The organism is Maribacter aquimaris, assembly GCF_014596745.1.
Taxonomy (GTDB): Bacteria; Bacteroidota; Bacteroidia; order Flavobacteriales; family Flavobacteriaceae; genus Maribacter_A; species Maribacter_A aquimaris.
This window is the reverse complement of record NZ_JABTCF010000003.1, coordinates 57,672-459,863: the sequence shown is the minus strand read 5'-3', so window position 1 is coordinate 459,863 and position 402,192 is coordinate 57,672. Positions and strand designations below refer to the sequence as shown.

General features: G+C 39.5%; 313 protein-coding genes, 1 tRNA gene, 3 pseudogenes and 1 riboswitch (1 of these 318 cut by a window edge). Of the genes and pseudogenes, 203 read left to right on the top strand and 114 right to left on the bottom strand.

Going from position 1 to position 402,192, the window contains the following annotated elements; genetic code table 11:
- Positions 1 to 135: 135 nt before the first annotated feature.
- Positions 136 to 633: a hypothetical protein gene (locus HPE56_RS07920; protein ID WP_188243220.1), complete on the bottom strand. Its 498-nt coding sequence runs from the start codon at positions 631 to 633 to the stop codon at positions 136 to 138.
- A gap of 315 nt (positions 634 to 948) precedes the next feature.
- On the opposite strand from HPE56_RS07920, the gene HPE56_RS07915 reads away from it, so the two are divergent.
- The gene (locus HPE56_RS07915; protein ID WP_188243219.1) at positions 949 to 1,917 is read left to right on the top strand and encodes an IS110 family transposase; all 969 of its coding nucleotides are present in this window, start codon (positions 949 to 951) and stop codon (positions 1,915 to 1,917) included.
- A gap of 128 nt (positions 1,918 to 2,045) precedes the next feature.
- Here the strand turns inward: HPE56_RS07915 and HPE56_RS07910 are convergent, their stop codons facing one another.
- The 7 genes from HPE56_RS07910 to HPE56_RS07880 form a co-directional block, all read right to left on the bottom strand.
- Positions 2,046 to 2,771, bottom strand: coding sequence for a DUF6090 family protein (locus HPE56_RS07910; RefSeq protein WP_188243242.1), 726 nt, complete (start codon positions 2,769 to 2,771; stop codon positions 2,046 to 2,048).
- A gap of 207 nt (positions 2,772 to 2,978) precedes the next feature.
- Positions 2,979 to 3,722, bottom strand: a complete 744-nt coding sequence (locus tag HPE56_RS07905) for a DUF6090 family protein (RefSeq protein ID WP_117883739.1) — start codon at positions 3,720 to 3,722, stop codon at positions 2,979 to 2,981.
- A gap of 58 nt (positions 3,723 to 3,780) precedes the next feature.
- Entirely contained in the window at positions 3,781 to 4,293 is a 513-nt protein-coding gene (locus tag HPE56_RS07900; RefSeq protein ID WP_188243218.1) for a hypothetical protein, read from the bottom strand.
- A 58-nt stretch (positions 4,294 to 4,351) separates the two neighbouring features.
- A complete protein-coding gene (locus HPE56_RS07895) occupies positions 4,352 to 5,053 on the bottom strand; it encodes a DUF6090 family protein (RefSeq protein ID WP_117883741.1) in 702 nt (233 codons plus the stop codon).
- Positions 5,054 to 5,254: 201 nt separating this feature from the next.
- On the bottom strand, positions 5,255 to 5,929 hold the full coding sequence (locus HPE56_RS07890) for a hypothetical protein (RefSeq protein ID WP_188243217.1): 675 nt from the start codon (positions 5,927 to 5,929) through the stop codon (positions 5,255 to 5,257).
- Positions 5,930 to 6,164: 235 nt separating this feature from the next.
- On the bottom strand, positions 6,165 to 7,589 hold the full coding sequence (locus HPE56_RS07885; RefSeq protein ID WP_188243241.1) for an L-serine ammonia-lyase: 1,425 nt from the start codon (positions 7,587 to 7,589) through the stop codon (positions 6,165 to 6,167).
- A gap of 822 nt (positions 7,590 to 8,411) precedes the next feature.
- A complete protein-coding gene (locus tag HPE56_RS07880) occupies positions 8,412 to 9,899 on the bottom strand; it encodes a hypothetical protein (RefSeq protein WP_188243216.1) in 1,488 nt (495 codons plus the stop codon).
- 539 nt (positions 9,900 to 10,438) lie between these two features.
- Here HPE56_RS07880 and dnaK point away from each other — a divergent pair.
- Positions 10,439 to 12,346, top strand: coding sequence for a molecular chaperone DnaK (gene dnaK, locus HPE56_RS07875; protein ID WP_188243215.1), 1,908 nt, complete (start codon positions 10,439 to 10,441; stop codon positions 12,344 to 12,346).
- 141 nt (positions 12,347 to 12,487) lie between these two features.
- Here the strand turns inward: dnaK and HPE56_RS07870 are convergent, their stop codons facing one another.
- Positions 12,488 to 13,390 (bottom strand): metallophosphoesterase, encoded by a 903-nt coding sequence (locus HPE56_RS07870; protein WP_188243214.1) that lies wholly within the window; start codon positions 13,388 to 13,390, stop codon positions 12,488 to 12,490.
- A 160-nt stretch (positions 13,391 to 13,550) separates the two neighbouring features.
- Between HPE56_RS07870 and HPE56_RS07865 the strand changes: the two genes are divergently transcribed.
- A complete protein-coding gene (locus HPE56_RS07865; protein WP_188243213.1) occupies positions 13,551 to 14,504 on the top strand; it encodes a hypothetical protein in 954 nt (317 codons plus the stop codon).
- Here the strand turns inward: HPE56_RS07865 and HPE56_RS07860 are convergent, their stop codons facing one another.
- The 6 genes and pseudogenes from HPE56_RS07860 to HPE56_RS07840 form a co-directional block, all read right to left on the bottom strand.
- On the bottom strand, positions 14,505 to 14,897 hold the full coding sequence (locus tag HPE56_RS07860; RefSeq protein ID WP_188243212.1) for a VOC family protein: 393 nt from the start codon (positions 14,895 to 14,897) through the stop codon (positions 14,505 to 14,507).
- Positions 14,894 to 15,079, bottom strand: a pseudogene (locus HPE56_RS20280) (GNAT family N-acetyltransferase); the annotation flags it as partial. The gene HPE56_RS07860 and the pseudogene HPE56_RS20280, both read right to left, overlap by 4 nt.
- A 255-nt stretch (positions 15,080 to 15,334) precedes the next feature.
- The gene (locus tag HPE56_RS07855) at positions 15,335 to 15,424 is read right to left on the bottom strand and encodes a VOC family protein (RefSeq protein ID WP_188243211.1); all 90 of its coding nucleotides are present in this window, start codon (positions 15,422 to 15,424) and stop codon (positions 15,335 to 15,337) included.
- The gene (locus tag HPE56_RS07850; RefSeq protein ID WP_317173187.1) at positions 15,421 to 15,996 is read right to left on the bottom strand and encodes a GNAT family N-acetyltransferase; all 576 of its coding nucleotides are present in this window, start codon (positions 15,994 to 15,996) and stop codon (positions 15,421 to 15,423) included. The genes HPE56_RS07855 and HPE56_RS07850 overlap by 4 nt, the downstream gene beginning before the upstream one ends.
- A gap of 12 nt (positions 15,997 to 16,008) precedes the next feature.
- Positions 16,009 to 16,575 carry a GNAT family N-acetyltransferase gene (locus tag HPE56_RS07845; RefSeq protein WP_188243210.1) on the bottom strand — a complete coding sequence of 189 codons (567 nt, stop codon included), beginning with the start codon at positions 16,573 to 16,575 and terminating at the stop codon, positions 16,009 to 16,011.
- 1 nt (position 16,576) lies between these two features.
- Positions 16,577 to 17,221, bottom strand: coding sequence for an alpha/beta hydrolase (locus HPE56_RS07840; RefSeq protein WP_188243209.1), 645 nt, complete (start codon positions 17,219 to 17,221; stop codon positions 16,577 to 16,579).
- Positions 17,222 to 17,287: 66 nt separating this feature from the next.
- Between HPE56_RS07840 and HPE56_RS07835 the strand changes: the two genes are divergently transcribed.
- The 10 genes from HPE56_RS07835 to HPE56_RS07790 all read left to right on the top strand — a co-directional run bounded on the left by HPE56_RS07835 (position 17,288) and on the right by HPE56_RS07790 (position 28,761).
- The gene (locus HPE56_RS07835) at positions 17,288 to 17,710 is read left to right on the top strand and encodes a PaaI family thioesterase (protein WP_109652405.1); all 423 of its coding nucleotides are present in this window, start codon (positions 17,288 to 17,290) and stop codon (positions 17,708 to 17,710) included.
- A 1-nt stretch (position 17,711) separates the two neighbouring features.
- Positions 17,712 to 18,818, top strand: coding sequence for a chorismate-binding protein (locus HPE56_RS07830; RefSeq protein WP_188243208.1), 1,107 nt, complete (start codon positions 17,712 to 17,714; stop codon positions 18,816 to 18,818).
- 54 nt (positions 18,819 to 18,872) lie between these two features.
- A complete protein-coding gene (menD, locus tag HPE56_RS07825) occupies positions 18,873 to 20,645 on the top strand; it encodes a 2-succinyl-5-enolpyruvyl-6-hydroxy-3-cyclohexene-1-carboxylic-acid synthase (RefSeq protein WP_188243207.1) in 1,773 nt (590 codons plus the stop codon).
- A 14-nt stretch (positions 20,646 to 20,659) separates the two neighbouring features.
- Positions 20,660 to 20,998 carry a DUF2853 family protein gene (locus HPE56_RS07820; RefSeq protein ID WP_188243206.1) on the top strand — a complete coding sequence of 113 codons (339 nt, stop codon included), beginning with the start codon at positions 20,660 to 20,662 and terminating at the stop codon, positions 20,996 to 20,998.
- 88 nt (positions 20,999 to 21,086) lie between these two features.
- Positions 21,087 to 21,923: a CvfB family protein gene (locus HPE56_RS07815; RefSeq protein WP_188243205.1), complete on the top strand. Its 837-nt coding sequence runs from the start codon at positions 21,087 to 21,089 to the stop codon at positions 21,921 to 21,923.
- A gap of 189 nt (positions 21,924 to 22,112) precedes the next feature.
- On the top strand, positions 22,113 to 22,712 hold the full coding sequence (locus HPE56_RS07810; RefSeq protein WP_109651950.1) for an SPOR domain-containing protein: 600 nt from the start codon (positions 22,113 to 22,115) through the stop codon (positions 22,710 to 22,712).
- A gap of 1 nt (position 22,713) precedes the next feature.
- Positions 22,714 to 23,631, top strand: coding sequence for a 1,4-dihydroxy-2-naphthoate octaprenyltransferase (gene menA / locus HPE56_RS07805; RefSeq protein ID WP_188243204.1), 918 nt, complete (start codon positions 22,714 to 22,716; stop codon positions 23,629 to 23,631).
- Positions 23,632 to 23,654: 23 nt separating this feature from the next.
- Positions 23,655 to 24,413, top strand: coding sequence for a LytR/AlgR family response regulator transcription factor (locus tag HPE56_RS07800; protein ID WP_188243203.1), 759 nt, complete (start codon positions 23,655 to 23,657; stop codon positions 24,411 to 24,413).
- Positions 24,414 to 26,078: 1,665 nt separating this feature from the next.
- The gene (locus HPE56_RS07795) at positions 26,079 to 28,046 is read left to right on the top strand and encodes a sensor histidine kinase (protein WP_188243202.1); all 1,968 of its coding nucleotides are present in this window, start codon (positions 26,079 to 26,081) and stop codon (positions 28,044 to 28,046) included.
- Between the two features lie 34 nt (positions 28,047 to 28,080).
- Entirely contained in the window at positions 28,081 to 28,761 is a 681-nt protein-coding gene (locus HPE56_RS07790) for a metal-dependent hydrolase (RefSeq protein WP_188243201.1), read from the top strand.
- Here HPE56_RS07790 and HPE56_RS07785 read toward each other — a convergent pair.
- Positions 28,754 to 29,548 carry an SDR family oxidoreductase gene (locus HPE56_RS07785; RefSeq protein ID WP_188243200.1) on the bottom strand — a complete coding sequence of 265 codons (795 nt, stop codon included), beginning with the start codon at positions 29,546 to 29,548 and terminating at the stop codon, positions 28,754 to 28,756. The genes HPE56_RS07790 and HPE56_RS07785 overlap by 8 nt on opposite strands.
- 47 nt (positions 29,549 to 29,595) lie before the next feature.
- Here HPE56_RS07785 and HPE56_RS07780 point away from each other — a divergent pair, with 47 nt between their 5' ends.
- The 3 genes from HPE56_RS07780 to HPE56_RS07770 are packed head-to-tail and all read left to right on the top strand — an operon-like array spanning position 29,596 to position 32,622.
- Positions 29,596 to 30,648 (top strand): o-succinylbenzoate synthase, encoded by a 1,053-nt coding sequence (locus HPE56_RS07780; protein ID WP_188243199.1) that lies wholly within the window; start codon positions 29,596 to 29,598, stop codon positions 30,646 to 30,648.
- Complete coding sequence (locus HPE56_RS07775; RefSeq protein WP_188243198.1) at positions 30,639 to 31,574, top strand: CPBP family intramembrane glutamic endopeptidase; 936 nt, start codon at positions 30,639 to 30,641, stop codon at positions 31,572 to 31,574. The genes HPE56_RS07780 and HPE56_RS07775 overlap by 10 nt, the downstream gene beginning before the upstream one ends.
- A complete protein-coding gene (locus tag HPE56_RS07770; RefSeq protein ID WP_188243197.1) occupies positions 31,558 to 32,622 on the top strand; it encodes an AMP-binding protein in 1,065 nt (354 codons plus the stop codon). Before HPE56_RS07775 ends, HPE56_RS07770 begins: the two co-directional genes overlap by 17 nt.
- 117 nt (positions 32,623 to 32,739) lie before the next feature.
- Here HPE56_RS07770 and HPE56_RS07765 read toward each other — a convergent pair whose 3' ends face one another.
- Positions 32,740 to 34,368, bottom strand: a complete 1,629-nt coding sequence (locus HPE56_RS07765) for an acyl-CoA carboxylase subunit beta (RefSeq protein ID WP_188243196.1) — start codon at positions 34,366 to 34,368, stop codon at positions 32,740 to 32,742.
- A gap of 77 nt (positions 34,369 to 34,445) precedes the next feature.
- Between HPE56_RS07765 and HPE56_RS07760 the strand changes: the two genes are divergently transcribed.
- The 3 genes from HPE56_RS07760 to ettA all read left to right on the top strand — a co-directional run bounded on the left by HPE56_RS07760 (position 34,446) and on the right by ettA (position 37,415).
- Positions 34,446 to 35,429 (top strand): Gfo/Idh/MocA family protein, encoded by a 984-nt coding sequence (locus HPE56_RS07760; protein WP_188243195.1) that lies wholly within the window; start codon positions 34,446 to 34,448, stop codon positions 35,427 to 35,429.
- Between the two features lie 74 nt (positions 35,430 to 35,503).
- On the top strand, positions 35,504 to 35,686 hold the full coding sequence (locus HPE56_RS07755; RefSeq protein WP_013995358.1) for a CAL67264 family membrane protein: 183 nt from the start codon (positions 35,504 to 35,506) through the stop codon (positions 35,684 to 35,686).
- 37 nt (positions 35,687 to 35,723) lie between these two features.
- Positions 35,724 to 37,415, top strand: coding sequence for an energy-dependent translational throttle protein EttA (gene ettA / locus HPE56_RS07750; RefSeq protein ID WP_188243194.1), 1,692 nt, complete (start codon positions 35,724 to 35,726; stop codon positions 37,413 to 37,415).
- A gap of 58 nt (positions 37,416 to 37,473) precedes the next feature.
- On the opposite strand, the gene HPE56_RS07745 is transcribed toward ettA, so the two are convergent.
- Positions 37,474 to 38,286: an MBL fold metallo-hydrolase gene (locus HPE56_RS07745; RefSeq protein WP_188243193.1), complete on the bottom strand. Its 813-nt coding sequence runs from the start codon at positions 38,284 to 38,286 to the stop codon at positions 37,474 to 37,476.
- Positions 38,287 to 38,871: 585 nt separating this feature from the next.
- On the opposite strand from HPE56_RS07745, the gene HPE56_RS07740 reads away from it, so the two are divergent.
- Positions 38,872 to 39,759 carry a hypothetical protein gene (locus HPE56_RS07740; protein ID WP_188243192.1) on the top strand — a complete coding sequence of 296 codons (888 nt, stop codon included), beginning with the start codon at positions 38,872 to 38,874 and terminating at the stop codon, positions 39,757 to 39,759.
- An 84-nt stretch (positions 39,760 to 39,843) separates the two neighbouring features.
- Here the strand turns inward: HPE56_RS07740 and fumC are convergent, their stop codons facing one another.
- Positions 39,844 to 41,241 (bottom strand): class II fumarate hydratase, encoded by a 1,398-nt coding sequence (gene fumC / locus HPE56_RS07735; RefSeq protein ID WP_188243191.1) that lies wholly within the window; start codon positions 41,239 to 41,241, stop codon positions 39,844 to 39,846.
- A gap of 157 nt (positions 41,242 to 41,398) precedes the next feature.
- On the opposite strand from fumC, the gene HPE56_RS07730 reads away from it, so the two are divergent.
- The gene (locus tag HPE56_RS07730; RefSeq protein ID WP_188243190.1) at positions 41,399 to 41,575 is read left to right on the top strand and encodes a hypothetical protein; all 177 of its coding nucleotides are present in this window, start codon (positions 41,399 to 41,401) and stop codon (positions 41,573 to 41,575) included.
- 53 nt (positions 41,576 to 41,628) lie between these two features.
- Here the strand turns inward: HPE56_RS07730 and HPE56_RS07725 are convergent, their stop codons facing one another.
- From HPE56_RS07725 to prfB, 5 genes are all read right to left on the bottom strand, one after another.
- A complete protein-coding gene (locus tag HPE56_RS07725) occupies positions 41,629 to 44,142 on the bottom strand; it encodes a TonB-dependent receptor domain-containing protein (RefSeq protein WP_188243189.1) in 2,514 nt (837 codons plus the stop codon).
- Between the two features lie 13 nt (positions 44,143 to 44,155).
- Complete coding sequence (locus HPE56_RS07720; RefSeq protein ID WP_188243188.1) at positions 44,156 to 44,668, bottom strand: hypothetical protein; 513 nt, start codon at positions 44,666 to 44,668, stop codon at positions 44,156 to 44,158.
- Between the two features lie 155 nt (positions 44,669 to 44,823).
- Positions 44,824 to 45,171 carry an arsenate reductase (glutaredoxin) gene (arsC, locus tag HPE56_RS07715; RefSeq protein ID WP_188243187.1) on the bottom strand — a complete coding sequence of 116 codons (348 nt, stop codon included), beginning with the start codon at positions 45,169 to 45,171 and terminating at the stop codon, positions 44,824 to 44,826.
- A gap of 13 nt (positions 45,172 to 45,184) precedes the next feature.
- Positions 45,185 to 45,802: an HAD family hydrolase gene (locus HPE56_RS07710; protein WP_188243186.1), complete on the bottom strand. Its 618-nt coding sequence runs from the start codon at positions 45,800 to 45,802 to the stop codon at positions 45,185 to 45,187.
- 17 nt (positions 45,803 to 45,819) lie between these two features.
- Positions 45,820 to 46,918 (bottom strand): peptide chain release factor 2 gene (gene prfB / locus HPE56_RS07705; protein WP_188243185.1). Its coding sequence is split into 2 segments (ribosomal slippage): positions 45,820 to 46,854 and positions 46,856 to 46,918, totalling 1,098 coding nucleotides; the frame shifts between segments, so codons are not numbered across the junction.
- Between the two features lie 95 nt (positions 46,919 to 47,013).
- Between prfB and HPE56_RS07700 the strand changes: the two genes are divergently transcribed.
- Both HPE56_RS07700 and HPE56_RS07695 read left to right on the top strand, forming a co-directional pair.
- Positions 47,014 to 49,413: a zinc-dependent metalloprotease gene (locus HPE56_RS07700; RefSeq protein WP_188243184.1), complete on the top strand. Its 2,400-nt coding sequence runs from the start codon at positions 47,014 to 47,016 to the stop codon at positions 49,411 to 49,413.
- A gap of 53 nt (positions 49,414 to 49,466) precedes the next feature.
- The gene (locus tag HPE56_RS07695; protein ID WP_188243183.1) at positions 49,467 to 50,489 is read left to right on the top strand and encodes a threonine aldolase family protein; all 1,023 of its coding nucleotides are present in this window, start codon (positions 49,467 to 49,469) and stop codon (positions 50,487 to 50,489) included.
- Here HPE56_RS07695 and HPE56_RS07690 read toward each other — a convergent pair.
- Positions 50,484 to 50,807 (bottom strand): YegP family protein, encoded by a 324-nt coding sequence (locus tag HPE56_RS07690; RefSeq protein ID WP_188243182.1) that lies wholly within the window; start codon positions 50,805 to 50,807, stop codon positions 50,484 to 50,486. The genes HPE56_RS07695 and HPE56_RS07690 overlap by 6 nt on opposite strands.
- A 221-nt stretch (positions 50,808 to 51,028) precedes the next feature.
- Between HPE56_RS07690 and HPE56_RS07685 the strand changes: the two genes are divergently transcribed.
- Positions 51,029 to 52,129 carry an OmpA family protein gene (locus HPE56_RS07685; protein WP_188243181.1) on the top strand — a complete coding sequence of 367 codons (1,101 nt, stop codon included), beginning with the start codon at positions 51,029 to 51,031 and terminating at the stop codon, positions 52,127 to 52,129.
- Positions 52,130 to 52,411: 282 nt separating this feature from the next.
- Here the strand turns inward: HPE56_RS07685 and HPE56_RS07680 are convergent, their stop codons facing one another.
- Both HPE56_RS07680 and HPE56_RS07675 read right to left on the bottom strand, forming a co-directional pair.
- Positions 52,412 to 52,864, bottom strand: coding sequence for a thioredoxin family protein (locus HPE56_RS07680; RefSeq protein ID WP_188243180.1), 453 nt, complete (start codon positions 52,862 to 52,864; stop codon positions 52,412 to 52,414).
- Positions 52,865 to 52,906: 42 nt separating this feature from the next.
- A complete protein-coding gene (locus HPE56_RS07675) occupies positions 52,907 to 53,233 on the bottom strand; it encodes a YbaB/EbfC family nucleoid-associated protein (RefSeq protein WP_188243179.1) in 327 nt (108 codons plus the stop codon).
- Positions 53,234 to 53,374: 141 nt separating this feature from the next.
- Between HPE56_RS07675 and HPE56_RS07670 the strand changes: the two genes are divergently transcribed.
- The 3 genes from HPE56_RS07670 to HPE56_RS07660 all read left to right on the top strand — a co-directional run bounded on the left by HPE56_RS07670 (position 53,375) and on the right by HPE56_RS07660 (position 57,936).
- Positions 53,375 to 55,432 carry a S9 family peptidase gene (locus HPE56_RS07670; protein WP_188243178.1) on the top strand — a complete coding sequence of 686 codons (2,058 nt, stop codon included), beginning with the start codon at positions 53,375 to 53,377 and terminating at the stop codon, positions 55,430 to 55,432.
- A gap of 78 nt (positions 55,433 to 55,510) precedes the next feature.
- Positions 55,511 to 56,551, top strand: coding sequence for a PLP-dependent cysteine synthase family protein (locus HPE56_RS07665; RefSeq protein WP_188243177.1), 1,041 nt, complete (start codon positions 55,511 to 55,513; stop codon positions 56,549 to 56,551).
- 125 nt (positions 56,552 to 56,676) lie between these two features.
- On the top strand, positions 56,677 to 57,936 hold the full coding sequence (locus tag HPE56_RS07660) for an aminotransferase class I/II-fold pyridoxal phosphate-dependent enzyme (protein ID WP_188243176.1): 1,260 nt from the start codon (positions 56,677 to 56,679) through the stop codon (positions 57,934 to 57,936).
- Positions 57,937 to 57,995: 59 nt separating this feature from the next.
- On the opposite strand, the gene HPE56_RS07655 is transcribed toward HPE56_RS07660, so the two are convergent.
- Both HPE56_RS07655 and HPE56_RS07650 read right to left on the bottom strand, forming a co-directional pair.
- Positions 57,996 to 59,114 carry a GTP cyclohydrolase gene (locus HPE56_RS07655; protein ID WP_188243239.1) on the bottom strand — a complete coding sequence of 373 codons (1,119 nt, stop codon included), beginning with the start codon at positions 59,112 to 59,114 and terminating at the stop codon, positions 57,996 to 57,998.
- A 104-nt stretch (positions 59,115 to 59,218) separates the two neighbouring features.
- The gene (locus HPE56_RS07650) at positions 59,219 to 60,283 is read right to left on the bottom strand and encodes a transporter (RefSeq protein ID WP_188243175.1); all 1,065 of its coding nucleotides are present in this window, start codon (positions 60,281 to 60,283) and stop codon (positions 59,219 to 59,221) included.
- Between the two features lie 87 nt (positions 60,284 to 60,370).
- On the opposite strand from HPE56_RS07650, the gene HPE56_RS07645 reads away from it, so the two are divergent.
- Genes HPE56_RS07645 through HPE56_RS07630 form a run of 4 tightly spaced genes read left to right on the top strand, consistent with a single transcriptional unit; the run spans position 60,371 to position 65,829 of the window.
- Positions 60,371 to 60,634: a DUF4834 family protein gene (locus tag HPE56_RS07645; protein ID WP_188243174.1), complete on the top strand. Its 264-nt coding sequence runs from the start codon at positions 60,371 to 60,373 to the stop codon at positions 60,632 to 60,634.
- Between the two features lie 34 nt (positions 60,635 to 60,668).
- Positions 60,669 to 63,107 (top strand): YfhO family protein, encoded by a 2,439-nt coding sequence (locus HPE56_RS07640; RefSeq protein ID WP_188243173.1) that lies wholly within the window; start codon positions 60,669 to 60,671, stop codon positions 63,105 to 63,107.
- Complete coding sequence (locus HPE56_RS07635; protein WP_188243172.1) at positions 63,104 to 64,375, top strand: glycosyltransferase family 4 protein; 1,272 nt, start codon at positions 63,104 to 63,106, stop codon at positions 64,373 to 64,375. Before HPE56_RS07640 ends, HPE56_RS07635 begins: the two co-directional genes overlap by 4 nt.
- Positions 64,375 to 65,829 carry a lipopolysaccharide biosynthesis protein gene (locus HPE56_RS07630; RefSeq protein ID WP_188243171.1) on the top strand — a complete coding sequence of 485 codons (1,455 nt, stop codon included), beginning with the start codon at positions 64,375 to 64,377 and terminating at the stop codon, positions 65,827 to 65,829. Before HPE56_RS07635 ends, HPE56_RS07630 begins: the two co-directional genes overlap by 1 nt.
- Positions 65,830 to 65,983: 154 nt before the next feature.
- Here HPE56_RS07630 and HPE56_RS07625 read toward each other — a convergent pair whose 3' ends face one another.
- On the bottom strand, positions 65,984 to 67,195 hold the full coding sequence (locus HPE56_RS07625) for a hypothetical protein (RefSeq protein ID WP_188243170.1): 1,212 nt from the start codon (positions 67,193 to 67,195) through the stop codon (positions 65,984 to 65,986).
- Positions 67,196 to 67,429: 234 nt separating this feature from the next.
- On the bottom strand, positions 67,430 to 70,207 hold the full coding sequence (uvrA, locus tag HPE56_RS07620) for an excinuclease ABC subunit UvrA (RefSeq protein ID WP_188243169.1): 2,778 nt from the start codon (positions 70,205 to 70,207) through the stop codon (positions 67,430 to 67,432).
- Positions 70,208 to 70,453: 246 nt separating this feature from the next.
- On the opposite strand from uvrA, the gene HPE56_RS07615 reads away from it, so the two are divergent.
- Positions 70,454 to 71,035: a sigma-70 family RNA polymerase sigma factor gene (locus HPE56_RS07615; protein WP_188243168.1), complete on the top strand. Its 582-nt coding sequence runs from the start codon at positions 70,454 to 70,456 to the stop codon at positions 71,033 to 71,035.
- A 636-nt stretch (positions 71,036 to 71,671) separates the two neighbouring features.
- On the top strand, positions 71,672 to 72,256 hold the full coding sequence (locus HPE56_RS07610) for an RNA polymerase sigma factor (RefSeq protein ID WP_109652055.1): 585 nt from the start codon (positions 71,672 to 71,674) through the stop codon (positions 72,254 to 72,256).
- 229 nt (positions 72,257 to 72,485) lie between these two features.
- On the opposite strand, the gene HPE56_RS07605 is transcribed toward HPE56_RS07610, so the two are convergent.
- Positions 72,486 to 73,148, bottom strand: a complete 663-nt coding sequence (locus tag HPE56_RS07605; RefSeq protein WP_188243167.1) for an endonuclease III domain-containing protein — start codon at positions 73,146 to 73,148, stop codon at positions 72,486 to 72,488.
- Positions 73,149 to 73,201: 53 nt separating this feature from the next.
- On the opposite strand from HPE56_RS07605, the gene bcp reads away from it, so the two are divergent.
- Positions 73,202 to 73,654 carry a thioredoxin-dependent thiol peroxidase gene (gene bcp, locus HPE56_RS07600; protein ID WP_188243166.1) on the top strand — a complete coding sequence of 151 codons (453 nt, stop codon included), beginning with the start codon at positions 73,202 to 73,204 and terminating at the stop codon, positions 73,652 to 73,654.
- 86 nt (positions 73,655 to 73,740) lie between these two features.
- On the opposite strand, the gene HPE56_RS07595 is transcribed toward bcp, so the two are convergent.
- Complete coding sequence (locus HPE56_RS07595; protein ID WP_109652065.1) at positions 73,741 to 75,192, bottom strand: nicotinate-nucleotide adenylyltransferase; 1,452 nt, start codon at positions 75,190 to 75,192, stop codon at positions 73,741 to 73,743.
- A gap of 88 nt (positions 75,193 to 75,280) precedes the next feature.
- On the opposite strand from HPE56_RS07595, the gene HPE56_RS07590 reads away from it, so the two are divergent.
- Entirely contained in the window at positions 75,281 to 76,045 is a 765-nt protein-coding gene (locus HPE56_RS07590) for an MBL fold metallo-hydrolase (RefSeq protein WP_188243165.1), read from the top strand.
- 10 nt (positions 76,046 to 76,055) lie between these two features.
- Entirely contained in the window at positions 76,056 to 76,550 is a 495-nt protein-coding gene (locus HPE56_RS07585) for a hydrolase (RefSeq protein WP_188243164.1), read from the top strand.
- Here the strand turns inward: HPE56_RS07585 and HPE56_RS07580 are convergent.
- The 5 genes from HPE56_RS07580 to HPE56_RS07560 all read right to left on the bottom strand — a co-directional run bounded on the left by HPE56_RS07580 (position 76,547) and on the right by HPE56_RS07560 (position 81,857).
- Complete coding sequence (locus tag HPE56_RS07580) at positions 76,547 to 77,206, bottom strand: alpha/beta hydrolase (protein ID WP_188243163.1); 660 nt, start codon at positions 77,204 to 77,206, stop codon at positions 76,547 to 76,549. The genes HPE56_RS07585 and HPE56_RS07580 overlap by 4 nt on opposite strands.
- Before the next feature lies 1 nt (position 77,207).
- Complete coding sequence (locus HPE56_RS07575) at positions 77,208 to 77,549, bottom strand: hypothetical protein (RefSeq protein WP_188243162.1); 342 nt, start codon at positions 77,547 to 77,549, stop codon at positions 77,208 to 77,210.
- A 27-nt stretch (positions 77,550 to 77,576) separates the two neighbouring features.
- Positions 77,577 to 78,833, bottom strand: a complete 1,257-nt coding sequence (locus HPE56_RS07570; RefSeq protein WP_188243161.1) for a dihydroorotase — start codon at positions 78,831 to 78,833, stop codon at positions 77,577 to 77,579.
- Positions 78,834 to 78,863: 30 nt separating this feature from the next.
- Entirely contained in the window at positions 78,864 to 80,783 is a 1,920-nt protein-coding gene (locus HPE56_RS07565) for a BatA domain-containing protein (protein WP_188243160.1), read from the bottom strand.
- 66 nt (positions 80,784 to 80,849) lie between these two features.
- A complete protein-coding gene (locus HPE56_RS07560) occupies positions 80,850 to 81,857 on the bottom strand; it encodes a glycosyltransferase family 2 protein (RefSeq protein WP_188243159.1) in 1,008 nt (335 codons plus the stop codon).
- 450 nt (positions 81,858 to 82,307) lie between these two features.
- Here HPE56_RS07560 and HPE56_RS07555 point away from each other — a divergent pair, with 450 nt between their 5' ends.
- Positions 82,308 to 82,535, top strand: coding sequence for a hypothetical protein (locus HPE56_RS07555; protein ID WP_188243158.1), 228 nt, complete (start codon positions 82,308 to 82,310; stop codon positions 82,533 to 82,535).
- Between the two features lie 272 nt (positions 82,536 to 82,807).
- Here the strand turns inward: HPE56_RS07555 and HPE56_RS07550 are convergent, their stop codons facing one another.
- Both HPE56_RS07550 and HPE56_RS07545 read right to left on the bottom strand, forming a co-directional pair.
- Positions 82,808 to 83,932, bottom strand: a complete 1,125-nt coding sequence (locus tag HPE56_RS07550; RefSeq protein ID WP_188243157.1) for a PepSY-associated TM helix domain-containing protein — start codon at positions 83,930 to 83,932, stop codon at positions 82,808 to 82,810.
- Positions 83,933 to 83,974: 42 nt separating this feature from the next.
- Entirely contained in the window at positions 83,975 to 86,359 is a 2,385-nt protein-coding gene (locus HPE56_RS07545) for a TonB-dependent receptor (protein ID WP_188243156.1), read from the bottom strand.
- 396 nt (positions 86,360 to 86,755) lie between these two features.
- Here HPE56_RS07545 and HPE56_RS07540 point away from each other — a divergent pair, with 396 nt between their 5' ends.
- The 28 genes from HPE56_RS07540 (at position 86,756) to HPE56_RS07405 (ending at position 122,153) form a co-directional block, all read left to right on the top strand.
- Positions 86,756 to 87,361 carry a DUF2238 domain-containing protein gene (locus tag HPE56_RS07540; protein WP_188243155.1) on the top strand — a complete coding sequence of 202 codons (606 nt, stop codon included), beginning with the start codon at positions 86,756 to 86,758 and terminating at the stop codon, positions 87,359 to 87,361.
- A gap of 155 nt (positions 87,362 to 87,516) precedes the next feature.
- Positions 87,517 to 87,999, top strand: a complete 483-nt coding sequence (locus HPE56_RS07535) for a MarR family transcriptional regulator (RefSeq protein WP_188243154.1) — start codon at positions 87,517 to 87,519, stop codon at positions 87,997 to 87,999.
- Positions 87,996 to 88,238: a YgjV family protein gene (locus HPE56_RS07530; RefSeq protein ID WP_188243153.1), complete on the top strand. Its 243-nt coding sequence runs from the start codon at positions 87,996 to 87,998 to the stop codon at positions 88,236 to 88,238. Before HPE56_RS07535 ends, HPE56_RS07530 begins: the two co-directional genes overlap by 4 nt.
- Positions 88,239 to 88,720: 482 nt before the next feature.
- Positions 88,721 to 89,902, top strand: coding sequence for a DUF6051 family protein (locus HPE56_RS07525; RefSeq protein WP_188243152.1), 1,182 nt, complete (start codon positions 88,721 to 88,723; stop codon positions 89,900 to 89,902).
- Between the two features lie 487 nt (positions 89,903 to 90,389).
- Positions 90,390 to 91,928: a phospholipase D family protein gene (locus HPE56_RS07520; RefSeq protein ID WP_188243151.1), complete on the top strand. Its 1,539-nt coding sequence runs from the start codon at positions 90,390 to 90,392 to the stop codon at positions 91,926 to 91,928.
- A 253-nt stretch (positions 91,929 to 92,181) separates the two neighbouring features.
- Positions 92,182 to 93,351, top strand: a complete 1,170-nt coding sequence (locus HPE56_RS07515; RefSeq protein WP_188243150.1) for a YHYH protein — start codon at positions 92,182 to 92,184, stop codon at positions 93,349 to 93,351.
- A gap of 150 nt (positions 93,352 to 93,501) precedes the next feature.
- On the top strand, positions 93,502 to 96,105 hold the full coding sequence (locus HPE56_RS07510; RefSeq protein ID WP_188243149.1) for a WD40/YVTN/BNR-like repeat-containing protein: 2,604 nt from the start codon (positions 93,502 to 93,504) through the stop codon (positions 96,103 to 96,105).
- A 517-nt stretch (positions 96,106 to 96,622) separates the two neighbouring features.
- On the top strand, positions 96,623 to 98,092 hold the full coding sequence (locus HPE56_RS07505; protein ID WP_223170231.1) for an arylsulfatase: 1,470 nt from the start codon (positions 96,623 to 96,625) through the stop codon (positions 98,090 to 98,092).
- Positions 98,093 to 98,486: 394 nt separating this feature from the next.
- Positions 98,487 to 98,768, top strand: a complete 282-nt coding sequence (locus tag HPE56_RS07500; RefSeq protein ID WP_188243148.1) for a type II toxin-antitoxin system RelE/ParE family toxin — start codon at positions 98,487 to 98,489, stop codon at positions 98,766 to 98,768.
- An 11-nt stretch (positions 98,769 to 98,779) separates the two neighbouring features.
- Positions 98,780 to 99,082 carry a HigA family addiction module antitoxin gene (locus HPE56_RS07495; RefSeq protein ID WP_188243147.1) on the top strand — a complete coding sequence of 101 codons (303 nt, stop codon included), beginning with the start codon at positions 98,780 to 98,782 and terminating at the stop codon, positions 99,080 to 99,082.
- A 1,626-nt stretch (positions 99,083 to 100,708) separates the two neighbouring features.
- The gene (locus tag HPE56_RS07490) at positions 100,709 to 101,686 is read left to right on the top strand and encodes a DUF3644 domain-containing protein (RefSeq protein WP_188243146.1); all 978 of its coding nucleotides are present in this window, start codon (positions 100,709 to 100,711) and stop codon (positions 101,684 to 101,686) included.
- A 131-nt stretch (positions 101,687 to 101,817) separates the two neighbouring features.
- Positions 101,818 to 102,303 (top strand): dual specificity protein phosphatase family protein, encoded by a 486-nt coding sequence (locus tag HPE56_RS07485; RefSeq protein WP_188243145.1) that lies wholly within the window; start codon positions 101,818 to 101,820, stop codon positions 102,301 to 102,303.
- 67 nt (positions 102,304 to 102,370) lie between these two features.
- Complete coding sequence (locus tag HPE56_RS07480) at positions 102,371 to 103,156, top strand: ion transporter (protein ID WP_188243144.1); 786 nt, start codon at positions 102,371 to 102,373, stop codon at positions 103,154 to 103,156.
- On the top strand, positions 103,146 to 104,999 hold the full coding sequence (locus tag HPE56_RS07475; RefSeq protein ID WP_188243143.1) for a PDDEXK family nuclease: 1,854 nt from the start codon (positions 103,146 to 103,148) through the stop codon (positions 104,997 to 104,999). The genes HPE56_RS07480 and HPE56_RS07475 overlap by 11 nt, the downstream gene beginning before the upstream one ends.
- A gap of 136 nt (positions 105,000 to 105,135) precedes the next feature.
- Positions 105,136 to 106,188: a hypothetical protein gene (locus tag HPE56_RS07470; RefSeq protein ID WP_188243142.1), complete on the top strand. Its 1,053-nt coding sequence runs from the start codon at positions 105,136 to 105,138 to the stop codon at positions 106,186 to 106,188.
- A 375-nt stretch (positions 106,189 to 106,563) separates the two neighbouring features.
- On the top strand, positions 106,564 to 106,836 hold the full coding sequence (locus tag HPE56_RS07465) for a hypothetical protein (protein WP_188243141.1): 273 nt from the start codon (positions 106,564 to 106,566) through the stop codon (positions 106,834 to 106,836).
- Between the two features lie 866 nt (positions 106,837 to 107,702).
- Entirely contained in the window at positions 107,703 to 108,761 is a 1,059-nt protein-coding gene (locus tag HPE56_RS07460) for a serine hydrolase domain-containing protein (protein ID WP_188243140.1), read from the top strand.
- A gap of 349 nt (positions 108,762 to 109,110) precedes the next feature.
- The gene (locus tag HPE56_RS07455) at positions 109,111 to 109,263 is read left to right on the top strand and encodes a hypothetical protein (protein ID WP_188243139.1); all 153 of its coding nucleotides are present in this window, start codon (positions 109,111 to 109,113) and stop codon (positions 109,261 to 109,263) included.
- Positions 109,264 to 109,472: 209 nt separating this feature from the next.
- Positions 109,473 to 112,271, top strand: a complete 2,799-nt coding sequence (locus HPE56_RS07450) for a S9 family peptidase (RefSeq protein ID WP_188243138.1) — start codon at positions 109,473 to 109,475, stop codon at positions 112,269 to 112,271.
- Positions 112,272 to 112,756: 485 nt separating this feature from the next.
- Positions 112,757 to 113,869, top strand: coding sequence for a glycoside hydrolase family 88/105 protein (locus tag HPE56_RS07445; RefSeq protein WP_223170230.1), 1,113 nt, complete (start codon positions 112,757 to 112,759; stop codon positions 113,867 to 113,869).
- A 54-nt stretch (positions 113,870 to 113,923) separates the two neighbouring features.
- Positions 113,924 to 114,670 carry a GNAT family N-acetyltransferase gene (locus tag HPE56_RS07440; protein WP_188243137.1) on the top strand — a complete coding sequence of 249 codons (747 nt, stop codon included), beginning with the start codon at positions 113,924 to 113,926 and terminating at the stop codon, positions 114,668 to 114,670.
- Positions 114,671 to 114,921: 251 nt separating this feature from the next.
- The gene (locus HPE56_RS07435) at positions 114,922 to 115,107 is read left to right on the top strand and encodes a hypothetical protein (protein WP_188243136.1); all 186 of its coding nucleotides are present in this window, start codon (positions 114,922 to 114,924) and stop codon (positions 115,105 to 115,107) included.
- A 322-nt stretch (positions 115,108 to 115,429) separates the two neighbouring features.
- On the top strand, positions 115,430 to 116,686 hold the full coding sequence (locus tag HPE56_RS07430; protein ID WP_188243135.1) for an Lcl C-terminal domain-containing protein: 1,257 nt from the start codon (positions 115,430 to 115,432) through the stop codon (positions 116,684 to 116,686).
- A 662-nt stretch (positions 116,687 to 117,348) separates the two neighbouring features.
- Positions 117,349 to 117,696 carry a hypothetical protein gene (locus tag HPE56_RS07425; protein ID WP_188243134.1) on the top strand — a complete coding sequence of 116 codons (348 nt, stop codon included), beginning with the start codon at positions 117,349 to 117,351 and terminating at the stop codon, positions 117,694 to 117,696.
- Positions 117,697 to 117,779: 83 nt separating this feature from the next.
- On the top strand, positions 117,780 to 118,694 hold the full coding sequence (locus HPE56_RS07420; protein WP_188243133.1) for a homocysteine S-methyltransferase family protein: 915 nt from the start codon (positions 117,780 to 117,782) through the stop codon (positions 118,692 to 118,694).
- Positions 118,695 to 118,939: 245 nt separating this feature from the next.
- Positions 118,940 to 119,209, top strand: a complete 270-nt coding sequence (locus HPE56_RS07415; protein WP_188243132.1) for a hypothetical protein — start codon at positions 118,940 to 118,942, stop codon at positions 119,207 to 119,209.
- Between the two features lie 64 nt (positions 119,210 to 119,273).
- Positions 119,274 to 120,521: an alginate lyase family protein gene (locus tag HPE56_RS07410; RefSeq protein ID WP_188243131.1), complete on the top strand. Its 1,248-nt coding sequence runs from the start codon at positions 119,274 to 119,276 to the stop codon at positions 120,519 to 120,521.
- A 176-nt stretch (positions 120,522 to 120,697) separates the two neighbouring features.
- Positions 120,698 to 120,900: riboswitch (cobalamin riboswitch) on the top strand.
- Between the two features lie 80 nt (positions 120,901 to 120,980).
- The gene (locus tag HPE56_RS07405) at positions 120,981 to 122,153 is read left to right on the top strand and encodes a hypothetical protein (protein ID WP_188243130.1); all 1,173 of its coding nucleotides are present in this window, start codon (positions 120,981 to 120,983) and stop codon (positions 122,151 to 122,153) included.
- Between the two features lie 139 nt (positions 122,154 to 122,292).
- Here the strand turns inward: HPE56_RS07405 and HPE56_RS07400 are convergent, their stop codons facing one another.
- Positions 122,293 to 123,549, bottom strand: a complete 1,257-nt coding sequence (locus HPE56_RS07400) for an NAD(P)/FAD-dependent oxidoreductase (protein ID WP_188243129.1) — start codon at positions 123,547 to 123,549, stop codon at positions 122,293 to 122,295.
- A gap of 133 nt (positions 123,550 to 123,682) precedes the next feature.
- On the opposite strand from HPE56_RS07400, the pseudogene folE reads away from it, so the two are divergent.
- Positions 123,683 to 124,135 (top strand): annotated as a pseudogene (gene folE / locus HPE56_RS07395) (GTP cyclohydrolase I FolE); the annotation flags it as partial.
- Between the two features lie 59 nt (positions 124,136 to 124,194).
- The gene (locus HPE56_RS07390; RefSeq protein ID WP_394355040.1) at positions 124,195 to 124,665 is read left to right on the top strand and encodes a glutathione peroxidase; all 471 of its coding nucleotides are present in this window, start codon (positions 124,195 to 124,197) and stop codon (positions 124,663 to 124,665) included.
- Positions 124,666 to 124,667: 2 nt separating this feature from the next.
- Here HPE56_RS07390 and HPE56_RS07385 read toward each other — a convergent pair whose 3' ends face one another.
- The 5 genes from HPE56_RS07385 to HPE56_RS07365 form a co-directional block, all read right to left on the bottom strand.
- On the bottom strand, positions 124,668 to 126,152 hold the full coding sequence (locus HPE56_RS07385) for a cryptochrome/photolyase family protein (RefSeq protein WP_188243127.1): 1,485 nt from the start codon (positions 126,150 to 126,152) through the stop codon (positions 124,668 to 124,670).
- A complete protein-coding gene (locus HPE56_RS07380; protein ID WP_188243126.1) occupies positions 126,149 to 126,277 on the bottom strand; it encodes a DUF2256 domain-containing protein in 129 nt (42 codons plus the stop codon). Before HPE56_RS07380 ends, HPE56_RS07385 begins: the two co-directional genes overlap by 4 nt.
- 3,077 nt (positions 126,278 to 129,354) lie before the next feature.
- Positions 129,355 to 130,005: an FAD-binding domain-containing protein gene (locus HPE56_RS07375; RefSeq protein ID WP_317173186.1), complete on the bottom strand. Its 651-nt coding sequence runs from the start codon at positions 130,003 to 130,005 to the stop codon at positions 129,355 to 129,357.
- A 4-nt stretch (positions 130,006 to 130,009) separates the two neighbouring features.
- Positions 130,010 to 130,300, bottom strand: a complete 291-nt coding sequence (locus tag HPE56_RS07370; protein WP_188243125.1) for a TIGR03643 family protein — start codon at positions 130,298 to 130,300, stop codon at positions 130,010 to 130,012.
- A 19-nt stretch (positions 130,301 to 130,319) separates the two neighbouring features.
- A complete protein-coding gene (locus tag HPE56_RS07365; protein ID WP_188243124.1) occupies positions 130,320 to 130,484 on the bottom strand; it encodes a Lacal_2735 family protein in 165 nt (54 codons plus the stop codon).
- Positions 130,485 to 130,703: 219 nt separating this feature from the next.
- Between HPE56_RS07365 and HPE56_RS07360 the strand changes: the two genes are divergently transcribed.
- Both HPE56_RS07360 and HPE56_RS07355 read left to right on the top strand, forming a co-directional pair.
- Positions 130,704 to 130,916, top strand: a complete 213-nt coding sequence (locus tag HPE56_RS07360; protein WP_188243123.1) for a hypothetical protein — start codon at positions 130,704 to 130,706, stop codon at positions 130,914 to 130,916.
- A 260-nt stretch (positions 130,917 to 131,176) separates the two neighbouring features.
- On the top strand, positions 131,177 to 131,578 hold the full coding sequence (locus HPE56_RS07355) for a PaaI family thioesterase (protein WP_188243122.1): 402 nt from the start codon (positions 131,177 to 131,179) through the stop codon (positions 131,576 to 131,578).
- A 302-nt stretch (positions 131,579 to 131,880) separates the two neighbouring features.
- Here HPE56_RS07355 and HPE56_RS20555 read toward each other — a convergent pair whose 3' ends face one another.
- The gene (locus tag HPE56_RS20555; protein ID WP_317173185.1) at positions 131,881 to 132,057 is read right to left on the bottom strand and encodes a DUF6747 family protein; all 177 of its coding nucleotides are present in this window, start codon (positions 132,055 to 132,057) and stop codon (positions 131,881 to 131,883) included.
- Between the two features lie 437 nt (positions 132,058 to 132,494).
- Between HPE56_RS20555 and HPE56_RS07350 the strand changes: the two genes are divergently transcribed.
- Complete coding sequence (locus tag HPE56_RS07350; RefSeq protein ID WP_109652164.1) at positions 132,495 to 132,887, top strand: response regulator; 393 nt, start codon at positions 132,495 to 132,497, stop codon at positions 132,885 to 132,887.
- Positions 132,888 to 133,189: 302 nt separating this feature from the next.
- Here the strand turns inward: HPE56_RS07350 and HPE56_RS20655 are convergent, their stop codons facing one another.
- The 3 genes and pseudogenes from HPE56_RS20655 to HPE56_RS07340 all read right to left on the bottom strand — a co-directional run bounded on the left by HPE56_RS20655 (position 133,190) and on the right by HPE56_RS07340 (position 135,485).
- The gene (locus HPE56_RS20655) at positions 133,190 to 134,050 is read right to left on the bottom strand and encodes a sensor histidine kinase (RefSeq protein WP_394355039.1); all 861 of its coding nucleotides are present in this window, start codon (positions 134,048 to 134,050) and stop codon (positions 133,190 to 133,192) included.
- Positions 134,051 to 134,074: 24 nt separating this feature from the next.
- Positions 134,075 to 134,740, bottom strand: a pseudogene (locus tag HPE56_RS20650) (7TM diverse intracellular signaling domain-containing protein); the annotation flags it as partial.
- A 4-nt stretch (positions 134,741 to 134,744) separates the two neighbouring features.
- On the bottom strand, positions 134,745 to 135,485 hold the full coding sequence (locus HPE56_RS07340; protein ID WP_188243120.1) for a LytR/AlgR family response regulator transcription factor: 741 nt from the start codon (positions 135,483 to 135,485) through the stop codon (positions 134,745 to 134,747).
- 395 nt (positions 135,486 to 135,880) lie between these two features.
- On the opposite strand from HPE56_RS07340, the gene HPE56_RS07335 reads away from it, so the two are divergent.
- The 9 genes from HPE56_RS07335 (at position 135,881) to HPE56_RS07295 (ending at position 144,056) form a co-directional block, all read left to right on the top strand.
- Positions 135,881 to 136,921, top strand: a complete 1,041-nt coding sequence (locus HPE56_RS07335; RefSeq protein WP_188243119.1) for a helix-turn-helix domain-containing protein — start codon at positions 135,881 to 135,883, stop codon at positions 136,919 to 136,921.
- A gap of 99 nt (positions 136,922 to 137,020) precedes the next feature.
- A complete protein-coding gene (locus tag HPE56_RS07330) occupies positions 137,021 to 137,548 on the top strand; it encodes a dihydrofolate reductase family protein (protein ID WP_188243118.1) in 528 nt (175 codons plus the stop codon).
- Positions 137,549 to 137,835: 287 nt separating this feature from the next.
- Positions 137,836 to 138,450 (top strand): collagen-like triple helix repeat-containing protein, encoded by a 615-nt coding sequence (locus HPE56_RS07325; RefSeq protein WP_188243117.1) that lies wholly within the window; start codon positions 137,836 to 137,838, stop codon positions 138,448 to 138,450.
- A gap of 195 nt (positions 138,451 to 138,645) precedes the next feature.
- A complete protein-coding gene (locus HPE56_RS07320; RefSeq protein WP_188243116.1) occupies positions 138,646 to 139,230 on the top strand; it encodes a collagen-like protein in 585 nt (194 codons plus the stop codon).
- A gap of 46 nt (positions 139,231 to 139,276) precedes the next feature.
- Entirely contained in the window at positions 139,277 to 139,909 is a 633-nt protein-coding gene (locus tag HPE56_RS07315; RefSeq protein ID WP_188243115.1) for a hypothetical protein, read from the top strand.
- A gap of 11 nt (positions 139,910 to 139,920) precedes the next feature.
- Positions 139,921 to 140,724 (top strand): hypothetical protein, encoded by an 804-nt coding sequence (locus HPE56_RS07310; protein ID WP_188243114.1) that lies wholly within the window; start codon positions 139,921 to 139,923, stop codon positions 140,722 to 140,724.
- A gap of 58 nt (positions 140,725 to 140,782) precedes the next feature.
- Complete coding sequence (locus tag HPE56_RS07305) at positions 140,783 to 141,529, top strand: hypothetical protein (RefSeq protein ID WP_188243113.1); 747 nt, start codon at positions 140,783 to 140,785, stop codon at positions 141,527 to 141,529.
- A gap of 34 nt (positions 141,530 to 141,563) precedes the next feature.
- Complete coding sequence (locus tag HPE56_RS07300) at positions 141,564 to 142,229, top strand: hypothetical protein (RefSeq protein WP_188243112.1); 666 nt, start codon at positions 141,564 to 141,566, stop codon at positions 142,227 to 142,229.
- Positions 142,230 to 142,433: 204 nt separating this feature from the next.
- On the top strand, positions 142,434 to 144,056 hold the full coding sequence (locus tag HPE56_RS07295; protein ID WP_188243111.1) for a fibronectin type III domain-containing protein: 1,623 nt from the start codon (positions 142,434 to 142,436) through the stop codon (positions 144,054 to 144,056).
- A 109-nt stretch (positions 144,057 to 144,165) separates the two neighbouring features.
- On the opposite strand, the gene HPE56_RS07290 is transcribed toward HPE56_RS07295, so the two are convergent.
- Positions 144,166 to 145,734 (bottom strand): sulfatase family protein, encoded by a 1,569-nt coding sequence (locus HPE56_RS07290; RefSeq protein WP_188243110.1) that lies wholly within the window; start codon positions 145,732 to 145,734, stop codon positions 144,166 to 144,168.
- Between the two features lie 311 nt (positions 145,735 to 146,045).
- A complete protein-coding gene (locus tag HPE56_RS07285) occupies positions 146,046 to 146,603 on the bottom strand; it encodes an RNA polymerase sigma factor (RefSeq protein WP_188243109.1) in 558 nt (185 codons plus the stop codon).
- Positions 146,604 to 146,765: 162 nt separating this feature from the next.
- Between HPE56_RS07285 and HPE56_RS07280 the strand changes: the two genes are divergently transcribed.
- From HPE56_RS07280 to HPE56_RS07160, 25 genes are all read left to right on the top strand, one after another.
- Entirely contained in the window at positions 146,766 to 147,893 is a 1,128-nt protein-coding gene (locus HPE56_RS07280; protein ID WP_188243108.1) for a FecR family protein, read from the top strand.
- Between the two features lie 162 nt (positions 147,894 to 148,055).
- Complete coding sequence (locus tag HPE56_RS07275; RefSeq protein ID WP_188243107.1) at positions 148,056 to 151,388, top strand: TonB-dependent receptor; 3,333 nt, start codon at positions 148,056 to 148,058, stop codon at positions 151,386 to 151,388.
- A gap of 27 nt (positions 151,389 to 151,415) precedes the next feature.
- Positions 151,416 to 152,969, top strand: coding sequence for a RagB/SusD family nutrient uptake outer membrane protein (locus HPE56_RS07270; protein ID WP_188243106.1), 1,554 nt, complete (start codon positions 151,416 to 151,418; stop codon positions 152,967 to 152,969).
- 559 nt (positions 152,970 to 153,528) lie between these two features.
- Positions 153,529 to 154,749 carry an Nramp family divalent metal transporter gene (locus HPE56_RS07265; RefSeq protein ID WP_188243105.1) on the top strand — a complete coding sequence of 407 codons (1,221 nt, stop codon included), beginning with the start codon at positions 153,529 to 153,531 and terminating at the stop codon, positions 154,747 to 154,749.
- A 41-nt stretch (positions 154,750 to 154,790) separates the two neighbouring features.
- The gene (locus tag HPE56_RS07260) at positions 154,791 to 155,831 is read left to right on the top strand and encodes an NAD-dependent epimerase/dehydratase family protein (protein ID WP_188243104.1); all 1,041 of its coding nucleotides are present in this window, start codon (positions 154,791 to 154,793) and stop codon (positions 155,829 to 155,831) included.
- A 91-nt stretch (positions 155,832 to 155,922) separates the two neighbouring features.
- Positions 155,923 to 156,990 carry a dihydrodipicolinate synthase family protein gene (locus tag HPE56_RS07255; protein WP_188243103.1) on the top strand — a complete coding sequence of 356 codons (1,068 nt, stop codon included), beginning with the start codon at positions 155,923 to 155,925 and terminating at the stop codon, positions 156,988 to 156,990.
- Between the two features lie 9 nt (positions 156,991 to 156,999).
- Positions 157,000 to 157,863: a GNAT family N-acetyltransferase gene (locus HPE56_RS07250; protein ID WP_188243102.1), complete on the top strand. Its 864-nt coding sequence runs from the start codon at positions 157,000 to 157,002 to the stop codon at positions 157,861 to 157,863.
- Positions 157,864 to 158,248: 385 nt separating this feature from the next.
- Entirely contained in the window at positions 158,249 to 159,232 is a 984-nt protein-coding gene (locus tag HPE56_RS07245) for a c-type cytochrome (RefSeq protein ID WP_188243101.1), read from the top strand.
- Positions 159,233 to 159,275: 43 nt separating this feature from the next.
- Positions 159,276 to 160,688 (top strand): Gfo/Idh/MocA family protein, encoded by a 1,413-nt coding sequence (locus tag HPE56_RS07240; protein ID WP_188243100.1) that lies wholly within the window; start codon positions 159,276 to 159,278, stop codon positions 160,686 to 160,688.
- 154 nt (positions 160,689 to 160,842) lie between these two features.
- The gene (locus tag HPE56_RS07235) at positions 160,843 to 162,549 is read left to right on the top strand and encodes an FAD-dependent oxidoreductase (protein WP_188243099.1); all 1,707 of its coding nucleotides are present in this window, start codon (positions 160,843 to 160,845) and stop codon (positions 162,547 to 162,549) included.
- A 206-nt stretch (positions 162,550 to 162,755) separates the two neighbouring features.
- Entirely contained in the window at positions 162,756 to 163,883 is a 1,128-nt protein-coding gene (locus tag HPE56_RS07230; RefSeq protein WP_188243098.1) for a M20 family metallopeptidase, read from the top strand.
- Positions 163,884 to 163,998: 115 nt separating this feature from the next.
- Positions 163,999 to 165,666, top strand: coding sequence for a right-handed parallel beta-helix repeat-containing protein (locus HPE56_RS07225; protein WP_188243097.1), 1,668 nt, complete (start codon positions 163,999 to 164,001; stop codon positions 165,664 to 165,666).
- A 59-nt stretch (positions 165,667 to 165,725) separates the two neighbouring features.
- Positions 165,726 to 166,760: a carbon-nitrogen hydrolase family protein gene (locus tag HPE56_RS07220; RefSeq protein ID WP_188243096.1), complete on the top strand. Its 1,035-nt coding sequence runs from the start codon at positions 165,726 to 165,728 to the stop codon at positions 166,758 to 166,760.
- Positions 166,761 to 166,812: 52 nt separating this feature from the next.
- Positions 166,813 to 168,090, top strand: coding sequence for a M14 family zinc carboxypeptidase (locus tag HPE56_RS07215; RefSeq protein WP_188243095.1), 1,278 nt, complete (start codon positions 166,813 to 166,815; stop codon positions 168,088 to 168,090).
- 82 nt (positions 168,091 to 168,172) lie between these two features.
- Positions 168,173 to 169,120: a sugar phosphate isomerase/epimerase family protein gene (locus HPE56_RS07210; RefSeq protein WP_188243094.1), complete on the top strand. Its 948-nt coding sequence runs from the start codon at positions 168,173 to 168,175 to the stop codon at positions 169,118 to 169,120.
- Between the two features lie 191 nt (positions 169,121 to 169,311).
- Positions 169,312 to 170,790 carry a beta-galactosidase gene (locus HPE56_RS07205; protein WP_188243093.1) on the top strand — a complete coding sequence of 493 codons (1,479 nt, stop codon included), beginning with the start codon at positions 169,312 to 169,314 and terminating at the stop codon, positions 170,788 to 170,790.
- 69 nt (positions 170,791 to 170,859) lie between these two features.
- On the top strand, positions 170,860 to 172,311 hold the full coding sequence (locus HPE56_RS07200) for a DUF4832 domain-containing protein (RefSeq protein ID WP_188243092.1): 1,452 nt from the start codon (positions 170,860 to 170,862) through the stop codon (positions 172,309 to 172,311).
- Positions 172,312 to 172,378: 67 nt separating this feature from the next.
- Positions 172,379 to 173,809: a glycoside hydrolase family 27 protein gene (locus tag HPE56_RS07195; protein WP_188243091.1), complete on the top strand. Its 1,431-nt coding sequence runs from the start codon at positions 172,379 to 172,381 to the stop codon at positions 173,807 to 173,809.
- Between the two features lie 149 nt (positions 173,810 to 173,958).
- Positions 173,959 to 175,518: a Gfo/Idh/MocA family protein gene (locus tag HPE56_RS07190; protein ID WP_188243090.1), complete on the top strand. Its 1,560-nt coding sequence runs from the start codon at positions 173,959 to 173,961 to the stop codon at positions 175,516 to 175,518.
- A gap of 23 nt (positions 175,519 to 175,541) precedes the next feature.
- Entirely contained in the window at positions 175,542 to 176,030 is a 489-nt protein-coding gene (locus tag HPE56_RS07185; protein ID WP_188243089.1) for a DoxX family protein, read from the top strand.
- 126 nt (positions 176,031 to 176,156) lie between these two features.
- On the top strand, positions 176,157 to 176,990 hold the full coding sequence (locus tag HPE56_RS07180; RefSeq protein ID WP_188243088.1) for a tetratricopeptide repeat protein: 834 nt from the start codon (positions 176,157 to 176,159) through the stop codon (positions 176,988 to 176,990).
- A gap of 11 nt (positions 176,991 to 177,001) precedes the next feature.
- Positions 177,002 to 178,657 (top strand): metallophosphoesterase, encoded by a 1,656-nt coding sequence (locus HPE56_RS07175; RefSeq protein ID WP_188243087.1) that lies wholly within the window; start codon positions 177,002 to 177,004, stop codon positions 178,655 to 178,657.
- Between the two features lie 181 nt (positions 178,658 to 178,838).
- Positions 178,839 to 179,939, top strand: coding sequence for an acyltransferase family protein (locus tag HPE56_RS07170; RefSeq protein ID WP_188243086.1), 1,101 nt, complete (start codon positions 178,839 to 178,841; stop codon positions 179,937 to 179,939).
- A 137-nt stretch (positions 179,940 to 180,076) separates the two neighbouring features.
- Entirely contained in the window at positions 180,077 to 181,492 is a 1,416-nt protein-coding gene (locus HPE56_RS07165) for a Gfo/Idh/MocA family oxidoreductase (protein WP_188243085.1), read from the top strand.
- Positions 181,493 to 181,774: 282 nt separating this feature from the next.
- Positions 181,775 to 183,367 carry a glycoside hydrolase family 31 protein gene (locus HPE56_RS07160; RefSeq protein ID WP_188243084.1) on the top strand — a complete coding sequence of 531 codons (1,593 nt, stop codon included), beginning with the start codon at positions 181,775 to 181,777 and terminating at the stop codon, positions 183,365 to 183,367.
- A gap of 168 nt (positions 183,368 to 183,535) precedes the next feature.
- Here HPE56_RS07160 and HPE56_RS07155 read toward each other — a convergent pair whose 3' ends face one another.
- Complete coding sequence (locus HPE56_RS07155) at positions 183,536 to 183,739, bottom strand: hypothetical protein (RefSeq protein WP_188243083.1); 204 nt, start codon at positions 183,737 to 183,739, stop codon at positions 183,536 to 183,538.
- 677 nt (positions 183,740 to 184,416) lie between these two features.
- On the opposite strand from HPE56_RS07155, the gene HPE56_RS07150 reads away from it, so the two are divergent.
- From HPE56_RS07150 to HPE56_RS07115, 8 genes are all read left to right on the top strand, one after another.
- On the top strand, positions 184,417 to 184,992 hold the full coding sequence (locus HPE56_RS07150; protein ID WP_188243082.1) for an RNA polymerase sigma-70 factor: 576 nt from the start codon (positions 184,417 to 184,419) through the stop codon (positions 184,990 to 184,992).
- A gap of 239 nt (positions 184,993 to 185,231) precedes the next feature.
- Complete coding sequence (locus HPE56_RS07145) at positions 185,232 to 186,368, top strand: FecR family protein (RefSeq protein ID WP_188243081.1); 1,137 nt, start codon at positions 185,232 to 185,234, stop codon at positions 186,366 to 186,368.
- Positions 186,369 to 186,519: 151 nt separating this feature from the next.
- Entirely contained in the window at positions 186,520 to 189,840 is a 3,321-nt protein-coding gene (locus HPE56_RS07140; RefSeq protein WP_188243080.1) for a SusC/RagA family TonB-linked outer membrane protein, read from the top strand.
- A gap of 17 nt (positions 189,841 to 189,857) precedes the next feature.
- The gene (locus tag HPE56_RS07135) at positions 189,858 to 191,390 is read left to right on the top strand and encodes a RagB/SusD family nutrient uptake outer membrane protein (RefSeq protein ID WP_188243079.1); all 1,533 of its coding nucleotides are present in this window, start codon (positions 189,858 to 189,860) and stop codon (positions 191,388 to 191,390) included.
- A gap of 236 nt (positions 191,391 to 191,626) precedes the next feature.
- Entirely contained in the window at positions 191,627 to 193,309 is a 1,683-nt protein-coding gene (locus tag HPE56_RS07130; protein WP_188243078.1) for a metallophosphoesterase, read from the top strand.
- A 127-nt stretch (positions 193,310 to 193,436) separates the two neighbouring features.
- Positions 193,437 to 195,323, top strand: coding sequence for a cytochrome-c peroxidase (locus HPE56_RS07125; protein ID WP_188243077.1), 1,887 nt, complete (start codon positions 193,437 to 193,439; stop codon positions 195,321 to 195,323).
- Positions 195,324 to 195,492: 169 nt separating this feature from the next.
- Complete coding sequence (locus HPE56_RS07120) at positions 195,493 to 197,256, top strand: SGNH/GDSL hydrolase family protein (RefSeq protein WP_188243076.1); 1,764 nt, start codon at positions 195,493 to 195,495, stop codon at positions 197,254 to 197,256.
- Positions 197,257 to 197,497: 241 nt separating this feature from the next.
- Complete coding sequence (locus tag HPE56_RS07115; RefSeq protein ID WP_317173184.1) at positions 197,498 to 198,793, top strand: glycoside hydrolase family 28 protein; 1,296 nt, start codon at positions 197,498 to 197,500, stop codon at positions 198,791 to 198,793.
- 255 nt (positions 198,794 to 199,048) lie between these two features.
- On the opposite strand, the gene HPE56_RS07110 is transcribed toward HPE56_RS07115, so the two are convergent.
- The gene (locus HPE56_RS07110; RefSeq protein WP_188243074.1) at positions 199,049 to 200,665 is read right to left on the bottom strand and encodes a glycoside hydrolase family 31 protein; all 1,617 of its coding nucleotides are present in this window, start codon (positions 200,663 to 200,665) and stop codon (positions 199,049 to 199,051) included.
- A 51-nt stretch (positions 200,666 to 200,716) separates the two neighbouring features.
- The gene (locus HPE56_RS07105) at positions 200,717 to 202,315 is read right to left on the bottom strand and encodes a sulfatase family protein (RefSeq protein ID WP_188243073.1); all 1,599 of its coding nucleotides are present in this window, start codon (positions 202,313 to 202,315) and stop codon (positions 200,717 to 200,719) included.
- 925 nt (positions 202,316 to 203,240) lie between these two features.
- On the opposite strand from HPE56_RS07105, the gene HPE56_RS07100 reads away from it, so the two are divergent.
- The 11 genes from HPE56_RS07100 to HPE56_RS20550 all read left to right on the top strand — a co-directional run bounded on the left by HPE56_RS07100 (position 203,241) and on the right by HPE56_RS20550 (position 216,745).
- Positions 203,241 to 204,248: a Gfo/Idh/MocA family protein gene (locus tag HPE56_RS07100; protein ID WP_188243072.1), complete on the top strand. Its 1,008-nt coding sequence runs from the start codon at positions 203,241 to 203,243 to the stop codon at positions 204,246 to 204,248.
- A gap of 10 nt (positions 204,249 to 204,258) precedes the next feature.
- Complete coding sequence (locus tag HPE56_RS07095) at positions 204,259 to 205,050, top strand: 3-keto-disaccharide hydrolase (protein ID WP_188243071.1); 792 nt, start codon at positions 204,259 to 204,261, stop codon at positions 205,048 to 205,050.
- 16 nt (positions 205,051 to 205,066) lie between these two features.
- Positions 205,067 to 206,284, top strand: coding sequence for an N-acetylglucosamine-6-phosphate deacetylase (nagA, locus tag HPE56_RS07090; protein ID WP_188243070.1), 1,218 nt, complete (start codon positions 205,067 to 205,069; stop codon positions 206,282 to 206,284).
- Between the two features lie 42 nt (positions 206,285 to 206,326).
- Positions 206,327 to 207,571 (top strand): Nramp family divalent metal transporter, encoded by a 1,245-nt coding sequence (locus tag HPE56_RS07085; RefSeq protein ID WP_188243069.1) that lies wholly within the window; start codon positions 206,327 to 206,329, stop codon positions 207,569 to 207,571.
- Between the two features lie 9 nt (positions 207,572 to 207,580).
- The gene (locus HPE56_RS07080) at positions 207,581 to 208,354 is read left to right on the top strand and encodes a glucosamine-6-phosphate deaminase (RefSeq protein ID WP_188243068.1); all 774 of its coding nucleotides are present in this window, start codon (positions 207,581 to 207,583) and stop codon (positions 208,352 to 208,354) included.
- Positions 208,355 to 208,524: 170 nt separating this feature from the next.
- Positions 208,525 to 209,871, top strand: coding sequence for a Gfo/Idh/MocA family protein (locus tag HPE56_RS07075; RefSeq protein ID WP_188243067.1), 1,347 nt, complete (start codon positions 208,525 to 208,527; stop codon positions 209,869 to 209,871).
- Between the two features lie 602 nt (positions 209,872 to 210,473).
- Positions 210,474 to 211,454 carry a Gfo/Idh/MocA family protein gene (locus HPE56_RS07070; RefSeq protein ID WP_188243066.1) on the top strand — a complete coding sequence of 327 codons (981 nt, stop codon included), beginning with the start codon at positions 210,474 to 210,476 and terminating at the stop codon, positions 211,452 to 211,454.
- A 5-nt stretch (positions 211,455 to 211,459) separates the two neighbouring features.
- Positions 211,460 to 212,995, top strand: a complete 1,536-nt coding sequence (locus tag HPE56_RS07065) for a sugar porter family MFS transporter (RefSeq protein WP_188243065.1) — start codon at positions 211,460 to 211,462, stop codon at positions 212,993 to 212,995.
- A gap of 3 nt (positions 212,996 to 212,998) precedes the next feature.
- Positions 212,999 to 214,591 (top strand): glycoside hydrolase family 43 protein, encoded by a 1,593-nt coding sequence (locus HPE56_RS07060; RefSeq protein ID WP_188243064.1) that lies wholly within the window; start codon positions 212,999 to 213,001, stop codon positions 214,589 to 214,591.
- Between the two features lie 6 nt (positions 214,592 to 214,597).
- Positions 214,598 to 215,728 (top strand): glycoside hydrolase family 26 protein, encoded by a 1,131-nt coding sequence (locus HPE56_RS07055; protein ID WP_188243063.1) that lies wholly within the window; start codon positions 214,598 to 214,600, stop codon positions 215,726 to 215,728.
- Positions 215,729 to 215,869: 141 nt separating this feature from the next.
- Positions 215,870 to 216,745 carry a universal stress protein gene (locus HPE56_RS20550; protein ID WP_188243062.1) on the top strand — a complete coding sequence of 292 codons (876 nt, stop codon included), beginning with the start codon at positions 215,870 to 215,872 and terminating at the stop codon, positions 216,743 to 216,745.
- A 1,013-nt stretch (positions 216,746 to 217,758) separates the two neighbouring features.
- Here HPE56_RS20550 and HPE56_RS07045 read toward each other — a convergent pair.
- Positions 217,759 to 218,346, bottom strand: coding sequence for a hypothetical protein (locus HPE56_RS07045; protein ID WP_188243061.1), 588 nt, complete (start codon positions 218,344 to 218,346; stop codon positions 217,759 to 217,761).
- Between the two features lie 201 nt (positions 218,347 to 218,547).
- Between HPE56_RS07045 and HPE56_RS07040 the strand changes: the two genes are divergently transcribed.
- The 5 genes from HPE56_RS07040 (at position 218,548) to HPE56_RS07020 (ending at position 222,572) form a co-directional block, all read left to right on the top strand.
- A complete protein-coding gene (locus HPE56_RS07040; RefSeq protein WP_188243060.1) occupies positions 218,548 to 219,420 on the top strand; it encodes an AraC family transcriptional regulator in 873 nt (290 codons plus the stop codon).
- A gap of 142 nt (positions 219,421 to 219,562) precedes the next feature.
- The gene (locus tag HPE56_RS07035) at positions 219,563 to 219,703 is read left to right on the top strand and encodes a hypothetical protein (protein WP_188243059.1); all 141 of its coding nucleotides are present in this window, start codon (positions 219,563 to 219,565) and stop codon (positions 219,701 to 219,703) included.
- Between the two features lie 49 nt (positions 219,704 to 219,752).
- A complete protein-coding gene (locus tag HPE56_RS07030) occupies positions 219,753 to 220,553 on the top strand; it encodes a damage-control phosphatase ARMT1 family protein (RefSeq protein WP_188243058.1) in 801 nt (266 codons plus the stop codon).
- 2 nt (positions 220,554 to 220,555) lie between these two features.
- Positions 220,556 to 221,494: a radical SAM protein gene (locus HPE56_RS07025; protein WP_188243057.1), complete on the top strand. Its 939-nt coding sequence runs from the start codon at positions 220,556 to 220,558 to the stop codon at positions 221,492 to 221,494.
- 1 nt (position 221,495) lies between these two features.
- Positions 221,496 to 222,572, top strand: a complete 1,077-nt coding sequence (locus HPE56_RS07020; protein ID WP_223170229.1) for a putative manganese transporter — start codon at positions 221,496 to 221,498, stop codon at positions 222,570 to 222,572.
- A gap of 887 nt (positions 222,573 to 223,459) precedes the next feature.
- Here the strand turns inward: HPE56_RS07020 and HPE56_RS07015 are convergent.
- From HPE56_RS07015 to HPE56_RS06945, 15 genes are all read right to left on the bottom strand, one after another.
- Positions 223,460 to 225,112 (bottom strand): sodium/sugar symporter, encoded by a 1,653-nt coding sequence (locus HPE56_RS07015; protein ID WP_188243056.1) that lies wholly within the window; start codon positions 225,110 to 225,112, stop codon positions 223,460 to 223,462.
- A gap of 10 nt (positions 225,113 to 225,122) precedes the next feature.
- A complete protein-coding gene (galK, locus tag HPE56_RS07010) occupies positions 225,123 to 226,262 on the bottom strand; it encodes a galactokinase (protein ID WP_188243055.1) in 1,140 nt (379 codons plus the stop codon).
- 4 nt (positions 226,263 to 226,266) lie between these two features.
- Positions 226,267 to 227,283 (bottom strand): UDP-glucose--hexose-1-phosphate uridylyltransferase, encoded by a 1,017-nt coding sequence (locus HPE56_RS07005; RefSeq protein WP_188243234.1) that lies wholly within the window; start codon positions 227,281 to 227,283, stop codon positions 226,267 to 226,269.
- Positions 227,284 to 227,328: 45 nt separating this feature from the next.
- A complete protein-coding gene (locus HPE56_RS07000; RefSeq protein WP_188243054.1) occupies positions 227,329 to 228,783 on the bottom strand; it encodes an arylsulfatase in 1,455 nt (484 codons plus the stop codon).
- A 28-nt stretch (positions 228,784 to 228,811) separates the two neighbouring features.
- Complete coding sequence (locus HPE56_RS06995; RefSeq protein WP_188243053.1) at positions 228,812 to 230,383, bottom strand: sulfatase family protein; 1,572 nt, start codon at positions 230,381 to 230,383, stop codon at positions 228,812 to 228,814.
- 140 nt (positions 230,384 to 230,523) lie between these two features.
- Positions 230,524 to 231,999: a RagB/SusD family nutrient uptake outer membrane protein gene (locus tag HPE56_RS06990; protein WP_188243052.1), complete on the bottom strand. Its 1,476-nt coding sequence runs from the start codon at positions 231,997 to 231,999 to the stop codon at positions 230,524 to 230,526.
- Between the two features lie 11 nt (positions 232,000 to 232,010).
- Complete coding sequence (locus tag HPE56_RS06985; RefSeq protein WP_188243051.1) at positions 232,011 to 235,088, bottom strand: SusC/RagA family TonB-linked outer membrane protein; 3,078 nt, start codon at positions 235,086 to 235,088, stop codon at positions 232,011 to 232,013.
- 169 nt (positions 235,089 to 235,257) lie between these two features.
- Positions 235,258 to 237,135, bottom strand: coding sequence for a right-handed parallel beta-helix repeat-containing protein (locus HPE56_RS06980; protein ID WP_223170228.1), 1,878 nt, complete (start codon positions 237,133 to 237,135; stop codon positions 235,258 to 235,260).
- Positions 237,136 to 237,404: 269 nt separating this feature from the next.
- Complete coding sequence (locus HPE56_RS06975) at positions 237,405 to 239,741, bottom strand: glycoside hydrolase family 2 protein (protein ID WP_188243050.1); 2,337 nt, start codon at positions 239,739 to 239,741, stop codon at positions 237,405 to 237,407.
- A gap of 11 nt (positions 239,742 to 239,752) precedes the next feature.
- Positions 239,753 to 241,294 carry a sulfatase family protein gene (locus tag HPE56_RS06970; protein WP_188243049.1) on the bottom strand — a complete coding sequence of 514 codons (1,542 nt, stop codon included), beginning with the start codon at positions 241,292 to 241,294 and terminating at the stop codon, positions 239,753 to 239,755.
- A 112-nt stretch (positions 241,295 to 241,406) separates the two neighbouring features.
- Entirely contained in the window at positions 241,407 to 241,550 is a 144-nt protein-coding gene (locus HPE56_RS06965; RefSeq protein ID WP_188243048.1) for a hypothetical protein, read from the bottom strand.
- A gap of 77 nt (positions 241,551 to 241,627) precedes the next feature.
- Positions 241,628 to 241,789, bottom strand: a complete 162-nt coding sequence (locus tag HPE56_RS06960) for a hypothetical protein (protein WP_188243047.1) — start codon at positions 241,787 to 241,789, stop codon at positions 241,628 to 241,630.
- A gap of 10 nt (positions 241,790 to 241,799) precedes the next feature.
- Positions 241,800 to 243,176, bottom strand: coding sequence for a sulfatase (locus tag HPE56_RS06955; RefSeq protein WP_188243046.1), 1,377 nt, complete (start codon positions 243,174 to 243,176; stop codon positions 241,800 to 241,802).
- A gap of 382 nt (positions 243,177 to 243,558) precedes the next feature.
- Positions 243,559 to 245,085, bottom strand: coding sequence for a sulfatase family protein (locus tag HPE56_RS06950; RefSeq protein ID WP_188243045.1), 1,527 nt, complete (start codon positions 245,083 to 245,085; stop codon positions 243,559 to 243,561).
- 193 nt (positions 245,086 to 245,278) lie between these two features.
- Positions 245,279 to 248,515 (bottom strand): glycoside hydrolase family 2 TIM barrel-domain containing protein, encoded by a 3,237-nt coding sequence (locus HPE56_RS06945; RefSeq protein WP_188243044.1) that lies wholly within the window; start codon positions 248,513 to 248,515, stop codon positions 245,279 to 245,281.
- An 815-nt stretch (positions 248,516 to 249,330) separates the two neighbouring features.
- Here HPE56_RS06945 and HPE56_RS06940 point away from each other — a divergent pair.
- The 13 genes from HPE56_RS06940 (at position 249,331) to HPE56_RS06880 (ending at position 274,655) form a co-directional block, all read left to right on the top strand.
- Entirely contained in the window at positions 249,331 to 250,794 is a 1,464-nt protein-coding gene (locus HPE56_RS06940; RefSeq protein WP_188243043.1) for a sulfatase family protein, read from the top strand.
- Positions 250,795 to 250,811: 17 nt separating this feature from the next.
- Positions 250,812 to 252,641: an alpha-1,3-galactosidase-related protein gene (locus tag HPE56_RS06935; RefSeq protein ID WP_188243042.1), complete on the top strand. Its 1,830-nt coding sequence runs from the start codon at positions 250,812 to 250,814 to the stop codon at positions 252,639 to 252,641.
- A 315-nt stretch (positions 252,642 to 252,956) separates the two neighbouring features.
- Positions 252,957 to 257,045: a hybrid sensor histidine kinase/response regulator transcription factor gene (locus HPE56_RS06930; protein WP_188243041.1), complete on the top strand. Its 4,089-nt coding sequence runs from the start codon at positions 252,957 to 252,959 to the stop codon at positions 257,043 to 257,045.
- Positions 257,046 to 257,875: 830 nt separating this feature from the next.
- The gene (locus HPE56_RS06925; protein ID WP_188243040.1) at positions 257,876 to 258,766 is read left to right on the top strand and encodes an AraC family transcriptional regulator; all 891 of its coding nucleotides are present in this window, start codon (positions 257,876 to 257,878) and stop codon (positions 258,764 to 258,766) included.
- A 413-nt stretch (positions 258,767 to 259,179) separates the two neighbouring features.
- Positions 259,180 to 260,604, top strand: a complete 1,425-nt coding sequence (locus HPE56_RS06920; protein ID WP_188243039.1) for a sulfatase-like hydrolase/transferase — start codon at positions 259,180 to 259,182, stop codon at positions 260,602 to 260,604.
- Positions 260,605 to 261,188: 584 nt separating this feature from the next.
- Positions 261,189 to 262,343: a mandelate racemase/muconate lactonizing enzyme family protein gene (locus tag HPE56_RS06915; RefSeq protein ID WP_188243038.1), complete on the top strand. Its 1,155-nt coding sequence runs from the start codon at positions 261,189 to 261,191 to the stop codon at positions 262,341 to 262,343.
- A 12-nt stretch (positions 262,344 to 262,355) separates the two neighbouring features.
- Positions 262,356 to 263,792, top strand: a complete 1,437-nt coding sequence (locus HPE56_RS06910; RefSeq protein ID WP_188243037.1) for an NAD-dependent succinate-semialdehyde dehydrogenase — start codon at positions 262,356 to 262,358, stop codon at positions 263,790 to 263,792.
- Positions 263,793 to 263,831: 39 nt separating this feature from the next.
- On the top strand, positions 263,832 to 264,512 hold the full coding sequence (locus HPE56_RS06905; RefSeq protein WP_223170227.1) for a bifunctional 4-hydroxy-2-oxoglutarate aldolase/2-dehydro-3-deoxy-phosphogluconate aldolase: 681 nt from the start codon (positions 263,832 to 263,834) through the stop codon (positions 264,510 to 264,512).
- Between the two features lie 47 nt (positions 264,513 to 264,559).
- Positions 264,560 to 265,648, top strand: coding sequence for a sugar kinase (locus HPE56_RS06900; RefSeq protein WP_188243036.1), 1,089 nt, complete (start codon positions 264,560 to 264,562; stop codon positions 265,646 to 265,648).
- Between the two features lie 615 nt (positions 265,649 to 266,263).
- Positions 266,264 to 269,494 carry a SusC/RagA family TonB-linked outer membrane protein gene (locus tag HPE56_RS06895; RefSeq protein ID WP_188243035.1) on the top strand — a complete coding sequence of 1,077 codons (3,231 nt, stop codon included), beginning with the start codon at positions 266,264 to 266,266 and terminating at the stop codon, positions 269,492 to 269,494.
- Between the two features lie 43 nt (positions 269,495 to 269,537).
- Positions 269,538 to 271,253, top strand: coding sequence for a RagB/SusD family nutrient uptake outer membrane protein (locus tag HPE56_RS06890; protein ID WP_188243034.1), 1,716 nt, complete (start codon positions 269,538 to 269,540; stop codon positions 271,251 to 271,253).
- A 291-nt stretch (positions 271,254 to 271,544) separates the two neighbouring features.
- Positions 271,545 to 272,588, top strand: a complete 1,044-nt coding sequence (locus HPE56_RS06885; protein WP_223170226.1) for an SMP-30/gluconolactonase/LRE family protein — start codon at positions 271,545 to 271,547, stop codon at positions 272,586 to 272,588.
- A gap of 72 nt (positions 272,589 to 272,660) precedes the next feature.
- The gene (locus tag HPE56_RS06880; RefSeq protein WP_188243033.1) at positions 272,661 to 274,655 is read left to right on the top strand and encodes a glycoside hydrolase family 127 protein; all 1,995 of its coding nucleotides are present in this window, start codon (positions 272,661 to 272,663) and stop codon (positions 274,653 to 274,655) included.
- Between the two features lie 58 nt (positions 274,656 to 274,713).
- On the opposite strand, the gene HPE56_RS06875 is transcribed toward HPE56_RS06880, so the two are convergent.
- Positions 274,714 to 274,881, bottom strand: a complete 168-nt coding sequence (locus HPE56_RS06875; RefSeq protein WP_188243032.1) for a hypothetical protein — start codon at positions 274,879 to 274,881, stop codon at positions 274,714 to 274,716.
- A gap of 423 nt (positions 274,882 to 275,304) precedes the next feature.
- On the opposite strand from HPE56_RS06875, the gene HPE56_RS06870 reads away from it, so the two are divergent.
- The 6 genes from HPE56_RS06870 to HPE56_RS06845 all read left to right on the top strand — a co-directional run bounded on the left by HPE56_RS06870 (position 275,305) and on the right by HPE56_RS06845 (position 285,492).
- The gene (locus HPE56_RS06870; RefSeq protein WP_188243031.1) at positions 275,305 to 275,571 is read left to right on the top strand and encodes a hypothetical protein; all 267 of its coding nucleotides are present in this window, start codon (positions 275,305 to 275,307) and stop codon (positions 275,569 to 275,571) included.
- A gap of 59 nt (positions 275,572 to 275,630) precedes the next feature.
- Entirely contained in the window at positions 275,631 to 277,208 is a 1,578-nt protein-coding gene (locus HPE56_RS06865; RefSeq protein ID WP_188243030.1) for an MFS transporter, read from the top strand.
- Between the two features lie 431 nt (positions 277,209 to 277,639).
- Positions 277,640 to 279,532 carry a CRTAC1 family protein gene (locus HPE56_RS06860; protein ID WP_188243029.1) on the top strand — a complete coding sequence of 631 codons (1,893 nt, stop codon included), beginning with the start codon at positions 277,640 to 277,642 and terminating at the stop codon, positions 279,530 to 279,532.
- 29 nt (positions 279,533 to 279,561) lie between these two features.
- On the top strand, positions 279,562 to 281,268 hold the full coding sequence (locus HPE56_RS06855; protein WP_223170225.1) for a sulfatase: 1,707 nt from the start codon (positions 279,562 to 279,564) through the stop codon (positions 281,266 to 281,268).
- Between the two features lie 12 nt (positions 281,269 to 281,280).
- A complete protein-coding gene (locus tag HPE56_RS06850) occupies positions 281,281 to 282,765 on the top strand; it encodes a sulfatase-like hydrolase/transferase (RefSeq protein ID WP_188243028.1) in 1,485 nt (494 codons plus the stop codon).
- A 477-nt stretch (positions 282,766 to 283,242) separates the two neighbouring features.
- Positions 283,243 to 285,492, top strand: a complete 2,250-nt coding sequence (locus HPE56_RS06845) for an alpha-amylase family protein (protein WP_188243027.1) — start codon at positions 283,243 to 283,245, stop codon at positions 285,490 to 285,492.
- A gap of 819 nt (positions 285,493 to 286,311) precedes the next feature.
- Here HPE56_RS06845 and HPE56_RS06840 read toward each other — a convergent pair.
- A tRNA-Ser gene (locus tag HPE56_RS06840) sits at positions 286,312 to 286,396 on the bottom strand.
- A gap of 131 nt (positions 286,397 to 286,527) precedes the next feature.
- Between HPE56_RS06840 and HPE56_RS06835 the strand changes: the two genes are divergently transcribed.
- Genes HPE56_RS06835 through HPE56_RS06825 form a run of 3 tightly spaced genes read left to right on the top strand, consistent with a single transcriptional unit; the run spans position 286,528 to position 289,166 of the window.
- Positions 286,528 to 287,286, top strand: a complete 759-nt coding sequence (locus HPE56_RS06835) for a sulfite exporter TauE/SafE family protein (RefSeq protein WP_188243026.1) — start codon at positions 286,528 to 286,530, stop codon at positions 287,284 to 287,286.
- A gap of 30 nt (positions 287,287 to 287,316) precedes the next feature.
- Positions 287,317 to 287,952, top strand: a complete 636-nt coding sequence (locus HPE56_RS06830; protein WP_188243025.1) for a nitroreductase family protein — start codon at positions 287,317 to 287,319, stop codon at positions 287,950 to 287,952.
- A 20-nt stretch (positions 287,953 to 287,972) separates the two neighbouring features.
- Positions 287,973 to 289,166, top strand: a complete 1,194-nt coding sequence (locus HPE56_RS06825) for a DegT/DnrJ/EryC1/StrS family aminotransferase (protein WP_188243024.1) — start codon at positions 287,973 to 287,975, stop codon at positions 289,164 to 289,166.
- Positions 289,167 to 289,169: 3 nt separating this feature from the next.
- On the opposite strand, the gene ribB is transcribed toward HPE56_RS06825, so the two are convergent.
- From ribB to HPE56_RS06770, 11 genes are all read right to left on the bottom strand, one after another.
- The gene (gene ribB / locus HPE56_RS06820) at positions 289,170 to 290,309 is read right to left on the bottom strand and encodes a 3,4-dihydroxy-2-butanone-4-phosphate synthase (RefSeq protein ID WP_394355038.1); all 1,140 of its coding nucleotides are present in this window, start codon (positions 290,307 to 290,309) and stop codon (positions 289,170 to 289,172) included.
- Positions 290,309 to 291,787 carry an LptF/LptG family permease gene (locus HPE56_RS06815; RefSeq protein WP_394355037.1) on the bottom strand — a complete coding sequence of 493 codons (1,479 nt, stop codon included), beginning with the start codon at positions 291,785 to 291,787 and terminating at the stop codon, positions 290,309 to 290,311. Before HPE56_RS06815 ends, ribB begins: the two co-directional genes overlap by 1 nt.
- Before the next feature lie 182 nt (positions 291,788 to 291,969).
- Positions 291,970 to 292,614: a LolA family protein gene (locus tag HPE56_RS06810; RefSeq protein WP_188243022.1), complete on the bottom strand. Its 645-nt coding sequence runs from the start codon at positions 292,612 to 292,614 to the stop codon at positions 291,970 to 291,972.
- 6 nt (positions 292,615 to 292,620) lie between these two features.
- The gene (locus HPE56_RS06805; protein ID WP_188243021.1) at positions 292,621 to 294,990 is read right to left on the bottom strand and encodes an FtsK/SpoIIIE family DNA translocase; all 2,370 of its coding nucleotides are present in this window, start codon (positions 294,988 to 294,990) and stop codon (positions 292,621 to 292,623) included.
- Between the two features lie 63 nt (positions 294,991 to 295,053).
- On the bottom strand, positions 295,054 to 295,419 hold the full coding sequence (locus HPE56_RS06800; RefSeq protein ID WP_188243020.1) for a diacylglycerol kinase: 366 nt from the start codon (positions 295,417 to 295,419) through the stop codon (positions 295,054 to 295,056).
- A complete protein-coding gene (gene tpx / locus HPE56_RS06795; RefSeq protein WP_188243019.1) occupies positions 295,412 to 295,918 on the bottom strand; it encodes a thiol peroxidase in 507 nt (168 codons plus the stop codon). Before tpx ends, HPE56_RS06800 begins: the two co-directional genes overlap by 8 nt.
- 119 nt (positions 295,919 to 296,037) lie before the next feature.
- Complete coding sequence (locus HPE56_RS06790; RefSeq protein WP_109653357.1) at positions 296,038 to 296,295, bottom strand: DUF6952 family protein; 258 nt, start codon at positions 296,293 to 296,295, stop codon at positions 296,038 to 296,040.
- A complete protein-coding gene (locus tag HPE56_RS06785) occupies positions 296,276 to 296,590 on the bottom strand; it encodes a thioredoxin family protein (protein ID WP_188243018.1) in 315 nt (104 codons plus the stop codon). The genes HPE56_RS06790 and HPE56_RS06785 overlap by 20 nt, the downstream gene beginning before the upstream one ends.
- Before the next feature lie 79 nt (positions 296,591 to 296,669).
- Positions 296,670 to 297,314 carry a peroxiredoxin gene (locus HPE56_RS06780; protein ID WP_188243017.1) on the bottom strand — a complete coding sequence of 215 codons (645 nt, stop codon included), beginning with the start codon at positions 297,312 to 297,314 and terminating at the stop codon, positions 296,670 to 296,672.
- 239 nt (positions 297,315 to 297,553) lie between these two features.
- Positions 297,554 to 299,035, bottom strand: a complete 1,482-nt coding sequence (nhaC, locus tag HPE56_RS06775) for a Na+/H+ antiporter NhaC (protein ID WP_188243016.1) — start codon at positions 299,033 to 299,035, stop codon at positions 297,554 to 297,556.
- A gap of 72 nt (positions 299,036 to 299,107) precedes the next feature.
- Positions 299,108 to 300,328 carry an aminotransferase class I/II-fold pyridoxal phosphate-dependent enzyme gene (locus HPE56_RS06770; protein ID WP_188243015.1) on the bottom strand — a complete coding sequence of 407 codons (1,221 nt, stop codon included), beginning with the start codon at positions 300,326 to 300,328 and terminating at the stop codon, positions 299,108 to 299,110.
- A 155-nt stretch (positions 300,329 to 300,483) separates the two neighbouring features.
- Here HPE56_RS06770 and HPE56_RS06765 point away from each other — a divergent pair, with 155 nt between their 5' ends.
- From HPE56_RS06765 to mgrA, 3 genes are all read left to right on the top strand, one after another.
- On the top strand, positions 300,484 to 300,942 hold the full coding sequence (locus tag HPE56_RS06765; RefSeq protein ID WP_188243014.1) for an Lrp/AsnC family transcriptional regulator: 459 nt from the start codon (positions 300,484 to 300,486) through the stop codon (positions 300,940 to 300,942).
- 50 nt (positions 300,943 to 300,992) lie between these two features.
- Entirely contained in the window at positions 300,993 to 302,399 is a 1,407-nt protein-coding gene (gene lpdA / locus HPE56_RS06760; RefSeq protein ID WP_188243013.1) for a dihydrolipoyl dehydrogenase, read from the top strand.
- Positions 302,400 to 302,491: 92 nt separating this feature from the next.
- Positions 302,492 to 303,502: an L-glyceraldehyde 3-phosphate reductase gene (gene mgrA / locus HPE56_RS06755; RefSeq protein WP_188243228.1), complete on the top strand. Its 1,011-nt coding sequence runs from the start codon at positions 302,492 to 302,494 to the stop codon at positions 303,500 to 303,502.
- 36 nt (positions 303,503 to 303,538) lie between these two features.
- Here mgrA and HPE56_RS06750 read toward each other — a convergent pair whose 3' ends face one another.
- A complete protein-coding gene (locus HPE56_RS06750) occupies positions 303,539 to 304,726 on the bottom strand; it encodes a heparan-alpha-glucosaminide N-acetyltransferase domain-containing protein (RefSeq protein WP_188243012.1) in 1,188 nt (395 codons plus the stop codon).
- Between the two features lie 166 nt (positions 304,727 to 304,892).
- Between HPE56_RS06750 and HPE56_RS06745 the strand changes: the two genes are divergently transcribed.
- From HPE56_RS06745 to HPE56_RS06685, 13 genes are all read left to right on the top strand, one after another.
- The gene (locus HPE56_RS06745; RefSeq protein ID WP_188243011.1) at positions 304,893 to 305,426 is read left to right on the top strand and encodes an NADPH-dependent FMN reductase; all 534 of its coding nucleotides are present in this window, start codon (positions 304,893 to 304,895) and stop codon (positions 305,424 to 305,426) included.
- 4 nt (positions 305,427 to 305,430) lie between these two features.
- Positions 305,431 to 306,735, top strand: a complete 1,305-nt coding sequence (locus HPE56_RS06740; protein ID WP_223170222.1) for an anthranilate synthase component I family protein — start codon at positions 305,431 to 305,433, stop codon at positions 306,733 to 306,735.
- A 30-nt stretch (positions 306,736 to 306,765) separates the two neighbouring features.
- Complete coding sequence (locus HPE56_RS06735) at positions 306,766 to 307,593, top strand: alpha/beta hydrolase (protein ID WP_188243010.1); 828 nt, start codon at positions 306,766 to 306,768, stop codon at positions 307,591 to 307,593.
- Between the two features lie 13 nt (positions 307,594 to 307,606).
- Positions 307,607 to 308,911 carry a tRNA lysidine(34) synthetase TilS gene (tilS, locus tag HPE56_RS06730; RefSeq protein WP_188243009.1) on the top strand — a complete coding sequence of 435 codons (1,305 nt, stop codon included), beginning with the start codon at positions 307,607 to 307,609 and terminating at the stop codon, positions 308,909 to 308,911.
- A complete protein-coding gene (locus tag HPE56_RS06725) occupies positions 308,911 to 310,884 on the top strand; it encodes a protein-disulfide reductase DsbD family protein (RefSeq protein WP_188243008.1) in 1,974 nt (657 codons plus the stop codon). Before tilS ends, HPE56_RS06725 begins: the two co-directional genes overlap by 1 nt.
- A gap of 98 nt (positions 310,885 to 310,982) precedes the next feature.
- Positions 310,983 to 313,382, top strand: coding sequence for a penicillin acylase family protein (locus HPE56_RS06720; protein ID WP_188243007.1), 2,400 nt, complete (start codon positions 310,983 to 310,985; stop codon positions 313,380 to 313,382).
- A gap of 5 nt (positions 313,383 to 313,387) precedes the next feature.
- Positions 313,388 to 314,923, top strand: a complete 1,536-nt coding sequence (locus HPE56_RS06715; protein ID WP_188243006.1) for a YifB family Mg chelatase-like AAA ATPase — start codon at positions 313,388 to 313,390, stop codon at positions 314,921 to 314,923.
- A gap of 263 nt (positions 314,924 to 315,186) precedes the next feature.
- The gene (locus HPE56_RS06710) at positions 315,187 to 315,555 is read left to right on the top strand and encodes an AraC family ligand binding domain-containing protein (protein ID WP_188243005.1); all 369 of its coding nucleotides are present in this window, start codon (positions 315,187 to 315,189) and stop codon (positions 315,553 to 315,555) included.
- Between the two features lie 26 nt (positions 315,556 to 315,581).
- Positions 315,582 to 315,650 carry a hypothetical protein gene (locus HPE56_RS06705; RefSeq protein ID WP_394355036.1) on the top strand — a complete coding sequence of 23 codons (69 nt, stop codon included), beginning with the start codon at positions 315,582 to 315,584 and terminating at the stop codon, positions 315,648 to 315,650.
- 82 nt (positions 315,651 to 315,732) lie between these two features.
- Positions 315,733 to 316,602 (top strand): AraC family transcriptional regulator, encoded by an 870-nt coding sequence (locus HPE56_RS06700; protein ID WP_188243004.1) that lies wholly within the window; start codon positions 315,733 to 315,735, stop codon positions 316,600 to 316,602.
- Positions 316,603 to 316,695: 93 nt separating this feature from the next.
- Positions 316,696 to 317,340 (top strand): NAD(P)H-binding protein, encoded by a 645-nt coding sequence (locus HPE56_RS06695; protein ID WP_188243003.1) that lies wholly within the window; start codon positions 316,696 to 316,698, stop codon positions 317,338 to 317,340.
- Between the two features lie 47 nt (positions 317,341 to 317,387).
- Positions 317,388 to 319,286, top strand: a complete 1,899-nt coding sequence (locus HPE56_RS06690) for a carboxymuconolactone decarboxylase family protein (RefSeq protein ID WP_188243002.1) — start codon at positions 317,388 to 317,390, stop codon at positions 319,284 to 319,286.
- A gap of 224 nt (positions 319,287 to 319,510) precedes the next feature.
- Positions 319,511 to 320,803, top strand: coding sequence for an OsmC family protein (locus HPE56_RS06685; RefSeq protein WP_188243001.1), 1,293 nt, complete (start codon positions 319,511 to 319,513; stop codon positions 320,801 to 320,803).
- Between the two features lie 400 nt (positions 320,804 to 321,203).
- On the opposite strand, the gene HPE56_RS06680 is transcribed toward HPE56_RS06685, so the two are convergent.
- The 3 genes from HPE56_RS06680 to HPE56_RS06670 form a co-directional block, all read right to left on the bottom strand.
- Complete coding sequence (locus tag HPE56_RS06680) at positions 321,204 to 321,902, bottom strand: peroxiredoxin (protein WP_188243000.1); 699 nt, start codon at positions 321,900 to 321,902, stop codon at positions 321,204 to 321,206.
- Between the two features lie 17 nt (positions 321,903 to 321,919).
- On the bottom strand, positions 321,920 to 322,453 hold the full coding sequence (locus HPE56_RS06675) for a Fur family transcriptional regulator (RefSeq protein ID WP_223170221.1): 534 nt from the start codon (positions 322,451 to 322,453) through the stop codon (positions 321,920 to 321,922).
- 140 nt (positions 322,454 to 322,593) lie between these two features.
- Positions 322,594 to 322,968 carry a Fur family transcriptional regulator gene (locus HPE56_RS06670; RefSeq protein WP_188242998.1) on the bottom strand — a complete coding sequence of 125 codons (375 nt, stop codon included), beginning with the start codon at positions 322,966 to 322,968 and terminating at the stop codon, positions 322,594 to 322,596.
- 73 nt (positions 322,969 to 323,041) lie between these two features.
- On the opposite strand from HPE56_RS06670, the gene HPE56_RS06665 reads away from it, so the two are divergent.
- Both HPE56_RS06665 and HPE56_RS06660 read left to right on the top strand, forming a co-directional pair.
- Positions 323,042 to 325,282, top strand: a complete 2,241-nt coding sequence (locus tag HPE56_RS06665; protein WP_188242997.1) for a TonB-dependent receptor — start codon at positions 323,042 to 323,044, stop codon at positions 325,280 to 325,282.
- Between the two features lie 165 nt (positions 325,283 to 325,447).
- Positions 325,448 to 325,915, top strand: a complete 468-nt coding sequence (locus HPE56_RS06660) for a DUF1847 domain-containing protein (protein WP_188242996.1) — start codon at positions 325,448 to 325,450, stop codon at positions 325,913 to 325,915.
- A 386-nt stretch (positions 325,916 to 326,301) separates the two neighbouring features.
- On the opposite strand, the gene HPE56_RS06655 is transcribed toward HPE56_RS06660, so the two are convergent.
- The 9 genes from HPE56_RS06655 to HPE56_RS20455 form a co-directional block, all read right to left on the bottom strand.
- A complete protein-coding gene (locus HPE56_RS06655; protein WP_188242995.1) occupies positions 326,302 to 327,009 on the bottom strand; it encodes an aromatic aminobenezylarsenical efflux permease ArsG family transporter in 708 nt (235 codons plus the stop codon).
- Complete coding sequence (locus HPE56_RS06650; protein ID WP_188242994.1) at positions 327,010 to 327,447, bottom strand: nitrophenyl compound nitroreductase subunit ArsF family protein; 438 nt, start codon at positions 327,445 to 327,447, stop codon at positions 327,010 to 327,012.
- A 17-nt stretch (positions 327,448 to 327,464) separates the two neighbouring features.
- The gene (locus HPE56_RS06645) at positions 327,465 to 328,145 is read right to left on the bottom strand and encodes a formylmethanofuran dehydrogenase subunit E family protein (protein ID WP_188242993.1); all 681 of its coding nucleotides are present in this window, start codon (positions 328,143 to 328,145) and stop codon (positions 327,465 to 327,467) included.
- A complete protein-coding gene (locus HPE56_RS06640) occupies positions 328,142 to 329,116 on the bottom strand; it encodes a permease (protein ID WP_188242992.1) in 975 nt (324 codons plus the stop codon). The genes HPE56_RS06645 and HPE56_RS06640 overlap by 4 nt, the downstream gene beginning before the upstream one ends.
- A complete protein-coding gene (locus HPE56_RS06635) occupies positions 329,109 to 329,516 on the bottom strand; it encodes an OsmC family protein (protein ID WP_188242991.1) in 408 nt (135 codons plus the stop codon). The genes HPE56_RS06640 and HPE56_RS06635 overlap by 8 nt, the downstream gene beginning before the upstream one ends.
- A gap of 11 nt (positions 329,517 to 329,527) precedes the next feature.
- Positions 329,528 to 329,764: a thioredoxin family protein gene (locus HPE56_RS06630; protein ID WP_188242990.1), complete on the bottom strand. Its 237-nt coding sequence runs from the start codon at positions 329,762 to 329,764 to the stop codon at positions 329,528 to 329,530.
- Between the two features lie 51 nt (positions 329,765 to 329,815).
- Entirely contained in the window at positions 329,816 to 330,121 is a 306-nt protein-coding gene (locus HPE56_RS06625) for an ArsR/SmtB family transcription factor (protein WP_188242989.1), read from the bottom strand.
- A 45-nt stretch (positions 330,122 to 330,166) separates the two neighbouring features.
- Positions 330,167 to 330,469, bottom strand: coding sequence for a TlpA family protein disulfide reductase (locus tag HPE56_RS06620; protein ID WP_188242988.1), 303 nt, complete (start codon positions 330,467 to 330,469; stop codon positions 330,167 to 330,169).
- A 74-nt stretch (positions 330,470 to 330,543) separates the two neighbouring features.
- Positions 330,544 to 330,675, bottom strand: coding sequence for a hypothetical protein (locus HPE56_RS20455; RefSeq protein ID WP_262890267.1), 132 nt, complete (start codon positions 330,673 to 330,675; stop codon positions 330,544 to 330,546).
- Positions 330,676 to 331,085: 410 nt separating this feature from the next.
- On the opposite strand from HPE56_RS20455, the gene HPE56_RS06615 reads away from it, so the two are divergent.
- The gene (locus HPE56_RS06615; RefSeq protein ID WP_188242987.1) at positions 331,086 to 332,090 is read left to right on the top strand and encodes a sugar kinase; all 1,005 of its coding nucleotides are present in this window, start codon (positions 331,086 to 331,088) and stop codon (positions 332,088 to 332,090) included.
- Positions 332,091 to 332,592: 502 nt separating this feature from the next.
- Here the strand turns inward: HPE56_RS06615 and HPE56_RS06610 are convergent.
- Both HPE56_RS06610 and HPE56_RS06605 read right to left on the bottom strand, forming a co-directional pair.
- On the bottom strand, positions 332,593 to 333,156 hold the full coding sequence (locus HPE56_RS06610; RefSeq protein WP_188242986.1) for a hypothetical protein: 564 nt from the start codon (positions 333,154 to 333,156) through the stop codon (positions 332,593 to 332,595).
- Between the two features lie 39 nt (positions 333,157 to 333,195).
- Positions 333,196 to 333,639 (bottom strand): hypothetical protein, encoded by a 444-nt coding sequence (locus tag HPE56_RS06605; RefSeq protein WP_188242985.1) that lies wholly within the window; start codon positions 333,637 to 333,639, stop codon positions 333,196 to 333,198.
- 239 nt (positions 333,640 to 333,878) lie between these two features.
- Between HPE56_RS06605 and HPE56_RS06600 the strand changes: the two genes are divergently transcribed.
- Genes HPE56_RS06600 through HPE56_RS06580 form a run of 5 tightly spaced genes read left to right on the top strand, consistent with a single transcriptional unit; the run spans position 333,879 to position 338,493 of the window.
- On the top strand, positions 333,879 to 334,988 hold the full coding sequence (locus tag HPE56_RS06600) for a DUF2891 domain-containing protein (protein ID WP_223170220.1): 1,110 nt from the start codon (positions 333,879 to 333,881) through the stop codon (positions 334,986 to 334,988).
- A 1-nt stretch (position 334,989) separates the two neighbouring features.
- The gene (locus HPE56_RS06595; protein WP_188242984.1) at positions 334,990 to 336,183 is read left to right on the top strand and encodes an Nramp family divalent metal transporter; all 1,194 of its coding nucleotides are present in this window, start codon (positions 334,990 to 334,992) and stop codon (positions 336,181 to 336,183) included.
- On the top strand, positions 336,184 to 336,927 hold the full coding sequence (pxpA, locus tag HPE56_RS06590; RefSeq protein WP_188242983.1) for a 5-oxoprolinase subunit PxpA: 744 nt from the start codon (positions 336,184 to 336,186) through the stop codon (positions 336,925 to 336,927).
- Positions 336,927 to 337,661, top strand: coding sequence for a 5-oxoprolinase subunit PxpB (gene pxpB, locus HPE56_RS06585; RefSeq protein ID WP_223170219.1), 735 nt, complete (start codon positions 336,927 to 336,929; stop codon positions 337,659 to 337,661). Before pxpA ends, pxpB begins: the two co-directional genes overlap by 1 nt.
- Positions 337,654 to 338,493 carry a 5-oxoprolinase subunit C family protein gene (locus HPE56_RS06580; RefSeq protein WP_188242981.1) on the top strand — a complete coding sequence of 280 codons (840 nt, stop codon included), beginning with the start codon at positions 337,654 to 337,656 and terminating at the stop codon, positions 338,491 to 338,493. Before pxpB ends, HPE56_RS06580 begins: the two co-directional genes overlap by 8 nt.
- A gap of 51 nt (positions 338,494 to 338,544) precedes the next feature.
- Here the strand turns inward: HPE56_RS06580 and HPE56_RS06575 are convergent, their stop codons facing one another.
- Together HPE56_RS06575 and HPE56_RS06570 are read right to left on the bottom strand one after the other, a co-directional pair.
- Positions 338,545 to 339,270, bottom strand: coding sequence for a nitroreductase family protein (locus HPE56_RS06575; RefSeq protein WP_188242980.1), 726 nt, complete (start codon positions 339,268 to 339,270; stop codon positions 338,545 to 338,547).
- A gap of 4 nt (positions 339,271 to 339,274) precedes the next feature.
- On the bottom strand, positions 339,275 to 340,639 hold the full coding sequence (locus HPE56_RS06570; protein WP_188242979.1) for an aldehyde dehydrogenase: 1,365 nt from the start codon (positions 340,637 to 340,639) through the stop codon (positions 339,275 to 339,277).
- A gap of 360 nt (positions 340,640 to 340,999) precedes the next feature.
- Between HPE56_RS06570 and ilvD the strand changes: the two genes are divergently transcribed.
- The 7 genes from ilvD to HPE56_RS06535 all read left to right on the top strand — a co-directional run bounded on the left by ilvD (position 341,000) and on the right by HPE56_RS06535 (position 350,273).
- Positions 341,000 to 342,676: a dihydroxy-acid dehydratase gene (ilvD, locus tag HPE56_RS06565; RefSeq protein ID WP_188242978.1), complete on the top strand. Its 1,677-nt coding sequence runs from the start codon at positions 341,000 to 341,002 to the stop codon at positions 342,674 to 342,676.
- A gap of 80 nt (positions 342,677 to 342,756) precedes the next feature.
- Positions 342,757 to 344,490 carry a biosynthetic-type acetolactate synthase large subunit gene (ilvB, locus tag HPE56_RS06560; RefSeq protein WP_188242977.1) on the top strand — a complete coding sequence of 578 codons (1,734 nt, stop codon included), beginning with the start codon at positions 342,757 to 342,759 and terminating at the stop codon, positions 344,488 to 344,490.
- 1 nt (position 344,491) lies between these two features.
- On the top strand, positions 344,492 to 345,073 hold the full coding sequence (locus HPE56_RS06555) for an O-methyltransferase (protein WP_188242976.1): 582 nt from the start codon (positions 344,492 to 344,494) through the stop codon (positions 345,071 to 345,073).
- 91 nt (positions 345,074 to 345,164) lie between these two features.
- Complete coding sequence (ilvN, locus tag HPE56_RS06550; protein WP_109653437.1) at positions 345,165 to 345,692, top strand: acetolactate synthase small subunit; 528 nt, start codon at positions 345,165 to 345,167, stop codon at positions 345,690 to 345,692.
- Positions 345,693 to 345,736: 44 nt separating this feature from the next.
- Positions 345,737 to 347,212: a ketol-acid reductoisomerase gene (gene ilvC / locus HPE56_RS06545; RefSeq protein WP_188242975.1), complete on the top strand. Its 1,476-nt coding sequence runs from the start codon at positions 345,737 to 345,739 to the stop codon at positions 347,210 to 347,212.
- Positions 347,213 to 347,325: 113 nt separating this feature from the next.
- Positions 347,326 to 348,576 carry a threonine ammonia-lyase IlvA gene (gene ilvA / locus HPE56_RS06540; protein WP_188242974.1) on the top strand — a complete coding sequence of 417 codons (1,251 nt, stop codon included), beginning with the start codon at positions 347,326 to 347,328 and terminating at the stop codon, positions 348,574 to 348,576.
- A gap of 119 nt (positions 348,577 to 348,695) precedes the next feature.
- Complete coding sequence (locus HPE56_RS06535; RefSeq protein ID WP_188242973.1) at positions 348,696 to 350,273, top strand: NADP-dependent glyceraldehyde-3-phosphate dehydrogenase; 1,578 nt, start codon at positions 348,696 to 348,698, stop codon at positions 350,271 to 350,273.
- Positions 350,274 to 350,766: 493 nt separating this feature from the next.
- Here the strand turns inward: HPE56_RS06535 and HPE56_RS06530 are convergent, their stop codons facing one another.
- The 3 genes from HPE56_RS06530 to HPE56_RS06520 all read right to left on the bottom strand — a co-directional run bounded on the left by HPE56_RS06530 (position 350,767) and on the right by HPE56_RS06520 (position 353,615).
- Positions 350,767 to 351,381, bottom strand: a complete 615-nt coding sequence (locus HPE56_RS06530; RefSeq protein WP_188242972.1) for a MarC family protein — start codon at positions 351,379 to 351,381, stop codon at positions 350,767 to 350,769.
- Entirely contained in the window at positions 351,382 to 352,659 is a 1,278-nt protein-coding gene (locus tag HPE56_RS06525) for an APC family permease (protein WP_188242971.1), read from the bottom strand.
- Positions 352,660 to 352,895: 236 nt separating this feature from the next.
- Positions 352,896 to 353,615, bottom strand: a complete 720-nt coding sequence (locus HPE56_RS06520) for a haloacid dehalogenase type II (RefSeq protein WP_188242970.1) — start codon at positions 353,613 to 353,615, stop codon at positions 352,896 to 352,898.
- A 323-nt stretch (positions 353,616 to 353,938) separates the two neighbouring features.
- Between HPE56_RS06520 and HPE56_RS06515 the strand changes: the two genes are divergently transcribed.
- Complete coding sequence (locus HPE56_RS06515) at positions 353,939 to 355,141, top strand: MFS transporter (RefSeq protein ID WP_188242969.1); 1,203 nt, start codon at positions 353,939 to 353,941, stop codon at positions 355,139 to 355,141.
- Positions 355,142 to 355,239: 98 nt separating this feature from the next.
- Here the strand turns inward: HPE56_RS06515 and leuB are convergent, their stop codons facing one another.
- From leuB to leuC, 5 genes are all read right to left on the bottom strand, one after another.
- Positions 355,240 to 356,295: a 3-isopropylmalate dehydrogenase gene (leuB, locus tag HPE56_RS06510; RefSeq protein WP_188242968.1), complete on the bottom strand. Its 1,056-nt coding sequence runs from the start codon at positions 356,293 to 356,295 to the stop codon at positions 355,240 to 355,242.
- Between the two features lie 129 nt (positions 356,296 to 356,424).
- Complete coding sequence (locus tag HPE56_RS06505; RefSeq protein WP_188242967.1) at positions 356,425 to 357,942, bottom strand: alpha-isopropylmalate synthase regulatory domain-containing protein; 1,518 nt, start codon at positions 357,940 to 357,942, stop codon at positions 356,425 to 356,427.
- 30 nt (positions 357,943 to 357,972) lie between these two features.
- Complete coding sequence (gene leuD, locus HPE56_RS06500) at positions 357,973 to 358,569, bottom strand: 3-isopropylmalate dehydratase small subunit (protein ID WP_188242966.1); 597 nt, start codon at positions 358,567 to 358,569, stop codon at positions 357,973 to 357,975.
- 51 nt (positions 358,570 to 358,620) lie between these two features.
- Positions 358,621 to 358,968, bottom strand: coding sequence for a four helix bundle protein (locus tag HPE56_RS06495; protein ID WP_188242965.1), 348 nt, complete (start codon positions 358,966 to 358,968; stop codon positions 358,621 to 358,623).
- A 45-nt stretch (positions 358,969 to 359,013) separates the two neighbouring features.
- Positions 359,014 to 360,423, bottom strand: coding sequence for a 3-isopropylmalate dehydratase large subunit (leuC, locus tag HPE56_RS06490; RefSeq protein ID WP_188242964.1), 1,410 nt, complete (start codon positions 360,421 to 360,423; stop codon positions 359,014 to 359,016).
- 585 nt (positions 360,424 to 361,008) lie between these two features.
- Between leuC and HPE56_RS06485 the strand changes: the two genes are divergently transcribed.
- From HPE56_RS06485 to HPE56_RS06455, 7 genes are all read left to right on the top strand, one after another.
- Complete coding sequence (locus HPE56_RS06485) at positions 361,009 to 362,862, top strand: tetratricopeptide repeat protein (protein WP_188242963.1); 1,854 nt, start codon at positions 361,009 to 361,011, stop codon at positions 362,860 to 362,862.
- Complete coding sequence (locus tag HPE56_RS06480; protein WP_188242962.1) at positions 362,859 to 363,596, top strand: LytR/AlgR family response regulator transcription factor; 738 nt, start codon at positions 362,859 to 362,861, stop codon at positions 363,594 to 363,596. Before HPE56_RS06485 ends, HPE56_RS06480 begins: the two co-directional genes overlap by 4 nt.
- Positions 363,597 to 363,703: 107 nt before the next feature.
- On the top strand, positions 363,704 to 364,114 hold the full coding sequence (locus HPE56_RS06475) for a hypothetical protein (protein ID WP_188242961.1): 411 nt from the start codon (positions 363,704 to 363,706) through the stop codon (positions 364,112 to 364,114).
- A 42-nt stretch (positions 364,115 to 364,156) separates the two neighbouring features.
- Positions 364,157 to 364,435 carry a hypothetical protein gene (locus HPE56_RS06470; protein ID WP_188242960.1) on the top strand — a complete coding sequence of 93 codons (279 nt, stop codon included), beginning with the start codon at positions 364,157 to 364,159 and terminating at the stop codon, positions 364,433 to 364,435.
- 112 nt (positions 364,436 to 364,547) lie between these two features.
- Positions 364,548 to 365,204: a hypothetical protein gene (locus HPE56_RS06465; protein WP_188242959.1), complete on the top strand. Its 657-nt coding sequence runs from the start codon at positions 364,548 to 364,550 to the stop codon at positions 365,202 to 365,204.
- 48 nt (positions 365,205 to 365,252) lie between these two features.
- The gene (locus HPE56_RS06460) at positions 365,253 to 366,419 is read left to right on the top strand and encodes a DUF6882 domain-containing protein (protein WP_188242958.1); all 1,167 of its coding nucleotides are present in this window, start codon (positions 365,253 to 365,255) and stop codon (positions 366,417 to 366,419) included.
- A 6-nt stretch (positions 366,420 to 366,425) separates the two neighbouring features.
- A complete protein-coding gene (locus HPE56_RS06455) occupies positions 366,426 to 367,919 on the top strand; it encodes a M48 family metallopeptidase (protein ID WP_188242957.1) in 1,494 nt (497 codons plus the stop codon).
- A gap of 153 nt (positions 367,920 to 368,072) precedes the next feature.
- Here HPE56_RS06455 and HPE56_RS06450 read toward each other — a convergent pair whose 3' ends face one another.
- Complete coding sequence (locus HPE56_RS06450) at positions 368,073 to 369,149, bottom strand: TPM domain-containing protein (RefSeq protein ID WP_188242956.1); 1,077 nt, start codon at positions 369,147 to 369,149, stop codon at positions 368,073 to 368,075.
- A 409-nt stretch (positions 369,150 to 369,558) separates the two neighbouring features.
- Here HPE56_RS06450 and HPE56_RS06445 point away from each other — a divergent pair, with 409 nt between their 5' ends.
- Genes HPE56_RS06445 through HPE56_RS06435 form a run of 3 tightly spaced genes read left to right on the top strand, consistent with a single transcriptional unit; the run spans position 369,559 to position 374,571 of the window.
- The gene (locus HPE56_RS06445) at positions 369,559 to 370,926 is read left to right on the top strand and encodes a 3-keto-disaccharide hydrolase (protein ID WP_188242955.1); all 1,368 of its coding nucleotides are present in this window, start codon (positions 369,559 to 369,561) and stop codon (positions 370,924 to 370,926) included.
- Between the two features lie 14 nt (positions 370,927 to 370,940).
- A complete protein-coding gene (locus HPE56_RS06440; RefSeq protein ID WP_188242954.1) occupies positions 370,941 to 372,284 on the top strand; it encodes a Gfo/Idh/MocA family protein in 1,344 nt (447 codons plus the stop codon).
- Positions 372,285 to 372,303: 19 nt separating this feature from the next.
- A complete protein-coding gene (locus tag HPE56_RS06435; RefSeq protein WP_188242953.1) occupies positions 372,304 to 374,571 on the top strand; it encodes an alpha-L-rhamnosidase-related protein in 2,268 nt (755 codons plus the stop codon).
- A 9-nt stretch (positions 374,572 to 374,580) separates the two neighbouring features.
- Here HPE56_RS06435 and HPE56_RS06430 read toward each other — a convergent pair whose 3' ends face one another.
- Genes HPE56_RS06430 through HPE56_RS06415 form a run of 4 tightly spaced genes read right to left on the bottom strand, consistent with a single transcriptional unit; the run spans position 374,581 to position 379,087 of the window.
- Positions 374,581 to 376,152 (bottom strand): solute:sodium symporter family transporter, encoded by a 1,572-nt coding sequence (locus HPE56_RS06430; protein WP_188242952.1) that lies wholly within the window; start codon positions 376,150 to 376,152, stop codon positions 374,581 to 374,583.
- Positions 376,153 to 376,179: 27 nt separating this feature from the next.
- A complete protein-coding gene (locus tag HPE56_RS06425; RefSeq protein WP_188242951.1) occupies positions 376,180 to 377,052 on the bottom strand; it encodes an inositol oxygenase family protein in 873 nt (290 codons plus the stop codon).
- Positions 377,053 to 377,069: 17 nt separating this feature from the next.
- A complete protein-coding gene (gene uxuA, locus HPE56_RS06420) occupies positions 377,070 to 378,251 on the bottom strand; it encodes a mannonate dehydratase (protein WP_223170233.1) in 1,182 nt (393 codons plus the stop codon).
- A 23-nt stretch (positions 378,252 to 378,274) separates the two neighbouring features.
- Positions 378,275 to 379,087 (bottom strand): SDR family oxidoreductase, encoded by an 813-nt coding sequence (locus HPE56_RS06415; protein ID WP_188242949.1) that lies wholly within the window; start codon positions 379,085 to 379,087, stop codon positions 378,275 to 378,277.
- A gap of 337 nt (positions 379,088 to 379,424) precedes the next feature.
- Between HPE56_RS06415 and HPE56_RS06410 the strand changes: the two genes are divergently transcribed.
- The 11 genes from HPE56_RS06410 to HPE56_RS06360 form a co-directional block, all read left to right on the top strand.
- On the top strand, positions 379,425 to 382,511 hold the full coding sequence (locus HPE56_RS06410) for a SusC/RagA family TonB-linked outer membrane protein (protein ID WP_188242948.1): 3,087 nt from the start codon (positions 379,425 to 379,427) through the stop codon (positions 382,509 to 382,511).
- Positions 382,512 to 382,529: 18 nt separating this feature from the next.
- On the top strand, positions 382,530 to 384,203 hold the full coding sequence (locus HPE56_RS06405; RefSeq protein ID WP_188242947.1) for a RagB/SusD family nutrient uptake outer membrane protein: 1,674 nt from the start codon (positions 382,530 to 382,532) through the stop codon (positions 384,201 to 384,203).
- A 170-nt stretch (positions 384,204 to 384,373) separates the two neighbouring features.
- A complete protein-coding gene (locus HPE56_RS06400; protein ID WP_317173183.1) occupies positions 384,374 to 386,446 on the top strand; it encodes a GH92 family glycosyl hydrolase in 2,073 nt (690 codons plus the stop codon).
- Between the two features lie 3 nt (positions 386,447 to 386,449).
- Positions 386,450 to 388,078: a glycoside hydrolase family 28 protein gene (locus HPE56_RS06395; RefSeq protein WP_188242946.1), complete on the top strand. Its 1,629-nt coding sequence runs from the start codon at positions 386,450 to 386,452 to the stop codon at positions 388,076 to 388,078.
- Positions 388,079 to 388,135: 57 nt separating this feature from the next.
- Positions 388,136 to 390,193 (top strand): glycosyl hydrolase 115 family protein, encoded by a 2,058-nt coding sequence (locus HPE56_RS06390; protein ID WP_188242945.1) that lies wholly within the window; start codon positions 388,136 to 388,138, stop codon positions 390,191 to 390,193.
- Positions 390,190 to 392,505 carry a GH92 family glycosyl hydrolase gene (locus HPE56_RS06385; RefSeq protein ID WP_188242944.1) on the top strand — a complete coding sequence of 772 codons (2,316 nt, stop codon included), beginning with the start codon at positions 390,190 to 390,192 and terminating at the stop codon, positions 392,503 to 392,505. Before HPE56_RS06390 ends, HPE56_RS06385 begins: the two co-directional genes overlap by 4 nt.
- A 3-nt stretch (positions 392,506 to 392,508) precedes the next feature.
- Positions 392,509 to 393,813, top strand: a complete 1,305-nt coding sequence (locus tag HPE56_RS06380; RefSeq protein WP_188242943.1) for an alpha-L-fucosidase — start codon at positions 392,509 to 392,511, stop codon at positions 393,811 to 393,813.
- Positions 393,814 to 393,839: 26 nt separating this feature from the next.
- Positions 393,840 to 396,392 carry a glycoside hydrolase family 3 protein gene (locus HPE56_RS06375; RefSeq protein ID WP_188242942.1) on the top strand — a complete coding sequence of 851 codons (2,553 nt, stop codon included), beginning with the start codon at positions 393,840 to 393,842 and terminating at the stop codon, positions 396,390 to 396,392.
- Positions 396,393 to 396,542: 150 nt separating this feature from the next.
- A complete protein-coding gene (locus HPE56_RS06370) occupies positions 396,543 to 398,789 on the top strand; it encodes a GH92 family glycosyl hydrolase (protein ID WP_188242941.1) in 2,247 nt (748 codons plus the stop codon).
- A gap of 6 nt (positions 398,790 to 398,795) precedes the next feature.
- Positions 398,796 to 399,857 (top strand): phosphatidylinositol-specific phospholipase C1-like protein, encoded by a 1,062-nt coding sequence (locus HPE56_RS06365; protein ID WP_188242940.1) that lies wholly within the window; start codon positions 398,796 to 398,798, stop codon positions 399,855 to 399,857.
- 22 nt (positions 399,858 to 399,879) lie between these two features.
- A protein-coding gene (locus HPE56_RS06360; RefSeq protein ID WP_188242939.1) for a glycosyl hydrolase 115 family protein crosses the window boundary here: on the top strand, positions 399,880 to 402,192 show its 5' portion. The gene runs 624 nt beyond the window's last position; the window shows 2,313 of its 2,937 coding nt (coding positions 1-2,313); the start codon lies at positions 399,880 to 399,882; its stop codon lies beyond the right edge, outside the window.

Genomic DNA, 402,192 nt, shown 5'->3' with positions numbered 1-402,192 from the left:
AACCTTCTTCTTTGCCAAGGGCTAGGCAAACCTCTCGTATTCCCCCTTATCCCAAACCCCGGATCAGTCAACACGTCATATAGCGCTAGCCTATCGGCGCGCCATATGCTTAGTTATTGTGCACTGGTTTTTTTATTATTCGTTAAATTTTTTAAAGTATGTATAATATTTTTTGTCAGTCCGCATTCCGTTTAATTTTCTCAAATCAAGAGTTCCATTTTCATTAATCAGATATAATTTTTTCCTTTTTAGAAATAGTTTGTTTGGTGGTTTAATTCTGTTTTGTCCGCCACTTGATAAAGTCGAAACGAGATATTCATTCTGTTCAATTCGTTCAATCTTTTGGTTAGATGAAAGCACCAATGAGTCACGAATTACTTTATTTTCCGAATTCCGTATCTGTAATGTGTCCATAACGAGTTTAGTCGTTAGGTAAATAGTGTCGTTTTTGATTTTCCAATTCCCTTTTGTCCAACTTGAGGAAAGGTCAAAACGATATTTATGTATAAATGTTGAGTCCGATTTTATTTCAATTGTTCCCTTTATTCGACTATAATAATTTCCGATAATACTTTTTTGTCCAAAAGTAAAATTGGTCATTAATAGTAATAATAAAGTTTGAATTATTCTCATTGTTTTGGGGCTGTTCAACTTGTGCACAACATTAGGTATATACTCAGTGGCTTTGGCGTAGGGTCGGCATGTAGCGGCCATTGGGTATATACGTCTTAAGTTTGATTCTCTTTAAATTGATAGTATAATCAGAAAGAACAAAAGAGAGAATTAAGGTTACTATATACGGTGAAGCTTTAGACTTCGACAATCCCGAAGCTTCGGGAATAATCCTCTCTCTTTTACTACTTAGATCACGTTCAGTTCTGTGAGACCTTGATCTCGTTTTCAAGTTGTTGTGATACCAGTAGCTGGTTCTTTCATAAATCAGTTCTTATGAATAAATATAAAGAAACTTTCGGAGTTGACATCAGCAAGGATGTCTTTGATGTACATGGTAGTAATAAAGGTCACGACCAGTATAAGAATGATGAACCCGGGTTTAAGAAGTTCCTTAAAGAACTACCGGACAGTTCATTGGTCGTTATGGAAGCTACCGGTTACTATCATTATAGGCTAGCACAGTTTCTTTACAAAAATGCAGTAGTTGTATCGGTTGTAAATCCTTTGTCGATAAAGCGTTTTGTACAGATGAAACTTGCCAAGGTGAAAACGGACAAGAGCGATGCCAAGGCTATATGTGACTATGCTCTGATCAATGAGGTCCCCATTTACAATGCCCTGACGGATACCCAAAGCGAATGTTTACAATTGTTCAGATTGTTGGATGCTTATTTAAAACAGCGCACGGCTACCAAAAACAAAATACATGGGGAAGCTGTTCTGGGCATACCATCAAAGTTTGTCTATCGTTCTTTGATACGCAACAGGAAGCAGCTGGACAAAGAGGTGGCGGCTATCGAATCGAAGATCCTATCATTGGTAAAAGAGGACCAACAGGAGCAATTGACCTTATTGACATCGATACCGGGCATAGGGCAAAAGACGGCCTTGTTCTTGATAGTCGTGACAGATGGATTTAGCAAGTTCGAAACGGCATCACAGCTTTGTAGTTATGTCGGTATAACCCCAACGATACGAGAGTCGGGGAGCAGTGTAATAGGTCGTGCACGGATAAGTAAGGTCGGTAATCGAAAACTGCGGAATCTATTGTTTCTATGTTCCTTTAATGCCTGCAAACACAACAGGGCATGCAAAGAGGTATATGAGCGAATAGTGAACAAAGGTAAGAGCAAGAAACTGGCATTGATCGCAGTGGCCAACAAACTACTCAAACAGTCCTTTGCCATTGCAAAATCAGGTAGGCCATACGATGAAACCTACGTTTCTGCATTGTCTAGATAACTAGGGAACAAAACCCATGAAAAAAGCTCAAAGAATCTATTTTTTGAATCTATGAGCCTAGAATAATATTGTCTCAGATTAAAGAAGAATTTGTTTGTTTTTTACCTCAGTTCTTTGTTGTGCTTTCGTTATTTATTGAGTTCTTGTTCAATTTCAATTAATATGGTTTCAATTTCATTTTTTATTCCACCCAAAAAATTTGTTCCCGCAGCTGATTTATGTAACAATGCATAGTCTATGAGGTAGTTTTCAAATTCTACAGAATTAAACAACGATTTATTATTTATGTTTTTTGAAATGGAATTGGTTTGAAAATCTAACTGTTTACTTGCTAATTTCCTAACACTACCCTCCTTATAAATAATAGATTTCAGGTTTTCTTTTACAGCCAAAGTAAAATTTATCTGAAGTTTTAAAATTTCCAATGAGCTATCAAAAGATGCAAGCCGTTGTCTCAACTTTTGATTCAAAATTAAATTTAAATTGCCTGAACTTATGATGTCATTTAACACTCCATTTGAAGGCTTAAACTGCATCTGATTGCCAAGAACTGCAAAAATTTTTTCATTCAGATATTTATCACTAACAGTGTCAAGGATTTCATTATCAAATAAATTCAACAAACCATTTATACCGTTTCTTATGGTTTCATTCTCCTTAATTGATGAATTTATTTTATCCAGATTATTATTAAATTCCGATTGCAGAGACAATAAATACTCTTGTTCTATTTTTTGTTGTTTCCTATGCTCGTTCCAATTATTTATTGAAAGTGCAATCAAAATTCCAATAACCACAAGTATAATTTCTCCAATTGCATATTTAAAATACTTTCCAGTTTTGTTTTTCTCCATAAGGTCGTAACGTATTTTTCTAAAGAATTTTATCATTGGTTAACGGTTTGTCATAATGAAGCACAACGGTCTCGGCTATGAGTAGTTGCGTGGGTTAATACTTAACTTCGCAAGTACCCACCAAATTGAAAATCCGCGAGGATTTTCAGTAGTAGGCGAGAACAAGCAATTACTTATAGCCATTGTTGTGCTTTCGTTATTTATAATTTAGTCATATTGAGTTTCCTTAAGAATTTTATCTATCAATAGGTCTAATTCTATAAATAGGTTTTTGTTATCTGCAATCCAGTATAAAAATTCGTCAGTATTGTTTTCGAATTCAATTTCTTTAAAAATTTGAAGTTTATCCACCTTCAGGTTTGATTTTTCTTTCCAATTTAATGGACCATAGGCATCCATATCTTTAAAGGAATATTTTTTTGATAAATAGGGAAAAATCTCGTTATCTAATTTTGCGGTAAATCTTGTTGTTCTATCTGTCAATGCTTTCATCGTTCGTCCCCAATTATATATTAAATTAACCAATTCCTGATTCTGGAGCAATTCCAAACGTCCCGATTGTATTAGACCAGAAATGGTATTTTCCGAGGGTCTGAATATAGGAGGGTCAAAGGCATAAAAAAGTAAACTATCAACATTTTGCTTTTTAAGATAATCTTCGTCTTTGCCTATATTATTCATTAATTGTCTGAGGGCTGCCTCACATAATTCATTTTCCTCAATTCTTCTTTTTATAATCGCTTTGTTTTGCAAATATTCAGTATGAATGTTCTTTACAATGGATTGTTCTTCAAGTTTCTGAATTCGTTCTTGGTTCCAATTATTGATTGACAATGCAATCAAAATTCCAATTACAACAAGTACAATTTCGCCAATCGCGTAAATCAGATATTTGCTGAATTTATTTTCAGTCAGCAGGTTTTGTCTAATTTTTCTAAAGAATTTAATCATTGGTTAGCGGTTTCTGATAGTAAAGCACAATGGTTTTATACATCTTAGCAAAAGTTTATTATTCCTTATTCAAAAATTCAGTTACTAAATTATTCTTTTCAGATTCCATTTCGCAAGTCCAACTGTCTATAAACCATCTTCCATTTTCATAATGAAGTTGAACGCTATTTAGACCTCTAATATTGGATTCAGTTTTTAGGTCAGTTCGTATTTCAAATGCACTCCAAACTTGCGCAATATTTCCAAACTTGCTAACTATTCTTTTTAGCTCCTTTTCATAAAAATTCTCTTTTGGTGATAATCCAATTGGTATATATTCCGCCTCCAAAGAATGAGTTTTCGCTTTTCCATTTTCATCAATTCTTGTAATAAAAGCATTTTTTGAATGAATGTAACTATCTCTTTCAAACTCCCAAGGTTCACTACACGAGCCAGAAACAACATCATAATATGCATTTATTATCGCATCTACTGATTTTACATCTTTTGCGTATTTGTCATCATTAGTTTGTCCGAAAATTGAATTACAAGCAAAAATTATGCTAATTGATGTAAGTATTATTTTATTCATATCTATTGGTTTTTTAAATTTTTGCTAATGTCAGTCTGTCTAATAACCTACTACATTTTTAATAAGCTGTTTCTATTTTTTCTAATAATATAGTTGCTGACTCTTTATAATATCTTAACATAGGCAAAAAATTTTCAATCGCTATTAATCTATATGTCACAACCTTATTTTTAAAAATTTTACTCTTTGCAAAAAAAGCTATCGTTCCTGGATTGTATTTCATATTCATATGGTCTGAATACCAAGAGAATTGTTCAATATATTTTATATTATTAAATGATTCTTCCTTTAATTTATCAAGTACCAAATTTAAAGATTCATCAATATTATAGAACTGAATAATTTCATTTGTTAGGTCTTTATTTCCGCTAGTGTTAAAGTCATTATAGGTTTTAAGTAATCCAATACCTTTATCTTGAATATCAAAGGCTATAAAACTATTTATATCAATTGGGATGGTAGTAAAATCTAAATAATTAGTTGCGTTAATTGAATCTAAAGGAATACTTGAATATCCTTCTGTAATGAATTTTTCAATTCTCAATTCTAATTGTTCATATCGTTTTATAACGTCATCTATATTTGAGAGGTCAGACTTTAAGTTTTGTTCAACTTCATTGTAAATGGTGCTAAGTTGATTTTCACTTTTCCTGTTTTCATTCCAATTATTAATTGAAAGTGCAATTAAAATTCCAATAACTACAAGTACAATTTCTCCGATAGCATATTTAAAATACTTGGCAGTTTTGTTTTTCTCCATAAGGTCGTAGCGTATTTTTCTAAAGAATTTAATCATTGGTTAGCGGTTCCTGGTAATGAAGCACAACGTGATTGTGTATGGTTAGTTGCGTTGGCTAGGACTAAGTTAGTAAACAAAAACGAACCAGAGGGAAATCCGTAGGATTTTCCGAGTACACACAGAACCAGCAATTAATTATACACGTTGTTGTGCTTTCGTTATTTATTCATGTGCATCAATATAGTCATCTAATTGCTCTTTAATTTTTTTTGCAAATTCATTCACATTTTTTAAATTCGTAAGTAGGACTTTCTTCTGCTTCAATTGAAGATTGATAATGTTATTTAGTTTTTTTTCTTTAATAACTTTAATCGTATTTTCTTTTACTAGTTCATTATTATTGTCAAATTCCATATATGATAAAACAGTCTCATCTACATAAGCAAGAGCAGCCGAAATTCCATATTCTATAAATTCATTAATATAAATTCTAGCACGATCATTATAGAATCCCATGTTAGTTTTTAAATCAATATCATCTATTAAATCAATGCCGCCGTTGGTTTTTAAATTAGCATATGAATCACCGAACAGGATAGAATTATCGTTAAGAACAACTGTGTAAAAAAACTGGCTTAAATCTAATTCTTCATATTCACCTTTTGATAGTTTTTGTAGATAATCAACGTCATCTGGGTAAGTTTTAATCTTGGATTCAAATATATCGATATCATCTTTTAATTCGTTCGAAAATATTTTTAATTGCGCTATTACTTCTTTTTTTAAAATTCGTTGGTCGTTCCAATTATTAATCGATAGGGCTATTAAAATTCCAATGACAACAAGTATAATTTCTCCAATGGCATATTTAAAATACTTTCCAGTTTTGTTTTCCATCAGCAAGTTTTGTCTAATTTTTCTAAAGAATTTTATCATTGGTAGCGGTTGGTTATAATGAAGCACAACGTAGGAATATAGATCATATGATCTATATATCTTTTTTATGCTTAATTCACTAAAATTCCTATAAAAAACTAAAAAAACCAAGTAATTGATTAGAAAAGAGCGATGTAAGTGTTTACAAATGAGTACAAATGAGTACAAACGAGTACAAACGTATATAAACGGTAACTTAACAATCACTCAGGTAAACCCCTACGGCAAGGCCGCCCTCAGAGGTTTCCTTGTATTTGGTGTTCATGTCCTTGGCGGTTTCCCACATGGTCTGTACCACTTTATCCAAACTTACCTTGGCTTCCTTGGGGTCAGAGCCCAAAGCCAGTTCCGCAGCATTAATGGCCTTTATGGCTCCCATGGAATTGCGTTCGATACAAGGTACCTGCACCAATCCCCCAATAGGGTCACAAGTAAGGCCCAAATGGTGTTCCATTGCAATTTCCGCAGCCATCAATACCTGTTCAGGACTTCCGCCCAAAAGTTCGGTCAAGGCACCTGCGGCCATGGCCGAGGACACACCGATCTCTGCCTGGCAACCTCCCATGGCTGCGGAAATTGTGGCCCCTTTTTTAAAAAGACTTCCTATTTCACCGGCTACGGATAAAAACTGCTTAATGTCCTTAAAATCGGCATCGTGGTTTTCGATGACCAGATAATACATGAGTACGGCCGGGATTACGCCGGCACTCCCATTGGTTGGGGCAGTAACGACACGGCCCAAAGAGGCATTTACCTCGTTTACGGCCAAGGCAAAGCAACTGACCCATTTTAAGATCTGTCGAAATTTGACCTCGGTATGTCGAATGGTCTCCAACCATTCCTCAGGATTTGAGTAGGGCATGCCGCCTTTTAGGTTTTGGTGCATGGCAAAGGCCCGCCGGCGTACGTGGAGGCCACCAGGGAGAATACCTTCGGTATGGCAACCGATATACATACATTCGAGCATGGTATCCCATATGCGACGCATTTCGTGGTCTATCTCGGCATCGGTACGAAGGGAGCGCTCATTAAGGAGTACAATTTCTGATATACACTTTTTTTCTTGTTCACAATAGGCCAGGAGTTCATGGCCTTTGGTAATGGGTAGGGGAAAGGTTTTGAAGGTCTCCCTATTGCGCTTGGCATTCTTTCGTTCTTCGACAACCACAAAACCCCCACCAATGGAGTAGTAGGTCTGTGACTTTTTTTTGCCATCGGCAAGCGTCGCCACAAATTTTAACCCGTTGGCATGAAAGGGAAGGAATTTCCGATTGAAAATAATATCGGTTACCGGATCAAAGGGCAAGGGTACCGCATTATTGAAATGTAATATTTTGGTGTTTTTTATATGTTGTACAATGGTATGTATGTCATTTACGGGTACATGTTCGGGGTCGGCCCCGGAGAGACCCAACATAACGGCATAGTCCGTGGCATGGCCTTTTCCGGTTAGGGAGAGGGAGCCGTACATATGTACCTGGATACCCACTACTTGGTCGAAGTGGTTTTCCGACCTGAGTTTGGCAATCCAACGTTCGGCAGCGCGCCAAGGCCCCAAGGTGTGTGAGCTCGACGGACCGATGCCGATTTTCAACATATCAAAAATACTGATACACTCCATCTTAACATCCATCTTTTCCATCGTGTAAAGATAAAATTATTGTTGGATGAAACCCCCTATTATATTTTTCTTGTAGGCAAAATTCCACATTGGTTTTACAGGGTTTGACAACGTATGGATTCCTATGGGAAAGCTTGTTTTTCGTTCTGATGTTTCTTTAAGGCTAGAAAGAAATGAAAGGGAATTTCAAAAGTTTATCGTCGGATAGAGGACCATGAAGCTGACTAGATCTTATGATAAAGTCGGTTTGTCCTTCAAACCAAAAAGAAAGTCAGGGAACAAAATCCCTTCAAGCACCCTGTAAAAAAGGGTGTTTCCCTAGGATTCAGTAGTATCTTGAATGACATCATGTCAGTTTGATGTTGGCGATACGGTAGGTGTGAATATCATTCCCATTCGCCAATAAAATTACTTATAACAATTAAAAAGTCGATTTCACCTAAGTCATGGATTGATAATGGGGTCTGTAAATGAAACGATGTCTGTTGTTTGAATTTTTGGTTCCTGCCTGGTATAGGGTCGTGGTCGGTCATTGTTTTTTCAATCCCCTAGGAGGGTTGAACATGCATGTTCAACGAACCTAAATGTAGTAGGCATAGTCATTTTTTAGGTTGTGGTGATGTTTTTGGCTTTTTGGATGAAAACGCGGTTATTCTATTTGACCCTTTGATGTGTAGCCCTATTTCAAATAGGTTTAAATTGAAAAAAAGCCGCTATGGGCGGCTTTTAATTAGTGCTATTTTATATAATCAAGGTTTGGGCAACACATATCGATTCAAGTAATTGTGTTCTGTTAGGTAGGGTGCAACCTTTTTCCTTGGTTTAAAATTTTACAGCCTTATTTTTTTTGATTGCATGGTTGTTCATATTTGCTTTTAGTATCTTAGGTTTATTGCATGGATGATTTTTAACGTCCCTGATCATAGGGTTTACTACGATCATTTTTTCTATTAATGCATCGTAGTAGGCTATATCCTTGGTTTTACATTGTTCATTGTATTTAATACCATTTGTATTATCTATATCTGATAATACCATCGATTTCCCAGCTGCGGAATTGTCCATTATAACGCAATCATAAAGGATTCTGTTTTTAGCGGGATTCTCTGCAATAGTATTAGCTCTATCTTTCCGCATTATGTTGTTAAAGCTGCTGTAAATATCCACACCCTTTTCTTGGATTGCATCCAATTGGTCATACGTAAGGTATTCAACTTCCGAAAATAATTCTAAAAGTATATCTGAGTTCGTAACATACATTGGGATGTAAGATTCACTCGTGGGATCGTTTTGTTCACAATAATCAGGATTTGGGCCTCCATCCCTGCCTTGTCCCCCAGGTAGATACTTATTAGTGGTTTGAGGTATGTACATACATGATGGAAACGATAAACATTGACCTGCTAGGAATGCAGGAATATTTAGTTTTGGTAAAATGATTACCGGTGGATCCTCACCTTCCTCAATGGGTTCCAAACATAAAAAGTCCAAGCTAGGGGTACTTATCTTCTTTAAGATCAATCCATATTGTGGGGTTTGATCCATAATTTGGGCTTTAATTGCAGCACCATTAATAATGCCTAAATTATTTAGGACGTTCAACCAACTTGAAGATAATCCTCTGACATCCTCAACAGAATCGCCCCAACCAGTGCTTTCTCCCTTCCAAAGTCTTATAGCATCATAAGTATCTAGCCAAGGAGCATCTGCCATTAAATCAGCAATGGAGAATCTAGTGTTACCTTGTTGTACTAAATCTGCATTTCCTCCATTACTTCCACTCTGATGACTACATCCAAGAGCATCTGAACAAGAAGAGGGTATTGCCCCGCCATTTGAAACATTTTCCAATTTTGACTTATAAATACTCAATACCTCACTAGGGTTGGTGTACCCTGATAAGTCTATAGGTACGTTTTGAACATATACGGCAATGGTGCTACTCCATGGATTTCGATTGCCTTTTGTAATGGTATAATAGTAATCCCTGGGTGAGACGTAAAAACCGGTTTTTAGACAAACTTGATTGGGTTCTACAGGGGCTTGCTTTTTAACATAAGACTCACTATAAGGATTGAATGGGCTCCAACTGGTTATTTCAGAGACATCCATGTATAAGGTGCCACTGCCATAAAATGAAACAGAGGCAGTACCATCATCAAAGTTACGTAGTTGAATATTAAAACCACCCTGTGAGCAAACAAACCCTTTGGATTCAATCGCTATCTTATCATTGGTTTGTGCTTTGTTTTGTTGTGCGTTCAATAAAACAGAGTTGATGAAAAAAAGAATCAATAATACTTGTCTCATAAATTTATTTTTATTCTAGAGTATATCTAACGTGTTGTTAAATAAATTGTTGCGTGGTCAGATGCCTGATTTGGTAAATTGATCCGAAGGTTTTTAAAAATTATCGATCTTTACTTACACGATTTATGTCCTATGGGGATTTCATGGGACCGCTCGGCCAAACAATGAATAGTTCTATAGTTTTAAATGCTATTTATCAAACAGAAAGAATAAAAGAGGAAATTAAGGGTATTGTATAATTTTGGGATTAAAACTTCGTGAGCACTGATTATCCCCCCCCTGTTTTTCGTTTAGGATTTGTTGAGTTCCGTAGCCTTGGGAATTCGGGTCACCCTATCATAATTAATGATGGTTTGTGTTTCAAGTCCAAGAAGAAAGTTATCAAACAAAAATCTGTCAAGCATCCTGTGAATAGCTATTTTATCGATAGTACGGCCGCATCATGAATGACATCATGTCAGTTGGTTGGCAATTGGCATATTGTTTGTCATTCCCTTACCGACATATAAAATTAAGCACTAATATTTAAAACATAGATAATGAGCAAGATTATAGGTATAGATTTGGGTACGACCAACTCCTGCGTTTCCGTAATGGAAGGTAACGAGCCTGTTGTAATTCCCAATGCCGAAGGTAAGCGAACTACACCATCAGTAATCGCATTTGTTGAAGGTGGGGAAATCAAAGTAGGGGATCCTGCAAAAAGACAGGCAGTCACCAACCCGCATAAAACCGTTTACTCGATCAAACGTTTTATGGGTAACAAGTTTTCCGAATCCCAAAAAGAGGCACAACGTGTTCCTTATAAAGTAGTAAAAGGGGATAACGATACCCCAAGGGTTGATATAGACGGACGTTTATATACGCCTCAGGAACTTTCAGCGATGATCCTTCAGAAAATGAAGAAAACCGCCGAGGATTATTTAGGACAGGATGTGACCAGAGCGGTAATTACCGTACCAGCCTATTTTAACGATGCACAAAGACAGGCTACCAAAGAGGCCGGTGAGATAGCCGGACTTAAGGTAGAACGTATCATCAACGAACCTACCGCGGCTTCTTTGGCCTATGGTATGGATAAAAAGGACACGGACCAGAAAATAGTGGTTTTTGACTTTGGTGGTGGTACCCATGATGTTTCCATCTTGGAATTGGGTGACGGTGTATTCGAAGTATTGTCTACCGATGGGGATACCCACTTGGGAGGTGATGATGTTGATCAAAAGATCATTGACTGGTTGGCCGACGAATTCAAAAAAGATGAAAGTATAGATCTTCGTGATGATGCCATGGCATTGCAACGTTTGCGTGAAGCTGCCGAGAAAGCGAAAATCGAATTGTCTTCTTCCGCACAGACCGAGATCAATTTACCTTACGTTACAGCTACTGCTTCAGGACCTAAACACTTGGTGCGTTCTTTGACACGTTCCAAATTTGAGCAGTTGATCGCTGATTTGGTGAAAAGAACCATCGATCCCTGTGAGTCAGCCTTAAAAGCTGCCGGACTTTCAAAAAGTGATATCGATGAAATCATCTTAGTGGGTGGTTCAACACGTATCCCTGCCGTACAGGAAGCTGTTGAGAAATTCTTTGGCAAAAAACCATCGAAAGGGGTGAACCCGGATGAGGTTGTTGCCGTAGGTGCTGCCATTCAAGGTGGTGTATTGACCGGTGATGTTAAGGATGTATTGTTATTGGATGTTACACCATTATCATTGGGTATTGAGACCATGGGTAGTGTAATGACCAAGTTGATCGAGGCCAATACCACGATCCCTACCAAAAAATCGCAGGTGTTCTCTACTGCGGCTGATAACCAGCCCTCCGTTGAGATCCATGTGTTGCAAGGGGAAAGACCAATGGCAGCGGATAATAAAACAATAGGACGTTTCCATTTAGACGGAATTCCACCTGCACCAAGAGGTACACCTCAAATTGAAGTGACCTTTGATATTGATGCCAATGGTATCATCAAGGTTTCCGCAACCGATAAGGCTAGCAATAAAACACAGGATATCCGTATCGAGGCTTCTTCTGGTTTGACCGAAGAGGAAATCAAAAAGATGAAAGCGGAAGCAGAGGCAAATGCTGAAACCGATAAAAAAGCCAAGGAAACCGCCGATAAATTGAATGAGGCCGATGGAATGATCTTCCAGACTGAAAAACAATTGTCAGAGTTCGGTGATAAACTTTCAGATGATAAGAAGAAGCCGATTGAAGAGGCTTTGGAAGAATTGAAGAAAGCACATGAAAGTAAGGACCTAGCGGTCATTACACCTGCCTTGGACAAAATCAACGAAGCTTGGAAAGTAGCTTCCGAGGAAATGTACAAAGCCCAAGCGGAAGGCCAACAAGCGGGAGCTTCACCCAATGGTGAGGAAACTGCCAGTGCCGATGCCGGTGAAGGTGATAACGTTGAAGACGTAGACTTCGAAGAAGTCAAGTAGCCTGTCCTGAGTATTTCGACTGCGCTCAATACAGGCATGGTCGAAGGGTAGACTTCGAAGAAGTCAAGTAGTTATAAAGATTACGTTATAGTAAAAAGCATCCTGATGATACTATCAGGATGCTTTTTTTATGCAATGCGTTCAACGGATGCGCAATCCTCGGTCGGGCTCCCGACCATAGCCTTTTACGAGGAGTGAATCGTTATGGAAAGTGACCCTGGCAAATGAAGTACTGTCACGGGTATCGAGCATACCTTTGAAATTCAAATAATGTACACCGTCTTTCTGAACATAGCTTCCAGCGTGGTTATGGCCGTTAAAATAAAACTTTACACAGTCGTACTTATCAATGATGGCCAAGAGCTGTTCATAATTCCAAAGATTATGGTCATTGGTTTCCCCTAGGGCTGGAAAGTGACAATAAAAGCCCACACGTTCCTTCTTATCGGTGGCCTGTTTCAATTCGTTTTCCACCCATTGCAATTGTTCGGTACCCAAGCCGCCATTCCAATGTTTCAAGTTGGGTAATTCCTTTTTGGACAACAAGGTGAAGAGGGAATCGGTCTGTTGTTTTTTGGTTTCCGTTAAGGCCCCATGTACACTCAGGTCATTTCCATCCAAAACAATAAAACGCCATTTGTTCCTTACGATACTGTAATACCGGTCCTTAAGGTCCATTTTGTCAAAGACCAAGGGTTTTAGGGAGTCGGCAACTTTAAAGTCATGGTTGCCCAACACATGGTACCGGTCCGATTTGAGTCCGGCCCAAATAGGGATAAGGGTATCGAAACTGTTAAAGTCCCTATCGATAAAATCCCCAAGGTGGATGGTATAATCCAAGGTATGGGTATTGAGTTCATTCACGGCTTCCTGTAGCTTCCCCGAGGCTTTCTTGTAAAAACGGACTTCGGAAGGTTCACAATAACAGTATTGGCAGTCGGCAATTACCCCGATCTCAAAGTCAGGATATTCCAATACGGGTTTTTCCTTGGTGTTGCACCCCATGATCAGGAGTAAGGGAATAAAGGCAGCAATTTTTTTCATTTTGTTGGTTTTTCTTGGTTTCGCTATCATTAAAGGTTTAAAGATACAGGACAATTCATTTGAAAATACATGTACGGTCAACGAATTTTCATGGCATACCACAATATTAATGGTATGGATTTTGTTTTATTGTTGCGGTATTATAAAGTACTTTTGATCTATGGTGAAAAACTACACGACTTCTTTTTTACATTCCTTGATGACGATAACAACCCTTTTGGGTGTTGTTTTGGTAGGGTATTCCCAACAACCTAGGATTTTTACGATTGCCGATTTCGATTTAAAGGGCCCTGTTAAATCATGTCTGGTCATTACATCCTATGGAAAGGAAGCCTATGATTTTGATAAGGAAGGCAAATTGACCAAGTCGGTTACCCGGTATAGCGATACCGATTATGATGTAACCTATTACAAATACAAGGGGAAGGAGCTTGTGGAAAAACGTTTTGAGAATTATAGGAACAACATCTTTGAAAGTAGTACGTCCTATGCCAATTTTTATGAGATAGATACCCTACCTGTACGTAAGGTCACCGAAAAGATAATCTCATACGATAAGGAATTCCTGGACCGCTATGAGTATATCTATAATGCCGATACTATTTTGGTCAAGATCATTAGGACCAATAATGATGGTAATGACGAAACGTTGATCGAATACGCTGATTACAAAGGGGAACAGACCCAGACCAATTCATTGAATGGAACGGTTTTGAAATCGGTTCGCAAATCAACAAGGATCGGAAAGGATAAAAAGAAACAGAAGGTGGTGTTGACCAAGAACTTTTTGGAAGGGGAGCCCCAATCAGCCACGGAAGCCATCTATGATTTGGAAGGGAAATTGCTCGCGGAGACAAAGTTCGGACAGGACCCCGGGAAAAATCAGTTCGTACCCGTGGAAAATATTATCTATGAGTATGACACAAAGGGGATGCTCGTTAAAGCCACATCAAAAAAAGGTAAAGTGGTCGATGTGAAGGAATACATTTACCAGTACGATAATGGGGAGGAAGGCAATTGGATCAAAGAGATCATTACCCCCCAAAATAGTTATATCTCCCGTAAGATCGAGTATTACAAGGTAGCCGAGGAACAACCTACTGTGAAAGAGTAGTTATCCCTTGGGTTGCAAAAGGTCCCATAGATTGCCATAAAGGTCTTGGAAAACGGCGACCGTTCCATAGGGTTCTTCACGTGGCGCTTCATTAAAGACAACACCTTTCGCTTTCATCCGCTTATAATCCCTCCAGAAATCATCGGTATGTAGAAAGAGTAAGACCCGGCCACCGGTTTGGTCACCAATACGTTCTTTTTCCTTGTCAGTGTCTGCCTTGGCCAATAACAATGCGGTACCCGCGGCTCCGGCAGGGGACACCAAGACCCAGCGTTTATCACCCTCCAAAGGAATGTCTTGCCGTAGTTTAAAACCCAATTTTTGGGTGTAAAATGTAAGGGCCTTGTCATAGTCCTCCACTATAAGGGTGATGTTCGCGATTATTTGGTTCATAGGGATTTTCCTTGGGGTTTGTTTTGCCATTCTTCCTTTAAAATACCATAGCAACAGGTATTGCGCTTAAATCCATCCAAAAGATATACGTTTTTCCGCAATATGCCTTCAAGGACCCCACCTAATTTTTCAACGGCCTTACGTGAACGTACATTTCGCTCGTCGACACGGAATTCTATTTTTCATCCCCCTGAACGGGATACTAAGGAAGGAACGGCCTATTTTTGATTTCGTTTTAAATCAAGTGGTTTCCGCATTGGGCGGGGGAAGCCGTCCATAGAGCATTTCACCTTAGTGAAAGCGGCCTGGGCGGTGTGGCCGCGGAAAGTGCGTGGATTTAAAGAAATTCAAAATCAGCCTAGCATTTTTTGTTTCTTTTTTGGGCAATGCAAAAAAGAAAAGAACACGAACTTCGGGATAGTTTATGTTTTCTTTTTTTAATTCACACCCAATTTTTGGGTATAAAATGTAAGGGCCTTGTCATAGTCCTCCACAATAAGGGTGATGTTCGCGATTATTTGGTTCATAAAGATTTTCCTTGGGGTTTGTTTTGCCATTCTTCCTTTAAAATACCATAGCAACAGGTATTGCGCTTAAATCCATCCAAAAGATATACGTTTTTCCGTAAGATGCCCTCAAGGACCCCACCTAATTTTTCAACGGCCTTACGTGAGCGTACATTGCGCTCGTCGATACGGAATTCTATTTTTTCAAAGCCCATAGTATCAAAGGCTTGATCGATCATCAGGTTTTTCATATGGGTATTGAGTCCGCTTCCTTGAAAATCCCTCCCAATCCATGTTGAGCCGATATGAAGCACCTTGTTTTTCCAATCGATAAGCATATATCTTGTGCATCCGGCATAGGACTCCTTTCTTTTATCGTATACCAAAAAGGGAATACCCTGGTCTTCGCTTTGCTGTTGCAATGCGGTTGCCACATAATTTTTTAAGGCTTCGGGGGTTTCAATATCCGAAGGGGAAAATTGAACCAACTTTTTTTCTGAAGCTATGTGAATAAGATGCTTATAGTTGTCCATGGTCAACGGTTCAAGCCGTACATGGTCATTTTCCAAGGTAATCGAAGGGGTATTTGCCACTGGTACGTTTATTTACAGGGATTCGTATTCATTTTTGGTCATGCGATATTGTATCAATGAAACATAACGGTTGTCGGCAATGGTATATCCTCTTTGTACATCGTGATCTTTGAATTCGGCTTCTTTGATCATACCGTTTTTGACCATTACCTTGCCCGATGCTTCATTGGTCGTTAAATAAACAGCGATGATCTTGTTGAGTTTCAGTTCTTCGAATCCGAAGGAAATAATGGCTTTGGCCGCTTCTGTGGTTATGCCCTTGTTCCAAAATGGCTCAGCCAGCCAATAGCCTAATTCCGCCCGGTTGTTTTCCTTGTTGATGTCGAGTCCGATGGCTCCGATCAAACCAGGGGTGTCCTTAAGTCGAATGGCAAACATATAGTTGTCTTTTTCCATAAACCCGGCATTTGCGATTTGGATCCAGGCAATGGCATTTTCCTCCAGATAAGGGTGTGGTATACTCCGCGTATTCTCCGCGATTTTTATATTACCGGCATAGGTAAGGATATTGGGGACGTCAGCGGGTTTTATCTGATCTAAAATAAGTCGTTTGGTGGTAAGTGTAGGAAACTGTTCCATGTTAAAGAAATTGATTTAGGAGTTCTTTTTGTATCTTATGCCTACCCACGAAGATAATCTGTTTGGCCCTTCGAGAAAACAAAGTCACCATTCTTTTGGATTCCAGTTGCAACCGTTCTGGGGTAATGTACTCGTCTTGGTCACCCACTAACCATGTGACCTCGGTCTTGTTCTTGGTCAAAAATTCGAAATCCTCCGGTACAAGTTCCTTGGGTAGTCCCCCGGCATATAAAACCAGATGGTGGCATTTTAACTTACGGTGTGTTACCCATCGTGTGGCAATGGAGACCCCTTGTGAAAACCCGAACACAATCAGCTTACAGGTTTCGGGAATGTTTTCCCTTGCCCAAACAGCATCTAGGTAGGCCAGAACATTCGTGGTTTCCATGGTGGTATTCTCTTTGGTCAACCAACTGGCCCCGACATGGCGGTATTGGTTGTTCAAATAGTATTTTGAGGGGGCTTGGGGGGCAATGATATAATTTTCATCGGGCGGGAGCTCGTTAAAATACTTAAGAAAGTATCGGCTTAAATAACCGATACCGTGAAAGACTACCCATACATTTCTTGTTTTTGCGGTAAGTGTATTCAGTGTTTCGTACGAATTCGTAGCTTGGAATGTCACCTGTTTTTCAACCTGATCCATATAAATTCAATTATTCTGCGGGAGTTTGTTGCCTAAGTTATGCTTAATTTTACAAAAAATTATTTGATGGACGAATACAAAGAGAAGATCCTAAAGGTTTGCAATGAGTCCTCCAAGAATACTTTGATGCAAACGTTGGATATAGAATATGTTGAAATAGGGGAGAATTTTTTAGTGGGCAAAATGCCGGTGACCCCTAAAGTGCACCAGCCTGATGGGGTTTTACACGGTGGCGCCATGGTGGCATTGGCCGAAAGTGTTGGTAGTATGGCTTCCTATATTTTTCTGGATGCCCAAAAGTATTTTGTCCGGGGCATTGAAATCTCGGCCAACCATATCAAGAGTGTTTCATCGGGAGAGGTGTTTGCCAAGGCAACCATTCTGCACAAAGGAAGGACCACCCAACTCTGGGATATAAAGATCACCGATGCTGAAGATCAGTTGATATCAATCTGTAAATTGACTACGATTGCCTTACCCAAAAAATAGGATGTTCCCGGAAGTGTTAAAGCGGGTAGGGGAGCAGTTGTCGAACGCCCTGCCATTTGTGGTTTATCGCAAACCAAATAGAAAGGAGATCCATGCCATTCTGCAAAAGGATGACGTGGTACACCATACCTCGGATTTTAGTGAAAAGGGATTCGTTTTTGCCCCGTTCGCAAAGCAGTCCCCGGTTATTTTATTGCCATACGACGAACAGCTGACAGCCCCGATTCCCAGCGATAACCCATTTGTCATGGGGGGCTTGGATACCTTGGAGTCAGTGGCCCAGGATAAAGAATATCATCTGCTGCTTGTGGCCCGGGGTATTCAGGAAATACATAAAGGGGGATTGGACAAGGTTGTACTATCAAGAAAAATGGAAGTGGACTGTCCGAGTGCCCCATTGGAGGTTTTTCAGCGCTTGTTGGCCACCTATGATACGGCCTTTTGTTATCTGTGGTATCACCCTAAGGTGGGTATGTGGTTGGGGGCAACCCCGGAAATATTATTGCGGACATCGAATAACAGCTTAACGACCATGTCCTTGGCCGGCACAAAACCTTTTGTTGAAGGTGTTCGCCCTACGTGGGGGAAGAAGGAATTGGAAGAGCAACGGTTGGTTACCGATTATATCCTAAGGGCCTTACAGGACAAGGTGTCGAACATCAGGGAATCGGAAGTGGAATCTTCACAGGCAGGGAATCTTTGGCACTTGCGCACGAGGATCACGGCCGTGTACAAAGACAACCTAAGGGCCATTATAGAAGCCCTTCACCCAACACCTGCCGTATGTGGTATGCCATTGCAACCAGCCCAAAGGTTCATCGCGGAAAACGAACAATACGATCGGGAATATTATACGGGATTTTTGGGGGAATTGAATTTGAGGCAGGAAATATCCCGGGCTAAAAGTGAACGGAACCAAGAGAACAAATCATACAAGGTAATTAAAACAGCTACCGAGCTCTTTGTCAACCTTCGTTGTATGAAATTGACCGATAGCAAGGCTACCGTTTTCATAGGAGGCGGTATTACACGGGATTCCGATCCGGAAAAGGAATGGCAGGAAACCGTCGCAAAAAGCAATACCATACTAAGGGTAATCAATCCCTAACAGTATTTTAGGTTAGATTGGGTTAAGAACAATGGGCGTTGTATTTTTGTTTCAATGAATTATTCTAGCATACCGGTGGCCCAGACCGTGGTCCAGCATTGTAAGGCCAAAGACATAAGGGATATTGTCATTTCCCCAGGCTCAAGAAACGCCCCTTTGACCATTGGCTTTACCGAAGATCCTTTTTTTAATTGTTACAGTATTGTTGATGAACGTTGTGCGGCCTTTTTTGCTTTGGGCATGGCCCAACAACTACAACGACCGGTTGCTGTACTCTGTACCTCGGGGAGTGCTTTGTTGAATTACTATCCGGCTGTGGCCGAGGCTTTTTACAGTACCATACCCTTGGTGGTCCTATCTGCGGATCGCCCGTTATATAAAATTGATGTCGGTGATGGTCAGACCATACGGCAAGACCATGTCTTTGATAGGCATATCGGTTATTCGGCCAATTTGAAACAAGATGTTTCCCATGCCACGGAGAAGATTGAAAAATATGCCCCACAATATCTTGAAGGGAATAGGGAAGCGATACAGAAAGGCATTCAAGCATATAATGATGGGGAATTGAACAAGGCCATCAATCTCGCTGTTGACAAAAGATTACCGGTACATATCAATGTTCCTTTTGAGGAGCCTTTGTATGACAAGATAACCAAGCCGTTGGTGCACCCAAATATCGCCGCTGATAAAAGTGTGTCGATTGCCTTGGAGGAGTTGGACGACTTTTCCGAAATATGGAATGCATCCACGAGAAAAATGGTCTTGGTAGGGGTGAATTATCCCGATTCCGTGCAAATGGAGTTCTTGGAAACCTTGGCCCAAGACCCATCGGTCATAGTGTTGACCGAAACGACATCGAACATGCACCATCCCAATTTTTTTCCTAGTATAGACAGTATTATCGCCCCGATTGAGAAATCGAGTCATCCAGAAGAGCTGTTCGCGGCATTGCAGCCAGACATACTGCTTACGTTCGGGGGACTCGTGGTGTCGAAAAAGATTAAGGCGTTTTTAAGAAAATACAAGCCGAGGCATCATTGGCATATTGATCCACTGAGGGCTTATGATACATTCTTCGCCCTAAATCACCATTATAAGAGTAGCGTCAATGATTTTTTTGGGCTTTTTGTTCCTAAGATACATGCTGTCGAAAGTGATTATTACGGGTTTTGGAACCGTATAAAAGAGGATTGCGAAGCGAAAAGGAAGGAGTACCTCGGGAAGATACCATTTTCCGATTTCTTGGCCTTCAAGCATATTTTTGAAGGCACCCCTGGGGGAGTGCAGTTGCAATTGGCGAACAGCTCTACGATACGGTATGCACAGCTGTTCGATTTAAAGCCCTCACAAGAGGTTTTTTGCAATCGGGGCACAAGTGGTATCGATGGTAGTCTTTCCACAGCGGCAGGGGCCGCTATGTACAATGGCAAACAAACGGTACTTATAACAGGTGACCTGAGTTTTTTCTACGATAGCAATGGTTTGTGGAACAACTATCTTAAATCGGATTTCAGGATTATCTTGATCAATAACGATGGCGGGGGTATTTTCAGGATCCTTCCAGGCCAGGAGGAATCAGAAACCTATGCCACTTATTTCGAGACCACGCATAAGTTGGATGCTGAACATTTATGCGCGATGCATGGTGTGGGTTATGCCTGTGTCAATGACGAAAAATCGCTCAAAAAACGATTGGAAGGCTTCTTCGAAAGTTCCGTGGAACCCAAGCTTTTAGAGATAAAAACCCCTAGAATATTGAACAATAAAATTTTGATGCGATACTTTGATTTTATATCTTCGGGTATTATTAATCATATTCTATAAGAACACTAACTATTATGAGCAAAAGAGACGATTTGATCAAGAAGTATGCCGATGACATTAAAGACAAATTCGGTGAGTCAGCAGACATGGATCTTTTAACCAAAGTAACTATTGGTTTAGGTCCATCGATTTACAATATTGATGCCTCCAAAGTTTCGGGTTCCGATGAAAAGGAATTGGAAACGGTTAAGAAAAATTACTTAATCAAGAAATTAGGTATGAGCGATGGCCCTAAGCTAATGGAAGGTGTCAAAACCGTTATGGACAAATATGGTTCATCCAACAGGAACAAATATAGGGCAGTGGTATACTATATGCTTTGCAAGCATTTTAAAAAGCAATCTGTCTACTAGATAGAGGCTTGTTCAATAAGAAATGGAAAACCGCTCATTTTATGGGCGGTTTTTTTAGGTCCACACATTTAAATCTTATTTTTGCAGTATGATAGCATTGGGAACATATAATACACTTGAGATCTTACGCGATACAAGTGTCGGTCTTTTTTTAGGGGATGGAGAGGGTAATGATATACTATTGCCCAATAAATACGTTCCTGAAGACTATGAAATTGGACAGTCATTAACCGTTTTTTGTTATCTGGACCATTCGGAAAGGCCCGTGGCCACAAACTTGGAGCCGGATATCGTAGTGAACGAATTCCAATTGTTGAAGGTCGTTGAGGTGAATGAGTTTGGTGCCTTCATGGATTGGGGCTTGGAAAAGCATCTCTTGGTGCCTTTTCGCGAACAACGCAATAAAATGGTTGAAGGCCATTGGTATGTGGTGCACTGTTATCTAGACCAACAAAGTAACCGATTGGTGGGGTCCAATAAAATAGATAAGTTCTTGAGTAATGAAACCCTTTCGGTAAGTGAAGGGGATGTTGTCGATTTGGTGGTTTCGCGAAAAACCGATCTGGGGTATGAGGTAATTATCAACAACCAGCATAAAGGATTGGTCTATTTAAATGAGATCTTCAAAACCTTGGCCATTGGGGATAATACCAAAGGCGTTATAAAGAGAATCCGTCCCGATAATAAGATCGATGTATCCTTACAGCCCTTGGGTGAAAATATCCTCGAACCTGCCGCCAACAAGATTTATGAACAACTGAAGGCCCATGGTGGTTTTTTGGGGTTGCATGACAAGTCGGACCCCGAACTGATCAAGGAAGAGCTCCAGATGAGCAAGAAAGTATTTAAAAAGGGGATAGGAACACTTTACAAGGCAAGAAAGATCGAGATCAAGGATGACGGTATTTATGATATTGATTCATAAAGGATTGAAATCAATGGAATTACGGTTTTAAAGGGCTAATTGTCAACGTGGTATCGATAAAATACACCGTTATTTGTGTATATAACCACGAAATATTATATTTTTGCAACTTTGAAAGGAGTTTTCATTAGATCATTGGACATTTTTGGTTACCTTTAACCGATAAGACCCCTAAAAACATAACATTACATGCCTTTTATAGAAGAAAGCGATCTACTCGAATTGCATAAGGATATAGACAAAGCGCAAATTATAAACGAGCGTCTTTTAGATCAGATTAAAATAAAGAACAAAGAGCTTAAAAGAAGCAAGGTGCAGCGTAATTTTTTGGCTGTGATTACCGGTTTGTTCCTTGTGGGGACATTTGGGATAACAACCTATACCGCTGGTTTAAGTACTTCGAATAATCTTGAGAACAGAAACAACCTTTTGGTATCCATCGATAGTCTGGAGGCCCATAAGGCCCGGATCGACAATCTGAGACGGCAAAATGAGGAGTTGAGCCTGGTAAAGGAATTTTATTTGGCCAAGAGCTTCTTGGATAAGGAAACCATCTATTCCGTACAGATTAAATCCTTTGTCGATAATAACGTAACCTTGGCTTCAGAGGCATTGACGAACACGCTTTTTGTGAAGACCAATCCCTTTTATTCCTATTCCCTCGGTAATTTTGAAACCTTGCAGGAGGCCCAGAAATTCCGCAAGCAATTGGTTGATTTGGGATTCAATGATGCGTTTGTGGCGTCATACAAGGAAGGTAAACGATTACAAATAGAAGACCCTTACTAGATTGCCGAAATTATCAACTTGGGTCAACGCTGCGCGATTGCGAACGCTCCCCCTTTCGATTTCCGGGGTCTTGGTAGGTACTGCCCTTGCCGGTTTCTACGGTAGTAGTAACCTCACTATTTTTATTTTGGCGCTTTGTACAGCCATCGGTTTTCAGATTACATCGAATTTTGCCAATGATTATGGCGATGGGGTAAAAGGTACCGATAATGAGGACCGTATAGGACCAAAGCGTGTACTTCAGAGCGGCTTACTCACCCGTAAGGTGCTAAAAAGGGGAATCATCATCTCTATCATAGTGAATGGTATCTTGGTGGTCTCAGTGGTCTATCTCGCTTTCGGACCGGAAAATTTAGGGTATATATTCCTTTTTATGGTCTTAGGGGCTTTCAGTATCTGGGCTGCAATCAAATACACCGTGGGAACATCGGCTTATGGTTATAAGGGATTGGGAGACGTTTTTGTTTTTCTTTTCTTTGGATTGCTTGCTGTTTTGGGAACCATGTTCCTTTTTACCAAAAGTATTACATGGCCCGCCGTACTTCCTGCGATTTCGATAGGTGCATTGAGTACCGGCGTTTTAAATTTGAACAACCTGAGGGATCACGAATCCGACAAGGCTTCCAACAAGAATACCCTGGTAGTGCAAATGGGATATGAAAAAGGACTAAACTACCATACTTGGCTCATTGGGGTCGGGTTGCTGAGTTTATTGATTTATATTGTTTTGGAGTTCCAATGTTATTTTCAACTCCTACCGTTCATTGTTTTTATACCCATTTTGTTGCAGCTCAAAAGAGTGCGCGGGACCCGTATACCTTCATTGTTGGACCCCGAATTAAAAAAACTGGCCATTGGTATATTCCTGCTTTCTGCCTTGTTTTATTTGGGTAATAATATTTTTTGTAATTTTGAGTGATAACTTACTAAACCACAAATGTCTTGGAACAACCCATTAGAATATTAATCGTTGAGGATAACGTGATTATTGCCGACGATATGCAATCAATGCTTGAGGAAATAGGCTATGAGATTGTTGACAACGTCATAGTGTATGAACAAGCGGTAAAAGTATTGAAAACCGAACAAGTCGATTTGGTTCTGATAGATATTATTCTGGCATCCGATAAGACTGGGATAGACTTGGGTAAACATATTCGGGAGAATTATGATATTCCTTTCATTTTTGTTACCTCCAACTCGGACCGGGCAACGGTGGAAAATGCCAAAACAGTGAAACCCAATGGGTATTTGGTAAAGCCTTTTGAACAACAAGATCTTTATACCTCCATTGAGATTGCACTATCCAACTTTACATACGGTACCAATAAGCAGGCTCCCGTTGAGGATAAGGTCAATGAGGATGACGTACCCATGTCCAACTCTGTACTTAAGGATTCTATTTTTGTAAAAAAACAGCATTTGTATTACAGGATCCAATTTGGGGATATCCAATTTATAAAAGCGGACAATGTATACTTGGAAGTGAATACGGTTGACAAAAAGTTCCTGGTACGTTCACCATTGAAGGATTATCTCGAAAAATTACCTAAGAATAAGTTCTATAGGGCACACAAATCCTATATCGTCAATGTGGATCATATTGATGCCATCAACTCCAAGGATATCATGATCAACAACAATTTGATTCCGATCAGTAAGGATTTTAAGGAATTCATTATTTCTGCAATGAATTCCTAGGGTTAAGGAAACCATAGCTATAAAGAGGTGCACATCAGCACCTCTTTTTTTTTGTGATAACGGTATAGCCAACGTTCACCACAGAAATTGCATTGTTCACAACATTAAGTTTTTGAAAGTGGCGAATGCTTCTATATTAGCCATGTGATACGAAACAAGGTATTGCCGCTTAAAAAAGTATAAAATTTTTCATTTTCATATAGTGTTCTCGTAAAAGAGCCTTGTTTTAAAGACAAGGCTCTTTTTAGTTGTAAAAGTTTCTTCCGGTCTTCGTGGAATGTGATGCTGGATCAAGAACAATTGTAGTGTTTATGTGAAAATTGTGGTTAATCTGTAAAGGAAGAATTCTATTTTTCATCCCCCTGAACGGGGTCCTAAAAAAGGAACGGCCTATTTTTGATTTCGTTTTAAATCCAGTGGTTTCCGCATTGGGCGGGGGAAGCCGTCCATAGCGCATAAGACCTTGTCATTTCGACAGAGCGAGGAACGAGCGACGAGAAATCCCATACCCCTATGCTAGTGCGATTCCTCTTCGTACCTCATTCGGAATGACAGGCTGACTTTAAAAAGAATGTCAGCCTTGTAAATCAATATTTCCATTGGTTTCAGTAAGTTAATCGTAAACTTTCCCGGCCTATTTTAGTTTTCGTAGTAAATCGAGGAATTTCCGCATTGGGCGGGGGAAGCCGTCCATGGCGCATAAGACCTTGTCATTTCGACAGAGCGAGGAACGAGCAACGAGAAATCCCATACCCCTATGCTAGTGCGATTCCTCTTCGTACCTCATTCGGAATGACAGGCTGACTTTAAAAAGAATGTCAGCCTTGTAAATCAATATTTCCATTGGTTTCAGTAAGTTAATCGTAAACTTTCCCGGCCTATTTTAGTTTTCGTTTTAAATCAAGTGGTTTCCGCATTGGGCGGGGGAAGCCGTCCATAGCGCATTTCACCTTAGTGAAAGCGGCCTGGACGGTGTGGCCAGGGGTTTACCTGCTTTTCCCAATATAGATCTCAGTATAATGGCCAGGCTACGGCTGGCTCCTCTAAACCACGGTATACCATACCTTGGTTTTTCGGCCCTGGTCGTTTTTTATTCATCGGCATGTCTATTGTTTTTTAACGGTATTCATGAATGCTATGCATTTGAGGCAATGCAAAAAATGAACAGAACACGATCTTCGGGATAGTTTATGCCTTCTTTTTCTAATTCACACCCAACTTTCGGGATTGACCTAAGATGCCTTCGAGACTTCCTATTTTCCTACAAAACTCCATGAAAGGCATTAAAAATCCGATGAAATACATAGGAATGTCCCAATTCATCGTTTCACAACAGAATAAGGCAGTTTCACAACATAATTGCGGGGTCAGCCGACCTATGCCATAATTTTATGGTTCAATTAGTTTCCCCAAACTTACTTGATAATGGAATGAAACCTGCGCTTTTGTGGGGTATTGATGTTGCTTATCGACCATGGGGAACCAATCCCTTTTTGGCGGAATGCCTAGCATTTTGTTAAAATAGGGTACGATTTATTAAACGAGGACAATCACAGTTGTAAAATTTCGTTCTAACGATACATTAATACGAGTATAGAAGGATTTGAATTACAACAAAAAACTTATAAAACCGATTATTTAAAATAATCTGGTTTTTTATTACGTATGAAAAAGCTGCTTGGCAATTTTTTATTTTTTAGCATTCTAAGCTTATTGATAGCTCCTACGGCGCTATCCCAAGATTCGGTTCCATTGGTTGACGATGTTTATCTCAATTTTAAGAACCAGGATCAAAACGCCGAACGGTTTTCATATTTTTTTGGGGCTCCCAACAGATATAAACAGAATTCAGCCTATGATTGGTTGGATGCCGTGAACCAATATTTGAATGAGGCCATTAAACAAAAAGATTCCATAGCCATACGGGATTATATGTTGATGCAATCCCAGGTGTATTATGACCTGGGTGATTATGACAAGAGTTTGGCTATATCAAGCGAATTGTATGATCTTAAGGATCAACTAAGCCTTGACTTTAAGGCGAAGCTCTTGGGATTGATGGATCGGAATTATTCCCAACTGGCACTCTACGCAGAACAAATCGATATACGTAAAGAAAAGAAAGATCTCGGCCTTATCGATGATATTGCCTTTTATGACATTTATTCCAATTTGGGCTTGCACCGAAAGGCAATGAAGGATTATATCATCGAGGTGCGGAAAACCTTTCCCGACGATGACGAGTTCAGCCAGGCCAAATACCATAACAATATCGGTAATTATCTGCGATTGGACAATTCCCCATCGGTTGCACTCAACAAATATAAAGAGGCCAAAGGCCATTTAACGGTATATCTTAACAACATTACCGTGGTTAAGACAGAAAACGAACTGATCAGTGCCAATAGCCTTATGGGCGTTATTGATGGTAATATCGGTAAGTGCTACTCCCAATTGGGGCAATATGAGGTGGCCATTCCTTTTCTTGAATCCGGGATTGAGCAGATCATGGAGAACAGTAAAGGGAAATATTCCGATGATATTGTGGAAAACACCTTGGAAATCGCCAACTGTTACCTGCAATTGGAGGATTACGAAAAGGCTGTGGAATATTTGAGTTCTGATGTGAACCTTGCGAAAACCGAACATATTCTCAAAAGAAACCGTTTGCTGGCGTCTTATTATGACAAAACAAGGGATTACCAAAATTCCGCGGCATACCTAAAACGGAATATGCGTATTAGGGATTCCATAGACATTAATGAGTCCGAACTCAGAACGCAACAATTGGCTACCGTAATGGGGCGGGATCTTGCCAATACCCAAGCCATGTTCGAAGAACAGAAAAAGAGTTTAGAGCAACAACGCCTGGAAATGACGGCCCAGGATGAAAAGATCAGCTTGGTGTTCATTTCATTGGTATTCACACTTTTAGGTTTTGCTGGACTTGTATATGCGTATTTGAAGAGTATTAAGAACCAACGTTTGATTGCGGAACAAAAACACATTATTGAAAATTCGTTGATAGAAAAGGATTCTTTGTTGAAGGAGATTCACCATAGGGTAAAGAACAATCTCCAGATGGTCTCCAGTCTATTGAGCCTACAGACTAAGAACACGCGTAGCAAAGCTGCCATAGAAGCCCTGGAAGAAGGTAAGAGTAGGGTGAAGGCCATGGCGTTGATACATCAAAAACTGTATCAGAATGACGACCTTTCGGTAATCGAGATGCAAGGCTATATTGAAAGTCTGATCAATAGCGTACAATCCGTTTATAAAAAAGGTGGACACAATATCAACATTACCATTGATGCCGAGGGGGTCGAATTGGATATCGATCGGGCCATACCCTTTGGATTGATTTTGAACGAATTGGTTTCCAACTCATTTAAATATGCCTTTCCAAATGATGAAGAGAATGGTAAGATCTACATCCATATCCGAAAAGTGAACGGACAGGAAGGGTTTTTCGAATATACCGATAATGGGGTGGGTCTACCGGAGGATACCGACATACGTGCCCAATCCTCTATGGGTATCCGACTAATGAATCGTTTGGCAAACCAGTTGCAAACCAGTTTAAATGTGGATAAAGTTTCGGAAGGCGTTCACTTTTGGTTTAATTTTAAATAGAGTTCTGTAACTTTGAAGTACTAAAACTTCAAAAATGAAAATTACTTTCCTAGGTCATGCTTCACTCATGATTGAAGCTGAAAATTCGTGCATCTTAGTCGATCCCTTTATTTCTGGAAACGAAAAAGCTTCCGGAAAAATCGATATCAAGGATTTACATCCGGATTATATTCTCGTTACCCATGCACACCAAGACCATATCTTGGATGTAGAGGCCATTGCCAAGGCTTCCGGTGCTGTGGTGGTCAGTAATTTTGAGATTGCGACACATTATGAATCCATGGGTATCAAAGTTCATCCTATGAACCATGGGGGCAATTGGAAGTTCGATTTTGGGAATCTCAAGTACGTGTATGCCATTCACACCTCTTCTTTCCCCGATGGGTCTTATGGAGGGCAACCAGGGGGATTTATTCTCTCTACGGAGGGAAAACACATCTATATTGCCGGTGATACGGCCTTGACCATGGATATGAAACTCATTCCTATGACTACGTCATTGGATTTGGCCGTTCTTCCGATTGGGGACAACTTCACCATGGGGATTGATGATGCTATCCTGGCCTCCGACTTTGTAGCATGCAACAACATACTGGGATATCATTTCGATACTTTTGGATATATCGAAATCGACCATAAAGTAGCCATCGATAAATTCAAGAGTGCCGGCAAGAAATTACATTTGTTGGATATAGGGGAGCACATCGTTATATAACCTGGCTCTTTAAGACAAACTTGTGCAGTAACCTTGGGAAAAAGCGTTTGAGATAAACACCCATGGTCTCTTTTCGGCCAATATAGGCCTCGAACTTTTTCTTTTCGATGGCCCGGATCATTCTTTTGGCAAAAACCTCGACCGGAAGTCCGTTTTGGGTAGCGACATCATCCTTTATTTGTTGGCTTCCGTTTGCGGTGAGGGCATTTTTGGCAATATTGGTCTGTACAAACCCGGGACATATAAGGGTTACGTCGACCCCATCCCTTTCGTGTTCCATCCGTAGCACATCAAAGAATCCGTGTAGGGCATGTTTTGCACCACAATAGCCCGACCGATAGGGAGAACCAAACTTCCCCATTAAGCTGGTCACCGTAACAAAATGACCTATATTCCTTCTAATGAAATAAGGGAGTAGGGCCTTGGTCAAGGCAACGGTTCCCAAATAGTTGATATCAATCAATTTTTTGTACACCCCCAATTCGGTATCGATAATCAAGGAACGTTGGCTAATACCCGCATTGTTGATCAGGATATCAATTTCGTTGAAAAAGGAGAGGGCTTTGGTCACAAGCGCTCCCATTGTATCCAAATCCCCTAGATCCAAGGGTAGAATCCTTATGTGATCGGTCTGGACACAACGGCTTTTTACCTTCTGTAAGGCACTTTCATCCCTGGCGGAAAGGATCAGTTTGCAATCTTTTTTGGCCAATTCATAGGCCAACGTTTCGCCAATACCGGAAGATGCCCCTGTGATCCAAATAACTTTACCCTCGATACTTTGCATTTCTTTAGATTTTAGACCTAAAATATAATTAAATTTGGCAGCATCGAATGCAAGCTAAAGTAAAAAAATACACATTAGATTTTAAAAGACCCAGTGGTACTTCACGGGGAATCCTCAATCAAAAGGAAACTTGGTTCCTGATCTTGGAAAAAGAAGGTCGTTTTGGTATCGGGGAATGTGGCATGTTCAAAAACCTCAGTTTTGATGATGTGCCTGAATATGAAGCCAAGCTTCAATGGACTTGTGACCACATAGAAAAGGGATTATCCCATTTGTGGGAAGAACTGAGGGCATTTCCGAGTATCCAGTTTGGACTCGAGCAGGCCTTTTTATCCTTGGAGTCAGGGGATCCCTATAGGTTGTTTCCCTCGGCATTCACAAGTAAGGAAGCATCAATCCCTATAAACGGACTCATTTGGATGGGGGATAGGGGGTATATGTTAGAACAGATCCAGCAGAAATTGGAGGAAGGGTTCCGTTGTCTTAAAATGAAAATAGGGGCTATTGACTTTCAATCTGAAATTTCCCTTTTAGAGGCTATTCGCAAAGCGTATTCCGAAGACCGGATTGAATTGCGGGTCGATGCCAATGGGGCATTTAAACCGGAAGAAGCCTTGGGTAAACTTTCGGAATTGTCCAATTTCGGATTGCATTCCATAGAACAGCCCATAAGGCAGGGCGACATTTTGGAAATGAAAGACCTCTGTAAAAGAACGCCGTTGCCCATCGCCTTGGATGAAGAATTGATCGGGGTTATTGATGTAACAAAAAAGGAAGAGTTGTTACAAACCATAAACCCCCAATATATTATCCTAAAACCTACTTTGGTTGGGGGGTACAAAGGGAGTGGGGAGTGGATTGAAATTGCCGAACGTATGGGGATTGGATGGTGGATAACCAGTGCCCTGGAAAGTAATATTGGTTTGAATGCTATTGCGCAATGGACTTATACCTTGAACAATACAATGCCTCAGGGGTTGGGAACCGGTGGCCTTTATACCAATAATTTTGAAAGTCCACTTGAAGTAAAAAAAGGATATATTTATAGCCGATCGGATAAGGGTTGGCAACCGAATTTAATAGCGAAATTATGTTTATAGAACAGGGATACAGAGGGAATTTGGGATTATGGAAATATTGGGTTCCTATTTTAGGGTTTTCAGCGATGATGGTGATAAATTATATTATGACCATAAATTCACCAGTGGATGTCGATGTGATGATGGCCGATATCATCGATAGAATCGGGCTTAACGTATTCTTTATCTTGGCTATAGGACCCTTGGTGGCGGGTTTCTTTGTTATTCTGGGATGGGTGTACTTGGTTCACGGACAGTCCATCACCTCCTTGACGACTTCCCGAAAAAAGGTGGATTGGAAACGTGTTTTGTTTTCCTTTTTACTTTGGGGAGGTATAACGACCGTAATGATGTTGGCCGATATCATGATGTCGCCTGATGATTATGTCTTTAACTTTAAACCCGTACCTTTTTTAATATTGTTCGTGATGGCCGTAGTCCTGGTGCCACTGCAAACCAGTTTTGAAGAGTATATGTTTCGGGGGCATTTGATGCAAGGTTTAGGCATTATGGCCAAGAATAGATGGGTGCCTTTGATTGTCACTTCCGTTCTTTTTGGGATTATGCATGCTGCCAACCCCGAAGTAGGTAAGATAGGATATGGCATCATGGTATTCTATATCGGAACCGGATTCTTTTTGGGGATTCTGACCTTGATGGATGAGGGACTTGAATTGGCCCTTGGTTTTCACGCGGCGAATAACCTGACAGCTGCTTTATTGGTGACTGCAGATTGGACAGCTTTTCAGACGAATTCGATTTATAAGGATGTATCACAACCCACCTTGGGATGGGATATTTTTATTCCTGTCTTGGTGATCTATCCGATACTTTTGTTGATTTTCTCAAAAAAATATGGTTGGACGAACTGGAAAGACAGACTCACAGGAAAGGTAATGGATAAGGACACTTTTCTCGCACAAAATACAAATGAAACGCATGTATAGGGATATTCATTATAAATTCAAATGGAACGGGGTATCCATTGATTACAAAGATTTAGGGGAAATAAGCTATAGCCTGATCAAGGAGGGCAAGCCCTACCAAATGGCTATGGGTGAGTTTTTATTGGATTGGATCGATAAGAACGATTATATCCCCGTAAAGACATCAGGTTCAACCGGGGAACCAAAAGAGATATTATTAAAAAAACAAAATATGGTCAATTCGGCCAAAATTACGGGTTCTTATTTTGATCTATGGCCTGGGCAGTCTGCCTTGCTTTGCCTTCCAGGAGATTATATTGCCGGGAAAATGATGTTCATAAGGTCAATGGTCCTTGGTTTGGAATTGGACTGGGTGCCGCCTTCCTCAACCCCTTTAAAAGATTCGGAACGTTGTTATCACTTCAGTGCCATGGTTCCCTTGCAATTGGAAAATTCCTTGGACAAAATCAACCATATCAAAACCTTGATCGTCGGTGGTGCTCCAGTGTCCTCGGGCCTTAAAGCGAAGATTCTGGATAAAATGACAGATATATACGAAACCTATGGTATGACGGAAACCATAACCCATGTGGCCGTAAAGAAAATCAACAATGGTGCCAAGGACTGCTTTGAAACATTGCCCGATATATCCATTGAAAAAGACAATAGAAATTGCCTAGTTTTAAATGCGCCTAACTTAAATAATGAACGAATTGTCACAAATGATATCGTAGAACTGGTTTCCAATAAAGAATTTAAATGGTTGGGGAGGTATGATAATGTGATTAATTCAGGAGGAATTAAGTTGTTGCCTGAACAGATAGAAAGTAAACTTAATTCCGTTTTGAACCAAAGATATTTCGTTACAGGTTTACCGGACGATCTATTGGGCCAAAAATTGATTCTTTTGATTGAAGGAAAAGAGGAGGATGATCATCTTTCGGAAAAGATTAAAACCTTGCAGACATTGGAAAAGCATGAGGTTCCTAAGGAAATCATATTTGTTGAAAAATTTATTGAAACGGTCAACGGTAAGGTTTCACGAAAGGATACCTTGGCTAAAATATAAAGCATTTAAAAGCGATTAGGTTGTATATCATTATTGCCTTACTATGGCATCGTGATATGCGTATGCTGTACGAAGCGTCTCGATGTTATATTCAAAAAGAATTCCGACCTCTAACCACTACACTTGCAAGACCCCCATATTGAATTGTTTTTCGATGGGCGCATGATTGGCCGCCTCTATGCCCATGGATATCCATTTACGGGTATCCAAGGGATCTATGATGGCATCTGTCCATAATCTCGCAGCTGCGTAATACGGCGAAACCTGATCGTCATAGCGTTCCTTTATTTTATTGAAGAGGGCTTCTTCCTTTTCCTTGGTGATCGTTTCCCCCTTTTTCTTTAAAGAGGCTTTTTCTATCTGCAATAAAACCTTAGCGGCCGAATTACCACTCATAACGGCCAATTCTGCACTGGGCCATGCCACGATCAATCTAGGGTCGTAGGCCTTACCACACATGGCATAGTTGCCCGCCCCATAGCTATTACCGATAATGATCGTGAATTTGGGAACAACGGAGTTGCTCACGGCATTCACCATTTTTGCCCCGTCCTTGATAATGCCCCCTTGCTCACTTTTACTGCCTACCATAAATCCGGTAACATCCTGTAAAAAGACCAACGGAATTTTCTTCTGGTTGCAATTGGCAATGAAACGGGTGGCTTTGTCCGCGGAGTCCGAATAGATCACGCCCCCGAATTGCATTTCCCCTTTAGCTGTTTTAACCACTTTGCGTTGGTTGGCCACAATGCCCACGGCCCATCCGTCGATACGGGCATAGCCTGTTACTATGGTTTTGCCATAGCCGGCCTTGTATTCCTCGAATTCCGAATTATCGACCAATCGACTGATGATTTCCCCCATATCGTACTGATCCGTTCTCGAGCCGGGAAGAATTCCGTAGATGTCTTCAACATTTTCCTTGGGTTTTTGGGCGGGTTTACGATTAAAGCCGGCTTTGTCAAAATCCCCGATTTTATCCACGATATTTTTAATTTTATCCAAGGCGTCCTTGTCATCCTTGGCCTTGTAATCGGTTACCCCGCTTATCTCACTATGGGTCGTTGCTCCCCCTAAGGTTTCGTTGTCGATCTGTTCCCCGATAGCGGCCTTTACCAGATAACTTCCGGCCAAGAAAATACTACCTGTTTTATCAACGATCAAGGCTTCATCACTCATGATGGGCAGGTAGGCGCCACCAGCGACACAACTTCCCATGACCGCGGCAATTTGGGTGATGCCCATACTGCTCATAATGGCGTTATTCCTAAAGATGCGACCAAAATGTTCCTTGTCCGGGAAGATTTCATCCTGCATGGGTAGAAATACGCCCGCGCTATCGACCAAGTAGATGATAGGCAATCGATTCTCTATGGCAATTTCCTGGGCACGAAGGTTTTTCTTTCCGGTAATCGGAAACCAAGCCCCCGCCTTAACAGTGGCATCATTGGCCACTACGACACATTGCTTGCCTTGTACATGGCCGATTTTAACCACTACGCCACCTGAAGGGCAACCTCCGTGTTCCTCGTACATACCTTCACCTGCGAATGCGCCAATTTCGATACTTTCCCCATCGTCATCCAACAAATAGGCGATACGTTCCCTTGCGGTCAGCTTTCCCTGTGCGTGTTGCTTCTCGATTCGGGATTTGCCCCCACCCAATTTCACTTGGGCCAGTCGCTTGCGTAATTGGGATAATTGCAACTTGTTTTGATCTTCGTTTTTGTTGAACTTAATGTCCATATACTATCGGATTTGTGAAATATTTGGTTAAAGATAAGGAGTAAAATTGATTACTTTTGGGTATAATTTAAATCAACATGGAACAAAAGATACGATGGGGAATTATCGGATTGGGAGGTATTGCCCATAAATTCGCCAACGACCTCAATTTGGTAGATGGTGCTGAAATTACTGCTGTCGCCTCAAGAAGTATGGACAAGGCGGCGGTATTTGCCAAAGAATTCCAGGCAAAACATGCCTTTGGGAGTTATAAGGACTTATTTGAATGCGATGAAGTGGATGTGGTTTACATTGCCACACCGCATACGGGACATAAGGAATGGAGTATTATGGCTATGGAACATGGGAAACATGTCCTTTGTGAGAAACCCATGGGAATAGACCGTTCGGATATTGAAACAATGATTGCCGTTGCAGGGAAGAACCAGGTTTTTCTTATGGAGGCGTTGTGGTCACGCTTTAATCCATCTATTAAGAAGGCAAAAGCTATGGTTGATGCAGGTGAGATTGGGCCCTTGGGTTATTTACATGCCGATTTCGCTTTTTATGCCTTGGATAGGCCAGAGGAAGGTCGATTATTGAATCCCGATCTGGGAGGGGGGTCTTTGTTGGATATCGGTATATATCCCGTTTTTCTTTCCTATTTGTTGTTAGGGATGCCGGATGCCATTACATCATCCTCCAAGTTTTATAAAACAGGGGTGGAAATCCAAACTTCGATGATTTTTGATTATCCCAATGCCCAAGCCATTTTGTATAGTGGATTGACCTCCGAATCGAAAATGGAGGCGGAGATTTCAGGCAGTACGGGATCTATATTCCTCAACGGACAATGGCATATCGCACAAGGGTATGGCCTAAAGAAAGGAAAGCAGATCGATGCTGTTGAACTACCCACACTAGGTAACGGATATACGTATGAGATAGAGGAAGTCAATTCCTGTTTGCGAAAAGGGGAGTTGCAGAGTGGTTTATGGTCCCATCAAAACAGTTTGGATTTGGCCGAATTATTGGAAACCATAAGGTTCCAAAATGGGATTAAGTTTCCTTTCGAGCAATAAAATAGGGGTGTTTAGGATATTTTTTATCTAAAAATTACGATATTTGGAGTTACCAAAAACCTAACGAACTTAAAATGGGAATGAATAAAAATACTGTATTGGCATGGGCTACCTTTATTATGATATTTGTTGGCCTTGCACTTATAGCTTTAGGGGCTTTTAGATATGACGAAGTTGCCGGATGGGGATTTGCATCGGTTGGTATTGGTTTTTTTGCCATTGCCTGGGTTTTCAATGCCCTTAAGGGACGCGTTTAACCACTACATTTTCCAATAATTTAATACCCAATATCAAATGTCCGACGATAAGAAAGTCATTTTCTCAATGTCCGGGGTTACCAAAACGTATAAAAATGCGAATACCCCGGTACTCAAAAACATTTATCTAAGTTTTTTCTATGGTGCCAAAATCGGTATTTTAGGATTAAACGGTTCCGGTAAATCCACCTTATTGCGCATCATAGCCGATCTCGATAAGAATTACCAAGGCGATGTGGTGTTTTCGCCAGGCTACAATGTCGGGTATTTGGAACAGGAACCTCAATTGGATGAGGATAAGACGGTCCTTGAGGTAGTGCGGGAAGGCGCTGCCGAAACGGTAGCGATTTTAGACGAATACAACAAGATCAATGATATGTTCGCCTTGCCTGAAGTTTATGAGGATGCGGATAAGATGCAAAAACTCATGGATCGACAGGCAGTGCTGCAAGATCAAATCGATGCTTCCAATGCTTGGGAGTTGGATACAAAGTTGGAAATTGCCATGGATGCACTTCGAACCCCGGAACCGGATAAAAAGATCGGGGTACTTTCTGGAGGGGAAAGAAGAAGGGTAGCCCTTTGTAGACTGTTATTGCAAGAACCGGAGATACTTCTTTTGGATGAACCTACCAACCACTTGGATGCTGAATCCGTGCATTGGTTGGAACATCATTTGGCACAATATAAGGGAACGGTTATTGCTGTGACCCACGACCGTTATTTCTTGGATAATGTTGCAGGTTGGATCTTGGAACTCGATCGAGGTGAGGGTATACCGTGGAAAGGAAACTATTCCAGTTGGTTAGATCAAAAATCGAAACGAATGGCCCAGGAGAGCAAAACCGCATCAAAACACCAAAAGACCCTGGAACGGGAGTTGGAATGGGTGCGTCAAGGGGCTAAAGGTAGACAGACCAAGCAAAAGGCGCGTTTAAAGAATTATGACAAGCTCATGAGCCAGGATCAAAAGCAGCTCGATGAGAAATTGGAAATCTATATACCCAATGGGCCACGTTTAGGGACCAATGTCATTGAGGCCAAAGGTGTAAGTAAGGGATATGGCGACAAATTATTGTACGAGGACCTGAACTTTAAATTACCCCAGGCAGGTATCGTTGGTGTTATCGGACCCAATGGTGCCGGTAAGACGACTATTTTTAGAATGATCATGGGAGAGGAAACCCCGGACAAAGGTGAATTCATTGTAGGGGATACCGCGAAAATAGCCTATGTGGATCAAAGTCATTCCAATATCGATCCAGAAAAAACGATCTGGCAAAATTTCAGTGATGAGCAAGAGTTGATCATGATGGGCGGAAGGCAAGTAAATTCAAGGGCCTATTTAAGTCGATTCAATTTTTCGGGTAGTGAGCAGAACAAAAAGGTAAGTATGCTTTCCGGTGGGGAGCGTAACCGCTTGCATTTGGCCATGACCTTAAAGGAAGAGGGGAACGTACTGCTTTTGGATGAGCCTACGAACGATTTGGATGTGAATACCCTGCGGGCCTTGGAAGAAGGTTTGGAAAACTTTGCGGGTTGTGCAGTGGTCATTTCCCACGATAGATGGTTCCTCGATCGTATATGTACCCATATTTTGGCTTTTGAGGGGGATTCCCAAGTATATTTCTTTGAAGGTTCATTCTCTGATTATGAGGAGAACAAGAAAAAACGTTTGGGTGGTGACCTGATACCGAAACGGATCAAGTATAAAAAACTGATACGATAATAAAAAAAAAGACCCTTCTAGATTTTCTGAAGGGTCTTTTCTTTTCCAATTACTTCCGCTAATATTCGTCGTTCGGGTACCAATCCAATTGGACAACCTCAATGTGTGGGTCTCCCTTTTCAACCAATTCCTTGAATTTAGCAACATCACTAACATCTGGCTTTCCTCTGTAATGATAGGGGTATACTTGTTTAGGCTTAAATTCCAACACCGCATCGGCAGCACTTTCAACCGTCATGGTATACGGCAGGTTCATACAGATAAAAGCCTTATCGATATGCTGTAGTGCCCTCATTTCAGGAATGTCCTCGGTATCCCCTGAAAAATAGATACGTTCTCTACCGATATTCAGTACATAGCCATTGCCACGGCCGGCTTCATGGAATTTTTTCGCTTCTTCCCTAAGGTTGTACATCGGAATGGCCTCTATATTTATGCCGTATCGTTCTTTGCTTTCCCCATTGTGAAGCACATCGATTTGGGGCGTGAATTCTTTGGGCAACTTGTCTGCCACAGCCTGTGGGGCGATTATCTTGGCTTTTTCGGTATCTAGGGCCGCTAAGGTTTCAATACTTAAATGGTCCCCATGAATGTCGGTGATCAAAATCAAATCAGGTTGTTTTTGGCCTTTAAAAGCCTCAATACCACCTATTGGATCAATGTATATGGTAATGTCGTTCCATTCCAAAACTGCTGTGGCGTGTTCTATGGGAATGATTTTAACCGTTGGGCTAACGGATGGACTTTGGGAGGGTGCACCATCTGCTTCGAGCTGGGGTTCTGGGTCGAGTGTGTGACTAATATTCTTTTTATCCTTACAGGAAATACTACAAAGGGTAACGACGAATGTGATAAGTATAAGTTTTTTCATTTTTCCAGGTTTAATGATGCTATTCCGTCCTTACATAAGAACTTGCGATATGGGTATTGCCATATCTGATTTTTAACTTCAATATAATACATTTTTGTGCTATGGGTTCTTTTTTACATAATCAATAATGGTTTTTAAAAGTTTCTCTCCCGTTTTTGTTTGTGGAATTTTGTCAGACGGTCATTTTTTCACCGGCTTGAACGTTATGGTTTACAGTAATGCAGGGGAAACCACCTACAATCCATCCCATTTGCTCCACTAAAGAAAAGGAACAGCCTTGTCATTTATCGATTTTTTAGTAGACTCCAAAATTCAGGTATTCTTTACTTTGTTGTAAAACAATCTTCTGCCGAGGTTAATTCCAAAATACGGAAGTTATTGATAATCTTACTGTTAAAAGGTGTTGTTTTGGTTTTTAAAATGATTGGAAGCCCAAAACATCTTTAAAAGTCAGGGATCGGGGAGGTCTATTATCTTATGGATGTTAATTTTTTTTAATCCAAAAAAATCCAATCGGAAAATTGAACCGTATATAAAACACGAACAAACACTTTTATAAAGTAAAAGTTAATTAATTTTTAGATTATGACTGAAACAAAGAATAACAATGGATTAAAAGTATTGGCAGGTTTGCTAGGGGTTATACTTTTAGGTGTGATCATCTACACTGTGAGTCTTTACCAAGACAAGAAGGAGACCGAGTCTGTACTTACAAAAGAAAAAGAATTGGTTGTTGAAGACCTTAATAGTCTTAAGTCTGAATACGACAAAGCTATTTTGGAAAGCAATGCGACCAATGAGGAATTGGTAACAGCTAGGGATAACATCGCAAAATACTTGGATTCAGTACAAACAATGAAAGCTGATATTGCTTCTTTATCAAGATATAGAAGACAAGTCAGTGTTCTGAAAGCTGAAAGGGAGCAATTGCTTAAACAAGTAGATTCGTTGACTCGTTCAAATACGATGATTGCCATGCAACGTGACAGTACGTATGTTGAATTGGAAAAACAAACTGTATTCAATGATTCTTTGGTTGTGCAAAACACCCAATTGGCCGATGTGGTTGAAAAAGGTTCTGCCTTGAATCTTTCCAAATTCAACGTTGATGCCGTTAAGGAACGTAGCAGTGGCAAATTGGTTTCTACTTCAAGGGCAGGAAGAACCGATAAGTTTAAAATCTGCTTTACCGTAGCGGATAACATTATAGCCGAAGCAGGTGACAGGGAATTTTATGTAGAGGTTTTAGACCCACAAGGAAATGTTCTTGGAGAGAGTTTTTCAAAAACCAATGAAAGTGGTGCTTCCGTAACTTACAGTAAAGGCACAAATTTCTATTTCGAAAACAAGTCTTTGGATGTTTGTGATTACATAGGTAAGCCAGCGGGTGATTTCCAAAAGGGGAATTACATGGTAAACGTTTATGATGACAACCTAAAATTATTGGGAACTTCCAAGTTCACTCTAAAATAGACAATACACACTATCCATTTAAACGAAAAGGGGCAATCTTAATTGATTGCCCCTTTTTAATATTCCAAATATAGCATGGGTTCACTATTTTAAACTACCTACCATATCCTCAGGTTTTACCCATTCGTCATATTCCTCAGCGGTAACATAACCAAGATTAACGGCTTCCTCTTTTAAGGTTGTACCGTTCTTATGGGCCGTATTTGCAATTTCAGCAGATTTATAATATCCTATTTTAGGATTAAGGGCAGTAACCAACATTAAGGAGTTGTTCAATAATTGTTTGATCACTTCATGGTTGGGTTCAATGCCGACTACACAATTGGTTTCAAAACTTAAGCAGGCATCACCCAATAATTCGGCAGATTGCAAAAAGTTCGCCGCCATAACGGGTTTAAAGACATTTAACTCGTAATGACCTTGTGTGCCACCTACAGAAATAGCAACGTCGTTACCCATTACCTGTGCACAGACCATGGTCAATGCCTCACATTGGGTAGGGTTTACTTTTCCGGGCATGATGGAACTTCCTGGTTCGTTGGCAGGAATAATGATTTCCCCGATTCCTGAACGTGGACCGGATGCCATCATACGTACATCATTGGCAATCTTATTCAATGAAACCGCCAACTGTTTTAATGCCCCGTGACTTTCGACAATGGCATCATGGGCAGCTAGGGCCTCAAATTTATTTTCAGCCGTTTTAAAAGGTAATCCAGTGAATTTGGCAATATATTGGGCTACGAGTACATCGTATCCTTTAGGAGTGTTCATACCGGTGCCTACAGCTGTTCCCCCAAGGGCAAGCTCACTTAGGTGGTCCAACGTATTGTTCAATGCTTTTAAGCCATGTTCCAATTGTGAAGCGTAACCGGAAAATTCTTGGCCAAGGGTTAGGGGAGTGGCATCCATTAAATGGGTGCGTCCTATTTTAACCACATTTTTGAATTCCTTGGATTTTTTCTCCAAAGTCTCCTTAAGTTTGGTGACTCCGGGAATGGTTACCTCAATAATTTTCTTGTACGCGGCAATATGCATACCGGTAGGGAACGTATCGTTAGAGGATTGTGATTTATTCACATCATCGTTGGGTTGAATGGTCTTTTCCCCTTCACCGATGACATTACCTGCAATTTCGTGTGCACGGTTCGCGATGACCTCGTTAACGTTCATATTGCTTTGGGTACCGGATCCTGTTTGCCAAATAACCAAAGGAAACTGGTCATCGTGCTTACTATCCAGGATTTCATCACAAACAGAAGCGATTAAATCCCTTTTTTTCTCATCAAGTACGCCCAATTCGTGATTAGCGTATGCAGCTGCTTTTTTTAAATACGCAAAGCCGTAAACGATGTCCAAGGGCATTGATGCCGAAGGTCCGATTTTAAAATTATTTCGAGAACGCTCAGTCTGTGCACCCCAGTATTTATCGGAGGGCACCTCGACTTTTCCCATCGTGTCTTTTTCGATTCTGAAACTCATATGTAAGGTGTTTTTTATTTCCTACAAAGGTACTCCATTACGAGATTTTAAGAGAGGCAGGGAAACCTTAATTTTAGAAAAATCAACATTTTTTTTGAATTTGATTTGTTCTTTTGAATCTTTTCAAAGTATATTTGTTTTTAATAAACAAGTACAGATGTTCGATTTTGACCAATATTTAGGATTTTTAGCTTTTTTAACCATATTGACCATTGGTTTCTGGTTGATGATTTTCTTATTGACCTTTGTTGTACCTTATTGGTTATTCGGTAATATTCGTGAACTGATAAAAGAAAAGCGCAAGGCCAAAGCGGCTGCGCGATTACAGGAATAAAAAAAAGAAGCCATTTGGCTTCTTTTTTGTTTTATACATATTCATTCTTTTATTTATCCTTCAAAATCCATATCATCGTCCCCACCACCATTTCTTTGGCCGTTTCTTTCACCTTTCTGATTTTGGGGTTGGTTGAACCTATATAGGAAAGATAGGGTCACTTGCCTTTCCCTACGCTGAAATTCACTATACGTAAATACGTTGTCGGTTCTTGTTTCACTCCTACGCTTACGGGTATTGAACACATCGCTCACATTCAATGAAACCGTGGCCTTATCCTTAACAACATCCTTACTAAAGGCTAAGTTCGTACTCAACATGCTCTTGTATTTGGATTGTGCACTTTCCGAGGGTCCCATATAAAAAAGGTTGGATTGGAAATCTATGGCTGCCGGCAAAGGTAATTTAGCACTGAACCTTGTAAAATAGGTAAAATTGTCAACGTCAAAATTTTGTGTGACTACTTCGTTCTGGAAATTGGTGTATTCATAATCCCCACTTATATTCCGTTGGAATAGGTTCAAATTCCAACTGAGCCTCCAATTTCGTTTCGGAACGAAAGATGTCGTAAATTCCATACCATAGCGACTTTCGTCCGCCAAATTGATAGGTGTACGTATTTGAACGGGAACAATTACCGGATTGGAAAGGTCATCCGGATTTTCTATCTCAACAAAATCCCCGGTTTCTTGGGTGATAAACTGGAATACTCCAGTAGAGTGATTGTAATAGGCAGAGGTGTTAAAGGTAAACTTGTCCCATCTCCTTAAATAGCCCAAATCAAAAGCATTGGTATAGGTAGGGTCCAAATCAGGATTTCCTTGGAACAGGTTGGTGTTACTTGATCTAGAGGGAAACGGATTAATGAACCTGGAACGTGGCCTACGCAACCTTCGGCTGTAACTGATGGTCAATTGTTCCTTTTCGGAAAACTCATATCCTAGGAACAAAGAAGGAAACCAATCGACATAGGTTTTGTTGCTTACCTCGTTCGTATTTACCAATTCGACGCCTATATCGGAAGCCTCCATACGAAGTCCGCCCAAAATATTGAATTTACCGGCCTTGGTTCCCAATTGGGTGTAGGCCGAATTCACATATTCTTTATAATTAAGTTCATTGCTATAATCAGGGTCACTGGCAAGAACCCCGTTGGTAAGTATACCGTAATTAAAATCGGTATTGAAGTTATTGAAAGTTCCTCTATATCCAATTTCAAACTGGGATTTGCTATCCTTGCCAAAAGGCAAAACGTAATCCATTTGTACCAATTGCTGAACTTGACTTTCATCGTTGATGGTCTGTTCTGTGGGTAGCTCATCATTTTCACCAACAACGGTCTCTTCTATAATGGAATTCTCGAGTTCGCTTCCCGAGGAATATTGATAGTCGATGGTGAGTTCATGTCCGTCTTTATCGAAATTTTTCTTATAGTTTACCGAATACTGCACATCCTCATCGTCATCACTTTCGGTTGAGAACCGGTTTCTTTGGATCGTAGGGTTCGCCAAAGCATCGAAATTGAAAAAATCAATATTTGTATTATCGTCCCCACCGGACGTTCGATAAACCAAGGAATTGGTGATGCTACTGGATTCATCGATAAAATATTCAAAACCGATGTTCGTGTTAAAACCATCACTTTGTCTTTGATAATCCCTTATTTCATCCTGGAAACTGGCAGTTGTGCCATCTTCATTGAAATTTTCCTGTTCAAAAAGGGCATTTCCAGGGCTATTGCGGTAACGGTAGGAGGTATTCGTGAATATATTGAACTTGTCCCTTCTTAGATTGAGGCTCACATTGGCTCCATAATTTTCGGGGGAACCCACGTTTAAACTTACCGAACCATTGACACCGGCCGTCTTGCTCTGTTTTAAGATGATATTTAGGATACCTGCGGTTCCTTCGGCATCGTAACGAGCGGAAGGGTTGGTGATGACTTCTACTTTCTCAATGGCTTCTGCAGGAAGCTGTTGTAAAGCGTCAGTGCTTAGTCCGGATAGGGCAGAGGGCTTACCATTGATAAGGATCCGTACACTTTCATTGCCACGAAGGCTAATGGTACCTTCAACGTCTACGGTAACCGATGGTACATTGTCCAAAACGTCGGTGACTGACCCCCCCTTAACGGTAAGATCAGACCCTACATTATATATTTTTTTGTCGAGACGAAGTTCAACGGTAGTTCGTTCGGCGGTTACTTCCACTTCCTGCAGTTGCTCTACATCAAGTGTTAACCGTACGGTTCCTAAATCGGTGGGTGTTCTAAACGTCTGGTCGCCGAAGTTATAGGTCTTATAGGACATGTATTCGATCCGCGCATTGTATTTTCCGGGCGTGACCTCAACATCGAACTTACCGGATGCATCGGTGATCCCACCGGTAACTTTATCGGGATTTCGAAGGCTTTGTAGGATTAAGGTCGCGTATTCAAGGGGTTCGCCCGTATCCTGGTCTAAAACGATTCCTGTTATATTAATGGGTTCAGGGGATTGCCCTTGGGGTCTTTGTGCTGTAGCAATGAGTGTTGTTAATGATAAAAATAACGGAAATAGTTTTTTCATGTATTGGGTATATTTAACCTTGGTCCTGCTTTTTTTTCTTTTCCCTTTTTTGTTTCTTCTTTCGCTCCTTTTTGGTCTTTGAAACCCCTTTTTTCTGTAATTCTACGAATGCCTCGTATTTTTCCAAGGGTAATCCAGCTTTGAGTTCCTCGGTCTGCCTCACGGTAATTTTGTCCATCTGCTCTCGCATTTGCTCTGGAGTCAGCTTAAGTATTTGCATTTCGATACGTTCTTGTACGTACTTCTTTAAAATGCTACTTAGAACAGCGGTTTCAAATTCATTCAATTCCAGAGCCGAGGCAATTTCCGGCATTTCATTATCCACAATTTGATCAGCGGTCATGGGTTCCGGTTCTTTTTGTGGCGCTGTGGCCTGTGGTATGGAATTTCGTGACCTACCATAGCCATATCCGCCCCTACTACCATAACCGCCATAGCCATTGCCATAACCATATTGTGCCTGTACTTCCACTCCTGCCATTAACAGGGTAAAAAGTACCATCAAAAACGATTTATTGATTTTCATTATGTGGTATATTAGATTTCAAAAATAGTTGAAGGTTTAACCCTTAAAGGTTAAAACTTTGTTAATTCAAATGTTGTGTATTCCCAATACAAACAAGAAAGGTGCCAAAATAGGGTGTTTGGTTCTAAACCACTAAAAAAAAATCAAGTGGTTTCTTACTCTTTTAATAACTGGAGTATGTTTTCGGTGGGTCTTCCGATAACGGCTTTGTCTCCCTTTACAACAATAGGGCGTTCTATAAGCTTGGGGTGTTGCACCATGGCCGTGATGATTTCATCCTCGGTGAGGTCCTTTCCCCGGTACTGTTCTTTCCAAATGGCCTCATTCTTGCGTACCAATTCCCCTGCAGGCAGGTTCAAATACCCCAAAAGCTCTTTCAATTCCTTTTTAGAGGGAATGTCCTCCAGGTACTTGACAATCGTAAACGGTTCTCCCGAAGCTTCCAAAGCACCTAAGCCTAGGCGCGATTTGGAGCATCTTGGATTATGGTAAATTTTGATCATAATGTTTTTCTTATTATATTTTAATGCCCAAGGCATTTAATTCTTTTTGTAATTGGCCGGGATCCTTAAAAAGGATACCCTTGATGCCCATTTCGTTTGCTGCTTCGATATTATCGATATTGTCATCAATGAAAACCGCTTTTTCGGGAGTAACTTGGTACCTATCCAAGGTTATTTCATAAATTTTTTTAAACGGTTTTCTTGTTTTTTCATCACCGGAAACGACAATGCCCTCGAAATCATTTAAAAAATCAAAGCGCTTTTGGGCAATTGGGAAGGTTTCATTGCTCCAATTGGTTAAGGCCAACAGATTAAACGTTTCCTTTTGTTTAAGCCGTTTTAGGATATCGACAGTTCCAGAAATAGGACCTCCCAACATCTTAGGCCATTCGTCATAATACAGCCTGATCCAAGATTCATATTCAGGAAACGCCTTTATCAGTTGTTCCGTACCTTCCTTCAAAGGCCTTCCGGCGTCGTGTTCCATATTCCAACTGTAGGTGCAAATGGTGTTAAGAAACCAATCCACTTTTTCTTCATCGCCATCAAATACTGTGCGATAAAGATATTTCGGATTCCAATCAATCAGAACCCCACCCAAATCAAATATAATCGTATCGAATGCGCCCATGTGATTTTTTTACAGGATTATTCTTCTTCTTTTTGTCCCATCATCATGAGAAAGGCTTTTAGGAATTGATCGATATTGCCATCCATAACGGCATCTACATTCCCGGTTTCCTCACCAGTCCTTACATCCTTGACCAATTTGTAGGGGTGCATTACATAATTTCGGATTTGTGATCCCCATTCAATCTTCATTTTGGAGGATTCGATTTCCTCCCGGGCTTCCATCTTCTTGCGCAATTCAATCTCATACAATTGGGATTTCAACATTTTCATGGCTGTAGCCCTATTATCGTGTTGGGAACGTGAATCCGAGCATTGGATCTGTATGCCTGTAGGCTTGTGGACCAATTGGACCTTGGTTTCAACCTTGTTCACATTCTGACCACCGGCACCACTCGACCTTGCCGTGGTGATTTCGATATCGGCAGGGTTGACATCGATCTCGATACTATCGTCGACCAAAGGATATACATAAACCGAAGCGAAAGAGGTATGCCTCTTGGCATTACTGTCAAAAGGGGAGATGCGCACCAAACGATGTACGCCATTTTCGCCTTTCAACCATCCAAAGGAATATTCACCCTCAATCTCAAGGGTCACCGTCTTGATACCGGCAACATCACCTTCCTGATAATTGAGTTCCTTGACCTTGTACCCGTTTTTTTCGCTCCACATCATATACATACGCATCAACATAGCGGCCCAGTCACAACTTTCGGTTCCCCCGGCCCCTGCGGTAATCTGTAAAACGGCGGTGAGTTCATCACCTTCTTCGGAAAGCATGTTCTTGAACTCTAATTTTTCAATGAGATCGGTGGCCTTTTCATAGTGGGCGGTAACCTCGGACTCGGGTACTTCGCCTTCTTTTTGGAACTCGATTAAAACCTCGAGGTCCCCGACCATGGTCTTGGCGGCATTATAATCATCGACCCAATGCTTTTTCGATTGGATGAATTTCATTTGCTCCTGCGCTTTCTTGGGGTCATCCCAAAAATCAGGGGCAAGTGTTTTTTCCTCTTCGTTCTCTATCTCTATAAGCTTGGCATCTATGTCAAAGATACCTCCTTAACGCACCAAGGCGCTCTATAAGATCTTTGGATTGATCTACGGTTATCATTGTGTTGTCATTTTTAGCAAAAATAGGATTTAACTATGGTTGTGCAATCTATTTTATATAAATTTAGTGCTTATCAATCCAAGCGGAAAACCATTATGAAGATTAACCCTGTCCTAATTTTCTTTTTATGTATCGGTCTATCAATATGCAATGCCCAGTTCAAGGCGAATCGTGAAGATTATAAAAAGTACGACGGCTTGTTCAACTTTTATCTGGACGATAAAAACGATAGAATATATTTAGAGGTCGAAGACTTGGAAAAGGAGTTTCTCTACGTTTACGCCCTAAGTAGCGGCATTGGTAGCAACGATATCGGATTGGATCGCGGGCAGCTTGGTAACGAGCAGGTCGTATATTTTAAAAAAGCAGGGGGTAAATTATTGTTGGTGCAACCCAATTTAAAATTTAGGGCTTTGACCGATAATGCCTTGGAGCGGAAATCGGTGGAGCAGGCATTTGCGAAATCCGTCCTGTTCGGTTTTACTATCGAGGAGGAAAAAGACGGAAAATATATTATAGACATCACGGATTTCCTATTGCAGGATACCCATGGTGTCGCCTCAAGGTTAAAACAATCCGAACAGGGTGTTTATAGCTTGGACAAAACTAAAAGTGCCTTTGCCATGGAAAGGACAAAAGCCTTTCCAAAGAATGTTGAATTTGATGTGACCTTGACTTTTAAAGGAGAGGCCAAGGGGCAATATATCAAATCCGTTACCCCGAACCCTAATTTGGTCACCGTGGCCCAACACCATTCGTTGATCGCCTTGCCCGATGAAAACTACAAAAAGCGGGTTTTTGATACCCGCTCTGGATCGTATCCTATGAGTTATTACGACTATTCCACGCCGGTACAGGACCCAATTGTCAAAAGGTTCATTACCCGACATCGGTTGCGGAAAAAAGACCCGAATGCCCCAATTAGCGAGGCCATTGAGCCCATTATTTATTATTTGGACAATGGTACACCCGAACCCATACGCTCCGCACTTTTGGAAGGAGGGAGATGGTGGAACCAAGCTTTTGAGGCCATCGGATATAAAGATGCTTTCCAGTTGATCATGCTTCCCGATGATGCCGATCCCTTGGATGTACGTTACAATGTGATTCAATGGGTGCATCGATCGACCAGGGGATGGAGTTATGGTGGCAGCATCACAGACCCTAGGACAGGCGAGATCATTAAAGGGCACGTAAGTCTTGGCAGTCTGCGTATTCGACAGGATTTTCTGATCGCCCAGGCATTAATGGACAAACCCTTTGCGGAGCGGGACGATAATGACCAACCCATGTTGGATTTGGCCTTGGCCCGTATTCGGCAGCTTTCGGCACATGAGATAGGGCATACCCTTGGTTTTGCCCATAATTATGCCGCTTCGACCAATGACAGGGCCTCGGTGATGGATTATCCGCATCCACAGTTTACCATAAAAAATGGGAAAATTGATTTTTCCAAAGCCTATGCCACAGGTATTGGGGCATGGGATAAGGTTACCGTTGCCTACTCCTATACCGATTTTCCTGAAAATAAGGATGAGAAGCATGGATTGGAGACTATTTTGGGAGCTGCCAAGGAACACGGACTGCGATATATCACCGATCAGGATGCCCGCCTAGGGGGAAGTGCCCATGTTTTGGCACATTTGTGGGACAATGGAAAAAATATAACAAAGGAATTGGGTGCGATGTTGGATTTGCGGGCTCTTGCCATTGCTAATTTTTCCATCGATAATATCCGAAAAGGAGAGCCCAATACCGTTTTGGAGGATGTTTTCGTACCCCTTTATTTCTTTCATCGTTACCAAACGGAAGCGGTGGCCAAGGTTGTGGGCGGTATGGATTATAACTATACGGTAAAAGGGGATGGACAGGCTGTCGTCTCCATTGCGGACAAAAAAATGCAGCAAGAGGCCCTGTCGACTCTCCTAAAAACTTTGGATGCCCAATGGATGGCCATTCCCAAGGAAAAGTTGGAACTGTTTCCTCCGAGGGCTTTTGGGTATCCAAAGAACAGGGAATCCTTAAAGGGTAAAACCGGGGTTGGTTTTGATGCGTTATCGGCACCGGAAACTTCCGCGGATATGACCTTGACCTTTTTATTGCACCCGGAAAGGGCTTCCAGGTTAATTCAGCAAAAGGCGTTACAGCCCAAGAATTTGGGATTGGCCGATGTACTCGACGCCGTAATTGGAAATACCATCAACAAACAGCATAAGGACACCTATTTTTCTGAAGTCCAATGGAACATCAACTTTCGGGTGTTGTACCATATAATGAATCTTGCGGCAAATGATAAAGTCCATCCCCAGGTAAATGCTATTGCCTTTCAAAAATTAAAAAGACTAAGACAGCAACTATTGGCCGAAAATGACCCCTATCCACAGGAAATGATAAGACGGATCGATGGTTTTTTGAAGGCCCCGGAGAAATTCCAATTGATAGTTGTGCCAAAGATTCCTGATGGTTCCCCAATAGGAATGGATTGTATGCACTAAAACGAGTCGTAGAACTTACAGATAAAGGAGTATCCAAATAAATAAATTACAAAGTGAATATCAATTTGATCAGTGATACGGTGACCCAACCTTCCAAGGGAATGTTGGAGGCCATGATGAATGCCCCAGTGGGCGATGATGTATTTAAAACCGACCCCTCGGTCAATGCCTTGGAGGCCAAGACAGCGGAGCTATTTGGTAAGGAAGCCGCTTTATTTTTCCCCAGCGGCACCATGGCGAACCAGACGGCCATAAAACTGCATACCCAACCTGGGGAGCAACTGATATGTGATAAATATGCCCATGTATATAATTATGAGGGAGGGGGCGTAAGTTTCAACAGTGGTGTTTCCTGTAGATTGATCGATGGCCATCGGGGAATGATGACCGCGGGACAAGTGGAGGCAGCTATAAATCCACCCGATTTTTACCACAGTCCATTGACTACCTTAGTGTGTATTGAGAATACCACCAATAAGGGTGGTGGTGCTTGTTGGGATATTGAGGAGTTAAAGAAGATCAAGAACGTTTGTAAAAAGCATAACCTGGCCTATCACTTGGATGGTGCGCGAATATGGAATGCCATGGTGGCCAAAAATGAGACCCCGGAACAGTTCGGACAATTGTTCGATACGATCAGTGTTTGTTTCAGCAAGGGGCTGGGTTGTCCCGTAGGGTCCGTGCTGATGGGTAGTAAGGCAATGATGGACAAGGCGTTGAGGATCCGGAAGATCTTTGGAGGGGGCATGCGACAAGCGGGTTATTTGACGGCAGCGGCATCCTATGCCTTGGATCACAACATCAACCGATTGGCAGACGATCACAGAAGGGCTATTGAAATCGGAGAGGTCTTGAAAGGATTGTCCTTTATAAAAAAGGTAGAACCGATTGAAACCAATATTATCATTTTCGAGATCGATGAAAATACGTTGTCCGAAGCGGGTTTTTTAAAAAAATTGAGCGAACAAGGAATATCGATTATAGGTATGGGACAAGGGAAATTGCGCATCGTCACCCATTTGGATTATACCGATGGAATGCATGTGAGATTCCTCAACATCCTGAAAAAACTATAATTTACCTAAATGGGATAAGGTGTCGATTCTTTTCATCAAGGTTTTGATGCCATTTTCCATTCCGGCCTCAGAAGTATAATACTGGCTGTGACCAATCAGTTGGCCATTCGGATTTTTGATGTCGAACAAGAATAATCCGTCGTTACTGGTTTTTCGTTCAAACCGTATACTTTTAATATTGGTGGGATTGAGGTTTTGTACGGTATGCTGCACTTCTGCCTTATCGAAATATTCAACACTTCTCAAAAGGGTATGCCCACTTTGAGATTTAAGTTTGAAACTATATTTGTTCGTGCCTTTTTTCTTTATTTCTATCATAGCGAAACCCTGTAATACTTAAAAGTAACACATTTTGATCAAATAATTTTCAATTCTTTTTTCTAAAAGGTAGTAAATATCCTACGCAAATGTATTTCATCGAAGAAATATGTTTTTTATCGATGCTCAAATCGGTCATTTTTTAGTTTCTCCATAAAGGTTTTGTGTTCATCTACTTTCGCAGCAAGTAACAATACAATAACAAACACTAAATTTTTATTATGAGAAAAATTCTATTCCTTTTTGCAGTTATGACTGCGTCTATTACAATGGCACAAGACTTGCCAGCCAATCCTGAGCCGGGAAAATGTTATGTTCGTTGTACCACACCGGATGTATACGTTAATGAAACCGTGACTTTAACGGTAAAGCCAGCTTACAAGGTTTTAAAAACTGTTCCTGCCACTTTTAAGACAATTACTGAAAGGGTTGAGATAAAGGCTGCTGGTAAAAAATTGACCGTTGTTCCAGAGAAATGGGGGACAGAGACCATTACATATGTATCCAAAGAAGGAGGAAACACCTTGCGTGTTAGTACTGCATCCTTTAGACCAAGTTCAGAAACCATTGAAATTAAGCCCGCTTATGCACAATGGGAATTGGGAGCTGCAGCACCTGATTGTGCCTCTGGTAATCCTGATGATTGTAGATACTGGTGTTACAAAGGATATCCTGCTGAGTTCACTACTATTTCAACTGAAGTATTGGGAACGGATGCTTCTGTTGCCAAAACAGCAATAGGTTCTAAAAACGCTTCCTATACCAAAAGGGTATTGTTAGAGCCAGCAAAAGTTATCGAAGAGGTAATTCCTGCCCAATACGACGAGATTACTAAAACGGTATTGGACAAAGATGCTTATACTGTTGAAGAAACCGTACCTGCCGTAACAAAAACTGTTACTAAGGAAGTGATGAAGCAAAAAGGTGGATTGACTACATGGACAGAAGTTGAATGTTCTTTAGTGGAATACCAAGCTTTGCCAATCAATTGGAACTTGGGTAGTGCTACTTTGACTGCTGAGGCCAAAAGAATCATCGATACACGTTTAATGCCTGTTTTGCAACAAAATCCAGGTGTTAAATTGGAGATTGCTTCCCATACCGATGTAAGGGGTAATGCTTCTTCTAACCAAGATCTTTCCGAAAGAAGGGCTAAGGCGGTCGCTGATTATTTGATCACCAAAGGAATTAACTCTAGCTTATTGGTAGCCAATGGTTACGGAGAGAATAAAGTTAAGAACAGATGTGCAGAAGGTGTTACCTGTACTGAAAGAGAGCACGCGGTTAACCGAAGAACTGAATTCAGGTTGATCAACAACTAATACGGGTAAAACACTAACCTATAAAAAGGACTTCCATATCGGGAGTCCTTTTTTATTGTACCGTATTTCAGGATCTATAGGCTTCAATAGGTAAAATGACTTATTCGGCAGCTATTGATTGTAAAAGCTTTAAAACAATACATTATAGGGCCCCTGTTGCTAGTAAAGGACTAATACGCCTTGCTGCGGCCTATTATTTTATATGCCAGCACAGGGTTGGTCCACAAACAAAAAGGGCTTCCTGAATGGGAAGCCTTTTTTGTTATAATGGTAATCGATGTATTATTTATACCTGTTCAATAAGTCTAGATGATAGCGGATCTCGCCATTCATGCTATAACCAGAATATTCATCCAACGCATTCCCTTTTGCATTGACTATTTTTAGAAGGGGGAATACTCCCTTTTTGTTGTACTTCTTTAAAAGATCCTTGTTGTGTTCCCTCTGCTCCGGGGAAAGCAAATCCCTATTTCTCGGCATATCAACATATAATAGGACATAGTCCTTGGAAAGTGCCTTGAATTCCGCTGAATCGAATAAATCGGTCTTTAGCATTTTGCATGGTGGGCACCAGTCGCTACCCGTAAAATAGACCAAGACATTCTTATGGTCTTTTTTTGCCACTTTTAGCGCCTTTTCAAAATCAGTCAACCATTTCGTATCCTTATCCATGTCCGTATGCATCTCGGTGGTAAGGAATAATGGGACTAGGAATAGGAATAACAAACTTTTCATGATATCGTTTTTTAAGAGCTTTTCAAAAACCCTGCCAAGGGTCTATTTGAATAACGAATCCATTCCTGGAATATTGGGCATACCTTCCTTGGCAACTGCTGCAAGTTCGGTTTCGTTGACTTTTGTGGCCTTTTCTATGGCCTTGTTCAATGTTAGGATAAGGTAATCCTCAAGCTGCTCCTTATCCTGTAATAAACTTTCATCCAATTTGATTTCCTTTATGACCCTATTGGCAGAAATCGAAACGGATAATAAGCCATCGGATGATTCTTCCTGAAGGTAAACGGTATCCAATCTTTTTTTTGTGGCTTCTACTTTTTCTTGGGCTTCTTTGAGTTTCCCCATCATTCCCATCATATCTCCAAACATGTTTTCTATTTTATATGTTACGGAGCCAAAATTACTAAATTGTACCGATACCCCAATTATATGATCCGCAGGGTAAAAAGAATGCTAGTTTCTATGGTAAGTATTACTTTTGCATCTTCTTTCCATAATGAATAGATTACCATGACAAAAAATGTTGCCCCCGTTGCCAAAAAAGTAAAAAAGGAATTAGTAAAACATAACGATACTAGGGTAGATGATTACTATTGGATGAACGATAGGGAAGACCCGGAGGTCATAGCCCATCTCGAGAAGGAAAATGCCTATTATGAAAAATTGACCGCGCATACCAAGGATTTCCAAAACGCTTTGTTCGAGGAAATGAAGGGAAGGATCAAGGAGGATGATTCCTCGGTACCTTATAAGAAAAACGGATATTGGTATGTTACCCGCTATGAGAAAGGCAAGGAATACCCCATTTATAGCCGTCACAAAGACACGTTGGACGCCCCGGAGGAAATCATGTTCGATTGCAATGAAATGGCCGAAGGGCACGAATTCTTCAATTTAGGGGGGATTGCGATCAGTCCAGACAATAAATTGGCGGCATTTGGTATTGATACGGTTTCGCGAAGACAGTATACCATTCAGATCAAGAATCTTGAAACGGGTGAAATCTACAGTGATAAAATAGAAAACACCACGGGTGGCTCTGTGTGGGCCAATGATACCAAAACCATGTTCTACAGTAAAAAAGACCCAGTTACACTTCGTGCTGATAAGATTTACAGGCATACTTTCGGTACCGATACTTCGGATGATCACATGGTTTATCACGAAGAGGATGAAACTTTCGGAACCTTTGTCTATAAAACCAAGTCACATAAATATTTGGTCATAGGGAGTTACAGTACATTGACTTCCGAATTTAGGATATTGAATGCAGATACCCCCATGGATGATTTCAGGATATTCTCCCCACGGAAAAGGGGATTGGAGTATTCCATAGCACACTATGGCGATTCATTTTATATTTTAACCAATAAGGATAAAGCAAGGAACTTTAAATTGATGAAGGTTGGGGAAGCGCAGACTTCTTCGGAATCTTGGGAAGAGTTCATCCCCCATAGGGAGGAGGTCTTGCTAGAGGATATTGATATTTTCAAGGATTATTATGTGCTTTCCGAACGGGAGAATGGACTGAATAAACTAAAGATCACCCGTTGGGATAAAAAGGATAGTTATTATTTGCCCTTCGAAAGCGAAACCTATACGGCCTATGTGGGTGCGAACCCCGAGTTCGACACAGAGATCCTACGCTACGGCTATAACGGAATGACAACACCCAGCTCGGTGATAGATTTTAATATGCGCACCAAGGACAAGGTGGTCAAAAAGGAACAGGAAGTCCTGGGCGGTAAGTTCAAAAAGGAGGATTATAGGTCAGAACGCATATGGGCCACGGCCCGTGATGGGGCTAAGGTCCCGATGTCTATCGTGTTTCATAAAGATACAGAGATCAATAAGGACACACCCGTATTACAGTATGCTTATGGTTCTTATGGGTCGACCATTGATCCGTATTTCTCTACGGTCCGTTTAAGTCTTTTGGATCGTGGTTTTGTTTATGCCATTTCCCATATAAGGGGCGGACAATATTTGGGTAGGCAATGGTATGATGATGGTAAACTCCTAAAAAAGATGAACACGTTCACTGACTTTGTAGATTGTTCCAAGCATCTGATCAAAAACAATTTCACAAGTCCTGACCATCTCTATGCGATGGGGGGATCTGCGGGTGGACTTTTGATCGGGGCGGTGGTGAATATGGCACCTGAACTCTATAATGGGGTTATTGCCGCTGTGCCTTTTGTGGATGTGGTAACAACCATGTTGGATGATTCCATTCCGCTAACGACAGGGGAATATGACGAATGGGGGAATCCCAATGATAAAAAATACTACGATTACATGAAATCCTATTCCCCATATGATAATGTAACCGCCCATGATTATCCCAATATGTTGGTCACGACTGGTTTACATGATTCACAGGTACAGTATTTTGAACCAGCAAAATGGGTGGCAAAATTAAGGGAATTGAAAACCGATGACCATCTATTGTTGTTCAATATCAATATGGAAGCTGGCCATGGAGGAGCTTCCGGACGTTTCGAATCCTTGAGGGAAGTTACCAAGGAATATGCATTTTTATTGGATTTGGAGGGGAAAATCGAATGATAATAAAAAAAATAGTAGTTTTGTCGAGGAATTTGATCAATTTGATAATTTTCTAGGATCAAAACTTAGATTGCCTTTATGGAACATAAGATAAATGCCTACAATAGTGTCCTAGACTTAATAGGAAACACTCCCCTAATCAAACTAAATAAATTAACGGCCAACCTTCACGGTAATTATTATGCCAAGGTAGAGGCCTTTAACCCCGGACATTCCACTAAGGACAGAATAGCATCCTATATTATAGATCAAGCAGAAAAGAAGGGTATATTAAAGGAAGGGAACACCATAATCGAGACCACCTCGGGCAATACAGGCTTCAGCCTTGCCATGGTGAGCATTATTAAAGGGTACGATTGTATTCTTGCGGTCAGTTCTAAATCCTCTGCCGATAAAATTGATATGCTGCGTTCAATGGGTGCCAAGGTTTATGTGTGCCCTGCCCATGTTAGTGCTGATGATCCCCGGTCTTATTATGAGGTGGCAAAAAGATTGCATAAGGAAACAGAAGGTTCCGTGTATATCAACCAGTATTTCAATGAATTGAATATTGATGCCCATTATGCATCAACAGGTCCTGAGATATGGAATCAGACCAATGGAAAGATTACCCATTTGGTCGCGTGTAGTGGTACCGGGGGAACCATCTCCGGCATAGGAAGATATTTAAAGGAACAGAATTCCGATGTTAGGATCATTGGGGTTGACGCTTTTGGTTCCGTGCTAAAAAAATACCACGAAACCGGTGAATTCGACAATAAGGAGATTTACCCTTATCGTATAGAAGGACTTGGAAAAAATTTGATTCCTACTTCGACCGATTTTAGTGTTATCGATGAATTTATTAAGGTTACCGATGAGGAAAGTGCCCATTCTGCACGGGAATTGGCCCGTACCGAAGGTATTTTTGCCGGTTATACCAGTGGGGCGGCCATGCAGGCCATCAAACAATTGGATGCCCTTGGGAAATTTGACAAGGATAGTAATATCGTTGTGGTGTTCCCTGACCATGGGTCTCGATATATGAGCAAGGTCTACAGCGACAAATGGATGGAAGACCAAGGATTTATGGGGGTTGGGGTAGAACAAGAAACCCACAGTGTACAGTTTATAAAATAGGGTTTAAAATTATCTAAACCAATAAAAAGCAATGATTTAAACATCATTGCTTTTTTTTTGCGTACCAATATGTTATGAATGCTGATGAAAAATCTCTACTTTTGCAGACAAACCAGTTAGGTAAAATGAGAGATATATTTGAAAGAATTATTGAGAATAAAGGTCCGTTGGGAAAATGGGCTTCTCAGGCAGAAGGATATTTTGTTTTTCCAAAATTAGAAGGACCTATTTCCAATAGAATGAAGTTCCAAGGTAAAGAGGTGATTACTTGGAGTATAAATGATTATTTGGGACTATCCAATTTACCGGAGATTAAGAAAGTTGATGCGGAGGCCGCTGCAGAATATGGTGCTGCTTACCCTATGGGGGCAAGGATGATGAGTGGGCATACTGATTTCCATGAGCAACTCCAGCAGGAGTTGGCAGCTTTTGTTTCCAAAGAATCTGCATATTTATTGAATTTTGGCTATCAGGGAATGGTTTCGGCCATAGATGCCTTAGTCGCGAAGGACGATATTATTGTTTATGACGTAGACGCACACGCTTGTATTATCGATGGTGTACGTTTGCATATGGGTAAACGCTTTACCTTCAAGCATAACGATATGGAGAGTCTTGAGAAAAACCTGGAGCGAGCCAAAAGAATGGCCGAACAGACCGGTGGAGGTATATTGGTTATTTCGGAAGGTGTATTTGGTATGCGTGGGGAACAAGGCAGGTTAAAGGAAATAATTGCCCTAAAGAAAAAATATAATTTTAGACTGTTCGTGGATGATGCACACGGATTTGGTACCCTCGGTAAAACGGGTGCTGGAACGGGGCAGGAACAAGGTGTCCAGGATGATATTGATGTGTATTTTGCGACTTTTGCAAAATCAATGGCCGGTATAGGTGCTTTTTTGGCTGCGGATAAGGAAATTATAGATTATCTAAAATATAATCTTCGTTCACAAATGTTCGCCAAGTCACTGCCTATGATTTATGTGAAAGGTGCTTTGAAACGTTTGGATATGTTACGCACCATGCCACAATTAAAGGCCAAACTTTGGGAGAACGTAAATGCATTGCAAAATGGTCTTAAGAAGCGAGGTTTTGATATCGGTAGCACTACAAGTTGTGTGACACCTGTTTATTTAAGCGGAAGTATTCCTGAGGCAATGGCTTTGGTTAAGGACCTTCGTGAAAATTATGGAATATTCTGCTCTATTGTAGTGTATCCTGTAATTCCTAAAGGGATGATCTTATTGCGTTTGATTCCTACAGCTACACATACGATGGCAGATATTGAAGAAACTTTGGAGGCGTTTTCCGCAATACGCGAGCGTCTTGAAAATGGTACGTATAAAAGATTGTCGGCTGCAGTTGCTGCCGCCATGGGAGAGTAAGCGTACTTATTATATCATAAAAAACCCCCAGAATTCATGGAATGCTGGGGGTTTTGTTATTATAACTCTTTGCGATACGTTCTCCTGCGTTTATATATTTCCGGGTCGAAATGCTTCCATAATTGCTTTATGGCAATATTGTCTGCCAATTCAGGGGTTCGGACACAGTGCTGTATGTTTTTTGCCGTAAACGTCTTGTAGAACTCTTGGAACATGACGGCTGTAACCCCTTTATTTTGATATTCGGGGTGTACCCCGATCAAGTAAAAGATAACTTCTTTACTATATTTTTTGGCCATTAACATATGAAAGAGACCGAATGGGAACAATTTGCCCTTCGATTTTTGAAGGGCTTTGGAAAATGAAGGCATTACAATACCAAAGGCAATAAGGTTATCATCCTTATCAAGGATGTATTTGATGTATTCCGGGTTGATAAAACTGATGTATTTCTTTTTGAAATACGCCTTTTGCACCTCTGTTATCGGAACAAATGAGGATAAGGAGGCATAGGTTTCATTGAAAAGATCGAACATGGAATCTGCCATGGCCATTACATCTTTTGTTTTTGTATAACTTAGGGGTTTTACACCATACCTTCTTTTGACCAATTCACCGGCCTTATCGTAAAATTTAGGATGGGCATTGGCAAAGGGGAATCTATTTTCCTCATATTCTTTTTCCTTTACAAAACCCAATCGTTCATAGTGCTTTTGGTAATACGGATGATTGTACCAGGTAATCATGGTGCCTATTTCCTCAAAGCCCTCGACGAGCACCCCCACCTTATCCATATTGGAGAACCCGACCGGGCCTTCCATATATTTCAGGTTGTGTTGATGACCTATATCGGCAACTTTCCTTAGCAAGGTTTCCGAAACCTCAAAATCATCGATAAAGTCGAACCATCCAAAACGCATTTTGCTTACCTTTTGTTGGTTGATCTCTATCCAGTTGACAATAGCTGCGACCCTACCTACAGGAATGTCGTTCTTGTATGCCAGAAAAAAACGGGCCTCTGCATTTTTAAAGACTGGGTTTTTTGATTTGTCAAAGGAATCAAGTTCTTCATTGATAATGGGCGGGACCCAATACGGGGAGTCTTTGTACAATGAAAAAGGAAACTTGACGAATTTTTTTAAATCGGCTTTGGAGGTGGCTTCTTTTAGGGTGACCATACGAATTTTTTGTAAGGTCAATATTAGCAATATTAATCAAGATCAGAAAATTAACCCGCCAATTTTTCATGGTATGGGTAAAGGTTTTTACCGAACATTAGCCATTATCGTCCATTATCTTTTTTTTGCTCCTTTTTAAGTTTCCGAAGTTGCTTTTTGGTCGGACCCAGATCGATGTCCTCTGCACCCCTTCCATTATTCTTTTTCTTTTTCACTTTCTTTTTCTTCTTCATGGAGTTTTTCTTGATCTCCCCACCATTCTCATCTGCATTTTGATCCTCGATGGCCTTGGGTTGGTCTTTATGGAAATCAAAGCGGTACGACACACCGGCACTTATAAAAATGCGGGAAGGCGTATTCTTGAAACTGGCACCAAGATTTAAATCGGCCTGTAACTCTTCAGTGAACAAATGGGCCACCCCGCCACGTAGCAGAACATCGGAGTAACGATCACTGTCAATTCCTTGGTTTTCCACGAAGACACTCCATTTAGGGTTTCTAAAAGCGTGGGAGAGCGAGATGATATAACTCATTTCAGGGAAATCGGTTCCTATACGGTCGTATGCAAGGTTGGAGATAAGGACGAACCTAGGCGATAATCGACTCTGGGTGGCTACCATTACCCGCGGGGATATGGTCGGGTCGCCGACATAGAAAGGATTGTCCCCCAAAACAAAATTGGCACCGGCATAAATGGATATGGACGGAATCAAATTCTTCAACTGAAAAAGATTGTTCGCCTTCCAGCTATATAGATTGGGTTTGTCATCCTTGTAACGATCGTAGATCAAATATTTCAATCCGATCCTATTTCTATAAAAATCAGTTCTGGAATCACTAATATCGAAATTTGCAAACGTAATATTTTGGTTTTGAAACGTACCTTCCCAATTCAGTTCCAATTGCTCGAACAACAAACCATATCGTAAGGAAATGTCAGTGCCGATAATATCACTTTGTGTATTCAATAAATTATGGTCCTGTTGTTCGTAGAACAGACCGGATTCCAACTGAATCACATTTTTACCTACGGCATAGGCACTAACAGATAAGCCAGGTCTATTGGAATTAATGACATCTGTATATTGGGATCTTCCGAGGAAAGGGATGACCAGACTTATAAAAAGGATATAAAACGTTGATTTTTTCAACTCAAAACAACCGCCCATAGTTTGATTTTATTATTATTTTAAGACTTTTACGTTATTATTACAACGTTAGAATTGTACTTTTGATATAAATTACAGTAAATTAATATGGCTTTTCTGAAAACGATTTTAATAATTCTCTTGGTGTATTATCTGCTAAAAATTTTGGCCAGGTGGTTTGCCCCAAAGATTTTCAGCTATGCAGCAAGAAAGACCGAAGAACGATTTCGTGAGAACTTCGGTGGTTTTCCCGAACAAGGGAAAACCCATGAGGAAAAAGTTGGTGATGTCATAATCGACAAAAAACCATCAAAAAGACCTTCATCCTCTAAAAAAGTTGGTGAATACATCGAGTTTGAGGAACTAGATTGATTATTTTAGCGAAACCAACCACATCCATAAACCAATGAAGTTAGGTTTAAAAGCTTTTTTTATCCATTTTTTTGTTTTTGTTTTTTTTGTAATCGTCGCCTTGGCATATTTCAGCCCTGTTCTACAAGGCAAGGTCATTGAACAATCCGATATTCGTCAGTATACCGGAATGGCTAAGGAACAGAACGATTTTCGAAAGAAAACAGGGGAGGAACCTTATTGGACAAACAGTGCTTTTGGCGGTATGCCCACGTATCAATTAGGGGCCTATTATCCCCATGATTATGTAAAGAAACTGGATCGATTGATTCGTTTTCTGCCGCGACCTGCCGACTATCTTTTTATTTACTTTTTAGGATTCTATATTTTGCTGTGTTGCCTCAAGGTGGATTATAGACTGGCAGCGATGGGAGCGTTGGCCTTTGGATTTTCAACCTATTTGATCATAATACTCGGGGTTGGCCATAATGCAAAAGCCCATGCATTGGCGTATATGCCCATGCTCTTGGGAGGCATCGTACTTACCTTCCGAAAGAAATACCTGTGGGGATTTGTGCTGACCGCCATCGCCATGGCCCTTGAAGTGGGTGCCAATCATTATCAAATGACCTATTACTTTATGCTTTTGGTATTGATTTTGGGACTGGTCTATTTATTTTTTGCAATCCGTAAGAATGAATTGCGAAATTTCTTTACTTCAGTAGGGTTGCTGTTGGTTGCGGTTGTTCTTGGTATAGCGGCCAATGCAACAGGTTTGATGGCTACAAAGGAATATGCCGATTGGAGTACCAGGGGCACCTCCGAACTGACCATTAATCCCGATGGTTCTACAAAGACAACGACCAAGGGACTTGATAAAAATTATATTACACAATACAGTTATGGTATCGCGGAGTCGTTGAATTTGTTCGTTCCCCGTTTATTCGGAGGGTCCAATTCCGAGGATTTGGGCAGTGATTCCAAAACATACGACTTTTTGATCGACCAAGGGATTTCAAGAAGTCAGGCACTGGATTTCTCAAGACATTTACCACTTTATTGGGGAGATCAGCCGATCGTTGCCGCACCGGCCTATATTGGTGCCGTGATTCTCTTTTTGTTTTTATTGGGATTGCTCTTGGTCAAGGGTAGGGCCAAATGGTGGCTCTTGGGCGGGGTAGTCCTGTCCCTTCTTTTGTCATGGGGAAAGAATTTTGGTTTCTTGACGGATTTTATGATCGATTACTTCCCATTTTACAATAAGTTCAGGGCCGTATCATCAATACAGGTGATTGTTGAACTTTGTGCTCCCGTATTGGGCATATTGGCCTTGAAGGAACTTATAGATCCCACAGTGGATAATAGCAGGAAGTTAAAAGCATTGAAGATTTCCTTTTTCACGATGTTGGGGCTTGGCGTAGCCCTGTTTTTGGTTAAGAACACGTTCAGTTTTGAAGGTGCCTCCGACGAAACACTCAAACGCTATTATGGCGATGAGATCCTCTCGCTGATTCGGTTGGACCGGGAAGCGGTGTACAGCAGTGATCTTTTACGGACGTTGGTTTTTGTTATTCTGGCGGCCGCGGCGATCTGGTTGTTTTTAAAGGGGAAATTAAAGGGCAATATGCTTATCCTGGCCATGGGGGTGCTGATCGTAGTCGATTTGGTCGGTGTGGATCTCCGCTATGTTAACAAGGATGATTTTGTGTCAAAACGAAAAATGGCAGCACCTTTTCCTATAACACCCACAGATCAGAAAATATTACAGGACAAAAGTATTTATAGGGTATACGACCCCCAAGAAGGCTTAAACGGGGCACGGACTTCATTCTACCATAAATCCATTGGTGGTTACCATGCGGCCAAACCTGCTAGATTGCAGGATCTATTCGATTTTTATATCTATCAGGGAAAGATCGAAATCCTGAATATGCTGAATGTAAAATATGTGGTCCAACAAAATGAGGAGGGTAAGAATGCGCCAACCTTGAATGCCAAAGCCAATGGGAATGCATGGTTTATAGATTCCTTGATAGGTGTGAATTCGGCCAACGAGGAAATAACAGCCTTGGGAAGTATTGACCTAAAACACGAAGCTGTTGTGAACACTACCGAGTTTTCAAATATAAATCGGTTTGATTTCCAAGTGGATTCATTGGCTACAGTTACTTTAACGGATTACGAACCCAACCATTTGGTCTATAAATCATCGAATCCCAATGCCGGTGTATTGGTGTTTTCCGAAATGTTTTATGAAAACGGTTGGAATGCCTATATCGATGGTCAACGCAAAGACCATTTTAGGGTTAATTATGTTTTAAGGGCCTTGAAAGTGCCTGAAGGCGACCATACCATAGCGTTTAAATTTGAACCCCCGATTATTGAAAAAGGCAGTCAAATATCCTTGGTAAGTTCGATTTTGTTGGTGCTGATCATTCTTGGTGGTATTTTTTATTCCGTAAAACGTTCTTCTAAAAAGGAGGAAGACCAATGAAAAAGGTATTGATCGTTACGTACTATTGGCCCCCAGCGGGTGGGCCTGGGGTACAACGATGGTTGAAATTCGTTAAATACCTACCGGAATTCGGGATAACCCCAATCGTTTATATTCCTGAAAACCCGAATTATCCCATTGTCGATGATTCCATAGGGAACGAGGTACCGAAGGGATTGGTCATTTATAGGCATCCCATTCGTGAACCCTATAAAGTAGCGGGGTTTTTCTCTAAAAAGGACGCAAAACGTATAAGTTCGGGTATTATAACCACCAAGAACCAATCTTTTTTGGAAAAGGTGATGTTATGGGTACGGGGTAATTTTTTCATTCCGGATGCACGTAAGAATTGGGTAAGGCCATCAGTGCGTTTTTTACAGACCATTATCGAAAAGGAAAATATCGATTGCCTTGTTACCACAGGACCTCCCCATAGTCTTCATTTGATTGGAAACCAATTGAAAGAAATTACAAAGGTGAAATGGTTGGCCGATTTTAGGGATCCATGGACCTCGATAGGCTATCATAAAAAATTAAAGCTTACCCCTAAATCACAGCAAGAGCATAAACGGTTGGAGCATCTTGTACTGAACAATGCCGATAGGGTCATCGTGACCAGCAACACCACCAAAGAGGAGTTTAAAGGGATTACCCAGAAACCCATTTCAGTTATCACCAATGGGTATGATACCGATATTTCGGTCCCAAAGGTATTGTCCAAGGGGTTTACGATTTCGCATATAGGTTCCTTGCTTTCCGGTAGGAATCCGGCGATTTTATGGCGGGTATTGGGTACGATGGTACTCGAGAATGACGAATTTGATTCTTGTTTTAAATTGCGTTTGGCAGGCGTGGTTAGCGAGGATGTACTGCAAAGTATCTATGATGCCGGGTTAAGGGATCACACTGAATTATTGGGTTATGTGTCCCATGAAGAAGCTGTAAGCTTGCAACAGGAATCCCAAGTCCTTTTATTGGTAGAGATAGATTCCCACGAGACCAAGGGCATATTGCCAGGCAAGTTATATGAGTATATGGCTGCTGGGCGACCTATATTGGGTATAGGTCCGGAAGGTTGGGATGCCGCTCGGATCATTGCGGATACCCATTCGGGGATCAGCTTTGGATATGATGATGAGAATAAATTAAAAGATGTACTTTTAAAGTGGTTCGAGGCCTATAGCAATGATGGGCTGATGATGGATGCACAAGGCATTGAAAAATATAGTCGCAGGGCGCTTACCAGGGAATTAGCCAAACTTATTTAATGGGAATAGTCAGTAAACAAGCATTGAACAACACCATAATCACCTATTTGGGGTTTGGGGTTGCTGCCGTAAATACGCTTTTTCTTTATACTAATTTTTTAACGGATGCATATTACGGATTGGTAACGGTCATATTATCCACTTCCGCCGTTTTAATGCCCCTCTTGGCATTTGGTGTGCCCAATACTTTGGTCAAGTTCTATAGTAGTTTCAAAAAAACGGGAAACACCGAGGCCTTTGAGACCCTTATGCTATTGTTGCCCTTGCTACTTATTGTTCCCATGGCCTTGGTAACTTTTGTTTTTACGGATGCCATAGGGAGTTTTATATCCAAGGAAAATGGTATTGTCAGGAATTATGTATGGTACATCTTTCTGATTGGATTCGCCATGGCCTATTTTGAGGTGTTCTACGCATGGGCCAAGGTTCAGATGAAATCTGTTTTTGGCAATTTTATGAAAGAGGTTTTTAATAGGATAGGGGTAATGATCCTTTTGATTTTGGTTTATTTCGATAGTATTACGGTAGATTTCTTCCTGAAGGCCCTCGTCGGCTTATATCTTTTGCGCACCCTGATTATGAAGATCTATGCCTATGGTTTAAAAATGCCCAAATTGAATTTCGATTTTCCGGCCAATACACGTGCGATCTTAAGTTATAGTGCCTTGATTATCCTTGGGGGGTCGGCTGCGGTGATTATCCTAGAGATAGACAAAGTAATGATCAACCAATATAAACTTATTGAAAATGTGGCCTATTATGGGGTGGCCATTTATATTGCCACAACCATTATCGTACCTTCTAGGGCCATGCATCAAATCACCTATCCACTGACGGCGGAATTGTTGAACAATAACGATCATGAAGGATTGGGGTCCTTGTATAAAAAATCCTCTTTGACACTGTTTATTGCATCGGGGTTATTGTTCGTGTTGATCATAACCAATTTGAACGATCTGTTCCTGGTACTTCCCGAAGAATACCGGGGCGGCTTTGCTATTGTGTTTCTAATAGGCCTGGCCAAGGTGTACGATTCGGTGTTAGGGATCAACAATGCGATCCTTTACAATTCCGATTATTATAAAACCTTATTGGGTATGGGGGTTTTGTTGGCGGTACTTGTCATACTGCTTAACATACTTTTTATTCCGAAATATGGACTTTATGGGGCTGCATTGGCTACCTTCATTGCAATATCAATCTACAATACCATAAAATTATTCTTTGTCCGTGCCAAATTCAATATAATGCCCTTCACCATGGAGACCCTAAAAGTAGGTGGACTTTTACTTGTTTTAGGTGGTGTGTTTTATATGGTCAACTTGCCATTTCATTCGCTAGTGAATATTGTGATCAAGGGTACCATCACCACCGTGCTATATCTAGGGGTCCTATACCGGTTTAAGATTTCAGAGGATGTTTATCGGATGCTTTCAAAGTATTTAAAAAGATAAACCCTGACGGGAATATTCCGCATCAGGGTTTAAACAACCAACCAACCTAAAAACTATCTTTATGGGACCCGAATTTCAAAAGCCGCAAGCTTATTGAATTACGTTGGTCGAACTAACCCCGACACTTCGGCCGGGATCATTGTTCTTCTATTATTTACTGTCTACTAGAGCTTCTTCCTTTAGAGCTTCTAGAGCTACTACTCCTTGTTGCAACACTTCTACTTTTGGAAGCGGCTTTTCGTACGGTACTTTTACTAGTACTTCGACTTGATGGCCTTTGGGCAACGGACCTTTGGGTTCTTGTAGCGATACTGCTACGTACGTTTCTGTTCGTGGTTCTACTTACCGGTTTCTTGTACGTGGTGCTACTTCTTGTTACCGTGGTTCTTCGAGGCGTTTTTGTTACTGTCTTTTTGGTAATCGTATTTCGTTGTGGAGTCCTTACCGATGTTGATCGTTGGGCTACACTACGGTTATTCAAGGATTTTGTATTAACGCTCTTGAGCCTATTGACTGTTGACCTATTGGCAACTTTGGCATTGGACCGATTTGAACGGGTACCCACATTTTTGGAAACCTTAGCTCTTTGGGTATTTGATCTATAGTTCTTGTTTATCACATTATTCCTGTTCACCGTTCTATTTGTACGGGCCACATCATTCCTGCGTGTATGGTTCACTCTGCGTTGGGCAACTCTTTTATCGTTTCTGTAAATAGTGGCTCTTTCGCGACGTACTTGGTTATATCTATGTTCCCTTCCGATTTTGGCATAAGCCCTTCGTGTATTATAATTATATGGTCTATAATAGGTATATCGGTAAGGTGCATAATACCTTCTGTAAGGTCTCTGGTATACTAACGAAAATCCGATTGCGGGTCTTAAAAAGAACCTGTGGAAAGGTCTGTATACATAGTGTCTGTTGTAAACATTGATGTATCCTGTATGGTGGTCATAGAATCCATTATGGTTGTAATACACATACATACCACCCATTCTGAAAACCCTATTGTTCCTGTAATTGATATTAACATCACCAATTTGGGTCACACGACCATAGTTGTCATAATAGATAGGTACGTTCTCTACCTGAACGACCGCACCATAATCATCATATTGTGCATAAGGACTATAATCATAACCGGAATTCATGGTTACCCCATTATTACGGCCGGATACATAATTCTCAATATAAAAATCGAATTCACCATCGGGAAATACTGAAAACGTAATGCCTTGCTCAATAAAAATGAACGAGTTGTTATTGGTATAAGCATTGCTTGTTGCAACCTTATCTTCAACGGTACTAGCCATGGTTCCAGAGGTACTGAATACAAGGGCTGTTAAAAGAAGTACTATATTTCTCATGATATAAGGTTTAAATTCCCGAATGCAACTATTTACATTCGATTAGTATATACCAAACAGCGTGCCAAAGAATAGTTAACAACTATAATCAGTTGATAAACAGATAAATAAAGCTATGTGTAAATAGGGGGAACCGCGTTGCTTTCCTTTTTTAAGGGAAAAACAACAGCCTATCATAAAGGTATTACTACCAATAGGACTGTTCTGATTTATATAAATAGGCGAGTGGTCCGGTTATAGTTTTTCCTTTAAATAATTCGCGGTAAAGGAGGATTTGTTTTTAATGATTTCCTCAGGGGTGCCTTGTGCCAATAGCTGTCCGCCATTTTCCCCACCTTCGGGACCAAGGTCGATAATATGGTCGGCACATTTGATAAGTTCGATATTGTGTTCGATGACTACGACCGAGTGCCCTTTTGATAGTAAGGCATCAAAGGATTTCAACAATTTTTTAATGTCGTGGAAGTGCAATCCGGTCGTTGGTTCATCAAAAATGAACAAGGCTTTGTCTTTTGTGGTCCCTTTTACCAGGAATGATGCCAGTTTGATCCGTTGGGCCTCACCACCGGAAAGGGTAGAGGAGGATTGCCCTAATGTTACATACCCAAGACCCACTTCCCGTAAGGGGCTTAACTTGCCTACAATTTTATGCTGACCATGTTTTTCGAAAAAATCAATGGCATCATCAATTGTCATATTCAGGACATCGGCAATATTGGCTCCTTCGAAAGTAACCTCCAAGACTTCTTTTTTGAACCGTTTGCCATTGCAGGTATCACATTCCAAATGTACATCGGCCATAAACTGCATCTCTACGGTTATTTCACCTTCCCCCTTGCATTTTTCACAGCGGCCACCATCGACATTAAAAGAAAAATGTTTGGCTTGGTAAGCCCTGATCTTACTTAACTTTTGTCCCGCAAACAAGGCCCTGATGTCGTCATAGGCCTTGATATAGGTCACCGGGTTTGATCGTGAGGACCTTCCTATGGGGTTCTGGTCAACAAATTCGACATGCTTGATGGAATCGTATTTGCCCTCTACGGAAGTAAACTGTCCGGCTTTCTGACCGTAACCGCCAACATTCTTCAGGATTATCGGATAGAGTAATTTTTTTACCAACGTACTTTTTCCACTACCGGAAACGCCGGTTATGACCGTCAACATGTTCAGGGGAAAGGTGACATCGATATTTTTTAGGTTGTTTTCCCTAGCGCCTTTGATTTCAATATAGTTTTTGGAGACCCTTCTTTTTTTAGGGACTTCAATTTTAAGGGTACCGTTCAAATATTTGGCGGTAAGGGAAGAAGACTTAAGGATTTCGGTCAACGTGCCGTGAGCGACCACTTCGCCACCGTGGGTTCCTGCTTCAGGCCCAATATCGATAACCTCATCGGCGGCATTCATAATATCCTCATCATGTTCAACCACAATAACGGTGTTGCCGAGATCCCGAAGTGATTTTAAGACGTCTATTAGGTTCTCGGTATCCTTTGGGTGCAAACCGATACTGGGTTCATCAAGGATATACATGGAACCGACAAGACTACTGCCCAACGAAGTCGCCAAATTAATACGTTGGCTTTCACCGCCGGAAAGTGTATTCGATTTTCGGTTCAGGGTTAGGTAATTGAGTCCGACCTTTTCCAGGAATCCCAATCGGGTATGTATTTCCTTCAATAACCTGTTCGCAATTTGGGCATCATGGTCATTGAGGGATAGTTGTTTGAAAAAAGCGGTTAATTTATCAATGGGTAATTCCACCAAATCCGTAATCGACTTACCGCTGATTTTCACATATTCGGTTTCCTTTCGTAAACGTTTTCCGCGACATTCGGTACATTTCGTCTTTCCGCGATACCGGGATAGCATGACCCGATTCTGTATTTTATAACTTTTATCCTCCAAGAGGCTAAAGAACTTATGCAACCCGGTAAAATGGGAATTACCATTCCATACCAATTGTTTTTGCTCTTCGGTTAGCTCAAACCAGGGCTTGTGGATGGGGAAATCAAATTTATAGGCATGGTTCACCAATTCATCGCGATACCAACCCATACTTTCACCCCTCCAAGGGAATATGGCATTTTCATAGACGGAAAGTGCCGTATTGGGTATGACCAAATCCTCATCGATACCAATGACGTCGCCATACCCTTCACATTTAGGGCAGGCACCATAGGGGTTGTTGAAGCTGAAAAGGTGTACATTGGGTTCTAGAAAAGACATCCCGTCTTTTTCGAATTTATTATTGAAAACGGTTTGCTTCCCTGTTTTAAGTTCTTCAATGGCGCATTCCCCTTTCCCTTCAAAGAAAGCGGTATCGACAGCATTCGCCAAGCGATTGTAAAAATCCTCGTCATCCTTGGTAATGATCCTGTCGATGACCAGATTGAATTCACGGCCAATATCTTCGGGAGCGGCATCGATACGAATAACCTTATCATTATGTTTTATTCGGGCATACCCTTGCTTCGAAAATAATTGCAATGATTTTATGGGGTCCCGGTCTTCTTTGATGACTATAGGTGCCAAGAGCAGGAGTTTTTCCCCTTCAGCATACTGTTGAACGTAATCAACAACATCACTGACCGTATGTTTTTTTACCTCTTCCCCGGATATCGGGGAAATCGTTCTGCCGATACGGGCAAATAACAATTTAAGGTAATCGTAAATCTCGGTCGTGGTACCTACTGTTGAACGCGGGTTGGTGGAGTTGACCTTTTGTTCAATGGCAATGGCAGGGGCTATACCTTTAATATAATCTACCTTGGGTTTGTTCAATTTACCTAAAAACTGACGGGCATAGGAAGAAAGGCTTTCTACATATCTACGTTGTCCTTCGGCATATAAGGTATCAAACGCCAAACTCGATTTCCCGGAACCCGAAAGTCCTGTAATCACAACCAATTTGTTCCTGGGTATGACAACATCAATATTTTTTAAATTGTGCAGTTTCGCACCCTTTATGATAATATTATTCTTGGGATTTATGTCTTGTAATTTGGGCATATTCTTGATTAGGCGGCAAAGATACAATATGTGGGATGCATTTGCCAGTAAAGCATGTGCTTGCCTCTAATTTATTGATAATTACACGACTATTTTTTTATAACCTATTATTTTATCTATATTTGAACATAATAAAATGTTAAGACGCCTATAGCAAGACAATTACTTTTTTAAAATTAGTGTAACCCCAAAAAGGCTTTTCCTAAAAGGACTAGCCCCTAGTTTTAACTTTAAAAAGTAATTGACATGGAACTTCAAATAGCAGACTCCCTACTTATACAGAATTACATCAATGGAGACGAACGCGCTCTAGAAACCCTTATAAAAAGGCATAATCAAAGACTTAGTAGTTTTATCTACTCAAAGGTCAATGATCGTGAGATAACCGAGGATATTTTTCAGGATACCTTTATTAAGGTAATACGCACCTTAAAAAAAGGGAAGTATAATGAAGAGGGTAAATTCCTGCCCTGGGTCATGCGTATTGCCCACAACCTTATTATAGACCATTTTAGAAAGAACCGTAGAATGCCCTATTTCGAGGCTTCCAATACGTTCGATATATTTTCCGTGGTCCATGATGAGAAATTGAATATTGAAAAACAAATCATCAAAGACCAGATTGATGAGGATTTGGTTTTACTTATTGAGGAATTGCCCGTAGATCAACGGAATGTTTTGGTCATGCGCATGTATAAGGATATGAGTTTTAAGGAAATTTCCGAAAATACGGGGGTCAGTATCAATACTGCCTTGGGACGTATGCGCTATGCATTGATCAATCTGAGGAAAATTATAGACGAACACAATATCGTTTTAACGAATTAATCATTACCTGTGTCGACAAACCTATTATTTCGACGAATATTAAGGTCTTAGGTCGAACGTATTTATTATATTGAACCTTGTAGCGTTTTCATAGTGAATCAATACTTAAATAGATATGGGGAAATTTTACGTCGAGAAAAAGAAGAAGTATGAAAAGGTGATGGCTAAACCAGAAACCATTGATTTTTTATTAAACTATTCCAAGTCATTGAAAATAAATGATATTAAAGGAGTCAAGTTCGAAAGCAACATGAATTGAAGTTTTATTGATACATTAGGAAAGCCCTTATTACTGCTGTAATAAGGGCTTTTTGATTTTCAGGATGTTAAGGACGGTACTTGCGCTTTACGATTATGTCCCATCGTATGTCAAAAAGAGGGACAATATAGTCATTGGTCGAGGTAACTAGGATTTCCTTGGATTATTGTATTAAAAATCAAAAATGATTGTTTCACATCATAATAGGTGCATTTGACAACATAGTTTTTTCCACACCCCTCTATTTATCTAGTTTTAGGTCATAATTAAAGAATAGCACATATTTCGAAAGAAAAGTGTCAGACTCAAAGTAAAGACCGAATAACTATAAATCAAGCTTTAGGAAACGAAGCTCTAAACTTAAAAAAACACTTTGTATGGAACTACAAATTGAAGATTCAATACTAGTAAGGGATTACATCAGCGGAGACGAAAAAGCCCTTGAAATTCTTATCAACCGACACAATCAACGTGTTTCAAGTTTTATTTATTCCAAAGTATTGGATAGGGATATCACTGAGGATATCTTTCAGGATACCTTTATTAAAGTGATCAAGACCTTAAAGAAGGGTACGTATAGTGAGGAAGGTAAATTTTTGCCATGGGTGATGCGAATTGCCCACAACCTTATAATCGATCATTTTAGGAAGAACAAAAGAATGCCGATGTTCGAGGGTAGTGATGATTTCAATATTTTTTCTGTAATAGGGGACGATAAATTGAATGCCGAAAAGCAATTGATCAAAGACCAGATAAATACGGATTTAAGATATTTGGTAGATGAGTTGCCAGACGATCAACGTGAAGTACTTGTGATGCGCATCTACAAAGACATGAGCTTCAAGGAAATTTCAGAGAATACGGGAGTAAGTATCAATACGGCTCTAGGGAGAATGCGTTATGCACTTATCAACCTTCGAAAAATCATAGATAAAAACAACATCGTACTTACAAATTCTTAGGGGGAAGTATAGTTATAACAATATTTTGATATTAGTTGCGTTATCTTATCATAACAAGACTATTATCAATATGGAAAAAATTTACTTTGAGAACCCCCAAAAAAATAGTCCAGTAATGGCCTGTAAAGAAACAATCCAGTTTTTGACCAATTTTTCTAAGTCACTCTGTATTGTCAATCAAAACAAAATGCAGTTCGAATTGAACTTGAACTGATAAGGAAACCCGTTTTTAGCGGGTTTTTTTGTGTTTAAGATAATCGTTCAGTACTGATTTTCTACCTATAGTCTTGGTAATTATATCCTTGTCAAGATTCCATCCCCTTGCCGGTGAATACTCCCGGCCATACCAAATAATCTGTAAATGAAGGTCATTCCATAATTCCTTGGGAAATATGCGTTTGGCATCCTTCTCTGTCTGTACCACATTCTTACCATTTGAGAATCCCCATCGATACATTAATCGATGGATATGCGTATCCACGGGAAATGCCGGTATGCCGAAGGCTTGGGAAACCACAACACTGGCGGTCTTATGTCCAACCGAAGGAAATTCCTCCAATTGTGCGAGGTCCTTAGGGACCACCCCGTCGTATTTATCGATCAAGATATGGGAAAGACCATGTATACCTTTTGATTTCATGGGGGATAGTCCTACGGGTTTAATGATTTCCCGGATCTCATCGACAGACATTTTAATCATATCATAGGGGTTGTCGGCTCTTTCAAAAAGTAAAGGCGTAATTTGATTTACCCTAACATCGGTACTTTGGGCCGATAACAATACGGCGATCAAAAGGGTATAGGGATCTTTATGGTCTAAGGGAACGGGTATGGTAGGATAGAGTTCCCGCAATGTCCTTATAACATAATCGACCTTTTCTTTTTTTGTCATTTTAAGCTTACTTTAGCTATTGATAAAGAATTGCTAATTTAGAAAAATCGACTATGAAAACACTACAAGTGGGTGATAAAGTCCCAGAGTTCATTTCAAAGGATCAAGACGGTAATACGATACGACTTTCCGATTACCAAGGAAAAAAGTTGATCGTTTTTTTCTATCCCAAGGCCAGCACACCCGGATGTACTGCTGAGGCTTGTAATCTAAGGGATAATTACAGCGTACTGCAATCACAAGGATACGAATTGCTGGGGGTTAGTGCCGATTCGGAAAAAAGACAGACCAATTTCAGGAATAAATACGATTTTCCATTTCCACTTTTGGCCGATGAGGACCATACCGTAATCAATACCTTCGGGGTTTGGGGGCCAAAGAAATTCATGGGACGGGAATATGACGGTATCCACAGAAAAACCTTTGTGATCAATGAGGAAGGTGTGGTCACCAAGGTGATCGATAAGGTGAAGACAAAGGACCATGCCGCCCAGCTGCTTGACTGATTGTTCTTTCGGTATTATGGCATACAAAAACGTCCCAACCTTTTCGTTGGGACGTTTTTTATATCGAATTTGAAATCCTTAGGGATTTACTCGTTCTTGATTTCGACTTTTCGGTTAAATAATTTTTTCTCCTTAATGATTTCGGCAATCCCTTCAGGCAGTGAATCTTCCCAACCTTTTTCGTTGTTGACGATTTTCTTGAAGACATCCCTTGAGAAAATATCCATGATCTCCGGGTCGTAGTCGATGATGTCCATGACCTTGCCATTATATTTGAAGAACTTGTAAAGTTCCTTCATTCTAGGGTGAACCTTGATGTTGTTACTGGTCATGATCTGTCCGGTTTCCGGATTTTTCATCGGATAAAGGTAAACCTGAAGTTCCTTAAAGAACAATTTACCGAAGGCTTCCAATATACCACCGCTCAAATGACGATAATATTTTTCATCAAAGATATCGACCAGGTTGTTTACCCCCATGGTAAGTCCAATCTTGGCTTTGGTGTAGTTGTTGAAATATTCGACCAATTTATAATACTCCTGAAAATTGGATATCATTACTGTATGTCCCATGGAACAGAGTAACTCGGCCCTATCCATAAAATCACGCTCATCAATCTCCCCGGATGCTTTCAGGTTCGATAATGTGATTTCAAAAATAACGATGGTCTTACTTTCATCAACGGCCCGGTCCCGAATGAAAATATCGTATGATTTTTGAAGCATATCCATATTTACCTTGGTAACGGGTCTAAAACTACCCCTTAAGGCCAATATGTTTTTCTTGTACAGTTTGGCTGCGGGCAATAGGTTGTTGCCATCTGGACCGAACATTACGGCATCGGTCATGTCGTTACGAATCAACTGTAGACTCATCAACCTGTTATCGACACCCTTGAAATTGGGTCCTGAGAAGTTGACCATATCAATCTCTATGGTGTCCTTGTCGATATGATCGTAAAGGTATTTTAGTAATTTTCTGGGTTTGTGATATTTATAGAATGCACCATAGATCAAGTTGACACCTAAAATCCCCAAGGTCTCCTGCTGCAAGCGCGCTTCATTTTGTTTAAAGCGAACGTGTAATATAATTTCGTCAAATTCCTTTTGGTCGGGCTCCAATTGAAAGCGGATGCCGAGCCAACCGTGACCTTTATATCGTTTTGAAAAATCAATGGTTGCTACCGTGTTGGCGTATGAAAAGAACAATCGGTCAGGATGCTTGTCCCTAGTGATCCGTTCCTCCATCAAACGCATTTCATGGGAAAGCATGGTTTTGAGACGAGGTTGTGATACATATCTGCCATCCGCCTCCACACCATAAATGGCGTCACTGAATTCCTTGTCATAGGCGCTCATGGCCTTGGCTATGGTGCCAGAAGCTCCACCAGCCCTAAAAAAATGTCGGGCAGTTTCTTGTCCGGCCCCAATTTCCGCAAAAGTACCGTAAATGTCTGGATTTAAGTTTATCCTCAAGGTCTTGGCCTTGATGGAAGGTATGTTCTCAAATGCAGTGTCTCTTTTTAGAAATGAAGACATATATTGGTTTTTGTTTGTGGTAAAGTTAATAAGATTGACTTAGCTATTAAATAAATATGTTATAAATTTGAAATAAACAGATGAAGGGTTGAAAATTACATTTTTGGGCACGGGAACATCACAGGGAATCCCTGTAATAGGGAGTAACCATCCAGTTTGTTTGAGTAAGGACCCGAAAGACAAACGACTACGTGTCTCCGTGCTACTTTCCTGGGAGGATTATAATTTCGTTATAGATTGTGGGCCCGATTTTAGGCAACAGATGTTGACACAGAAAGTGGACAAGCTCCATGGGATACTTTTTACCCATGAACATTCTGACCATACAGCAGGCATTGATGATATCCGGCCTTTTTTCTTTCGGCAGGGCGATATTCCAATTTATGCCCATAAACGTGTTGTGGAATCCCTAAAAATCCGATTTGATTATATCTTTACCGATGTAGACCGTTATCCCGGTGCACCGGGGGTTGCAATCAATATCATTGAGAATGATTTCCCTTTTACAATAGGGGGGCAGCAAGTAATCCCCATTAATGCACGCCATGATCGCATACAGGTATTTGGGTTCCGGATCAAGGATTTCACCTATCTGACCGATGTAAAGACGATTGAGGACTCGGAGATCGAAAAAATAAAGGGGAGTAAGGTCTTGGTCGTAAATGCTTTAAGGCAGGAGCCGCACCATTCCCATTTTAACCTTCAGGATGCCTTGGCCCTTATTGATAAGGTAAAACCCGAGAAGGCTTACCTGACCCATATCAGTCATTTATTGGGATTTCATCAGGAAGTGGAAAAAAAATTGCCAAAAGATGTACATTTGGCCTATGATAATCTTCAAATAACCCTTTAGGTATCGTACCATGAAAAATAAATTATTCTTATACCTTTTTGTGTTCACTGCTTTAATCTGTCTTTTTTTATTCGTGAGCAACGGTAATATGCAGAAGGCAAAGGATGCAAAGCTCGTTAAATTGGAAAATACGGTCACCGCCTTGGAAGATTCCCTTCAAGATTCCCAGTTGAAGGTTTTGGATATGCAGTATTTCTCACTTGAGAACAACGATGATGCCTTGGCGTATTACGATCATCTGGAATTGGAAGATCCCAGTCGCTATATTGCCGATAAATTGTTGGAAACCAATGAATCCAAAGGGGATAATCCATTGATTCCCTATGAGGGCATGGAAAGTGATTTTAAATTGAACAAAATCAAGATCCTAAACCACAAGTGGATCGTAGCCGACTTTTCAGATGGCAAATACTGGGGAGAGCTATTGATAAAGTATGAGTTGAAAGACGATATGGGGGTCGATTTCACCTTGATAGACCATCTTTTATATACCCGTACGAACTAGATTTTATCCTGTAACCACTTGTTGAAGGAATAAAAGTTTTGTGGGGCAACACCATGTCCTACAGGAAATTCCTCGTAAACGTGTTCAACACCCAATGCGGATAGGGTCTCCGGTATTTTTTGCGCCCATGCCGGTGGAATGACTTGGTCTACCTGTCCGTGGGAAGCATAAATCCTTAAACTGCCAAAGTCCTTTTTTGAAGGATCCCCGGAAATGATATTTTCATTGATATAACCACTAAGGGCAACCACATTCTTTATTTTTTCAGGATAGGATAGTGCTACGGCATAACTCAAGATCGTACCTTGGCTAAAACCCAAAAGGGTTATTCGCTGGCAGTCCAACCCATAAGTATCACAGGCCTCATCAATAAAGCAAACAATTTTTTCCCTGGATTCCTTGGCTTGTTCGTCGTCACTCCATTTGCCCTTGTCGGCATCAAAATTTATGGCGTACCACGCATAGCCATAAGGTTCCAATGGGTATGGGGCACGAACCGAAATTATGCACAATTCCTCTGGTAGTTCGGGGGCAAAGGAGAATAGATCTTCCTCATTGCTGCCATAACCATGGAACATAAATAAAACGGGTGGCTTTCCTTCTTTTAGTACGGAAGGCCTAATCAAATGGGTCAAAGAAAGTTGGGCTGTTGTCATATCAAGAAATAAATGTAAACCATTTTTGGAAATAGGTGCCGATGGCCGGAACCAATTGTTTTTTGTTGCTTAACGCACCTAAAAAGCCATAAATCCATAGGATAAAATAGCAAAGATAGAGTCCGTAAAGTGCATATTGATTGTACCATACACTGGAAAATAGGGCAAAACCATGAAACATTAGGTGTAATCCGAAGGCTTGTCGCGTATGAAAACGGGCAAACGGATTCTTGGGTTCCATGTTCATTGAAATGGCTATGATGGCCCCTATTATGGTAAGGTAAGCGACGATGGCCGTCGTTTTTCCTTTTTGAATGGTTTCTTCTGTTGGGTCGGATGTCATTTTAAAGTGCGACGTTATTATGTGATACTAATTCAGGATCAGTTGATTGTTATTGAAAATGCCATAGACTTTACCTTTTAAGGATTCCCCTAGGGTCATACTGTTTTTGGATTGTGACAGTATATGCGATTTTTCGAATGTATAATCCACATCGGGATTAAAAAGCGTTAAGCAGGCCTTGCCCCCTTCGGCCAAGTCGTTTTCCGCAATGTTATATCGTTCTTTGCCCTTTGTGAGCAAGGTAATGCATGTTTCGGTATCGAAAATCGTATGTAATAGGCCAAAGGCACTTTCCAAGCCTACGGCGCCATAGGTGGCGTTATCGAATTCCACGGCCTTTAATTCAATATTCAAGGGAATGTGGTCCGCGGTTACAAAATCGATGGTGCCATCCTTTACTCCCTTGATCAATGCCTTGGTATCCTTTTTGGTTCTTAGGGGAGGGTACACCTTATACGCAGTATCGAATTCCTCGAGGACTTCATCGGTGAAATATAAATTATGGATGGCAACGCTACAGGTGACGTTCAATCCTTTTTTCTTGGCATCAGCGATGAGTTTTACGGCATTTGCCGTGGAGACCGTGGGTATATGTAATTTACCTTCGGTGTATTCCAGGATAAAAAGATCGCGGACAATTTGGATTTCCTCGGCTAATGAGGGAATCCCCTTTAGTCCTAATTTGGTCGAAGTGGGGCCTTCATGTACCAACCCTTTCCCGGCTATTTTTACATCCAAAGGTTGCGAATAAACCAATCCGTCAAAGTTTTGCACATATTGCAAGGCAATTTTCAACAGGTTTGAATTGGATATGGGGGACTTAAAATCGTAAAAGCCCACAGCCCCTGAGTTGTGCATATCGTATAACTCGGCAAGGTCGATGCCTTCCCCGCCCATGGTCATTGTACCTAACGGATGTAGGTTGGTCGCGGAATCCCGGGCCGCATTGGTCAGGAATACGATATCGGAACTGCTATCGGCAATAGGATGCGTATTGGGATTCAGTACAACGTCCGTAAATCCACTCAAAGCCGCGCTCCTCAGTCCGTTAGAGATGGTTTCCCGTTCTTCATAACCCGGTTCCCCAAAACATACACTGCTGTCTAACCAACCTAAGGATACGTGCAGATTCTTTAAGTCTACGACTTGGGTATCCTTGGGGGCTTCTATTTTAGCCGCTATTTTGTCAATAGTGCCATCTTTGATTAAAATATCCCTTTTCTTTAAATGCAGCTCTTTGTTCTGTGCATTAATGATTTTGGCCGATTTTAGGAGTATGTTCATTTCCTCAGGATTTATCTATGGTTTTATAGATCATTTTAAAAATTTGATTACAAGCACTTCGATCAAAAGAAAAAATAGTGCTAAAATAACAAACCATTTCCAAAGCTCAGTTATACGATTGTCGTTTTCTAGTGCTTTGAATAGGGTCGTTATCGAATTTTGTTTACTCGTAATTTGGGCATTGTCAAGATCCATAAAGACCAGTTCACTTTCCTGTCTTGGATAATTGAAACTGATATGCCTTAAAGCCATCCCGTTTTCGGAAATAGTGAAAATACCGTCCTCGGTAGGGTTCCCATTAAAATGGAGTGAAACTTTATTGGCATGGTTTTTTTGTTGGGGGATGAATTCCTGTTCCCCTTTGGTGACCTTTAGAATATGGTCCTTGGCCATTTTCCTTGAAATATCGATGGTTGTTGGGCCGTCTAGCACGTAATAAATATCAGAACGTTTTAGGCTGTTCATTCCCATTTTCAGGAAGGTGGGGACAATCAATGGCGATTGTTGGAAGTTTGAGTTTTCATTGTCCAGGGCAGCAGTAAAAAGATAAAGACCATTGTTCCCAACAAGGAAGGCATCGCCGTTTTGATAACTTAATACCGGAGGGGCGTTGGATTTCAATTTATAAAACCGATTCACTTTTGGGTATTGGAAATTACGGATGCTCTTTTCGAATACCTGTTCATAGAGCGGATGTGAAAATGCTATCTTGGTAATGGCGTTTTCCGAGTTCAAACCTTCAAGGAGGGCCCCCAGGGAGGTACTGGTTAGCAATTGGTTGTATGAATCTATATTGGCATTGCCCGAGGGAATGATGACCAAACTACCCCCATTTCCAACAAAGGACGATATACTGGCGATAAGGGAGTTGGGAAAACTATCCAAGCCATTCAGGAGGATCAAATTTTGATTTTCGAGGTCCCTATAATTCAGGTTTTTCAGGGAAAAGGAGGAGAATTCAAATTCCCCATCGGTATAGATACGCTTTAGGAAATTCGAGGGGGAATTTCCAATGGCCAATACTTTGGGCTTCTCTTTCTGGTCGATGTTGAAATAAAGATGATTGTCATAGGGCAATCCCTTATCGATGATTTCCAGTTTTCCCAGGATCAAGTCGTTGGCCGTAATCGTAAAGGTCACCTCACTTTTTCCATTTTCAAAAAGTGCAGCGGTTTTGGCGATCAACCTATCCTTATTGTATAAGGACACTGGGGCTCTTTCAATATTGGGAGTGGCCGATAGAACAGTCGTAAGTTCAATATTCTCGATGCCTGGTTTACTGATGTAGCAACTGTCGATAGCGATGTTCTCCAAATCCGAGCCCGATAAGTTCACATAGTGTTTCTGTATGGTACTGTCAACGGTATATGCTTTCGGTGACATGTGGTTTTGAAAATCGGAGATTACGATCAGATTTTTAACGGTGTTTTTATTGCCGCTAAAGAAAGTACGGGCCTTCAATTCGATTTCCTCCAAATTCAATTGTTTGGCGGTAGGGGCAATATTCAATAGGGTGTTCCGAATATCGATCAATTCAACATCCTTGTGTTCATCGGTATTGGTGAAGAGACTAAAGGTGCTGTTCTCTGGGATGGACTTCAACAGTTCCTGAACGGCATTGTTGATCAGGGTTTCATCAACCTGTTTAGCCCACATACTGAACGAGTTGTCCAAATAGATTACAGTTTCCTTTACGGCCAACGCTTTTGTATTCGCCAAGAAAGGTTGGGCAAAAGCCAATATCAGTGCGGAAAACAGTAGAAGGCGGGTCATTAAGAGCAACCATTTTTTCAGGGTATTGCTCTTGCGCGATTCCGAAACGACCTTTTGCAATAGTTTTACATTGGTAAAAGGGGTCTTCTTGAACCTTCGTAATCGAAAAAGATGGATGAATATAGGAATCAGTAGTAGAAATAAGGCCCAAAGAAGTTCTGGATATTTAAACTGCATTCCCGATTTTGATTTGGTAAATATAAGAAGTATTCAGAAACTGTCTGTACATAATTTTATATAAATTCAACAAAAGAAAAAATAGTCCATCATAGGTTTTTTGTCCAATCCCGTTAGGAATGATTTTATCGTTTCCTGCTCGTTTTCGTTGGCGACGGTAATAATACCTTGGAAATTATTGATTTGGTTTAAAATATGGAAGTGTTCCATTCTTTTTCCATAGATATCCTTATCGATTTTTTTGGGGTTGTCGCACACCCATCTGAAATCGATTTTCCGATCCAATAGGCTTTTGGCTATGGTCTTCCCTTTATTTCCTGCTCCCCAGACCACCAGTTGCTTTTGGGGGTCGTGCTCCAGTTTTAGAAAGTAATGCAACTTGATATCCAGGAAATAATTGGCGGCATAGTGCTCACTTGTACGGGATGTTCGGGTATCATAATCACGCCAAAGGTGCAGTACCTTATCACAGGGTATACCTTGTAACCCGTTTTCATAAAAACGAAAGGCAAGATCATAATCTTCGGGATATCTGTCGGGTTCAAAGGCCCCACAACGTTCCAGATCGGTTTTGTACACCATCCAACAAGGGGAGGGGATGGCACATTCTTTATATAGGCCGTTGAAATTGTCACCCTTTACGGTGAGTTCGTTCAACCATGTTTCATAGCGTTCATAGCCATTACTGATGCCTCGATGGGAAAAGTATTTTACCTGACCGATGGCTACATAGCCCTGACCATGTTCAACCAAGAGATTGGCCATGGTGCCGATTTTATCCGGGGTCATTATATCATCCGAATCCATGCGCGTGATGAGGTCGCCCTGGCAATGGTCAAATGCGGTCCTTAAGGCGGGGATGATTCCCGAACCTTGGTTTTTGAGCAATTTGATCCGTGAATCCTTTAATGCAAAGGCCTGTACAATGTGGTAGCTGTCATCGACGGAAGCATCGTCCACAATCAAAAGCTCCCAATTTTGGTACTCTTGTCGCAGTATCGATTCCATACATTCCGGTAGATACGCCTCGGTGTCCTTAAAGGGTATCAAGATGCTTACAAGGGGATTTTGCATGGGCGCAATGTAATGAAATTACCACTTTGGCCCGTGTTCAAAGGTTGTAAAAGAATTCGAAAAATGAAGATAATCTGTTTTTAGTCCGCTACAGACCGCTATCTTTTAGGGTGTGGGAGCCTATAATCGATAAAAGATCATGGGAAATATGGAATAGTATTTATTGGGGTTTCTGAAGTGTGGACTTTCCATCCCATTTTCTTCTGCGGGGTATTGTTTTAGATAGGAATTGTATGATATCTGGTTTTATGTATGAAATGGTTGTTGAAGGCGCCGTTCGGGATTGGGGAAAAAAGCTGCCAAAAAGTGAAAATTGTATTAAATATTCTCCGAATTTGATTTTTTTTCTGCGAAATATCACAAATTTGATTTATAAAAAATATATTTGAACTACGATTTTTTTGGGATAAATGAAGCCTATAGGTATATTGGCATATTAAAAGTAAGGAAATGGACATTTTAGAGGAAGCCGCGAATTTTGAGAATGCAAAAATGAGCAATATGTCTACAAGCGATCGTGTCGTTGCTTCACGAGAAGCGAAAAGACTTATTCTGGCGATAAACGAAATATATAAGGAAAACAAAGATCCAGAACTGATGGATCTTATGAAACGGTTGACGGCCAAAAAGAAAAAAATCGATGTACGGCTGAAAGGTAGACCCAGTGATGGCATCTGATCCCTATGCGGCGTGTTGCCTACTTTTTTAAGGGAATGATGGATAGGTGTCGGGAATCTATAGGGCAGTAGCGACATGCAACACCCATTTTAAGTTTTACCCATTTGTTAGGTACGGGAAGTACGTTGGATTTTGGAAATGGATACGTTGTATGCCTATTCCCAAAAGAACCTTGTATTGGGATGATCTACCACATAGTAAAGACCAAAAAAACAAGGGTGCCTACGATATCGTGGGTCACCCTTGTTTTGAACAAACGAAATCTATTTGTTTTAGGCTTTTTGGGGTTTCTTTTTTAGTTTGTTCCACCAGATAAGGGTGCCGGTAATGGGCAGACTGGTTGCAATCAAACAGGCTATAAAATAGATGATCTTAGAGAATGTCCCATAGATAGTACCTAAGTGCAAAGGCTTGATCAAGGCTGCGATTCTTACGTTTAAGGGCTTTTCACTAAAGAGCTCCTTCTTTAAAACGGTACCATCCTGATCCAATACCAACTTATCGGTCGTTACTGGGGAAAAGCCTGAAGCATCATTTTTTGTCAGGGTATAGACTTCCTTATGGGTCTTGGGAACGGAAAGCCTAATTTGGCCGTTATAGGGCAGTTCACTGTTGGCAACATCCAATATTTCCGCGATGGACAGTACTTTGGTGTCTGCTGTGAGGGCGGAGTTAACCTTGGGGCCACTACCACGGTTGCCGAAAATCTTTGTGCCTAAAACGGCACTACCGGCATCGCGGTACCATTGAAAGGACCAACAAAGCCCTGTCAAGGTCATGATCACCAAAAAAATACAGGCATAAAAACCCAAGGTGTTGTGTAGGTCGTGGTTAATGCGCTTCCAATTGGCCGAAAATTTGATCTTAAAACCCGGTTTCAGGTTTTTCCATTTTATCCGTTTGGGAAACCATAGGATAAGTCCACTAATCGAGAGCATAAGGAATATCAAGGTAGCGATACCAACAATGGGTCTTCCTATTTCCATATCGAGCAACATCCAACGGTGCAATCGGAACATCGTCATAAAGAAACCATCGAGGGACGATTTCATTTCCTTTTGGTAGTTTCCGGTATAGGGGTCGACAAAAAAGGTACTGCCCCTACGTTGTTTGGGGTTGGTCTTTATCGAAAACAGATAGGGCTCATCCGCCTTGGCGGGAAGGGTAATGGAATTGATTTCCCCTTCACGTTTCAGTTTTTCGGAAAGTACTTCCATCGGCATTTTCTCTCCCGCAGTAGTATCAACAAGGAACTCTTCGGTAAATAGGGCCTTGGTTTCCTCCTCAAAAACAAGCAGGGTGCCACTTAAACAAACAAAAAATAAAATGATACCACTGCCTAGCCCCAACCAAAGGTGTATATCATTGATGAATTTTCTAAAGCTGTATTTTTTCATTGTTTCTTCTTTGTTTTGTTAAACACCCTGCCCAATTTGATATTAGAAGCTGTACGTAAGTACACCATAAAAACTTCGGGGATCGGTCTGATTGATATATCGGGTACGGTAGGCGTTGTAACCGATTTCATCAAAAATATTGTTCAGTAAGAACCGTACGCCCCAATTTTGGTTAAAGCGGTATCCCACCTGGGCGTTCACCAAGGTATAGGCCTCAACATTAAATGGTTTTTGGTTGGGAACGATACCTTCATGGGTAACGGGACCCGCACTCCAATCATTGATCGGACGGTCGCCGGTATAGTAGGCTCCGGCCCCTAATGACAAGCCTTTTAGCTTGTTTTTAAACGCATAGTTTCCATATACGTTAAAGGTGTGTTTAGGGGTGTTCAGGGGAGCGGATCCGTAAACGTAGGAGGTGTGTTCCTTGTATTGGGCATCGATATAGGAATATCCCGTAATCACCTCAAAATTATCGAGCACACGGCCCGTAAGTTCAACCTCTATGCCTTGGCGTTGGTCGTTCCCTCCTTTTTGATAGAATCCTGTGGCGATCCAGTTCTCGTCGTAAACCGGTAGGTTAATGTCCTTATTGTTTATTTTGAAATAGGTAAGGTTAAAACGCAGGCGACTATCGAGCCAATTGGTCTTTATACCGGCTTCGAGTTGGTCAAAACGTTCGTTGCCCAATTCCTTTCCGTCTTCACTTAAACGGGTACCTGTCCTAGGGTACGAACTATTGGTGTATGAAGCAAAGACATTTAGGTTTTCCAAGGGGGAAATGATAATACCGGCTAGCGGGTTAAAGGCATCACTGCTATTGGTCTCGGTTTCGGTACTGGTCTCGGTAGTACTGTAACGAAAACCTAAGAACGATTTTAACCATGTATTGAAGGTAATGACATCCTGTGCCACGAATCCGATAGATCGAGACTCCGATCCCGCCTCACTGGGGTCGCTCAAATCTAGATCATCGGGCAATTGGTTCGATATCGTACCAAAAACATCGAGCGTATCGAGTACCGAAACACTTCGGCTGGAGGTGTTATAGGTAGAGGTACGGTAATCCATACCGATCTGGAAGGTGTGGCTGATGGTGCCGGTCTGTAAATCATCACCAATAAGGTCTATTTGCAACACACTGTTTTTATCTTCCCGTGTAGCGGTAGAATATCCCCTAGTCCTTAGATTGTATACGGTGTTGCCCTCAATATCGCTAATGGCATCCCCTAAACTGGCATTCTTTACATCCAGGTCCAAACTTGAGGCAAAATAGGCGGCATTCAAACTCAATTTATCGGTAAGTGTCTTTTTAAAACGGGCGGAGTAGTTTAGGTTTTGGGTAAGTGCCTTATCATTCTTATATCCTAAAAACTGGCTGTGGGGCAGGTCGTAAATGGCATTGGTGTCGTTTTCGGCCAAATTCACAGTGCCTGGGTCAGGGGTTCTACTGTCATCGAAATAGTCCATTTCAAAAGTCAATGTAGTTCCCTCATCCATACGCCATTCGTAGGAAGGGTTAATGTAAAAACGTTGGGAAGATACACCGGCACGGTAACTATCGGCCCGTTCGATAGCTCCATTGACACGAAAAGCGGTATTCTTTTTGTCGTTCATAGGTCCGTACACATCAAAAGTAGGCCTAACTTGACCAAAACTACCTGCCCGCAAAGAGGCTTGTCCACCATATTGGTATTTTGGGGTTTTGGTAACGATATTGATCACGCCGCCCGGACTACCCAAATCGGTAGCGACCCCTTGTGTGATAGAGGCGGCACCCTTCAACACCTGGATGTTATCTACTCCCTGCATATCGGTCAGGATACCGGTACCCCTAAAATCGGAATGTACACGGACACCGTTCTTCAGAATGGGGATTCCCCTAAAGCCTCGGGAGGACATACTCTCACTTCGGTTTCCGTAGGTGGCAAAGGAGTATACCCCGGGTACGTTTTTGGTGGCATCGGCAATGGTCAGGGTGCCTTGATCTTCGATTACTTTTTCCGAGATGACCGAAATACTCTGGATCTGTTCGTAAGTGGCCAGGGGTAAACGGGTCAGGGCTTCAATTTTATCGGGGTGTTCAAAGCGCGAACCAAATACCTCGACCTCGTCCAAGGCGGTATCGATCTTTATTTCAAAATTGACGATAACATCACTGTCGGAAACCGTTACGTGTTTGGTGATGGACTTAAAGCCCACGGCACTGACTTTTAGTTCATAATCACCTGGGGCAACGTCGGTGATGCTATATGCGCCGTTTTCGTCGGCCGCAACCCCTTTTTTATGTTTTAGTATGGAGATATGGGCATAGGATGCAGGTTCACCATAGGCCGAAGTTACACTTCCTTTTATAACGTACTGTTGTTCCTGTTGGGCATATCCAAGAAATAGGCCCAGCATGAATAAAAGCAAAGTTGGTTTCATTTATTTTTATTTAGATTGATTATAAATAGATTGATGGCTGCAAAAATAAACGCTCCTTTTAGTTTTTCCAAATTATTTATATTAATTCTAAATAATAGTTGCTAACGTATTAAAACACAGGGTTTACGAGGTTTATATTTGGAAATATCCTAAAAATTCAGATGCTCTTTGCACAGGGGAGACGGTTTTGTCCCATTTTTATGCACGTGTAAAAACGATAGGGGCAAGGGATGAAAAGCTTAAAAGAGGAAGGAATCTTAGGTTGGTTTCCTACCTTTTAGGGAGGTCCGATCGGTCCGTTCCAAGGTGGAAATAATTCGAGGGGGTTTTAATAAATCGGCATACCTTCCGTTGTATAGCTATAGGTAACCCCGCAAAGGAATAAATTATGATCCCATGCTTCGAAAAATATGGATTTTAGTATGCTGTAGTACCCTGATTTGGTCAGGAATACATCCCCACGATTATTTTACATGGTTCTTGGAGGTTCTCCCTGCGTTGATTGGGCTCATGGTCTTATGGAAAACCGAAAAATCATTTCCGTTGACGCCTTTGGTGTATACCTTGATCTTGATCCATATGATCATCTTAATGATCGGCGGACACTATACCTATGCAGAGGTCCCCTTATTCAATACCCTAAAGGAGCTGTTTGGATTCTCGAGAAACAACTATGACAAAATCGGACATTTTGCACAGGGATTTGTTCCTGCGATGATTGCTAGGGAACTCTTCATTCGAAAGCAATTGATCAATTCCAAAGCTTGGGAGAATTTTTTGATTATCACCTTTTGTTTGGGGTTTAGTGCGTTCTACGAATTGATTGAATGGGTGGTGGCACTGGTGTCGGGGGAATCGGCAGAGGCCTTTTTGGGCACACAAGGCTATATTTGGGATACCCAATCGGATATGGCGCTTGCCCTAGTGGGGGCCGTATTGGCGTTACTCACTTTGCGTAAGGTACATAATCGGCAATTGAAGGTTTATGGACTTTTTGGATAAAGTCTTAAGGACCTGAAGCTACAAACACAACCTACAGGAAAACCCGAACATACACTTTAGGCGGTAACCGCATGAATTTTTTTACAATTTTATTGAAGTAAGTAACCAGTTACGTAAAAAATTATATATTTGCGTAACTAGTTACGTAATAAAATATGAACGACTTTTTATCGGAAATTGAATATGCAGGATTAATAAGTAGGATAAAGCGATTGAGTGATGAGATTTTGTACAGTACAAGGGATTATTATACAACCGTCGGACTCGACATAGAACCTAATTGGCATTTGGTATTTTACCTTCTAGAGCGTAATGAATCCATGACCATAACGGATATTTCCCTGGAATTGCGGATGTCGCACCCGGCCTGTGTCAAGATCATCAAGAAGATGAAGAAGAAGGGGTACGTCCTAACGAAGACCGATGACAACGATTCCCGAAGGCAGTTGTTGCAACTATCGGATAAATCGAAGGCACAGTTGCCCTTTTTCCGAAAACATTGGGATGCCGGTATAAAAACCACGGAGGATTTGATTGCTGACAGTCCACATTTTGTAGAGGAGTTAAAACAATTGGAACTAAAAATTGAACAAAAAAGTTACAAGGATAGAACCTTGGACAACCTGAAATTGGAATGAATGTAGTAGTGGAACTTTTAGGATATATCGCTATAACTGCAGGTTTTTTAGCGTTAACAAAAAAAGAAATGGGTGCATTTCGACTATGGCACCTGATATCGAGTTTCTTTTATATTATTTACGGCGTGTTTTTGGAATCGATGCCCTTGATCATTGCAAGTATCGTTTTTTGTATTATTCACGTCTATCATCTGAAAAAATTGAAAAAGGAGCGGGTCAATAGTACACAAAAATCGTAATCGGAAAGAATTTTCCGATATCGTCGAGGTTCCCGCTAACGTTATCATTTCGCCTTCGCGAGTTCGGACATCTTTCCGTGCATGCCGGGCAAGTGTTGGAACAACAATGAATGATAAGGGAAAGGGACATGATAATTCAAATTTCATAATCCGGTCGAGGTTTACGTAGCTCTTATTCAGTTCGTAATGGTAATTCGATAGGCTTGGGCGCGATGCTCAGGCTAGTCATCGAATCCTTTTTTCTTGGTAAGCCCGTTTTTCCAGATTCATACGCATAGAGTGTATTAGGATCGTTTTTTGGAAATGTCTATGCATATTTTCGGTATTGTCAATTACCCTTTACAAAGAAACAATCCCACAACAATACCATTGATATTATTCCGTACGGTGTTTTAACAGAACAACAAACATTCCTTAACTTTATAGCGCATTTAAAGCAATCAATATCCTATAAACCTTTGGCTTTATTCAATAAAGGGAATATGAACAGTAAAACCGAATTAAAAGCATACCGATTTACATCCTCATCCTATCATATCCTTCCGGGGACGTTGGACTACCATTGTGTGAAACATGATTTGGATTTAAAATACAACCATCCCTTTCATAACGATGTGGGTACCATTAAGGACAATGTTCATATTAAGGATATCAGCGTTGAGGAAAACAGATGTTTCGATTACCATATCGTACAACCTGTAGGAAGTGAAAACACAAAAAAAGTGATCTTTCTATTCCATGGTTTCAATGAGAAGGACTGGACAAAATATATGCCTTGGGCCAAGGCCATTTGTGAGGGTACGGGTAGCAGTGTTGTCTTATTCCCAATAGCGTTCCATATGCAACGGGCCCCCAAATATTGGAGCAGTAAGAGGGCCATGTTCAAATTGAGTGAGGAAAGAAAAAAAAGATACCCGAACGTAGTACAATCCACCTTATCTAACGTGGCCATTAGTATGCGGGTACATGCCATGCCCCAGCGATTCATATGGTCCGGATTACAGACCTACTATGATGTGATCCAATTGATAGAAGCATGTAAAGAGGGAAAGCATCCGTATATCCATAAAGATTTTGGATTTGATATTTTCGCATACTCCATCGGTGGGTTTCTTTCCCAAATTCTCAAATTGACCAACCACAAAGGTTATTTCTCTAACACAAAGGTTTGTTTATTCTGCAGTGGTATCACATTTAACCGCCTATCCCCGGTTTCAAAATTTATTCTTGATAGTGAGGCCAATGTCGCTTTGTATTCGTTTTTGGTAGAGCATTTTGATAAATTCCTGCAAAAAGACGATTTACTCCATCATTATATACGGGAAGACCATATAGAAGGTGAGGTACTACTTGCCATGCTGAATTATCAAAAGGGTAGGACGTTGAGGGAAGGACTTCTAAAAAAATATGAAAAGGATATATATGCCATAACACTCCAAAAAGATACGGTAATACCTTCTTATGAAGTGATCAATACCCTCCAAGGGGCGTATCGTGATATTGCCATAAAGGTTGATGAAATGGATTTTGATAGGGCGTATACCCATGAGAATCCTTTCCCCCCAAATACGGAAAACAACGAACAGATTGAAGCCGACTTTACCGAAGTTTTTACAAAAGTGTGTGCCTTTTATACGAACGGGCTGCCTAAAGGGGACACTTAATGGAATTGGGCAAAATATTGGTGCAAGGAGTACATGCCCTAAGTTTCGATCAGGTACCAAAATCGCCATCAGTGCCTTTGAACCCGGTGAAGTCCAGATTGGGCATAAGCAACAATTAAAGATCAATTCCCCCTGTTTATTGAGTCTTTACAAACTAGAAAAAGGCTGGAAAATATAGGCGGTAGCCCCTACCCAAAAGCTTGTGAAGTTTTCCTTCGGGATCTCCGGAAAGTACAAGGTACACGATTCACAGGATTCGAAAATTGACGGGAACACCACTTATTTCGATAGAACACTTCCATCGGAAAATGACAATAAAGGAATGAAGGCCTCCGTCATACTATGGGGAAAATGATGTTTAAAATATTGCTTCCGGTGCTGTGAATAAAGAATAAAACTACGAATACCGTATCTTGGAGCTTTGGTTATCCAAGTCATTGAACCAAGGAAAAAAATCGTTAAAGCAAAAAAGATGTAAGACGGTATTATGAAATTGATCTTAAAACATAAACTACAGTATCTACTCGCAGTTCTTATGCTGCTTTCCTGTCAGGAAACGAAGACCATTGCGGATGAAACGGATTTCTGTGCCAACATCCATAACAATGAAAGCACAACACTTTCCGAGGAATTGGAGGATGTTGCCGAACTCATGCAAACCAAAACAGGGGTTTATGTGTTGGAAGACGGGAGTGGTTCCATGGTGGCCAGGGCTTGGTTGACCGAGTATGCCGAAAAGACCATCGATATTCAATATTTCATTTTCTCAACGGACAATATCGGACTCATTGCCTGCGATTATCTCATACGGGCTGCCGATCGTGGGGTCAAGGTGCGGATCCTTGTAGATGATATCATGGTCGATGCCGATATACAGGATATCCTGACCTTCGCCTCCCATAAGAACATCACGGTAAAGATCTATAATCCAGGGGTAAACCTAGGAAAGAACATTTTCAATAAGATACAGAAATTCACCACCGATTTTAGATCGGCGAACCAACGTATGCATAACAAAACCTTTATTGTAGACGGGAAGATCGTAATCACCGGAGGCCGCAATATCGCCGATGAATATTTTGATTATGACCATGAATACAATTTCAGGGACAGGGATATCCTGTTAATGGGTAAAACTTCGGAAAAAGTGAATACCTCCTTTGAGGAGTTTTGGAACAGTGGGCTAAGTCAGGATGTGACTTCTTTGATCAAGGGGGAACCTGAGTATGAATATACCGATGACCGCTTTGATAATTTACATGAGTATGCCTGTAATCCCGAGAATTTCTGGCCTCAAATCAGGGAACGGATCGCCAGATTGCCCATGGCATTCAAAGAGATCAAGGAGTCGGGGGATTTGGTTTGGTTGGATGAGGTAGCGTTCATTTCAGATGTACCCGGAAAGAACGATGGTACCCAAGGTTTGGGTGGCGGTGGTGTTGCTACCAGTGCGTTGGTGGATCTCGTTAAGAATGCGAAGTCCTCCATAGCTATCCAGACCCCATATTTGATCACTACGGAATTGGGCCAAAACCTGTTTAGGGAAGCGGTAGAACGGGGTGTAGAGATCAGGATATTGACCAATAGCTTGGCCTCCACCGATAATACAGAAGCCTTTAGCAGTTACCAGACCGATCGGGAAAAATTACTCCGGACCGGTGTTCGTATATTCGAATTCAGGCCCGATGCGGAGGAACGTACACGCATCATGACCGGGGAACTGCAAGCGGTATTGGAGCATAAACCGATTTTTGGACTACATGCCAAATCCATGGTCGTTGATGAACGGATTAGTGTGGTCGGCACCTTTAATCTAGATCCCAGAAGTGCCAACCTGAATACCGAATGCGTGGTTATCCTGGATTCGAAAAAGGTTGCGAAAGGAATCCTAAACGGGATGGAAGAGGAGTTTAAACCGGGGAACTCTTGGGAAACCACCCTGGATTTCAATCCAGATGGGGAGGTAAGCAAGTACAAACGCATTAAAACATGGACACGTAAGGTGCTTCCGAAAGCAATTTTATAGCATATATTTAAGGGGAATTTGGTTCGTAAGGAAGCAGTGGTGAACTGTCAACCCTGGGAGGCCGATGATTACGGCCACAGTTTGCATCCCGAAGTAAAAATGAAACGAATATTCCCCGAGATTTAGGCTACAGGTTCATGTGCTTCGGGTAGCGGTTGTTGTTTGTTACCATGGGTCCTACAGGAATCATAACGATCGCTGTACTATTTTTGTGGAAAACGATTATCTTTCCTAAATAATAGAATCCATTACCATGAAGAAAACCGCAGTTTTACTGTTACTGACCTTGATTTCTTCCTGTAAGTCCAACCACAAACAGCATCAAGGGCCCGAAGATCGGCAGCGACCATCGGCAACCCAGATTATTTCGGAGTTCGATACCGATAAGGATGGAAAGCTATCCGAAGCGGAAGTGCGTGGACCCCTTGCCGAGAATTTTTCGAATATCGATACGGATAAGGATGGATTCTTGACCGAAAGCGAATTGGAAAACGGGTCCAATCCCCCACCACCGATGGAGCAACATGAAAGCAGGGTAAGTCCCGATGACCTCGATACCACCGTAAAGGCCGTTCCCGTAAATACCAATCTGTTCATCAAAGAGAACATCATTGGGGAAATCGCCCAGGAAACGATTGCCTTATCGGGCATTGAAACCCTTTGTTATCTGATAAAGACCCATTCGCAGGCCACCGAACATCCGATGGGACCTTGGTGCCCACGACATATTGAAGACGGTATGGAAAAAGCGGGCATTTGGTTCCAAGACGGTAAGGTCTATGATGTCTCGGGGCATTTTATCGCCGAATTGGCGGAGTTCTACAGTGATGATAAATGGAGGATGTATAACGAGGACGGCACCATTAACGTCACCTTGACCAAAGAAGCATGTTTGGCCGCGGCAAAGCCCGATGTTGACGAATCCTACAACAACTATTGCGTGGAATGTATGCCCGATTTTTTCAAGGATCAGGTAACCACCTTTGTGATTCCCGTACAACCACAATACCTCACCACCGCCCAAAATTTTGGAAGGGGCGCGATAGGCATGGCCTTCAATGGGGTTAATTTTGACCCTCCGGCACCTACACACGCCATATTGGCCGCACATACCATTGCCCCCTTGGATGATCATGGTGGCCATGTAAATCCGCATGGGGGTTATCATTACCACGCCGTTACGGGTTCTACCAAGGAAATTGCACAGGAAGATGTGCATGCCCCCATGGTGGGCTATGCCATAGATGGTTTCGGAATCTATGCCCTGTTGGATAAAAACGGGGACAAACCCGAAAACTTGGACGAATGTGGTGGCCACTCCGATGAAACAAGGGGCTACCATTACCACGCCGGGGAACCTGGAGGCAACCAGATTATAGGTTGTTTACACGGCCTGCCGGGCTATACCGAGGTTGAGGAATAGGAAGCCGGATTCTTGGTTTTTCAGGAATCTTTTTAGTTGGATGGTATACCGCTCCTATTTGGGGGATTGTTTGTACGGTTTTAATGGGCAGCAACAAAAAGGGTGTTCAAAAGAATGAAAAAAAATCGCGTAACTATAATACAGTATTCAATGAAATTACCTTTTGCATTTTTGATGGTTTGGGCACTTTGTTTTCCATGTGCCAAAGTACAAAGTCAACAGCCTTCTTCACCGCTTGCATCCTCTTTTTTGGAGTATCAGGAATTAAAAAAAGCGACTCCATACCGCTTCCAATGGGAAAGTTTGGGCCCTGTCCTTAATTCGGCAAGAGTGGAGGCCGTACAAATAGACGAATCCAAACCGGGAACAATGTACGCCGCCTTTGGTTCCGGTAATCTTTGGAAGACGGTGGACAACGGATTAAAGTGGAAAGCGATTTTTGAGGACCAGCCGGTCTTGGGTATCGGCGATATTGCCCTTGCTCCGTCCAATCCGGATATCATTTATTTAGGTTCGGGTGAAAGTTTAAGGAAATCACGGAATTTTACCATGCCCGGTAATGGCATATATAAGTCCAATGATGGCGGTGAAACATGGAAACATTGTGGTCTCGACGACTCTTGGCATATAGGGGAGATAGCGGTTCACCCCACCGATCCCAATATCGCTGTGGTAGCCGTAATGGGCCATTTTTGGTCGACAAACGAGAATAGGGGTATCTATAGAACCCTGGATGGTGGTGAAACCTGGGAGCATGTATTGTATGTCGATGAGAAAACCGGAGCCAATGATGTTGTTATTTCGCATAGCGACCCCAATGTCATGTATGCATCAATGTGGGAGAACAATCCCGGTGTAAGTGGAGGCAACAGTGCTGTTTACGTAAGTGCTGATGGTGGTGCCTCATGGAAGAAGTCAGTGAACGGATTTCCCCAGGGTCCTGGGATTGGACGTATCGGTCTTGCGGTATCCTATTCAAATCCTTTAAAGGCATATGCACTTGTGGACAACAGGGAGAAAGAAGCTTCGGCAGAAGTATACCGGACTTTGGATGGTGGTAAACATTGGAAAAGAACCCATGATGATGATCTATTGATCAATTCTGTACTTTGGTATTTTTCCGATATCTATGTCAACCCGAAAAATGATGAGGATATTTATGGTTTGGGTGTACGGATGGCCCATAGCGCCAATGGGGGAACGGATTTTGAATTGGTTGGGGGCGATGTCTATCATCTCTTCCCTAGTGATGCCGATGGATTGCATCTCGATCACTGCGAACTATGGATCAATCCTTTGAACCCCGATCACATGGCGGTAGGTAATGATGGTGGACTTTATGTTACCTATGACAAAGGAGGCTCTTGGTTACACCATAACAATATACCTGCTGGGGAGTTTTATGATATAGCTTTGGATACCCAAGATCCGTATCTCATTTATGGGGGCACCCAGGATGACGCCTCGGTCTATGGCCCCGCCGTTGCATGGAACCCCAATTATGCCGACGACTGGAAGTACCTATGGGTGGATGCTTGGAGCGGGGGTGACGGATGCGTTTCCCAAGTAGATCCCGATGATCCCAACACGGTGTACTTCAGCTCCCAAAACGGGGCGGTTAGAAGAAAGGACATGGAAAGTGGGCGATCAAAGTCGGTCAAACCCAAGTTACCGGCCAATCACAACGGAACATTGCACTATAATTTCGTAGCGCCCTATAGGCTATCCCATTTTGATGGTAAAACAATGTACCATGCTGGGAATTATATATTCAAAAGTACGAATAGGGGGGATGATTGGACGCTAATCAGCAAAGACCTCAGTATTTCTTCGGACCCTGATAAAAAATCGGTTGCAGCCGGTGCTTTTGCCGAATCCCCAATACGTCCTGGACATTTGTACATGGGAACGGATAAAGGGGCATTTTGGATAACCATGGATGACGGTGCAACATGGACAGAACGTTCTAAAGGGCTCCCCAATGCCTATATTCGAAGTATTGTGCCATCAAAATATGATGAATCACGCATTTACATGACGTTGACCGGACTTAATTACGATGACCTGTCCAACCATATCTATGTGAGTGGGGATAACGGTAAGAATTGGAAAAAAATGCAGGGCAACCTACCCAATGAGCCTGCCAATGTTATTTATGAAGATCCCATTTACGAAAATGTCCTCTATGCCGGCATGTACAGGGGTGTATATGTCTCGGTCGATAGGGGGGGAACATGGGCATTACTGGGCGATTCCCTGCCAGCGGTGGCTGTTGCGGATATGGAGATTGAAAAAAGGTCCAAGGATTTGATTGTCGCCACCCATGGAAGGGGTATTTATAAGATAAACATAGGGCCGCTTCATGAAGTTATGGCATCGGGTTTTCCGTTGAACGAAAATACCTTGTTCACTATCCCTACGATCAAAAGACCCTATGTGAATGATACGCATAGGGATATGGATTACAATACCGCCTATAAGGTGCCCATCACATTTTGGTCTACCAAAGAACAGGATGCCACACTTAAGGTCTTTGATGCTAAGGATGCACTTTTATGGTCCACCCAGATTGATGCCAAAGAAGGAATCAACCAATACCGATGGGACCTTGTTGTTGAAAGGGAAACAAGTGATGCCCCTTATTTTATCCATTATGACAAATTCATTGAAAAAGGAAGTTATACGTTGGTTTTGGAAATCCAGAACGATACATTGGAAGGCCAAATGAATATTGAAGAGCGAACGAAACGTTAATGGAGGTCAAGGTTAATAAAGAGTTGATAAATCTTTTATGACGATAATCGTATTAGTCTTACTTTAGTGTTTAGAATAAAACGTTGTTTCGTAATCTCCCGAGAAAGGTCAAAGAACGGAAGCGTTATTTAAAATTAGATGCTTTTGTGGCAGTAACCTCAGTAGTGACCAACGGAAATACCAATATCATAACCACAATTCCAAAAGGTCTAAAAATCTTTTTAGACCTTCTCATTGTTCTATGGGAAAACACCACTGTTTTATTTAAGATTCATACTTACCTTTTTTTCTGTATTTCAAAGAATAGGTTTGCATTGCTTCGATATAAATCATTGCTATTAAGTGAAATACAAAAACATTCTTTAACGACCTTGGGAAAATCAGTAAAGCAAAGGATTACTGTAGCGAGAGTTTACAATGATTCTTTCTATCTCAATTTGGAGGGTTAAAGGATGTATTAAATACGTTTACAAACAAGTTGTGCCTCATCAAGCGCAGCAAAAAAAAAAGGAAACATATGAATCGAATGATAAAAACTTTATCAATAATTATTCTATTGTCCACTATAGTTGGATGCAACAATAAAAAAAAGGCAATAGGTGCTAAACAAATACAAAAGCCTAACATTATCTATATTCTGGCAGATGATTTGGGTTATGGTGATTTAAGTTTAACCGGTCAAGAAAAGTTTTCAACACCAAATATTGACAAATTATCGAAGGACGGAATGTTTTTTACACAACATTATTCCGGTTCAACGGTTTGTGCGCCATCCCGTTCTTCTTTAATGACGGGACAGCATACGGGCCATACGTTTATTCGTGGAAATCGGGAAGTTAAACCAGAAGGGCAATATCCTATAAATTCTTCGATAGTAACGGTTGCTCAGCTTTTAAAATCCGGGGGTTATGTAACAGGGGCATTTGGGAAGTGGGGACTTGGGTATCCTGGCTCCGAAGGAGATCCAAATAATCAAGGATTTGATGAATTTTACGGTTTTAATTGTCAAAGGATGGGACATAGTTATTACCCTTACCATTTATGGCACAACCAAACTAGGGAAATATTGGAAGAAAACCAAGGTCAAGATATAGGCATTTATGCTCCTGACATTATTCATAAAGAGGCACTTTCATTTCTTGAAAAGAATAAAGACACTACTTTTTTCATGTATTATCCATCGACAATACCACATGCAGAACTTATGGCTCCTGAAAAGTATATGGAAAAATTTAGGGGTAAACTTTTACCTGAAAAGAAATATAAGGGTATGGACAATAATTATGAGGAATTGACCGAACGTATATACCAAAAGGATGGTGGCTATAGTTTCCAGGACGAACCACATACCGCTTTTGCCGCCATGGTTTACTTGCTGGATAAGCAAGTAGGCGAGATCAGAAAAAAAGTAGAAGAGCTTGGCATTGCGGATAATACCATAATAATATTTACCTCGGATAATGGTCCTCATCAAGAAGGTGGGGCTGACCCGGATTATTTTAACAGCAATGCGGGTTTAAAAGGGTATAAACGCGATTTGTACGAAGGAGGAATACGGGTGCCAATGATGGCCTATTGGCCAGAGAAAATAAAACCGAATTCAACTTCTGATCACATTTCAGCTTTTTGGGACTTTCTACCTACAGTTTGTGAAATTGCCCAATTAAAAACACCTGAAAATATAGATGGTATATCACTTTTACCCGAATTATTGGGAGAGACACAACAAAAGCATGATTATTTATATTGGGAATTTCATGTTCAAGGAGGCAAACAAGCAGTAAGACTAGGAGATTGGAAGGGAATACGCTTGAATATGGACAATAATGCCGAAGCTCCTATTGAGCTCTATAATTTGGCCTCTGATGTAGGGGAACAAAATAATATTGCTACTGAACATCCTGAAATCGTAGAAAAGATGGTCAATATCATGGAGCGGGAACATACGTATTCAAAAGAATTCAGCTATGGGTATGAAAAGAATTAGGTACTGTTTAACCGAAAGTATATTGTTTTAAACCCAAGCGGCCTGGATGCCGTGGATGTGGAAAGCCCATTGATTTCAAGAAAATAAAAATCAGTCTGGGTAAGTACATGAGTAAGTCACAAGAGTGAAATAATACAGCCTAATTTTAAGGTTCGTAGTTGCAAACTTCGCACAGCCAGGGGTAGTGAGAGTTTAAAAAGTATTTTGATAACCCTTAAAGTGGCGACTCTAAGTGAGAAACAATTGAAGTTAAATGAGTAAGGGACTTTTTCTAAACGATAGATTTATTCCCCTATTTGGGGGTATAAAGAAGTAGAATACATGTGTAGCCTTCCCAAAAAAATCTGCACTTAAAATAAAATACTTATCTTTGGCGTTAGTAACGTGAAAAGATATGATATTATCCTTTGGTTCTAAAGCAACCGAACAAATTTGGAACGGAATACGAGTTAAAAAAATGCCAATTGATGTTCAGAAAGTTGGACGAAGGAAACTCAGAATGCTGAATAACTCGCAAGATGTTGAGGATTTAAGGATTCCGCCTTCGAACCGATTAGAAAAACTCGGTGGAAAATTGAGTGGGTTTTATAGTATTAGAATTAACAAGCAATGGCGGATTATATTCAAATGGAACAAAGGAAACGCTAGCGAAGTTGAAATAATTGATTATCACTAAAAAATAGAAAAATGGAAAAGTTAGCGAATGTACATCCTGGCGAAATTTTGTTTTATGAGTTTCTTGAACCTCTTGAAATAACGGCTTACCGTCTTTCAAAAGATTTGAGAATACCACAAACACGGATTTCTGAAATTGTTAAAGGTAATCGTAGAATAACGGCGGACACCGCTTTACGTTTGAGCAAATATTTCGGAAATTCGGCCAAGTTCTGGCTTGGACTTCAAGATGATTATGATATCGAAGAAGAAAAAGAAACTAAAAAATCTGAACTGAACAAAATCAAGCACTTCGAAAATAAAAACGTTGCCTAACAAAACCCGCTCTGCGAAGTCTATGACTTCGTAGTGTATTGCGTAAGTACGTGGGTAAGTGACAAGACTGAAATAGTCTAGCTTAATGTTTTGGTGCGAAGTTGCAAACTTCGCAGAGCCGAAGAAAAGAAATAGGTATTCAAGAACCTCCTTCGTCGGTTTCATTGGACAAGCAAAGAAATGAAGAAATAAGTATTCAAGAACCTCCTTTGTCGGTTTCATTGGACAAACGAAGAAGTTTGGACTTATTTATCTTTTCTAGATACCTACCATCAATTCGATACCAAATATCATTGAGGGGTGATCTCCTTCTGTAGTGTAGTCGGTATGGCCGTTAAGAATTATTGAAGCCTTGGAAATAATTTAGGCCATAGTGACGGTTCCAAAAATCCTAAAATTTTTGGAAACACCTAATGAAGGAGTGTCTTTTCTTTGTTTAGCTCATGGCTGGTTATTTTATGAAATAGGAATTCGTGAACCTTCGGTTTCGTTTTTCATTGCTGGTTTATTTTAGAATAAGGTATTCAAGAACCTCCTTCGTCGGTTTCATTGGACAAGCAAAGAAATGAAGAAATAGGTATTCAAGAACCTCCTTCGTCGGTTTCATTGGACAAGCAAAGAAGTTTAGACTGATTTATCTTCTCAATAAACCTACCATTAATTGGGTATTGAATATTATTGGGGGTGATCTCCTTCTGTAGTGTAGTCGGTATGGCCGTTAAGAATTATTGAAGCCTTGGAAATAATTTAGGCCATAGTGACGGTTCCAAAAATCCTAAAATTTTTGGAAACACCTAATGAAGGAGTGTCTTTTCTTTGCTTCGTTTCTTTGGACAAGCAAAGAAATGAAGAAATACGTATTCAAGAACCTCCTTCGTCGGTTTCATTGGACAAGCAAAGAAGTTTGGACGGATTTTTATTTTCTATAAACCTACCATCAATTCGATACCAAATACCTGCTCCGAGAAGTCCATGACTTCGTAGCGTATGAGTGAGTAAGTGACAAGAGTGAAATAGCGCAGCCCAATGTTATGGTGCGAAGTTGCAAACTTCGCACAGCCATTATCTGTATCGGAGGTCTTTTTTTGTGCATTGGGACGAATAGCGTTGATAACTCCTAATAAACCGGCTTTATTTTAAGTGCGATTTTCCTTACCTTAGGTTGTGATTAAAACGCTGTTTAGTTAGCTCCCGAGAAACAGCACAGAAAGGAAACATAATTTAAAATATGATGCTTTTGTAGTTGAAAGCTCAGTTGTGACCAACCCATATATCGACACCGAAACCAAGATCCCACAAGGGCGAACAACCCTGAACGGACTTCCCATTATTCTATGGGAAAACACCATTATTGTATGTAAGAAGCATCTAGCACCTATTTTCTATGGTATAGGAAATAGGGGAGTTGTGCTATACCCTAAAACAATACGAATAAGGCAGATACAACAATTTTTTGAAACGGCCTTACGCTTTTCTGTAAGGCAGAATAGAAATAAAGTGATAGGTTGCAATAGACTTTAATATTCAGATATTAAGGGTGTAAAGATTTGAGATATAGAAATTTGAATAAGTTGGAGGTAATTTAAATAAAACGCATATAAATTCGAGATAAATACATAGTTGCCAATGAAAATAAATAAAACCTATAAAAGTCTTTTAGATAAATCAATTAATTCGATGTTGTCAGCAATAGAAATTTATAACAAACCTGACTTTAAATATAGGGAAGAAACTTTTTCGATTTTATCAATTAACGCTTGGGAGTTACTATTTAAAGCAAGACTTCTAAAGGTTGGTAATTATAAGATGAACTCCATATATCAAATGGAGCCCAAAAAACTAAAAAATGGCGAAAAATCCAAACGCCTACAACCTAAATTAAATAGGGCTAAAAATCCTATGACAATTAGTCTTGCTGATTCAATTCTAAGATTAAAAGGTAAAGGAGAACAAGTAAGTTTAAATCTTGTCAAAAGTCTATTTGCATTAATTGAATTAAGGGATAACGCAATTCATTTTCATAATAGTTCAGACATATCAAAAGAAATCCAAGAACTAGGATTTGCTTGTATAAAAAATTATATGGAATTAATAAAAAAATGGGAACCTAAGACAAATTTATCTCAATACAATTTTTATTTAATGCCTCTTGCTTATGTAGATTCTACAATAGAATCTAAAGCAATTTTGACCGATGAAGTTACGAACTATCTTAATTTTTTAAAGAAAAAAGTATCTGAAACTGATAATGAAGATTTAAACTTTAGCGTGGCAATTGGAATTGATATTTCATTCAAAAAAAATGCAACATTGGATGGAATTGGTATGAGATACGATGCAGACGGAATCCCAGTAAATCTATCAGAAGAAGATATTACAAAAAAGTTCCCGTTAACATATAATAAATTAACATCTACAGCAAGAAATAGGTATTTGGATTTTAAACTTAATTCTAATTTCCACGATATTATGAGAGGCATAAAGAAGAATAAGAAACTTGCTTATAACAGAAGTTTAGACCCTAAAAATGCGAAGTCTCAAGTGAAGTCTTTTTTTAATTCTAATATTTGGCAAGAACTTGACAAGAAATATAAGAAGAAATAAAAATGAACGAAAAACACCCGCTCTGCGAAGCCTGTGACTTCGTAGCGTAGCTAACCCGAAAAATTAAACTTATATTTTCTAAAGTGTCATATACAATTGTATAAAACCTTGTTACTTCATTAAAATTGAAAATGAAAGAAATAGACAGAAACCTTTACGTAGGAAGTTTAAATGATTATAAAGAATTTCAAAATGAAAGCGACTTTTCTTTTGTACAAGCTTGCAAAGAACCATGTCATAGAAAAGCAGTTGGCTATACTGGTAGATCAGTGGCAAAAACGCATCCTGAGTATTTATTGGCATATAGGCCAAACCGATTAATTCTAAATATGGTAGATACTCCAACGGGAAAGTACTTTGATAAAATTCTTTTTGATAAATCAATTGAATTTATTGAGAGTAATCTAAACTTGAATAAAAAAGTATTGATTCATTGTAACCAAGGTGTATCCAGATCCCCTAGTATTGGATTACTTTATATGGCACTTAAAGAGAAAATAAGCAATTATTCATTTATCACTGCTAAAGATGATTTCTCAAAAATTTATCCTGAATATAAGCCTAGTGGAATACAGGAATTTTTAATAGAAAATTGGAATTATTTTAAGAATAAATAAAAAAATGGAACTTGAATTCTCTCTGTGAATGTGGTTTAAGCATTGGCCGTGACACAATTATAAAAATATGGTTAAGAGACTTTTTCTAAACGATAGATTTATTCTCGGACTGATTCTTTTGAATTCAGTAATACTATTTATAGGGGCATATTTTCCTTCGGAAAATGACAAGTATGTTCTGGCGATAATCGACAATTTAATTACGACATTGTTTATTCTTGAATTGGTTTTTAAATGCAGCGAATTTGGTTTTAAAGGATATTTTGGATCCAATTGGAATAAACTCGATTTTGTCTTGATAATACTTTCAATACCTGCTTTGATAACTTTCATCTTCAATTTAGACATAGTCGATTTTAGTTTCTTGCTCGTTTTCAGGATAATGCGTGTTTTCAAAGCTTTCCGATTTATTAAATTTATACCGAATGTCGGGGAATTGGTAGCGGGTGTTCAACGAGCCTTAAAAGCTTCGGTATTTGTATTCTTAGGCTTTGCCGTATACATCTTTATTATCGGTGTGCTTTCTTTTTATCTTTTTCAAAACAGCGGTTCTGAATATTTCAAAAACCCAATAGTTTCCTTGTACTCAACATTTAAGATATTCACGGTTGAAGGCTGGTTTGAAATCCCAGAGCAAATAATTGTCAATTATTCAAAAACTGCTACATTTTTTACCTATCTCTATTTCATATTTGTTGTCTTAACGGGTGGGATTTTTGGACTTTCTATCGTGAATTCAATCTTTGTGGATGCTATGGTCAGTGACAATAATGATGAGTTGGAAAAGAAAATTGATAAGCTCGATTCTAAAATAAACGAAATACTTACAAAAATCAATAATCATGAAACTTGAAAAAATTCTTGACAACGTTAATTCGCTTGAAAAAAATTCATTTCTAAAAATCATTGACAATATAAAATCTAGCAATCCCAAAAATAGCAAGGAGATTGACAAGATACTTTCAGATAGCAGCAATAATCTAAAAAGTGTTGACAGTATTAATATTGCAAAAGTTTTCGAATTGATTAAAGATGAATTCGCGGAAACTGTTAAAGCGGAATTTGTCAATACTACCTCTCAGTTAGATATTCTAATCGATATTATCATTAAGGATGGCAATAATATTTTAAAGCAAGACTGGCTTGGCAGATTATACGAAAAGGAGTTGGCAAATATTAGAAAGAGAACAAGGGAATTAAAATCACAATTGGAAGCGGATAAATCGGAAATTGATGAAGTAAGAAAACGTGATTATCTTATTTATAAAGCATGTGTGGAAACTGCATATAATAATGATTATGATAATAATAGGGATTCAAAAATAACCGATGATGAATTGTCTATTTTATTGACGTTGACACACCAGTTGGAATTATCCCAAGAAGAAGTAAAACTAATCAACTACTTAATTATTCCTCCTGAAAAATTGGATATTGACAATGTTACGACCTTCCTGAAAAATATTGGGGTCGTTTTTTATTCAAAGAAAAATAACTTGATCTATGTTGCAGACGAAGTTGTTAAGGTTTTACGTAAAATCAGAAAGAAAGAACTTGCAGATAAATATTTCCGCCGCGTTCTAAAAACGCTTAAAGAATCGCAAATAAACCTTATTTGCCGCAAACACAATATCGACGCCCGGGAATTGGATTATGAATCAAAAATCAAGCAAATAATCAAAGAGGGGATTTCGTTCACGAATTTACTTAAAAACGGTATTCACAAAGAAGGGACAAATTTAACCGACAGAAAAAAAGTGATAAATGATATTTGGAGCAAAGGATTAAAAATTTCGTCAAATCTAAAGGGTGTTACACTTGAAGAAAAAATTGATAATATAATCCATTATTTTAATGAAATTGAACACGATGAAAAAGTTGGTATTTCAGTTGAGGGTTATGAAAAATTACTTTTAGAAATAAACGAAGAATTGAAGTCATTTAGAAAGTTAGTGCTAAAAGAATTTGAAATGCCAGAAGAAACTGTTTTAAACAGTAGTACACTTTTGGATTTTAATATAAAACCGCGCGATGTTCTCGACATTTTGCCAACGGAAGAACTTAAAAAATTTATTGCCGTAAAAGAATTAAAATCAAGAGGTGATTTAGTTCTAAATATTTTGGATGCGTACAAAGACGCTGAAAACTTGCTGATTGAAAATTACGTTGCAATCGGTTTTCGAAATTTGAATTTGTTAAAGGAAAATGGAATTGTTATAAAAGAAAGTGAATTAGGTTTAAAATTTGAATGTCTTACCCAAAAAATATTCGAACAACTTGGTTTCAATGTAGATGAAACCCTGAAGAAAGAGCTGAATACAGCAAAAAACAAAATCGACCTTGTTTTAAATTTGGGAAATGATAATATAATAATCATCGAGTGTAAAACGGTAAAAGAAAGTGGATACAATAAATTTAGTTCTGTTTCAAGACAAATTAAATCTTACGTTGATTTGGCTAAAAAGAATGGTTTTAATGTTGTTAAATCGTTACTTGTAGCGCCAGATTTTAGTGATGATTTTGTCAACGACTGCGATTTGGAATTTGAAATTAATTTATCGTTGATTACAGCAGGTTCTCTTGTAAATATACTTGATGGATTTCGAGAATCAAAACATAAACAATTTCCTTATCAGTTGTTATTAAAAGACGTATTGATCAAAGAGGATAGAATACTTAAGGCTATTAGAAAATAACCCGCTCTGCGAAGTTTGTAATTTCCCCGCTAGCGCAAGCGTCAGGCTCGTAATCATTAAGGAACAAAGTTGAGTGCAAATAGAACGATAATGCTCTATAACACTCATTTTACGGCATAATTCACAAAAAAATAATATGCAATCATTATTAGGTCAATTTTATAATAGAATTAAAGGGTCACAAGAAGATATTGCTTCGGAAGGCCTGGTTTATATATTAAACCAATCATTAGAGTGTAGAAAAGCTATAAACCAAATTGTAAAGGCCAATACTAATCTGAAGTTTTCCGATTTAACCTATAAAACTCAAAATGTTGGAAGAGATTTAGAAAGACCGGATATTAGTGGTAAAGATGAAGAGGGAAAGGAGGTTTTAATTATTGAGGCAAAGTTTTGGGCTTCACTAACATCTAATCAACCAAATGGTTATTTAAAAAGATTAAAGGATAATACGGTACTGATTTTTCTTGTTCCAACTTTAAGAACAAGAACTGTTTTTGAAGAGGTCAAAAACAGAATTCTGGAAGAATACATAAATAATGATGTAGATTACAACAGCGATGATTTAACTATAATTATTAAACCTTCTCAGAAACATGTTTTCATAAAAAGTTGGAATGAGGTATTGAGCATGCTTAGGTCTAAAATAGAACAAGCAAATAACATTACGTTACTTTCAGATTTAAACCAAATTATCGGGTTATGTGAAACAATTGACCAAAATTCTTTTCAGCCAATAAAAGATGAAGATCTGTCACCAAGAATACCAAAAAACATTGTTTCATACTATCATATTGTAGATAAAGTAGTAGATGAATTAAAAAATAGGAATGTAGAAATTTCAATAAAAGGATTAGTGAAAACACCTCAACGTTATGGATATCATAGGTATTTTAAAACAGAAAAATTTGGTTTAAACTTGGCTTTAAAACTTGATTTATGGGAAAAATATAGTGATACACCATTTTGGCTTTCCATTCAGGAAATTAAAGAGAGATGGACAAAAACAGAAGAATTGGGTTATTCGTTAGAGTCCTTGTGTGCGAAATCCCATCATGTATTGGTTGATGAATCCAATTATTTGTTCGTTAGTTTGAAACCTAAATTATATGTAACTGAAGATATTGTTATAAAAGACCTAGCAAATCAAATAGAAAGTATATTAGAAGTTATAACGAAATCCCGTTAGAGCTAGCGGCATGCTCGTGCCTACTTTGTAAAAAAAGTAATTTTAAACGAATAACAAATAACAAGGTTAACCATGGAAAATAATACTAAGTACAGCACCCCGCTCTGCGAAGTCTGTGACTTCGTAGTGTATTGCCCCCGCTAGCGCGAGCATTGTGCTCGTGCCCAGTAAGGTAAGTACAAAAATGAGTAAGAAGAAAGCCTAGTGTTTTGGTGCGAAGTTGCAAACTTGGCACAGTCAAATAAACTTTTAGTACCTTAAGAGTTGGAATTAAAGACGTTGTCTATACGTTTATGAACTAGTTGCATGCAAGCAATAGTTATTTTGTGATAAATTGGGGATTTTAAATACGAATGGGAATATAAATAAATAACTATGAGCGGAGCAGGTCATATGTTGCATGCAATTAAAAGTTTAAAGTTTAATCGGGATCAATTAAAGAATCGTAGATCTAAAAACCGACATAGTTCAAGTTCAACCGATACGATTACCAAGGTAGAATTTAAAAAAGTCAGCCCCGAAGAACTTCAAAAAATTAAATCTGAAATCAGAGCACAAGCAAAGAAATCGAAACGGAAAGAATTAATCCTTTCATTAGGCATAATATGCGTTCTAATTGCCATTGCTGTATGGATGTATACGGTATAACACATTTCAATTTTTACCCGTATTACTAGATAACTAAACCCGCTCTGCGAAGTCTGTGACTTCGTAGCGTATGTACGAGAGTAAGTGACAAGAGTGAAATAGCGCATCCTAATGCTGGTGCGAAGTTGCAAACTTCGCACAGCCGAATAAATAGGTATTCAAGAACCTCCTTCGTCGGTTTCATTGGACAAGCAAAGAAATGAAGGTACTATTAAAGAGTTTATACCTCGCTTTATTCATTGCTGGTTTATTTTAGAATAAGGTATTCAAGAACCTCCTTCCTTGGTTTCATTGGACAAACGAAGAAGTTTAGACGGATTTATCTTTTCTAGATACCTACCATCAATTTGATACCAAATATCATTGGGGGTGATCTCCTTCTGTAGTGTAGTCGGTATGGCCGTTAAGAATTATTGAAGCCTTGGAAATAATTTAGACCATAGTGACGGTTCCAAAAATCCTAAAATTTTTGGAAACACCTAATGAAGGAGTGTCTTTTCTTTTGCTTCGGTTTCTTTGGACAAGCAAAGAAATCGAAGAAATACGTATTCAAGAACCTCCTTCGTCGGTTTCATTGGACAGGCAAAGAAATGAAGGTACTATCAAAGCGTTTAGGCATTATTTTATTTATGTAAAAAGTAGTAGACCAAGAAATTGATCAAGTTCCGAATCTTTAAAAATGCATCACCCATTATACGTCATTGAATCCTCAATTTTCTTGGCATCCGGTAATGACCTATTTTTTAAAGGGAAACCAAACAAAGGGCGTGTTTGACCAACCACTTAAGTACAACAATAAATCTATGGGTAAATCGTTTAAAGTATTCATACCAAGCCTTTTATAAATCAAAGAATCAGACCATAATATGAAACATTATTTGTTTGTTTTTTCACTGCTGTTGTTAGGTATGTTTGGCTGCTCCAAGGATAAGGACAATTCTGGGGATACTGCTACAGAAGAAACCTTCAGCTCGGAACAACTGGACAATTTGGCCAATTACTCCAAAGAAAAGGGCGGAAGTGCCGTTTTGATCATGGAGAACGGTAGGATTGTTTATGAGGATTATCACAATGGTGCCGATAGCCAAACGGCAGCACATATCCATAGTGCAACCAAATTATTTTGGGCATCGGCCTGTGCATTGGCAAAACAGCAAGGGTTGATCGATTATGACGAATATGTATCCAATACCCTAACCGAATGGCAGGATACAGATCTACATCCTTATAAAAACCAAATTAAAATAGCGCATCTGTTAACGCTTTCCTCCGGACTGTCCCAAGATTTTTTAACCATTTCCAATGAAAGTAATACGTATCAATATGTAGTGGATGCGTTGGATATGGTCAGTGCACCCCATCAAAAATTTTCTTACGGACCCAGTAATTATTATGTATTCGGTGTTCTTTTGGAAAGAAAGTTGAATGGAAGTGGCATCTCCCAAAACCCATTGGAATACCTTGAAACCGAAATTTTGGATAAAATCGGTTTAGAATATGAAAGTTGGGCCCATGACCAATCGGGGAACCCCAATATCCCTAACGGATGCACGCTTACACCAAGAAATTGGGTGAAGTACGGACAGTTTTTGTTGCAAGGAGGAAAATGGGAAGGAGAACAGCTTATCGCTTCCGATTTGCTGGAAGAAATGTATGTGCCCACAGGCCCCAATCCCGGACATGGTAACTTTGCGTGGCTAAACCTTCCGGACGGTTATGGGTTAAGTACGAGTGATTCGGCCCCTGAAGGATCCCCAGGTGGAATGATCTATTATAATGGGTATACCGAAATCGTTGCCGGTTTGGGTTCCGGAAAAAACAGGATGTATTTAATACCTTCAAAAAACATGGTGATAATAAGGCAGACGCTCCTCGAAGAAGATACGTTTGAGGACAATGAATTTTTAGGTCTTTTGCTGGACTAAAAAAAAACCGCTCTGCGAAGTCTGATACTTCGTAGCGTATTGAGTAAGTACATGAGTAAGTGACAAGAGTGAAATAGCAGCCTAATGTTATGGTGCGAAGTTGCAAACTTCACACAGCCGAAGAAATAGGTATTCAAGAACCTCCTTTGTCGGTTTCATTGGACAAGCAAAGAAGTTTAGACTTATTTTTATTTTCTAGATACCTACCATCAATTTGATACCAAATATCATTGGGGGTGATCTCCTTCTGTAGTGTAGTCGGTATGGCCGTCAAGAATTATTGAAGCCTTGGAAATAATTTAGGCCATAGTGACGGTTCCAAAAATCCCAAAATTTTTGGAAACACCTAATGAAGGAATGTCTTTTCTTTGCTTCGGTTTCTTTGGACAAGCAAAGAAATGAAGAAATGGGTATTCAAGAACCTCCTTCCTTGGTTTCATTGGACAAGCAAAAAAGAACAGAATACGAACTTCGGGTGATTGTAGATAAAGCATCCAATTAAATATATTCAAGTGCATCCCACTATGTTGAAGGCAATGGAATTTTAAACATAGTGTTAATAGACAATCCTGTTATCGATGTTTTAAAACCGAATGCTTTTTGGAAAAGTATTTCATGGTAGAATGTGATGCGAAGTGGCAAACTTCGCACAGCCGATGGGCTTATTTTTCTATTATACCTATATTTGGGTATACCAACGAAACCCATCCAATGAAAAGACTAATTCCACTATGTATACTGCTTATTTCCATTTCCGTTTTTGCCCAAAAAAAGGCGCTTGACCATTCCGATTTTGACGTATGGAATACGATTCAAGACCCAACGTTAGCGCCTGATGGATCCCATGTATTATTTTCTTTGGAAAAAGGGGAAAAAGATAATTTTTTAAAAGTAAAGGATATCCAAGGCACAACCGTTTTTGAACATGAGCGAAGTTCAAAGGGAAGGTTCACCTATGATTCCAATTATGTGCTGTTCACTGTAAAACCTTGGAAAGACAGTGTCATAGCCATGAAAAGTAGAAAAGTGAAAAAGAAGGATCTTCCTAAGGACTCACTGGGAATCTTGAACATTAAAACAAAGAGTCTGATTAAAATCGGGAATGTGAAATCGTATAAAATTCCCGAGGAATGGTCAGGGTATGTTGCGTATCAATTGGAGGAAATAAAAAAGGAAAAAGAGAAGGATGCCGATGGGGGAATAGCAAAAACTTCGATACCGGAGAATAAAAAGAAATCCAAAAAAGACGGCAAGAAAACGGCCTATCATGTGGTATTGCGGAATCTGGATACCCAAAAAGAGGATACCTTGAAATTCGTTACCCATTTCACCTTTGCCAAAAAGGGGAAATGGTTTGCCTATACCTCAAACGGAGCTCAAAAAGATTACGATGCAGGTGCCTATGTCATGAATCTTGAAAATGGGGAAAAAAGCAACATCCATAGTGCTAAAAAAGCGAAGTACGAGCAATTGCAATTCAGTGAGTCAGGTAAAAACCTAGGTTTCGTCGTGGATACCGATACGACCAAGATACAGGTTAGGCCCAATGCGTTATACATGTGGTCGGTAGGAAAAACAATGGCCGAAAAACTGGTCGATTCCGAAGCTGCGCCTCAGGGTTATCTCGTCTCCTCCGATGGTCAAGTGAGCTTCTCCAAAGACGAATCAAAACTGTTTTTCGGGTTGCGTAAACCCCCGATCGTCAAAGACACCACCCTTACCGATGAAGAAATCGTAAACGTTGAGGTATGGACCTACAATGAGCCCCGACTCTACACGGTTCAAGAACTACAGTTGAAAAACGATACCGTACGATCGTACCTAACCGCTATTCACCTTAAAAACAAAAAGTTGGTGCAGTTGGCAACGACCGAATACCCGAACAGTGAGCTTGGTGATGAGGGCAATGCCACCTACGCACTCGTTGGCACAACGCTACCCTACGAATTGACAAGTCAATGGAAGGGCTATCGTGAAAATGACTACGCGATCATCAATACCGAAACAGGGGAGACCACGATGGAAGTGAAACAATCCCCTAGCATGGGATTGAGTCCCAAGGCAAAATACACGTTTGGCTACAATGCTATTGACAGTACGTGGTTTACCTATGACATCAATTCAAAAGCCTACACAACGTTGACCAAGGGTAAGGTCTTTTATGATGAATTGAACGATTCCCCAAAATTCCCATCGTCATATGGTATGGCCGGCTTTACTGAAAATGACGCTTCGATTATTTTGTATGACCGCTATGACCTCTGGGAATTCGACCCTAAATCCGGTTCGGGAAACCGATTGACCAAAGGCCGTGAAACCAAAACGAGATACCGATACGTGCAATTGGACGAAGAAGAACGCTTTTTGGATCCGAAAGGAAAATGGTTATTGACTGCGTTCAATGAGGAAACCAAATACTCGGGTTATGCGTCGTTTAACCCTAAAACCAAAAAACTTATTTCCTTGATATCAGGCCCCTTTCGTTATGCGAATGCAAAAAAAGCAAAATTGGGTGATGTGTTGTTGTTCACCAAAGAATCGTTTGAAGTGTTCCCTGATTTGCATGTGAGTGACATGTCTTTTAAAAAGACAACGGTGCTCAGCAATGCCAATCCACAACAAAAAGACTACTATTGGGGCACGATTGAATTGGTGGATTTCACATCACTCGATGGTAAAGCCCTAAAGGGGCTCTTGGTGAAACCTGAAAATTTTGACCCCAAGAAGAAGTATCCGATGCTTGTGAACTTCTATGAACGCAGTACGGATAACCTGTATCGCCATAGGGCACCAAAAGCCGAAAGATCATCGATCAACTATAGTTTTTATACCAGTCGTGGGTACGTGATTTTCAATCCTGATATCGAATATCGTGTGGGTTACCCTGGTGAAAGTGCCTACAATTGTGTAATTCCCGGTGTCACTTCCTTGATTGGGAAAGGGTTTATCGACAAGGATAATATCGGTGTACAAGGACACAGTTGGGGTGGGTACCAGATCGCTTATCTCGTAACAAAAACCGATATTTTCAAAGCCGCGGAATCTGGCGCACCCGTACCCAATATGATCAGTGCCTATGGCGGAATTCGCTGGTGGACAGGTCTTAGCCGTCAGTTTCAATATGAGCATACACAAAGCAGGATCGGGGGTACACCTTGGGAATACCCCGCACGGTACATCGAAAACTCCCCCATCTTCAATATAGACAAGATACATACACCGCTGTTGATCATGCATAATGACGCAGACGGACATGTGCCTTGGTATCAAGGCATCGAATTTTTTACAAGTCTTCGTCGTTTGGGAAAACCTTCTTGGTTTCTAAATTACAACGGGGAACCACATTGGCCGTTAAAACTTCAAAACCGAAAGGATTTCAATATCAGAATGGCACAGTTCTTTGATTATTATTTACAAGGAGCGGCAAAACCTGTGTGGATGGAAAGAGGGGTGCCCGCGATGGAGAAAGGGGTTAATCAAGGATTGGAGCTTATGGATGCCAAAGAATAGCTGTTTTATGGCTGTTCTTAGGTATTTGCCCGTGTCGAGATTACCCGCTGGCAAAGGCAACCTGTGACGGGCGCAGTCGAAGTATCACGCCCATGCCCGGCAAGCGTAAGCACAAAAGTGCATACAAAGAGAAAGCCGCTCTGCGAAGTTTGTATCTTCATAAAATAAGAGCCATGGGTATATACAATCCACTATGGGAGTATGTTTGGAAGAATGGCACTTCCCAATTAGAATTGACTTTAACGAAATACATAAAATCATGGGAATGGAGGTAGAACATTCCTTTTTGAATTTAAAAAGGAATTGACCCAATTCGGTTATGAAGTGGGTAAAATATCCCAAAAAGGGAAAACAGTGATTTTTGATAAAAAGGAGTAGGGTGGTAAAAAACGGCTTAAGTCGGTTTTTGACAAATCCATAGTATAATTTACGTCCGATTATGCGTAGTTTTAACATGATTTTCCAACCTTATATATTACTGAAAAATGAAACTAAGTAAGATTTTTATGGTCGCCGTACTATTGATCATGGCACCTTTATCCCAAGCTCAGGACATAAAACCTGCAGAAGTAAAGAAAATCATGAAAAGAGTGGCCGACTGGCAATTAGACCACTTTCAGGATTTGTATAGCGGAAGTACAAAACCCCATCATCAGCTGGACTGGACAAACGGTGCCTTATATATTGGCATGGTAAAATGGGCAGCAATGGCCGGTGACGAGACCTATTACAACTGGCTCAAGGCAATAGGGGAAGGGAATGAATGGAAATTGCACCGTCGGAAATACCACGCCGATGATCATACCGTGGGTCAATTATATCTTGAGTTATACCGGAAGTATAAGGATGTAAAAATGATCGAACCAACAAAGGAACAGTTCGATTTTATTATGTACCACCCTGCGCGCACCTCCTTAACATGGAAATCCCCCTACCACCAATCCCGTTGGAACTGGTGTGATGCACTGTTTATGTCCCCTCCGGTTTGGGCAAAGCTCTATAACATCACAGGAGAAGAAAAATATCTCGATTTTATGATGGGGGAATTCAAGGCAACGACCGATTTCCTGTTCGATAAAGAAGAAAACCTTTATTATCGTGATGAAAGTTACATGGGAAAAAGGGACCATAACACAAAAATATTTTGGTCCAGGGGAAATGGGTGGGTGTTCGCTGGACTCACCAATATTATGAACGAATTGGATTCCCAAAGTAAGGAATACAAGTATTTCTTGAAGATTTACAAAAAAATGGCAAAGAAACTGCTTGCAATACAAACCCCGGAAGGACACTGGGCCATGAGTTTGTTGGGGCAGGAATTTTATCCTACTCCTGAAACCAGTGGCTCGTCATTTTATACCTATGGCCTCGCTTGGGGTATCAATAAGGGAATTTTGGATAAGGACACCTATGGTAAAGCGGTACAGAAGGGATGGAACGCCATGGTCGGCCATGTTACCGAAGAAGGTATGCTAGGGTATGTTCAACCCATTGGAGCGGCTCCTGGTAAAGCATGGGCCGACAAGACCGAAGTTTATGGTACCGGAGCATTTTTAAGTGCGGGTTCGGAAGTGTATAAATTATATGGGGGAGAGTGAAAAATTTAAACTTTCCAATGGGTAAAGGCCCATTTTATGAAAAAAGGGGACAGAATGGAAATAGTAAAGCTAACGGACCAAAATATCCAAGACGAACATATCTGTTGTGCAATAAGTGATAAGAAATGTAATAGCGGTTATGAAAAGAAGAAAAGTTGGCTAAAGACGGAATTTAGGAACGGCTACCATTTTCAAAAAGTAAATGTTAGGGGAAAGGTTTTTATTGAGTACGTACCTATTGAAAATTCTTGGCTTCCCTTAACCGGAAAGAATTTTATAGTCATTAACTGTTTTTGGGTCTCGGGCCAGTTTAAAGGAAAAGGAAACGGAAAGAAACTACTGCGGCAATGTCTTAAGGATGCTGAAAACTTGGATGGGATTGTTGCCGTTTCCAGTGATAGGAAAAGACCCTTTATGAGCGACCCGAAATTTTTGAAACATCACGGATTTGAAATCATTGATGAAGCAGCCCCATTTTTTAAACTATGGGGGTTAAAAACCACGGCAAATGCATCGTTTCCAAAATTCATGGATACGGCCAAATCAGGAACCTGTCCGGATAACAAAGGCATAACGGCCTATTACTCGAACACCTGTCCGTTTACCGACTATTACACAAATCAAGTGCTTCGGGCATATGCGAAAAAGAAGAAGGTGCCATTGACGATAAAGCATATAAAGAATAGGGAGGACGGACAAAAAATGCCAATCCCATGGATCATAAACAGTGTTTTTTACAAAGGGCAGTTAGTGACGTTGGAAATGAAAGTCGATAGACATTTGGATAAGTTGATAAAATAAAATAACACCGAATATATCTTGATTAAAAGATAAACACCCCTAATGTACGGGGATAAGGTCCTGGGGTCCAGAATGATATTGATGGGTGTTCGAACAGGGTAGGTGGCTACTTAAAAAAGAGCATAATGATTGGATGGATTTTCCAGGATATGGTGTTTAACATCGTAGGAGTACATTTAAAACAGGATTTTATATAAAAGTTGTAGGAAATCTTTAAATTGGAATCCGAATAATAAAACAACCATACCACAATGAAAAAAATACACAAAAGGAAGACATTACTTTTATTGTCTATGGGATTGTTCATCATTGCGACTTCCCAAATAATTTCCCAATACGTAGCACTGGATGATTTGGCAAAAGGATCATTGGTCGGAATCGGAATAGGGCTGTTACTTACATCCTTGATCTTCGGGAATTTCAGGTCGGCCCAATAGGAATCTTAAAAAAGAAGGCACCTATGGGTTTTTTCCATGGTTGTTGAAACTTTGCCTATCATAAATGATTATTTTCATATAAATTAAATTCATTCTATTTCACTAAGTTTTATTAGTGTAAAGCATCCATAACCATTAAACGGTAATGATGATCGCTTAAGGCATGTCGTTGGCTTTTTCCAACTTAGGAAAACAACTTTTCTCTCGTTAGTATAATCCACCTATTTGTAGATGTAAAGGGTTGATCTGTTGATTGCTTTTTCCCAAGTTCCAAATACCCAATACTTTCAGGGTATTGATAAACCCATTTAATTTTTATAAAATGATCTATAGATTCAGAACGATGCTGCCATTGGTTACGGCATCCCTAATTTTAAGTTTTACATCCTGTGAATCGGACGATGATGGCGGGGATTCCGGGAGTGATGGTCTCAGCTACAGCTATCCCTTGGTGGCTACGGGGCAAAGTCTTGCCTATGATATTGATGGTGAAATTATCGGAGGTTTAGGTGAAGGGGATTATTTATATGGACAGGATGCACATTACAAAAAAGGAGGCACCATGTCGTATACCGATTACAATGATGAAACGGTTACGGATAATGTAACGGGATTGATGTGGCAAAAGATTCCGACCACGGATGAGTTTACTTGGGAAGAAGCAAAGGAATATTGTGAGAACCTGGAATTAGGGGGCTATGATGACTGGCGTATGCCAAGTGCCAAAGAATTGTTTTCCATAAGTGATTTTTCCAATGGCTGGCCCTATCTGAATATCAACTATTTTTATCTTGCCTCAGGGGAAACCTCTAAGGATGAACAATACTGGACAAACAATCTGTATGTTGGCGTAACTGAAGAAGGTGGGGATTATGCCGCCTTTGGTGTCAACCATGTTACCGGTCATATTAAGGCCTATGCTGCAGGAATGCCATCAGAAATGGATGGGGAAGGTCCAGAAATGGGCGATTCAAATACCACACCACCTCCCGGGGATGGAATGGGGGCACCTACTGGCAACCCTATGGCAAAATACGTGAGGGCCGTGCGTGGTAATACCTATGGTATTAACGATTTTACTGATAACGGTAATGCAACCATTACCGATAAGGCAACAGGTTTAATGTGGTCACAGAATGATAGCGGGGAAGGCATGGAATGGGCCGATGCATTAAGCTATGCGGAGAATTCAAACCTTGCGGGGTATATCGATTGGCGATTGCCCAATGTCAAGGAACTGCAGAGCATTGTTGATTATACACGATCCATAACAGCCACGGACCCGGATAATGTGGGTCCGGCCATAGACCCATTGTTCAATTGTACACCCATCGTCAGTGAGGCCGGTTATGATGATTATGCGTATTACTGGACTGGTACTTCCGCTTATTTTTCTCCAGCTAGTACCGAAATGTATTATGCCTGGTATGTTGCCATGGGTCGGGCAGTCAACGACCAGGGAGAGGATTTTCATGGAGCAGGGGCTGTGCGCTTCGATACCAAATATACGGGCGGAGCTGCTGGGGAAGATGCAGAAAGATATACCAACTTTGTGTTCCTGGTCCGCGATGCCGATTAGCGGTTGAATGAAAATGCACCGGGTGTTCCTTCTAGTTATGACGAGTCGGGCTAACGAGGAATGAAGCTACCTAGGACACCCTTTACGATTAGATAGGACGCACCCCATTCTTAAGCAATTAATTATGGGGTGATGTTGTAATATATGGGAATGATTTCGGTATTTATCCAGCAGTGGACCCAACGTTTTTTGGTAGTACCAAAAAAGAAGAGGAGGACTGTTTTACTTGGTTACTGACGAGTACGTCGGTCAATGAAAGTAATGGGGGCAAAGGGTAAGCAAGGGATGTCTCATTGGGTAAGGTAGTGGGCTTGGGCAGACACGATAGGTAAGGGGCCGGCGTGGTTAAGGAACGATGCGGATATGAAAAAAGTGTGTACACCGAGGAAGGGGATACTTAGGTGTGTTCTTAAAGGGCCGTGCGGGTAATAAAATGATTGGTTGTATTGAACAATAGGGGGTAACACTACTGCACCGATACTTTTAGCCCTTTAAAACACATAGATTCTCACTAAGGAAATACATCTAAAATTCAACCATGTATAACTGGGATAGTCATATGATAATTGAATAATAATGATGATTCTTCAATCCGTGGAAATGCCATTGTGAATTACCCCGATTAACAAATAAATGCCTATTATTGAGGATATTTTAGTAGGATGGATACAAAATTTATAAAGCAATCGGAATTTCTTTATGTTGATTTAGATGGGGATTTTAGTATGGATTCTTTTGAAGCACTTTTAAAAAGAATAGGAACGGAAGATGACCATAAGGTTATCATAGATGGTTCTAAACTGCAGAAAACCGATATTTCGTATGAAATCAGGTATGAACTGGTCATTGTAGCCGAAAAAAACCTTAAAGAAGACGTGAAATATGCTGTTCTATGGCCCTCAAAGGACATCAATAGTTTTACCATCAGTAATCTAATCCGTTTGGGGATAACCATTCAGATTTTCCCAAAATTGGCCAAAGCTAAAAAATGGCTTAAAATTACTTCGTAAAAAATAGGACGGTTAACTTCGGGAGCAGGAATAGCATTCCCGTGTAATCTTGTAGGGGTCATAAAAACACAAAACCCAAACCCATGAAGCATCGGATGAAAGACATCATAGCTACCAAGGATTTTATTTTAATGGAGGGAGCGGTCATTGAGATTTTACGTCGTTCGGGGAAGGTCTCCTTTCACCCTGATCTGATAAACACCCCAATGATCTACGATACGGAAGGGTCGAAAGCACTTTCTTCGATTTTCAAGGCCTACATTGATATTGCCCAAAAAAAAGACCTACCCTTCGTCATGTGTACCCCTACTTGGCGGGCCAATAAGGCAAATGTGCATAAGTCGGGCATAAGGGAGTCCGTCAATAGGGATGCCGTAGCGTTTATGAAAAAGCTACGGGATACCGCAGGGGATTTCAGTGAGAAAATTTTGATAGGCGGAACAGTGGGACCCAAAAATGATTGTTATACGCCCAGTGTCGGACTTTCAGCAAAGGAGGCCGAGGAATTTCATGCTTGGCAATTATTGGAATTACAAAAAGGTGGGGTCGATTTTATTATCGCCGAAACCATCCCCAATATTCAAGAGGCATTGGGATTGGCGCGTGCTGCGGCGAAACTGGAAATTGATTATATCATAAGTTTTGTGATATCGCGTAATGGGAAAATTCTGGACGGCACCGATTTAGGGGATGCCATGGAACTGATCGATAAGCATGTAAATAAGCTTCCATTGGGGTACGCGATTAATTGTGCGCATCCTACCTTTTTATGTGCGGATAAACAACCCAAACAAATATTCGAGCGATTGATCGCTTTTTTGGGGAATGCCTCTTCTTTGGATCATTGTGATTTGGAAAATTCGGATGCCCTGCAGGTAGACAATGTAACCGATTGGGGAGACGGAATGTTACGATTAAACCGTGAATTCGGGATAAAGATACTCGGTGGCTGTTGCGGAACAGACCAAAGGCATTTAGAATATTTGACGATGAATTAAAGCAATTACCCACGGACGCAAGCATCTTTCTGCCCATGTCAGGTATTAAAAAAAGTGGTCCCTGATCAACCGGCCCATAGCTTGGTCTATGGCCTCCTTAAGGGGGAATCAGCTCCTCCATAAAATAAATCCCCCCCTTAAAACGTTCGTATTAATCCAATCATTTATATAAAACCACCCATGAAAGCCTTAGCTCGGATTATTTTGGTGATCGTGCTGCTTTCAAATATTTGAATATCGAGGATATGGGTTTTGATTTCGAAAACACTATTTTCGGGGATGCTGTCTTCGATTTGATCGTAGTGGGGAATAAACTTGATTACAAGGATGTGTTTGATGGTTTTGTGTTTTATGAACCCATTGAAAAGTATGATCTTATAGATTTTTACACGGGTTTGGTTTCGAAGGATTTTGAAGGGGGATTTTTTGGGAGGTATAAAATATTTTTAGAATATACCGAGGATAGGTCAAAGGTGGAAAAATTTCAAAATCCCGTTTTTAGGCAGATGTCTTAAAAGATTGAAATAGCGTTGGTGAAAGCCTTGGGGCATTCGTCGTATATTACATAAAAACAATATCATGGTCGTAAGTGGAAAATCAATAAACATTCTAATTTTATTTGTGTTATTGGGTACCAAAGGGTTTTCGTTCCCCACGATTCAAATAGATACTACGGATTTAGCGAAAGTCAAGCAAAAAATCCATGGGGGCACGGCCTCGGAACGAACAATGGACGCCTATAAGGCACTGCTTTCGAAAGCGGATAAATGGCTTGCCAAAAAGAATCCTACGGTAATGGATAAAACCATAACGCCACCTACAGGTGATCATCACGACTATTTAAGTATTAGCCGATATTGGTGGCCAAATCCAGATACTCCCGACGGATTACCGTGGATAAGGAAGGATGGGGAAACCAATCCTGAGACACAAACAGATGCTGTGGATAGACGAAGACTAGGGGCTATGGCCAAAGGGGTGAAAGAGCTAACCCTCGCCTACTATTTTTCAAATGATGGACGTTATGCGCAAAAAGCAGCCAGCATGGTAAGAACCTGGTTTCTTGATGGGGATACGCGAATGAATCCACATTTACAATTTGCACAAGGCGTACCCGGCGTTACAAACGGCAAGTCCTCAGGTATCTTGGATGGAAAATCAATAACCTCGGTAGTTCCAGGGGTTATTCCGATACTTTCCAAATCCCCCTATTGGAATAAAGAGGACACGGTAAAAGTAAAGGAGTGGTTGTCTGAATATTTAAGGTGGTTAACCGAAAGTGAATTGGGCCACAAAGAGAATGACCAAAAAAACAACCATGGCTCTTGGTATAAATATCAAGTCGCTACTTTGGCTTTGTATTTAGATAACAAAGCCTTGGCGAAAAAGAACGTTGTTTTGGCCCAACAAAGTCTTGGTAAACAGTTGGATTTTGAAGGAAAACAAATTCATGAATTGGCCCGTACCCGATCATTTTTTTATAGTTGCTATAACCTGGATGCACTTACCCGTATTGCTATGGTGGGCGACAAGGTGGGTATGGATATGTGGAACTATACGACAAAGGACAATAAGGGATTATCGCTAGCCGTAGATTTTCTTGCCCCTGTCGTTCATGGGGAAGCATGGCAATATACAGATATTCATGGTGTTGATTTGTCCAACTTGGTCCCTGTACTTGTTCGCATGTCCAAACGATCCGATTCAAAGGGCTATACGGGCTTACTGTCCAAAACGATCGCCATCCTTGTTGAAAGGGAAAGATCGACCGGCATTAAAAATAAGGTTCTTGAAGCGTTGAGCTTATCGGGGGAGATAGCGATCTGATTCCTGAAAAAAATCCTTCCCGTCCAACCCATCTCCTTCAACCCCAACCGTTGTTCTAAGACCATAGGATAAAAAATAATTTGCTGGATTTACTGGGAATCAATCGATTAAAATGGCCAAAATATTTTCATGCTGAATTCTAAAAAATAAAGCCTTCGATTTTCGAAATTTATTATAAATTTGCCCCGATTTTCGGTTACACATTCTTTATTGAATCGTATTAAAAGGGAATCAGGTGTAAATCCTGAACAGTTCCCGCTGCTGTAAATCCCTTCCGGTTGTTCCGGAAAAAATCTTTTTGACAAACCACTGTCTTTTACGATGGGAAGGGTTAAAAAGAGGGATGAGTCAGAAGACCTGCCGCAATTCACATAGACAGAGCTTTCGGGAGTTATAGCTTTGGGTAGATTTTCTATTCTGACCATATCCCCATTGTTTTGTTTTGTAAATAAGTTAATCATGATTATTAACCTTTATACAAATCAAATGCAACTAAAATTGACTTTTAAATTAATGGCCTTGCTTGGGGCTATCCTCTTTATTTCTTCCTGTAGCGATGACGACGAAGAAGAGATGGTACCGATGTCTTTTGCCAATTCCGATTATCAGTCAGCCTATGAATTCACCTTGGGCGATACGTTGGTGATCAATCAAGAAATACAGAATATCCCTTTAAATACAAGTTTTAGCTGGGTAATGGGTGAAACCGTGATCGCAACGACTAAAAACGTGGAGTATATCCTTGGGGAAGCAGGGACATTCGCGATTGAATTCAATGCAAAGGCGGATAACGATTCCCTCTTTAGGGCCTATCAGCTGACCGTTAATGATCCGTATGAGTTGTACTTTCGGCCAAAAACGGAAAGCAGTAGCGAATATATTTCAGAAATAATCGAATACAAACCCGCACCGGGTCAGTTTATCAATGATGCCTATGGTACCATGGAAGCTGCAGCGAAAATAGTCGGAGGAAAATCCGACCTTCTTTCCTTGGGAGCGTGGGGCGGCTACGTGGTTTTTACCTTTGACCATACCATTGAAAACCAGGAGGATGCCAAGGATTTCGTGGTGTATGGCAATGCGATGAACGGACTTTCAGAACCTGGGATCGTACAGGTTTCCTTTGATGGGAATGGGAATGGGTTACCTGATGATGCTTGGTATGAACTAGCGGGTAGTGCCCATGACGCTGAAACCACTTTACTGGATTATGCGACTACGTATACCAATCCTGGGGAGCATGCCGATGTACCATGGGTCGATAACCGCGATACTAGTGGAAGTGTATTGGTCAGTTCTTACCATGCGCAGAACTACTATCCACTTTTTATCGAAGAGCAAGAGGAAGTGACCTTTAGCGGTACCAAGGTGTCTCCTACGATAAATTCAAATGGTTTTGTTTCTATAGATGCCCTGGAATGGGGGTATGTAGACAATTTTGATGCCGAGTATAGTACCTATGGTGGAAATGCCTTGGAAATTGATTGGGCCGTAGATGCGGATGGGAACGTAGTGGATTTAAAAGGTATCGATTTTGTAAAGGTGTACTCCGGGGTTCAGGAAAATGCGGGTTGGCTTGGTGAAGTCTCAACGGAGATCAAAGGTGCTTCAGACCTTTCGATGATTAATTAATGGCTATTCTTAGAGTTCAATATGGGAAGGGGTCCACGTTTTACGTGGGCCCTTTTCTTTGCTTATAACCACTTTACCGGATACGGGAGTATTATTGTGGTAAGGTCGAAAGTACAAGAAGACAGAAAAGCGCAAATCCTTAATAATAGGTAACCCCGTTGATTACGTCCATTAGGCCTTTGGCCGCACTTTCCCCGGAAATCATTGCCGCGTTCAAGGAGCCGTTCAATAAGGTGTCACCTGCCAAGAAAATTTCGGAGGTCAATTGGGTTTCTGAGGGCGACAATCCATAGGTTAAACCAATGAGGTCTGGCAATGCTTTTGGAATTGTAAATTTTTTCAGGAATTTGAGGGTGTCGATATTGCAATAGCGTTTCAGCTCTTCCTGAACTTGGGCAATAAGGGCCTCTGCTGATAAATGGTGATCTTTGACCACGGTTACCGATAAAAGTTCATTTTCCGTATTCCCTGAGGTATGGAGACTGGTAGGGTAAAATAGGTTGTTGATTAGGGCCGATTTATCGGCTATGAGTCCGATCAAGGGGTATGAAATCACTTTGGTTTCGGTTTCAAAATAAAGGGTCTCGCAGGAGTGCCATGCCGTAGTTTGGTTTTTTAAATTCGGGATCAGGGCGCTGGCCTCCGTGGCTACGATTGTATAATCGGTTTGCAGTACTTCACCATTGTCCAAGACTATTTCTTTGTTCTTTACGCTGGCTACGGGGCAGTTGTATCTAATGGTAGTGTGCTCCAGTTGTTGTACAAGCTGTTGGGGAATAGCCGCTATTCCCGATTTGGGTAAGGTGGCATGCCCCTCACCGAACATCTTATAGACGAATTGGAACATCCTACTCGATGTTCTTAGATCTGGCTCCAGAAATATACCACTGAAAAAGGGTCTGAAAAATTGTTCGATCATTTGGGGGGAAAACCCGAAACCAGTTAAATACGACAAGGTCGTTTCTTCCTGCTCCTCGAATATTTCGAGGACTGATTTTTGCTTTAAAATTCTATTTAGTTGGAGTACTTTCAGTTTATCCGAAAAATTCCCGATACCCGAGAAAACGGTAGGGAAAAGAAAACGGATGTTTCTAAGGGGATCACCAATGATGTTTTGTTTACCATTATTGAAAATAGCGGCTCCTGGGATAAACTGCTGTAGGTCCAACGCCTTTAGGTCGAGGTATTTTTGAACAGCAGGGTAGGCCGTCAATAGCACTTGAAAACCATGGTCGAGGGTGTATCCCGCAACGGTTTCGGATTTGACCCTTCCACCGGCCGTATCCGAAGCTTCCAAGATCTTGGGATAAAATCCCTGGTCCTCCAAAACTTTGGCTGCGATGAGTCCACTGACACCTGCACCGATAATATGTATGTTGTGATCTTTCTTTTCCATAGGGTTATTTGAAAATCAACTTCCTAGGTGCAAAGATAGTAGTTTTAAATAATGTTTAACAAAAATAATTAATAGTTAAACACAATATAAAATACCTTTACTAAGGTTAAGTGACTATAACAGAAAAAAATATATGGATATTGAGGAGATATTTTCGGGACTCAATCCCGCCAATAAGCCCAAAGTGGCCCTGTTCGATAACAAATACAGATACAATCAGATGCTGGAGGAAAAGAACATTACCTTTTATTCCAACTGTGGGCATCATTTTGTGCCGATCATAGGAAAGGCACATATCGCCTATATTTCGTCGGGAAAGGTGATCGGACTTTCCAAACTCAATAGGATTGTACAATACGATGCCAAGCGGCCACAAGTACAGGAACGATTGACCAATCAGATCGCGATGGATTTAAAGGCGATCCTACAGACCGAGGATGTTGCCGTGATTATTGATGCCAAGCATTTATGTGTATCTTCACGGGGTATTAAGGATGATACTTCAGCTACGGTCACCTCCTACTATGGTGGCGTGTTCATGAAGTCGGACAAAATCGCCGAATTACAGAATTATTTGAATGAATAAGGCTTATGAAAACGCTGAACGAAGCTAAAACAGGTCCATCCTATAAAGGGAACAATACAATGAAGCATCTATATGATATTCCGATCAATAATTTAAACGGGGAACCTATCGCACTCTCGAAATTTGAGGGAAAAAAGATATTGATAGTGAACGTTGCTTCCGAATGTGGGTTTACCAAGCAATACAAAGAGCTACAGAAATTAAGCGATACCTATCCCGATTCACTGGTGGTCATCGGTGTGCCCTGCAATCAGTTCGGAAATCAGGAACCGGGGGATGCCCAAGAAATACAGACGTTCTGCGAACGTAATTTTGGGGTTACTTTCCTATTGACCGAAAAGGTAAACGTAAAAGGGAGCGAACAACATCCGTTATACAAATGGCTTACCTCGAAAGACCTGAACGGAAAGAAAAGCTCGAGCGTAAAATGGAATTTTCAAAAATACCTGATTGATGAAAAAGGCCAGCTTATCGATTACTTTTTTTCATTGACCAAACCCATGAGTTCCAAGATCACCCGACGCTTGTAGATTTACTGCGATAGTTTCTTCAAATAGGTAGCTGCCTGTTCCAGATGTGATTTTCGTTTTTCTTCCGGCATTTTGTCGAACATGGAAACCAACATCCCCAATCGTGGATTTTGGGTAAAGAAATCGCGATGCACGTGCATAAACCGCCAAAAGAGTCCGTCCCAAACGCCCTGCCATTCCCCCTTTGGGTAATTCCCCATTTTCATAAGGTAATTGCTTCCGCTGATATACGGCTTGGTGGCGAATAGCCCTCCGTCGGCAAATTGGCTCATGCCATAGATGTTGGGTACCATGACCCAATCATAGGAATCTATGAACAGCTCCATGAACCAGCGATAGACTTCATCGGGGTCAAATTCACAAAGCATCATAAAATTACCTAAGACCATGAGTCTTTCTATATGATGGCAATAACCGGTCCGCAATACTTTTTTTATGGTTTGGTCAATTGGGGGAATGCCCGTGGTACCGGTATAAAACGAGGGTGGAATTTTTTTGGTGAATCCCCAATAATTCCGTTTTCGTTCTTGTGAGCCATGAAATCGGTACATACCGGCCATAAACTCTCGCCAACCGATCAGTTGTCGTATAAAACCTTCCGTTGCGTTGATGGGAATATGGTTCTCTTGGGCAAAAGCCAGGCAGGCATCGATGATCTCCTTTGGGGTAATCAGTCCAATATTCAACATGGGGGTCAGTACACTATGGTGAAGTATCGAACTTTCGGCGACGATCGCATCTTCGTAGGTTCCAAACTCCATAAAGCGTTGTTCAAAAAATTGGTGCAGCCAAGCCTTGGTCGTTTTAAAATCGGTAGGGTAGAGGGCATGTTCGGTCAGTTGGCCCAAATGATCTTCGAAATTTTCGCTTACATAGGCATTCGCTTCAATCTGGTAATCATCAAGATTGGGGAATTGGATGGCTGGGGGTGTCTTTTTCTTTGGGTATTTCTTTCGGTTCTCCGTATCAAAAGTCCATTTTCCACCCGTAGGTGAACCATCGGTATCGATCAATATATTCCGTTTTTTCCGTTCTTCGGTATAGAAGCTGGTCTGATGGTATTTCTTCCTTCCATCCTTAAAATAATCCTTTAGATCTTCCTTGGTGTTCAGAAATAGGGGCGATTGTTGCACCTCAAGGCTTATTTCCGCTTTTTGGCACCCTTCGGTTAGGCGTTTTTCCAACCAATTATCGTTGGGATCTATATATGTGATATGGGTGATACCCTGATCACCTAGTTGGGGCAAAAGTAGGCGTATGTCCGAACGTTCATCGGTCGATGCTATATACTGAACATCAAGATCCAAGGATTTTAGGTAGGTTTCATACTTTTTCATACTGGCCCTATGCAGCGCTATCTTCCGTTTATGAAACGGATAGAGTCGAAAGAAAAGGTATTCTTCCACCAAATAAATAGGGGCCTTCTTTTGGAAAAGAGGGGAGTTTTTAAAAAGTTGATGCGGAAAGATCAGGTGTATGCTTTTCATTTGTTTCTTTTACAACGTTCACTACAATATTTTACTTCTTCCCAATGGTTTTCCCATTTTTTCCGCCATGAAAAAGGACGGAGGCAAACTGGACATATTTTTTGGGGAAGGTGTTGTTTTTTCATTACGACTATGTATTCGTTATTGCTGTCCCCTCGAGCGCAGTCGAGAGGTTGTTTGATTAGTGTTTTTTCAATAGGTCTCGACTGCGCTCGACCTGACAATGGGTTGTTTATTACGACTGCTTATTCGTTATTGCCGTCCCCTCGAGCGGAGTCGAGAGGTTGTATGATTAGCGTTTTTTGAATAGGTCTCGACTGCGCTCGACCTGACAATTGTTTTCTCATTTTTCGATACTACCATTTATTGGTTATGCCGGTCCCCTCGAGCGCAGTCGAGAGGTTGTATGATTAGCGTTTCTTTCAATAGGTCTCGACTGCGCTCGACCTGACAATGGGTTGTTCATTACGACTGCTTATTCGTTATTGCCGTCCCCGCGAGCGGAGTCGAGAGGTTGTATGATTAGCGTTTTTTGAATAGGTCTCGACTGCGCTCGACCTGACAATGGGTTGTTCATTACAACTATTTATTCGTTATTGCCGTCCCCTCGAGCGGAGTATAGAGGTTGCTTCATTGGTATTATTTCAATAGGTATCGACTACGCTCGACCTGACAATGGGTTGTTCATTACGACTGCTTATTCGTTATTGCTGTCCCCTCGATCGGAGCCGAGAAGTTGTATGATTAGCGTTTTTTCAATAGGTCTCGACTGCGCTCGACCTGACAAACCTCGACTGCGCTCGACCTGACAATGGGTTGTTCATTACGACTATTTATTCATTATTGCTGTCCCCTCGAGCGCAGTCGAGAGGTCTTTTTTTGGTTAGCGTTGGGTCAATTAGGTCTCGACTGCGCTCGACCTGACAAACCTCGACTGTGCTTGACGAGATAGTTGCTTTTCATTTTTGGGTGCCATGGTTTACTCTGTTTCTATTGTCCCCTCGAGTGCCCTCGAGAGGTAGTTCGGTTAGCGTTTCTTTCATTAGGTCTCGATGGCGCCCGACCTGACAATTGTTTCTTATTTTTCGATACTACCATTTATTGGTTATGCCGGTCCCCTCGAGCGCAGTCGAGAGGTTGTTTGATTGGCATTATTTCAATAGGTCTCGACTGCGCTCGACCTGACAATTGTCTTCTCATTTTTCGATATTACCATTTATTCGTTAGTGCTGTCCCCTCGAGCGCAGTCGAGAGGTTGCTTCATTGGCATTTTTTCAATAGGTCTCGACTGCGCTCGACCTGACAATTGGTTTTTTATTACTACCATTTATTCGTTAGTGCTGTCCCCTCGAGCGCAGTCGAGAGGTTGTATGATTAACGTTTTTTCAATAGGTCTCGATGGCGCTCGACCTGACAATTGTTTTCTTATTTTTCGATACTACCATTTATTCGTTAGTGCTGTCCCCTCGAGCGCAGTCGAGAGGTTGCTTCATTGGCATTTTTTCAATAGGTCTCGACTGCGCTCGACCTGACAATGGGTTGTTCATTACAACTATGTATTCGTTAGTGCTGTTCCCTCGAGCGCAGTCGAGAGGTTGTTTGATTGGCATTATTTCAATAGGTCTCGACTGCGCTCGACCTGACAATGGGTTGTTCATTACGACTATTTATTCTTTAGTGCTGTCCCCTCGAGCGGAGTCGAGAGGTTGTATGATTAGCGTTTTTTCAATAGGTCTCGACTGCGCTCGACCTGACAATGGGGTGTTCATTACGACTATTTATTCGTTATTGCCGTCCCCTCGATTGGAGTCGAGAGGTTGTTTGATTAGCGTTTTTTGAATAGGTCTCGACTGCGCTCGACCTGACAATGGGTTTTATTTTCGATACTACCATTTATTCGTTATTGCCGTCCCCTCGAGCGGAGTCGAGAGGTTGTATGATTAGCGTTTTTTGAATAGGTCTCGACTGCGCTCGACCTGACAATGGGTTGTTCATTAAGACTGTTTATTCGTTATTGCCGTCCCCTCGAGCGGAGTCGAGAGGTTGTATGATTAGCGTTTTTTTCATTAGGTCTCGACTGCGCTCGACCTGACAAACCTCGACTGCGCTCGACCTGACAATGGGTTGTTCATTACGACTGCTTATTCGTTATTGCTGTCCCCTCGAGCGGAGTCGAGAGGTAGTTTGATTAGCGTTTCTTTCATTAGGTCTCGACTGCGCTCGACCTGACAATGGGTTGTTCATTACGACTATTTATTCGTTAGTGCTGTCCCCTCGAGCGGAGTCGAGAGGTTGTATGATTAGCGTTTCTTTCATTAGGTCTCGACTGCGCTCGACCTGACAAACCTCGACTGCGCTCGACCTGACAATTGTTTCTTATTTTTCGATACTACCATTTATTCGTTAGTGCCGTCCCCTCGAGCGGAGTCGAGAGGTTGTATGATTAGCGTTTCTTTCATTAGGTCTCGACTGCGCTCGACCTGACAATGGGTTGTTCATTACGACTATTTATTCGTTATTGCTGTCCCCTCGGGCGGAGTCGAGAGGTTGCTTTATTGGCATTATTTCAATAGGTCTTGACTGCGCTCGACCTGACAATGGGTTGTTCATTACGACTGCTTATTCGTTATTGCTGTCCCCTCCAGCGCAGTCGAGAGGTTGTATGATTAGCGTTTTTTCAATAGGTCTCGACTGCGCTCGACCTGACAATGGGTTGTTCATTACGACTGCTTATTCGTTATTGCTGTCTCCTCGAGCGGAGTCGAGAGGTTGTATGATTAGCGTTTTTTCAATAGGTCTTGACTGCGCTCGACCTGACAATGGGTTTTATATTACTACCATTTATTCGTTAGTGCTGTCCCCTCGTGCGGAGTCGAGAGGTTGTATGATTAGCGTTTTTTCATTAGGTCTCGACTGCGCTCGACCTGACAAACCTCGACTGCGCTCGACCTGACAATGGGTTGTTCATTACGACTATTTATTCGTTATTGCTGTCCCCTCGAGCGCAGTCGAGAGGTAGTTTGATTAACGTTCTTTCAATAGGTCTCGACTGCGCTCGACCTGACAATGGGTTTTTTATTACTACCATTTATTCGTTATTGCCGTCCCCTCGATCGGAGCCGAGAGGTTGTATGATTAGCGTTTTTTCAATAGGTCTCGACTGCGCTCGACCTAACAATTGTTTTCTCATTTTTCGATACTATCATTTATTCGTTAGTGCTGTTCCCCGCTGATCGGTATGACAATACTTGTTTACGTTCTCTTGGTTGGCCACATATTTTTTGTTGCTATTGGCCCCTGCGACCCATTGCCAGCTCAATGCATTACTGGCCCAATCGGCATCCAATAAGTGATAGTACATCCAATGGGCGGGGAATTTCCAATGGCTTTTGGCGATATTACAGGCGAGGGAAGCAACGTACATACGTACATGGTTGTGCAAATAACCCGTTCGGTAAAAATCCGTAATGGCCGTGTCTATCGCTTCAATTCCCGTTTTTCCGTTAATGATGGCGCTAGAAAGATCCGTATTCGTAACCGGATGCTGGGCTTGCTTAAGATCCAAATCAATGGCATTGCCCTTAGCGATCCAAATTTGTTGCCAATAATCGCGCCAGGCCAGTTCCTGGATGAACTTTTCGATTTTTTCGGGCGTATACCCCCGTTTTAAAACTGAGGCAAGTACTTGTTTTGTGGAAATTACCCCGCGGGAAATATAGGGCGATAAATAAGTGACCTTACCATCGATGAAATTACGGGTCGCTCTATAGGCCAAGGGGTCTATTTTTTGTAGGCGTTGCAGCACCTCGTTGTACGAGGTAGGGAAAAGCGGTATTTCTTCTTTGAACAACACGGGTTTATCGTTTGCTTATCTTATTGCCTGTAATAGCCCTTTGTCGGGAACATTTGAATCTATTGATGTCGGGATGCCTCTTTTTTAGGTGTTTTTGGCTTATGCCACTGTTCACGCGTTTTCTCCAACGTTTAAAACTCGTTGTCTTCAGCTGGCCCCGCATTAGAACGATCATCTCTTTCTCCGGTAGCCCGAATTGATAGCGGATGGCTTCAAAAGGCGTACGGTCTTCCCAGGCCATTTCGATGATGCGGTCTAGCTGCTGTGGTGAAAATTCTTTTTTATCCGTGGTCATGGCACATGGGGGTTAAAGGTTAAGGTAATCGCTCTATTTGTTTCATCACCTGTTCCGCTTCAAATACTTTGGCATCGCTCATTTTACGGTTGGTGGTAGAAAGGCTATGTGCCTCTTTCAAAAGCTTACCGTATTGCGCTTGCAGTTTTTCTTTCTCCGTTTTCTTATTGAATAGTCCGAACATAGTTTTGTATTGGTATGATACCCCTTGGGATATCATGGTTTAATTCCATAAAGATATATAATGTTTAAGTAATATTAATAAACATTAAACAAAATATAACATTTGCGTTGTTTCCAAAAACAGGTACAAGGTTGGTAACTGTTGCTAAATCGTTTTTTTCAAAACGTTATGTTGGTCATATTTTTAATACCCGATATGCCGTACATAGGTTGTTGAGGCATGGAAAAGGTAGTGCGAACGTTTAGGCATGGGGGAAATAGTATAGCGCAAGAAATAAAGGGAACCACGGCCATAAGCAGTGGTTTTTTAATTGAAATAAGACGGTTTACCAGAAGATACAATCTTTCGGCTGCGGGGGAATTAAAGGAATGGTTTGATGAAGGTGTTGAGAGCGTCCTACCAAGATTGATTTCTCTTGTGTTCAAAAAATAATAGTTTTCTTTACCAATTACCAATTACCAATTACCAATTACCAATTACCAATCACCAATCACCAATCACCAATTACCACATTCCACATTCCACATTCCACGTTCCAAAAGCCAAAAGCCATAAGCCAAAAAAACGAGGAACAAAACAACGCAGTTAAGTATTCTGATTAAAAGCTTGGGCGTATCTTTGGCGTGCGAAAAAGCAACCGTATTCATTGTATAAATAATAGCAACAAACATATAAAATCAGCATAAAAGAACATGGATAATACGAAACAGAACACACATGAACTGGCATCGGAAAAATTAATCGGTTCCGTGGTATCGATTGGAAAGGATAGCGCAACAGTTAAACTGACCATCACCGAAGAAATGATCGTAGATACCTATCATCTTTCCCACGGTAGTTTTGTTTTCGGTTTGGCCGATTATGCCGCTATGCTGGCCGTAAACGAGCCGACCGTAGTTTTAGGAAAAGCCACTTCAAAGTTTTTGAAACCGGTTGTTCTACATGACGAGGTCACGGCTGTGGCCACAATCACCGATAATTCCAATGGAAAGAAAGTAACCGTTTCGGTAGTGGTCGAAAATCAAAAAAAAGAACAGGTCTTTGAAGGGGAATTCGTTTGCTTCGTTTTGGAAAAGCACATTCTGGATGACTAATTCCATTGGGTTATCCTTTCATCAAGGATAACCCAATGGTACAAGAACACCTGAGCCCAAATCGTAAGACCAGGTAGGATCCCTACCAAAAATTGTGTACGGGTTATGTGAAAAATACCCCCTATGGTTCATTAAAACCGGAATACGCGAATGGGCCCATGGCATTTGACTGATCAAAGTAGAAAAATGCCTCCTTCGTTATATCCCAAAGGTCATGATAATTACCAGAAGTAGTATGGCGCCTATAAATAAGGCACCAGTAATAAGTAACACTCTTCCATCTCGTTTTTTTCTGTGCATATTTAGAAATTGGCGAATGGGAAGTCAGTAAATAACCTGAATAGGAATACGTATAATACCATGGCGAACATGGCCATGGTGAACCAAGTAAAAGCCTTGAAATAATGTCGGACTACGTAATTTTTTATACTCCTGAATTGGTCTGAATAAATTTCTTTAAAAAGTAAAACTGTTTTCATATTATGTTTGTTTGTTATGGGGCAAAGATTGGGTGGTAATTGGGGTTTCTTAATAATTTTTCGGCAAAAGGGAGGAAATTAGCAGTAAACTGCACAATGATCATAAAATCTTGTGATTTACTAGGGTTTACCAAAAAAGGCGTACGGGTTTAAAAGTAAATTCTCGGGATGTTCAGCAACGACCTAGGTATGGGATTATGGATATGGGGTGCTAGTGACATCCCTATAACGTATGATATGGACTGTGGAAGTGACGGATTGTTACGCAACGTGATATATCGTGAAATTATCAATTCATAGGGTGTAAAATCCCCTTCTCATAAAGGGTGACCACTTTGATCCCCTATTTTATGCATATAAATTGGTAGTTCACAACATTTCTTTACCACACATTAATATTGAGTCTAGTTTTGTAGATGAATTTAAAATGGGCAATTATGTATGCAGAGATTTATTTAGTGGATGATATGGAAATGGTGAACTTGGTGCATCAAGTATTGATAAGAAGGCTCGGACTGGAAGACAGGACAAAGTCTTTTACCGATCCAGAGGAGGCTTTGGATGACTTGCGCTTCAATGGGAATAAAACGGAGCCGATACTGGTTTTGTTGGATATCTCTATGCCCGTGATGAGTGGATACGAATTTTTGGAATTCATGGTCCTTGAGGATTTCCCTACGAATATCGATGTGATGATAGTGACTTCTTCCAATTCTGAGGAAGATAGGACGTTGGCCGAACAATATCCCCAATACGTATTGGATTATGTTGCCAAACCTTTGCAGATTGAAAAACTAAAGCAATTTACGTCAAAAACCCGTAGTGCTTAATACAAATATGATTCCGAAGGTTCCGATGCCTTAGGTCACTCATTTGTACACCTATGGTTCCATATAGGATATAGACCGCTTTAGATTCGGACAGAAGAACTTTTTGGTTAAAAAGAAAAACGTACCCAGCTCCCGCTAGTTTGCAACTAGTGGCCAGCATGGGTAAGAATAATAATGGAATAGTATTGTGTAGGAAAGAAACAGAAACCACGGCCAAAAGCTGTGGTTTTTTAATTGGAATAAGACGGTTATACTACGGCAAGATACCATCTTGCGGTAGCGAGGGTATTACGGAAATTACACTAATGCGTAACATCGGTAAAATCTATTTCAGGAATCTCAATAATCACCATGGTACCTAAGGAATCACCGGATTTCTTATCTTCAAGATCTTCGATTAGGTACCCATAGTGATTCCCGGATTTTTTAGAAAAAAGATCCAGTATGTCCCTCGTTAGCGTAAGGCCTAATGATTCTTTCTTGAAAGGGTTCACTGCATTTTTTTCATAGGCGGCTCTTCTTCCCACACCATTATCGATAATGCGAATCTCCAAAGTATTTGGTTTTTCTGAACTGCTTATGGTTATTTTCAACAACTTGCGGCCACTTTTGGTTGAAAGGCCATGCCAAATTGCATTTTCAACAAAAGGCTGTAAAAAAAGAGCGGGTACCTTTATTATATCGGAATCAATATTTTCATCGATCTCCATCGCAAAATCAATATCATTCTTAAAACGATCATTCTCTATTTCCACATACATTTTCAAGGTGATCAATTCCTCTGTCAAGGTAATTTCCTCTTCCCTTGAACTCTCTAGTATATTGCGGATCAACTTTGAGAATTTGGATAGATAAAAGATGGCTTTTTCCTGGTTGTTCTCAATAAAATAGGATTTGATGGAATTTAGGGCATTAAAGATGAAATGGGGGTTCATCTGACTGCGGAGGGCATTAAGCCGTAATTGGGCGAACCTATTTTCGAACTTAACGGTAAGCTTCTCGGTTCGCTCCCTTTGGGCCTCGGCGGAAAGGTCTTCGATTTCGGTCTTGGTTTGAAGGAGTTCTTCCGATAGGGTCCTATTGATACTCTCCTTGATCGATTGATTCTCCTCTAACTGTTGGATATATTTTTTCTGAACGGAAGCCTTTTCAATATATACCATTTTCTGTTTCAAACCAATGGCAAGGGCAAAAAGTAAACTCTCTATCAAAATACCCACATAGTAGACATAGAGGGTATGTACATTTGCGTTCATGGTTCGCATGGAAATTATCGAAATGGTAAAATAGGACAGTACCAAAATGGTCATTCCAGAAAGAATATACCATTTAATGACCATTGGTTGTTTAATGACCATAATGAAGACCCAAAAGAAGATGATGTACCCTAAAACCAAGAACACATAGGCATGGAAATAATCAATCCAATATAAAGAGGGGTATATTACATTTATGCCCCAAAGTACCAGAAACACAAGGGATACAATGGCATATATAATATCCATTGTTCTAATGGATTTCGGGAATTTTTTCCGCAACTGCATGATTTCTATAATGAAATAGCTAAAAAAAAGGGAGCCGAACAACTGAGCCGGATAGTGCGTGATTCTTCTAAAAACCAGACCTGCATGAGTTTCGAAAAAGTCTGAGAAAAATACCCCATCGATATATTTCATCAGGCTTATGCCATTAACAAATGCATACAGGCTGTACAGTAAATAATACAGTTTTCTATGTTGAAAGAATTGAATGAAAAAAAAAAGAAAGAGATAGAACAGTACAACTACAGTTAGAAAACCAAACCCGTTCTGGTTGCTACCCTCAAAAAACGATTTAATGGCTTCACCGTTCATCTTTTTAATACGACATTTTATTCAAGAATTCCACTTTTTTATTGCGCGATACGGGGATCTTCTTATTGTTGGTAAGTACGACATAACCCTCTGCCCGTAGAAATTCGGTCACTTTTAGGGTATGGACAATATAGGAATTATGGATACGAAAAAAATGCGCTACGGGTAACAGCTGTTCCAATTCCTTTAACTTTTTGGCGGCATAAAGTTCTTTGGAGGATTCCAGAAAGATCTTGGAATAGTTTCCGTCAGATTCACAATATAGGATATCATCGATCCTAGCGAAGAGTATCTTGCCGTTTACAGGGATCTGTATCATTTTAGGGGTACTGGCTTTAGAGAGTGCCCCCAGTGTTTCCACAAATTGGTTTTGAAAATTTTCAGAACTATGATACTTTTCCAACTTCTCTACCACCTTCTTGATTTCATCGGAATCTATGGGCTTCAAAAGATAATCCAAGGCACTTTCCTTGATGGCCCGAAGCGCGTATTGACTATAGGCTGTCGTAATGATCACGGCAAAGTTGCGGAATTGCAGTCGCTGTAGAAGGGAGAATCCGTTCATCTCAGGCATCTCTATATCTAAAAAAACACAGTCAGGCTTTAAATAATTGATACCTGAAAGTGCCTCATTTGCCGAAGTGAAGGTATCCACAATCTTAATGTAATCAGAAAATTTATCAAGTTCCCAAATCAGACTTTTTATGGCAGCAGGCTCATCGTCCACTATAATAGCTCTCATCATAATTGTCCCGTTTAAAGATTACAAGTTATTCCCTTCTTCAAGATTATAGCCATAAACTATGATAAGTTACCGGTTATATTGTACGGATGGTGCTATAGATGTATAAAATGCAATTTGATACTACTTTGTGATAGTTGCCGCTTTATACAATAAATCCTGCAATTGATATAACGCTATGGACACGCTATCACAAGATGGGAGTGCAGAAATAAATCACACTTATAAATTTGGGTATCAATTCACAAAAAAGCAAACATCATGACAACATCGACGAAAATTTCAAGATCATTTTTTAGCTTCCTATTTATCGTTTCGTTACTTATCCGCTGATAAAGTTTGTCTCATCCAATTTCAGGGGGGCATATAACTGGTGCCAGAATGTACGACCAATTAGAATGGGGACACCTGCTTATGTGATTGATAAAGGAAAAACCAGGTTGGTCGATTTGAATACCCCTACAGGTAATATCGACATTAAAAACGGTACCTATCCCATTCCCAAGTTCGATCAATTACCACTTCACCCAACAACCTTAATTATAAACAATTTGGTTATGCAAGATTACAATACCTTGAGTACCCTAGAGGAAATTAGGGCCATTAGTTTTTTTTCAACCTCATTAAGCACCAAGGAATCGATTGACGAGATTCTTTGGGGCATTACCAAGAATGTGATACACCGTTTAGGGTTTGTCGACTGTGTTATATATACCTATGACCATAGCACATATGAATTGACGCAACATGCCGCTTATGGCACTAAAAATCCATCCGATGAGTGTATTTATAACCAAATTCGGCTTGATCTGGGCGAAGGGATCGTAGGTAGTGTCGCCATGTCAAAATCGGCGGAAATCATCAATGACACTTCCAAAGACCCTAGATACATCGTTGATGATGCATCGCGACTATCGGAAATATGTGTCCCCATTCTAATCAATGGTAATCTTTTCGGGGTTATCGACTCCGAACATCCCGAGGCAGGCTTTTTTACGGAGAAACACTTGTGTTTATTGAATATTATAGCGGCCCTATGCGCGCAACGTATCAAAGAACTTCATACGAAGTCCAAAATACAGTTCAGCACGGCCCATAAGTACTTTAAGAAATTGGAGGAGCTTATGCGCTTTAAAAAACTATATCGAAACCCATGCCTCAGCCTTTCCTCGGTCGCAGAAGTTTTGGGCATTTCGGCCTGTTATCTTTCAAGTATGATCAACAGCCTTTTAAACAAGAGCTTTATCGATTTTATCAATGAATACAGAATCGCCGATGTAAAGCGAAACTTAAGTTCCAATGCATTTGACCACTACACCGTTGTTTCCGTAGGGCTCGAAGCAGGATTTAATTCCAAATCCGCTTTTTATTCCGCCTTTAAAAAACATACGGGTTTGACCCCTTTACAGTTTAAGAACAATTTGTATGCTATGTCCTAATTTTTGAGGAGAAGCCATACCAAACCCCATGGTGTGGGTTTTGTTTACGATAATCTTTAATACCCCCTTGGGCCTTACCTATTAAAAATACAAAATCAAATGCACAAGATCGTTTATTACATAGCAAGTTCACTTGATGGTTTTATAGCAGGAAAGAATGATGATATAAGCCGGTTTATACTTCAAGGAAAAGGAGTTGAAAAATATCAGGCGGATCTATCAAATTTCAAAACCGTAATAATGGGAAGAAGAACGTATGAATTTGGTTTTCAATATGGTCTTGTGCCAGGGCAACCTGCCTATATTAATATGGAGCATTATATTTTCTCCGATACATTGGAAATCGAAAATTTGGCGGATTCGGTGCATATAGAAAAGAAATCTATTGATCGGATCAAACGAATAAAGGCAAATGCCAAAACGGATATTTACCTGTGCGGTGGCGGTACATTTGCAGGTTGGCTACTTGACAATGACCTTATCGATCAGCTTAAGATCAAATTAAACCCCATAATCCTAGGAGAGGGTATCAAGCTTTTCGGCAACTCTAAGACGATAGCAGAATGGAATTTGACCAAAATCGAATCTTTTGATAAGGGACTCCAAATATTGACTTATGAAAGGTGAAAGCCCAGAATCTGCATAGAACTTCCCTAAAAAATCAGTCCCGTTCCATAAATCCAAAAACTGCTCTATTTACTTTTTCCTTAATAGAACTTGCTCATAGTAGGTTATACGATCTATATCGCCAGGACGCTTCTTTTCCATAATCCTTATCAAAGCGAATACTACGGGATTGAAATGGGATACTGGTTCTTCTCTTTGTCCTAATTCTTTAAAATCAAAATATATAGGACTTCCGAACTTGACATAGCAATTAAGTTTGCTCCAATAATATTTACAAAAAAACAATTATGAAAACTTTTAAATTCACAAAACGATTACTTAGCCTATTATTAGTATCAAGTCTTTTTGTAGCCTGTTCCAAGGATGATGGTGAAGATGGGGCCATTGGACCCCAGGGGCCACAAGGTGAACAAGGTATTCCAGGGGAAGATGGTGCCGATGGTGCCGATGGTGCGCAAGGCGAACAGGGGGAACAAGGGGAAACAGGTACGGCAAATGTCATTTATTCCGATTGGATCGATTCTCCTGTAACTAGCAATAATATTGAATCGTCACAAGCAAATGGCGATATTGATGCAGCCGGTTTAAGCCAAGAAATAATAAACCAAGGGACTGTCCTGATTTACGCAAGGGTTCTTGGAAGTGTATATGCCTTGCCATATATCGGCATTCAAGGTGTTTCATACCACTACCGTTTAACCGTAGGGGCCGTTAATATAAGGTTAGCTACCATAGATGGATCTGATATCGGAGCACCTCTTTTTACACAATATCGTTATGTTTTGATTCCAGGTGGTGTTGAAGCTGGTAATGGGATTGGGGGAATCACTGGAAAATCCTCAACGGACTATTCAAAAATGAGCTACGATGAAGTAGTGGCCCAGTTTAATATTCCCGAATAGTTTTATTACATCTAAGAGGCTGTCTAGAAAGTTAAGACAAGTGGTCATTACGAACGAAGTGAAGTGATCCATTACGTGATGACCATCAACTTGGAGATTGCTTCCTGCCCAGCAAAGATGGCCATTAAGGACTTTTTAGACAGCCTCTTTTGATTTGCCTACTTCCATTGAATAGTAACAATCCTAATATTAAGTATGAAAACAATAAAATACATCATTGGTCTGACTTTATGTGGCTTACTAATATTGGCATGCTCCAAAGACGGGGAAATGGGAATGCCTGGTGAAGACGGGGTAGACGGCCAAAATGGAGAACAGGGGCCCCAAGGTGAACAAGGGGAAACCGGTACCGCCAATGTGATTTATTCTGATTGGTTTTCTTCTCTATTTCCTGATGATATCACATCTACGAATTATACTTTTAGTGTAATTGCTCCTGATCTAACTGATGAAATTGTTGAAAATGGTTTGGTCATCGGGTATGGTCGTTACACCTCACCCACGTCAGCTGATATTCGTGTAGTTGAACAATTACCCTTTAGTTTGTTTGAAAGAAATCAATTTTACAGTCTCAGCTTTTCAACTCCTCCGGCGTCAAATTCTGAAAGGGCTTTTATTAGTCTACGGTCTATGGACGGCAGCCCTATTGGAGAACCTTTTTTTGAAGAGTATAGATATGTCATTATCCCAGGTGGTATTCCAGCCAGTGGAAAATCCTCTATTGATTATAACACAATGGGTTATAAAGAAATCTGTACCCATTTTGATATACCACAATAACACGATCAATGTTTCCTAATTGTCATTAATAAATCAAAATACCGCTATGAAGACACCAACTATCACAGTACTCCTATTATGTACCTGTTTATTGGTTTGCTGTCCATCAATTGCACAGCAATTACCCAATACGATCAAGGTAACCTCAAGGGTTATTTATATTGACCCCGACCCTACATACAAAGCAGTCATTTCTTTAAGCAATACCTCAAATTATGAATATGATTCCATGAGTGTTGCCGAATTAAAGGAGCGTTTTAAAAAAAGAGTGGAGGAAAGCGGTCTTTCATGGGACAGTATAAAGGAACATCCCGGCACTTTTGGCTATGAGACCATGAGGTATAACAAAGAAGGCGCCCTGTATCTATACGAAACAAAATCAGCGGAAGGGATGAAACAGTTTCTTAACATTAAACTGCCCATTCTGCAAATTTTAGACATGAGCTCTTCTATAGAAATTGATAGTGGGGAAGCGGAAAAAATTACCCAAATGGCAATGGACACATCCTTTAAACAAGCTACGCTACTTGCCAATAAAGCAAAAAAGAAATTGGGCGGTATTGTGGCACTAAAAGAGAATGGAGGACTTTTTAACAAGCCTTATAGGGTGAATCTATATTACGACAGACCACCGGGCGAATTTTACTATGACATTGAGGTGACCTATGAAATCCAATAAAGGGAAATCATATGAAAAAGAAAGCAAAGCATATCCTAATAACGGTACTGGCCGCCATATTCCTCGTCGCATGTTCCAAGGATGAAGATAGTCCGGCCCCTGAGGTGGCGGTCAAAACCCTTACACCCATGCCCACTATTGTTTCTTTGGTTTACAGTACGGGACGTACCATTAGATACACCATGGATTATAATGATTCCCTTCAATTAACAACAATCGATATGTCATATAAGACGGACGATGGGGAAAATACATTGGAAACGGAAATACGCTATAATGAAACAGGCTCAATCACAACAATAAATGTGGTGGATGTAAAAAACAGTTTAAACTATGTTACCACTTTTGACTACGATCCAAATAATGATATTTCCGATATAGCATTCATGATAAATGGAGATGTACAACCTACCATGTACGAATTTGACCCCGACAACCATATTTATAAGCTTGATGGGGATTTAGGAAACTTTCCAATGGGTTGGGGGTTTGACCAAGACAACCAACTAACGGAAATGGTTATCAATGACAATTATTTTAAGTTGACCGCTTCAGGAAACGAAAAAGGCGTTTTCCATAATCTAGACCCACAACCGGCATTGACGATATGGTACGGATTGCTTTTCTATCTGTCCCACTATGAGCTTTATTTTTTCCATCAAAAGGACCTTGTTCGTTTTGAGTCGGTCACGTTCTTTTACGATTATAAAGAAAAGGTACGGGATGGGGACGGAAACCTAATCGCATTCAAAATGGTTCCAAACGACCCTCTGGCCGGCACCATTAGCTATACCGTTAGTTACAAGGGATATTAAGGAAGCACCCCTTTATGGAGGATGAATGGCAAAGCACAAAACTTAATACATGATTCCAATGAAAACGATAGAAAACCACCACATATTAAAAACTTGTTTTATTTTTTTCACCCTTACAGTTCTTCTACAATCTTGTAATAACGATGATAGCCCTACACAAAAAGGCACCGACAAAGAAATGGGCATATTGCTTAGGTATCCCGATTCTTTGGTGGAAACTATTTTTAGAAAACAGGGTAGTTTGGCACCTATTGAAATTGACTGGAATGGCGAAAAGGGAACACTTTCAATTTCTTCCACTACCACTATTCTTGAAAGCAACAATATTCAATTTGAAGAAGATACGGGTATCATTTTCTGGAGTCGTCTTTTGCCTTTAGGGGAATTTGACCTTACCATAACAGCCAAGAACAGTAAAGATGCCGTAGACACCAATATACTCTTCAGCAATCGATTTGACCGAGGGTATTTTAGTGGTGGATTCGAAGCTGGTAACCCTACGGAAATAGACCCAACCACTATTCCCGTTGAGTATGGGCTCACGCTTCATGAAGATCATACTGTTAGCATGATCAACTATACCGATCCCGCGTTTATCGCTTCGGGAATCTGGGAAACCTTGGAAGGTCCGAATATAGCTATCGAATACACTTCAAACGGTGAAACCACCTATATGAAAGGACAATTATACCATAATGGCGAACTACCAAATCTACCGGTATTAGAGGGTGTTTACGGTGCAGGGAAAGATGCCTCCGGAGAAATTATAGCTCCTGAAGGAAGATTTTTATTTAAATGGGATTAAGAATCCTATAGTAGGGTCAAAAAAACGAACTCTTATGCAAAAACTATATTTTATTCTCGTAATCGTGCTGGTCATAACGGCCTGTTCTAAAAATGATGATGACGCCGTTGTTGAAGCGCCCGTACTTAGTATCACACCAAATCTCACTGCCAGTTATTTCCAACAAGGTGAAAGCCCTTTACCGGAAGTACAATGGAACGGTGATCAGGGCAAGTTTGGATTGGAGAATACAACCCAAGGACTTTCAATCGATACAGAAACCGGACAATTATCGTGGGACCCTTCATTGCCCATTGGCGTACATACCGTTATACTATTTGCATATAACGAGGCTGGTAAAGATTTGGCCTCGCTGACCATCAGCAACCCATTTCAAGGAATTTTTAAGGGGACTTATACAACTAACATTAGTTTCAGCAATACCTTATTCCAAATCATGGAAATGGTTTTTAACACGGATGGTACTTTCAGCGGCTATTCACAAATAGAATTGGACGATGGTACCCTATTGGGACCTAATTATTTTAGTGGTAATTATATGCTTTTGGATACTAAAATGGAGGGCACGTTTGAATACGAGGATAGTGAATCTACCAACCCCTTTGCCGCGGACCTAGACCAACAAGGAAAACTCACAGGACAATATTCTGCCGAATTCCTAAATGCTACATTTGAACTTAATGTACTCATACAACAATAACAACAATGCCGTATTGTACCGCATCGACCATTTTTCACTATGACAAGTTTTTGACCCCTTCCATATCGGAAATCAAGCTTAAAAGAAAACCGCCCAAGCAAGTCCAGATTCTTTGAAACCCAAACTTTCGGGACACCAAAACGATTTCCCATTTCTATTTTTATAACACCCCGAACAAATACCTGCGGGTGAAAAATATCGACTATGAAAAAGACACTTTTCTTATCCGCTTTAACCCTTATTGGCTTCCTCTTTATAGGATGTAACAATGATGACGACAATCGAACTACAGAACCCAAAAATGAAAAGCCCGGGAACTTCACGGTGCAAGTCACTCAAATTACGGCTAATAGCGCTTTATTGACGTGGAATGCCGCCGTAGACCCAGACAAGGTCCAAGTTACCTATACTGTATTTCTAGGAGGCAACGAAGTGCAGGCAAATCTAGGGACGACCGAATTTCTTTTGGAAAACCTTACCGGCCAAACCGATTACAACGGTACGGTAACAGCTTCGGACGGTAATGGGAATACCACTGAGAATACATTTGATTTTACCACGGAAGAGGATGAGGAAGAGCCTATCGATGGCGTCTCCATAGCCTGGGAAAAATCCTTCGGGGGTTCTAAAATTGACATGGCCAATTCCTTGCAATTAACGGTCGATGGCGGGTATATCATAGCGGGCACTTCCGATTCCGATGATGGGGACGTAGGAGGCAACAATGATGCGGAAGGTTATCTGGGAGGTGATTTTTGGATCATCAAACTAAGTAATTCAGGGGATTTGGTATGGGAAACCAATCTTGGGGGAAATAGTGATGAAGCAGGAAATAGCATACAACAAACAACAGATGGGGGGTATATCGTAGTAGGAATGACCGATTCCAATGATCAAGACATTAACGGGGACACCTCCGCTGCCGATGTATGGGTCATTAAACTGGATGGGGCTGGAAATTTGGTTTGGGAAAACAATTACGGGGGCGAATCTGGGGATGAAGCCAATGCTGTTAAGCAAACTGTAGATGGCGGATATATCGTTGCAGGTTTTACAGGATCTTCAGATGGTGATGTAGAAGACAATAATGGAGGGCTGGATTATTGGATACTCAAACTGGACAGTAACGGAGTTTTGGTGTGGGAAACAACCCTTGGAGGCAGCGAGTTCGATATTGCAAAATCGATAGCGCAAACATCGGACGGAGGATATATTGTTGCGGGATATTCAGAATCTCCTGATGGTGATGTGGGAGGTAATTATGGCGAAAGGGACTATTGGGTCGTAAAGCTGGATGCCACAGGAAATTTGGCATGGGAAACGAATCTTGGCGGCTCATTGGATGACTACGCCTATGACATTCACCAAACCTCGGACCAAGGGTATATAGTGGCCGGATATTCAGAATCCTCGGATTTTGATGTAAGCAACAATTACGGAAATAGGGATTATTGGATCGTGAAATTAAATACTACCGGAGGGATTACTTGGGAAGTCAACCTTGGGAGTTCATCTGTAGACGGTGCGCGTTCTATTCAACAAACAACAGACGGAGGGTATATTGTTGCTGGAAGTGCGGGAGAAACCGATTTTGATGTAAGCGGTTCCGTTAATGGCGGATTTCTCGATTATTGGGTCGTTAAATTGACTCCAGAGGGAGAACTGTCTTGGGAAATAAGCATGGGAGGTCCGGAAAACGATTATGCGACCGCTATTCAACAAACGAATGACGGATACATAGTATCGGGTTATGTTTCGGGTCCTGGTGGGGATATCAGTGGGTCGGGCAAAGGCCTGTGGGATTACTGGGTCGTAAAATTAGAGTGATATAGTAGCCCATAAGGATTGACTACCCTAATTAAGAGCAGGCACCAATAAACCAAACGCTTAAGAAAGAACGATCTAAACACTATGGTTCACATATGTAGTGGAGGTATTATTTTAATTTAATTTCCTCAACGTTGAAGTTATGATCTTTTCCCATTAATGTTTCGAATTCATGGATCATTTCAGCAAGTTTCTTTGGATTCGTAGTGGCTAAATTATTTTGTTGCGCCACATCATCTTTTAAATTATACAAATGGAACTCAGGAAAGCTCCCTACTTCAATATCTACTTCCTCCTGATAATTAACGCCTTTATAAGGGGGGATCATTAACCAATCCCCACTTCGCAATGCCGTTCTTGATGTCGCTTCAATGATAAGGTTGTCCCTTCCTGTTTTACTTTTTCCTAAAAATACATCCATTAAATCTTGACTGTCAGTGGTGTTATCCTTAGTGCCGACTAAGTCGGCCAAAGAGGCCAACAAATCCATTTGACATACGATCGCATTGGATTCTGCCGGTTGTATCTTACCTTTCCAATACGTTATGAGGGGTATTCTTGTGCCAGCCTCGAACAGACTATATTTTCCTCCCCTTAGGCCTCCACTGGGATCATGGTCACCTAGTTTCGCTACGGCATCATCATAATATCCATCATTGAGTACCGGTCCATTATCACTAGAGAAGATTACCAGAGTATTATCCAAGATTCCTTCTTCCTCTAGTGTTTTCATGAATTCACCAATACACCAATCCGCTTCCAAAATAACATCCCCTCTAGGGCCCATTCCCGATTTTCCCACAAATCTTGGATTTGGGGTTCGAGGTACATGTGGCTGATTCATGGCGTAGTACAGAAAGAAAGGCTTGTCTTTATGCTCTTTGACATAGGTTTGGGCTTTTTCCAGAAAGGTATCGGCAATATCAATATCACTCCATTTGGCTGAATCACCACCTTTCATAAAACCAATTCGTGGAATTCCGTTGACAATACTGTTGTTATGTCCATGATGCCATTTCATTTTTACCATTTCGGGATTTGTAATTGCCGTGGGTTCACCTTTAAAATTATGCTTATAATCAACCGAAATGGGATCTTTGGGGTCTAAACCAACAACATTCCCATTTTCAATATAGACGGTAGGGACCCTATCCTGGGTAGCCGCCAAAATATAGGATTCTTCAAATCCAACCTCATTGGGCCCAGGAGAGACCCTTTCGTTCCAATTTATAATTCCTGAACCTAGGCCAAGATGCCATTTTCCGACAATGGCGGTTTGATAGCCTTGTTTTTTTAGCATTTTTGGCAAGGTTTGTTGTTCTGTGCTTATTAATAAGGGTGCCGTACCAGGTAATATCTTGGCATCCTTATTTCGCCACGGATACATCCCCGTAAGTAAGGCATATCTACTAGGGGTACATGTTGCTGAGGAGGCATAACCATTAGTGAATTTAATACCTTCCGTAGCCAAGGCATCAATATTTGGTGTTTGTAACCCAGTTCCTCCATAGGAACTGATATCCCCATAGCCCAAATCATCCAAATAAATGACGACAATGTTTGGGTTTTTTGAAGGGGGATCAACGTCATTTGCTTTTTCTATCGGTTTATCCTTGCAACTTAAGCCAAGAAGTAAAATGGATGCTAGTAATAATAGGGAATGTTTTGAATTTTTCATATGTTGGATTTGATATGATAAATTAAAATGTATAATACAATTTAGAACTTCTGGTTTAACGCTAATCGGATGAATATTTTCCCATCTCAAGAAAGAATGGGGATATATTATTTTAGAAGAAAACGCTCGTTTGATTACGAATACTATCTACGATCCAGAATGCTTTATTGTTTTTAAAGCAACAAATGTATTTAAAGTTAAAGATCTATTCACTTATATTTCACAAAATTCCAACTGTTTTGTTTGATTCTGGGAGGTCATCAAAAAGGGTGTTCTTATTGGAGTGAAAATCAAATAAATAATAACTAAAGCTAATGCAGCAATAGAAATAAAAGTAGACTATCGTCTTTAAAGGCTTCCCGGATTTTGCTAAATGCAATCCTCATCTGGGATTCAACGGTTTTAATCGAGATTTTCAATTCCAGAGCAATCTCTTTGTACTTTATGCCCTGAAGCTTATTCATGCGAATGATTTTTCTGCATTCGGGGGGTAGAGTTTCAATTACATACTTTATTTTCTGAATGCGTTTCTCTTGGGCATCCGAATCTTCCTCAATTCTATCCCGTAAAGCACGTTCCCAAATTTCAATCATTATTACATCCTTCTTTTTTGAAGCATTGATGGCGTCGATATATATATTGTGGGCTATGGCATAAAGGTATCCTTTGGGTGATTGTGTGTCATCCAGTTTTTCCCGATTGATCCAGAGATTTATAAAAGTTTGCTGAACGATATCCTCCGATTGGGTTCTATCATGGCTATATGTTGTTATATAAGCCACAAGGCGGTTGTAGTACGCATGGAAAAGATATTTATAGGCAAGTCTATCCCCTTTTTTCAAAGCCTTGACTGCATTTATTTCATCCATTTATTTGGCTTCGTTAATAGCGATTATAGTGTAATGATGTTAATAATAATAAAATATTTTAATTTTTTTTAAGGGTTTTTTAATATTTGTCAGTATAGCTTATGTATGTGTTGTATAGAGGTGTCTAAATTATAACATATATCGAAAAATTTAATCAAATTAATGAAAAAATATATAAGTAAGCTACTTATGGATACCATTTCCCAAGATGAGCTCGTCATCTTGAAAAAATGGTTGGAGAATCCCAAAAATCAATCGATTCTTGAGTCATACGTAAAGGATTATCACGATTTGAACATGGCGATGCTAAAGGACAATGTGGATGAAGCCTATGACAAGGTGATTGGACAAATTGAACAGAGGGAAAGGCCGGTGAAAAAAATGGTTCCTAATTGGGTCGGGTATGCAGCTGCAGTAGTTATTGGTATAGGACTTATGGTTCAATATTATTATTCTTCAGAAAAACCTGATACCGCATTAGTACCCAAAGAGGATGCTATTACATTGGAATTGGATAATGGAACGATACAGACAATACATACCGGACAGTCAAAAGTAGTCAAGAATGCGGAAGGGGATGTTGTAGGTAAACAAGAACAGGGTCAGATCGATTATTCCGAAGCGAATAATATCAAGGAATTGGTTTATAATACCTTGAGTTTGCCTAAAGGAAAAACGTTTCGGATAATGTTGTCAGATGGTACTGCAGTAAATATGAACGCGGGTAGCTCTTTGCGGTATCCCGTGAATTTCCGATCCAATGAATCGCGACGGGTTTTTCTTACCGGGGAGGCTTATTTTGATGTGGCCAAGGATAAAGAAAGACCTTTTATTGTGAGTTCAGGTAGTCTGGAAGTTGAGGTATTGGGTACTGAATTCAACGTTTCTTCCTATAGGGAGGATGCCAATATAGAGGTAGTACTTGTCGAGGGTACGGTAAACCTTAATACAAATGGGGAATTAGAGGAAAATCCCATTGAGCTTTCACCAGGGCAACGAGGTTCTTATTCCCGTAATTCCAAAAACATACATATAGATGTTGTAAATACAAATATGTATACTTCGTGGATGCAAGGTCATTTAGTGTTCCGTGAATTGACTTTTGATCAAATCCTGACAAAATTGGAGCGTCATTATAATATCGAAATTGTAAATACAAATACGGAATTGGGTAAAGTAGTGTTTAATGCAAGTTTTAATGATGTTAAGATTGATGAGGTGTTAAGCTTTTTCAATGATACCCATGAAATCGAATATGAAATAAAAAGTAATACAGTAATTATCAAATAAAAGGAAGTAGAACCCTAAAAACAGAAAATCAATATGAAGTAGTGAACTGAATACAACTGTCGATACTTTTTTTTAATAAAAAACCGGAAAATGTTCGAGCATTTCCCGGTCGTAAAAAGTGATCGCATTTTTTTTGCAAACCACAATAAAACAATCAAAAATATGAAAAAACCACAGAACCTATGGAGGTTGAATAAACCTTTGTTGAAATTTGACTTAAAAATGAAACTAACTACCTTGTTATTGTTAACGGCCTTGTTTGGGTTACATGCCAATAACGGTTATGCTCAAAAGACCAAGGTCACTTTGAGTGTTGAGAATTCGAGTGTTCGAAGTATTATTGATAATATTGAATCCACTACAGACTTTCGATTTATTTACAAAATCAAACAAGTTGATTTAAGTCGCAAGGTATCCTTGGATTTGCATGAGGTAAATATTGAGAAAGTACTCAAAAGTATGTTCAGCACTACGAACACCGTATATAAAATAAGAGGTACTCAAATCATATTAAAACAAGGGGTAAAGATATCGAAAAAAGAGACTGAAGAAGAAGGTCAGGTTCTTATCACACCGGAGCAAGAAAGTATTGTGACTGGTAATATTGTTGATGAGGAAGGCACTCCGTTACCAGGGGCAAGTATTTTGGAAAAAGGCACTACTAATGGTACACAGTCCGATTTTGATGGTAATTATTCAATTTCCCTAAGCAATCTGAATACAACATTAGTTGTTTCTTATATTGGTTTTGCAACCCAACAGGTAGCGATCAATGGTCGTACCATGATCAATATCAAAATGGAAGTGGATGCTGCCGGATTGGATGAAGTTGTCGTTGTAGGTTATGGTAGTGTGAAAAAGAGCGATTTGACAGGTTCTGTTTCTTCCGTTAATTCAGAGGATTTAGTTGCTTTCCCTGTTGTCGATGCCACCCAGGCCTTACAAGGTAGGGCAGCCGGGGTTACGGTGCAATCCACAAATGGTGCACCTGGATCGGAGTACAGTATCCAAATCCGTGGTAATACTTCCATTAATGCCGGAAATGATCCTTTAATTGTTGTTGATGGATTTATTGGTGGAACAATGCCTCCTTCTGAGGATATTAAGTCCATGGAAATTCTTAAGGATGCTTCGTCTACTGCAATTTATGGAGCTAGAGGGGCTAATGGGGTTGTACTTATAACTACAAAGAGGGGTACTGAAGGAAAACCACAATTTAGTTTTTCATCATCATATTCTTCCCAGAAAGAAATAAACACGCTTGACCTACTTGATGCGGATCAATTTACAGGTTATATTCAAGAGCTTTATCCTGATTTTGTTCCGGAATTGACGGGAAAAGGAACAGACTGGCAAGATAAAATATTTAGACCAGGTGGGATACAGAATTACCAGCTTTCAGTTGCTGGTGGAACAGATAAATTGAATTATTATCTGTCCGGGGCAATCTATGATCAGAAAGGTGTTATCAAGGATTCGGATTATAAAAGATATTCGCTTACTTCCAATTTGGATTTAAAAGTGTCAGAGTCTGTGAGTATTGGGACAAGTTTATTTGCACGTCGAACCAATCGCAATGGGGTAAGAACCCAAGAAGGTGGGGATGCTTCCCAAACTGGGGTTGTATCAGGGGCTTATAAATTTTCACCTACCCAAGGGGCTAAAGATGAAAATGGTGATAATTCACTAAGTGTTGTTGGTTATCCTATCGATAACCCTTATGCTATGGCAACCGAATACCAAAATGAAGTTGAGAAAGATTTATTTCAAGGTAATGTTTATGCGGAAATCGCTCTTGCCGAAGGTTTAAAGTTTAAGTCTACATTAGGTTTAAAGGTAAGTGGTTCCAGAACGGGTCAGTATTACCCAACTACCCTAGAACGTGGTAGTAGTACAGGGGGCGAGGCTACGCTTACCAATGTTAAGTACACGAGTTTGATCAATGAGAATTATTTGAATTATTCCAAAATATTTGGTGATATTCATGATGTATCATTGATGGCTGGTTATTCTTACCAAAAAGATAGACAGGAGCTTTCAACAACTATAGCTTCCGGTTTTATTTCCGATTCTTTTTCATATTGGAACTTAGGAGCGGGTACAAACACACCTGCTGTTGATTCCGAATTGACAAAATCAACATTTGAAGCGTTCTTCGGAAGATTGAATTACACCTTGAACGACAAGTATTTATTTACGTTTACAGGTCGTTATGAAGGTGCTTCGGTATTTGCAGCAAATAACAAGTACGGATTTTTCCCTTCTGCCGCTTTTGGTTGGAAAATTTCTGATGAGGAGTTTCTTACCGATTCTAGTACCATCAGTTTACTTAAACTACGTACTAGTTATGGTGAGGTAGGTAATCAGGCGATAAGCCCTTATCAATCATTGGCCTCGTTTACTGATGTTTTTACGACAGTTCAAGGTAGTACGGTTACCGCTTTAAGGCCTTCAACCATTTCCAATAACGATTTATCATGGGAAACGACTACACAGACAAATATTGGTGTGGATTTTGGAATCCTGGGGAATAGATTTGGATTTACAGCTGATTACTATATCATGAGAACTGAGGATCTTTTATTCGATGTTCCTACCCCTACATTTACAGGGTTTGAGTCTCAGTTGCAAAATATCGGAACTGTAGAAAACAAAGGATTTGAATTGGCACTGAACGCAACCATTATCCAGAATGATGATTTTAAATGGAAATCATTTGCAAATATTTCATTTAATAAGAATGAGATCATCAAACTTGTAGAGAACGATACCGAAGACAATGATATTTATTATTCTTCTGCACCTTTAGCTGGAGCTGGAAATACACAAATATTGAGAGAAGGCCTATCTGTAGGTCAGTTTTGGGGTTATGTTTATGACGGAGTTGTACAGACTGCCGATGATGTACTTGTAGGCGGTGAAGATGTTGGTGGTGAAAAATTCAAGGACCTGAATGGGGATGGTGAACTAACGGATGACGATCGTAGTGTTATTGGAAATCCACATCCTGATTTTACGTGGGGTTGGAATAATGATTTTAGCTATAAGAACATAAGTCTGAATATTTTCATTCAAGGATCACAAGGTGGTGAAATGCTAAATTACTCCCTTATGGAATTAGGAGCCTTAAACGGAAGAACCAACGTAACAACCGATGCGCTTGATCGATGGACGCCTACAAATACGGATACGGACATTCCCGAAGCAAGGATCAGTAGAAGTTTTGTAACCTCCGATCGTTGGGTAGATGATGCTAGCTATGTTAGGTTGAAGAATATTTCTTTGGGTTATAGCTTTCCTGAAACTTTATTGTCTAAAATCAACTTATCATCAGCCCGAATTTATATCAGTGGTCAAAACTTGTTGACATTGACGGATTATAAGGGTGTTGATCCTGAGGTAGCATATGGTAGTTCCAGTAGTAACCTTGGACTTGACTATGGTAGTTATCCAAATGTGAAATCTTATACTTTAGGACTTAACATCGGATTTTAATAACCAACAATAAATAAAAATATAATTATGAAGAATATAATAAAATTTTCTGCACTAGCTATTTTGACTATTGTTGTTGGCTGCGCAGACTTAGATGAAGAACCGGTAGGGACATTAAGTCCAGAAGGTTTCTTTAATACTATAGATGATGTAAACGCCATGACAGATGGGACATACGGTTTAATGGCATCGTCGAATTTTTACGGAAGTGGACTTACCACGCCATTGCTACTGTCAAGTGATATGGTTGATAATGGATTGGAATTCAGTGATTATACCGAGTTTAGTCCTTTCTTGGTTACCCCTACAAATTCTTTTGTAAGTGGTTTTTGGGCTACGGCATATCAAGCTATAGCTACCGCGAATACGGCTATCCAAGGTATAGGTCTTTTAGGTGATGATATTGATGAGGAAGATAAAAACATAGCAGAAGCTGAAGCAAGATTTGTTAGAGGTTTTTTGTATTACCATTTAATTAGACTGTATGGTAATATTCCTTATATCGATAGTCCTGATATTGTTGATGCCTTAAGTATTGAATTATCATCAACGGATGAAGTTTATGTGAAAATCATCGAAGATATGACATTCGCCTTTGAGAATCTAGAGATGGATTCACGTGGTAGTGTTAGATCTAGGCCATCAAAGGGAACAGCGGCTTCTTATTTAGCCTCTATTTATTTGACTAGGGAAGATTGGCAAAATTCCTATGATATGGCTAAATGGGTGATAGATCATTCAGGTGAATTAAACTACGCCTTGGTAGATGATTTTCAGGATGTGTTTAGGGAAAGTGAACAATGGTCTTCCCCTGAGTATATTTTTACAATTGATTTTACCGGTAATCAAACCGGGGAAAACCCAAATCCAGCCACTTATGAAAATGATAACAAGATTGGTCCGTTTACCGGTGTTGAAGGTGGAGTGAAACCAATCAGGGGTTGGAGTATGCTTGTTCCTTCAATTAACGTGTACAATAATTGGGATACCAATGATTATCGACTTAAGGTGAGTATGGCTGATTCGTTGATATTGAATGACGATACCGATATTGTCAGACCTTTTACTGACTTTGAGGTGGCCAGACCACATATTGCAAAACACAATAGATTCGTTGGTGAAGGAAGGACCACTGCAGGATGGAGATCTGATTTTGACCACGCTGCTTTTAGGTATGCCGAAGTATTGCTTATCGCCGCTGAGGCTGGCAATGAATTAGGGCTTACTTCAGAAGCTATCGATTATGTCGATCAAATTAGAGGTCGTGCGAGAAATGGGGGAACCATTGATTTTGAAGGAAGTGGTTATGGTAGCTATGCTCCCTCTGATTTTCCTGAGGATGTTGCGTCCGGAACCAGTAAAGATGATCTAAGAGACGTAATATTGGAAGAAAGACGTATAGAATTGGCATTTGAATTTAAAAGATGGTACGACATAGTCCGTAGGGATTTAGGAAATGAAGTATTTGGTCCCAGTGGATTGGAACCACAATCTAATTTCAGTGAGTTTAGATACTTGTGGCCATTACCACAAGGGGAAGTAGACAAGAATCAGAATTTTGTTCAGAATCCAGGATATTAAGAATTAGTTGTTTGAGTTAGTTGTTCAAAGGCATTCTTTTTCCTAAAAGGAATGCCTTTATTTTAACAAATCAAGAAGCACTTATACTTTTTGGTTTTGGGTTAAAAATGAACAAACATTTCTAACTGTTTTATTTGTGGGTTTCTCCCCGATAAGAATTTCATAACAACTGCATTCTAAACCATTAATTGAATTTTTACACTTACAGAAAAACAAAGAGGAGATTTCCAAGGGAACCAATATAGTTGTATTTCCTCAGGTATCACTTTTTGACAGATTAGAGGATTCTACGGTTCAGAATAATGTTATTATCTGTGAATGAACAATTTAAATGGTAGGGCAAAAAAGATTTCATCAACCGGAGTGTTGGCATATATCCGATTTCCCAGCTAGGGTTTGTTCCTAAGAAATATGGATTATGGGTCTTTTATGCGATGTCCATTATTTTTTTCAATTCATTATATCGAAAAATCAAGAATCACTTTTACCCTGTAAATAGGGGGTAACCGGTTTTTAATGAAATATAGGGTGCTTCTGGGTTTTCTTATAAATTAAATAAATGAATCTTAAAATAAAGAATTTCTTCAAGGCTTTAGGTCCTGGTTTTATTATAGCTGCAGTGGTTTTAGGACCTGGAAGCATTACAGTTTCCTCCAAGATAGGCGCGACACATGGTTATTCTTTGTTATGGGTAATACTTATAGGCGCTATCTCCATGAGTGTTTATACGACAATGAGTGTTCGTTATGGTGTTCTACACGAGAAATCATTATTAAAGATGATTTCCGAGAAATATGGTAAGTGGTTCTCCATTGCTATTGGTGTATGTTCATTTATGGCAGCCCTGAGTTTTCAATTTGGTAACAACCTTGGTGTCGGAATGGGCATGAAAACATTAACAGGGATTAACGAAACTATTTGGCCATTAATATTTACGCCCTTGGCGATTGTATTGGTTTTTTTTACAAAGAACCTGTACAAGGCCCTTGAACGTTTAATGATGATCATGGTCGTCGTTTTGATTCTTGCCTTTATCATAAACCTTGTTTTTATAAGGCCAGATTTGGAAGCTGCTGCGTTGGGTTTTATACCAAAGGCAGTTTCGGGTGAGGATTTTAATGAAATAGCGGCCCTAGTGGGTACTACCTTCGTATTACACAATGCATTTTTCCAATCCTACCTTGTACAGGGAAAAGGATGGAAGTTGAAAGATATGTCGAGAAGTATAAGGGATACCAAAATAGGGATATTCTTACTGGCCTTAATATCTACATTGGTTGTAATTACGGCTGCTGCGACTCTAAAACCAAAAGGGATATCGGTGAACTCCGCAGCTGATATGGCCATTCAATTGGAAAGGTTGCTGGGAAGTTTTGCCAAATACATCTTTGGGTTTGGGTTTATAGCTGCTGCATTTTCGTCCCTACTCGTCAATTCGGTTACTGGCGGTGGTTTATTGGCCGATAGTATGGGCATGGGCAGTTCAATGAACGAGAAAATGCCCAAGGTATTTACGGCTGTGATATTGCTCGCCGGAATGGTGATTGCCGTATTTTTCAGGGGCAATGTAATATACGCCTTGATAATGGCCCAGGCATCGTCGATCTTAGGTGTGCCACTTATTGCCATGGGTTTGTTCCTGGTGCTTAATAACAAGTCCATAATGGGCAAGTATAAGAATAGCATCCTACAGAATTTTATGGCCTTGGTCGGGTTTATACTCATAAGTGTCTTGGTCTATTTTATGTATGGAAAACTAATTGGGTATTTAACGGTTTAGATGGTATAGCAACGTAAGCGTATAATTAATAATAAAGAACAATGAAAAAGACATATCCTGAAATATTTAAAAATGAAGAGGAGCTGGAAGAGGCCATATCAAGACCAACTCCAGAAGTTGTGAAGTTGATGGAAGGACTCAAAGGAGATATTATCTTTTTAGGTGTTTCCGGGAAAATGGGTATTTCAATGGCCCATATGGCTAAAAGAGCCTGTGATTTGGCAGGGGTGAAGAAGCGGATAATCGGTGTTTCCAGATTTAGCCAAGCGACAAACAAGGACTATTTAGAATCACTGGGTATAGAAACGATAGCTGGTGATCTTGTCAATCAGGATTTTATTAAAAGCCTGCCAGACGTTGAAAATGTAATTTACTTAGCGGGTACAAAATTTGGTACGCAGGGTAATGAATCCTACACATGGGTTATGAATTCCTTTATTCCGGGTTTGGTTGTTGAGCAGTTTAAAAAATCACGTATCGTAGCCCTTTCCACAGGTTGTGTTTATCCGTTGGTTGATATTGATTCCGGAGGTTCTGTAGAATCAGACCCAGCACTTCCTGTTGGTGAATATGCCCAATCATGCTTGGGTAGAGAGCGCCTATTTCAATATGGAAGTTTAGAAAACAAAACACCAATTTCATTGATCCGACTTAATTATGCCGTTGAAATGCGGTATGGTGTTTTAGTGGATATAGCCCTAAAAGTCAAAAATAATGAGCCAGTTGATGTTACGATGGGTTATGCCAACGTCATTTGGCAAGGTGATGCCAATGCCTTCATATTACAATCACTATTGATGTGTGAAAGTCCGGCCAAAATATTGAATATTACCGGGTTGGAAACAATTTCGGTAAAAAATGTAGCTATCAAATTCGGAAAACTCATGGGTAAGGAAGTGGTGATAACAGGAAAAGAGGATAGAGAAGCCCTCCTTTCAAACGCCACGCAAATGGAGAAAGAAATGGGAGACCCAGAGGTTTCCGTTGATAGCATGATCAAGTGGATAGCGGATTGGGTGGATTCAGAACACCGGGTTCATGGGAAACCAACGCATTTTGAAGTAAAAGACGGGAAGTATTGATTCCATATAGATGGAGCTTCCCATAATAAAAAATAGTAAGGGTTACTTCGGGTAAGTCTGAAATAGAGGTAATTAAATAGAGCTAATACAAATGAATCATAATAAATTAACCACAAAAGAAAAGCAACTACTTCATGAGGGTACGGTAATTCCGGCGCATCCTTTGGCCTTAAATGAACACAGAAAGTTGGATGAGAAAAGGCAAAGGGCTTTATCAAGATATTATCTGGATGCTGGAGTGGGTGGTTTGGCGGTTGGGGTACACACAACCCAATTCGAGATTAGAAAACCCGATGTAAATCTATTTAAGCCAGTATTGGAGCTGGCGAAGGAGGAAATGGATTCTTATACTTCAAAATCGGATAGGACCATTCTTCGGATTGCTGGTGTCATCGGTAATACGAACCAAGCCCTAAAAGAAGCACAAATGGCGGCTGATCTAGGATATCAGGCTGTTTTACTAAGTCTGGCCGCGTTGCCGGAAGCTTCTAATAAAGAATTATTGGATCACTGTAGGGAGGTGTCCAAGGTAATGCCAATCATAGGCTTTTATATGCAGACCGCTGTAGGTGGTCGGTATTTGGATTTTGATTTTTGGTTGGAGTTTGCCCAGATCGAGAATGTGGTAGCCATAAAAATGGCGCCATTTAATAGATATCAAACCTTCGATGTGGTACGAGCCGTTGTTGAATCCGGACGTGCCGATCAAATAGCCCTTTATACGGGTAATGATGATAATATATTGGTTGATTTAATGACTGAATTTGAGATTCAGTCAAATGGCAAACTCATAAAAAAGAGAATCGTGGGAGGGTTATTGGGTCATTGGTCTGTATGGGCAAAGGCGGCAGTAACGCTCTTAGAGGATATTAAAAGTGGGACATATGCCAATGATTCGGGGAAACTTTTGACCATGGCGGCTAAGATTACCGATAGTAATGCAGCTTTCTTTGATGCCGCTAATAATTTTTCGGGATGTATCGTAGGTCTTCATGAAGTTTTAAGAAGACAAGGTCTTTTAGAGGGGACATGGACCTTGAATGAAAAGGATTGTTTGACCCCAGGACAAAAAGCAGAAATCGATAGGGTTTATAAAGCATATCCTGAATTGAATGATGATCTTTTTATAGCGAAAAATGTAGCGGGCTGGCTCAAATAGTGGTTGAATATGAATAGTAAGCTGAAAAATATTGTTTTCAGGCCGATGGTTGAGGCTGATATTTCCGGAGCAATGCAATTAGTGCTTGCGGAAAATTGGAATCAAACAAAGGAAGATTGGCAAATGCTTCTAGACCTTAATCCTGATTTATGTCTTGTGGCCACTTACAAAGACACTATTATAGGTACGGTAACCGCCATGAATTATAATGATCAAGTTGCTTGGATAGGAATGATGTTGGTATCTAAGAACTTTCGGGGTTTGGGGATCAGCAAGAATCTATTGCATACCATTATTGAAAAATTAGAAGGTTGTAAATCCATAAAATTGGATGCTACAGCAGCGGGAATTCCAGTCTATCGCAAATTGGGTTTCCTAGAGGAATTGGAAATCGATAGAATGGTACTCCCTACGTTCAATGGAAACGTGGGCAAAACAAACAAAGATGCTGTCAAGCCCTTATCGCTCGGGGATATGGAAGCGTTGTCAAGGCTTGACCTGGAGATTTTCGGATCCAATAGAATTGAATTGATCAATGCCCTTAAGAAAAGAAATAAGGCCTGGTGCATTGTAAGGGATGAGCGTATCGTAGGATATGTTCTTGGACGCCCAGGACTTAAATTTTTTCAGATAGGTCCGCTTATGGCGGAAACGACCGATGATGCCATAAACCTTATTGAAATTCTTCTTGAAGAACAGGTTGGTAAGTCCGTCGTGATCGATGTTCTTAACGATCAGATACCATTCAAACAGCGATTAACCGCTCTTGGTTTTACCTGTCAACGGTCATTTGTAAGGATGTATTTAAAAGATAATTCATTTGCGGGATTGGTAAGTAAGCAATTTTTAATTGCAGGTCCGGAATTGGGGTAGTTTGTTTAAAATGAGAAATAGGGTGAATTTAAACCATAATAAAATAAGGAGGTTTCCAAGAATGAAATTAAAGGCGGACAAACTATCTATGAAGTGTCAATAGATTTTTGTTTTGAGTAGATTATCAAGGGAAGTCCAAATATTAAGTATCATGATTGTTGATTAAAATGTTTATTTAAGAATCAGCAACGTATATGTGATTTGTCTAAATAATCTTCTGTCAGTTTGGGAATAAATTCGAATTATAATTAATTCTGTTCATTTAACATTATGAATAATTTAAAAAAAAGACTATCTAAACGTGTACCATTTCGTGTTTTTAGGTACTTACGTATAAGGGTTTTCCCCGGATGATGGTAGAAGTAGGTCATTTATGAAAGGAAGTATGAATTTAAAACATAATATAATTAAAGCAGGACTAGGTACGTATGTCTTATTCCTGATGTTATTGAATGTTTCTTGTTCGGAACGCATAAAAATAGTAGGGGAGAATACATCCTATCAGGAATTTTTATTCAAAAAAACGTTGGAAACTTCCCAATTGGCAGTTTCTGTTGTTGCTTCAAATCTGGATTATCCATGGGACCTTTGTTATGACAATTTTGAGGATAATATTTTGTGGTTTACCGAAATAAAAGGAACGGTCAATCAAATGAATACGGATACGATAAAAACAATTTCGGAGTGGACGAACGGGATCTTGGTAGGTTCAATAAAGGGAATAAGTCAAAGGGTTTTAAAACTTTCTGTTGACGGAACAAGTGTAGAAGGAGAGACTATTGCTTTTAACCGACAGTTTGGAAGGATAAAGGGTGTGATCTCAGCTCCTAATGGTGATATTTATCTGTGTACAAGTAATAAAGACTGGCCTCCACGTGCTAATCCAGGGTATTGTAGTGATACAAAATTACCAATGGGGAATGATGATAAGATTATTGGGATTCATCAGGCAGGGAAAGATTTGGGAAATAGGCTGGAAGGGATGAAGGAAAAGCATACACCTCGCGATAAGGATGCTATGGTCTTTAGGAATGGAACTATGCATTACGATGGAAGGTTCATTTATGAGAATTATTGCGCTTCCTGTCATAAGGCAGATGGCTCTGGTGCTGAAGGTTTTTTTCCACCATTAACCAAAACGGAAGGAGTTGCCGATAAGGATAGAATTATAAGATCGGTGATTAATGGAGTGTCGGGACCCATAGAGGTTAAGGGCATATCCTATAATATGGAAATGCCCAGCTTTAAATTCTTGACAGATAAAGAATTGGCCGATGTGCTTACCTATGTAAGGGCTTCTTTTGGAAATAATAGTTCCAGTGTTTCTGAAGAAGAGGTAGCTAAATATAAATCGATGCTTCAAGACTAATGATTGATTGGGGTATCGGGGAATAATAATATAAAAAAGGATTATGAAGTCGAATAGGAGAAATTTTATCAAAAAAACATCAATTGCAGGAATGGGATTGGCGATGGCACCTGTATGGTCAAATTCCATAACGGGAAAAAATCTAAATAATATTCCGGCACCTAAGCCCGGGGCTATTTACATGGGCGGTTTTTCCGCTCCGAAATTGGATACGGTGAAATGTGCGTTTATAGGGGTTGGTTCACGTGGTTCGGGACATGTCGAACAGATTTCTGCTATTGAAGGTACGGAAGTGGTGGCGATTAGTGACCTTTATGAAGACTTGGCCGAAAAATCCGGGAAAGTATGTAAAGAGAACGGAGGAGGGACACGGCATAAGGACATCACTTTATACACCAATGGGGAAAACGATTGGAAAAAAATGTTGAAAAAGGAGAAACCGGATGCGGTCTTCATTTGTACTCCTTGGGAATTACATGCACCCATGGCCATCGAAGCTATGAAAAGTGGGGCCCATGTTTTTGTGGAAGTACCTCTTGCCCTTACCCTTGAGGAAATGTGGGAGATAGTCGATACTTCTGAGAAGACCCAGAAGCATTGTATGATGATGGAAAACTGTAATTATAATAGGGAGGAACTACTCTATTTAAACATGTGTAGACAGGGTGTCATTGGGGAGTTGTTGCATGGCGAAGCAGCCTATATCCATGAATTAAGGGAGCAAATGAACGATATAGAACGTGGTACAGGCTCGTGGCGTACCTACCAATATGCCCAACGTGATGGTAATCTATATCCAACCCATGGTTTGGGCCCGGTCGCCCAATATATGAATTTGGCTAGGGGAGAGGATAACTTTAAATTTATAAACTCCTTTTCTTCCCCTGCAAAGGGCCGAAATCTATATGCCGCTAAAAATTTCCCACCTGATCATAAATGGAACAAGTTAGATTATAAGGGAGGCGATATAAATACCTCAATCGTTAAAACATATTTGGGTAGAACCATTATGGTGCAATGGGATGAAACTAGTCCTAGACCTTATACCAGACATAATCTAATTCAAGGAACAAAAGGAATCTTGGCGGGATTCCCAACCCGAATTGCCTTGGAAGGTGGTGTTGAAGGAGGGCCTGATAGCCATCATGAATATGCAGAAGGTGAACAACTACAAAGGATTTTTGAGAAATATGAGCATCCATTATACCTACGCTTAGGCGAATTGGCCAATAAAATGGGAGGTCATGGAGGAATGGACTTCATAATGAGATACCGGATTATTGAGTGTTTAAGAAAAGGGGAACCTTTAGATCAAAACGTATATGAAGGTTGCTATTGGAGTGCGGTAGGAGCCTTAAGCGAAGCTTCTGTTACCCAAAACGGTGCTCCCCAAGAGTTCCCTGATTTTACTAGAGGAAATTGGAAAACAACTAAGCCTTTGGCAATCATTAGCTAATACATTATTTACTCGGAATAAATATCTGCTGTTTGCCTTCTGAATGAACATTATGGGTCGTTGAATCAGAAGGCAATGATCTAAAAAAAACGTAATATAAAAGATTAAACGTATGAATAAGGGCAATAGAAAATTGGGTTTAAGTAAATTTTTAATGGCAACAACACGTAACAGCCTGTTTCTTGTGTTACTGTTTTGTTTTTCATTACAAGGGCAATCCTATAAAAAAACGAACAGGGTTAAATTTGATATCGTTATATATGGTGGAACTTCCGCAGGAGTCGTTGCTGCTCTGCAAAGTAGTAGATTGGGCAAGTCCGTTGTACTTATAGAGCCCACCAATAGAATTGGGGGACTGACCACTGGAGGTCTGGGCCAGACCGATATAGGGAATAAGCAGGCCATTGGTGGTATATCCAGGGAGTTCTATGAAAACATCAAAAAATATTATGATGACCCGAAGAATTGGAAATGGGAGAAAAGGTCAGATTATATGGATAGGGGACAAAACCGTACAAAAGAAGAGGAAGACTCTATGTGGACATTTGAGCCTTCCGCAGCCCTTTCGGTGTATAAGGCCTTGATGGATAACGAGAAGATTGAAATGGTCTATAACGAAAGATTGAACAGGGATTCTGGAGTTAAAAAGGTAAATGGCAGAATTGAGTCGATTACCATGGAAAGTGGTAAAACTTTTATAGGGAAGGTTTATCTGGACGCGACTTATGAGGGAGACCTAATGGCTTCAGCCGGAGTTTCATATGCCATTGGTCGTGAGGGTAACGACGAATATGGGGAAACCTTGAATGGGGTACAGGCAAATAGTATAAACAGGACTTTGACCGGAATGGTTTCCATAAATGCATATGGCCATAATCTTATTCCTGGGGTTGACCCCTACGTGGAAAAGGGAAATCCGACCAGTGGGCTTTTACCGAATGTAAATGGAAAACCGGGACTGGAAGGGGAAGGGGATAAAAAAATACAGGCCTATTGTTTTAGAATGTGCCTTACAGATCACCCAGAAAATCGTATTCCATTTAAGAAACCTGCTAATTATGATGAACTGGATTATGAACTTTTATTTAGAAATTATGAAGCTCGCAAAGGGTCGGTACATGACATGTATAATTATGGTGGTTATATACTACCAATAATAGATTCCAGGATGCCTAATCGCAAAACGGATTCAAATAATAAATATGGCTTTTCTACAGATTATATCGGCAAGAATTACGACTATCCTGAGGCTACATATGCCGAACGTGAAAAGATCATTGAGGACCACAGGAATTACCAAATGGGTTTGATGTGGACCCTAGCCAATCATCCAAGGGTACCTAAGGAGGTTCGCGAGGAAGCTTCAAAATTGGGAACTTCCAAAGATGAATTTGAAAGACAGGACGGTTGGCAGCAACAACTCTATATTCGGGAAGCCAGAAGAATGATCAGTACTTATGTAATGACCCAGAAAAATTGTGAGGCATTGGTAGTGGCCGAGGATCCTATTGGTTTGGCCGCTTTTGGTATGGATTCACATAATGTACAGCGTTATGTGGACGCCAATGGATATGTACAGAACGAGGGCAATGTGGAGGCCCATGGCTTTAAACCCTACCCTATAAGCTATAGGTCTTTGGTGCCTAAAAAAGAGGAATGTACCAATCTTATTGTCCCTGTCTGTGTCAGTGCCACGCACATTGCCTTTGGGTCTATACGCATGGAACCGGTATTTATGGTCTTAGGACAATCAGCTGCCACGGCAGCGGCGCTTGCCATAGATGCCAATACGGATGTTCAAGAAGTACCTTACCCTGAATTAAGGGAGGCATTACTAAAAGATGGTCAAAGGTTACATTAAATAAACATATTAACAATGACAATCACGAAATAAAGGGAAGCAAAAAAGAAACCATTGATTGAAACCCTTCCTGGTTCTGGCAGGATGGGTGAGTGTAACGGAACCTTCTGCAGTAGTCGATGGTTAGCGTTATTCTGAACAAGGAAGATGTAAAATGTTTGATTACGACCTATGTTGAATATTAATAAGTTAAAAGAAACCCATTTATGATTGACGTAATGAATCTTACAAAAAGACTTATTGCCATGGATACCATAAATCCTCCTGGGAACGAGTATGCTGCCGCCAAATTTATTGGAAATTTACTGGAGGAAAATGGGTTTGATGTTGAATATGTTCCCTTTGAAAGTAATCGGATTCATGTTATTGCGGGCAGAGGGTATTCAAAGAATATTCCGCCAATTGTTTTTACCGGTCATTTTGATACGGTTCCCCTAGGTGTGGGAGAATGGTCAGTTGATCCCTTCGGAGGGGAGGTAAAGAATGGAAAAATCTACGGTCGGGGGTCGAGTGATATGAAAGGGGGCGTTGCTGCTATGGTTATAGCGGCCATAAATGCTTTTTCCCTAGGTTCCATAGACGGAGGGGTGCGTTTGGTACTTACAGCAGGTGAGGAATTGGGATGCCAAGGGGCCAAGGATTTAATAAAAACGTATCCAGGACTGGGAGAAGCCTGTGGTATTGTGGTTGGTGAACCAACTGCCAATATTCCAGCAATTGGCCATAAAGGGGGACTCTATCTCAATCTGTCATTTTCAGGGGTCACCGCCCATTCCTCTATGCCCCATTTAGGGGATAATGCAATCTATAAAGCAGCCCGTGCTATTTCAAAGGTTGAAAAATTTGATTTTGGAGTTGAAGAGGATCCCCTGCTCGGTTTCCCTACGGTGAATGTGGGAAAGGTTTCGGGGGGACAAAACCTCAATTCGGTGCCCGATCATGCTGAATTTACCATTGACGCCCGCACAACAACGAAAGTAGACCACGATAAGTTATTGGCCAAACTTCAAAAGGAGTTGGGAGAGGAAGTGTCTATTGAAACCTTAACGGATCTGATTGCCGTTTCCACGGAAGAAAAAGACCCGTTTGTACAAAGGGTATATGACGCTTGTGGTATTCCAAAGAACGCACCCGATTATCCAAGGGCATTGCCCTATCTCACGGACGGATCTGTGCTGCAAGGCGCTTATGGGGGTATTCCAACGGTTATTTTGGGACCGGGACAACCAGAAATGGCACATCAAACGGATGAGTTTTGTTATGTGGACAAGCTGGAGAAGGCAGTAGAAATATACACCAATATTCTTTTAAAAAAGAAAGACTTTGTTCAATGAAAAACCTGATTGCTTTTTTCGGTTTATCATTTTTGAGGTATGTCCTATCAATACTAGGACAAGAGTTTACATGTAAAATAAGTAATAATTATTTAAATCAATTATCATTCTATCTATGAAGAAGCCATATGTTCTACTACTGTTTTTTTTACTTTTAAATAGCTTTCACATCTATGCACAGGTCATTTATGTCGATCAACAACTAAAGACTGATTGTACGGGTAATTATTCCATTTCGAACCGCGATTGCAATGGTCTTGATGGCGATGCCTATAAAACATTGGAATCGGCAGCAAAAGTTGCCACTGCAGGAACCCAGGTATTGATTAGGGGAGGTGTATTCAACAAACAGTTTAGTCCCCAAAACTCAGGCGAGGAAAACAAGTACATTACATTTGAAAACTTCGGTGACGAAGTGGTTCAATTTTCAGGGGATTCACTCGCCCCTGCCTTATGGATCGATCAGAAGGACTATATTGTTATAAAAGGGTTGAAATTCCTTGACTGCCCCCAATTCATGTCCATTAAATCCTCTTCACATATTACCGTTGAAAATTGTTATTTTGAAAATAGTACATTGTTTGAATCCTGTCAGTTGAAAACGATGGGGGACTATTTTGTTTTCAGGAATAATATAGTGAAAAACGGGACCGACCTTCTTTCTATTCAAGGAGGTAGCTTTCATTTGGTTGAAGGTAATACCTTTCATACGGCATCCCATACCTGTCTGGTTTTTATGGGGGTCCATAACTCGGCCATTCGAAACAACATATTGATCAATCCTATCCAAAAGCTGCTAGAGATATTCGCAACCCGTGATAGGGAATGGTCCGATCCCTACCGAAAGAGTGAACACATCCTTATTGAAAACAACTTATTTGGACCGAATTCTCAAAGGGATGGGCTTTATAAAGGTAAAACAGCCCCGGCAAGTTGGGGTACACAATTTGCGGGTGTAAAGTGTATTATGCGAAATAATATATTTGCCGGATGTGACGGGGGCATGGATTTTTGTGGATATGGCAGAGTTGGTGGTGATGGAGACTCTCCAGAGGCCGTATTCAATTATTCGAACCGAACGTATAATAACACGGTGTATTCCAACGGGGAAAGAGGCCGCTATGGTAGTGGTCCGGGAGTAGTAATGTCGCACAACCCCTATTCTGAGCAATATGACAATATCTTTATGAACAACATATTCTATGCCAACAGGATATTCAAGGATGCCCATACCCAAAGGGATGTACCAAGTGTTCAAATTGCTTACAGCTCATCTGCCAATCCTTCGGAAACCCGGTTCTACAACAATAATGTCACCCCACAGAGTGATAAGAATGAAGTTGTAGTTTGGATGAAGAAAAAAGACATGGGCTATACCCTGGATGCTTTTGAACAGGCTTATCCAGACTATAACCGGAACAATATTCAGGGAAACCCTCGGTTCAGCGCTAAGGAACCTAACGTAAAAAAACTTGAACGAAGTGAATATGAGTTAACAAAAGATAGTCCCTGTGTAGATGCGGGGGCATTTATGACATATGCCATTGGTGCAGATCAGAATAATGTTCTAAAAGTAGGGGATCCTTATTTCTTTTCGGATGGATTCACTATTGTTGAAGGGGATATGATTCGCGTCGGAGCCGAGGAAGCCCAAGTACTAAGTATTGATTACGATACCGGGTATTTGATTCTCAATAAAAAGATACAATGGAAAGATAAAGCACCCGTAAGTTTAATCTATAAAGGAAATGCACCGGATATAGGGGCAGTAGAAAGTTATTAACCCTCATGTTATTGGGTAAACGTGCTTTTCTAATTTAAACAACTTCTAAAATAAACAATATGGAACGACGTAATTTTATCAGGAACTCTACACTAGGTTTGGGGGCAGGGATTGCATTAACTCCTTCAACAGTATTTTCCGCCTCCAATGTGAGCGGGGAACCGTTGCCTTCAAAGTTACCAAGGGAAGTCTGGATCGCTACACTGACATTGACAAAGATTGACGCAGCCAATTACCAGGATATGGTTGACGAGGTCTTGGGTCATATGGCGGATATTGTAAATTATAAACCTGATGTAATTTGTCTTCCTGAAATTTTTCCATTTTTCCATATTTCGGAAAAGATATCCATAGCGGAAGTTGCAGAGCAACCCTTGGGAAAAATAACAAGTAGGTTTGCCGAGTTTGCCAGAAAGCATAAAACGTATATTATCTGTCCACTTTATACGGTTGAAAATGGCAAGTATTATAATGCAGCAGTGGTTATAGATAGGGAAGGGAAGGTATTGGGAGAATACCGAAAAACACATACCACCGAAGGAGAGATGGGCAAGGGGATTACCCCCGGTCCACTTGATCCCCCAGTATTTAAAACAGATTTCGGGATAATTGGAGTTCAAATATGTTTCGACCTTGAGTGGAATGATGGGTGGGAGAAATTGAAGGCAAAGGGTGCTGAGATTGTGTTTTTTCCTTCCGCATATTCCGGAGGAAAAGCGATAAATACCAGGGCCTGGCAGAACAAATATTGTGTGGTTTCAAGCACACTCAACGGTACGGCTAAAATATGTGATGTAACCGGGGATGAAATCGCAACAACCGGATTTTGGGACAAGTATTGGGCCATAGCCCCCTTGAATCTTGAGAAAGCGTTTCTGCATACTTGGCCCTATGTCAGGAAATTCAAGGACATTCATGCGAAATATGGAAGAAAGGTGAAAATTACCAACTTCAATGAAGAGGAGTGGTCGATTATCGAAAGCCTTTCTCCCGAAGTGAAAATCGCGGATATTCTGGAGGAGTTTGATCTTAAAACGCATATAGACCATATTAAGAGTGCTACTGATATGCAGAAAAAATTAAGAAAAGGGTAACCCCAAAATAGGGATTACCCGGAGTATTCAAAATAAAACAATACCTATTAAGATGATTAAAAATATTAGAAAGTTCAATCTATTCAGCCCAAAATCAAGAATCCTGTTTCTTATTCCAATCGTAATCGTGATTTTTGCCTTTTCTTCGAAATATGCTTTAAGCGGTAACGAAAAGGGAATACCGGAACAACAGGCAAAATCAGGGCTAACCTATATCAAAACCACGATCGAGAATGGGTCAAGCCTGAACTGGGAGTTGGCCAATGACAGTACCGTAAATATCTTTTTGAACTACGACTATGAGCGGAACTCCTTGAACCGGGCTTATGATCATTGGCATTTTTTGCTTGAAGCGAAAAAGGGAACCGATCTAACCTTGGTCTTTCATAATTTCAGTGAAATCTATAACGGAAAGAAAATACCTTTCAATACTTGGATCATGGATTGCATCACCTCTCCCGATGACAGGAAATGGGAACACGTCCCTGTGGAATGGATTGAGGGTGAGCGAATGAAAGTTAAAATACACATGGAATCCGATTCCCTTTATATCGCAAGGGTAGACCCTTATCGGGTGAGCGATCTTCAAAATCTGGTTTCGGACATTGAGGAAAATAAGTTGGTGAAAATCACCCCTATCGGCAATACTGTCGAAGGAAGAAAGCTTCAGATCATCCAAGTCGGAGGGGATAATGCACCACACCGGATTTTTATAAGGGCCAGGGTTCATGCCTGGGAACCAGGAGGCAACTGGGTCGTTGAAGGAATCATTAAGAAATTGCTTGACAATTCAAGGGAATCTAAAAAATATTTAGAAAATTATACGGTCTACATTTTACCTATGGCAAATATGGATGGTGTGGCCAGGGGGATTTCGCGGTTTAATCTGAATGGTATGGATCTCAACCGGAACCTGACAGCACCTGCCGATCCCATTTTGGCTCCCGAAAATGCCGCCATGGAAAAATGGTTGGAAGCTATGATAGCAAAAGGGATGAAACCGGATCTTGCCATCGATTTCCACAATGACTCCAACGGACCGCTGTTCTTTTCGACTGCGGGTAAAGAAAAGAAAGGGTATGTGGAAAACATGAAGGTTTTGGAAGGTTTACTTCGGGAGCATACGTGGTTCAGCGAAACTACTTCCTTTTTTGGGACAACATCATTTGAAGAAGGCTTAATGGCAAGGTATGATATAGATGCATTGATATATGAACTAAATGCCCATTGGATCAAAGGCTTGGATAAAAAACCTTTATCGGATGATTGGATACTCCTAGGTGATGAATTATGTAATGTCTTTGATATCTATTTTAAGGAAACAAAATGAGATTAGGCTTTAGTATTTAACAATAGTTGATATAGGGTAGCCTGGGGTAGCCGGACAATCTTGTCAGCCTAAAATGATTAAAATGAGTTTTACGAGAAGAAAATTTATAAAAGTAACCTCAGCTACGGCGGCTGGGGTAGGGATTGCCCCAACATTGGCAGCACAACTTATTCCATCACCCATTGATAACAAGGTGTGTGTGTTTTCGAAATGCCTTCAATTCCTCAATTACGAGGAGTTAGGGGAAACATTGGCGAGATTAGGATTCGGTGGGGCTGACTTAACGGTGAGAAATAATGGGCATGTATTGCCCGAAAATGTAAAAAGGGATTTACCTAAGGCCGTCAAGACTTTGAAAAAGGCAGGGGTTGATGTACCCATGATCGCTACGGGAATAAATGATGCGAATGATCGATTAACGGAAGATATTCTAGGAACGGCGGCTGATTCCGGCATCAGCTATTATCGTATGGGATACTTTAAATACGATGATAAATTACCGGTTTTTCAGAACCTTGACAACTGCAAGCGTAGGCTCGAAAAGCTTGAGAAATTAAACCGGAAATATAACATTAAAGGGGGGTATCAAAACCATTCAGGCCCGTGGGGTATGGTAGGCGGTGCTATTTGGGACCTACATTATATATTAAAGGATTTTGACCCCGAATATGTTGGAGTGCAGTATGATATAGCACATGCAACGGTTGAAGGAGGCTACTCCTGGGAATTGACCTTGAAAATAATAGAACCGTGGATAAATAGCTTGGCCATAAAAGATTTTTTATGGAAGAAAGGGGAAAAAAGATGGGAGCCGGAATGGATTCCATTAGGGGAAGGAATGGTTGATTTTAAAAAGTATGCAGATGATGCCCAGCGTCTATTGACAACCAAACCCATAACCATTCATTGCGAATATGATTTAGGAGGTGCGGAGTTTGGGCAAACAAACCCAACCATGTTACCAAAAGATATCTATCGAAAATTAGCGAATGACCTTCGTTATTTTAATAATAAGCTGGTAAAAAATTGATGGGAAGGATATTATCGAAGAGATGAAATAGTACGTAGGAAACCGTTACGTTCGCTTCAATGGGAACTTAAAAAAAGGATGTCCCACGCATATTTGATATTTAAAAATAGGTGTTAAACTGAATTATCAATAATAGAATAAACTTTGTTTTAGGGCTCGATGAAAATCCAGTTTTAAATGTATTAAAATCTATGAAGAAATTAGTTTCTTTAATATTTGTCACACTCATTTTCTCTTGTTCGTCGAAGGAGAACTTTAGTCCACAAAAAACAGATCTTGTAAGTAAATGGGACACCCTCCGCCCACTTATTAATCCGGATAAAGGCTGGTATCATCACATGCTCGATAATGGTATTGAAAGATACCTTATCCAGGATGAAAAAGATCTAACGACTTTTGTTGGAATGGATCATCTGTATCTTCGTCTGGCATGGGCTTACCTAGAACCCGAAGAAGGAAAATACAACTGGTCGTATATTGATAGTATAGTGGAGAAATATGTACCAATGGGGTATAAGATTTCATTTCGCATCACCTGTAAGGAAACAGGAGGGGCTCCCGGAAGTGTTCCTGTCGAAGTAGATGGCATAAGGTATGCAACACCATACTGGGTGATCGAGGCTGGGGCATCGGGCATTGATCGTCCTGAGTATGGGTCAGCCTCTTGGACACCCGATTGGGACGATCCTATCTATCTTGGGAAATTGGATAATTTTCATAAGGCTTTCGCCAAAAAATATGATGGGAAACCCTGGGTCCGATACATCGATGTAGGAAGTATTGGTGAGTGGGGTGAAGGTCATACCTATTATTCAACACGTATTCCGGCTACCAATGATGAGATTAAAACACATTTGAATTTATATTTGAAACATTACAAAAACGCTTTATTGGTTGTTTCAGACGATTTGCTAAGATTTGGAAAGTCGGAAGAAGAGATGGAGGAGTTGCTGAATTTTGCCAAAGAAAAAGGTTTTTCTTTTCGAGATGATAGTCCAATGGTGGATGTAGAGGACAACTTGGACACATGGACGGTAAGCCAACCCCATTTTTTCGAAGCGGTTTATAAAACCCGACCAACCGTTTTTGAGTTGCAACATTATGCCCAGGTAAAAAAGGATGGACACTGGATGGGTCAAAATGGTTCAACAATTATTCCAGGAGTAAAGGTAAGTGGTGCCGAGATATTCAGAAATGCAATGGAATTAATACACCCTACCTACATTGGGTTTCATGGTTATTTGGGTGAGTGGTTAGCTGATAATCCGGAATTGACAGTAGAATTGTTCAATCGTAGTGGGTATTGGTATTTCCCTCAATCTATTCAAACCACAGATTATGTCGATGGTGAATTATCATTTGAAATCACATGGTTGAACAAAGGTGTTGCCCCCGCATATTCCGGATATCAATTAAAGGGAAAATTAATTCCTGAGGATAATTCAGATGAAACTATCGAATTTGTAATTCAGGATTCAGGAAATAAGGACTGGATGCCGAACCAGATAACAACCGAAAAATATAAGGTTGCCCTACCCGTAGACCCTAGGGGAAATTACCAGTTAGCCATTCAGCTTTTTGATGAGGATTCAGGGGGTCCGGTTGAAATTGGATTAACTACCAATATAAAACACAACGATTGTTTTGTGATTCAAAATCTATCTTTTTGAACCATGCACACAATTTTAAAGTACAATTAACGAATAGGACGACAAGGTTAAAACTGAAAAGAGTATTAAATGACAAAAATTAAAAATTACGCATTTGCATTTTGTGCTGTCTTATTGTTTGTTGCCGAATTGTCCGCGCAACAATTAATTAGGACCCGGCCTATAGAGATTGATGATGTTTTGACCAATCCTGGCAAGGGATTTATGACCTTTCAACGTTTTAATGGTGACAATCTGAATTCCGGTAATGGTTGGACCGAAGGACTTACCATTGACTATCAGGAATTTGATGGGGATTTGACCAATGAAGGTTACCCTGATACAACAATTGCATACTATCGGGTGTATTGGAAGTATATAGAAACTGCAGATGGGAAGTATAATTGGGAGTTGCTTGACCGGGCGTTATATACCGCAAAGAGCAGAGGACAGACCTTAATGATAAGGATTGCTCCTTACGGTAACGATAGTAAACAGGATGTTCCCAATTGGTACAGGAAAATGGTTGACCCCAACCACGAATGGAAGAGTCCGGTACCAAAATGGGCTGTAAATCCCGAGGATCCAAGGTATGCCCAATATTTCGGAAGAATGGTACGGGCACTGGGGGCAAGGTATGATGGCCATCCGAATGTTGAGGGAATCGACCTCGCTATTGTGGGTGCGTGGGGAGAAGGTGAAGGGTCCCAATTACTTTCAAAAAACACAATGCAACTGTTGGTGGAAGCATATACCGAATCCTTTACAAAAACGCCCTTAATTGCCTTGTTAATGGATGAAAAAACGAATAAGTATGCAAGTTCCCTTGCGGATATTGGCTGGAGGGTCGATTGTATTGGTGATCTCGATTTTTGGGCTGCTGAAGAAAATGGCTTTGCACATATGTACGATCTGTATCCACAACGAATACATAATTGTGGGGTTAGGGAGGCATGGAAAAGTGCACCTTTAAGTTTCGAAATATGTGGAACATTCCTTAGGTGGAAAGAGAATCAGGGGTATGACCGGGAAGACGTTGCGTATATTTTGAATGAATCCTTAAAATGGCATATCTCCTCGTTTAATGCCAAATCATCGCCAGTGCCGGAAGAATGGAAAGATCTGGTAGATGACTGGCTTAAGAAGATGGGATACCGGTTTGTATTACGCACTATTGCCTATCCTGAATATACTGTCCCCGGGGAAATGGTCCCGTATAATTCATGGTGGGAAAATAAGGGTGTGGCTCCCATTTATAAGGATTTTCTTTTGGCCATTAGGCTTACCAACGAAAAACGAACGGAAGTGTTTATTACGGATGCCGATATTAAATCATGGTTACCTGGTGATATCATTTATGACGATGCAATTGCAATTCCTTGGGATATGCCAAACGGAACGTATCAAATGCAGGTGGGTATAGTAGATCCGCAATCACATGAACCTAAAGTTAATTTGGCCATTGAGGGAAGGGATAATGAAGGTTGGTATTCGTTTGGGGAAATCAAAGTCAAAAAATCCAAATATGGTGGTAGGAAATAAATAGTTTCAATCCTTGTAAAAATGCTTAAAAATCTAATCGTATAATATATTCAAATCTATTAAATCTATGAAGAAATCGAGATTCACATTCAATGTATTCCTATTAATCTTATTTGTAATGATCTATCCTCCTTTGAGGTCCCAAGAGCTTAATGGAAAAAAAGGGGGGGCAATCTCGGGTTTAGCTCCAACACCTCCTCTTGGATACAACAGTTTTGATAGTTATTTGGTTTTTCTGGACGAAGAGAAAGCAAACGCCATGATCGATATAATGGCAGAAAAGTACAAGCCTTTTGGGTATGAATATTTTGTTGTTGATGCCGGATGGTATAATAATGTAGAACTTTATAAGGGAACAAATTACCCTAAGAAAAAATTAGGGCTTACCCTTGATGGTTATGGTTTACCCGAACCTTCCAAAGCCTATTTCCCAAGTGGGATAAAAGCATTGGCTGATCATGCCCATGAAAAGGGTTTAAAGTTCGGTGTTTGGATTATCCGGGGAATTCCAAAATCGGCTGTCGAAAAAAATCTTCCCATAAAGGGGACACCATATAGGGCAAGAGACATTGCGGATACAACAAGTATATGTGTGTGGTCCGATAAGAACTATGGGGTTGATATGAGCAAACCTGGAGCGCAGGAGTATTATAATTCATTGATAGATAAATTGGCATCGTGGGGTGTTGACTATATCAAGGTCGACGATATGGTTCCAAATCCCAAAGAAATTGTGGCTATCGCAAAAGCCATAGAAAATGGCGGACATAAGATGATGTACAGTCTTTCTCCAGGAGGTGTAAATACAAGGGTTGATTTACCTTACTATAAAAAAGCAAACATGTTGCGTATTACATCGGATATATGGGATAATCAGTTAAGTATTGAAAAAGGGTTTTATGCCTGGGAAAAATTCTCCGGCTTGGAAGGGAAGGATTTTTGGCCTGATCTGGATATGATTCCATTCGGAAGGTTATGTATAGAAATCCCTGATTTTGTAGAGGACGTACCTGAAGAAGGAAGAAATAGACAGAGCCATTTTACACAAGATCAAATGAAAACATTCCTAACACAAAGGGCACTCGCGGCATCACCGTTATTCATTGGCGGCGACTTGCTTACGATGGATGATTTTTCGTATTCCTTGCTTACAAATAAAGAAATGTTGGCTTGTAACCAAAATGGCGTAATGGGGGTAAATGTTTATCGAGCGGGTAATCTTGAAGTGTGGTTAACATCTGATAAGGATGAGCCGGGAAAAGGTTGGATCGGAATTTTCAATAGAACCACCACAGACCGGAATGTTAAATTATCCAAGTATGATCTTGGATTTACTGAAATCGTGGATAGTTACAACGTGGTTGAGAATAAGAATGCATTTAAAATGAAAGACATCTGGGGTGATTCTGAATTTATAATTGATGGTTATCATCAGTTCTTAGTTCCAGCCAATGGAGTTGTTTTTATAGAGTTCACTGAAATAACAGCTAATAAATAGCAATTAATTATTTCTTTTACACAAGGGTAAAATGTAGTTTAAAAAATGGGATAAGAAGGATGGGTGTTGTCAATAAAACCAGACCTACCTGAAATAGGGCTTTTAATATCCCGAAAATATAATTTTCAGAAACGAATAAAAGTTAAAAAATGGAAGAAAAAAAATCAAATGGAATGTCCCGTCGGGATACCATTAAAGCGTTGGCAACCTTACCGGTACTCGGATATTTCGGATATGCTTATAATGCCAATCTTCTAAAGATTGAAGAAGCCAAGGCTCAAGATTACCTTGAAAGGTTAAAAATCGATAAGATTGAGGTCTCCGAAGAAAAATTGTCGCCTCCAACCGGAAATAGCGGTAATCGCATAAGGTTTGGTGTGGTAGGAAATGGTTGGCGCGGAGAGCAGTTACTAAAATCCCTTGGTTATGTTCATCCGGATTATGTTGAAGATAGCAGTGAGAACGGGATACCCGATAAGGGGATGCAGAAATTCTTGGATCAGGAAGACCTGAATGTTGAGTTTGCCGCTGTGTGCGATACTTTCGAGGTTCATACCAGACGTGGGGTGGAAATATCGGCAAATGATTTGAGACCCTTTGGTAAAAAACGTGATCCGAAACCGGCGAAGGTGTTTTCAAGTTATAAAGAAATGATTGCATCTGATGATATTGATGCGATCATAATTGCAACGGCCGATCATACACATGCACAGATAGCGATTGAAGCAGCAAAGGCAGGGAAACATATTTACCTGGAAAAGCCTATGACGCATAGTATTGAGGAAGCTGTTGAACTACGGAAAGTTATAAAGGATACGGGCGTAGTTTTTCAATTAGGGCATCAAAATCGCCAGCAAATGAGCTTTAAAATCGCCAATGAGCTATATGAGAAGGGTGTTTTTGGTGATGTTAGTATGGTTCAGGTATATACCAACAGGAATACCGATTTCGGGGCATGGATACGTGATGATGCCTTTGACCACAAGTTGGGGAACAAAGACAATATTAACTGGGAAGAATTCCTAGGGAATGTACCTTTATGTGAATTTGATCGTAAAAAATATTTTAGCTGGCAGCGTTATAGCGAATTCGGTACAAGTATTACCGGGAATGATTTGTCACATCAATTCGAATGTATGAACCAAGTATTGAAACTTGGAATTCCCGAAACCGTGGTTGCACTAGGAGGTCAATATTACTACAAGCATCACGGCGATATGCCCGATGTATTCAATGCAGTTTTCAACTACCCAGAAAGGGGTCTGACAATGACCTACGATGGAAATTTAAAAAATGATGCCTATAGACCTTCCCGTATTTTAGGTTCTGCCGGTACGGTTGATGTTGACAGGGCAATTCTAATGTATAAGGACAGTCATTCTGATAGGTACAAGGATATTATCCTTGATCCCTCCGACCCATTCTATTATTATGCTCCTGATGATGATGTGGATGCTATTTCTTCTGCAACTTCCCAGGTTTATATGAAAGGTGGCTATGGACCAACAACCATTGATGGTAAAACCGTTGAGGCAACATTGTTGCACCTGAAAGAATGGGTTGATGCAATTCGTGGACAAGGTAAACCGAGTTGTGACATTGAGGCAGGTTTCGAGGAGGCAGTAACATTCAATCTGGCAAATTTGGCTTATGAACACAAGAAGGTGGTTACCTGGGATAAGGTAAATGAAAAAGCAATAATCGGTTAGTTATTTAAAAAATCAAGATAGAAATGAGAAAGCATAATCAGTATAGCGAATATTCAAATTGGCAGGTATCTGCACTAGTAATCCTTAGGGTGCTTATTGGATGGCATTTTCTTTATGAGGGAGTCGTGAAAGTTTTAAACCCACATTGGTCGGCAGCAGGTTTTTTGAATGCCTCACAAGGGCCTTTTGCCAACTTGTTCAAAGGCATGGCATCAAATTCGGGGGTCCTAGAGGTGATTAATTTCTGTAACCAATGGGGACTTGTTCTGATCGGGCTAAGCCTAATCGTAGGATTATTGAGTCGGTGGGCCAGTATTGGTGGAATGGTATTATTGTTTTTGTATTATATTAGTAATCCCCCATTTATAGGGATAGAAGCAAGTGCCGTAGCGGAAGGAAGTTACCTCATTGTAAATAAGAACTTGATCGAGCTGTTTTCCCTTTTAGTATTATACCTGTTTCCAACCGGTAATATTATAGGATTAAATAGACTGTTTGCTTCTAGGAAATAATACCATCATATCAAACGTCAACGAATAGGAAGTTACCGTGTTTGTTTTATGAATTTATCCATATAGATTGATTTTTTGAAAAAAGTACGGTAACCAATGGGAATGATGTTTTACAAAAAGGGAAATATGCAGAACGGAATTAAGAAAGCACTATTTATAGTTATGTTTTCCTTGTTATCAGCGCAAGTGTTCGGGCATGGGGATTTAACAAAGCGCATAAATGAGAAAACGAGGGAGATATCCGAAAGTCCAAAGGACTTTCGGCTGTACTATGAACGGGGTTTGTTGTATCAACAGCATATTGAATACACAAAGGCCCAGGAGGACTACCTTAAATCAAGGTCTTTAGGAAATACGGATAAGGCGCTACAGTATAGGATTGCCGAGGTCAATTATCTGGCGGGGGATTATAATGCTGCCCTAAAAAGTATAACCTCTTATTTGGAAGTGGATGGAAGTAGTGACGTAAAGGCGAAAAAGCTTGAGGCTCAAATATTATTTGAACTAGGGGCATATAAAAAGTCCTTGTACGCTTACCGTTATGTCATCGATAATATGAGGGACCTTCGTCCTGAGGACATATTGGAATACTGTGACATCATACTTGCCGAGAACGACAAAAACCAGGTAGCTGCCCTGGACGCGATCGAGTCCGGCCTAAAGCTACTTGGACCGAACACCTTATCGCTCCAGCTCAGAAAATTGGACCTTCTGAAAAATTCAGGTCAGATTGAAAAAGCATTGGACCAATACAATTATTTCTTACTTGAATACGATAGGCGGGAGTTCTGGTATTATAAGAAGGCGATGTATCTAGCGGAAATTAACAGACCAAAAGAAGCGATCATCTCATTGAAACTGGCCACAGGTACCATTGATCGGTTGGATATGAAGTTTAAGAATATGAATGCGATATTAAAATTAAAAGAACAAATCAAGAGCTTGGAAGCTCAATTATAAAAATAGAGATCATGATTAAAAAAAGTACACTTATTTTACTTATGTTGTTCACGGTGAATTCATTTTCACAAACCGCAACGGCCGATAGCCCCATTGCCACCTCTATAAAGAACACCCCCTCCGTAGTTGTTGAACGGGGCCCTTATTTACAGACCGGGACACCAACGAGCGTTATCGTAAAATGGAGAACGGATACGGCTACGGAATCCGTGGTCAATTATGGCAAGGAGTTGGGTTCTTTGACCAAGAACGAGACAAGCAAGGTCTTGACGACCGAACACGAAGTTGCTTTATCCGGTTTGACCCCGAACACGAAATACTATTTCAACATAGGGAACGCAACGGAGGTCCTGTCGGAGAGTGTTTCCGGCGATATGTACGTAATAACGGCACCCACCCCCGGAACGGACCAATTTGTCCGTGCTTGGATTATAGGCGACCCCGGTACGGCAAATGCCTTTCAAAGGCAGGTACGGGATGCGTATTACAATTATGTGGACACTACGGCAACGAACACCGGTAAAACGGACATGATGTTGTTTTTAGGGGATAATGCCTATAGTACGGGTACCGATGAAGAATACCAAAGTGCCTTTTTTGATATTTATTACGAGATGTTCAAAAAGTCCGTAGCATGGTCCTGTCTGGGAAACCATGATGCCTACTCTGCCGATTCGGCCACACAGTCCGGTCCGTATTATGACATATTCACTTTCCCAAAGGAAGCGGAAGCAGGAGGGACGCCATCAGGGACAGAGGCCTATTTTTCTTTTGATTATGCCAATATCCATGTAATCAGCCTAGACTCCCATCATACAAGTCGGGCCATAGGGGATCCCATGTACAATTGGGCGTTAAGCGATATTCAGAACACAACGCAGGATTGGATCGTAGTCTTGTTCCACCACCCTGCCTACTCCAAAGGGTCACATGATTCGGACATCGAAGATCGATTGATAGAAATGCGTGAAAATTTCATGCCCATGTTGGAGGCCAACGGGGTTGATCTTGTTTTAAACGGCCATAGTCACTCTTATGAACGCTCTTATTTTATAAATGGGCACCAAGGATTGGCCAACACATTTAGCCTGGAAGAGATCACGAACGGGGGAAATACCGTTGGGGCAACAGGAAAAGGAGATGGCAAAGAGGATGGTGATGGTGTATACCAAAAAGATAGTGCACAGCCAGAAGGTGCCGTTTATATAACCACCGGATCCGCGGGTCACATATCGGGAGGGGACCTGAACCACCAAGCCATGTACATTTCCTTGAACAAATTGGGGTCCTGTGTCATGGAAATTGAGGATGATGGTAATGGCGGACAAAACATGGTCATAAAGTTCATAAGGGAAACCGGTGAGATTGAGGATTATTTTACCATCAATAAGACAGGGGTAACGATTACGGACGATGCAAATGAGCCAAAAGCAGAAGTAGGGGCAGAAAGCAAAAAGGTCCTTTATGTTGCGGGCCATGATCTGCTTACCATTACGATGGACCGTAATGAGCGCCTAAAGAAGGTGAAGATCTATAACAACATAGGGAAATTGGTGAAAAAGAGCCGGAAAAAGACCATTGATGTGAGCAAGATGCCAAAGGGTATGTATGCTATAGAGATCACCACAAAAAACGGAACGTATATCGAATCCGTTACGATAGAATGATTTTGGCAATTGACCAACAATTGGTCGATAGTGGTTTATTCCTTTTTTGGAAGAGATTCCATAAAAGGGAATAGTGGTGCTAGGGGTTTTGAACAAGCCCCAAAAACAGCAAGGTACTCAGTTGTAAATGAAAAGAACAGGCATTTTAATTGAATCCATTTTTTTATTTAATAATTATTATATGACCGCACAAAAAGACACAAAACAATCCAGATTATTATCCCTTGATTTTTTTAGGGGATTTACCATGTTTTTATTGATCGTAGAGTTTACTTTTCTGTTCAATCACCTTACCTCACCGCAACTTGAAGGCACACTTATTTATAATATCGGCCATCAGTTTCATCACCACCCTTGGCATGGGCTTAGGTTCTGGGATTTAATACAACCATTTTTTATGTTTATCGTTGGGGTTGCCATGCCGTTATCATTCTCTAAAAGAATAAGTAAAGGAGATAGTTATAAATCCATATTGAAACATATACTAAAACGCTCCTTAATCCTTCTAATATTAGGCTGGGCATTGAATTGTATTCCTGATGGAGTGGTTTTTCGTTTTCAAAATGTATTGGCACAACTTTCCGTTACGATTATCGTGGCCTTTCTTTTAATGCGGAAACCTGTGGTAACCCAGATTGCTGTTTCCATTGGACTGTTGGTCCTGACAGAGATCTTATACCGGACCTTTTCGGTTGAGGGATTTAATCAACCATTTGTTGCCGACCATAATTTTGGATCATGGGTAGATATGTTGATCTCAGGGCAATTGTCAACGGGACATTGGGTTTCTATTAATGCAATTCCAACTTCAGCACATACCATTTGGGGCGTGTTGGCCGGGCAGTTGTTAATGAGCAAAAAATCAAACAAACAAAAACTGGGCTATTTGGTCATGGCGGGGGTAATCGGATTGATTATTGGTTATGGACTCGATCCAATAACACCCATCATAAAACGAATTGCAACAACATCCTTTGTATTTGCCAGTGGAGGATGGGCCTTGCTTGCTCTTGCAGCCTCTTTCTGGTTAATTGATATGATGAAAATGCAAAGAGGGGTACTGTTTTTTGCAGTGGTAGGCATGAACCCTCTGTTTATCTATATTTTCGCAAGTGTGGGTGGTGCCGATCTCCTGAATCGGATTATAAAACCATTTTCAACTGCATTGTTTGGATGGACAGGGGAAATCAGTACAATTATCATTACCTCACTATTTGTGGCTTTTGGCCTATGGTATATTTGCTACTGGATGTATAAACGAAAACTTTTTATCAAAATATAATACATTCAGAATCTGCGAAATAGAATATCCATAAGGGGAATTCCAATCGCTATGCTGTAATAGAGGGCAAATGGGTTCTTCCTCACGTTGCAGATTTTTATGAAACTAACTTTTGACCCATCTAAAATAAATCATCGATGCAAAATAGAAGAGATTTTTTGTCTGCCATTGGCGTTATCGCTGCGGGAACCATTCTAAGCAGTCCGTTAAGGGCAGCGATGACCTCCAATGGAAAAAAAATGCAGGTAGTATTGGTTGGCACGGGAGATCGTGGCAACGATTTTTGGGGAAAACGTTTAGTAACCAACTATAGTGATATTTTAGAATTCACGGCACTGGTTGACATAAATCCTGGGAGGGTAAAATATGCAGCGGGGTATATTGGTGTAGGAAAGAAATGTGGGCTATACACCTCTTTTGAAGAGATGCTCGAACACCATCAGCCCGATTTGATCATTGTGGCCACTACCGATGCCACGCACCATGAATATATTATTAAGGCATTGAAAAACGGAATTGATGTAATCACCGAAAAGCCGATTACTACCGACGAAGATAAAATGCAAGCTATCCTGGATGCGGAACAAAGATACAAAAGGAAGGTAATCGTAGGTTTTAACCTGCGTTGGAGCCCTTATGCTTTAAAAGTTAAAGAGCTATTAAGTCAGCAAATAATTGGGGATATCGTTTCTGTGGATTTTTCCTGGATGCTGAATACCTCTCATGGGGCTTCTTATTTTCGCCGTTGGCATGGTCAACGGGAACACAGTGGTACTTTACTGGTTCATAAATCAACGCACCATTTTGACCTGTTGAATTGGTGGCTCGATTCGGAACCGGAAGAGGTGTATGCCCGTGGTGACCTGGAGTTCTATGGTCGCAACCCAAAGAAAAAAGGGGTAAACTGCCGCACCTGTAATGAAAAAGACAGTTGTAAGTTTTACTGGGACATTACAGATGGGGGACGTGATGCGTTTCACCAGAAATTGTATGTCGATAATGAAAAATATGATGGTTACCTAAGGGATAATTGTTTGTTTCGACCAGAGATTAACATTTACGACAAAATGAACTTGAGCATCAAATATGCCAATAATGTCTATGCCAACTATATGCTAACAACATACTCTCCATGGGAAGGTTGGCGTATTGCTTTTAATGGCAAAAAAGGGCGGCTGGAAGCATTTGTGAATATCCCTTACCTGAGTTCTGATAAACTTTCGCAGGAGGAATTACATCATATTGAGATGAGTCAGGAAGGAAAAGGGAAACAGCAGGTAGAACCAATTATTATCCATAAGCTCTGGGACAAGGAACAGGAAATAATAGATGTCCACTATGATATTTCCGGACACGGAGGAGGTGATGCGAGGCTACAGGACAAGATATTTATACATCCTGAGCGAACAGACCCTTTAAAACAATCGGCAGGGATCCGAGAAGGGGCAATGTCTGCACTGATAGGGATTGCAGCCCGGAATAGTATTGAATCGGGCAGGGCTGTGAGGATCGGTTCTTTGACCGATCTGCAGCCCAGGGCAAAAAGTTTGTAAGCGGGCGATTGAAAAGATACGATTGAATATAGTGGTTATATTATTATATCCAATGATAATTGATTGCAGGCTGGGAAGGAAATTAAGATTATTCATAGAATGAATAAGGGTAAAAAAAAGTATTAAAAATGGATACAGCTTAACCAAGATCCACGAAATGGAATATCCTGTAAGGGAATTCTAATCGCTATTTTGTAAAAGGGGCAAACGGATTCTTTCTTTTTTTACAAATTCAAAAGAAAACTAATCATCAGAACCCATTTATATCCAATTAATAAAAACATGAAGAAATTATTTTATATAAAATGCTTACAGGTATTTCTATTGTTAATTACCTGGAATGGGGTTGCCCAACAAAATAAGCAGCATCAAATTTCGGTACCGGTTGAAAAAAATATGTCATGGTGGACCGGTGTTATTAAACATGGGGAAATGATGCCAATACAGAATGGATATAAGGCAAATTTGAATCAGAACTATGGAAATCAGGTGCAGCCTATGCTTCTCTCAAATCAAGGGCATGTTATTTGGTCTGAAAAACCGTTCGAAATATCAATGGAGAATGGAATATTGAATGTAATATCCCCAGATTCTTCATTGACGTATATCAAAGCAGGAAAAACGTTGAAAGAAGGGTTTAAATTTGCCTCAGAAAATCATTTTTCACCATCTGGGAAATTACCGGACCGGTTGTTGTTTTCAGAACCTCAGTACAATACCTGGATTGAATTGATGTACGACCAAAACCAGGAGGATATTTTGGAATATGCACGTCAGATCATAGCGAACGGTTTTCCTCCGGGAGTTTTGATGATAGATGATAACTGGCAAGAGGATTATGGAAAATGGAACTTTCATGAAGGTCGTTTTCCTAATCCGAAAATGATGGTTGATTCCCTTCATGCCATGGGGTTTAAGGTTATGTTATGGGTCTGCCCCTTTGTTAGCCCTGATTGTGATGTATTCCGTAAACTCAGGGAAGAGGATATACTTTTGGAAGATAAAGCTGGAAATCCAGCACTTATAGAATGGTGGAATGGATATAGTAGCCTTATAGATCTTTCCAAAAAAGAAGGTAACCAATGGTTTGAAAATCAACTCAATAATCTAAAGGATACTTATGGTATTGATGGATTTAAGCTTGATGCAGGTGATTTTGGGACCTATGAGGATTGTTATTCGGGAGGAGTAAAGGTAAGTCCTCAGGAACACAGTGAATTATATGCAAAAATCGGACTTGGTAATCCATTGAATGAATACAGGGCAATGTGGAAAATGGCAGGGCAGCCCATTGTTAATCGTTTGTCCGATAAACGTCATAATTGGGAGGATTTGCAAAAATTGGTTCCAGGTATTTTAGTGCAGGGAATTATGGGTTATTCTTTTTCCTGTCCAGATATGATCGGAGGAGGTGAATTTGTTTCCTTTTTGAGCGCTGAAACAATAGACCAGGAATTGATTGTTAGATCGGCACAATGTCATGCTTTAATGCCTATGATGCAATTTTCGGTTGCCCCATGGCGGATTTTGGATAAAGAGCATTTTGAAGCTGTTAAAAAAGCCGTTGAAATAAGAAGTAAGTATGTACCGTTAATAATGGAATTTGCCGAACAATCAGCAATTTCAGGGGAACCAATCGTCCGCTCTATGGAATATGTTTTTCCGCACCAAGGATATGAATTGGTGAAAAATCAGTTTATGCTTGGAGACGATATACTTGTAGCTCCCGTACTTGAAAAAGGGGCACAAAATCGAAAGGTAATACTCCCGAAGGGTAAATGGATCGATGAATTGGGAGTTGTTTATAGAGGGGGCAAATCCGTGGACATAAAAGTTTCGTTAGAGCGTCTGCCTTATTTCAAAAGATTGAAATAGAGGTGCTTTAGAGTGATTAACAATGTGCCATTTTGAAGGTACTCCCTACTGGATAGCCCTTGAATAGTACATTGTTTACCGGGCATTGTATACCGTTATTGGAATAAGGGCAACCTTAATGGCCAGGGCAGCACCTTATAGGAAAAATGGGGAGGATGATATTCCCTGCTATTTCCCATTTTCTTGAAAGAAGACTGTCCTTTTTCCTTTTCCGTCAATAGGGATCATTGCGATGTCTCCCGGCCTATGTAAAACGATACTCTGTAATTTGATGGCAATTCCTGCATTTTGGTGGAAATAGTTCACTAATTGATAATAGGTACTATTTTGTCCAAAACGATTATGATGCGCTATAGTCACTAAGGACTCCATTTGGAACAACAGCATAAACAAATTAACATCAATACAGGGAGTTCAATAAGGGTCTATTGTCGGGTCTGGAAGTAGTACACGAAATTGATGCATTTTAAGGTGTTCTAAACTTTCGAGTAATAAAGTTGGGATGGTGTTTGATCTCATTATCTAGGTTTGTTGGTTTTTAATTCTTTTGGTGAGACTTTACCGGGTTAATTTCTGCATGACCTTATAAAAATTCAACTGAGGTTCCTGCCATTTTCGCAATATCACAAATGGTAATTTACACAAACAGAAATAAATAGCACAAGTATTTTTAAATTTCGTGTACGTACACATATTTTTTGGTTTTTCTTTTTTTATTTGGAATTAAAATGTAGGTTTGTTCAGAGCGTGTATCTGATTTTCTGGTTTACACTTTAGTTTTGTATGATATGATATTGATATCGCGGTCCGTTTTTATTGCCATATTCTCTCGTTGGTTTAGTGGAAAAATGATTGTTTGGACTGAGGACGGTTCAACCAGAAGGAGAGCCCATCAAGACACCCTTGGGTTTGATGTTTCTATGGGTTGGTCAGGAACGTTCTTATTCAATATTATCATTTAAAACTATAATTCAGGGCGAATAGGTTATTGTGATAATAGTATTTGTATGTTTATAATAGTAAGTTAATCCAACTACCCAATCAAACTCATGGCGGCAAAGCTTAACGACAGTGATTTATTAGAACTTATAATGCTAGATGATGTTTCTGCATTTGAAGAGATATATGAACGCTATTCTAAAAGTATGTTTCTCTTCGCTATGAATATTTTCAAAAAGAAGGAGGTATGTGAGGACATTGTACAAAATGTATTCATAGATTTTTGGACAAAACGGAAAAAGGCAAAAGTAAAACAGCTAAAACCATATCTTTTTCAGGCGGTGAAATATCAAGTTTTTAACCACATTAGAAATCGGAAAATTTCAGATGAGGATATGACAAGACTTATTATTGTAGATATTTCGATGAGCATTACTAAGAAACTGGAGTTTGACGAATTACAAACGATAATAAAGACCCATGTGGACAAACTACCTACGAAATGTCAACAGATTTTTGTTTTGAGCAGATTTGAAGATAAGTCCAATAAGGAGATTGCCTTGGAATTGGAAATTTCCGTTCAGGCCGTTAAAAATCAAATTTCCAAGGCCCTTGCTTTTTTGAGAAAAAACATGGTTATGGAAGAAGGGGTCCTTTATTTTATCTTTTTAACCAGTACCCTATAAATCTTTATTTCACAAAGTGATTGTCACTTAAATTGTGTATTCACAAATCATCAATAGATATGCGGTTTATCTAAATACTATTATAGTAATATGGAGGTAATTCTGCATAATAACTGATTCTTTTCCCTTAGCATTATCAATAATTTAAAAAAAAAGACGAAATGGACGTGTACCATTTCTCGATTTCAGGTACTTATAGATAATGGAACATTTTTCTGTTGTAATACTAAATTGAATTGATGAACAAAAGACAAGCAAAAGAACTTTTTGATAAATATGTCAAAGATGAGTGTTCAGCAAAGGAAATTGAAATGCTTAATAAGTATTTACAATCATTTCAGGATAAAGACAAACTATGGTCGGAATTAAGATATGATGAGGAAATTAAAGGTAAAATATGGATGAATATTAAATCCAATATTAACACTAAAAGTCAGAAAAGTAAATTTTCCATTAAGCATTATCTTAAATATGCTGCAATTATCGTAGGGCTGATTGGAAGTTTTTTATGGTATCAAAATACTTCAAAGGAATTTCTTCCTGAATCAAATCAAGTAGTGGAGTCAGAAATAATACTAAAAACTTCAGATAATACTATCAAAAAGATAGATTCAAATTCAGAACAGGATTTGTTTGATAGCAGAGGAAAAGTTATTGGTAAACAGAATGGAAATCAAATAAGTTATGAGGGCAATGAAGGGCTTCAAAAACTTGTCTACAATGAAATCATTGTGCCTAATGGTAAAAAATTTGAAATAAGATTGTCGGACGGATCATTGGTTCATATGAATTCGGGATCCTCACTAAAATATCCTGTCAATTTTATTTCAGGAAAGGATAGGCAGGTTTTTTTGAACGGAGAAGCCTACTTTGAGGTTGCTAAGGACTCACTCTCGCATTTTCTTGTATCTACCGATAACTTAGACGTTGAAGTGCTAGGTACCCACTTTAATGTCAGTTCCTATACTGGAACAGAAACATTTGCACTACTAACAGAAGGAAGCGTGGCTGTTTATAACAAGAAAGATAAAGACCTGTTAGGAAGCCCTACTATTATTCGTCCTGGGGAGAAGGCAACTTTGTCCCATAACAGTATAGCGGTAAATGAAGTGGATGTTAGTGATTATTTAAGTTGGAGGGAGGGACGTTTGACTTTTAATAATGAATCATTTATAAATATAATTCAGAAAATAGAAAGACATTTTGCAGTGGAGATAGAAAACAATTACAAAGATTTAAACCTTGTCAAGTTTAATGGCGAATTTAGGGAAGGGGAAACCATAATTGACATTCTGAACACGATTCAAGAGAGTGCTGGATTCGAATATGAAATTAATAATAAGAAAATTAAAATAAACCGTATGAAAGAAAAATAGCTAAAAAAAAGTCGGGAAACGCGGCAACGTTGTCCCGACAAATCAAGATTTTAACCGTAAACCAATTTACTAATTAAAACCATCCAAAATTATGCAAAAAAAGCATTGGTTTCCCATATTTCTGGGAAGCGTACTAAACAAAAACCGATCAATGAAGCTTTCATTCCTGTTGTTTGCTTTGGCCTTGTTCAATCTACAGGCCAACTCTTATGGGCAAAACAAAAAAATTTCATTGGATATTTCAGACAAGTCCATCGAAAGCGTTTTAGAGAAAATCGAATCCGAAAGTGAATTCAATTTTTTTTATAAAACCAATGAAATAGATGTCCAAAGAAAAGTCAGTATTAAGGTATTGGATACACCGATCCAAAAAATATTGAACATACTTTTTCAAGGTCAAAATGTCTCCTATAAGGTTTTGAATAAACAAATAGTACTAAAGCGAACCACTAAAGATGTTCGGTCATCAAGTGATGATCGGGTAGACTTAGAGGATCATTCAATCATCCAATATTCAATTACCGGGACAATTATCGATGATAGTGGTATGCCCCTTCCAGGAGCAAATATTGTTGAAAAAGGTACTTCAAATGGGGTCATTGCCGATTTTGATGGTAATTTTTTAATGAATGTTGCCGATGGGAATAGTATACTAGTGGTATCCTATATAGGATATGCTACCCAAGAAGTTCCTCTGAATGGACAATCTAATATATCTATCAGTTTGAAGGTCAACGCTGAAAGCTTGGATGAGATGGTAGTTGTTGGATATGCGACAAAAAAGAAATCCGAGCTATCATCTTCGGTGTCCATTGTTTCAGAAGAGGAAATCAGGCAATCAGTAAGTTCAACGAGTTTAGGGGATATATTTCAGGGAAGGATTCCTGGAATGCAAGTATCTGGTAGTAGTGGTGAGCCTGGTCAAAGTGCATCCATGGTCATACAAGGTGCGGGATCAATGGAGGCAGGTAGCTCTCCCTTAATTGTTGTTGATGGGATAATTGGAGGACAATATGATCCGAAAGATATTAAAACGATTACTGTCCTAAGGGATGCAGCAGCCACCGGACTTTATGGTTCCCGTGCAGCCAATGGGGTAATTGTAGTTACCACAAAAGAAGGAAAAGCTGGTGAATTTAAGGTTTCTGTAAATAGTACATTTGGTCCAACTTCCAATTGGAATGACAGGATGAAAGTGTATGATGCCGAAGGTTTATATGGACAGTGGTCTACAGCGATGGAAAATCTTTATAATTTAAGGGTAGCGGAAGGTAATCCTGATTTTGTCAATACAACTTTTGAGCAATACCGGGATGGTGTTGTACCTACAAGTGCTTTGGATTACACCACTAATTGGAGCGATTTACTTTTAAGATCTGGATTTTTAAATCAAACCCAGGTTGCTATGTCCGGGGGATCGGATAGGACTACATTTTATGTTAGTGCTTCTTTAAACAGGGAGAAAGGAACAGCCCTTGATTACTATAATAATGAATATAATTTTAGGGGAAACCTAAGTCATAAAATTTCCGATAAACTGAAAACCAATATTAGAATGACTGCCCAATACGGGGATAAATCTGAATTTAATTGGCCAAGTCCCTATACTCAGGCATATCAGAATGTTCCGCTTGATGCTGCTTTTATGCCTGACGGTGTAACACCAACTCCAGCTATGGATCTTGAGCAGGTACCTGTGTGGTACCGTGGTACTGGGGTCAATTATATGATGGAAAGGGAAGAATCAGAAAATAGTAAAAAATTCTGGGGAAGTACTGTAATGATGGAATTGGATTGGAAAATTACAGACTGGGCAAGGTTCAATACCTCCAACAGGGTAGCATTGAACGGGTCCGATCATTCTAAGTCGTATTCAAACATGACCTGGGTTGGTTATAATTACGATGGTTATATGGAATGGGATTATAGTTATGGTCTTGGAGTTATATCTTCCAATACCTTACATCTCAATAAAAGCTTCGGTGATCACAGCCTGTCCGGTATATTGGGTCAGGAATATAATTATGATCAAACCCGTTTTGTAAATGCTGTAGGAACTGGTATCGTCGGGGATATGACCGCACTTAGTTCTGTGGGTAGTGCCCGTGATGTGAGTGGTGATATGTATGAGTCCGGTTTTTTGTCGTATTTCGGACAATTGGATTATGACTACAAGAATAAGTACTATTTAGTGGGTTCTTTACGTCGTGATGCCTCCTCTGTATTTGGAGCAGAAAAACGTTGGGGTACTTTTTATTCCATTGGTGGTAGCTGGATGGTCAGTAAGGAAAATTTCTTGGAAGATTCAAGCTCTTGGCTTGATCTTTTAAAACTTAGATTAAGTTATGGTACTACGGGAAATGCAAATATTGAACCCTATTTGTCAATGGGAACGTATTCATTTACAACAAAATCCAGTTATAATGCCAATGCAGGTGCATGGCCTTCTCGTTTGCCCAATCCCGATTTAACGTGGGAGACTGCACATAAATTTAATTTAGGCCTCGATATTAATGTATTTGGACGGGCTTCATTAGAGGTCAACCTATATCACCGTGTAAATGATGACTTGTTACAATCCGTTCCTTTAGAGGCTACTACAGGTTTTACCAGTCAGGTCCGTAATATCGGTTCTATCCGAAACCAGGGAATTGATTTATCATTGACGACAAAGAATATCGAAGGTGAGTTCTCTTGGTCAACTAATTTCAATTTCAATATCAATAAGAATGAGGTATTGGAACTTGATGGAGGAGAGGATATCATTAATGATAGAATGATTATTCGAGAAGGATATTCACTAAGGAGTTTTTACCTTCCTGAATATCAAGGTGTAGATGCACAAACGGGTGCCCCTATTTATACTAGATGGGAAGATGCGGATGGCAATAAGATCAATGGAAACGAAACGGATAATCCGGCATTGGTTACAACCACAAATTATCAGTCAGAGGCCAGTTATATGCCAACGTCTTCTTCTTACCCTAAAATGACTGGTGGTTTTTCCAATTATTTCAAGTATAAGAATTTTCATTTAAATGTTCTTTCAAATTTTGCTTTTGGACAAACGGTATATAATTATGTTGATTGGAATGCGAGCGATTTTAGCACAAACAGGATTGAAATCACCAAATGGCAAGATCTAAAGCGTTGGGAAACTCCAGGAACGACCGATGCTGATATACCACAATTGGTTTATGGGGATCCATATAATTTTAGCGGGACTTCATCTTTTTATTTGGAGGATGCAAGTTATTTCAAAATTCAGAAAGTAAGTTTAGGGTATACTTTTCCTAAGGATTTCTTGGGCGTATTTAAGGAGTTTACCATAAATGCTTCTGTAGAGAATTTGGCAATAATTACAAATTACTCTTTTGGGGATTCGGATGTTAGTTACGAGAACCCTTTTGCTGAAACAAGTAGATTTAGACCTACAAGAAAATTTTTACTTAACCTGAATTTTAGCTTCTAATCCAAAGAATAAAAATTATGAAATACATTAAAATATTTATAATCAGCATATCGCCATTGTTTTTGGGTGGATGTACTGAAAATAACATAGATTTTGAACCAATTAGTCAAATCACGACTGATCAAGTAACCAGTTCGTTGGAACTGCTTGAAAATACTATTGTTGGGAACTATGCGTTTTTAAGTTCTGCAGAGGGTAAATATGGTTATGATAGAACGCGTTATGATGTAACCGAATATATGAGTGACGATGTTATTCTTAATCAATGGAGCGGCAACGATTTCTCATATTCCTTAACGTATCAGCCAACTTCGGCATCGGATAGGTCCCTGGATTTTTGGCAGTACTCCTATCGAGCCATCTATTCTATAAATGTAGCAAACGAGGGGCTTGATAATCTCGAAGGGTTGTCATCGCAAGATGAAATAAAAAGAGATCAGTTAAAGGGAGAGAATATATTCCTTAGGTCAATGTTTTATTTCGATCTGGTACGCGTTTATGGAAGACCCTATTCCCACGACGATCCAGCAACAAATTTAGGGGTTCCATTGAGTGACACTTCTACGGAAAATGAGGGACTTTCAAGAGCGACCGTTAAGGAAACATACGAGTTTGTAGAAAAGGACTTATTAGAGGCGGCGAGCCTATTAAATGAAGAAAAGAGTAATATTTATGTTTCCAAGGAAGTAGCTTTGGCAGGACTCTCCAGATTATATCTTTTTAAGGAAGAGAATGATAAAGCAATAGTATATGCGGATAGTGTAATTAATTCAGGCCGATATCAGTTACTCAGTTCTGAAGCTTTCCCTCGATACAATCGAAATGCACCTGTAGGAAACTCGGAAACCATTTTTGCGGTACAGAGGTTGGCAACAGATAATGTAGGGAGATATATGATGGGAGGAATGATGCATGGAGATGGTGGTTATGGTCAAATCATGGTATCCTCTTCATTCATGGATTTATTATTCAAGAACCCTAATGATTTGAGAACAAACTTTATTGATGTTCAATATGAATTAGATTCTGAAGGTAATAAAATCCCAGATCCAGATAATGAATATTATGGGTACAAGGTGATTGAGAAATCTAGTATACCTGAATATTGGACCCAAAAACTAACCTACCAGGATGACGAGCCGATGTTGCATTCCCCCATTTATTTTAGATTGGCGGAAATGTACCTCATAAAGGCTGAGGCTTATGCGAAAAATGGTGAGGAAGAGAAAGCTTTGGAGATGGTAAATATAATAAGGGAACGAGCCGGGTTGTCGGGTGATCAGTTGTTTCGATTAGACAATCTTCAGGGATACGGATCTGTTTTGGATATCGTTTTGGATGAAGCTCGTTTGGAGTTTGCCCATGAGGGACATCGCACACATGATGTATTTAGAAATAAGAAAACTATGGATAGAAGTTATATGACATGGCAGGGATGGTCAGGTCCAGGTTCCATTCCATATACCTCTAATCGTATTCTTCATCAGATTCCTGAAGCGGAAATGCTCAAAAATGAAAATTTGGTACAAAATCCATCCTATACTAATTGATAGTATTGAAAAAGGCTTGCTTATAAAATAGGCCTTCTTTAACTAAGTATAAATTGTCGGAGTTAGAAGCTTTTAAAGGTTTTCTGCTCCGGCAATTACTATAATAAGGGGTATATTTGTTTGTGTAAAATTTCATCATATTAATGATTACAATACTACAGGACCAAAAGCTGAATGGCTGCATAATTAAAAGAACAAATCAATAGCTTGGAAAGCTTCATCAATAAAAAAAAATCATGATTAAAAAAAGCATTTTTTTGCTAGCCGCCCTATGGTCGGTGTATTCTTTCGCCCAAACTTCCGTTGTGGATATTCCCAATATCAGTGCTGCTGTGGCAGCCAACAATGTTGACGTACCCAAGAATTTACCGGCGGTAGTTGTAGAAAGAGGCCCTTATTTACAGACCGGGACACCGACGAGCGTAATTGTAAAATGGAGGACTGATATCGCTACCGAATCCGTTGTCAACTATGGTACCCTATTGGGTGCCATGTCCAAAAATGTAACAAGCGCCGATTTAACCACGGAACACGAAGTTACCTTATCCGGTTTAACGCCTAACACAAAATATTATTTCAATATAGGTAACCGAACAGAAGTCCTTTCCGAAAGTGTTACTGGTGATATGTATGTAATAACGGCACCCACCCCCGGAACGGACCAATTTGTACGTGCTTGGATCATAGGAGACCCTGGTACGGGAAATACTTTCCAAAGATGGGTACGGGATGCGTATTACAATTATGTGGACACTACGGCAACGAACCCGGGTAAAACGGATATGATGTTGTTTTTAGGGGATAACGCCTATAACACGGGAAAGGATAGTGAATATCAAAATGCCTTTTTTGATGTTTATGACGATATGTTCAAAAAGTCCGTAGCATGGTCCTGTTTGGGGAACCATGATGGCGATTCTGCAGATTCCGACACACAATCCGGTCCGTATTACGATATATTCACGTTTCCTACCGCAGGAGAAGCAGGAGGAACCCCATCGGGAACAGAGGCCTATTATTCCTTTGATTATGCCAATATTCACTTTATAATACTGGACTCCCATCATACAAGTCGCGCCGTTGGAGGTCCTATGTACAATTGGGCGCTGACCGATATTCAAAACACGGCGCAGGATTGGATCGTAACCTTGTTTCATCATCCGGCCTATTCCAAGGGGTCGCATGACTCCGATGTTGATCATCGACCCGTTGAAATGCGGGAAAATTTCACACCCATGTTGGAGGCCAACGGGGTTGATCTGGTTTTAAGCGGTCATAGCCATTCTTACGAACGTTCTTATTTTTTAAATGGACACCAAGGGTTGTCCAACACATTTAGCCTGGAAGAAATTACGAACGGGGGAAATACCGTTGGGGCAAATGGAAAAGGAGATGGTAAAGAGGATGGTGATGGTGCATACCAAAAAGCCAGTACAGAGCCAGAAGGCGCTGTTTACATAACCACTGGGTCTGCGGGACAAATATCGGGTGGGGACCTGAATCACCAGGCCATGTACATCTCCATGAACAAGTTGGGGTCCTGTGTCATGGAAATTGACGATGATGGTAATGGCGGACAAAACATGGTCATAAAGTTCATAAGGGAAACCGGTGAGATCGATGATTATTTCACCATCCATAAAACAGGAGTGACGTTTACGGACGATACAAATGAGCCAAAAGCGGAAGTAGGGGCAGAAAGCAAAAAGGTCCTTTATGTTGCGGGCCATGATTTGCTTACCATTACGATGGACCGTAATGAGCGACTGAAGAAAGTCAAGATCTATAACAACATAGGGAAATTGGTGAAAAAGAGCCGGAAAAAGACCATTGATGTGAGCAAGATGCCAAAGGGTATGTATGCTATTGAGATCACCACAAAAAACGGGACGTATATCGAATCCGTTACAATAGAATGATTTTGCCAATTGACCAACAATTGGTCATTAGGGGTTTGTTCCTTTTTTGGAAGAGATTCCCCAAAAGGGAATAGCGGTGTTAGGGGTTTTAAACAGGGCCCCAAAACAGAAAGGTGTTAAGTTGTAAATGAAAAAGAAAGGCATTTTAATAGGGTCAATTTTTATTTGTTTTTTGTTGTTGTCCGGCAAGAAGACGGCTACACCTTATCAAACAGATAGAATCCTAGAAAAAGTAGCGGCAGTATATGAGGCCAATTTTAATAAGTTTCAGGGCGAGGTGGATGTATTGGTAGATCAAGCTGATAAAACGACTTCCTTAAACGAATTTGAGAACCTGAAAGCGCAAGTTAGAAAAACCAGATTGGCCTATAAGGGCATTGAGTTTATTTTTGATTATTATCAAACGTTCTATGCTGGTACTTATATCAATGGCGCACCTTTGCCTAAAGTAAATGAGCATTTTAAAGCAGGAAGTGTTATTGAACCTTGTGGCTTGCAAGCATTGGATGAAGCTGTTTTTGATGAACCGTCCAAAGAAAATTTACAGCATATAAAAGTATTGGCAAATGGACTTAAGGAGCGCGTTGATTTTATTTCAAAAACGCATTTACCGATTCATTTAAAGTCTAGTCAGATTATTGAGTGCCTTAGGTCCGGTTTGGTCAGGATCTTTACATTGGGCCTAACAGGTTATGATACGCCAGGCTCTGTTAATGCCATGGAAGAAAGTTATGTCAGTTGGCAAAGTATGGAAACTACATTTTTGCATTTTGGAACGGCTGTCTCCCCAAACGCCAAATCCGAATTCAAAACCATCAAGGATCTATTTGAAAAAGGAAAAACAATATTGAATGCCAATACTGATTTCAATGATTTTGATCGATTGGGATTTTTAAAGGAAGTAGTCAATCCCTTGTATGCCCGATTATTGGATTTTCAGAACCTAAGCAACATCAAGTTAGAGCCTTTTAAAAAGCACGCCCAAAACTATGAATCAAAAAATTTATTTGATGGCGATTTTCTCGATACTGATTTTTATTCAGAATTAGTCTATTTGCCTTTGGATAATCCTAAAACAATTCAATTGGGCAAGTTGTTGTTTCAGGATCCCCAGCTTTCAGATGGTAATAAAATGTCTTGTTTAAGTTGTCACAGTCCTAACAAAGGTTTTACGGACGGCTTGCCTAAAAGTAAATCGAATCAAGTAGGTGTTTTTACGGCGCGAAATTCGCCAACCTTAATTAACGCGAACTACTCCACACGTTATTTTTGGGATATGCGTGCGTTTGATATTGAAAAACAAGTCACACATGTTATTGATAATGATTTGGAGTTCAATACTGATTTTGAAGCTATTATCGATAAACTGAATAGAAATTCCAATTACCTAAAATTGTTTAAGGAAGCGTATGGCGGTATTGGTAAGCAGGATATAAATCAACGATCCATAAGCAATGCCATTGCGGCTTATGTAAACACTTTAAAATCGTTTAATAGTCCCTTTGATCAATATGTACGGAACGAAACAAATGAATATCCCGAAAATGCTAAACGGGGTTTTAATTTGTTCATGGGAAAAGGTGCATGTGGTAGTTGTCATTTTGCACCCATGTTCAATGGTACCATTCCGCCATTTTATCTGGAATCTGAATCTGAAGTCTTAGGTATTACCCAGGGTTTTGATTCTATCAACCCAAAGTTGGATACGGATCTGGGTCGCATAGCCAATGGCCTTAATGGAGAAAAACAACCTTATTTTAAAAATTCATTCAAAACGGTTTCTGTAAGGAATATAGCTTTAACAGCACCTTATATGCATAACGGTTTGTTTGATACATTGGAGGATGTATTGGAGTTTTATAATCTAGGTGGAGGGGCAGGTATGGGATTAGAGGTTGAAAACCAAACGTTGTCCGATGCACCATTGAATTTATCGGAGCAAGAAATTAAGGATATTATAGCCTTTATGGAATCACTAACGGATACTTCGGGATTTACAGCGAATATGAATTAGTTGAATTTCCGGCCTATGATTGATAGCCAAATATGAAATGAGGTCAAAACGTAATAACAGAGTATGTGAAAAACCATGAATTTAAGGGTTGTTCAACTTCATATGTTATGAGGGACCACAAGTTATACGGAAAAAGAATAATTACATCAAAAACATCAGATATACCACTATGAATAGATCAATATTATTACTACTTTTTATATTCGCAATAAATATTTCTTTTTCTCAAGAGGAAACCAAAATAAAATGGTGGAATCCTGCGGATAGTGAATTTCCTGTAATTGCAGGTCAAGCTTGGCCCAGTGAAGTGAAATCCGTTTATCATCGATTTCCAGAAAGGGCGGAAGCGTCCGTTAGGGAAGCCGTCTGGAATTTATCGAAACAATCAGCAGGTTTGTCTATTCGATTTTGGTCCAATGCCGACAGTATTCTAGTCAACTATCAGCTAAAAGAAGCTATTGCTATGCTTCACATGCCTGCTACGGGCGTTAGCGGTTTAGACCTATACAGTAAAACCAAGGATGGTGAATGGCTTCGTTGTTGGGGATCATATTCAATTGAAGCAGAAAGTAATTATTCCTTTCGAATTGATGGGAGTTCTGAATCGTATAAAAAGTATGGTCGGGAGTACCAGCTATTTTTACCGTTATACAATGAAGTTGAAAGGCTGGGGATTGGTGTGGTGGAGGAATCCTTTTTTAAGGTATTACCTACTCGTAATGAGAAGCCCATCGTAGCTTATGGAACTTCTATTTGCCAGGGAGCTTGTGCTTCACGCCCAGGAATGGCGTGGACAAATATATTAGAACGAAAACTGGAAAGACCTGTTATTAATCTTGGCTTTTCGGGTAATGGCAGATTGGAGCCGGAATTAATCGATTTAATGACAGAAATTGATGCGAAATTGTATATCCTGGATTGCTTGCCAAATTTAGATCCAGCAAAGGATGACACCTATAAGCTCACTATGGATGCCGTCAAAAAATTAAGGGAAAAGAGGCCAGGTATTCCCATCGTTTTGTCGGCCCATATTGGTTATGCGGATGAATTGACCAATAAAAAAAATAACGATGAAGTTATCGCACTCAATAATGAATTGGAAAAAGCTTTTAACGCCTTAAAATCGGAAGGAATCGATAACCTTTATCTATTGAAGAAACATGATCTAGCCTTGAATTTTGATATGTACGTTGATAGAATTCATCCCAACGATTATGGAATGATTCAATATGCAACGGTTTATGAGGATTTGATTAGGGGGATATTGGAGGAGCCGATTGGGAATTCAACCACAACCATCCCCAAGACCCAAAGTAGGGATATTGCTGTTTATAAATGGGAAGAAAGGCATCAGAAAGTACTTGAATTGAACAAAGCGGAAACACCAAAAATTTGTCTGTTCGGAAACTCTATAGTCAATTTTTGGGGAGGAGAACCAAAATCATCAATTGCTAGTGGGAAAGATTCGTGGGAGCGTATAATGAAACCAATGGGAGTACGGAATTTTGGGTTTGGATGGGACCGAATTGAAAATGTACTTTGGAGGGTATATCATGATGAACTTGATGGTTACGAAGCGGAACGGATTATTTTAATGATCGGCACAAATAACCTAGAACACAATAGTGGGATGGAAATAATCAAAGGTTTGGAAATGCTGATAAATGCCATTAAAATTCGCCAACCACAAAGCGATATTCTGATGATCGGAATATTACCTAGAACGGGTAAGGAAGAGGAAATTAGAGGCCTAAATTTAAAATTGGGGCAAATGGCAGATTCAAAAGCAATTGATTTCAGCATTATTGGCGACCAATTATTGCTCAAGGATGGAAAAATAGATGAATCATTGTTTACAGATGGATTGCATCCCAATCGTAAAGGCTATAAGATTTTAGCTAAAAAATTACAAGGGATAATTGTAGGTGAATAATTGAAGTATCAAGATTGGCAATCGAGTAGATGGCCAAGAACTTTCAGATAAACAGGATAAAAATCAAAAAATAAAGCTTAGGCAGTGATCTTATCCCCTGTCTTCATGGCCAATACGAATAGAATAGTTGAATAATCGGTTATTATAATCAAAAATCAAAATATCAATGAAAAAACCAAGCTTACTTTTAATTCTAATCTGTTTTACAATTTTTCACTCTTGTAAAACAGAAACACCCCCTGTGAAAATCCATGAAATAAGTGTTGAGGCACCTTTTGACATGCCAACTATTAAAATCCCGGATTTTAGTGATTGTAAGAGGATGTCTATAGTCGATTTTGGTGCGACACAGGGTGATAAGGAAAAAACATCCAAAGCAATTGCATTGGCAATCAATGAGGCCCATGAAATTGGTGGTGGGGTAGTGGTTATACCAGAAGGGGAGTGGATAACAGGAAAAGTTCATCTGAAGAGTAATGTCAACCTCCATTTAAACAAAGGGGCCATACTCGTTTTCTCAGAGGATCCTGATGATTATTTACCTGCTGTCCATACAACATGGGAAGGAATGGAATGCCTCAATTATTCCCCATTGATTTATGCGTACAAATGCAAGAATATCGCGATAACCGGCGCGGGGGAAATAAAGGCCAAAATGGATGTTTGGGAGGAATGGTTTTTACGTCCTCCGGGACACATGGACAATCTAAAGCGTTTATATAATTTGGCTTCCAAAGATGTCCCTGTGGAAGAAAGACAAATGGTAAATGGCAAGTCGCATATGCGACCTCAATTTATTCAATTCAATAGGAGTGAAAATATTCTATTGGAAGGAATTACCATAACCAATAGCCCATTTTGGGTTATTCATCCTTTTTTATCCAAGGATATTGTTATCAGGAATGTGAAAGTTTGGGCACATGGACATAATAATGATGGTGTAGATCCCGAAATGAGTCAGAATATCTTGATTGAAGACTGTGTTTTTGACCAAGGTGATGATGCCATTGCTATAAAATCTGGGCGTAATCAGGATGCGTGGCGTTTGAATACACCGACTAAAAACCTAGTGATCCAAAACTGTATTGTAAAAAATGGGCACCAGTTATTGGCCATAGGGAGTGAACTATCCGGTGGTGTAGAGAATGTATTTATGAATAATTGTGAAGTAGTGGACGGGGCAAAACTAAACCATCTGGTTTATATAAAAACCAATGAACGTAGAGGGGGGTATGTTAATAACATTTATGTGAACAATATTAAGGCAGGTAAGATTGATGAAGGCATTCTTGGCATTGAGACGGATGTATTATATCAATGGCGTGATTTGGTGCCAACATATGAAAAAAGATTGACCCCGATAAAGGATATCTATCTGGAAAATATACAATCAAAGGATGTTAAGTTCATTTCAAGGGTTCTAGGTCAGGAAGAATTACCTGTGGAAAATGTCTTTTTGAAGAACGTTTTGGCAGATACGATCCGGAATGAAAAATACATACATGAGAACATTTTAAATTTTAAGGACAGTAAGTGAAGGCAATAATTACTGGACATGGAATAAAAAGTGGAATACTGTGCCACTAAACTGTGTAATTTAAAATAACGAGGGTTTGACTTTATTTAAAAGTCGAACCCTTTTTTAATAGAGGCTAAGGAATTGGTCTTTAAATCCATCGTTGAATAATTCCTTATTCCCCAGAATGTGTAAATATTTAATATCGAACAAAAAAAAGCGGGGACGTGCCCCGCTTTTTTGTTTATACTATATAAGCTAATCCTAGTAAAATTGTTATTTCTTGGTAAAATAGGGTAAACGACTCAAAGGAACATCAATTTCTATGGTGCGGCCTCCTCTAAATGTTTTACCGTTTTCTGCCACCCATTTTCCTTTTGGTAAAATTACTTTTCGTTTTCGTTCGCCGTTTTTGACTACAGGGGCAACCAATATATGGTTTCCAAGCATGAATTGGTCCTTTATGGTTTCATATCCATTATTAGGATACGCTAAGGCCATCGGTTTAACTATAGGCTCTCCGGTTCGTGAGGCTTCTTCCGCCAATTCTAAAAATAGACTTCCCATTTTAGCATGTAATAATGCAGCTTCTAAACAGAACTGATTATTTTCTTCGGATAGGACCCGCCATGGGGCCACAGAGAATTGCATCATTGGCATCAAGGCATGAACCTGGGCTGAACGTACCACCAACTCCTCATCAATCGTAGTGGTATTCTCAAAAGACTGGTGCTCTCCACCACCAATCATATCAGGACATGTATAGGCATAGCCCATTAAACTTTGGGACATTAAATCAGGGATGAGTTTTTCGAGGTCGGTCCAAACATGTAGTTTGTCCCTTAGTCGCTGTGCTAGAGGTAAACCTGCCATTTTCCATGACGCTCTATATTCGTTCAATGGAAATTGTAATCCTAATTTGGCAAAGTAGGTAGTATGGTCATTTGGATTCATTCCAGGAACATAAGAAACAATATCCTCTGTATAAAACCCTGCGTCCCCAGCGTCAAATTTAAAACCATCCACACCGTATTCATCCATTAAGTATTTTAGCCTTCCTTCAAACCATTCTTGGGTATCCGGATTACTTAAATCCAGACAGGCACTGGCACCGTTCCACCATCGAAAAATTGCAGCCTTGTTTTTTGTATCCGCCCACAGTATATCCTGTGTTTTATCGGCATCCAATAGGAGCATTTTTTCTTTGGCCAAATGTCTGAAAGTTTCAGTATCAGCACTCACAAAAGGACAAACCCATAGCATAACCTTGAAACCCATGCCATGTAATTTCTTCATCATTCCTTTGGGATCCTTAAATCTGCGAGGGGAGAACTCCCAAGTGCCGTAACTTTCCTGCCAGTTGTCGTCTATCATGAGTACTCCTGGTGGATAGCCTTTATCAATTATGGCTTGTGCATATTTTAATATATCCTCCTCATTTTGGTTATAGATAAGTTCTATCCATGTATTGTATTGAGGTTTTGTAAACAATAGTTTCTCTGGGATTTTACCGTTAGGTGGGAAAAAATTCGCTACGGCATATTCATAAGAATCACGTAAATTTTGACCTGCAGTACCAAATTCAATTTTACCATCCCTAGAGGTGACCGTTATCTTTCCTTTATCAAAGGAATACTTTATGGGGGATTCGCTCCAAACGTATCTACCTTTACTCGATAACAACAATGGTTGCGCTTGATTTCCTTTGTTATCGCCCCAAAGGTCATGACTCTCAATAGTTTCTGAATCATAAGGTGTGTTGTGGCCAATAGAACTAAGTCCACCCCACCAGTATTCCCCTTGTTGTATTACAATCTCAATTTTTTCCTTATTCTGGGAATATGTGTTATACGTAGTTACCAGTAATAATGAAATCAATAGTATTTTTTTCATAGTTTTTTTATTTCAATTTTAAATTATGGTTTTCAAGTAAAAATAGGTCAATCAATCACCTATATCTTCAAAGTCAGAAGGGTTGACCCAACTAGTGCCAAGTTCTTCACCGGCTAGATATCTTTCGTAAAAATTGACACCTGTGGAATCGGCATAAATATAATTGTCGAATATTTGACCATTCCCCAATATTCTCGGGTCTTTTTGTTTTTTCAGCTCCTCGGTCATAAGCGTATTCAACGCATCCGATTTTTTGGAATATGCAGGATCGTCATAAATATTTACCATACATTCAGGATCTTGTTTTATGTTATATAGTTCAAACTCGGGTCTTTTCCCAAAACTTGAATCCCAGTAATGAAATGTTTCAGGGTTTTTCCTTAAGGCCAATAATTCGGTTTTAGTAGGGGAACCATCGCAATTTAAATAGCCGGTAATGGGATCTCCCGCTGGCCAACGGCTAGTTTCAAAATTCCGGACAAGGAGGTAGTCTCCCTTGACAATTCCACGGATGGGGTAACCCCAATCATGAGGTCGACCTACATCATGTCTTTCTTTTCCTATTAATATAAAATCATCTCTTGAGCTGTCTATATTTTCTGATTGGGTAGAATTAAAGATGGGCAGTAAACTTTTACCTATAATTGGCTTCATTCCTTGTTCGGAAGGTTCCAAATTAGCCAATTCCAGGAAGGTCGGCGCGAAATCGGCAAAAGATACCATGTCATTTATGGTACGGCCTGGTGATTTTATTCCATTTTTCCACATAATAGCCAATGGTAGATGATTGGAAAGTTCATATTCCTGGCCTTTCACCCTTGGAAAAGGCATTCCATTATCCGAAGTTACAACGATGACCGTATTGTCCAATTCTCCTCTTTCTTCCAAGGTTTTGAACATTTTACCTAATTGTTTGTCAAAATATTCAATTTCAAAGGCATAATCCAAAAGGTCTGACCTTACGGTGGCGTTATCTGGCCAAAACGAATAGATCTTGTCAATTTCCTCAAGTTTTTTACCTCCTTGTTTTATACCAATCCCTTTATCGTAAGCCCGATGGGGTTCTCTTGATCCAAACCAAAAACAGAAGGGGGAACTTTCTGTATTATCCGATAAAAAATCCGAAAAATTGGCGGCATAGTCATTTGTTGAAATAAAATCACCAGGGGGATCTGTTTGTTTTTCATCGTATGGTTTTCCCGTCAAAAAACGTTCACTACCATCGTCCAACTTTGCGATACCCGGCGCCCAACCTTTATCTGTATAACCAACGTGATACCCATTTTCTCCCAATACTTCGGGATAGGTCTTGAATTTTGTTGGAAAATATGCCCAATGATTCGCTGCTTCCTCCAATTGCCATGAATTTCTGCCGGTTAATATGATCGACCTCGAGGGAGCACACTTTGCGTTCGGTGTATATGCCCTTGAAAATAGAAGACCTTCTTTCGCTATCCTATCGAAATTTGGTGTTTTTATCCAATCGCATCCGTATATTCCCATATGTTCATAGGTAGCATCATCCATAATAGCTATCAGGATATTTGGCCTATTGGTTTCAATTGTTGCTTTTTCCTTTTTACATGAAATCAACAAGGTGATTGTCAAAATGAAAACTATGGTTCGAGAAGTTTTTTGAATTATCTTCATAATCTATCTATTTGGGTTAATGGGGTATTTGCAAGAATACAATCCATAATTTTCTTTTGATGATACAATTTAGTTGAACCTTCGGTTAAACCAGTACTCATCCTATTATGACCTATAGTACTATTTGAATAGTATCGATTAAAACCTGTTGCGACACCATTTGTAGTACATGTTTCCGCCACGTTGGTACTAGGTGTTGGTTTTTGGTTTGAAGTCATTAAATAGGTAAAGGTTTGTTGGCTACGGCTTACCAGTGAGGAAAATGCAATAAAACGCATTGTTATAAAACATGGGTTTGTCATGTTAAGCCAAAGATTAATGATATTTAAGATAAGTCAAATCGATTGTTAATCATTACTTATCAAATCTAAAAAATATATTTTCTTTCACAAGCTTATTATTATGTTTTTATTGTAGAAATGTTGTTTTTTGTTACGAAGGATTTCAATGGCAACTTTCACCTTGTTTTTGAAAAGAAATGGCATATAGGTTATTTTATGTCTATACTGGTTATAACGGTAGTTTATATCAGACATAATAAATCTTTAAGGTAAAAAAGTATTTGTAAATAATTCTTGCTGGATATGTATCTTTAGTACTCTATATTTTTGAATTATTAGCCCATTATTTAGGGGTTGATGGTGTTTTTGTCACAAACAAGACTTAAGGATATTATTTTAAAAAAAATAACTTTAAAAAAAACAAAAGAAAGGTTGTGAAAGTTTTAATGATATTCTTATTTTTGATTACTTCTCATGAATTAACGGGATTTCAAATTTGATGTACTGTTAAAGCGGTTTTTGAGGTTTTGGTTAACGTTCAATAGAAAATAATGATTAGGAAGTTTTTTGATGGTTTGATGATGGGGAATTGAACGCATGCTATTAATATATCACGACAAAACCCTTAAATAATAATTGATATAATGGGTACGTATTCAAATACGAGAAGGTCTTTTATTGAAAAATTGGGCAAAGGTGTTGCATTGTCTACAATAACACTATCGGGGCCATCTAGTTTCGCAACCAATTTAATCGCCAAAAGAACAGGTAAGCCAAAACCAATAAGAATTGGGGTCATTGGGGCGGAAAATTCACATACCAAGGGTTTTGGTAAACTCTTTAATATTGATAAAAAATTTCCTGGTGTTGAAATAAAATATGTTTGGGGGGAAACCGAGGAATTTGCAAAGGAAGCTATGAAACATGGGGGGATTCCCAATATGGTAAGGGACCCAAAAGAAATGATGGGTAAAATTGACGCGCTTATTGTAGACCACCGCGACGGCAAATATCATTTGGCAGCAGCTATTCCCTTTGTGAAAGCCGGTGTCCCGACTTTTGTGGACAAACCATTTTCCACTAATCTTCAAGAGGCCAAACAGTTTTTGGCCATGGCTCGTGAAGTGGGTACACCCGTTACTTCGTATAGTTCTATTGCACAAAGTTATGAGACCGATAATATCAAAAGTAAAGTGGATAAAATCGGTGAAATAAACCAAATAGTCCGTATTGGGCCCTATGATATCAATTCAATATATGGAGGGGCTTTTTTTTATGGAGCACATATGATACAACCGTTGACTAATATTTTTGGGGAAGATGTAGCAAAGGTAAGGGTGACTAAAAATGGTAAAGGTAAAAACGGAGCTCATTTGGTTTTCGGAAATGGCATGTTGGCTTCTTTGATTTTTTCTACAAAAAAATATGAATGGCGAACCTTTGTTGAAACGGATCAGGGGCTAACGGAAATGATCCCTGATGTTTTAACCAAGGATGTGTCCAAAGCGGATAAGGATATGGTAGACATGTTCAAAACAGGTAAGGAACCAAGGTCACATCAAAGTATTTTGAACGGTATTGCAATACTTGCTGCCCTTCAGAAATCTACCGATAGTAACCAATGGGAAGAGGTTGAAAAAATAACAATTTAGAAAGATAAATATGAAAAGAATCATTGTTTCCATTATGTTGGCTAGTTTATTTATAGTAAGCTGCAAACAAGAAAAAAAACAAAGTACCCACGATAAGGAGGAAATAGGGAATCAAAATCATAAGGAAAATGAATCTGACTGGCAACTATTGTTTGATGGAAAGACATTTGATGGGTGGCGTGGATTAGGTATGGAAAAAGTGCCTGACAAACATTGGACTATTGAGGATGGTACCATTAGGAAATTGAACAATGGCTTGGTTCCTTCCTTACCGGATGGACAGCCTATTGAAGGTGGGGATTTGATGACCATTGCAACCTTTGATAATTACGAACTTTATTTTGAATGGAAAATATCCAAGGCCGGTAATAGCGGAATAAAGTATAATGTGTCCGAAGCAATGTCCCAAAAGTATGATTCCCCCCACGGTGCAATTGGTTTTGAATATCAATTATTGGATGATACCGATGAATTATATGAAAACTTGAAGACTTCACATTTTACGGGTTCACTTTATGATATGATTGTAGCAAAGAATGTTGAATTGAAGCCTGTAGGGCAATTTAATTCAAGCAGGATAATCGTAAATGGCAACCATGTTGAGCATTGGTTGAATGGAAAAAGGGTAGTCGAATATGATTACGAATCCGCCCAATTGGATTCATTGTACCAAATTAGTAAGTATAAGGACTTTCCGGATTTCATTAAAAAGCGAAAAGGACATATTGTCTTACAAAACCATGATGATGATGCGTGGTTCCGGAATATAAAAATCAGAATACTAGACAGCAATAAAGAATAGCCCTAAACGAACCACTATGAAGATTACTTCAATTATATTATTGATCATTTTTGTTTTTACAGGCATTGGTAAAATAGAAACTACCAAATCTATGAAGGTAGAAGGTATTTCATATTTAGACAACAAGCCCGTTACCCTTACGATAAAAGGGGATAGAATTTCAACGATTACGCAATCCTTGAAAAAGAACACTGAAACCAAAATATTTATGGCACCTGGCTTAATTGATGTTCAGATCAATGGATATATGGGTGTTGATTTTTCTGGACCGGGCTTGACCGTTGAAGATATTAGGAAGGCTACCAAGGCTCTATGGAAAGTTGGGGTCACCAGTTATTTCCCCACCATCATCACAAGTGATATTAATAGGATCAAGGAGAATTTTGCAGTATTGGCAGCAGCAAGAAAGGATCCAGAGATCGGGCCGTCAATACCTGGTTTTCATTTGGAGGGACCCTATATCTCTCCTGTAGCAGGATTTAGGGGTGCCCATCTGGAAAAGTATATAAAAAATCCAGATTGGGAAGAATTCCAGGAAATACAAAAAGCAGCTGAAAATGGGATAGTGATAATTACAATGGCCCCAGAACTGGAAGGTGCTATTCCATTTATAAAAAAATGTACCGAAAGTGGGGTCGTGGTCTCTCTGGGCCATCATAATGGTTCTGCTATTCAGGTTAAAAATGCCGTTGATGCAGGAGCAAAAATGGCGACACACTTAGGGAATGGATGTGCGAATGAGATAAATCGTCACCACAATCCGCTTTGGCCTCAATTGTCAGATGATCGTATAACGACGAGTATTATTACAGATGGTTTTCATTTGACAAGAGAGGAAGTACGAAGTTTTTATAAGGTAAAGGGACCAAATAAGACAATCTTGGTGTCGGACGCTTTGGATTTGGCGGGATTGCCACCAGGGGAATATATTAGGGGGGAACGTAAATTGTTGCTTACACCGAACGTAGTGAAGCTTCCAAAGGAAAATGTGCTCGCGGGAGCGGCATCCCCTATAAGTAAGTGTTTGGGAGTGATGATGGAATATACACAATGTAGTCTTCCGGAAGCCATCCAAATGGCAAGTACGAATCCGGCCGAAATGTTTTCAATGGAAACTTTAGGTAAATTAGAAAAGGGTAAAAGGGCTGATTTGATACTATTTACCATGGATAAGAATGAAATGGTTATTCAAAAAACATACGTATCCGGCAAATTGGTCTATTCCAGGAACTAAATTTTTTAGAGTCAAAATATATTTAATAATAACATACTGTTCATGGCAAGCAATAAGATAATCAAGAAAATACTTTTAGCGTTAAGTGTTGTTGGCCCTGGTCTATTCCTAATTGGTTACAATATTGGTACAGGGAGTGTTACTACTATGGCCAAAACTGGAGCGGAACATGGTATGGGTTTATTTTGGGCTCTCGTACTTTCGTGTATTTTCACCTATATACTTATGGTTGCTTATGGAAAAGTGACCTTAGTTTCGGGTAATACCGCTCTTTTTAATTTTAAAAAAGAATTTCGTTGGGGCTGGTTACTTTCCCTCTATATAATTATCGCCCTTATAATAGGGGAGTTACTTGCCCTTATTGGGGTAATGGGAATCGTTGCCGACCTTGTTCAAGAAGGAATTAAGTTGGCCTTTAATGGGTTGGAGTTAAATACCTTTTGGATCATCCTCTTTTTTGTCTCGATACTCTATTTATTCCTATGGTTTGGTAGGTATCAAATGTTTGAAAAAATACTTACGGTTCTTGTAATCCTGATGGGGCTGTCATTTCTCCTTGTATTTATAATGGTGAAACCAAGCATGGGGGCTTTAATGGAAGGTATGGTTCCTTCAGTGCCCAATACCCCGGGCGCTTATATGTTGATAGCCGCTATAGCGGGGACGACTTGTTCGGCAGCTGTTTTTATCATGAGAAGTACTGTGGTAGCAGAGAAAGGTTGGGGGGTAAAGGATATAAAAAAAGAAAAAAGGGATGCCTTTGTTTCCGCTTCCATGATGCTTTTTCTCAGTGGGGTGATTATGGCCGTTGGAGCAGGAACGCTTCATGTTATGGGGCTGAAACTTGACAATACGGTCGATATGATACAGTTGTTCGAGCCCATTGGTGGAAAATTTTCGGCTTTTCTTTTAATTATAGGTATTACCGGTGCCGGATTGTCTACGGTATTCCCCATAGTTCTGATAGCGCCATGGCTGATTGCCGATTACACCGGAAAACCTCGTAATATACATTCTAACCAATCAAGAGTACTTATCGTAGTAGCATTGCTATTTACTTTTGGAACTGTTTTTATGGAAGAAAAGCCACCTATCTTAATGGTTTTTTCGCAAGCTTTTCAAGCTTTTATTCTTCCGGCCGTAGCGATTCCGATTTATATTTTGATTAACAGGGAATCTGTGATGCACGAGTATAAGGCAGGGGTTAAAATGAATATTGGTATCCTCGCGGTGATACTGTTTTCCTTAATAACATCATGGTTCGCAATGATGGAATTTATTTACTAAAATAGAAATATGAATACAACTTTTAAAGTTCAAGACCTGAACATAGATATTTACCAACGACCCGAGGAAATGGGGAAAGCAGCAGCTGATTTTGTTGAAATGAAAATCAATGAGGCTATTGCAAAAAAAGGTATAGCAAGGGTGATTTTGGCAACGGGATCTTCACAGTTCACTTTTTTAAAGGCTTTGAGGCTGGCAAAAATTGACTGGAAGAAAGTAATAGTTTTCCATTTGGATGAATATTACGGTATAGCCGATACGCATCCAGCAAGTTTCCGCAAATACCTAAAAGAGAGAATTTTGGATTTCGTCAATCCCTTAGAGGTTTATCTAATTAATGGGGATGCTGAAGATATAGAGGATGAAATGGACAAGTATGCCGCTAGATTAAGAGAGCATGAAATTGATGTAGCGTGTATTGGAATAGGGGAGAACGGCCATATTGCATTCAATGACCCTCCAGTTGCAGATTTCAACGATACCAAATTAGTGAAGTTGGTTGACTTGGACGAGCAATGTAGAAATCAACAATTAGGGGAAGGATGGTTCCCTACGATCGATGATGTTCCGAAAAAGGCTTTAACATTGACTATCCCGGCTATTATGAATAGTAAGGCAATCAGCTGTGTGGTACCTGACGAAAGAAAGGCGGAAGCAGTTTATAACGCCTTAAATGGAGACGTAACGACTGATTGCCCTGCTAGTGTGTTAAGAAGACATAACGATATAAGAATGTTTTTGGATGTGGAATCAGCGTCTCGATTACAAAATTCATTAAGCTAACCCATTATAGTCATTAGGCACTAGTACAACAATCGATTTGTTTGTAAGCCTGAAACAGGAAATATAATTGTGGAAGCCTTTTGTTACTTACAGGGTACTGATTTATAAAGGAAACAAGAGGACGAACGACGTGGTAAAATGATATAAAACAAGTATAATACAAACAAAATATGGAAAACAAACGAAGGGATTTTATAAAAAAGGCAGCTTTAGGTGTCTCATCCTTATCTATTGGAGGGGTGTTGCCAGGGTTCAGTGCTAAAAGTTATGGTAATATAATAGGGTCTAATGAACGTCTCAAGGTAGCCTGTATGGGTGTAAATAGCAGGGGTTATTCAGTGGGGTCTAATTTCGCCTTACAGTCAAACTGCGACGTTGTCTATTCTTGCGATGTAGATAAGAGGGCATCTGCAAAGTTCATCACCGGCATAGATAAAATACAAAACAGGAAACCCAAACATGTAACGGATTTTAGGGAGGCCTTGGATGATAAGAATGTTGATATCTTGGTTGTAACTGCTCCAGACCATTGGCATGCGCCTGCAGCCATAATGGCATGTAAGGCCGGTAAACATGTTTATTTAGAGAAACCGGCAAGTCATAACCCAAATGAAGGGGAACTAGCGGTAGCCGCATCCATTAAATACGATCGAGTGGTACAAATGGGTAACCAGCGACGCTCTTGGCCAAATGTTGTAAAGGGTATTAAAGATTTGAAAGAAGGTATTATCGGCCGACCTTATTTTGCCAAAACATGGTATACGAATAATCGTCCTACTATTGGGAAGGGAAAAGTAACAGAGGTACCGGACTGGTTGGATTATGAATTATGGCAAGGCCCTGCACCGCGCGAGGCGTTCAGGGATAATTTAATTCATTACAATTGGCATTGGTTCTGGAATTGGGGAACAGGTGAGGCACTGAATAATGGAACCCACTTTGTGGATTTGGCCAGATGGGGTCTAGGGGTGGAGTACCCCACCAAGGTAAGTTCCAATGGTGGTCGGTATCGTTATGATGACGATTGGGAAACTCCTGATACACAAATCATTAACCTGGAGTTTGATAATAATAGCCTGATGACATGGGAGGGACGAAGTTGTAACGGTCGTTCTGTCGAAGGAAGTAGTGTGGGTGTTATGTTCTATGGGGAAAATGGTTCTTTGGTTATAGAATCGGGGAATTCTTACAAGGTTTATGATTTAAACAATAAATTGATCAAGGCGGAAGACGGCATGGAAGAAATTAATGCCAATAACCTTTCGGATCCCTCTCAGTTTCTGGATATTTTACATATTCAAAACTTTTTTGATGCCATCCGGAAAGGAACACCGTTAAATTCCGATATTGATGGAGGGCATAAAAGTACTTTGCTCGTTCAATTGGGTAACATAGCATTGCGTTCTGGACAAAATTTGAAGATTGATCCTAAAAATGGACATATATTGGACAATAAAGAAGCAATGAAATATTGGAGTAGGGAATATGCTCCAGGATGGGAAAAGCTTTTATATTAATAATCAGAGAGGCTCCAGTAGGTTGAAATCGCCTCGGGTGCATGTGAATTAGAAGTAATTCCATGTTGATTGTCACAAAGTTTGATTAGAAACAGCTTCACTGGATTGGTTTTATTTTGGAATACTTTCGTGTTAATCGATTATGATATCAAAAAGGGAGTATGGCTTATTATTTTAATTCGCCAGCTTAACAACGGGTTTTGATTCCCAATTGTTGAGTTGGTTTTTACAAAGTTGTTGACCTTGGTTGGCAACTTTGTTTTATTCTAACCCTCTTTGTAGATGCCTAAACGAAAATGATCTCCCAATAAATTTGAGAAATCAAAAATCCAATTACTGTCTTTGCAGTTAATTTATTATTATTCAATTCCATATCGTGCTTTATATGAGGATTTAGGTGAAACTTGTATCACTTTAATCCATATAGAGTCGGGTTCCATTTAGAATAAGTATTGATTTCAATTTTACTCCTCCGCTTCATTTTTAATATCATCTGCTTCATATGTGCTACCCATTCTTTTGTAGGCCGATTAGCTTTGCCTAGCATCTAAGAAAGTTCCATTTAACAACTTCTTACAGTTCGAATCTTATAATAATCATACATGTCTAAACAAATTAACTGGGGTATTATAGGCTTGGGTAACATTGCGAACCAATTTTGTGGAGATTTATCCTTGGTGGAACAGGCTACTATATATGCCGTTGCCTCGCGTTCTAAAGAGAAATCAGAAGTGTTTGCTAAAAAACATGGCGCCGTCAAAAATTATGGTTCATACGATGCCCTATTTCAGGACCCTAATGTGGATATTGTATATATCGCAACCCCACATGATTCACATGCCCAATTAAGTATTGCTGCCATGAACCAAGGCAAGCATGTGCTCTGCGAAAAGCCTTTGGCCGTAAATACGGAGCAAGTAAAATCGATGATTGAGGCTTCCAAAGCCAATAAGGTGTATCTTATGGAAGCATTTTGGACTAGATTCAATCCTTCCATAGTGGAAATTAAAGAAAAGATAGCACAAGGGGTAATTGGCGATATTGTCCATATTAAAGCTGATTTTTCTTTTCCTCAGAATTTGGAAGATGAGTATGGGCGCAACTTGAACATGGCCTTGGCCGGTGGCGCCTTGTTGGATATGGGGCCGTATCCCGTGTTTTTGGCATATTTGCTTTTAGGCATACCTAATGATATTCAGGCATCTGCCCAGTTTCATGAAACCGGTGCTGATATTCAAACATCGGCGATATTTAACTATGATAATGCACAAGCGATGCTGTATACCGGATTTTGCCATGAAAGCGATATGATTGCTAGAATTTATGGTACTGAAGGCGAAATTCAAATTCATAGAATTTGGCACGAAGCACAAGGGTATAGCATCATTAAAGACGGTAAAAAAGTTGATTTTTTAAAACCGACAATAGGCAAGGGATTTGCCCATGAAATTATATCGTGTCAAGACCATTTGATGTCAAATGCGAAAGAGAACAAATTGTGGGCGTTGGGTGACAGTTTAAAGGTAATTGGTTTGCTCGATAAAATCAGGACTTCCATAGGATTAAAATATCCATTCGAATAGAACATATGAAAAAATCGATATTTATTGCTTTTGTGGTTTCATTAGGCGGATTCTTATTCGGTTTTGATGCAGGTATCATATCAGGAGTAATGTCATATGTTAACCCAGAGTATAACTTAGACGCATTACAATCGGGTTGGGTCGTAAGTTCGCCTTCCTTTGCAGCCATGTTTGCGATGTTATTGGCAGGCAGGCTAAGCGATTTTTTCGGTAGGAAAAAGTTACTGTTATATGTAGCCATAAGCTATGTGTTATCAGCATTGCTTTCGGCGTATTCAATTTCCTATGAAATGCTCTACATGGCCAGAATGTTAGGCGGTTTAGCATTCGGAGCGGCCTTAATTTTGGCGCCCACTTATATAGCGGAGATTTCTACAGGTAAAAATAGAGGCAAGCTCGTTTCGATACAACAGCTGAATATCGTTCTTGGCTTTTTCGCCGCGTTTTTAAGCAATTACTATTTTAATGCTTTTAATGAGAGTGGAAGTAGTTTTTTAAACGATGCGAACGTGTGGCGTTGGATGCTCGGTGTCGAAATTATTCCGGCGATTCTTTATTTCATTTTGCTTTTTTTTGTTCCTAAAAGTCCGAGATGGTTGTTTTTGAATAATAGGGAAGAAGAAGCAAAGCAAGTGATGTATAGCCTTCATGACGAGCAATTGGCAACCGAAGAAATTAGTGCAATAAAAGCAAGCCTGCATCAAAATAGAAACCAGAATAAGGTTAAGCTTTCTGATTTATTTAAACCAGCGCTGCGTTTTATAATTATTGTAGGTTTGGTTCTAGCTGTTTTACAACAAATTACAGGTATAAATGCTATTTATTTCTATGCAACCTCGATTTTTAAGCAAACGGGTATTGGTACCGGAGCAGCTTTTAAATCTGGAATATTATTGAGTCTTACCACCGTGGTTTTTACCGTCTTGGCCATTTTTCTAATCGATAGAGTAGGAAGAAGACCGTTATTGTTGGTAGGTATTGCCGGTATTTCAATAAGCCTACTCGTATGCGCATATGGTTTTAATAATGCAACCTACCAATTGACCGAATCGGAAATTGGTTCTTTCGAAGGTCTTGATGGGCAGAAGTTGATGCCACTGGCAACTAAGGATTACACCAGTGATGTCACCTTTAAAAGTGACGTTAAGCAAGCTATCGGAAACCAAGAATATCAAAAATTTGAGGGCGCTATTCTAGAGAAGGCGACAGATATGAATGCAAATTTGGTTTTATTTGGTATACTTGGTTTTATAGCGTGTTTTGCATTTTCTCTAGGCCCCGTAATGTGGGTTATGCTATCTGAACTATATCCTAACGCCTATCGCGGCTTGGCTATCGGTAGTCTCGGTTTTGTAAATTCTTTCATAAGCTGGGGCGTGCAACAAGTGTTTCCTTGGGAACTTGACAACTTAGGAAGTACGATGACGTTCTTAATTTTCGGAGTCATAGCACTCATCGGATTTTTCATTTTACTTAAAATCTTGCCGGAAACTAAAGGAAAATCATTAGAAGAATTAGAAAAAGAACTGGTCCAAAGTTAAGTTATGATTGAAAACCCAATTTTACGAGGTTTTAACCCTGACCCATCAATTATTAGAGTCAACGATGACTACTACATTGCAACATCTACCTTTGAATGGTTTCCAGGGGTTCAAATTCATCATTCCACAGATTTAAAAAATTGGCAACTCATCGGTAGGCCATTGAATCGTCTTTCGCAATTGGATTTAAAGGGTTGTCCTGATTCTTGTGGTGTTTGGGCACCTTGCTTATCCTACGATAATGGGATTTTCTATTTGGTGTACAGTAACGTGCGTTCATTCGATGGCGTCTGGAAAGACACCCCTAATTATTTGGTAACAGCTTCTGATATAAATGGCCCATGGAGTGATCCGATTTATTTATCATCAAGAGGATTCGACGGTTCTTTATTTCACGACAGCAACGGAAAAAAATGGTTTCTAAATATGTTAGTAGACCATAGAAAAGGAAAGTTTTTTGGAGGGATTGAAATGCAGGAATATTCACCCAAGGAAAAGCAACTTATCGGGAAAGTACATTTTCTAACCAACGGAAGTAGTTTGGGTTTAAGTGAAGGCCCTCATATATTTCAAAAGAATGGTTACTATTATCTAATTTTGGCAGAAGGCGGTACAGAATACAATCACGCGCTTTCAGTAGCTCGAAGCAAGACTATTTTCGGTCCTTATGAGTATCATCCTGATAACCCTGTTATCTCAACGAAAGAAAATCCTGAAAATAAGCTACAAAAATCTGGACATGGTGATTTTGTTCAAACCCAAAATGGCGATTGGTATGCCGTCTTTCTGGTAAGTAGACCATTATCTACTCTTGGCAGATGCACCTTAGGTCGAGAAACGGGGATTGAAGAGATCGTATGGCGAGACCAATGGCCTTATTTGAAAAATGGCACAAAAGTTCCTAACTCGGAAGTACCTGCACCTAAGCTAGTGGGGCATGGTCATACATTGTCAAAAACCAAAACCACCTTTGATAATACGGCACTTGATATACATTTTCAGTCGTTACGAATTCCTATAACAGAACATTGGTGCTCCTTATCCCAAAGAGAGGGCTTTTTGCGACTCTACGGTAAAGAATCACTTAGTTCAACGCACAATCAAAGTATTATAGCCCGTCGTATTCAAAGCTTCAATGTTGAAGTAAGTACAAAAATTGAATTTCGTCCCAATACATTTCAACAAATGGCTGGCCTTGTATTCTATTATAATACAGGTCATTATCATTATGCGTGTATAACGGCTAACTACACTGGTGAAAAAAAATACCTGTCTATCTTTTCGATGGATAATTTTACGCAAATTTCACAAGAAGAGCTAGTTGACGTGACGGATTTTGATTCGGTGATTATAAAAGGAATCATGTACAATGATAGCCTTCAATTTTATTTCAGTACCAAAGAGGGGGAAAAAGCACAAACACTAGGTACGGTATTAGATGCCAGTATTCTCTCTGATGACTACGTGCAGAAGGGTAGCCAAAGATATCGACCGGCATTTACGGGTTCGTTCGTGGGAATTTGCTGCCAAGATTTAGCATATAATAAATTGCATGCCGATTTTGAATGGTTCGATTATAATGAAATATCACACTAAAATAATATGAAACAAATAGTACTTCTATTACTTGTTATCATCACATCTTGTGGTGAAAAAGCGAAAGCTCCAAACAAAGCTGAAAAACAAGAACCCACAAAAAGAAAACTTGCAAAATTTGAACCTAAAGATGGTGAGGTTTTACTTTTTGTAGGCCAAGAATTGGAAGCTGTCGGAGGATTAGAGGAGTATAATGACGGTTACTTAGATCATTTTGATACACCAGCAGGTTGGACTACCTACACCAATATCAACCCAGGTGAAGAATCGTTTGGCAGAATTCAAGAAGGGCTCGATGGTTTGTACGAAACGCACGATTGGGGAGATAACGATTACAATGCAACGCTACAGTTGGAAGATGAGGATTACAAGGATATGGCATTGGCAATCGGACTCCAATTCGTAAACCATGAAGAAAAAGTCGCTGACGGTACCCATGATAAGTATATTGATCAATTAGGAGATTTTTTACTTTCTTTAGGCAAGCGGCCTGTTTTCTTGAGAATAGCCTACGAATTTGACGGCGATCCATGGAATCATTATGACCGCAAGAGCACAATCGCTGCCTATAGGAGAATAGTGGATTTACTTCGTGCTAAGGGGGTTAACAATACAGCTTATGTTTGGCAGTCTGCCGGTAAAATGGCCCCCGATGAGGAACATTTGGAAAATTGGTATCCTGGCGACGATTATGTAGACTGGCTTGGGATATCTTTCTTTAACGGTTGGAAAAAACAAAAAATGATTCCATTTGCACGTAAAAAGGGAAAACCTGTTTTTATTGCGGAGGCAACACCAACAAGTTCAGATTTGATTAATGATCCAGAAGAAAATCAAGGGCTTACCAAAGAAATGAAACTTAATATACCAGAACAGGCCGAAATGGCCTGGAAAGAGTGGTTTGTTCCATTCTTTAAAACTATTGATGATAATCCAGATGTAGTAAAAGCGGTTCATTATATTAATTGTCATTGGAATTCTCACCCAATGTGGCTAGATAATCCAACCTTCAAAAATGTAGATGCCCGATTACAATTAAGTGATACGATTAGCAAAAGATGGAAGGCAATAACATCTAAGCCGAAATATATAAAGTCATCGCCAAATTTGTATACTGAAATGTACAATCAGCAATAGCCCCTTCTTTAAAAATCTTCAAATAACCGCTGCTGGCTAGAAAAAATGACATGGGTCATTATGGTTTAGAAGGTTGGATGACATAGGTCATTTCTATTTTCCCTATAGAGTTATATTTTTAATACAAATTAAAATCTAAGCGTGAAAACAATTCTATACGCCACAGATTATTCCGGGAATTCCGTGGCCGCCTTAAAATATGCCCGTGAAATGTTAAACCAGATAGGTACCCGTTTGGTAGTTACCCATGTATTTGATTATCCTACTGTCTTGGGAACGGAGATGCTTTCAGAACCTTTCCCACAATTAGAGAAAGATGCTTTTACAACGCACCGTTCCAAATTGGAGCAATTCTGTGAAGAACATTTGGGCCGCAATTGGGAGAATCCGAAAATACAGCTAGAGGCGGTAGAAAATAAGTCTGTTGTAAAGGGTATTATTTCGGTAGCCGATGAATGGCATGCCTATTTGATCGTCATTGGTATAAAAGGTGGTAGCGTACTGCGCGAAATGATTATGGGAAGCACCACAAAGCATCTTATTGAAAAAGCGCCCTGCCCCATTTTGTCCATTCCGGCGGATGTAAGTCATGCTCCGATTAAAACTATCGTTTATGCCACGGATTTCGAGGAAGAGGATGTGTATGCCATTCGAAAATTAGCTGAAATGGCTGAACAACTCGATGCTGAAATAAAAGTCGTTCATATCTCCACAAAGGAAGAATATAAGGGAGAGATACAAATGAAATGGTTCAAAAAGATGCTGCACAAGAAAGTAACTTATAAGCGCATTCATTTTGAGCTATTGTTTGCCGAGGATGTTTTTGATGCCCTTAGAATCTATCTCGGAGATAAGAATGCAGATTTGATGGTTATGCTGGAAAGAGAGCATAAAAGCATCATAAAAAAATGGTTCCATCGGGATCTTGTCAAAAAAATGGAATCTTATGGTAGGGTTCCACTCTTAAGTTTTAGAGGGGCTAACCATCAATTATTTTATTTTAACCAACCACTTTAAATCGAATTGAAATGGGAAGAAGGATATTTAGAATAGTAATAGCAATATCTGTCGTATTAGGGATTTATTTTTTTATTTCAAAAGATGCTCATTCCAAGGTGTTTTCTGTTATAATGTCGAGCCTAACCTTTCTTCTTTTTAGTTTTGGAATACATGGACTTATTGCACATTCGCTAAGGCCTACATCGAAGGGTAATCTTATTGTTTACCCTATATTAATGTGGGCACTTTGGGCAGTCCTATTTTTATTGTTCGTATTTTTTGTAATTCCATTTTACTGCCCGGATTTTTTAATCAAGATCTAGTTACTTCATCGTTTCAGTACTTTCGATCATTTCAATATACATTATATGTAAATTGGCTCTTTGGGCTAATTCCGCCCTAAGAAAGCCTTTTTTCAAATACTATATTTTATGCGATAATCAAAATCGATTGATACTTTCCCATAGAATTACTTGCTAACTACAGTATGCAGAACAAATTTTAGTATTTGTTCCCTGCCACAAATTATGGGGCACATTTTGATTGCGGTCTGCTTAAAATAATGTGCGCCACTCCTTGTTTCTGTATATAGGGGTCTTTTTTAATGAGACAACTTCTTATATAATTACATCCTTTGTTTTGGATAACCACAACCTCTAATGACCGTTAAACAAGACCACTTTGCCAAAATAAGGAATCTTCGATCCGTATACCCCGAACATGGTCTCCAATAGTAGTTTCGATAATACCCCCTTTTAAGGGAAACAAGAAATACATTGAAACACACAAGGTGTTTACACTAATTGGATGCTTTTTGATTTCCCATGGGGTAAGAGACAAGGATTTTATTGACTGGTAGTATGGTGTTACTCTTATTTTCGGATTAACATCATAAGTTTATGCTTAATGTATATGCGTGTAAAATAGAATTCCCCAACTATTTTTAAATAGAAACAGGGACCATATTGAAAGTCATGGTCAGAGGGTTATTTCTTCCGACCATGACTGTTTAATGAACCATTTTTTTCGAACTATAGTTTCATGTAATCAACGAAAGTTCTTCCCTCAATTTTAGTTTCTATTTTGTAATTTCCCCTTTCAGTTTTGTTTAAACTATACATTCTATTAACGTTCTGAGTATTTTCTATCGTTTCAGAATGTATTAATTTAAAACCATTATCATCAAAATATATATTGATTTCCAAAGGGCGTTTATTTGAACATGGGCTAGAGATATATACCAGATTTCCTTCAGACTTTACAAATGGTCTGAGTTCATTTTTTTCGTTTTCTTTTTTAATATCAGCAACAGTTGCTTTAATAGTAAAAGGGATGGTTTTAATTTTTAAGTCCTTAACTAATTCAAAAAAGTAATCGCCATCCGGAAGTTTGGTTAAATCGAATGCTTTAATATAATCTCCGGAATTCTGAATCGTTTCGCTATAAAGGGTAATTCCGAAAGCATCTTTAACGAAGAGTTTATTTCCCTGTTTAACATTGATTAATGTTAACGTCGTTTTTGGGTCATCATTAAAAGTATTTACAGTTGAATTTGCGTTTACAAGGAAAGTAGTAAACATAACTATGAATACTAAACTGTTTTTAATTAAATTTTTCATTGTGTGAATATTTAAATTAATTATAGTACAAAGTTAGGAGGGATTTGAATGTTGGAAAACATCAGGATTGACCACATTCTATTCTAAATTAACCTGCATGTATCATTTCAGCTTTAAAAAAGGATAATATAAAATATAATTGAGTTGAATTTGTATAATTATCTCCCAAGAAGATATTACCTTTGAGTATAATTTTCGGTTATGATTATAAAAAAGCCGATTTATAAAAAATTAAATGCAGAATTTGAAAATTCAATTCTGATAGTGCAACGTACCGAACGATTGGATAGTAAGACCGCCTTTTGGCACTTTCATCCAGAATTGGAATTACATTACGTCAATAAAGGATATGGAAAGAGACATGTAGGAAATCATATATCTTATTTTAACAATAGCCAGCTGCTCTTAATAGGCTCGAATTTACCGCATAAAGGATTTACGGATGGAATGATAAATAATGGAAAAGAAACCATTATTCAATTTAAGAAGGAATTTTTAGGGGAAACGTTTTTTAGCCTCCCACAAATGAAAGATATCAATAGACTTTTTGAGAGAGCAAAAAAAGGACTATTGTTCAATCCAAAGATAAAAAGGGAAATTGGACCAAAAATCGAGGATTTAATAAATTGGGATGGATATGATAGATGTATAAAGTTTTTAGATGTTCTTCATGAATTGGCCTTATCTGATGATTACAGAATTCTAAATCCGGAAGGGTTTAATTTTGAAGTGGAACCGCAGGATACAGCAAAAATCGATATTATTTATAAACATGTAAATAGCAATTTTAAGAATCAGATACCTTTAGAAGAAGTTGCGGATGCGGTAAGTATGACCGTGCCTGCGTTCTGTAGATATTTTAAAAAAGTAACAGGAAAGACATTTACTAAATTGGTTAATGAATATCGCGTTGTACATGCCACTAAATTATTACAGGAAAGCCAAAGTAGTATTACAGATATATGTTACGAATGTGGATTTAACAGTTTTTCCCACTTTAATAAAATGTTTAAAGAAATTACGGGGAAAAGCGCTTCAAAATATAGAAGCAAATTGAAGAAACTTGTTCAATGATCTAAATCATATATTATTTCAACTTTAAAACAGCAATAATGAAACACTCCTTTTTACTTCGGGATAAGAAGGGCAAGGCGATAATCCTTCTTGAATTATTTGTTCATTCCATAGAGACGAGAAAAGTTTTTCCCATAACTGTATGGAAGTAGAAGATCGTGAAAGTATTTCGGCTAAATGTGTGAAAAGCAAATATCCAGTAATAAGAAATAAACGAATTGATAAGGCTGATATCTTGTTTGTTAAAGATAAAGCCGGAAATATATTTGAATTAACATTATAAAATAATGAAAACTTACCTTGATTGTATTCCTTGTTTTATGCAATAAGCATTGCGTGCGGGAAGATTGGCTACTACTGATGAAAAAGAAATAAAACAAATTCTCGATAAAACAGGAGAATTGGTAAAAAACGTTTCCATGAATGCCACACCTGCAGAAACGGGAATGATGGTTTATGGTATTGTACGGGAAGTTACAGGAGTTCAAGACCCATTTAAAGCTATCAAAGAACAACATATTAAAGAAACTAAAGCCATTTATCCTGAATTGGAAAAGCTAGTGGCTAATTCTGACGACAAGCTTCTTACGGCCATAAAAATTGCCATTGCTGGAAATATTATTGATTTGGGAGTTAGCAGAGCATTTGATATAGTAAGCGATGTAGAAAATATTCTGAAACAGGATTTTGCAATTTTCGACTATACTGCTTTTAAAAAGCAATTGGAAAAAACCAAGAGCATCCTTTACATTGGTGACAATGTAGGGGAATCGGTTTTCGATAAAATACTTATCAAAGAATTAAAAAAACCAGTAAAATTTGCTGTACGAGCCATTCCCATTATAAATGATGTTACTTGGGAAGATGCTATTGCTTCCGGATTAGACGAAGTTGCAGAATTAATTGATTCGGGATGCGAGTCTCCGGGTATTATTCTTGATCAAAGCACACCTGAATTTCTCGAACTTTTCAATACAACAGATCTTGTTATAAGTAAAGGTCAGGGAAATTTCGAGGGATTATCTGATTGTAACAGACAGGTATTTTTCTTATTGAAATCAAAATGCCCGATTATCGCAAATCATCTAGGTATAGAAGATAATTCGATTATTCTTAAAGAACATAAAATCTAGCTATGTATAAACATCTATTTGGTCCGGTACCATCACGAAGATTGGGAATGTCTCTGGGAATTGACTTGATTCCTAAAAAAGTTTGTTCTCTGAACTGCGTTTATTGCGAAGTAGGTAAAACAACAGATCTTACAATTGACAGGTTGGAATATGTTAAATATGAGAGTGTAATTACCGAGTTGGAAAGATTTATGGGCAACAATCCAAAAATTGATTATTTCACTTTTTCAGGATCTGGAGAACCCACATTAAACAGTAGAATTGGTGATGTATTAAAATTCATCAAAGAAAAATACCCAAAAATAAAAACAGCGATACTAACAAACGGCACATTACTGTATGATAAAAACTTAAGAAAAGAATTATTGGCTGCGGATGTTATTTTACCCTCGTTGGATGCAGCTAGTAGAGATGTATTTAGAAAAATTAACAGGCCCAGTAAAAAATTGAATATTGAAGCACATATACAAGGATTGGTCGACTTAAGAAAAGAATACAAAGGCGAAATTTGGCTCGAAATATTTTTATTGAAAGGATATAATGATACTAAGGAAGAATTAAAATTATTAAAAGAAACCATTTTAAGAATTAAACCGGATATCGTTCAATTAAATACCTTGGATCGTCCTGGAACAAGACATGATTTAATTCCTTTGACGAAAATGGAAATGCATGCCATTGTTGATTTATGGGAGTTGCCGAATATTGAAATCATAGCCTCCCCAGATAAACGGTCATGTATTGAATCGTATAATGGTGATATTGAAACAGCAATAATGGAAACCATTGCCCGCCGCCCTTGTACGCTTGATGATTTACACAATTTTTTAGGAATCCATAGCAATGAAATAAACAAGTATTTGGGGAATTTAGAATCGAGTGATATTATTGAAACCGTTAACCTTGAAAGAGGGGTATTTTATGAATTGAAACATAAATAAATTGATTTTTAAATTAATAATAGGGTTGGAATTTATATTGAATAACCTTTTAGAAGTTATTTATATGATATTTCTGCATGCCATCATGATTACCGGTTTTGTCTTTGTCATGATGCTGCTAATTGAATATATAAATGTTCAATCAAAAGGGCTGTGGCAAAAAAACCTTACTAAAAATAAATGGCGTCAATATTTAATTGCCGGTATTTTAGGCGCAATTCCAGGTTGCCTTGGAGCATTTACCATGGTTGCCATGTTTTCGCACAGGTTGGTTTCATTTGGAGCCTTAGTGACTACCATGATTGCGACAAGTGGGGATGAGGCTTTTATCATGTTTGCAATGTTTCCTAAGAAGGCTATATTGTTGACACTGATTATTCTTGTGGTTGGGGTTTTAGCGGGTTATCTAACCGATAAATTATATAAACCCAAAAAAGCACTCAAAAATTTTTCATCCCATAAGCTCCCTTTGCACGATGAAGCTATATGCAAATGTTTTGAAAAAGATAAAATTTGGATCAATATATTTCATCCATCCTTATACCGGGTCATCATAGCAATTATTATTTTAGTTCTTATCGTGGGAATTGCAACCGGTTTGTTGGCAGGGGATTTAGAGATTTGGATGAAAATATCAGTGTTGTTGGTATTTCTTTTTTCCCTTTTTATTGTATTGACTGTTCCAAATCATTTTATTAAAAAACATATTTGGGAACACATTGTAAAAATGCACCTTCCACGGATCTTTATATGGGTTTTCGGGACCCTTTTATTTATGCATTTTTTAATGGATTATATTGATGTCCAAGCATGGTTATCTTCAAATATGTTCGTTGTATTGCTTATTGCTGTTTTAATTGGTGTCGTTCCAGAATCAGGTCCCCACTTAATTTTTGTGACACTTTTTGCACAAGGAAGCATCCCGTTTAGCATTTTACTGGCAAGTTCAATATCACAAGATGGACATGGAATGTTGCCAGTGCTTGCGGAATCAAAAAGAACTTTCTTGGTCGTGAAAATCTTGAATATGATTTTTGCATTTATTGTAGGGTTATCGACTTTATTATTAGGATTTTAATTTTAAAAATAAACGATTTTCGTTTTCTTGCCAAACCTTGAAATCAATGAAATTTTATTGATTTGGGAGTCAGTCGAGCATTTGATATCGTAAGCTGTGTAAAAAATATTCTAAAACAGGATATTGTTTTTTTGATAGAATTCTTATCAAAGAATTAAAAAAAACCAGTAAAATAGCCCTCCGTACCATTCCATGAATAAATGATGTCACTTAGGAAAATGCTATAGCTTCCGGATGAGACGAAGTTGCAGGATTAATTGATTCGGAATGCAAGTCTCTAGGTATTATTCTAAATCTAAGCACACCTGAATTTCTCGAACTTTACAATACATGAGATCTTGTATTAAATCATAATGTTTACGGACTTTTGGTGGAATACGGTTGGTTCCCTTGCGGAGAAACAGGAACTATCCATGATTTCATAACAGACTATTGAACAGTGTGCTGAAGGTTGATATTCCAAGAATCAGATTATTGTTTTAAGATTCTGACGAGTATATTTTGGAATGGAATACTGATTATTTTTTTGGAACTTTAATATTTAGAAAGCAAAATACCCTGAAGTTTTGATTGTTTTTAATAGGGAAGCGAGAGCGAAAAATTATTTATTAAGAATACTTTATTTTTAAAGTAAGTGATTTACAAGGTTATGATCTATTCTATCTAAGAAGGATTTACACCTTGGATAATATGATAACGATTTTTCATTAAAACAATAGGGCCTTGAATAATTCTAAGACCCTAATGTTACAAACTAACTCAAAAATCGTAATGAACTTAAATTTAAGTCACCATCATCCTAAAGCAATGATGTATTCTTCTACAGTTACGCTCACCGTTGGTAATCATAGTAATGCTCTTTATTTGTCAAACAGCAACGATTGATGTTATTTCCATAGCATGGCATAAAGAACGGTCAGAATGATCATGATTGCAAAAGCCCCAATATTGAATAAAGGAGATGTTTTAAATATTTTACCGGTCAGCGGGATGCCTTTATCATCATCCGCTCCCTTATTTTGTATCAAGCTTGCTATTACAATGACGATAGCGGTTAAAACAGCTGTATATCCCATTTGATCCATCCAAGGAACATCAACAAAGAAATTACTTGTAGACCAACCTTTCGGGGCCACTTTAAAATACATTGCAATGGGTATAGAGGTCAAAGCCCCGATAATGGCTCCTTTATTCGTTGTCTTTTTCCAGAACAATCCAAGCATGAATACGGCTAGGATTCCTGGGCTCACAATACCGGTATACTCTTGGATAAATTGAAAAGCTTGATCTATCCCTCCTAATAAAGGGGCCATAATACAAGCGATGATCAAGGCAACCCCGGCTGATATCCTCCCTGTATTTACCGTAGCCTTATCACTTGCATTTTTGTTGATGTACTGTTTGTAAATATCCATGGTAAAAATGGTGGACGTTGAATTCAACATGGAAGCCAATGAAGATACTATGGCCGCTGCCAAAGCTGCAAAAGCGACTCCCTTGAGTCCTGTTGGTAAAAACTGCAATAACCAAGGATAGGCTTTATCCGCCTGCCCTACAGAGGGTAGGTTCTTTAATCCGGCATCGCCCAAACTTGCTAATATTTCTGGGTCATTGACCATGACGAAAGCAGCTATTCCCGGTACCACAACGATTACCGGCAATATCAATTTTAAGAAACCGGCCAACAATATACCTTTTTGTGACTCCTTAAGGGATTTAGCGGCCAATGTCCTTTGGATAATATATTGGTTGAATCCCCAATAGTATAAATTCGCTACCCATAACCCTCCAACGAGAACCCCGATACCGGGTAAATTTTTATATTCGGGGTTCGATTTATCCAGAATCATGGAAAACCTGTCCGGTGCCGCCTCATATACTGTTTTAAGGCCGGACAAAATACCCTCGCCACCCGAAACCGTATTCAATGCCAAATAAGTTGTTACCAAGCCTCCCAGTACCAGAAAGACCACTTGGATGACATCGGTCCATGCAACAGCTGATAACCCTCCGTATAAGGAATATGCTGCGGCAAAAAGGGCCAAACCGATAACGCCATAGATCATGGGGATTCCCATAATGGTTTCCAAGGCCAAGGATCCTAAATACAGTACGGATGCCAGGTTGACAAATACGTATAAGCCAATCCAGAAAACAGCCAAAATGGTTTTAAGGTTTGTGGAATATCGTTTTTCCACAAACTCGGGAATGGTATAAAGTCCTTTTTCGATAAAGATCGGCAAGAAATACTTACCTACAATGATCAAGGTTATCGCTCCCATCCATTCGTATGAGGCTATTGCCAACCCCAAGGCAAAACCGGAGCCTGACATCCCAATAAATTGCTCCGCAGAGATATTGGCAGCGATCAACGAGGCTCCAATAGCCCACCAGGGTAATGATTTACTAGCGAGAAAATAATCCTCGGCATTTTTTTGATGTCCCTTCTTATCCCTTGAAACCCATAGTCCAACCCCTAAAATGAGTAGGGCATAGCCTATGAATATCAAATAATCCAACAATTGGAAATGTGTGGTCATAATGTTTGGTTTATGCTAGTTTAATATTGGTTCCTTCACAGGGCATTGCTTCAAAGCCTGTAAGTTTTATATTGAATTTTTTAAAGTAGGCTTCAGATGCTTTTTGGGTAAAATGTTCAACGGCATCCTGATGGATTATATTAATGGTGCAACCTCCAAAGCCTCCTCCCATCATTCGAGCTCCTATAACCTCATTGTATTCTTTGGAAAAATCAACTAAAAAATCCAATTCCGGACAGCTTACTTCATACAGGTTTTGTAATCCATCATGGGTCTGGTACATATATTCCCCTAATGTATGTAACTGTGATTTTTTCAAGGCTTTGACAGAGCTTAAAACACGGTCTTTTTCCTGAACAACATACGTACATCTGTTGAATACGATTTCAGGGATATCGGATTTGAATTCCTGTAACATGTCAAAGGATACATCCCTTAAGGAGGTTACCTCTGGATATTTTTGTTGAATGATTTCAACTCCTTTTTCACATTGACTTCTTCGTATGTTATATTCTCCTGATGCCAAATTATGGGAAACATTGGTATTTAACAGGAGTAGTTTATAGGGTTCAATTTCAATAGGGACGTATTCATAATCCAACGATTGACAATCCAGCAAAATCACATGGCCTTTTTTGCTCATTACCGAAGCGAATTGATCCATGATTCCGCATTTGGTCCCAACATAATTATGTTCAGCCCGTTGGGACAATTCTACAATCTGCTGTTTAGAAAGGTTTAAATCAAATAATTCATTCAACCCGAAAGCCAACCCACATTCCAAGGCAGCGGACGAGCTGATACCAGATCCTACGGGGATGTCACTGTCCAACACACAATCAAAACCCCGAAGTTTATCGGTCAACTGTTGTATTTCATGGATAACCCCTAAAATATAGTTTTCCCATTGTTTGTCGCTCTTACTGACCGTATTAAGATCAAAGGATAAACTAGCATTGAAATTATTACTAAGGATATTACAGGTATGTAAACTATCGTTCCTTTTAAATTTGAATTGTATTTTTTTATCAATAGCTGTCGGCAACACAAAACCATTATTATAATCTGTATGTTCGCCAATGATGTTTATTCTTCCTGGGGAGTCGACTATTAGATCCCAGTTGTTTGGATTAAATGTTGCTTCTTTCATTTGATTACAAAGATTTTAATTGTTCAGCCGCCAATTCAGGTGTAATATCCCGTTGTGCCATGGCGAACATTTCATATCCTACCATAAATTTCTTAATGGTTGCCGAACGTAATAAGGGAGGGTAAAAACTCATATGCCAATGCCACTCACTGTATTCCTTTCCATCGGTAGGTGCTTGATGTATTCCTGATGAATACGGGAACGACGTGTCAAATAGCGCATCGTATTTCTGTGTTAATGTTTTTAATTGATGTGCGAAATCCTCTCTTTCTTGGACTCTTAAGCCAAGGATGTTGGACATTTGCCTTCTTGGTACGATCATGGCTTCATAAGGCCAGATTGCCCAAAATGGAACCAAGGTCACAAAACTGTCATTCTGTGAGATAATGCGGGACCCATCCTCGAGTTCCTGTTCCAAATATTTTTGCAATAAACTGGTTCCCTCTTTCTGATAATGGGCTTTTTGCGTATTCGTCTTTTTTTCTATCTCGGTTGGTATGGAATGCTGCGCCCATATTTGACCATGGGGATGTGGATTACTACATCCCATGATGGCACCTTTGTTCTCAAAGATCTGAACATAATTGATCTCAGAAGCATTCGCCAGTTCCGTGAATTCTTTTTGCCATGTTTTAACCACGGTGACTAAATCGGTTAGCTCCATATCAGGAATGGTCAAAGAATGGTTGGGGGAAAAACAAATAACCTTACAAACCCCTTTTTCACCTTCGGCATGGAGTAATCCTTCCTTATAATCGAAAAGGGGGGTGTCTTCCAATAAGGCTCCGAAATCGTTTTTAAAAACGAAAGTGTTTTTATAGTCCTCATTAATTTCCCCGTTGATTCTGGTATTGGTAGGGCAGAGGTAGCACTCAGGGTCATAAGTAACCGCTTCCTTCTTATGGGAAGATTCTGTTTTACCTTGCCATGGTCTTTTGGTTCTGTGTGGGGAAACCAATACCCATTCACCCGTTAGGATGTTATACCGTCGATGGGGATGTGTTTTTAATTGTGATTGCATCATGATTATATGTTCCTTAAAGAACTATTGTTTTGATATGAATACTTAATTATGATTAAAAGGAAACAGTTCTGATGGCGTACGGGCCTCCTTCATAATTTGTTTTAATTCTGTGACTATTTCAGGATAATTTTCCGCGACATTATTGTTTTCAGCTACGTCGTCGGCCAAATGGTAAAGCTCGAAAGAACCAGGTTCCTTTGCATTCATTTTGTACCAAACACCTTTCCAATTGCCTTTTCTCACTGCTTTTCTTCCTTCTTTTATGTTGTATTCCCAATACAGATAGTCGTGTTGTTGTTGCGTATTATCTTGCAATAATGTTGGTAGAAAAGAAATACCATCAATAAAATCGGGGGTTTTGGAATTGGTGATTTCAGTTAACGTTGGCAATACATCCCAAAATGTTGATACATGGTCGGTTATACTGCCCGGTTTCACTTTATTTGGCCAAACAACCAAAAAGGGAGCCCTGATTCCGCCCTCATATAAATCTCTTTTATATCCTCTAAAAGGTCCGTTACTATTAAAGAAATCGGGATTGGTGCCACCTTCCAAGGAAGGGCCATTATCACTAGCGAACATGATAATGGTATTTTCGGCAAGACCTAATTCCGCTACTTTATCTACAATTTGACCGACATAGGCATCAAGTCTTGTTATCATGGAAGCATAGGTTGCCAATGGCTTCTCAACGGGTGCAAATTCATGTATTACTATATTCGGACCGTAATCCGAAGTATATTTATTGTCTGCAGTATATGGGGTTTCTTTGAACCTGCCATCGTATAATTTGAATATTGAATCGTTTGGGGAAATTAACTCTGCATGGGGTAAAACCAAAGGAATGTAGGCAAAGAAAGGCTTGTCTTTATTCCCCTCAATGAATTTTAGACTTTCTTCTTGAATCCTATCCGGTGCATAGGTGACTTTGTTTGTCCAATCGTTTCCTTTAAGGGAATCCCTTTCTTGATTATGATTTACGTAGGCAGGATAATAACGATGGGCTAATTTTTGGTCATTATAACCATAAAATTCATCAAATCCTTGATTATTGGGATCTCCTTCATTAAAACCAAGCCCCCATTTCCCGAACATTCCGGTTACATACCCTTGTTCTTTCAAGATTTCGGCAAGCGTCAATGTATTCGCGGGAATTGGTACTTGACCTTCCCTATTATGTCCAGCTCCCCTATTTCCCCTGATTGGTGTATGTCCCGTATGTTGGCCCGTCATTAAAGTTGAACGGGAAGGGGCACACACAGCAGCGCCGCTGTAATGTTGGGTGAACTTCATTCCATTGCCTGCCATTCTATCAAGATTTGGTGTTTGGATGTTCTTTTGTCCGTAAGTCCCTAAGTCTCCAATTCCCATATCATCCGCTAAAATGTAAATGATATTTGGCTGATGATTCATTGGTTTAATTTCTTTCTTTTCTTGGGCACCTGAACTTGAGGCTAGCGCGAGCGAAAAAGTTAGTACCATTAATCTGGTCTTCATTTTTTTAAATATTACCACAGTTTTACTATTATCTAAACTTTACGTCCTTTACATTTAGGCTATAGTCCTTACCTCTTAATGTTTCAAATTCTTGAATCATTTCAGCAAGTTTCTGTGGATTGGATTTGGCGAGATTATGTTTCTGCCCTATATCTTCTTTCAGATTATATAGGTGAAACTCGGGAAAGCTACCCACTTCAATGCCTACTTTTTCCCTATAATTGACGCCTTTGTATGCGGGAATCAATAACCAATCGCCACTTCGCAAAGCCGTTCTAGAGGTAGCTTCAATGATTAGATTATCCCTTCCTTTTTTACTTTTCCCTAAGAATACATCCATTATGTCTTGACTATCAGTAGTATTATCTTTTGTACCGACCAGGTCGGCCAAGGAGGCCAATAAATCCATTTGACAAACAATGGCATTGGATTCTGCTGGTTGGATCTTACCTTTCCAGTAGGTGATAAAGGGTACTCTTGTACCAGCCTCGAACAGACTGTATTTTCCTCCTCTTAAACCGCCATTGGGATCATGATTTCCTAATTTCTCTACGGCATCATCATAATACCCATCATTGAGTACCGGCCCATTGTCACTGGAGAAAATAACAAGTGTATTGTCCAATATTCCTTCACTATCCAAGGTTTTCATGAATTCGCCAATACACCAATCCGCTTCCAAAATCACGTCCCCTCTTGGTCCCATTCCGGATTTTCCGACAAATCTTGGGTTCGGTGTTCGAGGTACGTGTGGCTGATTCAAGGCGTAATACAAAAAGAACGGTTTGTCTTTATGTTCTTTGACATACGTTTGGGCTTTTTCCAAGAAAGTGTCAGCGATATCGATATCACTCCATTTGGCGGAATCACCCCCTTTCATGAATCCTATGCGGGGAATACCGTTCACAATACTATTGTTATGCCCATGATGCCATTTCATTTTCACCATTTCAGGATTTGTAATTGCCGTAGGCTCACCTTCAAAGTTCTTTTTGTAATCAACGGAAATGGGGTCCTTGGGGTCTAGACCAACAACATGCCCATTTTCAATATACACTGTGGGCACTCTATCCTGAGTGGCTGCTAAAATGTAGGATTCATCAAATCCGACTTCATTGGGCCCTGGGGATACTCGTTCGTTCCAGTTGACCATTCCTGTTCCCAAACCAAGATGCCATTTACCAACGATTGCCGTTTGATAACCTTGTTTCTTAAGCATTTTAGGCAAGGTTTGTTGTTCTGTACTTATTACTAGGGGCGCTGTACCCGGTAATATTTTGGCATCCTTATTTCGCCATGGATACACCCCTGTAAGTAAAGCATATCTACTCGGTGTACAAGTTGCTGAAGATGCATAACCATTGGTGAATTTAATACCTTCATCCGCTAAAGCATCAATATTTGGTGTTTGCAGGCCAGTTGCTCCATAGGAGCTGATATCCCCATAACCTAAGTCATCCAAATAAATGACCACAATATTTGGTTTTTTTGAAGGGGCATCAACTTCATTTGCCTTTTCTACCGGTTTATCCTTACAACTTAAACCAAGAAGTAAAATGGACGTTAATAGTAGTAATAGGGAATGCGTGGAATTTTTCATATGTTGGATTTGATATGATAAAATTAAATTTTCAATATGTATAATGGCTTTGGGTAAAATATCGACCCCATGAATATTTTCCCATCCCAAGAAGGGGATGGGAAATTGAATTCAAAAGAGGTTTTATCGAATTTCTTCGCTTAATAATTCGGGTTTTGGGTCAAAACGCCTTCGGATAATGTAATTTGGTTAGCGGGTAATGGAACAACCGTGTGTGTATTAATATCAAAACCGTATTGGCTTAAAATATCTTCCGCTCTTCCTGTTCTTACCAAATCATGGAACCTAAGTCCTTCACCTGCCAACTCTACGCGTCTCTCATGGTATATGGCATCCAATAACGCCTGTCCGCTTAATGTTGTTGGTAAGTTAGGAACCACGGTTAGTGGTTCTGTTCCTCTTGCCCTTGTTCTTACCTTGTTCACATACTCAACAGCCATACTTGGATTTGTATCGTAAATAGCCTCTGCATACATTAAATATGCATCCGCAAGCCTTATGCACCTTACGTTATTGGCACTATTGTTAACTCCACCAATATCAGGGAATTGATAATTTGAATAAGGTGCCCAGGCATATTTGCGTACAAACCATTCTGTACCGTAATCCTGACTGGCAAAATATAGGGTGGCATCAAACCTGGGATCGTTGGCTTCATATTCATTTCTTAAACCATCCCTTGCGTTTACAAATCCACCAGCTTTATTACTGATAGGATTAACACGTCTTGGAATACCTGTACCCAATATACTGGCATCCGTAGTGAAATTAATCTCAAAAAGTGAGCCCGAATTCCACTCGCCCTCAGGTTGGAAAATGGTACTGTAATCCGGTGTTAATGTATGACCTAATGCGAATAATTGATTGCCATAGGTTTCTACCTGTCCCATTTTATTTTGGTATAAGGATACGCGCATCATCATACCCAAGGCAGCACCTTTATCTGCACGTCCAATATAGCTGGCATCTCTATTAAGCCTTGATGGCAAATCGGCAATAGCGGCCTTTAAATCATCCTCTATAAATGTGTAACATTCAACTTTTGTGGATCTTGGAACATTATATTCATCAATGGCCAAAGGTCTATCGATTATAGGGACTCCTCCAAAGGAATTCACCAAATCGAAATAATAAAATGCGCGTAAAAAATGGGCCTCTGCCAAAATTTCCTTTTGTCTGTTCTCATCTTCAAAAACAATATTTGGCACATTTTCCAAAACCAAGTTGGTAAACAAAATGCCTTTATAATTTACGTTCCATAGAGGTTCGAGAACAGAATTCGTAGTAGTAACGGCCCATTTATCTTTTTGAAATAAAGGCGCATTATTTTCTGCTGTACGGCCTCCCTTGATAAAATCGTCCGTTCCTATTTCCCCAAAAATAATATCTGTCCCCATAGTACCCCAAAAATCACTTCCAGCCAATTCACCCATAGCGGAATAAGCGGCAACTAAGGCTTGTTCGGCTTGTTCGGGAGTTTCATAGAAATCTTCAACAACAGGTTGTCCGTAAGCTGTGGTTTCCAAATCATCTTCGCAAGAAACAAGGGCACTTGCCAGTATAGAAATACAAAAAAAGTATTTTAATGTTCTTATTGTGTTAATATATGTTTTCATAGTAATACTTTTTAAAAATTAATATCTAATCCAAATGAAACCGTTCTACTTGATGGGTATCTACCCCTATCAATTCCTATGTCCAAAGTGGTATTGCTATCATCCTGCGTTTGGGTTTCGTCTATCCCTAGTTCTGGATCTAATCCATTATAATTGGTAATCGTAAATAAATTTTGACCTGCCAGATAAATTCTTATCGAATCGATAAACGATTTATCTAACGTACTTTCTGGAATTGTGTATCCTAATTGAACGTTTTTCAGCCTTAAATAAGAACCATCTTCAACAAACCTATTAGACAATCTAATGTTGTTTGAAAATCCATCAAAGGTGGCACGAGGTACTGAATTGGAAGTGCCTTCCCCTGTCCATCGATTTAAAAATGTTGTACTTGAGTTTGTTTCCATCTGGCCTTCTAACATGGGTCCTGTAGCATTAAAAATATCATTACCACTAACACCTTGGAAAAACAGGGATAAATCAAACTGTTTATAATTCATGTCCAAATTAAGGGCATAAACAAAATCGGGGAGGGGAGAGCCTATATAAGTTCTGTCATCATCATTGATAATGCCGTCCTCATTTACATCCTTATACCTGACATCACCGGGCATATTACCACCAAGGCTTGGGTTATCGTCTATTTCCGCTTGGTTTTGAAATAATCCAATGGCCTCATAACCATAAAAAGAAGCAATAGAGCGTCCGGCTTCGGTTCTACTGATGCCTACATACCCATTACCCGCGCTTCCTGTCGAGATAATACTGCCTTCATTTTCCAAACTGATAACTTCATTATCGATCATAGATATATTACCGCCAACGCTAAAGAAAAATTCGTTGATTTTCTTTTTATAATTTAAAGAAAACTCCAAACCTTTGTTCTGTATTTCACCTGCATTCACAGTAGGGTTAAAGGAATATCCTGAGGTGGCCAAAATTGGGGATTCCAATAACATGTCTGTGGTATTCTTAATAAAATAATCCGCAGTAAAAGTGAACGAGCTTTTTAGAAAAGACAAATCCAAACCAACATTGGTAGTAGTGGTAGTCTCCCATTTTAAATCGGGATTTCCTGGTCTTAATGGCCCTAAACCTACTGTCGTGGTCTCATCTTGTCCTAATAAATAGTTTTCACTGGTACTTAGGGTACTGAATATTGCAGAATTGGGTATGTTTTGATTTCCGGTTTCACCCCAACCAACCCTAAATTTAAATTGGTTGATGGCATCAACCTTAAAGAAAGACTCATTATGTAAGTTCCAAGCCAAGGCCAAAGAAGGGAAAGCCGCATATTTATTATTTTCACCAAAACGGGATGACCCATCAATTCTATAGGTACCAGTAAATAAATACCTATTGTCATAATTATAGTTTAATCGACCAAAAAAGGATAGTAATTCAGAACTGGAGATAACACCCCCATTTCTTGAGGAATCAACGGCTCCGGATCCAAGGGTAGGATTGCTGACTCCATTGGGAATAGTAGTACGGGACGCTGTAACATTATTAAAATCCAACTTTTGCGTCTCATGTCCTAGTAAAGCATTAATACTATGCTTTTCATTTAGGGAGGTTTTATAATTTAAAGTATTGGACCAGATAGAAACCCTGTTTTCTGCACGGAGCAAAGAATATTCATTTATAGCACGATTTTGCTCTGCGGAAATAAAATAGGCAGGTTTAAAGTTATCCGATTTGGTATTGGTGATTTCCAATCCATAATTAGATCTAAATGTCAACCCATTAAAAATCGTTGCATCCAAAAACACGTTTCCTAAAAAATTTTCTTTGGTAAGTGGTGTTTGTTCAAAGATCGTCAATCCAACTGGATTTCGAACTTCTGTGGAATACAATGGTCTTGCAGGAGAACCATCATCATTGAATATTGGAGAAACAGGATCTACAACATAACCAATAAACGGTGTTTTAAAATTAGAATTACTTCCATTGTCCGCTACCGAGTTGGATTTGGACTTAGAGTATTGTATGTTTTGTCCAATTTTAATATTAGGTCTTATTTGATACGTATTGTTTACCCTGAAATTAGTTCGCTTAAAAGAGGTGTTATTTACGATTCCTTTTTGGGAAAGCTTTCCAAAAGAGACATAATAAGACATTTTATCATTTGCTCCTGAAGCTGATAACTGATGATTTTGTATTGTACCTGTTCTATAAACGGCATCTTTCCAATTGTAATTGGGTAATGAAGATGGGTCTGCAAAAGCGGGTTCTGGAGCATTACCATCATTTACCCTTGCTTCATTATAAAGCGTGGCCCATTGGGACGCATTCATTACATCTAAATTATCTATCCTATTTTCTACGCCTAGATAAGTTTTATAGGAGATTGCAGTTTTTTTATTTTTACCACCACCTTTTGTGGCAATCAAAACAACCCCATTTGCCCCTCTGGATCCGTAGATGGCTGTAGCCGATGCGTCTTTTAAGACTTCTATGGATTTGGCATCGTCCATATTAATGTTGGTAATGTCGTTAATTGGGACACCATCTACAACATATAAGGGATCTGCATTGTTCACTGTTCCAATACCCCTGATCCTAACATTGGGAGAGGCCCCTGGTTGCCCTGAGTTCTTGGTGACCGAAACTCCGGGAGCCCTTCCCTGTATTGCTTGTGCTATAGAGGTGGTCTGCGTTTTAGCTAGTTTTTTGGTGTCTACGGAGGCTACCGAACCGGTAACATCTTTCTTGGCAACCGTACCGTATCCTATCACAATAACTTCGTCCAAGCTTTCGGCTTGGGTGACCAGTGATATATTCAACTCGGTTCCGGTAACTGGTATGCTTTGACCTTCCATACCGATAAAACTGAATTCCAATATATCGCCGGTTGTGGCATTGATCGAATAGATGCCGTCAAAGTCGGATATGGTACCTATCGTAGTTCCTTTGATTATTACGGTTGCACCTGGAATAGGAAGTCCGTCTTCAGCACTTGTAATCGTTCCTGAAACGCTCAATTCTTGGGCCTGTGCCTCAGGGGTGGTATACAAGGATAAAAATAAAGTAATGAGCAAGTACCGGCTCAGTAGTTTATTAGCTAGTAATTGTTTTTTTAGTTTCATATAATTAGTTTTTTATTAAAATTTGGATGATGAGTATTAGTTTTATATTCTTTCATTGCGAAAGCATTTAGTTTCTTTGATTATTTTGATTCAGATAAGTATTCTTTTAATAGAACCGCATTTTGATTTTTGGATACATAGTGTAGTTTCATTGAGTTAGTTGTTTAAGTTATTTTAAGTTTGACATTGAACCGTCTATCTCTAGTAATAAATCGGTTTTTTCTTTTCCTTTAAAAATATTCTTATCGATGTTCATGTTTTTCGAATATGCTATTCTTACGGCAGGATTGCTAGGGTAAAGCAGGGGAAATGTTCCTGAATGGGTGATTGTGTTATTCGTGAATTTTAATCCATCGGTATTCGTGACCTCTAGAATTAAATTATCAAAGTGGTTAAATGTGTTGTTAATGATACTAATGTCCTTAAAGGCAATGTTTTCATTGTCGTCGTCCGTATCAAACCGGATAACACCTCTATTAAAACCACTATGTTGGCAATCTTGAAAAACATTATCCCTAATGATGACATTTGTGGCATTTCCGGATTCATACCAATGGCCACTTTCGACAGGCATCAATATTGCTTCCATTTCCGTACTGAAGAAATTGTTTTCAATAACCGTATTTACCGGATTTGAAATCAATAATCCCCTGGCTCTATTATTTCTGATAATACAGTTCTGAACTAAAAGATCGGGATAGCCATCAAGATTTTCGACCAAATCCCCAGGTTGTACATCTTGTGGTAACTTTTCATTCAGTGTTATGATCTGATATCTGTTATTGATATACGCAATGTTTTTTATCGTGGTTTTATTATAGGGGAAAAATGAATTACTCAATCGAACAAAACCTAAATGGTCATTAGGCTGTCCAATGACAAAAGCTTTTTGTTGATGGTGCCCCATCCTGACGCCTATTCGATATTCATCAAGTACATCCACAATTTTTTGGTACGTACCATGGATATTGGAAGCATCGTCCAATTGATTTTCGAAGGTGCAATTTTTTAATACCACTTTACCCCTACAACCAACAAAGTGGGTTGCATCGGCGGTAGTGGATACCATACGTCCCTGTGATGGTGTAACATTAAAGTTGTCGAGAATGAGGTCTTCGGAGTTTTCGGCAATCATACCCATGCCACCCGCATGGTGGACATTGATGTTTTTTGCACTGAATCCGATAGTATGTGCCACACTAAATGCAGGCGCCACACGATTTAATCCCTGTTCCCCTTTCATGGTTAAAATATGGCCTACGGGAGGCATTTCCTTTTTATGACCATATACCCGGACTAAACCAGGTTCTAATTCCTCAACAGTGATACCGTATTCAAATCCAATATTTTTAAATCCTAGATCACGTTTATCATATTCATACTTATATTGAATCTTGTCTAAATTAAACGTCTTTGATGTTTTTGATTTTGTTGTAATTGGGGTGTAAACTTCAGTATTAAAGGTAATCGCCCTTCTTTTTGGGTTATATAATATGGATTGTCCCAAGGAATGTTGGTAATACTCTTTGATAAAAAAGATTTGACCATTACGGATGTCGTAAGGGTACTCTTCTGATATTTTCATATCAAAAGTCTTGTTCTTCTCATCGTTGGCTACGATCAAACCTTCACTATAAAAAGGATCTTGCCAATCTATAGAAAGATTTTTTACTATAATATTCTTACTATCGGCAATAAGAAAAGGAATGACCACACCATGAAAAATAAACGTAGAACCTTGACCATCTATCGTTAGGTTTTCCATATTGAGTATGGGAAATGGTGTGTTTACCATTAGATCACCATGATTTGATAGGTAACAAAATTTTTCAAAACCTTTGTCAGGATAAAAGTGATACGTTCCTTTTTCAAATTTGATTTCAGAGATTGGATTTTTATCCGCTTTAAGAATTCTTTCCACAAGAACCGGGGTAGCGTCCCCCGCTATTCCAGTTTCGAATAAAATCTTCTCTGCCTTGATTACTTGGCCATTACAAACCGAAAATGATATGAACAACACAAACAAGACCGTTGCATAAAATTTCATTGGAATAGTATGGAGAGAAATGTTCATGGGTATTATTCGTTATTTGATAGGATAAAATTTGGATTTTTTTAGATTAATCATGTATATACGAGTAAATAATATGTGCTTAACAGTAAATTAACAATTGGGGAATAGGTAGTATGGAATTGGGCCCATAGTCGGCCATTATCAGCTTCGCAGCATATTCAATGTTTGATTTGGGCGGTTAAGACATGTCTTTATTGACTTTAACGCTGCCTTTTATCCCAGAAACCTAGGAACTATAAGGATTACTGAATCGTAAAATCGAATTCCCCATCTAACCCTCCGGATTTTGCGGTAATACTAACAGCTTCTTTTGTAGTTCCAATTCTAATTAATGCCGTGGCAATTCCTGCTTCGGCTTTAATTTCACCAAGGTTCATAACCTCTGCATCCCCATTGATGTTTAGATTGACTTTGTCGGAAAAATCGGGTATCACTGTTCCATTTTCATCAATAGCGGCTATATAAAGGAACAGCACATCGTTTAGATTAGCTTCAGGGGCCTTTCCGCTTTCGTCTAACCATATTTTCAGTTTTGTCGCTTTTTGCGGTGTTTTCACAACATCTTGAGAAACTTCCTTGCCATCGACGAATCCTACAGCCTTTAATGTTCCCGCTTTAAATGCGCCAACGTTGAAAGTGAAGGGAGGGTGGTTTAATTTGTCCGTATTCTTACCTGAATCCGGTTTTTGTGAAGCGATGAGCTTATCGTTTAGGTATAATTTAACTTCATCTGCATTAGAAAATACTTTTACATCTGTAGGTGATTTTTCGTTCCAATAGGTTGCGATTTTCAAAACAGGTCCATCGCTTAAAGCTCTTTGGCTTTGATAGAAATAGTAGCCGAATTTTGGTAATCTGAAAATATCCATTATTCCAGAGGCCTCAATGTTATCATGATATCCACGGTTGTAATCGTACATAACCCAATAACTATCGGAATACGCAACAGTGTTTAAATTGTCGTTATGCGATTCTTGTACGTTATAAGCTTGCTGTAATAATCTGGGCTCACCAAATGCCCGGAGTTGCCGACTACTCATTTCATCGCGAACATTGTTTGGAAGTTTGTCTTGGTTTAATCCTGCATTTTTGGAATAATATTCCCAATCGCCATATTCCGAAACGGAGTAGGGTTGGTTTTCCTTTAATACTTTAGGGTGTAGAATCCTATGCTGACGTGCTTGTAAGTAGATATCGTACACATCATCCATCCATCCACAGGAATACACATTATCCCCGGGGTATTCGGCATGCACGATCCTATCCAATTCCTCCATAAAGAATACTGGCATTTGGGTCTCATTCAAAGATACTTCCCATGCCATTACCGAAGGACGATTTCTATCCCTTCGTATTAATTCTGATGCCGAACGATAGCAATATTCCCTAAAGGAATCGGTGTCATTATAGAACTGCCACCCCATTATTGCATCTATCACAACCAATCCTAATTCGTCGCAAGCATCAAGAAATGCCGGTGATTGGGGGTAATGGGATAATCTTATATAATTAAAGCCAGCATCTTTGATTTTCTTAGCATCCCGATATTGGGCATTATCAGATAAGGCATAGCCAATAAAGGGATATTCCTGATGCCGATTTACACCTCGTAAAAATGTTTGCTCCCCATTGATGTATAGCTGTTTGTTTTTAAAGGTAAATTCCCTAATGCCAAAACGTGTTGTCTGTTTATCCACTACCTCCCCATCGATAACAACTTTAGTTTCCAAACTATATAGGTTGGGAGTTTTGGGAGACCATAATTCGGCGTTGATTATAGAAAATTGATCCGTTATTTCTATATCTGCTTCAGCCTCGACGATTACATTTGAGGATGTATGCTCTTCTACCAATTCACCTTTGAAATAAGCAGATTGGATTAGCGCTATGGATTTTTCTTCCTTGTATTCGTTTACTACATGTGTTTTAATGTTTACTACGGATTCCTTTTCTGAAACTAAAGGATAGGTGATGAAAATTCCACCCCCTGCTACTTTATTCGCCAAAACAGGATGGGAAATATAAACTTTACCTTTTGTGGTCAACCATGCGTTTCTATATAGGCCACCATACATATTAAAGTCCAATCGCTTTAATGGTTTTGGCCCGGTTACCATGTTATCCGTATTGTCCAATCGAATGGCAATTACATTATCGACTCCTGTTTTGATGTATTTTGAAATATCCACCACCACAGGAAGGTAACCGCCATTATGCTCTGAAACCTCAATCCCGTTTATCCATATTTTTGAGTAATTCATGGCGGCTTCAAGTTCTAAAAACAGCTTTTTGTCGGTATGGTCTTTTGGCACATTGAATACCTTGCGATACCAACAGGTCCCTTGCCATTGATTATTAACCGTCAAGGGCTCAATGTTGGCTGTATGCGGCAAGTTGACGGCTTTCCATTTGGAATCATCATACTTTAAGGTGTGGATGTCCACTTCTGAATCCTTGGATTCATCGATTATTTTGAATTTCCAGTCAGCATTTAATTTTAACCTACCAAAGTTTTCTTCTTTACAAGATTGGAAGGCAAATAAGACTAACAACAAGCAATATATTCTTAAATTTTTCATTTGCCTTTCTATTACTTTAAAGCTTTTACAGCTTGTTCTTTTTTATATTTTTTGAATTCTGCTCCCCATTTCTTGAAACCGACTTCCACTCCTTCTTTCATTTGCTGATGTATTTCCGGTCTTTCGTCTTTTATCCACTGCACCAAATCGACTGTATTTTGAACAGATTTGGGCTCGTAGATATCACTAACCGGTTTAAATGCCTCATCATATTCAATGGTTCTATCCCGCAATTCTTTTAAAATCGCATCATACGCCGGATTATTCGCCAAATTGACTAATTCCTGAGGGTCATTTTTTAGATTGTAGAGTTCTTCCAAGGGTTTGGAATCCTCGAAAAAGAATTTTTGCACATCTGTGAGCTTTCCTTCCTTTTTGAGTTTGCGCATCACATGTACGGCAGGGCGATAAAACTCTAAATAGGCTTGATGCGCATCGAATGGAATTTCGGGTTTGTCGTTTCTAATGTACTTCCATTTATCAGATGTTATGGCTCTTGATTTTTCTTGTATTTCATCCCATAGATCACGGGCTCCATAAGCATATTCCCTATTGAAGTTGGTATTGAACATGGGCTGTCCCGTCATGTATTCGGGGATATCAATATGGGCAAAGTCTAAAATACTTGCAGTGATATCCGTTGCGCTTACGACGTCTTTTCTAATTTCACCTCCCTTAAATTGTTTGGGATAGTAAACTAATAAAGGAATACGTAATCCAGCGTCGTGTAAATAGCCTTTTCCCCTAATATTGCAACGGCCATTATCACCAATAAAAATGACAACGGTATTATCTGCCATTCCTTTTTCTTCCAATTCATTAAAAATCATTCCAACTTCATTATCGATATATTCGATTTGGTCTAAATATTTGGCCCAATCCAATCGTATGGCAGGATGATCTGCCATATAAGGAGGCATTTGCACAGAATCAGGATTTACAGGATGTTTGGACTTTTCGCGAACGTCATTCCACCATTCCCCCCGGTGTGTTGCCACTAATTGGATCTGTGCAAAGAAAGGTTCGTCCGATTTTTCGAAATTGTCATACTTGTCAAAAAGCCCGAAATTTGATTCTCCGTCCCATGCACCCAGGGGTTCGTGTTTAAAATTAACATCGATTTTACGTCCTTTCTTCATAACGGCATGATTTCCCAGGATAGTGGTGTAACCTGCCTCCCTTAATTTTTGGGTCATTGGGGTAAACTGTTTGTCCAGAGGGACATTCCGGTTGCTACGATGATTATGGGTATTGGTTTTTACCTGGTGCGTACCTATCATCATGGCAGAACGACTTGGCGAACAAATGGAATTGGTCACAAAGGCGTTATCAAAACGAACGCCCTTGTTCGCCATTTTATCCAGATTGGGTGTTTTTACATTTGGCATACCGTAACATGCCAAATCCGTACTTATATCTTCGGCCATAAGCCAGATGATATTGGGTTGGTCCTTTTCTGTGATCGTATCTTTCCTGACCTTCTTTTCTCCACAAGACACTAGGGAACTAAAGAGAATACTTATAATAATGAGGTTATTGATTTGAACTCGCATATCTTTTTATTTGAAAATTCCGCCTGAATTTGGATAGTGCCCTATTTTCACATTTTCGGTTTTCAGGATAGTGTTCATTTTTGCTATAATTTCTGGGAACTGGGAGAATAAATCATGGGTTTCGTTTCTGTCCTTTCTCCAAATCGTACAATTCAGTTTTATAAGAATCAGCTACTCGAACCGCTTTCCATTTACCCATTCTTGCAGTCTGTGTAAAGTCTTTTACCGAAGGGACCTCTTGAATTTCCCAATACATTTGATCGTGTTGCTTTTGATTTTCTTCCCCAAATAGTATTGGTAAGAAAGAAATCCCATCGCTTTGTCTTGGTGCTTTTACCCCATGTCATCCGCTTGAAAAAATACAATATTGGGTTTTTTAGGTTGGATGGTTTCTTTCGTTTGAACTTCCTTCCTTATTTCTTTTAAATCGCTTTTATATGAATTGAAAGCTATAAAAGATAATAATGCCAATAGTACTAGTCTAAAACTTTTCATTAGAAACTATTTAATATGTTGGCACAGCCTCTTCTTCCCAAGCAGCAATTTCCTTTTTTAGTTTTGTTTCTATTTCCAATCCTGTTCCTATCAAATCATCTTGTTCACTAATATCTTTTACAACATTGAACAAATGGAATTTCCCACTGTGGTATTTAATTAATTTCCAGTCCCCGGAAATTACTGCTGCATATTGGTCTTCATAACTTCGGAAGAAATAAAGGTTTCGTTTTTCAATATCGTTGCCTTGTAAAATAGGTAGTAAACTAACGCCTTGAATAGTACTGTCTTTGTATGCTTTTCCAGAGGCTATTTCAATTAATGTCGGATACAGATCGATGGACTGTACGGGGATATCCGTTTCTGTATTTGCCTTGGTAACCCCTGGGTATTTAATCATTAATGGCACTCTAGCACCACCTTCCCCCAAAGTATTGCCCCCTTTTTTACCACCACTCAAAGGGGCATTGGTATAGGCGCCACCTTGATCGGATAACACAATAATGACTGTGTTCTCTGCAATTCCTTTGTTCTCCAAAGCTTTTCTAACACGACCTACGGATTCATCCATTGCTTCAACCATAGCGGCATGATGCGCATATTTACCTTTCAATCCCGCATCTTGGTGTTTTTTTAAAAGATCTTTCCTGCCAATAGATGGCCCATGAACGGAATAATACCAGAACGACAACATAAAAGGTTGGTTCTTGTCATAATCGTTTATGAAATCCACAGCATTATCGGTTAATATATCGGTTAAATAATCCCCTTCTTTAGGTCCTGAATTTAGAAAATCTTTAGGGTCTTCATCAGGTTTGAAAAATGGGTAATAATAGTTTTTTGGATTACCTGCATCAGTAGTTCCGTAGGCTTCGTCAAAACCTTGGTCGGTAGGATAATGTCCTTCATGCCCTAAATGCCATTTACCAATGAAGTAATTGTAATAGCCTAATTCCTTAAGTCTTTCTGCATAGGTGATTTCTTCAAGAGGTAAATAATTGCGTGAAGGCCTTTGGACAGGGTCTGTGGGCCATAAATTGTATTCGGCATCCGGATTCTTCGGATCTATGGCGATATGTCTCGGCATTCCCAATCGAATGGCTTCTTTCCCTGTCAATAAGGACAATCTACTCGGACTGCAAGTTGGTGTTGGTATATATGCCCTACTAAAATCCAGACTTTCCGTTTTAAGTTGGTCAATATTCGGAGTGTTAAAAGTATTGTTCCTATACCCAACATCCGACCAACCATAATCATCAACAAACAACAATACGATGTTTGGTTTATCCGATTTTGATTCTTCGGCCTTTTTTTGACCCTTGCACGAGATAAACGAAATAGCAGCTACTGCAACTATAACATTGAAAAAAATTTTTCTATGGCTCATTTTTTGTCTAAAAGATTAATTATTCAATGTAAATATCAATGGAAATGATATACAATTTGTTCCTACTGGTTTAGAAAATGTCTTTGGGAGTAAATTTTAATTTTTCCATGCTATTTTTTCAAATACCTTTTCCAACCGTACTAGGTATTGGATATTTATGGGAATGAAAGAGGTATGGATCTTCCGATACCCTTCGTAATGATATTAACAATCGTATATGGCCCCACCATATTTGGTATTTTGAATTTTCACGACCAAGCCATTTCCCGGATTAAAGTCTTTAAAGAAAAATTGTTTCTTTAAGGTAATTGGGGTTTAAATAAACCTGTAAGGATTATTGTTTTCAGTTGGTTTTTATTGATGTTACCTCAATTTTTGTACACTAATTTGTTATAAATTGATCGTATTCCGGGTTCTTTTTCGCTTTTATAAAGCGGGGTCTATTTTTCCATAAGTTGTACGTAGCCTCTAATTGAATGGCCTTTTCCGGATACTGTCCTTTATCGTCTGTTTTTTTTATCCAGTTCTCCAATACGCTTCGGTGTTCCTTTAGGATTTGTGCATATTCCGGATTTTCGGCAAGATTGTTCATTTGATCCGGATCAGCTTCTAAATCGTATAATTCTTCCATGGGTCTAACTCCAAACCAATGCTTTTCTTGATAGGGTGTTAATTTGCCTTCTTTATGGGCTTTCTTCATATCCATCACAATGGGTTTATTATCCCTGTAGCTCGCTTGCATCATTGGTCTGTCCGGGAAATAGTTTTTGATGTATCTGTATTTTTTGGAAACTACGGTCCTAATTTTATCAATTGTGAAATCACATCTATCCCTTGCACCGATGATATAATCATTTTCGTGAAACGTTTTGGAAAATAAATCTTGGCCATCCAAATAGTCGGGCATTAGAGCTTTCCCCATAGCCAATGTCGTAGCGGTAATATCCAATAGTGAAACCAAATCATTCCTAACCGTTCCTGATTTTATGGCAGGATGGTTTCCTTTGATCATTAATGGCACTAAAAGACCACCTTCATAGCAAAACTGTTTGTGACGCAATGAAGTTGGACTTCCGTGATCGGAGAAAAAGAAAACGATGGTGTTTTCCAATTCGCCATCGGCTTCCAATTGTTTTAAAATAGTCTCTACATTGACATCAGCACCCCTATTCGCATTGTAATGGTCTGTCCATGCTTCACGTTGTGACGGAATATCCGGAAAGTAAGGAGGTAGAGGTACCTCATTGGGTGCTAATTCCTGTCCTTCACGCACGAACTTTGCATGTGCTTTTCCGCCATCTATCTGAATTTGCCCAAACCATGGTTGGTTCTTGTCTTTTCTGGCATTCCAAGTATCTTTTGTGACCGATTTGGCGTTTTGGGCCCAATTGCCTTGCCATCCATTCATACCCGGTTGGTAATCTTCTTTACTTCCAACCGTATACAATGCCTTTCTATTATAGTCAAAATTGTAATCGTCCTTACCACTATTGAATGTAAAGTAGCCTGCTTCGCGCATTAATTCAGGAAGAGTCTTCATACCTTCCGGTAAATGAATTCGAAGTTCTTCAGGCACTAGTTCACCATCTGTAGTTCGACTTGAGCGATGATTGTGTGTTCCTGTTGTGGTTTGCATAACACCGGTAATCAAGGCAGAGCGGCTAGCTGAACATACGGGTGCCGTTGCATAAGCTCTGTTGAACAATACACCTTCAGATGCTAAATTATCTATAACCGGCGTTGCATTTTTATTTATCGAATCATTGTAGCAACCCATAAATGGCGATAAATCTTCAGAAAGAATCCAAAGGATATTTGGCTGCTTTTTATCTTCTTCTTGTGCATTACAGGAAAGAAGCATTGAGCTAATGACCGCAAGCAGAATAAATTTGTATGAAAACATTTTCATTTTATAGATTTAAAAAATTATAGAAACAAAGATAATTTTGAATATAAAGTACAATGTCCGTGCCCGTAAAATTAATGTAGTTACCAGTTTTAAATATATTATTTCCAAAGTGAGGGTAACCAAGTCTATCATTTTTGTGCTGATAGCATTTACGCTAAAAGGAAACGGAATGTGGTTTTTGCTTTTTTCATCTTTAGTGTTTTGCGTTAAGAATAAATTCGAAATTGTATTTCCCTGAAGGAATTACATACTGTGGCAAAGTTTCCGACAAGGTTCCATTAACACTCATTTGAATTAGATTTAGATTCAACGTATAAAAACCTTGTTCTTCCAAATCATATGGGTGATTTGCTTCCTGAATATTTTTTGCGGCATAGGGCCAAATTGAGAACCCAAACGTTGGTGCGCCTTCAATCATTAAATAGTCCTTTTTACTTTCTGAAAGTTTTAACCATCTTACTTCAGAGCGATTGCCATTTTCTTGTGGAAAAATATAATTGGTAAATAAATCGTTCGTCTTGAAAGTGTACTCATCCACTACAGCAGCTCGCTTTCTGTCCCTATAATTTTCATGAGGCCCTTTTCCGTAAAAGGTTGTTTGGGCATAGTTTTTAGTAACTCCCATTGTCATCCCAAATTTCACTAAACTTGGAAGTGATTTATCAGCATCCAGGCTCATTTTTACGATTAATCTTCCATCATTTAAAAAACGATAATCAATGGTGAGATTGACTTCATTCTTAAATGATTTCGATACTTTAATGGTAATTCCAGTATCATGATCACTTTCAATTTGTACAGAATCTGTTTTCAATTTCCCATATAAAAATTCCCAGTACGCTCTAGACTTTCTGAAATCCTTGCTGCTTGCCCCTCGTAAATCGTTATCTATTGGTGGGCGAAAAAAATCCGGTTTTAGTGGCGATGCTATTTGTTCTCGATTATTGATTTTGAATGAATTCAATTCGCCATTTAATTTTGAAACCGTTGCCGAAAATCCTTTTCCGTTGACACTAATTTCATTGGTTGATTCCAACACTGAAATTTTGGATTTTGGGTTAGAATACTTTTTCACATGTTTTGCTTTTAGAAGTAGCTGCTCCTTGGCTATTTCAAATCCTTTATTTGCCCAAAAACGATTCTGTTTTTCATGTACAGAAACACGTATCCAATAGTCAGAACCCTCTTTGAATTTTATTTTTTTAAAGGGAATCGTTAGTTCTGAAGTAGAACTTGGTTTAACATCAATATTATCTAAAATTCCAGATTGCAATTCGTTTCCATTTTCAGAAAGTGACCATTTGACTTCATAAGCATTCAAATTGGTGTCATTTAAATGATTAATTGCTGTAAGCCTTCCGTTCTTTATATCGATAGCTTTAAAATTGAAAGGCTGGTGAATATATTTCACTTCCCAAGCGTGTGGATTAGGCTTTCCATCTGGCGAAAACACACCGTTGATACAGAAGTTCCCAGCATTTGGTACATCACCAAAATCGCCACCATAGGCATAGAATTGTTCTCCTTTTTTATTCGTTTTTTCTAATCCTTGATCTTTCATATCCCAGATAAAACCACCAATTAAATTCGATTTGGAATTAATAAGATCCCAATATTCACCCAAACCTCCAATTGAATTTCCCATAGCATGTGCATATTCACACATTATAATTGGTCTATTGATGATTGTGCTTTCAGACATGGCTTTTAGCTGATATATCTCTGGATACATTCTACTCAAAACATCAACATATTTAGGGTCATCAGGATTGGCATGTGCTTTCCCTCTAAAAACCTTTTGGCCTTCTTCACCTTCTTTATAATCTGGATGTGTTGGCTGCCCTTGAGCACCTTCGTAATGTACAAAACGAGATGCATCATAATCCTTTACCCAACCCGCTGCTGCTGCAAAAGCAGGGCCTGTACCCGCTTCATTGCCCAAAGACCACGAAATAATACTTGGATGGTTTTTATCTCGATCTACCATTCGCATTACGCGATTCAATATCGGGATTGCCAAACTAGGCTGTTGTGGTGCATAACTGCCTAAATGGTGTGTTTCAATGTTGGCTTCATCCATGACATAGATTCCATATTGATCACATAAATCGTAGAAATATGGATCATTAGGATAATGGGATGTACGGACTGCATTGAAATTGAATTGCTTTAGTAGTTTTATATCGTCTTCTAAATCCTTACGGGTTAATGCTTTTCCACGTTTTGGATGATGATCATGGCGATTAATACCTTTTATTTTTACTGATTTACCGTTGATAAGTAATTCGTTTTCTGAACTGAATGTTATTTTTCTGAATCCTATTTTCTGACTTTTAGATTCTACCAAGTTTCCTGAAGGGTCTATAACATCGAAAACTAAAGTGTATAAATATGGGTTTTCAGCAGACCATTTTTGTGGACTTTTAATTTCTGCTTCCAAAAAGGCAAACTTGGTGATGTCTCTTTGTGGCCATCTTTCAAAATACACATCTTCTACATTACAAGATATAGGTTGTTCTAAAACCTTGTTGTTATTTGCATCGTATAATTCAGCGGAGATTGTCCATCCCGTCAGTTGGTCTTCATTCCCTTTCATCCATAAATGTGGACGGATCTCTAGTTTGGCGTTTTCTAGTTTAGCATCGAATTTCGTTCTTACAAAACAATCATTAAGTGCGATTTTTGGTTGTGCCAACAACATTACTTCCCTATGAATACCACTTAATCGCCACATATCCTGATCTTCAAGATAACTGCCATCGCTCCAACGAAATACTTGAACAGCAACTCTATTTTGCCCTTCCGTTACCAAGTCTGTAATATCAAATTCGGCAGCCAATCGACTCCCTTGACTATAACCTACTTTTTTTCCATTTACCCAGACATAAAAGGCAGAAGACACACCTCCAAAATGTAAAATTATGGATTGGTCTTCCCAATCTTCAGGAATAGTAAAATCTCTGTAATAGCTGCCAACAGGATTATCCCTATATTTTTCTATATATGGAAATTGCGGTGGATGTGGTCCCATATAATTGAAATTCCGCTTGCCACCATTTTCAATATCTGGTGTAAAGGGATAAATAATATTGGTATAAATCGGTTGACCATAGCCTTGAAGCTCCCAGTTTGAAGGCACAGTCATATCTTTCCACTGTTCTGAAGTGCCTGAAAAATCTTTACTTATAAAATCTTTAGGTCTATCCGCAGATTTTTTAACAAAATTAAATTTCCAAAATCCATTTAGGGATTGCATTCTGGAAATATCCCGATTTCCATTTAATGCTTCTTGATGATTGGTATAAGAATAGCTTGGTACGCGAGAACGCAGTTTGTTCTGCTCGAACATAAGCTCATTTTCCCAATCGTTTTGTGAAAAACAGAATTGGGAAAATAATGCCAACCAAATAATAAAGAACCTAAGTTTCATATTATATTTTTATGCCAATACATGTAAGTAGGATTTATGATGAGGATGCACAACCAATTATTTATACCCTATCAATTATGCCCTTTTAATATTTAAATTACTTCATTAGTAACATTTGATTTTTACCTCGGATTAACCATATTTTCTAATTACTTAAACAATTGGGTTAACATTATTTAAGCATCTTCAGTACATGCTTTATCGTAATAAAAGCTAATTAATACATCCAGATCTTTCACTGGATTACATAAATACGGTTTATCCTTTTTAACTATAACAAATTTAGCTTGATTCCTGTTCTTTGTGTAGTTGTAGGTAAAGCACTTGTATTTATGGGTAAAGTAATTTGCAAATTGGTATTTTTTAAAATCACCATTGGTGTTTTGACTTCCTTCTATCGATACTACGGAATTAGCTTCAACAAAAGTAGCATCGGATAATTTTCATTTGGGATACCGTTTTTAAAATTCATTTTAACTGCTAAACACAAATAAATGGAAACGCCTTCAATGATTTACTTACAAATACAAAAAAGGTATTCTTAAATACATCCTTATAGTTGTATTTCACGTGCTTTACAAAAAGGAATTTATTGTTCGGTTTCTATCCATAGAAGTAAAAAGTGGGGATTCTATTGTAAAATCGGAATTGATGCTTCCAAAACCAATGGGAAAAGAAAAATACGATTTTAGTCATCTAGGTGGATGAAGGAATAGTAAAGACCATCATTTTAAATCAAAGAAAAGAATTAGGATACGTACTGATGATATGCAGAATAAGAGTGTTTAGATGTATTTATTCGAAAAGAAATTATAATGAAAGCAAATCTTTTTAAAAGTATCGTTGTAGTAATCGTACTGGTTTTTACCAATTGCACGGAAAAAGTAAACGAAGTGGCTATAACGGAATCCAATAGACCAAATATCATTTTATTTGTTGCGGATGACCACGGTACTGATGCCTTAGGTGCATATGGAAATCCAGTAATCAAAACCCCAAATTTAGATGAACTGGCCATAGAAGGCACTAAGTTTACCAATGCATATTGTACCAGTGCAAGTTGTGCAGCGAGTCGTTCCGTTATTCTTTCCGGAAAGTTTGGTCATGCAACAGGGTCGTACGGTCATGTGCATGATTACCATCATTTTAGTACTTATGATAATGTAAAATCGCTCCCGGTCTTATTGGAAAATGATGGATATGAAACGGCACGAATTGGAAAATATCATGTGGCTCCAGAAAAAGTCTATCATTTTAAAACGGTATTACAGGCAGACCCAAGAAATACAGTTGAAATGGCTGAACAATGTGGGGATGTCTTAAACTCAGAGAAACCTTTCTTCTTGTATTTCTGTACAGATGACCCCCATCGTGGACAACCTTTTGAGCCAGACCCTTGGAATGCCCCCAATAATTTTGGAAATAAAGTTGAAGGTTATAAAGGTGTTGAAACCATAACCTACGACCCCGAAGATGTATTAGTACCTAGTTTTTTGCCTGATACCAAAGAGAGCAGGGCAGAGATAGCACAATATTACCAGAGTATTTCCAGAATTGACCAAGGTTTTGGGAAATTGATGAAAATGTTGCAAGATTCGGGAAAAGCGGATAATACGATTGTAATATATATATCAGATAACGGAATGGCATTCCCGGGGGCTAAAACCACAGTTTATGAGCCAGGGATCAAGCTGCCATGTATTATTAAAGACCCCACAAATCCTGTCAAAGGGATAACGAACAATGCAATGATTTCGTGGGTAGACTTAACCCCAACCATTTTGGACATGGCAAAGGTTAGCTATGATGAAAAAGATTTTCACGGTAAATCCTTCAAAAATATAATAGCAGAAAATAAACCAAAAGGGTGGAATGAAATTTATGCCTCCCATACATTTCATGAAATCACCATGTATTATCCAATGCGGGTAGTTAGAATGGATAATTACAAATTGATATGGAACATCGCCTGGCGTTTGGAATATCCTTTTGCTTCGGATCTATGGGCTTCTTCAACTTGGCAGGGTATCTATAGGAAGGATATGGAATATTTTGGACCTAAAAAAGTAAATGACTTTTTGTTTAGACCGGAGTTCGAGTTATACGATTTGGATGAGGACCCGGAGGAATCGAACAATTTAGCGGCCGATAAAGACTTTAAGGAAGTATTGGCGGTTATGAAAACTAAACTAAGGGCATTTCAAACCAATACTTCCGACCCTTGGAATATTATGTGGGGACATGATACATCCCTACAAGGTACTGGGGTAAATCTTTAATAAGAAAAATTTAGATAATGAAAAACTTGAAACATATCATATCTTTTATAATAGTGGTTTTTACACTAACGACATCCTGTGAATCCTATGCAACTGAAATAATTGAGATAAAACATGCTGAGGGTGACATGACATCAATTGTGCGTGAAGCCATTGAGCAAGCAGAAGGCAAGGATATAAAGTTGGTTTTCGAAAAAGGAAATTACCTGTTTCATACCGACTATGCCATTGGTAAATATTTGTATATAACCAATCATGGGAATGGTTTTAAAAAGATAATCTTCAATTTTGAAGGCTTTGATTCCGTAGAAATCGAAGGTAATGGTTCCGAATTTATTTTTAGAGGGCAAACAGCACCTTTTGTGTTCGAAGGTTGTAACAGGATCAATATACAGCATCTAACGTTGGATTGGGATATACCATTTTCTTTTCAAGGGGATGTTATTGCTACCAATGAGGAAGAAAACTATTACGATTTAAAACCTTATGCCAAGGGTTTTTCATGGAAATTGAAAAGAGGGCGAATTGAATTTCCGGGAATTAACGATTTCATTTTTGAATCGTTAGGAAGCTCATTATCCCATAATAAAGAAACCAAGGCTGTTGATTATGGTGCTTGGGACCAATCATTACGTTCAAATTATGTAGAGAAATTAACGAATGGGAATTTGCGTTTTTATGACAAAAACATGACGAAATTCCCTAGGGTCGGTTCTGTATTACAGTCAAAGGGTGATAAAAAGAATAACCGTTATGCTCCAGCTTTTTTAATTCGAAATTCAAAGAATATCGTAATTGACAAGGTTATCATCCATCATGCTTTGGGAATGGGATTTTTGTTCGAACGTTCAGAGAATATCGATATCCTTAATAGTGGGATATATATTCGGGAAGGCTCGGATAGGGTTATTTCCATTATTGCTGATGCGACCCATTTTGCGAATTGTAAAGGAAATATCCTTATTGAAAACTGTCGTTTCGAAGGTATGTATGACGATGGCACCAATGTGCATGGTACATATGTTGAAGTTGACAAAGTATTGGACACTAAAACAGTTAGGGTCGCTTTAAAACACGATCAACAAAAAGGTTTTGAATTTGCCGGGATTGGGGACGAGGTATGGTTTATTAAATACCCCAATCCACAACGGAATGAAGAGAATACAGTTACTTCGGTAAAAGTCGTCAATGATATTTTTACGGATATAACTTTCGAGAATGAGTTATCGCCAGGTCTAAAAAAAGGCGATGTTTTAGAAAATAAAACTTGGAATCCGACATTTACGATGCGCGGAAATATAATCAGGGACCATCGCGCAAGGAATATTATTATAAAAACACCTAAGAAAATTATTATTGAAGACAACGATCTATCATCAATGATGTCATCAATTATGCTTCGGGGAGAAACTTTCAAATGGTTCGAGTCCGGTAATGTAGAAGACGTCATTATTCGTAATAACCGGTTTGTCCATTGTGCTTACGGAGGGGCAGAACATGCAGTTTTAAAAGTGTCGCCTAGACTTGGAAAGGCATTTGATAGTACGATAACTTACGATAGGAATATCCAATTTATTAACAATACCATCCACACGTTTGATAATAGGATAGTTTGGGCCGATAGGGTAGAGGGGTTAATGATCAAAGGCAATACGATTAAACAAACAATAACAGAAAAGCCTCAATATCCAGATGCTTATATGTTTGATTTAATCAATTGTAAGGACGTTGAAATCAGTGCTAATTCCTATGAAGGGGAATGTACGAAATCACTTAAAGCTGATAAAGTTTCAAAAACAACATTGAAAGTAAAGGACAACAAAGGATTCAAAGGTAATTTGCGATAATGAATTCAATAGGATATCTGTAACCCATTTTGTTATATTGGTCCTATTGGGTCCTTACTAGTACGTTTTAGGAATCTTCCATGAAAAAGGCAAAGGTGCCATTAACTATGTAGTAGTAAAACATTATTCTTGAAAAAGCATTATATTTAGGAGGAGCAGCCATGAAACTTTAATTTTAAAAGCCTTTCTTTTGTTGAAGACGTACTACATTATGCCAATAACCGCTTTTAAGCTGAACAGGGTATTAATTAGTTTTTTTGTCGTTACGAAATGGTAAAAAAAACGCTTATATCGGTTTTAATACTAATATTTACTTTGGGTGGACTGTTTGCCCAAAATGATAAACTTAAGTATTCCCAAAAGTTGACCATCTCCAATGGTTTAGCGCATAACGGAGTAACTTCGATGCTTGAGGATTCCAGGGGGTATTTATGGTTTGGCACCTATGACGGAATCAATAAGTATAATGGAATTGAGATTAAAACCTTTAAAAATACGATTGACAGGGAAATATTGACGAGTAATCGTGTTAGGGCCCTTGCTGAGGATTCCAAAGGGAATATTTGGATTGGTACAGAAGAAGGTATCAACGTTTACAATTATTCCCAAGAAAGATTTCTGAAAATATACTCCAACGAACTTGAAGGAAAAGGCAATAGTGGACCTATAGTTCGATCCATATTGATCAATAAGGAAAGCGGGCTGATCATATGTGCAACAGAAGGGGATGGAATACTCGTTTTTAATGAAGACTATTCCTTTGTCCATCAATACGAACCATCAAGTGAATTCCCGGACGATACAGTCCTCTTCTATAAGGGAATTATGCTAGATCGCGATAATTATATTTTTACGACTTCCCGAGGTTTATTACTGTTCAATTCCAGTTCAAATCATTTTAAAAGGATTTTACAAAACGATTTGGATTATTGTAATTCAGTAATTGAAAAAGATGACAATACCCTAATCGTTACTCTTTTGTATGGCATTGCCCAAATTGAAATCGAATCCGATCAGAACAATTACACTTTTAAGCTTAAACAGAAAAGCTTGGAGAACTATCAATTCAACAACGCATTGCTGGATCCGTTAGGCAACTTATGGTTAAGTGAATTGAATAAAGGTATTATCCATATTGACACTATTAATGCACAAAAAAACCATCAACCGTTAAAAGAAAAAGTGTTCAATGATGATCATGGAATATTAAGGGGAAGCTGTTTTCTTTATACAACGGATAATAGCTGTTGGTTCGCTTCTTTTAATGAAGGAATCTATCAATTTGATATCAATGATAATCCATTCAAAAATTACAATACAGCGATGGATTATGATTTCGGTCTAAATTCGAACAGTGTAACCCATATTGCTCCCCTGGATCGGAACAGGGCTTATTTGTCAGCCGCTTTAGGGGGGGTAGCTTTGTTTAACACCCAAACGCAAAAATTCGAACCTTTATCATTAAAGTTACCAAAAGGTTTGGAGATGAAGATATCGGCCGTATATGTGGATTCCAGACAGAATACATGGATAAGAATCGATGGCGAACCTGGGTTGAGGCGGATTAAAAAAGGGAAAGGGAGTCTTGAGAAAGTGACATTTGTAGGGATTCCTTTGGCAAATGATTTGATTATACGCTCATTTACCGAAGATAAATATGGAAACTTATGGATTGGAACCAATAATGGGGCATATAAAATTTCATTGAACGGGTCAAATGAAATAGATACGATAGAATCGCTTAACGATAGTCCTTATTTTAAGGACAATAAATTATCCCTTGCTAGATTTGTTTATGCCGACCCGCTGTATGATTTTGTTTGGATAGGGGCTGATTCGAATGGTTTATTTAGAATAGACAATCAAAAAGACACACCTGTTGGGAAGCTTACAGTCAAACAATTTGTTAAGGACATAAATGATGGGCATTCCATTTCAAGCAATTTTGTAACCGCGATTATTAGACTGCCAAATGAAGAGTTCTGGATTGGAACAGAAGGAGGAGGTATCTGTAAGGTTTTAAAGAGTGAATCAGAACCCGAATTTATTGCCTATACCGAAAAAGATGGATTGACGAATAATGTGGTGAAAAGTATATTGTATGATGATGAATACAATTTATGGGTCGCTACCAATATAGGGTTGAATAAATTTGATACCAAGGATAATAAATTTAGGAAATTCAATGATTCTGATGGATTGCCATTTGAGGATTTTTGGTTTGCAGCCAAACGGTTGGATAACGGAGTAATGGTTTTATCAGGGTTGGATGGGTTTTGTTATTTTAACCCAAAGGAAATCCGAAATAAAGAAAAACTACCTGGTTTGCAATTTGAAAACCTTAAGATTTTCAATAAGACAATTGCTTCGGGAGACACCATTAATGGTAGGGTTATATTAAGCAAAAATTTATCGGAATCAGAAAAGATAATCCTTAAACACAATGAGAATGTCTTCTCTTTGGAATTGACAAGTTTACACTTTTCCAATCCGGAAAACCACTCTTTAAAATATAAATTATCACCAATCAATGAAGAGTGGATAGAAGTTCCATCCAGTCAGAATACCGTTAGTTTCAGCGGACTTCAACCCGATGATTATGAATTGAGCGTAATGGCTTCTAATTCATTAAATGAGTGGACCCCCCCCAAAAACCTGGAAATAGTGATCAAGCCTTCAATATGGAATACCCATTTGGCTTATGCCATCTATTTGATTTTAGGCCTGTTATTGGCTTATACCGTGGTTCTGGTCATATTGAAAATCCAAGCACTGAATTATAAGGTTGAAATAGAACATTTGGAAATAGATAATGTAAAAAAAGTGAATGAGGCCAAACTGCGTTCCTTTTCAAATATATCACATGAAATTAAAACACCATTAACACTAATATCAGGGCCGTTGGAAGTCCTTGCAGAAAGATTTAAAGGTAATACGGACGTCAGTGAAAAATTGGGTTTAATGCAAAGACAATCCAAAAAGATCCTGCAACTTATAGAACAAGTCCAAGATTTTAGACGTGCAGATTCCAACCTATTGAAAATGGAGTACTCGCGGTTTAATTTTGATGTGTTCGTTAAAGACTTAATTGAGGATTTTAAGTTTTTGGCCAAAACCGAGAACAAGGATCTTAAGGTTGTTGGTGAGGGAAATCCGATAATTGTATCCGCGGATAAGGATAAATTGGAAAAGATTTTTAATAATCTATTGAACAATGCCTTCAAGTATACGAAAACCAACGATTTTATTAAGATAACATATAGAAGCGATGGTAAGGATTTAATCGTATCCGTATCAGATACGGGCCGAGGTATAGACAGTAAGGACTTATCCCATATTTTTGAGCGTTTCTACCAATCTTATAAAAAAGAGGATGTTCATATGAGTGGCTCTGGAATTGGACTCGCCTTCTCCAAAAGATTGGTGGAAATGCATTATGGTTTTATCGATGCAGAAAGTGAATTGGGTAAGGGCACCATTATAAATGTCCGATTGCCAGTAGTAAAGAAACATTTGGAATCGGATAGTATAGAAGAAATTGTATTACCAAAAGAAAAGGAGGTAGTAATCGATAACCAATTAATAGAATATGCTACGCCAACCGATATTGTTGTCTCGGGAGACTTTTCAGAATCACTTATTTTTTATGCTGAGGATAATCAAGAAATGAGAAACTATGTTTCGGGGATTCTTTCGCAATTCTTTAAAATAAAAACTTTTGTAAATGGAAAGGAATGCTTGGAGGCCATGGAGGATGAATGGCCCGATATTGTTATAAGTGATGTGCAAATGCCAGAGTTAAATGGTTTGGATCTTTGTATTCGTATAAAGTCGGATTTAAAGACCAGTCATATCCCAGTTATCCTATTGACAGCCTTAACAAACATAAAAGACCATGTGCAGGGAATTAGGGATGGTGCTGATGCTTACATTAAGAAACCGTTTAACGTGCAGCGTTTAGTTGCGAATACTGAAGCTTTATTGGCTACGCGAAAGAAGCTTCGTGAGCGCTATCAAGTGGGGATCCCGTTAACTAAGGAAAACAATAAGAACAATAGAAATGACAATGCATTTCTCGATAAGCTTTATAGCCTGATGGAGGAGAATTTGGATAACCAAGATTTCGATTTAAACGGTTTGGCCAAGGAATTATATCTCAATCGCACCCATTTTTATCAAAAAGTAAAGGTGCTTACCAATCAAACACCATTTGAGTTATTAAAGATGTACCGATTAAAAAAGGCCGCCGAATTCTTAATTCAAAAAAATCTTACGGTAAATGAGGTATTTGTAATGACAGGATTCAAGAGTCGAACACATTTCACGAAAATATTCAAGGAAAAGTATAATATTTCACCCAGTAAATATGCCGATGCAATCAAGGAGAAGTACGCTGACGAATAATTATTTTAATTGCTTATTCCATTCAATATCAAATTACTTTGTTTTTTTTGAATACTGATATCGAAGACGTTTCCCCTAGGGTAGTATAGGACGGGGAATGTAATCTGCATCGGTGCGTGTTTTTATCAAAGAGTATACGCCTGATTCCACACCTTTTATTTGATATTGAGGAGAATTAAAAAAGCCCATTAGCATAATGTTTATGGGCTTATCGGCGGAGAAATAGGAGCTATCCAAAAGGATTGACGAACAGAAAAACAGTGTTTTGGGTTGGGGGCAATTGGGGAGCGATGGACCAACTATTAATATTGTTTATTGAGGTAAAAAACCCATCTTCAGGAAGGCTCAAATAAATAATAACCGATTGTTAATCATAATTTACGGTAAATTATATACTGCCAGCCCTATCCTTTGCCATGGGAGGGAATGCTGGTTTCCCGTTTAATGGGTTAATTAAGCACACTTTTTTTTAAAGTATTTTTAATTAACCCTTTGCCTTATTTATTTATTTATTTATTCCCAGGTATTTTAAAGAGGGATGTATTCATAAATCTTATTGTAGTGTACAATAATCAGTCTTTTGTTTTGGGGAAAAGACCTTTATCATTTTTTTTGAAATATAATTTCACATGTGTTTTATTAAAATCGACTGAATTAATGTACCTATAACATTAGGCCGATATATCGATTGGCAATATATTACCTATAACTCTATTGAAATTATTATATATTGTAAATATATTACTATATTAGGGTTGTTAATGAGGTTGGGTAATGTATTATTTGCTAAACCCTTAGTTTTAAAAATTGTTGATAATACTTGTCATAAAATGAAATTAACGTACAAAAAAACAAATGTCAAACCTGAATATTCCTTTTTGGCAAGACAGGATACCATGCCCTGTATTGAGCAAGATTGGCATTTTCATCCAGAACTGGAATTGATCTACTTTTTAAAGAGTAAGGGTACACGTTACGTAGGGAATTCCATTGGTAATTTTGAGGAAGGGGAATTGTATTTGATTGGCAGCAACGTACCCCATCTTTTTAGAAACCATAGGGAATATTACAATGATAACGATGAAGAGGCTGCGGTTGACCTTATCGTTGTGAAATTCACCAGTGATTTCTTAGGGGATGCTTTTAAGGAACTGCCCGAAGCTAAAAGACTTCAAACATTATTTGAGAATGCCAATAGGGGCTTGCAATTTTCCAAAGCTGCCACTTATTTGGTGCACACCCATATGATGGGACTTGTAAGGGCCGAGGGACTTTCCCGAATCGTTGGCCTTTTAAAGATATTGGACATATTGTCTGTTAGTGAAAACTATGGGTTTTTATGCTCTAACGGGTTCGATAATTCATACAAGAAAACCGAAAAAGAGCGTATGGCACGCATTATTTCTTTCCTAAATGAAAATTTCGAAAACAAGATCGAACTCGAATCCGTGGCATCTATTGCCCACATGGCCCCAAATGCCTTTTGTCGATATTTCAAAAAAAGGACCCAAAAGTCATTTGTGCAGTATTTAAATGAAATTCGTATCGGTCATGCCTGTAAATTGCTCATCGAAGGTGAATTACAGATTACGACCATATGCTATCATTCAGGATTCAATACATTGACGAACTTCAATAGGCAGTTTAAGACATTAATGAAAATGACCCCTACAGAGTATATGGAGCAGTATAAGGCAAAAATTCAACTCGAGGCTGTTTAGTTAAAGCTAATTCAATTCCCGGAAATTCTATTTTTACCACCATCCTACATTTTGATTGCCTTTGAAATTTACCTTATGTCAATTGCTATAGACAGGATAATACCATCAACGAAAGGTCTTGTCAAGTACAGACCAATAAAACCTCTATCCACCTTTAATAAACAAATACTTCAAATAAAACGGATAATATAGTGTTTGCCCTAGTTAATTACGGCTTAGTCTATTTGTGAAAATAGCGATTACTTTATGGTGTCGTTAGATAATCCTAATGGCCTTGTTATGGATATAATTTGGTCGCTTGAATAATTTCTTCATGTTGTCTTTTGCAATAAGACAATTTTCTAATAGTATAATGTGGAGATTCTATGGCAGGGATTGTGTAATACCAATGTTTCAATTAATTCTGAATAAAAATGAAAAAATTATTATTGTTAGTAGTCTTTATGGTATTCCATATGGCTATTGAAGCACAAAATAAACCAAATATTGTTTTCTTGTTTTCCGATGATGCGGGGTATGGCGATTTTGGTTTTCAAGGAAGTACAATTATGAAGACACCAAATTTGGATAAACTGGCAAAAAACGGAGTAACATTCACTCAGGGTTATGTGTCAGCCTCGGTTTGTGGTCCTTCAAGGGCTGGTTTAATGACCGGTAAATACCAGCAACGTTTTGGTTATGAAGAAATCAACGTGCCGGGTTATATGAGTGATAATTCCAAATTTTTGGGAGATGATATGGGGTTGCCATTAGATCAGGTTACAATGGCTGATTATTTAAAGAAATTAGGATACACTAACGCCATGTACGGAAAATGGCATTTAGGGGATGCCGATCGTTTTCATCCTTTAAAAAGAGGTTTTGATGAGTTTTACGGGTTTCGAGGTGGTGATAGAAGCTACTTTGCTTATAAAGAAGTGCCAAAAGGACATTTAGATAAAAGGATGGAAAATGGTTTTGGAAATTTTGAAGAGCCAAAAGCATATACAACTGATGTCTTTGCAGACAAAGCAATATCCTTCATGGAAAGGAATAAAGACAAACCATTTTTTATTTATTTAGCATTTAATGCGGTGCATACACCCATGGAAGCTACTGAAGAAGATTTAAATAAATTCCCCAATTTAACAGGTAAACGTAAGGAGGTAGCGGCAATGACATTGGCTTTAGACCGTGCATGTGGTAAAGTGTTGGATAAGTTAAAAGAACTAGGTTTAGAGGATAACACTATAATTGTATTTTCTAACGATAATGGTGGTCCAACAGATAAAAATGCATCAATAAACTTGCCATTAAGTGGAACAAAATCAAATCAATTAGAAGGAGGGCTAAGAGTGCCTTTTCTAATGAGTTGGCCAAATCACATAAAAAGTAATATAAAATATACCTATCCAGTAAGTACGTTAGATTTATTACCAACATTTTATGCTGCTGGTGGTGGAAATGTTGCCGATTTGAAAGAAGTCGATGGAGTTGATCTTGTACCTTACATTACAGGTAAGAACGACACTCGACCTCATGAAACACTTTATTGGAAAAAAGAAAATCGAGGTGTTTACAGAGAAGGAGATTGGAAGTTTATCCGGTTTCCTGATAGACCTGCTGAACTTTATGACATGAGTAAAGATACTCCAGAATTAGAAGATTTGGCTAATAAGTATCCTGAACGGGTAAAAGATATGTATAAAAAACTCTTTAAATGGGAGTTGACACTCGAACGTCCAATGTGGATGTTAAAACGGAAATTTGAAAAAAATGATTTAGATAGGATGGATAGATATCGAACTACAGAATTGGTGAAGAAAGAAATGGAAAAAATGAAGAAAACAGCCAATTAATACATGAATTTATCATGGGGATTTTAAATAAAGGCCTTATCAAAATTGTGGCTTGGCCTTAAACAGCATGTGGGTTTTGTTTGTTGAGAAGGCAACAAAGGAGGATTTATATCACTAAAATAGGATTGTCATTTGAGTTGGTTTGTTACGTTTGATTATGGTGGTGGGTAATTTACCCATCACCTTTTTTTTTGCTAACAAAGTATCATAACCAACACGATGTATTGTTATTTCTATATACCCTTAAATCAATACCATTGGTAGAAATAAAAATGAAAATTCCATGCGCATTGTTCTATTTTATGTTCAGAAGATACAAAACCTGTTAATATAATGTAAGTGCAGGTTAAAATGCGTTTGTGCACATGCCCCATATTGCTGTTCTTTTGTAATGTAAAATGTATGTGGTAAAGAGAATCATTATTCTCTGGCCGGGACATGGTGGGGAATTCCCTATAAATCTATTGTAGATCAAATAAAAACAATAACAAACGCCATGGAAGACAAGCCACATAATCGATTGTTTTGAAAAAAAACCATTCAAGGTGCATCAATGGCAAAACCTTGAGGAAAAGACCAATATCATGAAGATAGCGAAAATTGAACCTTTCATAATCGTCCACAAACTGGACACCCCCTTTTATTTTTCACAATGGCAGTACGATACCCGAAGAATATGTATTGTTAAAATAACCTTGGAAGATGGCACTTATGGCTGGGGCGAGGGTTACGGTCCTGCCGATGTCATTAAGGCCGGTATTGATTTCTTTAGTACATTTATAATGGGAAAAGATGCCCTGCAACATGAAGTACTTTGGGAAGAAATGTATCGTCGTTCCATGGACTATGCCCGCAGTGGGACATTACAGGCCGCAATAAGTGCTTTGGACGTCGCGTTATGGGACATCAAAGGAAAATTGCTTAACCTTCCTGTAGCTGTATTGTTGGGAGGTATCAAAAATCCTATCATTCAACCTTATGCTACCGGACTCTATTTTACGCAGGTGGAAAATCTTGAACAAAGTTTGGTCGATGAGGCCCTGTTGTACAAATCCCAAGGATTCCATGCCTTGAAAATGAAAGTGGGCTTGAATATTAAAAAAGATGTCCGATTTGTAAAGGACATACGAAATGCCATTGGCCCTGATATGAAATTAATGATCGATGCCAACCACGCCTATAATTATAGGGAAGCCATTGAACTTTCCAGAAAAGTAGAACAATACGATATTTCCTGGTTCGAAGAACCTGTTTCCCCAGAAGACTATGAAGGATACCGCAAACTCCGGGAAAACACTTCTATCCCAATAGCAGGCGGTGAATGTGAATACCTTAAATTCGGCTTTCGACGTTTGTTGGAAAATGAATGTGTCGATATTGCCCAGCCAGATATCTGTGCCGCAGGCGGCCTGACCGAGGTAAAACGAATATCTTCCTTGGCTCAAGCATTCAATAAGGATCTGGTACCCCACACATGGGGCACTTGGATCGCTATAAGCGCTGCCGTACATTTTGTTGCCAATCTGGACAAAAACCCCGGAAGATTATTCGATGATTTACCGACCATGGAATTGGACCGTACCGAAAATGCCCTACGTGATGAGGTTACCCATAGTTCGGTAAAAGTGGAAAATGGACTCATACAAGTGCCTAATGGTCCAGGTTTGGGGGTGGATGTGGATATGGATGCCCTAGAAAAATATCAGGACAGTAAAACAAGTACTTTTATTAAGATTTAAATCAAGAATAAAATGGATTTTGGATACCACAAATTATACATAGGAGGCAAATTAGTCGATGCTGCAGACGGTCAACGTAAAGCAGTCATTTGCCCCGCAACTGAAGAAAAAGTGGCAGAAGTCGCCTGGGCAGGTAAAAAGGATGCCTTATTGGCCCTGGAAGCCGCCCAAAAAGGATTTGAATATTGGTCTAAATTATCCCTTGCCGAAAGAACGGAATGGATGGACAAATTACGCACCGCGGTATTGGAAAAAGAATCTGAATTGCGTTCTGCAATGGTCTATGAGATGGGAAAAACCTATGCGGGTGCCTGGGAGGATATCGAGGGTGTGATCAACGGACTGGAATGGTATCCGGCTGCAATGAAAAATCTAAGGGATGAACAAATTCCCGACTATGAGAATACACACACCCATAAAATGGTACATCAGCCTGCCGGGGTTGCCGTTGCCTATCTGGCATGGAACTTCCCCTTGTTGAATGTCGGCTTTAAATTAGGCCCTGCATTGGCTTCCGGATGTTCCATTATCATTAAGCCTTCCGCTTTATCCCCACTATCAGCATACTTAATCGGCGAAATATTATATGATATCGATTTCCCTGCAGGGGTGGTCAATATATTGACCGGACCCAGTAGTGAAGTGGCAACTACCATGACAACAAGTAAAATACCAGCTGTACTAACCATGATTGGATCTACGGCAACAGGTCAAAGAGTTATTGCCGATAGTACCACCTCCATAAAAAAATTAGGTATGGAATTGGGGGGGAACGCCCCATTCATGGTATTTGATGATGCCGATTTTGATCAAGCCTTGGATTTGGCCGTTGCGCTAAAATTCGGCAATACCGGTCAAGTCTGCGTCGCGGCCAACAGAATATTCGTACAAGACGGGATTTATGATAAATTCCTTGCCGCATATATCGACAGGGTATCGAAACTTAAATTAGGTTTCGGTGTTGATGAGGAGCCCGATATGGGACCTTTGGTTACCCGTAAAGACCGCGATCGTATGTTCGAATTGATCAATGATGCGGTGGACAAAGGGGCGAAACTTGAATATGGGGGCAATATTCCTAAAGGCATGGAAAAAGGCTATTGGTTAGAACCTACAGTTCTAAGTGGTATGACAACGGAAATGCGCGTTTTTAGACAGGAAACCTTTGGACCTATCGCTTCAATAATGCGTTTTAAGACCGATGATGAGGTTCTGGAGTTGGCCAATGATACCGAGTTCGGTCTCGCATCGTACATTTTTACCAATGACCATAAACGAATAGAACGCTTCTGTAGGGATCTTCAATTTGGTGAAATTCAGGTAAACGGCGTAAAATATTCCATATACCTACCCCACGGAGGTATCAAGAATAGTGGTATCGGACATGACTGTTCACATTTGGCCTTGGATGACTATTTGGTGAAAAAAAGAATCTCAGTAGCTCTCTGAACCCCAAACTTAATATATTGAAAATTATACTAAACACATATGCAACCTATTGAACAACAGGCCATGACGCCTGGACTAACACAAAAAATCGACGATGCCGGCATAATAGCCGTGCTGATTGTTGATGAAGTAAAGCATGCTGTACCCGTCGCAAGAGCACTTCTTGCCGGAGGGGTTGATGCAATAGAACTCACATTGAGGACTCCCGCTGCCATTGATGCGGCCAAAGCAATCAAAAGGGATGTTCCCGAGATGACACTCGGTTTCGGTACGGTCTTAACCGTAGACCAAGTAAAGGCCGTAGTTGATGTGGATGCTGATTTTGCGGTTTCCCCCGGATGTAACCCAAGGATCATTAAAGAAGCGCGAAAGCTAGGCCTTTCCTTTGCCCCAGGAATCATGACCCCAACGGATATTGAAATGGCCTTGGAAGAAGGTTGCCGTATTCTGAAATATTTTCCTGCGGAAACCTCGGGAGGCATGAACCACTTGAAGAATATGGTGGCCCCATATCAATATTTAGGGTTAAAATTCATTCCTCTAGGAGGGTGCAACCTTACCAATGCAAGTACTTACCTGCAATCCGATCTAATTACCGCAATCGGAGGTTCATGGGTAGCGAAACGACCTTTGATCCAGGCGGAGAATTGGGAGGCCATAACCAAAAATGCTCGTGAAATAAGAACTTTGATCGATCAAATAAGAACGAATAAACACTAACACAATTAACCTAATCCTTGGTATCAGGATTTTAGACATAAAAAATTATGAAAAAAGTGGTAACCTTTGGGGAAATAATGGGTCGTATGGCCTCCCCAGCGAATTTACGATTACGCCAAACACGTGAATTTGAAGTAACCTATGCTGGGGCAGAAGCGAGTGTTGCTGCCTCTGTATGCAACTTTGGCGGTGCGGCCCGCTATGTTACGGCATTGCCAAAACATGCTTTGGCAGAGGCCACCATGGATGCCGTACGCGCTGTGGGTATTGATACCCAATACGTTTTACGCACGGATAATGGACGATTGGGGCTCTATTTTCTCGAAACCGGGGCCAATCAACGCCCAAGCAATGTCATCTATGATCGCGCTGATTCGGCCATTGCCATAACTCCCGCAAGTGCCTATGACTGGAAGGCTATTTTTAATGGAGCCGGATGGTTGCATTTAAGCGGAATTACCCCAGCACTTTCAAGAAATGCTGCAGAGGCTACTTTAGTGGCTGCACAAAAAGCAAAAGCTGCCGGTGCATCCGTGTCGATCGATCTTAATTTTAGGGGAAAATTATGGGATTGGGACAAAACCAAAACGGCTCGTGAATTGGCACAGGAAACCATGCGCACCATTTTACCGTTTATAGATGTTGTCATCGGTAATGAAGAGGATTGTCATGACGTATTGGGTATTAGGGCCGGGGATACCGATGTACATTCGGGTAAACTCGATACATCACGCTATCCTGATGTGGCTAAACAGGTCATTAAGCAGTTTCCTAATGTAAGCAAGGTGGCTATCACATTACGCGAGAGTCTTTCCGCTTCCCATAACAATTGGGGTGCCATGCTATATGATGCGGCATTGGACCAACCATTTTTTGCTCCCTTGGATGCCGAAGGAAATTATCAACCCTATCAAATCAAGAACATCGTAGATAGGGTCGGAGGAGGTGACTCCTTTGCCGGAGGATTGATATTTGCCTTGAATACTCCGGAATTATCAAATTCCAAAATAGCGGTTAAATATGCCGTTGCCGCCTCTTGTCTCAAACATTCCATTAAAGGGGATTTCAATTATTCAACCCGGGCCGAGGTAGAAGCCCTCATGGGTGGTTCTGGATCCGGTAGGGTCGTACGATAATTACCAAATACAAGGAACACAGGCGATAGTCCCTTGTTATTCCAAAGGCTGTCCTCATAGAACTACAACCATTCTATGCAGACAGCTTTTTGCATTGTTGTCAATAGAAACCCTAACCTTAATGGATTTTCCTTGAGGATACTCCGTGGATTACCTATCCCAGTAACTCTTTTTGGCTCGGAATACGGTACCCCTACATGCTCAATAGGTTACCTCTAAATAAAGGAAATATATCCCGAAATCTGTAAATTGAACCGTAAAAATACTTTGTCTTTAAGTATAGGTTGTTTACCGCTATGGTAGATTCTTTCTTAGCTAAGTTGGCCCAACTTTATTTTGAACCTTTTCAGCATGAAAGACCACCTACCTGCCAAATAATGAGAACACCACTTAACATTATATCGAATCAACAAAAAACAACCTCTAAAATGGACATATTGTTAAAAAGGTTAAAATAATGCTAGCAGTAGGTAATTTATTGAACTTATTACCCCCCATCTTCTCGTTCTTTTGTATAGAAATTAGTGATTCCCATTTTATTAGGGTGATTTATTTGAAAGGAATAATCGCAAATTTCATCATAAAACTAAAATCAACTCAATACATGAAAACTTTATGAAAACAAAAAGAAAACCACGAACAAGAATAAACTGTCTTGGGAAAGATGGTTTGGGTTTAGCCAAAGGGATAGGAAACGTATTAGTTTGCTTTCTTGTTTCCGTAACAGGGCTATATGCCTCTGAAAACTATGGTTCACATATATCGTTGTCTAACAATATTAGTGTGACTAATGTAGAACATTCAATCTCCCTTGTTTCTGGGTCATTGGAGCAACAGGTAATCACTGGAACGGTATTTGATTCCCAAGGGCCGCTTCCTGGTGCCAGTATCGTCGTTAAGGGAACCACGGTTGGTACCCAAACCGATTTTGACGGCAATTTCACATTGGACTTGGAACAGGATGACGCTGTACTCGTAATTTCATATGTGGGTTATGCGACACAGGAAATCGTTGTCGGCAACCAAACTTCGATTGATGTCATCCTGGCTGAAGATGCCTCCCAACTCGAAGAGGTTGTGGTATTAGGCTATACCACTAGAAAAAAAGGGGACATTACAGGTTCGGTTAGTACTTTAAAATCAGAGGACATTGCAAAATCCGGTAGTAAGGATTTAGTGAAATCATTAGCAGGTAAGGTATCAGGTTTGATTATTTCGGATAGAGGTGGTACACCCGGAGCTAATGATGCCACATTGTTGATTAGGGGGAAATCTACTTTAGGAAACAATTCACCTTTAATATTAATAGATGGGATTACAGCATCAACTTTCGCGAATTTGGCACCTCAGGATATTGAAAGTTTAACTGTTTTAAAAGATGGGGCAGCTGCAATTTATGGTGCACGGGCAGCAAATGGTGTGATATTGGTAACGACAAAAAGAGGGAAAAGTGGAAAGGCGAAAATAAATTTATCCACTTCCTATACAATTTCTTCATTTTCTGCCACACCTAGCTTAATGTCTTCTGAACAATATGCAATTTATAATAATGAAATTGCAGAAAGATATGGGAATGATCCTTTATATTCCCAGGCAGATATCTCTAAGTATGCAGACGGTTCAGATCCTATTAATTATCCAAATACAGACTGGGCCGATGAGACTTTTGCCAAAAGCTCGCCAGAGTCAAGAACTTCCTTATCCATTTCAGGTGGAAATGAAAGTGTAAATTATTTTGTTAGTGGTGACATGATTCGCCAAACAGGAATGTATAAATCAGGAGATTTGAAATTTGATCAAAATCAAATACGATCTAATCTGGATATAAAAATTACGGATGATGTAAAACTAGGGGTTGATATTTCCGGAAGGTTTGGAGAAACTTTACAACCGGGTATTGGCACCAATCCAATTTACAAACAAATTTATAATAACGCACCAACAGAGGTTGCCGTATACCCTAACGGTTTAATTGGTTGGGGTGGTGAGAACGGTCTGAACCCTATTGCCATGTCTAGTAACGACTCTGGAGTGGATAAAAAAATAGATACTGACCTAAGGGGTAAATTTACACTTGATTATGACCTACACAAACTTACCGATGGCTTAAAGTTTAAAGGGTTTGCAGGATTCAGAAGGATGAATTATGATCAAAAATCATGGTACACTCCTTGGACAGTTTATACTTATCTTGAAGGTACTGATGAGTATGTTTCACAAGATGGTTTTTCACAAGATGGTAATGAGAACATCTTAACTGAATCTTTTTGGAAATACAATGAGTTAATGCTGAATGCTACATTGTATTATTCTAAATCTATAAATGACAAACATAATTTTAGTGGATTTGTCGGGTATGAACAAACCACATCGGATCAACGTAATTTTTGGGTAGAGAAAATAGGTTTTCCTGATTCTGAACATTCTGAATTATTTGCTGGTGATACAGATGGCCAAACTTCTGATGGTACCTCTTATGAATGGGCTCGTGTGAATTATTTTGGTTCACTTTCCTATGATTATATGAAGAAGTATTACGTGGATATAACCTTGAGATATGATGGGTCTAGTAATTTTGGTCCGGAAAACAGGTTTGGTACTTTCCCTGGAGTTGCTCTTTCATGGGCCATAAACAGGGAGTCTTTTATGAAGGATGTTTCTTGGATAAATTCATTGAAACTTAGAACTTCTTGGGCAAAAATGGGTAATGACCGTATTACCGGATTCCAGTATTTAACACAATATGATTATGCGGGAAATGTTGGGGCAAAGCCTAATTACTACAATTTTGGTGGCGAATATTATAATGGGTATTCCAGCATAGGGGTCGAAGCGGCAAATGAAGCAATCACTTGGGAGTCTGCGGACATGAAAAATTTAGGGTTGAATTTCACCTTATTTGATAATAAATTGACAGGGGACCTAAATTATTTTTATCAAAAAAGGGAAGATATCTTAGTGACAAGAAACGCATCCGTTCCGGATTATACAGGGCTAACCTTACCACAAGAAAATATTGGTAAAGTTGATAACTATGGTTGGGAATTCGAATTAGGTTGGAATGATAAAGCCGGTGATTTAGGTTATAATTTTGGATTTAATTTCACACAGGCTAAAAATGAGATTGTCTATATGGACGAGGCTGAAAATGTTGCGGATGCCATTAAACAAGAAGGACACCCAATGGACTCCTACCTTGTATATCCAACAAATGGGCTTTTCCAAAACCAGGCCCAAGTAGATGCTGAACCTGTAAAATTAGCGGGTACAGTGGCAGGAGAACCTTACTATATAGATACTGATGGTAATGGGAAAATTGATGCAGGGGATAGAATTCGCTCTTATTCTTCCAATGTACCTGAAATCCAATATGGCGTTTATGGTGGATTGGATTATCATAATTGGAATTTCAATTTCTTGTTCCAAGGGCAGGCTGAAGCCAAAATGCAAGTATATTTCGAGGGAAATGGAGCATTACCGGATTATTTATTCAATCAAAGATGGACGCCTGAAAATACCAATGCCAAATTCCCAAGGGCATATGCAACTGGAGATTCATACAGCTCAAGTTTAAATGGGCCAGATAATTTCCAAGGTGCGGATATCTATTTACAAGATGCCTCATACCTTAGGTTGAAAGAAATCGAATTGGGCTATACCATATCCAAGGATGTGTTAAAATTTGGAGAAGCTAAATTATATGTTAGAGGTTATAATATGTTAACCCTGTTTTCTGACATATATGATTTAGGATTAGATCCTGAAGCAGAAGGGTATAATAGTTTCAGAAGTAGTACCTATCCTTCTTTAAAATCATTTACGTTAGGTTTAAATTTTAATTTTTAATTAAAAAATGAATCAGACCTTAATCAATAAGAAATTCAAAAAGATGAAACATATAGAAATAAAGTTCGCGGTTGTTCTTCTAGCTATTTTTACCATAGTGGGATGTAATGATGATATTTTAGATACTGAATCGAGCGATTCTTTCACCGAAGATGCAATTTATGGTGATGCAAACCAAGCAGCACTCGTTGTAGTGACTGCATATAATACTACAGATAGCTGGTCTATAAACCGTTCTCAATGGTGGACACAAAGAATCGGTATTGAAGGTGCATCTTGGGAAGCTAAATTTAACTTTAAGGACTTAGACAATCCTTATAAAATGAGAGGTGGATGGTCTCCAAGTAATGCGGGTTTGGCATTTAATAATAGATGGGAAACTTCTTGGGATTATGTAAAGTTAATCAATGAGTTTTTGGAAAAAATCGAAGGTAGCGAAGCTATGGAGGAAAACCCAGAAGAAGCAGCGCAATTAAAAGCAGAGATGCAATTCTTAAGAGCTTTTACTTATTTTAATCTTATAAAATACTATGGCGGCGTTCCCATCATTGAAAATACATTTGGTTTGGATGATGACTTTAGTGTATCAAGGGATAGTTTCGAGGATTGCGTAGATTTTATAGTGGATGATTTAGATAATGCAGCAGCGGTTTTGCCCATGGAGGCTTCAGAATTTGGCAGAGCTACCAAATTAGCTGCCCTGGCTGTTAAATCACGTACTTTATTGTACGCGGCAAGTCAATTACACGACCCAAATACCGTACCAAATGGACCTCTCTATGATTATACCAAAACAACAAAATGGCAAGATGCGGCTGATGCGGCCAAAGCAGTTATTGATTTGGTTGGTGCTCGTGATTTAATTGCTGTTACAAATGCAACGGAATACCAAAATTTGTTTTTGCACGAAAATCAAGATATTTTATTCGCAAGATCTTATGGAAGCTTATATGCGGAAATGGCGAATGATATAAATACGTTGCCCGACCAGGCACAATCGCCAAGTGGTTATGGTGGCTGGGGGTTAAGTTCCCCTACATTAAACTTCGTTTTGGAATTTAATATGGCTGATGGTACATCAACTTCAGCGGGAGGTTATGATGCTACACAGCCCAATGAGAATAGGGAAATGAGATATTATGCCAATTTGAATTATCAAGGAGCAATGTTTAGAGATCGCGAGGTAGATTATGCATTAGCAGATAATCCAAGTGACGAAACCCCTGATGGTTTAGATTCTCCAAATGGCTTGGGGAATACATTACATTCTTCAAAAACAGGATATAATATTAGAAAATTTCAAGATGAAAGCCTTTCTACTTTAACAACTTTCTCAGCAGACCGTCCTTATATTATGTACAGATTGGCTGAAATTTATTTGAACTATGCAGAGGCCATGTATGAATTGGGAGATGAAACAACCGCACGTGAGTATGTCAACAAAGTTTCCACTAGAGCGCTTCAACCAGAAATTACAGCAGCAGGAGATGAACTTTTGGAGGCTATTAAAAGAGAAAGACGTATAGAACTATGTTTTGAGGGACATAACTTTTTTGATGAAAGAAGATGGATGAACCAAGACCATATCGGGGGATATGACATTAAAGGATTAAAATGGACAAAAGCTGTTGATGGATCTTTAAATCATGAAGAGTATACTGTTGTGACAAGACCTTGGTTTGATTATAGATATTACCTGCCAATTCCACAAACGGAAATTGATAAGGATGCTTCTTTGGAGCAAAATTATGGTTATTGATACTTCCTCATAGGATATAAAAATACCGAGGCCAAAAACCTCGGTATTTTATCTTAATTTAGAATTCCCAAGTACTTTGAAAAGATTCTTCCTACTCTTGGTTCTATCTATTGGGACATTTTCAAATTCCCAAGAAAAGCCCCAAACCAAGCACTTATTTACTCACTTCAATAAATTTGTGGAAGGATCAAATTAGGGAACCTGATTCTATATGTGAAATAGCTCATGTTGTAAGAACCAATGTTCATTGTTCGTATAACTGGCATTTTAATAAAAATTGAAAATTACTGCATGACCTATCTAAAACATACTAAATCGCTTACCCTTGTCATTTTAATGGTAATAGGGATAAACCATGTTGATGCACAACAGGAAAATTTAAAACCTGCAAAACTATTTATTGAGTTACCTAGTTTTTGTCCGACACCCGATGCTTTTGATATTGCTCCAGATGGGAGTTTGGTACTCTCATGTCCAAACTTTGCAGATAAAACATTGCCTGGTATTTTAGTAAAAATCGATAAGGATAAAAATATCACCAAACTTATGGAAATACCTGGGGTTACAAAGGATAGGAACTCCAACCCTATGGGTATTGCCTATGCACCGGATGGTAGTTTGTTTGTTTGTAACAACCAAGGCAAGAACCAAGGACAGGTATTATGCATCACTTTTGATGGGAAAGGAAATCATAATATTGAAATTGTTGCCGAAGGTATGGGGCAACCTAATGGTATTCGCTATCATGATGGTGCTGTTTACGTAACGCAACCCGCCATGCCAAAAATAAGAACCGAAAACCATGTGAGCGGTTTATACAGGTTTAAAACTTCAGAGAGGAACATATTAATTAAGAATGATAAATCTGATTCTAATTTAATTTACATTACCGAAACCATCAACCCGGATAGAAAAGTGGGTTTGGACGGTTTGGTATTTAATAAAGCTGGTGAATTATTTGTTGGTGATTTTGGGGATGGTGAGCTTATAAAATTAATTTTGGATGAGGAAGGCAACGTTATAAATGAGGAATTGTTTGCAAATGTTCCAAAAGTATCGGGGATAGATGGTATCAATACCGATTCGAATGATAATATGTATGTTGCAGGTTTTTGTCAGAACCAAATCCTAAAGGTTGATCCCAAAGGTAATGTAACTTTAATTGCGGATTATGATGATAATGATGGAGCAAATGGCCAAATAGACCAACCTGCAGATATAATTGTGTATGGGAACAATATCATTATTTCTAATTTTGATTTAATGTCTGGAGAAGGAATAATAAATTCCAAACATAGTAAACCTTATACTTTGTCATATATAAAAATATACTAAAGAACAATATAAGATTAATTTCACCAACAAAACGTAATTCACATTGATTCAACCTTATAAAGAGAAAAACGTATGAAAAAAGATGCAAACTTTCATAACAAGGCTATAACGAATACGTCGCAGAGTCCGTACGTTAAACTAAAGAGCATCAACTTTGGGGATTGTAAATGGAATTCAGGGTTTTGGGCCGAAAAAGTAAAAAACGCAGAAGAGCAAATGCTTCCTTATATGGGGGATCTTCTTTGTGGTGATGTGGGCCATGCTTTGAACAATTTTAAAATTGCGGCAGGGGAAAAAGAAGGAGAACACAAGGGTTTCTATTGGCATGATGGGGATTTCTACAAATTCATGGAGGCCAAAACATACATTTACGGACTTACCAAGGATAAGGCTATTTTAAAAGAATTGGATGACTATATCGCTCTTATAGGTAGGGCACAAGAAGAAGATGGGTACATTCATACGTACATTCAAATTACAGAAGGTGCAGACCGATTCGAAAACCGGAAGTATCATGAAATGTACAATTTTGGACATTTGTTTATTGCAGCTTCTATTCATTATCGCATGACGGGTCAACGTAATTTCCTGGATATAGCTGTAAAACAAGCCAATTTGTTGTACACCTATTTCATGCCAGATACAAAACACTATCAAAGATTTGGTTTTAATCAAACTCAAATTATGGGATTGGTTGAACTTTACAGAACGGTTAATGATAAAAAATATTTGAAACTGGCGGAGAAGTTCATTAACAGACGTGGAACCTTTGAAATCAAACATGATTCTACCACAGAAGGCTATCCTATTGGCGATATGGTTCAGGAGCGCACACCCTTACGCGAGTCTGAAGAAGCTGTTGGCCATGCAGTATTGGCATTGTATTATTATGCCGGGGCTGCCGATGTTTATGCAGAAACAGGCGAAAAAGCACTAATAGATGCCTTGGATAAGTTGTGGGAAAATGTTACAGGAAAAAAAATGTATGTGACAGGGGCTGTAGGACAAGCACATTATGGGGCGTCTACCAATCTGGATATGATAGAAGAAGGCTTTATAGATGCTTACATGATGCCAAACATGACGGCTTATAATGAAACCTGCGCCAACTTATGTAATGCAATGTTCAGTAGTCGTATGATGGGTATTAAGGGTGAATCAAGATATGCGGACATAATCGAATTGGTTTTGTATAACAGTGGCTTGTCAGGAATTAGTCTTGAAGGAAAAGAATATTTCTATTCCAATCCGTTACGTATGATAAATAATTCCAGAAATTATGATTCCCATGCAGATGTAACGGAAAGTCCAGTAAGACAACCCTATTTAGAGTGTTTCTGTTGTCCACCGAACTTGGTGAGAACAATTTGCAAATCATCCGGTTGGGCTTATAATCTATCGGAAAATGGTGTGGCTGTTGTGTTATTCGGAAGTAATGATCTAGATACGACTATGTTAGATGGTTCTACTTTAAGACTATCTCAAGACACGGATTACCCATGGAAAGGATGGGTTAAAATAACCGTTGAAGAATGTAAGGATTCCGAATTCGAGATTAAGGTCAGGATTCCAAATTGGGCTGTAGGTAGCACGCTGAAGATTAACGATGAAGATGTGCTTGTTGAAGTGGTCCCAGGGAAATTCGCCGTGGTAAACAGAAAATGGAAAGCTGGGGACATTATTACTCTAGACATGCCAATGAACGTAATGCGTATAGAAGGCCATAACAGAATTGAAGAAACCAGAAATCAAATCGCCGTAAAAAGAGGGCCGATTGTATATTGTTTGGAGACACCCGATTTACCGGAAAACACGTCTATTTTAAATGCATACATCAAAGGAAATGTAGAATTAAATGCAGTTCATAAACCAGATTTTTTAAATGGTGTAACTGTGGTTGAAACCGAATTGTTATTGAGGAAAGATAGGAATGACGAAATGTATCAGGCCATTTCAAAACCAGAATTTAGGTCATATAAAACACAACTTGTTCCTTATTTTGCTTGGAGCAATAGGGGGCAAGCTGAAATGACGGTGTTTATACCTGTTGTATGGAATTCCAAATAATATAGGAACTAATAATTTTAGTGACAATCATGCTCTATTCATATACCAAAACAATTGGTTATGGGGTTTTAATATTGTTGTTCTTCCAATGCTCCCCTATATTTTCAATGAAGCCCTTTTCGCTCAAGATAGACCGGATATGGTGCTTATGATGACAGAAGATTAAGGCTATGGCGATATTGGTGGTCGTGGTAATCATCCATAAGTTTACTATGCATATCTCCATTGCTTAGGCTGTCAGCAGCGGTTACACCGATTATCATAGGATACTTGGCAAAGGCCGGAGATTTTAACCTGCACTTTTCTATATAGCTTTTCTGGCATTGATTGGCTTTTTTTTACTACTTGTTTTTAGGAGGCAAAGTACGAGGTATAGGGGTGTAAAAACAAAAAAGGAATTTACTTAAGGTAAAATATGGTATGCATCAGTTAAGATATACTTATTGAGGGTTAATATTTACCCCTTCCTTTGTAAGGACCAGGTTTATGGTGTTTTTTTAAATAGGGAAAGGATGTTGGCATAATTTAACGTATTAAATCCATATAAATGATAACGAACACACATAGTACAAGGTTAGTTTGAATCGTTGGATTACAGTCAAGATGGATAGGAGTATGTTGTACTGGGTAACCCACTTGAAAATGGCATTTGTTCAAAAATGAAATGACCAAGGCCAAGAACAACAACTATTTAAGTGCCGAGATTGGGGATGCCAAAAAAGGGAAACCCTGGGCCATAGGCGTATCGTTGAAAATTGAAGTTTATGAAACCTATCATATACAGCGGATAGGTCCCTCAGACACATTGTATTCAGTAAGTCATAAAACTTTAGTTTCTTTTGGCTTAAGTGGTTTTAAAGCAGCTGAGGAAAAAGTAAATTGGACCAATGGTGTAACCAAAACTGAATTAGTATAAATTGTAAATATAAATTTTAAGACCGGTAATTGGTCTAAAGTCAAAAATCAATAAGCATTATGAGCTCTTTTAAAAGAAATGCCTTTACTTATTCTACCATAGTGGCTTTGGGAGGTTTTGTTTTTGGTCTGGATGCCGCTTTAATTTCCGGAGCATTTAAGTTCATTACGGCAGAATTCAATCTAAATGAGTGGCAGGTAGGCGCATTAGGATTTGGACCGGGAATTGGAGTGTTGGTCGCTTTACCAATGGCCGCTTGGTCCAGTAATAAATATGGTCGAAGAACAACCTTGAAAACAATAGCCGCATTGTATTTGATATCAGCATTGGGTTCGGCTTTTGCCCCTTCATTTGCAACCTTGTTCGCTGCTCGTTTTTTAGGGGGATTGGCTTTTAGTTCAATTACATTGGCAGCTATGTATATCGGTGAGGTTTCACCGGCCCAATGGAGAGGTAAATTAGTTTCGATGACGCAAATCAATATTGTACTTGGTTTAACGGCCGCTTATTTCATTAATTATTGGTTACTGCAGAGCACCAATTCAAATGCGGAATGGGTATCTGCCTTAGGAATACGTGAATATACTTGGAGGTGGATGTTAGGAATCGAAATAATACCGGCATTGATATGGTTCGGATTACTTTATATTGTTCCACAAAGTCCAGCTTGGTTAATATATAAAGGTGAGTTTGATAAAGCTAGGGAAACCTTGGCCAAAGTATTTCCGAGTGAAGAAATTGAGGATCATGTTCAGGTTATGAAAGAAAGTATTGAAGAAAGTAACCAAGACAGGTCTATTGGAACTCAACTGAAAGAAATTTTTAGCAAGAAAATGAGCGTTGTGGCAATTGTTGCATTGACTATGGCCATTGTGCAACAATCAACCGGGATAAATGCGGTGTTAACGTATGCGCCAACGGTTATGGAACAGTTAGGTTTAGGTCAAAACGCAGCATTTGAACAAGCTATTTGGATTGGATTAACCAGCGTATTGTTTACGATATTATCCTTGGTTCTTATTGACAAAGTAGGAAGACGACCGATGATGATTACGGGATTGGTTTGGGTGATTTTAAGTTTAGGTGTATGTGCTTATGGTTTTGGTACGGCCAAATATGAAATGACGACTGATGCTATTGCCGAAATGAAAGACATTCCTGATGTTGATAAACTATCGGTATTGGTAGGCAAACAATTTTCTACCGATATTGAATTCAAGGAAGCTGTAAAGGAGGTCATGGGTGATATTTCTGCAAGGGATAATTCCAGTGTATTTCTACAAAAGTCGGCAGTACTGAATGCAATGTTGATCCTAATAGGTATTTTAAGTTTCATAGCAGCTTTTCACTTTTCAGTAGGCCCAATTATGTGGGTTTTATTATCTGAGATTTTCCCTATTTCCTTGAGAGGTATTGCTATACCGTTTTTTGCCTTGATTTCTAGTGTTATAAGTGCTTTAACACAATTCTTTTTTCCTTGGCAACTTGCAAATATGGGGGCGAGCTCTATATTTCTGTTCTACGGAGGATTGGTTTTTATTGGTCTCGCCATATTGATTAAATTCTTACCCGAGACCAAGAATTTGACGATAGAGGAAATTCAATCAAAACTGCGGCTTAAGATCAATAAAAATTGACTCTTGGAAGGTAAGGTTAGAATAGTGCTCTAAAGGGGTATAATTATGAAAAAAAATTGGTCGGATTTTATCTAATTTTAGGATTGTAAAGCATCGGAATATGAGGGCTGTTCTGTTGGATACCATTAGGGTATTGATTTTTAATAGCTGCATGGCCCAGCATAGGATTATAGTAATTGAGTATAATTTTAAAAATTGTGCCGTTAATATCAATGACCAAAGAACACTAAAGTAAATATCCCTGTGGATTTTGATGGGTTTAAACGACGTCAATGGGTGACTGTAGAAAGGAAATTAACAAAAAATGAATTTTCCAGTTCTATGGATAAATTTAAGATTGAATTATGAAAGAAAGTCCTTCCTGAAATGAAGGCCGTTAAATTCTTTATCGATGATATTGCATAAAAAAAATTAACTGAAAATAGTAGACTATGAACGTGATGCAAAAAATCAGTATCAGAACACTTATCATTACACTGCTGTTCCTCATACCAATTTCCACCCATTGCCGGGGACAGCAGGCCACAACAGAGGCCACTGTTCATTTTAAAGAAACGTTTGAAGATTTTACACGAAAGGATAAAAACCTAAGAAAATGGGACGCACCTTCCGTAGCTGATCTTGACCAAGATGGATATCCCGACCTCCTTTTGAATGACCATGGCCTGGGTATAAGTGTCTGCTGGAACAACCAAGGTCATTTTGCCAAACCCCATGATATTATAATGGGTGACCTTCATGGTGTAGCTGTTGGGGATATTGATTTCGACGGTAATCTAGAGGTCATCATGTCCCGTGGTGGTGGCTCTGGGAGCAATGCCCGTAATTCCAAGTTGTTCCGGGTAAACAAAAAAAGGGAGTTCATTCCATTGGAGGATTTCGATATCCCTTTGGAAATGATGCGTGGTCGTACCGTAAAATTCTTTGATGGTGATAATGATGGTGATCTTGATCTTATCAATTTTGCCTTTCCAACCAAAGAAAAAAAAGGTAAAAGTGAAAACTATATTTATGAAAATGATGGCCACGGCCAACTGATCTTGAAATCGACACTGCCACCATCCATAGCCGATGGGCAAAAGACCCTTTTAACCGATATCAATAACGATCAAATAATCGATTTGATTTTATACGGCCACGAAACAATAAAGGTTTTTGAAGGTTTGGGCGATTTAACGTTTAAGGAAGTCACTAGTGGGGTATTGCCCTTTCCTGTCTCCAATGTTACTTCAATGGTAGAAATCGACTATGACAATGATGGCGATTTTGATCTTTACGTAACCCGTGGCAAAGATTTTGAGATTGGGGAAACCTTCTATAATAAACAAACCAAAAACTGGGCGTTTTACACCAAACGTGGCAATTTCAAATTTGAAGATCTAAAAACCGGGGATGTATTGCAAATGCGCAATTTCCAATCACAATGGCCTTATAATGATGCATATTATATTGGTGAAACCGGATACCCCTATGATTTTCCCGGGGAAACCCATTCCGGCAAAGACATCCGTTTGGTCAACAGCAATGCTTTAGGATTTCCAGACAAACTCAATGAAAAAGGGGGTATCCATGTCGGTTATGTTGGTAATGACAAATGGCGTATTGCTGGCAACACATGGTCGCCAACAACAGGAGTGGTGCATGGTGTTTTGGATTATCCGGAATATAACCATCCCAAAGGGCTGTCAGACCTTCTCCTTGAGAACAAAAACGGGAAATTCGTCGATACAACCCAAAAGGCAAAGCTCTTTTTGGAAGAACACACCGTTGCGGCTTCCGTTGCCGATTTTGACAACAATGGTTATCAAGACCTTATAGTAATCCGAAGGGGAAATATGGTCTTTGAAAATGAACCAATCGTTTATCTTAACCAAGGCAATTCACAATTCAAGCAAGAAATGGTAAGTGGTATTTCCACTTCCGACTGGGGTTCCATAGGCATGGCCGTTGAAGTATTGGATTACGACCTCGATGGAAAGGTTGATGTAATCATCGGTAATGAACGTGGCAAATGGCATTTATTCAAAAACCTAAGTAAAGAAGCAAACAAGAATCCCTTTATCACCATAGAGGTCGGTAAATCTTCCTCTGGCCAAGCATCCGCCCTGGGCGCCTTGGTTAATATTAAAAGCTGTACGGGTGAACAAACACAACGCATAGGGAGTACGGGTGCTTCCTATTCCTTAAGTTTAAATAAGTTTGCCCATTTTGGTCTCGACGGATGCACTAAACCTATAAAGGTAACGGTAACTTGGAGCAATGGGGAAACAATAACACGTAGCATCAATCATACACAACATAAAATAATATTAGGTAAAAACTGATTTTCAAACATAATAAATCAAAATACAACATGAATCCTTTATCGAAATTTGGTAAAATTGAAATAAGAAAAGAGGTTATCCTTTTTTTTCTTTCAGCTGTACTAATGGTCAGCTGCAAATCACAAAACGAGAAGCCCATTGAAGAAACAACCAAAAAACCGAACATTCTCTTTATAGCTATTGATGACCTTCGCCCAGAGTTGGGTGCCTATGGTTCGGAAATGGCGATTACACCTAATTTGGATGCTATTGCATCCGATGGTTTATTGTTTGAAAATGCCTATTGCCAACAAGCAATCTGTAGTCCGTCGCGGGCCAGTTTAATGACGGGTGCCCGTCCGGAAACGATAAGCGTAATTGAAAACTTCACTTATTTCAGAGACGCTAATCCAGATATTATCACATTGCCACAACATTTTAAACAAAATGGTTATGAGGCCACCTATACAGGTAAGATTTATCACAAAACAGGTTTTGCCGATGGCGAATTATCGTGGAGTAGAAAGCCGGCTTATGATAAAATGACCATTGAACAATCCAAAACCCCAGGTGGATTCGCACTTCCGGAAAATCAGGAAATGTTCAGAAAAAATCAAGCGGATATGATAGCCAAGTATGGTCCCGATGCCCCGAGAAATGGTTTGGGAAAAGGGCCTGCCTATGAATATGCGGATGTGCCAGACACGTTCTATGAAGATGGGTACAATACGGAATTGGCAATTGTCACCATGAAGGATATGGTTGAAAAAAATCCAGATAAACCATTCTTTTTAGGTCTTGGAATGAAAAAGCCCCATTTAGATTGGTTGGCTCCCAAAAAATATTGGGATTTATATAACAGGGACAGTATAAAATTAACTACACAAACCCATGCCCCAAAAAATGGAGCCGCGATGGGGTTGCATCCATCTTTTGAGTTGCGGGCCAGATATGGTATTCCCAAAAAAGGAGCAATCGATGATGAACTGGCCAAAACATTAAAGCATGCGTATTTAGCTTCCGTGAGTTATATAGATGCTCAAATCGGAAAAATGATCGACGCTTTGGAAGAGGCAGGTCTAAGGGACAATACCATAATCATGGTCTGGAGCGATCATGGTTGGCACCTCGGTGAAATGGGAATTTGGGGTAAGGCGACCAATTATGAAATTTCAGCGCGTGTGCCATTAATGATTTGGACTCCAGACATGCCCAAGGAAACTAGAGGGAAAAAGACTAAAGCTTTGGTTGAGTTGGTAGATATGTATCCCACGCTTTGTGAATTGGCCGGGTTGGATAAACCGGAACATCTTGAAGGACAAAGTTTTGCGCCATTAGTGGAAGACCCTAATAAAAGTTGGAAGAAAGCCGCATTTACGCAATTTCCAACACCCGCCTTAAGAGAATGGGCAGCAAACCCCTTGTCCAAAGGAATGCGTGAAACCTACTTTGGGCCTTTAATCGAAGAGGTAGAAGGAAAAATCAAAGATCAGCAAAAAGACAAATGGGATAGGGAGTTATTTGAAAACTATCTCATGGGATATGCCATGCGAACGGATCGTTATCGTTTCATCCTATGGAGAGATTACAGAGACCCGAAGGCAGAACCATTATTCTTCGAATTATATGACCATAAAACCGACCCCAATGAAACAGTTAATATTGCCGATGACAACCCTGAATTGGTAGCAGAACTCTTAGCGCAGTTTAATAAAGGTTGGCAAGGTAATCTTGCTGATATGGCAAACACTAAATAAAATTAAAAAACAATGCTTCGAACAATTAAATATCTACCGTTAATAATATGTTTTTTATCCCTTTGTAATTGCAAGGAAAAAACAAAACCGGAAATCGCCAATGCTAAAGTAGCGGTTGAAAGGCCCAACATACTTTTGGTCATGTGTGATGACTTAGGGTACTCAGATGTTGGATTTAATGGTGCCAAGGATATTACGACTCCCGAAATTGACAAATTGGCTTCCAATGGTACGATCATGACCTCGGGCTATGTATCCCATCCATTTTGCGGACCGAGTAGGGCAGGATTGATGACAGGAAAATATCCCCATACTTTAGGAGCACAATTCAATCTACCCGCCAATAGCGAGGTTACCGTAGGTAAAGGTGTTTCTTTGAAAGAAACCTTCATTAGTACGGTATTACATGACGCGGGGTATTATACGGGAGCCATTGGTAAATGGCATTTAGGACCAGAGCCTGCCTACCATCCGAATAGAAGGGGTTTCGATTACTATCATGGATTTCTTGGTGGTGGCCACAACTATTTCCCCGAACAATATACTACGGCCTATAAGAGACAAAGGGAACAAGGTAAAGAGGTTATTTTCGATTACCTGAAACCATTGGACCATAATGGAGAAGAAGTGAAAGACCCTAAAGAATACCTCACGGATGAACTATCGCATAAAGCGGTCGAATTCGTCGATAATGCAAGTCAAAAAGAGAATCCGTTTTTCCTATTCTTAGCGTACAATGCCCCCCATGTTCCTTTAGAGGCAAAAGCGGAAGATTTGGAGAAATTCAAGGATATCAAAGATGAAAAACGCCGTACTTATGCCGCAATGGTCTATGCCGTGGATAGGGGAGTCGGTGAACTTGTTGCCGCTCTTAAGAAAAACGGGCAATTTGAAAATACCTTGATCGTGTTCTTAAGCGATAACGGTGGTAAAGTGACTAAAGGAGCTACGAACCTTCCGTTAAGGGAAGGAAAAGGGAGTACCTGTGAAGGAGGGTATCGCGTACCCATGTTCTTTCATTGGCCTGGAAAGGTTGCTAGTGGACAGAAATTTACCTATCCGGTATCTGCATTGGATTTCTATCCTACCTTCGCCCATTTGGCACAAGCTGAAATACCCCAAGGGAAAGAATTGAACGGTAAGGATATTTGGTCCTCCTTCCAAGAAGGAAAAAATCCTAGGGAAGGGGAAATGATCTTTGTTCTCAGACATCGTGAAGGGTATAGTGATGTGGGGGTTAGACAAGACCAATGGAAAGCCCTAAAGACCAATCAAAACACTTGGAAGCTCTTCAATATCGACGAGGACATGGGCGAAGAGAACGATTTGAGCGACCAATATCCCGAGCAACTTGCTAAAATGGTCGCAGGTGCCAAAACATGGAGCAAGACCCATGCCGAACCACAATGGTTCGATCCTGAGGAATTGCGGAAAATATGGAAGGAAAAAGATATGGCCAAATTCAACGGAACATTTGACCTTGATGAAGGTAAATGATTATTGAGGCCAAATCCATAAAAGAGTTTTGCTCAAAATAAGCGGTTCAGGAATGTGGCTATCAATTTACCAGGTTGGTTGAAGTATCCCACAAACTATGGATAAAACTGTAGGGCATTTAACCGATAAAACCGCTTTACAATTTTATTGTAGGGTGGTTTTGTTTTATTTGACCACATTCTTTAAGTATGATTAGTTGAAAAAAATATGCCCATAGGTTGATCTGGAATGTGATTTTGGGTTGCAGGGAGAAAACGATGATGGGGGTAATATTATCTTATATACGGTTAATTTCAAGTATGTACCCAAAATAGTTTTTGTATTTCTTTACAATTGTAATATTCCTAAAAGTTAACACTCATGAAAAGACATAGTTTATTTTTCTGTTTTTTGGTTCTCACACTTTTAAATGCTTGTGGGGTTAAATCACAATATGAAAAAGAAGCCCTTCAAAAAATCGAAACCCTTGAAGGCCTAATGAAGGAAGCCCGTTCAAGATCATTGGATGTCACAAGAGAGGAAACTACACTTTGGTTTGCCAATGAATTCCTGAAATTTGCCAATTGGGACGAAACCAATAAGGATGCTACAGCTAAACTATTTGGTTATGAACGCTATTATGCTGAAAACAAAGATTCTTTAGCAGAAGCACTACCGGATTTTGAACGTAGGAAAGTGATTCAGATATTAGACAAAAGTATAGTGGATTTAAATCAAGAACTTAGTGGTAAGATAAAACGTAGACCGGTTTCTAAAGTAGATTGGCATAATACAAAAGCAGGGGATAATATGTTTGTAAGTAATGGCAAACCCTCTTTTCCGTATGATTATTTTTCAAAAACGGTTGGGCAACCGCTTACTAATGAAGCTGTTTACAATGACCATTTGGGTGCGATATACCATGGTGGTGAAAACTTGTATCCAGTAGATCACGATCGCGCCATAAACTCATTTTTGTTAAAGGAGGACGGTACATTTGATGAAGAACTCATGAAGGAGCTTACGGGCATTCCTGATACAAATATCGGTTTCTTGATCTATTGGTCAATGGGAATTCCAGAATGGGTAGAGGCAAAAGAACCTGAGATTAGAAAAGGCCGTTCCTTATTTACGGGATTCGATATTGATAACCCCACTGCCCGGGATTTATGGGGCAAGATTATCCGTCATACCGGAGAGCTTACAAAAGGTAAAAGAGTTACTGAGTTAGGGTATATATTCGCTAACGAACCTCACTGGTATTCTGAGAAAGACCATTGGACATACAAGTATAAAGAGATGAATGGTATTTCGTCTTACACGTTAAATAAGTTCAGGTCCTGGTTGAAAGATAAGTACAATGGAAATATTAAAAGCCTGAATTCAAACTGGGACACCAAATTTGAAAGTTTTGATACCGTTGAGATAGAAATACCAATTGATAAGGCATTAACAGGTAAACCAATATGGTATGATTGGAATCGTTATAATATGCATCGAAGTACGGAATGGTTCAAATTTATGCAAGATGAATTGCACGCAGTTAACCCGGAAGCGGATACGCATATTAAACTATTCCCACGCACATTTTATGAAGATTCACGTTCCCATGGGATGGATTTTGAAGCACTCACCGAGCTGACAACAATGATTGGTCATGATGCAAAGGCGTTAGGTAGTCCAAGTATTAGATCCCACATCAATTCAGACTGGAATAAGCAATATGCTTACAAATGGGATGGGATGGCTATTTTACATGATTTTTTAGAGTCCGTTGGTCCAGATAAAATTAATGTGAACTCGGAATCCCATTTTCTTTCTTCAGGAATGTGGAGAGATTTGGAAGCGCGAACTAGTTACGTTCGTAACGTATATTGGCTTGCAACATTAATGGGTATGGACGCAAATATGGGATGGTTTTGGGCACGGGATCCAGATGGTTCCCCAGAGGATAGATTGGAAGGGGAACTTAACTTCTTTGACCCTGGTCTAGGTGGTGCCTATGCAGGTTCTAACAACATGCAACCTCACATTGCCAACGAAGTGACACAGGTGATGTATGATTTAAATAGTTTTTCAGAAGAAATTATTGACCTTCGTAAACAACCTAGGCCTTTACGTTTCTTTTATTCAGAGACATCCGCTATCAACACCCCCGATTATATGACCCAAACCGGTAAATTATATAAGGCTCTATTTTTTGAAGGACTGCCCTTAGGCTTTGTTACCAAAAACATTATCGAAAAACAAGATAATAGTATTTGGAATACCGTTGTGGTTTATAAAACTAAATATGTAACCGATGCTGAATTTGCCTCCTTACAGTCTTATTTGGATAATGGCGGAACCGTAATTATTGATTCGCCAGAGAGTTTATCAATGAATGAGTACGGAAAAAAACGCAGCAAGAAGCTAACCGAAAGTAACGGGAAGCTTATTCCTTTAGATGATGCGGATATTCCGAAAATCAAAAAAACTGCATTGGCCCAAGTTGCTAACCACATGCCAGATGTAATTATAGAATCCGATAACGGAAAAGATTTTAAAACTGTCATTTCAAGGGTTGTTAAGCAAGAAGATGGTTCTTACCTGGTTAATTTGCTTAATATAGGTCATGATACAGCTAAGATTAAATTGTCATTGAAATCCGGTGTACCGTTAACAATCAAAAATTTGATGACATCAAACCCTGTTGATGTTGAGTTCAACTTAGCATCAGAAGAAGTTTTATTATTGGAAGTTAAGTAGGGATCAAGAACAATTTCCGGGTATTTGGATATTTATGCAAATAGTTGGGTTACCCTAAATTGGGGTCATGACCCATTGTTGTGTTTATGCAGGGATCATTATCAATCTGGAAAGGAATAATGCTATATTTTTCACAGCCCTAAACGGGGTGCTAAAGAAGGAACGGCCTATTTTTGATTTCGTTTTAAATCAAGTAGTTTTCGCATTGGGCGCTGTGGCCGCAGGTTTTACTTGCCTTCCTCAATATAGATCTCAACAAAATGGCCAGGCTGTAGCTGGCTCCTCTAAACCAAGGTATGCGATACCTTCGTTTTTCGGCCCTAGTTCTTTTTTATTCATCGGTATGTCTATTGTTTTTTAACGGTATTCATGAATGCTATGCATTTGAGGCAATGCAAAAAAGAACAGAACACGAACTTCGGGATAGTTTATGCTTTCTTTTTCTAATTCACACCCAACTTTTGGGATTGGTCCTTAAGTAGTTTGTTATTCTTAATAATGTTCACAGGTTATGAGGGGATTTTGGGCTAAACTCCAAAGGTGGGTGTTGTTTGATATTGCGTTGTTGAGCATCCCCCAATTTTTAGGATAGTCTATATTCTTTGACCATACTAAACATTCAAAATACAAATAACATGTAAGGTACTGAATGTTAATAGTTAACAATTAATTCGGTGCGTGTATTTATTAAAAAAATTTACGCACCGAATACCGCACCTTTTATTTGATATTATATGGTTTTATTTGATATTGAGGAGAATTAAAAAGCCCGTAAACGTGATGTTTACGGGCTTTTGGTGGAATTTGGTTAATTCCTTGCGGAGAAAGAGGGATTCGAACCCCCGGAGGTGTGACCCTCAACAGTTTTCAAGACTGCCGCATTCGACCACTCTGCCATTTCTCCTGAGTGCCTCATCAGGTATTCCCTGAATGCGGGTGCAAATATAATAACCTTTTTCAATTCCAAAAAGGGAAAGTGCATTATTATTTTCATCAAAGTCAGTATTATTCTATTCTAGAAGCTATTTTTGTATCATGGAAGCGTGGTACCATTATGTACTTTTGATTGGAATGGGGTTTGTAGTAGGCTTTATCAATACCGTTGCAGGAGGTGGATCCTTGATAGCATTGCCCGTTTTGATATTTTTGGGACTTCCTCCCAGTGTAGCCAATGGAACCAATAGGGTAGCCATAGTCATACAAACGGCCCTGGCCACGGCAGGCTTTAAAAGCAAGCAGGTTTCAACATTTCCTTTTAATCTTTATTTGGGTATTTCCGGTTTGTTGGGGGCCATTATTGGGGCCTATATCGCCGTGGATATCCATGGGGAGACTTTTAATAGGATTTTGGCCATAGTCATGATGCTCGTAGTGTTCATTGTTGTTTTTAAACCTAAAATCAGATTGGAAACCCTACATGAGCGTATTACGGGTAAGTATCTTTGGATCGGTATAATCTCCTTTTTCTTTTTTGGGATTTATGGTGGTTTTATTAATGCAGGCCTAGGTTTCATTATGATTCTATTTTTACACTTTGTGAATCGAATGACATTGGTCCGGGCCAACGCCACAAAAGTGGCTGTGGTATTCCTTTATACGCTTTCGGCCTTGATGGTATTTGCCTTGAACGATAAGGTGAATTGGAAAATCGGATTGATTTTGGCCATAGGGAACGGATCCGGTGCATGGCTGGCGAGTAGGGTGTCAGTGAATAAGGGAGATGGGTTTATTAAGACCTTTCTGGTCATAATGGTGTCCATTATGGCAGTTAAACTATGGTTTTTTGATTTGTAGGTATTATTAATTGATAAAGAGTTATTGATAGTGGAAAGTATTGCACATTTAAAATGGCGTTATGCCGTTAAAAAATTCGATTCAAGGCGTTTATTGCCCAATGAAAAGGTTGAAGGGTTAAAACATGCCTTTAACCTAACGGCAACATCCTATGGTTTGCAGCCCATAAAAATGGTAGTATTGCAAAACAAGGAAATACAAAAAAAATTGGTTTCCTACTCCTACGGCCAACGTCAGGTTGAAAATGCCTCACACGTATTGGTTATTTGTATTGAGAAGAAAATCGATACCGCATTCATTAAGCAATATTTTAATCTGGTGAAGGAGGTTAGAGGCACCGAAGAGACTATATTAAAACCGTTTGAGGATACTTTGGTCCAGGATTTTGGAAAGAAAGAAACAGAGGAAATTAAGATATGGGCAACCAATCAGGCTTATTTGGCATTGGGCAACCTTTTGTCTTATTGTGCCTTGGAGGAAATTGATTCATGTCCCATGGAAGGTTTTGTACCAGGGGAGTATGACAAAATTTTAGGATTGGGGAAAATGGGTCTAACATCCGTTTTGGTATTGCCCGTAGGGTATAGGTCCAAGAGCGATCCCTTTTCCAAGATGGAAAAAGTAAGAAAGAATATTGAGGAAAGTATCATTGAAATATTTGATTGAAGTTAAAAAAATAAATTAGTATGCCTGGATTTGAGCTTTTTGGAGAAAAAGAAAAAAATGAAGTACAAGATGTATTGGATACTGGAGTCCTAATGCGCTATGGTTTTGACGGTATGCGTCAAGATCAATGGAAAGCCAAGGATTTGGAATCGGCCTTGTCTGAACGTATGAAGTCTAAATACGCCCATGTCGTAAGTAGTGGTACGGCCGCATTGACTGTGGCTTTGGCCAGTGCCGGTGTGGGGGCAGGGGATGAGGTAATCATACCCACCTTTACTTTCGTGGCTAGTTTTGAAGCCGTTTTGGTATTGGGGGCCATCCCTATATTGGTTGACATTGATGATACCTTGACCTTGGATCCCGAATCGGTGGAAAAAGCCATTACCACAAAAACCAAGGTTGTTATGCCGGTACATATGTGTGGTTCCATGGCCGATTTGGATGCATTGAAGTCGATTTGTGACAAGCACGGTTTATTATTACTGGAAGATGCTTGTCAGGCTATCGGCGGCAGTTATAAGGGAAAGCCGCTCGGTAGTATTGGCGATATCGGTTGTTTTTCTTTTGATTATGTAAAAACCATCACCTGTGGTGAAGGCGGCGCTTTGATTACAAATAATGCTAGCTATTATAAAAATGCAGACCATTATTCCGATCACGGCCATGATCATATTGGAAATGATAGGGGGGCGGAAAGCCATCCCTTTTTAGGTTATAATTATCGTATCTCAGAGCTTAATGCCGCGATGGGTGTAGCCCAATTAAGCAGGTTGGATGAATTCATCAACATTCAGGAACGCAATTACAACATCATAAGAAATGCCTTGGAACCTATTGAAGGTATTACCTTTAGGACGGTTCCTGAAGGTGGGATTGAAAATTATTCCTTTCTTAGTTTTTTCCTGCCCGATGGAGAAAAGGCGAAAGCAGCACAAAAAGGATTTTCAGAAGCAGGAGTAGACGGTTGCTTTTATTGGTATGATAACAACTGGCATTATTATCGTAAATGGGAGCATTTGATCCACGGAAAATCCTTGGGTAATATGACCCAGGAGGTAAAAGACCAATTGCCTGAATATACCCAATCCGATTTTTCGAAATCCGATCAGTGGATTCGCCGAAATATTTCCTGCTTGATCAAATTAAGTTGGTCAGCGGACGAAGTACAGGAACGGGCCACAAAAATGGCCGCTGTTTTAAGAAACCTTCTATAAATTTCAGTAGTTGACGTAGTCCACAATTTCTAAACCGTACCCGACAATACCAACACGTTTGGATTGTTGGGTATTGGTCAATAATCGTATTTTGGTTATTTTAAGATCGTGTAGTATTTGTGCACCCACGCCAAAATCCCTAGAATCCATTTCAATCTTAGGGGCTTCAAAAACGCCCTCGGATTGTAATTTTTTCAATTCGGACAACCTTTTTAAAAGGTTTAAGGATTGGGTTTCCTGATTGATGAAAACAAAAGCACCGTTTTCGGCATCATTGATGGCCTTGAACATGTGTTGTAACTTCTTGTCAGGATTGTTGGTCAAGGTTCCCAGGATGTCATTGTTGACCAATGTGGCATTAATACGGGTCAAAACAGGCTCATCTACCTCCCAGTTTCCTTTTGTCAGTGCAATATGGACTTGGTTGTTCGTTGTTTGTTGATAGGCATGTAACCTAAATTTGCCGAATCGGGTAGTGATTTCGAAATCCTCTTTCTTTTCAATGAGGCTATCATGTTCCATACGATAGGCAACAAGATCCTCAATGGATATGATCTTCAAATCGAATTTTTGAGCCACCTTTACCAATTGTGGTAAACGGGCCATGGTTCCATCCTCATTCAATATTTCGACCAATATACCTGCTGGCTTTGCCCCAGCCAATCTCGCAAGGTCGATTGCGGCCTCTGTGTGGCCTGTTCTACGTAGCACACCACCATTCCTTGCCCGTAATGGAAAAATGTGTCCAGGACGACCTAAATCATGGGGTTTTGTGGAGTCATCCACCAAAGATAAAATTGTTTTGGAACGGTCATGCACCGAAATTCCAGTGGTACAACCATGTCCGATCAAATCTACCGAAACCGTAAAAGGGGTCTGATGCAATACGGTATTGTGCTGCACCATCATATCAAGATTCAATTCCTTACAACGATCCTCGGTTAATGGGGCACAGATCAAGCCACGCCCATGTTGGGCCATAAAGTTGATCATTTCCGGGGTTACCTTTTCGGCTGCCGCGATGAAATCCCCTTCGTTTTCACGATTCTCATCATCTACAACAATGATTACCTCTCCTTTATCAATGGCTTCAATCGCCTCTTCAATGGTATTTAATTGTATATTCTTTTTCATCTCAATCATCATGTCGTAACTTTTTCTTTCTTTTTGAATATTTTTTGAAAAAATTCAACCACCCCATCCAAATTCATCAATCCACGGTCGGCAGTAGCCCTTTTTGTCAAAACAATGCTCAAAGGTAACATTATCATGGTAGATAACCATGCCCCGACTATGGGATGTATCTCATTTTTTTTGGCATAGTTCTCCGCAAAAACCCCGATAAAATAATAAGTTAGGAACAAGATAATCGCAATAACCATGGGTAGCCCTATGCCCCCTTTGCGAATGATGGCTCCCAAAGGTGCACCGACAAAAAACAAAATGACACAGGAGAGGGCCAAGGCAAACTTTTTGTGTAATGCCAAAATATGCCTGTTATAAATTTCATAGCGTTTGTCCAGTTCATTCTTTTTGCCTTGGATGGAAGTCAATAAATTCGAAGCGTTCGTTTTGGCAGCGGTTATAACCTGTACCTTTTGCCAGTCTTGAAAAAGATTGATCACATCGTTCCGCGATAGGATAGTGTCTGACTTTATGGAGTCATTTTCAACCTTCTTGAGTTTTGCTTTCTGTGCAGCTAGTTCAGGAATCAATAAGGAATCTTTTTTCGTTTCAATAAAAGCCCCTATTCGGGTTTGTATATTTTTTGCAAAGGCACCTACGATCCTTAGGTTGTCATGTTTTAACGAATCTATATCCTTGGTAAGTCGGGATACATTTTTCATTTTTTCCGTACTAATGTCCCGTTCCTCATCCATATCAACATTATTGAACTCCGATAGGTCGATATTCATGGTATAGGTGTCGAAATCCGCATTGGCGAAAGGGTACGTATTCTTACCCTTGGTGGTACTCTTTTCCAAATCACGGTAATAGTGCCCATCATATAATACCAATTGTAGAATATCGGAGGATTCGCTGCTTTTCAGCTCCCCGGTCTTGGCTTTTATAACCGTTGAATTTTTTTTGGTCTTGGTCTTTAGGTGAATGGTTACGTTTTCAAGAAAACGATCGTTTTCACCGTATTTCCTATCGACCTTTATGTTCATGTCAGCTCCCTCAAAGTCACTGAATACACCTTCAACAATGGCCACGGCAGGTTTTACCTTGGCAATATTACGGCGTAGATTGTATATTTTCTGTTCAGAGGCGGGAATGACACTGTTGGCAAAATAGAACGTGACACCACCCAAAAAGACAATAAAGATGATTAGGCTCAACATGGATCTTTGCAAAGAAATCCCCGAAGCCTTCATGGCCGCGAATTCATAGTTTTCCGCCAAGGTACCGAAGGTCAATATCGAAGAGAGTAAAACCGTTAGTGGGAGTACTTTTTCGGTTAAATTGGGCATAAGGTAAAAAAGGAACTTACCGATGATGACGATGTCTAGGCCTTTACCGGCCAAATCATCTATAAAAAGCCAAATCGTCTGAAATATAAAGATGAACATCAATATTACAAACGAGCTGAAAAAGTTAAAAAGGAATCTCGATAAAATATACCGGTCTAGAATTCTCAATGTAGTAATGTTAATTTAAATAAAACCTACAAATAATGTCAATTGTCATACTCGTCCAATGTTTAAAACATCATCCTGTACCCCAAACAAACAACGATGCATTGGTATGAACCAGCATGAAACACAACATTGTCCTGTTTTTTCTTTCTACGTAACCAGTATTAATTCCTTATGATATAATACCCTTCGTCTTTATACTTGTTCTCATCAAATGTAAATAAGGTTTTCGATAAAGGTTGGTTTGTTTTAAAAGAATTAACAGTAATGGTCGTCATTGTACCGTTTTTGCCTGTTTCAATAACTTTATAAATGTGTTTGGTCTCCGCATCAATACCTAACAAAATAGATTTGATTTCTGTATTGGTATCAATCGGGGTCAATTTAATGAATTGTATTTTTTTACCTTGTACGTTCTGAAGAATATCCCATTTATAGGTATGTCCTTCCCGATAGAAGGTCAACATTTTTGAAGGGGTAATGGTGTTCTCATCCTCTGATTTGTCCTCAATGGTAACTTCCTCATTTTCTGGGACTATCGTGTACACCTTTCTGCCGTCGAACAGTTGTTGGGCCCCGAAAAAGTTGGCAAGGTATTTATCACCCTGCATAGTGACATCACCTCTTGTCTCATCGTTGATGCCCGCTTCTTTGTTGTTGAGCACATATTTAAAGTCCACAAAAATATTATCGTACCCTTCGACCTTATTATAGACTTCATCTAAAAGCGCTTTGGCTTTTTCCGAATTCTGGGCATTGGAAATACTTAGGCTTAAAAAGGTAATTGCGATTAAAAATATTTTCTTCATCAAAATTTACTTTAACTCGTTATTCAATAATTGATCTAATGCTATCATATCCGGTACTAAAACCTGTCTGGCCTTACTACCTTCGAAAGGTCCCACAATGCCTGCAGCCTCTAACTGGTCAATAATACGCCCTGCACGGTTGTACCCCAGCTTTAGCTTACGCTGCAATAATGAGGCCGATCCTTGTTGTGCGATTACGATGACTTCGGCCGCTTCCCTAAACATCGCATCCCTTTCGCTTATTTCATAATCAATACTTGTGCCAGAATCCTCACCAACGTATTCGGGTAATTCATGCGCTTGGGGATATGCCCTTTGAGCGCCGATGTATGCCGTTATTTTTTCAACTTCGGGAGTATCAACAAATGCACATTGTAATCGCGTAACTTCGTTCCCTTGGGTAAACAACATATCGCCACGTCCGATCAATTGGTCGGCTCCTTGGGCATCCAGAATGGTTCTTGAATCGATTTTTGACGTAACCCTAAAGGCAATACGTGCCGGGAAGTTTGCTTTGATGATACCGGTAATCACGTTTACCGATGGTCTTTGGGTGGCGATGATCAAGTGAATACCAATAGCCCTTGCCAATTGCGCCAAACGGGCAATAGGGGTTTCGACCTCTTTACCTGCGGTCATGATCAAATCGGCGAACTCATCGATGACCAAAACTATATAGGGCAAAAATTTATGTCCGTCATTCGGATTCAGTTTACGCGCTTTGTACTTCGTATTGTATTCCTTGATATTTCGTACCATGGCCAATTTCAATAGCTCATACCTATTGTCCATTTCGATACAAAGGGAATTCAGGGTGTTGATTACCTTGTTATTGTCGGTGATAATGGCTTCTTCCGAATCTGGAAGTTTGGCCAAGAAATGTCTTTCGATTTTATTGTAAAGCGTAAGCTCTACTTTTTTGGGGTCTACTAGGATGAATTTAACTTCCGCCGGATGTTTTTTATAAAGAAGGGATGTAATAACGGCATTCAATCCTACCGATTTACCTTGACCTGTTGCACCAGCCATAAGCATGTGCGGCATTTTGGCCAAATCGACAACAAAAGTCTCATTGCTTATCGTTTTTCCAAAGGCAATGGGCAATTCCATTTCAGCTTTCTGGAACTTGCTCGATGCAATGACCGACCGCATGGATACCACTGTTGCATTTTTGTTGGGGACTTCTATACCGATGGTGCCTTTTCCTGGGATAGGGGCAATGATACGAATACCCAATGCGGCCAATGACAGGGCGATATCGTCTTCCAAGTTCTTTATTTTGGAGATACGCACCCCAGCTTCGGGCACAATTTCATAAAGGGTGACCGTTGGGCCAATGGTTGCCTTGATTTGGGCGATACCTATCTTATAATTCTTCAGGGTATCGACAATTTTGTTTTTATTTTCCTCGAGTTCTTCCTGATTGATGGTAATTCCACCCGCGGCACCATGTTGTTCCAAAAGGTCGAGGGTAGGGAATTTGTAATTCCCTAATTCCAATGTAGGGTCAAATTCCCCAAAATCATCAACCAGTTTATTGGCAAGGATATCGGTATCCTCTTGCTCTTCGACTATTTTCTCTACTTCCATGGCCAAAACATCCTCTTCAATGACTTCCTCGGTAGGCACATTGACCTCAAAATCATCGATAGGCACCTCTTTCTCTATGGGGGGGATATCTTTTTTGTGGGTATAGGGATCTAATATGACCGGAACGTCACTATCTTTTTCGATGGCAACGGTATCTTCATCCGCCGGTGTATTGGATTTAAATTCTGACGAAATGGATTCTTTTTTGGCCTTAAAATAGCGGATAAAATCTTCTGGTGTAAAATGGAACAATCGTACCAATATAAAGATGAGTCCAAATAACAACAGGAGCAATACCCCGATCTTACCGGCATAGTCCTGAAGGAAATCATTCATCTCATAACCAACGATACCACCTAATAAAGGTTTGGTCGTAGCAAAGAAACCAAGGCTGATGGATATCCAAATGATAAAGATCAATCCCCATATCCATTTCTTCAACAATCCTTGTCCTTTTAGGTTTAGGAACATATAGAGCCCTGTATATCCCAGAAGGAAGGGAAATATCATAGATGCCAATCCAAATCCCTTATATATGAATAAGTGACTCACACTTGCCCCAAATTTATTCAATAGGTTTTTTGCCTGTTCATTGCGATTGGCAAATTCAGTCAATAGACTTTGGTCGTCTTGCCACGTAAAATAAAACGATACGAAAGAGAAAAATAAAGCTACACTGAAAAGCATCAAAAGACTTCCCAGAATAATTTTATTTTGATTGGATAACTTAAATGATAAGCCCTTTTTTGGGGTCTTAGGCTTTGACTTTCTCCCTTTTTTTGCCATTAATAGAATAATTCTTGGCGCAAAAATACAAATTTACACCCTAAGCCAAAGCGATGAATGTTTTTAAAAAATTTTAGGTAGATAGATAATCAGTCCGATAATACTTGCGCCGATGGACACTAGCATAACGGCACCGGCAGAAATATCCTTGATAAAACCGATTTTCTCATCGAATTCGGGCTGTACGAAATCAGCTAATTTTTCAACAGCGGTATTCAATCCTTCTATGCCCAAAACCAAGGAAATCGCAAAAATCTGAAGTATCCACTCCGTGGAGGATATATCAAAATAGAATCCGCCAGCGGTCATCACCAAAGCGATAAACACCTGGATTTTTATACTGGCTTCTGTTTTTATCAAAAGCAGTGCTCCTTTGAGGGCAAAACCCACACTGCGGATCCTATTTTGAAGAAATGATTCCTTAGGCATCCATCAATGCTTCCAAGGCAGCCTTGTAATTAGGCTCTTCAGCAGTTTCAGCTACTTGCTCGGAGTAAACAACGTTACCTTTTTCATTGATCACAACTACCGATCTGGATAACAAACCTTGCAAAGGACCATCGGTAAATTCAACCTGGTAGGTTTTACCAAAGTTACCATCCTTGTAATCAGATAGCATTACTACGTTTTCAATACCCTCGGCACCACAAAAACGGGTTTGGGCAAACGGAAGATCTTTGGAGATACAGAGTACAATGGTGTTCTCCAATTCAGCCGCTTCTTTATTGAATTGTCGCACGGAAGCTGCACAAGTACCTGTGTCGATACTTGGAAATATGTTAAGGACCAATTTTCGGCCTTCATATTCCGATAGTGATCGGGCAGACAGGTCGGTTAAGGTCAATTTAAAATCCGGGGCAGCGCTGCCATTGGCAGGTAAATTGCCAACAGTATGTATTTCGTTTCCTTTTAGTGTTACAGTAGCCATAATAGTCTATTTTAAATGAATGGTGAAATTAAAAAATATATACCTGAAAAGGAATGATTATCAAATAAAAAAGTCCGTACCCTTGCGGAACGGACTTTAATTTCCTAAACAAAATTGTTTTAAGAATCAATGGCTCCCACAACACGTTGCATAAACTCATTTAAGGCGTCCTTTTTGTTTTTGCCTTCCTTTATCGCTTTGTGTACTTCGAGCGCCCCATACATATTTGAGATGATCTCACCGATCACATCGAGTTCCTCATCCTTCAATGAGGGTACTTCGGTTAGGGCTTCCAAGGTCTCAAGCGTTTCGATGATATAATCCTCATCGTTCTCTTCTATAAAACCGGTCAGATGTTTAATTACTGGTAACTTCACTGATCAATTCTTTTAAGACATCATACTTATTGGTCTGTACCTGATTTTTCAACTCCCCATTTACGAATGCGGCAAATGTGGGAAGGTTGTCCACTTTGGCCAATTTCCTTGACTCCGGAAATTTTTCGGCATCGACCAAAACAAAGGCCACATCTTCGTTTACTGTGGATTCTTTTTTGAACTTAGGTTTCATGATTCGGCAATTGCCACACCATGTTGCCGAGTACTGTACCACAACATTTTTATTTTCTGCGATAATTTCATTTAAATTATCCTTTTCCAATTCTAAAAGCATACGATTGTTTTTTATTGATAAAAAATAAAAATCGGGCAATGGCCAAATAAACTATCGACCATTGCCCTAACTTTTAAGGTTAGTTGGAATGGGAAGCCAAATATTCGGATACCCCTTTTCTGTCAGCGGTCATCGCGTCTTTACCTTCTTCCCAGTTGGCAGGGCAAACTTCCCCGTTTTTCTGAACATGGGTATAGGCATCGATCAAACGTAAGAATTCATTCACGTTTCTACCCAATGGCATATGGTTGATGCCTTCATGAAAGACAGTACCTTCTTCGTCGATCAAATACGTAGCCCTATAGGTTACATTGTCACCATCAACAGTAACTACACCTGTTTCTTCATTGTATTGCTCATTAGTGATGTCCAAGATGCCTAATGTAGATGCAAGGTTTCTGTTGCTATCTGCCAATATGGGATAGGTTACGCCTTCGATACCACCATTGTCCTTAGGGGTATTCAACCATGCAAAATGAACTTCGGCAGTATCACAAGAAGCGCCGATTACCACTGTATTTCTCTTTTCGAATTCCTTTAATGAATCCTGGAACGCAAGCAATTCAGTAGGACAAACAAAGGTAAAGTCCTTTGGGTACCAAAAAAGCAATACCTTTTTGTTGTTCTTTTGGGCTTCTTCCAATACATTCAATTTGAAAGTATCACCCATTTCATTCATTGCGTTTACATCTAAATCCGGAAATTTTTTCCCTACAAAAGCCATATATAATATTTTTTAAAGTTTAATTATTGAGTTGCAAAATTACACTACAACTTGTATAAATTTATATATGTTAATTAGTAAAATCAATAGCTATATAACTATTGTAAATACTAAAGCTTAAAAGCGGGACTTCTTGAAAGGGCGGGATAAATACGCGTAAAATCCTGTTGATTTGGCAGAAATGTATTGGTTTAATTGCGGACTTCACAATCCGGTTTTTTAAGTTTTTTTGTTTGTGGTCAAACGTTTTTGACCAATTGCTTTATTTTGATCTGGAAAGCAGCGAAAATCAAGGTCATGATAGGGCTCAGCCAATTGAAAATGGCATATAGAAAGTATTCGGCCACTCCTACACCCAAAACCCCACTATGGTATGCTCCACAAGTATTCCAAGGAATCAGCACCGAAGTCACCGTTCCTGAGTCCTCAAGGGTACGACTTAAGTTTTCCGGGGCAAGGTTTCTATCGGAATAGGCTTTAGCAAACATTTTTCCAGGAACCACAATAGCCAAATATTGGTCAGAGGCCGTAATATTAAGGGCGATGCAGCTACCAACGGTACTGGCAAACAATCCGAAGGTGGTTTTAGCCATGTGCAGTAGCGACTTTGTGATTCGGGATAAGGCACCAATGCCATCCATAACCCCACCAAAGAACATAGCACATACAATGAGCCAAATGGTGCCGAGCATTCCTTCCATGCCTTTACCGGTAAACAAATCGTTCAATGCGGGATTGTCAGTGGCCACATGGGTCTTAACGGTAATGGCCATTAAAACCCCTTTATACCCAGATTCAAAAGTCAGGTTCTTTGAATTGGTAAGTCCGGTAACAATCTCCGGTTGGAAAATCAGTGCGAAAACGGCTCCCAAAAGCGTGCCGATCAATAAGGCGGCCAACGGGGGTGTTTTTTTTATGATTAGGAATATCACCGCAATGGGTACCAAAAAGAGCCAACCATTAATATTGAACGTTGCGTCGATATCACTTAATATGGCGGCAGTATCCGCCGAACCCGTAGTGTCTATAACAAACCCAAGGACAATAAAGACCAATACGGTAATTATTATGGTGGGTATGGTGGTGAGTGACATGTATTTTATATGGTCGAACAGATCACCCCCAGCCATGGCGGGGGCTAAATTGGTCGTATCACTTAAGGGGGACATCTTATCGCCGAAATAGGCTCCGGATAGCACGGCCCCGGCGGTCATGCCCAATGAGATGCCTAAGGCCTCACCAATACCGATTAACGCAATACCTACGGTTGCGGAGGTAGTCCAGCTGCTCCCTGTAGCAATGGATATGATGGCACAGATGACAACACATGCTGCCAAAAATATGGTCGGATTCAATATTTGAAGTCCATAATAAATCATAGCGGGTATGATTCCGCTTATCAGCCATGTACCGGCCAATGATCCAACCAATAAGAGGATAAGTAATGCCCCAGTGGTCGATTTTATGTTCTCGGCTACCTCGTTCAACATCTGTGTGTAGCTCACCTTGTTAAAAAAACCAACAATAGCCGCCACGGCACCACCAAGTAAAAGTATGAACTGATTGGAGCCCCCAATAGCTTCATCCCCAAAAACATAAACGTTGTAGGCAAGCATACCCACCAATGCTATAACTGGAATCAATGCTTCCCAAATACTCAGCTCCTTATTATTTACGATATGCTCATCCGTTCTATGTCCATCGGGATTATTTATTTGCATTGACTTAGTTTTGGTTCGTTCGTAATATTACGATTTTACCATTTGTTCTGCAAGCCTAAAAATAAAAGGATATTAAACCATTGCTGTTTTGGGTTCAAGAATATTAAGTTCTACCATACATTCCCGCATGATATGATAAGTTCTTGCAATATCATTGTCAAGTCCTATTGAAAAACGGACCAATCCGTCAGAGAGCCCCATCTGTTTTTGTTCTTCTAAAGGAATTTCGGAAGACGTAGAGGTTCCTGGGGCACTGAAGAGTGTTTTGTAAAAACCTAGGCTTACGGCCAAATAACCTAATTTTCGCTCTTGCATAAGTTCCATAAGGGCATTGGCTTTGTCCAATGACCCCGTATCTATGGTCATTAGTCCGCCAAACCCAAACTCATGGTTCATAAAGCTTTTTAATTTTTCATGGCCTTTATGTGATTTTAATCCGGGGTATACCACTCGGAGTCCGTCTCTTTCGAAACTCTCGGCCAAATATTGGGTGTTTTCGCTATGTTTCTTTATGCGGATATGAAGCGTACGCATGTTTTTTAGGATTGATGCAGCCCTAAGGCTATCCAATGTGCTGCCCAGTAGCATTCCAGCTCCACTGTGGACATCCTTTAGGGCAAGGCAAAAATCATTTGTACCACAAACCACTCCAGCCACACAGTCACTTGAGCCATTGATGAATTTTGTCAAACTGTGGATTACGACGTCGGCCCCAAGTTTTGCGGGCGAGATCGAAAGTGGTGAAAAGGTATTGTCCACGACTAAAGGGATTCCATGCCTTTTTGCCATTTCCGATAAGGCTTTGATATCGGCTATTTCCAACAAAGGATTGCTTACGGCCTCACAATAGATCATTTTTGTCCTAGGGGTAATGGCTTTTTCGACAACCTCTAGATTGGTGATATCCACAAAAGAGGTGGCTATATTGAATTTCTTGAGGAAATTCTTCATAAAGGCATAGGTGCCACCATAAATGGTTCTACTGCTCACAATATGGTCGTCTGTATCACATAATTGTAGGGTGACCGCTGTAATGGCTCCCATACCGCTAGCGGTAACATTAGCGGTTTCAGTTCCTTCCAATGCGGCCAAGGCTTCACCCAAATTTAGGTTGGAGGGAGAGGAATGCCGTGTATATAGATAACAACCTTCCGTATTTCCCTCGAAGGTATCGAACATTTTTTTGGCTGACAGGAAAGTGTAGGTTGATGAATCCGATATAGAGGGGTTAACGCCCCCATATTCGCCAAAATATTGTAGATCCTGAAGATTATCCGTAGCCTTGTTTTTCATAAATGTTATATTTTAAACATTAAATTTACGATAAAGGCATTTTAAAATCAATAACTGATACAGAACTTAGATAATAAAACTATAATATGGTATATTTATAGAATATATAATTATTTACAAATAGAACAACACCTATTTAACGAAAAATATTCCAAATGAAATTTGATACAATTGATAGTCGACTTCTTGGATTATTGCAGGAGAATAGCAAAAAGACCACAAAGGAATACGCCAATGAATTGAACCTTTCTGTAACAGCGGTTTATGAGCGTATCAAACGTTTGGAAAAATCAGGGATGATTAGAAAGTATGTGGCTTTGGTCGATAAGGCAAAAGTAGGAAAGGCCTTTGTTGTTCTTTGCCATGTTAAGTTGGTTCAACACGCTAAAGCTTATGTGCTTCAGTTTGAAAAGGAAGTACAGGGGTTAGATGAAGTGGTCGAGTGCTACCATACCAGTGGGGACTATGACTATATCCTCAAGATCTACGTTCGTGATATGGAAGCGTATAGGGATTTCATGGTCACCAAACTCACTGCCTTGAATCATATTGGTAGTACACAAAGTTCCTTTGTGATCAATGAGGTTAAGCATACCACAAGAATACCCTTATAAAATCGGAAAATAGTGCTAATTTTGTTAGACATAAAAAATCAAAAATTATTATGACTGAATATGATGTGGCCGTAATCGGCTCTGGACCTGGCGGATATGTAGCTGCGATTCGTTGCGCCCAACTTGGAATGAAAACAGCGATTATTGAAAAATACAGCACTTTAGGCGGTACATGCCTTAACGTAGGGTGTATTCCTTCAAAAGCTATGTTGGATTCTTCCCACCATTATGAGGACGCCGTAAAACATTTTCAGGAACATGGTATTGATATTCCCGGTGAAATCAAGGTCAACTTAAAACAAATGATTACCCGTAAACAGGGTGTTGTGGATATGACGACCAAAGGAGTCCAATTTTTGATGGATAAAAATAAGATAGATGTTTATGAAGGTGTCGGTAGTTTTAAGGATGCCACACATATTGATATTGCAAAGAGCGATGGAAAAAATGAAACCATCGTGGCCAAAAATACCATTATCGCCACAGGTTCAAAACCTTCAACCTTACCCTTTATCACATTGGATAAGGAACGTGTTATTACTTCTACCGAAGCTTTGGAAATGAAGGAAATCCCCAAACATTTGATTGTTATTGGTGGGGGTGTCATCGGTTTGGAATTGGGCCAAGTGTACAAACGCTTAGGTTCAGAGGTTTCGGTTATTGAGTATATGGATCGAATCATTCCGACTATGGATGCTGGGTTATCGAAGGAACTGATGAAAGCGATGAAAAAGCAAAAGGTGAAATTCAACCTTTCGCACAAGGTAACATCCGTTGAGCGCAAGGGCAAAGAGGTCATTGTAAAGGCTGATGATAAGAAAGGCAACGAAGTTACCTTTACGGGTGATTATTGTTTGGTTTCCGTTGGTCGCCGTCCCTATACTGATGGTTTGAACGTAGAAGCGGCCGGTGTACAAATGGATGACCGGGGTAAGATTGCCGTTAATGACCACTTACAGACGAATGTCCCGAATATCTATGCCATCGGGGATGTGATTCGTGGAGCCATGTTGGCCCATAAAGCGGAAGAAGAAGGTACCATGGTGGCTGAGATCCTTGCGGGTCAAAAACCCCATATCGATTATAATTTGATTCCTGGGGTCGTCTATACTTGGCCAGAAGTTGCTGCGGTTGGTAAAACGGAAGAGGAATTAAAGGAAGCCGGTATAGCTTATAAAGTTGGTCAATTTCCGATGCGGGCCTTAGGACGTGCCCGTGCCAGTATGGATGTTGATGGTTTCGTGAAGATCCTGGCCGATGCCAGTACCGACGAAGTACTCGGTGTTCACATGATTGGGGCACGTTGTGCCGATTTGATCAGTGAAGGGGTTACTGCCATGGAATTTAGGGCATCTGCGGAGGATATCGCCAGAATGAGCCATGCGCATCCGACCTATTCCGAAGCGGTGAAGGAAGCGGCATTGGCTGCAACGGATGATAGGGCCTTACATGTCTAAGTAAGGTTTGTTAATTTTTTTTCTAGGTCGTAGTAATAGCTGAAATGTACCATATAAGTATACATCGAAGCTGATAATAATAAAATATAATGATGGAAATCAACGATAAAACCGGAGTTAAGGAATATCTACCCGCAGCGGATAGGTATGAATCCATGAAATACAATCGATGTGGAAAAAGTGGTGTTCTATTGCCGGCAATATCCCTTGGGTTGTGGCACAACTTCGGTTTTGTCGATAGTACCGAGAACGCTCGGGAAATTTTAAGGTGTGCCTTTGATTTAGGGATTACCCATTTTGATTTGGCTAATAATTACGGACCTCCTTATGGTTCGGCCGAGGAAAATTTCGGACAACTTTTCAAAAAGGATTTCAAGCCTTATCGCGATGAGCTTTTCATTGCTTCAAAAGCGGGTTACGATATGTGGCCTGGTCCTTATGGGAATTTTGGCTCCAGAAAATATTTGATTTCGAGTTTGGACCAAAGTCTGAAAAGAATGGGATTGGACTATGTCGATGTTTTTTATCACCATAGGCCTGATCCAGATACTCCCCTTGAAGAGACCATGCTTGCCTTGGCTGATATTGTACGCCAAGGAAAGGCGCTTTATGTGGGTATTTCCAATTATCAACCCAAAGAGACCGCAGAAGCAAGTAAATTATTAAAGGAATTGAAAGTGCCTTTTATTTTACATCAGGCACGTTATTCTATTTTTGATCGATGGGTTGAGGATGGACTGTTGGAAACCTTGGGAAATGAGGGGGTTGGCTGTATAACCTTTTCCCCATTGGCGCAAGGTTTGCTTACCAATAAATATATTAATGGTATTCCTCCAAATTCCAGGGCAGCCAAGGACTTTACCTATTTGGACGCCTCTGCCGTTGAAAGCCATATGGCCAAGATCAGGAATCTTGCGGATATCGCCGATCAACGAGGGCAACAATTGTCGCAAATGGCGATTGCTTGGTTATTGGGTAGACCAAATGTTGCTTCCGTTCTAATAGGGGCAAGCTCCCCCAAACAACTTAAGGAGAATATAGGGGCCTTGAATCAGTTGCAGTTTACCGATGAAGAATTAAAGTTGATTGATGCTAATTCTTAAAGTCGGATAAAACAGAAATTTAAACTGGTTAATTAGTTAGTTGGTTTTTGTTCGTCCAACGGATCTCAATACCTTGGAGAGGTATCCTTTGATAAGTTTTTGTGAATACAAATACCAAGGTTGGAGATTTCGGTACAGCTGCCTCGTACCTATTGTTATGCCCGATTTGATCATTACTTTGTTCTTTTCATATTGAAGGGCCAAAAAGGAACATACGACCATAAATACAATAGCACCTGCGATGGCTACTGTCGGACTCAAGGCATGGTGAAAGAATCTGTAAAGGCCAAGCCCGGTAAAACTACCATAGAGTATAATGAAATGGATAATATAAATGCTCAGGGTACTCTGTCCGATCTTTAGTAGGGTAGGGTGGGCCATTAACTTTCTAAAGAGCATGAAAATGGCAAATACAAGGAATACGTCCCCTAACCGTATAAAAAGGTAATTGTTCATGGCGATTGCACTAAAAAGAGCGGCTCCTGTCAGTTCGCTAAGCCCCAAAAAGAAATCCGAAGAAAGGTATATTAAGACCATACCCATTAAAAGGGACAGTAGTATAGCATATTCGTATAAAAATTTATGGTTTTTATATCGGTTGAACAGAACAGACAGAAACGCACCGAAGGTGGCATAACCAAACCACGGAATAAAAGTAAAGACCGAGCCATTGGCTCTGGTAAGGAAATTGGCTATAGCCATGGGCAAAGCATCAAAAGTCCATTTATCGTATATAGGCTCAAAAAGGAACAGTAGCAACGTAACCCCCAATAATAAGGAAGAAAGTAATACTTTATTCGTTTTTTGTGAAAGGAGGTAGATTCCTATGATTCCCAATAGGGAAAGTCCAATACAATGAAGTACATCAACCAAGAAAAAGGCATCATAAATCTCTCCCTTCATAATACCAAAAAGATTGGATCGCAATAGATACCCGATGAAAAGCAATTGCAAACCCCGTTTTATTCCCTTTGAAACCCTTGGGTTCTGCCAGCCCTTTTGAGGTACTTTAATAAGTAGATAGGTGAATATAAACCCGGAAACGGTAAAAAACACAGGTGCTGTAATCCCCCTGAAATATTTCCAAATGGTATAGGTTATATTGGTATTATCCTTGAAGGCAACATCCAATAGTCCGTCGATAAAGTGGCCTTGGAGCATCATAAGTATGGCCCAAGCACGCATGGCATCGATAAAAAATAATCTGGCAGTTTTCTTTTCCAAGGGTAAAAATTTAAACGATATTCAATGTTTTTGTAAAATGAGTGCTTTCTATATACTTGAATTACAAGGTATTTAGATGTTTTTGCCTGCAAAATTAGATAAAATACTCGCATTTAGTGGTTATTTACGGTATTTTTGGTTGAACACAACCTAACTATAAATTACTATGTCGTCAATACTAGCCTTTGCGGGAAGCAATTCCGCCTCATCCATAAATTTCAAGTTGGTGAGATATACCTCCTCGTTAATCCAAGGTCATGAATTGGAAATAATGAATATGGCCAGTGAAACATTTCCGATGTATAGTGAAGATCGGGAAAAACAGTTGGGCTTTCCCGAAGCCTTGGTTAAATTCCAAAAAAAAATAGAAAAAGTCGATGCGATTTTGATTTCGGTCAATGAACACAATGGGGGGCCATCGGCCTACTTTAAGAATTTATTGGATTGGATGTCACGATCAAACAGAAACTATTTGGAGAACACAAAAATATTTTTAATGTCCACCTCACCCGGACAAAGAGCGGCCATAGGGGCCCATGAGTATATTAAGAATACGTTGCCTAGAGTGGGGGGGGAAGTATCAGCTACCTTTAGCCTGCCATCTTTCAATACTAATTTCGAAGAGACACAAGGTATTGTTGATGAGCAATTGAAACTGGCGCATAAAGTCGCCTTGGATAGCTTTTTACAACAATTATAGTATTTTGCGCACTGTAAAATCGTTCGAAATTTCCAGTGGAATGGTCTTTAGGGATCATCTGCTACAGTGGTCCCAACAATTTTATGAAGCGGTTTGGTTGGAAAGTAATGCACATACCAATCCCTATAGTTCATTTGATGCTGTTTTGGCCGTGGACGCCCTTACCTTGATCCAAACGGATTCAACAGGTGCGTTTGAGGATTTAAAGGTCTATCAGAAGGAAACCAAGGACTGGATTTTCGGGTATCTTACTTATGACCTAAAGAACGATGTGGAAAATCTTTCCTCAAGGAATCAGGATCGGCTGCTTTTTCCGGAGCTCTTCTTCTTTCAACCTAAAAAGGTCATCAAGATCATTGGCAAAACGGTTGAATTCCATTATTTGAATATGGTTGCTGATGAATTAGAGGAAGATTTTAATACGATAATAGAAGGTATTTCGGGGTATGCACCCATTACCCCCACAACAGATATCCGAATAAAAATGCGCATTTTCAGGGATGAGTATTTTAAGGGGGCCCATGAAATGCTCGATCATATTCACAGAGGGGATATCTACGAAGCTAATTTTTGTCAGGAATTTTATGCGGAGGATACACAAATAGATCCCTTGCGGACCTATAATAGTTTGAATGCAATATCAAAAGCACCCTTTGCGACATTCTTAAAATTGAATGATAAATACCTTATATCGGCCTCACCGGAGCGCTATTTAAAAAAGCAGGGGAATAAGATCATTTCACAACCCATAAAAGGGACAGCCAAAAGATCCGATGATATTGAGGAAGATGAAGATTTAAGGAATCGATTAAAAGACGACCCCAAGGAACGGGCAGAGAATATCATGATCGTTGATTTGGTGAGGAACGATCTTTCTAAAAGTGCCTTAAAGGGAACAGTGGAAATAGAAGAGTTGTGTGAAGTGTATTCCTATGACCAAGTCCATCAAATGGTATCAACCGTAGTCGCTGAAGTCGAAGCGGGTAAGAATCCCGTCGATATAATTAAGGAGACTTTTCCTATGGGTAGTATGACGGGCGCCCCTAAAATTTCCGCCATGCAATTGATAGAGAAGATGGAAGCCTTTAAAAGAGGACTGTATAGTGGGGCGGTAGGTTATTTCACCCCAGATAATGATTTTGATTTTAATGTGGTCATACGTAGTATTTTATACAATGCATCGATGAGGTATGTTTCTTATGCCGTAGGAAGTGCATTAACCGCCAAGGCTTCACCGGAAGCGGAATATGAGGAATGTTTGTTGAAAGCGAAGGCGATGCGCGAGGTTTTGGAGAAATCCAATCATTAGGGATGAATATAGAAATGTCAATTTTACTTTATGGAAATACATCATTTCAAAACAATATCAAGTGGCATTCCTATTTATGGGGGGTATGTGCAGCCGAAAACAATAAGGGGGGTAGTGGTTTTGGTTCATGGTTTTGGGGAACATTCCGGTCGTTATTTACAAGACGTGGTCCCTATGTTGACCGATATGGGTTTAGCTGTTTTATTCTACGATAATTATGGACATGGCCAATCCGGTGGCAAACGAGGTCATTGTCCCAGTTATGGGGCACTTCTCGAATTGCTATCAGAAATGCTTGGAAAAGCGACGGACTTGTTCCCAAAAGCACCCCAATTTCTTTATGGCCATAGTATGGGTGGTAATTTGGTTCTAAACTATGCGCTGCGTCATAAAAACCATTTAAGAGGGGTTATAGCTTCCAGTCCTTATCTAAGGTTGGCTTTTCAACCTCCCAAATGGAAAATGGTACTGGGGAAGGCCATGATGAAAATTTGGCCTTCAGTAACAATGCCTTCAGGTTTGGATCCCAATGGAATATCGGGAATCGAAAACGAAGTAGCCCAATATAAGGCCGATCCATTAGTACATGACAAAATAAGTCCCATGTTCACATTTCCAATGATTGAGGCAGGCGAATGGGCCATAGACAATGCTGCCAACCTACGTATACCCACACTCCTGATACACGGTACGGCTGATCCCATAATTGATTTTAACGGAAGTGGGGAATTCCATTCAAACAACCCTGAATTTACAACTTTGGAGCTTTTTGAGAATGGATATCACGAATTACATCACGACCGTTGTCGTGAAGAAGTATTCATTGTCATACAGAGTTGGCTACGGCAACAACTTTGAGTAAATTTACAGCGTGCAGAACGAATTTAGATTACATATAGAAGAACACTTCTCCGAATTATTGCAAAATAAATTTCTTTTGGCCTGTAGTGGGGGGTTGGATAGCGTTGTACTCACCCATTTATGTAACCAATGTGAACTTGATTTTTCGTTGGCCCACTGTAATTTTCAACTCCGGGGCACTGAAAGTGATTTGGATGAGCAATTTGTGCGTGAATTGGCAAAACAATTGGACAAGACCCTATATGTTGAACATTTCGATACCAAGGGGTATGTCAATAGCCATAAGGTTTCTGTGCAAATGGCAGCACGCGAGTTACGTTATGGGTGGTTTAAGGAATTGATGGGGAAACATCAAATAAAAACCTTGGTTACGGCCCATCATGCCGATGATAACCTTGAAACTTTTTTGATCAACCTGTCCCGGGGAACGGGTATAAAGGGGTTGACCGGTATACCAGAGAAAACCGATACGATATCCCGACCTTTGATACCGTTTTCAAGAGCGCAGGTGGCCGAGTATGCAAAACAAGGTCAGCTTAGTTGGCGTGAAGATCAAAGTAATGCGGAATTAAAATATTTACGGAATAAAATACGGCACGAAATCATTCCCTTGTTGAAGGAGACCCATCCTACCTTTCTTCATAATTTTCACACAACACAAAGAAATCTACAGCAGATTGCAGATATTTCAGAGGTCCATTTAAAGGATTTGAAAACACTACTTTTTAAGGAGGAGGGTGATGTTGTTCATATTGCGGTCAAACCCTTGCAAGCCCTTGAACCCATTGAAGCTTATTTGCATGGGTTGTTCCATGTATACGGGTTTACGGCTTGGAATGATTTGAAGCAGTTACTAACGGCAATGAGCGGTAAGGAGATCCGCTCAAAGACACACCGTTTACTTAAGGATAGGGAAGAATTGATCTTGAGCAAGCTCGAGGAAGAACAAATAAGTTCCTATACTATTGAGGAAACTACCACGGCTATAGAAGAGCCATTGGCTATGACCATATCGTTGGTTGATAATATTGGGGAAACAGGGCCTAATGTACTATATGTAGATAAAGAAACGTTAAAGTATCCCCTAGTGTTAAGAAAGCGGCAAAAAGGCGACTATTTTTATCCATTGGGAATGCAAGGCCATAAAAAATTGTCCAAATTCTTTAAAGATGAGAAGATGGATGTTTTTTCAAAGGAAAAGCAGTGGTTGCTTTGTTCCAATACCGATATTGTTTGGGTAGTGGGCAAGCGCCTTGATAATCGTTTTAAAATAACGCCCAATACCAAAAGGATTTTAAAAATAACATTGAATTGATGAGACAAATAATTGCATTTGCACTATTGGTTTTTAGTTTATCAACGTATGCCCAGGACGATGAAAATCCGGTATCCTGGTCTCAAGAATTGAACAAGGTTTCAGATACGGAATACGACTTGATCATTAAAGGGGATATTTTTAAGGGTTGGCATGTGTATTCCCAATTCACATCTGATGGTGGTTCTTTGCCGAGTGAGTTCACTTATAAAAAAGCAGGGGTCGATTATGAATTGGTAGGAGCAACCAAGGAGAGTCCAACCGAAACGGCGTACAGCGATATCTTTGAGGTCGACGAAACCTTTTTTAAGAAACAGGCTGTTTTTACCCAAAGGATCAAATTATTGAATCCCGATGTACGGCAAATAGACGTAAACCTTTTTTATCAGGTATGTAAGGAGGTGTGTTTGGCAGTGGATAAGGATTTTAGTTTTGTGCTGGATGGAGGTGAGGCCGTAACTGTTGAAAAAACGGTTGATGACCGAAGCTTGGCTATGGGGGCGGCCTTAAAGCTAGACCTTAAGAACAAGGATATGTTAAACGAAGGCAATGGGCAGAACGAAGGGGAGTCAAGTTTATGGGTGGTCTTTGGTTTGGGATTTTTGGGTGGACTTATAGCCCTTTTGACCCCATGTGTATTCCCGATGATTCCGTTGACCGTATCATTCTTCACGAAACAATCTCAGAATAAGTCCAAAGGTATCGTAAACGCAATACTCTATGGTTTCTTTATAGTTTTGATATACTTTTTATTGAGTCTACCGTTCCATATTTTCGATTCGGTCGATTCGCAGATCCTGAATACCATTGCGACGAATATTTGGCTGAATCTTGCCTTTTTTGTCATTTTCGTCTTTTTTGCATTTTCGTTTTTTGGGTATTACGAATTGACCCTCCCAAGTTCATGGGCCAATAAAATGGATGCCGCTTCGAACAAAGTGGGAGGGGGTATCGGAATCTTTTTTATGGCGGTTACCTTGGCGATCGTATCGTTCTCCTGTACGGGACCGATTCTTGGTGGACTACTAGGTAGTACTACTTTGGCCGAAGGTGAAGTAGCCAATAATCTTACTGCTGGCATGACCGGTTTCGGAGTGGCCTTGGCGTTGCCATTTGCCTTATTTGCAATGTTCCCGGCCTGGTTGAATTCCCTCCCCAAATCCGGGGGATGGATGACCACCGTAAAAGTCGTACTTGGTTTCTTGGAATTGGCCTTGGCCTTTAAATTCCTTTCCAATGCCGATTTGGTGGGTAACTGGGGCATTTTTAAACGGGAGATCTTCTTAGGGGTATGGATTATACTTTTTGTGCTATTGACACTTTATTTATTCGGTATAATCAGGTTTAAGCATGACGGACCCAAACAAAAATTATCATTGGGTAGAAAATTTACAGGACTTTTAAGCATTGCTGTTACGGTTTATTTGATGTTGGGAGTTGCCAAAATTGCCAACCTGAAATTGTTGAGTGGCTTTCCGCCTCCACAATTCTATAGTGTTTTTCAACAAGAGAGCGATTGTCCATTGGGAATCGATTGTTATAAGGATTTTCAAACTGGATTGGCCCATGCCAAATCGGTCAATAAACCTATCTTATTGGATTTTACGGGTTGGGCATGTGTCAACTGTCGAAAGATGGAGGAAAACGTATGGAGCGACCCTGAAGTATATCGTTTGTTGAAGGATGATTATGTGTTGATTTCACTCTATATCGATGATCGTAAGGAACTACCATTGGAAGAACAATTCGATTTTAAATATGATAGTGGTCGGGTAAAGACCATAGAGACGATTGGGCAAAAGTGGGGTACCTTTCAAACTGTAAATTTCAATTCGGCATCACAACCGTATTATGTTCTTATTTCCTCAGATCTAGAGCTTTTGAATAGTGCTATTCAAAGTGCACCAAGCGATGAATATCGTGATTGGTTATTGAAGGGCCTGGAAAACTATAAAAAACTGGGAGCGGAATAGTTGAATAAACAAGAATTATAGCCTACGAAAGCACCTTTTGGGGTGCTTTTTTTATTTCTGGATTTACCTTATCTTTCAGATTGAATCAAATCCCTCGAATGAAACGCTTACGAAAAATCGGAATTATTGTATTGGTAATTCTTGGAGTCACAGCCGTCTTTGCCGGAATTTCCATCAATAATCTTTCCCCTTCCTATAAGGGTCAAAAAACACTCTCAAAATTATCCAAAGAGACCAATGTTTATTATGATCCCTATGGAATCCCACATATCTACGCAGCTAATGAGGAAGATGCTTTCCGAACGTTGGGTTACGTACATGCCCAAGACCGCTTATGGCAAATGGAGCTCCTGAGAAGAATTGGTTCAGGCCGCCTTTCCGAGGTTTTCGGCGGTAAAATGTTGGATACCGATAAGTTCTTCTTATCCTTGGGGATTGATGAAGCTTCAAAAGAAACCGTTGCAGTTTTGGATCCAAACAATCCGACGGTTCAATTATCACAGGCTTATTTAGACGGTATTAACCAATTTATTGCCGAAGGTCCCACTCCCATTGAGTTTTATTTGACCGGTATTGATAAAGTGCCTTTCCAATTGGAAGATATGTTCAACACAGTAGGGTATATGGCTTTTAGTTTTGCGATGGCCCATAAGACCGATCCCTTACTTACCAATATGAAGGATAAATTGGGAGCGGCCTATTTAGAGGATTTGGAATTGGATGTTGACCCGAATACCGTTTGGATAAGGAACCATAGGGAAGCACCAAAGGAAGCGCTTGGAAATTCCATTACCGCATCAGTATCCAAAGCTTTGGGAGCACTTTCCCTGCCTTTGTTCGAAGGCAGTAACAGCTGGGTAATAGCTCCGGAAAAGACAAAGAACGGGAAGGTGATATTTGCCAATGACCCCCATATCGGGTTTTCACAACCCGCTGTTTGGTATGAAGCACATATTAGTACACCGACTTTTGAGAAATACGGATATTATATGGCAGGCATTCCTTACCCCTTATTGGGGCATGATCATAATTTGGCGTATGGTTTGACCATGTTCGAGAATGACGATATCGATTTCTTTTATGAGGAAACGCATCCAACGGAAAAAGAAAAATATAGCACAAAAGATGGGTGGTCTTCTTTTGAAAAGGTGAATAAAACCATTAAAATAAAAGATTCCACGGACTATATATTTACCTATAGAAAATCGGTTCATGGTCCTATCATGAACGGTATCGCTGATCAGGTAAAAGGGGAACGACCCATAGCCATGTGGTGGATGTACACCCAACATAAGAATGAGGTTATGGATGCCTTATACGGTATGTCCCATGCCACTAATAAAGAGGAATTTCAAGAAGCCTTACCTAAAATCCATGCTCCAGGTTTGAATATTATGTACGGGGATGCAGAAGGTAATGTGGCTTGGTGGGCTACCGCCAAACTCTATAAAGATGCCAACAGTGCACGTACTAAATTCATCTTACAGGATACTTCAAATTTAAAAGCTCCAGAACGCTATTTGGACTTTTCAGAGAATCCGAAAGCGATAAATCCACCATGGAAATACGTGTATTCTGCCAATAACCAACCCGATTCCATTGCGGGTATGCAATACCCAGGGTATTATTTGCCAGAGAATAGGGCGAAACGTATCGTAAATCTGTTGGATGCCAAGAACGATTGGTCTAAGGAGGATGTAAAAGGGATGATCAATGATGTGGTTTCAGCTGTGAATCCTTCGATAGTGGGTCATCTCGAGGCATACATCATCAAAAACGATCTGTCTGATGCCCAAATTTCGGTATTGCATAGACTTCGGGATTGGAAAGGGGAAAACAATTTGGACAATATTGAGCCTACCGTGTACCATCGTTGGATCTATTTTTTTCTCAAGAACACCTTTGCCGATGAATTGGGGGAGGAAATGTTCAATCAATTCCTGGCAACCCATTTATTAAAGCGGACCATCGCCCCCATGGCAGCCAAAAAGGAATCTATTTGGTGGGATAATATAGAAACTAAGGAGGTGGTGGAAACGAAAGCCCAAATGGTAACCTTGGCTTTTCTTCAGGCTTACGCATCCTTGGAGAAAGATTTAGACCCGGATAGTGAAGGTTGGACATGGGATAAGGTGCATACGTTGGAACACCCGCATCCTATCGGGCAAGTGGCCACATTACGTTCTTTATTCAATGTGGGACCATTTCCCGTGGCAGGTACAAGGGAGGTTATCAATAACTTGGCTTTTAATTATGATGGTGATGGTAGGTACAATGTTACGGCCGGACCATCGACACGTCGTGTTATTGATTTTTCAGATATAGAGAACAGTATGGGCATATTGCCAACGGGGCAATCCGGTAATCCGTTCAGTGAACATTATGACGATCAAGCCGAAATGTATGTGAAGGGGGAATTTCGAAAAATGCTGTTGAATGAAAGGGAAATTAAGGACACCTCAAAATCTTTACTTACATTTAAGCCTACAGAAGAATAACTATTATGCTTACAAAAGTTTTTGGAAGTGCCGTATTTGGGGTAGAGGCAACAACGATTACGGTAGAAGTCAATATAGACAAAGGGGTAGGATACCATTTGGTAGGATTACCCGATAATGCCATTAAAGAGAGTAATTATCGCATTGCAGCCGCATTATTGAACAACGGTTACAAAATCCCAGGAAAAAAGATAACGATTAATATGGCTCCGGCCGATCTTCGTAAGGAGGGGTCTGCCTATGACCTTACCCTAGCCTTGGGGATTTTGACCGCATCGGGCCAAATACAGTCGAACGATTTGGAAAAATACCTTATCATGGGTGAACTTTCTTTAGATGGGAGTCTACAACCTATCAAAGGGGCTTTGCCGATAGCCATTAAGGCCAGGGAAGAAGGTTTTATGGGATTTATTCTGCCGAAGGATAATGCCAAGGAAGCCGCTATTGTATCCGATTTAAAGGTGTATGGTGTTGAAAACATTAAGGAGGTCATTGATTTTTTCGATAAGGACGAACCTTTGGAACGAACCATTGTGGATACCCGGGCCGAGTTTTACAAAAAACTTGATTTTCCAGAATTTGATTTTTCCGATGTAAAAGGACAGGAAAGTATAAAGCGATGTATGGAGATTGCAGCGGCAGGTGGACATAATATTATATTAATCGGACCGCCAGGCTCGGGAAAAACCATGCTTGCCAAGCGATTGCCCTCCATTTTGCCTCCCATGACCTTGCATGAGGCCTTGGAAACCACCAAAATACATAGTGTTGTTGGGAAGATAAAGAATATGGGGCTGATGAGTCAACGCCCGTTCCGTAGTCCCCACCATACCATTTCCGATGTAGCGCTCGTAGGAGGTGGGGCGTATCCGCAACCAGGGGAAATTTCACTTTCCCATAATGGGGTATTGTTTTTGGATGAACTTCCTGAATTTAAGAGAGGGGTATTGGAAGTAATGCGACAACCGTTGGAAGATCGTGAAGTCACCATTTCAAGGGCACGTTTTACGGTAACTTACCCGAGTAGTTTTATGTTGGTCGCCAGCATGAATCCAAGTCCCGGAGGATATTTCAATGATCCCGATGCTCCGGTAACCTCTTCCCCAGCGGAGATGCAGCGCTATTTGGGCAAGATTTCCGGACCATTATTGGATCGCATTGATATTCATATAGAAGTTACCCCTGTGCCTTTTGAAAAACTATCGGAGGACCGTAAAGGCGAGAGTAGTGTAAAAATCCGTGAGCGGGTTACGGCAGCTAGGGAACTACAGACGGCACGTTTTAAGGAGTTGGAGAACGTACACTACAATGCTCAAATGAACACCAAACAAATTCGGGAGTATTGCCAATTGGATGAAGCTTCAAAATTACTTTTAAAGAATGCTATGGAACGTCTAAACCTTTCTGCCAGGGCATATGATCGAATTTTAAAGGTGGCCCGTACTATTGCTGATTTGGAAATGAGCGAAAAGGTCAGCGGTCCCCACATAAGTGAGGCAATCCAATACAGGTCGCTGGATAGGGAAGGGTGGTTAGGGTAAATAACGGTCTTGATTTTGAAATTCCCAAAGAACACAACTAGTCATAAAAATATTGATTTCGTAAAAAAACATTATTGATGTTTTGCCCTTAGTTCTTATGAAGGATGTTTCCTCAATTAGAAACAGAATGGATCTTATTTTGAACTGTAGTATAAAACCATAATTATATCGTAGTTTTTTGACCTTTTTGCCTTAAATTACTATATATTTTATTCCTGTAAGGATTTATTGAATTTAAGTCCTTCGAATCAAAGAAGATACACTTGCGTAATAAAGCGGACATACCCTTTTATCATTATTCGGAAACGTATAAATATGTAAATAGTAAGGACGGTCACCCTGCTCTTTCAATTAATCCGAATTTCCCTTTTGTAATGACTCAATTCGACCTGATGAGTAGAAGGGCACAGGCAGAAATGCCACATGGGCATGATTATTTTGAAATCATTTTTTTAGAGGATGGTGAGGAACAACATATTATAGATTATGAATCTTATGAAATACAAAGGCCTGCTTTCTATTTTCTGTCAAAGGGACAAATACATTTTTGGAAATTAAAAAGGGATCACAGGGTATTCCCTTGGTCAGATCATTCGTCAAGAACTGATTTTTTTAAGCCAAAAGAAGATTAGCAAATACAGAATTAACAACGGCGGAAATTGGGTACACACTTAATTTTGAAGACACTTCATATTTTAGTCGATTTTTTAAACGTGAAACCGGGTAATGTCCTTCACAATATTGTGAAGAAATCAGGGAAAATATAAGATTACAGGTTTATAAATTATAAATAGGATAAAAATTACTCATTGAAAAATATTCCGGAAATAAGCTTTTGGGAAAACAAAGTGTTACAAATTAAAGGATTTCAATTTTTTAAATTGGAAGAGTTAATAACTGATGATTTAAAACCTACAGATCATAGTCCATATTTACCACATCGATTAAATTTTCAGGCCATTCTGATTATTGAGAAGGGTGAAGTAAATCATATTGTCGATTTTAAAGTTCATTCCCTTAAAAAGGGAGATGTAATGGTAATTGCAAAAGGGCAGATACACGCCTTTGACGAAGCTTCGGAGTATAGAGGATATTTGGTGGTTTTTTCAGAAGCCTTTATGCAGAAATATATGGCTCAATCTACCATTGCCCAGATTAACCATTTGTATAATTATTTTTTAGTGCAGGAAAAAATTCATAATCCCTATTACAATCAATTTTTATCTAATAAGTTAAAAGAGGAGTTAAAAAGTAGCTCATCTTCACTTCCAAATATTATAGGAGCCTTATTAGCTGTTTACCTTCTTAAACTAAGTGAAGAGAATGTACACCTAGCAACAATTTCAACAAACAATAAATATTTAGATTACTTTAATCAATTTAAACTCTTGGTAGAGGAAAACTACTCAAAAACTAGAGATGCCAAGGTGTATGCTTCAGATATATCAATTTCCTATAAACATTTAAATGAGGTGTGTAAGGGAGTTGTAAATACCACAGCAAAGTCATTTATTGATAATTATGTAATTCTTGAGGCGAAAAGATTGTTAGTTTCTACTTCGTTATCCGTAAAAGAAATTGCCTTTGTTTTAGGTTTTGATGAACCAACCAATTTCCTTAAGTATTTTAAAAAACATATTAAATTAACACCTGTTGAATTCCGAAAAACTTTAGCTTAAGTTATTTATTTACCATTACTTCTCTTTTATTAACCTTTATTGTGTTTTGTGTTCACCGCATCTTTGCAGAGTTATATCTTAGGTATAGTAATAATGAAACAAATAACAATTTTAGGAGCAACTGGTTTGGTAGGTAAAAAACTGCTACAAAAAGCTGTTGAAAATAGAATTAAGGTTAAAGTATTAGTCCGAAATAAGGAAAAACTACAGGACTTTGCCCATGTGGTTGAAGTCATTGAGGGAAATTATTTCGATTCAAATAAACTGCAAAAAGCCTTGGAAGGTTCCGAGGTTATACTTTCAACTATTGGACCTCCCATAAATGGTAAGTTATCAAATGATGATGAAGAGAATTATATTAATTCCTTGGCCTACATTATCAAACAAATGCAAGAAAATAAACAGACTCGTTTCATAAGTATTTCAGGGGCAGGAGTGAAAATTCCTAACGAAAATTTACCACTAACCCGCAAACTTTTGCGTGTTATGATAAAGTCCAAATCTAAATCAATCATCAGTACTAAAGATAGAGAACTTCAAATGCTTGGACAGAGTAATTTGGATTGGACAAATATTCGTCCGCCTATGATTAAAGAAAAAGTAGATGGTAGGTTTGTTGCTGATGAAACTAAATTTATGGGAATGTCTGTTGATTTAAATCAATTATCCGAGTTTATGCTAGCTGAAATAAACAATAATGAGTGGATAAAAAAAGCGCCAGTAGTAGGTACTAAATGAATTAATAATGAAAGAGTTATAACAAATTCTGAAAAAATAAAATAACAATGGAATCTAAAGAATTAAAAGCTAAACTATTTACGACATCAAATTTTTATAACCATTTAAAAATAATGGTTGCAAGTTTTTCTGATTTACGAAAGTCTAGAAAAAATGGAAATATCAATAAGGCTTTCAGCGAGAAAATAATGTTAGCCGTAACACAGGTAAATGGCTGTAGGTATTGTAATTATGTCCATACCAAAAGTGCAATTGATGCAGGAGCTTCAGAGGAAGAAATAAATTTGATGCTAAACGGGGAATTAGGAGATATTAGTAACGATGAATCCCTTGCGTTAATGTTTGCACAACATTATGCTGATACTAATGGTAAACCTGATAAGGAAACTTATGACCATTTTGTAGGGCATTATGGAGAACAGAAAGCAACAGATATTTTAGCCACCATCAGGGTTATTATGGCTGCTAACATTCACGGTATTTCGCTAGATGCGCTTCTAAGTAGGGTAAAAGGGAAAAAGATGAAAGGTAGCAAACTAAGTAATGAGTTTGGTATTGCTTTAGGAATTCTTATTCTGCTTCCTGTAGCAATAATTCAAGTTGGGTTTGAAAAAATAACAAAAAATAAAACAGAGATTATATATTCAGATAAGTTGAAAAATAAAAAAAATGTGAATGTTATTACCATGCTAACTGCGCTATTAATTTGTGGAGGAACAACGTACGCTCAAGATGTTGATAAAGGTGAAGGAATTAATTATCACATAATCTCTCGATCAGACCTAAGTCCTAGACCTACTGGTTTTCAGCCAACAAAGGCAAAAGAAGTCAATGGGGCATACAATGAGAATGTGATAACATCCTCAAATAGAGTATTAAATAACGAAACAATCATGCTAAAAAAAGTAAATGTTCAACCAGTTGGGGAAAAAGACTTTAGTACATGGGAATTTTTATGTGACGAAGGTGGCCATACATACGAACAATCGGCCCCAAATCCGTTGAGTTATATGGTAGGTGGTATCTCTTCCAGTTTGTTATCAAGTGTGGAGCAGGCTATAAATGTTTTGGATTTAGATGTTTCTAGTGCAAAAGTAGAAGCGAAAGTGTTTTTTAGATATGATGATCCTATGACACCTAGTTGGAAAGGATATACCGATAGCGTTGTTGCCAATATTCTTATTATAAGTGATGAGCCGGCAGAAAAAATTGCAGAGATGAAAAGAATGGCGGTTCAGGCTTGGGCTGTGGGTGAATGTATTATAAATCCTACTCCTGTAGATGCTAAATTTGAGTATAACACTAAAATATGGGATACAGAATCTGCAAGTTCGGGTAAAGTTATAGGAGATGATTCGTATGATAATAATTTGAAAATCACTTCGAAGGGAAACAACCCAAAACCACAAAGTTTTAAGCTGGGAACAGATGTTAGTATGGAGAAATTTACGAATCCTTTTATATTTGAAGTAGTTGGTATTTCTGAATCGGCCAATGATGTGCAACGTCCATATTTGCATAAAATCAAAATTAGGGCAATTCAGGAAAATTATGCAGCTTGGGATATTTATGCGGATGATAGTCGTGGATATGAAGGTATAGATAAAGCTCCAACTTCAAGCGATTATTTTACAGCTGGTACTAGTTTGTGCTTAATGAGTCAATTAACCGGATGGTCTGAGCTATACAAACATCAAGGTATTGATATCGATGACTATCGTGTGGAACACCAATTCAATTATCAAGTAGATAATTTTATGACTCCATCGGCAACAGGTCATGTAGATGGTGTTATTACAAGAATACTAATAAAGAGTAACACCAGTGAGAAAGTAATGAGCGATTATGCCAAGCATGCACTTGGTACATGTTTCGCCGGAGATGCTGTCTCAATGGAAACCCCAACAGAAGTTGGTGTCTATCAAAATGGAAAACTTATTCAATAGTGTAATACTGCTGAATAAGAATTTATTATACTAAAAAAGGATTAAAAAAAGAATCTCGTTCCAAGTACTTGGAACGAGATTCTTTTTTTAAAATTAATATCAGGTTATACATTTACCATTAGTCCTCCTTTATTGACCTTTCCTTTGGTTTGGTTTCATTGCATCTTCGTAGTGTGATATTTAAAGAGGTAAAACATAAACATATTAATTTAAAAAAGATAAAAATGAAAACAAGTAAAAATGTAAAATCCATTCTATTGCTAACTGTTCTTTTAACTTGTAACGGAATAACTTATTCCCAAGACAATACGGAGCAGGTTCCAAAAGAGTATTCAGTTGTAAAAAGGGTGGATAATTTTAACCAGCCTACAACATTTTATCCAACAAAAGCAACACCCGTAAATGGTGCTATTAGCGAGAATGTTGTGACATCGGCAAAAAGAGTTTTGAATAAAGAAAAGCCTTTCTTGAAAAAAGGGGTGGTGAAAACTGTTGGTGAAGCTGATTTAAGCGCATGGCAAATGACAAGCGATGAAGGTGGTAATCCCCAAAGTGCACCAAACCCATTGACATATTTTACGGCTGGAGCAGCTTCAGACTTACTAACCCAAGTTGAAAGAAGTATACAGATAATGGGCTTGGACGTTGAAGATGTAAAAGTGGAAACAGAATTCTTTTTCAGATGGAGCGATATTATGACTGATAACTGGTCGGGTTATACCGATAAGGTAGTGACCAATATTGTTGTGAAAAGTAACGAGCCAGCTGAAAAAATCAAAGAATTAAAGGAAATGTCTATTAGAGCCTGGTCGATTGGTGAATCCTTGGCTAACAAAACCGCTATTGATGCAGAAAATGTTATTAATGGTGACGATTGGGATGGGAAAGCAGCCCAAGCAGGACAAGTTCCTTCTCCAGTTTCTATTGATAATGGTCGTACGATTACGAATACAACTCCAGCGTTACAATTGCAAACAATAAAAGTAACGGAAGATCTTGATATGGATATGAATGATTTCCCAAAAGAAATGCGCTTTTCTGAAGTTGGTATCGCAGAATCTGCTCACGATGCAAAGCGCCCATATTTACATAGATTAAGAGCAAAATCGTTAACTGCACACTACGAAACTTGGGAGCTTTTCTCAGATGATAGCCGAGGTTATGAAGGCATAGACACAGCTCCTACATCAAGAGAATATTTTACTTTAGGAACATCATTTTGTTTGATGAGCCAATTGACCCCGAATATGATGTATTTCGAGAAAAAAGGTGTTAAGATTGATGATTTTGCTGTTGAGCACCAGTTCAATTACCGAGAAACTAATTTTATGACTCCGGCAATGACGGGAGAGATGACCGATGTAGTAACCCGAATCCTCGTAAAAAGCGATGCTGATGAAAATTTAGCGAATCAGTTTGCAGTGCAAGCGCTTCGTTGTTGTTTTGCTGGGGAAGGAAGCGTTCAAGAAACCGAGATGGAAACAAATATTTATCTAAACAGCAAACTTGTTAAATAGCATTTCTTGTTCTGATTGGAAGCGATGTTTTATACGATCCTAGCATACATGATAAGATCTTTGCCGCTGGTCCTGTAGTTACAAGTTACGTACCCAGGGCAATATTGAACCTTGAACTTCGAAGTCAGTTCGAATTCGAGGCTATAGACAGATCTCAAGGAACAAAGGTTTGTTTGTCCTTCTTCAAGAACTTCTAAAAGAAATTATTTGATTTGTGATTTAAGTTGAAAATCGCATTTGTTATATCATTGTGAATACGCATTGCGGATATCGACACTATCCCACCCATTTAGGGATTGTTACACGACCAAGGTTCGGTAATTGGGGATAAAAACAAAGGGCCATACGGTAAAAACGTATAGCCCTTTATTAAGTATTAGCGCATCATAGGTACATTATATTAGCTCAATATTTCCTCCAATGTGATATAGTCTCCTACTTTACCTGTCATTTGCTCCACATCGGTATTTACAGGAAGTGTCTTTTTACCAGGTCTCCATCCTGCAGGACAAACTTCACCGGTTTTACTTGCATGCTGCCATGCTTGTACTTGTCTTAAAAATTCGTTGACGTTTCTTCCTACAGAATCGGCCTGAACTTCTTGAGCTACACAAATACCATCTGCATTAAACAAAAAACGGCCTCTTAGAGCCACACCTTCTTCTTCAATCAATACACCAAAAGCACGACTAACTTCTTGATTGGCATCAGCTCCCATAGTAAGTTTCAAACCTTTTAAAATAGGTTCTGTTTCGACAAATCTCTTATGTGAAAATTGGGAGTCTACGGATACTGCCAATATTTCTACCCCTAATTCCTGGAACTCATCATAGTGAGCGTTCATTGCCGCGATTTCTGTTGGGCAAACAAAGGTAAAATCAGCGGGATAGAAACATACTACCGACCATTTCCCTTTATAGTCTTCACTTGATACTGTTTTGTAATGCCCTGTTTTAGCGTCGTAGGCATCCATTGTAAATTCGGGCATTTGCTGCCTCACCATTGTTGAACCCATTATTTTTTCTTCTTTATGATTTATACTCGTATTATCTGTTTCTGCAATTTTCTTTCTTGGTTTTACACCACTTGCACATCCCATATTTTTTGGTATTTTAATTAATGATTTTGATTTTTATGTATGATAAAATTACCACTGATATTCAGTTTAATATTGTCTATGATAAAATTGTCAATTTGATTTTCTTCAAAAAAAACCTTTAAAAGACCATCAAGTTTTTCGCTTACAAAATCTTCGATATAATCACATTCAATACAATATAAATGATGGTGATTTTCAAGTACACCGTCATATCTCATCGCATCCTTTTCAGTTTTTACTTTTTTAATCAAGTTTTTTTCAACCAATGTCTCTAAAACGTTATAAACCGTTCCAGAACCAACATTTGGATCACTTTTTCGTATGTACGAAATAATGTTTTCGGCTGTAGGGTGATTGTTAAGTTTGTATATAGCTTCCAATACCCGCATTCTTTGCGGGGTCACCCTTAATCCTTTAGCTGATAGTTTATCTCGAAGGTCTATTGTATTTATCATATGACTTGACTCTAAATAGGAATCATTCCTATATAAAACTAATTCAAATGTACGATAAATTTTTGTGCGATACGAAAGTCTAAATTTATTTTTCAATTAGCCTTTATGGCTAAGGCATTCAACGGTTCCCAATATTTGTATCCGTTATTCTTACATAAATGATAGGTGAATGTTTATGTGTACTAGGTAGGGCAAAGGAAGTTTTGGCTATAAAATCAATGCGGTTACTTTAGGGATTATGAATTACAGTCCCTACAAACACCTGTTATCCAAAAATTGACATTACTTACCTTATAGCCTGAAGGGACCTTCACTTCAATTTCATTGTTCATACATTCGACTTTACCACAGTTGTCGCATTTAAAATGATAGTGGTTATGATAGTGTATTTCCCCACAAGTATGACATTTAAAGTAATAGAACTTACCGTCATCGGAAATCACTTTATGAATAATGCCATCGTCTATAAAGCTTTGTAGGATTCTATAAATGGTTACCCGGTCAAACTCTGGCAACTGATTTTCGATTTCATCAGATCTTAAACCAAAGTTTTCGGCCCTTTTTAGGCACTCCAATACTGCCCTTTTCGATTTTGTCTGTCTTTTCTTCATTTCTTATTGTAACGCAGTTACAATATTAATAAATTGTAACTACCTTTGCTATATAAATTACAAAATTTAAGATATGAAATCTTTTGTTGTCATATTATGTCTAGCATTATCTCACCTAATGGTAGCACAGGATAGTATAAAAGGTACCATTATTGATTCCGAAACAGAAAAGCCGGTAGAAGGTGCCCTTATCTATGCTTTTGAGTTGAATAAATCCGTGGTGACCGATAACAATGGGAATTATATTCTGGTTAATAACAGCAAATACGACCTTAAAGTTGAAATATCCGCCGATGGTTACAAAACCCAGGTTGTAACCTTAAGTACCACGAATACGGATATAATCAAGTTGGATAAAAACTTGATTGAACTGCAGGAAGTAATTATCACGGGTGATAGAAATAAGAGTAGGGAAAAAGTATCCGTATCCATAGAAACCGTTAAGAAAATGGATCTGTACCAATCAGGAAAGATTTCCTTGGCCGATAACTTGTCCAAACTTCCGGGTTTAAGTAATGTCAGTAATGGCGTTGGAATTACCAAGCCTGTTATTAGAGGTTTGAGCAATACTAATATCGTTTTTCTGAATAATGGCATCAAAGCTGAGAATTTTCAATTTTCGAGCAATCACCCTTTTATTTCAGATGAATTTTCTGCAAAAAAAATAGAAGTCATCAAAGGGCCTGTATCACTTGTCTATGGTTCTGACGCCGTGGGTGGGGTTATTAATGTTATTAAGGAGAATCCTGCCAGCACCAATTCACTGGAAGCTAAGATCAATACCCAATACCATACGAATACCCAAGGTTTTGTAACTAATCTTGATATAAAGGCAAGTGGTGAAAAATGGTACGGAGGAGCTTCCTTCACCAATAAAAGTCATAAAGATTACCAAGACGGAAATGGCGATCAAATTATTAATACCCGTTTTGAGGAACTTAATCTGAGTTCCAATATCGGGTACCGAAGTGCTGCGGGTAATTTTGCTTTATATTTTGATTACAATGCACCTACGTATGGTTTAACCAATCAAAAATCATTATCCGTGGTTAATGATGATAATAGAAAGGTGAACTTTTGGAATGTGAACCTGGACAATAAATTATTGGCCTTAAAAAATAAGATCTTTATTGGTGAGGGTATTCTGGATGTGAATATGTCTTATCAGCAAAATATTAGAAAAGGCATCTCTGATGACACTAGCCTATATTCCGATCAGATTTTTGCTTCAATGGATTTAGCTACTATATCCTATAATGCTAAGTTTAGTATTCAAAAAAACACGAGCAAATATACGTTGGGATTCAATGGAGCATATATTGAAAATGATGCGGATGACTTTTATGGTAATAGCAACCCAATGCCCGACACAAAAATAAATGATATAGGTTTTTTTGTATTGGATGAGATCGATCTGTCCGATGCGCTAACCCTGAATGCTGGTTTAAGATACGATTTGAGAACCATGAAATCGTTTCCGTTTGAATCTACTGGGTTGAATAAGTATGAAATTGATAATGACTACAGTAGTTTAAGTGGTTCTGTCGGTTCCACCTACAAGGTAAACAATCATTTGTTCAAGTTCAATATAGCCTCTGGTTTCCGGAGTCCAAATATATCGGAGCTTACACAGAACGGTATACATCAGGCCCGTTTTGAGAGAGGGGATGTTACTTTAAAGTCACAACGGAATTATCAACTTGATCTTAATTACCATTTTCATATCGATAAATTGGTTTTTGACGTAAGTCCTTTTTATAATAAGGTCAATGACTTTATTTACATTGTGCAAACTACTGAGGATGCCCCGATAGGAGGGGGCAAAGTATGGCAATATGTGCAAAATGATGCCTTATTGTATGGGGGTGAAATAGCATTGGATTATCATCCTTCCAATTGGTTGGGGCTACATACCAATTACACCTACACCCGAGGGGAATTAATAGATGGTGGAAATTTGACTCAAATTCCACAAAATAGATATGTAGCTGAAGTTAAACTTCAAAAAAATAAAATAGGTATTCTTAAGAACCCTTATTTCGTGGTAAATCTCACATCTTTCCAGAGTCAGGATAATTTAGGGCAATCAGAAACCTTTACGCCGGGTTATGAACTTTTCAATGTGAATTTTGGTTCAAAAATAACTATCGAAAAGCAGGTTGTCCATTGGTATATATCGGCAAACAATCTATTTGATAAGGTATATATAGACCATTTGTCCTCTTTTAAACCACTAGGACTAAACAATATTGGTAGAAATATTGTCTTTGGTTTGAACATTCCATTTACGACGCAGCTAAAGCCGGTCAATTGATTTCTGCTTATCAATCTTTCTAAAATATAGAGGTCCATGCTTAATCGGCATTTCCGTTTTTTTTAAAGGGGGTATCCTAGGTTTGGATGGGATCCTATCAGGATTTAAGAGGACTTAGGTGGATTATGAAAAAGCATATTTAGAATATATAAACAGACATACAAGATGAATGAAATTTATACTGATGAGTTTCGTAAAATAATGCAGGCAAATTGTGATTTTACCAGTATGAGGTCAAATCGCATCGAAGAAATATTGAATTTTGCTAGAGGTATGGGCATTAGCCGATTAGGAATAGCATATTGTATAACATTCTCCCATAAGGCAGAAGTTTTAGAGCAATATTTTTCAAAATACTTTACTGTGTATACAGTCGGATGCAAACATGATAAAGTAAGAAAAAAAGATATTCTGGGAGGGGATAGTAAACGGATCATGTGCAACCCGGCCGGACAAGCGGAATATTTGAACAATCATGATACAGAACTTAATATTTCTATGGGACTATGTGTCGGTCACGATATGATATTTAGTAAGCAGTCGAAAGGTTTGGTTACCAATTTGTTTGACAAGGATTTTACGAATAACAATAATCCTGGGATTGCATTTTCTGAAATTGAAGGAAAACTATAATATTCATAATAGCGGATAATAAATAACAATAAAACCCTATTTTTCTTTCAGAACCAATGTATTACAATGTTGAGTGACAATTAAAAAGTCCAGCTTTTATGAAGGTTGCATAAATTATCGTTAGCCCTTGGCCCAAAGGCCTAGGGAGTCACTATTTGATACTTATGGATACAGGGGTTTCTTAATTATGGATATGATTGAAAGAATAGCGGGATCTTCACTATTGTCGAAACCGATTTTGAACACTTGATTGGGTTCTTTAGCTTTCCCACCTTATAGAATAAAAGCCCCTTAAAGAGGCTTTTACAGTGTTTATAAATAATGGTGAGTGAAATTGATTGTTGTTCGTTAGTGGTGATTTTATGTTTGGTTATTAGTGATATCCATTATAGTAATCCAGCAAAAATGGCAACATAATATAACCCGGTTAGTATAAAAACAACGCCGGCAACGGTACGCATTACTTTCTCGATTTTAGTGATTCGGTTATAAAACACCCCCACTTTTCCAGCCGTAAACGCCAATAAGTAGGTGAAAAGTATTACGGGCAACCCTGTGCCAAATGCAAATATAATTGGCAGATAAAGTCCGTCGACAGATGCTATTGTCATTGGGATCAACATTCCGAAAAACAACGCGCCACTATACGGGCAAAAGGCCAAGGCAAAAACAACCCCGATCAAAAAAGAACCCAACAAGCCTTTATCCTGGAATTTTTCGGATAGTTTTTCTTGGAAATTGGATTTTCCCAAAAAATTGAGCTTGATTAAATCCAGCATTATCAATCCTATTATGATCAATAGGGGCCCAAGATACTTTTCCCCGTTTTGATTGAAAAATCGGGCAATATGAAACTTGCTCGCGCCAAAATACAATATGAGACCAATGACCGTATAACTAAATCCCCTTCCTAGGGAATACAGTAATCCGCTTAAAAAAACCTTCCGTTTGCTTGAAATGTTTTTTGAGATAAAAGCCGTCGCAGTTATATTGGTGGCCAAAGGGCAGGGACTAATGGCAGTCATTAGTCCCAGTATAAATGCTGATAAAATGGGGAAATTGTAATCCTCTAATAGCGATTTTAAAAAATCCATTTAGAGCATTTTTAGTTCAGAGTTTATTTTTTCTTTCAGTTCTTTGGAAAAGGCTTCTTGATCCAATCCGTTCATAAAAGCGAAATCGGTTAAATCTATTTTTGTTTCCTTACCGTTTTTTATGACATTCAAGAATAGTGAGGTACCTGCTGCTTCGAATTTTTCAGCGATTTTTTGGTTTTCCTCCTTATCTACATTAATAGCTTGAAACGTGATTTTATTGGCCTTCAATTCCTTTGGGAAATAGGTGTTGAGTGTATATTTTGTATTTGCCTCAATCGCATTGCAGGTCATGCACCTATGGGTAGCGTGGAAGTCCAATACCTCAATTTTTGAAATGGATTGGTCCGGGGAACTGTCTTTGCTTTTGTTTTGGCCATTGCAGGCCGTTAACATTAATCCGATGGCTAATACGGTGATAAATTTGATTGTTTTCATGCTGTTGTAGTATTTGATTATTGACATTTTGATTTATTCTTATTTAAGATATCCGTTTTGGGATAATCGTTTTTTGATAATGGTTTCCACTCGAAATCCACGATCTCAGTGACAAGGAAATTTTCTTTGGCATCCGTTGAAAGTAATTGATCCGAAAAATCGTTTTCCAAGTTTTTAAGTTTATCCAAATCACAAGGTGATAGTTCTCCCTTAATGGCTTTTGCCCCCAATTCGTCAATTTCATCAGGTTTCACTCCTTTTTTCAGTTGTACTTTAACGGCTTTGGTATTGTCTTTTCGCTGAATGATATAAAAGCCGTTCTCAAGAGCGTTGTCCACATAAAAGGAATTGTATTGGTACCTGCCTCCGGAAATATAAATGGCAACATCCGTTAGGCAAGGTGAACTGTTGCTTATGATTCTCGTGTTCGTCCGATCAATAATCCCGTTAGGGTAAAGTGCTTTTAACCCTTCCTGTATACCCAAGAAACCTTGAACAAGTCCATCGCATAAATGACCGTGGAATTTTTCTATATCTCCAAGGTATATTTCATGTTCCAATATCAATCTTCCTTTTGAAAAATCGGTATCCAAAACGGTGATTACCTGGTTCTTATCAACCTTGGTAATCGGTGTTTCCGGTGGTGAACTGCAATTGATGAACGTAACCATCAAGAATATGGAGGTTAGTTTTTTCATAAGACGATATTGAATAGAAATCCTGAAATGATGATAGCCAAGGTTACTACGCTAAAAAAGATGGCGATCAACTTCAAGGACATTACCTTTTTCAACAAAGTGGCTTCGGGGATGGATAGACCTACGGTTCCCATCATAAAGGCTATAGCAGTACCTAAAGGAACCCCTTTGGCGACAAAAACCTCGATTACAGGAACTATACCTGCTGCATTGGCATACATGGGTACCGCAATCAATACCGCAAGTGGAACCGTCCACCACTCACCACCACCTAAGTAGGTGTTGAAAAAGTTTTCGGGAACGTAGCCGTGCATAGCGCCACCTATGGCAATCCCTATGATGACATAAAGCAGGACACCTTTTACAATATCCCAAGCCCCGCGTGTTATTTCAGGCAATCGCTGGTAGAAAGTTTGTTTTACCTCTTCATATTCGGCTTGCTGCATTTTAATTTCAAGAATCTTTTTTACCCAATCCGATAGTAATGGTTCTAGGTTGAACTTACCGAGTAGCCAACCACCGATCGTACCCAATAAAATACCTGAAGCGGCATAAATCAACGTGACTTTTATGCCGAACATTCCAAGAAACATGGCTACGGCAACTTCATTCACCAAGGGAGAGGTAATCAAAAAAGCAAAAGTTACACCAAGAGGGATTCCACCTTGTACAAAGCCTATGAATAAGGGAACCGAAGAGCATGAGCAAAAGGGGGTTATGGCTCCGAAAATAGATGAAAAAAAGTATTCCAATCCATAGAGCTTCTTTTCATTTAGATAGTTCTTAAGTCGTTCAATAGGAAAATAGGCATTTACGATGCCCATTAGAAAAACAATGAAAAATAAGAGGATTAGGATTTTCAGCGTGTCATACACAAAAAAATTCAAAGCAGTTCCCAAGTGTGTTTCTGCCCCAATGTCAAAAACGGAATGAATAAGCCAATCTGCAAAATGCTGTAACCAATCAAACATACGAAATCGTGTTAATCGTTCCGGAAATGGAACAGGACAGTTTTACGGTATTGTAGATAGTGCCAAATTTTTCAATGTTCTTTTTCAGCAAATCCGTATTCAATTTTTTATCGTTGCTATAGATGGTCAATCTATAAGTAAGGTTGTCCATCCTAGGGGGATGCTCAAGACGTGTTGCATGGACATCGATGGAAGCTTTTGAATACGCGAATTTCATCATACCTGAAAAGCGTTCAACATTTTTCAATATACAGGCCGCAAAGGCACTTATGAACAATTCGGCGGGATTAGGCAGGGAATAGGAGGTTTCCGGAGTTGTGCCAAAATCAACAAGGGATTGCTTTATCTGAATTACGGCGTCTTGGTTTGAAAGGGAAGAAGCTTTGATATGATAATCCATAATCTTTTGAGTTACTTCAAAAGTGCCAACACTTCTTCTTTAGAGGGAACCCTACCTTTAATGGTAATGGCATCATCAATGACCAACGCGGGAGTAGTCATTACATTGAATTTCATGATTTCCATGATATCCTCGACCTTTTCTATGCTGGCATCAATATTGTTTTCCGAAACTACTTCTTTCACAACACCGGTCATTGATTGACATTTTGGACAACCTGTCCCCAAGATTTTAATTACTTTACTCATTAGGCTTTTATTTGTACATCGGCAATAAACGATATGATTAATAAAAAAATATCAATGAAAAAACTGTTGGAATAAAGCTTTTGCCGTATTCCAGTTTTCTTGATTGATACAGTACTTTATTTTGGGCGGTTTCAATTCTCCTTGAATAAGTCCCGCATTTTTCAATTCTTTAAGATGCTGTGAAACCGTAGATTGGGCTAAAGGAAGTACGTCTACCAAGTCACCGGTAAAACAACAGGATTGATTTTCTAGATGTTTTAGGATGGCAATACGTGTAGGGTGTCCCAATGCTTTGGCTATTTTTGCCAACGCTTCCGTATCTTCAGCATATTCTATATGTTCTAAACTTCTCTTCATATCCTTATCGCAAATATACGATATATATTTAATACTACATATCATTTAGTTCACACCCTGTTGTTTTAAAACTATCGTCAATTCCTCTTCAGGGAAGAATCCTTCATGTCGAAAATATTCCTTACCATTTTCATCCAAAAATACTTGGGTCGGTATGGCTTTGATCTTATAGGTCTCTGCATAAGGTTTTCCTTCTTCGGTCCAAACATCATAGAAAATGGTATGGACCTGATCACCATACTTTTTTTCAACTGATTTTATGACTTTTAGCATTTTACAACAAGGAATGCATTTTACCGAACCTAATTCTATAAAGGTTACTTTGGTGTCGTTGGACTCCAAATCCATTCTATATATAAGTTAGAATGGCTTTTATCGTTGCTATTGGCAGTAGTTTCATTCTTCAATTTGGTGTTTTCCTTTCATTTTTCATCATAAACATCAGGAAGTTCCTTGGCACTTTTTTCAAGAATCGTAATGACCGATGCTACTTTTGCTCTATAAGTCACACCAACTTCAATTCTAAAACGATCTTCCTTTTCTAAAGACGCCACTTAATGACCTTAATATGTCGTAATCAAGGAATTTGGAATTGGAATTGAAATATCGTCGGTATTCGGCCCTTTTGAAGTTCCATTGATCTACAGGTGATTTTTAAATGGATTTTAGCAGTATTGGAGGAATATCATTGAGGGCTTGAAATTAGTGCTGTTTGTAGCATTAATACACATACTTTGATTGTTGGGTTATTTGTATTTATAATACTTCTTCGTTTTTATGATTTGAAATTTTTCCAAACAGATCCTATTTTTATAACGCCTTATATCCAATATGTTACAAACCTAAATGGATAGGTCGAAGCTGCCATATACTAAGCAAATCATGAGCCTTCCAAATGATTTTTTTTCAAGTTAGGAGTTCTTTAATTGATTATCCTTTGGTAATTTAGTGTCAAAATTAAAGTATGGGTCAAGTTATTACATTCGGTGAGGTATTAATGCGTATCTCGCCAACAAGCAATAAAAAATTCATTCAATCAAATCTTGTTGAATTTTTCTTCGGTGGTACAGAGTTGAATGTGGGTATTTCAATTGCGAATTTTGGTGGGGATGTAAAACATATTAGTGCGGTCTCAGATGATTTTATTGGGGAAGCCGCCATTTCGTACATTAGAAAGTTTGGCGTGGATACCTCTATGATCTCATTATCAAAACGCCCATTGGGAGTTTACTTTTTGGAAGTTGGAGCCGTAATGAGACCGAGTACGATTTCTTACAATAGATCGCATTCCGCATTTTCTGAAATGGTTCCTGGGAAAGTGGACTGGGAGAGTGCCCTGGAAAATGGGGAATGGATGCATTGGACGGGTATTACACCCGCCTTATCCAAAGGGGCTTTCGATACACTGAAGGCGGGATTGAAATTGGCAAGGAAAAAAGGGATGGTTGTTTCTGCCGATCCCACATACCGCAGTGGCCTATGGCAATACGGACAGGACCCTAAGGAAGCCTTGGTCGAGTTATTGCACGATTCCACTATTTTTATTGGGGGTATTAATGAAATCAATGAGGTTTTAGGTACTTCATATGGATATTCGAACGACGATTTTATCGAGGCGAGTAAACAGTTGATGCAGACTTTCCCATCCATAGAAAAGGTCTTCGATAAAATTAGGACCTCCTTAAACTCATCTTGGCATAAGATAAGGGCGAGAATGTGGAATGGAACGGAGTTCCGTGAAACTGAGGATCTGGATATCACCCATGTTGTTGATCGAATTGGGACCGGAGATGCCTTCGCCGCAGGTTTGGTGTATGGCCTACAGGAATATGATGATTACCAAGCCATGGAATTTGCCAGTGCTGCTTGTGCCCTAAAGCACACTTACGAAGGGGATGTGAATTTAACGACCCTAAAGGAAGTCACCAATATCTTGGGGGGTAATACAACGGGAAGATTGGTGCGTTAAGGGATTATTAAAGAAGGTTTAAAACTGTTGTTGTGCCTGGGCTACTTTGAAAAACCATTGTATTTCGGTATCTTATTTCTTTGGATATTCAATATGCCGGTCCTATTCATTCATTTTCATTCTTTGGAATTATACCCAAAAAAGTAGTACATACATGGCCCCTAAAAAACAAAAGGCGCAAAATGCATAACACCTATTTTGTGGTTTGATTTGTTTTTTCATTTTCATTTGTTTGGTATACAAATAACTGTTGAATCTGCATTAATCCGTTTTTGCTTCGTGTAAAGGGAAATAAATTCGTTGTAGGGTTGATTCTTTGTTTATGTCTCGAAATTTTGCCCTATCAATGATTGGGGAATAGGAACTGGGCCCTATTATAGGAAACATTGATCGATGGGGTAATATCCCGTCAATTGGATAATGTCCTGCGTTTAATATGAATAGTTTGATTAAGGGAATTGGATAGTAAATGAATAGTTTTGGGAATGTAGGTCGTGAATCGCTATGCCTGTAATTCCTCCCCATTCGTATCTTCGTTCTTTAATCCTTCCACGGCAAAAGTATCCCGGAACACATAGGCGAAAACAATCACAATCCCTAGAACGAGTAAGGAAAGGGCGTATTCCCAATGTAGGATTTTCATTAAGCTCCCTGCGATTATGGCCAAGGTGCCAAAGACCATAGCGATATTCCATAGTAATTGCAGGGTACTGTTTTTTGTATGTTGATTACCATGTATAAGATAGCTTGCACCTTCCAGTACAAACCAAAGCACAAAGGATATGGCAATGACCAAATGGATATAAATCGTATGTTGTACATCCAAGATATTCAAAACACCATTGATGGCCCAGAAAAGAACCAGAATCAATTTGTTGTAATCCTTAAATTGCTTTATGGGTTTTTTCCAAAAACGGAAACTATAGAGTATACCGATTGTCGTAAAGGAGACAAACATAACTTGGGTAGCCATGGGCCAACCAAGGACTTTCATTAGTAGACCCATTAACATGGCTACAATGAAAATCCGTAAGGGTTGGGTCAATATTTTTTTGGTATTGCTCATGACTGCATTTTATGGTTGTACAGATACTATCCATCAGGGTTAAATAACTTTGATATTCGCCTTTAATCCTTCCATTATTCCTAGGATGTTATGTACGGTTTCCTTTAGGTAATGTTTGATCAAAACATGCGGTATACGTATTGTGGTAAACCCATTTTTAAAGGAATGCATCGTTCTTTCCAAGTCGTTTATAGCTTGTTCATGGGTCAGCATACTATATTCAGCATCGATTTCGATATTCAATTTCACCCTCGAAATGGCTATATCAACCGATTTATTGCCATCCCACCATTCCAACATGGCGCTTACACCGGCCTCTTTTAAGCCATAGTAGAGTTGTATGGCTTCGGTAGGTGTATTCTTCATCTCGATCAACTTAACCATTCGGGTCTGGTGGTTTTCACAAAGCTCAACACCTAAAAGGTCCATTGATTTTCTGTGTTCTAAGTAATCGAGTTTCTTACTACATTCTAAACAGGTCATTTAACTAGTTTGATTTTGATTTGGGATTATTATAACCGCATACTTTTCGGATTATTATAAATTTTCGATGTACTGCATCCCACTTTTAGATGAACTGCATTTTTTTAGATGAACTGCATTTTAGAATGTTAAAACTGTGGTGAAACGCACATTTTGAAACATGATATTTTTCAGTAAGGAATGGCACGCTCTATTGGGTCATAATGTGTAACTTTATGGGTTATTTAAGACAGTATATTATGATTAGAAATTATATGAAATCCAATACGATGCTTTTCTTATTGCTTTTAATGTTTGGTTGTAAGGAAGGGGCTGACAGGCAAAAAACAACTACAAAGGAAGCGATTAGGCCAGAACTGAACTTGTCAGAGGCCAATAGGCTCGCAAGCCTACCTTTTGGGTGTATGCAGACGGAATACCCGAATAGATTGGGGCAAACATTGCAGGATTCGTCCCATCTCAGGAATCCGAAATCCTTGCATCCGGCATTTTATGGTTGTTTTGATTGGCATTCTTCGGTGCATGGGCATTGGTCATTGGTTTCACTTTTAAAGCAATTTCCCAATATAAATGAAGCTGCCGCAATTCGAACGAAACTGACAGAGAACTTATCCAAGGAGAATATAGAATCCGAAGTAAGCTATTTTAGGATGCAAGGGAATGCCACTTATGAACGTACGTATGGTTGGGCCTGGTTACTGAAATTGGCAGAGGAACTCCATACTTGGGATGACCCTATGGCAAAAGAATTGAGTGTTAATCTTCAACCCTTGGTAGATATAATTGTACAGGGCTATATTGATTTTCTTCCCAAATTGAATTATCCCATTCGTGTTGGGGAACACAGCAATACGGCTTTCGGTATGTCATTGGCATGGGATTATGCCAAAACAATGAATCATTTGGAGCTTCAAGAAATCATAAAAAAGAGTGTCAAACGCTTTTATATAAAAGATATTGAATGTCCATTGGAATGGGAACCAAGTGGTTTCGACTTTTTGTCACCTTGCCTTCAAGAGGCAGATGTGGTTCGAAAGGTGTTGACCGCTAAGGAATTCAAACATTGGATCAAGAATTTTTTGCCGCAATTGACAAAACCATCCTTTGTTATGGAACCCGGAAAGGTATCCGATCGTACCGATGGGAAACTGGTACATATCGATGGACTTAACTTTAGCCGGGCATGGTGTCTATATGGCATAGCCAAAACGCTTCCGGAATATTCGTATTTGAATAAAATAGCAGATGAACATCTAAATTATTCATTATCAAGTATCGTGGATGATAATTATGAGGGTACCCATTGGTTGGGAACTTTTGCCCTGTACGCCTTAAACCATTCAGAATAGTATGTTTAAAAAAATGGGCCCTGGAGTTTTGGTGGCAGCGGCCTTTATTGGTCCAGGGACTGTTACGGCCTGTACCTTGGCCGGAGTGGGCTTTGGTTTTTCCCTTTTATGGGCTTTATTCCTTTCTATTATCGCCACGGCAGTTTTACAGGAAATGTCTGCAAGGTTGGGGATAATCACCCAAAATGGTTTGGCAGATGCCATAAAGGTCGAATTGGATATTCCATGGGTCCGTACCCTGCTTTTAGGTATTGTATTGGCCGCCATTGTATTGGGTAATGCGGCATATGAAGCAGGAAATATCGGCGGTGCTACCTTAGGAATGAATGCCCTTTTCGGAACGGAACATTCGGTGTATTATCCCCTAATCATCGGAGCCTTGGCATTCGTATTGTTATTTATGGGTAGTTATAAGGTCTTGGAGAAGGTGTTTATTGCCTTGGTCCTGATGATGAGCCTTTCCTTTCTTCTCACGGCTATGGTCACCAAACCCGATCTGCTTGCCATATTGAAAGGGACCTTTGTGCCTAAAATACCCGAAGGTAGTATATTGAATATGATGGCCTTGGTCGGCACAACGGTGGTACCCTATAACTTGTTCTTACATGCTTCCCTGGTGCGTGAAAAATGGAAGCACGAATCAGACCTACCATATGCCCGAAAGGATACGATAATGGCAATAGCTTTGGGGGGATTGGTATCCATGGCCATAGTTATTGCGGCCGCTTCCATACCCAGTGGGGAGATAACCAATGTCATGGACCTGGCGAAAGGCTTGGAACCGTTATATGGGAAGAGTGCCCATTACTTTATGGGAATTGGTCTGTTCGCGGCTGGTATAACATCCGCCATTACCGCCCCCTTGGCCGCGGCGTATGTGGCCAATAGTTGTTTTGGCTGGAAAGCCGGTTTAAAAGATAAGCGATTTAGGATGGTTTGGATGTTTATTCTGGGGTTGGGGGTGTTTTTTCTTTCCTTTGGAATCAAACCGATTGAAATTATCAAATTTGCCCAAGTGGCCAACGGAATATTACTGCCCGTAATCGCTATTTTCCTGTTCTGGGTGGTCAACAAATCCACGGTTATGGGAAAATATACCAACACTAAAATGCAGAATGTACTTGGTTTTGTGATTATAGGTTTGGCGTTGGTTTTAGGGGTAAAAAGTATCATTAAAGTTTTGGGTTTTCTATAAATGAAAAAGATAACTATCGATATCAATTGTGATGTAGGAGAGGGGATAGGCAATGAAGCGGATATACTCCCTTTGATCTCATCTTGCAATATTGCCTGTGGTGGACATGCGGGCGATATTGGATCGATGGCCCGGACCGTGGCGTTGGCAAAAAAATATGGGGTGCTTGTCGGAGCGCATCCATCGTACCCTGACCGCGGGAATTTTGGGCGTACAACAATGGTTATTGAAGACGATTTGCTAAAAAAGGCTATTCAACGCCAGATAAACGACCTGATAACAATTTTAAATAAGGAAAAGATACCATTAAATCATATAAAGGCCCATGGGGCCCTTTATAACGATTTGGCCAAGAACCCTGCTTTGGCCGATATGTTTTTATCGGTCATTGAACCGTATAAACCTTCCACGGTATTATATGTGCCGCCGGATTCCATCATAGCCCTAAAAGCTAAAGAACAGGGTTTTGCAGTAAAGTTTGAAGCCTTTGCGGATAGAAATTATAATGATGATTTAAGTCTGGTTTCCAGAAGCCTTCCCTCAGCGGTCATTAAGGAACCTAAAGCCGTTTTGGGTCACTTGGTTACTATGGTCGAAAAAGAAAAGGTGATTACGATTAGTGGTGTTGAACGGGCCATACATGCAGACACGTATTGTCTTCATGGCGATACCCCGAATGCGTTTCAAATTTTAATGTATCTTTCGCAGGAATTGCCCAAGCAACAAATCTATATCAAAAAGTGATGGAATATCCGATTTCAATACGATCCTTTGGGGAGCATGCTGTTTTGATCGAATGGCCTAATGAAGTAGATGATGCTATTTTGGAGGACATTATTCAATTTAGGTCCTTCCTAAAACAAAATTATTTAGACCCACAGGAATGGGAAATGGTTCCAGCCTATAATTCCCTTACCTTGATAGATAGGGAGCGAACCATCGATTATCAGATGTTCAAGGCACAATTGAAAATTTGGTATCGTGAACGGGTTGGGGTCAAAAGTAGGTTGAGGTATTTGTGGAAATTGCCTGTGTGCTATGATCTCGATTTTGCAATAGACCTTGAGGAAGTTGCAGAAAGATTGGGACAATCGGTAGCGAGGATTATTGAACTGCATACTTCAAATGTTTTTACGGTATACGGTATCGGTTTTTTGCCCGGTTTCATGTATTTGGGGGGATTGCCAAAGGAATTGGAAGTACCCAGACGATTGGAACCCCGTCAGAAGGTTGCGAAAGGGGCTGTAGGCCTGGCTGGTAAACAAACCGGTATTTATCCACAGGAATCGCCGGGAGGGTGGAATATAATCGGTAATTGCTCGGTTCCTATCTTTGATGTTAAACGGGAGGAACCCTGTTTTGTGAATGTAGGTGATAGAATACAGTTTTATGCTATTTCCCGGGCAGAATACGACTTGCATAAGATCCAAGGGGAAGTAGGAATTTACCAATTTGAAAAAATAAAGTTGGATGCTTAAGGTATTAAAATCCGGTTTTTATACGACCCTTCAGGATGAAGGGCGTTTTGGATATCGCGATAAGGGTGTTCCCGTATCAGGGGTAATGGATGTAGGTGTGGTTCGTAATGCCAATATATTATTGGAGAATGACCACGATGCAGCCGTTTTGGAAATAACCATGACTGGTCCGACCTTACAATTTGAACGGGATACTTACATTGCATTGGCTGGGGCGGAATTTGCGACAACACTGAACAATGAACCGATTTCTAATAACAAGGTCCATAAGGTTAAGAGAGGTGATATTCTTTCCTATGGTAAATTGATTAATGGTTTTAGGGCTTATTTAGCCATTAAGAACGGTTTTAAATCCAAAGAGGTGTTGGGAAGCCGATCTCAGTACTATCCGATAACGAAAAGAGGTTCACTCAAAGATCATGAGGAATTGAAGTATGATACGTATATTGATTTTGAACCTAAAATAAGTGAGCTAAAGGTAAAATCACTTTTGGATGAAAAGGTTTTGAAAGTTTCGAAAGGTCCAGAATTCAAGTTATTGGACGATGAGCAATTGGAAAATCTTTTTATAAAGGAATTTACCGTAGCCAAGGAATACAACAGGATGGGGTATCAATTCAACGAAAAGATCAAGGGCCATGATTGGTCTATGTTGACTTCTGCAACCCTACCGGGTACGGTGCAACTAACACCTTCGGGCAAATTGATCGTTTTGATGAAAGACGGGCAAACAACCGGGGGATATCCTAGGATCCTGCAATTAAGTGACAAGGCCATCTCTATTTTGGCGCAAAAGAAATTGGGGGATAAAGTTACTTTTAAGTTGGCTTAAGGTTTTTTACCTGCAATCAGCTTTCGATATACGAATATGGCAAAGTATGTCCTAGACTTTATGGTACACCGCTTCAAAGGGTATCCTAAATCTTGGTCCGTAAACCCCTTTATCATCCCGTAGGCCACAACCAATGATCATATTGATCTCTGCTCCCCTTGGTAAATTTAAAATCTTTTTGACCCTTAAGGTATCACTGCCCTCCATAGGACAGGTATCATAACCGATCGCTGCCATGGATACCATAAAATTTTCTGCGGCCAAGGCAGCACTCTTATGGGCTACGATACGCATATCTGAATTCCGTACTTGCCTGTAGATAGGTCTAAGAAGGCCTACCATCTGGAAAAACACATATTTCAACGCCCCAAAAATACCCAAGAACTCCATATAGAGGGTAGGAATAAGTTGACTGTAATATTTCAGCGTGAATTTTTCCCGGGTAGAATAATCTTCCTTCGACTTAGTGCCATACCCCTTTTTTAAAAATTCAAGATTTGCCTTACTCCGTTTACGCCAAAGGTCCTTGCGGGTAACGACTACCACCAATTGCTGCGCGGTTTTGGCGGCAGGTTGGTCAAAACAAACCTTTGCCAAGGCCTTGAGTTTTGTTTTGTCGGTCACATGATAAAACTCCCATAATTGCATATTACTGCTGGTTGGGGCCAGGGAGGCATTAACCAAACATTGTTTTACTTTTTCGTCATCCAAGGCATCATCCTTGTAGATACGAACCGAACGGCGATATGCAATGGCTTCTGTAACTGTTTTTTCCATGGTTTTAAAAAAGATGTTTTACTTTTTTTATCAATTTTAAAGGAAGGTTGTAAGGGGGATACCGAAGTGGGGCATCCAACCAATTGGCTTTTTTAATGATTGCTTTCTGATGGGAGAACAATTCAAAGGAGGACTTTCCGTGATAGGCACCAATGCCACTGGCACCAACACCGCCAAAAGGGAGTTTCTTGTTCGTGATTTGGATGACCGTATCATTTATGGCCCCACCTCCAAAGCCATATTCTGTAATGATTTTATTTTGGAATTTTTTATTGGTGGAAAACACGTAAGTGGCCAAGGGCTTACCGTATCGAGTGATATATTCATGAATAACCCCATCGTTGTCATAGGCTATGATCGGGAGTATAGGTCCAAATATTTCCCCTTCCATGAGTTTGCTATCCACTTTGGGTTCATTGACCAGGGTCGGAGCTAGAAAGTTGTCGCTATCATTGGTCTCCCCACCAAATAAAATAGCCTCGCCCTGCAACATCGCTTTTAAACCGTTATAGTGCTTTTCGTTGACCAAACGGGCATAATCCGGGGAGGTTTCGATGGACTTTCCAAAACATTGTTTAATACTTCGTTTTAAGGCCTCTATAAGTTTATCCTTTACACTATTATGTACTAAAATATAATCCGGGGCGATACAGGTTTGTCCGGCATTTAAAAATTTACCCCAGACAATTCTTTTGGCAGCAAGGTTTATTGCAGCGGTGTCATCAACGATACATGGATTTTTACCTCCCAATTCCAAGGTAACCGGTGTTAAATGCTTGGCCGCACTTTCGTAAACGATCTTACCTACACGGGTACTCCCCGTAAAGAAGATATAGTCCCATTTTTGTGAGAGTAATCGTTGGGAGACTTCCACACCCCCTTCTACAACCGACACATGTTCCGGCAAAAATACCTTGGTTATGATTTCCTGAACGATTCTTGAAGTATGCGGGGTGGCTTCAGAGGGTTTTACCACGGCGGTATTACCTGCCGCAATGGCTCCGATTAGGGGTGCAAATACCAATTGAAAAGGATAGTTCCAAGGAGCAATGATCAAAACCGAACCATAAGGCTCCTTGTATATCCAATCAGAGGAAGGCCAATTCAATAACGTACCTGATTTTCGTTCGGGTCGCGCCCATAAGGCAATATTCTTAATGGCCAATTTCAATTCGGCAAGAACAAACTGGGTTTCCGCAGCCAGGGTTTCGAACTTAGGCTTCTTAAAATCGGAATATAACGCATCGCAAATTACATCTTCCTTCAATTCGATTTCCTTTTGCAAACCCTTTAGGACCTTTTTGCGAAAAGCCACATTTTTTGTTTGGTGGGAATCAAAAAAATCACGTTGTCTTTTAAGTATGTCCATACGATTGAAATGAAATCAAATGTAGCGAATAAAAAGATGACTATCATGTTTCCATAGCTATTGGGCCAATCCGGATAAAAGGGCTTTCCAATAAGCCAAAGTAATTCCATCCTTGTCTTTTACCCCGTAATAAGAATGGCCTTTTTTATACTTCATAACATGACTTTCTAAAGATATTAAAAGTATTGAATATGGTATAAAAAGTCAAGTTAAATATATGATAACCAGTAATTTGTATAAATTATACAAGTCTTGGATTTAGAGCAGGCATCATTGTTAAAAATTTAGCTTTCATTATTGAATTATATTTGATTGTTAATTAGCATGCGATAGCATAAATCATCAATAATTATTTTCTGGATGGAATTGAATAAATATAGCAAGAATGTTACCCAAGACCCTACGCAACCAGCGGCCCAGGCCATGTTGTACGGGATTGGTTTTAAGGATGAGGATTTTAATAAACCGTTGGTCGGCATTGCAAGTACAGGATACGAAGGTAACCCCTGTAATATGCATTTGAATGATTTGGCCAAATTGGTGAAGGAAGGGGTCAATTCCAAGGAAACCGTCGGATTGATCTTCAATACCATTGGCGTTAGTGATGGTATATCAATGGGAACACCGGGCATGCGATTTTCCTTACCGTCAAGGGATATTATTGCAGATTCTATGGAAACCGTTGTGCAGGGCATGTCTTATGATGCTTTGGTGACAGTGGTTGGGTGTGATAAAAATATGCCAGGAGCCTTAATGGCCATGTTGCGTTTAAACAGACCTGCTATTTTGGTATATGGGGGAACTATAGCCTCGGGTTGTCATAACCATAAAAAATTGGATATCGTTTCTGCTTTTGAGGCATGGGGCGAGAAGGTTGCCGGGACCATGGAGGAATCGGAATTCAAAAGTATCATTAAGAAATCGATTCCAGGAGCTGGGGCTTGTGGCGGTATGTACACAGCCAATACCATGGCTTCTGCCATAGAGGCATTGGGAATGTCATTGCCTTATAATTCCTCTAATCCAGCGATTAGTAAGGATAAGGAAGCGGAATGTTTGGAGGCAGGAAAACAAATGCGGGTCCTTATTGAAAAAGATATTAAGCCTTTGGATATTGTAACCCGAAAATCCTTGGAAAACGCCATTCGTTTGGTAACGATTCTGGGAGGTTCGACAAATGCGGTACTTCACTTCCTTGCTATTGCCAGGGCTGCCGATATCGATTTTACCTTGCAGGATTTTCAACATATTAGTGATACAACCCCTTTTATCGCCGACTTAAAACCAAGTGGCAAGTATTTGATGGAAGATGTTCACCGTGTTGGGGGAATTCCAGCGGTATTGAAATATTTATTGAGGAATGGTCTTTTGCACGGTGATTGTTTGACGGTTACCGGTAAGACCTTGGCGGAGAATTTGGAGAATGTTCCTGATTTGCAGGAAGGTCAGGATGTAATAATGCCTTTGGACAAGCCTATCAAGGCTACAGGCCATTTGCGTATGCTTTACGGTAACTTGGCGGAAAATGGATCAGTGGCAAAGATTACAGGTAAGGAAGGTCTGATTTTTAAAGGTAAGGCAAAGGTATTCGACAGTGAATATGATGCCAATGATGGAATACGCGACGGACTCGTCAAAAAAGGGGATGTCGTTGTTATTCGGTATGAAGGTCCTAAAGGAGGGCCGGGAATGCCCGAAATGTTAAAACCAACTGCTGCCATTATGGGGGCAGGTTTGGGAAAAGAAGTGGCATTGATCACTGATGGTCGTTTTTCAGGGGGTACCCATGGATTTGTAGTTGGGCATATATCACCTGAAGCACAAGAAGGTGGTGTTATTGCCTTGGTGAAGGATGGTGATACCATTATAATTGATGCCGAAACGAATTCCATCAATGTAGAAGTCTCAGAAAAAGAACTTGCACAGCGTAAAGCTGAGTGGGTACAACCGGAATTGAAATTCAAAAAAGGGGTATTGTATAAATATGCCCGTTCTGTCTCATCGGCAGCCCAAGGTTGTGTTACCGATGAATTCTAGGAAATTATAATCAAAATGTACCCCTTTTTTTGGGGAGTTAAGGGGTGATGATTACGACCGCCCAATAAGTGTTAATAGTTATGGAGACTTTGAAAGAAAAGAAAAAAGAAGCAAAAAAACCGGCTACCATTAAGATTAGTGGAGCTGAAGCAATAATACATTGTTTGTTGGCGGAAGGTGTTGATTTACTTTATGGGTACCCTGGTGGGGCAATTATGCCAGTCTATGATGAACTTTATAAGTTTCAGGATAAACTGACCCATATCCTAACCCGACACGAACAAGGGGCGACCCATGCTGCCCAAGGATATGCAAGGGTTACCGGTAAAGTCGGTGTAGCAATGGCTACATCAGGACCTGGGGCCACGAATATGGTCACAGGTTTGGCAGATGCGCAAATAGACTCTACCCCAATGGTATGTATAACAGGACAGGTAACACGGGAGTTATTGGGATCCGATGCTTTTCAGGAGACTGATATTATCGGAATTTCAACTCCGGTAACCAAGTGGAATTATCAGGTTACAAGGGCTGAGGAGATTCCAGAGATTTTGGCCAAGGCATTTTATATCGCAAGATCTGGGCGTCCAGGACCTGTTCTTGTGGATATAACCAAAAATGCCCAGATCGAGGAATTGGATTTCAGTTATAAACATTGTACGGGTATTCGCAGTTATAATCCGGTGCCAAAACCTGATGCATCGGCAATTGATGCTGCTGCCCAATTGATCAATACAGCCAAGAAACCCATGATCGTATTCGGTCAAGGGGTTATTTTAGGTCATGCTGAAGATGAATTGAAGGAATTGATCGAGAAAGCTGGGATTCCTGCTGCATGGACCGTGCTAGGTCTTTCCGCCTTGGATTCTGACCACCCCTTGAATGTGGGAATGGTAGGGATGCATGGTAATTATGCGCCAAATATGTTGACCAATGAATGTGATGTGCTTATCTCCATTGGTATGCGATTCGATGATAGGGTAACCGGAAGTTTGGATACCTATGCCAAACAGGCGAAGGTTATTCATTTTGAAATCGATCCTGCTGAAATAAACAAAAATGTGATTGCGGATGTTCCCGTATTGGGAAATTCAAAAGAAACATTAAGCTTGTTGTTGCCCAAAATCAAAAAGAACAAGCACGAAGCGTGGCATGATGAATTCAAGAAAAGATATAAGATAGAGTATGATGCTGTCATAAAAGACGAATTGCATCCTACTAAGGAAGGTATGACCATGGCCGAGGTAATCAATGAAATCAATATCGCCTCCGGTCATAAAGCGGTTATTGTTAGCGATGTAGGACAACATCAAATGATTGCCTGTAGGTATTCCAAGTTCAAGCAATCCAAAAGTAATATCACATCTGGCGGATTGGGAACCATGGGCTTTGCCTTACCTGCTGCAATTGGTGCCAAGATGGGCGCTATGGATAGGGAAGTTGTTGCTATCATCGGTGATGGTGGGTATCAAATGACCATCCAGGAATTAGGGACCATCTTCCAAAATAAAACACCGGTGAAAATTGTAGTTTTGAACAATGAACATTTGGGAATGGTACGTCAATGGCAGGAACTCTTCTTTGAAAGTAGATATGCTTCCACCGTTATGTGCAATCCTAATTTTGTCAAAATCGCTGAAGGATATGATATTACGGCCAAAAGAATTACAGAGCGAAAGGATTTAAAGACTACGGTAGCGGAAATGTTGGCATCCAAAGATGCTTACTTTTTGGAAGTCATGGTTGAGAAGGAGGACAATGTTTTTCCTATGATTCCTTCAGGAGCTTGTGTAACGGAAATAAGATTGAAGTAGAATGAACGATTCGAACATTCAGGATACACCACGGATTTACAGTGCATTGGAAGAAACCTCTAAGAAAATCGGTTTTACCATGCCCTCGGATCTGTATGTAGGTACCTTGCTTAAAACTTTGGTTGCTTCAAAACCTAAAGGAAAGTTTTTAGAGCTGGGTACAGGCATTGGTTTGTCTTTATCCTGGTTAATGGATGGGATGGATGAAGGTTCCGGGATTGTGTCTATCGATAATGACCCTGAATTGATAAAAATAGCAGAGGATAATTTCGGCAGTGACCCTAGGGTATCCCTTTTATGTGGTGACGGTGCTGCTTGGATCAAAGAAAATAGGAATCAATCCTTTGATCTGGTTTTTGCCGATGCATGGCCTGGAAAATATTCTGAAATAGAGGAAATCCTATCCATGGTAAAAGTAGGTGGATTTTATGTTATCGATGATATGGAGGCACAGTCCAATTGGCCAGAAGGACATGAATTGCATGTTGATGGGTTGATTGCCTTACTGGAAGAAAGAAAAGATTTTATAATTACTAAAATGAATTGGTCCACCGGATTGGTCATTGCGGTCAAAAAATATTAAGTAGGTCCCCTCGAGCGCAGTCGAGAGGCCTATATCATCATTGGAAAATAGTTCTCGACTGCGCTCGAACAGACTTAGTGTTACTTTTATTATGAAAAAAGAATGGTTTACGATTTCAGTGTATGCTGAAAATAATGTGGGATTACTCAATAGGATATCAGGGATATTCTTAAAAAGACATATCAATATAGAAAGTCTCAACGTTTCAAAGTCGGAAATTGAAAACGTATCGAAATTTACGATCGTTGTCAATACCACTGAGGATTGGACACGAAAAATAGTGCAGCAGATTGAAAAGCAAATTGAAGTGATCAAGGCTTTTCATCATGATGATGATGAAATCATCTATCAAGAATCCGCACTATTTAAAGTAGCATCGGACCTTCTCTTTGATGAACGTCAAATACAGAATATCATCAAGGATAGCAATTCACAGATCGTAACGGTTGCAAGGGACTTTTTTGTTTTGGCAAAAACAGGCCGACGACATGAGATCGATGAAATGCACGAGGCCTTATTGCCTTATGGTATAATGCAATTTGTGCGTTCAGGAAGAATAGCGGTATCAAAGGCAGAGATGCCGATCAGTAAACTTTTAAATAATTTTTATCAAGATTAATAATCAATCCCGATGGATATCGGGGCTAAAAACGAGAATTTAAAATGGCAAATTATTTTAATACACTATCACTAAGGGATCAATTGACCCAATTGGGAAAATGCAGATTTATGGATTCTAGTGAATTTGCGGATGGTGTAACTGCTTTAAAAGGTAAGAAAATAGTAATTGTAGGTTGCGGGGCACAGGGCCTTAACCAAGGATTGAATATGAGGGATTCGGGTCTTGATATTTCCTATACCCTTCGTGAAGCGGCCATCAAGGAAAAAAGGCAATCCTATATCAATGCCTCAGAAAATGGGTTTACCGTGGGAACGTATGAAGAATTAGTGCCTTCGGCGGATTTGGTGATCAATCTAACCCCGGACAAACAACATACCAGTGTTGTAAGTGCCGTAATGCCATTAATGAAACAAGGGGCTACATTATCATATTCCCATGGTTTCAATATCGTGGAAGAAGGCATGCAGGTCCGTAAGGACCTTACTGTGATCATGGTCGCACCTAAAAGTCCAGGTTCAGAGGTTCGTGAGGAATATAAAAGAGGTTTTGGAGTACCAACGCTAATCGCGGTACACCCTGATAATGACCCTCAAGGAAAAGGATTGGAACAGGCCAAGGCCTATGCCGCCGCTACCGGAGGTCACAAGGCTGGGGTATTGGAATCCTCTTTTGTTGCAGAGGTTAAATCGGATCTTATGGGTGAACAAACCATTCTTTGTGGCTTGTTGCAAACAGGGTCGATCCTTTGTTTTGATAAGATGATTGAAAAAGGTATTGATGCCGGCTATGCCTCAAAATTGATCCAATACGGTTGGGAAACCGTTACCGAAGGTTTAAAGTATGGTGGTATTACCAATATGATGGATCGTCTTTCGAATCCGGCCAAGATAAAAGCCTTTGAATTATCAGAAGAATTAAAGGACATTATGCGTCCTTTATTCCATAAGCATATGGACGATATCATGAGTGGTCATTTTTCCAAGACGATGATGGAGGATTGGGCCAATGATGATAAAAACCTTTTAACTTGGAGAGCCGAAACCGGGGAAACCGCCTTTGAAAAGACACCTGCCAGCGATGTTGAAATCAGTGAACAGGAATTCTATGATAATGGTGTTTTAATGGTGGCTATGGTCCGTGCTGGAGTGGAATTGGCCTTTGAATCAATGACCGAATCAGGTATTATTGGGGAATCGGCTTATTACGAATCATTGCATGAGACTCCGTTGATTGCAAATACCATTGCAAGAAAAAAATTGTTCGAGATGAACCGCGTAATTTCCGATACTGCGGAGTATGGTTGCTATTTGTTCGATCATGCCTGTAAACCTTTATTGGCCGATTTTATGAAAGGTATCGAAACCGATGTTATTGGTAAGCACTTCGGGGAAGGGAAGGATAATGGTGTTGACAATGCCAAGTTGATTACTGTGAATAAGGCGCTCAGAGAGCATCCGGTCGAAATCGTCGGAGCCCGTTTAAGAGCTTCTATGACAGCGATGAAGCCTATCGTTTAATAATGGATTAGTAGTATATAATAGACCTGCTAGGTTTTAAGAACTTAGCAGGTCTTTTTTATTTAGGAATCCTGTTGGCGGTTATAAGTCGATAGGACTATTTATCTTTGAATATGACGTATTTTCCAAAAATAGAAGATATCAAGGCTGCTGCGGAAACTATCCGTAAGGTTGCAAGGGTAACCCCTTTGGACGAAAGTATTCGACTCTCCAAACAATTTGGGGCCCAAATACTATTAAAAAGGGAAGACCTTCATCGTGTACGATCTTATAAGATTCGCGGGGCTTTCAACAAAATGAGTTCCCTTAGCCAAGAAGAGCGGTCGCGTGGTGTGGTTTGCGCCAGTGCGGGCAACCATGCACAAGGAGTTGCTTTTGCATGTCATCATCTAGGTATCAATGGGACAATTTATATGCCATCGGTAACCCCAAAACAAAAGATAGAGCAAACTAGGATGTTCGGTGGGGATAAAATCACCATAGTGCTGGAAGGGGATACTTTCGATGATTCTTCCCAAGCAGCATTACAATTTTGCAAGGAGACCCATAAAACATTTGTGCATCCTTTTGATGATGAAAAGGTTATTGAGGGCCAGGGAACCATAGGGTTGGAGCTTCTTGATCAAGTAGAGTCCCAGATAGATTATGTTTTTGTGGCCATTGGGGGAGGTGGTCTGGCGTCCGGTTTATGTGGTGTTTTTAGTGCCCTATCCCCAAGCACGAAAATAATAGGGGTAGAACCCGAAGGGGCACCTTCAATGAAAATCTCGATTGAGAAGGGAGCGAATACCCGTTTGGAAAAAATCGATAAATTTATCGATGGGGCTGCTGTGCAAAGGGTTGGGGATTTAACCTTTGGGATATGTCGGAAGCATTTGAGTGATACACTCGCCATTCCCGAAGGCAAGGTCTGCCAGACAATTTTGGATCTTTACAATAGGGATGCTATAGTGGTAGAACCTGCAGGGGCTTTGACGATTTCGGCATTGGATGCCTATGCCGAGGAGATAAAAGGTAAAAATGTGGTTTGTATAGTAAGTGGAAGTAATAATGATATTACCCGCACGGCAGAAATTAAGGAACGGGCTTTGTTATACGGAAAGTTGAAACATTATTTTATCGTTCGTTTTCCACAACGCCCTGGTGCCTTAAAACAATTTGTGGCCGACATATTGGGACCAGACGATGATATTACCCATTTTGAGTATTCCAAAAAGTCGAGCAAGGAGAATGCCCCGGCCATTGTGGGAATCGAATTGAAGAGTCCGGCTGACCTCGCTCCTTTGATCGAACGAATGAAGGCCGATAATTTTTATGGGGAGTACTTGAATGATAAACCCGATTTATTCCAATATTTGGTGTAGTAGTGTCACATTTAGGGGAGTATTTATTATAAAAATAAACTCTTAAGTATTCTTTGGTTGTTCTTTATTGTTAAACCCATAATTTTGTAGTTGAATTTTAATCTTAATAATTAAATAGTATGGCAATACCATCTGAATATAAAATTACAAAAACCTTGAACCAGACCACTTATTTGGTCAATGGGGAATTAAAGGAATGGACAGGAAAAGTTACTGAGGTATATTCCACTATTTCCAGTACTGAAAAATATAAACCTACATTGCTTGGAACGATACCTGATATGGGGGAAAAGGAAGCTTTGGAGGCCTTGGATGCGGCGACCGGAGCCTATAATCGGGGTCAGGGGGCATGGCCAACCATGTTGGTTAGGGACCGTATCGCCTGTATGGAAGTATTTGTCGAGAAGATGAAAACCAAGCGGGAGGAAGTTGTTAAATTGTTGATGTGGGAAATTGGTAAATCATTGCCCGATTCCCAAAAGGAATTTGACCGTACCGTGGAATATATTTACGATACTATTGAGGATTATAAACAAATGGATCGCGATGCGGCCAAGTTTCAAAAACAGGACGGTGTCTATGCCCATATCAAAAGAGGGCCACTTGGTGTGGTTTTATGTTTAGGCCCCTATAATTATCCTTTGAATGAGACTTTTGCCCTTTTGATTCCTGCAATCATCATGGGGAACACAACCATATTCAAGCCAGCGAAACATGGGGTTTTATTGATCGCTCCCTTGATCGATGCCTTTAAAAGCAGTTTCCCTAAAGGCGTTGTGAATATCCTTTTCGGTAGGGGTAGGGCGGTAGCCTCACCTATTATGCAGACCGGTAAGGTAGATGTACTTGCTTTGATTGGAAACAGTAAATCGGCCAATGCCCTGCAAAACCAACACCCTAAAAGTAACCGATTGCGATTGGTCTTGGGGTTAGAGGCCAAGAACCCGGCTATAATTTTACCAGATGCGGATCTTTCCTTAACCGTTGAGGAATGTTTGGCGGGTACCCTGTCTTTTAACGGACAACGTTGTACTGCCCTAAAAGTAGTATATGCCCATGAAAATATTGCGGACGGATTCAATACCCAATTTGCGGAGCGTGTAGATGCCTTGAAATTTGGGAATCCTTGGGATAATGGAGTGAATTTGACGCCCTTACCAGAACCCGGTAAACCAGATTACATTCAGGAACTTATTGATGACGCCGTAGCTAAAGGAGCAAAAATCCTGAATAAAAAAGGAGGAAAACGCTTTGACAACTATATTTGGCCAGCGGTCTTATATCCGGTAACCAAGGATATGCGAGTATACCAAGAAGAACAATTCGGACCGATTATCCCTATCGTACCTTTTAGTGATATTGAAGAGCCGTTGAACGATATGGCAGAAAGTAATTATGGACAACAAGTGAGTTTGTTTGGTAAGGATGTGTATGCCGTAGCCCCATTGATCGATACTTTGGTGAACCTGGTATGCCGAGTAAACCTAAACAGTTCTTGCCAAAGGGGACCAGACGTTTATCCGTTTACGGGAAGAAAGGATTCTGCCCAGTCCACCTTGAGTGTGCATGATGCCTTGCGCTCTTTCTCTATACGGACTTTTGTGGCCTTTAAGGATAATGACCTGAATACCGAGATTGTGGAAAAATTGTTGGAAGCCAAACTTTCCAACTTCGTAAGTACGGATTATATTCTTTAATGAAGTAGCGTTCCTGCGATAATCAGGAATAAAAGTAAAAAGCCTTCCTGTTTTTATAGGGAGGCTTTTTTTATATGATTATTTGAAATTGGGTGTACTACATGAATCCTTGTTGCTTTTTTATGGGAAATTGACGTCGACCCCTTGCAATAAAAATTCAAACAGTCCCGTAGGGTTGAACAACGCCCATGCCAGCGGCATACAAAAAAGGGTTATCAAAACGTATTTCGAGAAAACATTATCCTTCCTATACAGAAAAGTAAGCCCAAGGTAGACCATCAAATAATACAGAAAAAGGAAGCCAAAGGCTATATATAAGAACGGAATAAATCCTTCTGAAAAAACACTGATAATTCCAGCAAGACCTAGTAATGCCAGAATGAAGATTGAAAGGGTTTTTATTGTTTTCATAAATCCTGAATGTTATTTAAAGTTACTCAAGCCAATCCTAATTTACGATCTATTGCATTAGATCTTGTCCAGTTCTGTCCTTTTATAGGTCAAAGGATATTTTTATTCCTTCGATCACCATGCTGGTGCCTATAATTGCAATGATCAAGCCCATTATTTTCCCAATTACGGAAATGACATTATCCCCTATTTTACTGGCAATGATCTCACTGAGGCTAAACGTTATGTAGGTCAGTATACACATCAATCCGAAAATAACTATCACTAATCCGATATGGACATACGATGCATTGGAAACAAAATTCATTGCCGTGACAATTGTGCCGGGACCTGCCAAAATAGGGATGGCTAGGGGAGAAACGGCAATATTTTCATCAATGTTGGGTTGCTGCAAATGTTTGACATTGGATTTTTTGGACTGAAGCATATCAAAGCCGACATAGAAAATAAGGATACCTCCCGTTATTTTGAAAGCGGGTATGGTAATACCGAATAATTCAAATATAAATTTTCCCAGGATGACAAAGACACAAACAATGACAAAAGCGATAAGCACCGCTTTTTTGTTCACTCTTTGTTTTGTTTTTTTATCGGTACCCTCTAACAGAGTCAGAAAAATAGGCAAATTGGAAATCGGATTCATAATGGCGAAAAAACCCGTGAATACGGTAATCGAAAAGGTTATTAAATGATCCATTCAGTTTTTTTCTGTTTTCTTATATATCCATTCCACTAAAAAGCAAAATCCGATAAGTACCATGGAAATGAGTACTCCAGTGGTATTCGAAGTGTATTCTTGTGCTATTAAAACCAAGGTTGCGAGTATGCATAAAACAAAACCGATCAAGGGGATGGTTTTATGGGCATCCGTTTCTTTCGATAACCGAAAGCCAACAAGGTTTACGACCCCAAAAATAAGTAAAAAGCCAACACTTCCGGCAGTTGAAATGCTCTCTAATTCCAATACATTGACCAAAATCAATGTAGCTATGGCGGTTATCAATAAACCAATTGGGTGGTTCCATAACTTCGCCAAAAAGTTATGGGGTAATTCATCATCCTCAGCGATTTCAAAATTGACCCTACTTCCGCCATATAGTGAGGCATTGATTGCCGAAAATGTGGATATTAAGGCTGCAACGCTAATTATCGAGAATCCAATTTTGCCCAGCATGGGTTTAGCGGCTTCGGCCAAAACGTAATCCTGGGCCGTTGCAATTTTTTGGAAGGGAAGTGAACCTACGGTTACAAAGGCAATAATAATATACAATGCGATTACGAAAATCACCGAATAATAATAAGCTCTTGGAATGTTCTTTTCAGGATCAACGATATCGGGAGCCGCATTGGCGATAAGTTCAAAGCCCTCATAGGCTACGAAAATGACCATACCCCCGGCGAAAAGCTTTATAGGTGTTTCCCATTCACTCATTGCGAGTTGTGCCATATTGGGGTTTCCGATCAAGCCGTAGGCCCCAATAAAAATAAATGCGATCAGGATCACTAATTTAATGATCACCGCGTAGGATTCTATCTTACCCACCACAGCGATACTATAGTAATTGATTAAGGTAGCCAGAATGATGATGGCACTGGCGTAAATATGAAAATCCATGTTTTTGTCATGGGTTATTTCCAATAAATTTGGGGCATAAGAACCAAATGCCGAAGCATATAAGGAAAGCATTATGATGTAGCTAACCCATAAAAGATTGTTCATGCCACCACTAAAGACTGTTTTACCGAACCCCTGATTAATGAACTTTACCGTTCCGCCCCTATCAGGGTATTTTTTTGAAAGTTTCACATAACTGTATGAAGTGATCAAGGCTAAAATTCCGGCAAACAAAAAGGCAATAGGGGTACCTCCTTTAGCCAAAGATACGGCTAGGCCTAAGACGGCAAAAATACCACCACCTACCATACCTCCAATTCCTATGGAAATGGCATCCCTCAAGCTTATTTTTTTAGTCATCGGTGGTTATTTCTTTTGAAAGCGGGATAATCCGAATTATGTGTACGGGCATATTTAAGTTCAAATTTATCGATTTGTTTTAGGATTCTTTTTTAATAGGCTATTTTTATTTTATATGCCACATCGATTTGGAATTTTGTCTTCACCTTTTAGTGGGGGAAGAGGGGCACAGGAGGGATGGGAAGTCGCTCTAGTAGGTTGTTTTGTAATGGTAGATATAAGAACAAATCCCACTGCTATTTATAAGTTATAAGTATGTCCGCTACTTGTTTTAAATCGGATGCTACAATTTCTGTCCTAGGGGCCAACGGATATAATTGTTGGCCTGGTCTACTGACAAATGCGGCACGCCATCCGGCCCAAAGTGCTCCGGCAACATCCCAACCATGGGCGGCAATAAGCATACACTCATCAAGGTTTACACCCATTTTATGGGCTCCCCAAGCATAAGTATCGGTAAACGGTTTGAATTTTCCAACATCCTCTATACTTAAACAGGCATCAAAATAATCCGTAAGGCCAGCATTTAGAAATTGATTTTTGACCCCTTCATTGGATGAATTTGTAAACGAAACCAACGTGTAGCCGTGCTTCTTCAATAGAGATAAGGCGGACTTGACCTCGGGATGTGCAGGTAGTGAGCGTAAAGATGTAAGAACAATTTTTCTGGCTTCATCCTGGGAAATCGTGATACCATTATTGGCTGCTACCATTTGTAATGTAGCAGCCCCGATATGTCCAAAATGCTGGTATTGCCCACTGGCTGAAGTCACTATGGAATACTGTAACATTGTTGTAAACCACAGGGAGAGTAGTTCTTCTTTACCACCTAATGCATGGCCCAATTGTTTTTTCATATTGGTCAGATCCAACAACGTTTCATTAACGTCGAAGAATAAAACCTTTGGGCGTAGTCTTTCCTGTGAATCGGTTTTGTTTTCCTGTGGGTGTTTCATTGTGGCTCTATTTTTTTAAATGTATGTGTCATTGTTCCAATAACCGTCCTCATCTGTTCGAATTACCTATAAATTTCAGAAGGTTATGTAATTGATAAAGGTAGGGTTTTCCCATGTTTTAAACAGGATAAAGGCAAACCCATGGGACCAATGTGCCAATTATAAAACACAAAATACTGGGGTAAAATTCCATAAAAATTGGATAAGCGTGTATAGCAATCGGTAGATTTTCAAAGGTAATTTTGCATTGTCATCTTTAATAATTCGAATTAGGTAAGGGTAGTGTTCCCGATATTGGATGTTGAAGCATAAAAAATAGAATTATGGAAAAGAATTTAACAAATAAAAAAGCCTTGATCGCCCTTGCTATAGGTGGTTTTGGTATTGGATTGACAGAATTCGTGATTATGGGTATTTTACCTGATGTGGCGAAGGGTCTGGATATTAGTATTTCAGAAGCTGGACATTTTATCGCGGCTTATGCGTTGGGGGTAGTGGTCGGAGCACCACTTTTGACGTCTTTCGCTGCCAAGATGGATTCCCGAAAGATTTTACTCCTTTTAATGGGGTGGTTCACATTGAGTAATACCTTATCCGGTTTTTCGGAAAATTACACCACTTTGTTGTTCTTTCGGTTTTTATCAGGATTACCCCATGGTGCTTTCTTCGGAATAGGGGCGGTAGTTGCTGGTAAATTGGCCAAAACCGGTAAATCTGCCCAGGCCATTGCGGTTATGTTTTCTGGTTTAACCCTTGCGAATGTAATCGGTGTACCTATTGGAACCTATATAGGCCATGAATATGATTGGAGCATGTCATTTTATATGGTAGGTCTTGTCGGGTTATTGGCCGTGTGTAGTGTGTTTCTATGGATGCCCAAATTGGTATCCGAACCAAAGGAACCCTCCATTGATCATGATAAAGTGATCAAAAACGGAGAACTTTGGGCCTTGATCGCTTTGACAACTATTGGTACCGGTGGATTCTTTGCCTGGTATAGCTATATTGCCCCGTTCATAACCGACGTTGCCGGTTGGCCCGAATATATGGTTGGACATGCGATGATATTGGCCGGATTAGGCATGGTCGTCGGCAATTTTCTTGGGGCTAAAATGGCGGAGTGGTTTTCTCCCCTTAAGGCTGTAAGTATTAGCCTAAGTATCATGGTTGTTTTATTACTGTTCAATTCTGTGTTCGCTTTTAACCCGTATGTGGTTTTGGTGATGACGTTTTTAATAGGAATGGCTTCCTTTACGGTAGCGACGCCTATACAAATGGCAATAATCAATACATCAAAAGGGAATGAAATGCTAGGGTCATCCTTAAATCAGAGTGCATTTAATATGGGGAACGCTTCTGGGGCGTACTTCGCGGGTCTTCCAATCGCCCTAGGCTATGGAGTGGTCTATGCCGGTGTAGTAGGGGCTGTTTTGGCCGGTCTAGGGGTGCTAATGGCTTTGGGGATAATTTTCTTTAGACGCTATAAGGCCGTTAAATATAGAAAAATGGCCATTAACAGGTTTTAAAACGTATATGAAAAGGGGAGTTGGTTTCCTTTATTAAAAAGAAGCCCAATGTGATTACATTGGGCTTCTCTATTTTTTGGGATGCAATTGTACTTAATTTATAAATTGGCAGCCAACCAATCACCAACTTCACTGGTCTTATAGGCTTTACCACCTTCGGAAAGGTCTTCGGTAACGATGCCTTCGGCCAATGATTTGTTGACAACATCACGGATGGCTTGGGCTTCATCGGTCAACTCCATATCCTCAAAAAGCATGGCAGCCGATAATACCGTAGCCAATGGATTTGCAATATCCTTGCCGGCAGCTTGCGGATAAGAACCGTGGATGGGCTCGTATAATGACACTTTGCTTCCCACAGAGGAAGAAGGCATTAATCCCATAGAACCTGCGATCACAGAGGCTTCATCGGTTAAAATATCACCAAATAGGTTTGCCGTGATCATCACGTCATAGGCACTGGGCCATTGAACCAAACGCATGGCAACCGCATCAACGAATTCATAAGTCACTTCAACTTCAGGATAGTCCTTTTCCATCGCCTGTACGGTTTCCCTCCATAAACGGGAAGATTCCAATACATTGGCTTTATCAACGCAACACAATTTTTTGGAACGTTTCATGGCCATCTCAAAACCTTTTTTCGCCAAGCGTTGTATTTCAAAACGTTGGTAGGTCATGGTGTCAAAAGCCGTGTCTCCGTTATCCTTTCTTCCGCGCTCCCCAAAGTAGATACCTCCGGTCAATTCCCTTAGTATAATCAAATCGGTTCCTTCGATACGTTCCCTTTTCAATGGGGATTTATCGATAAGGGAAGGAAAGGTGAACGTAGGACGAACGTTTGCGAACAATCCCAATTTTTGTCTCATCTTCAACAAACCTTGTTCCGGTCGTACTTTTGCGGAGGGATCGTTATCGAATCTAGGATGACCTATGGCACCGAATAATACGGCATCGGCATTTGCACATATCTCATGGGTTTCATCAGGATAAGGCTCACCAACGGCCTCAATGGCTGCCGCCCCGGTAAGGGCTGGTTTCCAATTGATTTCGTGATTGAATTTTTGGGCTATTGCATTGGACACTTTTACGGCTTGATCTATTACTTCAGGACCAATTCCGTCTCCTGCTAAAAGGGCTATGTTTAATTTCATTTTTTTGCTTTGCACTTCACGCTATCCGCAGTAAGCTTCGCGCGATTTTGATTAGTAAATTTTTTTTCGTTTTCTCATTTTTAGCGCTTTGTGATAAGCGCATGGCGAATAGCCAAATGTGTTATGTACTTAAATAATATTCAACATTTTTTCGGTCGCCTTAATGGCCGATACGGTTTGATCGGAATCCAGACCACGGGTTATGAATTCCGTACCATTATTATCCCAAGAGATGACAGTTTCACAAAGGGCATCGGAATTACTGCCGGGAGGTATACGTACCGCATAATCCGTTAGTTTGGGGAAATCCCGTTTCTTTACTTTATAAATCTTGCGCAAGGCATTCATAAAGGCGTCATATTGTCCGTCACCATGGGCATTGGCTTCATGCAGTTCCCCATCTATCTCCACAGCAACCGTTGTTGATGGTTTTAGTCCCTTGGAGTGGGTAAGAACGTAGGATTTAATAAATACCTTTTGTTGATGATCTCCACTGTTCAAAACATCGGAAATGATATATGGAAGATCATCTTTGGTTACCCGCTCTTTTTTATCACCTAAGTCGATGATCCGTTGCGTAACCTTTTTAAGTTCATCATCATTCAGCGTAAGGCCCAACTCCTGTAAATTCTTTTGGATATTCGCCTTACCTGATGTTTTGCCTAAAGCGTATTTGCGTTTTCGTCCGAACCTTTCGGGTAGAAGGTCATTGAAATATAGATTTTTCTTACTATCACCATCCGCATGGATGCCTGCAGTTTGGGTAAATACATTATCACCAACAATGGGTTTGTTCGCAGGAATACCGAAGCCGGTAAAAGCAGAAACCAATTTACTCACTTTATATAAAGAAGATTCATTGACCGTAATCTCTATTTCAGTCAGAAAATCGTGAATTACCGCTACAACACTGGCCATAGGGGCATTTCCGGCACGTTCACCCATCCCGTTTACGGTCAGATGTATGCCATGGCAACCGGCTTTTATGGCCTCCATCACATTCGAAACCCCAAGATCGTAGTCATTATGTCCGTGAAAATCAAAATGGGAATCAGGATAACGTTGTACGATTTCAGAAATATATTCAGAGGTTTCCGTATGGGTCAATACCCCCAATGTATCAGGAAGCAGAATACGTTCAACAGGTTGTTGGGTCAAAAAATCAAGGTATTGAAATACGTACTCTTTGGAATTTCGCATACCGTTACTCCAATCTTCCAAGTACACGTTGGTTTTTATACCGCGTTTTTGTGCTTGTTCGAGAATATTTGAAATATCACCAAAATGTTCCTCCGGTGTTTTTTTAAGCTGATGGGTAAGGTGGTTCAAAGAACCCTTTGTCAATAGGTTTTGAACACGGGCACCAGCTTTTTCCATCCATTCCAAAGAAATACCACCATCTACAAAAGTCAATATTTCGACCTTATCAAGATATTCTTTTTCCGCTGCCCAGCTTGTGATTTCCTGAACGGCTTTCAACTCACCATCAGATACACGGGCCGATGCAATTTCAATGCGATCGACTTTCAGCTCCTCTAGGAGTAATTTGGCCAAAGTCAGTTTTTCGGATACCGAAAAGGACACCCCAGATGTCTGTTCCCCATCACGAAGTGTGGTGTCCATTATTTCAATCCGCCGTTTGCTCATTTATAGGGAACTTGTCGATTATTATTACGTTTATAAAGGGGTATCTTGAGCGTATTCGCTTATCTTCTCCTTAATGTTCAATAAGAAATCGATATCATCGAAACCGTTCAGCATATTCGCTTTTTTATAGTGATTGATCTCAAAACTTTCCTTTTCACCTGTCGCAAGTATGGTGATGGATTGGTCAGGAAGGTTTATTTCCAATTCAGTTTTGGGGTCTGCCTCAATGGCCGTAAAGATCTTATGCAAGAATTCTGGAGTCACCTGAACGGGTAATACCCCGATATTCAAACAGTTGTTTCTAAAGATATCCGCAAAGAAACTTGAAACCACACAACGGAAGCCGCAATCATAAACGGCCCATGCGGCATGTTCCCGGGAAGAACCCGAACCGAAGTTTTTGCCACCAACCAAAATCTTACCACCGTAGATGGGATTGTTGAGCACAAAATCCTTTTTAGGGGTATTGTCTGGGTTATAACGCCAGTCCCTAAATAGGTTGTCACCAAAACCTTTTCGTTCGGTAGCCTTTAAAAAACGGGCTGGAATTATTTGATCGGTGTCTACATTCTCAATGGGAAGCGGTACCGCTGAAGATGTTACTATATTGAATTTATCGTATGCCATTTTTATTTTGCTTTACGCATTACGCAAATCGCGATGCGCTGATTATAACTACTATATCTTTTGAATTAAATTACTTATACTTCGTTTAACTTTATTTACTTTATCATATAAAGTGGTGTATGATACATCATCTATATATTTTAAATCCTTAGCTAGAAACATAAAATATTCTAACTCTGCTGCTGATCCTCTTGAAATAATTAAAAAACGTTTAAACTCTGCATCTGACGCCCTACCACAACCTTCTGCAATGTTAGAGGGAATTGAAAAAGATGCTCTTCTCATTTGACTTGTAATTCCAAATTCTTCATCCTTAGGGAAAGCTTTTGTAATACTATAAATATTCAATGTTATTTCATGTCCTAATTTCCACACATCATATTTACGATAATCCCTCATTTCAATTATAATTGGCGAATAGCGAATAGCGTTTTGCGCTTAGCCTTAAACTGCTTCCATCAACTCCCTAGGATCGGTTACCTTACCTGTTACGGCAGCGGCAGCGGCTACTAACGGACTTGCCAATAGTGTTCTTGATCCGGGACCCTGACGGCCTTCAAAATTCCGGTTCGATGTACTTACCGCATATTTACCGGCAGGAACCTTATCATCGTTCATGGCCAAACAGGCAGAACAACCTGGTTCACGCAATTCAAAACCAGCTTCATTTAGAATATCGAGTAGGCCTTCTTTCTTTATCGCTGCTTCCACTTGATGCGATCCAGGAACCAACCATGCCGTTACATTAGCTGCTTTTTTCCTTCCTTTAACTATGGATGTAAAGGCCCTGAAATCCTCAATCCTTCCATTGGTACAACTTCCAAGGAAAACAAAATCGATGGGTTTGCCCATCATACTTTCGCCTTCATTGAAATTCATATATTGAAGTGATTTTTGGTAGGTTGCGGCTCCACCTTCAACAGCATTCGCATTAGGAATATCATTTGAAATTCCGATACCCATTCCCGGATTGGTTCCGAAAGTAATCATAGGCTCAATGTTCGAAGCATCAAAAGTGATTTCCTTATCGAATTGTGAACCTTCGTCGGTGTACAAGGTTTCCCAATAGGCCATAGCCTTATCCAAGGCAGCACCTTTAGGAGAGAATTCACGTCCTTTTACATATTCAAAGGTTTTATCATCCGGAGCGATCATACCGCCACGGGCCCCCATTTCAATACTGAGGTTACAAACGGTCATTCGACCTTCCATCGTCATATCACGAAAAACCTGTCCCGCATATTCCACAAAATAACCTGTGGCACCTGAGGTGGTTAACTGTGAAATAATATACAAGGCAACATCCTTAGGGGTTACACCCCTGTTTAATGATCCCTCTACATTGATACGCATACTCTTGGGCTTAGTCTGCATAATACATTGTGTGGCCAAAACCATTTCAACCTCGGAAGTACCTATACCAAATGCAATGGCACCGAAAGCACCATGCGTGGAAGTATGGGAGTCTCCACATACGATTGTGGCCCCAGGTTGTGTAATGCCGTATTCAGGACCTACTACGTGTACAATCCCGTTTTTCTCATGGCCCAATCCCCAATAGGAGATACCGTAGGCTGCCGAATTTTCTTCCAAGGCCTTCAACTGATTGGCGGAAAGTGGGTCTTCAACAGGTAAATGTTGGTTGATGGTAGGGGTATTGTGATCCGCAGTGGCAAACGTTTTTTCTGGATGCAAAACTTTGATGCCCCTGTTTTTTAATCCTAAAAATGCCACGGGACTCGTGACTTCATGGACTAGGTGACGGTCAATGAACAATACATCCGGACCATTTTCAATATGTTCTACCACATGGGAATCCCATACTTTATCAAATAGTGTCTTTTTTGAACTCATAATGCTATTTCTTCTAAGGCTACAAAGCTATCAAAAGTAGACTTTCAAGGAAATTATTAGTATTGCAAATTACGACGTTCAACAAGGTCCCAATCATGGCATGGAGTCTTATGTGTGTGCATAAATCCCTTTTTCACATATACTTTACAGGTTGATAAATAGCTTTTGTAGTTGCTATAATCAAAAGGGTTTTCGCGTATTGGGGATTTTTGGGATTTTGTGTGGTACAATTGGATTATTCGATCAACTGAAAGCCTGGGTTTGTTTTGGATAGGCCAACGTACTATGATCGCTAAAAGGATTTTTTTTGATTAAAGGCGTTTGCAAAACTATTTCAGAAACTATTTTCTATTATTGAATTTTTGTTCAGGTTACCGCGAAATTCCAATAGAACCATTATTCAGGGCTAAGCTTCAAGATATGTCTTGATCCTTTATGTTGGGATTTGGCGAAATGAATTCCTTAAACGGTTTTCAAATTCATATGGGTGGTATTGAATATTTAAAAAAATAACATCAAATTCCTTTACTGATATTGGGGGTTCCTTAATTTAGCAACTTTTTAATAATGTTGAGTTTAGCTTTCATGATTTCAACCCTCAAAGGCCTTTGGCAATTATGTATTGCCATTTCTTTTACACTATTCTTTTTTACTTGTTCAAGACAAGATACCATTCAACCAAATATAGAAAGAAGATTGGCTGAACTGGATAGTCTATCCCAAACACAACCGGAACAGGCACTTTTGGCGTTGGATAGTTTATTACAAAACAATAAACACTTAACCACTTTGGAACGGGCCATGGTATTGTTTAATAAGGGAGAGGCTCTATACTTATATGACAAGTACCAGGAAGCCCTTAACACCCACTTGAAGGGTTATGAATTGTTTGTTGAATTGAATGATAAATACAATGAAGGTCGTTGTTTAATTACACTAAGTGGGGCATCACTTCATATGGGGGATTTTGAGACCTCCCAAGTTTATGCTTTAAAAGCATTGCATTTGGCCCAACTGATAGGTGATGCCCGAATTGAGGGAAAAGCCTACAACCAGCTATTTAAACTACATTTCAAATTAAAGGATTATGATAAGGCATTGTCTTACATTAAAGCAACGGATAGTTTATATGCCAAAGGAACCGACACGACCTCGATTATTGCCATAAAAAGCAATATTGCCAGCGTTTATTTGAAACTCAAAGAATATAATAAGGCCTTGGCAAGTTATTCGGAGGCCATGTCACTAAGTCAATCCAAGGGAAATCCCAAAACATTGGTAGCGGTCCTTAATAATATAGGATACACTTATATTGAAGCAGGGGATTTCGAGAGTGCGGAAAAATTTTTAAGAGGTGCTGTTGCCTTAAACAAAAATATAAAGGCCATAAACGGTGCGCCATATAAAGGCTTGGGCAATTTATTTTTATTGATGGCCAAAAATGATTCAGCAGAAGTGAATTACAACAAGGCATTGGATATCTATAAGTCCAATAAAAACGCAAAAGAAGAAATTGAAATAAGGGATAAACTGGTATCTATAGCTATTATGTTCGGGGATTACATAAAGGCTTTGAATCACCAGATAGTCAGGGATAGTTTACAAATGCATGTAAATAGTTTAGAAAAAGACAGACTTTTAAATTTTGCCAATGTCAATTATGAAGTGAAACAAAAACAAACGGAGATAAACCACCAAAAAGAAATCAATTCCAGGAATCATTGGCTTTTTATCAGTACCGTTATGTTATTTGTACTGTTATCCATTTTAATGGTGTTTTATATATATAACACCAAATTACGGGCTGCCAATAAGGCTTCGAAATTAGAACAAAGTTTACTGCGTGCCCAAATGAACCCACATTTCATATTCAATACACTTGCCGCCATCCAGAATATCACCTTAGAAGGAAACCCGATAAGGGCATCAAATCATATTTCGAAATTCTCTAAACTGATGAGACAAAATTTCGATTATGTAAGAAAAGAATCCATTACGTTGGATAAAGAGATTTCAATGATCTCCAATTATATAGAAACGCAACAATTACGATTTAATAATGCCTTTGCCTATTCCATTGAAATTGGGGAGACCATAGATGTTTCCAAAATAAAGGTACCTCCAATGCTACTGCAACCCTTTGTTGAGAATGCTATAGAATATGGCCTAAAAGAAAAAAAGGAAGGCGGTAGGATTCTTCTTAAAATAGAAAAAGATGCTCAAGGATTGCTATTTATGATTTCGGATAATGGGGTAGGGAGATCCGTAAAGGCAAAGCAGGAAAAAATAACGGAGGAACTGCACGCAACATCTATTTTTAGGGAACGTTTGAAAATGAGAAAAAGGGGAGAGGAAAAATCCTTTATTATAGAAGATCTCTTTGATGAAAATAACAAACCTACTGGCACAAAAGTGTTTTTTAAATTAAAAATCCAATGATAAAAGCGGTTATTATAGAAGATGAGTACAATGCAATGAATACATTGGATAAGCTTATTGGATACACCCAAAAGGATATTGAGGTTATTGCTAAAATCGATAATGTTGTTGAAGCCATAGCTTTTTTGAAAAAGCAAACACCTGATCTTATTTTTTTGGATATTGATCTTATTGGAGGAAATGCATTTCAAATTTTAGAGGCTTTGGACAGTATATCCTTTAAGTTGATTTTCACCACTGCCTACGATGAGTTCGCTATTAAAGCCATAAAGTTCGACACCATAGATTATCTGCTCAAACCTATAGATTCGGATGAATTGACAGCATGTATAGACCGCTTTAAGGAGGTCTTTAAAAAAGAGCAAGTCTATAAAAATGCCTTGGATAAGGTTAGTGAAATCAATGAGAAGGAAATTCAAAAAACGTTATTGATCAAAACGGCGGATGCACAGTATTTCCTTGAGATAAAGGAAATCATACGCTGCCAGTCCGATGGTAGTTATACGATTTTCCATACCGCGGACAGAAAAATAATGAGCGCCCGTAATCTTAAATACTACGAGAACATTTTAAGTGAACATACCTTTGTTAGGGTACATCAATCCCATTTGGTAAATATGAAATATATAAAGACCATTAACACCAATAATACCGTCTGCTTAACGAACAACGAGAAAATACCCGTAGCCACTCGTAAGAAATCGTATCTAAAACAGCTTTTGAAAAGCTTATAGGCGCAAATACAAAACAAATAACGGCAAATATAAAACGGTTTTAAAACAGCCCTTTTCAAATCTTAGTTTTGAGGCAAATAAACAAATAACCCTTAAAATAAAAGATCATGGGATTAAAAGAAAACCGATTTACCAAAACTTTTCAAGAAGAACAATTTCCACAATTAAAAGTCCAAATAATCGAAGCTGCAGGTTTTGATGTGGCATTCAATATTGAATGGGACACTTTATTTGAAAATCGTTTTTCACATCTTTATAACGACTCATATCCGAAAATTTACTTTTTACCACTTATTGAGGCTTTTAAATCTATTGCTTCAGATGATATGGGTAAAGAAGCTTTGGCAGAAAGTTTAAAGGCAATACATATCACAAACACCAAAGACCATCACAACCCCAAAAACGCATATTCTTTTGCCGACGGTATTTTAACTGTGGACCACAGTCCCATAATTAATGCCGATAAAGTGGAGGACAGGACAAAAACCCTAATTGATCTGTTGGAGAACAATTTATAAAAACGCAGATAATCGAATAGTTAACAGGTAATTGCCATTGATTTGTATAGATCTGCCATCCATATCGTTTTAATCGGATTCTTTTTGTCGCTCGTTGGCTGTGGGGTTTCCCAGGATGAGGCCAAAAAGGATCTTAAGGAGTATCTGAAGATACATCATGAAAACGAATATGAAATCCTGACTTTTAAAAGGAACTTTAATACGGCCAACATGAACCCTGATTTATTTTGGGTAGAAATAGGGCTTGTGGAAAATCCAAAGGTTATCATAAGTTTTGAATGGGACGCAAAAGATAAGGCCTTGTATATATCGGCATATTAGATATGGAAGCCTTTACGTATAATTCTAGCTAGGGTAAATCCTATTTTCTTACCACACAAGATAACCAGGAAGTCAGAAGCAATCAATAGCGCATTCATAACACCAGAATATCATGGAAAAAACAGCGTATTATAAAGCGTTTTTGGCCCAAACGCCCGAGGATATCATTCAATCCGTTTTTAAGAATGGGGAAGATGTTTTAGTAGCGATTTCATTGAATAACGGCGCCTATCTGGAAGGTGTGATTATAGATGTAAAACAAGAAGACAACCATCGTAAAATGGTTTGTATGCTTTCGCAAGATGAGCAAATATCTTTTTTTCAGGCACATGCCATAACGTTTATTACGGTTAAGCAACCTAAAAAGATGTTGGTGGAATTGTCTAAGGGGAACATTAGTAGACCAATGCCAACGAGTGATGAAAACCTTTCTGTTTTACAACTTAAACGATGGTTGAATACTGAAAAAGTTCAATTGGGGAATCAAATTAAGGAGCTTAAAATAGATACTATCCCTCTTGATACGCTTAACAACAGGCTAAACCTTCAAGATGTATGTAAAGCCTTGATCATAGCAAAAAGACAAATAACAAAGGATGGGTTGGGAAAGGAAGCTTGGCAAGGGATTGAGACCATTGTCGTAAAACAAGCGGATAGACTACAGCTACAAATTGAGGAAACGACCTTGACGATATCCATAGCCGTGGATAAAGCCTTGCCGAAACCACTATCTAAAATATTGGAAGAAAAACTACTTGATATAGTTTAAACAGAAAGAATCAATTTAAAGAATAAACAAACACAAAAAAATAATAGTATGGGACTAAAAGAAAAGAGAATAATCAAAGCATTTCAAAACGATTTATTTCCTGCATTGGAAACAAAGATCAATGAAGCAGCAGGATACGCCGTGCCTTTGGATATTTCATGGGATACGTTAATGGAAAATCGTTTTTCCCATTTATATAATGATACGTATCCAAAAATATATTTTCTACCCTTGATAGAAGCTTTTAAAGTCATTTGTTCGGACGAAATGGGGGCTGGACTTTTAAAGGCTGGATTAAAGAAAGTAATTATCGTAAATGAAAACAACGAACACAATTTGCAGCGTGCCATTACCTTTGAGGATGGAGTCTTGAAAATCGACCATAGTCCAGTCATAAATGCCGATAAGATAGCGGATAGGACAGCCCGGATTACCGCCTTATTGGAAGAAAAATTAGAGGATTTTGCGGAAGGGGCAACAGAAACCCCAACTTCAGAATCGGAAGATAAAAAAGAGGAAACTGCAGCATCCCAGGAAGCAGCCAAAATGGACATTCAAGAATTGTATAACCAATCCTTTTTGATCTCTATGGAAAAACAGGAGATCTTTAGCGAAATGGTGGAAGGTTTAGGCTGGAGTTGCGATATGCTTGAAGGCAAATTGACCTATGGGGAAGATAAGGTTTTCGACATACAGATTATTGGATCTTATTCCATAAATGAGAAAAGCTGGTTATGGTCATGGGCGAATACTCAAAGTGGTATTCCAGAAAAGTTTTTACAAACGGCTCGGGCCATGAAATCCATTGGAGAGGCATATCAGATAGAGGATTTGTTGACTCCTAAGAAAGAAATGGATGCCGACCCTGGAGCATATTTCTCGACCATAGCTTCTGCCATGTTAAAGGAAAGTTGCTATGTGCCGTTAACGTTCAAAGGTTTGGTCGTTTATGTAACGGTTACCTCAAAAGAGGCGGATAGTAAAGCACGGACAGCACCAGCATTGATCTGCTCACATTTTACCAATGTAGCGGCAAATTATACATTCCCACACAAGTACACGCTGTTCTTTTACCTAAAGGCCAAAGGATATGAAGTTGAACTTCCTGGCAACAACATTGTCGCTAAAAAAGGTGATGATCGGATTCTAGGGATTTTCGACTTAAAAGGGAATCTCATGAAAATTTCCAATTCAAAAATAACCGTTCAAGCTTAATACATTATGTCATACACATCACAAACAATATCAGACTTGGAAAAGGAACATCAAGAAGCTCTAAAAGCTGCACAGGATAAGATGTTAAAAGATCTAAACGATGCCCAAGCATCCGGTAATTACGATAAAATTGAGGAAGCAAGTATTGTATTCCAGAATATAACAACGGAATTAGCCACTGAATACACCAAACGTATTGAAGAAATCAATGCGATGAACCATAAAGTGGTAGCCGAGAATGTGCCAGGGATCTACACCGATAACAGGACCAATATAGATTTAAATCTTTTGGTTTATGATGGTGATAGGGATTATGTTCTTGAATTCCAAAAAGACGAATTAATACAGGATACCTTAAAAAAGGTAAATGAAAACAATGGCAAGTTCAAGTCTAGAAAACATTTGTTGAAATCAAGTTTAAGATTGACAAAAACCTTGGCTCCAATGCTTCATGAAATAGGGGAGCATTGTAAAAACACCTTAAAGCTTAAGGCCGATATTGAGTTTTTTGTCTACCAAAACGATATCTTCAATGCGTCTTGTTATCCCCCGGACGAGAATAAATTATATATTATTTTATCTTCCGGTATTTTAGAACGTTTTTCTAAGGAAGAATTGACTTTTGTAGTCGGCCATGAAATCGGACACGTACTTTTTGAACATTTTGATTATCCTGTACGACAAATTTTAGATGAAGGAGAAACCTGCTTGGCACCGATCCATGCCATGAAATTATATGCTTGGAACAGAAATGCCGAGATCAGTGCGGATAGGGCAGGATTGTTATGTTGTCAAAATTTTGAAGCGGTAGGGCGTACGTTCTTTAAATTATCTTCGGGAGTGACCACTGATTCCTTGGATTTTCAACTGAATGCCTACATAGAACAATTTGTGGATTTGGAGGAAGTATTGAACGATTCCAATCACGATCCTTCCGACTGGTATAGTAGCCATCCATTTAGTCCATTACGCATCAAGGCCTTAGAGCTTTTCAATAGAAGTGAAACCTATGCGGCTTTTAATAAAACTATCACCGGGGAAATTACCGAAGAAGCCATGGAGGTTGAAATCAAACGTATTATGTCGTTGATGGAGCCGGAAAATCTGGAAGATACTAGCGAACATTCCGAAAAAATACAGCGTTTAATGTTTTTGGGGGGCTATTTGATCTCAAAGGCAGACGGCGTGGTTGACGAGGCAGAGATACAGGCATTGAGTAGTATTGTTTCCCCCAAGGTTTTTGCCAATTGCATGATGACCATTAAGGGACTCACGGAACAGGAAATGATCAATGAGGTACAACAATTGACACAAGATCTGGATATTGTCTTGTCAGTGATGCAAAAGCTGAATATTCTAAGGGATCTATCGATTATATCCTACGCAGATGGACATATAGATGACCGTGAAGTAGGTGTGTTGTATAATTTAGCCATGCTATTGCGTATACATACCGATTTTATCGATCGTGTTATCAATGATGCGCAAGAGGTAAATTAGGGACCTGATTTGCATGCAATAAACTTGAGCTGGACTTTTAGCTAATATTTAATAGATCTTACATTCAAAAGGTAGTGATTTCATGTCACTACCTTTTTTTATTCTTTTGAGGATTATTTGATAAGGTGTATATGCGCCACGAAATTAAACAAACTACCAACTACCGCTGGAACCACCGCCCCCAGAGCTTCCCCCACCTCCTGAAAAGCTACTGCTCGAACTACTACTGAACCCGCTACTATAACTACTTCCCGAGGAACTATGGGTTGACGAACCAGCACTGTGAAAACCCGTACTTAGATTTTTATTGATAAATCGTTTATCACTCTTAAACCATGATAATTTATAAGAATCACCATGGGTATTTATGCTGTACATAGCAATAACCAACGGAATAAGGACCAAAACAATACCCAGAAGACCGTATAACCACATCAGATCATCGGCTAAAAAAGTAAGTCGGTCCGGATAGAATTCGAAATCAATGGCAACAATTCCCAAAAGGGGCATGAAAAAAAACACCAATCCGAATAGCATTGGATAAAGAGCGGCAAATAATGCAAAAGGAAAGTAGAGTAGGCTGACCTTCCCAATAAGAATTCCCCTAAAGGAGGCAATCAAACTTCGATAGGACCGAAATATTACATAGGCACCAACAGAGAGGAATACCGATAAAAACAGCGTTACAAAGATTTTGATGAAAATAGAGGAACCTTCATTTTGAGCTTCTTCCTTAAATTCCTTGGCCGCTTCGGGATTTCTTAAAATATCGATGATCTGTTCTGTGGCAAGGTCTATCCCCTCATAATATTGCTCTTTTTTAAATTGGGGTATAATTATTTGCCTTATGATCCGTGAGGCTATGGCATCGGTAATGTAGGGTTCCAAACCATACCCAACTTCAATCCGTACTTCCCGGTCTAATTGGGAAACGAGAATCAAAAGACCATTGTCCTTGCCTTTTTGACCAAGTTTATTTGCCTCAAAGGTTTTATACGCATAATTCTCTATGGTCTCTTGGTGTAGTTTCTTGATGGTAAGTACTGCAATTTGATTAGAGGTTTCCTGTTCAAAACCGGTTAGCCTCTCCGAGAGGAATTGCAATTCGGATGCATTGAAAATCCCGGCACTGTCCGTTACAATGCTATTGAGTATAGGGTATTTCTCTTGTGCCATGCAAAAACTTGCCAAAAGGAATAGCAGTCCGGTAAGGAGGTTTTTTGTTTTCATAGTGGTCAGCTATTTGCTTAGGCATTAATGGCTCCCTGTACTACGGTTGAGGGGGCAACCCATCACTTACGAATTCTTAAACGATTCGTTTTTTGTTCTATTGTTTATAGAAAGGGTTATCAATAGAAAAGGAAAAGAGACCATGATATTGTGTTGATATTTTCAAACACCCATCTATCGTTCGAAATAAAAAAGGGAGCCGATAGGATAGCTTGTTAAAGCTAAAGGGGAAATAGAAACAGGTTAAGGACGAATTGGGTATCACCCTAAATCCTTGATTTTCACTTAAGCCCTTAAGTATTTATTAAAATCCCATGCTTTTGAATGATAAATCCATGTTTATTCTTTAGAATACTGCTATTTTTATAGTGTATTTTTAACTCTAAATTAATCACATTCCTAAATAATTATGAAAAAAAGTAGTTTGAAGAAAGCATTATTGCTTCTTACCGTTATTGGTTTCTTAAGTTGTGCCCAAAAAGAAAAAGATAATACTCCATGGTCAACTATTTTCGATGGAAAAACCCTGGACGGTTGGTCGGTGATAGGTGGGGAGGCAACCTACAAAGTAGAAGATGGTGCCATTGTCGGGTCAACGGTTCGAAATACGCCAAACACGTTCTTAAGATCGGATAAACTTTATAGTGATTTTATTTTGGAATTGGATTATAAGGTCGATTCTTCCATGAATTCAGGAATTCAGATTCGTTCCAATAGTTTTCCTTATTATAGGGATGGAAGGGTTCACGGATATCAAATAGAGATAGACCCCTCTGAACGCGCATGGAGTGCAGGAATTTATGATGAGTCACGAAGAGGTTGGTTGTGTCCCTTGACCGATAATCCCGAAGCACAAAAAGCCTTTAAACAAAACGAATGGAACCATTACCGTATTGAGGCCATTGGCGATACCATTAAAACCTGGATCAATGATGTGCCGGCAGCCCATCTCATTGATGATAAAACCGCAACGGGCTTTATTGGCCTGCAAGTGCATGCCATTAAGGATACTCAAAAAGAAGGCACGCATATTATATGGAAAAACATAAACATCCTTACCGATAGTCTTGCTAAGTACGCCAGAAAGTCACCCCTTAAGCCTGTAATTACCAAAAACCAACTCACCATAGATGAAAAGAAGGATGGATGGAAATTACTGTGGGACGGAAAAACTACCAAAGGATGGCGTGGTGCCAAATTAGAGGAGTTTCCAAGCCAAGGATGGGAAATTGAGGACGGTGTGCTTTCTGTACTTTCATCAGGAGGTAAAGAATCCGCTGCCGGAGGGGATATTGTTACTAAGGAGTTGTATGGTGATTTTGAATTCAAGGTTGATTTCAAATTGACTCCAGCGGCAAACAGCGGTATAAAATATTATGTGGATACCGAAATCAACAAAGGACCGGGATCTTCTATCGGACTTGAATACCAAATATTGGATGACGCTTTACATCCTGATGCTAAATTGGGTAATCATGAAGGAAGTAGGACAGTCTCTTCCCTTTATGATTTGATCAAAGCGGATGCCAACAAACACATGAATCCGATCGGGGAATGGAACTCTGCACATATTATTTCAAAAGGTAATCATGTAGAGCATTGGTTGAATGGAATGAAAGTCTTGGAATACGAAAGAAACAGCGATGTTTTCAAAAAACTGGTTTCTGAAAGTAAGTATGCAAAGTGGCCCAATTTCGGCGAACTTGAAAAAGGACAGATCTTATTACAAGATCATGGGGATAGAGTGTCTTTCAAAAATATAAAAATTAAATCTTAAAAAACCTGGGGAACATGTCGAACAGAAGAAGTTTTATAAAAAAAGCAGTAACAGGAACAGCAGGTGTTGCATTGGGTGGTAGTTTAAATGCCATGAGTGCGCAGAGCTATTCCAAGATCATTGGGGCCAATGACCGTATCCATGTTGCTATCCAAGGTTTGGGTCGTAGGTACCAGGCTTATTTAGGGGGAATAGTTAAAAAAGAAAGCAATGTGGAGTTGCGCTATTTGTGCGATGTCATGAAAAGTCAACGTGAAAAAGCCGCAGAAGTGGTTTCCAAAGCCTTTCCGAATACCCCGATTTTAGAAAATGATATTCGCAAGATCATCGATGATAAACATATTGATGCCATTTTTATGGCTACCCCGGACCATTGGCATGCACCAGGGGCGTGTATGGCCATGCAGGCTGGAAAGCATGTGTTTTTGGAAAAACCATGTAGCCATAACCCTAGGGAAGGGGAATTGCTCGTAGCCTATCAAAAGAAATACAATAAGGTGGTGCAAATGGGTAACCAACAGCGATCTTCCGCCCAATCCCAAGAAATCATCAAGGATATCCATGAGGGAATTATCGGGGACGTTTATCACGCTACCGCATTTTACACCAGTAAAAGAGGACCTGTACCCCATCAAAAGGAAACGGCGCCACCAGAAGGGTTGGATTGGGAACTTTTTCAAGGTCCGGCCCCAAGACGCAATTATACCGATGATACATGGAATTATAATTGGCATTGGTACGGATGGGACTATGGTACAGCGGAAATGGGGAATAATGCCACACATGAATTGGACATAGCAAGATGGGCATTACAAGTAGAATATCCAGAACGTGTGGAAGTCAATTCAGGAAAATTCCAATATAAAGACGATGGCTGGGAAATGTACGATACCATGGAGGCTACGTTTAAGTTCGCTGATAATAAGATCATCAAATGGGACGGACAAAGTAGAAACGGGTATTCCAAATATGGTGCAGGTAGGGGTACTATCATCTACGGATCCAAAGGTTGTGTGTATATTGATCGCGATGGTTATAAATTGTACAGTTTAAAAGGGGAGCTTATCAGGGAAAATCTATCTCCAGGAATTGAATCAGGTAACGCACTTGGTGGAGGAGGAAGACTCTCCACAGCACATACCATAAACTTTTTTGATGCCATTCGCGGAAAAGCAGCTTTGACTTCACCTATTGATGAAGGAGTGGTCAGTCAATTGCTTACCCATTATGCGAACATAGCGTCCCGCATCGATGATGCTTTTGAGGTTGACGAAACCACAGGGCGAATATTCAATAGGGAAGCCATGAAGTTATGGTCAAGAACGTATGAACCTGGTTGGGAAATTAAACCTGTATAGGGTCGTATAAAACAATTTTATGGGCAGATTTAGGTTGTTCGGGGCCAATGATGTAAATCATGGTTCCGCTAGGAAAGGTACGTCGATTTTGCGGACTGTACCGAGGTTGTATTTTCTAAGTGTCACTCTTACTTTCTTGATGCTGGCTTGTAAAGGGAAGAAGGTAAACGATATTGTTTATGGTGAAGTTCCCGTAGACTTAACGGTGGAATACATTCGAAATACCAACAATGTGTTGATTGTTGATGATTCTCCCGAATTTGGGTGGATCGTTCCCCATTCGGCGATTTCCCAAAATGCCTACCAGCTATTGGTGGCTTCATCAGAAGACCAATTACGAAATGACATAGGCGATGTATGGGATTCTGGAAAAGTGTCGGATAAGCAGTCATCGAATGTTGAATATAAAGGTACTCCCTTAATTGTTGGACGGACGTATTATTGGAAAGTTAAAATCTGGGATGCTACGGATATGCCATCAGCATTTTCTGGAATACAGTCCTTTAAAATAGGAAAACGAGAAAAAGGGATCACTAGCGCAAATAGCCTTCAATTGGACCCCATTAGACCGATAACCTTAAAAGCAACGGATAAGAGTTCATATCGTATCGATTTTGGAAAAGCGGCCTTCGCTACCCTTCAACTTAAATACCGAGCCATAAAGAAGGATACTTTAGTCGTTCGCGTAGGCGAGCAATTGATCAATGGTAGGATCAATAGGGATCCTCAAGGAACCATCCGATATCAAGAGGTACGATTACCGGTTAACTCGCGTGAGAACACTTATATCTTACCCATTCTGCCCGATAAGCGGAATACAAAGGTAGGGGCCATTGCACTTCCCGATTCGGTTCCGGTTTTAATGCCTTTTAGATATGCCGAAATAGAACACGCCAAAGAGCCGATTTTCGAAAATGATGTGGTGCAATTGGCGTTTCATGGGTATTGGAACGATAACGAAAGCCGTTTTCAGAGTTCCGATACCATTCTTGATCAGGTATGGGATTTATGTAAATATTCCATTAAGGCAACCACCTTCGCAGGGGTTTATATAGATGGGGATAGGGAACGTATTCCGTATGAGGCGGATGCCTATCTTAACCAATTGAGTCATTATTCGACGGATAGGGAGTATGCCATGGCTAGGCGGACCATTGAGTATTTTATGGAACATCCTACCTGGCCAACGGAATGGCAGTTGCATGTGGCACTTATGTTTCATGCGGATTATATGTATACGGGTAATGCCGAACTAATCGAAAGGTATTATGAGGATTTAAAGTATAAGACCTTGGCTGGACTGCGTAGGGCAGACGGACTCATTAGTTCCGATAATGCAACGCCCGAATTCATGGGGAAGTTGGGGTTCAAAGATCCTAAGGTCAAATTGAAGGATATTGTGGATTGGCCACCGGCCCAAAAGGATACCGGTTGGAAATTGGCCACCCCGGAAGGGGAACGCGATGGTTTTGTCTTTACACCTATAAATACGGTTGTCAATTGTATGTACTATAGGAATTTGGAAATCATGGCCGAGTTCGCCGGAGTTTTGGATAAAGCGGATGATGTGAAATTCTATACTGATTTGGCCAAAAAAGTAAAGACCTCGATCAATACCGTATTGTTTGATCCTGTCCGAGGTGTTTATGTAGATGGGGAAGGTACGGAACATGCTTCCTTACATTCGAATATGATGGCTATGGCATTTCATATCGTACCGGAAACGGCTAAGGGTTCAGTAGCAAAATTTATTAAGGGTAGGGGGATGGCCTGTAGTGTCTATGGGTCCCAATATTTGTTGGAAGCCTTATACAACGCCGGTGAAGGGCAATATGCGTTGGATTTAATGACGGCTACGTCAAATAGAAGTTGGTATAATATGATCCGTATAGGATCAACGATGACCCTTGAGGCCTGGGACATGAAATACAAACCCAATTCCGATTGGAACCACGCTTGGGGTGCCGTTCCGGCCAATATGGTTGCGAGGGGATTATGGGGAATCAATCCCAAGGTTCCGGGTTACGACATCGCTACCATAAAACCACAATTGGGTTCCTTAAAAGAAACTTCCATCATTGTGCCTACCATTAAGGGACAGATCAAGGCGGTATACATGCTTTTGGGCGATACTCGGGAATTTACCATTGAAATCCCAGGAAATATGAAGGCTGAATTTGATGTTGGGCAATACCCCAAAGCAAAAATCATGCTTAACGGTATTAAAACCGAAAATGGAACACTTCATTTGCGGCCCGGGAAGAATACTATTTTGATTAGCCATTGATCTGCTTTCTTATGAAAGTAATACGTAGATAAGAATGGTTAAAAAAACTAAGATCGCGCCTGCGATATTAACGGCGGACCAAGGTTTTTCTTCAGTCAATTTCTCTTTATAGACTTCCGCTTTTTTAGTTGTACTATATCTGGAAACCAAGAACATAATAATAAAGTTCAACACAAATTCAATGCCCCATAAATGGACAAAATGTATGTTGATATCCAAAACGAAGGTGGTCAGTATATAAAATGTGAATCCGAAAAACAATCCGGCTTTTGCCCCTTTGGTATTGATTTGCTTAAAAAATATGCCCGCAATGATTATGGATGAAATGGGAATAAAGAAGATACCGTTCAATTCCTGTAGCAACATATACAGACCGTCAGGCGCATAGGCCACAAAAGGGGCTACGATAATGGCTATTGCAGCCAAAATGACCGATGATAATTTGCCGTACTTTACCAGTTTGGCGTCAGACGCATCCTTATCGATGATTTTTTTGTAGATATCCAAACAGAAAATGGTACTTGCCGAGTTTAAGACACTGTTGAAGGTACTTAGGACAGCACCTAAAATGATGGCAGCAAAAAAACCATACAAATAGGTGGGTAAAACCTTCTTCACCAGTAAGGGATAGATTAAATCGGGGGTTTCATAATATTGGTCCTGAAAATAATAGAAAGCAATGAGGCCCGGGAGTACTATGATTATAGGTACGAATAATTTCAATACCCCAGTGTAGATCAAACCTTTTTGCGCCTCAATAAGGTTTTTGGCTCCAAAAGCCCGCTGAATAATGGACTGGTTCATTCCCCAGAAATATAATTGATTGATCATCAACCCCGTGAACAATACGGAAAAAGGCAATACAGAGTCTGGTTTGCCTATAATGTCGAATTTGGCTGGGGCAAAATTGTAAACGGTACGCAATCCATTGAAAATATCCCCATTTCCAATCTGGTAGAGTGCGATGGCGGGAATGAGCAAACCCCCCAACATTAAACCCACACCGTTCAACGAATCGGAATATGCAATGGCCTTTAATCCACCAAATACGGCATAAAAAGCACCGATAATCCCTATGGTGAGCACGGTGTACACTAAGGATGCTTCATTTGAAATTCCGAACATGTTTGAAAAATCAAAGACACTTTCGATATTGATTGCTCCTGAATAAAGTACAATCGGTAACAGCGTAATAACAAAGGAGGACATAAGTAAAAAAGCCACTATGGAACGAATATGACCATCAAAACGTTTCTCTAAAAATTCGGGAATGGTCGTTAGCCCCATTTTCAGGAACTTGGGAATAAAGAATATGGCGGCGATAACCAAGGCAATGGCCGAAGTTACTTCCCATGCGATGACGATGATTCCGTTCTCGTAAGAACTGCCATTCATACCGATCAAATGCTCGCTAGAAATATTGGTAAGAATCATGGAACCCGCAATTATGGGTCCAGTAAGACTTTTTCCTGCTAGGAAATAACCTTCCGATGTGGTAAACTTATCTTTTCGAAGCTTATAGCTCGTGTAAAATATAACAAGTAGCGTAAAGCCGAAAAATCCCAAATAAGTAGATAACATAGAAAAGTTGGTTTGGTTGGTTTTTGATTAAAATTTTATGACATCCGGCAAGTATTTTTTCACCAATTCCTCATAGTAGGGTCTAAGGGCCTTAACATCAGGTTTCACGGGAGCTTTGGTATAGAGGTCGTAGGGATTGAACTTTTTGACCCATTCGAACATCTCGAGGTCCTTTTCATTCATTAAATGGGTATAGGCCCCTTCGCGATGCTGGGCATAAAAAGAATGATATCGTATGATGTACAAGGCTGGTTCGGGCAAATAATCCTTTAGGATTTGATATAGGTACTCGTCATGTCCCCAGCTCATTTTCACATGGTCCAATCCGCAATTGGGCTCGTATATACCGTATTTAGTATTGAATTTCCCATTGGTTGAATCGGGGTTGTCCGCAAAAAATTCAGGGTATACGATGGTATCGGAAAATTTACATCCTACCGGGAAAGTGTCGCCCACGACAGCCCATTGTGGTTCCCCGAATAGGCATAAGACCTTGCCGATATCGTGCAAAAATCCAGTTAGGACAAACCAGTCAGGATGCCCATCGGCCCGTATGGCCTCCGAGGTTTGCAATAAGTGTTGCAGTTGATCCAGATCAATATCGGGATCACTATCATCGACCAAGGTATTCAGAAAGTCTACGGCTTCCCAAAGGGACATTTCCTTTTTGTCGAACTTTAAGAACTCTTTTTCTTTTTGGCAGACAAAGTCATAGGTTTGGTAGCGATGGTTAACCCTATAAAATTCCCGAACCGTATCGACACGTTCTGAATCGACATAGTTTCGGAACTCTTTCTTATCCTTTTCCATATCGGTTGGATCTGGATAGCGTTCTTTTAGGTTGTCTTCCCAATCGTCCAAATTTTGCATGGGATTGTTTTGGTCTGTCGAATTTTTCATAAGCCGGAGTATTTCAATTAAAGTGTCAATGATTTTCTAATTCCCAATTCCAAACCACGTATTTCGGCCAAACCGCGTAAACGGCCTATCCCGGAATACCCTGGATTGGTCTTTTTTTGTAAGTCATCGAGCATTTGATGCCCGTGATCAGGACGCATGGGGATATGGTAATCGGTACGTCCTTCCTTCTTTCTTCTTGCCTGTTCCATAAGGATTTCCTTTACAATGGTAAACATGTCCACATCCCCTTCCAAATGATTGGCTTCATAAAAATTGCCTTCCTCATCGCGTTGTGTGCTGCGCAAATGAACAAAATGTACCCGGTCTGCAAACCTTTTGAAAATCTGGACCAGGTTATTTTCAGGAATAACCCCTAATGAACCGGTGCAAAAAGTAATGCCATTCGATAAACTGGGCACTTGCTCAAATAAATATGCATAATCGGCTTCTGTGCTGACTACGCGTGGTAGACCAAGGATTTGATAAGGAGGGTCATCGGGATGAATACACATGAGCACCTTATTTTGCTCGGCAACCGGAATAATTTCCTTTAGGAAAGATACAAGATGTTCTTTTAATTTGGTCCCATTGATATCGGAATACGTGTTAAGGATATCCTGGAACTGTTCTAAGGTATACCCCTCTTCGGCACCGGGCAAGCCAGCGATGATGTTATTTGTTAATTTGGTTTTTTCTTCTGGGGACAGGCCGTTGATGTATGCTTTGGCTTTGGCCTTTTGATCCTCGGAATAGCTTTTTTCGGCCCCCGGTCTTTGTAATAGGTATAGTTCAAAGCCGGCAAAGGCAGTCACATCGAAACGTAAGGCCCTTGAGCCATCTTGTACTTCGTAGTCCAAAGAAGTTCTCGTCCAATCCAATACAGGCATAAAATTATAACACACGATTTGTATGTCACAGCGAGCAAGGTTTTCAATACTTTTCTTGTAGTTTTCAATATAGAGCTTGTAATCCCCTGTTTGGGTCTTAATGTTCTCATGGACTGGGATGGATTCAACAACAGACCATATCAATCCGGCATTTTCTATTTCCTTTTTTCGCTTGTTGATTTCTTCTACCGTCCATATTTCACCATTGGCTATATGGTGTAAGGCACTGACCACTCCAGTGGCACCGGCTTGTTTTATATCTTGTAAGGAAACTGGGTCATTGGGACCGTACCATCTCCAAGTTTGTTGCATTGTCATTTTTGGATGTTTTTTAATTATACCCCACTAAAGGCACTGAACCCACCATCAACCGGAATAACCACTCCTGTAATGAATTTTGCGGCATCACTACATAAAAAATGAATGGCACCATTGAGTTCGTCGGCTTCCCCAAAACGATTCATAGGGGTGTTCTTGATAATGGTATTGCCGCGTTCCGTATACGACCCATCGTCATTGGTCAATAGTTTCCGATTTTGGTTTCCAATAAAAAATCCAGGGGCAATAGCATTCACACGTATTTTACCCCCAAATTTCGTGGCCATTTCCACGGACATCCATCGCGTAAAATTTTCCATGGCCGCCTTTGAGGCCGAATATCCAACAACACGGGTAATGGCCCGCTCTACGGACATGGAGGAATAGTTCACAATGGCACCCTCTTTTTGTTGGGCCATAACCTCACCGAAAACCAGGGAGGGCAATACGGTACCGTTTAAATTAAGGTCGGTTACTTTCTGAAAATCATCTATGTTCAAATCAAAAATGGTTTGGTCGGGCCCAATAGTGGCACCGGGCATATTGCCACCAGCGGCATTCAATAGAATATCGATTTTATTGAATCGAGTAAGTATTTTATCCCTATTTTTTGCTAAAGTAGCCTTATCCAGGACATTGGTAACAAGTCCAATGGCTTCACCACCGTTGTCAATAATGGCATTGACTTTCGCAGCGATGATTTTCTCGTCCCTATCCAAAATCACGATTTTAACCCCTGCTTCGGCTAAATTGTCAGCGATACATCCTCCTAGGACTCCGGCGCCTCCGGTAATTACCGCTACTTTACCCTTAATATTGAATTGACCCATAATGGATTTAAGTTTTGATCTTTACGAATTATATATTTCCATGTTTACGAATATAAGATCTGTTCTTTGTGTACGGATGGATTTAACAACCAAAATCATGGATATATTTCGCATATCCTCTCGGTATTTTGTTGAATTATTGTCGTTTTTTAGCATAAATATTTGAATATAATATATAATTCAGTGGTAATATTTAAAGAATCGAAAACAAGTGATTTGAATGGTCTTTCCATGTTTTTGAATGAAAAATCCATCTTGAAAAGGATTGACTGTTCTAATTTTAACAAAACATTAATATCCATACGAATAATCACATTTTTAACTAAACTAATTTAAAATGGAAAAACTTAAACTATTATTAATGGTCTTGTTCATAGGCATTTCTTCAAATGCTTTTGCACAAACAACAGCGGTCTCCGGGGTTGTTGTTGATGACCAAGGTATTGCCTTGCCCGGAGCCAATGTTTTGGAGAAAGGCACAACGAATGGTGTAGTAACCGATTTTGATGGAAATTTCATAATATCGGTAGCTGATGCCAACGCTACATTGTCCATATCCTATATAGGATTTGAGACTAAAGAAATCAAATTGGATGGCTCATCTAGCTATTCCGTGCAATTGGCAACCTCTTCAACCGGATTGGATGAAGTTGTGGTCATTGGTTATGGTACGGTTAAGAAAAGTGATTTGACCGGGGCCGTAGCGTCTTTAGATAGCGAAGCCTTAACGGATCAGAAAAAGACCGACTTAGGCCAAGCTCTTCAGGGTAGGGTCGCTGGTGTTGACGTTAGAACGTTGAACTCAAAACCGGGTGCACCACTCTCAATCAAAATAAGGGGTAATACAGTTATTACAGCCAATCAAAGTGGAGAAAAAGATGGCGTAAGTGATAATTTGGATGATGACCCATCCAAACCGCTCTTTGTGGTCGATGGAATTTTCTTTGATGATATCAGCGTTTTGAACCCTGCCGATATTGAGCAGATGGATATTTTAAAGGATGCATCAGCAACAGCTATCTATGGGTCTCGTGGTGCCAATGGTGTTGTGATCATTACCACAAAAAATGGTGTTGAGGGTAAAACGGTTTTTACCTATGAAGCCTCCTTTGGGTTACGTTCAGCAACCAATATTCCAGAGCTTTACGATGGACCTGGATATGTTGAATTTGTCGATGATGTATTAAAGGCTAGAGCATGGCAAGGTACTTCTGGAACCGTAGCGGATTACAATAATGTAGTTATTGACCGATCTACAGAATTTCAATCGTCTAATGAAGAGGCCGATAATGTCGCCAATGGTAGATATACTGATTGGATGGATATGTTTAGAAAAACCGGGGTGCAGACGAGTCATACTGTCGGCATGTCAGGCGGTAAAGACGGATTGGTCTATAGTGGGTCCCTAGGTTATTTGCATGATGAAGGTATTATGGGTATAGAGGAGTATGAAAGATACAATCTAAGTGCATCGATATCCAAGAAAGTTTCCGATCAATTGACCGTAGGCATAAAAACTTATTTGGCATTGTCCGAGCGTGAGCAGGGCAGTAGGGAGTTGTTCAGGAGTACTTTACGTTTGGCACCTACAGTGAATCCTTATGATACAAATGGAGAACCGATAATGTTTCCAGACGATCAGGATCCCCGATTCACGAATCCAGTTTATGAAGCCGATGGGGCTTGGCGTAATAATGACAGGTCTTTAGATGTAATAGCCAATGTATTTTTAAATTACAAACCTACGGATTGGATTAATTTTAAAACGCAATTTTCTCCGAATGTTAGTGCCCAACGTTATGGGGAGTATCGAGGGTTATTAACAAAATCATCTCGTAATGATGGTTCTAGAATACGGTCCTATTACAGTTCTTCTTTGAATACTTCCTATACTTGGGATAATATCTTGGATTTTGATTTTAAGATTGCTGATGGGCATAACCTTAAGACGACTTTAATAAATTCCATTTATTATAATAACCCGGAAGGCAGTGATATCGAGGTGAGGAATTTTGATACGGATGCTTATTTGTTTTTCAATACCGAAGGAGGTGCCGATGTCGCTAGGGCTTATGGTAGTTATTATGAAAAAGAAACCTTGGCTTCTTTCGCAGGACGTTTAAACTATAGTATTAAGGATAAATATCTTTTTACATTTACAGGCAGGTATGATGGTTCATCGAAATTGGCTGTAGACAATAAATGGAAATTCTTTCCATCTGCAGCATTTGCGTGGCGAGCTAGTGAGGAACCATTTCTTCAAGAAGTGGATTGGTTGAATAACCTAAAACTACGATTAAGCTATGGGGAATCAGGAAACGACCAAACAGTCAATCCATATAGTTCCTTGGCTTTTTTAACACAAAGTAGTTATTTATTTGGTGATGATTTTGAAATCGGGAAGGTCGTTGAAGGCCTATCGAATGCAGATTTAACATGGGAAGTGTCCAAGGAATATAATTTTGGGCTGGACTTTGCTATTTTAAAAAATCGATTGAGTTTTGGCGTTGAAGTCTATAATAAAAAAACCGAAGGGAGTATCCTAGCGAGACAGTTGTCTTATGTAACCGGTTTTGGAGGTGGAGGTACCGTAGGCAACTTTGGTTCTGTACGAAACAAGGGTATGGAATTCACCCTTAATACCGTAAACGTGCGTAACGATAATTTTACTTGGCGTACAAATATAAACTATACTAAGAACGACAATGAAATTCTAGAATTGTACGGCGGTTTAGATCAGATATTGGTGGGATCCGATAACCGTTTAAATGGAGTTTTACAGGTAGGGGCCCCTATCGATGCGACTTTCGATTATGAAGTTGATGGTATTTGGCAAATTGATGAAGCTGCAGAGGCAACTTCTTATGGAGCTTTACCTGGTCAATATAAATTTGTTGACCAAAATGGTGACGGGGAAATCAATCTAGAGGATAAAAAGGTCATAGGGTCACAATCCCCAGATTGGATTGCGGGTATGACCAACACCTTCAATTATAAGAATCTAGAATTGAATGTTCAGGTGAATACAAGACAAGGAGTTTTCGGACATTCAGAATTTCATCAGAATTTTGCAACTTTTAATGGGGATAAGGCTGTATTCAATAGCTTAAAGCAAGATTATTGGACCCCAAACAACCCTGATGCAAAATATCCTTCACCTGAATATGGTGAGGATAGCACTAAGTCATGGTTCTATGAAGATATGTCTTTTGTAAGGGTAGGTAATATTGGATTGGCGTATCAATTTCCACAAGAACTTATGGATAAATTAAAGTTATCTAGCTTACGTTTTTCATTGGATGTCCAGAACCCTTTCACTTTTACGGACTATGATGGTCCAGATCCAGAAACTGGTCTACAGAATTCCTATAATATGGGATATTCGGTTAAAACAGTATTGTTTGGCCTAAAATTATCTTATTAATTATAAAAAAACAAAAAGATGAAAATATTTAAATATCTAAAATATATAACTGTCTTCTCGGTTATTCTGATGCTGTCATATGCTTGTAATGACTATATAGAGGAAGAGATCTATTCCGACATCACCAGTGAAAACTTTATTACGCAGGATAACGCGGATCAATTGGTTGTTGGGGTATATGGTAGCCTTCGGGAGGTATATCGTGACTATACGTTCGAATTTATGGGTACAGACATTTTTGCCAGTAAAGGGGAGGTCTTTTCATTCAGCCCAACCAATGATTATTTCAATTTAAGCGCTGATACAGGACTATCGGTTTGGTCCAATAACTATAGTGTTATTGCTAAAGCGAATACAGTTATCAACAGATTTGAAAATCAGATCAGTTGGAGTGATGCCAATTTAGGTGAAAGGGATTACGGAATTGCCCAGGCAAAAGCGTTAAGGGCATTGGCTTATTTTAATCTTGTACAGCAGTATGGAGGGGTAGTCTTGGAGTTGGAGGAACCACAAAGCATACGTACCGATTATGCCAGATCAACCGAAGCGGAAACCTATGCACAGATTATTGCCGATTTAGATGCTGCACTACCCAATTTATTGGATAACCCTGATACGGGTAGATTTTCCAAAAGGGCAGCGCAACATTTACTGGCCGAAGTTTATTTGACCAGGGGTTATACTTCTTTTGCAGAATCGAATGATTTTGAAACTGCGGCTGCATTGGCAGAGCAGGCTATTGGTAATTATGATATCAGAAGTCAATCATTTGCAGAGGTTTTTGAATATGACAACCAAGTGAATGATGAAATACTTTTCGCCATTCAATGGGGAAGTGGTGGTTTAACAGCTGATAAGAACAACAATAAGCATTCTCTTTTCATGAACCAGGTATTTAATTATCCTGGAATCAATCGAACTACAAGTCCTTATGGTACAACTGGTTTTGGAGCCATGCCTACACCATTTTTCTATTCATTGTTCGCGGACAATGACAGTAGGGAAGATGCTACTATTCATAGAGCCTTATTTGCTGATATAGAAGACACTTATGATGCGGACAATGATGGGCCTTTACCAGAAGATGTAATACAACCTGGAGATACTGTTATATACTATCCTAAATATGCCCTTGATGCTTCAGAATTGGCGGACAAATTGAACCGTTATTACGTGTATCAACCAAATCAGTACTTATTTGGCCTTCCTGATAATGTACCTGGTGCTACCTATCAATATAGCGCAAACATAGAAAGAACCAATTTTCCGATCTTTAAGAAATTCGATGATCAGGATTTTAATGAAGATACTGAAGGCGCACGGGACACTTATGTGTTTAGGGTAGCAGGTACCCACTTATTAGCGGCGGAAGCTTATTTAGGTGCCGGCAATACGGCATCGGCCCTATCACATTTGAATATTGTAAGGGAACGGGCTACCGGAGTGGCCAACGAATATACTGCGATCACCATCGATGATATCCTGAACGAAAGGGCCTTAGAGCTTGCAGGGGAAGCTAACCGTTGGGCAGTACTCAAACGTACCGGTAAATTAGAGGAACGTATCGATCTTTATAACCCACAGGTCATCGACCATGGAGCTTTTGATGCTAATAAACACTTGTTGCGACCAATACCTGCAAATGAGTTACAGCTTTCCGATGGTTCATTGGAACAGAATCCTGGGTACTAAATTTTAAATAGAATATATAAAAGTTGAGTTGTTAGTTTGAGTTAGTTGTCAAATACGGGCAGGTATAAAAGCCTGCCTGTATTTTAATACCTCACTGATAATAGTATTTATAGGATTTTTTCAATACATATTTCTTCGTACAATAGTGTTCATTATCAAATTTAATTGAAGTGAAAAAAGGAGTAAAGTTTTTTTATTTGGTTTTAATCTTCTTGTTTTTTGTTGGATGCACTACTACCGCACAAAAACAAAAGGATAATGTAAATTACATTGATCCGTTTATGAATACGGCTGATGATCATGGCCAAACCGACGTTGCCGCAGCTGTTCCTTTTGGTATGGTAAAACCGTGTCCGGATACGAGACCAATTGCGCATTCCGGTTATGATTATAACGCCAAGGAAATCATAGGTTTTTCCAATACAAGATTTTCTGGTGTAGGGTGTCGCGGGGTTGGTGGAAACTTAAGAATCCTACCTTTCGTACTATCAGAGGGTGATTCCATTGCTAAGGCGCAAACCTATTCAAAAGAAAGCGAACAAGCTAAGGCAGGGTTTTATTCGGTTGTACTTGATAATGGGGTTAAAACCCAACTCACGGCAACGCGACAAGTCGCATTTCATGAATATTCATTTCCCAAAACTGAAAATGCAGGTTTCACTATAGATTTAAAAAGTTCGTTTGTTGAACATATATCTGAGCAGCATCAAATAACCAACAATATTTTAAGCGGAAGCATAACAAGTGTAAATGTTTGTAAAAAAGGCAAATATACCTTCTATTATGCAATCCATTTCAATGAAGAACCAACAGAAATCAAAGAAGATAACTCAACATTGATATTTGGATTTTCCACAACAAAAAACCAGCAAATCTTGTTGCGTTGTGCATTATCGGTGGTAGATGAGAAAAGTGCCATTGAAAATTTAAAAGAGACAAAGGGTTTAAGTTTTTCACAAGTAAGATCAAACGCATCCAAAGCATGGAAGGATCTTATTAACGTTATTAATGTTGAAACTGAAAATGATACTTTAAAGCAATTATTCTATACACATTTATACCATGCCACACAATCGCCATTTATGATCAATGATGAAGATGGGGCTTACAGAGGTAGTGATGGAAAGTTGTATTCATCAGAAAAATCATATTATCATGGATGGTCGATTTGGGATACGTTCAGGACCAAATTACCTTTATTTTCATTTTTATATCCAGATAGATATAAAGATATGTTGTTGTCTCTTAAAGCTTTGTACAAACAAGGTAAACCGGATTGGACAACAGATACCGAGCCTTTTCCAACGGTACGTACGGAGCATTCCATTGCTGTGATACTAGATGCCTATCGCAAAGGAATATTACCATTTGCTTTACCTGATGTATACGAGGAACTCAAGGAAGAAGCTAAGCACTTACCATTTAAATCACCGGACAATATATTGGAATCAAGTTACGATTTATGGGCACTTTCAGAGATTTCAAAAATAATTGGCGAGGACGAAGATGCTGGGTTTTATAACGATAGGGCATTTGAATATAGAGCCTCATGGAAAGACAAGTTTTTGACCATGAATGAGAATTCCGACATCATGCATGGCGATGGTTTGTATGAAGGAACCTTATGGCAATACCGATGGTTTGTTCCTTTTGATATCAATGGAATTCAATCCTTAATGGGAGGAAAGGACGTCTTTGAAAATGAACTTGATTATTTTTTTGAAAATGAACTTTTCAATATTGGAAACCAGCCAGATATTCAAGTACCATATTTGTATGCCTATACCAAATCACCGTGGAAGACCCAAAAGTTGGTCGATGAACTATTGAACAAAGAAACCAATAATTGGTATGGCACACATGAAAAGTTGAACGAACCTTTTACAAGAAAAATATTTACGCCAACACCTGATGGTTTTATAAAAGAAATGGATGATGATGCCGGTACGATGTCATCATGGTATGTGTGGTCATCAATGGGCTTATATCCCATTTTCCCTGGAAGTACAGAGTTGGCCTTGACAGCACCTCAATTTGACAAAGTAACGATAAAGACATCGAATGTACCCTTGCAGATTATTGTAAATGGTAGATCGCCGGAAAACATATTCATTCAAGAAGTAACATGGAATGGAGATGAAATTAATTCAAGTATTATAGACTTTAATTTAATTTCCAAGGGCGGGGTTTTACAATTTGAATTAGGTGACCAACCTAATAAAAACTGGGGTAAAATAAATTGAATTATGTGCATTAAATCGAATTTTCAGGAAATATTGCTTTGTTTTTTACCGATCTTATTTTTGGGTTCATGTAAAAACACATCTGAAAGCCAATTGGATTTTCCTAAAAAAGGGAACGTATTGGAATATGTACAAAAAACGAATGATAAAGAATATTTGATTTCTGAATATGGTATTGTTCCAGATATAAAAAGTGTACTCACCGATAAGTTACAAAACCTGATTGATCAGGTACATCAAAATGGAGGGGGCACCTTGGTATTTCCAAAAGGCCAATATCTTACCGGCAGTCTTCAAATGAAATCCAATGTTAGTTTATACTTGAAGAAAGGGTCTGTGCTATTGGGGAGTACTAATCCGTATGATTATAAAAAGATACCGATGGAAGGTAGACCGGATTCACCAAAAAAAGATGATACCCCGGAAATAGCATTATTGGAGGCATTCAAGGCCAATAACTTTAAAATTTATGGCCAAGGTAAAATTTATGGCCAAGGCAGGGAGTTAGCGTTGAATGTAGATAGTCTGCACCATGCAGGGATACGGGTTGACCCAAAATATAACTACCGGCGTATGAGACCCCATGAAACCGCAAGGCCAAAATTGTTTCGGTTTTCCACCTGTGAAAATGTCGAGATTTTGGATGTGGAGCTCCATAATGGATCATGCTGGGGACTATCATTCGAACTTTGTCATAAATTGAGATTGGACAATCTCACGGTAGTCAATAGAGCTTACTGGAACAATGATGGAATCGATATCACGGATTGTGAAAATGTTCAGGTTACCAATTGTGATATTGATTCTGCTGATGATGGTATTTGCCTGAAATCCTATTATCCAGGACGTTTCAATGATAGTATTTATATAGCGGATTGCACTGTAAGATCTAGTGCGAGTGCGATAAAATTTGGTACAGCCTCCTACGGCGGTTTTAAGAATGTGAACATTGAAAACATTGAGGTTTTTGATACTTTTCGATCGGCAATAGCTATCGAAAGTGTCGATGGGGGCATTATTGAGAATATCAGTATTTCCAACATTCTTGCCAAGAATACGGGAAACGCCATTTTCATTCGATTGGGACACCGGGATGGCCACCAGCCAGGGGTAATAAAGAACATACATATTAAAAGTATGAAAGTTCAGGTTCCCTTTGAAAGACCTGATATTGATTATGATCTAAGAGGTCCTGAAGTTGATTTTTTCCATAACCCTTTTCCTTCTTCAATAGTGGGTATCCCAAAACATAATATTGAAAATGTCGTCATTGAGGATGTTGAGATCACCTATCCTGGAAGAGCCACGAAGGGTATGGCGTATGTACCTATAAGTCGACTGGGGCAAGTACCTGAAAAAATAAAGGACTACCCGGAATTTTCAATGTTCGGGGAGCTTCCGGCATGGGGTTTTTACGTAAGACATGCCAGTAATATAACCTTTGACAATGTTCGTTTAAAACTGGATGACCTCGATTTTAGACCAGCATTTGTTTTTGACAATGTCGATAACCTTAAGATGGGCAATGTGCAAATACCAACATTCGGTCATAAACAAATTGTATTGAAAGAAACGTTGGAAACAAATCTCAATCGAAAATTGGAATCGGAAAGCATTCATGTGTTAAAATAAAAAAAATAAAACAATCATTATACTTAGAAAATAGGCATGCACTACAAAAGAAAGAATATGAAGATGTCATTAAGTTATTGTGTTCTGCTAATACCGCTTTGCATAGCATGTGTTATGGTATCTTGCTCCGAGGGAAATAGTGATGATCTCTATATCGTACGTGGGAGTGATATAACCGAAGTAGAAAATAACACCTTGATAGATCTTGAGAAAGATTTAAAAAAAGTATTGGAGGGGGAAATAAAATATATTACCGATACAGAATCGCTTCCTAGTAATAGTAATGTTCTCATCGTAGGCACAGCGGATTCAAATAGAAAGATAAAATCTTTGGTAGATATTAAGAAATTGGAATTATCATCTGCATATCCCGGACCTCGTGGCGGAATCTGGAGCAAGATTGATTTAGAGAATAATGTCCAGGCCATAGTTTTAGGCGGATCGGATACACAAGGATTGCAGTATGCCATATATGATTATAGCAAAGAAATACTGGGTGTGGATGCACTGGAATATTGGACGGGTAAGTTGCCACAACCCAAAACTTCAAAAGCTTTATTCAATTTTGAGCCGAAAACCATAGCTCCTCCACAGATACCCATTCTAGGGTATTTTGAAAACGATGTGGACGAATTGGCCAATTATCGTGGGAAATTATTGGAGTACGATTGGGAAAGCTATACCGAAATGATCAACTCTCTGGTAAGACTGCGTTATAATGCCATTCAACTGTTTGATATGTTGGGACGTCCGGAATTCTTTATACGTCCGGAATACAAAAAATTGAGTCCCGATTATGCAATACGGGAAACCTATATAGACAGCCTTATCGATTATGCCCAAAGTAAGGGAATGATGGTGCAGATCGATGTAAGCATGGGCTATAAAATAAAACCTCTGGATCAGGATAAGGCCGATTGTTGGAAAAACCATAAGCAGGATTGGATCGATACATGGAAATACTATTTTGAGGAAACCCCCTTTAAAAAGGCCGATATCATCTCACTGCGCCCACGTAACCAAGTTTGGGATTGGGAATATAAGAGTTCTTGCGGAGAGGATAAAATAGCAGTATTCAACGAAGTGTACCAAGTATTAGGTGATTTAATTGATCAGTACAATCCGAAAGCAAAAAAGGTAATGGTCTGTTATGCTGACGGAATGGAAATGTTCAATGAGAATTTACACCCCCCCAAAGATTGGTTGGTAGCATGGTCCGATGATGGTTTCTCTGGTTTCAAGCATCTTCCCAAAAGCAATAAGGGGTACGGTTTTGGCACATATATGCATGCCGGTTTTTGGCTGAACCATACCGTGCATGATCCTTATCCGAAGAAAATAGATACCATTATGAAAAATATGGTAAACGATTTTCAGGCCGATAAATATTGTTTGGTCAATGGACAACAGTTTAGACCTTTTTTACTCAATATAGAGGCATTTTCAGAAATGTCAAAGGATGTAAATGGTTTTGATGGTGAGAAATTCTATACAGCTTGGACGCAGCGTTACTTTACCCCATCCGTTGCCGAAATTGCCGTAAAATCCATGAAAAGGTTGCACGAGGCCCAATTAGATCGCGGGGGGTATGTAGAGCATTTGTGGGAAATACGGGAAACGGTTTCCTATTTGAGCAATGCACCTATCCGTAGACCGGGTAAAACCCCTGTGCCTTATGATTATGCTGCTGTTGAAGAGGATTACGAACATGTTGAAAAACGTCTCGGACTTGCGGGGGAGGCCCTTGAATTGGCTGTTGAAGGAGAAAAATCGGTACAGAAAGAGGATACTTTTTATCATGATTATATCGTATTGCCTATTCACCTATACTACGACCTATTGGATTTTGAGCATACGTTGCACCAAATGGCACAATTAAAGAAAACCTTTGAGAAAACGAATGATTCGGGAGCCTTGGAAAAAGCTTTGGAAATGTTGCCCATAGCGAATGAAAAATTAGAAATACTTCACAAGAGGAGTTTGGACGGTGATCGTAACACAAAATGGAAGAATTGGTACAATCCAGAAATACGAAGGCCAAACAACGGTTTTCCCTCAAAACAAATGTTAGACGACATAAAAACAAACTTGGTCCTTTTAAAAAAAAGTAAATGAAACGATTCCATACAGTCCAAAGCATAGTCATTCTTGCGATTCTAATTTCTTTCAATTCGTGTCGCCAAAAAACGCCTGCTGTTGTAGCAAAAGAACATCTATCCGATAAAGTATATGCTATTTTGGATACTGAAAATTCGAGATGGTTCTTTTTTTCATCCGCAAACCGTCCTTTTGGGATGGTCAATTTAAGTCCGGATACCGAAATAAATGGGGCATGGGGAAGCGGTTATCGATATGCTGTTGATACAATAAAGGGCTTTAGTCATATCCATGCTTGGCAGATTTCTGGATTGTCAGTGATGCCTGTGACCCTTGATAAGTCGAATGAGAATACTATTTATACTGATTTTTATTCCTCGTTCAGTCATAAAAAAGAGTCCATTCACCCAGGGTATCATTATTTGGAATTGGAACGATATGGGATTATTACGGAATTGACCAGTACCAAACGAGTTGGTTTCCATAAATATTCATTTCCGAAAGATAAGGAAGCAGGTATTTTATTCAATCTGAATACGGTTTTAGGGCCTTGTGAGAATATTGAAGGTGTTTTGGAAAAATCAGGGGATAAGGAATTATCAGGAAAGCTTATAGCAGTAGCTACGCATCGACGACCAAAGCCATTGACCATATACTTTAAAATTGAATTGAATACCCCTATTGAATCCATTGGGCGTGATCCCGAAACAGGGAATTATTTACTAAAGTTAAAACCTACGGAAGATTCGGTATTGATGAAGGCAGGTATATCGTACACTTCCATAGAAAATGCAGCCAAAAACATCAGGGAAGAAATACCAAATTGGAATTTTAACACCGTGGTCGAGGATTCCCGTAATGAATGGGATGGTTTATTGGGAAGGATTAAAGTAAAAGGGGGAACGGAAAAAGACCAACGAAGGTTTTACACCGACCTTTGGCATGCCTTGCAAGGCAGAAGGATTATTAGTGATGTGAATGGTGCCTATCCCGATAATACCGGTGAGACATTTCGTGTTGGACAATTACCGCTCGATGAAAAGGGCAAACCCAAATTCAACCACTATAATTCCGATTCATTTTGGGGGGCACAATGGACAATCAATACCCTTTGGGGCTTGGTTTACCCAGAAATAAAGGAAGAGTTTGTGCATTCCCTTTTACAATATGGGAAAGATGGGGGATTGATTCCTAGAGGTCCATCAGGGGGTAATTATACCTATGTAATGACCGGTGCATCCAGTACTCCATTTATTGTAAGTGCCATACAACAAGGTATTATCACCAATGATCTGGAGGATATTTATCAGGCTCTTAAAAAGAATCACATGTTAGGCGGTATCATGGGTAAGGCTGGTTATGAGCATAAGACCGATTTGGGTGGTGGATTAAAATATTATATCAATAAGGGTTATGTGCCCTATCCAATACCTGAAGGTAATTTCGGGGGGCATCAAGATGGTGCCAGTCTTACTATGGAGTATGCCTATCAAGATTGGACATTGGCGCAATTAGCAAAGAAACTTGGGCATCAGGATGATTATGATTCTTTTATAAAAAGATCTAAAAATTATCAGAATGTCTTTGATACATCCAAGGGCTGGATGAGGCCCAAGGATGTGGATGGAAAATGGTATGAAGATTTTGATCCCTATCAGGTTGAACACGGTTTTATTGAATCAAACGGGGCACAATCCACTTGGTTTGTGCCACATGATATTAGCGGTTTGGCTACTTTAATGGCAGGTAAGGAAAAGGCTGCGGAAAAACTGGACAATCAATTTATCGAGGCTAAGAAACTTGGATTCACTGCCGGGAATTCCCATGATCAGGAATTACATCCTGAGTACAGCCGTATTCCAATCAATTATGGTAATCAACCTTCGATTCAAACAGCTTTCATTTTTAATGAATTAGGCCGTCCCGATTTAACACAATATTGGTCAAGAAAGGTAGTGGATAAAGCTTTTTCGGGTTTATCGCCATCAACAGGTTATAATGGTGATGAGGATCAGGGATTAATGGGGAGCTTGGCCGTATTAATGAAAATTGGGTTGTTTCAAATGAACGGGGGAACTGAAGCCAATCCTGAATACCAAATTGGAAGTCCCATTTTTGATGAGATAACCATCAAACTGAATCCCAAGTATTATTCAGACAAAAACCTTACCATACAGGCTGTGGAAAATGCACCAAACAATACCCAAGTCGATCAGGTAAGGTATAATAACCAGCCTATTGAAAATTTTAAGATTAAGCATAGCGAAATTATTAAGGGAGGAACATTGATTTTGGAAATGTCCAATAGGACGACAATAGATAAAAATTAAATTATGAGGGTAAAAATTAAAATCACCATTGGTTTATTTTTAGTCGTGTGCTTCACAACGTATGCCCAACTTAAAAACAAACCAGCCTTAGAAGAAGAATTTATGGATATGGGCTTTGGTGTATTTGTACATTGGAGCATGGATTCGCAATTGGGAAGTGTTATCAGTCATTCCTTGGTTGGAGCCTCGGAAGAGTATGTGGATAAATATTTTAAGGAACTTCCCAAAACATTTTATCCGGATAAATTCGATGCGGATGAATGGGCACGTTTATTTAAGATCACAGGTGCGGAATACGTGGTTTTCACCACCAAACACCATAATGGGTTTTGTATGTGGGATACTAAAACTACGGAGTTCAACATCATGAATACCCCCTACGGTAAGGATATTACGGGCATGCTTTTTAAGGCATTACGTAAACAGGGCTTAAAGGTAGGCGTGTATTTTTCCCCTGAGGATTTTTCTTTTTTGAACAAACAAGGAACACTTATTTCACGCAAACGGGAAAAAAGCCAAATTACTGAAAATGCTGAATTATTGGCCTATGATAAAGAGCAGGTTAAAGAACTGGTTTCAAATTATGGACCAATAGATGTACTCTTTTTTGATGCCTTTAAAACAGGACCATTAGTTCAATATGTGCATTCCTTAGACCCCAATATTGTGGTAACAAGGGGGGAAATGAAAACGCCGGAACAAACGATACCGGACGGACCCATGCCCGGACCATGGGAAACCTGTATGACCATGGGTACCCAATGGCAATATAAACCGACCAATGAAGCGTATAAGGATGGAGGGGAATTGATTGGGAAATTAATTGAGATTAGGGCTAAGGGAGGTAATTTTCTTATGAATGTAGGGCCTAAGCCCAATGGGGAAATACCGATTGAACAGGAAGAACGTTTGCGGGAAATAGCGTTGTGGATGTTTGTAAATGAAGAAGCCATAAAAGGCGTTCGTCCTATGGAAAAAACGATAAAGGATGGTTATGCCTGGTTTACCCAAAAGAAGGGGGAAAATGCGGTTTATGTATTTATTACGGGTCAGAAGGACTGGTTTAAAGGAAGACGGCGCAGTTTTTTACTTAAAAATTTAAAGGCTACCGATTCCACGACCATTTCAGTATTGGGACAGAATGACAAAGTAGTTGAATATTGGCCCGAAAACATTCCAGAATCAAGATTTATACAACATGAAGAGCTCTTGGAAATATCCATAGCCCGGGCACAAAGACTCTACAATGATAAAGTTTGGCCTAATCCGGTTGTAGTTAAATTAACCAATGTCGAAATAATAAAGTAGTACGAACGAAATCAAAGTATAAGAAGATGAAATGCTTATGTGTTTTAGCGATAGGTCTATTACCATTATTGGGGATTTCCCAAACTGTATACCCTTTTAAGAATCAAGAACTTCCGATTGAAGAGCGCGTTCAGGACTTAGTGGACAGATTAACAATGGAAGAAAAAGTATCCCTGTTGATATCCACTGCCGAAGCTATTCCTAGATTGGATATCGATAAATATTATCATGGGAATGAAGCCTTACATGGAGTTGTGAAAGGAGGGCGTTTTACGGTATTTCCGCAGGCTATCGCACTGGCGGCAAGTTGGAATCCCGATTTGATTTATAAAGTTTCCACCGCAATTTCAGATGAAGCCCGGGCCAAATGGAATTTTTATAACCAAGGGGAGGACCAAAAGAATAAATATAGCGACCTTTTAACCTTCTGGTCGCCAACCATTAATATGGCTAGAGATCCTAGATGGGGACGCACCCCGGAAACCTATGGGGAAGACCCCTATTTAACAACCCAGATTGGGCTTTCTTTTGTAAAAGGTTTACAGGGTATTGATGATAAATATCTTAAAGTGGTGTCTACACCCAAACACTTTGTGGCCAATAACCAGGAAGAAAATAGATTTGGTTACAACGCCAAAATTTCCGAAAGGGCATTGCGCGAATATTACTTCCCTGCCTACAAGGCCCTGATCCAAGATGGACATGCCCAATCCATTATGAGTGCTTATAATGCGATCAATGGGGTTCCCAGTACCGCCAATAACTGGTTGTTGAATACGGTATTAAGGGATGAATGGGGGTTTAAGGGGTATGTGGTCAGCGATTGTGGGGCTCCTACCTATATCGAAAAATCGCATCATTTTGTAACCGATAAGGAGCAGGCTGCGAAAGCCGCTTTAGAAGCTGGATTGGATTTGGAGTGCGGTGATGATATCTATGCAAAACATTTACTGCCTGCATACAAAGCAGGTCTTGTATCTAAAGAAAGTATCGATAAGGCGGTTTTCAGGGTTTTGAGGGCACGCTTTAAGTTGGGCATCTTCGATTCCGAAACAAATAATCCCTATACTAAAATATCGCCGGAGGTAATCGGCTCAAAAAAACATCAGGACCTTGCCTTGGAAACTTCAAGACAGTCCATTGTATTGCTTAAAAATGAACGAAACATTTTGCCTTTGAATAGCAATGCGATAACGAAATTGGCTGTGGTTGGTTTTAATGCCAATCAGGTGGTGTTTGGTGATTATAGTGGATTGCCTGTCATTTCACCCATTTCCCCCCTTCAAGGTATAATCGATAAGGTAGGGGATAAGGTAGAAATCGAATATGTGAAATGGAAAACGGCAGCCCGAAATTTAAATCTTATTGAAGCGGAATACCTACGAAACGATTCCGATGAAGGTAAGGGGTTGTATGCGGAGTATTTCGATGATAAATTCCTTGAAGGGACTCCCCAAACTAGAATAGATAAAGAGGTTAATTTTGATCCAGTAAATAATCCACCAGATCCTTATACCAATTATAGACATAAATCTATGCGTTGGACAGGCTATATTACACCAAATGCTTCAGGAACATATAAAATCGGCGTCAATTCAGACGATGGAATACGTTTATGGTTGAATAATGAATTGGTGGTCGATGAATGGCACAATAGGGGAGCGACCACCGACCAAGTAGCCATTGAAATGGAAGCAGGTAAAAAATATCCCATTAAACTGGAGTATTTTGATAATGGGGGTGATGCCATTTGCCAATTACTATGGGAAGTGCCCGGAAGTACCGATGATTTGTATCAAGAAGATAGGCAGGCAGCAGAAACGAGCGATTATGTCATAGCCGTAATGGGAATCAATAAATCGATAGAAAAAGAAGGTAAAGACAGAACTTCCTTGCAACTTCCCCAAGACCAGGTCAACTATTTAAAAGAGATGTATGCCATTAACAAGAATATAATCGTTGTTTTGGTGGCGGGCAGTTCCTTGGCCATTAATTGGATAGATGAAAATGTCCCCGCCATACTGGATGCATGGTACCCCGGTGAAGCTGGGGGAACCGCCATTGCCGATGTTTTGTTCGGAGATTATAATCCTGCTGGCAGATTACCATTTACATTTTATAAATCGGTTTCCGACTTACCATCCATGGACAATTACGAAATCACCAATGGCAGAACCTATATGTACTTTAAGGGCGATGTACTGTATCCTTTTGGGTATGGGTTAAGTTATACGGAATTTGATTATGGGGGCATAAAAATCGAAAAGGAAAACGATGTTTTAATGCTTTCCTCTACTATAAAGAATACAGGGGAATTCGATGGTGATGAAGTGGTACAATTGTACTATAATATCAAGGAATCATCCGTTGTACGGCCTTTGAAAAAACTCATAGGTTTTAAAAGGATATCCTTAAATAAAGGGGAATCGAAAACCATACAGTTAAAGGTATCCAAAAAGGATTTGCGGTTTTGGGATGATCAAAATAAGGAATGGACTTTTGTAAAGGGTAAGTATACATTTATGATCGGAGCCTCCTCCCAGGATATTCGTTTAAAGAAATCGATAAAATTGAGATAATAGTAAAGTCAAAAAACATTGGTTTTTTACTTAACAATATCTATTCAATATTCAATACAATGTTCTTCTATTCCCTTCCAGATCAAGATGCGTTGTAAAGGATTTGGGTTTTAATAAATCAAGATTATCATATTTAAATAGTAAGCCTAAATGAAAACATTTAAAATTTTAACCGTTTTATTTTCTTTTTTAATTGTTCTATCGTGTAAAGAGAAAGAACAGGAAAAAGTCAAAGCGATAGATGTATTAAGTTTTGTTGATCCATTTATAAGTACAGAGGGAGATCATGGGCACTGGCATCCATCAGCATTAGTTCCTTTTGGCATGGTAAAACTAGGTCCGGATACATTCCCGAGTAGTCTCACTGGAGATGGGGACTGGGCACATTCGGGGTATAATTATTCAGATTCCATCGTTAGGGGTTTTAGTCACTTTAGAACTGGTAGTTCCGGTGGTGGGAGTATACATGATCGTGCTGGGTTATTATCACTTTTGCCATTTCATACAATAACCAATGACGATTGGATAAAGAATCCTACCTCCGAAATAGACAAGGCAACTGAACAGGCTAGCCCTGGTTATTATTCCGTACTTCTCGAAGAGCAGGGTATCCAGGCAGAATTAACGGCAACTTCCTATGTTGGTATGCATCGATATAGCTTTAAAAAAACAGAAGACGCAAAAGTTCTATTGTCATCAGGGAATAGTAGTTTAACGAATGATTTACACTATAATGTTGTGGATGAACACACCATTGAAGGATATTTTGATAAAATAAATGGTCCTTATTTCACTATTGTCTTTAATAAACCCCTCATTAAGAATGAAGAACAAGGCAAACATGATAAATCCGTAGGGAATTTCATTTGTGATTTTGGGAAATTAACCGAACCATTGCTTGTTAAGGTCGGTGTTTCTTTTACCAGTATAAACAGCGCCAATAAGAATTTGAAGGCTACATGTACAACATGGGATTTCGAGAATGTTAAATTGGAAGCTGAAAAGCTTTGGAGGGATAGGCTTTCGGGTATCAAGATAAGAGGAAATAACACAAGGGATAAACGAATTTTTTATACAGCCCTATACCATTCCTGCTTTTTACCTATTGTGCAATCCGATTATGATGGAACCTTTTTAGGGTTTGACGCCCAATTACACATGGCCGAAAACTATAAACACTATAATGGATTCGCTTTCTGGGATTCATTTCGTACCAAATACCCTTTGTATAGTTTGTTTTGCCCTGATGTATATTCGGATATCACGAGTTCAATTTACGATGTGTACAAATATGCCAATAATTGGGACCCATTTCCCAATAGTGACCATAAGCCCCACAAATCCCCCTTGTTCAGTGCCCATGGAAAAGATGGCAGTACGGCTTTTAGCACCTGCAGACATGAACATATGCTTATGGTAATGACCGATGCGTATTATAAAGGCCTGTTTCATGATGAACTCGATATTAAGGATGTGTATCCTTATTTGAAAGAAGAAACACTATTGCAAATGCCTAAAAGTTATGATTCGATAGGTTTCATTCCGGCCCGTCCAGATCAAACCGGTGAATATAGTTGGGATAATTGGTGTGTTGCAGCACTTGCAAAAACTCTCAATAAGAATGATGATTACAGTTACTTTACAAAAAGGGCAAATTATTGGAAAAATAGTTGGGACCCTGAAATTAAGTTTTTTCGGGCACGGAGTGCAGATGGCAAATGGCTCGACTTTCCGGAGGACCCAAGGGATAATCGTGAAAAATACACCTATGAAGGCTCTAAATGGCATTGGCGATGGAATGCCCTGCATAATATGAACGGTATGATTGAAGCCTTAGGAGGAAATAAAGCCTTTGTGGAAGCCCTTGATTATTTTTTCGAGAATGATTTATATACTGCCGGCAATCAGATCGATTTACACGCTCCCTTTCTTTTCAATGAAGCAGGAGCACCTTGGTTAACCCAAAAATGGGTGAACCAATTGGTGAAAAAAAGAACGACCCAGCTTTATGGTACGCATGGTTTTTTTAAAGAACCTATTTTGGATTATGTTTATAAAGATACTCCAGACGGGTTTTTGGAAGAAATGGATGGCGACTTTGGTTGCATGTCTGCTTGGTACAATCTGGCGGCCATCGGCCTTTATCAAACCTGTCCAGGCGATACTAAATTTCAGATATCCACTCCCATATTTGAAGAAATAACCTTAGATGCATTTAATGTTCCTTTTCACATTGTTTGTGCCAATTTTTCAGAGGACAACATTTATATTCAATCAGCAAAACTAAATGGGGAAGATTTAAAAAGAAGCTGGTTAAGTTATGCTGAAATTGCAAAAGGAGGAAAACTTGAGTTGACCTTAAGTAAGGAACCTAATAAAAGCTGGACAATTAAATAGTTGAATATGAAAATTAAAAGTTGTCTTTTTCTGCTTGGATTAATACTGTTTTCTTGTAATAAAAGCATGGTGGTAGGGCTGAATGAAGTCCAAGTCATTGGAAGCCATAATTCATACAAAATCCCAATTGACCCTTCTCTGTGGGACTATCTTTATGAATTGGATTCGGCTAAGGCCATATCCTTGCAATACGGCCATATCCCCTTGACGGAACAATTGGATCTGGGTTTGCGTAATTTGGAACTTGATATCTTCTATGACCCTAAAGGCGGGCATTTTTCGAATCCAAAGGGTTTGGAAATTGAAAAAACAAAAGGACACGAACCCTTACCCTTCGATACAGAAAATATATTGGCAAAACCTGGATTGAAAATGTTCCATATTCAAGATGTTGATTTTAGAAGTCACCATCTCTTGTTTAAAGAGGGATTGGAAGCACTTAAGGCTTGGTCGGATATACATCCCGATCATTCTCCAGTTTTTATTCTGATGAACACCAAGGATCAAAAAGTAGCAGGGACGAGAGACCCTCTGCCATTTTCAAAAGAAGCATTGGATACGGTTGATGATGAAATCAGGGCTGTTTTCCCTAATGATCAACTAATAACACCAGATAGGGTGAGAGGTAAATTTGATTCTCTGGAAGAGGCTGTTTTAACACAAGGTTGGCCTAGCTTAAATGAAGTTAAAGGGCGTTTTTTGTTTGTCTTGGATGAAAAAGAAGCGAAAATAAACAGGTATTTGGAAGGACACCCAAGTTTAAAGAACCGCGTGCTTTTTGTGAATAGTAAGGAAGGGAATCCGGAGGCAGCCTTTCGAATCATCAATAACCCAATCAGGGATTTTGACTACATTCAAGAACTCGTTGCCAAAGGGTATATGGTACGTACCCGGGCAGATGCAGCGACCAAGGAGGCGCGTAACAATGACTATTCGAAATTCGAAAAAGCCAAGGCTTCGGGTGCCCAGGTTATCTCAACCGATTATTATATCCCTTCCCAATTGTTCAAATCGGACTATAAAGTCATTTTTAAGGATGGTACTTATGAAAACATTAAAATCCAATAGTATGTTTTTAAAAACATTTTCAATGAAAAACACATGGGTACTGGTGCTGTTGTGTGTTCAAGTGAATGCTCAAAAAGTGACGGATTTCCCTATCGTCTCAGGTACGATCCAAACCGCTTTGCATATTGATAAAAATGATGCAGAGGTTGTACAGATCGCCGCTCAAATGTTGATTGATGATATTCATAAGGTCACAGGGCAAAAAATCCGTTCGGGTGCATCTTCCAAATTCCGGATTATCGCAGGTACATTGGGTAAAAGCAAGGTCATTGATGATTTGGTGAAACAAAGGAAAATCGATGTTTCAGACCTAGAAGGAAAATGGGAAACCTACCATATCGAGGTTTTGGAAAACCCATCAAAGGATATTGAAAAAGCCTTGGTCATTGTGGGGTCCGATAGAAGGGCCACGGCCTATGGGTTACTAGAGCTAAGTAGGAAAATTGGTGTTTCTCCATGGGAGTGGTGGGCAGATTCCACTCCTGTACAAAAAGAAAATATGGTACTTTCCATAGCGGATAAAACCTATGGATCACCATCGGTAAAGTATCGTGGAATCTTCCTTAATGATGAGGATTGGGGACTACAGCGTTGGGCTGCTTTAAACTATGAACCGGAAACGGGGGATATTGGTCCAAAAACCTATGCCAAGGTTTTTGAACTGTTACTGCGTTTAAGGGCAAATACGATTTGGCCTGCCATGCATAAATGCACCAAAGCCTTTTATCATTATCCTAAAAACAAGGAAGTTGCGGATGCGTATGCGATAGTCGTGGGTAGCTCACATGCCGAACCTATGTTGTGCAATATTAATGCCGAATGGGATCATGACCGTATGGGCGAGTATCGTTATGATACGAATGCAACCTCTATAAAGAACCTTTTTAAAAAAAGAGCCAAGGAAACAAAGGATTTTGAAGGTATTTACACGGTAGGTATGCGTGGGGAACACGATTCGCCAATGATCATGGGTGAAGATAATACCGAGGCCCAAGTAGAATTGTTGGAACAGGTTATTACGGACCAACGGGAAATATTAGGTAAATACGCAAAGAAAGGGATTCCTAAGCCCCAAGCCTTTGTACCGTACAAAGAGGTGTTACACTACTATCAAAGCGGATTGGAACTCCCTGAGGATATTACCTTGGTATGGACCGATGATAATTATGGATACATTCGCCAATTAAGTAATCCAGAAGAACAAGAACGTTCTGGTGGGGCCGGAGTGTATTACCATACCTCATATTGGGGTAGGCCACACGATTATCTGTGGTTGAACTCCACCAACCCGGTTTTGATGTGGGAAGAGATGTCAAAGGCCTACGGATTCAAATCGAGGGACTTATGGATTTTGAATTGCGGGGATATTAAACCCCATGAATACAATATTGAACTGTTTTTGGATATGGCCTGGAACATGGGGGAATTTGAAAACAACAATGCTGTGGAAGTGCATCATCAACAATGGGCCGCAAGGGAATTCGGAAAGGAAAATGCCGCTGCCATTACCAAGATCATGAATGATTATTACAATTTGGCCTTCCAACGAAGACCTGAATTTATGGGGTGGAGTCAAGTAGAACCGGTAACGAAAGCTGGTAAAACCGAACTAACCCAATATCACTATGGCGATGAAGTAATGGATAGGATTAAGGCTTACGAGGCGTTATTGATTAAAGTAAAGGGCTTGCAACCCAGGATTTCAAAAGCACAACAAGACGCTTTTTATGAATTGGTCTATTATCCTGTGGCCGGAGCTTCCCTCTTAAACCAAAAATGGTTATATGCTTATAAAAATCAGTTTGTAGCAGATCAAGGAAGGGAAAGTACTTCCTATTTTGCCGACAAATCCCAAGAAGCTTTTCAAACCATTAAAGCGGAGACCGAGTATTACAACACCGCCCTAAAGGGTGGTAAATGGAACCATATTATGACCATGGCCCCTAGACATTTGCCTGTATTTTCACAACCATCGGTTTCTGCAGTACCCGAATCGGAAGCTCCATCATTGGGATTGGCGTTGGAAAGTTATCAGATGGAGGTCAATAATGAGGTCATTAACAGTTATGCCGATGTACTCCCCGTTTTTAACGCTTATACCAAAAACACCTATTATATAGATGTATTTCTTAAGGGTAATGGTACTATTGAGTGGGAAGCCAAACCGATGGCAGATTGGATACGGATATCAAAAACATTAGGAAACCTCGATGAAGACCACCCGGAAGATCGGCTTTGGGTAACCATTGATTGGGATCGGGTACCCAAGGGGGAGAACAAAAAAGAAGCCCCGTTAGGGCATGACTACCAATTGATTCCACCGAGTTATAAGGTG

Coding starts and splice junctions, on each gene's coding strand:
- HPE56_RS07475 (WP_188243143.1), top strand. CDS start 103,146: ATGAAACTTGAAAAAATTCTTGACAACGTTAATTCGCTTGAAAAAAAT.
- HPE56_RS07240 (WP_188243100.1), top strand. CDS start 159,276: ATGAAGTCGAATAGGAGAAATTTTATCAAAAAAACATCAATTGCAGGA.
- HPE56_RS07710 (WP_188243186.1), bottom strand. CDS start 45,802: ATGGGCGCATTCGATACGATTATATTTGATTTGGGTGGGGTTCTGATT.
- HPE56_RS07780 (WP_188243199.1), top strand. CDS start 29,596: ATGCAAGCTAAAGTAAAAAAATACACATTAGATTTTAAAAGACCCAGT.
- pxpA (WP_188242983.1), top strand. CDS start 336,184: ATGAAAAAGATAACTATCGATATCAATTGTGATGTAGGAGAGGGGATA.
- HPE56_RS07790 (WP_188243201.1), top strand. CDS start 28,081: ATGAAAATTACTTTCCTAGGTCATGCTTCACTCATGATTGAAGCTGAA.
- HPE56_RS07135 (WP_188243079.1), top strand. CDS start 189,858: ATGAAATACATTAAAATATTTATAATCAGCATATCGCCATTGTTTTTG.
- HPE56_RS07555 (WP_188243158.1), top strand. CDS start 82,308: ATGGACATTTTAGAGGAAGCCGCGAATTTTGAGAATGCAAAAATGAGC.
- HPE56_RS07565 (WP_188243160.1), bottom strand. CDS start 80,783: ATGCAGTTTAAATATCCAGAACTTCTTTGGGCCTTATTTCTACTACTG.
- HPE56_RS06655 (WP_188242995.1), bottom strand. CDS start 327,009: ATGGATTTTTTAAAATCGCTATTAGAGGATTACAATTTCCCCATTTTA.
- HPE56_RS07720 (WP_188243188.1), bottom strand. CDS start 44,668: ATGAAAATCAATAAATCGTTTTTGATGGTACTTTTTACCCTGTTAATG.
- HPE56_RS06615 (WP_188242987.1), top strand. CDS start 331,086: ATGGGTCAAGTTATTACATTCGGTGAGGTATTAATGCGTATCTCGCCA.
- HPE56_RS07310 (WP_188243114.1), top strand. CDS start 139,921: ATGAAAAAGAAAGCAAAGCATATCCTAATAACGGTACTGGCCGCCATA.
- HPE56_RS07180 (WP_188243088.1), top strand. CDS start 176,157: ATGCAGAACGGAATTAAGAAAGCACTATTTATAGTTATGTTTTCCTTG.
- HPE56_RS07865 (WP_188243213.1), top strand. CDS start 13,551: ATGGTGAAAAACTACACGACTTCTTTTTTACATTCCTTGATGACGATA.
- HPE56_RS07810 (WP_109651950.1), top strand. CDS start 22,113: ATGCCTTTTATAGAAGAAAGCGATCTACTCGAATTGCATAAGGATATA.
- HPE56_RS07730 (WP_188243190.1), top strand. CDS start 41,399: ATGTTCGATTTTGACCAATATTTAGGATTTTTAGCTTTTTTAACCATA.
- HPE56_RS07125 (WP_188243077.1), top strand. CDS start 193,437: ATGAAAAAGAAAGGCATTTTAATAGGGTCAATTTTTATTTGTTTTTTG.
- HPE56_RS07290 (WP_188243110.1), bottom strand. CDS start 145,734: ATGAAAAATTCAAAACATTCCCTATTATTACTAGCATCCATTTTACTT.
- HPE56_RS07185 (WP_188243089.1), top strand. CDS start 175,542: ATGAGAAAGCATAATCAGTATAGCGAATATTCAAATTGGCAGGTATCT.
- HPE56_RS06855 (WP_223170225.1), top strand. CDS start 279,562: ATGAATCCTTTATCGAAATTTGGTAAAATTGAAATAAGAAAAGAGGTT.
- HPE56_RS07650 (WP_188243175.1), bottom strand. CDS start 60,283: ATGGGCGGTTGTTTTGAGTTGAAAAAATCAACGTTTTATATCCTTTTT.
- HPE56_RS06670 (WP_188242998.1), bottom strand. CDS start 322,968: ATGAAGAAAAGACAGACAAAATCGAAAAGGGCAGTATTGGAGTGCCTA.
- HPE56_RS07045 (WP_188243061.1), bottom strand. CDS start 218,346: ATGAAAAATTTAATTAAAAACAGTTTAGTATTCATAGTTATGTTTACT.
- HPE56_RS06625 (WP_188242989.1), bottom strand. CDS start 330,121: ATGAAGAGAAGTTTAGAACATATAGAATATGCTGAAGATACGGAAGCG.
- arsC (WP_188243187.1), bottom strand. CDS start 45,171: ATGATCAAAATTTACCATAATCCAAGATGCTCCAAATCGCGCCTAGGC.
- HPE56_RS07905 (WP_117883739.1), bottom strand. CDS start 3,722: ATGATTAAATTCTTTAGAAAAATTAGACAAAACCTGCTGACTGAAAAT.
- HPE56_RS06875 (WP_188243032.1), bottom strand. CDS start 274,881: ATGGAGATATGCATAGTAAACTTATGGATGATTACCACGACCACCAAT.
- HPE56_RS06845 (WP_188243027.1), top strand. CDS start 283,243: ATGAAGGAAGCCCGTTCAAGATCATTGGATGTCACAAGAGAGGAAACT.
- HPE56_RS06660 (WP_188242996.1), top strand. CDS start 325,448: ATGAATGAAATTTATACTGATGAGTTTCGTAAAATAATGCAGGCAAAT.
- HPE56_RS06955 (WP_188243046.1), bottom strand. CDS start 243,176: ATGAGCCATAGAAAAATTTTTTTCAATGTTATAGTTGCAGTAGCTGCT.
- dnaK (WP_188243215.1), top strand. CDS start 10,439: ATGAGCAAGATTATAGGTATAGATTTGGGTACGACCAACTCCTGCGTT.
- HPE56_RS06375 (WP_188242942.1), top strand. CDS start 393,840: ATGAAATGCTTATGTGTTTTAGCGATAGGTCTATTACCATTATTGGGG.
- HPE56_RS07680 (WP_188243180.1), bottom strand. CDS start 52,864: ATGAAAAGTTTGTTATTCCTATTCCTAGTCCCATTATTCCTTACCACC.
- HPE56_RS07155 (WP_188243083.1), bottom strand. CDS start 183,739: ATGGAGTCCTTAGTGACTATAGCGCATCATAATCGTTTTGGACAAAAT.
- HPE56_RS06695 (WP_188243003.1), top strand. CDS start 316,696: ATGAAACAAATAACAATTTTAGGAGCAACTGGTTTGGTAGGTAAAAAA.
- HPE56_RS06680 (WP_188243000.1), bottom strand. CDS start 321,902: ATGGGATGTGCAAGTGGTGTAAAACCAAGAAAGAAAATTGCAGAAACA.
- HPE56_RS07675 (WP_188243179.1), bottom strand. CDS start 53,233: ATGTTTGGAGATATGATGGGAATGATGGGGAAACTCAAAGAAGCCCAA.
- HPE56_RS07100 (WP_188243072.1), top strand. CDS start 203,241: ATGGGTACGTATTCAAATACGAGAAGGTCTTTTATTGAAAAATTGGGC.
- HPE56_RS07335 (WP_188243119.1), top strand. CDS start 135,881: ATGGGGACACCTGCTTATGTGATTGATAAAGGAAAAACCAGGTTGGTC.
- HPE56_RS07150 (WP_188243082.1), top strand. CDS start 184,417: ATGGCGGCAAAGCTTAACGACAGTGATTTATTAGAACTTATAATGCTA.
- HPE56_RS20555 (WP_317173185.1), bottom strand. CDS start 132,057: ATGAAAACAGTTTTACTTTTTAAAGAAATTTATTCAGACCAATTCAGG.
- HPE56_RS07160 (WP_188243084.1), top strand. CDS start 181,775: ATGAAGAAATTATTTTATATAAAATGCTTACAGGTATTTCTATTGTTA.
- HPE56_RS07870 (WP_188243214.1), bottom strand. CDS start 13,390: ATGAAAAAAATTGCTGCCTTTATTCCCTTACTCCTGATCATGGGGTGC.
- HPE56_RS06380 (WP_188242943.1), top strand. CDS start 392,509: ATGAGGGTAAAAATTAAAATCACCATTGGTTTATTTTTAGTCGTGTGC.
- HPE56_RS06990 (WP_188243052.1), bottom strand. CDS start 231,999: ATGAAAACATATATTAACACAATAAGAACATTAAAATACTTTTTTTGT.
- HPE56_RS07080 (WP_188243068.1), top strand. CDS start 207,581: ATGAATACAACTTTTAAAGTTCAAGACCTGAACATAGATATTTACCAA.
- HPE56_RS06965 (WP_188243048.1), bottom strand. CDS start 241,550: ATGTATTGGGAAATTCAAGAGGTCCCTTCGGTAAAAGACTTTACACAG.
- HPE56_RS07765 (WP_188243196.1), bottom strand. CDS start 34,368: ATGGACATTAAGTTCAACAAAAACGAAGATCAAAACAAGTTGCAATTA.
- HPE56_RS06780 (WP_188243017.1), bottom strand. CDS start 297,314: ATGGCTTTTGTAGGGAAAAAATTTCCGGATTTAGATGTAAACGCAATG.
- HPE56_RS07305 (WP_188243113.1), top strand. CDS start 140,783: ATGAAAACGATAGAAAACCACCACATATTAAAAACTTGTTTTATTTTT.
- HPE56_RS06885 (WP_223170226.1), top strand. CDS start 271,545: ATGACCTATCTAAAACATACTAAATCGCTTACCCTTGTCATTTTAATG.
- HPE56_RS07280 (WP_188243108.1), top strand. CDS start 146,766: ATGAAAAAATATATAAGTAAGCTACTTATGGATACCATTTCCCAAGAT.
- HPE56_RS06595 (WP_188242984.1), top strand. CDS start 334,990: ATGTTTAAAAAAATGGGCCCTGGAGTTTTGGTGGCAGCGGCCTTTATT.
- lpdA (WP_188243013.1), top strand. CDS start 300,993: ATGACTGAATATGATGTGGCCGTAATCGGCTCTGGACCTGGCGGATAT.
- HPE56_RS06850 (WP_188243028.1), top strand. CDS start 281,281: ATGCTTCGAACAATTAAATATCTACCGTTAATAATATGTTTTTTATCC.
- HPE56_RS06895 (WP_188243035.1), top strand. CDS start 266,264: ATGAAAACAAAAAGAAAACCACGAACAAGAATAAACTGTCTTGGGAAA.
- HPE56_RS06365 (WP_188242940.1), top strand. CDS start 398,796: ATGAAAATTAAAAGTTGTCTTTTTCTGCTTGGATTAATACTGTTTTCT.
- HPE56_RS06770 (WP_188243015.1), bottom strand. CDS start 300,328: ATGAAAAACAAGGCTACGGATAATCTTCAGGATCTACAATATTTTGGC.
- HPE56_RS07105 (WP_188243073.1), bottom strand. CDS start 202,315: ATGAAGATAATTCAAAAAACTTCTCGAACCATAGTTTTCATTTTGACA.
- HPE56_RS07265 (WP_188243105.1), top strand. CDS start 153,529: ATGAATCTTAAAATAAAGAATTTCTTCAAGGCTTTAGGTCCTGGTTTT.
- HPE56_RS06530 (WP_188242972.1), bottom strand. CDS start 351,381: ATGGATCATTTAATAACCTTTTCGATTACCGTATTCACGGGTTTTTTC.
- HPE56_RS07725 (WP_188243189.1), bottom strand. CDS start 44,142: ATGAAAAAACTATTTCCGTTATTTTTATCATTAACAACACTCATTGCT.
- HPE56_RS07365 (WP_188243124.1), bottom strand. CDS start 130,484: ATGTTCGGACTATTCAATAAGAAAACGGAGAAAGAAAAACTGCAAGCG.
- HPE56_RS07645 (WP_188243174.1), top strand. CDS start 60,371: ATGGCTTTTCTGAAAACGATTTTAATAATTCTCTTGGTGTATTATCTG.
- bcp (WP_188243166.1), top strand. CDS start 73,202: ATGAAAACACTACAAGTGGGTGATAAAGTCCCAGAGTTCATTTCAAAG.
- HPE56_RS07325 (WP_188243117.1), top strand. CDS start 137,836: ATGAAAACTTTTAAATTCACAAAACGATTACTTAGCCTATTATTAGTA.
- HPE56_RS07085 (WP_188243069.1), top strand. CDS start 206,327: ATGGCAAGCAATAAGATAATCAAGAAAATACTTTTAGCGTTAAGTGTT.
- ilvN (WP_109653437.1), top strand. CDS start 345,165: ATGAAAAAAGAATGGTTTACGATTTCAGTGTATGCTGAAAATAATGTG.
- HPE56_RS07205 (WP_188243093.1), top strand. CDS start 169,312: ATGAAGAAATTAGTTTCTTTAATATTTGTCACACTCATTTTCTCTTGT.
- HPE56_RS20655 (WP_394355039.1), bottom strand. CDS start 134,050: ATGGTATATATTGAAAAGGCTTCCGTTCAGAAAAAATATATCCAACAG.
- HPE56_RS07120 (WP_188243076.1), top strand. CDS start 195,493: ATGAATAGATCAATATTATTACTACTTTTTATATTCGCAATAAATATT.
- HPE56_RS06860 (WP_188243029.1), top strand. CDS start 277,640: ATGAACGTGATGCAAAAAATCAGTATCAGAACACTTATCATTACACTG.
- HPE56_RS06715 (WP_188243006.1), top strand. CDS start 313,388: ATGCTTACAAAAGTTTTTGGAAGTGCCGTATTTGGGGTAGAGGCAACA.
- HPE56_RS07225 (WP_188243097.1), top strand. CDS start 163,999: ATGAAGAAGCCATATGTTCTACTACTGTTTTTTTTACTTTTAAATAGC.
- HPE56_RS07840 (WP_188243209.1), bottom strand. CDS start 17,221: ATGGATCAGGTTGAAAAACAGGTGACATTCCAAGCTACGAATTCGTAC.
- HPE56_RS07175 (WP_188243087.1), top strand. CDS start 177,002: ATGATTAAAAAAAGTACACTTATTTTACTTATGTTGTTCACGGTGAAT.
- HPE56_RS07220 (WP_188243096.1), top strand. CDS start 165,726: ATGGAACGACGTAATTTTATCAGGAACTCTACACTAGGTTTGGGGGCA.
- HPE56_RS07630 (WP_188243171.1), top strand. CDS start 64,375: ATGGGAATAGTCAGTAAACAAGCATTGAACAACACCATAATCACCTAT.
- HPE56_RS07385 (WP_188243127.1), bottom strand. CDS start 126,152: ATGAAAAGCATACACCTGATCTTTCCGCATCAACTTTTTAAAAACTCC.
- HPE56_RS07860 (WP_188243212.1), bottom strand. CDS start 14,897: ATGAACCAAATAATCGCGAACATCACCCTTATAGTGGAGGACTATGAC.
- HPE56_RS06935 (WP_188243042.1), top strand. CDS start 250,812: ATGAAAAACTTGAAACATATCATATCTTTTATAATAGTGGTTTTTACA.
- HPE56_RS07740 (WP_188243192.1), top strand. CDS start 38,872: ATGACTGAAACAAAGAATAACAATGGATTAAAAGTATTGGCAGGTTTG.
- HPE56_RS07545 (WP_188243156.1), bottom strand. CDS start 86,359: ATGAAACCAACTTTGCTTTTATTCATGCTGGGCCTATTTCTTGGATAT.
- HPE56_RS06605 (WP_188242985.1), bottom strand. CDS start 333,639: ATGACCTGTTTAGAATGTAGTAAGAAACTCGATTACTTAGAACACAGA.
- HPE56_RS07245 (WP_188243101.1), top strand. CDS start 158,249: ATGAATTTAAAACATAATATAATTAAAGCAGGACTAGGTACGTATGTC.
- HPE56_RS07250 (WP_188243102.1), top strand. CDS start 157,000: ATGAATAGTAAGCTGAAAAATATTGTTTTCAGGCCGATGGTTGAGGCT.
- HPE56_RS06480 (WP_188242962.1), top strand. CDS start 362,859: ATGATAAAAGCGGTTATTATAGAAGATGAGTACAATGCAATGAATACA.
- HPE56_RS06555 (WP_188242976.1), top strand. CDS start 344,492: ATGAACGATTCGAACATTCAGGATACACCACGGATTTACAGTGCATTG.
- HPE56_RS07295 (WP_188243111.1), top strand. CDS start 142,434: ATGAAAAAGACACTTTTCTTATCCGCTTTAACCCTTATTGGCTTCCTC.
- HPE56_RS07495 (WP_188243147.1), top strand. CDS start 98,780: ATGGAAAAGTTAGCGAATGTACATCCTGGCGAAATTTTGTTTTATGAG.
- HPE56_RS07745 (WP_188243193.1), bottom strand. CDS start 38,286: ATGAAAAAACTTATACTTATCACATTCGTCGTTACCCTTTGTAGTATT.
- HPE56_RS06800 (WP_188243020.1), bottom strand. CDS start 295,419: ATGCCTAAGGAATCATTTCTTCAAAATAGGATCCGCAGTGTGGGTTTT.
- HPE56_RS07110 (WP_188243074.1), bottom strand. CDS start 200,665: ATGAAAAAAATACTATTGATTTCATTATTACTGGTAACTACGTATAAC.
- HPE56_RS07885 (WP_188243241.1), bottom strand. CDS start 7,589: ATGGAGTGTATCAGTATTTTTGATATGTTGAAAATCGGCATCGGTCCG.
- HPE56_RS07525 (WP_188243152.1), top strand. CDS start 88,721: ATGAACAGTAAAACCGAATTAAAAGCATACCGATTTACATCCTCATCC.
- HPE56_RS07235 (WP_188243099.1), top strand. CDS start 160,843: ATGGCAACAACACGTAACAGCCTGTTTCTTGTGTTACTGTTTTGTTTT.
- leuD (WP_188242966.1), bottom strand. CDS start 358,569: ATGGCATACGATAAATTCAATATAGTAACATCTTCAGCGGTACCGCTT.
- HPE56_RS07145 (WP_188243081.1), top strand. CDS start 185,232: ATGAACAAAAGACAAGCAAAAGAACTTTTTGATAAATATGTCAAAGAT.
- HPE56_RS06440 (WP_188242954.1), top strand. CDS start 370,941: ATGTCGAACAGAAGAAGTTTTATAAAAAAAGCAGTAACAGGAACAGCA.
- HPE56_RS06505 (WP_188242967.1), bottom strand. CDS start 357,942: ATGAGCAAACGGCGGATTGAAATAATGGACACCACACTTCGTGATGGG.
- galK (WP_188243055.1), bottom strand. CDS start 226,262: ATGAAAGAAGCAACATTTAATCCAAACAACTGGGATCTAATAGTCGAC.
- HPE56_RS06575 (WP_188242980.1), bottom strand. CDS start 339,270: ATGGAAAAAACAGTTACAGAAGCCATTGCATATCGCCGTTCGGTTCGT.
- HPE56_RS06435 (WP_188242953.1), top strand. CDS start 372,304: ATGGGCAGATTTAGGTTGTTCGGGGCCAATGATGTAAATCATGGTTCC.
- HPE56_RS07895 (WP_117883741.1), bottom strand. CDS start 5,053: ATGGAGAAAAACAAAACTGCCAAGTATTTTAAATATGCTATCGGAGAA.
- HPE56_RS07575 (WP_188243162.1), bottom strand. CDS start 77,549: ATGACATCCGACCCAACAGAAGAAACCATTCAAAAAGGAAAAACGACG.
- nhaC (WP_188243016.1), bottom strand. CDS start 299,035: ATGCAAATAAATAATCCCGATGGACATAGAACGGATGAGCATATCGTA.
- HPE56_RS07300 (WP_188243112.1), top strand. CDS start 141,564: ATGCAAAAACTATATTTTATTCTCGTAATCGTGCTGGTCATAACGGCC.
- HPE56_RS06980 (WP_223170228.1), bottom strand. CDS start 237,135: ATGAAATTTTATGCAACGGTCTTGTTTGTGTTGTTCATATCATTTTCG.
- HPE56_RS07390 (WP_394355040.1), top strand. CDS start 124,195: ATGAAGCATCTATATGATATTCCGATCAATAATTTAAACGGGGAACCT.
- HPE56_RS07845 (WP_188243210.1), bottom strand. CDS start 16,575: ATGGAACAGTTTCCTACACTTACCACCAAACGACTTATTTTAGATCAG.
- HPE56_RS07320 (WP_188243116.1), top strand. CDS start 138,646: ATGAAAACAATAAAATACATCATTGGTCTGACTTTATGTGGCTTACTA.
- HPE56_RS07165 (WP_188243085.1), top strand. CDS start 180,077: ATGCAAAATAGAAGAGATTTTTTGTCTGCCATTGGCGTTATCGCTGCG.
- HPE56_RS06810 (WP_188243022.1), bottom strand. CDS start 292,614: ATGAAGAAAATATTTTTAATCGCAATTACCTTTTTAAGCCTAAGTATT.
- HPE56_RS07570 (WP_188243161.1), bottom strand. CDS start 78,833: ATGAACATACTCCTAAAATCGGCCAAAATCATTAATGCACAGAACAAA.
- HPE56_RS07900 (WP_188243218.1), bottom strand. CDS start 4,293: ATGAATAAAATAATACTTACATCAATTAGCATAATTTTTGCTTGTAAT.
- HPE56_RS07330 (WP_188243118.1), top strand. CDS start 137,021: ATGCACAAGATCGTTTATTACATAGCAAGTTCACTTGATGGTTTTATA.
- HPE56_RS07035 (WP_188243059.1), top strand. CDS start 219,563: ATGGAAGTAGAAGATCGTGAAAGTATTTCGGCTAAATGTGTGAAAAGC.
- HPE56_RS06520 (WP_188242970.1), bottom strand. CDS start 353,615: ATGAAACACCCACAGGAAAACAAAACCGATTCACAGGAAAGACTACGC.
- HPE56_RS07190 (WP_188243090.1), top strand. CDS start 173,959: ATGGAAGAAAAAAAATCAAATGGAATGTCCCGTCGGGATACCATTAAA.
- ilvD (WP_188242978.1), top strand. CDS start 341,000: ATGGAATTGAATAAATATAGCAAGAATGTTACCCAAGACCCTACGCAA.
- HPE56_RS06690 (WP_188243002.1), top strand. CDS start 317,388: ATGGAATCTAAAGAATTAAAAGCTAAACTATTTACGACATCAAATTTT.
- HPE56_RS07760 (WP_188243195.1), top strand. CDS start 34,446: ATGGAACAAAAGATACGATGGGGAATTATCGGATTGGGAGGTATTGCC.
- HPE56_RS07655 (WP_188243239.1), bottom strand. CDS start 59,114: ATGGTCACCCTAAAAGAAGCCACCTCCAAAGCCGATTTAAAAAAATTC.
- ilvA (WP_188242974.1), top strand. CDS start 347,326: ATGACGTATTTTCCAAAAATAGAAGATATCAAGGCTGCTGCGGAAACT.
- HPE56_RS06485 (WP_188242963.1), top strand. CDS start 361,009: ATGATTTCAACCCTCAAAGGCCTTTGGCAATTATGTATTGCCATTTCT.
- HPE56_RS07700 (WP_188243184.1), top strand. CDS start 47,014: ATGAAGATTAACCCTGTCCTAATTTTCTTTTTATGTATCGGTCTATCA.
- HPE56_RS07910 (WP_188243242.1), bottom strand. CDS start 2,771: ATGGAGAAAAACAAAACTGGAAAGTATTTTAAATATGCAATTGGAGAA.
- HPE56_RS06455 (WP_188242957.1), top strand. CDS start 366,426: ATGTCATACACATCACAAACAATATCAGACTTGGAAAAGGAACATCAA.
- HPE56_RS07480 (WP_188243144.1), top strand. CDS start 102,371: ATGGTTAAGAGACTTTTTCTAAACGATAGATTTATTCTCGGACTGATT.
- HPE56_RS07580 (WP_188243163.1), bottom strand. CDS start 77,206: ATGACAACAGCCCAACTTTCTTTGACCCATTTGATTAGGCCTTCCGTA.
- HPE56_RS06865 (WP_188243030.1), top strand. CDS start 275,631: ATGAGCTCTTTTAAAAGAAATGCCTTTACTTATTCTACCATAGTGGCT.
- HPE56_RS07465 (WP_188243141.1), top strand. CDS start 106,564: ATGAGCGGAGCAGGTCATATGTTGCATGCAATTAAAAGTTTAAAGTTT.
- HPE56_RS07560 (WP_188243159.1), bottom strand. CDS start 81,857: ATGCAAAATCCCCTTGTAAGCATCTTGATACCCTTTAAGGACACCGAG.
- fumC (WP_188243191.1), bottom strand. CDS start 41,241: ATGAGTTTCAGAATCGAAAAAGACACGATGGGAAAAGTCGAGGTGCCC.
- HPE56_RS07255 (WP_188243103.1), top strand. CDS start 155,923: ATGAATCATAATAAATTAACCACAAAAGAAAAGCAACTACTTCATGAG.
- tpx (WP_188243019.1), bottom strand. CDS start 295,918: ATGGCTACTGTAACACTAAAAGGAAACGAAATACATACTGTTGGCAAT.
- HPE56_RS07450 (WP_188243138.1), top strand. CDS start 109,473: ATGAAAAGACTAATTCCACTATGTATACTGCTTATTTCCATTTCCGTT.
- HPE56_RS06720 (WP_188243007.1), top strand. CDS start 310,983: ATGAAACGCTTACGAAAAATCGGAATTATTGTATTGGTAATTCTTGGA.
- HPE56_RS07685 (WP_188243181.1), top strand. CDS start 51,029: ATGAGAAAAATTCTATTCCTTTTTGCAGTTATGACTGCGTCTATTACA.
- HPE56_RS06475 (WP_188242961.1), top strand. CDS start 363,704: ATGGGATTAAAAGAAAACCGATTTACCAAAACTTTTCAAGAAGAACAA.
- uvrA (WP_188243169.1), bottom strand. CDS start 70,207: ATGCCCAAATTACAAGACATAAATCCCAAGAATAATATTATCATAAAG.
- HPE56_RS06390 (WP_188242945.1), top strand. CDS start 388,136: ATGAAGATGTCATTAAGTTATTGTGTTCTGCTAATACCGCTTTGCATA.
- HPE56_RS07835 (WP_109652405.1), top strand. CDS start 17,288: ATGGACGAATACAAAGAGAAGATCCTAAAGGTTTGCAATGAGTCCTCC.
- HPE56_RS07665 (WP_188243177.1), top strand. CDS start 55,511: ATGGAACATAAGATAAATGCCTACAATAGTGTCCTAGACTTAATAGGA.
- HPE56_RS07585 (WP_188243164.1), top strand. CDS start 76,056: ATGAAAAATAAATTATTCTTATACCTTTTTGTGTTCACTGCTTTAATC.
- HPE56_RS06620 (WP_188242988.1), bottom strand. CDS start 330,469: ATGGATTTGGAGTCCAACGACACCAAAGTAACCTTTATAGAATTAGGT.
- HPE56_RS07430 (WP_188243135.1), top strand. CDS start 115,430: ATGATCTATAGATTCAGAACGATGCTGCCATTGGTTACGGCATCCCTA.
- HPE56_RS06835 (WP_188243026.1), top strand. CDS start 286,528: ATGGAAGCGTGGTACCATTATGTACTTTTGATTGGAATGGGGTTTGTA.
- HPE56_RS07070 (WP_188243066.1), top strand. CDS start 210,474: ATGTCTAAACAAATTAACTGGGGTATTATAGGCTTGGGTAACATTGCG.
- HPE56_RS07785 (WP_188243200.1), bottom strand. CDS start 29,548: ATGCAAAGTATCGAGGGTAAAGTTATTTGGATCACAGGGGCATCTTCC.
- HPE56_RS07550 (WP_188243157.1), bottom strand. CDS start 83,932: ATGAAAAAATACAGCTTTAGAAAATTCATCAATGATATACACCTTTGG.
- HPE56_RS07535 (WP_188243154.1), top strand. CDS start 87,517: ATGAACGACTTTTTATCGGAAATTGAATATGCAGGATTAATAAGTAGG.
- HPE56_RS06665 (WP_188242997.1), top strand. CDS start 323,042: ATGAAATCTTTTGTTGTCATATTATGTCTAGCATTATCTCACCTAATG.
- HPE56_RS06995 (WP_188243053.1), bottom strand. CDS start 230,383: ATGAAAAATTCCACGCATTCCCTATTACTACTATTAACGTCCATTTTA.
- HPE56_RS06425 (WP_188242951.1), bottom strand. CDS start 377,052: ATGAAAAATTCGACAGACCAAAACAATCCCATGCAAAATTTGGACGAT.
- HPE56_RS06735 (WP_188243010.1), top strand. CDS start 306,766: ATGGAAATACATCATTTCAAAACAATATCAAGTGGCATTCCTATTTAT.
- HPE56_RS07060 (WP_188243064.1), top strand. CDS start 212,999: ATGATTGAAAACCCAATTTTACGAGGTTTTAACCCTGACCCATCAATT.
- HPE56_RS06975 (WP_188243050.1), bottom strand. CDS start 239,741: ATGAAAAATTTAAGAATATATTGCTTGTTGTTAGTCTTATTTGCCTTC.
- ilvB (WP_188242977.1), top strand. CDS start 342,757: ATGGAGACTTTGAAAGAAAAGAAAAAAGAAGCAAAAAAACCGGCTACC.
- HPE56_RS07350 (WP_109652164.1), top strand. CDS start 132,495: ATGTATGCAGAGATTTATTTAGTGGATGATATGGAAATGGTGAACTTG.
- HPE56_RS06905 (WP_223170227.1), top strand. CDS start 263,832: ATGCAACCTATTGAACAACAGGCCATGACGCCTGGACTAACACAAAAA.
- HPE56_RS07670 (WP_188243178.1), top strand. CDS start 53,375: ATGACAAAAAATGTTGCCCCCGTTGCCAAAAAAGTAAAAAAGGAATTA.
- HPE56_RS07215 (WP_188243095.1), top strand. CDS start 166,813: ATGATTAAAAATATTAGAAAGTTCAATCTATTCAGCCCAAAATCAAGA.
- HPE56_RS06405 (WP_188242947.1), top strand. CDS start 382,530: ATGAAAATATTTAAATATCTAAAATATATAACTGTCTTCTCGGTTATT.
- HPE56_RS07690 (WP_188243182.1), bottom strand. CDS start 50,807: ATGATAGAAATAAAGAAAAAAGGCACGAACAAATATAGTTTCAAACTT.
- HPE56_RS07195 (WP_188243091.1), top strand. CDS start 172,379: ATGAAGAAATCGAGATTCACATTCAATGTATTCCTATTAATCTTATTT.
- HPE56_RS06370 (WP_188242941.1), top strand. CDS start 396,543: ATGAAAACATTTAAAATTTTAACCGTTTTATTTTCTTTTTTAATTGTT.
- HPE56_RS07815 (WP_188243205.1), top strand. CDS start 21,087: ATGATAGCATTGGGAACATATAATACACTTGAGATCTTACGCGATACA.
- uxuA (WP_223170233.1), bottom strand. CDS start 378,251: ATGCAACAAACTTGGAGATGGTACGGTCCCAATGACCCAGTTTCCTTA.
- HPE56_RS07755 (WP_013995358.1), top strand. CDS start 35,504: ATGGGAATGAATAAAAATACTGTATTGGCATGGGCTACCTTTATTATG.
- HPE56_RS06960 (WP_188243047.1), bottom strand. CDS start 241,789: ATGAAAAGTTTTAGACTAGTACTATTGGCATTATTATCTTTTATAGCT.
- HPE56_RS07210 (WP_188243094.1), top strand. CDS start 168,173: ATGAGTTTTACGAGAAGAAAATTTATAAAAGTAACCTCAGCTACGGCG.
- leuC (WP_188242964.1), bottom strand. CDS start 360,423: ATGAGTTCAAAAAAGACACTATTTGATAAAGTATGGGATTCCCATGTG.
- HPE56_RS07520 (WP_188243151.1), top strand. CDS start 90,390: ATGAAATTGATCTTAAAACATAAACTACAGTATCTACTCGCAGTTCTT.
- HPE56_RS07005 (WP_188243234.1), bottom strand. CDS start 227,283: ATGCAATCACAATTAAAAACACATCCCCATCGACGGTATAACATCCTA.
- HPE56_RS06685 (WP_188243001.1), top strand. CDS start 319,511: ATGAAAACAAGTAAAAATGTAAAATCCATTCTATTGCTAACTGTTCTT.
- HPE56_RS06610 (WP_188242986.1), bottom strand. CDS start 333,156: ATGAGCAATACCAAAAAAATATTGACCCAACCCTTACGGATTTTCATT.
- HPE56_RS07510 (WP_188243149.1), top strand. CDS start 93,502: ATGAAATTACCTTTTGCATTTTTGATGGTTTGGGCACTTTGTTTTCCA.
- HPE56_RS07470 (WP_188243142.1), top strand. CDS start 105,136: ATGCAATCATTATTAGGTCAATTTTATAATAGAATTAAAGGGTCACAA.
- HPE56_RS06430 (WP_188242952.1), bottom strand. CDS start 376,152: ATGTTATCTACTTATTTGGGATTTTTCGGCTTTACGCTACTTGTTATA.
- HPE56_RS07075 (WP_188243067.1), top strand. CDS start 208,525: ATGGAAAACAAACGAAGGGATTTTATAAAAAAGGCAGCTTTAGGTGTC.
- HPE56_RS06650 (WP_188242994.1), bottom strand. CDS start 327,447: ATGAAAACAATCAAATTTATCACCGTATTAGCCATCGGATTAATGTTA.
- HPE56_RS06415 (WP_188242949.1), bottom strand. CDS start 379,087: ATGGGTCAATTCAATATTAAGGGTAAAGTAGCGGTAATTACCGGAGGC.
- HPE56_RS06645 (WP_188242993.1), bottom strand. CDS start 328,145: ATGAAAAAACTAACCTCCATATTCTTGATGGTTACGTTCATCAATTGC.
- HPE56_RS06450 (WP_188242956.1), bottom strand. CDS start 369,149: ATGAAAACAAAAAACCTCCTTACCGGACTGCTATTCCTTTTGGCAAGT.
- HPE56_RS07025 (WP_188243057.1), top strand. CDS start 220,556: ATGTATAAACATCTATTTGGTCCGGTACCATCACGAAGATTGGGAATG.
- HPE56_RS06785 (WP_188243018.1), bottom strand. CDS start 296,590: ATGCTTTTAGAATTGGAAAAGGATAATTTAAATGAAATTATCGCAGAA.
- HPE56_RS06580 (WP_188242981.1), top strand. CDS start 337,654: ATGCTTAAGGTATTAAAATCCGGTTTTTATACGACCCTTCAGGATGAA.
- ettA (WP_188243194.1), top strand. CDS start 35,724: ATGTCCGACGATAAGAAAGTCATTTTCTCAATGTCCGGGGTTACCAAA.
- HPE56_RS07055 (WP_188243063.1), top strand. CDS start 214,598: ATGAAACAAATAGTACTTCTATTACTTGTTATCATCACATCTTGTGGT.
- HPE56_RS07660 (WP_188243176.1), top strand. CDS start 56,677: ATGAGAGATATATTTGAAAGAATTATTGAGAATAAAGGTCCGTTGGGA.
- HPE56_RS07420 (WP_188243133.1), top strand. CDS start 117,780: ATGAAGCATCGGATGAAAGACATCATAGCTACCAAGGATTTTATTTTA.
- HPE56_RS07095 (WP_188243071.1), top strand. CDS start 204,259: ATGAAAAGAATCATTGTTTCCATTATGTTGGCTAGTTTATTTATAGTA.
- HPE56_RS06900 (WP_188243036.1), top strand. CDS start 264,560: ATGAAAAAAGTGGTAACCTTTGGGGAAATAATGGGTCGTATGGCCTCC.
- HPE56_RS06920 (WP_188243039.1), top strand. CDS start 259,180: ATGAAAAAATTATTATTGTTAGTAGTCTTTATGGTATTCCATATGGCT.
- HPE56_RS06535 (WP_188242973.1), top strand. CDS start 348,696: ATGGCAATACCATCTGAATATAAAATTACAAAAACCTTGAACCAGACC.
- HPE56_RS07820 (WP_188243206.1), top strand. CDS start 20,660: ATGAGCAAAAGAGACGATTTGATCAAGAAGTATGCCGATGACATTAAA.
- HPE56_RS07490 (WP_188243146.1), top strand. CDS start 100,709: ATGAAAATAAATAAAACCTATAAAAGTCTTTTAGATAAATCAATTAAT.
- HPE56_RS07615 (WP_188243168.1), top strand. CDS start 70,454: ATGGAACTTCAAATAGCAGACTCCCTACTTATACAGAATTACATCAAT.
- HPE56_RS07460 (WP_188243140.1), top strand. CDS start 107,703: ATGAAACATTATTTGTTTGTTTTTTCACTGCTGTTGTTAGGTATGTTT.
- HPE56_RS07855 (WP_188243211.1), bottom strand. CDS start 15,424: ATGAACCAAATAATCGCGAACATCACCCTTATTGTGGAGGACTATGAC.
- HPE56_RS07170 (WP_188243086.1), top strand. CDS start 178,839: ATGACCGCACAAAAAGACACAAAACAATCCAGATTATTATCCCTTGAT.
- HPE56_RS06745 (WP_188243011.1), top strand. CDS start 304,893: ATGTCGTCAATACTAGCCTTTGCGGGAAGCAATTCCGCCTCATCCATA.
- HPE56_RS07285 (WP_188243109.1), bottom strand. CDS start 146,603: ATGGATGAAATAAATGCAGTCAAGGCTTTGAAAAAAGGGGATAGACTT.
- mgrA (WP_188243228.1), top strand. CDS start 302,492: ATGGAAATCAACGATAAAACCGGAGTTAAGGAATATCTACCCGCAGCG.
- HPE56_RS06915 (WP_188243038.1), top strand. CDS start 261,189: ATGAAGATAGCGAAAATTGAACCTTTCATAATCGTCCACAAACTGGAC.
- HPE56_RS06925 (WP_188243040.1), top strand. CDS start 257,876: ATGAAATTAACGTACAAAAAAACAAATGTCAAACCTGAATATTCCTTT.
- HPE56_RS07380 (WP_188243126.1), bottom strand. CDS start 126,277: ATGAAAAAACAACACCTTCCCCAAAAAATATGTCCAGTTTGCCTCCGT.
- HPE56_RS07625 (WP_188243170.1), bottom strand. CDS start 67,195: ATGAGAAATATAGTACTTCTTTTAACAGCCCTTGTATTCAGTACCTCT.
- HPE56_RS07595 (WP_109652065.1), bottom strand. CDS start 75,192: ATGTCTTCATTTCTAAAAAGAGACACTGCATTTGAGAACATACCTTCC.
- HPE56_RS07275 (WP_188243107.1), top strand. CDS start 148,056: ATGAAAAAACCACAGAACCTATGGAGGTTGAATAAACCTTTGTTGAAA.
- HPE56_RS06515 (WP_188242969.1), top strand. CDS start 353,939: ATGGAAAAGAATTTAACAAATAAAAAAGCCTTGATCGCCCTTGCTATA.
- HPE56_RS07635 (WP_188243172.1), top strand. CDS start 63,104: ATGAAAAAGGTATTGATCGTTACGTACTATTGGCCCCCAGCGGGTGGG.
- HPE56_RS07830 (WP_188243208.1), top strand. CDS start 17,712: ATGTTCCCGGAAGTGTTAAAGCGGGTAGGGGAGCAGTTGTCGAACGCC.
- HPE56_RS07440 (WP_188243137.1), top strand. CDS start 113,924: ATGGAAATAGTAAAGCTAACGGACCAAAATATCCAAGACGAACATATC.
- pxpB (WP_223170219.1), top strand. CDS start 336,927: ATGGAATATCCGATTTCAATACGATCCTTTGGGGAGCATGCTGTTTTG.
- HPE56_RS06940 (WP_188243043.1), top strand. CDS start 249,331: ATGAAAGCAAATCTTTTTAAAAGTATCGTTGTAGTAATCGTACTGGTT.
- HPE56_RS07130 (WP_188243078.1), top strand. CDS start 191,627: ATGATTAAAAAAAGCATTTTTTTGCTAGCCGCCCTATGGTCGGTGTAT.
- HPE56_RS06525 (WP_188242971.1), bottom strand. CDS start 352,659: ATGACTAAAAAAATAAGCTTGAGGGATGCCATTTCCATAGGAATTGGA.
- HPE56_RS07920 (WP_188243220.1), bottom strand. CDS start 633: ATGAGAATAATTCAAACTTTATTATTACTATTAATGACCAATTTTACT.
- HPE56_RS07435 (WP_188243136.1), top strand. CDS start 114,922: ATGAAAAAAATACACAAAAGGAAGACATTACTTTTATTGTCTATGGGA.
- HPE56_RS06385 (WP_188242944.1), top strand. CDS start 390,190: ATGAAACGATTCCATACAGTCCAAAGCATAGTCATTCTTGCGATTCTA.
- HPE56_RS07065 (WP_188243065.1), top strand. CDS start 211,460: ATGAAAAAATCGATATTTATTGCTTTTGTGGTTTCATTAGGCGGATTC.
- HPE56_RS06640 (WP_188242992.1), bottom strand. CDS start 329,116: ATGTTTGATTGGTTACAGCATTTTGCAGATTGGCTTATTCATTCCGTT.
- HPE56_RS06395 (WP_188242946.1), top strand. CDS start 386,450: ATGTGCATTAAATCGAATTTTCAGGAAATATTGCTTTGTTTTTTACCG.
- HPE56_RS06945 (WP_188243044.1), bottom strand. CDS start 248,515: ATGAAACTTAGGTTCTTTATTATTTGGTTGGCATTATTTTCCCAATTC.
- HPE56_RS06635 (WP_188242991.1), bottom strand. CDS start 329,516: ATGGATTATCATATCAAAGCTTCTTCCCTTTCAAACCAAGACGCCGTA.
- HPE56_RS07140 (WP_188243080.1), top strand. CDS start 186,520: ATGAAGCTTTCATTCCTGTTGTTTGCTTTGGCCTTGTTCAATCTACAG.
- HPE56_RS07455 (WP_188243139.1), top strand. CDS start 109,111: ATGAAGGAATGTCTTTTCTTTGCTTCGGTTTCTTTGGACAAGCAAAGA.
- HPE56_RS06465 (WP_188242959.1), top strand. CDS start 364,548: ATGGAAAAAACAGCGTATTATAAAGCGTTTTTGGCCCAAACGCCCGAG.
- HPE56_RS07410 (WP_188243131.1), top strand. CDS start 119,274: ATGGTCGTAAGTGGAAAATCAATAAACATTCTAATTTTATTTGTGTTA.
- HPE56_RS06765 (WP_188243014.1), top strand. CDS start 300,484: ATGAAATTTGATACAATTGATAGTCGACTTCTTGGATTATTGCAGGAG.
- HPE56_RS07775 (WP_188243198.1), top strand. CDS start 30,639: ATGTTTATAGAACAGGGATACAGAGGGAATTTGGGATTATGGAAATAT.
- HPE56_RS07260 (WP_188243104.1), top strand. CDS start 154,791: ATGAAAAAGACATATCCTGAAATATTTAAAAATGAAGAGGAGCTGGAA.
- HPE56_RS07340 (WP_188243120.1), bottom strand. CDS start 135,485: ATGATGAGAGCTATTATAGTGGACGATGAGCCTGCTGCCATAAAAAGT.
- menD (WP_188243207.1), top strand. CDS start 18,873: ATGAATTATTCTAGCATACCGGTGGCCCAGACCGTGGTCCAGCATTGT.
- HPE56_RS07530 (WP_188243153.1), top strand. CDS start 87,996: ATGAATGTAGTAGTGGAACTTTTAGGATATATCGCTATAACTGCAGGT.
- HPE56_RS06970 (WP_188243049.1), bottom strand. CDS start 241,294: ATGCGAGTTCAAATCAATAACCTCATTATTATAAGTATTCTCTTTAGT.
- HPE56_RS07315 (WP_188243115.1), top strand. CDS start 139,277: ATGAAGACACCAACTATCACAGTACTCCTATTATGTACCTGTTTATTG.
- HPE56_RS07040 (WP_188243060.1), top strand. CDS start 218,548: ATGATTATAAAAAAGCCGATTTATAAAAAATTAAATGCAGAATTTGAA.
- HPE56_RS07915 (WP_188243219.1), top strand. CDS start 949: ATGAATAAATATAAAGAAACTTTCGGAGTTGACATCAGCAAGGATGTC.
- HPE56_RS06495 (WP_188242965.1), bottom strand. CDS start 358,968: ATGAGGGATTATCGTAAATATGATGTGTGGAAATTAGGACATGAAATA.
- HPE56_RS07795 (WP_188243202.1), top strand. CDS start 26,079: ATGAAAAAGCTGCTTGGCAATTTTTTATTTTTTAGCATTCTAAGCTTA.
- HPE56_RS06825 (WP_188243024.1), top strand. CDS start 287,973: ATGCCTGGATTTGAGCTTTTTGGAGAAAAAGAAAAAAATGAAGTACAA.
- HPE56_RS07880 (WP_188243216.1), bottom strand. CDS start 9,899: ATGAGACAAGTATTATTGATTCTTTTTTTCATCAACTCTGTTTTATTG.
- HPE56_RS07230 (WP_188243098.1), top strand. CDS start 162,756: ATGATTGACGTAATGAATCTTACAAAAAGACTTATTGCCATGGATACC.
- HPE56_RS07000 (WP_188243054.1), bottom strand. CDS start 228,783: ATGAAGACCAGATTAATGGTACTAACTTTTTCGCTCGCGCTAGCCTCA.
- HPE56_RS07500 (WP_188243148.1), top strand. CDS start 98,487: ATGATATTATCCTTTGGTTCTAAAGCAACCGAACAAATTTGGAACGGA.
- HPE56_RS06460 (WP_188242958.1), top strand. CDS start 365,253: ATGGGACTAAAAGAAAAGAGAATAATCAAAGCATTTCAAAACGATTTA.
- HPE56_RS07505 (WP_223170231.1), top strand. CDS start 96,623: ATGAATCGAATGATAAAAACTTTATCAATAATTATTCTATTGTCCACT.
- HPE56_RS07270 (WP_188243106.1), top strand. CDS start 151,416: ATGAAGAATATAATAAAATTTTCTGCACTAGCTATTTTGACTATTGTT.
- HPE56_RS07610 (WP_109652055.1), top strand. CDS start 71,672: ATGGAACTACAAATTGAAGATTCAATACTAGTAAGGGATTACATCAGC.
- HPE56_RS06985 (WP_188243051.1), bottom strand. CDS start 235,088: ATGAAACTAAAAAAACAATTACTAGCTAATAAACTACTGAGCCGGTAC.
- HPE56_RS06950 (WP_188243045.1), bottom strand. CDS start 245,085: ATGAAAATGTTTTCATACAAATTTATTCTGCTTGCGGTCATTAGCTCA.
- HPE56_RS07400 (WP_188243129.1), bottom strand. CDS start 123,549: ATGGAAAAGAAAGATCACAACATACATATTATCGGTGCAGGTGTCAGT.
- HPE56_RS07445 (WP_223170230.1), top strand. CDS start 112,757: ATGAAACTAAGTAAGATTTTTATGGTCGCCGTACTATTGATCATGGCA.
- HPE56_RS07405 (WP_188243130.1), top strand. CDS start 120,981: ATGATTATTAACCTTTATACAAATCAAATGCAACTAAAATTGACTTTT.
- HPE56_RS07355 (WP_188243122.1), top strand. CDS start 131,177: ATGGATAATACGAAACAGAACACACATGAACTGGCATCGGAAAAATTA.
- HPE56_RS06445 (WP_188242955.1), top strand. CDS start 369,559: ATGAAAAAAAGTAGTTTGAAGAAAGCATTATTGCTTCTTACCGTTATT.
- HPE56_RS07200 (WP_188243092.1), top strand. CDS start 170,860: ATGACAAAAATTAAAAATTACGCATTTGCATTTTGTGCTGTCTTATTG.
- HPE56_RS07640 (WP_188243173.1), top strand. CDS start 60,669: ATGAAGTTAGGTTTAAAAGCTTTTTTTATCCATTTTTTTGTTTTTGTT.
- HPE56_RS06410 (WP_188242948.1), top strand. CDS start 379,425: ATGGAAAAACTTAAACTATTATTAATGGTCTTGTTCATAGGCATTTCT.
- HPE56_RS07540 (WP_188243155.1), top strand. CDS start 86,756: ATGCTTCGAAAAATATGGATTTTAGTATGCTGTAGTACCCTGATTTGG.
- HPE56_RS06725 (WP_188243008.1), top strand. CDS start 308,911: ATGAGACAAATAATTGCATTTGCACTATTGGTTTTTAGTTTATCAACG.
- HPE56_RS07425 (WP_188243134.1), top strand. CDS start 117,349: ATGGATACAAAATTTATAAAGCAATCGGAATTTCTTTATGTTGATTTA.
- ribB (WP_394355038.1), bottom strand. CDS start 290,309: ATGATTGAGATGAAAAAGAATATACAATTAAATACCATTGAAGAGGCG.
- HPE56_RS07370 (WP_188243125.1), bottom strand. CDS start 130,300: ATGACCACGGATAAAAAAGAATTTTCACCACAGCAGCTAGACCGCATC.
- HPE56_RS07415 (WP_188243132.1), top strand. CDS start 118,940: ATGGGTTTTGATTTCGAAAACACTATTTTCGGGGATGCTGTCTTCGAT.
- leuB (WP_188242968.1), bottom strand. CDS start 356,295: ATGAAATTAAACATAGCCCTTTTAGCAGGAGACGGAATTGGTCCTGAA.
- HPE56_RS07770 (WP_188243197.1), top strand. CDS start 31,558: ATGAAACGCATGTATAGGGATATTCATTATAAATTCAAATGGAACGGG.
- ilvC (WP_188242975.1), top strand. CDS start 345,737: ATGGCAAATTATTTTAATACACTATCACTAAGGGATCAATTGACCCAA.
- HPE56_RS07890 (WP_188243217.1), bottom strand. CDS start 5,929: ATGGAAAACAAAACTGGAAAGTATTTTAAATATGCCATTGGAGAAATT.
- HPE56_RS06570 (WP_188242979.1), bottom strand. CDS start 340,639: ATGGACATACTTAAAAGACAACGTGATTTTTTTGATTCCCACCAAACA.
- HPE56_RS07515 (WP_188243150.1), top strand. CDS start 92,182: ATGAAGAAAACCGCAGTTTTACTGTTACTGACCTTGATTTCTTCCTGT.
- HPE56_RS07605 (WP_188243167.1), bottom strand. CDS start 73,148: ATGACAAAAAAAGAAAAGGTCGATTATGTTATAAGGACATTGCGGGAA.
- nagA (WP_188243070.1), top strand. CDS start 205,067: ATGAAGATTACTTCAATTATATTATTGATCATTTTTGTTTTTACAGGC.
- HPE56_RS06880 (WP_188243033.1), top strand. CDS start 272,661: ATGAAAAAAGATGCAAACTTTCATAACAAGGCTATAACGAATACGTCG.
- HPE56_RS07015 (WP_188243056.1), bottom strand. CDS start 225,112: ATGACCACACATTTCCAATTGTTGGATTATTTGATATTCATAGGCTAT.
- HPE56_RS07485 (WP_188243145.1), top strand. CDS start 101,818: ATGAAAGAAATAGACAGAAACCTTTACGTAGGAAGTTTAAATGATTAT.
- HPE56_RS06890 (WP_188243034.1), top strand. CDS start 269,538: ATGAAACATATAGAAATAAAGTTCGCGGTTGTTCTTCTAGCTATTTTT.
- HPE56_RS07360 (WP_188243123.1), top strand. CDS start 130,704: ATGGAAAAGGTAGTGCGAACGTTTAGGCATGGGGGAAATAGTATAGCG.
- HPE56_RS06805 (WP_188243021.1), bottom strand. CDS start 294,990: ATGGCAAAAAAAGGGAGAAAGTCAAAGCCTAAGACCCCAAAAAAGGGC.
- HPE56_RS06600 (WP_223170220.1), top strand. CDS start 333,879: ATGATTAGAAATTATATGAAATCCAATACGATGCTTTTCTTATTGCTT.
- HPE56_RS06910 (WP_188243037.1), top strand. CDS start 262,356: ATGGATTTTGGATACCACAAATTATACATAGGAGGCAAATTAGTCGAT.
- HPE56_RS06630 (WP_188242990.1), bottom strand. CDS start 329,764: ATGAGTAAAGTAATTAAAATCTTGGGGACAGGTTGTCCAAAATGTCAA.